Here is a 458,944-nt window from a genome sequence, read left to right as displayed (position 1 = left end):
TGCTGGCAAAAGACGAGTGAAGCCGGATCTGCGCATCCGACGCGAGTTGCAGCGGAAATAGATAGTAAGGCACATCGGAAGCAAGGAGATCATCGACGAGTTCTTCCGAACGCTTGCGCCGAGTTTTGCCGCGGGCCAGCTTACGCGCCCAGCCGATGCCTTCGATCAAGGGATGCCACGGCCTGTGGTTCGCCCAGTGCGGATAGTACCAACGGCTCAGGACATCGGCGACGTTGTAAAGCAGCCCTTCCAATGCACGCCGGCGAAAGGACGAAGGCACCTGCTTGTGTTCGGGCACAGGAGGGAGTTTTGCGGCCGTCCTTCGATACCATTCCGGATCGCGCGGCAGCATCGAATGACCGTTCACACCGCCGAGTTCCAGCGTAACCCAATCGGGTCTGATGTAACCTTCCTCGAATACGTGGACGGGAATATGCAATTCGCGGCAAACCGCAGTCGCCGCCATATGGTGCGCGCGGCAATCACCGAACAGGACAACATCAGTTATGTCTTTGTCCGCGATTATCGTGCGCAGCGTGGCGGGCCATTCTTCCAGCGATTTGCGGAAATCGATGCCGCCTGGAAGTCGCCAGAACACGCGATCACCGCCGTTGAAATTGACTTTATAAACCGTGTGGCCTGCATCGATCAGTTCCTGACCTAAACGTCGGAACAGGGGCCCCATCAGCCCTTGCAGCAACAACACGGTGCGAGGAGATCGTGAGCGGCTGCGACGCTCTTGATGTTCGCCATAAAAAGATATGGATCCCTGGCCGCCTTGGTCGCCGCTTCCCAAACTGTTTTCAAAATCGCGCAAACTTTGAGAAATCACTACACTCTATCCTTCAAAGCGCCCATACGCGCCCCGGCTGCAAAAGCGAAGAGCGTCGATTGCGATATGAACGCAAAAAGGTCTAAACGCAGCAAAAGGTTGCTGTATTGCACAGGATCGACATGCGCATACCCCATTTAGTTGATACGATTTCCAAGTGACAGATTTCTTCGCCGGACTGACGATCGTCTTGCTCATTGCCCTGGCGATTAACGCCTACGCTCGCACTGCAGCCCTGATGCGCTTCCCCTCGATCTCCGCCAATTGGTTGATTGTCCTACTCGCGTCGGGTCTCTTCGGCCTGCTCCTCGCGGCAAGTGGCAACGCCAGTTTGGCTGCAATCATCGTGGTTGCAATCCATCTCTTGCTAGTGGTTGCGTCGAGCGCGAAGCGCAGGGTACTCGGCGAGCCGTTGTTGTTTTCCGACCTGGCTTTGGTCGGTGCTGTATTCCGGCATCCACAATTCTATTTTTCGGCACTTGAGCGGTGGCACAAGGTGGCGGGACTTGCTGCTGCGGCAGTCATCGTCGCTGCACTCGTTGTTTTGTTCGAAGAGAACTTGCCGGTTCGTTTTGGCGGATTGGCAGTTGCCGCTCTGTCCGCCCTGCTACTCGCCATGAGTTTGAGAACCGCGACATTCCGAAACCTGGGTAAAGTGCCCGATGTCGAATCCGACGTAGGCGAGTTCGGCCTTGTACCGACCTTGCTGATTTATTGGCTGCGTTGGCGAGCGAAGAACGATCCGCCGAGCAAGCCGGAGAACTCTTGTCAAGAAACCTCGAATTCGGGACACAGCCACGGGCAACCACCTGAACTTGTTGTGGTCGTGCAATGCGAATCCTTTGCGGACCCAGTCGAACTGTTCGGTGACGAGTCGCTTGCGCTGCCTCACCTCGAGAGCGCGCGAGGCGCCGCGCTGCAGTGGGGAGACCTCCTGGTCAGCGGGTTTGGCGCATACACTATGCGGACCGAATATGGCGTACTTTTCGGTCAGGACGAGGAGACGCTCGGGTTTCGCCAGTACGATCCGTACCTGACTGCTATCGGCGATGGCGCGTTTTCGCTGCCAAACAGGCTGGGCGACGACCGCTGGCACAGCCTGTTTGTCCACCCTCACGATATGCGGTTTTATAACCGGCACCAGATCCTGCCGGCGGCAGGATTTTCCGAGCTAGTCAGCGAAAGCGCCTTCGCACCGCCCTCGCCGTCGGAGGGCCGGTATGTGACAGATGCTGCTGTGGCTGAGAAGATCATGGTCCTGGCTGAAAAAGCGACTTCACCCACGTTCATCTACGCCGTGACCATAGAAAACCATGGGCCGTGGGCAGACTCCGGAGGAGATCGCTCTGGCTCGCTGTTGGATCATTACAATAGACTGGTTCGAGCGGGAGATATGATGCTCGGCCAGTTGATTGGCGGCATTTCGGCACGGCGGAAACCCGCTATGCTTGTGTTTTTCGGGGATCATCGCCCGAGCATTCCCGGCTTCAGCGAACCGGGTGGCGATCGCCACACACCGTACGTCATATTGAAAATGGATGAGGATGGGCAGATCATCGCCGGCACGAACCAGCGAAGGGATTTGACACCCGCGCAATTGCACCACGCGGTTCTCGGGTTTGCCCATATACCAGAAAATGCTGCATCGATTAGTTCCTAGGGATCTAGGCTCCTGAGCAGTCGATCACGCAAAACCCTGGGAAGAAGCGAATCCAGGATCCTGAGCATGGCGAATGGCCATGGCGTTACGTAATATCTCCTCCCCTTTTCGGCCGCGTTTGCGATGCGCCGCGCGGCTTCTTCGACGTTTAGCTCCATCGGGCGCCTGCTGGCGCTCGCCCGGGATGCCGCTGTGTCGAGGAAACCGGGTGCAGCAAGTGTGACGCTGACACCACTGGGCTCGACCGCGATACGCAAGGCGTCGGCAAATCTGGCCAAACCCGCTTTCGAACCAGAATACCCAGCTGCGATCGGCAGTGAATGATGACCGGCAGCGGAGCCGATCAGTACAATACTGCCTCGGCCGCGTTCAGCCATCCGCCCCGCGAGCGCAGCGGCCATCGCCGCGGGCGCGGTAAAATTGGTCTGAACAGTCCGCATTACCGTCGACGGGCCTTCAACGAGCTCGCCGGGTGCGCGCGTATCGCCGATGCCAGCCACAAGATATGCGATATCGAAAGTGTTGACGCGGTCCTGCTCCAGAACTGCTTCGACGGCTCCTTCTATGTCGGTCAAATCGTGACTGAAAACGGTGGCGTCAGCGCCCTTATTGCGGACCTTCGAAGCCGTCGCCTCGAGCCTGTCCTGGTTCCTGCCCCACAACATGAGAGAAGCACCCGCGCACGCATGATGCAGCGCGAGCGCAGAGCCCAATTCGCCGGACGCTCCGGTCAGAAGAAACCTCGAAAATTCATGGCGATCGCTCATACCGTGACCATTGCGCCACATAGATGTGCAAGTGAGTGGCCAATACTATACACTTTAACGCTTGATCCTTGACATTTCGCACCCTTTTCTGTCGTAACGAGGGTGCTATGAAAGTGCCTACAGCCGAAGAAAAACGACTGATTATTTTCGAGAACCCGTTGCTCGAAAAGATGACAGTCACGTCTATTGGCTGGTTCGCCGTGATTTGGGCGACCTTGCTGCCATTGCTCGCTTTTGCGGGATGGGGTTCCGCTTCGCCAATTGTAGCCGCAGGGATCTCCGCCTTCGGTTTGCTGAGCTGGAGCCTGTTCGAGTATGTCGCGCATAGACACATCTTCCATTGGGACCCAGATTGGCTTCCTGCCAAACGGATGATGTTCGCCATTCACGGAAACCACCATGTTCAACCGGCCGATCATTTGCGCAATCTGATGCCGCCGATTGTCAGTGTCCCTGTCGGCTTGCTGATCTGGGGTCTTGCGTATGCAGCGGCGGGCATTGCCGGGACGTGGTTCTGTCTCGGCTTCATGGCAGGCTATGTCGCTTACGATGTCACGCACTATGCCTGTCACCAATGGCCGATGCGCGGCCCGATTACAAAGTTGATAAAGCAGCATCATATGCGTCATCATTTCGTTGCCAACGATGGCAATTTCGGGGTCGCTTCGATATTCTGGGACAAAGTCTTTGGAACGCGAGTTGATGGTGTGTCGGGGCGGGCTCATGTTGCCGAGGACTCCGGTCACCTGGCAGAACCCGCCGAGTAAACCTCCCATCATCGCGCTGCGGCATCTATTACCCGTTCCGCGATCGACATGTGGCCGCTCCAGTCAGGAGTTACCCACCCTTTGAGGCGATCAAGCTGCGTCTGCCGCGATGGATTGTCCCCAGCGTAGTTGAGCACTGCCTGCCGCCACGCAGGACCATCGAGTGGATTCAGATATTCCGGCACGTCCAACCCGACTTCGCGATGGGCGGCAATGTCGCTCGCGATAACCGGTGTACCCACCGACAGAGCTTCCGCAACCGGCATGCCAAAACCCTCGGCGAACGACGGCATCAGCAGGGCGTTTGCTCCCCGTAGCATCGCGGCCAGTTCACGATCCCCGCAGCGATTTACCTCCTCGACGTGCCCTTTTAGAGAGGGGCTGCGATCGAGCAGGTCAAGGACCTGCTCGTTTTCCCAACCACGCCGACCGATAACGATAAGCCGCGGAACCTGATCGGCAGCCAGCGTCGCGGCCATGTCACGCCAAATATGTAGCAAAAGCAGATGGTTTTTGCGCGGCTCGATCGTGCCAAGGCAGACGAAATATGGCTTGCCATCTGCAAACCGGTGCGGAGCTGCCTCGGCGATCGGATGCGTGCCAAGTAATGCGGGATGGATGGGAGGAACCGGTTTGTTCCGCCGCTCGATCCAACCCTTAAATGACTGGCCTGTCGCTTCCGAATTCACGATCACCGCATGCGCCAGTTCGGCAATTGTCGCCATCCGCGCTTCATGCAGCTCGGCTCCCCCCGGGCGCGCATATTCAGGATACTCGATCGGGATCAGATCATGCACCATGCAAACAAATCGCGCCTTTTCCCCGGCGAGAATTTTTCGCACCTTAGCAGTCCCGATCAAATGATGTGGTGACACTTGGACCAGGACATCGGCCGACCCGACCCCCGCCCGCTTAGGAAGAAGGCGGCGCATCCAGGGCAGCACGGATGGGAGCGATCTCTGCCCTCGCTGTGCTGTGGTGTCGGCCCAGCGACGGTCCAGCTCATCCAGATAGGCCGTGGCTGTTTCGTAGGAAATCCTCCCATATATTCCCGAAGGATGTACCGCAGCAAATCCCAGCTCCGCGCCATGACTGTCCATCAGCCCGCGTGCATACGCCATTTCGACCCGGTCGACGCCTGACGGACTGGAATGGCGAACCCTCGAGATAAGGCGCGAAATGTCCAATACGACACGGGTCATGTGTCCGCCTTAAAACCGGATTGGCTGCGAAACCGCGTCATAACCTTGCCTTGAAAGCGGCGGATCGGCTCGACCCAGCTTTGACGGTTCGGCATTTGCTCTCCTGCCATGCGCTCAACGAGAACTTCCGGCGGGCACGGCAGGCCTGTGACGGGATCGAGATAGCGCGGATAAAGTAGCAAAACCCCGGCGACCAGTTCGTCTAATGTTAGCACACGCCCCCTTCGCTCCGGCACCTGGCCGAAATCTTTAGTCAGGCCCCATCCGGCATAGAACGGTGTTCCGTGGCAGAACACTTCACGCCCGCGCAAGAGCGCCTCGAACCCGGACAGGGACGTGAGCACATGGACCGCATCAACCGCGTCGAGCAGGTCCGCCATCGTCTCTTTGCGAACGATCCTGTCCGCGAATTCGAGGGCGTCGGCGTCGGACACTGCGCCTTTCCTATGGCCGGCATCGACATCGGGATGCGGACGCCACAGGATTTCAGCACCGGGTTCGAACTGTCGCACTCGCTTCAAGACTTCGAGGTTTGAGATCAGCCCTCCGCCCCCGTGCACCACCGACATATCGTCTTCGACCTGGCCCGGGACCAGAACAACGCGATTTCCGGCCAGCCGGGGAGCAACGTTCGTGTCGCTCTGCGACCCTTGAGCGTATTTGCTGATCCGTTTCTCCACGATCATCGTTCGCAATTTGCGGGCGCGGTCGAGCAACCCGTCAGTAAATTCGGTCGTGGCAAGAATGTCCTCGAGATCGGAAGGGCCGCTGGGATCGTAATGGATACCGCGGCGATCGACGATCACTGATGAGGGTGGGACGAGATTCGTGCCCAGACCCACGGAACGAACGAAGCCATCCTCAATTCGGACCAGCGGAATTTGTCGCCTGTGTGCCTCGCCCACCAAAGAGGCGGATATCCGCGAGGGCCAGATGGCGAGAGCGCCGCCGGCCGCTTCGGCGGCGTTGAGCGCCCGCGATGCATTCGATACGATGCGAAGCGACACATTCGGGACCCAGAGAAATCGACGAATTTCATCACGCTTCCACCAGCTGATCCCGCAGGCCGCGACGATTTTCTGAGATGCCAACCCGCGATTGGCATCAATGGATCTGCGCCAATCGGAAAGCAACTGAGCCGCGGCAAGCGGGTCTAACCAGCCGGCTGAAAACGGGTCGGGCACGGGTTGCGACAACTCCTGCGCTGCAAGGTCCATCAATGCATCACTGTCATCTCCAGGACTTCCGAACCTTCCCGCTGACACCACCTGAACTGGTATTCCGGTGATGGCCGCCAGAGCCACCCATTCGTCGTCGCCGTGCGCTATCAACCGTTTTGTCCGAGACAGCACTGACCATGGGTCTCTATCAGATGGACAGTCGAAGCTGGATTTGTCCAAAGCACCGCGCGAGCTTTCGCAGGCAATGCAAAGTGTGGTGTGGTCGCGCATTTCTGCGCGCGATTCCGCAGCTTCATCGCTGGTGCGGGCGCGGATCACGACGTCGACCGATTGGCTCATCTCAGCTGGTTCAGCCCAGAATGCGCCGCCAACCCTGCCCTCGCATATTGCGCCAAATAGTCTCGCACGCGCCGCACCTTCGACAGGCTCGGCCTTCGGGGCATCTTCACGCTCTGCGGTCAAGCGTGCCCCGGGAAACGGGGGCATGCGAAGCAGCGGATCGGATGCGCCATTTGCCGGCAAAGTCACGGCCTCACGCCCCAATCGCCAAGGCATAACTTTCCGACGTCATCGCGCGCGATCACGCCGTATCCCCCCGTCGGGAGCTTGAGAGATCCCAGCTTCTTTGCTGCATCCCGCAAAGCAGGATCAGCGAGAAGCGCAAACCGGGCAGCCCCATTGCTGGTGACCAGCAGTGTCGCTCCATCGGCGTTCGAGGGAGCGCTGAAGAGATCGCGCCATGCGGAAAGCCGGGCTTCCGGGTCGACAATCCAGTCTGGCGGAACTCGCCCGGCTTCATCCCATGCAGCCAGAGCATCCGTCCCGATACGCTCGACAATCTCGTCTTCGGTTCTGCTTTCATCGGGGCCATGATCGATCTCCCGGAGAAAGGGCGCGAATTCGGGTTCGGGAGATACGGAGACTTGAGAAAGCACCGCTTCGGCGGTCTGCCTGGTCCGGGCAAGCGGCGATACCAGAACTCTGCTGAATTCCCATTCCAGTTGAGCGAAATGCCTGCCAAGCGCTTCGGCTTGCTGCACCCCTCGTGCGGTCAAATGCAAATCAGTTCGCGCTCCGATCCGCCGCGGCTGTTCGCCGGATTCAAAAGTATTGCCGTGACGGATGATGACGAACATGGGCTGGCTTTTAGCGGCTGCCGCGCTCACCGCAATCGCTACTGTCATGCAGGGTAAGGATCGCCCGTTTCCTTGATGGCGGCCTCGGCCAACTCGAGATCGGCAGGCGTATCGATCCCGGAGAGACCGTGCTTCTGAGGACTGACCGGGATCGTGGCGATCCTCTTGCCATGTTCCATGAACCGCAATTGCTCGAGCCCCTCCAGCACTTCGTACCTTCCTGGCGGCGTCCTGACGAACCAATCGAGCGACTGCATCGTGTATGCATAGAGGCCCAGATGCTGCCACACGGGCGAGAACCGCTCGGCGTCTCTCAGCGCATGCTCATTGCGAAGCGCTGGAAGTATCGTCTTGGAAAACCACAGCGCCCGGCCATTCTCGTCGCGAAGACAGGTCGTGCCGCTGAACGGTGCTTTTTGTTTGTGAACCCGGAGCCGGTCAAGTCGGTCCCAATCCAGCTGATAAACCGGGGTTGCCACCTCCGCTCCGCCTTCGCGCAGCACTTCGACGAGAGCAGCGACGGTATCGTACGGGATGAAGGGAGCATCACCTTGCAGACAGATTACCCGTTCCGGCGCCTTGTCCATTTGCGAAGCGGCAGCGTGCGTCCGGGCGGTACCGGAGTCGAGCAATGGATCGGTGAGGACAACGTCCGACCCGATCTCTTTTGCATGAGCGCCAATGCGCTCATCATCGGTCGCCACGACTACGGCGCAGTTCTGCACCTGCGATGCAGCTTTCCGAGCATTTGCGACCACGCGTTCAAGCAGGGTTCTGCCAGCCAGTTTCAGCAACGGTTTTCCCGGCAGTCGGGTCGAGCCGTACCGCGCGGGAATTACTATGAGGTCTTTTTCGGGCAAGCTCATCGCTGGTAGCTACCATGCCTTTACGGCATGCAGCACCCAAAAATCGCGATCAAGCGATGCCGAGCTTCACGAGGTCGTGCATGTGCACGATGCCGACGAGTTTACCCTTGTCGGTTACGAACAACACCGACACGGCATTATCGTTCATCAACGACAATGCCTCGACGGAAAGCATGGACGGGTCCGCGGTAACGGGTCTCGGCGACATGTGCCGTTCGATTGCATCATCAAGATCATGCAACGCGATCGAGCGCCGAAGATCGCCATCGGTGAATGCGCCGACCAATTGCTCGTTGGTATCGACTACCGCCGTACAGCCATAACGCTTCCGGCTCATCTCGATCGTAGCGCTGCGCAGGGACGCATTAGTCGCAACTTTCGGCACCGCATCTCCCGTACCCATCACCTGGCTGAGCGTTGTAAGGCTCGCACCAAGCTGTCCACCGGGATGGAATGCGCTGAAATTCTGCGATGAAAATCCACGCGCCTGAATGAGCGCCACTGCCAGCGCATCGCCCAGAACCATCTGCATGGTAGTCGATGATGTCGGCGCCAACTCGTTCGGGCACGCTTCCTTCACGACAGGCAGAGCGAGGCAGATATCGGCCGCCTCACCGATCCAGCCATCGGGATTGGCTGTCGCCGCGACCAGCGGAATACGGTTCAAACCGCAAAAATTGACTATGTCTCCGAGCTCGCGCGTGGTTCCCGACCAAGAGATTGCAAAAACCAGATCGTCACGCGAAATCACTCCAAGATCGCCGTGACTGGCCTCGCCAGGGTGCAGGAACAAAGCTGAGGTGCCCGTCGAGCAGAACGTCGCGGAAACCTTCCGCGCGACGTGTCCGCTTTTGCCGATGCCGGTCACGATAATGCGACCCTTGATAGAGGTGAACGCTTCAACTGCTCGCTCAAAAGCATCGCCGAGATCTGTTTCGGCGAGAGATCGCTGAAGGTCTTTCAGCCCGTCCATTTCGACCTCAAGTGTCTTGATGGCAGAGGTCAGGTGGCCTGAGGTAAGGGTATCGTTAATCATCGAGGGGATTTTCTGTAACACTCTGGCAATTTAGTTTTCGAAGGTTATTTAAGCCTTAAAGTCACGCTAGGGCAGGTATAGAGCACTCGCCCGCCCACCGCGGCATTGTCAAGGCACCGAAAGTCAAAAGCTGTGTTGCCGGGCTGCAGCCTGTAACACTTGCGACGAACTGTTGAAAAATTGACACATGTTCGCGCCCTGGAAGGAATTCAAGCCAATGAAACTTTGTGGCCGCAAAGTAACAGGAAGCAGCCCGCTTTTCGTGATTGCTGGCCCGTGCGTCATCGAAAGCGAGCAACACTCGCTGAAGATCGCCGATACGCTTGCCGGGATCGCCGAACGGCTGGAAATCTTGCTAATATTCAAGAGCTCGTTCGACAAGGCGAACCGTACTTCCGGGGACTCCTTTCGGGGCCCCGGGCTAGAGGAAGGTCTGAAAATCCTCGAAAAAGTGCGCGGCGAAACCGGGCTGCCTGTGCTGACTGACGTGCATGAGCCATCTCAGGTCGCGGCCGTCGCAGAAGCCGTCGATGTGCTCCAGACCCCCGCGTTTCTCGCACGGCAGACCGATTTCATTGCAGCGGTGGCGGCTTCCGGAAAACCGGTAAACATCAAGAAGGCACAGTTTATGGCGCCCGCGGACATGCAGAATGTCGTCGCGAAGGCGCAGAGTGCGGCGAAGGCATCCGGCCATGACCCCGACAATTTCATGGTTTGCGAGCGCGGCACGTCATTCGGCTACAACACTCTCGTCTCGGATATGCGCGGCCTTTCGATCATGGCGGAGACTGGCTGCCCGGTCGTATTCGACGCAACCCATTCGGTGCAGCAGCCTGGCGGCCTTGGATCGCGCTCAGGCGGTCAAAGCGAATACGTGCCACTGCTCGCCCGTGCAGCGGTTGCGGCAGGTGTGTCGGGCGTATTCATGGAAACCCATGATGATCCCGCTTCGGCACTGTCCGACGGACCGAATGCGCTTCCGCTCGAGAAGTTCGAAAGCTTGGTGACCAATCTCATGGCTATCGACGAGATTGCGAAGTCCGCGCTCAAGTCGGATGCTGAGGGCGGCTGACCATGAGCTTTTTTGAGAGCGCCAAGGCGGTTCTCCTGGCGCCGATCCGTGTTCTACAGCTTGGCACGTCAGCCAAGAGCTTCCTGGACCATCCCTTGATCGGTTCGGAACGATTGAACCGTATGGGCCTTCATCGGGCCAGGGTCCGCGCGGCCGACGCGCTTTGCCGGGCGCGGCGGCGGCGCCTCGCGCGGCATGTGCGCGCGGAATGGAAAGAGGCGTTCGATCGCGACGGGTTCGTGGTCGTTAAAAACGTCGTGCCCGAGGATGATTTCGCTGCATTGCGCGCCGCGATTCTGGAAACCGAATGGCCGGCGCGGGAAATGCGCCAAGGAGATGCAATCACGAGGCGTATCGCGATCGATCCCGATATGCTCGCCGAGGTTCCCGCCTTGAAGCGCCTGCTCCGCCGCAAAGACATCAATGCGCTGTTCCACTACGTCGCAAGCTTTCGCACGACCCCATTGCATTACATCCAAACGATCGTCTCGAGGTCTGGCGACGAAGGCCCGGATCCGCAGCAGGAGGTTCACGCGGACAGCTTTCATGCTTCAATGAAAGCCTGGCTATTCCTCAACCGGGTAACCGAGGATGACGGACCATTCACGTATGTGCCCGGCTCGCATCGCTTCACCCAGGAGCGGTTGGATTGGGAACACCAAAGGAGCCTTCGCGATCCGCAGTCGATCGATCGACTTTCGGCCCGCGGATCGCCTCGCGTGGATAATGCTTCGCTTGCTGAAATGAACCTTGGCAAGGCCGAACCCCTGCCGCTTCCCCCGAACACTCTGGTCGTTGCGGACACCGGCGGCTTCCATGCTCGCGGGCCCTCTCGGAAGCCCGGGGCACGAGTGGAGATCTGGTCGTATGCGAGGCGAAACCCGTTCTGGCCGTGGACCGGCGGGGACTTTCTCAGCCTGCGCGGAGTGGCCGAACGGCGCGTCGGCTGGCTCTGGTCGTTCCGTGACCGCTTCGAGGACCAGATCGGCCAGCCTTGGCAGCCCGTCGGGAAACGCCGCCCATCCGAAGACTGAGCGCGGCGCCTCCCGAACCTCTTCCCGATGCGCTAGTTCTCTAGATTGTTGGCCACAGCGGTTGCCGTCACGATTGGCGTGAAAAGCTGACCGATCGTCTGGATCAATCGCAGGGGCTGATTAGATGCGGAATTTCCGAAATAGAGCACATCATCGTCGCGCAAGGAAAACTGCTGCGCGAGGAAAAACGTCGGTGTCTGCATCATGTTGAAATGGTAGACTGTCGGCTGCATCCCGTCTTCACCGGCATAGCGGAACAGAAAAATGGCCTTGGGGTTGCCAGCATTTGCATTGGGCCCGCCAGCCATGGCAATCGCTTCGACGACGCTCATCTGATCGCGCATGAAAGGCAATTGCTGTACTCGGCCCGATGCACCCAGAACGGAGAATGTCATCGGCTCCGCCAATACGGTCAGGCGATCACCCGGATACGCGCGCAGGCCATTATAGGCACCCGCCATGACATCGCTCAGACGAAGCCTCGCTGTATTCTCGCCTCGCTCGACGAGAAGCACCAAATCCTTCGCTTCGCCGCGATAACCGCCCGATAACGCAATAGCGTCTGCGAAGCTCTCGCGATTGGTCCGAAGGACAAGCCGCCCCGGTACGGCAACCTCTCCTCCGACGATGATCGAATTGCCCACAACTTCTTCGAGACTGACAGAAACCTGCGGATCCTGAGAAAGGCCACGGAGCCCCAGACGGATTTTTTCCTGCACGTCCGTAACCGTGTTTCCGAGCACGAAAATGCGGCCGACATACGGGATTTCGATCATTCCGTTATCATCCACGCGGCGAGGTGGAAGCTCCTGCGCGCGAACGGATGGATCGAATACGCCGGAATCTCCGGACGCTCGACCCTGACCTGCAAAAAGCGATACACCCGCTTCGAAGATTGTGATCGAGAGCAAGTCGCCCGGTCCGATCATGTCAGAAGGCGGCGGATCGCGATCGGGCAGCTGCAACGCCGCAGGAACGACGGGCGCAGGTACAGCGGCAATTGAATCGACCGGTACAATGTCGATGTTCAACCCGGTGTCCTGCGCTTCTTCCGCAGATTCCTTGATCTGGCCGCCAGTGGGGCCACTCGAGGGAAGGGTCGCGCATGCGCCAAGCGAAAAGAGCGCAATTGTCGATAAAAACAATTTGAGTTTCATGATGAATTCGTTCGAGATTAGCGTATGGGACGCTCCTCTATCGAAGAAGCAGTGTCAGGCCTAGCCCGTTGCAAAACAAATTCAAACAGCGAGCCGCTGCTGATGCACCTCACGGCGGACCGATACCGCGCTTGAGGGACCTGCTTTTGCTGATTGCGACCAGGCCCGATCGGTTGATAGCGGTCGGTTGGTGGAAGCTTATCGGGAAGAAGCTCCGCGCGCGGTATCGGTTCGAAGATGCGATCGCCGCGATGCCTTTCGCTCACGAACGCTGGTTGCACGATTGTGGACAAGTCGACCGGGCTGAGATCGAGGCGGCCAAGGACCGCGGGCGGACGATCACGATCTGCGTACATCTTCACCTCTCCGGAGAAGATGACGCCGAGAAAGTGCGCGCAACGCTTGCGTCAATTCGCGATCAGAGCGTTCCCGGCACCAAGGTCCTGATTACGAGCGAGGAAGGCGCAACCGGCCTATCCAACCGGCAACCCGGTGGTCACATATTCGTTGGCACTGGCAACAGCCGGGCAGACGGCGTGCGCGCCGCGCTTCTGAAAGCACAAGAGGTTGGGATCGAGTGGCTCATCCCTGTTGCTGTCGGCGATGCCCTGCCCCGCCATGCAGTCGCGGCTTACACGGCCCATGTCCTGCGACACACAGGTAATCTACTTCCTGCAGTGCTGTACGGTGACCAAGATGAATTTTCACCCAGGTTCCAGAGCGCCAATGCCTGGTTGAAGCCGGAATTCGATCGCCGGATGCTGTGGTCGCAAGACTACGTGAGCCGCGCGTGCGCATTGCTCGTCGGTGCGACTTTGCCTGTGATCCAGGGAGAGGTCGACCGGATGCCGCAAACCCTGTTCGAGCTCATCGCGATTTTGGCAATCAGTCTACCTGATGGCGGTGTTGAGCACGTACCGAGGGCCACCGCACGCACCGCGTCCGGGCAATGGTGCGTCGAAGCCCCATCGCTCTTGGCGGCCATCGGCGGCACGGTTGCAGGCTTCGACACCATCGAATCCGGCCCATTCGGCACCGTTCAGTTGCGCTGGCCCCTGCCCGCAACCCATCCACTAGTGAGCATCATAGTCGCCACCCGCGACCGGGTCGAGCTACTCAAACCCTGCGTCGACGGCGTGCTGAACGACACCGATTACTCCGAGATCGAAGTGATCATCGTGGACAACGATAGCCGCGATTCTGAAACGCTCGAATACATGGAAAGCGCGGCGCGCGATCACCGCGTTCGCGTGGTGCGCTGGCCGCATCCTTTCAACTATTCGGCGATCAACAATTTCGGTGCGACCTTCGCTTCCGGCGAGTATTTCTGTTTGCTCAACAACGATATCGAAATCGTCGAGCCGCAATGGCTGACCGAACTCTTGCGCGAAGCATCGCGGCCGGGGGTCGGGGCCGTCGGCGCCAGATTGCTCTATCCCGACCGGTCAATCCAACATGCCGGTGTCGCAATTGGGATCGGAAACGCAGCCGGCCATGCGCATCGCGGCCTAATCGAAGGCGATCCCGGTTATTACGCGCAAGCTCTCGTCGCACGCGGAGCAAGCGCCGTGACGGCAGCGTGCCTGTTGCTCGCAAAGGAGCATTTCGACGCGGTTGGCGGACTCGATGAGGAGCATCTTGCCGTCGCGTATAACGACGTCGATCTCTGCCTGAAGCTGCGCGAGCGTGGCCTCCAAAACATCTACACGCCGGCAGCGACGCTCATCCATCACGAAAGCAAATCGCGCGGTCAGGATTACGCGCCTGAAAACCTAGAGCGTTTCTTAAAAGAACTTGAATGCTTCCAGCAGCGCTGGAACACCCGTGACGTCATCGATCCGTGGCATCATCCCGCACTCAACCGAAGCAGTGAAGTTTACCGCTAAGGCGGCGATAGCAGTCGGGAAGGCTTTGATATTTTGTTTTATCACTGAACTTTGTCTGCTGGTTTCCCAACCTCATGGTCCAAGGCAACAAATCTTCCTTTAACTGTCTGGGCTCAAGCGTGTCAGCGTCGCCGCAATTCGTTCGGCCGCTTTCCCATCCCCATAGGGATTCATAGCCCGCGCCATCGCGGTGTAGGCGTCGTCATCATTCAACAGAGTGAGAGCAGCATCGCGAATTTTGTCGGTGTCAGTGCCCACGAGGCGAACCGTGCCCGCATCCAACGCCTCTGGTCGCTCTGTCGTGTTGCGCATGACCAGGACCGGTTTGCCAAGCGACGGAGCTTCCTCTTGGACCCCGCCCGAATCCGTGATGACGAAGTGAGAGCGTCGCATGAGCCAGACAAACGGAAGATATTCCTGCGGTTCGATCAAATGAACGTCCGTAGTATCGCCCAGGATGCGGTTCACCGGTGCCTGAACATTCGGGTTGAGATGGACGGGATAGACGATTTGCGCATCTCCGTGATCGCTGATCTCCTTCAACGCGCGACATATGTTTTCGAACCCTTCGCCGAAGTTCTCGCGGCGATGTCCGGTTACGAGGATCATCCGGCGCCCGTCTTCGATGAAAGGAAAGCGTGCGCGCAGATCGCCGTCGAGCGCTTTGTCTGAGTCCAAACTGGCAACCACCTGATGCAAGGCATCGATGACTGTGTTCCCAGTCACGACAATGCGCGTATCGTCTACATTTTCAGCAAGAAGACTCTGGCGTGCCGTTTCGGTCGGTGCAAAATGCAAATCTGCAAGACGACCGACGATCATCCGATTGGCCTCTTCCGGCCACGGTTCGTACATATTGCCGGTGCGCAACCCTGCCTCGACATGCCCTACAGGCACTTGCGCGTAAAAAGCCGCGAGAGCGCCCGCCATCGTGGTAGTCGTGTCGCCATGCACAAGGAGACGATCGTAATTTCCATCCTTCAGCACATCTCGCAAGGCCATGATGATATTTGCAGTTATGTCGGTGAGATCCTGTCCGGGCTTCATGACGTCCAGGTCGAAATCCGGTGAAATATCGAAGAGCGAAAGCACTTGGTCCAGCATTTCACGATGTTGAGCAGTTACGCACACATCAAGCTCAATACCGGGAGCGCTTCTTAGCCGGTGAACAACCGGCGCCATCTTGATCGCTTCCGGACGGGTGCCGAAAACCATGAGAACCTTCACATCGAATCCTTAGCCGAGAATTTGCCTTGCAAAACGCGCCCTGCCAATTTCAGCCAGACAACGAGTGGTGATGTTCGATACGCTTGTCGCTTCATAAAGGGTTTTGACGGCACGGTGTATCGATGCCTCCATCGCTCTTACGTAGATTGCTCACAGAGTGGTGTGCGGCGACAGTTAGACCAAAGTGCGATCCATAGAGTTTCATGCCAAATGGTCCGTAGTTCGATTTCACCTACTGTTGGCACGTCAAGACTTTGAAGCAAGACTAAGATACCGGTTGCGACTCAGGAAAGACACGATGGTCATACTCACCGAATGATTGATGGCTAGCTGCCAAGCGATCATATCACGGTGGAAGTGACGTTCTCCGTATGGGGGCACAAGCGAGTTGGCACCGGGAGAAGGATCACTGAATTTCTGGTAGGTAAATAGCGCCAAGTACACATGAGACCATTTGCTTAGCAGAAGCCAAGTGAACCAAATGGGAAAGCCCAGCTAGTCGTTTTGAGCGTTCCGCACGCGAGCTGAGTCCAAACATGAGGAATCAATTTACAAAACACACGGGATGCGAGATCGATAAAGGGAAGATCGGAACAGAATGTGCTTGAACGATCTACGTTTTGAGAGGGAAAGTGCTTTGAACCATAATGTGAAAATTATCGGATAATGGCTGAGAATAACGATGGTGTTGACGGTGATTTTACCACCACTGGAAAGTCGGCAACAGAGCTTGATTGCTTGCGATCAGAACTAGGCGAATTGCAATCAAAATTGGAGGCTGCTCAATCAGAGCTAAATGAAAACGCGCGCGTAATCTTGGAATTGAAAGAGCAGCTGGCTACAAACGCTCGAAATAATGCGGCGAAGCTGACTGAGATTAACGAAAGATATGGGGAGCTTCGCACGGATCATGCTAGACTAGGACAGAAGCTTCTATGCAAAGAGAAAGACTTTCACCAATATACGACCCAGCATGAAGACAGTAAATTGCGTGACCATATCTTAGTTCAGCTGAAAAAGTCCCAATTCCAATTTCAAAAAGCTTTAGGACGTCCCTTCTTTTTAAAAATGCGCCGGCGCGCCGAAACAAGAATAAAGAACGACGCGGAACTTGTGGCTTCTTCCGGATTTTTCGATACCGAATGGTACTTGGCAAGCAACCTGGACATTCAACAAGACGATGTCGATCCGGTTTGGCACTTCGTGACTTCCGGAGCATATGACCTTCGCGATCCAGGGCCGCGATTCAGTTCCTTCAAGTATCACAAGGCCAACCCGGACGTCACGGACGAGGGCATACCGGCCCTGTTGCACTACCTGCGAAATGGGCGCCTCGAAAATCGCTCAGTCTTCAAGGTCGGCGACCTTATCTAATGCTCGATGCCTAGTCCGAGATCTTGAGTGGGATCAGTCAAACAACGCAATCAGCCTCCTGTACGAACCGGACACGGATCCAACTGTATCGAACTAAGCCAAGGCGCTGGCTTGGATCATCTCGGCCCTCCGCCGGCATGCGTCGCTCATCTTGCGAAGTTGCATCCGTGCAGCATCCAATGCGAGAACCGCATCAACTATCCACGAAACAGAATCCGGCGGTATTACGATACCGGTCTCACCGCTCACGACGAGGGTCGGCGGCGCCCCTCGATCATAACAGATCACAGGTCGCCCGGCTGCCATAGCTTCCGCAACGGTGCGCCCGAAGCTCTCGGCAAACTTTGAAAGGCTCAGCACGACGTCCGCCTGACGGATGGCGTCCTTGGGGTCAGTTGCGTACCCCATGACCTCAACGTTCGATGGGAGCGGTTCCAGTGCAGACAAGTCGGATGTTGGCGGCCCGAATATGAGAAAACGGATCGGCTGCCCCATCCATGCAATCGTCTTGGCTGCGGCGACAAATTCCCTGATACCTTTCTTTTCGATATTGCTACTTATCAAGGCAAATTTGAGAACAGTGCCCGGCTTATAGGGCAAATCGAATAGTGAGCCGTCTACGGCGTTTGGCCTGACGGTACATCGTTCCCGGCAATTGAGCCATTCTAGAACCGGCACAGACGGCATTATAAACCGATCTACCTGATCGAGTAAGTCCTGGCGTAGAGCTTCGGCGTTCATGCTCAAGGTGCGACACAAAGGCATGTCTTCAGCTGGGAGCTCGCGGACGTACATTACGCTCGGAACAGCCTCTGCCCGAGCAGCCAATAGCGGTGCTTCCAAAACGACCGTATTTACATGCACCTCATCCGGCCGGTACCTGTCAATCATCGCACGGATCGCTTCTACCGTCGTGGAATTGGCGGGATGCAATCCGTTACGCCAAGTTTGAGGTAAGATTTCGACTGCGGCACTAATTGCACGTAGTCGGTCGAAGTATTCGCGGCTTGGCATACTCGGCAGCACAACCACCGGTGCAAAACCGTCGCGTACCAAGCGGGCGACAACATCAAGAAAGCTGCGCTCCGCACCGAAGAGAGTTCGGCCTGCCGTGTGGGCAAAAATGAGAATTACAGGCGTATCGGGGAGCAATTCAGCGAGTGCACCTTCAAACTTGGGAAGCCCGTTCCCGTCCTCTCTGTCCATTTTGATATGCTCGAGAAGAGGGTTTGTATTGGCGTCCAATTGGTAGGCCTCGCGATAGGCGCTCGTGCTGAACAATGGCCCAGGATCGCGCCCTTCTTCGGCGCCCGTTTCGAGATAGTGACGCGCGGCGCTTATTCCGGATTCCAGAACGTCAGGATAGGCAATCTGATACCATTCCTCGTCCAATAGCCCAGACGTCGATAGCAGATCATAATCGCTCGCAGGGCCTTCAGGGTCGCCCAGCGCTATTGCTTCTGGAATGCGGAAAGGTCGATGGGGCGGGCATCGATCTAGCTGCAATTCGCTCGCCTCAGCGGCTTGACCATGCCAAGCATGCGCTGCCTCATTGTAGTCCCGCCTTATACCTCCAAACTGCGTACGAAAATGCGTCGCGCTCTGGCTTGTCAGCGATTCAGGCAATGTTCGAGCAAATGAAAGCGGCACCCCTCGACATACTTCTCTGATTGCATTGGCGCCGAAAGCAGAAAGGATACGATAATAATACTCTGTGTCAGCGTTGACTCTGACACGATCCCAAAAACCCAGTTCTTCCCTTAACTCAGCCCTGATCATCAACGATGAAACGTTGCGGTGAATCCAACTCTCCTCCACGCGCCAGAGGGTCATTTCAAGTTCACTACCCGCGCGTACCCAGTGTGAGACTGATGCCTTCAGCGTCCTGTCAGCGATCAACGGGAGGACTTGCTCTTCTATCTTTTGTGGATGCGACCAGTCGTCAGAGTCATGCACTGTGACAAACTCTCCTCGGGCCTCTGCAAAGCCCTGGTTCCGCGCAAGATACGCACCTTGGTTCTCGCCGAGGTCGATGACCCTAATTCGTTCGTCTTGAAACGCAGCCCCGCGGGCAACAGAAAGGCTTTCGTCCGACGAACCGTCATTCACGAGAAGAATTTCAAGATTTCGCCAGCTTTGCGCCTGAAGTCCTTCAATTGCTGTGGACAATTCATTAGCCGCATTAAAGACTGGGACAATGACGCTGACTAACGGATTGCCGCTAATATCGCGGCGCTGGGCGGAGTGTGGCATACCTTTCAGTCGATCAAATAGATTGCCCTCACCCCCGCAGAGCGTGACTGCAGCAAGCCCAGATCGAGAGAACATTTCGCTAAGGATCACTGAGAGGTCGTCAAGGCTCGCTCCCTCCGCCTTGGCCAGCAAGAAACGAGCTAGATGAAAATCGCTTGTCTCAGCAAAACGTTTGACACCTTTTTCAAAGATTGACTGCGCTGCAGCGAGTTCGCCACATTTGAGAAACAAATCCATAGCGAGAAGAAAAGGGCCTGGATGCGCTATCGCTTGGATTTGGTCAGTATGAGAATGAAACGCGAGAATTGCATGGCGAGCGCTCTCGAAATCCTGGAGTTCGAAATACCAACGGGCCAGTACCCAGCCCGCGGCAGCCCGCTCTGTGACCGGTCCGTGATCGAGCAAGGCCCTTAAACGCGGTAGGGCACGATCTCGGTAACCACGCCACAGCAAATGCTCCAAATGAAGAGCATGCACCTTTTTCGTGGGATCAACACCATCACTATGCTCCGACTGCAACCATTCGAAACTATCGGTTTGTTCGAACCCAGAACCCTTCGATTTCTGTCTCGAGTTCAACGCTCGCCCCCGTCAACCAAGCGGCCGACCTTCAGAAATTCCAATCTCCGCGTAGTGAACCAGTGCGGGCCAACTCGCCAAGGCGGCGTCTGGATTTGCGAGATAATAATCCATTGTGTTAAAGTTTGGTCCTGGATCACGCCCTTCGAACGCTCCGACACGCACATAGTGTTCCGAAGATTCGAATTCGCTCAGATCAATTTCTTGATAAGTGTCTTGATACCATTCGTGGCAGAAAAGCTCACTGTTTCTTACGAGCTCGCATTGACGGACTATTGAGGGCAATCCCTTGGCAGGCCCATTATTCGCGACCGCATACATGGAGTGGATCAACCCGATCTCCAATTTATGTCTGTACGTCAGATCGGCGATCTCGGAACGTAAAATCCGCTGTATATCTAAATCGTATTTATGGTCAGCCGGCATCTTGACTCGCAATCGCTTCAACCATCAATCTGTCAACGTGCAAGTCAGTCCAGTTCATACTGGTAACGAAGCAGAGGAAGATCACGAACATCGACACACTCCCCGTCGCCCAGATGACCTTTGGTTAAAGCGCCTCATAAACGGAAATCGCTTCGTTCACATCTTCATACACAGTCGCATTTCCGTTCTTCAATACTATGGCCCGGTTACAATAACGCCGAACGGTTGAGAGGCTATGGGACGCGAGGAGAAGTGCCCTATCCGTCCGCTTCTCAAAAAATTCATCCTTGCATTTATCTTGAAAATTCTTGTCGCCAACCATGATGACCTCGTCGATCAGGTAACATTCAAATTCAATGGCGAGAGATAGAGCGAAAGCCAAACGAGCGCGCATACCGGACGAGTATCGTTTGACCGGCATTTGGAGCTGGCTGCCGAGCTCGGTGAATTCTTCGACGAAAGCGCGCATCTCCGCATATGGCTTATCATATATACGAGAGATAAACCGCGCGTTGTCATAGCCTGTGAGACTGCCTTGGAATCCGCCAGTAAAGCCTAGCGGCCAAGAGCAGCTCATTCTTCTGATGATTTTGCCAGAGGTCGGCATCTCTACACCGCCGATAAGACGGATGAGAGTGGATTTGCCAGCGCCATTGCGCCCAAGCAAGCCGATCCTGTCGCGCGGGTTGATGCTGAAATCAACGCCATCCAGTACAATTTTGTCAGTCTTGCCTGCTCGATAGGTCTTATGGACATTGCGACAATGAATCATGCCAGAGCCAGAGTTCGACGTACTCGGCGACATAACACCAATCCTACCAACAAGCAGACGATCGAGATGCCGAGCGCTTTTGGTAGGTCGTAATACGGTGTCACAAGATCACCAAAGAGACCGTAGCGCATCAATTCCATACCGCTTACGAGTGGAGACCACATCATAGCTTCACGTATATTTGGTGGCAGCCAGGCAGCAAAATTAAAGACCCCCGAAAAAGGGATGGCGATATAGACAGTAATGGGGATGAGCTTCTCAATAGCTTCTGACATTTCAGAAAACGGAGCCAGCAACGTTGCGACTGATAACACGAAGAAGATATAGATTGCCCAGCCCCCAACAAGAGCACTGATGTCAGCAGGGAACGGGAAGAAGCCCAAGAACCCCAATACAATCCCAGCAAAGATGTATGCCATAGTTGCTCCGATTGCCTCGATAGTCACTCTGACAAATATAAAATCCAATACCTTCACTTGACGATGATACAACAATGAACCGTTGGTCTGAAATATTTTAGCTGAACGACCAATCGATTGGCGCAAAAACGTCAAGGGTATGTAACCGCTCGCCACAAACGCAATCACGCTGATACCGCTATCGTCGGGTGCGCGAAGGAAGGTCCAAACGATCCCCACCAATCCGGCGAAAAGCAGCGGCTCAGCCATGATCCACAGAAAACCGATATTTTCTCGACCGAAACGCGTGATCAGCTCACGGACCATTAGGGCATGGGCAACCCTGAATTGAACTTTCAATCCTTTTGAGAAACTTGACATAACTCTATTCTTCGGGTGCGTGCTCGCGAATTCCAACAGCCAGCATCCATCCTACGAGGTACAAGCATAGAGACGCAAAGATCACGGCAAGGATGTTCTTCAATCGTGCAGGTAGAATGGCTGCGTCCGGAAGGTTTGGCTCGACGACACGCTCAATGTAATACTGTTGCCTCTCGGCCTCCACCCTAGCTTGCTCAAGCGCTGCATTGGCTACGGTCAGCAATTGGGTAGCGAACTCCTGCTCGACGATCAGGTTCTCGTATTCCGTCAATCGCGATGCAAGGCCATCTGGCGTACCGACTGCTCGCGCAGTTTGCGATGCGATTTGCTGCGACACCGCCGCAATACGCTCTTCGAGGGCTGGAATCGAGGGATGATCGCCAGCTATACGCCGAATCTGCGTCAACTGCGCACGCAGCGCGGCTTCTTGGGTAATAAGCCCGTCCGAAACTGCCAGCACCCCTAAGCCTTGCTGCTGTGGGTCGAGAATTTCAGCGGTGTTCCGATAGGCACCCAATCGTATACGCGCATCCCTAACTCGCACTTGAGCTTCAGCCACTCTCGCCTCAGCCTCGTCGATTGCCTGTGAGTTCACGCGTTGATTTAGACGATTGACGAGCTCCTCGCTTAATCGAAGAAGGCCCAGATTGATTGATTGCGCCTCTTCAGGGGTGAAGGCCTTAACGCTCAATTGCGTCAGGCCGGTTTGCGGGTCGGGAAGCGCCGACACCATGGAGCCATAATAAGTGAAGAGATCTTCAAACGAACCAGTTTGATGGATGAGAGGAAAGCGGCTAAAAAAATCGGCTTCCTGAGAAGCGAAGGCACCCCGTACATCAATATTCTCTGTCAAACCGGACAGGGCATCGCGCGATTGGATAAAGCCAATGATTTCGCTTGCTTGATCTTGTCCGCCGCCAAAGCCGCCACCTTGCAGTATAGCACCGATCGCCCCACCGCCGGACTGCTTTTGATCCGGCCCCTTGATGACAAACCGCGATTCAGACACGTAGATATCGGCTGCTATAAAGCCGAAATACAATATCCCAAACAGCGACGGCAGCAAGACGAAGGCGGAAAACCACCGCCAGCGGCGCAACATAGCCAGGAACCGATTTTCCTTAACGGTTGCCTCGGCCTGGCGTTGGAGTTCCGGATCGTGATGCATGGGCAATCAGTTTCACTCAGTAATAATCAGGGCGGCGTTCAGAGACCGCGCGCAAAACAGTGGCGCGGCATGACGGCGATGGCTAGCAGCAGTCAGATGAATATCCCAAGAATATTTGAGGATTAGCGTCGTTCTGCAGCTTGCATCGGCAGGCCTCGCGCACGGATGAGTGGCGATTAGGCCAACCCTGTCCGTAAAACAAGGTAAATGCGATGATCAACCGCGATCGAAAGCTCAACGCTTAGGCAAAACCATGTCCGCCAAACGATCACCGACCATTCGCAACGAGCGCCGTCCGCCATGCTCTCCGTGTTGCACAGCGCGGCGCAGCGTTCCGAAATCGGGTTTCAGGCTGCCCCTTTCGTCGAGCGACAGATAAACCTCCCAAAACCCCTCCGCTCCCAACACTTTTGGCATCAGGAATACCCCGTGATAGCCAAAGGTCCGGCTTGGATCGCTCGCTCGCTCCGCGGCAAACTTGTCTGCCAGTTCCACCGGTGCGAAACGTATTCCGCTCTGATCGAGCAGAGTACGGTTGGTCCGACAAATGGCCACATCTTCTGGATGGTGGCTTTCGAAACCGGGTGCTCGACACGCATCCATCAGCTTGCGAGTGCGGAGGGAGAATCCTCCGTTCCCGACGCAATGTCCGTCGCCAAATTGCGGCCAACTGGCACCGACATAATCGTATTCGAGGAATTCAGGACTCCAGCAAGCGGGATCGATAATGTGCCCGTCCCACTGAACGACCAAGCAGTGACTGCTCTCGATGTGATCGACCAATTGCTCAAGTATGAATTGGGAATAGGCCGCAGACGTGGTGAGCTCCCCAATCTTTACAACGCGAATTCCTTCGCCGACCACGAGCCCGACCTGCTCCAGATCGACGTCCGTAAACAATATCGCATCAGCCGGTTCGACATACGCAAGGCTGGTTTTGAGCGCCAAGATGGTCGCTTCAACATTGGTCGAACTCGCCGCGCAGATAGTGACTTCTGGCAGCGTCAGGCGCTCCGAGGGTATCGGCGGCATGAGAGAGTTTGCAAACATCGATACCTTTCAAAGTCGCAGCACGAATTGCTCGCTATAGGCGCTCAATAAGGGATGATGGAAGGGATCGACGGCTTGCTCACCGGCAGTCTCGGAAGAGTGACAGACGGCTTCGTTCCACCGATTCTGCAACGCTTCGAGCTCGCGCCCAAGCCGCGCAGCCCCCGCAGCGTCACGGTCAAGCCCGCGGGATACAGATTCGTGATGCACCAAGATCGCACGCGGTTCGTACATTGATTGCCAGCCTCTTCGGTTGAGCTTTAGGCAGAGATCGACATCGTTGAAAGAGACGGCAAAATTATCGGCATCGAAGCCGCCTACGGCGAGGAACTTTTCCTTCTCGACCACCAGACATGCGGCAGTCACAGCTGTGACGTATTGCGGAAGCGAATGCCGGCCAAAATAGCCGCGCTCGCCAGGCGCCAACAGTCGGTGAGCGTGGGCTGCCCCGCCACCTATTCCCATGACCACTCCGGCATGTTGAATTCTGCCGTCCGGATAAAGCAGACATGCACCTACCGCTCCCACATCATCGCGCAGCGCTTGCTTTGCGAGGGTCATGAGCCAATCGGTATCGAGAATCTCGATGTCGTTATTGAGGAAACACAGCATGTCGCCTGTCGCTTCCGCGACCGCGCGGTTGTTCAACGCGGCAAAATTGAACGGGCCGTCATCGCGCAAGACTCTGGCAAAATCAGGCCTGATATCGGCGAGAAATTGGAGTGTTTCCGGATCGTCGCTGCCATTGTCTATGACGATAATTTCAAGCGGGGTCGGATAGGTCGTCCGTTCAAGTCCACCCAGACATTTGCGGAGGAACTTCAGACCGTTCCGCGTAGGTATGATGATGCTGACAGATGGCAGTTCGACAGGCTCTTTGTCTGAAAAGTTCGGCGGCGGCACGGTCCGCGGATCAGGACGGCTAACGCGATGATGAAGGATGTTGCGCACGTGGACGATCTCAGCCCCTTTGCTCTCACAATCGCGCACTGCATGTGCGATCAGGTTCGAAGCCCAATTCCTCTCCGCGAGCTCCGCAAAAGTGGCCGCATTCAATCTGACGATCGCGGCTCCTGTCAGAAAATCGAAGTGCTGGAACAGTTCGCTGTTCCAATCCGGCTTCAGATGAGGCTCGCTCCGGTGCCCATTCTCATCAAGGATGTCGTCGTCGGCAAAAATCAGCCGCGTGGCGCCCGAGACTGCCGATGCGGACTGTCGATACACCGCTCCAGCGCCCGATGCGAGAAGATCGCCGCTGAACATTGGCAACGCCCAAGTGTCGTCGTGGGCGAAAATTTCACCTAATCTTTCTGGCAGCTTGCTCGAGACGAGCTCTGCGGCGATTCCTTCACTGGCGAGGCTTTGCAGCGTTCGGTCCCTACCCTCTCCATCCTCGACAAGCGCAATGATCGATACCGAATGCTCGTCGACGGATTGATTTCCAGCAAGCTTATCCCGACCGAGCGCAAGCCAGAGCCGATATGCGCTTCGCGAACGCCCGAGAAGCGGTGACAGCACGATCCGGGCCCGCAGCCGCTTTCCCAATACCCACCACCACGCCGCGCGAAGATAGGTGCGCGGATCTGTCGCCAAGGCGTCCGCATGAACTTTCACCCGCAGCCAGGCAATTGCCCACTTCCGCTCATCTTGAACGCGATGCTCTTGCGGAACGCTCACGCTAGTTTGCTGCCCATCTCGCATGCAAAGCCGCGTAACGGGAATTTGAACTCGAAACAAATCAACATGGCATTGCAATCAACGATTGTTGTTGGATCGCCGATCGCGCCACCTTCGCGCGTCAGGCTGTGTCCAACAGAGCGCGCCACCAGGTTTCGTTTTCCAGGTACCAGCGCAGGGTGGCCGTCAGGCCGCCTTTAAAGTCGTGGTGGGGCTCATAGCCGAGTTCGCCCCGGGCCTTTGTTTCGTCGATCGCGTAACGGCGATCTCGATTATGAAGGTTTTCAGCTCGCTGGTGGCCCTTCCCTTCGCCGCGGGCGCATCGGGATAGCGCATGGCCAAGCCATCGATCTCTTGAAATGCGCGATCGACCTCAGAGCAGATACTGTCGATTACGGCCATGTTTGGCAGTTCTTCACCGCCACCGATATTATAGGTTTCGCCAGGCCTGCCATTGTCGAGACAAGCCTCGATGCCGCGGCAATGATCTTCGACATGCAGCCAGTCGCGCACATTCATTCCGTCACCGTAAATTGGAAGGTTTCGGCCGTGAAGCGCGTTGAGCAGGAAGAGCGGTATCAGCTTTTCCGGGTACTGATACGGCCCATAATTGTTCGAACAATTGGTTGTGGTTACTTCGAGTCCGAATGTGTGATGGTATGCACGAACCAGATGGTCCGACGACGCTTTCGAAGCCGAATAGGGTGAGTTCGGCTGATACTGATGGGTCTCGCTAAAAGCGGCATCCTTCGGACCGAGAGAGCCATATACTTCGTCGGTCGAAATGTGATGGAATCGGTGCTGGCGTCCGCTGCCTTCGTCCAGCCAGACGGTCCGAGCGGCCTTCAGGAGACTGTTGGTCCCGAGAATATTGGTGTCGATGAAGGCGTCCGGTCCGCTGATCGAACGATCGACATGGCTTTCCGCGGCGAAGTGAACAATCGTTGATACGTTGCGTTCACGCAGGAGCGTTTCGACAAGGCTCGTATCGCGGACGTCACCCACCGTGAGTTCTGCCTGTTTTACATTCTCGATTGTCGATCTGTTACCGGCGTAGGTCAGGCTGTCGAGGACGATGACAGTATCGTCCGGGTGGCGGTCAGCCCAGTAATGGACGAAATTTCCGCCGATGAAGCCTGCACCGCCCGTCACGAGAAGATTAGCCAAGTGCCTGTTCCTCTTTAAGCATTTTCCGCAGATTTTTGCGCCAATGGGTATGTCCATCGCCCAAAAGCTCGCGCGTCTTCCTGCAATCGAGCAGCGAAAAAGCAGGACGCGCGGCGGGTGTTGGGTAGTCGCTTGTCGGGATCGGATGGATCGGGACTTCGCGGCTGAGCAAACCGAGCGAAAGCGCCTCCTCTTGGATGGCCACGGCAAAATCGTACCAACTCGCGGTACCAGCGTCGCTGTGATGGTAGATGCCGGAAGCACCGCTCTTCACCAAACCCCAGATCACCGCAGCAAGACCGGGAGCCCATGTGGGCGCGCCGATCTGATCCGCCACGACTTTAAGCTCCGGCTTCTCGCGCATCAGCCGCAGCATGGTCCGCACGAAATTTTGCCCTCCGGCCGTGTAGACCCAAGATGTCCGGACCAGGATATCATCCGGTCGCAGATGATCCTCGCCCCTCGCCTTCGTACGGCCATAGGTCGAGATTGGGGCGCGCTTGTCTTCTGGGCGATACGGCCTGCTCGATCCACCATCGAACACGAAATCGGTCGAGACATGCACGATCCTGCCCGAATGCACGCTCGCCAGCGCTTTCACAGCGTCGGCGTTGATCGCGGCTGCCAGGTCCTCTTCACTTTCAGCGTTGTCCACTGCCGTGTAAGCCGCCGCATTAATTATGAGGTCGGGCGCAATGTTTCCAACCAAGTTGAAAATCGAGCCTTCATTGGTGAGATCGCAGTCATCGATATCGACAGCGTGGATCGCCGCATCATCGGGCGATGCTGCAATAAGACCACGCCCCAACTGACCTTTGGCACCCGTAATCAAGACCTTCATGCGAAAGCCTCGACTTCGCTCAGCGAACGGCCGTCACGATCCTTGGCCGATAATTGCACTTCAATTCCGCTCGTCGGCCAGTCAATGCCGATAGCCGGATCATCCCACGCTAGAGAATGCTCGTTTGCGGGGGCATAGGCCGCGTCACATTTATAAAGGAAATCGGTGTCATCCTCGAGCGTGAGGAAACCGTGAGCAAAACCCTGCGGCACCCAGAACATGCGCTTATTTTCCGCCGACAGCTCTACACCGGTCCACTTGCCAAAGGTTGCGGAGCTTCGCCGCAGGTCGACGGCCACGTCGAACACAGCTCCGCTCACGACTCTCACCAGCTTCCCTTGCGGCCCTGGATTTTGGAAATGCAATCCGCGCAGGACCCCTTTTTGGGAGCGCGAATGGTTGTCTTGGACGAACATCGTCTCGATTCCGCATTCAGCGAAGCGATCCGCGTTCCAGCTTTCGAGGAAAAAACCGCGGTCATCACCAAAGACTTGCGGTTCGATTATGAGTGGCCCTTCGATCGGCGTCGGCAAAACGCGCATCAACGCATCCCTTCACGAAGCAGCGAGATCAGATATTCACCATAACCCGACTTCACGAGCGGGGCGGCGATGCTTTCAAGTTGCGCGTCGTCGATGAACCCCTGCCTCCAGGCAATCTCTTCAGGGCAGCAGATTTTCAGACCCTGCCTTTCTTCGGTAATGCGGACGAATGTTGCCGCATCGAGAAGCGAGCCGTGTGTTCCTGTATCGAGCCAGGAATATCCCCGCCCCATCATCTCGACAGATAAGACTTCATCCTCAAGGTAGAGCCGATTGAGGTCCGTGATTTCCAGTTCACCGCGCGCCGATGGTTCGAGTTCGCGCGCGCGGTCAACCACCGTCCCGTCGTAAAAATAGAGCCCTGTCACTGCGAAGTTCGATTTCGGATGGGCAGGTTTCTCTTCGAGCGAAGAAGCCTTTCCGTCGCGGTCGAAATCGACCACTCCGTAAGCCTCAGGATTGTTGACGCGATAGGCAAAGACGCTCGCCCCGGACTCCCGCGAGTTTGCGCTGGCGAGTATCTCTGGCAGGCCGTGCCCGTAAAAAATATTGTCACCAAGCACGAGTGCGCTGGGTTCGTCCTTCACGAAATCGGCCCCGATCAGGAAAGCTTGCGCCAATCCTTCGGGCCTTGGCTGCACCGCATAGGAGAGCGATACACCAAAACTCGATCCGTCGCCGAGGAAGCGCTGAAACTGTTCCTGATCTTCCGGTGTCGTGATGATCAGGATGTCCCTGATCCCGGCCAGCATAAGGGCCGATAACGGGTAGTAGATCATCGGCTTGTCGTAGACCGGCATTAGCTGCTTCGACACGCCGCGGGTCAACGGATAGAGCCGTGTGCCCGAACCGCCTGCAAGGATGATCCCCTTCCGTGAAACCGAACTCAACGCTAAATCCTCATCTGCATATGAAATCAGGGTCGCCGCTTCGCAGTATTGATCGTGAAGGACAACCATAATGCAGAAATCGCCCCTGCTTGGTCCAATTTTTCGCGCGAAATTGCGCCTCGTCGCCTGGAACCTTTCAGTCGCGGCCTGTCCGAAATCGCCATCACGTAGTGCTACTTTCTGGCAACGCCATTAGCCAACTGGCGATAGGCCTACCCCGAAACACAGTCCTTCGAGGGTAAAAACGAAACGGAAGTGACCACGCCGCCTTGGCTGACCATTGATCTGGGCAGCAAGAAAGTGTCGCTCCTGCCTCTTCTGCGCCGTTGATCTATGCACCGCGGATTGACAACACGTGCAAAAGGAGCGGCAGGTTCATGCTGGCACAATTGCAGTGACGACGCAGCCTGTGTTTATTTTGTGGCTCGTTGTCAGGGTCGGTGGAATGGAACTTTTTGCCCTATGGGAAATCTTTCGCGCCCGTTGCAGGCTGAGATCATCGCCGAAAGGCGGGAGAACGAGCGCAAGCGATTACGCCTTGCAACATCTCTGGGGTCTTCAACCAACGCGAGCCGGGCGCTTATCCATGACTTGTCAGGGACAGGACTGCGGCTCGAAACCGACGCGGATCTCTCCGTTGGCGATATCATCCAGGTTGTGCTTCCTCTGATCGGAACCGTCGATGCCGAAGTCATCTGGCGCGAGCGCTCGTTTCTGGGCTGCGACTTTGTCGACCCGATCTCACAAGCCACCGTCAATGCCGCCCTTCTGAAATCTTCCAAAGACCTCGGCGATGTCGCCGATACGACGGAAGTCGACGAAGTTCCCATCGGTGTCAGACCAACCCTGGATATGATAACCGAGTGGAAGTTCGAGTTCGACAGAGAGCGGGCGGCAGACGGCTACCGTGTGGTCGGCTTTCGTCAGACAGCCGATGGTATGCTAATCGCCATGATATCAAAAACCGCCTGATACTTGCCCCGTTTTTAGCTTAAACGGCGTCCCGACACCCCCTTTAGAGTAATATCGTCCCGCGTCGCTGCCGTGGTAACGCAGTCCATATCGAACGTCGTCGCCTATACCGCAATCCGCGGGGCCGCCGGCGCTCGAAGTGACGATCAACCGGAAAATAACCGGATAACTTTGACGGGGTGACACACATGTCCAAGGACACGGGAAACCAATATTCGCATTGCCTTGCGACACTTGAAGAAGCCTTGCGCGAAGCCGAGAAGGCATTCGTAGACGCTGATACGCGCTATCTAGAAGCGCAACAGGATCGCAAGATCGCCATGGAGGCGATCAACCAGCATCAGATAGAGATCGATGCCGCGATTGCGGAGCTTCGCAAAGTCAGCATCCCTGGGACTCGCTGGCATCTCTCCCGGTCAGAGCCTGATGAAACTCTCGAGCTCAACGCAGAGGACATGGTGCCTGCGAAAGCAGAGCCCATCGCTTCCAAATCCGACTTGATCTCGAGTGACGCTGAATCCGTGCTCGCAAGCAAATTCGACCGTTTGCGCAGGCAGAGCGCAGCGCGTTCGGATGATCCGGTCCTCAAAGTAGTTGCCAAACCAGGACGGTAACGAGGGAGCGCGGACCGGTGCTCACAATCGCAGAGGGTGTTTCGATGCCAGCCGATCAAGATTTGGAAGAGATCGATAGCGATACCTCTCGGTTACCCAAGCTGCGCAATGGCCGTCCATTGTATGCACTGGTATTTCCGGCGTTTCTAATCGGCGTCATAGGGGTCATCGCCTTTGCGGGCGAATGGAGAGCATCCCCCGAAGCTCAGGCGGCTGGTTCCAACGCCCGGAGCGGCGAGACCAATTCGGAAAGACTTGCAGCGTCACTCGATGATGGCAGCGCTGTGCTGCCGGCGTCCGAGTGGGCAATTAACGAAGTCGCTTTGCTTCCATCTCGCCCTTTCAAATATTCGGGTAGCACGGGTGACCGCAACAAAGCGATCGACTGCCTGGCCTTTGCGTCGTGGTACGAAGCCGGGGACCGCCCTTCCGACCAGCGTGCGGTAATGCAGACGATCCTAAACAGGGTCAGCCACGCGGCATTCCCGAATTCGGTCTGCGGAGTCGTTTTTGAAGGATCCCACCTCCAAACGGGGTGCCAATTTACCTTTACTTGCGATGGATCAATCCAGGCGCGAACGCCGAGCGATCGCGCAATGGACCGGGCTCGCAAGCTGGCTGAGGAAGCGCTTAATGGACGGGTCGACCAAAGCATCGGGACCGCGACCCATTACCACGCCAATTATGTCGACCCGTGGTGGGCCGGCCGCCTCGACCGCGTCGCAATCGTCGGGCCGCACATTTTCTACAAATGGCGGGGATCCGCGGGTGTAATCGGCAAACAGCGACGCTTGGAGACTGAGGTGGAGTTCAGGGAAATGGTCGCGAAACGCCGTGAACAGGACCTCGCCGGGATCGATGCGAATGTCGGAGGCGAGCAGGCAGCGCAATTGGCACTTGCACCTTACAACGCCCCTTCACCAGCCACCGCTGTGAGACCGATCTCATCCAATACCCATTATACCACGGTCGAGAACATTGAAGCGAATGGCAGGTGGGCACTCTCTGCGCTCAAGACATGTCGAGGCAGGAAATCCTGTCAGATACTCGGCTATGGCACCGGAGCAGAGGCCGCGCGGAATCGGGACGCTCCGCTTTCGGCGAGGCATCGCCCGCTATTTCTGTTCGTGCGAGATGCTGCGTCCGGCATGGAGATTGCGCTTTGGGACTGCGAAAGGGTAACGCGCAAGAATTCCGCTCAATGCCTACCTGGTGACGAGGCGGCCCTTCTTAAACTGATGAAAGAGCGGTCCTGACCCGGTCCGGCGGCCCGGCCTCAATAAAGGCCGGCCGCATAGTATCATTCAAGCGTGAACCGGCGCTGCGTTATTGCCGGCGGGCAGTTGATGGAAATTCGAAAAACCCCGAGTGCTCGCCCACATGGCCGCTTGCGTCCGATTGCCTACGTCGAGTTTGCGCAGGATCGCCTTGACGTGAACCTTCACGGTGGCCTCGCAAACATCGAGTTCACGAGCGATCACCTTGTTGGAATAACCGTCCATCAGGCAGCACAGAACATCGCGTTCCCGAGCGGACAGCTTTGCATCCGCCAATTCCGTCTCGAAATCTCCATGTGGCAAGGCTTTATCAAAGCTATGCTTGCTCAGAACATCTGCGAGTTCCGATGGGAGAAATTTCTGCCCCAGTGACACGAGGTGGAGCGCCGTGATGAGTGGCTGCGAGTTCATAGATTTGACGATGTACCCGGCTACTCCCGCTTCGAGGCATTCTACCAGGCACGTCATGTCGAATTCGTCGACAAGCACGGCAATTCTCGCGTTTGGATAGGCCGAGTATATTTCCTCGATCGCATCCTTTTGCGCATCCATGTCCGGAAGATCGACGACGACCGCAATGTCGTCGTCCAAATCGGCCTTGGCAATGCGCTCCGCTCGGGTGCTTGCGATGACCACATTGAAACCGTCCGAAGACAATATCTGCTGCAGTCCCTCACGTGAGATATCGTTAGAGCTTATCAAGCAAAGGTCGCTAGTCATTTGAAAAATCCCGTAGATTTCGACAACGCTGCGACCCGGCCCCCTTCAAGCCGTGTTACCCCCACATTCAATCTGTTTTTTGATCTTGATCCGTGGAAGCGACTCCGAACGGTTAGGGGATTGTGCGTAACAATCGCGTTTTATGCAATGATTAATTAACAAGTTAGCCAGCCGCGCACGGTCGTCGCCGCGCGAGGCCGCCAATTGCAAGGCTTTCGATGGTTAACCGGACCGAATTGTTTTTTGCCGCCGGCTTTTATCGGCTTACAAAGCAGCTCTATTCTGAGCGCATTTGCCGATTAGGCCGCCTCAAAAGAACGATTCTCGAATCGTTATCGTGTCACCCGGAGCAATTCGTAATGCTGACTTGTCGAGCTTTACGATCCGACCCTCGGACCATGTTTGCCGCTTCAGTACGATCTTGTCCTTGTCAGCCCGCGGCGTGAAGCCGCCAGCTTTCGCGATGGCTTGCTCCAGGCTCAGCTCGCCATTGTGCGTATATTCGCCAGGCGTCGCCACCTCTCCGAGGATAAAGAACGTGCGGTGCTCGATGATTTCGACCGAGACGCGCGGATCAAGGACATAGCCCCCGTCTGCCAGGCTTTTCTCGACCATCTCGGCGACCTGCTGGGGACCCTTGTCCTTTACAAGGAGCGGATCGATCAACGGCAGCGAGAGAATGCCGCCCGCGCCCACATCGAATTCGCCGGTGAGCGTTTCTTCGTCGAAAACCGTGACCCGAAGCTGGTCTCCGGCATCGATCGAATATCCTTCGGCAAGCCCGCTATTCGCGTCGGCCGCACTGATCGAAGTCAGCCCGGATGACGCGCAGCCAGCCGCCAGCACGCACAGCCCGCCAAGCAGTAAAGTTCTGACAGAGGCCCATGCCCGAATACACGCTTCAATGGTCATCGCCGCTCTCCCTTTTTGCATCATGTTAGTGCGTCCATAGATCGGCTGACTTTATCCAAAGCCTCGGCTGGGCGATATTACCATTTGGGGGTGTTTTCCGAGACTTAGTCGCCACTCGTGATAGCCCGTTTGGGCGTAAGGCCGTACAACTGATGCGCGGTTGTTTGCTTGATCGTTTTCGCCGATTTTTCAATTCGATGAGGGTCCGCGAATCCGGAGTCTCATGCCAATTTCAGGCGCCTTCAATACTGACTTCGAGATCGTGAGACCGATGCACACGACCAAGCATGATAACACCGTAGCCATCCCCGATGTCGGCGCGCATGACGTCGACGCGCACGAAACCGTATTCACCATGGCGCCGTCCTTGTCGGACGATGACCTTATCTCGGTCAGCACGGATCTCGCATCTGCGGTTGAAGTTTCTCCGACGCCTCTTAAACGCACGCTCGACATTGTGGTCGCTTTGGCGATGTTGGTGCTGCTCGCACCGGTGATGTTGCTGGTCGCGCTGGCAGTGAAGCTGAGCAGCGCCGGACCTATATTGTTTCGGCAAGAGCGCGTCGGCAGTCAGGGCCGCACCTTCAAATGCCTGAAATTCCGCACCATGCATGTCGATGCCGAGATCAAACTGGCTCAGCTCTTGAGGGCTCAACCCGATCTGCGACTGGAGTGGCAGTGCAAGCAGAAGCTGTCCGTAGACCCTCGCATCACCAATATCGGCAACTTCCTCCGGCAATCGAGCCTCGATGAGCTGCCGCAGCTCTTCAATGTCCTGCGCGGCGACATGAGCCTCGTCGGTCCGCGCCCGATCATAAAGTCCGAGGTGCCGAGATACGGCCGGTACATCACCAGCTACTTCAGGGTTAAGCCGGGCCTCAGCGGGCTATGGCAGATATCAGGCCGCAATGATGCTTCGTATTCACGCAGGGTAGCTGCCGACGTGTTGTATGCCCGTTCGCGCACATTCGCGATGGATTTGAAAATCCTCGTCATGACAATCCCTGCGGTAATTTCCGGGAAGGGGTCTTGCTAATGCCGCATGTAGCTGACGGTCAGATCAGAAACGCGATCAACCCCCAGAGCGCTATCGCTCCCGGTAAAGCGAACAGAAAACCGCGGGCAAAACTCCGCTTGCCCGATGACGGCACTTCGCGGTGCACGTCCGAGGCTGCGAGCGACTTTCCCTTCGGCATTCTCATCTTATTCATTTGGATTAGCGACCTGCTACTTTTGGATAGGAAACAACACGCGGCCAACAAGCCTGTCAAGGCGGGCGGGATCAAGAGTGGTCCAAATCGGACTGAATATCGCAGTCGGGTTCGGCGCGGAATGGCCTCGTCGGTCATGCTTGCAATCCAGGATATCATCCTGCTGTTGAGATTGATCGACTCCCCTTGGCGCACCCGCGGGCGGAACGCCTACCGCGTGATCACCGTCCGGGCTCGGTGGACCACTCGCAGGCAGAGGAAGCGGGCGATCCGCCTTGCCGCGCTGGTCTGCATCAGCCTGTTCGCATCGCGTCCCGCCTATGCGCAGTCGGACGAGGTGATCACGCCGGTTGAATTGTTCGATCCTGATGCTGGCGAAGGCGTTCGTATCTCCCCGGGATTCATCCTGTTCCCGCGGACGACGGTGGACGTCACATACGACACCAACATCTTCAATCTCGATGAGCTTGAAGAAGAAGATACGCTATTTTCTATAAGGCCGACCGCCGTGATCGCCTCCGATTTCTCCCGGCACTCGGTCAGGCTGGAAACCGGGGCGGAGATCCGCCGCTATGTCGATGTCTCGAGCGAAAACAGCGAGCAGTACCGAGCTGATCTGATCAGTCTTCTTGAACTGGGCAATGACATCAATTTCGAACTGGCTGGCGGGTATTCGCGCGGCATCGAGCAGCGCGGCTCGGCAGGAGATGCATTCTTCACCGACACCCCAGTGGTATTTCGCGACAAAAGAGCCTCATTCGAACTTTCCCGCGCAGGCAACCGGCTGGAACTCGGCATTGCCGGGAGCATCATCAACCGGGATCACTCAGATACGAGCATCGACGGTGTTCCGTTCGACCTTTCGTTCCGGGACGTTGAAATCCTGAACGGTGTAGTGCGCGCGGACCTGAGGCTGAGTGACCGGACGGAAGTGTTCGTCGAGGCAGGACTGAGAGCCCTCAATTTCGACATCCTGTCCAATCCGGACAGGGACACCGATGGATTCTTCACCCTCGTCGGCGTATCTTACGAGCTCTCATCGCTCGTCGAGCTTGAAGTCGGTGTCGGCTATATCGAGCAGCAATTCGAGAACCCGCTTGTCGAGACGGCGCAGGAGTTCAATTTCCGCCTTGAGGCCAACTGGACGCCAAAACCGGACTGGCGCCTCATTGCGCGCGCCGCGCGTGATGTCGATCCCGGCCGCATTCTGGAGGCGCCAGCCATTATCGCGAGCTCATTCCGGCTGACCGCCGAGCACGCCGTGAGCGATCGCCTGCTGGTGAGCGCAGACACGCTCTACCTTGAAGAAGAATTTCGCGGACTGCCGCGAACCGACAGACGCTTCGCCATCAGCGGATCTGCGACTTATCGGCTGGCAGATCGCATCGGCCTGATTTTCTCAGCAGGCGTAAGGGATCAGGATGGTGGTGAATTCGGCCGCAGCTTCGACGGTGCGTTCGGGTCTATCGGCGTGCGGGCGGCCTGGTGATGCGCGTTCACTTAGCAGCTTTGCGAACAATGAACTTGGTCTCCCCTTCAGTGGGGATGGAGATTGGCTATGAATGAAGCCCGGAACTTGATGAACATCGATGCTCCCGGATCGGCGATCGCGCGTTATGATGAATACCCTCCGGTTGCGGCCGATCGGATGGACCTGTCCGAAAGCGTCAGCTTTTTCAGAAGGCATCTCCGCCTGATAATCGCGGTCACTCTGCTCGTCGTAGCAGCAGGCCTCGCTTTGTCCTTCTTGCTTGGCAGCACCTATCGCGCCGTTTCGACTGTGATGATCACCAACGATGCAGCTATCGTCACACAATCGACGGCTGCAACCGCGCCGCAAACCGTGCTTTCCAGCGAGCTTCTCGAAACCCAGGTCGAGATTATCCAATCGCGCGAGATGGCCCAGCTGGTCGCAACGTCTCTTGGCCTCGACAGCGGCCTCGCATCCGAAGACCGCCGCGAATTGATCGACGAACTGCAGGAGAACGTCTCTGTCGGACGGGCTGGTGAGAGCTTCGCGCTGTCCATCGCCTTCGAAGCTGAAGGCGCACGGGAATCCGCAGACATCGTCAATGAATTCACCCGCCAGTTCGTGAACTGGGAGCTATCGACCGAGCAGCAGCGTAATGCCGGCGCTCGAGAGATTGTCGAACAGCGTCTTGCCGAATTGAGAGACCAGGCGCAGGCCGACACGCAGGCGCTCCAGCGCTATCGTATCGCCAATAATCTGCTCAGCACTTCGGGTGCATCGCTGACAGAGCAGGAAATCTCGACATACAACCAGGCGGTCACAACTGCCCGCGCGGAAGCAGCGGAAGACCAGGCGCGGCTACGCACAGCGCAGGCGCAGCTCCGCTCCGGCTCAATCGGCGACGATGTTGGTGAGGCGCTAGGTTCGCCCGTCGTTTCGTCGTTGCGATCGCAGGAAGCGCTCGCAGCGGCGGAGGTCGCCGACCTTTCAGCGAAGTACGGACCCAACCATCCGCAGCTCATCCGGGCACAAAGCCAGCTCGACGAGGTTCGCCAGCGGATCGAGGCGGAAATTGTCCGCGTCATCTCCAATTTAGAAGCACGTCAGGCCGTCTCGGCGCAAAGGCTCGCATCGCTCAACAACAGCCTTTCGGGCGCAAGGCAAAAATTGTCTCAGAACAATGACGCCATGGTCGGTCTGAGCGAACTCGAACGTGCTGCCGAAGCGTCGCAGGAAATATACCAGACGTACCTGAACCGCTTCAAGGAGCTGATCGCGGCCGAAGGCAGCGAGACGCCCAATGCCCGCGTTCTCACTTACGCCGAAACACCGATTTTTCCTTATTCGCCCAACATCCCGCTCAACGTGGCGCTGTCAATCGTCATCGGCCTGGGGCTTGGCGTGCTTGCGGCGTATATTCGGGAATCGTTGTTCCAGGGCCTTTCCACACCGGACGATGTGGAGCGCGAAACCGGCGTTCCGTGCATAGCCTCGATCCCGCTCCTTTCCTCGGTCAGCAGCGAGTCCGATCATCCCGCGACTGCCATACAGGACGCACCGAAATCTCCGTTCGCAGAAAGCTTCCGCTCATTGGGTGCGTCGATCGATCTCGCGACCCATGGTAAGGCAAAGATCATCGCGGTTACGTCCGCCCTGCCGAACGAGGGCAAGACCGTGGTGAGCTGTTGCCTTGCCAGCGTGCTCGCCGCCGGTGGCCAGCGCACGATGCTTATCGACTGCGACCTGCGCCGACAGGGCATCAGCCGGCTGCTGAACATGCAGGAAGGGCAAAAAGGGCTTATCGATGTGCTCGATGGCAGCGCACCTCTCGACCTTGCCGACTATGACGACGAGAACGTGTTCTGCGTGCTTCCGCTTTCTCCGCGACGGGAGGAGCCCGAGCATCTTCTGCGTGGAGAGGAATTTGTCGAACTTCTCGAAAAATTGAGCGGGCATTTTGATCGCATCATCCTTGATCTGCCGCCGGTTCTGCCGATTGCAGCGACACGCATCCTCGCGAGCCGCGCCGACGCGGTGGTGTTCGCATCGAGATGGCGATCCACTTCGAAAGTCGCGGTCAAGGCTGCGCTCCGGCGCTTGCCGCCAGAGCACGTCAATCTCGTGGGCGTCGCGCTGACGGCGGTGGACATGAAGCGCCGCTCATTCCTCGATCCGAACGATCCATATTTCTATTATTCGCAGTACGAATCATACTATGCATAGCCCAGTCGCCGCGCCGGGTGCTGCACGCAGCTCCGCAGCCCGCAGGCCTTTTTCAGAGCCTCGGGTTGCGATCGTGCATTACTGGTTCGTCGCCATGCGCGGAGGGGAGCGTGTCGTCGAGCGGCTCCTCCACCTCTACCCGAACGCTGACTTGTTCACCAATGTCTACGACCCTGAAAAGATGTCGGCGCGTCTTGCCAGCGCATCGATCGAAGCGGGGTTCGTAAACCGTCTGCCGTTCGCGCGTTCGCTGTACAAATACTATTTGCCGCTCATGCCGATGGCGCTCGAAGGGTTGGATCTGAGCCAGTACGATCTCGTAATCAGTAGCGAGTCCGGTCCGGCCAAGGGCGTGATCACACGGCCCGACTCCGCGCATATCTGTTACTGCCATTCGCCGATGCGCTACATCTGGGATCACTACCACCAATACCGGGCAGAGGCATCGACACCGGCGCGGCTGGCCATGCCGTACATGTACCACAAACTGCGCCAATGGGACGTTTCATCGAGCGCGAGGGTCGACACTTTCGTCGCGAACTCGAACTTCATCAAACAACGTATCAACAAGGTATGGCGCCGCGATGCGCACGTGATCCACCCACCTGTCGAGACAGAGCTCTTCGGACGGGCTGACGAAATAGCGCCAAACTACCTGTGGGTAGGGCAGATGGTCCCGTACAAAAGACCCGATCTGGCGGTCGAAACCTTCAACGAAAACGGTCTCCCCCTGACCATGGTGGGTACAGGAGGCATGCTCAAGAAGCTCAAGGCGATGGCCCGGCCCAACATCACCTTCATCGACCGGTTGGACTTCACCGCATTGCGGCAGGCCTATGCGAAATGCCGTGCATTCATCATGACCGCCGAAGAAGATTTCGGGATCACCCCTGTCGAGTGCATGGCCTCGGGCCGCCCGGTCGTGGCTTATGGTCGAGGCGGCGCTCTCGACAGCGTTGTCCCTGGCAGGACCGGAGTGTTCTTCGAACGCCAAGACGTTGCATCGTTGATCGAGGCAGTGAACGACATGGAGTATTTCCTCGGCCACTTCGATCCACAGACCGCTATCGATCACGCCGCAAATTTTGCGCCGGAGCATTTTGACCGCCGATTTTTGCGCCTGGTCGGAACCGCCTGAGGCCACGCGATGGAACTAACCTATATCGGGGTCGTTCAAGCCGTAATCGGATTGTATATCGTCCTGCTGGGAAGCGTCAGGAGCGCGATATTCTTTCTGGTGTTCAGCGCGATCCTGATGGGCTCGGCGGCGATGGTCCTGCCAGCTCTCGGGGGTTCCTCGATCCCGCCCGTCCAGTTTGCACTGTTGTTCACCACCCTCAGGATTCTTGCCCCCAGAGGCGGGTATCTGGGCTTCCTCCCCGATGCCGTGAGCGACAACAAGTGGCTCATATTCTTCGCGATCTACGGCATGGCCAGTGCCTATCTGGCGCCCAGATTGTTTGCGGGAGCGATCGACGTCTTTCCGATGCAACCGATCGAATATCTCGGGCTGTTCGGCACCGTTCCGCTGGCCCCGACATCGCAGAACATCACCGCAATGTTCTACATGCTGGGCGCGATGATGCTCGGTCTAAGCTGTTATGTAATGGCGCGCCTGCCGGGCGCCGCGGCCGGTCTGATCAGCGCAATACTCATCGCAAGCTGGTTCCATATCGCCACTGGCATTCTCGATCTTGCGACGCGCGGGACTCCCTTTGAGGACGTGCTAGCCGTTTTCCGCAATGCCAATTACGCGCACCTTGATTCGACGGCTGCCGGCTTCGTCCGCATCAGGGGGGTTCTCGCAGAAGCGTCAATTTATGCCGGGCTGGGTTTCGCGCTCTTCGTTGCGACTGCCGAGATGTGGTATCGGTCGATCCGCTCCCGCATGACAGGCTGGACAGCAGCCGCGCTGGCCATGATGTTGGTGCTCAGCACCGCTTCGACAGCATATGTGGCGCTTGCGGTTTATGCAGCGCTTTTCGTTCTACGAGCAATCCTCGTCCCTAGCGCTGCACCGGCAGGCAAGCTGATGCGGGCGACGATCGCCGCGTCCGGCGCGCTTTTCTTGCTGTGTGGTCTCTTCATCTTTGCGCCGCAGCTGCCGATCGCGATCTGGGAACTCATTGCAGACATGACCTTCAGCAAATCGGAAAGTTTGTCGGGTCAGCAAAGGCTCTTCTGGGCCATGCAGGGGTGGCACGCATTCATGGCATCTTACGGTCTCGGGATCGGCCCGGGGAGCTTTCGTTCCTCGAGCCAGATCATGGCTGTTCTGGGCTCGGTCGGAATCTTCGGCCTCGGTGCATTCGTGCTGCACCTGCTTCGGACATTCCAAACCACAAAACAGTCCACTTGGGGGCTAGGGGCTACTCCGAGAGACACCCTGGGTGGAGCGCTGGGATCCGCGGCCATTTTTTGCCTTATCCCCGGCAGCATATCGGGGCCATCGCCAGTCCCAATGGCTTTCTTCTCGATAATGGCAGGGGCAGCGATCGCGCTGCGACGGCCCGTTCAAGTAGCGACGCAGGCCAGTCGGGACAGCGCGGCGGAAAGACCAAAGTACGGGCCCGCTCCCGCGGCAGGATCGCGATTGAGTAGGCGACCGCGGCTCCGATCCACCAAAAAGGTCGGCGCGCGATGAGCCTTCGCTTTGGTGTGATGCGCGGAGCCCTTTCGCTCGGCGGTGTCAACGTTGCCGCAAATGTATTGAGCGCTGCCGGATTGCTTGTGCTCGCCCGCTTGCTCACACCGGAGGATTTCGGCATCGTCGCAATCGCGACGGCAGTCCTGGTGTTGGTGCAGTCCTGCACCGAACTCTCGCTCAACAATGCGCTCATCCAGAAAGAGACAGTCGACAAATCGCACGTCGACACAGCCTGGACGATGGCTCTCATCAGGTCGGCCGTGATATGCGCCATATTCGCGGCCGCCGCCTGGCCTCTTTCCATTGCCTACGGGAATCCCGATCTCGTCCCTGTCTTCCTTGTGTCGGGTCTGACCGGCGCCATCCTTGGCCTGCAGAATCCTCATGTCTGGCTCGCGACCAAGCAGATGTCCTTCGCGCCGCTTGCAATCGCGCAGTTCCTTCGCCGCGCGTTGGGCATTGTCTTCGCGATCGTCCTGGCATTCGTGCTTCAGTCTTATTGGGCGATCATCTGGGGAAGCCTCGCCGGCGCTGTCGCTGCGACCTTGCTGTCTTACGTGCTGGTTCGCTACCGCCCCCAGCTGTCTCTCGCGCATGTGAGGGAAATCTGGTCGTTTTCCGGATGGATGTTTCTCAGCCAGATATTCGAGACACTCAATTGGCGAGCCGATCAGCTGATAGCCGGTCTCGCCGTCTCGAAGGATCAGTTGGGCATCTATGCGATGGCCGATAATGTAGCGGCAATTCCATCCCGCGAAGCGGTGCATCCCATCAAGCATGCGCTGTTCTCGGGCCTGGCCAACATCTCGAACGATATCGGCCGATTGAGGCTTTCGCAGCAACGGGCGCAGTCCACCATTGCCATGCTCGTGGCACCCCTTGGCGTTGGTCTCGCGCTGGTCGCCGAACCGGCAGTTGCGCTGGCATTGGGCAGCCAATGGGAAGGTACGGTCCTGTTCCTGCAGATCATTTCAATCGCCTACATACTCGGCTCGTTCAGCATCGGCCTGCAACCCCTGGCGATGGCGCTCGGCAACACGCGGCTGCTTTTCCTGTGGAACTTCCTATCGGTGTGCGTGAAGATCCCGGCCATCATCATCGGCTTTATGACTGCGGGCCTCGTCGGCGTCGCGGTTGCGCGCTTGATCAGCGATCTGGCCTCCGCGCTGATCGAGTTTCTCTTCATAAAGAGACTGCTCGACATCGGCGTCTTGCGCCAGATTTCGCGGCACTGGCTTACTGTCGCGGGACTTTTGGCGATGACCGCAGCGGTTCTGATCGCAAGCGCAGCGATGCCGCTGGGAGATATCCCGCTGGTGGTGGATTTGCTCGCGAGAATAACTATCGGAGCCATTGCCTACACCGGAACGATCCTCGTCATCTGGCTGGTTGCCGGTCGGCCCGAGGGACCGGTTTCTATCATGTTCGACGTGTTTCAGCGCGTCAGATCATCCAGAACGGCGCCCGCGATGGATCTGGAAGAGAGCCTGCCCTGACAAATAATACGGTCAGGGCCAAAGGAGCCAAGCCTGCGGGTTCTATCAAGCTTGTTCAAGCTCCCTTATCGGAAACAGATCTTCATTGAGAGAGCCCTGCTCGATCCGCTGCTTCATGTGCGCGATCCGCTTGAACCGGGGACCGTCGAACTGCTCGAAGGTGAGGCCTTCAGACAGATAAGCATCGTAGAGCTGCTCGATACCACGGCGACATGTCCATTGCGGCTTGAAGCCATGCAATTTGCGAGCGAGATAGTTGCAATCGACCCGGTAGTTGCGAACATCCGGGCTGGCGTCGTCCGAAAACCCGATCTTCGAACCCGGCACGACATCGCGCACAAGTTCGGCGATTTCGCGGATCTGGTAGTTCTCGTTTGTGGTTCCGATGTTGAACACCTCCTTGTGGACGTCCTCCCGATCGGCCTCGATTATCGCGATGTAGGCTGCCGCAATGTCTTCTACGTGGACGATAGGGCGCCAGGGTGAGCCATCGCTCATCAAGTGAACTTCGCCCGTCGTGCAGGCCCAAGCAGTAAGATTGTTGACCACCAGATCGGTGCGGATAAGCGGCGACAGCCCGTAAGCAGTAGACGCTCTCAGGAAAGTGGGACTGAACGTCTCGTCCGTTAGCGCGCCGATCCCGACTTCAGCCTCGACCTTGGAAAGCCCGTAAGCAGTTACCGGGTTGAGATTGCCTGTCTCGTCGATGAAATCATCGCCCGACGCCCCATAATTCGAGCAGGAGGACGCGAATGCGAACCGCGCGATACCCGCGCTCTTCGCAAGCCTTGCCAGATCGATCGACGCCTGAGCATTGATTTCCTGTGTGAGGCCCGGACGATAGTCACCCAGCGGATCGTTCGAAAGCGCCGCAAGATGGATGATGGCGTCTATCCCGCGCAGCTTTTCTGCCGCATCCGCTTCCCGCACGAACTCGCGCACGTCGCCGCCGATCGACGGGATCTGAGCTGCCATCGGAAGGAAGTTGCAGCCATCGAACAGCGCACTATCCAGACCGACGACCTCATGACCGCGATTGAGCAGTTTCGGCGTGAGAACGGTGCCGATGTATCCGAGGTGTCCGGTGACTAGAACTTTCAACGTACGTGTCCTTCCAAAGATCATCCGCACATGCCCGTTCTGGAAAAAATTGGAGCGCAGATTTCTGATTGAAGAACCTAGCGGTCGGGGCTTACCTTCGGGAGAGGCGCACTGTGCTTAGGCCAAACGCGTCACCACCTAATCCTTCCGGAGAGCAAAAAACCGGGATTCTTGAGGAATTTCGCGATTCGCAGCCCCGGGTGACTGGTCGATATAGAACTAGTCCAAGATTGCCTTCGCCTAGATCCGGATTGCTGGTTATTCATCGCTGTTAACCAATAACCCATTGAGCAAAGTCAGTTGTTCAAGCCCTGCGGTGTCGCGACAGCAGTTTGGGACGTTCGATCCCAATTCTTAACCTAGGAGGTTGTGCATGAGCGGCAAAGAAGGAAGCGTTTTCATCCTGATGAACGACGCGATGCCAGGCTTCGCGCGGATCGATTTCACGGAAAAAGGCGATGTCGCGGCCAAGGTCTTGAAGGTCAACCAGTCGGCCCTTCCGGTCCCTTTTCGCATCTACATGGCAGCCGACGTCTTTGATTGGAAAGCGCTCCAGCGCACTCTCAGGTTTCTTTTCAGGGAGCAGTTTGATCCCGACGATCCTGAGTACTTCACCGGGAATCCCGAACTGCTGCGCGCAGCAATCGAACCTGCGGCAAGTTCGCTGCTCGAATTCGGCGATGAAGAGATCGGCATTTCGGCGGCGAAACGATCGCAAATGGATCGCTTGAGATCCTCACATGAGTCGCTCAAATTCATGTCTCTCAACGCGGCGCCCGGAACGATCCTGTATTTTTCCAAGGATCCTTCGATTTCGTGCACTGCGCTCGAAAACGGGTTGGTCCAATTTGAGGGCAAGGAGCTTTCTCCGGCCATCGCGGCTCGGCAAGCCATGAGAAAGCTCGGCTTCGCGTGGAACGAGCTTGCGGGAACAGACTATTGGACGCCGCTGGGATCGAGCCTCGGCGGCAATGCGAAAGCTTCCCCTTCCGCAATGCGTATGGAAGCGGAGATGCCGGAAGCGCCCATCGTTCCGAATGAGGTGGACGATTCCCCGGTCGTGTTCGTGCGAAATACCAAAATCTGAGCCATCAATCCGGCTCATCCCGAGGCGCGGACCCTCAACATGGATGTTCGCTGCCAGAGAACCTGCTCTCGCCATCCTGACAGGGAGCCGGCCCTCTGAAAGCGGTCAGCGCCCATTCGCGCTGGCGCGGCCGTTGCGCGAGACGAGGCTCGGGCAGCGGACGGGTCCTAAAGTTCGAGAATTCTTTCTGGCTTCGACTTGCCGCGAGCAAGGTCGACAAGTCCGATCAGGTTCCCTCGCAGCCGTCCGCGGCGATCGACGAACGGCTCTGGCTTTAGCGATCGAACCGCGTTGATCATGGGGTATTTCACGAGATGCCCGAACAATTGCGAACGGGTCGTGGTGCCTTTGGCCAGCAAGTAGCTCGCATTGGCGATCTGGGAATAGCCGAGCCGGATGCCCGATACCCTTCCCGCCTTTACACCCCGGTGGGCGCCGATCAGGCGGTCCAGCTTGATCAGCCTGCCCTCCTCCAGCAGCCGGTTGGTCAGATCGAGATCTTCCAGCCAACCGTAGAGCGGCAGACGTTCATCGAAACGCTTCGTTTTGAGCGCCGACGTGCGCATCGCCATGTTGCAGCCATAGAGCCCGAAAACCTCGGTCTCCCGAGGAATTCCTGTCGGAAAAGAAGCAGCGTGTGCGTCGATGGCCGTGACAGCCTGCTGCCGTGACAAACCGGGGCCGCAGACGCCATCTGCAACGACAAGGCCCGTGATGCCCACCACGTCTTCGGATTTCGCAAAGGCCGCCTCGAGCCTGGCCAGGTAAGTCGGATGCGGAACGAAATCGTCGTCGAAGAATACGATGACGTCGCTCGAATCAATCGCCTGCGCGATCCCGGCATTTCTTTGCGCGCACAGACCTTTGGTCGCGCAGATCAGGGTCTCGTTATCGATCTCAGGGTGCCGGTCCGGGGCATCGGCCTCGGTCGTAACGGCAAAGATCGAACGGTCAGGGCGCCTGGTCTGGTTCGCCAGATCCTGGACAAGATCGTCGGCCTCTTTTCTTCGTCCTAAAGTTGCAACGATAACGGTGATCTGCATGAATTTGGCTCCAGTATGCTCGACGCTTGAACAGCTCGGGCAAAACGCTGCGGTATTGGTCAGTCATATGTCCGAACATGCTTCGCGACGAGGCGCTCTATGAAGGTAATACCAAATATACCGTGAGAATCTGGGCACTTGACCATATGGTTGGATCGTCATGACCCCGAAACGTATAGTCATCATCAGCGACCAATCCTCCGCCGTTGGCGGCGCGGAGGCGCTTGCCTTGCTGTCCGCAAGGTTGTTCCATGAAGCGGGCATTGCTGTCACTTTCGTGACTGGTGATGATGCGTCGGACGCACCGCTTCCCGAAGGGGTCGAGGTGGTGTCGCTTGGGCACAAGCCGCTGTTGCAACGCAGCTTTGCCAAGGGTGTTCGAGACGGCCTTTACAATTTGGCGGCTCGCCGTCTGATCGAGCGCACTGTTGCGCGACTGGATGGACCCGACGTAGTCTACCACCTCCACAGCTGGTCGCAGATCCTGTCACCAGCAGTATTCGCCGGACTGTCGAGCGTGCAATCGCGCCTGGTCATTCATGGGCACGATTTTTTCATGAGCTGCCCCAATGGGGGATTCTTCAATTTCGTAACCAACGAGACATGCGAGCTGACACCGCTCAGCCAAAAATGCCTCTCCACCAATTGCGACAAGCGCAGTCCCGCGCAAAAGGCATTTCGCGTGACCCGCGCGGCGGTTCGTGCACGGACGTTCCCCGGTCGAAAGTCCCCGGCTCTGATCGCTGTCATCCACCCGTCGATGAACCCCTACCTTACAAGGACAGACCTTTCGCCGGCCCGGCTGCGCACGGTGCGAAACCCGGCCCGCGCTTTTCGTGAGAATCGTATTGCAGCAGAAAAGAACAGCGACATTTTCTTTGTCGGAAGAGTCACGCGCGAGAAGGGGGTAGAGCTGGCAGCGCAAGCCGCTCGCATTTCCGGTCACCGCTTGCGAGTGATAGGTGACGGACCGGAACGATCGACTTTGGCGGAGAAATATCCTGAAGTGATTTGGGAGGGTTGGCTGGACCATTCCAAGATCGCCCAAATCGTCGGCGCGGCACGCGCGCTTGTAATGCCCAGTCTCGTGCCCGAGCCATTCGGTCTGGTAGCACTCGAGGCTCTTCAAAGCGGAATTCCGCTCGTGGCGTTCGCCAATTCATTCATCGCGCAGGAAGCATCTGAACTGGGATGCTGCGTGATGGCCGCCGATCGCAGTCCGGCAAGCCTCGCCAAAGCGTTCGAGAAGCTGAACGATAGCGCGGCGGTCAAGCGGGCGAGCCAGCGTGCTCATATCGCATCGGGCGCGCTGACATGTTCTGAAACCGATTGGCGGGACCGGCTACTCGCGCTCTATGCCGAACAGCTGACGGCATCGGCGCGGTCAAAGGAAAACCAGTCAAAAGAGCCGGACAAGATGCTTTCATAAAGCGATCTGGCCTTGATGCCGATTATGCAGGAGACCGCTAATGCGAAAAGAGAACCAGGGCTTGTCAGGTCTCGTCTCCGACACGTCGACGACGAGAAAGCGGCGTACGAAAGTGGCCAGCTTTTCATTCGTCTTCGCGCTCGCTGCGCTCATCGCGTTTTCCGGGCCGTCTGATCTTCCCGCCGTCGCTTCGGAAAGTCAGTCGTCAGAAATTGACCTTGGAGAGTTCAAGCCTTCGTTCCGGGAGGACTTCGACGATCTTGACGTTTCGGAGTATGATTGTCTCACCAAATGGACGGCGCATACGCCTTGGGATGGAGATTTCGGAAGCGCCCGTTTCATGGGACCGGATGATGGCTTTCCCTTCACAACGCAGGACGGCATCCTGACGATTGAGGCCCGGAAGAATGCGGCAGGGAAGTGGGAAAGCGGAATGCTTTCGTCATGGAACAGATGCAACAGCGGGTTCGCGCAAAAGCTTGGCTATTTCGAAACCAGAGCGCGGTTTCCAACGGCCGCTGGATTCTGGCCCGCTTTCTGGTTGATCGGGGCCGACCGAAGAGACGGCGTCGCCGAGCTCGACATATTCGAATATTACTCGCACAAGAATGACGAAATCTATTTCGTCATTCATAAGCACAAGGCGACGGCCGACGACGAGAAAATCACCGAAAGCAGGCGCCACAGCGTGCCCGCCGGTTCGCTGAGCGACCGGTTTCATACCTATGGGGCTGAAATCACCGAAACCGAGGTCATCGTTTACATAGACCGCAAAGAGGTATGGCGAACAGCGGCTCCGGAGGAATTTCAGCAACCGATGTATCTGCTGGTTTCATTCGCCGCTGAAGATTACCGGATGGATGAAAACACACCGGATTCGGTGAAGATGGAGATCGACTACATCCATGCCTATCAGCGCAGGCCGGTCGGCTCGAGACACTTTAAACCGCACCCTCAGTAACGTGAGCCTCCGGACGACTGGGTTTTCATGGACGAGGTAGAATGCATCGTCGTCGGCGGCGGCGTTATCGGTCTGGCATGCGGCGCGGCTCTGGCCCGTGGTGGCCGCGAGGTCATGGTTCTCGAAGCGGAAAACGCCATCGGAACACAGACGAGCAGCCGAAATTCCGAAGTCATCCATGCAGGAATTTACTACCCGCAAAACAGCATGAAAGCGCTGTTCTGTCGGCGCGGTCGCGACTTGCTCTATCGCTATGCCGAGGAGCGCGGCATCCCGCATCGACGCACTGGCAAGATCATCGTTGCCACATCATCCGAGCAGCTGTCGCGATTGGGGCAAATATCGCAACGAGCAAGCGCGAACGGAGTCAACGATTTGCGGATGATGTCGCAAAGCGAGGTGCAGACGCTAGAGCCACGGATCCACTGCGACGGCGCGCTCCTGTCGCCATCGACAGGGATCATCGACAGTCACGCACTGATGCTTGCCTTGGAGGGAGAGCTGCAAAACCACGGCGGAATGGTGGTTTTGCAGACCGAGGTGTCGGCAATGACACCTCGACCATCAGGCCTGATCGTCGAAACAAAGGGTGCTCAGGCGGGGCGCCTCAAAGCCCGCCATGTCATAAATGCCGCCGGGCTTCGTGCCGTCGACGTGGCGAGCCGCGTTCCCGGCATAGTACGAGATGCCATTCCGAAGGCGCATTTCTCGGTCGGGCATTATTACCGTTTGTCCGGTCCGGCACCGTGCAATCGGCTCGTTTACCCCGTTCCTGAACCTGGTGGGCTCGGCATTCATCTGACACTGGATCTCGCGAACCAGGCGAAGTTCGGCCCTGACGTGCGCTGGATTGCAAGGCCCGACTACAGCTTCGATGATAGCGCGAAAGAGCGGTTCGCGGCTGCCATCCAGACCTACCTTCCAGACGTTACAGCGGATCAACTCGTGCCGGATTACACCGGAGTTCGGCCCAAAATCGCAGGTCCCGATGATCCCGATGCGGATTTTCGGATCGATGGTCCGCGCCAACATGGGATCGACGGCCTTATCAACCTGTTTGGCATCGAATCGCCCGGTCTGACATCGTGTCTTGCCATCGCGGAATATGTCGCCGATTTGACAGAGCAGCCCACAGCCCGCCTGAATAGCCCCAATTAGTATCCCAATAGACGTAGTACCCCCGATGGTTAGTTGCGGGCCTCCAGACCATTGCCGTAATATCTGCGCATTACGAACGGGCTTTTGAGCTCTCGTTTCTGCGATTTCGGAAGGGATATCCATGCACCAGGCAGCAAAGCCGCAGAGCTCCGCGCTGACTGCGCTGAAAAACTGCCGTCATTGTTCGCAGCCACTGATGACCCAGCTGGCCGATCTGGGCTTCAGCCCGGTTGCCAACGATCTTGTCGATATTGCCCTGAGAGACGAGCCCGAACTGCATTATCCTTTGGAGGTGCGGGTCTGCGACAGCTGTCTTCTTGCGCAGGTAGTCCACACGTTGAAATCGGACGATCTGTTCCGCGCGGATTACACATACTATTCTTCGCACTCATCGACCTGGCTCGAGCATGCGAAGACTTACGTGGAGACGATGCGCGAGCGGCTTGGCCTGGATGCCGATAGCAGGGTTGTCGAACTTGCCTCCAATGACGGCTATCTGCTGCAATATGTGAAGGCGGCTGGCATACCTTGCCTCGGTATCGAACCGACAGAAGGTCCAGCCGAAGCGGCGAGATCATCCGGGCTCGAGGTACGCAGCGAGTTTTTCTCTGAAGCAATGGGCCGCGCGCTCGCCGACGAAGGATGGACCGCCGATCTTATCGTGGCCAACAACGTGCTCGCCCACGTGCCTGATATCAACGATTTCGTGCGCGGTGCGAAAGCGCTCCTCGGACCGGAAGGTGTTGCAACCTACGAAGTCCAGCATCTCCTTCGTCTGATGCAGGGCAATCAGTTCGACACAATTTATCACGAGCATTTTTCGTACCTGTCGCTGTTCGCTGCCGAGCGCATTTTCGATGCCGCTGGGCTCAGGGTCTTCGCCGTCGAAAACCTGCCGACGCATGGCGGATCGGTTCGCTTCTTCGTCTGTCACATGGACTCAGCATGGGAAAATGAGCCGTCGCTGGAGGCAATGCGCGCCGAAGAGCGGGCATTCGGTTTGGACAAGCCTGCAACCTACACTGCTTGGAACCGCGCGGTGCAACAGACGAAGATGTCGCTCATCCAGCTGTGCCTGGACCTGAAAAGGCAGGGCAAGACCATCGCAGCCTATGGTGCGCCAGCCAAAGGGGTGACACTTCTCAATTATTGCGGGATCGGATCGGACATTATCGATTTTACTGTCGATCGCGCTCCTTCGAAACAGGGCAAACTGATGCCGGGCGTACGCATTCCGATCCTCGATCCTTCGCACATTCACGAAGCGAAGCCGGATTTCGTTCTAATCCTCCCATGGAACCTGAAGGAAGAAATCAAGGCTCAGATCGACTACGTGCGGGAGTGGGGAGGACAGTTCATTGTCCCCGTTCCCGAAGCGGCGATCGAGCGCTAGAGAGGTTCGGGGGCGAACATTGGCTAAAGATCCGCATATCGCAATTATCGGCGCAGGTTTCGCAGGGTTCGGCGCAAGCCACCAATTGCGTGAACTGGGCGTCGACGCCACGATCTATGAGAAGCGGTCGGTCCACGGCGGGCATACATCCACCCATTCCTATGACGACGGGTTTCTCTTCGATGAAGGCCCGCACATTTCATTTACCCAAAACAAGAGGTTACAGGAACTCTTCGCCGAAAGCATTGGCGGGACATACGAAAAGCTTCGCGCCAGCGTGAACAATTATTGGCAGGGCCACTGGATCAAGCATCCTGCTCAAGTGAACCTTCACGGCCTGCCGGACCAGGTCGTCATAGATAGTATCAAAGACTTCGTGGCCGCCTCCCATGCGCCGAAGAGTTCTGAAAAAATCGCAAATTACGAAGACTGGCTGGTGGCGGCATTCGGAAAGACCTTTGCCGAGACATTCCCTGCGGTCTACACCCGCAAGTATCACACGACCGATGCGAAAAATCTGACGACCGACTGGCTGGGGCCACGGCTTTATCGCCCTGAGCTCGAGGAAGTCCTGCGCGGCGCGCTCGTACCGCAAGCACCCGACGTCCATTATGTGGACCACTTCCGCTATCCGACGGATGGTGGCTTCGTCTCGTACCTCAATGGTTTTCGCGAGCGCTCCAACTTGCAATGCGATAGCGAGATCGTTGAGATCGACCCCAAGGCGAAATCGCTGCGAACCTCGGACGGCCGGGTGATCGCATACGATTCGATCATTTCGTCTGTGCCCCTCCCCCGCCTTGTAGCGATGGTCAAAGGAGCGCCGCCTGACGTGGTCGAAGCTGCCGGCAAGTTAGCCTGCACCGAAGTCGTTCTAGTCAATGTCGGCGTTTCAAAGCCGCATGTCCGCGATGACCACTGGACGTATTTCTACGATGAGGACATCGCCTTTGCGAGGCTCAGCTATCCGTCGAACTTCTCGCCGAATGTTGCGCCGAAAGGGTGCACGGCGCTGCAGGCGGAAGTCTATTTCAGCGACAAGTGGAAGCCCCGGGACAAACCTGCCGACGCATATATCGAACCCGTGATCGATGGGCTGCTCAGGGCGGGCCTGATCGATGGACGCGATCAGGTGGTCCACACGAGCACGATCGTAGCGCCGTATGCTAATATCATTTTCGACCATGATCGTCCTGCGGCGCTCAAGCTGGTCCATGGATATCTCGACGACGTCGGTGTCGGCTATTGCGGGCGGTTTGGCGACTGGGGCTACATCTGGACCGACCAGGCATTCGCAAGCGGTGAGAAAGCTGCGCGCAGGGCATTGGATAGAATGGCGAAGAGCGAGGCCGCCGTGGAGGTAGGTGCAAAATGACCCGAGCGAGAAAGAACCTCGTTTTCGTGCGCGTAGGGTCAAAATCCCTGCACAGGGGCTGGCTCGATGGACCGGACGAGCGGAACTGGGATCTGCAGCTGAGCCAGTATGATGACGATCCTGAAATCGGCAAGGGCGGCGACCTGCCGCTTTCGATCGACAAAGGCACGAAATGGGACAGCATCTACAGGTATCTCACGAAAAATCGCGATGTGCTCGAACGCTATGATTACATTGCTTTCATGGATGACGACCTGATTTTCACGAAGCGGGACCTCAACCGTTATTTCGATATCTGCGCAGAGCACAATCTGCGGATCGCACAGCCATCACTGCATCCCGATAGTCATTTCTGTTATTCGATCCTGCTGCAATTCGGAGCGACGAAGTTGCGCTACACCAATTTCGTGGAATGCATGGCTCCTTCCATAAGCACCGAATATCTCAGGACTTTCCTGCCGCACATGTCGCAAGTGATTTCAGGTTGGGGAATGGATCTCATCTGGGCGCTGACCATGCCGAACCCCGCCTTCAAATCTGCGATTATCGATGAGATTTCGATGGTTCATACGCGTCCCCATGCAACAGGCGCGGTGTATGACGCATTTTCCGAACAACATTTGTCCCCCGAGCAGGAAATGAAGCGCCTGAAGTCGGGATATTCCGGTCTGCCGGACAAGATGTTGGTCTATGGAGCAATCGACCGCGATGGGAAACGTATGAGCGGCGCGACGGTACAGCGTCTCAACGGATTTTCACTACTGGCCAATTCCTGGCGTTATCGGGAACCCATGCGAGCAATCAAATCCGGGGGCGCCATGCTGATGCGCGCGATCACTCAGCCGCGGTACATCCCGGAAACCGTCCGCAGAATTCAGCATAAGAGCGCATAAGTCATGAGAGAAGGCGACAAGAATTCGATCGCGATGACCGTCGGTTTGGACGGGGGTATCGAAGGACACGAACAGGCGATTTATCGCGGCCAGATCAACCTCCTACCTCCTTCGGCCGCGGGTCTCAGCCTGTGCAAACACGCGCAGACAATGATCGAGGAGGCATTTCACCCTCACGATCCGCGTACGGCACAGCATGTCCTCGATGTGGACGATTTCGTCGAGCGTGCAGCGCAGGTTAAACCACGTTTCATCCACGATACGCAGACAAGAACGCTCCAGAAAAGCTACCTGCAGGAGCTCGGTTTCGATCCCGCTCGCACTTATATCGACGTCCCGCGGATGCGCGTCGTCAGCAGCGACGGCTATCTGGTTTCCGGAGTTGGACACAAGCAGCCCCCACACCGCGACACCTGGTGGTCTGCGCCGATGCAGCAGATCCAGTTCTGGTTGCCGATTTTCCCGATGACGCGCGAATGCTCCATGGAGTTCTATCCGCATTACGTCGAAACGGGACTGCCGAACTCATCCGACGATTTCAATATTTACAGGTGGAACGCGACGGGGCGCAAGAATGCAGCGCAACATCGCCAGGGGGAAGACAAGCGCGGCATTCCGCAGCCACGCGCACCCCTGGATCATCCGGCCGCCGTCCAAATGGTCCTTCCGGTCGGAGGCGCCGTGATGTTTTCGGCAAACCAACTGCATGCAACATCCGACAACGTCACTGGCAACACGCGTTTCAGCATCGATTTCCGCATCGTCGACATCGAGCACGTTCGTGAGGGTATCGGCGCAGTCAACGTTGACAATTCATCGACCGGAACGGCTCTTCGCGATTTTCGGCGGATGACCGATGACGAGGCGATCGATCCCAACCTTATCGCGAAATACGATGTTGGCGACACGGTCGAGGACGGCGTTCTGCAATTCGAGCCAGACGACAAGGTTCACGCCTGATGCCTCACCCGTCATCTTGGTTACGGTCATGAAATTCGTCACGCCCGAGCAGGCTTCGGCAGAAACGGTATGGGACGTCGTAATCATCGGATCGGGTTTCGGTTCGCTTTTCTTCCTCAAACGCTACCTTCAAAAACGCCCCAACGACCGGATACTCATCCTGGAGCGCGGTCGTTACAACTCTTCTGAATGGCAGCTTGAGAACCGCGCGAACTCGGACATCCCGCCGGAACAGACTTACGAACATGGAGAAGGCAGCGGCAAGCCCTGGGATTTCACCATCGGTCTGGGAGGGAGCACGAATTGTTGGTGGGGCCTGACCCCGCGCATGCACCCGTCTGATTTCAAGGTAGGCACACAAACCGGATTGGGCAGCGACTGGCCAATCGATTACGACGATCTGGTTCCGTACTGGCAGGAGCTTGAGCGGATCATGTTGATCGCCGGTTCCAGCGAGATCGGCAGGGTTTATCCCGGCACTGAAGAGTATCCGCAACCAGCGCATCAATTGACCTCTGCCGATGAGATCATGGTGCAAAAAGGGAACGGTAATCACTTCCCCATGCCGACGGCCAAGCTTTCGCGCTCGGTCGGCGCGCGCGGGCGCTGCTGTTCGTCGGCAAAATGCAATCTGTGTCCGGTCGGAGCAAAATTTACGGCGTTCAATGCCATGGATGAGACACTTAGCCACCCTTCTGTTTCGATTGGTATTGGATGCGAAGTGACGCATCTCGATGTCGAAGGCGGAAATGTTTCAGCAGTGCATTTCAAGAATGCGGGTCGCGAATACTCCGCCGATTGCGACCTGTGTGTGCTCGGTGCGAACGCGATCCACTCCCCCTTTATCTTTCAGCGATCCGGGATAGCCGGCCATGGGGTCGGCCGATATCTCGGCGAGAAGATGCTCGCCGACGTGGAAGTTCTGCTCGGCGGCCTCGATCACTTTGACGGGGGGACAGACTCCACTGCCATTAATCTGTCGATCGTAGAGGAAGGCCGTTCAGCCGAATTCGCAAACTCGATCTATCTGGTGAAGAACAATCTGATGCATGGGTTCCGGCTTGAGCCAGGGCGCTGGCGGCAGACCCTGCCCATCACCCTCTATGTCGAGGACGTGTTTGATTACGAGAATGGCGTGTTCGATGACGGCAGCGATAAACCCGTCGTGAGGTTCAAGGACTGGTCCGACTATGCCATGGCCGGATTGGACCACGCGATCTCGCGCATTCCCGAAATTTTCTCACCGCTCCCGATCGAGGGCGTCCGGTTTCTCGGCATCAAGCCTACCCTTGGCCACATCCAGGGATCCTTGCGCATGGGATCATCGATAGAGGATTCGGTCGTGGATGCGGGCATGATCTCGCATGCCGTCCGCAATCTTTGCGTGGTGGGAACGTCCATTTTCCCGACGCCCGCCAGTGCGAATCCGACGCTTTCCGCCGCCGCCCTTTCGTACCGCGCCGTCGATCAGATGCTGGGATGACAGCGTTATGAAGATATCTCGCCGACAAATGCTCCTTGGCGGAACCGCAACCGCGGCGATTGCAGGCGTGGGCGGCATCCGCGTTCTGACCGGAGACATGGAAGGCTTCATCGCCGGTTTCGTCCGCCATGCGCTGCCCGAAACGCGTTTCGCCGAGGGTTCTGCCGAAGAGTTCGCTCGTGATTACCTGGAGAAAACCGAGGTCGAACGCAGTAAGATCGATCAATTGATGCGCGCTCAGCGCATCGTTGGATACGACGGGCTCGACATGCTGTTTGGCAGCAATCTGAGTTACGACGGGTTCAAGCGCCGCGTCGCGACGATGTTCATGCTGGGATCGGACTTCTTCAGCTCAAACGGCGGTCAGGATCCTGTTCGGTATCTGGGCGTGGTCGATATCTGTTCGAATCCATTCGCGCGGCTGACCTGAGGCCTTCTCATAAACCATTCGCCAAGGGCAATCGGGCTGGGCCCAGACCTCTTCGAGATAACTCTTGTCCCTCAGGGTATCCATGCACTGCCAGAAGTCATCGTGGCGGAACGCGGCCAATTGGTTCTGATCGACCAACTTGTCCATCGGATCGCGCTCCCAGATCGTCGAATCGTCTTCGATCAGGTCGAAAACCTCCGGCTCACAAACATAGAACCCGCCATTGATGTGCCCGCCATCGTCGAGCCCCTTCTCGCGGAAACCGGTCACGGAAACGCCATCATCGCTCATGCCCAATGCGCCGAACCGGCCAGGCTGGCGGACTGCGGTGACCGTCGCCCATTTGCCGTGCTCCGCGTGGTATTCGAGCAGGCGATCGATGGGTACGTTGGAAACGCCGTCCCCGTATGTGAGGCAGAACGGACTATCTCCGATCGCGGCTCTCGCGCGGCGAACGCGCCCGCCCGTCATCGAATCCGCCCCGGTGTCGATCAGGGTGACTTTCCAATCTTCGTCGACCGGATTGTGAAAATTGACCTCGCCGCTGCCCAGATCAATCGTGAAATCGCTTCCCAGGTTCCGGTAGTTAAGGAAGAATTCCTTGATGTATTCGCCCTTGTACCCGCAACAAATAACAAAATCTTTGAGTCCGTAATGCGCGTAGTGGCGCATTACGTGCCACAACAGCGGTTTACCCCCGATTTCAACCATTGGCTTCGGACGTACGGAGGTTTCCTCACTGATACGTGTGCCCAGCCCTCCGGCGAGTATCACGACTTTCATTAGGCGCTCCTTCGTTTAAACCACTTCGGCCGTGACAAAATAGTAGAGGATCGCGGCTATCGGATCATTGGCGCATTCGGATTAGCTTGGATGGGCGATGGAGAGCCTGATGGGAGGACATACATCCAAAACGACCTTGTCATAGTGACCGGAGCGAGCGGATTCGTCGGTCGATCGGTCGTCGACCAGCTTCGAAAGCAGGGTGCCCAAGTGCTCGCCTTGGGCAAAGCACCCGCCGGCAAACCGCTTCCCGGCGTCGAGTGGCAAAGCGTCGATCTGCTGGAAGCGGACGCTGCCGCTACGCTCCTGACGCATTACAAGGCTTCCATTCTGATCCACGCTGCATGGGCACGCGCCAAAGCGGGAGGATTGTGGCACCTCGAAGAAAACTGGATCTGGCGTGATGCGAGTTTGCGCCTGTTCAATGAGTTCTGGGACAGAACCGGCGGGCATGTGGTCGCATGCGGCACTTGCGCAGAATACGACCCACCCGATCACGGAGAATGCGAAGAGGATATTACCTCCATTGCACCGTCGTCGATCTATGGCCGCGCCAAGGCCGAACTGGCTGAACAGGCCTTCACCGATGCGCAAAAGGCAGGTGGGTCTTTAACCTGGGCCCGGTTGTTCTACCTATTCGGGCCATTCGAGAACACGGAACGACTGGTGCCGCAGATCATCGATCCCATCCTTGCCGGTGAAACGGCCGAAACCGGGAGCGGGAAAGCGGTCCGCGACTTCGGATTTGCTCCCGATATGGCGAGCGGCCTGGCCACGCTGGCGGCGCGTCGATGTCGCGGAGCCTTCAATGTCGGAACCGGTGAGGGCATTTCTATCAAAGCGCTGGCATCGCGCATTGCAGAACTGTGCGGACGGGAAGACTTGCTGCATGTCGGAGCCTTGCCCGACAGGCAAGGCGAAGCACCCCGGATCGTAGCAAATACGCAAAAGCTTCGGGCCGCCACCGGGTGGTCGCCTGCATACGATCTTGACACCGGCCTGCGAGACACGATCGCGTGGCGCCACGAGGCATTGCGGCGCTGACTTTAATCCCGGGAAGCCAGCCGTTTGCGTTCAAGCACCGCCAGAACCGGAAGCAGTATGAACAGATCGGCAAGCAACGCGAGCGTGAAAATCGCGATACACAACCCGCCGAAGAACATCACGGTCGGCATTTCGCTCAAAAACGCAGACGAAATTCCGACCGATAGCACCAGCGTGGTTGTCATGAGCGCCGGAGCGACATGCTTCATCACGTTCGGAATATCACCAAGCGCGAAAGCGGCACCTTTTTCACGGCGATTGATGTCATAGCGGTTGAGGACATGGATCGTGTCGTCGACGGCAACCCCGAACGCAATGGAAAGGGCAATCGCCCCGATGAATTGTAGTTGCCACCCGCTCACCATCAGCCATGCTCCGACCATCAGAACCGGGATGACATTCGGCAACACTGCCGCCAGACCGAACCGCCACTGACCAAACCAAAGAGCGATCAGAAGCGGGCAGGCAAACGCAGCGATCAAGAAGCTGATCGTCAGCTCCTTGATCATTTTGTCCGATAATATCGCGGCAAGCGCAGTCAGTCCGGTGATCGGCTCTGCTGTCAGCTTGCCCAGCTCCGCTTGATCCAAACGCGCGTTGATGCGGTCCATCAACGCGCGAATCTGTGGCGAAGGCTGGTCTGCAACGCGAAAGGAAAGCTTAAACCCGTCTCTGCTCCGGCCGATCAATTCGGTTTGCGCGCGTTCGGGCAATTGCTCCAGTATTCGGTCCACATCGTCCGCTGATGATGGCTGCCCTGCTTCGCGCAGGATTTGGCGAAGGCTGTGAAGCGAGTAGATCCGATTACCGGGGAATTCCGTTTCGAGATCTTCATGCACTGCCGCCAGGACCTCAAGGTTCGCGTTGGAGACCAACGGCTCGCCCTGCTCCTCCTGACGAAGCACGATATCGAGGGATTGGGTCGGACTGCTGATTGCCTCGGCGCGCTCGAGAGCGAGGAGGATCGGATCGTCATCGTGTAGATATTCGTTAAAGCGATGGGTCGTCTGTACGGGCAAGAACGCCGCAAGCAGCACGGCTGCCAAACCCGTGCTAACGGCGGCGACGGCGAATTTCCGCGCCAGCAACCACTTGGTGGTGCGGCCGAACAGTTCGCTCCAATATTGCTGCGGCAAAACATGCTGTTTGAGGGCTCGCTCAATCGGGGCGAAGCGCCAGGTGAGCGCGAAGACGAGCGGATGGATGACGATTGCCGCGAATAGCGACATGCAAAGCCCGATCACCGCTGCGAGCGAAAAGACGCGAATCAGCTCTGAATCCGAATAGGAAAGCCCAGCCATAGCGATAATCGTGGTGAGACCGGTGAGCAGGCAGGGAGATGCAATCGCCTGCATCATGCCGCGAATGGACTCGTCCCGCCCCGCCCCGCGCTTTGCAAATTTGCGCAATTCGAACGTCATATGGATGCAATTCGCCATGGTGATCACGAGAATCAGGATCGAAATCGAATTGGTCAAAACATTCATTTCGAGACCGAGCCAACCCATCGCCCCCAAGGTCAGGAGAACGGCGAATATCGGCGCTATCCCCGTCAATAAGCCCACCACGAGACTTCGGAACAGGAACAGCGATGTGATCAATCCCAGAAGCCCGCCGATCCCATTGAGCAGGCCCTGCTCCGCAATGATGCGGTTTACGATGACATTGAGGATCGGCAGCGTACCGGTGAGCTGGAATTCCAGCCCCGCTTCGGGCGGAACCTCAGCGAACAGTTCGCGGAATTCGTCAATAATCGGCTGCACCTGCTTATCGTCGACCCGCTGTTCCTCCACCGCGTAGACAAGAATCGTTTCGGTGCGTTCGGGATTTATCATCGGGACGATTGTCCAGGGCGAGCGCGCAACCTCGTCCAAAGCTACCGAAACGTCCTCATACTCCGAGAGGTCGCCTTCGATCACAGTTTGAAAAGCCTGCGTCTCGGCGTTGTATTCCTGCATCGAGAAAATCGAATGCGCGAAATCCACCCCTTCGATGAGCTGACCGTCGAAAACCAGGTCCTGAAGCAGGATCAGCTGCTCGCGATCGAAGCCGTTTTCCGATGTAACCAAGACGACGATTTCGCTGTCGCTTTGCGGATATTCGGCGGTGTGCTGTGTAAACCGCGCATATTCATCGAAGGAGGACACGAAAATATCACGCGCGCCGTCTTCGACACGGATCTGCGTGGCACCGATCACCGAAACCGCAATAAGTCCCAGTACCAGCATCAGTAGCGCTCTTTGACGCCGACAAATCGCGTCGGCGAGCTGCCCAATCATCTTCACTCGAGTACCGATGATCTATCCACCCTCGAGCGCGCAAAACTGTTCCAGGCGCGACAATTCAATTTCCCCCCGCGGCGCTGTTTGCCGCGATCCGATCAGCGAGATGTCTTGTGATGCCACACAGGTAAAGCTAAGCTCTGCCGCCTCGGTTCCCGCACAACCTCAATTCTCAGCAGGCATAGTACCAGTCAGATGAAACGGAAACAGCTTTTCAAGCGAATTTTTCTGTCCGCCACGCTTTTTGCGCCGATTGCGATTTTGATACCCGCTTCGGCAAGCTCACAGCCGAAAAACGCCGGTACGATACCTCTGTCCGAAATCGCCGGTCAGTGGCGTGGCGATGGCTGGGCCGTACGCGAAGAGGGCGGTACGAAGGAAGGTGTGCGATGCCGGCTCAAGACGCGGTACAAATCCGGCTCGAGAAAGCTGACCATCAGCGGCAAATGCGCTGCAACCAGTGGCACGTACACGTTGCTGGGCCATATCGCCGACTATCCCGACACCAACCGTGTCACGGGACGCTGGGTTAATCCGCGCGGTGTGGGCGTCGTGAACATTGCAGGCAAGCGAACAGGAAACCGGCTCACGTTTTTCTACGAAGGGAAAGACAAGGAGACCAAGGAAAAGGTTCGCTACAAGACGGTATGGGATCTGAGCGGTGATGGTTTCTCGCTGAGCACTGGCGTGGGCGGCGGGGCGAATGACGAACTGGGCAAGATCACTTTTCGCCGCTAGTTACCTGCGAAGGCTTGCGAACGGCCAGATCGGGACATCGCGCGTTACCACCTGACGGATCAGCTTCGACCTTTGCGGCAACCGAGCGCGATTGTTCCAGGTCAGCACTTAAAGGCCAGCCCGTGCCGCCAGTACCGCAGCTTGCGTTCGGTTACTCGCATCGATCGCGGTCAAGAGCCGCCGTATCATGCCCTTGACCTTGCTCTCTTCGCACTCGAACCGATTGGCTATGTGTTTGTTCGTTGCGCCATCGGCCAACATCTCGAGTATTTCCCACTGACCGCGATCGAGATGCGCAGCATTCAATTTGTGCATCTCTCTGGAAATGCATTTGCAGCACGTGCCGCCAATGCAAACGGAGCTCGCGTGAGCAGCCAGTTCGACAGCGTGATACATGTCCTCCGACCCGATATCGAGGGGAACGCCGGAAATATCGCTGCGAATTGCGCGCAGACGCTGAAAGGCTGAACCCTGCTCGGACGAACCAATCGTCAGCCAACGGCTGAACCGCCGGGCTAGCGCATCGATCTTGTCGGCGGAACGAAACACCTCGCCTGGTGCCGCCTCGACCACAACCATCACATCGGGTCTGCATTCGTCGGAAATATCAGCGAATCTGCTTTCGGCAGCGACAACAGTAATGCCACGCTCCCGTAGGTTCTCAGCGACCATATCGAGTAAGAAAGTGCTGTGGCAAACGATTGCCGCACTCGTTGAATCCACCATTGAAGGTCCACTCCCCGCGAAACATTTGATTCGTGCGACCAATTTGCCGATTCGTTTTTCGTTATGGCAGTAAACTAACCGCTCCCGATCTTTAGTCCAACGAAGATGGCGCTTTAGTACTTAATTGACAATTTCGCAGAGTCCCACTGCCAAAGGATAGGATGAGACCTCATTCGATCGGGGAATTGGATCAAAAGAGAACACCTGGATCGAATTTGCAGTCTCCGCATCTTTGGATCGGTCGGGCGAGCACATGCGCACTTCCCTCAATTATTGAGAGGCTTAGGCTTCGGATCACGGGCGCCCCATCACAATTCGAAAATGACGCGATGGGCAAAATTCGTCTCGTTCCGAGGCGAGTGACCTGAACCAAGATTTTTGGAGATTACAAATGCGTACGATCAATAAAGCTCTGCTCGCAGCGGCCATCCCGGCAATTGCGATTGCAGCCCCCGCCCACGCTCAAGCCGGCGGCACGCAGATTACTGGCGTTGTTCCACCGGTCTGCGAAGTTCAGGACGGGTTCGCCGCCTTCGTATTTCCGTCGATGACTGCGGGCGAGACCATCACCGACAACCTCACTCTGAAATGCAACGACGCCGACGGTGCAGAAGTCACTCTGATCAGTTCCGAAGGTGGAATGGAGAGTGATGACCAAGAAGATCTCGAAATCGAGTACACCGCAACGCTGACGAGCGATGCCATCGACGGCGGCTCTCTCTCTCTGGTGCTTCCGGTTGGTGTCCAAGGCGACAATGATGCGTCGGCAACCGGTTTTGCATCTGGCGGTCTCGATCTCGCGTCGGGCGTCGCCGGAGTGCTCGAAGTTGAACTTACCGAAACTGCCGTATGGGCAGGTGGCTACTCAGACACCATCACGGTGCAGCTGACCGCTTCGTGACCGGTGTGCCGCTGGTCGGATCCTGATGATCCGACCAGCGGCATTTCCGTCGTATCCAACAGTTCAGCATGAAAGGTCAGCCATGCTCGATACCAAATTGAAAAGAGCGCTTCTTCTGGCGATGATGGCGGCTCCATTAGCCATTCTCAGCCCAGCGCACGCACAGCGCGTCGATCCGATGCGCTTCGAACTCGAACCTTCAGGAGCGGGCACACAGACCACCCTGCAAGTCACCAATACCCGGTCGTTTCCGATCACGATCGAAGTCGTGCCCAATTCGCTGTCGATCGACGAAAACGGCAACGAAACACTTGGCCCGGCTGAAGACGATTTTCTGATCTTTCCTCCTCAGGCAGTGATTGATGCTGGCGCAAGCCAGGCTATTCGCGTGCGATACATTGGTGAGGGCGCTCTCGACAGCAGCAAAGCCTATCGCATTGGCATCAACCAATTGCCGATCGACATGCGTGAGGGCGGCGAAAGCGGAGTGGCGGTCACGGTGAATTTCGCCACACTAGTCAATATCGTGCCAGCCAACACGCGTAGCAATCTCACAGTGCGCGAAATGACTGCTCTGGAAGGTGGGAACTGGCAAATGTTGGTTTCGAACGAAGGTAGCCGGTACGCGCGGATGTCGGATCTCGACATACGTCTGTCCCAAGGCGAACGGTCGCTTGAAGTCGACAGCACCGAGACAAAGGGGTGGTTCGATAAGAACCTCATCTTACCTGGGAGCCAGCTGTACGTGACAATGCCAGCGCAAGAGGGCTTCGATCCGCGAGAGACCACCATAACGCTGGTCGAATCCCAGTGATCAGACGATGTCACTCGATACCGCGATCCTGGCGACGGCGCTGATCTCATCGAGCCACGGCACTGGCGACGCCGAGTTCAGCCCGGATAATCTGCGGACACAAAAGGCTGTCGCGCTCGATCTGCCGGTTTCGCTCGATGGAATTTTGCTTGGCGAAGTTGTGGCCAAGATCAAAGGGGCGGAGGTATCCGTTCGCCCCGAGGACATGCTTGCCTTGTTCGACGGACAAATCGATCAGGCCACCGTTCAAGCTGTGCTTTCGTCCGAAGTCAGCTCCGAGGGCTTCGCCACGTTGCAGGCTCTAGCTGATGCGGGCCTTATGATCGAGTATGTGCCCGAAAGCTTGTCGCTGACCGTCGAACTGTCGGTAGCGCAGCGGGGCGTCCGGCAGATCAGCCTAAGAAATACTGTATCCGTCACGCCTGGGTCGGGCATCCAGCCAGCAGACTTCTCGGCCGGGATGACCGCCATTACGCGGGTGGCGCATATTCACGAACAGCCCCGCACGGGGCCGGAGTTTGAACCGTTCCGTTCCGACATCTTCGGATTCGTCAATGTCGGAGGCTTCGATGGCTGGACCCTCGCATGGGAGGCAAGCATCGAAACGGAGCGCGACGACCTTTTCCGTCGCCACGACGTCGCATTGATCAAGGACAATTTCGAAGACGCTACGCGGCTCACCATTGGCGATTTTCGTACACGTCCCCTGTCGAACCTGCAGAGATCGGTCGATCTCGTGGGCGTAAGCTTTCGCCGAGCCTACGAGGAGATCCAGCCATTCCGAACCTTGCTTCCAAGGGGTAGGCAAACTTTCACATTGGAGCGACCGGCCCGTGTGCTGGTCGAAGTCGATGGCCTTGTCGCATTTGATCAGCAACTGCCACCCGGCGCATACGACGTAAGCGATTTTCCTTTCACGACCGGATCGAACAATGCGGTCATCACGGTCGATGATGGTGCCGGCCCGCCGGAAGTCATCAGTTTTTCCGCTTTTATTGACAATGAGCTGCTTGGCGAAGGGCTCAGCCGGTTCGATCTCAATATCGGTGTGCTCAGCCATGGCTTCGCGTCCTCTCCGAGATACTCGGACGATCCGGCCCTGTCTGCCAGCTACGACGTGGGCGTCACGACGAGCCTGACGCTTGGCGCCCATATAGAAGCCTCCTTCGATCTCGTTCAGGTCAGCGGAAGCGTGGCAATCGCGACGAAGGTCGGGATCGTCTCTGGCGAAACCAGCGTCTCGCAGTCCTCCGAAGGCTTCGGCGCATCTGCCGCCATCCAGTATCGCAACCAGTTCGAAACCGGGTCGCTGCTGCACACCGTCGCGGCACAGGTGGTTTGGCGGAACGAGAACCTGCAAACCCTGGCGGGACCGGAGCTGCGTGAGGTATCGTTCGATCTCAGATACCTGGTCCAGACCGAAAATGTGCAATTCAGCGTAGACGCATCGCACCGCCGTATTCATGGCAGGCGCACGCGGTCGTTCGCCATGGGGGCAACATGGCGGATGATGCGCGCCAATTTCAACGCGCGCGGCCAGGTCGTTCAACGCGCCGGTCGATCGGACGATTACCGCGCGACGCTGTCGGTCTCGATCCCGTTCGGGAGAAGATCGAGGGCGCGCGCACGGATCGGCACCGATGGCGATGCCAGATTGGAATACCAGCGGTTCGGCGGCTTTTCAGTCGGTGAAAGCCAGATCCGCGCGCAGATTTCGCGTGACCGGGAAGGCTTCTTCGAAGGCAACGGCCAGATCCGCCACATCAGCAACCGTGCCGAGATCCAATTCGATCACCAGACCCGCGAAACACCATTCGGCACCTCCTCTCGCTCGGAGATTACGACAGCCGTCGGTATCGGGTTCGCAGACGGAGCGGTCCAATTTGGCCGACCATTCGATTCTGGTTTCGTGATCGTAAAACGGCACGAGAATATCAGCGATCGCCGCGCGTCACTTAACGAAAGCGGACTTGGGGAAGCGGCCCACAGCGATCCGTTCGGCCCTGCGTTCATTCCTCTCAGGGCTGGTTATTCGAATTATGCTTTCTCAGTTCAAGTAACCGATCTCGAGCCGGGATATGACCTTGGTACCGACATCGTCGAGGTGTTGCCGCCCTTCAGAGCCGGCTACCGTGTCGATATCGGCAGCGAAATCCGCGCGACGGTATTGGCGCGGCTTGTCTTGTCGAATGAAGAGCAAGTCAGCCTTGCAACCGGAAGCATACTTTCCGCCGACGGCAGCAGTGAAATTGCACGCTTCTTCACGAACCGCACCGGTCGGCTGGTCGCGGAAAACCTCGAGCCCGGGACGTACCAGATCAAGGTCGACGGGATGGAGCACCTTTCTGCTACCATCACCCTTGCCGAAGATGAAACCGGGATCGTTCAGAAGGGCGAGATCACATTGGAGCCTCTACAATGAAGCTGTTTCGAACCTGCGCGCTTTTCATGGTCGGCATATTGGTTATCCTCGCACCGGCCTCGGCCCAACCCGTTCTCGAAATCGAGCAGCCTGTGGCGACAGTTTTCAAGCCATTCCAGACCTTGCCCGAGGGCGAAGTCACGATGATCCGCATATCCGCGCCGCGCGATGTCGATTTTGACGGTGAGCTAGAGATAACACCCACTGATGCCGCCGAGTTTGCCTGGCCCTGCAGCGAGCCGATCGCAGCCCGTCTGAATGGCAATCTGCTGGTCCGCAGAGCAGCCAGCTATGTGACCGAGGTTTCGTTGCTGGCGGGTGAGGAGATATATCTTATGCTCCGCTGGCGGCCCGAAAGCCGCACATTCGCCGAGCCGGGCCGGTGCGACATGTTGATCGATGTCAGACTGCTCGACGATCTCGGCACCGTCCTCGATGAGCAAATCGAGGTGCCCATCAGCCTTCAGGTCCTGGCCGACACGACCCTCTCGATCGCAGGCACTTCAGGGACCACCAACGCCGACCGAACCTTTGCCTTCATCGACTTCGGAGAACTGGAAACCGGCGAACAGGCTTTCATTCTTTTCAATGCGCAAGCCAATACCGACGTCGATTTTACCATCCAGTCCGAAAACGGTGGCGCCATGGTCTCGCAGGACCGGGCAGAGCACCGGATTGAATATTCAGCGACTTTCGATGGAGCCCCCCTCGCTCTCGCATCGGGTCAGGTCGTCAGGCGCAGGCCCGAGGCCAACCTTCAAGGATCGCGTTACAGGCTGGATATTCAGGTTGGGGATGTCACCGGAGCGTTCTCTGGTACATATCAGGATAACATAACCGTTGAGATGATCGCCCAATGAAGAGGTGACGTGCCCCCCCGCTCGCTCATTTGATAACGAGGCCCCAGTGTCGCCTTTGGTTCAATCCTAGGCACGTTCTCGAGGACCCAGAGCGCGGCACCTAGCCTGTTGGCCCGAACGTTTCGAAATGGATCTGCGATTCTGGAACGCCTGCGGCTTCCAGACCGGAGCGGATATCCGCAAGAAAGGCCGCTGGTCCGCAGATCATGTAATGCGCTCCCTCTCCCGCGTTCAATTCTAGCAGCGTGCGCACAGTCACGCGGCCGCGAGCATCGTAGTGCTCGCCCAGAATGTCGGCAGAATCCGGCTGGGTGTAGAGCGTCATCACCTTGAGTTTCGGAGACGTTTTGGAGAGCCGTGCTGCCTCTGCTCGCAGAGCGTGCGACCTACCATTGCGTGCGCCATGAACGTACCAGACGGGCCGCTCGGTGCTGCGTGCAGCATCGTGCAGCATCGATAGCATCGGCGTAAGACCCACCCCCGCGCTGACCAGCACGAGCGGGCAGTTGCTGCAGGGAATGACGAAATCTCCCGAGGGATGCCTCGCGTCAACGCGGCCCCCTTCGTGCAGCACATCGTGCATGAAACGCGATGCCATCCCCTTGGCCTCGCGTTTGATGCTGAGCCGGTATGTGCCGGAGTCGGGCGAGCCCGATAGAGAATAGCTGCGGCGCACCCTCCCCGGTTGGCCAGGTATATTAAGCTCGACCGGCAAATGCTGACCGGCCTTGAACGCAGGAAGGGCTGCACCGTCAGCGGGCGCCAGGTGGAAAGACGTGATATCTTCGGACTCGCGAACCTTGTCGATGACGACCAGTTGCCGCAGATCGCTGTCGTCTTTCGACCAGCGCAGCGACAGGGCTCCAGGCCTTTCGACGACCGCATCGATCGTCACGTCGATCATTCGTAGCGCACCCGGATCGTGGCTTTCGCTGGCAGACCAGTCGACCTGCGCCGTGCCCGATACGTGCAGCAGGCCGCCCGTCCCAAAGTCTACGAAAACCAGCCCGATCCGCGGATTTTCGAGCAAATTGCCGATGGTGTTGAAGAAGTTGTTCCCGGCGTAATCGGGAATGCGCAGGTGCCCCGCATCGCTCACTGCAACGAAGCCCGGCTCGCCGCCGCGATGCGACGCGTCGAATCCGTTTGAGGGATGATCACCGCGCTGGCTCTGACCCGTACCGATGAACATGGTGTCGGCACCGCGGATCAGCGCACTCTGGGCCTCACTGAGAGCCGAGGAATGGACTGCTTTTCCCAGTGCGGTGCGCTCCGCCCGCCGCCATTTACGCTCGTGGATGTATTGCGGACAATTGCCGAAGCTTTGATCGACATCGACCATCAGGATCGACCCATCATATCGGAGATTGCCATTCATGCGGTTTCGTCGGCGTGTGGCCAGCTCTATGCCGAGCAGGCCGACATTTCCGCCGTTTGTCAGCGTACCCGACAGAGGATCATGCGGGTCGAGTGATGCATCCATCGCAAGCGAGTTTGGATCGGGCGATGTTATGAAACCGTCTGGACCATCCAATAATGTCACCCAATGGCGGCCAGTCTCATCCGCCCCTGCCAACACCAGAAACGGAAGCTGGCAAAAGAATTCTCGATGCTGATCCGGCATGAACGGGCGAATGAAACCTGCGGCCCAGTCTGCAACGCCGGAGACGCCGGCCTGACTTTGTGCACGAATTTCGCCGTCATGGAACGGGTTGGAATGATCTGACACGGCGCGCTCCTTCACATCCGCGATCGCTCAGGCGCCTTCGGGGATCGGCGATTTCGCCATAGCAACGAACTTTGGCTCCGCTTCGATCCTTGAAAGCCAGGCGCGGATATTGGGATATCGGTAAAGGCTCACGCCGCCTTCGGGCGCATGGGCGATGTAGCTATATCCTGCGATGTCCGCGATGGTGAGCCGCTCGGCGACAAGGAAAGTCTTCTTGTTCAAAGCCGCGTCTATGATCTCGAAGAGATCATGCGCCTTCGCCATGACTGCTTCGTGATCGAAGTTGGCGCCGAACACCGTGACCAAGCGTGCTGCACACGGCCCTGCTGCGATCTCACCGGCGGCGACGGAAAGCCAGCGCTGGACCTGCGCTTTTTCCAAGGCGTCCTTGCCTAGCCACTGTGCATCATCACCGTATTTCGAGACGAGATAGATGAGGATGCCATTGCTGTCTGAGAGCGTTGTGCCGTCGTCATCTATTGCGGGGACTTGGCCGAACGGACTGATCGCGAGATATTCGGGCGCCTTGTGCGCACCGTTCGCCATGTCGAGATCGACGGTTTCATAAGGCACATCAAGCAGCGACATCATCAACTCGACGCGGTGACAATGGCCGGACTTCGGATTGCGATACAATTTTATGGGAGAGGTCATTCGATTATCCTTTCACTGAGAACTGGTGGGCCGCGATGGCCGAGTTCAGAATCCGAAGTGGCTGAGGCCGGGATGGTCTTCAGGGCGCCGCCCGAGCGGCCAATGGAATTTGCGGTCCGCACTCGCGATTGGACTTTCGTTGATGCTGGCGTGGCGGTGAGCCATCAGGCCATCCCCATCGAACTCCCAGTTTTCATTTCCATAGGCACGAAACCAATTCCCGCTGTCGTCGTGATATTCATAAGCGTAACGCACGGCGATGCGATTGGCGTCGTGAGCCCAGAGTTCCTTGATCAGCCGGTAATCGAGCTCTTTCGCCCATTTCCGGGTAAGGAACTGCTCGATCTGCTCACGCCCTTGCAAAAACTCGGCGCGGTTCCGCCATTTGCTGTCTGGAGTGTAAGCAAGCGTGACCTTTGCGGGGTCGCGTGAATTCCATCCGTCTTCGGCCAGTCGCACCTTTTGCGCGGCGGTCTCGGCCGTGAATGGTGGAAGGGGTGGGCGCTCTGCAATTTCCATCGTGTCTAACCTCGTGCATCGAATTGATGGTGCCTTAGCTAGATTGCATTGCCTTTCGAGATAATATACCGAATTTGAACTTCATTATTTCATATTCTGTCGTGAATGAGTGTTTGTGGACCGATTACAGAGCCTCGAAGTGTTCATTGCGGTCGCAGAAAACGAAAGCTTCGCAGGCGGCGCGCGGGCTATTGGGCTTAGCGCACCGTCGGCAACGCGAGGGGTAAATGCCCTCGAAGAACGGCTCGGGGTCAAGCTCTTCACACGAACGACGCGCCGCGTCCGCTTGACGGATATCGGCAAAGCCTATTTGGACGACGCCAGAGATGCGCTCTTTCAGTTGCAGTCTGCGGACGAGATGGCCCGAGGCGCAGCGATCAACCCGGTCGGACATCTACGCATCACCTGTTCGAACGAATTCGGCCGCATTTACGTCGGTCCGATACTCACGGAGTTTCTCGACTCGCATCCCGATGTCACGGCGGAGGTGTTGATGGTCGATCGCATCGTGAATATCATCGATGAGGGCTTTGATATTGCCGTTCGGATCGGCCCGCTGCCCTCATCCGGTCTGTCGGCGATAAAGGTCGGCCAGGTTCGGCGGATCGTCTGCGGCGCGCCAGAATACTTTGCCCGCAGTGGCACTCCGCTGTCACCCAAGGATCTCAAGGCACACCGGTTGCTTGCCGCGTCGCCGGTCAGCCCGACAAACGAATGGCGCTTTGGCCAAGACACTCAGGAGAGCGTGCGGGTCGAGCCCAAGCTTATTCTAAGCAGTGTTGCCGCTGCAATCGCGGTTGCAAAACAAGGCTGGGGCCTCGCGCGGTTCCTGTCGTATCAAGTCCGCCCGGAGCTGCTGGAAGGAACGCTCAAGGCGGTGTTGACGGACTACGAGCCGGCGATCTTGCCCATCCATCTTGTTCACGTCGAAGGGCGACGCGCGCCAGCGAAAGTCCGCGCCTTTATCGATTTTGCCAGAAAACGGCTTCTCGCCCTCGAAGCTTCCGATTGAGGACGAGAAAAGCGTCAGGCAATGCGGGGGCATGAGAAATCTCGCCGGGTGCCCACACCCAGCTTTCCGTGCCCGGGAGCGGCCTTCCCCTCGCGCCAATAGCTGAGCCTGCGGGCAAGCTTTACCCTACCCGCCGCCGCGTGACGTCCCTTCATCGATCAGGGCGACTGCTCTTGCGCTGGCGCTCTGGACATTAGTCTCGCCGGCCTTGATCGCATCCGCGAGTTTCAACAATTCACCGGCAATCGTAGTTCCGACATCGGCTTGCTGCGCGATCTCGATGCCACCCGTCTCGGCGGCGACCTGATCCCATTTTTCACGAATAGCAGCCCAGTATTCGTGGGTTTTTTCCCAATAGCTTTCGGCAGCGGCGATGTTGTAATCGTCATATCGCTCATAGGTGTTGAGCACATATTCCTGCACCACAGGAACGAGATCGCCGCTCCCGTCTTCAGCAGGCATCATTTTGGTGTTGTCCTGCCAATGAATCCAACCTGTCGGTGTCATTTGATGCCGGTTGATGCCGACATAGCGATCATAGATCGGATCCCGCACGGCATCACGCCGGGCGAGCGGCCGGGTCGTCCAGTTCGACCGCCAGCGCTTCACACCATTGGTCGTTTGCCATTGCCCCCAACCGGCATAGCGCGGGCTGTCGTCAACCTGGTACACGGTCTGCGACCACCGCCCTGGCCGCATGGCGTCCGGCACATCGACCATCTTCCAGCTGTCGCCGCCTTGATAGGTCAGTATCTGCGAAGGCTCGTATTCCCAGTCCTGCCGCCAGTGCTTGACCACATAGGGATTGTCTTTCGTGCCGGTGACCAGCAGATGCTGAAGAACGATTTTACTGCCCGTATCTTCGACGATGCGAACCGATTCGTAACCGCTCGTGACTTTCCGATCGATTGGATCATAGCCGCCCTTCCACGCGGTGGACTCCTGCATGTCGAAGACAACCGCGAAGTCGCCCGCCATCGAAAGGATGGTCTCGCGGTCGGCCTCAAACGCGGCTGCTTCTGCAGCTGGGCTGCGTTCGATCGGGTCATCGGCGAGCGCGGGCATGGGCGCCGCGAGCATTGCCGCAGCGGCGAGACCCGCGGCAAGGATGGATTTGGTATTGATAAGCATAGGACACTCCTATCGATTTTAATGCGATTGACACGCATGTGCATTTGAAATCAGAAACCTCTCGACCAGGTGATCGCGGCTTTGACATTCCGGCCAGGCTGGCTGACCCCGGCATTCACCACCTCAAAATCCGCGTCACCGACATTGTCGACGCCGAGATCCACGCGGAAATCGCGCAAAGGTCCGCTGTCTGGTTCGTAAATGAGGTAGATATCGCTGACGAAGTACCCGTCCCGCACATCCTGCGGTTCATTGACCTCGTCGAAATCGGCGGCGTAAGTGATGCGCGATCCGAGGCGCAGCCCTGTCTTCCCGAGGCGCGCGCCAAGATCGACGAACAAAACATTCGGCTGGAGAAAGCCCTCGAGGAACTCGCCGCTATCCGCGTCAATGCCATCAATCGTCGAAAAATGGCCGCGGGCATAGAATACATCGGATTCGTAACCGAACTCCACCTCGATCCCATCGATCTCTGCGGTGGTGATGTTGACGTTCTGGCTCGTGTTGCCAAACGCGGCACCTGAACCACATGGCGGCACGAACGGGCTGGCAACAAAGCAGCCCGCAGGCGTATTCACATCCAAGCCGATCAGGTTGTCGACGTCGCTGTTGTAATACGATCCCTTGATCCAGAGGCGATCACCGCGCCCTATCACGTCGCCGAAATCCAGCCCGGCCCCGATTTCCCAGCTTTCGGATTCTTCCGCCTGTAGATTCGGGTTACCGATGAACAGATTGCTTACGAAAACCGGACCTCGCGGTCCCGGCGGGGCGGTCAGGTTCGGGATCACGAAGTGTGTCCCGTCAGCGAAGGCCTCGTTGAACGAAGGCGCACGGAAGCCCAGCGCGTAATTGCCAAATACCAGCACTTCCGGGATTGGCTTGTATGACGCACCGATCTTCGGCGAGAACTCCTCGTCATCGATCCCGAAACTTTCATCCTCTGCGCTGGATTCGAAGGAATCCCAGCGGATGCCTGGTATCACGCTGAGATTTCCCGGAAGGCCTAGGGGCTGTTCCAGCTCGAACTCCGCTTGCACGAAGAGGCCGACGAAGTCCGTCTTAGCGTCGGGAACTCCTCCGCGCGTTGCGTCGTCTGTCGCCGTGTCCAGCCCGCGCTGCTCGTCGCGGTAATATTCGCCGCCGTAGGTCAGCGTGAGCGAACTTGCGTCGCTGAACGAAAATCTCGAACGATTGTCGACAAGGATACCTAGCGTCTCGACTTCCCGATCCGTGATGCGCGGATCGTCGACCTCGTCTTCTTCGACAGCGTTGCGGCTGTAATAACCGACAATATTGAGATCGATCGCGGGGCTGACCGGGTTCCAGTTCAGACCCAGCTGCGCCGTGTCGTTGCGGGCGTCGCGGAACACCAGGTCGTTGTCTGGGCCGGCGACATTCGCACCTTGGGGATTCTGCGGATCGGTCGATCCCAGCTCGAAACGCGAGTAAGACCCGGTAATCCCGAGGCTGCTGGTGGGACGAACGGTAAGTTTGAGCAGGGAAGAGGTGATCGCATCGTCGGCGGGCAGCAGCGCGTCATTGCCGAGCTCGATGTTTCCGGATTCGCGATAGGTGACATGCCCAAGCGCGTCCCACACCTTATTCGAGGATTGACCCGCGACTGTCCCGCCAACGCGGAATTCGTCATTGACCGATTGGTATCCCGATGTGAGCCGCACGCCGAACCGCTCGTCGTCATTCAGCATGTCGCTCGCGGTGATGGTGCGGGTGGCGATCACGCCGCCGAGGGCGCCCGATCCGTAGAGCGCGGAGCTTGGCCCGCGGACAACCTCGATCGTCTGGACGAGCTCCGGGTCGATGAAAAATCGCCCGTCGTGTCCCGACACGAAACTTTGGCGTGCACCATCCTGAAAAATCAGGATCGCATTGCCCGAAAGGCCGCGGATGCTCGGTACATCTCCAGTACGGCGGGGGCCGGAATCGAACGTGGTTCCTGGTATCGCTGCGAAGACATCCTGAAGAGTGGACGCGTTGAAATCGTCTATCCTGTCGCGATCGATCACGGTGACCTGACCTGGAAAATCGAAGCTCGAGGTGGCATTGCGCGTGGCAACCACCGTGATCTCCTTGCTGCTTTCCGCGTCAGCCCCCGTCTCGCCATCCTCGCTCGCCAATGCAACGGCCGGATTTAACGCCAGCGCCGAATACGAGAGCACGGCGGTAATCTTGAGTGGTTGGGAAAGCATCACGTCTTCCTGATAATGCGACTGATTCGCATTACTATTTAGATGCACTCACGCCGTCAAGCGGTCATGCCGTCGCAGCGCAAAAAGGTTCCCCAGCAGTCTTGCTCTCGCCGCTCGACGGGAAACATCGAAATTGACGGTAATCCTGCGTTCAAACTGGTGTACCGATAGGAGCAAACGTTTATCGGTGCGCACCTCCATGCGCGCCCGCGAACTTCAAATACGAAAGAACCAAAATGACAGCCGCGAAACTGCCCTCTATTCTCTTGTCCAGTTCTGCACTCGTCCTGCTCGCAGGATGTGCCACCTATTCTAACGGAGCTGACATGGATCCTATCGCCGCCGCTCAGGCCGCCAACGATTACGCGCCCGACCTGCCCGAAGGCACGGGCTACTTTGCCAGCGAAAGCGCTCTCCCGTTTCACGCACCGGATTTCACCAAGATATCCGAAGAGGATTATCTGCCTGCCTTCGAACAGGGCATGGCTATTGAGAAAGCCGAAGTGCAGGCCATCATTGGCAATCCCGCAGCGCCCGACTTCGAAAACACGATCGTAGCTCTTGAAAAAGCAGGTTCCATGCTGGCGCGGGTATCAAACGTTTTCTCCCAGCTTACAGGGACGAATACCACCGACCGTCTGGATCAAATCAACACCGCGATCAGCCCGCGCCTTTCGGCCCACCGCGATAGCATAAATCTCGATCCTGCGCTCTTTGCACGGGTCAGGGCGGTGTATGACAATCGCGCCGCGATGGCGATGACAGTGGAAGACGCCCGGCTGCTCGAAAACAGGTACAACAACATGGTTCACGCAGGCGCACTGCTGAACGATGCCGAGCGCGAGCAGGTCAAGGCAATAAACACACAGCTCTCGACGCTCACGACCGAATTCGGCCAGCTTGCGCGTGACGCGATGGCTGACCAGCCTTTGGTCGTCGACACGCGTGAGGAATTGTCGGGCCTTTCGGAATCCGACATTCAGGCCGCTGCCGATTTTGCGAGCGAAAAAGGGTTTCCGGGCAAATATGCGATCGCATTGCAAAACACGACGCAGCAACCCTTGCTGCCACTGCTTGAAAATCGCGAGACCCGCGAGCGCCTGTTCCGCCTCAGCCATGACCGCGCGGACGGTACAAATGCCGTGGACACGCGCGACCTAATCGCCCGAATTGCTTTGCTCCGCGCGCAAAAGGCCGAATTGTTCGGCGAACCGGATTGGGCGAGCTACACCATGTATGATCGCATGGCGAAGCAGCCCCGAACCGCGCTCGATTTCATGGAGCAGATGGTCCCGGCGCTTGCCGCGACCCAACGCCGCGAGGCAGAGTTGCTCGATGCCGCAATCCGCGCCGATGGCGGCGACTTTACCGTTCAGCCATGGGACTGGTATCGTTACGCCAACCGTATCAAGGCCGAGCAATTCAGCCTCGATGAAGATGCAGTAATGCAGTATTTTCAGCTCGAACGGGTCTTGGAGGACGGCATCTTCCACATGGCGAGCGAACTGTACGGCCTCAGCTTCGAACGCCGGGACGACATCCCCCTCTATCACCCCGACGTGTGGGTCTACACGGTGTTCGAGGAAGACGGTTCGGAACTCGGACTATTCTATTTCGACCCGTTCCAGCGCCCTTCGAAACGCGGGGGCGCTTGGATGGGCAACTTCGTCGATCAGAGCCACATGACGGGCAACAAGCCGGTAATCTACAACGTGCTCAACATCCCGAAGGCGCCTGCTGGTGAACCGCAGCTGGTGAGTTTCGATTGGGTGAACACCGCGTTCCATGAATTCGGCCATGCGGTCCATGGGCTTTTCGCCGATCAGCGCTATGAAAGTCTGTCGGGGACGGCAACGGCGCGCGACTTTGTCGAATATCCCAGCCAGGTTCACGAGATGTGGGCGACTTGGCCGTCGATCCTGTCGAACTATGCGAAGCATCATGCGACTGGCGAGACGATCCCTGATGAAATGATCGCGCGGATCGAAGCGGCCGCCAAGTTCAATCAGGGATACGATTTCGGGGAGGTGGTAGAGGCGGCACTGCTCGACATGAAATGGCATGCGCTGAGCGCGGATGAAGCCCGCGCCCTTGTCGGCGACCCGGCAGCCGTCGACGCATTCGAGCGCAAATCGCTGACTGATCTTGGACTTGAGATCGATCTGGTCCCACCACGCTACCGCAGCACCTATTTCAACCATATCTTCTCGTCGCCAGCGGGCTACTCCGCCGGTTATTACAGCTATTTGTGGACGGAAATGCTGGACCGCGACAGCCGCAAGTGGTTCCGTGAGAATGGTGGGCTTACGCGCGCCAATGGTGATCATTACCGCAAGACCGTGCTCAGCCGCGGCGGCACGATCGACTATTTCGACATGTTCGAAAATTTTGCGGGGCGTCAGCCTGACGTGCAGCCTATGCTCGAGGCGCGAGGACTTGTGGGCGGTGAGGAAGCTGCCGACAGCGAAGTATCGGACGGAGCATTGCCGCCACGCACTGCGGGCGTGGAATAATGCCGCGAAAGATAACGCTAGACGACAAGTTCGCGCTGTTTTCCGACCATTGGGCACCGCGCCTCGCTGCGCGGTACAATGGTAACGAAGTCCGTCTTGCCAAGGTCGAGGGCGAGTTTCATTGGCATACCCATGCCGATACGGACGAGCTGTTCCTTGTAATCGAAGGTGATCTCGACATGGAGTTCAGGGATCGGACCGAGCAGATGGCGGCGGGGGATTTGATCGTGGTCCCTCGCGGGGTCGAACATCGCCCCTGCGCAAGAGCAGGTGAGGTCAAGCTCTTGATCATGGACGCTGAGCGCACCCCGAACACCGGCGACGAAGAAACCGCATTCAGGCCGGTGGAGGTGTAATAGGGGTGATCGGAATTGCGAGGCGGTTCCGGCGATCCGTCAAGTCGAACGACCCTCATTAGCTTCGACGGCGCCTAGAGCTCCGCTCGATCGAGAAGAGATCGTCCAGAGATACTCGGAGACGCTCAGAGACGAGGGTCGAAATTCGTGTCCGTGAAGCCTGCGGGCATCGGATTGGTGTCGAAGTAAGGCGAGCGCGCCTTTGCCATCGTTGGTGCGGATTCGGTCTGCGCAGCGGCGTCGTCTTGCGTCACCGTGTTCGCATTGAATTCCTTGATCTCAAGATCGGCAAACGATGTCGTCCCTTTCAAGGGAGTATCCTGAAATGGATCCACGAACTCGTCACCCCAATCACCGTCGAAGTCTCCTACCTTCTCCGCGACCATACCACCCTCTGATTTGGCAGTCGGCCGGCTGTCGGCAACATTGGCAGGTTCGCTTTGCGCTTTGCGCTGAGACATCTGTGAAAGCGGGCCGTTCTCCTGCCCGACCAGCATCACGAACATCATGACAAAGCCGAGAAGCATCAAGGAAACTTTTTTGGTCATTTTCAAAAAGCCTCATATTTGTCGCAGGTTGCAGCAGATACGCCGGGTTGATCGTAAAGCCTTTCAAGGTCGCGCGCACTGCGCACCGTGAACGCCGCTTCACTCTTGATTTCCAGCGGGAGGATATAGCCTTGGACCAGGCTGGCTTTTGTCAGCGATTCGTAATCGACGGAAACTTCCACATACATGACCGCACCATTTGGCGGTGCCTTCAGCTCTTCGCCGGCAACACCCATTCCCGCAAAGGCGGTGCCCAGTTCGCCGGTCCCGGCTGTCCCATAGGCAGAGCTGAACACCTTCTTGCCCATGCATCGCTGCCAATGAATCCATTGGCCGCCATCGGCGTTTTGCTCGAGGCTGCTGATGATCACGCGGCCATTTTCGAACAGGTCGAGATCTCCGGCCTGAATGTCTGCCCCACGTAATGCATCGAGTACATCGCCTTCAAAAACCCGCTGCGCCGCTAGCGCATCTTTGTCGCCAAGACGCGATGCGTTGTCGGCAATCTGCATCGTCAACTGGCTCACACGCATGTGCATGTTCGCCGCATAGGCCAACTCCATTCCGCCCAGACCGAGCAGAAGAAGGACTGGTGCGGTGAAGGCGAATTCGACCATCGCAACGGCATTCGCGTCCCTGGCAAGTGATCGCATCTTCCGCCGAACCGGCAATATGAGTCTGGTCATTTTCATGTCGCGCAATATCCTACTTCGGGGATGCGTTCGCTTTGGTTCGAATAAGGCTGATTGCGAAGTACGGTCGCGGACCGGATCACTACGTCGGGCGAGTAGCCGATCAGTTTCTGGACCGGCAGAAGACGGGTATACTTGGTCTCGGATTCGTAGACGACCGCATCACTGGCTCCGCCCCTGCCATCGCGCCCCTGATCGGCGTCCCAATTCCCATTTCCGTTCATGTCCTGAAACGGCTCACCGTCGTTGCAGACGCCGTCGCTGTTCGAATCGGTGAAGTCTTCAGCTACGCCCACATCAGCGTAATTCTTATAATTGCTCCGATTGAATGTGACTTCTGCATAAGGCACGATCGCGTGGATCTGGCTCTCGACAGCTGCATCCATCTGGGCCGCCGTCGGGCCACCGGGTTCGAGTGCCGAGTCTCGCCCCGCTTCCTGCATCGCGCCTGCGACCACGGACCTCGCATACAGTTCCAAACCCAGATCCATCGTTCCGATGATCATCACGAGCAAGACAGGCGCAAGGATGGCGAACTCGATTGCCGTCGCCCCCTCTTCGGAGCCCGCAATCGCTCGTGCACTGGGTTTGGCGCACCGTATCATTCGACCAGCCTCAGTTCAGCGATAGAGCCGGCGATCTTCTTGAACGCGTCCGTTAATGCGTCGCCATCGGCAGCCGCAAAGGCGCGGCCCGTGCCGGTAGAGCAGCCTTCCGTGTGAGCATTCAAGGGCAATTCAAAAGCGACCGTCCAGATGGTCACATTCTTGTTCTTGATCCGAGCACAAATCGCATCGAGCCGTGCGTTATGGATGACGGCGAGATCGGATTCTCGCCAAGTGCCGTCCGCTGCAAAACCTGCCATGCGGCCGTCCATGTCATAGTTGCCAAACGAGGTCGTCCAGCTGGGCCCCGGGCGTATTTCACCGTCAGTCATGAAGATGATGTGACGCGCGATCGGATCACCGTTTGGTGCACTTTGGTTGTCTGCACCGAATATTCCGTCCGGCGAAATCATGCGCCCCGCCCAGATCATACCGATATCATGCAGCGTGTAGCCACTTGGATTGAGGTTGTTGATGTAGCTTTCGAAGGCAGCGTTTCGCGATCCCCCGCTCAGCGGAAATTCCGTGAGGCGCAAGGCAGGGTCGGGGCAGCTGAACCGGCGCGTCGACCTGTTCGTTGTGGTCTGCCATTCGTCAGGCCCACCGCGATCATAGGTGATCTGCGGCCACATGGGCTTCCACTGCGTATCAGGGTCACCAGCAGACGGAATCAGATCGATGTCCAGGTCGTATGCAAGGCCCGGGATCGGCGAGAAGTTGGTGGTGGCCACAGTGCCCCGCTCTTCGATGCAGCCGTTCCACGTGCTGGTCACGTCGGCACCCTTCGTCCCGGTCGGCAGCGTTACCGCATCACCCAGCTTGAACCTCGAAGTGTCGAGATCCATTTCCCTGTAGACATAGTAGTCGAATTCTTCGCGGAACGTTTCTTCCTTCTCGTCACCAGGTCCAGCGACACGGAACTTCTCAATGTCGGCTCGGCATGCCGCTTTTTGGTTGTTGGGCCAATGCTTCCAATAATTCGGCAGCCATTTGGGGTTTTCCACGACCCACGTCGCTCCGTCCACCACGTAGATCCCAGCGTAATCGAGGCAGTCCTGCTTCTTGTCTTTGTTGTTCTTATTGAAGTGGTAATGCGCCGAGTTGTCGCTCCCCAACTGCACGGGCTCGCGCGGAAGCAGTTCGGTCGTTTCGGTCTCGTCAAGCCGGTCGCCGATCTCGACGCCATCATTGTTACTGATTAACTCAAAGAAGGCTTCGCGCGACTGGTAGGCGAAGCTGTCCGCGAGGAAATCGGGATCTTCGTCAAGCAGCATGGATCCGACGTTTACAGCGCCGGAATATGGCACGACGCCGACGCGGATCCTCGCGCTGTCGGGCTTCACTTCCATCACTTCATCGTAAAACTCGAAGACGGCTTCCTTGAGATCTGCCACCCGTGAACCCGCCATAGAACCCGACATGTCGAGAACCAGAACAACGTCAATATTGGGAAGGTTCAGTTCGGCGCTGCACGTCACTTCGAGATCAAACTTTTCGAATCCGAACACCGACATAAGGGTGGTCGGAACTTCTACAGACGCTTCACCGTGCATCGTAGTGTCGCCCTGGGCGCTCAATACAAAGGTGTCGCCTTGCGTGCCGTACATCCCGGTCCGGAAGTTGTTTGAGAAAAACGAGTCGGCAGCATCCTGCACCTCGGCAGGGATCTCCCCGGCGGCTACAACATTGCCGGCGAGCTGCTTACGAGCAGCCAAGGTGGCAGAGTCGCAAGCCTGCTGGAGTCGCGATTTGGCCAGATAGGCCCGACTCGTATCGAGACCCCCACCAATCACTCCGACCAGAGGGATGATGGCGGCAACCGACATCATCATCGCATTACCGGATGTGTTGTCACGCAGCCGCCTTAAGAAGGATTGCGTATCTTTGCTTTGCGTCTTCATCAATCTCTCGCCGCCAAGAATAAACTTCCGAGAATAAGATATTCCGGATTCCCCTGCAGATCGGGCCGAAGCCAGTTCCGCACGGACTCTATGCGCGAACCCCCGTTGCGGCTTCTTCAATGATAAAGGTAAATTGTAAGTAAAATGCGCAGTTATCGTCGTAGATGCATTGATTCAAAGCCATAAATGACGATCATCATCGCAGGGCGAGAATGAAGAAATAGGAGGCTTTTTGAGGCAGCGGTCATTACGTCAGCTTGGCGTTAACTATGATGGTCCCGGTAAAGTTGCTGCGGACCTGGCTTGATTACGGATCCGCCGAGCACGCATGGCATCTAGCCCGCCAACGGATTCGCCCTTGCATTGCAATGAAGCGGTAGCTCTTGGTCTGATTGCCATTCGCGGTGGTAGCTGCCTGATCAAACTGGACGATGCTCATTTTGGGTAGAGCTTAGGGACAGGTTGTTTAGGCATTCTCGAACGGATAAGATGAATTCCCTGAGGTCGCGCCTAAACCCTCGCACAAGAAGACCTGCAATCGATCGCTTGGCTTCTATGAAAGGAAGCGGCGTATGGAGATGGACGTTGTTGCCGCAAGCGAGCTCCAACGTGGCGGGTGGGATGTCGTCGTCATTGGTTCCGGCTTCGGATCGCTGTTTTTCCTGCATTCCTACCTGAAGCGTCATCCCGATCATCGCATTCTAGTTCTTGAATGGGGAGCCAGTCATTCGCGTCAGTGGCAAGTCGACCATCAGACGAACTCTGCGGTCGATTACCAAACGACGATCTCAAATCACGGCGAAAAAGATTGGAATTTTAGTATCGGGCTCGGCGGGGGGACGAATTGCTGGCAGGGTATGACCGCCAGAATGCACCCGCACGATTTCGAACTGAAGTCGCGGTATGGCGTCGGCCTCGACTGGCCGATTTCCTACGATGATATCGCAGAATACTACGATTTGGCCGAAACCGTAATGAATGTCGCGGGAGCGCCGGATGCCGGCAAGGTATTTCCGCGTTCCGCACCCTTCCCTCAACAGCAGCACCACCTCAGCAGAACCGAAAGGTTGATCAAGGCCGATCGACCGGACACCTTCTTTGCGGCACCGCAGGCCAAGCTTACGAGCAATGTCGGCACGCGGGGTGCTTGCTGTAACAATGGCACCTGCTCGCTTTGCCCCACCGGCGCCCGGTTTTATGCCATCGAAGACATGGCCGACATCTGGGAAGCGCCCAACCTCACAATCTGCACCGGGGCGAGAGTGCGCGAGATCGATTTTTCAGGGCCAATTGCCAAAGCGGTCTTATTCGAGAGCGAAGGCCGAGAGTACCGGGCAGAAGCCGACCTGATCGTTCTTGGCGCGAACGGGATACATTCGCCGTTTATCTTGCAGCAATCGGGCATACTCGGCGGCGACCCGGGGAGCTATCTCGGCGAAAAGATGCTCACATTTGTGGAGATCATGCTGGACGGGATGGACCATTTCGATGGCGGAACGGCAACGACCGGATTTGAGCTGAGTTACATAGACGGCGAATTCCGGTCCCGTCATGGCGCCGTTCAATATTGGACCAACAACAGTTTCCTGTGGGGCGGTCTTCGGCTCGATCCGCCGGGTCGGCACCGGCAGGTATTTCCGATAGGCATCACAGTTGAAGACCTGCTCTACAAAGAGAACGCTGTCGTCGATACAGGGAACAAATATCCTGTCATTGAGCACAGTGGCTTTTCCGATTACGCGATGAAAGGGCTGGACTTCGCGATAAGCAAGATCCCTGAAGTGTTTTCGTCTCTGCCCATTGAAAGCGTTGAGCTTCGCCGCGTGTTACCGACCGCGGACCATATTCACGGCTCATTGCGCATGGGAGACGATCCAACCACCTCGGTCGTCGACTCAAGCCAGCTTCATCACCATCTGAGAAATCTGCTCGTCGTTGGAACGTCAGTGTTTCCCACGACGAGTTGGGCTGTTCCTAGCCTCACATGTGCAGCGATGTCCCTGAAAGTGGGGGCTACAATTTGACCCTGGAACAACTCGATGGTCGATAGGAAACTCGGGACGACGCGACGCAACCTGATCGTCGGACTAGGAGCAACCGGTCTTGCTTCAGCGGTCATCATTTCCGGCAGGCTGAGCGTTGCCAGTCCGGAAGGTTTTGTGGCGCTGATGGCCAAGCGGGCCTTACCGGACGCTTTGATACCAGATGGGGTGCTGGAACGGTTCGCCGCGGATTATGTCTCCGAATTGTACGGAGATCGCCTGAAAAGCCTAATTGCGCTCACTCACTTGTCGGTCACCCTGACCACCACGGGTATCGACATGCTTCTCAGCGCCAACGAGAAATACAAGAACTTCCGACGAACAGCGGTGACACAATTTCTGGTCAGAACAAACTACTTCACCACTAGTGGCGGCAAGACCGGGCGACTGGAATATTTCGGTTACCTGCCTTGCGGACAGAACCCTTTCGCTCAGTTTGGCTAGTACACGCCGTTAGTTGATCTGGTTATGATAGCGAGCTGCACCGCCAACCGGGCATGACAACTTATAGCATGATTTGGCCTTCGCAATGGACGGGCCCGGCTGTTCGGACAGTCTCCGCCTAGGCATTGATCCCTTGGCGGTCACGCCCGTGAAGCCGCAGTCTTGATAGCGCGGCGGATGCTCATATAGGTTGCACAGCGGCAGATGTTCCCGCTCATCGCGGCGTCGATATCCGCATCGGTCGGGTCTGAGTTCTCAGCCAAAAGCGCGGTTGCCGCCATGATCTGTCCCGATTGACAATACCCGCATTGCGGCACGTCGTTTTCGACCCAGACCTGCCGGATCAGATTGGCGGCGTCTCCTTCTACGCCTTCGATCGTGGTGATTTCCGAACCCTCCAGAGAGTCATGCGGCAACACGCATGACCTAGTTGGCGTGCCATCTATATGGACGGTGCATGCGCCGCACTGGGCAATTCCGCACCCGAATTTCGTGCCGGTCATCTTCAGATGATCGCGCAGCACCCACAACAGCGGGGTGCCGGGGGCAGCGTCGACCGTTTCGGTCTTCCCGTTAATCTTCAGGGTTTTGGCCATGTGTCCTCTCCTGGATCAGGCAGTTTGTGTTTCGGGAAGCTTCAGCCTGCTGCCAGTCGCACCGATGATCGGCAACGTCCGGATGCGGTGGCCCGTCGCGTTGAAGATCGCATTGGTCAGAGCCGGTGCCGCAGGCGGTGTCGCCGGTTCACCGATCCCAGCAGGCCGCGTGTTCGATTGCACTATTGTCACCTCAAAATCACGCGGTGCCTCGCCCATCCGCAGAACTCTCCACGACGGGAAGTTGTCCTGCACAACCGCGCCTTTCCGCGCAGTAATCTCTCCATAGAGAGCATTCGACAGCCCATATATCGTCCCGCCCTCCATTTGGGCGCGGGCGTGACGCGGATTGACCACTGTTCCGGCATCGACCGCAAGCCAGATGCCAGGGATCGCGAGCATACCTTCCGGGCTGACCGACACTTCGATCACGGTAGCGATATAAGACAGAAACGATCGGTGGACGGCAATTCCCAAACCGTGCCCCGAAGGCAGATCGCGACCCCATCGCGCCATTTCAGCCGCCTTCTCGACCACATTCGACAAACGTCCTGTCTCGATGGGATAGTCTTCGATCGACGCATCGTAATTTGGATAGGTTGCACCCTCTTCGCCAGGGTCGAAAGTGCGTGCGCCGCCAATCAGCTCGAGCAGGTAGTCTTTCTGGTCACGCCCTGCAGCATGGGCCAGTTCGGCAGCGAAGCTCTGCACGGCAAATGCGTGATAGATGTTGGCCACCGATCTCAGCCAGCCGATCCGCAAATGACCTTTGGCATCGCCTGATTCGACCCGCAGGTTCGGCATGGCGAATGGCACATCGGTCGCGCCGAGACCCATTTCGCCGTCGGTGGGGGTTGCCATCCCGTCCGCAAATGTCGATGCAATCGGCGGGAAGACCGTCCGGTGCAGATAACTCGTGCATTTGCCATCTGCGTCCAGCCCCGCTTCAAGGCGCTGCGCACTTGCGGAGTGGTAGAATCCGTGACGAACCTCGTCTTCTCGGGTCCACGTCACCTTGACCGGTTTCCCTACCTCCTTGGCAATCAGAGCAGCCTCCACAACGAAATCGGGTTTGGACTTGCGGCCGAACGCACCGCCCAGCCATGTCGCGTTGACGGTGATGTTTTCCTTGTCGATTTCCAGCAGGTCGGCGAGCGTTTGCCGCGTGGTCTGCGGATCCTGGACGCATGCCCAGCATTCCAGCTTATCATCGGTCCAGTGCGCGGTTGCAGATGGCGGCTCCATCGGCGATTGCGAAAGGTGCGGTGCATAATACTCGGCTTCGACCACCTGGGCAGCCCTGGCTATGCCCGCCCGAACATTGCCGCGTTCGCGCCGCACTGTTCCGGGACGCCTCGCCGTGCGCTTCATGGCCTCGGCGAAACTGATCGAATCGTATCCGGCATTCGGGCCATCGATCCACTGGACATCCAAAGCGTTGCGACCTTGGATTGCAGCCCAAGTATCGCGGGCTATCACGGCAATGCCGCCCATCGGTTGAAACAATGCTGGCGGTTTCGCATCGCGCAGCCTGACCGTTTGCAGCACACCCGGCACAGCAAGGGCCGCGGCATCATCCACACGCCCGACCCGGCCGAACACTTGCGGCGGGCGAGCGACCACAGCGTAAACCATGTCCGGCCTGTCCACATCGATCCCGAACGTCCCCTGCCCCCGCGTGATCAGCGGAATAGTGAGCGAAGGGATCTCCTTGTTAATAAAGCGCCATTCACCGGGCTTTTTTAGGCTGATATCATCCTCGGCGGGCACCGGAAGGCGGGCGGCGAGCTCGGCAAGATTGCCGTAGGAAAGCGTATCACTGTTCTGCGAATTGCTTACCAGCCCCTCGGCGGCGGAGCATTCGGACGGGTCCATTCCCCAATACAGGGCCGCCGCATCGGTCAGCATCTTGCGCATGGCCGCTCCGGCCACTCGCAGGCGGTGGAAATTGTATCTGACTGAACGCGAACCATCGGTGTTTTGGTCGCCGTAGCGTTCGTGGCCTTCGGCCTGAACGATTTCAACGCGGTCCCAATCGGCCTCGAGTTCGTCCGCCACGATCTGCGCCATCGAGGTCCAGACCTGCTGTCCCATCTCTGATCGGTGGCAGGTGATTTTGACCGCACCGTCTTCGTCAATCGCGATCCAAAGCGCCGGGGAGGCGTCTCCCCCGGCGACCTGTGTCAGAGGACTGTCACCTGGGTTTGGTAGATCAAAAGCATTTGCGTCGATATCAGGCTCGACGTAATTCGAACATCCAGCGAGTGTTACTCCGACAACGAATAGGCCCGATCCGGCGACGAAGCTCCGGCGGCTGAGGTTCGTAGTCGACCTTGGTCCGCCTTTGTCTGAGCCAGTTGGCGCTTTACCGGGAATGATGCCCATATTGCGTAGAAACACGAGACTCTCCTTTGGTCGACACTAGCTTAACGAGAGTTCTCCGTCAGCGATAGCGGTTCATGGGCGGACGAACTCGGGCGATAGGTCCGAGTGACCATGTTGACGTCGGTGCGTTAGAAACGAGCTGACTCGTACTAGAAGCCGCACAAGCAAGCCTGACGTTCGAAGTATCACTCATCCGGCGGCGTGCGGGCGCTGGCCTAGGAGCTAGCGAAACGTCAAGACCGCTCCGTTTTCGGGCACGAAAACTCGCTCGGCAAATCTCTCAAGCAATGCGGCCACCCGCGCCCGCAATCCGCTTCGGGACGATAAGCAACGGTCGAGCGCTTCCATGTGGACCGTAATAATCTGCACGGCAGGATTGTTTCGGTTCGCCATTTCAATCAGCAACGGGCCTTGATCGGCGTCCATTATAGGTATCTCCCGCGACAACGCCTTGACGATCGGCCCTCCGGTATGGGCCGTCAGGACATCTGGTCGGTAATGCTCAATGATCGGCTCAACCTTGGCGACGTCAAGAAGCGTGTCGCCCGCCCAATAGATAGTCGGATTGGGCGCGATCCCCGCGAAAGACGGAAGTTAGCCCTTGGCCGACAGCATCGGATCAAGAGGGAATTTCAGCCTTACGTAATGAAGCCTGCGGCGGCGTTGCGGTAGAACTTGTATTCAACCTTCATTTTGAAATTTCCAATCGCGTCTGCAGCGAAGCTCGGCGCGCAAGCGACAATCGCTGAGCCCTCCGCAAGGCTTGCACTGATCGCAAAAATATGCGGCGTGATTGCAGGAGTGTATTGCTCAATTCTCGATCCCTTGCTTGGCGGTCGCAGGGCAGCCTCTTCAGACCGCCCCGCGATCAAACTTAGTCGATATTGCGAGCGGCGAAGAAGGCGCGCACTTTGCCGGAAATCAGCTCAGCGTCTTCTTCAAGAGCGAAGTGGCCCGTATCCAGCAGGTTGAAATCGAGATCTTTGACGTCGCGCTTGAACGCTTCTGCTCCAGGGGCCGGGAAGAACGCGTCGTTCTTGCCCCACACCACCAGGACCGGCGGCTGTTCTTCGCGCAGATAGGCCTGCCATTCGGGGTATTTCGCGACGTTGTTGCGATAGTCGTAAAACAGGTCGAGCTGCACTTCGTGCTGGCCCGGACGGGACAGACGCTGGTGATCGAGAATCCAGTTGTCGGGCAGGATCGCGTCGGGATTGCGCGTGCCGTGCGTATACTGCCAGCGCAGCCCTTCGAGGCTGAAGACGTTCTTGGCGATGGTGGCCTCAAGTTCGGCGTTCTGGCCGCGACCTTCTTCCCAAAGCTGCATGATCGGCGCCCATGCACCTTCATTAAGGCCCTCCTCGTACACATTGCCGTTCTGAGTGATGATCGCCTGAACCCGCTCCGGGTGTTCGGTCGCAATCCGAAGGCCGACAGGCGCACCGTAATCCTGAATGAAAAGCGAGTATTCATCGACGCCCTTCTGTTCGAGGAACGTGTCCACCGTGTCGGCGATGTTGTCGAACGTGTAGGTGTATTCGTCGCGCGAGGGATAATCGCTCGCGCCGAAGCCCGGATAGTCGGGCGCGATGAGGTAAAAATCATCGGCGAGCAGTGTGATCAGATCGCGGTACTGATGCGAGGAATGCGGGAAGCCATGAAGCAGCACGATCGCCGGATTTGATGGATCGCCCGCTTCACGGAAGAATATCTTGTTCTCCTCGACCGTCTCGTAGCCATAGTGCGGCACCGACGACGACGCCTGAGTATCGACCGGGGTAGCAGCGACAGCAAAAGTGGCTCCAGTCACAATTACGGCAGCAGCGGCGAGTGCAAATTTCTTGGTGGTGTTCAACTTGATATATTCCTTGATCGGTGCGCGTGTGACTTAAGCGGCCAGTAGATCAGCTGCTGGAAAATCGATTTCGATATCCAGTGCTTCATTTACGTAATTGGTCAGCGTGTTGAGAGCGACGTGAGCGATGATCTCGACGATTTCGGCATCGCTGAAACCGGCCGCACGAACGGCTGCAACATCATCGGCGCTCACGCCGCCACGTTCGGCAACCAGCTGCACCACAAACTCGACAGCGGCTTTCGCTTTCGCATCGCTCGACGTGCCACGGCGATTGGCGGCGATCTCTGCACCATTCAGCTTGGCGACGTTCCGAGCAAGATAAGTGTGCGCGGCGAGACAGTAATCACAGCCATTGAGCTGGGCGACTGCCAGCGCGATGCGTTCACGAGTGGCAGGGTCGAGCGCTCCTTTGGCGAGCGCACCGTTCAGGCCGAGAAAACCCTCCAGCGCTGCAGGGCTGGTTGATACGAGGCGGAAAAGGTTCGGCACCGAACCGATCGATGCTTTCACATTTTCGAGCATAGGCTGCGATGCCTGTGGTGCGGCATCAATCATGGCGGGGGTTGGAATTCTGGACATGGTTTCTTTCTTTGCTGGTCGATCGAGGAGCGGTGTCCTCGTTGTCGACCAGAGAAATAGCTTCGCCGGTTTAAAATAATAATCATGATAATTCAGAATATATTGTTCCATAATGCGGAATACTGTAGGGCAAGCTCATGGACCAGCTTCGGGCAATCCAGACATTCGTGGCTGTTGCCGAGGCGGGAACCCTGTCAGCCGCTGCGCGCGCGTTGTCGCTAAGCCCACCCTCGGTGACGCGTCTGGTCAGCGACCTCGAAGCGCATCTTGGCACAGCCCTTCTGCACCGCACGACCCGAGCGGTGACGCTCACGGAGGCTGGTCTCGCGTACTTGCACGATGCGAGGAACATCCTCGCCGCGGTGCACAGCGCCGATGATGCTGCGCGCGGTGCGCATGAGCGACCGCAAGGCACCTTGCGCGTCACTGCGTCCGTCCTGTTCGGACAGCATTACATCCTCCCGATAATCGAGGAATATCTGGCCACCTATCCCGATGTCTCGGTCGAAGCTCTGTTCGTCGACCGTGTGGTCAGCCTTGTAGACGAAGGGATCGACATCGCGGTCCGGATCGGTGCATTGGCGGATTCTTCCCTGATAGCGGCCAGAGTCGGTCAGATCCGCTGGGCGGTTTGCGGCAGTCAGGATTATATCGAACGGCGCGGGATCGCCCAGAGGCCGGAGGACCTGACCAAGCACGATGTCATTGGCTATGGTACCCACGCACCGAAGCGCTGGAATTTCAGCAACGGCAGAAGCGTGACGGTTGAGCCGCGATTGTCGCTCTCAACGGTGTCCGGAACGATAGAAGCGGCCAAGCGAGGCATGGGCCTGACCCGCGTTTTGTCCTACCAGATCGGCCCCGAATTGGAATCGGGCGGCTTGCACACCGTACTATCGGAATACGAGAACGAGCCGGTGCCCATCCATCTGGTTCACGCCGAAGGGCCTCTGGGTTCGGCCAAGGTTCGCACGTTCAAGGAATTGGCCGCCAAGAGGCTCCGCGGGGACGCCTTTTTGAATTGATGATGTGGCGACCCTGAAGAGCAAGAATTATCAGGAAGTAATTGCGGCACCGTCTGTCTTATCGCAAATTGCCACCAACGGGTCCGGCTCTACTCATCCTTCACGTTTCTCTCGCCCTAGTGCTGACATCGGCGACTTCCTCCTAGTTGGAGCGGTGGAGCGAATAGTTTTCGAATAGCCTCTTAGTCATTCTCCTTACTCACCATATTTTGCATCGACCCAGTAATTAATCGAGGCAATTATGTGAATTAATGACTCATCGGAAAATGGGCGTTTAAATCGGTCGGTGATTGAGGTGATCTCGGAACTAGAGTGGCTTTAGACAGGCCATGGACAAAAGCGAACTCCTGATAAGCGTACATTCTTCTCATGCGCTGCATCGCTATCTTCTGACTTTGGAACGGTAGATGCGACTTGCCAGCTCGGCTGTACTTCCAACGGCCGACCTCCCCCAAATCCTCTCTCTCGAGTTCCCAAAAAACGGCGGACAAGAATATGGGCCAACGGTCACCACCTCGACCGGGCTCCCATGGTTCTTGAGGGCCTTCTATTCTAAAGGCAAAAAGCCGCGTCCTTGTCTCTGGTTTTAGAGAGGTCGCTTCTGAAACCTTTCCTGAGTGATCGACCGCTCGCCACCGGCATTGGGGCTCTTCGTTGATCGCCACAAACATCTCATCGAGGTGTCAACTCAATGGCCTGAAACCGCGCCCAAATTCAATCAGATACTGCCACTTGATATACGCTGTCCGCGGCGAACATGAAGGCCAACCGGTTTCAGCGGAATCGAACCGTCTCGTCGCAGATGTCGATGCCGCGTGCAAAGGGCAGCTCCTCCACATCTCTGAAGCTCAGCGGAAAATGCACAGGCATGGTCACCACAAGCCGAAAAACTTCCGGTGACGAATTAAAGAGTCTGATAGATTAGCGGATTATCAATGTCAGGACATCAATCATGCCTTACGCTGACTACCCATATCGAGATCAGGTTCAATTAGTCAGACAATCCCTAAATATTGATGATATGCCTAGGAGGCCGCTTACTCTGCCAGCGAGAAATTTGGAGGATCAAATGCAAAGATCATCATTCATCGGTTCGGCCTTTGCGTCTATTTTATTATTTAAGAGCGGCGCATCCGATCAGTCGACCATTTACTGCTCGGGAACTGTTTCTCAATCGTATATGAATAAGTAGGGTGATGTGATTTTCAAAGGTAGTTGGGCGCCCATTTGGAATCAAGTCTGCAATATTCATGATACTTGGAAGGATGTTACTCCAAGCGTGCGTTTGGCCTGGCTCACAAAGAATGACGCCGCAGTGCCCCTTGGTAAAACAGTCAGAGTTCATATTTTGCTGGATTTACTTGCGAGACCCTTCCGAGCTACGGGGTCGCACCGTCGCCCGGACATCTTATGTTGGAGTAGATACGAAGGTAGGAATTTCATTTCCCTTTAAGCCGTGGCCACGAATTCTGAAGGCACCTTCAACACGGCCTAAGCGTGACTTGCCGCGTAGACTTGTATTTCTTGAGAGACCCCTTTCGGGTTCCAATCTTAGGCTATCCGAATTAAAGGCCTTCGCAGACTCTTTTGTTGAAAATGTCCATTTATCGCGTTTGCGTTTAGATGGATAATCGAAATGCTCAGTGTTGCGAAATAATGGAGGCTCGTTTTGAAGATCTTATTGCGTATCTCTTTTTTGATAGTTGGTCTTACAGCCACTTCGGCGGTGGCTGGCGAGGTATGGTCGGATCGACGCACAGTGACCGCTGTGTATCCTGACGGAAGCGGCATAACATTTTATGCGGATGGCCCAGTCATCGGCGGCACGTGCTCAGGGACAACGACACGCTTGCATATCCGGCAGACCGATCCAAATTATGAGGCTAAAGTTAGCGCTGTGTTGCTAGCTTTCTCTGCTCAGTTCGATATCATATTTGTTTATGACGACACAATGTTGAGCGATTGCGCCCTGCATGTGGACAGGCTCCAGGTGGTCAGATAACGGGCTACTGGTTACGCTTTGGTTGTGTGCAGCGGCTGACTCCGGTGAAATCTTCGTCGCTTCGGTTTGATCATGAAACGATGCCGAACTCTCTAGTATGCTTAGACAAGTTAGTAGCCATTGCGCTGGCTCTTTGGTTACGACTCGTACAACAACTCTCCTAAGACGGCTTATTGCAGACGGTTTCGAACCGAGGCGATCTGACAGAAACGGAAGATCGTGTTCTGAAGAACTTTTTGTTTTTGGGAGACCTCCGCGTCGAATCGTGTCTCGCGATGACGCGATCTTCCACCGAAACGAGGCGGCTGAAGCACGACCTATTGGCAAGTCAGGGGGAGGGGCGGAGCGAAGTCGGACTCGAAGACTCCACGTCCCATAAGTTGGCCGACAATATGGCCACTATGGCACCGATGATAGCACTGATCGCGCCCGTGTTTCGGAGCGGGGAGAATAAGGAGTAGTGATTGGGAAGCTGTGAGGCGGCATCACAAATCAACTCCGCCGTCTGGCCGATGCCCAACGAATGGCGTTCGCCTTTCATCTGAAAGCCGGCGAAGCAGCGAATTTCGAGGCCTCTTAGGCTTTAGACCGAGCCGGAGCGAACTCTGCAAAAGTTTCAGCCTTAAAAGGGTCACGATTCCGGCACCGGTCGCGCTGACCTCTAAATCCGAAATGCCGAAACGATCATGCTGGCAAAATCGAACCGTTGATTTCAGGTCAAATGTGACCAGGCGCTTTACAAGAGACGCAACTAGATCACGCACTTCTTCCGTCATTTGAAAATCAACTGCGCCAGCGTAACCTAAACACGGTCAAATTACAGAAAGCGCATTCTCGATGGCCAATACCTCATCGGCCAAAGACTGCTCAGATCTCATCGACGCCGCCTAAATCGTTGTCTGGCAAGTGTTGGCAATCATTGTAATTGCCATGTGTAGGTGATGCTGCAAGGCGAGCTTCCCTCGCGAATACGGATCCTTCCAATCGGCTTTCCTTGGGAGTGCGCAGTCAGCAACATCGCATAAATTTTGTCTGCATTGATCTCGCTTGCGCGCAGAACAATATACCCTCCTGAAAACAAAGTGCAGTTGAGCAAACTTTCATCACCTGAAGTATCTATCAGGATGTTACCCGATGCCTCGACTCTCAAGTGAGTTATGAATTCTCCGTCGCACGCGATTGAATGACAGACCGCGTTGGCCGGGCTGGAAAGAAATAAAAATCCTGCACTTGCGGCGGCGATTAGTGAACACCTCATAACATCTCCCTCAAAGAATTAATTTCTTATCGTATATTACTCAACGCATAACAAATTATCTCAATTACTTCTTATAAAATATCAAGGAATAGCCATTAAGCGGCACAACAACGAAGCCTTGATTGGCGCCGTTGCTCCCACTGCCGCCGTCTCCACCACTATTGCCGCTACCGTTGGTTGATGTTCTTACTTTGGTCCGATTGCCTGCAGAATCGTACTCGTACTCTGCCGACGCCTGGTCGCCCGCACCCTTGTCTCGATCCACTTGGGTCAGGCGGCCAACGGCATCATAAGAGTAAGTCGCAGTCTCCTGCGCTTGCACCGCAGTCGATGCCGATGCCGCGAGCAGAAACGAAATAATAGTTGACACGAGGAACCTACACTTCATGCCTATACCCCTTCTAGCGCTGACCTAGGACCTTCAATCAATCGTTGTTAATGTTGGATGAGGATCCATCTATGACCAATCAGCAACTTCACTACTTTTGTGTCGGTCATTATGGTGGATTGTCAAATGGAAAGCATCAAATTCTAATGTCGACGTATTGAGTTCCCCTCAGAATTCGACCGAATGAGAATTAGATGGACAAGAGAAACCCATCATTAGGCAGTACCGGATATCTATTTCCGTCACCGGGGCCAGCTATTGGTCAAGAATTCGGGCAGCGCATATGCGGAATCGACCGTCAAGAGACATTTTTCTATGACCTCAAAGATATTCGCTTGGCGATCTCACTGCTAGCCACAACGGGTTAGCGAGGCAAAGAGTTTGCGGCACCATATTCACTAACCGCCTAACGGCGTGCGGTTATTGGTAATACCGTATATCTGGCACTCACGTTCGCTTCGAAGTTTTGAAGACCTGCGCTTCCAGCGCGGTATCGTTATCGGCCGTAAGATTGCGCTGCTTTGGCGGAACCCTCTTCGATCTCTTATCGGACTCTGCACTATGTCCCAGCGGATTACGCACTTCCGACACTTCGGTCATTGTTGTTGGTGTCGCGAACAGATGCTCGTAACGGCGAGCACCGCGTAGCAAAGACAAATGGCGAGGCCCGCTAACTGTAGCGAGCAGTCTACATCGATGGTGAGAACCTAGAAGATTATGTGTGCTACAGGCCCGCGGGCTCCAGATCTTCGTCTACGCCCCAGAAAGCGCTCTCAATTCATGGCAGCCCATTCGAGATCGCCAGCAAGTGGGCAGGTGGATGAATGATCGAGCGGAAAGTCTCACTTGCTCTGCGCCGGCGAAAGTGGGTTCATGAAGATGAGACCCTATGGAGTTCTTTGTCGCGGCATCGGTGAGCCGTAGTGGCTTTGAGCATGGAATCTGACATAAGGTAACCGGCTTGCTTATATGCGATTATCGTACGAGCACACGGCGTTGGCGGTTCCTGTTGTGACTCACAATCCTGCCTGATGCCTATCGTGCCTCCTGATCTTTTGGCCCAGAGTTGACAGTGGAAAACTAGGCGGAGATCCGCCAGTTTGGCATCCGTACTTGCGCTGCGACGCATGCATCTTGAAAATCTAGCCAACCGATATCGTCGAACAGGCATAGCAATCCACACCAAGTAGCTGACGTTATGTCTCACTTTGACATACTTCAAGATCGCACCACCCGAAAATAGGGCAACTTATTCGAACAATTTTGTATTTTATGCGGAATTTGCTAAGCTGATTCTTCGAAAACATCGATTGCTCGATTTTTTATCGATTCATACATTACTTATTACTTGTACTCCAGTGGATCGCTTTAGTTACTACGTTATAATCTAATGACTCCATTAACATGTGGAGCGCAAATGAGCCAATTATTTCGAAGAGACTCAACAGTTCACATATACATCGATCGATAATGAATTCATGACGACTTTCTGCTTGTGATTGCTGAACAATGTGCCATTCTATTGACTGTCAATAAGGATGATGGAAGATGAATCTCCACTCACGGTGATGCTTCTCTCGATTGAGTGATGGTAAAATTTGGTGCGATATTTCTGGGTCAAATCGAAATGAGCTTTTGTGTCAGAAGGACATAATGGATTTGGTCACGTGAGCAAACTTTGTCAGATGCCATCAAAAAAAGGGCAGCCAGATAAGGCTGTATTAAAGGGGGTGATGAAATTGGGGCAACTTTCAAGGTAGGCACTAGGTGGTGCCTTGATCGCCCCGCACGTGAACGCTCCCGGAACCATCAGCTACATTTATGACGTCGGAAGGTGGCTTATAAAAGTCGGCCGGGTCGGTGTTGTGAATAACTATAATTTGACTGCATACGAGCACGGCAAGGCGAATAGCCGCAAGCGCGCTAGAAATACCGGAGCTTAGATAATGAAGGCATCTTTTCGGAGGAACTATTATGGGTGCTGCACGTAATTCGTGCGCGCTGGCTGAACTGCTGCGCGCTTCTCTCTTGGGTTCCACTTTTCTAAGTGCAGGACTCGCTGCCCCTGCGGTGGCGCAGCAGACAGCTACCACGCCTGATCCCTACCTCAATACCGAGAAGCATGGCGTCGATCTGGTTACCGGACGCCATTATCTCGACATTGTCGAGGGTACGATCGGCCCCGAAGAAGGCGGTATTTCTTTAGTTCGACATTATAGCGGTACCGGTCTTCAGGACAACTGGTCGGGCTCGATCAATGTGAGTGGATCTACCGCGACGGTGAGCCTTGGCAAAATCGCTGAGAAGTTCGTAATGCAGAGCGGATCATGGGTTTCCACAAAAGCCAACGGCGGAACACTCGTGAACAACACGCAAGGGTGGACCTACACTTCACCGGGCGGAACTAAGATTGTCTATCGCAAACCGGAATCCTTTGCGCTGTTAATTCCGGACCCAAACATGCAGTATGGTGGTCCGGGATGTTCGTCCGGGACTAATTGCGGCCTTCCTATCCAAGTGACGAGGCCCAACGGAGTTGTCTACACGATTTCGTGGGAAATTCCTTCGAGCTGCTGGCAAAATGGCCAGCCTTTCATTCCCGGAGGTGGTGCAAGCGAAGGTGGCAGCTATCAATGCTACGCGCCTTTCCGTATGGTCTCGGTCAAGAGTAATTCGAGCTACGCGATGGTTTTCAAGTTCGAAACCGACCAGTCGAGCTTCAATGGAGGCTTTCCTGCAACGGCGTGGTTCAATCGTAAATCGGTGACCTTCGTCGACACATCGCAAGAAGCATGCCCCGGGAGCACTTGTTCACCTTCTGGCGCGAATTGGCCGAAGGTCACGTACTCCCGCCCGTCATCGACCGTCCTTGAGATCAACAACAGTCAGAGCGGTACGTGGCGGATCACGCAAGGTACCAGTGCGACATCGGTTCGTAAGCCCGGGCGCACAACCGACAGCCTTGTTATTAATCGCGATGCTGCTGGACGCGTGACCTCGATTGTCGATGATGGAGAAACCAAAAGCTACAGCTGGGGATCAAGCAGCGGAAATACAGTGGTTACTATGACTGACCCCGATGGAAACGATGGTCAGGTCGTTTCGAACCCCGCGGTAGGACGCCCGGGCACGATCACCAATGCGGTCGGTGGCGAGATCACCAATATCTACGATGCCAATGGGCGGGTCGAACGCACGACCTATCCAGAGGGTAACTACGTCCAATTCACACGCGACGCCCGAGGGAACATCACCGCAACGACCTTGGTAGGGAAAAACGGGCCTGGCGTCGGCAACATCGTCACCTCTGCAGGATACGATGCCACTTGTTCGAATGCACTCAAGTGCAACAAGCCCAACTATACAATCGACGCTCGCGGAAACCGTACGGACTACAGCTATGGATCGCCCCATGGTCAGGTGACCAAAATCGAGCGACCTGCTCCAGCTTCGGGCCAACCCCGTCCCACGACCAACATCACTTACAATCAGCTCTATGCGCAGCAGAAGAATAGCAGCGGGGCGCTTGTCAATCAGACGACGCCACAGTGGAAGGCCACGCTCTACACCACCTGTATGACGGCAGCGACGTGTTCAGGAAGCGCCAATGAGCAACGTGTCGCGATCGCCTATAATACGCCCAATCTTTTGCCAAGCAGTGTCACTGCCTCGTCTGGCAATGGTGCGATCAGCGCTACAACCACTTTCGCCTATGACAGTCGCGACAACCTAATCCGTGAGGACGGGCCGCTGTCGGGTTCGGGCGATACGGTCCACTATTTCTACGATTCTTCGGATCGGCGGCGTGGTGTCATTGGCCCAGATCCCGATGGCGGCGAAGCCAGGCAACGAGCGGCCGCTCGTTACACCTTCGATAGCGGTAATCGGGTTGTCAAAGCTGAGTTCGGCACAGCGACAGCAGCGACAGAGGCAGCACTCAACGCCATGACCGTGCGACAGACCGTTGATAATACCTACGACGGCAAAGGGAATCTGACGGTCGAACGACTTAAATCTGGCTCCGCCACTTACCGGGTGGTCCAATACAGCTATGACACGCAAAACCGCGTCACATGTACAGCCTTGCGGATGAACCCGGCGAACTGGAATTCGCTGCCAGCATCGGCTTGCACGCTGAGCGCTCAGGGATCGCATGGTCCTGATCGGATCACCCGCCGACATTACGATCGCGAGGATCGGGTCGTGCGGGTTGAAAGCGGTGTCGGAACCACGATTGTCTCGAACCAATATGCCGCGACTTTCACCCCCAATGGTCGGACCGCCACTCTGACTGACGGAGAAAGCAATCGTACCACTTATATCTACGATCATCACGATCGGCTCTCGCAAACGCGGTTCCCGCATCCCACAACCAAAAATCTCAGCAATACAGGTGATTACGAGCAGTTCGGCTACGACGCTGGTGGCAATATCACCTCTCGCCGTCTGCGCGACAATCAGACGATCATCTACGGATATGACAGGCTGAACCGGCTCACCTCCAAGAACCTGCCGGGCAGCGAGCCAGATGCAGCCTACGCCTACAATCTGGTTGGCGCGATGACGAGCGCGGTGCAAAACGGCCAGACGCTTAGCTTTGGCTTCGACGCTCTCGGTCGCAACACCAGTCAGTCGGGGCCGCATGGCACAATGAGCTATCAGTACGATGCCGCCGGTCGTCGCACGCGGATGACTTGGCCGGACGGGTTTTTCATCACCTACGAATACAATGCCGATGGATCGCCCAAGGCGATCCGCGAGAACGCATCGCTGGCGCTTGCCCAGTACAATTACAATTCGGTCAACCAGAACACGAGCGTCACCTATGCCAACGGCACCAGCCAGGGCTTTGCTTTCGATGCGATTGAGCGGCTGGCGACGTTGACCACGAACCTCTCCGGCGCATCGGCGGACAACACGCGCACCCTGAGCTATAACCCTGCAAGCCAGATCGTTCAGGCTGTCCAATCGAACGATATCTACGCGTTCGGCGGGCTGCCCGATGGCGATCGTTCGTACTCGGTAAACGGCCTCAATCAGTTTACCCAGGCAGCGGGCGCCGTGCAGGGTTATGACGCACGCGGGAATCTCACGAGTTCGTATGGCGATATCCTGACCTATTCGAGCGAGAACTTCCTCAAAGGGATCACGGGCGAGGTGAACCTAACCTACGATCCGTTTGGGCGGCTTTATCAGACCGATGGGACCCCCGGCGGAGGCGGGATCACGCGCTTTGGCTATGACGGGGTCGAACTCATCAGCGAGTACAATAGCGCGAACCAGTTGCAGCGCCGCTATGTCCACGGTTTTGGCATCGACAATCCGATCGTCTGGTACGAAGGGTCCGGCACGAATGACCGCCGTTATCTCCATGCCGACGAACGCGGCAGCGTGATTGCCATATCGAATGGATCGGGCGGACTGGTCTCAGAGAACGCCTATGACGAGTTTGGTATTCCGGATGGAGACAATACCGGGCGGTTCGGCTATACGGGACAGACTTGGCTTCCCGAGGCGGGGCTGAACTATTACAAGGCCCGTATGTACTCGCCCACCCTTGGCCGGTTCCTCCAGACCGATCCGGTCGGCTATGCGGACGGGATGAATATATACAACTATGTCGAAAGCGATCCGGTGAATTTTATCGACCCTACTGGAATGACAGGCTGTCCTGGAGGTACTTTGCCTACTTGGACTAACGTGTCGCCTCCTGCTTCCAGTGGCGGAATCACTTCCCACTTTGAGTCAGTTTGTGGAGGGCTCACAAACGGTCAAGGCGCAGGAAGAAATGACCTTGCCAACGAAGCTGCCCGCGACGCTGCTGAATGCAGAGCTAAAGGAGGACGCCCTGGAGGAGGATCAGGCGGAAACGTCGATTGCGATTATTCCGATAGGCCGCAAAGTGGACCGTGCTCTTGGGCCCCACTAAGTGGTTCTAGTGCCCAACTCGCCGGTGAGATCCAGCGGAGCAATCTTTTTCACGTCTCTGCCCGCCTAGCGATTGGTCGAACCGCGCGAACCGGAAATGAGCATCTGTTCTTCATCGTTCGATTGGCAGACGGAGGGTTTGGCACGACGAGCATATATGAGGGTCGGCCGGGCGATACTGGCCTTGGCTCTCGGATCGCATTCAACTCAGCATTGCAGACATATGGCGACCGATTAGTTGGCCAATTTCATACTCATCCAAGCAATGGGATATACCCGTCATACCGGGATGGAAAAACGGCAAATGAACGTGGCATTCTCTCTTTTATCGCTGGTGACAACGGACAGGAGCTTGGCAACGTAGTTGTAGGAAAGGAGCGCATCTGCAAATGAGCACATCGCAAGCCCCGGTTTTATATACAATCTCGCTTGCCGCACTCTTTCTTGCTGGCTGCACGGAGAACGCAGAAGAAGGGCGAGTCCAGGATTGCTATGTGGAATCCGGTGGGGAGAGGATGTTTTTCGGCAGTCCCGAATGCCTGTCTCAGTTTGAAACTGAGAAATTCAATGGATATTGGTTGGTTGCCTACGAGACTTCTTGGTTTTTTCCAACTCTAGAAGATCTTGAGCGCGGTTCAATAGAAGGGGCCTACTCTCTGAATTTCTTGGATACTCCGTCGGACGAAGTCAGCGCTCTGCTAGAGTTGCCGAGAGAGAAGGTATTTCGCGTATCGTTTGAGGGTAGCAAATCCGAAATTCCCGGAATTTATGGAGCGCTGGCAGCCCTACGTGGAGGCGTGGTTGTGAAGCACAACTTCACTATCGAAGAAGAAATCCGCGATGTTCCAGCTATCGATTGATCCACACCACACTGTTAGATTTGCGAGCATCTAGGCCACTCATTTATCGTTCCGGCTGAGGCACCAGATCACGCCAGCACAATGGACAAGCCACGAGGCGCACACGCCACACGGCGAGGCGGTTCTTGAATGACTGAGCACAGTGTCATTTACCGGACGATTGAAGTGGGATACAATCCCAATCAACTTTAGAAATTACGGCGCTGACTACCAAACGATACTCAATCCCGCCGAAGCGATGCTCCCGCATACGGATCATAGTCGGCCGGAGGCAACTCGGTCCTCGGCGCGGCCTGATCGACCGATGGCGGGGGAGCGGGTTGCGCCTGTGACGTTCCGCTCCACATGAAACCGCTAGCAATCGCAGGCGCACCGAGCAGCACGAAGCATCCCACAACGATGCGCATTCCGCGCTGCAGCGGCAGCCGCCCCGCGAGCATAAGCGCGCCCACAAAGGCCACGGAAAGCGCGCAAAGACCGATGGCGATTTCTCCGAGCAGCACTCCGTTTATCCACGTCATCGACGAATCAATTTGTGACCCGCCAGCAGGCTCGAACAGGCTGGGCTGGATTGGAGGTCCCATAGTGAATCTTCGCAGCCCTTATCGATGTGCAGGTGAAAACTCTAGCCGATGATTTCATCTAAGCGAGGCTTTTCTTAAGTTTGATCACCTTCCAAAGGGTGCCGCTCAACCAATCGGTTCAGGCGTTGAATGACACTGGCGAGGGTATGGCCGCCCAGCGGAGTTTATGTTGTCAATTCACGGGTGCCAGTGCTGATTAAAACCACTGCAAATATATAAATCACAAATTTTCTTGTCATCGCATCAATCTTGTCTTGCTTTTTTTGGCTGATGCCGCAGACTTCTTTGCTGGATGGGGAGGTCGCAACATGTCTGAAGAATTGCGCAGAGACATTTTGTTTGTCGCGCTAACGCGGCCGCAGATGTTCGCGGGCGTCACTTACACGTTCTTCGTCATCAACGCGATCATCGCCGTCGAGCTGTTTCTCATTTTTCGCGCGTGGTGGGTGCTCGTGGTCGCGGTGGTCATCCACGGCATCGGCATGCTCGCATGTCTCCATGAACCGCGCATTTTCGATCTCTGGATTACCCGTGTCCGCAATTGTCCGCGGATCAAGAATTACCGGCTTTGGAAATGCAACTCCTACCGCCCCTGACCAGAGACCCCGGCACTATCCATAAGGAAGCTCCCGCGGGCGAGCATCTCCCCTATGCGCGTCATCTCGATACTGTCACGATCGAGACACGCGACGGTTTGCTGATGCAGACCATCCGGATCGGCGGGTTGCTGTTCGAAACCGCCGATAGCGATGAGCTCAATTACCGCTCGGTCATTCGCGATGCGATGCTGCGTTCGCTCGGCAGCTCACGCTTTGCGGTTTATCATCATGTCATGCGCCGGCGGGCCGAGGCTACGCTCTCGCCGGTTACCGCAGATGACTTTTCAGCCCGGCTCGATGCGCGGTGGCAGGAACGTCAGGCGGGCAAGCAGCTTTACGTGAACGACCTGTTCCTGACGATCGTGAGACGTCCGCTCCAGGGCCGCATCGGGATCGCCGATCGGCTGCTGGGATGGCTCGCGCGCAGTTCGAAACGAAACGCCAATTTGATCGCGGCCGAGAAAAGCGCGCTCGGCCGCGCGACCGAAGCGCTCGTGGCTTCACTGTCAGCCTATAATCCGAGGGTCCTTAGTATTTACGACACGTCCGAGGGCCCAAGATCGGAGCCGCTCGAATTCCTGTCGTGCCTGTTCAATGCCGACATGCGGCCTGTCGCTCTTCCGCGCGGGGATCTGGGGCATTTCATACCGGCGCGGCGAGTGAGCTTCGGTCAGGATTGCGTCGAGCTGGCACCGGGTGGGAATCTCGATCGCCGCTTCATCGCCCTGATCTCGATCAAGGATTATCCAGGTGCGACCTTCCCGGGGATGTTCGATGAGCTTTATCGGCTGCCGTTCGAACTGACCGTGACGCAAAGCTTTGCCATGGTCGAACGCGCGCAGGCGCTAGGGCAAATGAACCTGGCGCTGCGCCGCATGAAGTCCGCCGAGGACGAGGCGCTGTCGCTGCGCGAGGAGCTTACTTTGGCCAAGGACGAGGTGGCAGCCGGTAGAGCTGGTTTCGGGGAACACCATTCGACCATAGCGATCCATGCCGATGACCTTGCATCGCTGGAAAACCATGTCGCCGAAGTCATCGCTCTGCTGGCCGATCTTGGCATCAACGGCGTGCGCGAGGACATTGCGCTCGAGCCCACATATTGGGCCCAGTTTCCGGGAAACTTTCGCTATATCGGCAGGCGGGGGCTGGTTTCGACGACCAATTTCGCAGGCCTGGCCAGTCTTCACAATTTCCCAGTCGGACAGGCAAGCGGTAATCATTGGGGCGAAGCGGTCACCCTCTTCGAAACAACGGCGGCAGGGCCATATTTCTTCAATTTTCACAACCGCGATCTCGGCAATTTCACGGTCATCGGACCATCGGGTTCGGGAAAGACCGTGGTGCTCAATTTCTTGCTGGCGCAGGCGCGACGGTTCAAACCACGCACGATATTTTTCGATAAAGACCGCGGGGCTGAGCTCTTCATCCGCGCGATCGGCGGGCAATATGATCGCTTGTCGCCGGGCTCTGCGACGGGCCTCAACCCTCTGCAGATCGACGATACGCCAGCTAATCGCCAATTTCTGATCGAATGGATCGCGCAGCTTGCGGGAGGCGCAACAAGCGCTGAGCTCGACCAGATCCGCGATGCGATCGATACGAGTTTTCAGCAACCGGTAGAGCGCAGGCGCCTGCGTTATCTCGCCGAGCTTTTCCGTGGCGGGGCCCGGCCGGAACCCGATGATTTTTGTGCGCGATTGCGCCCGTGGTGGGGAGACGGGGAGCGCGCCTGGCTATTCGACAACCCGAAGGACGAAACCGATTTGTCAGCCGAGACGGTCGGCTTCGATATGACAGCGATCCTGGATGACCCGGTCGCGCGAACACCTGCGATGTTCTATTTCTTTCACCGGGTCGAGCAGCGGCTGGATGGGTCACCCGCAATTATCGTGATTGATGAAGGCTGGAAGGCGCTGGACGATGAAGTTTTCGTGCGGCGAATAAAGGATTGGGAAAAGACGATCCGGAAGCGGAACGGCGTCGTCGGCTTTGCAACCCAGAGCGCGCAAGATGCGCTCGAAAGCAAGATTGCGAGTGCCATCATCGAGCAGGCGGCGACACAGATATTCATGATCAATCCGAAAGCGCGCGCCGAAGACTACATCAATGGATTCGGCCTGAGCCGCCACGAATTCGATCTGGTGCGCACATTGCCCGACAGTTCGCATTGCTTCCTCATCAAGCACGGGCGCGAAAGTGTGGTCGCGCGACTCGATCTCTCGGGCGAGACTGAACTGCTGACTATCTTGTCGGGGCGAGAAAGCACGGTTCGTCTGTTCGACCAGCTCGTTAGCAGGACCGGGCCCGACCCTGCGAACTGGCTTCATCTTCTGCTCGAAGAGGCGGCCTGATGCCGTGCGGGGCGATTATAACAGGTGATGAATTCCTGCTCAGGATTCTTGGGCATATCGATTGCCAAGCGCAGGTGATCGGGAGCTATGGATACCAGGCACTTGGAGAACCAGGCTCTCTCGCATCCACGCTTGTGGCGGGACTGCTTACTCTGTTTATCGCGTTGTTCGGGATTAGGTTGCTATTCGGGCCACCACCGGCCGCGCGCGATGTTGTTGTCGATTTACTCAAGATCGGGATCGTGCTGACGCTCGCCTTTTCCTGGCCCGCCTTCAGGACCGTAGTTTACGACGTCACCTTGAACGCGCCTGCGGAAATTGGGAGCCTGATCGAAGCAGGCAGCGGCAATCGGGTCACGGCACCGTTCGCCAATCGCTTGCAGCAAACGGACAATGCTATTGTTCGGCTTACCGAAGCAGGCGCAGGACGAAACACGGGAGCGTTGATTGATAGCAACCGGCCAGGCGGAACTTTCGAAGGTTCGGCACTGAAGGACGAAGAGTCATTCGGAACCGCACGGCTGCTTTACCTAGCGAGCGTCACCGGTACGCTTGCACTGTTGCGGATTGCGGCGGGTGTTCTGCTGGCCCTAACTCCTATTGTTGCAGGCCTGTATTTCTTCCAGCAATCGCGCGGAATTTTTGGCGGTTGGCTTAAGGGGCTAGTCTTCACAATCGCAGGATCGATTGGCGCTACGATTGTTCTCAGCGTTGAGCTTGCGATACTCAATCCTTTCCTAAGCGATGCCCTGAGCGTCCGCGCGCTCGGTTATGCCACCCCTTCCGCGCCGACCGAGCTTTTCGCGATTGTGCTCGCTTTCACGGTTGTGAAACTCCTGATGCTGTGGCTGCTCGCTAAGGTGGTATTCCATCGCGGGTGGCTCACGCTGCCAGATATCCCAGCCTTGCCAGCGATAACAGTGCTTCCCAGCACAGGCGCGCCGACTGCTCTGCCAGCCCAAAGCCAGACAATCATTCGTGCGGAAAGCATTAGCAACACCATCGAGAGCTCCGTGCGGCGCGAGCGAACTTCAGTGGGGGAGCGTATGGTTACCAGTGGTGTGCAGGGACCCGCCGTATTGGCATCGCCAACAGGCGCCGGCGATGCGCAAACTCAAGCAAGACTTGGCAATTCCTATCGGCGCTCGACACTGCGTGCCTCGCACTCAACCAAGCGTCGGGATAACCGTTCATGACCGCTCAGCCCGACTACGACCTCTCCGATCTACCGGTTGCGCAAAGCTGGGAGACCAGCGTGAACGATGACCTGAAGCGCTCGAAAAATAGAGCTTGGATCGTCGCGATTATCGCAGCGCTGGTTGCATTGATCGAGGCCTTGGCCCTCGTTTTCCTCATCCCGCTGAAAACGGTCGAACCATACACTCTGCTCGTTGATCGTCAGACTGGCAATGTCCAAACATTGGCGCCGCTGGATGCGCAATTGGTTGCGCCCGACGCGGCGCTCACGCGCTCATTTCTTGTACAATATGTGCTGGCACGCGAGAGCTTTACCGCGCCTACGATGCAAGATGATTATCGGAAGGTCTCGCTCTGGTCCACGCCGTCGGTCCAACAATCCTATGCGCGCGCGATGGACGCCAACAATCCGATCAGTCCGCTCGCCTACCTTTCGCGTGGATCGGTCATCAAGACCGAGATCAAGAGCGTGTCTAACCTCGGCCAAGGTCGCGCGATGGTACGTTTCGTCACGACGCGCATCGATCAAGGCGCGTCGCAGCAGCTCGCGCAGCACTGGGTGGCAGTAATCGGATACGAGTTCACAGGTGCTGCGATGAGCCACGCCGACAGATACGTTAATCCCTTGGGCTTTCAGGTCACGTCCTATCGCAAGGATGCCGAAACCCTACCCGAAGCTGGTATCGTGAACGGTGTCGATCAGGCCAGCCTGCCGGAGGGTGCGCGGTGATCCGTGCATTTGCAATCGCCACCATCGCGCTTTCTGCGATCCCTTTGTCGGCGCAGACTGTGCCAATGCCGAGCACGGACACTCCGAGGATTCAGTCGGTTCGCGGTGACATCGGTGGACCGATCCTGCTTACTGCCCTGCCAGAGACGAGCCTGACCGTTATGCTGGAGCCAGGTGAAACCGTCACTCGCGCCGTGCTGGGCGGCAATCGCTCATGGAGCGTTACAGTTTCTTCCGAGGCCGACAGTTTTCAAGTGCTTCCCGCGAGAGCGGCCAGTCCTGCGAACCTGACGATCGAAACGGACCGCCGTATGTACGATTTCATGCTTGAAACCGGTCTCGGACTTCAGGCCGCCTATCTCGTACGCCTCGAATTCGACAGATCGCAGCTAGACGAGTTTCCAGTTGCCTCACCGCCAGAGCCGATAGGCGAGCTCGTTTGGTCCTATCGGCTGCGCGGCGATCGTTCGGTTCGTCCGCTGTCAATTCGCGACGATGGTTCCAAGACCGTGATCGAGTACGCTCCCGGTCAGCCTCTCCCTGCTGTCTTCGCGATCGGTGCTTCGGGGGATGAGGAGGTGGTCAACGGCTATATGCGGGGCGAGAAGTTCGTGATTGATCGCATTCATCAGCGCCTCGTTTTCCGGATCGACAAGGAAAAGGCCACGGCCCGTCGTAACAGGAAACAGGATGCGGTTCGATGAGCGAACCCGCAGCCCTACCCGGCCCCAGTTCAGGCGATGTACGGCCCGTCATTGCCACCGGTGGCAATGGCAATTGGGGCATGTGGGCCTTTCTGGTCGTGCTCGCAATTGGCGGCGCCATGTTGTTTAACGCGCTCAGCGCGTCGAGGGAAACCGCGCAAGTGCCTTCGATTATCGCTTCGCCAGACACAGGAGCTGGCGCAATTGCTTCGCCGCCCCCGCTGCGTGTGCCAGAGCGGTTCGGCACTCGCGCGCTCCCAGAGCCCGTAATTCCAGCAGTTGAAGCCCGAACTGCAGTGCGCGAAGTGCCTGCCCCTGCATTTCAGAGACAAGAGCCAGCTCCCCTTCAGTCTTTCGCTCCGCGCCCGCTCGAAACTGTGCCGCCAGCGTCGGAGCCTCAGGTGGTCTTCGAGAACCGTTCTGCTCCATTGTCGGCTGCAGGAGAGCAACCTCGCGACCAAGAGGAGGCTGATCGTGTCTCTGCAAGCCGACTGCTCAATCCTTCCCGCACGATCCCGCAGGGAACCGTCATACCTGCCGTGCTGGAAACCGCGCTTGATTCGACGAGGGCAGGCGGTGCGCGCGCTCTTGTCCAGCGCGATGTTTTCAGCTTCGACGGGACGCGGGTACTGATCCCTCGGGGGAGCCGCCTTTACGGTGGATACGAGGCCAATCTTCAACGCGGCCAGAACCGTGCACTCGTACAATGGACCCGCCTTATTCGCCCCGATGGAGTGACGATCGCGCTCGACTCCCCTTCGTCGGATCCGCTTGGCCGTGCCGGGATCCGGGGAAAGGTCGACACCAAGTTCCTGCAACGTTTTGGCGGGGCCATTCTGCAATCGGTCCTCGATATCGGCGTCGGCCTGGCGGTCAACGAGGCAACGGACGGAGTGTTTGTCGCTCTCCCGGGGAGCACACAGAACGTCCAGATCGCCGAACCCGATGCGATCCAACCAACTCTTAAGGTAAAGCACGGAACCAGCGTCTCGGTCTTCGTGGCCCGCGATCTGGATTTTTCGAGCGTCGATCGATGAAGGCTGCCGCATGACACTAGCCGCAGCCGGATACTATCTCGACAGCTTCCTTGCGCCCCTCGCGCCGGTGCTGAAGCGGATCGACGTAACCGATATCTGGATCAACCGCCCGGGCGAGGTCTGGATCGAGAGCCTTGGCGGTGGCATCGAACGACTTGCCGATCCAAGTCTGGATGAGAAACTGCTTGAGCGCCTTGCCCGCCAGATTGCCGCGCATTCCTCGCAGGGGATCAGCCGTGCGCAGCCACTGTTGGCCGCCACATTGCCCGATGGCTCGCGTGTACAGATCGCAGCTCCGCCCGCGACGCGCCGCGGGCACGCCTTCGCGATCAGACGGCACATATCTGCCGATTTGTCGCTTGCCGATTGGCAGGACGCGGGCGCGTTCAGAGACATGACATCGACTTCCTCTGATCTTGAACGGCAACGTGTGTTCGGTCCGATTGCGGGCGAAGGCGCATCTCGATTCTTGCGCGATGCAGTTCGTGCGCGGCGCAACATTTTGGTCGCCGGAGGCACCTCAACCGGCAAAACGACGTTCCTGAACTCGTTGCTCGCCGAAATACCTCCTGATGAGAGGCTACTCCTGATCGAAGACACCGCCGAGCTTCAAGTGTCCAACGACAACGCGGTGGGCCTGATCGCTGCGCGAGGAGAGCTCAGCGAAGCGCAGATCACGGCTGAGGACTTGCTCATCGCTGCGCTGCGGATGCGCCCCGATCGGATCATCCTGGGCGAGCTGCGCGGGGGCGAGGCGTTCACGTTTCTAAGGGCGGTCAACACCGGGCATCCCGGATCTATGACGACCATCCATGCCGACACACCGCAGCGCGCAATCGAGCAGCTCGCGCTGCTGGTTCTGCAGGCGGGTTCGAAGCTCGGACGCGACGATGTGCGGCATTACGTGCGCGAGAGCGTCGACGTGTTCGTGCAACTCGAGCGAATTGGTGGAAAGCGACGGGTGAATAAAATCCTTGTCAGCACAGGGGCGTGAAGATGGCGTCGAAACGGGGATTCCTCATTAGCCATTCGTAATTAGGAATTCGAAGCTCGAATTTGCAATTAGATGTAGTCACAATGGTTCGAACCATGATTGTGAAAAATGGCAGGAGTGAAGGTGATGGTAGAGAAACTTAGGAGCCTTGCGGCAATCCAAAAAATTGGTTTCCTCGTATGGGCCTGCGTGGCGACGCCAACTTTTGCTCAGGAGACTATCAAATACGAGTACGATGCCCTTGGGCGGTTGATAAACGTCGAGAGGGATCGCGCCAATACGACGACCGAAACGATCGATTACGAATACGACGCCGCAGCCAATCGCACCCGCTTAACAAGAGCGACGATCGGAGACAACGGTCAGGGCGGTTCGGACCCAGCATCAGGCGGGACGCCTGTTTATCGCATAATTTTCAATGGGCGTTTCATGGTGATCCAGACCACCGCAGGAAGCTAAGTTCGTTTCGCCGTCTAACAAACGGTTTCCGTATCTCAATCACTAAGGAAGGATTCATGATGAGAATTACGCGTGCGAGTAACTTAATCGCCGTTGCTCTTGGCCTGGCCGCAGTGAGCGCCTCGGCTCAAGTACCGATATATTGCGTTGGCACTGTTTCACAGTCTTACGTCTCAGCGTCAGGGAACGTTATCTTCAAGGGGAGCTGGGCGCCTAGTTGGACGCAGGTGTGCAATACTGAAGCGACTTGGAAAGGCATCCCACCTAATGTTTGCCTAGCGTGGCTTGCAAAAATCGACGCGGCAGTTTCTTTGGGCAAGACAGTGCAGGTCAGATACTACGAAAATGTTACTTGCGAGACACTCCCGTCGTACACAGCCGCACCAGCGCCTGATTACCTTATGCTCCATTGATGTATGCACGGTGCTTAACGAGTTTGCTTTGTTTGGCTTGCACACGCTTGCACTTGATTACCGCGCTGATTGGACTTCGCAATTAGCTCTATAGCAGTATTACAAGGAGTGGGGACCGCTCTGGCATCAGCTCAATAACGAAAAAGCAAATCTTGGTCGTTTGTGCAATATATGCATGTATTCGTTTCGTGAAGAATCTTAGAATTATTATATGGGAGTATCTATGAATTTCTCACTCAAAAAATTTGTTCTGCCAGCACTACTTGCAGCAGTCTTAGTACCAGTCCCCGCAACAGCGGCGATCAATTGCACGGGAACTGTCACGGACTCCTACGTTTATAGCGATGGCGCAGTCCTTTTCAGGGCCAGCTATGCGCCAAGCTGGACGCAGATCTGCAATATTAAGGAAGGTTGGAAAGGCGTCGATCCCGATGTTTGCCTAACTTGGCTCGCGAAGGTTGACGCGGCAGTATCGCTCGGCCGTACTATCACTGTTCGATATATGAATGAAACCTCTTGTAATACACTTCCGCGATACACGGAAACATCGGCGCCTGCATATGTAATGATAAGCTAGTATTAGAGTGCGACCAGATCGCTTCCGTAAAGAAGCCCCACAATTCGGCAGGCTGCAAGACTTTACTGATACGGCAAATTGGCGGTCTTAGCATTTCGTCGCGGACAAGATGGCTTCATAATCGAAGTGGCAGTGGACGCTGGCACGGACCGAGACGAATTTCTGCAGTCCCTTGGTGCGGGTCAAAACTTCACAGCTCATTCTCGCCTACGCAGTTGCAACCGAGAACTCGCCGCACGGCTCTTGATCTACGCCTCCATCTTACAGCGATATCCGACGCCTATCTCGCCCACGGCGGGCGGTTAGATCGTGCCACCTCAGTCGGGGCATCAGCCGGACTACCGAATATTTCAAGGTTTTCGCGAAGAAGTACGAAGTTAGCGATTTATCGTGCCTTTTGGTCACTGTTTTCGAGAGTCCGCCCTCCTGATCGACAGCAGCCAATGGCAATACACATCTGGGTTGTCACCTTTGTGGACTTCACTGATGTGCGGACGCCGGTTAATGTACCCATTCAACCAGCCTATCTTTTGCAGTTCGTTACGGCCTTGGGAAGCACCGGCGCGGTTATTTGGCTTTGACCGATCTTCGCGTAGCTTCGTAGACGATGTACTGCTCTCTTTCCAGTTCGCGTGAGCACGCCGATCCGGTTCAGTGCCCTCTCAACGGATCAGATATTGAATCTCGACAGTCAGCCCCCGCGGCGCAGACTTGAGGTTGTGGTTTAGTAAGAACGGGAGCTTGCTAGTAGTAACGGAGAAATAAAGATGGAGCCCCGGTCAACTAGGTCTGAAATCTCCGCCGAATGGGTACTCAAGATCATAAGCTGCACAACGCGTCGGCATTTCTCAATTCAATACGAAATCCGCATCGTCCTCAAGAACGTCTCGCACTAAATCATCGCTTGGCGACAGTGCCCTACGAATTGCGCCAGCGATTGCACAGATGCTCCAAATCGAGCGCTGGCCGCTTCTGACTCAGGCTAAGCCAATGTGCTGCATAGACCTCGCCTTTCTAGCGAGAATGGCTCCAGCGATCTCGCCGGTGAGCGCGTCGACGATCTTGAAATTGGAGGGTCGCAGATGTATGCGGCGCAGCCTTCGATCCGATGGTCTCGGGGGAAGATCAGCTCTTGGCATCAGGCGCTTAAGAACCGCGTGTTCGTCGAGAACTAATACCTGTCTGGCGATTTCGAAGAGCAGGCGCTTGCGCGCGAGGTCGAGAGGGCTACTGGTGAAGCATTGTAGCGCTGTATCCCGAACGTTGCCGCCCCATTCTCCATCGTTCGGTCGGTCAGTGTCAGCAATTGCGGATTGCATATCAGCCTGAAATCACTCCAAGCGAGCCACATTGCAGCAAATCTGTCGGATGACGAGACCATCTTAGGTCGCACCCAAGATGCGGTCACGATTTTCCTGCCGGTTCTGGTCCCTAAGCGCGGCGGGAAGAGCGACGTGTTGGCAGCAACCAACCGTCCGTCGCGACCGGACCCGGTACTGATCGGCGCGCTTCGAAAAGCACATGGAATGCTCACGACAACGCGCGGCTTGCCTTTCATTGAGACTGCGCCGGTTTCACCCTACGAACGCGAGATTTTAAGGCTCGCATTCCTGGCGCACGACATACAAAGGGTCATCCTTCGTGGGCGCCCGCCGCACCATGTCAATCTCGAGTTGTTGAAGAAAATGGACATCCCTCTGGGACTGATTCAAGCTGCGCAAGGCGTTGGGCTTTGCTGATCCCGAATAGGGCTTTCAGGAGCCCAAACACCGGAATTATGCAAGTTGGACCGCCATAACAGGCATTGATCGCCCTGTTATATCGAGCAACAGGAACCCCTGTCTGCGCTCCTAAGTAACGGAAACCACGCAGTATTTATGGCGCGCGTTTCCCAAGTTGCGCAGACAAAGCCCGGTTAATGCCTCAAACTAAGCGACTCTTTTTCTGTTTTTGCCAAAAAGGGGCAAACTGAAGCGATCCCAGTTGTCGAAGAGACGAGGCCTAGAATTGGCGCTTGAAAGCGCTGAGGAAAAGGAAGAACTGTCAAGCCCGTTGCGGATCCACCCGCGCAAACCCGCCTGTTCCGCAGGCTTTGGGAGGGTTACCGGAAAAGATAGACGAGTTGCACGGGTAGATGGCGGTGCTGTCAGTCTAACGCGAACTCGTCCCTGCTAGGCTTAGAGCGACCCACCCTTTGAGCATACTGCGTCAATATGGACCCACCCGAGCCGCTCAAGCAGTAGGAAGATCACCCCCCCTGATTCTCGCCGTTTAGAGTAGTCAGTCTGCATTCGCGTCCAAAAAATTGGGTCAATGCCAACCCGGTGCGCGTCCGGTGGCTTTGAGTGACCTTCGACAACCATCTAATCTAAAACACTATTTTATTTTGGCACGTCGCTTGCAGAGCCCTTGGTCGGAGCAGGGAGCGAATGACGCGTGATGATCGACCTACTGGTAATTCTTCCGAAGAGGAGCGCATCCTCGATCACTTGCGCTCGCACCCAGCCGCAATCGATACCATACGCGGCGTCAGCGAATGGTGGGTTCCTGACAGTGACCCCAGAGAAATTGCGGCGGCGCTTGAACGGCTTGAAAGCCTTGGCCTGGTCCTGCGCTGCTCAAGACCGGATGGATCGGCGTTGTTCGCTGCCGGGCCGAACCTTGGTTCGAACAAAAACGAGCCAGAGTGAGGTACGGCTGTGAGCACCTCTATACTTGCCACCAGTGAAACACTCCAAGGGGTATTGCTTGATGCAATGCAGACCGACCCCGATCTGCGCGCGCTGTTTTCGCCGCTCGGCCCCGCTCTCGTTTCACTGGCAACGCCTGATGCGATGGTCGATCAAGATCAAACAGGAATTTCGGTGTGGCTCTATCGCGTGTTTCGCGATGAGAACTTGCTGAATGCCGCGCCGCGAAGGCTTCCGCCAGATCGGCTTCGCAGAGTCGCTTTGCCAATGCGGGCTCTCTATCTGATCACGCCGATGATGCGCGGGAATGGCGGTCTTCCCTCGCCGGAGGCCGACCAGCATGTGCTCGGTGCAATCCTGCGCACTTTCCACTCGCAGCCGATCCTCACAGGCGCTGCTTTGGCAGGCGCTTTAAGCGGGACAGACAGCGAAGTTTCAGTGCGACTTGATGACCCTGGACTAGAGGAACTTGCACGGGTTTGGGACACGCTCGAAGAGCCGTATCGGGCCAGCATTTCCTATGAAGTCGGCGTTATCGAAATTGATGATGCGCGGCCAAGCTGGGTCGGCCCGCCAGTTACCTCAAGAGAACCTGTGATGGGATCTGCCAATCCGATCACCGCAGGCGAAGCAGGCTTATGAGTGTCGTGCAAACAGTGGTCGCTGGACAGGAGTGGGAATTCAACCCCGAGCCGCGCCAACATAACAGTGCCAACTGGCAAGTCATTGCCTTTGCGCAAGCGATTGACGAACAGACCGGCTTGCCGCCGCGTCAACGCGCCTTATTCACGCAACACCCGGCGCGCTTTGGTTCAACCGCAAGCGCCGGCGGCTTGGTTGGGCTGACAGGGCAGCCGCAGATGTTGTTCTCTGATCCGTGGCCCGTGCCCTCACCGGACATCGAATTCTCATTCGCTGTGCCCGGGTTTTTGCCGGTGACGTTGGCGGGAGGCCTGCCCGCACAGCCGGGCTTTCCCGGTACGTTTGCCCCACTCGATTTTGGTACGATTGGGCTTCACCGGACTCCGACCTCACTGGAAGGCGTCCTAGTTGATGCAATCGGCAACACGGTCGCTGGCGCCAATGTTGCAGTCACACGCGGCTGGAGGCGAATTGATGACCTTTCCGGACCGGGCCAGCCGGTTAGCGGCGTCACGTTATCGCGACCACTCGCCGTTGATCGCCCGGCGGGGGCAGGCGTTCGGGTGCTTCCGATCGCTCCCGCAGCACCGACCAAGATGCTGGTCCGCGCAATATCGCCGGGCGCACGCCAGATCACACTTTCGGATCGGGCTGGATTGAACGTCGGCGATCCGTTGATCCTTGGGGCTGACTCGGAGCGACGCGAATATCCAACCATCCAATCCATCGACACGAGTTACAGCGCCGACCAACCTGCCAAGATCGCGCTCGAATATCCAATCGCGGGAAGCTATCTTGCAAACAGCGACGTGACGCCGGCAAGTTATGGCGCGGCGGGTCCGGTCAATTTGATCGATTTCGCCGCCCGGACTTCAGACACAAGCTTGCTTCTCGACGGGTTGAACGGATTTGGCGTCCTCCCCGGACAACTGCAAATCAGCAGCCCAGGCATCCCCGACGAACACCACGACTGGACACCATGGACGACCCTGTCCGGAGCGGAAGGCGAATGGCGCCTGCCAGCGGTGCATCGTCTTGCCCATATCGAGCTCAGCGCATCCGGCGGCGGACAGCCAACCCCAACACTGCAAACAGTAACGCTTAACGGCCTGCCAAGTGCCTCAGTGACGCTTGTGTTCGAATGAAGGTGTCATCGTCCAGAACCGCGCAGAGCCCAAATTTGCCAATATCCAAGGAGATAACAAATGCCTGAATATCTCGCTCCCGGCGTCTTTGTAGAGGAGGTCGAACGCGGCCCTCGACCGATTGAAGGCGTCAGCACATCGACGGCAGGCATGGTTGGCATGGCCGAGCGTGGCCCAATCAACCGCCCGATCTTTATATCCAGCGTTGGCGAATATGAACGTTGGTTTGGCGGCCTGTTACCGCTCGCCGAATTCTCTGCCCCTGGCGATCCTGACACCGCATATTGCCACTTGCCCTCGGCAGTTCAGGGGTTCTTTGCAAACGGCGGAAAACGGGTATTTGTCACGAGGATTATCCCGGAAGAAGCAGCCGCTGCTAGCGGTGGATTGTATGATCGGGGAACCAGTCCGGGCGATACCGGCACAATACTGCTCAGCCGCGCTGGAATTGGTGACGGCGCTGCGGGCTCACCTCTCTATGTGCTCGATATTGCCGGTGTTGGCGCGGGCGATACTGTCCGCGTTGGGGACGGGAGTCGGGCAGAGTATCTAAACGCCGCAGCTGCACCAGCCGCAGCCGCCAGTCATATTCCGCTCAACCGCCCTCTTGCCCGCGCGCATGACACTGCGGCCAATGCCGTGTCAGTCTCCGTCCCGCCAGCGATCGGTGCTGGACCGTTCACACTTGATTCCGCTGTCGCAGCCGGTGCCAACGTGCTGGAAATCGACAGCCCGGTTGATCTGGTGGCTGAGCCGACGCCTTTCCTCGTGCAATTGTCAAACGGCGGCGTGGTCGACATTGCTGCCGTATTCGAAACGCCTACCGCATTGGGCGGTAGCCTGTTCCGCGTCGTCATCAATGAAAGCTTGAGCCAGAGCTATGCTGCTGGCACGCAAGCCGAATTGCTCGCAAGTGCTGCGGGTTCAGAAACGCTTGCCAGCGATGCAGGTGCGGGTGACCTGCTAACATTCGCGACCAATGATATTCCTTTTGGCGCTGGCAATGTGATCGAGTTTGAAGCCGGCACACCAGCACATGAGGTGCGCCTGCAGGGAGAGCTCACAGAGCTTGATCTGGCTACCCCGCTGCCGATGCATGCACCTGCACGATCAGCGCTTATCCATGTCGATCTGAATGATGATGGTGCGATCACTGCAAAGGCATTGACCTCCGATATTGTAGTGGGTGCTCGGGTCATACCGATTGATGATCGGGTCGATCTTGAGGTTGGGCAGGTGATCCGCATCGGCGTTGGCCTTGATGAGGAGTTTGCCGAGATCATCGCTATCCCGGGCGCGGGTGCGCCAGCCCCCAATGCTGGCACAATCACGCTTGGCGCAGGCGTAACGCTGTCACATCTATCCGGCGCGACGGTGCAAGTGCAGGATACGCCCGCTTTCCCAGCCGCTGGCCATCAATCTAGCTTCACCCTGCTTAATGCCGACACTGGGGCCAGTGCTCTGCTGTTGGCCGCAGGTCAAGGCTACGCGGCGGGTGATGGCGTGATGATCCGCCGACCTGATGGCACACTTAGCCACCACCGGGTTGATGCCTCCAATCCCGCAGCAAATACCGGCGAAGTCACATTGGTGAGCGGGCTTGAACGCACCCACAATGCGGGCGAACCTATGATTGAGCGACGCTTGCTGATTGACGTAGAAGCACTTGATCTCGGATCCTGGGGCGATCGGCTCCGACTCTCTGTTGGCGATGATCCAACAGGCTTACTCGCGCAAGCGACCACCACCATGCTCAGCCCTCCGCTTGAGATTCGCCTGTCAACGCTAACCGGAGTGAGCGCGGGCACATTGCTTGAACTAAGCAACCCGGACACTGGCGGCAGTGTCTTGGTCAAAGTGCGATCGACCGATCCGAGCAATGGCAGCGTTACACTGGATACACCGGGTCTGGACGCCGCGGCACAGGCGGCGCTTGGTCCGATCGGCGGCCCGCTCAATGTGCGAAGCCGCGAGTTTTCGATCACTGTCGAGTTGCTCCGACGTCCCGATCCAGCAGTGCCGTCGCGCAATGATCAAGTCATCGACAGTGAGACTTTCAGTCAGCTTTCGCTTGATGCGCGGCATGAGAATTACTTCGCAGATGTGATCGGCAGAATCGGCGGTCCGCTAAGGCTGGAGGACGGTCGGCCGGAAGGTCAGTCGACCTTTATTCGTGTCGCAGATACGGCACCCGATGACGCCGCTACCGCAGCCATTCGCGAAGGTCCTGAATCACTGATCGACGTGCTGCCGTCTGGCCGAACGCGGGCAGCACGCCACGCCATGCGCGGTGGAGACGATTCAATCGCAACAATGGCTGATGCCGTTTATCTCGGTTCAGACGATCCCGAACCACTCAATCGAACAGGCCTCCAATCGCTGCGCAACATTGCGCAGATCAGCATGGTGGCAATCCCCGGTGCGACTAGCACAGAGCTGCAATCAGGCCTGATCAACCATTGCGAATTGATGCGTTATCGTTTTGCCGTCCTCGATGCTGCCACCCCCGGTTCGTCGCTCGCAGATGTGATGGCGCAGCGGCTGGCATTCGATACCAAATACGCGGCGCTGTATTATCCTTGGTATTCGGTCCCTGATCCTATGCCAGACAATCTGGCCGCAGTGCGCGATTTCCACCTGCCACCATGTGGTCACGTTATGGGCATTTATGCTCGCACCGATGAACAGCGGGGCGTGCACAAGGCGCCTGCAAATGAAGTGGTACGCGGTATCACGGGCTTGTCGCGCAGAGTTTCTAAGGCTGAGCAAGAACTGCTGAATCCATCGAATATTTGCGCCACACGGGATTTCCGTCCGGACGGTCGGTCCATTCGAGTCTGGGGCGCGCGATGTCTGACATCGGACAGCTCGCACAAATATGTGCCGGTGCGTAGGCTACTGATCTTCCTCGAACAATCAATCGAGATCGGCCTGCAGTATGTGACATTTGAACCCAATGCGCCCGAGCTGTGGCGGCGGGTCAGCCAGACGGTTGCGAACTTCCTCACCGATGTTTGGCGCGATGGTGCGTTGGAAGGGACCAAGCCCGAAGAAGCGTTCTTCGTGAAATGTGATCGCACGACGATGACGCAGTCGCAGATCGATAACGGTCAGCTGATCATCGAAGTCGGCGTGGCACCAGTCAAACCAGCTGAATTCGTAATCGTCCGAATCGGTTTCATGACCGCAAGCGGTGAAGATTGACCCTGAAACTACGCCACTAAAGGCGACACAAAGGAGGTTCCGTCATGGCTACTGGCGATAGAAACGACCCGTTTCGCGGGCATAATTTTCGGCTCGAGATCGATGGTATCACGCTCGCCGGTTTTACCGAGGTTTCAGGGCTCGATATCGATGGAGATGCGGTCGATTACCGTGAGGGCAATGATCCTGTGAACTGGACGCGCAAGCTGCCCGCACTGCGCAAACAGACCAACATCATGCTCAAGCGCGGCATAACCAGTAACACCGAGCTTTGGGAATGGCATCGCGCCATCGCCGAGGGCGATCCAGATCGGCGCGATGGCGCGGTAATCTTGATGAATGAAGCGCGCGAAGATGTCGGGCGCTGGAATTTCCGCGCGGCTTGGCCAAACAAGATCACCGGCCCGCAGCTCAACGCCACAGGAACCGAGGTCGCAGTGGAGAGCCTAGAGCTTTGCCACGAAGGCCTCGAAATCGATTTCGGATCGTAGGGGCAGGCGGTACACATGCTCGGACTGGTTGATCAACCCGGCCTCTATATGCAGCGACCTGATCGCAGCGCATCGGCGATCACACGTATTCGCACCGATATCGCGGCATTTGTCGGGATCGCGCAAAGCGGCCCGATTGCGCGGCCCGTTCGTGCTCGGTCAATGGCGCAGTTTGAGGCGGTGTTCGGCGGTTACAGCGACAATGCATACCTTGCTTATACCGTCCGCGCATTCTTCGAAAATGGCGGTGAAGAATGCCTTATCTCGCGCGTAGCCGATGAAGATCCAGCGCGTGGCGCAGCCCCTTCGCGGATCGAAATACCCGACACTACCGGTGGGCTCGCCCTCTCGATTGAGGCCTCCAGTGCCGGAAGCTGGGGCAATGCGCTTGAGATTGCATTAACCCCCAGCCCAACTGCCGAAACTCAGGCGAGCGGCGATCCCGCAATTGATGGCAGCGCAATCGAGGTTGTGGGAACAGACGGATTTGCAGGAGGACAATTGGTTCGCATCAGCCAACCGGGCGGGCTGGAGCAGGAGCGCATTCTGGCCGCTGTTGATGCTACTGCAAGAAAGTTGCACTTCGTGCATCCTAATCCGCTCAAACGCTTGGCCAATCAATTTGCCCTGAGCGGTATGGTCCCTGGAGAGCCGATCCGCATTGCGCATGTCGCCTATGATCTAGTCGTGGTGCTCGGCGGTGAGCCTGTCGCAATCTACGCTGGTCTTGAGCTGACCAAGTCATCCAGCCGCTTCATTGGCGAAGTGCTGCGCCCGGCCGAGCCCGATGACGATGGCATGCTCGATCGATTGCCATTACCGATCTCGGTTTTCAAAACGGATTTGGCACCGACCGACGTGCCTCAACCCCTTGATATCGTCGCAGGAGAGCGGTTCGCGCTCAGCGGAGGGCGCGATGGGTTGGTCGAATTGTCCGTTGGCGATTTTCAAGCCGGCTTGGCCGCGCTTGAACCCATCGCCGACGTCACGACAATCGCGGTTCCTGACATCCATATTCGCGCCCGCACGCAAATGTTTGCGCCACTACCTGAAATCACTCCTGATCCTTGCCCGATCTGCATCGAGCCGACGCCGCCTGCGCAGCAGCTCCCCCCGCCACCATCCGAGTCCCCACCGATCTTCACTCTCGATCAGATTCATGCAGTGCAGGCAATGATGGTCGAACAATGTGAGAGATTGCGCGACCGAGTGGCGATCCTTGACCCTCCGTGGGAAACCGTGCGCACTGACGCAATCGGCCTCGGCGGTATCAAGGCATGGCGCAATCGCTTCGATTCAAGCTTTGCGGCGCTCTACCTCCCGTGGATCGACGCATCCGATCCCATCGGGCGCGGGCCAAGACCACTGCGAACTATTCCTCCTTCAGGGCATGTCGCGGGCCAGCTAGCTTCTGTAAGTATCACCACCGGCCCTTATCAGGCGGCCGCCAATGAAGATCTGTCCTTCGCTTTCGGGACCAGCCTTGCGATTGAACCGGCAGCGCACGGCGTACTCAACAGGTCAGGGCTAAACGTCATTGCCGTTCGCGATAGTCGCGCGGTCCGGATACTCGGTGCACGCACGGTAAGCAGCGACCCAAGATGGCGGTTTTTCCCTGTCCGCATGCTGATGGTGATGCTGCGCCGATCACTGGAAGCGGCAACCCAATGGACCGTGTTTGAACCGAACAGCGCAGAAACACGCTCACTGATCGCTCAAACCCTCAACCATTTTCTCGAAACGCTACGACGCGGTGGCGCGCTCGCGGGACGCTCTGCGGAAGAGGCATTCCGAGTGCGCTGTGATGACGTAAACAATCCCCCGTCGACCAGAGCCAAGGGCGAGTTCAGGATCGATATCGCGATCGCCCCAGCCAAACCGCTCGAGTTCATCGTCCTGCGCCTCTCACGCTCGGATGAGGCATTCGAACTGGCCGAACAAGGCGCGCTGTCGACCCAATTGTTGGGAGCGGTTTGAAATGGCGCGTCATGATCCCGTTCTCGGACACAACTTCTCGGTTGCCCTGCTCGAATCCAAGGGTGCCGATGGGGCCGGAACCGGTACGATCGGCATCTCGACCGCTGGCAGCCGCAGCTACGCCGGATTCTCGGAAGTGACCGGACTCGAGATGACCATGGCGGTCGAAGATTATGAAGCGGGCGGGATCAACGACGCCGTGCTTAAATTCCCCGGCCGGATGCGGTGGAACAATCTGATCCTTAAACGCGGCGTCGTGGGACGCCGCGACCAAATCGACGACAGCGATTTGTGGACCTGGTGCAACGACTATCTCGAAGGTCGCGGCGTGCGCAAAGATGGCCTGATCACCCTGCACGATGCCGCAGGCGATCCGGTCCACGTGTGGTCATTCCTGAACGGTTTGCCCGCCAAGTGGGTTGGGCCATCACTCAACGCAGGCCGCGGGGAAGTCGCGGTCGAAACACTCGAGATCGCTCACGAAGGCATCCGCCGCGAAGATTCCGGCGCCGCGCTCGGTAGGGCGGTCGCGGGTGTCTTCGATGCAATTTTTTAGACCAGATGTGGAGAACGCAAGATGAGCGTTGAGATCAAAGAGGTTGTCAGCACGGTGCGGGTCCAAAACCGCAGTACAGCCGCGCTTGATGATCGGACCATGGCCACCATTGTAGCAACTGCTGTGCGCGCGGTTGAAGACCGCATGGCGCGCCAGGACCGGCGCGCTGCGGCCACGGAGATTGCGGACGACGGGCGCGGCAACATCGCTCGTCAAAGCTGGAGCGCGCGCGTATGAGTGCTGCCCCACCCGGACGCGCATATCTGATCGCCCATTGGCATGGCGGCGATAGCGATCCGATTCCTGTCCAATACAATCCAACCGAACTCTCGTTCGAGAAAAAGCTGGTTTTCGCCGAGGTCGCGATCCCTGCGACAACTGCGCCATTGCAGCAGTTCGTGCGCGGAGAGGCCGAAGTCCTGTCACTCGAATTATTTTTCGACAGTTCGGACAGGGGCATGTCGACCCAGGCCGAAAGCGTTGCCAGACAAACAGACAAAATCTATTCGCTCGTTCGGATCGAACCGACCGGACACACCCCTCCGCCAATTTCGTTCTATTGGGGCAAGGGCTTCCCCGGTTCTGAAATCGCAAGCGAGCTGGGATCGCAGCGGCGCGAGAAATTCACCGGCGTCATCACCAGCATCCGACAGAACTTTACTCTGTTCTCGACCGGCGGCGTTCCTTTGCGCGCCAAGATCAACCTGTCGGTACGCGAATACAAGCCGATGGCCGAGCAGCTCGAAGAGTTGAACTTGTCCTCGCCAGATCGCACCCACGCGCATGTTTTGGGCCCGAACGAACAATTGTGGCGCGTGGCGAATAGCTATTACAGCAGGGCATCTGACTGGCGCCGGGTCGCAGCCGAGAATGGGATTGAAGACCCACGCAGGATCGCCTCTGGCACGCGTCTGGCCGTTCCCGCAATTGATCGCGGACGGGCTGGCCGATGACAACGTATCGCTCGGTCCTTGATGAAGCTCGCAAACCGGAAAACCGGGCCTTTTTCGCGCCTTCATTTCAGGTTCGCATTGATGGTGAGAATTTACCGCAGAATGTCCTGCGAGACGTGATTGAGCTCAAATACATCGACGGACTGACCGAGATCGACCGATTTGAATTGACGGTCAACAATTGGGACTCAGACCAGAAGAAATTTAGGTTTATTGGCTCAGAACCAGACGATTATCTCACTGATAGCAGCGCCGAGAACAAACCTTATGTGTTGTTCCAGCCTTGCAAAAAGACAGTCGAAATCAAGCTTGGCTATGCTGACAATTTAGTCACCATGATGCTGGGCAATTTCACCAGCATGGAGCCCAGCTTTCCAAGCTCTGGGGCGCCAACGCTGACCGTCACCGGGCTCAACATTCTTCATCAGTTCAGGCGCAAGAAATATTCGCATTCCTGGATCAATGAAAAGCCGAGCGCAATTGCCCTCAATCTTGCAACATTGACCGACGATGGCGAGAAACGGCTGCCAATTCCGATCGGCATAAATGAGGAGGCACAAGGCGAGGAGAATCCGCTCGATTACACTGCGCAAACCAATCAATACGATGTTGATTTTCTCCTCAACCTGGCCCGTCGACACAGTTATGAGATGGTCATCCAGGAGGCCAACGAAGAGTCTGGAACTCCGCGCCAAATCTATTTCGGGCCCGGTTCGTTTGCCCGCCCACCGATAAACTATCGGCTCGAATGGGGGCGGACGCTGGTCGATTTCAACCCGGTCATCACCAGTCACAATCAAGTCAAATCGGTGCGCGTCAATGGTTGGGATCGCGCCGCTCGTGAGTCTTTCCACGAGGTCATCAATTTCGACGATGATGAGATGGAAGGCCTCAACAGCAATGTTCAAGAATTTATCCAATGTGATCCGCGCGAAGAGCTGGTTGTTGATCGGCCAGTATTCTCACGCGAGGAAGCCAAACGGCTGGCGCGCGATATCATGCGCGACCGAGCTTCGTCGGTAATCAAGGCTCGTGGCACGACCATTGGCCTGCCTGAACTGCGCGCAGGAACCAAGGTTCAGATTGGCGAATTGGGCGCAAGGCTTTCTGGCGATTACCTCGTCACAAAAACCGAACACAGCTTTACCGATGCGGGATACCAGACCCGATTTGAGGCGCGGCTCGAAAACCTGCCGGAGCAAGCATCATGATGGGCGGCGCTATGCCTGGACTCGTCATCGGTTCGGTGATCGAGAATGAGGACCCCGACAATCAAGGCCGGATCCGCGTATCCTATTCCGGGATTGATCAATCGCTCGAAAGCGACTGGATACCGTACTCCGCGCCATTCGCCGGGCCAGATCGAGGGTTGTTCTTTATTCCCGAGCTTGATGACGAAGTGATCATCGGGTTCCTGCATGGTGATTTCAATCATCCGATAGTGCTCGGTTCCATGTGGAATGGTCAGGCCGAAGCGCCCGCTACCGATCCACGTGTGCGGATGCTCCGTAGCAAAAACGGGCATTCGCTGCGCTTCATAGATTCCACTCCGGACAATGGCGACAACGGCGCGATCTGGCTCGATGATCCGCACGAGAACGCCTTGATGATGTGTAACACCCACGTCGTGTTGCGTGCCTCGGGAACCCTCAGACTCGAAGGCGCAAACATCATGATCAATGGCCGCACCATCGAACCCAACAACAACAAAATCTGACAGGAGACGCCATTGCCAACTCTCGACGTACCACTGCCAGAAAATCTGAAGCGCGATCTCGCTGAGCCGAAATGCGCGGACTTCCGCTTGCCCAAGGCAAACATCCCCGAATTGCGCCTCCCAACAGGTGGGACAATCAAGGGCATTGCCGATGCTACACGCGGGATACCCGATGATTGCGCCATGAACGCATCGCTGGCGCTGCAGATCGCTCCGATAATGGCAAGCATGGAATGTGTACTTAAAGTTCTAAAGTTCCTCGGGGTCTTGATCGATGCGTTCAAAAATCCACCAACCAATCCCGTGGATATTCCGGGAATGTTTATCGAAATTGGCGACGCCGGCGCGGAAGTTGCAGCGTGTATCGGCATGGTGGTCAACCCGGCCATCCCGTTCGGCCAGTTCATCAAAGACCTGCTGCTGCTGATCGCCAAGATGTTGCGCTGTATGCTTCAGGCACTCACCAGCGTTATCGATCTCCTAGCGGGACTGGAACTTGATATCGCCTCAGCCGCACAGAACGGCAACGATGCACGGCTTGCTCAGCTTGAGTGCGCGAAGGAGAATGCACTCGTTTCGGCCGACGGCATCATGCAGTCAATTGATCCGATCGCGACCATTCTGGCCTTGGCTGGTCCATTCCTCGAACTGATGCCTGGTGCGCCGTCTGTCGAGCTTCCAGCACTAGCATCGGATGGTGATCTGGAGACCATGAAAGAAGGGTTGGCCGCGCTGGAAGAAACAGTGCTCGTCATCGAGGGCCTGGCGGAGGCTATTCCGCTATGAGACCGACTAACGATTTTCGCGCTCCCGGCGCATTCCTGGGCAAGGGTTTGGCGTTTCCGCTCACCATTTCGCCGCAAGGTAGGCTGACCTCGGCTGCGGGTGAAGCAAAGGTTGAACAGTCAATCTGGTTCCTGCTTTCTACAGCGCTGGGTGAGCGCGTGATGCGACCTGCCGTCGGCTGCGCAGCGCATAACGAATTGTTCAAGCCGGGCAGCGAAGCAACCATTGTGAGGATCGTTGATCAAGTCCGCCGCTGCTTAACTGAGCAAGAACCGCGCATCGATGTGCTTGGCGTCAATGCCGAACTTTCGGGTGAAGATGACAACTTGCTGATGATCCGCATCGATTATCGGCTGCGGGTCAACAATGCGATGATGAACATGGTCTATCCCTTCTTCATTCGGGAGGGTGTGTGATGCCTCTATCCGATCACATTCCCGTACTCGATGACCGGCGCTTTGCCGATCTGGTCGAAGAGGCCCGGGCGCGAATCCCGCAATATACCCCCGAGTGGACTGATACCAACGGTGGCGATGCGGGCTTTGCTCTGGTCGAATTGTTCGCCTGGATGAGCGAAATGCTGTTGTTCCGGATCGGCAGGATCCCCGAACTCAATTACCTCAAATTCCTTGAACTCATCGGCGTCGAACTTGCCCCAGCAAGGCCCGCGACCACGATCCTTGTCTTCCCGGTCAAGCCCAGTTTTGCGCAAGAAACCGTCATTGTACCTTCGCGTTTTCCAGTCGCTTCCAGCCAACCCGATGACGATGGGCCGATCTTGTTTGAAACCGACCGTGTACTTACCGCGATCAAGAACCAGCTTACCGCGATCCAATCATTTGACGGCTACGCCTATTCCGATCTGACCGCCGCTAATGCCGATCTTGATGGCGGGTTCGAACCGTTTGGCGCCCTCGCCAACACTGGCAGCGCATTCATGCTCGGCTTTTCAAGCACTAGTGAACTGCCTTCCAATGCAGAGCTCTCGCTGGCGTTCTGGCCCGCGAGTGAGCGCGTAATTCCACCGGCGCCATGTGGCGGCGGGACGGTTGCTGTATCTCCGCCCGGTCGGTTTGCATGGGAGTTTTGGGCTGGTACCGAATGGCGGCCGTTGAAGGTCCTATCCGATGAAACGCTTGGCTTTTCGCGCTCCGGAATGGTCCATCTCAAATGCCCTCCCGCTGGGCAAATCGTCGCAGCGACGCTTGGGAAAAAGACCGATGCGAAGCGCTATTGGCTGAGAGCACGCTTGGTCTATTCAGGCTATGAACGGGCGCCCCGATTACGCGCCGTGCGGTCCAACGCGGTGCCTGCGATACAGGCGCAATCGGTGGCCCGCGAAGTGGTTGGAGGGAGTGAAGGAACGCCTTCGCAGGTCTTCCAACTGGGCAACACGTCGATCCTCGATGGGACGCTTGAGCTTGATGTGGATGAGACGGGCACGCCCGAACGCTGGACCGAGGTGTCAGACTTCTTCGGGTCGGATGAGGACTCCAAACACTTTGTATTAAACCGCACGACCGGCGAAATCCGCTTTGGCGAAGGCAATCGCGGACGCGTGCCGGTCGCCAATCTCGCCGTCCCTCAGGCCAACATAATTGCGAACTTCTATCGCCATGGCGGTGGGCAACGTGGCAATGTCGCGGCGGGCGGCGTCTCGACGCTAATGCGGACCTTGCCGGGTATCGACGCTGGAGCAGTCAGCAACCCAGTGGCTGCCGAAGGTGGTACAGACGAAGAAACACTGGATGCCGCAATCGAACGCGCACCCGTGGTGCTCAAATCGCGTGAACGCGCTGTCGCGGCCGAAGATTTTGAGATGCTCGCAAAGCAGGCTGGTCCGGTCCGCCGCGCGCATACCATGCCGCTGCATCATCCCGATTTTGAAGGGATCAATGTCCCCGGCGTCGTGACAGTCCTGATTGTTCCCGACACTCCTGGACCGGCTCCTTTGCCAAGCGAAGCTTTGATGCAGACGGTTTGTGCGCACCTCGACAGTCGCCGTTTGCTGACTACCGAACTTTTCATCATCGGCCCTGCATATATCGGCATCTCACTCGATCTGGAAGTGATTGCAGCGACAGACGCAAATGCAGCGGAGCTTACTCTTGCGGTCGAAAACGCGGTCAGTGCTTATCTCCATCCGCTTACTGGCGGGGCCGATGGTCTTGGTTGGCCGTTTGGCGGTACGCTCTTTTACGGCGAGATCTATCGCCGAGCGCTGCTGCCCGATGTCTCGCGTCTGGCAGGTCTCAAAATCGAAGTTGAAGGCGTGGCCCAACCCGATTGCGCCGATGTCACAATGCCCAAGGGCACATTGGTCCGGCTTGATGAATTGCGTGTGTCTGTTCGGTCTGAAGAAGAGCTGGAGCGAACCGCATGAGCGCCGCGCTCCTCCCCCCGCCCGCTCGTCCGCCGCATGACCCACTATGGGTTCGGCTAAACGGCAAACTTGGCTGGCGGTTGCTTGAAAGCGGCGCTGTAGGGTTGCCGCCGTTTGCTGAAGACGCTGCCAGTGGAGATCTGACCCTGCCGCTGGAACCGGGCCTCGCGCGGGTTACTGGAGAGGCTTCTGGTTCGCTCGGTGGGCTTATCGTCCCCGGCAATGTGGCGTTGGACGGCAATGGAACGTTGTGGCTGCTCGATCGCGAGCGCGCTCGCCTGCGCCAGTTTGATCCTTGCGCCTGTTCATTTCGAGACATCGCTTGCGGCGGTGTACGCCTTTTTGCGCCTTCGGCAATCGCGGCCAAAGGCGGGCGGATCTACGCGACTGATGCGGGATCGACGGGGATACCGGGGACGGTGCTGGTGATCGATTCAGCGAGTCAGATCGTTCGCGCAACATGGCAACCGCCATCATCCGCTTGTCCCAACCCGTGGCAACCAACCGCGATTGCGCTGTTTCAAGACAATGTGCTTGTCGCCGATGCCGCCAATGGGATGATTCACCGCTTTGCTCTCTGGGGCGGCTGGATCAGTGCGATCGAGCCGGCAGGGGTCATTTCCCGGCTCGCCGCAGATCTTTCAGGCCGACTATATGCCGTCATTCAAGGCCGAGACGATGTCGATGTCTGGCACGAAGGGCGGATTGTAGAGTGCCTGGCCGATCCGGCAGAAATCGCAGAGCGGTTCTGTTGTCCTCCATTTGAGATCGCGCGCGATGGATCGTTCGATCTCTCTGCCTGGTGCGAAGGCGCTGGCTGGTTCGATCCATCAGGCGAAGCCTTGGCCGAGCCACCGGATGATAGCATCTCGTACATCTCGGCTGCCAGCAGCATATCCCGGGCCATCGACAGCAGCATCTCGCGATGCCCGTGGCATTCGATCAAACTGCATTTGCGCAACGGCGATGCCGGGCGAGTTGTAATAGAAACGCACACCTCAGAAATAGAGCTTCGCGAAGACGAAATCACCGCCTTGCCTGACAGCTCGTGGACCGCAATTCCTTTGACACCGGGTGCCAGCGAGGCCCTGATTTTGAGCGAGCCGGGTCGATATCTGTGGCTGCGCATCACCCTAATAGGGGGCGGACAAGGATCGCCTTCACTAAAGCAAATAGATATCGAATATCCACGCATCTCACTGCGTCGCTATTTACCCGCAGCGATGGGCGCAGATCCGGTCTCCGCCGACTTTCTTGATCGCTTTCTCGGCGTCTTTGATCGCGGAATACGCGGGATGGAAACAACGGTAGACGCGCAAGCGGAATGGTTTGATCCACGCACCACACCCGCCAATTCTAGCAGCGATATGCTTTCATGGCTTGCAAGCTGGATCGGAGTATCGCTCGACCGGCGTTGGCCCGAAGCGCGCAGGAGGCACTTTGTCCGGTCTGCCGCTAAATTGTTCGGGTGCCGCGGGACAGAGCCCGGATTGCGCGGCGCGCTTTTGCTCTGGCTTGGATGGGATACCCTTGGAGAGAAACCACAATCGGTCCCGCATTGCGCCCCGGTCTGTGCGGAACCTCCGATAACACCTGCCATGCCAAGGTTGGTGCTCGAACATTGGAAACTGCGTCGCTGGTTGTTCCTTGGAGGCAGCCGATTGGGCGGTGCCGCGCGTATTTGGGGCGCTGCTCTACTCGGTCGCAGCCAGCTTGGTGAAAATGCGCAAACAGGCGTTACGCGTCTTGATGCCTCGCGTGACCCTCTTCGTGACCCGTTCCACGAATCTGCTCACCAGTTGAGCGTGTTTTTGCCTGCTCATAGCGTTGACCGGGCTGACAAGCGCGCATCATTCCGGCGGTTGTTGGGCGAGCAAATCCCCGCCCATGTTGAGCCTAAAATTGTAGCCGTCGAACCCCGCATGCGCATCGGCATTCAAGCTGCACTCGGTTTCGATAGCGTAGTGGGATGCTGGCCGCCCAGCCTGCGCGGATCATCCACTGCTTTGGGCGAGATGCAATTGGGCCGCGCGAGCCTGCTGCCCGGCACAGGCCCGTCAAGTGCCACCCCTCCCCGATTGGGCACAACCAGCAGATTGCGGCGCCTATCCACAAAACCCGCACCACCCGAGAGGATCACGCCATGAGCAACCACGATCAGACTTGCGGCTGCGAAACCAATTGCGAGCCGACCCGACCCGTACGCAACAATTACTTTACTGGTAAATTGCTGGTGGAGCGGGACTTCACCGACGAACAATTCTACTTTCAAGAGAAGGCGCGCCTACACAACCAGCGCTTACATGGTACCGGCGTGGTCTGTGGATTGGAAGTGGAACAGCACCCCAACCCCGCCTGCCGCGATCATCTGGTCATCCTCCAACCGGGCAGTGCAATCGATTGCTGCGGGCACGACATTCTGGTGATCGAGCCGGAAACGATAGACATCACCGCCCATCCTCAAGTGCGCGAGCTAATCGAAGCGACAAACACTGACGATGGCGGTGAGGATGCGCCGCCCCATACACTGCAACTGTGTTTGTCCTATCGCGAATGTCCGAGCGAAGACGTGCCAATCTTGTTCGATGAATGTGGCTGCGATGACACCCAATGCGCCCCCAACCGCATTCTTGAATCTTATGACCTCGATGTGCGCATTGATCCGGCCGGTCCGGTCTTCAACCCGGGCGCCGCGAGTGTCGACTGGGCCAGCACCATCGGGCTTTCCCATGCCGAAATGATCGCAATCGATGCCATTCGTGACCGGTTGTTCGTAGCCTCTGCCGATGCCGCCTCTTCTCTCTATCAGGTCGGGCTGACAAACCATTCCGTGCAAGCGAGCGATGCGCTGTCCGGACGCATCACAGGTCTTGCCGTGTCGCCAGACGGCAGCGAGCTGTATGTAGCGCTGGTCGATCCTGGCAGCCCTGGCGACGCTGCCCGTATTGCCGTGTTCGAACCAGATGGCGCAGGCCTTGGCGCTGGCCCCGTTCGGCAGGACTCTGTTCCCGGAACAGAAGGAATGGAGCTAACACTTGCCGTGCTCGATAGCGGCGCGTTGCTCGCTGTGGCGGAGGTAAGCGGCGATGCAATGCTTTGGGCGGCAGGCGTCGCTGATCCGGCCGCACCAGACGAAAGCGCCAGTCTGGGCGCAGCGCGAACCATGCTTGGACAAGGAACTGGTGGACAGGTGTATCTCGCCGAACCAGGCGGTTCAGGCCTGTTCTCAATCGATCCGGCTGCCGCTGGCCTGCCCGAAAGCACTATCGCTGGATTGGCTGCCGCCACGACACTAGTCGGCGGCAAACTCGTCCGCTCAAGCGGTCCGGATGCTCTGGTACTGCTCGACAGTGCTACCGATGAGATCGTGTTGTTTGACCCTGATGCTGGCGCGACCATCGCAACAGCGGGGATGGCTCACACGCCTATAGCCATTTCTGTTACTGACGGCGGCGGCTGGGCGCTCGCCATCGTATCAGATGGCACCGACAGTTTCGTGCAAGGCATATCGCTCGCCGCTCTGGGATCGGACAATCCAACCGAGCCAACTGCTCCGGTTCCTGTTGGCGACGAAGCCAGCGTGGTGCGGATCGCACCCGACAATTCGCTCGCCTATGTCGCTTATACCGGCAACATCACTGTTGAGGGTACTGGCGGCGTCGCAATTCTCGAAATTGCTGCGACGAACTGCCTTTCAGGCCTGCATGGCGGCGAATGTACCGGCTGTGTCAGCGCGGATTGTGTTGTGCTTGCGACCATCGAAAACTGGCGGCCGGACATGGTGTTTGAAGACGTGCCCGTCGGCAATCGTGATCAGGCGGGCGATCTGGCCGACGGCATCGCACGAATTGACAATGGTTTAGGGCGGATCTGGGTGCCGAGCACCCAAGCCATCGCCAACGCTTTGTTGTGTCTGGCTGATCAGGGCCTTGGCGGCGAAGGGATGCAGGGGCCTCCTGGTCCAGCGGGCGCGCCAGGTCCAAATGGGGCTGCGGGCGCGGATGGAACACCAGGTGTTCCGGGAGTTCCTGGTCCTGCTGGACCTGCGGGACCTGCAGGACCTGAGGGACCAACAGGCCCTAGCGGACCACAAGGACCCTCAGGCAGCGGCGGCCTTGACGAAGATCTGACGCATATCTGCGACATTAGTTGGGACCATTTGGGAACCGTCGATATCGATACCCTACGTACCGATGGGTTGGTGATTGCATTCGATAGACGCATTCACGCCGTCGATCTTACGGACCTGACTATCGAGGTGCAAGCGCTGATGGATCAACCAGACGGGACCCGCTGTTGGTGCAATTTGCGGACACAATCAATTGACGGAATGTTCCTCGAACAACGTTGCGACATTGAGGCTGGCGCTGGAGAAAGTCCCGATCCCCTGGTTGATGCAGTGCGATGGCGCGCGGGCAATCTCCCTCGGGATATTCAGCTCGGTGAGCCAATGCCCCTACGCGTTCTGCTTCACTGTGATTTCATCCGTGACGAGGATCAACGCGCAGTCGACGGCAATCATCTGCCCGGCTGGTTACCCAGCCAACCCACCGGTGACGGCGTCGAGGGTGGCACTTTCATGAGCTGGTTCAATCTGGCGGCAAACGGCTGAGAAGCCCGGCAGCGACACAAACAGGAGACTTCGCATGCCTCAGGATACTCAAACCCCCGGTGCCAGTTCAGGCATTCGCTGGGCCGCGAACAGCGCGGACACAGGTGCAAGCGGCTGCGTGCCGGCCAAGCAATATGGCCCGGATCCAAGCTGCCAGCCCTGCCCCGATTGCGGCGGGCTGGAATGCCTTTGCAGGCCACGCTTCTTTGCGGGTCAATTGCTGACCGAGAAGGACCTCAACCGGCTTGATCAATATATGACAGCAAAGCACAAGCTGCATAACCGCCACCTGCACGGATCAGGCGTGGTTTGCGGGCTGATCGCCTCCTGCGATCCATGCGGTGACAACGTCAACGTCTCGCCCGGCTATGCGCTTTCGCCGTGCGGCGAAGACATTGTGGTGTGTGAGCCGGACACGGTGGATATCTGCGCGCTCATCGCGCGTTGCCGCAACAATGATGGCCCCGATTGCCGCCCCTATGCGAACCATGATCAATGCGATGAGGTGGAGGAAGAGTGGATCCTCGCCATTCGTTATGCTGAATATCCCAGCCTGCCCAAGACGCCATTGGTTGGCGCGCAATCCTGCTCCTGCTCGACCGGATCGTGTGGCGGAAGCTGTGGTGGTAAATGCGGCTCTGCCGGTTGCAGTTGCGCCAGCGGAGGCGCGCAGGCGACCGGAACACAAACGCAAACGACACCCAACCAACCGCGCTTGCGACGCGGGGCAGAAACCAGCTGCGAACCGACAGTCACGTGCGAATCGTATCGGTACGACGTGTTCAAACCGCCCCAAGCAGGAGATCCAGGCGGCCCGCGTGACCCAAACAGCACAACCGACGGTGACGACGCGTTCTTCATCAGCAGTCTATCGGGACTGTTTGACAATCTCGAGGGAGAGATGGCACGCCGCATCTATTGCTGCCTAAAAGATCTCGAGGCTGCGATCCCCCGTCCTCCAGGTGAGCTTGAGGACGTTACCGCTGAAAGTCGGCAGGCATGGTTCCGCTGGTGTTGCAGCGTTAGATCCAGTCTTAAAACGTATCTGACCCGTTCGGGTGGGAGCGACTGTGAATCAATCGCCAAGCTTTCAGCCATCCCCTGTCCAGACCCTTCATTGCCAATCGGGCAGTTCCAATCGAGCTTGGTATCTTCGGTCTTGGCAATGCTCGAACCGACCTTTCAGGCGCTGCTACATTGCATCTGCACCAATATGCTGCCGCCCTGCCCTGCGCCGGGCGATCCGCGCGTGCCGCTGGCTGTTGTCACGGTGCGCGGGAGCGACTGTCAAGTTATCAAAGTGTGCAATTGGACACCGCTGCGCGAGCATGTCCTGACCTTCCCAACCTTGTCCTACTGGTTCGGGTGGATTCCGCTCGCACGGATGCTGCGCGAATTCATCGAATCTCTATGTTGCAGCATTCTCGATTTCAATTTCGACGACAATTTCGACCAGCAAACAGATGCCACGATCAATACGGAAGAGTCCGGCAATTTCGATGATGTCCAACCTGTCGGCGAACAACCTGTCACTGAGCAACCGGTCATGGCCCAGCCAATTTCCCTGACATGGGAGCCTAGCGGCAAAAAAAGCGGTTTCTTCATGAGCGCTCTGCTCAACACCATGCTGGCCGCCCCAATCGAGGGCGAGCGCGCTCCGCTCAGCCGAGCTGATCTGTTCGATCTCACATTCCGGCGGCCAGCCATTGCTACCCCTGAAGGGCTCGATGAAAACGACAAGGAAGCGGTTGAAGCCCGGCTGGCTGGATCAGGATTGGTGCGCTCGCTAGCTGAAGTCGTGCGCGGTGGCCTGTCCAGTTCAGCCAAAGCAATCGCGCCGCGTGGGTTGACCGAACTGGCAGGTTTCGGCGGTCTTGCAGCCGCTACGATGTCAAAGCCGGCGAAAGCAAACGCAACGACGAAGGCAGAAACCGCTCTCAAAGCTGCAACGGCCATTGCCGATATCGCAAATTTAAGAAAAGCGATGGAGGCGCAGGCCAAAGATATCGAAGCGCTCAAAGCGCAAGCCTCTGCTGTGAGCTCTGAAGCGCCACCTGCTTCTCCGCCGTCGAGTGCGCCTGAACGTGCACCTGCAGGAACGGCCAAACGCAAAACCGCAGCTGCTGCCCCAAAGAAGCGAACTATCGCGCGAAAAACGGCCAAAAAACCGCGCAAATCATAGGCGCCAAACCAAAGTAGATTCAGGAGTAAGCCGATGGCTACCCGCAGCGAACGACCTAGCTTTTTTGAGGGCCAATATCTCGGCTCTGCCGATCTTGAGTCAATGATCGCGTACGCGCGGCGACGGTCGCGCGAACATGCGCTGGCGGGGCACAGTTGGGGCATCGCGAGCGGGCTGGAATTGGCAGAACTGCCAAATGATGACGGCGGCGGGGTCGATCTGTTCGTCCTGCCCGGCTTTGCGTGGGATGGCTATGGTCGGACCATCGCTTTGCTAAACCCGGTGCAAGTGCCGCTGGAACTGTTTGCGGGTCTTCCAAGCGGTCATCAAGAAGTCTGGATCCGCTATGACGAGCAACCCTTCCGCGGCCTGCGGCAAGGGTTTGAAACATGCGGCGTTGATGAGGCTTTTGCCCGCGTGAATGAAGGTTTTGCGATCGAAGTCGGCGGCTTCACCAGCGTTCAGGATCGCCAGAGCGGGGTCACTTATGCTGGAAGCGCGGTTGAAGACGCGCGGTTGGTTGCGCGCTCGCTCAACGATATTTCCCCGCTAATGTGCGATGCCTCCGTACCGCATCAGGACTTCCCAGATGATCGCTCGCGGTGGCTCATCCCGCTTGGTGTTGCAAACTGGCTCTCTGGTTTGCCCGGATCGCTTCAGGCCCGCAGCGATGAAGCCTTGCGCCAAAGCCGCACCCGGCGCCGGATGTCCGGCACGGTGACACAGGATGTGTTCGCCGCCGATGGCATAATCCGTCTGCGCGATCGCTTTGCCCAGTTCAAAGATGGCGACAGCCCTGATGACATTTGCAGCGCCGATGCAATCGGAACCGACGATCTGCGCGAAGAGCCCGATCGCGACGACTCTTCCGCCACAACCGGTCGCTTGATCGGCAATGAACTGGTCTGGGTTGAAGGCAATATGCGCGCTACCGGCCAAGTTCGGCTGTTTGGGACACGGCTGGAATTGCGCGATGAAAACGGCGATGAGGCCAATGACGTGCCGCTATACGCACGCCGAGCGATCAGCCCCAACAACCTCGACTTGGGGCAGGATTTTCAAGTTATCATTGGTGCTAGCGGCGACGGAGCTGATCGTTTCACCATTGGGAATGCTGCCGACTATGGCGATCTGGCCGAACATTTCATCCTCCGCAGTGATGGCGTTCTGGCCGCCGGGATCGATATTCCGGGCGACCTGACCACAAACCACGCGACCTTCTGCCGGACGGGCGGGGTCACCATGGCGCTCGCCACTGACACTGACAGCGGCAGCGAATCCCGGATCAGCTTCCAAGCCTTCCCCTCACTTACCGAAAACGCGTTCATCCTTTACGAGGGAGACGGTGACCGGTTGCGGTTGTGCGCCGATGACGATTTGACCAATTCAGTCACAATCACTTCAAGCGGTCATATCGGCATTCGCATGGACGAGCCCGTTACGACCCATGTCGATGCGAACGACCTGGTGGTGCAGAATCCAACTGCAAACGTTGGCATCACTTTGCTCAGCGAGTCGGATGCGACGGGCAACATCCATTTCGCCGATGGAACAGCCAGCAGCGCGCAATCGCGAGCGGGCTTTCTGCGCTACAATCACAGCCTTAATCGGCTGCATTTCGGCACCGATAACACTGTCCAAGCAACCATCGACGCGCAAGGCGATCTAGGCCTCGGCACGGAATCGCCCAACGCCCGCATCGACATCCGCGACACCGGCACAACTCTCGCACTCAGGCTGGACGCAGCGGCGATCCAAGCCCGTGACGGCGGAGCCAACGCTCGGCTCGAATTGCAGGAAGACGGGGGTGGGCTGCGCATTCATGGCGATATCGCCAGCTCAAGTCGCTGCGCCATTTCAAGCAGCGGCAACCTGGGGGTTGGAACCGACACCCCATCTACGGCAATCCATGTCCAAAAAAGTTCGCCGCGTGTTCGCCTGGACATCGTAGGTGGGAGTTTTGCTGCGCTCGATTTCGCAGATAACGGAGCCATTCGATCGAGCCTAGAATATTCAGATTCTACAGGCCGAACTTCGCTGCGCAATTCAGGTTTCTCAGCAATCACCGTCCGTGAAAACCGGGTCGGGATAAACGTGTCCGGCCTAGAGCCCGACAATCACTTGCATGTGCGCGGTTCGATCGGAGGGAATGCCGGCCAGACCGAGAACCATATCGCGCTAATCGAGAACAATGCACCGAGCGGAGGCGATGTCTTGGCGCTCCGCCTCGGATCGAGCTTAGCGACCAACAGCAACAATTTCATCACATTCTTCGATAACACCGGCGCGATTGGTCGCATCGAACAGGGCAGCGCGACCACTGCCAATCCCGGCGATGGCGGAACTTTCCTGCGGCTTGTATCCGGTGGCGCTGACTTTGCCGAATGCCTTCCGGTCGCCGATCAGGAAGCCATCGGACCAGGCAACATAGTCGGCGTAAAAGAAGGCCAAATCAGTCTCTACACAAGCTCAGCAGATGCTCTGCTGGTCACTACCGACCGAGCGGTTGTCGTCGGCAATGCGCCACTGGACGACAGTGAATTGGGCGAGATGGTGGCGCTTATCGGCCAGGTTGAACTCTCTATGGTTGGAGTGGCTGAGCCGGGCGATTTCGTGGTCCCTTCAGGTCGAGAGGATGGCTCGGGCCGGGCTATCGCTGCTGACAAGTTAACAGCAAACGACATCGCCCGCGTGGTAGGCCGAGTGTGGCTGGTCGAACACCCGGGAACTGCAAAAATCGCGGTCGGAATGCAAGGTGCTCAACCCGGATCGGCACTGGCTGAATTGGCCACGCAGCAGGAGCGCCGCATATGCGCACTTGAACGCCAAGTCGCACAGCTTGCCGCACTTTGCGCGGGTCCATCTGAATGAGCACGGCGATTTCCATTGATAGTTGGCAGTTCGATCTTGAAGCGACCGACGTTGATGATCGCTCCGCTGCAAATCAACTTTCGCGCGATGTGGAGGCGCGCCTGACGCAAGCTGTCAATGACGTTTCAGCGGCGGTGCAAGGGTGCAAGGACGATGCACCACTGTTCCTGATCCGGCGACTTGAGATTGATTTGCATTGCGACGTTGAAAATGGCGCTAGCGACATTGCACGGCAGTTGGCTGATGCTCTGGCAGAAGGGATTGCGAAGGTCTGCGCGACCCGCCGGGGTGCCGTGATTTTCGACAATCATGCCCAGCATGCCGCAGCATATATCACTTCACGGATGCAGGGAAACGCGGGCCAAGATTGGTGGTTTGACGCGTTCGATGGCCTGACCCACCTGCCCGAGAGCTCGATGGTGCGCACGCTCCTAAGCCGCGATTGGAGTACCGCCCTCCTGATACTGACTGCCTGCAGCAAGGCGACTCGGGAAACGCTTTTCCTTCGTTTGGATGACGCAGATGTGCTGACAATCCTCCATGGGATTGCCGCGGAAGAGTTGGTTGTTCACCCGGGCAAAGAAGGAGAAGTTTCGAGCGAGGTTTGGGCAGTCATCGCGTCTGCATTGATGCAGCGGATAATGCGTGGTTTCGCTCCATCGACTGCCGTTCTTGCGGCGGTCTGCGATCTTGGTCAGCGCACCGAGGTATTGTATAGCGTGTGCTTGCTCGCCCATGCTTCGGCGTTGATTGACTGGTGTCACCAACTCGGCATAGGCGGTTCAACTGCCGGGCGACACGCGATAAGCGCAATTACCAATGCAGCGGGTACACAAAGGTCCCGCGTCATAGGCCTGCCGCCGACCTTGCTCAAAGCCTTGGCTGAAGCCGAGTCCGCTAAGGTCGAGCCTCAGCCTCAATCGTCTTTCAGGATCGAATCTAGCCTGCTCGGCTATGTCCTGCTGCTTCCAGTGCTCGACCGTCTACTTCCAAATCAACTTAGCGATTGGCCAAGCGCGGAAACTGGCATTGATGCAGAAGTCTGCGTTCGTCTAGCGATCCTATCGGCGGCAGCAGGCACCACTACGCTGGCCGGCGATCAAGCTTGGTTGCGTCTGTTTGGAGTGGATCGGCAGGTCGATGAAGACTGGCTCGATGAATGGTCTGAACGCATTTCGGCCAAACAATGGGCAGGCCTGACCGAGGCCAAATTAACCAGTTCGGAACTGATTGGCGCAGCTGCCATGTCCGAATTTGCGCAATGCCTACCGGGTTTTTCCCAAGCGGGAACGCTATTCCTACGCGCCAACATAATGGGCGCTGGCGGCGTCCTGATCATTGATTACGACGGCTCGCTCTCGATCGAATTGAAGCGACCGCCGCTCGATATCCTGCTGGGAATGACCTGTCTCGCTGATCGTGAGTTGGCGCTTTTCGGAGGGCAATCGTTGGCGTTAAGGAGGGCACAATGAGGCAGTTTGCAGCCGCGCTAGCAGCCCTAGAAAATGCAATTGCGGCTGAAATCGACCGGATGCGCGAACGATTTCCGCTTCCCGATAGTGAAGACCCTGGTTCGGCCCGCACTAGTCAAGACGATGTGATCGATGCGCTTCTAAACGAGCCGAGCAAAACGGAAGGCCAACTCACCAAATTTGACATCAATGCGTTAAGTGCTCCGTTTGCTGAAATCGCCCCAGTTATGCGGATTTGCCCGCTCGGTGGGGCAGTGCTGCTGGCAGCGCTCGCTCCAGAAATAGACCAACGCTACGCACAGCTTTTCACCTATCTGAACAATGACCTGGCACGGCCATGGCCGACCGTGGATTTGCTGCAACGTCTGTTCTGCGAGCCGGACAACCATGAATTGCGAGGGCGTATTCGCGAATTGCTATCCCCTTCAATGCCTGCGGAAATGGGGGGGCTGGTCGCATCGGGATTGCTTGAGCGTGTTCAGCCCGGCCCTGAGAATATGCCCGAGCTATTGCGCTGCCGGCGCCCGTCGGAGGTTTTGTTGCATTGGTGGTTCGCGCAGCCCGGCATGCCTGTCAGCGGTCTGCATTTGATCGCTGGTCCGCCCCCAGGGCCAGTGATACCGCACGGATTGTCTGGCCCCATCACACTCATAACTGCTGATGGCCGTGATGGTGTTATTACGGCGGCGACATGGGCGCGCGAGGCAGGACGCGGGCTGGTCTTGCTGACACATCAATCTCCGGTCGAGCGCGCAGACAGGATTGCTGCGGCCAGCCTTTGCGCGCGGCTGAGTAATTGTCTGATGCTTGTCGAAACCACCGCCCCGGGGCCGGCAATCCGAGATGGTCTACCGCCGGACATGCCAGCGGCAGTACTCTCACCAGCGAAATCGGGTTGGTCGGAATTGTTCTCTCCCCGATTGGTTTTGCGGCGCAATCTCAGCCTGCCCGACACCAGCGCACGCATTGCGCTTTGGAAAATGGGGCTTGCCAGTCACGGTGTGACTGCTCCGATCCAGACTATTGAGACAGTTGCAGATCGCTTTGCCATATCTGCTGGGGCAATCGACCGTGCAGCGCAGCGTTTGGCCTGCGAAACTCGCGGTGCTCCGTGCACGACCGCTGATGTCTTGCGCGCTGCCAGCACTGAAAACGCACCGGAGTTGCAGGGGCTCGCACAATTGATCCCCGCACATGCATCTTGGGATGATCTGGTGTTGCCGACAGGCGCGATGGACCAACTGCGCGATTTTGCCAACGCCGTGACTGTGCGCGGTCAAGTATTTGACCAGTGGGGCTTTGGAGCGGTCGGGCGCGGTGGAAATTGCGGCCTTGCGGCGCTATTTTCCGGCGGTTCGGGCACAGGCAAAACCTTAAGTGCCGCAATAATTGCGGCCGAACTTGGTCTTGAACTATGGCGGATCGATCTGTCCGCAACGGTCAGCAAATACATTGGCGAGACCGAGAAGAACCTTGAACGGATTTTCTCTGCTGCTGGCGTGAACAATGCGATCTTGTTCTTTGATGAGGCAGACGCGCTATTTGGCAAGCGAAGCGAAGTGCGCGACAGCCATGATCGCTATGCCAACATCGAGAGCGCCTATCTCCTGCAACGGCTAGAAGACCATCCGGGCATTGTGATCCTCGCGACCAATCTTAGCCGCAATCTCGATGCGGCGTTCATGCGTCGTTTGCCCTTCGTGGTCGAATTTCCATTGCCTGACGCAGATCACCGCGCACAGCTCTGGCGAAAAGCCGTACCCAGCGATGCCCCGCTCCACCGCGATATTGATTTCGAACGGCTTGCGCGGGAATATGAACTGACCGGCGGCGACATCAAAACTGCGGCGCTAGAGGCAGCATTTCTCGCTGCCGGACGTAGCTGCGAAATCACTCACGAGCTGATGCTCATCGCTATCCGCCGTCACTTGCTCAAACGTGGGAAGATACCGCAAGCCGACCGCACTCGCCGCACACCTTTCGAACCATTCACGCGCGGGCCATCGGGAGCTCCGTCTGAGGTTGTTCGATGATCACGCTGCGCATTCATGACAAGGCGAAACCACCATGAGCAGTTCGGATCGTGCAGCGGATAAGTCAGCGCCCAAATCCGACCGCTCCTGCTCGGGCAGGGCTAGGGCTCAAGCGCCTCCAAGAGTTATCAGAAACCAAGCCAGCCGAAGTCTCGCCACCAACATGTCCGATGTTTCGATCACGCGGAATGATGGTCCGGCCGCGCTTGGACGCCCGCGATCTCTAGGCGTGACCGACGGAAACTCCATTCAGCTGGCCGGATCGGCTAGCAATCTGACGCTGGCTCATGAATTGGTCCACGTCGCGCAAGTTAGAAGGTTCGGCACAGGCAACGCCGCAAGCAGCCACAACAACGACCCGGCTGAAACCGAAGCCCGCAGACTCGCGCCGCGCGTGCTGCGCGGAGAAAGCGCGCTCAAAGTGCGCGAAAAGCCGCGTGCAGCTCGAAATTTTGACGACCCCGAGGTGGTCATTCAACCGCTTGCTGGCACTCCGATGCCGCTCTCAGCCTATCCAAGACTGGCCGAGCGGCTGGGTGCCTCTGACTGGAATGCGCTAAACGCAGCTGCACGCCGGCGCGGACAACAGGTGTCTGGCCATACCGGAGAGCAGCCTACAAACGAACGTACGCTTACCGAAGTATCCATAGCGCTTGACCGATTGGTCGATCCGGAAATCACCTCCACCTTGGCTAGCAACGGTTCCGGTTGGCTGGCGGAGATATACACGCTCGGAACAACCGGGATCGGAGGCGAAGCGAGCATGAGCGCGATCGTCCAAGAAGAGATTCAAAGACAATGGATCGCAGCCGATCCCGGCATAATGCAGGAACAAGTGACAATCGCACTGGTCGATCCTGAAGGCGTTGGTGGAGGCACCGGCGGGGTCCTGACTTTCACATTTCGCGGCAACTCCGTCCCTTCAAACGCAGGGCTGCTCTCTATCGGTGCTGTAGATCGAGCAATAGGTGGGCCCGGGCGTGATATCATCATGGCGGTTGAAGGCCAGTTGCAAGATGTTAATCGCGCAATCCAACTCAGCCGCAGAGCGCAAAACATGCTGGCGGCGGGCCGCAGCCTTGTAGCGAAGAATCATGATCAGGTTGCAGCTGGCGCCCTGCCCCAAATCGACACAGCTCTTCGTGGGATTCTAGCGGAACTGGAAGGCATAGACACGAGCCCAACTGCCGGGTTCGTGAGCCCACGAAGAGCTGAGCTTTCCGCTTTCATTGACGGAAGTTTTGCAGACTACATCACGGCAGATACTAGATGGCGAGATGACAATCCCCGAGAGCGGACGGGGTATGAAAATCTAAGGGAATACGCGGCGGCGTATGAAGATGATTACCCAGATGACGGTCGTGAGCTCTCTTTCGGCGATTCCCTTCGCATCGCTATTTCTGCCCAAGGTAGGGCCAGGGCTGGAGGTGCGGCACTGTTGTCCGACGTCGTGACGGGAGGCGCTAAATCACGTCAACTTCAACTTGGCCAAGCCTACGATGCCGGGCAAATCAGCTACGCAAACTGGCTAGAGGGCCATGGAGCCGAACAGGACCGTGGGAACTTCGTACTCGCTGTCAACGGGATCATCGCCGTGGCCACCTTTGGCCTTGGGTTTTATTTGGGTCCGACACTTACCTTTGGTGGATCTGTCGCCTTTGGTTTAGGGTCTGGCGTAGTCGGTGGCGCTGGTCCTTTGGTTGCATCAAACTGGTACTCCTCCGGGGTCCAATTATCTGATCCAGACATGCAGGCATTTTACGACAGCGGTATTTATACGCCGGGTCAAATTGCTCTTGCTGGAGGCCTGGGAGGCGGGCTTGGTGCGGCCTTGCCGATAGCTGGACGAGTCCTAGGCACCTTGCGCGGGGCAGGGCCGCAAGCATTGGCAGCAATTGAAACGGGCGGACAATTGCCGACTGGTGTAATCGCATCGCCTGTGAGGAATGGTGTAATTGACCTCACAATTGCCGCCGAGGGTGTGACCATCCGCGTCAGTAATACCGGTTACCAGGTGATTGGCCGCGCCGGAAGCCAAACCGGGGCAGTTCTGGAAAGCGGAACGTGGGCCGCCATGTTTGGTGATGATGCCGCCGCCAACATGACATCTGTTGCCGTGATGCACCCACGTTTTCCCACAGCAGTCACACTCGGCCAGCGCGGTTGGGGTGCCTATTCACCCGCCTCGAGTTCGCAGATCCAGATGGGTTTTTGGCCAGAAGCGAACTTGCTAGGTCCTGGGACTGCTGGCGGGTCACCATTCGCCAATATCGCATCGGTCAATGCAATGGGAACGGTAGTTCCCCGACCAGCAGCGAGCGTTTCTCCGTTGCTGCTTGACGCTGCGGCCGGTCGAACGGTCACTCCGCTCGCCAGTGGCGAAGGGGCGATGTTGCTAGGGTCAGTCAATGCACCGCAGGGCATCCCGATAACAGGCATGCCATCCTATGCGCAGTACGCTGGTGCCGCGAATCCATTCGCTGGATTGGTCGCCAATAGCGCATTCGGCGTACCTCCCACCACGCAGTTGGCCCTTCCCGCCTCCGCGAGCGCAGGTGCGTCATCGCTTTCGGCAAATATGCCAGGGCTGGAAGCTCTGCTCGCACCACGCATCGACTGGGCCGGACCAACCGTGCCTGACACTTTTGCTCGATCCATCACTAGCCAATGGGGTCAACATGTCGCTGATCGCGGGACGGGCGTGCTGCCTTATGTTGGTGAAGGTGCAATCTGGCAGCGGCTTCCAACTGGCGAATGGGCTCCGGCTTTCTACGGCTACCGGCCTGGAGGTGTGCCTGACGCAACGCTCACCACATATGGCACTGGCACCTCTGATTTTATTGTCCATTCGCCCGGTGCGGTGCATACCGGGTTGATCAGCCTACGACCTGGTGGAAGCTATACCGGCCCTCGCAGCATGCCGATGCCAACCTCCGACATGTACGATCCACGCTTCGCCCTAACACATAGTCGTGGACATGTGATTCCGCATGCTCAAACCAAGGACGCACTTCCAGGGCAGATGCTTTCGACCTTGGATCCGCACAATTTTGTGGCTCATCCCCGTAAGTATAACGAGTGGATTCGCAACCAGATGGAACAATGGCTGAAACGTCGAGGACTAAACTACACCGCGCACAACATCATCGGCAACGATCCCGTATTCACAACCGGCGGCTATATCATTCCGGAAGCCGAGTTGTTCACCGTCTACGGATCCAATGGGGCAGCGGTAGAAGCATACCGTTTTCCGCTGGCGGCCAATCCCGCATATTATGAAACGCTTAGCGGCTCGTTCCAAGATGTGGTTGGTCAATTTGGCGTCAATCTTGGCTCGATGCCACGGACACCAATTGTGCCATGAGGGCCCGATCACGCCAGCGCAAATCCGCCCGCAGGCGGGCGAGAGCCCAGCAGGCGGGTGGAGATAACAATACCGCGCGTTCAACCCGCCTTGGTCAGAGCCAATCAGGTATCCGTGCCCGCGCAGAACGACGGTTGGGTGTACCAACGGCCGAAACAGCAATCACGCGTGACAATGGTTCAGGTCTTGCTACTCAGCTCGGCGCGCATGGCGTGGCGACCGATAGCGGGATCACACTGGGACGCAGCGCGGATGGAACCACCCTAGCGCATGAACTGGTTCACCGGGCACAGATCAGCCGCTTCGGCTTTGGGCCGGGCCGCGTGAGCTCGACAAGCGATCCGGCAGAGCGAGAAGCCGTTAGGCTGGCACCGCAATTGCTGTCAGGCGAAGGCATTCTCGAGGTGCGCGAACGGCCAAGCGCACGCTACAGCCTGCAGGCACCGACAACTGAAAATCCAGTTCCCGCCAATCCTCTCATGCCCGGCCCCGCCCAACCGAACCCTGACTGGAGCTTTGATCCTTACACAGAAGACGTGGTTGGCGTCGGCAATATGGATCTAGCAATCCGCGCGCTTGCTGTGCGCGACTGGCTCGCAAATCACTCGTTGGTCGAGGTCGACTACTTCGCCTTCGAAATATTGAGCGGACGGCTTGAGACCGAGATTAATTACCGCATTGAATTGGGTCATCTGTGGCTAGAAGACATTGAGAACGGCACGACCGTCGGCCTGATCAAGCTGGTTCCAGGCATGTACGGCGCGATGGACATTATCGCGGTCAGCGACATGTCTCTCATCAACGGCGTCGCCGCCGATCTCCAAGGTCAGCCGGTCATGACCATGCGGCAGTTCGATGCCTATTGCGCGGTCAATGGCCTGCCACGCATGCAGCTTGGCGAGTATCTGGACCAAGTAACCGCTCTTAACATCGGCGGCCAGATTGATCCCAACAACTCCTCTCAAATGTTGGGATATGGAAACCTCTATCACGGCGACCCGTTTGGGCTCGACCAGTTTGAGTCACAAAACTCGGCCATGACCTTGCAGCATGGGGTCACCACTGCCTCAGCATTCCACAGCAGGCGCGATCTTGGCATGGCAAATGCCTTTGCCAATCAAAATGCCAGCGGACGTCAAGGAGCGCTGTCAGAACTCTATTTTGGAACCTCGCGCGACGCGCTTTATGGCCTGGGTGTTATTGATCAGAATTCGGTGGTGGCCAACCATCCGATGACCGACTTTCAGTCTCGCTTCGGGATGCAGAACGATATCTCGCTCAAGTCCCGGGTTCCTGACACCCAGATTTCGAGCAGCCGCAGCCTCACTCAGCAATTCTCAACGTACCTGGAAGGGCATGCGAAGAACCTCGACGCGTCCCCCGGCTCAACCAGCTTTGAACGATTTATGGAGGTTTCCAGCAGAGGGCGCACTCCAGCCCAAGTCCGCGAACGAGCCCGACTCATGGTCAACGCCGATGATTTCGATGCTTATCGCGCGTTGATTGGCGATCCGTTTTCTTCAACCGGCGGCGCATCCGACACTGCGAACTACCAGCGCGCGCCGATTGAGCGAATATACAACGGTGTACTTCAGGACCGGCCAATTGATGTCGGCGATGGAGGGCCGGAACTTCGCACCCTGGCCGACATTGATGCGGCGCTAGGCAATAACCGCATCGGCATTCTCGAACATCAAATGCATATCAATGATCTTGCCGCCAGAGCGCAGGGTCAGGTTATGGCGAATACCGATTATGACGCCGATGTTGCCCGTAATTTCGAGCGCGGGTTTGCCAATCTGCATGAGAGCCTGCGACCCGAGGCCCCAGCAGGAGAACCCCGCTTTACAGCGACACGAAACACAAATTCAGCTCGGGCAAATTCGGCCAACCTGCTCGAGCGCTATGCCAGCTATTTCGAAAATCAGCATGCAATGCTGAATGAGGGGGCCAGCTTTGACCTTGACGGAAGGCCAGTTACGGCCGCTGCGAACGGCCAGCTTCATATCGATCCGGCAGACGTGACCGGATTTCGTGATGCCCTGCGCCAGCCAATGCGGCGCGAAGCGACGGCATCAGGGGGGCAATCGCGCCTGCACAACTACCAGCGCGCAGCAATGCAACGTGTCTACGACGGGGTTCTGGCTCAGGCGCCGCAAACCGCTTCAGACGGAACGGTTTACAACAATGTGCAGGCGATCGATGCGGCGCTGGCTGATGGCAGGCTGACAACGCAAGAGCACTTCACGATCATAGACCGGATAGGGCGTATGGCTGCAAATACAGTCGTTGCCAATGATCCCGCTGGAAGGACGCAAGCGCGAGGGCAATATGATGCGCAGCGCGCGCGAGCGAATGATTTTATTAGACGCTACCAAACTCAAGAAGCGATGCACTCCATGTCCAGAGGAGGCGGTGTTCGTGGGGATCTGCACGCAGCAAGAACCTATGGCATACACGGCACAGGTTTCGGCGCTGGCCTCGGCGGACTCCAACAGATCTATGCCGAACGCAACAGCGACTGGAGCGAATGGGATACATATGGCCGGATAGGTGAAGCAACGGCGAGGGAAGGCGTGCGTGGGGGTATCGGTTCCTTTGCGGAGACCTACACCATGTCTCGCGCTGGCCGTTACATGATGCAGGAAGGCGTTGAAGCGGGAATGTTAGGACGCTTTATGGCTCGTGGTGGCGGTCGATTTGCCGGTGGCGCAGGCGATTTCATCATTGAAAGTGGCTCAATGCTGTTCGATGGCCGTGACAATTCAGCAGGCGAAGTGGGATATCGATTGACGCGTGCGACCGTCATTGGTGGAACTTCGGCGGTGCTCGGCGGGATGGCTGCCGGTAGCGCGTGGGGCGCCGCAGCGGGGTCAGTGGTGCCAGGCGCAGGCACGGCGATCGGATTTGTCGTGGGTGCGGTGGTCGGCATCGGGCTTGGATTGTTGATACCAACATGGGATTCAATAAGCAGCGGGCCCGACTATGTCCCTCCCAGAAACGGAAGAAATGCGATCTCGATCACAAGAAGCGAGCTGAGGCGTCGGCAACGTGAGGGCACATGGTGCCAACCATCGCATCATGCGCGGGTCACCATCATCGAAGACGAAATGTTCAATTCGCCCTTGATGGACTTCAATCAGAACTATTTACTGAACAACCGGCAGAATGAACCGGGCTATGCCAACGCTCATCCGTCACCATATCAGATGCCTCAAATGATGCCGATGGATGACGCCGATCGTCAGGCGCTGGTCGATTGGATAAATCAAGTCGACGGTGATCGTGACAGGTGACCCCTACCCTGTGCGGAAACTATCAGGCGAAAGGCCGGTGCGCTTGATAACGCGGCCAAGGTGCCGCCGCTCGGTTTGAGCAACGCGCGCCGCCGCGCTGACATTTCCGTGTGTCTTGCGCAGCAGCCAGCTGAGATACTCGCGTTCAAACTGGCGCAAATAGCATGCGCGCGCCGCTTTCATCCCCTCGCGGAAATCTGGCTTTGTCACTATATTGATCGCCATATCCATATTGGGACGCGCCGGCTCCTGATGCTCCAAGCCAAGTTCGAGCCGTTCGACTTTGCCTTTGTCCGCCAGGATAACAGCACGGTGAACTGCATTTTCCAATTCACGCACATTTCCCGGCCAGTTGTGAGCGTACAATTCGTCTTTCGCTGTCGAGCCAAAGCCGGATAGGCGCTTGCCATAACGGCTGGCAAAACGCTTAAGGAAGTGCTCAGCGAGCAGCAACCGATCAGGCCCGCGATTGCGTAACGGGGGCACGCCAATCGCAGCGACATCAATGCGGAACTTCAAATCCTGACGGAACAATCCTTGGTCGACCAGGTGATCGAGGTTTGCGTTGGTCGCCGCAAGCACGCGAACATCCGCAGTCAGCACGTTTGCGCCGCCAACCGGGCGGTACTGCTGATCTTGAAGGAAGCGCAATAACGCGACCTGCGCGCGCGCGCTAAGCGTGTCGATCTCATCAAGAAACAGCGTGCCCTTTTCCGCCAACGCAACCAAGCCGGGCTGATCTCGCTTTGCATCGGTGAAGGCCCCGCGGCAGTGACCGAAAAGCTCGCTTTCAATAAGACTGTCATGAAGCGCGCCGCAATTGACCGGGATGAACGGCTCTTTGAGGCGCTCGCTGTTGTAGTGCGCAGTGCGGGCAAACAACTCTTTGCCGGTACCGGTCTCGCCATAGATCAATATCGGAATGTCGCATTCTGCGAAACGCTCAAGCGTGGCAACAGCGTGTCTAATCACAGGGGACTTCCCCTGAATTCTAAAGCTCTTGCCTTGAACGTCTCGTACCACCTACCCCCCGGTCCCACTGATCCCACCGATCAGCGAATTTTCATGGGTATTACAACATCCAGCCATTACGACTCAGGTGTTGGCACGACCGTGCTTAACTAGTCATTGAACTGGTTACCAATAGCAACAGCGAAATTCCAGTCACCAGGCTGAAATGGTTCTACAACAAGACCAATCGTTACATGAATAATCGTCAGTCAGGTTAGCATAATGACTTAACCTTCTTTACCTCTTGATAAAGCGCGACTTCAACTCGTCTTCGGGATTTTGCAGTCGCGGTATTCCGGCCATTCCATCTCGCGGACGGCATGGTACAAACGGCTGGATAACCACCATTATTTGAAATCGACGGAGCGAGTATATTCCGCTCGACTTCGCGCTCGGTCGAAGCATTGTTGTCTTCGACGCAGACCCGCAGGCCCATCCTGCACATCGCGTCACAGCCTGACCATGGCATAACCATTGACCGGGCTTCCGGTGCTAGGAGTCGCGTGTCGCGCCTCGGATCACAAGGTGGACGATCCCTTGGCTATCATACAATCGGTCCATACAAGGGAGCGCGGATTACAGACTTGCATCGGGTAGAGGCGAGGTTCAAGCCGCATCGCGCGGTTCGCTAAAGACGAGATAGTCCTCGATCGCGCTGCCGACACCGTCACCATTCTGTTGCCGATCCGGTTCGCATAGAGCGGCAGCAAGCAGAGGATCGTTTCAGCCACATCGCGACCGCCGCAGCCCGGTCCGGTGCCGATCGCCGCTTTGCGCAAGGCCCACTCTATGCTGCGCAGCGAGCGCAGGATGCTTCTGATCGACATCGTGCCCGGCTCGCGATACGATCGCAATGTCTTGCGCCTCGCGTTTGTCGCGCCCGACATCCAGAGCGCGATCCTCGATGGGCGGTAGCCGCTTCATCTTAATCTGGAGAAGCTGAAGAAGATCGACGCTCTTCTGGTCTGGTCGAAGCAGCGCAAGGCGCTGGGCTTTGGCGAAGCGGGCATCCCCGGCTCTGCCGATCAACTACTCTGATATGGGCGATTAGAGTCCCTGTTATGTGCGTTTACGTTCCCTGTTCGGTCGATTAACCGGGAATCCTATTATCGGCCGCATAAACCGCCGAAAAGTCGATGATTTATGCGGGCCGATCGCACGAGAACCGGCCAAACTTGCCTGTTTTGGGGCTCAGATTTCCAAAATTGGCTGTTCTTCGCTGGTTAACAGGGAGATCATGGCAAACCGAACCGATGTTCGCTAACGAAGAGACGGGGCCTCCAAGAGGCCCCTGAAATCGCTCAGGAGGCTGCTGGAATGATGCGAGCGTTACAGATTGGCCTGTAAAATCCGCCTGTTCTCCGCGAGTTGCGAAGGCTCCTCAAACTCGAGACTAGTGCTAAAGATGTATGGCGGAGCGGGTGGGATTCGAACCCACGATACGGGGTTACCGTATACACACTTTCCAGGCGTGCGCCTTCGACCACTCGGCCACCGCTCCGCGCTCTTGTCCACGCTGTCGCTTTGCTGCTTGAACGCGGTATTTCGCGCTGTCGCTACGCTGCTCGAGCGCTGCTGGGTCGAGACAAGAACGGCGCGGATAGCGATGGATGCGGTTCAAGGCAAGGCGAACCGTATTCTCGACGCGTCATGGCGCCGAAAACGTGCTATACGACTCGCATTGGATGGCGCTGCGCGGAATGGCATTCCCTGCGAACGCTATCGCAAGAGCCCCTTTTCGCCCTCGAAAACGTGTGAGAAGGGGTTTTTTGTGCGCGAGCATCCTGCCAAGATGCAGGGTATGAAATATTTCCTGGTAACGGCGATCGCCGCGCTCACTCTCACCTTCCCCGCCTCCGCTCAGGACGAACCGCAAGGTGCCCCCTCCCCTAACGAGATCGTAGAGCAGGCACCGCCAGCCGACTGGATATCCATTTCGCCCGACGACCTGCTGGTGATGGACCTTGCGCCCGATTCGGAAAGAAACGCCCGCCAAGTCATTATCCAGCTTATGCCCGCGCCGTTTTCGCAAGGGTGGGTAGAGAACATCCGCACCCTCGCCCGCGCACGCTGGTATGACGGGATTTCGGTCAACCGGGTGCAGGATAATTACGTCGTCCAATGGGGCGATCCCGGACACGACAATCCCGAAAGCGGAGGGGCAGAAACCAAGCCGTTACCGGATGGGCTGAACGTTATGGGCGAGGAGGATTATGCCGTCCAAGGAGCGGCATTCACGAGCTTTAGGAACGACGTATTGGAACTTGCGAAAAGGCGAGCAGAGATCGAATCCGCTGATTTGAGAGCAGCCGCCTCTGCAGTTGAGGCGACACGCGCGGGTAACCCAACGATTGCGATTATGAGATCGCAGGCTCCTCTCGTCCTTGTCCAAAAGGACAGCTACGCGCCCGCCGCAAAGTTTGAGAACGGCTGGCCGGTAGGCTTCGGTGAGGACGCGCTTTGGCCTGTCCATTGTTACGGCATGGTCGGCGTGGGTCGAAATTACTCGCCAGATACGGGAAGCGGGGCCGAGCTCTATACTGTGATCGGCCATGCGCCGCGCCATCTTGACCGCAACATCGCGCTGGTCGGGCGGATCGTCAGCGGGATGGAGCACCTATCCTCGCTGCCACGCGGCTCTGGCACGCTCGGTTTCTATACCGAGGAAGAAGCTGACAAACGCACGCCGATTCTGTCGATCCGCGTAGCCAGCGACTTGCCTGAAGGCGAGCGCCCTGCCTTCGAATATCTTTCGACCGGAGGCGAGACCTTCGCGCGCTATGCCGATTCCCGAGCCAATCGCCGCGATCCATTCTTCATTGCTCCGGCAGGCGGCGCCGATATTTGCAATATTCCCGCACCCGTCCGACCCGCCGCCGGTGAGTGACGCGCTTTCTGCTGTTCTGCCTCTGGTACGTTGGGAAGGGGACCGGGGGACATATCACCTCGTGATATTCACCGGCAGCGAAGCGGAAGCGCTGACGATGCATGCCCGGCTGCAACGGCTCGAATTCGGCAAGCGGCGCGGCTTCGGCTCGGTGAAGGTCCGGGTGCGTGTCGGGGAAACCGAATGGAAGAGTTCGGTGTTTCCTCAAAAGCAGCAGTGTGAGTGGGTCCTTCTCATCAGCAAGAAGGTCATGCAGCAGGAGAACCTGGCCGAAGGTAATCCGGTCAAACTGAAGCTGGAGCTGCTCTAAACTCTCTCCATGAATTCGATGCGGTTGCCGAACGGATCGAAGCTGAAGCAACGCGAATATCCATTGATCGGCTTGCCGTCATCAATCTCGTATCCGGCCGCTTCGAGCCGGTCTCGCAAAGCGCCCAAGTCATCCACCAGAAGCGCGGGATGCGCCTTGCGTGCGGGCATGAAGTCCGGATCGATACCGATGTGGAGGCTCACCGATCCGCGTTCGAACCAGCACCCGCTCGGCGCGAGGTTGTCCGGTTTTGGAGCCTCGTGCATGCCGAGCATGTCGCCGTAAAACGCACGCGCCTTGCCTTCGCCGCCTTCGGGAATGGCGATCTGGATATGATCGAGGCCAACAATGGCCATCAGATCCGCTCTGCCTGCGCGACTGCATCGCTGGCCCGCAGAGCGCTGATGATGCGATTGAGGTGCGCCAGATCCTGCACTTCGGCATCGATCTCGTAGGATGTAAACGGATGGTCGAGCTGGGTCTGCACGAGGCTGGTCACGTTCGTCTTGTTCTGTGCGAAAATTCCGGCCATTTCGGCCAATGTGCCAGGTCTGTCGTATAGAGTGACCGAGAGCCGGCCGACGGCGCCGTGCGACCTCTTGCCCCAAGACAGGTCGAGCCAGTCGGTGTCGATTCCGTTGGCGAGTTCCAGGCAATCGATGGCGTGGACGAGAACCGTTTCGCCTTTGCGCCTCAGACCGACGATTCGGTCGCCAGGGACCGGGTGACAGCAAGTCGCCAATTCGAACGCGACGCCGGGCGTCAGTCCCTTGATCGAGATCGCCCGCTCGCGCGCCGACCAATCCTCGTCTTCACCAAGGTCGGCCGTGCAGCCAGGCACCAGCGCCTCCATCACTTCGCGATCGGTCAGCTTCGCCGATCCGATGGCGAACATCAGGTCTTCGGGTCCGTCCATGTCCAGCCGCTCGATGGCGTCCCGGATCGCTTTCTTGCCGATGCGGGCGGGCACGCGTGCGGCGATTTCGTCGAACAGCTTGGATCCGATCTGGGCGACTTCGGCCCGCTCTTTCAAGCGAACGGCACGTCTGATCGCAGCCCGCGCTTTCCCCGTGACGACAAAGCCGAGCCATGAAAGCTGCGGTTCGGCGCCCGCTCCCTTGATGATCTCCACGACATCGCCGTTGTTCAGCGGCGTTCGCAGCGGCATGTGCCTGCCGTTGATCTTCGCGCCAACCGTGGCGAGGCCAAGGTCGGTGTGCACGGCGAAGGCGAAGTCGACAGAAGTGGACCCCTTGGGCAATTGGAATAGAGCCCCCTTCGGCGTGAATGCAAAGATACGATCCTGATAAATCGCCATGCGCGTATGCTCGAGCAATTCCTCAGCATCGTGGCTGGTATCGACAATCTCGATTAGGTCGCGAAGCCAGCCCACTTCGCCGTCGGCCTTGTCATGCTGTTTGTACGCCCAGTGCGCGGCCAGCCCGAATTCGTTTCGCTGATGCATCTCCCGCGTCCGGATCTGCACTTCGACCCGCATCGAATTTTCATACATCAATGAAGTGTGGAGACTGCGATAGCCGTTGTTCTTTGGCGTCGAGATATAGTCTTTGAACCGGCCCGGCAGAAATTGCCACGTCGTGTGCAGGATACCCATCGCGCGATAGCAATCGGCCTCATTTTCAGTGATGACGCGAAAGGCCATGATGTCGGTGACCTGTTCGAAGCTGACATGCCGCTCCGACATTTTCTGCCAGATCGAGAAAGGGTGCTTTTCTCGGCCCGAAACCTCGACCTTCAGCCCCGCCTCAGCAAGTGCCTGCTTGATTGCGAGCGCGATCGCATCGACCTGCCCGCCATCCTGGCTGCGCAATTGCTCCAGCCGTTTCGTAATCGTGGCGTAGGCTTCCGGCTCGATCTCGCGAAATGCCAGAGCCTGCATCTCGCGCATATATTCGTACATGCCGACACGCTCGGCCAGCGGGGCGTATATGTCCATTGTCTCGCGCGCGATACGCTGGCGCTTTTCTGGCTTCTTGATGAAATGAAGCGTGCGCATGTTGTGCAGCCGGTCCGCCAGCTTGACCAGCAGCACGCGAATATCTTCCGACATGGCGAGCAGGAATTTGCGAAGGTTCTCCGCCGCCCGCTCGTCCTCCGGCATGGCCTCGATCTTGGAAAGTTTGGTCACGCCATCGACCAGCCGCGCAACTTCGGAGCCGAAATTTGCCTCGATATCCTCGATCGTGACCAGCGTGTCTTCAACCGTGTCATGCAGAAGCGCGGTGATGATGGTCTGCTCGTCGAGCTGCAAGTCGGTCATCAGGCCCGCGACCTCGATCGGGTGCGAGAAATAGGGATCGCCGCTCGCGCGCTTCTGGGCCCCGTGCTTTTGCACCGTATAGACGTAAGCGCGGTTCAGCGCCGCTTCATCAGCGTCAGGGTCGTAATCCTTGACCTTTTCTACGAGTTCATACTGGCGGAGCATCCGCTTGAATATGTGCGCTGCGCGCAGCGGGAGCAAGCATTAAGGCCGAGCTGTCGCTCCTGAGTTCTGCCGGGCCGGACACACGGACACAGACAAACCTGTTAACTTACCCAAAATGACGCGAAAATAATCGGTTAGAGCCCTTTCCTTGCGTTCAGAATTTCGTAACCTGTCGGCTTGGAGGGGCATTCCGGCGATTCGTTTCAAAGGAACTTCCCTTCACGCATCTATATGAGGGGACTTCAATGAACACGACCGCATGTCGCAGCGGATTGCTTACTGCCGCTTCCGCACTCACGCTTGGCTTCGCCTGCTCGGCTTCGGCGAATGAACTTGGAAATTCGGAAACTGGCACTGCGCCTGTCGGGGGTATCGATATCTCCGCAATGCTCGCGGAAGGCGCGGCATCAACGATTTCGCTCGATCCAGACAGTGTCGAGGATCAGCCCGGCATCGTGGTTCGTGATGGTTTCGATCCGAACCAGTTCCCCCCGAACGGAATTCTCGACCCGGAAAACATCAACGGCATCGGCCAGATGATCGTCTGGAATGGCGATGGCACGGTCGGCACCTGCACCGGTTCGCTGGTTAACCCGCGTATGGTCATTTTCGCGGCTCACTGCGTCAACAGCAGGCCGCAAGAAGCCTACGGCGCGGCAGCAGGCGGCGTCCCTATTTCCTTCGGATTCCAGAACGACACCTTCGAAGGGATCATCGGTTGGCTCCAAAGCGGTTTCTCGACATCGGTCGCCAATGCATATTTCAACGCAGAGCACATCTGGTACGATCAGCGCTCGACCGAGAACCCTTTCGGCGACTTCCTGAGCGCGGACGTTGCGATCGCGACGCTCGATACGCCTGCGTTTGACATCCCTACATGGGCGCTGCTGTTCACCCCTCTCGATGGTCAGGAGCACGTCACCGTCACCGGTTATGGCAATACGGGTGTCGGCACAGAGGGATCGGTCAATTCGGGCGGTTTCCGGCGGCGCGCTGCGGAAAACTACGTGTCTTTCCTCGGATCGTTCGACGACCGCGATGCGTTCCTGTTTGGCGACGAGCCGGGTGCGCTTCCGCAGAATCTGTACTGGACCAGCTTCAGCGATCCGAGCGGCGAATACAGTTTCGCTGACGGCCAATTCGATTTCCGCCTGTTCGGTGACGACGACGCAGCTTTGCCGATTGAAGGCAGCACCGGGGGCGGCGATTCAGGCGGCCCTCTCATCGTCGATCAGAAGTACGATCGAAAAGTCGTCGCCGGCGTCCTTTCCGGCGGCTCGCGCTATTTCGCTGATCAACCCTTCGGCAGCTACGGAACCCATTCCTTCTATCAGCCCCTACATGCGTTCTGGGACCTTATTGTCGCCAATAACCCGTATGTGTACGCCACCAACAAAGCGGGCGATGGTGAGTGGACCGATCCCGATCACTGGGTACAGTCTATCGATCCCAATTACATGATTGACCTCGATGGTGAGCTTATCAACCGCCTGCCCGATGCGCGCGGTGCAGGGATTACTGGCGACGGGGCGAAATTCGGCGAGCTCTGCTTCGACAGCCTGTTCTGCACTCCAGTGGAACAGGATGCAGTCGTCGGTTCGGAAGGCGAAGCTCTGCAGGTCGAAAACGGACCTGGCACGGAAAATTTCGTGCCCAACAACATTGTCGGCATTCCGGGCATCCAGCGCCCGCGTTATTTCGACATCACATTGTCCGCAGAGGGGACCACGACGCTCAGCAATGCGGATATCGTGATCGATCGGCTCACGGTCAACGGCATCACAAAGCTCGATGTTGCGGATAGTGGTTCGCTGACGTCTCTCGGCGATTTCACTCAGATCGCAGGGTGGACCAATATCGATGGCACGCTTCAGGCGCGCGAATCATTCCTGCTCACCGGTTTCCTGACCGGCACCGGAACGCTCGTTTCTCCGTTCGTGACCACGGCATTGACGGTAATTGCGCCGGGCGGCGCCGATTCCTTCGGAACGCTGACCATCGATGGCAATTTGATCATGACATCTGGAAGCTCACTGTTCATCGATGCCAGCCGCGATGGGGCAGACAGCCTTGCCGTGACCGGTCTCTTGTCGCTTTCCGATCCGACGGACACGGACAGCGTCGGACCAACGCTGGTCTTCAACAAGGCTGGCCGTGCACCGCGCCACGGCGACACGATCACCGTCGCGACAGCGGGCGGCGGGATCGAAGGCACGTTCGGCAACATCGCCAGCTTCCAGGGCGTGCTGCGTCCGGAGCTGACCTATGGCAGCAATGCCATCACCGCGGAACTGCGTGCAGGCGCACTGGTCGATATCATCGGCCGTAACGATCCGACCGCGAGAGCGTTTGCAACCGCCCTCGATCAGCTGCGTGAGGGATCGTATGACAACCTCTACGATCTCTACGGCATCATCGATGTGATGGACGGCGCAGCGTTGACCGCCACGCTGAACGGACTTGCACCGACCGGCCTTTCGCGTTCGACCCTGCTCCAGAACCGTCAGAGCCAGCTTTTGAACTTTGCGGTGAGTGATCGCCTTTCGGTCATGGGCAGCGGCAACAGCGGTTCGCTCGCGATCATGGGCGCACCCGAAGCCATGCGGATGGGACTGGCGTCGGCAACCGGCAATCGCGATGTCCGGATGGGAGTGACCGATCTCGCACCGCGCTCCGGCTCGTTCGCGACTCTTCCCGAAGGTTTCTCGGGCTTCATCTCCGGCGGCGTGTTCGGCTCGTCCGACGGGAATTCCGCAGGGATCAATGAAGGCGGTCAGTTCGGAAATTACTTCGGGATGGGTCTCGAGCGTAGTGTTTCCGACCATGCGACCTTCGGCATCGCACTCGGCTATGCCGAAGGCAGCGAGCTTAGCGGATCGTCGGAAAACCGGTCGCGCACGACCCAGGTTTCGGCCTATGGCTCATACGATCTGGGCGGAAACGCTTACATCGGCGGTGTGACGAGCCTCGAAACGGTCGAGCTCGATACCCAGCGCAATGGTTTCGACAGCCAGGCGCAGCGCCAGCTGAACGGAGCCAGCTCCATGAGCCGGTACGCCTTGTCTGCAGAAGCGGGCCTCAACGTGCCGGTCATCGAGGGCGTCACCTTCACACCTCGTGCGCAGCTGTCATACGACCGGGTGAACCTTGGCGGTTACGAGGAGCAAGGCACCCAGACTGCACTCGCAATCGATTCCCTCACCATGGAATCGGTCACGGCCCGCGGCGGGTTCAAGCTGGCGGGCGAGCACAAGCTGCGCGGCAACTGGTCTGTCACTCCCGAGCTGCGGGCCGATTACGTCCGCCAGATCGCCGGGGGGAATGATGGCCTGACCGTGCGGTTCGCCGCAGCAGACGAGGTCGGCATCCTCCTCCCGCTAGCCAATGGCGAGCAAAGCTGGAGCGAAGTCCGCGGCGGCGTAAGCGTCACCAACGGCATGTTCAGCATTGGCGCAGGGTTCGAAACCGCTATCGATCGCAGCGCTTTCCGCGATGATCGCGCGATGGTCGAAGTGGGCTTCCGCTTCTAAAGCGAACGCCATCGATAATGAGGGGCCGCGGAGCAATCTGCGGCCCTTCTTTTTTGGGACGAGGTGTTAAGCGCTAACCGCAGTACAGCCGGGAGATGCGGTTGGCTTCGTCAAGCTCGATCGAAATCCTCCCTGTCGCGCCCTCTGCCGAAACCGGCTTTCCGACTGGCAAAAGCCGGACCGAGATTGCGCCGCTGGCTGCCTTCACTTCAGATATAGTCTGCTCGGTCGCTGTCATTCCGAGGAATCGGCCGAGTTCGTCATCCTTGCACGCACGATTGGCGCGCAGGAATTGCTCGACAGCAGCCTCACCGCCTTGCGCGCGCGCTGAGGGAGGCGATGGTTCAGGGGTAGCGCAGCCGGTCAGCAACACAGACAGAACGCTTGCAGCGCAGGCTTCAGCCGCGCGCATCAGCTCCAGGTCGCTCGCGGGGGCAGGCTCATCAGGATGGCATCGATATTGCCACCGGTCTTCAGACCGAAGATCGTTCCTCGATCGTAGACCAGGTTGAACTCGGCATAGCGCCCGCGATATTCAAGCAATTGCGCCTCATCCTCAGGCGTGAAATCGCTTCCCATCCGCTTCCGTACGAGCTTGGGATATATCTCCAGAAACGCTTTGCCGACATCCTGAGTAAAGGCAAAATTGCGGTCCCACGACGGATCATCGTCGCATTCGAGATGGTCGTAGAATATCCCGCCAACGCCCCGGTGAACCTCGCGGTGCGGCAGATAGAAATATTCGTCCGCCCATTTCTTGTACCGGTCGTAATAGGTCGGGTTGTGCGCCATGCAGGCCGCGCGAAGCTGAGCGTGAAACTCTTCGGTGTCTTCCTCGTATGGAATCGGCGGGTTGAGATCCGCGCCGCCCCCGAACCACGCCTTCCCTGTCGTCAAGAACCGCGTGTTCATGTGCACCGCGGGCACATGCGGGTTGTTCATATGCGCGACCAGCGAGATGCCAGTTGCGGTAAAACCGGGATTGTCGGGGTCGGCACCGTTGATGTTGGCGGCAAATTCCTTCGGGAAATTGCCGCGCACGGTCGATACATTGACACCGACCTTCTCGAACACCTTGCCCTTCATCAGGCCCTGCGTGCCGCCGCCGGGATCGTCATTGCCCTCTTCCTCGCGGCTCCACGGCGTGTAGGTGAATTCGGCATCGGAGCCCGCTTCGCGCTCGATCGCCTCGAACGCGGCGCATATCTGATCGCGCAGGCTTTCAAACCAGCCGCGCGCTCTTTGTGTGTAAGGTTCCCAATCCATGCATGGCCTCTTGCCAAAGCTGCCAAGCCACGGCAAGTGAAAGCCATGGTTCCCGTTTCGTTCGCCCCTCTCTCCTTCGCTGGAGAGGAGCTTGTCCTGATGAAATCCAACGCGCTCTACTGGCCGCGCGAACGCGCGCTGCTGGTCGCGGACCTGCATCTGGAAAAGGGCAGTTGGTATGCGAAACAGGGGCAGATGCTCCCCCCCTATGACAGCCGCGAAACACTGGAACGCGTGGCCGACAGCGTAAAGGCGACTGGCGCGCGGCGGGTGATCACGCTTGGCGACAATTTCCATGACAATGCGGGAACGAGCAGGCTGGATCCGTACGCAAGCGGAATGCTCGAATCCCTTACACGCGCGCTCGACTGGGTGTGGATCACCGGCAACCACGACGAAGAGATGAGCCGGGCTTTCGGAGCGACGCTGGTCGAGGAGCTGGAGCTGAACGGCATTGTCCTGCGGCACGAGGCAAAGCGCGGCGAGACCCGGCCCGAATTGTCAGGACACTATCATCCCAAGATGCGGTTGAAGGTCAGGAACCGCCATATTGCCCGCCCCTGCGGGGTGGTGAGCAGGACACGCGGCAAAGGCGATCGCATGATCCTGCCGGCTTTCGGTGCCTATACCGGCGGAATGGACGCAGGCGCCCCGGAAATCCTCAAGGCCTTGGGCCCGGCAAACCAGATCGATGCAGTGCTTCCAGCAAAGGGCAAATTGGTCAGGTTCCCGCTTTTTCGCGAGGCGGCCTGAGACTCTTGTGGAATTACGAGGCGTTTCCGCTTACATAGCGCGCCTAGCACACAAAGGCTTTCACAGGAGATTCTCACATAGCCCGTCCACCTCGGCGTTCGATGGCCCCGCCAACTAAAAGCGGCCCTCGCTACGATCAGTTTATCCAAGTCCCCAAGGTCCGCGTTATCGACGACGAAGGCGAAAACCTTGGCGTGATGTTCACCCGCGAAGCTGTCGAACAGGCGCAGGACAAGGGGCTCAACCTTGTCGAAGTCTCGCCCAATGCCGATCCGCCGGTGTGCAAGTTCCTCGATGTCGGCAAATATCGCTTCGAAGCGCAGAAAAAGGCCAATCTTGCGCGTAAATCGCAGAAAACGCAGGACATCAAAGAAGTCAAAATGCGGCCCAATATCGACACGCACGATTACGACGTGAAGATGCGGAACGTGAACAAGTTCATCGATAACGGCGACAAGGTGAAGGTCACCCTGCGTTTTCGCGGACGCGAAATGGCACACCAGCACCTCGGCATGGACCTGCTCAAGCGGGTTCAGGAAGACGTAGAAGAAATCGCCAAGGTCGAAGCATTCCCGCGTCTTGAGGGACGCCAGATGCTGATGGTGCTAGCACCGAAATAGTGGCTCATTGAACCAGTTCCGAAAGGCGGGTCTCCTACGGATGCCCGCCTTTTTCATATGGTGCCGGCGTGCCGCGGCGCGCGTCGCGACTGGTGACGAAGGCCCGGCCGACGCTTGCGGCGCCGCGCCGATGGCTGATACCCCTTTGCGCATGGGATCAAGGGGAAGCCAGCCATCATGACAGCGCGCCGGATCGGGCTATTCCTTGGCCCCATGATCTTTGCGATCACGTATTTTACGGCGCCGCCTGCGGGAATGGAGCCGGGTGCATGGCTGGTCGCGGGTCTGGTGATCTGGATGGCCGCGTGGTGGATGACGGAGGCGATCCCGCTAACGGCCACTGCCCTTCTCCCGTTCATCTGGTTACCCTTGGGCGGGATCATGAGCGCGCGGGACGCCGCCAGCGCCTATTACGCGCCGATCCTGTTCTTGCTGCTTGGCGGCGCATTCATCGCCCTGGCGATCGAGCGCACGGGACTGCACAAGCGGCTGAGCCTCGCCATCCTCAAAACTATCGGCACAGGCGGCGGTCAGACGCGCCTGTTGTTGGCATTCATGATTTCGGCCGCGATCCTTTCGATGCTGATTTCCAACACATCGACCGCGCTCATCATGATGCCCATGGCACTCGCCGTGCTGGCAGGGGGGGCTCAACAGAGCGACGGTCAGGCACTCCCGCCAACCGAAGGCATAAACGGTGCGCTACCGATGGGCATCGCTTTTGCAGCGACGATAGGCGGTCTCGGCACGATTGTCGGATCACCGACGAACGGGATCGCTGTCGCGCTGCTCGACAGCATGATCGGGCTGGAGATCAGCTTTGCCCGATGGATGATGTTCGGCCTACCCATCGTAATTATCGGCGTACCGCTTGCCGCGTTTATCATCAGCCGGGTCCAGAGAGTCGCTTCGCACCCCTTCGACATCGCTGCGGCGCGCGCTGCGATAGACGATCACGCGCCCTGGTCTTCGGCAGAAAAGCGGCTCGTTCCTGTGGTCGCGATAACGTTCGTGCTGTGGACGACGAGGCTCTGGCTCGCGCCTTACCTGCCGGAGAACAGCTGGACCGACGGGACCATCGCCGTGATCGCCAGCCTCGCACTGTTCCTGTTACCGGACGGCACGGGTCGCCCGTTATTGGTATGGAATGAAGCCAACCGCGCGCCGTGGGATGTCATCATGATGTTCGGCGGCGGACTGGCTCTTGCCGCGGGCATGCAGGCGAGCGGACTTGCCGAATGGCTAGGCAATGCGCTTCTTCCCTTAGAGGCGGTGCCGCTTGTGCTGATGGCGCTGGCAATCGTCGCGATGGTCGTCCTCATCACCGAATTCGCCAGCAATGTGGCGACCGCCAGCGCCGTCATACCGGTGGTCGCCAGTCTCGCCGCGGCACTTGGCCTTGGTGAACAGGCGATATTGATCGCGATGCCGGCAGCGCTCGCGGCCAGCTGGGGCTTTATCCTGCCTGCGGGAACCGGTCCCAATGCGATTGCGTGGAGCACCGGGCGGCTGCGGATCGAAAGGCTGGTTCAGGCCGGGCTCGTGCTCGACATCATCGGGATCGGAGTGATCGTCGGGATGGTCTGGATGATCGCTGCGCTATGACACTTTCGGGAATCGAGGCGATCATTTTTGACTGCGATGGAGTGCTGGTAGATTCCGAAGTCATCCATATTGCCGTCGAACGCGAGCTGCTGGCCGAGGATGGTTTGAGATACAGCGATGAGGAATATCTGACTCGGTTCGTCGGGTTATCGAACCCGGACTTTCATCGTGAGTTGCGCGGTGACTACCTTTCGCGCGCAGACAGAGAGTTTCCATACGATTTCGAGGAGCGCCTACAATCGCGGCTCTGGCCGCGCGTGGAGCGAGAGCTCAAAGCAATTACCGGCGTAAGCGAGCTTGTCGATGCGTTTTCCGGGTCGGTTGCGGTCGCATCGTCGTCGCCGCCAGATCGCCTGAGCAAAAAGCTCACGATGACCGGGCTGGCCGACCTCTTCGCGCCTCACATATATTCGGCAGAGCAGGTGGATCGCGGCAAGCCCTCGCCTGACTTGTTTCTCTTCGCGGCAGCCGCGCTTGGCGTGTCACCGGGAAGATGCGCCGTGATCGAAGACAGTTTGCACGGCATCACAGCTGCAAAGAGGGCCGGCATGAGAGCGATCGGATTCGTTGGTGGAGCCCATGCTGATGTCGGGCTCCGAGCTCGCCTGCTACATGGCGGGGCGCAGTTCGTAGTCTCGGGCCATGACGAGGTTCAAAAACTGGCCTAACCTCTGCCCTCACCACATCGTTCCGGCGCGCGATTTCGCGGTATGCAGATCTTCGCGCGAAATGCGGTCCCAGAACCGTCCGCCCACCATCTGTTCGGCATCGTAGGTCTTGACCAGAAAGCTGCCGAGTTCCTCCGTCTGACGCTTGTTCGGGATTTCGAAGGTCCACAGCCGGAACCGGCCGCGCCTGTTTTCTGTCAGCACGCTCTTCATGAAGGCGTGCGGGACCGGGACGCTGATGCCGAAATCCTCCTGATCCTTGCCGATCCGTTCGACCTTCTCCCCGAAATAGAACACAGGGCAGGTCAGAACGTAGGTCTCCAATGTGCTTTCGCGCGCATCCAGTTCGCGAATTTGGTTTTCCAGCCTGGCCCAGATGCCGCGATTGAACTGCGGTTTCATCGGCGACATGTTGGATAGCAGGAAAGTCTCGGAATTCTGGATGTCCTGCAAATCTTGATTGGCGCTGGCGACGAGGTGTCCGCGGTCGAAGCCGCTGCCCTTGTAGGCTTTCAGGCCTGCCCTGAATCGTTTGGGAATGCGGGTATCAGCGCGAAAATTGTCGAGCCGTTCGACCATGGCCATTTCATTGACCAGTTCCCTGTCGCGGTTGATGATCTCCAGCGTCCACTTGGCCTGACGGAAATACCATGAATAGCCGATACTAAAATGCCTTCCGGTCAGGATCTGGTCGCATACCGGTGCGCCGTAGCGCAGCTCGCGTTGCATCTGGAATGGATCGTTCGGCACGGTTTTCTCCCCGATCGGAAGCTAGATTTTCCCCGCCGCTTACGCAAACATCGCACTCAACCGGTTGCAACTGCAACTATCCCGCGATAATCAGCAGAGCGTTAGACGCCCGGTGCGGAGAGGCGCTTCTGCGGAGGTTAGAAGCGGGTGCCCGCCGGTCTGATATCGGCTCCAGCCTTCCTTGGAGCGTTATTGAGGAAGGATGTCCGCATGACGGATGCGATCGACGCCACCGAAACCCCTACACCGCGCCGCAAACCCAAGCCGGAAAAGACCAGCATCGGCGGGCGAGAGCTGAAGCCTTCGACCCTGATGATGGGCCACGGTTTCGATCCGGTCCTGTCCGAAGGTTCGCTGAAACCGCCGATCTTCCTGACATCGACCTTTGCCTTCCCCAGCGCCGCCGACGGCAAGCGCCACTTCGAAGGGATCACAGGTCAGCGCGAAGGCGGCGCAGAGGGACTCGTCTACTCGCGCTTCAATGCACCGAACCAGGAGATCCTCGAAGATCGCCTCGCCATCTGGGACGGCGCAGAGGATTCGCTCAGTTTTTCCAGCGGCATGACCGCGATCTGCATCCTGATGCTCGCCTATGTCAGCCAGGGCGACGTAATCGTCCATTCGGGCCCGCTCTATGCCGCATCCGAAGGTTTCGTGGCGAAAGTGCTATCGAAATTCGGTGTGACCTATATCGACTTCCCGGCCGGCGCGACCCGCGAAGAGCTGGATGATGTGCTGAAGCGGGCGAAGAAACAGGCGGGAGAGAACGGTGGCAAGGTCGCGATGATCTACCTCGAGAGCCCCGGCAATCCGACCAATGCGCTGGTCGATATTGAGGCGGTGAAGGAAGCGCGCGATGCGAACCTCAAATGGGATTGCCCGATCGCGATCGACAACACCTTCCTCGGCCCGCTGTGGCAGCGCCCGCTCGATCACGGCGCGGACATCGTAGCCTATTCGCTGACCAAGTATGTCGGCGGTCATTCGGACCTGGTTGCAGGCTCGATCGCAGGCGCGAAAAAGTGGATGGACCCGGTACGCGCGCTCAGGAACACGATGGGCGGGATCGTCGACCCGAACACTGCGTGGATGTTGCTGCGGAGTCTCGAAACGGTCGAGCTGCGAATGCAGCGCGCCGGTGAAAACGCCAAGAAGGTCTGCGCTTTCCTGAAATCGCATCCAAAGGTCGACGGCCTCGGCTATCTCGGTATGATCGAGGATGAACGTCAGCAGGACATTTACAACCGCCATTGTCTGGGCGCGGGCAGCACGTTCTCGGTCTTCATCACGGGCGGAGAGGCGGAATGCTTCCGGTTCCTCGACAACCTGACCATCGCCAAGCTCGCGGTCAGCCTTGGCGGCACCGAGACACTCGCCAGCCATCCCGCATCGATGACTCACCTTTCGGTCCCACATGCGCGGCGGCAACAGCTCGGCATCTCGGATAGCCTGGTGCGCATCAGCATCGGCATCGAAGATCCAGACGACCTGATCGCCGATTTCGAGCAGGCTCTGGAACACGTCTGAGGTCTGCCCTACTCTCCCGCCCGAGGGAGAGAGTTATGCCGGAGAGAAACCCTGTATTCCTTGTCATCGGCGCTGGCGCCGGGATCGGAGGGCATGCCGCCATCCGCTTTGCTGCGGGCGGGTATCATGCCGTTCTGGCTCGGCGGTCCGATGAAGCGAGCCTGGGCCGTTTGATCGACCGTATCGAAGAGGAAGGCGGAAGTGCTTCGGGTACGCTGCTGAACGCAGCCGAGGACGGCTCGATCGAGGAACTTGTCGAACGCATCGAGCGCGATGTCGGCCCGATCGAGGCCGCGCTCTACAATCTCGGCGCTCAGATCGGGAACAGGAAGCTGTACGACACGCCGCACAAAACATTCGAACTCGGCTGGCGATTGGGCTGCTACGGTGTTTACCGGCTCGCCCACGCGGTGTTTCCGGCCATGGTCGAGAGGGGCAAGGGGTGCTTGCTCGTCACCTCCGCCACATCTGCGATGCGCGGCAATGCGGGCCAGCACAGCCACGCCGCCGCGATGGGCGGACGGCGAATGCTATGCCAGACCTTGAACGCCGAGTTCGGGCCGCAAGGGATCCATGTTGCGCATTTCGTAATCGATGGAGCGGTGGACGCCCCCGACACGCTGGGCAAACTGCTGGGCGACAAATTCGACGCATTCAAAGCTGCCAAGGGTGAAGAAGGCGTCATCGATCCCGCCCAGATCGCCGAAACCTACTGGCACGTCGCGCAGCAACCGCGCAATTGCTGGACCCACGAGCTCGATATTCGCCCATGGACCGACGTGGCCTGGTGGAACGACAATCCCAATCCGGAAATCGACGGACGCGGGAAGAGCTTTGCGGGCCCCAAGTAGAGACCCGTTGTCGGTGCGCGCGGAGGTCGGCCAGAGGACATAGGGATCGGCCTGTGCTAATCTCTGGTCAGGGCGCGAATTTCGGGAGACTTGTCAGATGGCGATGCCTCAGGTTCGAGCTGCAGGTCCAACGGATCAATCAGCGATCGTTCAGACGATAACATTGGGGTTTGCGGCGGACCCTTTAGCCCGATGGGTTTGGCCTGACGCAGAGACCTATCTGCGTGTCATGCCCCGATTTATCCTTGCGTTCGGCGGTGCCGGCTTCAGTCATTCGAGCGTCTACAAGACCGATTGCGGGTCTGCCGCAGCGATGTGGCTGCCTCCCGGTGTGGAGTCCGACGGCGACGCCATTGAAGTCATCCTCGGAGAGTCCATCGCACCGCAGCGCATGGAGGAAATCGGCTCTTTCTATGCGCAGATGGACGAATTCCATCCGCAAGAGCGCTGCTGGTATCTCCCGTTGATTGCGGCCGACCCGTCGCAGACGGGGCGTGGGCTCGGTGCAGCGCTCATGAAACACGCGATCCAAAAATGTGATGAGCAAGGCCTCCCGGCCTATCTGGAATCGTCCAACCCTCGAAACATTTCGCTCTATGAGCGGCATGGGTTCGAAGTGATGGGCGAAATAAGGACGCCGAACTCGCCGCTAATGACTCCGATGTTCAGGCCCGCGCGTTTGAATTTCGGGACTGCCGCGTAAGCGATCTGGCAAAGAGCCCTTCGAAGGATTGATCGACAAGCCAGCCCGGCTCTCGGGAGGCTTCGGAGTGCCCTACCCTTTCCACTCCCGCCGTTCTTCGGCCTGGCGCAGAACTTCGTACGAAACCTGGATCATCTGAAACTGCTTGGCGGCTTCCTCGTCTCCTGGCTTTACATCGGGATGCACTTCTTTCGCCCTGGCACGGTAGGCTTTCTTGATCGCGCTGAAATCGGCGTCTGCTTCCAGTTCCAAAACCTCAAGCGCGCGCATTTCATCAGCGCTGCGTGAGCCATCGCCTGATCCGGTCCAGCCGTAATGCGACGCCTCGGCGTAACCGGCGCTTTCCTGCTGCTCCGCTTTGGTGCGCTCCGCCTTCTGTTCCTTGTCGAGCCCTTCGAAGTAATCCCAGCCTTTATTGTATTCTGCCGCGTGCTTCTGGCAGAAATACCACCGGTCCGGGCTGTTGGGTGATTTGGGCGCAGGGCACAGTCCCGCTTCTCCGCAGCCATGGCGATCGCATTCCCGCTGGGCCACTGCCTCGCGCGAAGAATCGTAGGACCGCCACCGCGGGAACCCCCAATCGTTGGAACGGCGCGCGCGGCTCAAAAGGATACCCGCGCGATAGGAAGGTGTGGAATGCAGTTTGTCGAAAGTAACACGCGGTCAATCTAGGTCATGTGGCGCGGAAAGCAAAGGGACAGCAGGAAGCGGGAACCAGTTGCGAGACGAAATGTTGCATTGCAACAGTTCGTTTACGACCCGGCGCTAAGTCGGCGTCATCAAAGTGAGAATTATGAGCCAGCAAGTCGCCCTTTCCAGCCTGTTTTCGGTGCTCGCACTTGCGAGCCTGTGCCTTGCGGCTGCAAACGGGCAGTTCGTGGGAGCGGGCGATGCATCGCTGATGCTGGGCCAGACGGTCAGCGTGCAGGCCGAGCTTCCACCTGCCCTGCACGGCTGAACTTACTGCTTTTCAATCAGTTGATGATCACGCTGGCGGCGCGGCGGTTCTGCGCCCATGCCGCTTCATTGGAAGCGAGCGCAACCGGGCGCTCCTTGCCGTAGCTGATCGTGCGAATACGATCGGTCCCGACACCCAGGCTGACGAGATAATTCTTCGCCGCGTTCGCACGCCGCTCTCCCAGAGCGAGGTTGTATTCGCGCGTACCGCGCTCGTCGGCGTGTCCCTCGATCGTGAAGGTCAGTTGCGGGAAGCGCGCGAAATACTGTGCTTGTTCCTGTAGGGCCGCTGCATCCGCGCTATCGACGTTGAAGCGATCGGTATCGAAATAAATCGTCGTCGATGATCCCACTGCATTTTCAAAATGCTGCTGCGTTCCCACAACCGGGCCACTGGGTTCAGCGGTGGTCTCTTCTTGCACTTCGGCAGGTGCCGGCGGCGGCGGCAGTTCTTCTGGTGCCTTTTTCGAGCACGCAGCGAGAGCGGTGGCCGACGCGGCCAAAAGCACGGTCGTGCGGAGCGTATTCCGGGGGAACATAGTCATAAGCGTCATCCTTTCAGTTCGGGGCTGGTTGCCCCTTCAGGAGGTAACAGTTCAACGCACTCAAGGCCGGATCGGTCCCCACGCGGGGTCCGAGGCATCGACAGGCGTGGGCAGCCTGCGTTCGTTCCGGCCCGTCAGGTCGACTTGCCACAGGCCGGAACGTCCGGTGTTCCGCTCCGTGCGGAAGAACTGGATGATCCGGCCATTCGGAGCCCAGGTTGGGGCCTCATCCTGCCATCCGCTCGTGAGAACGCGAAGGTTACGCCCATTCGGGTTCATTACGGAAATATTGAAATCACCGGCGATGCGCGTGAATGCGATCTGGTCGCCGCGCGGGCTCCACTCGGGCGTTGCGCACCGCCCTCCGAAGAAGGTGATGCGGCGCTGGTTCGATCCATCAGCATTCATGATGTAGCATTGCTGGGAGCCGGAGCGATCGCTTTCGAATACGATCCGTGAACCGTCGGGCGAATAGGAACCGCCAATATCGATACCCGGCGTATCGGTCAGCCGCACAACTTGCCCACCTGTCACCGGGACACGGTAAATGTCGGTGTTGCCCGCGACTGCCATCGAAAAGAGAATATTACGCCCATCGGGCGACCACCGGGGTGCGAGCGTCGGATTGCTGTTCTCGGTCACCAGCTGCTGCTTGCCGCTGCCGATATCGTAGACATAAATGCGCGGGTTTCCATCGACGTAGGACAGGTACATGATCTTCGAATAGTCGGGCGAGTACCGCGGCGTGAGCGCGGTTGCGCTGCCAAGCGTCAGGAAGCGATGGTTTGCCCCGTCGCTGTCCATCACCGCCAGCCGCTTGACCCGATTATCCTTTGGGCCGGTTTCCGCAATATAGGCGATGCGGCTGTCGAAGAACGGGCTTTCGCCGGTCAGCCGCGCGTAAATGAGGTCGGAGCATTTATGCGCCGCGCGCCGCCAGTCCGCGGGGCGCACGACCCAACCTTCTCTGATGAGTTCGTCCTGCAACGCGACGTCATAGAGATAACAGCCCACAACCAGCCGGTCATCGTCGCGCGCGCGGACGTATCCATGCACAAGCATCTCTGCCCCGCGCCCGCTCCAGCTGCCCCAACTAGGCGCGGTGATCTGGCCGAAACTCGGCTGAGGCAGGCTGTCCGGCCCGACCGGCTTGAACAGGCCGTTATTGCGCAGGTTCGCGGTAATGACGCGGGCGACTTCGCGGCCCAAAGCGCCGGTGCCATCGGCGTTGGCTGGGGTCGGCTGATCGCGATCAGTCGCGAAAGCCGGGATCGCAACGCCGATATCCGTCCAATCGCTTTCATCGGTGACCGTGAAGCTCAGTCCGCCTTGATCGGCCTCCTCTCCCGAAGCCTCGACTCCGGTGGTCTCGACAGGACCGCCTTCGCCCAACGGTTCACTCAAATCCTCGCTTTGCGCGAAGGCCGCAGCCGAAAAAGCGGCGGCAAACAGTGATAGAGCAAGAAGGGTCGGTTTCATCGTGACAGGTTCCTATCGAAGCGGGCGCCGCGGATCGACTTCCACGCATTGTAATATTCGTCGGGCAGGTCAAAGGGTGCGGCGAGTTGCACGGCGCGGATCGCGCGCTCGGCATGGAGCGACTTTTGCGCGAGATTGGCGGCGTTCTCGCCGCTTTGGCGCAGAACGCGCGGACGGCCTTTCAGCGAGCCGTCTTCGTTTAGATCGAAAGCCAGCTCGGTCACCAGCAGTTCCGCATCCACGCCGCTCGGTGCATTCCAGTGCGGGCGGATTTGCCGCACGATCGCCTGGATAATCGAAGCCTTGGCGCTCGGGCCGATATCGGACGCGGGAATGCGCGTTTCATCGGTCGAGGTCGAACTTCCGCTCCCGGGCAGAAAGTCGCTGCCAACCCGGCTTCCCCCTCCGCTCGGCGCGTTGCGCGCAGGCGTTTCTGCGCGGTCGGGGCGCGGGCGGTTGGGAGCAGGATTGGATGGCGCGCTCGTCGTGCGAGTGGTCGAAGGCGGTGATGGCGGCGGTGTTTCCGCCGCTTCGGACGGATCGTTTTCCGGCCGCGTTCCAAGCTCTTCACCCAGTACCGGAGCAATGGCCGTGCGGCTTTCGGCGACGGGATCGGGCGCGGTCGCCTCCAGCCCGATATCGGTCGCGAGGCTGACGGTCATCCGCTCGGGCAGGATCGCGGTTTGATCGCGGACGGGTTGCAGCACGAGCAAGGCCACCACGCCGACATGCAGCGCGACCGCGATCGGGATCGCAACCCGGTCTTCGCTTCGCAAAAGAGCGCTCTCTCCCATACTCAGCCCTTGGCTATGGCTCCGTGCCTGAACCGCTGGTGACCAGCGAGATCGAAGTGAAGCCGGCACGGTTCAGTTCGCCGAGCACCGCCATGGTGCGCCCGTAATCGACCGCGCGATCCCCGCGAAACACGATCACGGGCTGCTGACCATCAGCACCGCGGTCGATCTGCGCCAGCGCATCGGGGAAGCCGCCAACGGGGACGGCTTCATCCTCGATATAGATGATCCCGTCCCCATCGACCGAAATCGTGATCTGCTCCGGCGTCTGGTCGACGGGATTGGCGCGGCTATCGGGTAGCTCGATCGGAACGCCTACTGCGAGCAGCGGCGCGGTAACCATGAAGATGATCAGCAGGACCAGCATGACGTCGACAAACGGCGTGACGTTGATTTCCGCCATCGGCGCACGGCGCGAGCGGCGGCCCCCGCGTCCGGAAGATGCAAGCCCCATCGCCATCAGCTTCGATCCAGCTCGCGGCTGAGCCCGGCATGCACTTTGTCCGCGAAGCGCTGCAGCCTAGCTTCGTACCGGTTCACGCGGTTGGAGAAGCGGTTATACGCAATCACCGCGGGGATCGCCGCGAACAGACCAATAGCCGTCGCGAACAGGGCCTCGGAAATGCCGGGCGCGACGACCGCGAGCGAGGAGCTTTCCTGCGCGCCGATCTGGAAAAAGCTGTTCATGATACCCCACACTGTGCCGAACAGCCCCACGAAGGGCGCGACCGCTCCGGTTGTGGCAAGGAAGGTGAGGCGGCTTGCCAGCTCGTCCGCTTCTTCGGCGACCTGGCTTTCCATCGCCGCGCCAATACGGTCGCGCGCTGCGCTCCGATCAATCGCAGTGCCGGAGGTCGATTTCTTCCACTCGTCCAGCCCCGCTGCGGCGATGCGGGCGGCGGGCACGTCTCTGCGCTGCTGCTTGGTAAGGGTCGCTTCGCGGTCGCGCGTCTCCCAGAAATCGGCCTGATAATCGCTTGACCGGCGTTCGAGCTTGCCGATCCGCATACTGAACGCAACGATGATGGTCCAGACCCAGATGCTTGCGAGGATCAGCCCCGCCATGACCGCCTGAACGACGATATCGGCATCGAGAAACAGCTCCAGCGGGTCGAGCCGAGTGGAGGGTGCAACGGCAAGAATTTCGAGCGGGATGGTCATTAAGCCTCTTGATCCATGAAGTTTTGAAATGCTGCGCGCCATTCGGCAGGTTGTCGGCGCGGACGCCCTTCCGGTGTTAGAAAGGCCGCGCGCACCTGCGCCGTCGCCAAGATGTCATCCCCGCGCCGCGCGACCTGCTCCATTCGAACGCTGGCTGCGGCGATTTCCGTGCTCACGGTGGTGACCACCACATCGTCATCCAGCTTGGCCGGCTGCACATATTTGATGTTGATCTCAGTCACGGCATACGCGCCTTCGCCGGTCTCGATCGCCTCACGCTGGTCGATTTCCAGCAATCGCAGCAGATCGGATCGCGCGCGTTCGAACCACCGCAGGTAGTTGGCGTGATAGGTAATGCCGGAAAGGTCGGTATCCTCGTAATAAACGCGCACAGCATAAAAATGCTCGCAGCCATCGATCACGCCGCCGGGAGGGGTTGGATTAACCATCTCAAGTGCACCTAGCGCAGCGATGAATCGCTGCAAAGCGGCGTTTGCGATTAGTCACATGAATGGTGGTGAAACGAGTCTCGCGCACGACGAAACTCACTTTCTCGCAATCATCGGCCCCAATGGCTGCCCGCCGAATATGTGCACGTGCAGATGGGGGACTTCCTGGCCGCCATGCGCGCCTATATTCGCCATCATCCGGTAACCCGGCTCGACCAAGCCCTTGCGCCGCGCCACTTCGCCGACTGCCCTCACGAAACCGCCGATTTCCTCGTCGGAGGCCTTCGCCGAAAAATCGTCCCAACTGACATACCGGCTCTTGGGAATAACGAGCGTATGGATCTCTGCCTGAGGATTGATGTCCTCGAAGGCGAAAGCCCAGTCGTCTTCGTAGACCTTGTTCGACGGGATTTCGCCGCGCAGGATTTTTGCGAAGATGTTGTCGTCATCATAGGGGAGCGTGGGGTCAATCGGCATGCTTATTCGCTCCTTCCGGCTTTTTCCTCGAGACCGGATTGTCCCTCGCGCCGCTCCAGTTCGGCGAGGACATGCTCCAGCGAAACACCCTTCGCGCTCAGCAGGACGAGCAAATGAAACAGCAGGTCCGCGCTTTCGCCGACCAGCTCTTCATTGCTCCCCGAAAGCGCCGCAATCACCGCTTCGGTCGCCTCTTCGCCCAGTTTCTGCGCAATCTTCGGCAAGCCCTTTGCGTTGAGCTTGGCGACATAGCTGCTATCCGGCGAGGCAGCGCGGCGCGCCGCGATCGTCTGTTCGAGCCGTTCGAGAATGTCGGTGTGCGTGTTCATGCCCGGCTTGTCCTTCAAAGCCCGCGCGCGGGCAAGCCCGCATCGCGCAGTGCCTTGTGGGCGTCGCTGATCGAATGTTCGCCGAAGTGGAAGATCGACGCGGCGAGGACAGCGCTGGCATGGCCTTCGCGCACGCCGTCGACAAGGTGTGCCAGCGTGCCTACCCCGCCGCTGGCAATGACGGGAATGCTGACCGCATCGGCAATCGTGCGCGTCAGTTCGAGGTCGTACCCAGCTTTCGTTCCGTCGCCGTCCATGCTGGTAACAAGCAGCTCACCCGCCCCCAGTTCAGCCATTCTCACAGCATGTTCGACCGCATCGATGCCGGTCGGCCTGCGGCCGCCATGGGTGAAGATTTCCCATTTCGGTGCTTTCTCTCCCGTCGTCGGGACGACACGCCGGGCATCGACGCTGGCCACGATGCACTGGCTTCCGAATTTCTCCGCGATTTCGGCGACAACTTCAGGCCATTTGACCGCCGCGCTGTTGACCGCGACCTTGTCCGCGCCGGCGAGCAGCAGCGCCCGCGCATCCTCGACCGAAGCGACACCGCCGCCAACCGTCACCGGCATGAAGCAGACCTCCGCCGTGCGGCGCACGATGTCGAGCAGCGTTCCGCGCCCTTCATGCGTGGCCGAGATATCGAGGAAGCACAGTTCGTCCGCCCCCGCCTCATCATAGGCGCGCGCCTGTTCGACGGGATCGCCGGCATCTTTCAGATCGACAAAGTTGACACCCTTCACCACGCGCCCATCGGCGACGTCGAGACACGGGATAACGCGGATGCGGACGGTCATTCAATCCGGCTCCACGGTGCCGGTCAGTTTTTGATCACCGACCAAAATCGCGAGGTTTTCACCTATGCTGAACGCCGGGATTTCCTCGCTGATCATCCCCTTCCACGCAAAACGCACCGAACTCCCTTGCGTCTCGAATTCCGACACTCGCTGGTCGCCGCGAAGAAGCTGGACACTGCCCCTGTTGCTGGGAAGGTTGTGCAAACGCAGGCTGAACCTTTCTTGTCCGTCGCTCCAGCGATCCTGCGACAATTTGCCGTGGTAAATCTTGCGTCCAGAATCTTCGCTCCAGAACAGGCATTCGATATTGAGCGTCTTGAGCACCCCGGGACCGGTAACAATCAAGCTCGAACTGTTCGCGGCCTTCCGCTTCACTACAGCCACAAATACGATACCGAGCACTGCCAGGCCGATCCAGAAAAGCATATCTTCACTCATACCGATACCTAAGCCCTCGCCCCCATCGCGATAGCTGCCGCAAGATCAAGCCGCCCCTCGTACAGCGCCCGTCCGGTGATGACACCTTCGATGCCTTCATGGGCGTTAAGCGAGAGAACGTGGATGTCATCCAGCCCCTTCACACCGCCGCTGGCGATCACGGGAATATCGACCCGCTGCGCAAGCTCCACAGTCGCGTCGATGTTCACGCCTTTCAGCAGCCCGTCACGTCCGATATCGGTGAACAGCAGGGCGGCGACGCCGGCATCCTCGAACCGGCGGGCAAGATCGACGACAGGAACATCGGAGACCTCGGCCCAGCCCTCGGTCGCGACCATGCCGTCCTTCGCATCGACCGCGACGACGATACCGCCTTCCCACTCCCGCGCCATATCCTTGACGAATTCGGGGTTCTTGAGCGCAGCCGAGCCCATGACGACGCGCGCCACGCCGAGATTGAACCACCCTTCCACCGCTTTGGCGTCGCGGATACCTCCGCCGAGCTGCACGTAGCCTGGAAACCGCTCGACGATCGCCTCGACCGCTTCACGGTTGCGTCCTTCGCCCGCGAAACTTCCATCGAGATCGACGACATGAAGATGTTCGGCCCCCGCCTCGGCGAAGAGCATCGCCTGCGCCGCAGGATCATCGCCATAGATTGTCGCGCGGTCCATATCGCCCTCGGCCAGACGCACCACTTCGCCGCCTTTGAGGTCGATTGCGGGAAATACGATCATGGGTTCCACTCCAGAAAACGGGCGAGGGTTTCCAGGCCGTATGCCTGGCTTTTCTCGGGATGAAACTGCACCCCTAGGATATTGCCGCGCACGACGCTCGCGACAAGTCCTTCCCCGTGATCGGTCATCGCAGCGATGTGATGCGGATCTTCAGCGGCGAAATGATAAGAGTGAAGGAAATATGCCTCTCCCTCCTCGACGACCGGATGACCGCGCGCGTGGGGCATTATTGCAACGTCGTTCCACCCCATATGCGGCACCTTGATCGCCGGATCACTTGGAATGATCAACCGGACCTCGCCCGGTATCCATCCCAGCCCCGGCGTGGCGCCATGTTCCAGCCCGCGCGATGCGAGCAGCTGCATGCCCACGCATATGCCGAGGAATGGCGCGCCGCCCATTTCCGCGCGCTCGGTAAGGGCATCGACCATTCCCGGCACACCTTCCAGCCCGTGGGCACAGGCCTTGAATGACCCGACACCGGGAAGGACGATCCGGTCGGCCTTGCGCACGATTTCGGGATCGGCGGTGACCTTCACATCCGCTCCCACCGCGTTCAGCGCATTATGGACCGAATGAAGATTGCCCGCGCCGTAATCGATCAGCGCGACCCGGTTAGCCACTCTTGTTTTCCGCACGCCCCTCCGGGCGCGCGATCCTCGCTAGACGTGCAGCAAAACTGCACCCGCTGCGGGCGGGCGATCGCCCTTGCGGTTGCTCCGCAACCGATTGACTTTTCCTATCCACCAAGCTGCCCCTTCGTGCTCGGGATAGCGTCGCCCTTGCGTGGATCGCGTTCGACAGCGATGCGCATCGCGCGGGCGAAGCCTTTGTATATGCTCTCACAGATATGATGGTTGTTGCTGCCATAGAGAAGCTCGATATGCAGCGTTATCCCGGCGGTCTGCGCAACCGAGTGAAACCAGTGCTCGATCAGCTCCGTGTCCCATTCGCCCAGCTTTTCCTGGGTGAAGCCGGCTTTCCAGACAACATAAGGTCGCCCGGAAATGTCGAGCGCAACCCGTGAAAGCGTCTCGTCCATGGGAGAATAGGCCGCGCCGTAGCGCCCGATCCCGGCCTTGTCCCCGAGCGCCTCCGCAATCGCCTGGCCCAGCGCAATCGCCGAATCTTCGGTCGTGTGATGCTGGTCCACATGCAAGTCGCCTTCGACCTTCATCGACACGTCGATCAGCGAATGTTTCGAAAACTGTTCGACCATGTGATCGAGGAACCCGATCCCGGACGACACGTCGTAGGTTCCGGTGCCGTCGAGATCGACGGCAATCGCTATTCCGGTTTCGGCGGTCTTGCGCTCGATTGTGCCGGTGCGGCGAGGGCTTTCAGCGGTGTTGGACATGGCCGCGCCCTATAACCGCTCGGCGTGGAGCGCAAGCGGCGGCGCGCAGCGGGAGCGACGCAATTGCGGCGAATTCTTGCACCACTTCGCGGAAATGCTTGACCATCGCCGCGACCCTCGCCACCACTCTTGTGCATGAGCGAAGACACGCCCGATAGCCTCATCCCGTATGACGAGATCGTCCAAGAGGCGCTGCGCGCCGTGGTGGGCCGTGTGCTTGGCGAAATCGAGCAGGGCGGCAGCGAACTGCCAGGCAATCATCACTTCTATATTACTTTCAAAACGGGCGCTGCCGGCGTGTCTATTCCGCCGCATCTTCGCGAGCGGTTCCCAGATGAGATGACGATCGTGCTCCAGAACAAGTTCTGGGATCTCGACGTGCGCGATGACGGGTTTTCGGTCGGCCTTTCGTTCAACCAGATCCCGGCCAAGCTGCAGGTACCGTTCGCTGCGATCACCGCATTTGTCGACCCAGCGGTCGATTTCGGGCTGCAGTTTCAGGCGACGGCGGGCGACATGTCTCCCGAAGCGCATGAGCATGCAGAAAATGACGAGCCTGACGGTAGCATCGATCCCGGCAATGGCGGCGATGACGACGGCTCCAATGTCGTGACCGTCGATTTCGGAAAAAAGAAGTAAGCGCGGCGCCTGCGGAAACGCTTTGGCTTTCAAGCGTTGATGGTTCGATATGAAGAAACCACGCCCCGACCGCTTCACCCGCACGCTTGCCAAGGCCGATGTCGAGGAAGAGACGCGCACTTCGTTTCTCATCCCCAGTCCGAACCCGGCGACCAACCTGCTCATCACCGATATCGTGGTGCGCGGCGCGACCAGCCTGTTTAGAAAGAACATCGAAAAGAAGGTAGCAAAGGCAAGCTACCAGGATGAAGCCAAGGCCGAGTCCCTAATCGACGGACGCACCATGATCACGTCGCTGGCATTGTACGGGGCCAGCAAGCTGGCAACGCGCTCTCCAGTGGGACTTGGCATCGTCGCCAGCGGTCTCGTCGTGAAGACCCTCTACGATCGCGGAAAATCGCGGCAGATGAAGCGCAAAAGAATGAAGCGCACGCGCATAACCGGCGAGTAGCCCGGCTCAGCCCTTGATTTAGTCAGGTGCTTTGCGGCATCGGGGTTTTCTTTGGGGACCTCATGGCCGATTTCAAAACCATCGACAAACTGCACCGGCGCGGCCTGCTGTTCATCCTGTCGTCCCCGTCGGGCGCGGGCAAAACTACGTTATCGCGTATGCTTCTCGCCGCAGACGCCGACATCAAGCTTTCCGTTTCCGCCACCACCCGCCCCCCTCGTCCGGGAGAGGAAGACGGCGTGCACTATCATTTCGTCAGCGATGCCAAGTTCGATGCGATGGTGGAGGAAGACGATTTTTACGAGTGGGCCGAGGTTTTCGGCTATCGCTATGGCACACCGAAAGGCCACATCCGCGAAGGGCTGAAAGAGGGGCAGGATTATCTGTTCGATATCGACTGGCAAGGCACACAGCAGCTTTATCAAAAGGACCAACAGGACGTCGTCAGCGTCTTCATCCTCCCGCCGAGCCTCGCCGAATTGCGCCGCCGTCTCGAAGAGCGCGCGCAGGACAGCGACGATGTGATCGACGGACGGATGGAGCGGGCCCGCGCGGAAATCAGCCACTGGGCGGAATATGACTACGTGGTCATCAACGACAATGTCGATGAATGTTTCGACCGGGTCCGCGAAGTGCTCGACGCGGAACGCATGCGGCGCACACGCCAGACCGGGCTGATCCCATTCGTGCGGGAATTGATGGGTTAGGGTTCCTCGGCTTCAATCGTTATGAGCTCGTTCAGCGACTCTATGCTTTGACGCGCGATCATATCCCACTCGGCCGATCCCTTGCCGCCCTGCTGAAAGTCGTCTCGGGATTTGCCTGTCGGCGCCAGGTCCTCAAGCCAGATGATGAGCAATTCCGAGCGCGCATCGCCATCGGGAATATGCACAGAGCGATGCCACACATAATCCTGAGGAACGGGAAAGCCAGCCTGGTCCGCCAGCGTTTTTGCGCGATAACCGTCCGTCCCTGGTTTTCCGTTCGGGAACAACCACCACACTCGTCCGGGTTCGACATCGGTAAAGAAGTCGAACCCGCCAATCGTAGTCCGATGCTCAGCGCTGGAATAATCGTACTGCCAATCGACTCCCGGCAAGACCGATTCAAACTGGAACAACAAGGTCGACCGCGGGGACCCGTCAGGCCACCGACGCCCGAAAACGTGTTGTTCTACCGCCGCCGTACCATAGAGCGTAAATTTCTGGCCGCCGACATATTCTAGTGACGGGTCGACGACTATGCGCGCAGCAGGGGAGAAAGGCGACAGCAGCACATTGTCCGAAACTTCGCGTGCAAGACCGGTGAATACTGCTGCAGTGGTATGCCGCTCTGGCGAATTCCAATAATAGGCGAACGCGCCGCAAGCGAGAACGATCGTTAGACCGAGAGTGCTGAAAAGGATCAATTTTCGCACTGGGACTTCCCGCTTGAAGTGTCGAAACTCAGTGAGTTAATACACCAATACACCTGTGGTGCAAGATCCAAAGATGAACGAGAAATCGGGCCGGAGGAAAATGCGGTAAATACCGCTCTGAGGCTTGTGTCTCGGACCTGCGTGGCATCGGGTGAGCGATGGCTAAATCGCGCGTACTCACGCTGCCGTTAGAATGGACGAATGCCGCCTATATTGGACCTCGGCCGAGGGCGTACCATGCATCCAGCGCAGTGTCGAAATTGGCCTGCATCGGGCGTTGAGTCGTATTTTCATAAAGATCCGCGGGGCTGCACTGGAGTGATCATTCGCATCCGATCGGCTGCAAGGTCTGTGACGACAAGTATAATTCAGTCGTCGACCTTGAATTGCCAGTTTTCACCGCTGCCTTGGGCCGCCAGCATCATCGGAAACGACGCCGCGAGACCAGCGACTGGAACGCTGCAAGCAAGTCGGCGTGGTACGTTGGCGAGCCTGCTGGACCTTCTCCAAAAGGTCGCCTGAGCACGGATTCGATCGATTTACTCGCCGGAGTTACATACTAACTGATAGGCCCTATCCGGCGGGGTCGTTGAATTGCCCGGGCAGAAACGCGTTCACCACACCGCCGTCGACCGTCACGGTGTCGCCGACCACATAATCGCCCGCGCGGCTGCAAAGATAGATCGCTGCGGCAGCCATGTCCTCCTTCGTGCCGATCCGCTTGGCCGGGATCATTGAGGCGCTGGCGTCCGGGGCATTCTTCGCAGCCTTGTTCATCTCGCTAGCGAAGGCACCGGGCGCTATCGAGGTGACGATTATATTGTCCTGGATCAGCCGCGCCGCCATCCGCCGGGTCAATTGGATCACGCCCGCTTTCGATGCCTGGTAGGCGTAGGTTTCCCACGGATTGATCTTTTGCCCGTCGATGGAAGAGACATGGATCACCTTCGCTGGGTGATCGCCCTTCCCTCCTGCAACCAGAAGATCATGCAGCTTCTGTGTCAGGAAGAACGGCGTCTTCACGTTGAGGTCCATCGTCCGGTGCCAGCCGGCCTCGTTGAATTCGAGATAGGGTTGGCCCCACGCGGCGCCAGCGTTGTTGATCAATATGTCGAGCTTGTCCTCGCGCTTCGCCATTTCATCAGCGAGCGATTGAATGCCGTCCATCTGGCTGAGATCTGCAGGGATGCCGAAGACCTTGTCCTCGCCGAACTCGGCAATGGTTTCCTGCATCTGCTCGACCTTGCGCGCCGAGATGTAGACGCGCGCGCACCCCGCGGCGAGCAGGCCTTCGACGAACATCTTGCCGATCCCGCGGCTGCCGCCGGTGACCAGAGCAACGCGGCCATCCAGACCGAAAAGTGATTGAATGTCCATGATCAATATCCGCTCAATTCAGCAACACGGTTGGCGTGGAAATAGGCATCGCCAAGGAATTCCTGCAGCGCTCGATCGCGCTTCATGTAAAGGCCGATATCGTATTCATCGGTCATTCCGATGCCGCCATGCATCTGGACGCCTTCCTTGACCGCGAGGCCCGCAGCCTTGGCGACCTTGGCCTTGGCGACCGAACTCATCAGTTCGGCACTTTCGGCACCCGCGTCGAGCAGCTGCTGCGTCTTGATTACGACGGCCCGCGCAATTTCGACCTCAGAATAGAGGTGGCTGGCACGGTGCTGCAGCGCCTGGAATTCGCCGATAAGTCGGCCGAACTGTTTGCGCTGCTTTAGGTAATCGACGGTCATGTCCATGGCCCCGCTGGCCACGCCCACTCCCTCTGCCGCTGCGCCGACACGGCCTGCGGTCAGCACGGCGTTGAGGATATCGCGTCCGCCATTGACTTCCCCGATCACCGCATCGCCGTCCAGTTCGACCCCGTCGAACTTGATATGCGAGGCGACCGAGCTGTCGACGAGCCGGACCGCATCCTGTGTCATGTTGGCGGCGTCTTTCGGGACGGCGAACAACGTAATGCCATCCTCGTCCTCGTCCGATCCGCTGGTGCGCGCGGCAACAACGATCATGTCGGCGCTCGCCCCTTGGATCACGAAGCTTTTGGAGCCGGTCAGCTTGAAGCCGTTGCCCGATTTTTCGGCCTTGGTCGCAATCCTGCCAGGACGGTGTTTGGCCGTTTCGTCGATTGCAACTGCGAACACGCTCTCGCCTTCGATCAGGCCTGGCAAGTAACGCCCACGCAAATCATCGCTGCCGTGCTTGAGCGCAGTCGCGGCTAGAACGGAGGATGTAAGAAAAGGCGACGGGGTAAGGTTGCGCCCGATCTCTCCGAGCACGATGCCCGCTTCGACATGGCCCATTCCCAGGCCGCCATCGTCTTCAGCGACGAGCATTCCGGTGAAGCCCATTTCCGCCATCTGCTTCCAGAGTGCGTGGCCGAAGCCGTCCGGGCAATCCCGGTCGCGCCAGTGACGCAGCTGTTTCTGGATATTGCCTTCTTCGGCCATGAAACCGCTAGCGGTATCGGCGAGCATCGCCTGATCGTCGTCGTGATAAAGGGGCATGTCGCGCCTTGTCCTCTCTGATTATGTAATTTTTAGGGCCGCTCCCGATTTTTCGAGAGCGGCCCGGTAATATGCTTCGCGGAGTCAGGAACCCGGCAGGTCGAGAATACGCTTCGAAATCACGTTGAGCATGACTTCCGAGGTACCGCCCTCGATCGAGTTCGCTTTGGTGCGCAGCCAGTTGCGCGATGGCTTACCGCCGCTCGTCTGCTCGCTTTCCCATTCGAGAGCGCGGCTTCCGCCTGCCGACATCATGAGTTCGTGGCGGCGCTTGTTCAGTTCGGTGCCGACATATTTCATCATGTTCGGCTGTGCCGGGTGCGCCTTTCCGACCTTGATCTCGTCGAGGAATTTCTCGCCCATCGCACCATAAGCCAGCGCGTCGACATCGAACATTGCGAGCTCGGCGCGCATTACCGGATCAAGCTCGTCGCCCGTCTTTGCAGCATGGCGTGTCATGGCCGCGCCGATTGCGCTGGTGCGGTCACCCCCGCCAGCGCCCGAAATCATTTCGCGCTCATGGCCCAGGAGATATTTCGCCACGTCCCAGCCACGGTTGATCTCACCAACATAGGCCGGGATGCCCTCGCCATAGCTCTTGGGTACTTTCACATCGTCGAAGAATGTTTCGCAGAACGGCGAATTTCCGCTGATTAGCTTAATCGGCTTGGTCGAGCAGCCTTCGGTCTCCATGTCGAACAGCATGAAGGTGATGCCCTGATACTTGTTCGTCTTGTCGGTGCGGACGAGGCAGAAAATCCAGTCGCACTCATCGGCGTAAGAGGTCCAGACTTTCTGGCCGTTGACGACCCAGTGATCGCCCTTGTCTTCACCGAATGTCTGCAAGGACACGAGATCGCTTCCCGAACCCGGCTCCGAATAGCCCTGACACCAGCGAATCTCGCCGCGCGCAATCTGGCCGAGAAAATGCTTCTTCTGTTCCTCGGTGCCGAAATGAAGCAGCGCCGGGCCGAGCATCCAGATGCCGAAAGAGCTGAGCGGCGGGCGCGCATTGATGCGGCTCATTTCCTGACGAAGAACTTTGGCCTGCGCCGGGTCGAGACCGGCACCGCCATAGTCCTTCGGCCAGGCCGGAACGGTGTAGCCCTTGTCCCGGCAGGCCTCGAACCAAGCCTTTTGCGCGTCGCTCTTGAAGGTCGCGTTGCGTCCGCCCCAATACACGTCTTCCTCATCGCGTACCGGCTCGCGCATTTCTTGCGGGCAGTTGGCTTCTAACCATTCACGGGTTTCTGCGCGGAAGCTTTCCAGATCGGACATCACCGACTCTCCTGTTTGATCTCTCGGTTAACGCTTACGTTATGGGAATTCGCACAGGCCCTGCAAGCGCGGATTTGGTAGCCATAGCGCGGCTCCCCATGCCGTAGCGTCAGCCGGTTTACGTTGACGGGATATTCATGGCGCTTAGGCTGGGCGGCACGAATTGGGAGGATTGTATGATCGGATTCGGCGTGAGGCTGACGGCGCAGGGGCTGCGTTAATGGGCCTTGTGAAAGGCAAATTGCCAATGCGCCTGAAGCTGATCCACGGCTTCGGCGCGGTCGCTTTTGGCGTCAAGGATATCGGTTTCCAATTCTTCCTGCTGTTCTTCTACAGCCAGGTTCTCGGCATGGAAGCATCGCTGGTGAGCCTCGCGCTGCTTTGCGCGCTCCTGATTGACGCGGTGGTCGATCCAATCCTCGGCAACTTGTCCGATCGGACATACACCAAGTGGGGCAGGCGCTTGCCGTGGCTTTATGCAGCGCCGATCCCCTTGGCCATTGCGTGGGTCTTGATGTGGACGCCGCCAGGCGGTGAAGCGCCGACATTCTGGGGATTGCTGTCTATCGCAGTGGTCGTCAGGGTCCTCTTGTCGGCCTGCGAGGTTCCGTCCATCTCGCTGCTGCCTGAAATCACGAGCGATTACGACGAGCGGACAACGCTGTTTCGGTTCCGCTACATCTCTGGCTGGCTCGGCGGAATTTTGATGATGGTGCTCGCCTACACCGTTTTTATGCCCGGCGAGGGCGGTTTGCTCAACCGCGATGGATATGTCGGATGGGCGATCACCGGGGGCGGCCTGATCATCTTATCGGTCATGGGATCCGCCCTTGGGCAGCACAAACTGGTCGCGCATCTGCCCGCGACCAAACCCGAACCCTTCACGATCCGTGCATGCTTTGCAGAAATCGTCGAAGCCTTCCGCGAGCGTGCCTTCCTGATTTTCGCCGCCGGTGGGCTGGCCGCCTATGTCAACCAAGGCCTCACCTTCTCGCTCACCAACTACCTGACGCTCTATGTATGGAGGCTGGACACCGCACAGATGCCACTGCTGCCCGAAGGTGTGACTGCGCTGAGCCTTTATCCGCTCGCCCTGTTTCTGTCGGCCATCCTCATGTTCTTCGTCGTCGGGCCGATGCACAAGCATCTCGGCAAACCCAAAAGTGCCGCAGTGTCCGCGCTCGGAACGGCACTGGTCACTTTGGCACCGTACCTCGCGCTTTATGCCGGTTTTTGGCCTCCACTCGACACCGCCTTGTCGGGGCTCATGCTGCTCTCTCTACTGATCGTCGGCAACATGCTCGGCATCGTGGTGCTTATTTCCGCCAGTTCGATGATCGCGGAAATCGTCGAGGCTTATCTCGAGCGCACAGGCAGGCGCGCAGAAGGCGCGTTCTATTCAGGCAACTGGCTGATCCAGAAATGCGCGACCGGCCTCGGCATTTTCCTGACCGGCCAAGTGCTGTCCGCCATCGACTTCGCGAGGGACGCTGCGCCCGGTGAAGTGCCGGCGAGCACGATCACCGAGCTCATCATCTTCTACACGCTCGCAACAACCATTCTCATGGCCATCGCCGCTTATTGGCTCGGTCGTTTCCCGATCAAGCGGGAGGATCACGAGGCGCGCGTCGCCGCACTCGCCGCGCGGCAGACCGCATGAGCCGACAGCCATAAATGAGAGCTTGGCGCGGCCATACGCCTCTGCCACGGTTGTTCTAACAGATTCGATTGCAATTCAGGACTAGAGAGGAAAACCCCCATGGATTTTCAACCCACCGAACGCCAGGTCTATTGGCGCGACCGCGTGCGCGACTTCATCGAAACGCATGTCCGCCCGAACATGGACACCTACAAACAGCAAGACGCCGAAGGCGACCGCTGGAAGGTGATCCAGATCATCGAGGACAAGAAGAAACTCGCCAAGGAAGCGGGTATCTGGAACCTGTTCATGCCGCCGCGCAATGAGAGCCACCACCACGTCGACGACACCTTCGAATTCGAGGGTCCGGGTCTCACCAACCTCGAATACGCGCTGTGCGCAGAGGAAATGGGCCGCATCGGCTGGGCGAGCGAGGTCTTCAATTGCTCCGCGCCGGACACCGGCAACATGGAAGTGTTCCACCGCTACGGCACGCGCGAACAGAAAGAACAATGGCTGAAACCGATCATGAACGGCGAAATCCGCAGTGCCTTCCTGATGACCGAGCCTTTCACCGCAAGCTCCGATGCGACAAACATCGAAACCCGTATCGAACGCGATGGCGACGAATACGTCATCAATGGCCGTAAATGGTGGTCATCTGGCTTGGGTGATCCGCGCTGCAAAGTCTCCATCGTGATGGGCAAGACTGACTTTTCCGCCGGTCGCCACGCGCAGCAGAGCATGCTGCTGATGCCCAATGACGCACCGGGCGTGAACATCATCCGTCACCTGCCGGTATTCGGCTATGACGATGCGCCGCACGGTCATATGGAAGTCGAAATGAAGGATGTCCGCGTGCCCGTCACAAACATGCTGCTGGGCGAAGGTCGCGGTTTCGAGATTGCGCAGGGTCGCCTCGGCCCGGGCCGTATCCACCATTGCATGCGCACGATCGGCGTAGCCGAAGAAGCGCTGGCGAAGATGTGCAAGCGTCTTCAGGAACGCGAAGCCTTCGGCAAGCCGATCTACAAGCATTCCGTCTGGGAAGAGCGAGTCGCGCGCGCGCGTATCGATATCGACATGACCCGCCTGCTCTGCCTGAAAGCGGCAGACATGATGGACAAGGTCGGCAACAAATCGGCCAAGCAGGAAATCGCCATGATCAAGGTTCAGGCGCCGAACATGGCCCTCAAGATCATCGACGACGCGATCCAGGCTCATGGCGGCGGCGGTGTGTCGAACGATTACGGTCTTGCCAATGCGTATGCCCATCAGCGGACGCTCAGGCTCGCCGATGGTCCCGACGAAGTCCATGCCCGTTCGATCGCGCGAATGGAGTTTGGCAAGCATATCCCCGAAGCGGGTCCGACTGCCAATGCCCTTCGCGGTGACAGCGGAAGGGCGGCCAATGATAGCGGCAATCTGAGCTCGGGCGACATGGGCGCTACGCGCTAAGCGCGGACGCGGTAGAGGAGAGGCCGAAAATGGCAAAAGCAGCAATCCTGGAAACTCCGGGTGAAGGACTTGTGATCGGCGAAATCGATGTCGCCGATCCGATGCCGCACGAAGTCCTGATCGACACCAAGGCCTGCGGCCTCTGCCATTCGGACCTGCACTTCATCGACGGTGCTTATCCGCATCCCCTGCCCTGCATTCCCGGGCACGAAGCGGCGGGCATCGTGAAAGCTGTCGGTTCGGAAGTAAGAACGGTGAAGCCGGGCGATCATGTCGTCTCCTGCCTCAGCGCGTTTTGCGGCCACTGCGAGTTCTGCGTGACCGGCCGCATGGCGCTTTGTCTCGGCGCGGACACCCGGCGCGGCAAGGGCGATGTGCCGCGCATGACGCGCTCCCGCGGTTCGGGAGAGAGCGAACCGGTAAATCAGATGCTCAACCTCTCGGCCCTATCCGAGCAGATGCTGATCCATGAACACGCCTGCGTTTCGATCGACAAGGACATGCCGTTCGATCGGGCTGCTATCATCGGATGCGCGGTTACGACCGGCGCAGGCACTATCTTCAATGCGTGCAATGTCACGCCGGGTCAGTCGGTTGCCGTGATCGGTTGCGGCGGAGTCGGGCTTGCTGCGATCAACGCTGCGAAAATTGCAGGTGCAGGCAAGGTGATCGCCGCCGATCCGCTTCCTGAAAAGCGTGCTCTGGCAGAAGCACTGGGCGCCACCCACACCGTGGATGCATTGGCGGACGATGCCGCCAACCAGATTATGGCGATTTCCGGCGGCGGTGTCGATTTCGGTATCGAGGCAGTGGGCCGTCAGGCGGCAGCGGACCTTGCTGTGGCATCGCTGCGCCGCGGCGGAACCGCCGTCATTCTCGGCATGATGCCGCTCGATTGCAAAGTGGGGCTGTCGGCGATGGACCTGCTGGGCGGGAAGAAACTCATGGGAGCGATCATGGGGATGAACCATTTCCCGGTCGACCTCCCCCGCCTCGTTGATTTCTACATGCGCGGGCTGCTCGATCTCGACACGATTATCGCCGAGCGTATCGGCCTTGAGGACGTCAACGCCGGCTTCGACAAGATGCGTGAGGGGCATTCGGCACGCAGCGTGGTGGTGTTCGACTGATGGCTACCGACAACGCACCCCAGATCGATTTCGACAAGGAAATGGTCGGTACGGTCGAAGTGACCGACAAGGACAAGCTGGACCTCGGCAAGCTGACCGACTGGTTCGAAGCCAATGTCGAAGGTTTCGCCGGCCCGATCAACTATACCAAGTTCAAAGGCGGACAATCGAACCCGACCTACAAGATCGAAACACCTCAGGCGAATTACGTCCTGCGCCGCCAGCCATTCGGAAAACTGTTGCCGAGCGCGCACGCGGTAGACCGTGAATACAAGGCGATGACGGGGCTCTATCCAACAGGTTTTCCTGTGCCGCGCACATACGGCCTGTGTGAAGACCCTGAAGTCCTTGGTTCGAAATTCTTCGTCATGAGCATGGCGGACGGGCGCAGCCTGTGGAACGGTGCCCTTCCGGACTGCTCGCCCGAAGAGCGGCGCGAGCTTTACAATTCGCTCATCGACACGATGGCCGATTTGCATCTGAACAAGCCGAATGAAATTGGTCTCGGCGATTTCGGCAAGCCGATGGATTATTGCGCCCGCCAGATCGCTCGCTGGTCGAAACAGTATAAGCTGTCAGAAACAGAGCATATGCCGGAAATGGAACGGCTGATCGAATGGCTGCCTGAAACCATTCCGCCGCAGCATGAAAGCAGCGTCGTGCACGGCGATTACAGGCTGGACAACGTGATCTTCCACAAGCAGGAAAACCGCATCATCGCCGTGCTCGATTGGGAGCTATCGACCCTCGGCGATCCGATCGCGGATTTCAGCTACCTGATGCTCAACTGGTTCCAGCCTGCCGACGGACGAGCCGGTCTGTTGGGCCTAGATCTCGGCGCTCTCGGAATTCCGTCGGTCGAGCAGGCGGTGGAACGTTATGTCGCACGCACCGGCTATCCCGTACCTCCGATGGACTGGTATTTCGCATACAACCTGTTCCGGCTCGCCGGCATCATGCAGGGTATCAAAAAACGCGTGATCGATGGCACGGCGTCGTCGGCTCATGCGAAATCCATGAGCGGACGGGTGAACCAGCTGGTCGATCGGGCGGCGGAATTTGCCCGTGCGGCGGGCATGCCCGGTTGATCTTCAGAATGATGTGCTGAAGGTTACGATAGCTCCCATGTCATCGGGTGCCGCGGCGAAATGCCCTGGCTCAATCCGGTAAAAAGCACTTGCGCGGGCATATCCGAAGAGCAGCGGTCCGCCCCATGTTAGCTCACTCATGAGTTCGCGTCCCTCTGGCGAAAGCGAGAGTCTCTGGCGTCCGATGATCGGCCTTTCGCTGGCGTAGTCATAGGCCACCGGCAGGTCGAGATCGAGCCCTCCGCCGCTGACCCGCAATGGTTGGCTCACTCTTAACCCGACCGTGTCATTTACAGTAAAGTTGCCAGTGCGGGAAAGGTCGATGGACCAGGCTTCTGAAATTAGCTGCGATCCACCACCAATCAACGCGCCACCCCGCGGCCGGGTCATGCCTCCCCTGAAAGCCATCCCAGCCCGCCACTTGCGTCCCATCCGTTGCACGATATCGGCGTCGAGATAAAGCGTGTCCGCGCCCGCGAGACCCAAGGCTGAATTGAAGTGACCGCCCAGAAGCGTCTCTTTTTCGGAAAGCCACGTCAGCCCAATCGCCGTGCCTGTCTCACCGAAGTCTCGATCGGCAGCGAGGCTGAAAGTGGTCGTTCGCCGCCTTTCGCGCACACCGTAGACCACATCGTTCGATCGGCGATTGTCTCCCAACCACGCGCGCCCGCTTTCAGCGGCGAAAGTCACACCCCAATTGCCGAACACCTGCCGCGCAGCGAACGAAACATCGGTGCTGGTGAGAAAACCTGTATCCGCTCCGGCGCGCGGAGCCACGGCAAATGCCGGACGTTCCGCCCCTTGGAGCTGACCAACCAGCCCTCGTGCGCCCTGCGCAATTCCGAAACCCAGTTGCATGTCAGGAGAGACGCGCGCGGCCACTCTTGCGGCCAGCACCCGCGCGCCCTGCGCCTCTTCCGGCGTCAATTGCAGCTCGCTCGACCATCCGATCCCACCGCCGCGCGGCCCCTCGGCAATGGTCACAGCGAAGGACAAGCTATCTCCGTCCGTTGCACGTGTGATTCCTCCGGCTTCAACCGCGCGGCGCAGACGTTGGACCTGCGCCGCGTTCGCAGCATCATGCCCGAGTTCGACGTCATAGGCTCGGCGGTACTTATCGAGGACAACGGTATCGATCGAAACGTACGACAGCGCATCACCCATGGCCGCGGACCCGAGGCCGAAACTTTCGCCAAGCGCAAGCACATTTCCGGACCCGGCGACCGTGGTCGCACCTGAAGGTTCGAAGGCCGCCGCGATGTCCAGAATGCCGGTTCCGAACACTGGGTCAGCACCGACTTCGCCAGCGTCGCGCGCAGTGTCGAACAGAATTTCGACGATTTCCGCTCCGGTGAGATTGGGAAAGGCCTGCGCCAAAATTGCGACCGCGCCTGCAACCTGCGGAGCGGCGAAACTCGTGCCGGAAAAGAGAGTGACGAACTGCTGCCCGTCTATGGTTTCGACGAAGATCTCACCGTCATCGTAAACGCAGCAAATCCGTTCGCCGAGAGCCGAGATGAACGAAGTGGAGAAATCGCCCGCCCGGTTGCTGAAGCTGGAGAATGCACCCTGATCGTCGACCGAACCGACGATGATAACGTTACCGCCACCCGCCTGCCGAATACCAGCGGCGAAAGGATCAGGCTGGTCGGGGTCGATATCAGGATCACCACCAGCGCCTCCGTTTCCGGCGGCGACGACCACGACGACGCCTGCGCTCGCAGCGCGCGCGACGGCATCCAGCACGCTTTGCGACGTCGGCCCGCCGCCAAGGCTCAGATTGACCACGGTAGCGCCTGCTCTGACGGCGAGATCGATACCCGTGGCAATATCGGCACTTGAGAAATTGCAGCCCAATGTCGGGTCATCTGGCGTGTCGACGCCGCATGATCCCGGATCATCTGCACGCACGGCGAGGATCTGCGCATCGAATGCCGTGCCGACGACGCCGGAATTGTTCCGCGCCGCAGCCGCGACGAGAGCCACGTTCGTCCCGTGATCGTCGAGCGGATCGATACCGCGATCGGCCACGATGTCGGTGGAAAGGGGATGGATGCGGCCCGCGAACTCCGGGCTGTCGCTATCTATGCCCGTATCGATCACTGCGATGATTTCACCGCTGCCTGTCGCGCCCTCTCGCCATGCGGTGTCGGCTCCGTGAAAGACAGGTCCATTGGATCGCCTGAACTCCGCCGTATCAAAATCCACCGGCGGAGGAGGTGGCGGTGGAGACGGAGGAGGAGGCGGCGGCGGGGCAGGAGCGGGGAGCGAAGCGATCGGCGCACCGGAAGAAGGCCCTCCGCCGCCGCAGGCACTGAGCAAGGCGCACAGGGCGGCAGACGCCCCGAGCTTTCGAACAGGTGCGCGCTTGATCCGGACGAAGGCACCAACCTTGTCCGCAGACCTTGCTGCCGGGGGGTTCTCCATAATTGCGACCTCGAATAAGATTCCCCTAGTGCCCTAGGCATAGGATGGAAAACTTAACGTAAGCAACACGTACCTTGAGGCGGGCAAATTTGCTTATCGCCTTGTGGCAAGCACGTTCCGCAGCTAGCAGCGCTTCAGATCGAAATCCCTTCTTTCGCAAGAGGCACCATGACCGAGACACTCATCGCCGACATCGAGACCGCTTGGGAAAACCGCGCAGATGTAACTCCGGGCAGCGAAGTGCGTCACCCGGTCGCCGAAGCGCTGGCGATGCTCGACAGCGGCGAGGCCCGCGTCGCCGAACCGGACGGGAATGGCGGTTGGCGGGTCAATCAATGGCTTAAGAAGGCGGTGCTCCTGTCTTTCCGGCTCAAGGACAACCGAGTAGTCGAAGGGGGATCAGCAGGCGATCCCGCATTCGACAAGGTGCCGACGAAGTTTGCCGGTTGGGGAGACAACCGGTTTCGCGAGGCCGGCTTTCGTGTCGTTCCCGGTGCGGTCGTGCGCCGCGGCAGCTTCATCGGCAAAGGCGCAGTTTTGATGCCGAGCTTCGTCAATATCGGTGCTTATGTCGGTGAAGGGACAATGGTCGACACCTGGGCGACGGTGGGATCGTGCGCCCAGATCGGCAAGAACGTGCACCTTTCCGGCGGTGCGGGCATTGGTGGGGTGCTGGAACCTTTGCAGGCTGAGCCCGTCATCATCGGCGACGGCGCCTTCATCGGAGCGCGCAGCGAAGTAGCAGAAGGCGTTCGCGTGGGCGAAGGGGCGGTGCTTTCCATGGGCGTTTATCTCGGCGCATCGACCAAGATCGTCGACCGGGCGACTGGCGAGATCCATATGGGCGAAGTTCCGCCGTATGCGGTGGTTGTTCCAGGCGCGCTGCCTGGCAAGCCGCTACCCGATGGATCGACCGGACCATCGCTTTATTGCGCAGTGATCGTCAAGACGGTCGATGCGCAGACACGTTCGAAGACCGGCATCAACGAGCTGCTTCGCGACTGATTTTTTTCGCCTGTTGACGAACGGGCTTTCAGGCCGGGCCACGCTCGGCTATATCGTTTCAAACGGAGTTCACATGGCACACGAAGACGATAACGGAATCCACATCGAAGACGACGACGCGCGCGGTGCGCACACAACTGGCATCATGCGCTATGTCCTCGGCATAAGCCTGTTGCTCGCGATCATCGCCATGAGCGTCATCTGGATTGTTCCAGCGCTTACGGGTTCTGCCAACTGACGCCAGCTCTTCCGGAACCTCAGGGCCGGTTTGGTCATTAATCTCCTGAAATCAATCAGGAGATTAATCATGAGCAATTCCAACAGTTTCCAGACCAACCAATATGTGAAGTGGAACTGGGGCAACGGCGAAGGCAAGGGCCAGATTACCGAACGGTTCGAACGTGAGGTAACCCGTACGCTTCAAGGCACCGAAGTCACCAAGGACGGTGACGAGGACAATCCCGCCTACCTCATCAAGCAGGAAGATGGCGACGAAGTGCTCAAGCGCGGCAGCGAGCTTGAGGCCCAGGACTGATGCCCGAGGCAAAGAGCAAGGCGCAGCAGCAGGCTGCGGGAGCGGCGCTCTCGGCAAAACGCGGCGAAACCGACAAATCGGACCTTCAGGGTGCCTCGGTCGCAATGTACGAAAGTATGAGCGAGGATGAGCTGGAAGCGATGGCCTCCACCTCACGCGAGGATCTGCCCGAAACGGCCGGCGAAGACTGATTGTCTAGCAAGCGCGCGGAGAGCTTACCTCCCCGCGCGCATCGCGCCTGCTGAAATCATTCGCTGCTGGGTAGCAGGCTTTCGATCGGAGCCCGATCTACCACCCGCGCCGAGTATCGCTCGGCATCCCGCAGTACGCGGATCGCATTGCGGCTCGATATCAGCTCAAGCTCGACCTGCGAGTAACCGCGCCGCGCCAGCTCTGCAAACAGTGCTGGATAGCCGGTCACATCCTCCATACCGATAGGGCCGGTTGGCATGCCGTCGTAATCGGCACCGATGCCAATATACTCGACGCCTGCAATCTGTTTGATGTGGTCGATGTGGTCGGCCATGTGACTGATTATGGTCTGCGGTTCCGGATTGCTTGCGTCCCATTCCGCCATGGCAGCCGAAACGACGTCTGGCTGACCAAGATAGAGCGAATTTTGCCGAGCCTCCTCTGCCTGCCGCTCAGCATACCACTGACGCCGTTCATCGTTGAGGAAACCGGGCAGGCCCACAACCATCACAATGCCGCCGTTTTCCGGCAGCCGTGCCAGAACGCTGTCGGGGACGTTACGCGCATGACCGTTGACGGCGCGCGCTCCCGAGTGGCTGAAGATCACCGGCGCCTCCGCCACGTCGAGCGCATCCATCATTGCTTCCTCGCTGACATGGCTGAGATCCACCAGCATGCCGATCCGGTTCATCTCGCGGATGACGTCCTTGCCGAAATCGGAAAGGCCGCCGTGCTCCGGTTCATCGGTTGCGCTGTCCGCCCACGGTGTGTTGGCGGAATGGGTGATCGTCATATAGCGCGCGCCCAGCGTGTACATCTGGCGGAGCACCGCCAGGCTGGATCCGATCGAATGGCCACCTTCCATACCCAGGAGTGAGGCGATCTTGCCATCTGCCATCGCGCTTTCGACCTGATCAGCCGTTTCGGCGTATGCGAGACTTCCCGGGTGGCGCGCGATCAATCGCTTCATCACATCGATCTGTTCCATCGTCATCTGCACCGCCTCCGGCTCAGACAGGCTGACGGGAACGTAGACTGACCAGTATTGAGCACCGACCTTTCCTGCTGCCAAGCGTATCAGGTCGGTATGCATCGCCCTACCTTCCGGATGGGTTGATCCGGTGCCCGTCGTGTCGAAGAAATCGAGATTGTTGATCTGGTTGTCGAACCGAGAGCGGAGCTGGATCGGAACATCGTTGTGACCGTCGAAAACGGGGGCAGCGTCGAGCACGGCATTGGCGGTCACCACCGCCGGATCCGTCTCGGCCGCCGGGGCGGCATCTTCGGCGACGTCTTGCGCAGCTGCGGGGCTGGCGAGCGCGATGGCGATGGCCGCCAGGGACAGATTGAGCGGAGAAATGGCGCGATATTGCATCTTCGGTGAAACTCCCGGTAACTGCCCGCAACAAAAGGGGCATTACATGATGGCGACTGATAGCGCGGACGAGCTGATCGAACAATTGCAGCTTGCACCGCATCCCGAGGGAGGCTGGTACCGCGAAACCTACCGCGCAGAACCGGACGCGTCGGGCCGATCGCGTGGGACCGCCATTCTCTTCTTGCTCAAATCCGGCGAGAACTCGCATTGGCACAGGGTGGATGCGGATGAGCTCTGGATCTGGCAGGCTGGCGATCCGCTTGAACTGATGATCTCGGCTACGGATGGCGGGCCGGTACGCAGCGCTACGCTTGGCGGTGATGTCCCCACAGGGGAGGTCTTGCAGAGCGTCGTCGCCAAGGGGGCATGGCAGGCGGCACGTCCAGCAGCGCCGAATATCGATGCCGCAGGTTTTACCCTCGCCTCCTGCGTCGTCGTACCGGGTTTTGACTTCGCCGGTTTCGAACTTGCCCCTGCAAATTGGGAGCCGGGCGCATGATCAAGCTGGTGCTTCGCGCGCTGCTCTCGCTGTTTTACGCCTATGCAGGCTATGCACACCTCGTTCGGCCCGAACCCTTTCTTGCGATAACCCCCGTCTGGGTGCCCTACCCCGATGCGGTAATCTGGTGGACGGGATTGGCTGAAATTGCCGGAGCGGTAGGACTGCTCCAGCCCTTTTCGCGCAAACTGCGACAGGCGGCGGGCGTTGGGCTGGCACTTTATGCCCTGTGCGTCTGGCCTGCTAACATCCATCATTTCGCGATGGACATGGCCAGCGAAAGCGGCGGGTTAGGACTTGTCTATCACGTGCCGCGCATGATCGCGCAGCCGGTGCTGATCTGGCTCGCGCTCTGGACAGGTGAGGCGATCGGGCAGAGACCGGCAACATCACCGTGACGGCTCGGAATGCGATCACTTCACTTCTTGCTGAGCGCGGGTCGGGCAAGACAATTTGCCCGAGCGAGGCGGCGCGAAAGCTGGCCGGTGAGCATAGGGATTGGCGTGCACACATGGACGCAGTCCACAGCGCGGTCGATGCCCTGATCGCAGCTGGTGAGGTCGAAATTGTCTGGAAGGGTGAACGAAAAGAGCAGCGGCGCGGGCCATATCGCATCGCGCGCCGCTCGCTCTAATCGTCAATTGTCAGGCGTCAGCCTTAGGTGAGGTGCTTGGACACCGCAGCAGTCATCTTGAACATCGAGATCTGCTCTTTGCCGATAACGGCACCCAATTTGTCGTCCGGGTTGATCTGACGCTTGTCCTTCGAATCCTGAAGATCATTCGCCTTGATATATTCCCAGACTTTCGAGGTGACCTGAGCGCGCGTCATCGGGCCTTTGCCGATTACGTTCTCGAGTTGACCCGAAAGTTGCACCGGTTTCTGCAGTGCGTTGGTCTTGCCAGCCATGGTATTTTCTCCCTTTTAAGATGGCGGATTAGTCAGTTTCTTCTTCATCCCACACCACTTCATCGTCGGCTTCGATGCCGGTGAATGGTGCGGTCAGAACAGCGCAGGCGGTTATGCTTCCCTTGATCGAGGCTATGAGATCCTCGCGGCTCGCGCCGGGCATAAGGGTCAGCGGAAGGTCGGTAGCGAAAAGCTGGAAAACGTAGTGGCGCGTCTCGCCAACAGGCGGATCTGGCAGGAGCCACTCGGAATTGCCCTGTGCGTTCTTCCCGCTGCGAGGCGGAACCTCGCCTTCGAGCAGCTTTCCGCGTTGCCCAGCGAGGCCCCAAACTAGCCAATGGCACTGCGGCTTTTCGCTGTCGCTGGCCGCGTCCTCGACGATCAGCACAAGCTCCTGCGAACCGGGAGGCGGCGCGCTCCATTCCAGGGGCGGTGCGACGGCGTCTTCTTCCTTCGCTGTGAAACACGGATCGAGTTCTTCCCCGGCGTCGAACGCAGGGCTGGTGAGTGCAAAACCACCACGCCCGATGGAACGCGCATCGCCCAGCTCCGCAATCGCGAGGCCGGAATGGCGCGCAGCAGGCGGCAGTTTGGCGCTTAGCCAGTCGGGAAGGTCAGTCATGATTCTGTCTTTCCATATTCTGATAGTTAGTCGCATCAGGGTGAGGAAACGAGGTGTGCACCCCCGATTTGCCCCGGTTTCTGCGGAAAACCCCGAGAAATCGGACGAAATTCACTCCTAAAGCCAGTGCGAAGCCGCGCCGACCTTGCCGAAGCAGACGCGTCACTGCATGTTAATGGTCTCGGTTTAAAGACCATTTCCAAGATTTTCTTTGCTTTCGGAGTCGCACCCCCATGCAAATCGGCCGTACCGCGCTTTCTGCAACCTTGGCGCTTGCCCTCGTGGCGTGCGGTGGTGGCGGCGGGTCCAGCGCTCCCCCGACAAGTGGCAATCCGGTAGTACCGGCGCCGACACCCACACCTCCTCCGACGGTTGCGGGGTGTTCGATCAGCGAGCAGCAACAGGTCGCATTCGATATCATCGATGAATGGTACCTTTTCCCAGATCTGATCGCGCAGGATGTCGACCCTGCCGACTTCACCACAACCCAAGGCTATATCGACGCACTCACCGCTCCTGCCAGGGAAGCGAACAAGGACGATTTTTTCAATTTCGTAACCGTGGCATCGGAAGAAGATGCGCTGATCCAGTCCGGCTCGACTGCCGGGTTCGGCATCCGGTTGAGCTACGACACGGTCAACAACCGCGTATTTCTGGTTGAAGCGTACGAAGCCGGCTCAGGCTTCGGTGCGGGGATGGATCGCGGAACCGAGCTGCTGGCGATCGGCACTTCGTCGGCCAGCCTTGAAACCGTTTCTTCTTTGATGGCGTCGGGCGGCCCGCAGGCCGTTGTCGATGCACTTGGACCGACGACCGCCGGTACCGCGCGGATCATCCGCTTTGCTCAGGTCGATGGCGCGGTGGTGGAAACCAACATCACCAAGACCGAATTCTCGCTCGATCCTCTTTCCGACAGATATGGCGCGCTTACTCTTGATGATGGGGGAAAGCAGGTTGGCTACATCAACCTGCGCACGTTCATCGTCGAAGATGCATCGGACCAACTGAGCGCGGCCTTTGGTCAGTTCGGATCCCAAGGTATCGATGAGGTGATCATCGACCTGCGATACAATGGGGGCGGCCTTGTGAGTGTCGCCGAAGATCTCGGAGATTTGCTGGGCCGGGATCGGGTGGGCCAGGTTTTCAGCGAGACTGTATGGCGCCCGAGCAAATCTGATCGCAACCGCACCGCTCTGTTCGAAAGTGCGAGCAATTCACTCGCACCAGCAAAGATCGCATTCATCACGACATCCGGTTCCGCTTCGGCCAGCGAACTGGTTGCCAACTCGATGCGGGCCTATTTCGCCGATACCGATATTGCGCTGATTGGCAGCAACACGTCCGGCAAACCCGTCGGCCAGAGCGGGTTTGACGTTGAAAGCTGCGACCTGAGGTTCCGGATCGTTACGTTCAAAACGGACAATGCAAACAGCGAAGGCGAATATTTCGACGGGCTCGCGCCCTTCTTTGCCACGACCTGCCGAGCGAGCGACGATATTACCACGCCTCTAGGCGATCCCTCGGAAGCGTCGATCGCGGCAGCTCTGGATTTTCTCGGCGGGCGGACCTGTACGCCTATCAGCGGCGGGACCGGGCTCACCGTGCAAAGCGCAGGTGGTCGGGAAATGCTTCAGCCAGAGCAGCCCAGCGCAGCGCAACACGAAATTCCCGGCCTGTTCTGACCAACGCGTCCCTTCGGTGCCGAAGGTTAACAATCGTCGTTGACCACGCACTCAATCGCCGCTGCGATGACTTTCTCCGCCGGGTAGGGTTTGGCAACCAGTTTGGCATTCAGAGTACGAATGGTCTCGTCATGCCGATCGAGGTCGCCTGAATGCAGAATGTAAGGGATCGAGAGATTCTCGAGTTTGCGCGCTACAGGCAGGCACGTCGAGCCTGCGCCCAGCGAGACGTCGAGAATAGCTGCATCGATTTCATCAGCTTTGGCAATCAGATCGAGAGCTTCCGTGCATGAGGCTGCACACAGCATCGTGCAATCGTGGTCCTCTCCGCTAAACTGAAGATCCATCATGATCAGCGGTTCGTCTTCCAACACAAGCAGAGTGCACGGGCGAGGCATTATTTGGCACTCGCCGGAAAGGTTATGACAGCGTGTAAACCGCTTTCATTCCAAGTTCGCTTGATGGAGCCCCTGCCCGTGGAAAGCAGGCGGTCGACGATCGCGGTGCCCGTGCCATCTTCGATGGTGCTCGCATCGACCTTCGGGCCGCCGGTTTCTTTCCAGTCGATAAGAAGGTGGCTTTTGTCTTCGGAAAGTGCCCAGCTGACTTCGACTGTTCCACCCTCGGCCGCCCAAGCCCCGTATTTCGTGCTGTTGGCGGCAAATTCGTGCAGCACGAGCCCGACTACCGAAATTGTCGTGAACGGCATGCTCGCGCCGTTGCCACGCAGTTCGAGCCTCTGCCCGTCCTGATCATAGGGGGAGAGTACAGCGCGGATTGCGTCACCGATCGAGATGCTGCCACTCGACGCTTCATCAAGCGTGGTTTCGTACGCTCGGCCCAAGGCCTGGATGCGCGCATTGATTTCCGCCGCTTCGCTTTGAATACCGCGAACGCGGCCAGTCACATTCACGATCCCAGAAATCACCGCGAACATGTTCTTCATGCGATGTGACAGCTCCCGCGCCATCTCTTTGGCATGCTGCTCTTCCGCCCGCGAAGCACGAACATCGGAAACATCCCACTGGCTGCCGAAGAAGTAGACGAGATTTCCGTTGTCGTCGTAGATCGGTCCCAGATGGAGCGCATTCCAGAAGGTCGTGCCGTTCTTCCGGTAATTCAGAATTTCGACCACGACCACGTCTTCGGTTTCGAGTGCCTTGCGGATACGCGCGACAGATTCCTGATCAGTTTCAGGCCCTTGCAAAAACCGGCAATTGCGCCCGACAATCTCGCTTTCGGAATATCCAGTCAGCCTCCGGAACGCGCGGTTAGCGAACACGATCGGCATATCTTTGGTATGCGGATCGCACAGGCAGATCGCCATTCGTGTCTGCGCCATCGCCTGCTCAAACAGCACACCGGACGCACCGGAGAACCGGTCGCTCGTATTGCCCGCGCGAAATCGCTCGGGCGCATCGTCAAAGCGCATGGACGCTTGGTTCGCACGCGATGGATCGCGCTCGTCATCTGTATTCACGTTTACCTGCTTTCATGCCGTCCGCGTCGCCAAGAAAGAGGGGTGGCGCAGCAGCGGCGGCTAATTCATCTGTTGTTGTATCAACGGAAAAACAGGAGCGGCGTTCCAAGAAATCGGCTGGTTTGCGGTCTCTACAGCCCTTCGGGAACGGTCTCGAAACCGGGAATGCCAGCCAATTCAAACCATTGCTGTTTGCTTTTGGTGTAGCATTGAATCGTCGGTTCAAGCGACGAAGTGTCATCTAGAGTGCCGGCCTTGATAAACATTAGGCCATTGGCAGATTCGAGCCGTGTGAAAACCGGGGAACCGCATGTGTCGCAGAACTGGCGTCTCACGGTCGCCCCGCTGTCGCCTGTATCGTTGTACGTTTTGACTTCGCCTTCGATTTCCAAAGCGGATTCGTGAACACCCACGATGATCGAGAGCGCGCTTCCCGCCTGACGCTGGCAGTTCTTGCAATGGCATACCACGCACATCAGCGGGTCGGCATTCAACGAATAGCGCACTTTGCCGCAAAGGCATCCGCCTGTTTGTGTCATGGTATTCTCCCTCTCGCGCCCTGAAATTATCGCCTGATCGGCGAACAGCCGGTCTGCGGGTGCAGTCAGGGAGTATCGCCATGTCGACGATAAGCTCAATCGTCAAAATTGGCATTGCGCTCGCCGAGTGCTGTTCCAGTCATGCCTTGCGCGATGGTGGGATGAGAGGCCTGATCAGGCCGGTGCCGTTACGGCGCCCCTTCCCCTTCGAAAGGCTGCTGGCTCGTGTAGCCGCAACCGAACAAGGTCGCGTCGCCGAAAGCGACAGTGACTGTGTAGGGATATGCGCGGTCGCTCATCCCGTCACTGCAGGTCCCGGGTGTCACCGCGATCTGCACCAATTGTCCCTCCATATCGCCCGAGAAGCCCAAGCCATTGTTCCCGGCGAAGCGCTCGACCTCGAACGTCGTGCCTTCCAGATTATCAGGCGATGTATAGCGCGCTAGAAAAGTGCCTCCGTGCGGCGCGATCTCGAAACCCCAGAATGGCTCGGTCCCGACAAGCGTAATGTTGGCTTCGCTCGCAATGCTCGTGAATATCTGGCCATCTGGATCGATGTCCTGTTCCGACGAGCAGCCTGTTACGGCCAAAATGCCGCAAAAAATCATTCCGATACGTCTATGACTGGATTTCACGGCTCTTTGTCCCTTCGGTGATGTGCCGGATTAGTGCGAGGAAGTCTGAAACGCAAAAGGCGGACCAAACCCGGCCCGCCTTCGCATCTCTTATCAGTCTTGCTGCTTACTGAGGCATCAGGACCGTGTCGATCACGTGAACTAGACCGTTCGACGCTTCGACGTCGGTGGCCGTCACGGTCGACGTGCCGCCTGCTGCATCGGTCAGGACAACGGCGCCGTCCGCCACATTGGCCGTAAGCTCGCCGCCGCCAAGCGTTGTGATCGTGTATCCTTCGTCACCGGCTGCTTCGATGGCTGCGGTCAGCGTTGCGGCGTCGATCGAACCATCGACGACGTGATACTTCAGGATCTCTCCCAGCGTTTCGGTGTCGTTAGTCGTAAGCTCGGTCAGTGTTGCCTCGGGGATTTTTCCGAAGGCATCGTTGGTCGGAGCGAACACCGTGAACGGACCTTCGCCCGACAGCGCTTCGCCCAATTCGGCGGCTGTAACGGCGCTTACGAGGGTCGAGAAGCTTTCGTCGCCCTGTGCGACTTCGACGATGTTACCGGTTGCAGTCGCTTCGGCGGCTACCGCAGTGTCGTCTGCAGTCATCGCGTCATCGGTGTCGGCTTCACCGCCACAAGCTGCGAGTGCCAGTGCGATGGAAGAAACGAACGTGAGTTTAAGCGTTTTCATGTGGTATCCTTGAATCTTTGGAGGTTTTTTCATTCTCGGGGCACCGAGTGGATGCTCGGCCCTGTTGGATATACGAACGGTCACCCCGTTCGGATGTTCCGAAATTTATGTCAAAAGCGCGCAACTATATAACTCTGCGGCCTGAGCGCCCCGCTGACAGATGGAACCCGCACCAATCTGTCCGGTTGTTCGGTCATGCATTTCGAACCATCCCGCGCCGCTGCCCTGTCACGACTTTCCGAATTCATCCCGCGCGCTGGAAAAGCGTATGCGAGCAGCCGCAATCATGACGACGGCTGCGTCGAGGGCGACGCGAGGCGAAATGTCTCCCAGCTCTCCCCGTGGCTTCACGCAGGGGTCATTGATGAGGCCGAAGTCATTGATGCGGCGCTGGCACATCACAGCCCCAGAGCCTCAGAAAAGTTCATCGCTGAGGTGTTCTGGCGCATCTACTTTAAGGGGTATCTAGAGCAGCGCCCGACAATCTGGCAGGCGTATATCGATGATCGCGACAACGCTATTGCGACCATGGATCAGGATGTGAGCCTACAAGCCGCTTACAGCGAAGCGATCGAAGGGCGCACCGGCATCCAGGCATTCGACCATTGGACGCGCGAACTTATCGCGACCGGCTATCTTCACAACCATGCGCGCATGTGGTTTGCGAGTATCTGGATTTTTACGCTGAAGCTCGACTGGACACTCGGTGCGGATTTCTTTTTGCGCCATTTGCTCGACGCGGACGCAGCCTCGAACACGCTGAGCTGGCGGTGGGTCGGCGGCCTGCACACCAAAGGCAAAACGTATCTCGCGCGCCAAAGCAATATTGCGCGTTACACCGCAAACCAGGCAGGCGGTCCGCTTAAGGCCGAAGGGCTGGTGAGCGATGCCCCGCCGCTGGTCGAGCAACGCGAGCACCCTCGCCAGGAACTAAAATTGCCAGGTACGCCCTGCGCCGAGGCTTACAGCGAACCCTACGCGCTGCTCCTTCATGACGAAGGCGCGAGCCACATGCCGCTGGATCTGCCGAAGCCGCCCGCTTTGGTCATCAGCGCGGCGCGACCGGAGGCGCGATCTCCCGGTCAAATCGGTGACGCCGCGCGCGATTTTGCGCGAGATGCCGTCGTCCGCGGAACGAAGAGCGCAGCCCAAGCTTTCGGATGCGAGGCACGGCAGTGGGAGCCCAGCGCCGATCTTGCCGCACTCTTGAGCGAAGCCGGAGTGCGCCAAGTCGCCTTGCCGTTCTTGCCCGTGGGGTGGACCCGCGATGCGTTGATGCCTGAACTGGCACCCATGCTAAAAGCAGGCACCGCAGTTGAGCTGATCGGAGAGCTCGACCGCGCAACGTGGCCGCTGGCCAAAGCTGGCTTCTTCGGTGTGAAAAAACAGATCGAAGCCGTGCTCGCAGAGACCGGCATCACGGGCGCAGGGACCGCTGCCAGCCTAGTCGTCTAGCGCCTTCTCAGGGCGCGGCTCATGCTTGTGCTTTTCACTCTTGCCGAAATGGCGTTCGAGCCGCTGGGCGAGGGTCGTCGCAGCCTTGCGCGCTGCGCTGTCCACGTCGGCCGCTTTGCCTGTGACGCCGATAGGCTTGCCGCCGCGCGGGCGCGCTTCGATCGTGCAGTGCTTGTCATCGTCGCCGCCCTTGCGCGCGTTCTGGTCCGAGACGTGAACTTCGAGCCGGGTCAGGCGGTCTTCAAACCGTTCAAGCCGCTGGCGGACCTGGTTCTCGATCCGCTCTGCGACATTGGCAGTCCCCATGACGGAACTGTCTGAATTGAACTGAAATTGCATCGGGGGGTTCTCCTCTTCTTATGATCTCGCCGGCGAATATATTGCCTTGATCTCATATGGGATGTGAACGCCCGTTGTGGAGTACTTATTGCTGCTCCAGAGCCTCCGCCGCGCGTTTCGCCGCACGTTCTTCCTCGGCCTTTGCCCGGTCGCGGGCGACAGCACGTGCCTGGTTTGCGAGAGCGCGCCAGGTTTTCTCCGAACGCAGTTCCCGCTCGCGGACATTTTCAAGCTGTGCTTCTTTCGCTTTCGCCGCGGCTTCATCAGCGCGGTCGCGATAGAATTCGTATGTCTGGGCCATCAATGGCTCCTGCTGGAGTGAAAAGGCGGTCGAACAAAAGCGAGGGCGCGGCAGCTAACCGCCGCGCCCGCACTCGAACTGGTTAGTCGGCAGCCGAAAGGTTGACTGCGCTTTCCTTGCCATTGCGGCCCTGCTCGACTTCGAAATTGACGCGCTGGTCCTTATCGAGCGAGTGCATGCCAGCGGCCTGAACGGCGCTGATGTGGACGAAGCTGTCGGCCGAACCGTCGTCGGGCTGGATGAAACCGTAACCCTTGTCGGTGTTGAAGAATTTAACTGTGCCTGTCTTGGACATCGTGTGTTCCTTTCAAAGAACGTAAAGGCCCATCCGCAAAATTGCAGTTGGGATCGTGCGTCAAATCGTTCAGGGAAAGGAAGTCGTCGTCTGGTTTACGCCGGGGCCGATGCGCAAAGGGCAAGGGCAAGCGGCGACTAGTCAAATTTCGAAGTCCGTCGCAAATTCCGACGTCAGCGCGGGCGATGTAGCACGCCTTTGCCAGAATACCTAATTATTGCTGTTCTGCGTAATATTTGGCCTCCCGCCGCCGCCCGCGCTAATGACTTTTTTCATGACTGTTACCATTCTTATCGATGCCGATGCCTGCCCCGTTAAGGACGAGGTGTACCGCGTAGCCGACCGGTTCAAGGCGCAGGTCCGCGTCGTCAGCAATTCGCCGTTCCGCATTCCCGACAACCCCCGGATCAAGCGGGTGGTCGTCGATGACGGGTTCGACGCGGCGGACGATCGGATCGCCGAGCATGCCGATGAGCGCTCGATCGTCATCACCGCCGACATCCTGCTCGCCGGGCGCTGTCTGGATGCCGGGGCGCATGTTCTCGCGCACAATGGCAAGCCCTTCGACAAGGCCAGCATCGGCGGCGCGATCGCGACCCGCGCCATCATGGAGGACCTTCGCGCCGGGATGGACGGTATCGGAGGAGGCCCGCCGCCCTTTTCCAAGGCCGACCGTTCGCGGTTCCTGCAGGAGCTGGACCGGGTGATGAGCAAGCTATCCCGCTCATAGGCACGGCACTTTTCCGGAGCCTGCGCATTGAATTCCTGAACAAAACTTCAGGAGAACATCATGACCTACCGCACCCTTTCCGACATTGCTGCCAAGCTCAAATCGGTCGACATCGCCATGCTCGTCACCAAGACCGGGGCCGATGGCAAGATCGCCGCGCGCCCGATGTCCAACAACGGCGATGTCAGCGCGGAGGACGGCACCACCTATCACTTTGCCACCGACGATGGCCGGATCGACGATGACCTGCGCCGCTCCAGCGAGTGCGGCGCGACCTATTCGGGCGGCGAGTTCTACTGCGCCGTGCAGGGCACCGGCACGATCATCCGCGACCGCGCCACGCACGAACAGCACTGGGTCAAGGATCTGGAAAAATGGTTCGACCAGGGCCTCGACACCGAAGGGCTGATCCTGATCGAGGTTTCGCCCGCGCGCATCGACTGGTGGGAAGGCCGCGAACAGGGCGAGATCACCGTGAACGGGTGACACATTCCCCAACATGTCATGCATATCCGACATGCTGAAACGGCGCGTTTCCGGCATTTTCGCCGTGTAGGATACGGGTGACAACTCTCCAACTTCAACCACCCTCCCCCGCATCCTCGCTAGCCTCCTCCGCTTCACCATAAAGCTCCTCATATTCGAGGCGGCTTTCCTCGTCCCACGTCTCCGGCCCGTTCGCGACGCGCTCCACCAGCGGACCGAAATCCTCCGCGCCGTATCCGAAGGCCGGGTGGGTCGAGCGGAGGCGCGGCGGGCCAAGCCGGTCGCGCATGGCAAGCAGCGCGACGGTCAACCGTTCGTCGAAACGGCGCGAGGTGTGGACCAGCTCACCCTTGTAGAAATGCGGAACCTCGACCCCGTGCAGCGCGCGCTCGAGCGCGGCCTCCGCCAGCGCATCGAAGCGGACGCGCAAGGCCGCATGCCACGCCAGATCGAACGGCTCCCCTTTCAAGCGCGCGCGAAGGGCATAGGCGGATTGCCGCGACATCCCCGCCGCGCGAGCCGCCTGCGTGACGGAATGCGTCGAGGCTAGCGCATTGAGGAAAGCCGCCTGCCGCTCGGGCGTCCAGCTTTTGTGCGGGGTGGCTGCGGTAAGGGCGGTGGTGTTTTCGTATGTTTGTGCCATTTGCGAGTTTAGGGCAGATTTTGGCGGAGTAGGAAAGGTTGTAAGACTTTTTCACAGATTGCCACAGCAAACCGGTCACTTAATAGTGCGACCAACAGACGGGGGCATTCATGATCGAAGCATTTCTACAGTCGAATACTCAATTCGTGCTGATCTTCCTTGCAGTGGTCGCTGTTACTTTCCTGATTTTGAATGCATTATCTGATGATACCAAAACAGGAGATCGAAGTCGCAAGCGCCCCGGCCGCAGGAATTGGAATACGGGTGGTCGCGGCCAAAGCAGGCAAATATCCGATGCAGCGGATCAGCTTAAGTGCGTAATGCAGGCCGACTTCAAATCGCGAGCATTACTTAACAAGTCTGAAGCCAAGGTATTCAAGGCGCTTGATGCTGCGGTGATCGAGCGCAACTCCAATTGGCAGGTGATGGCGCAAGTTTCGCTTGGCGAGTTCCTCTCAAGCCCTAATCGCAGTGCATTTTTCTCCGTGAATTCCAAACGCGTCGATTTCGCGCTGATGGACGAGCAATGCCAAGTGGTTCACGCACTCGAATATCAAGGGTCGGGCCACCACCAAGGCAGCGCCGCAGCTCGCGATGCGGTGAAGAAGGAAGCGCTCCGCAAGGCAGGAATTGGATATCACGAGATCGTTGCGGGACACACGACGCCTGCTGAACTGCGGGCGCTGGTCGAGAAGCTCGTGCCCGCCTCTCGGTAATGCACCCTTACTCCGCGACCGGCGTAACCCGCGCGGTCACCTTGATCTCCAGCTCTCCGTCCGGCGTGAACAGTCGGTCGATGTCGATCGCGGTCCAGGCGGGAAAGGGGGCTTTCACGAAGCGGTTCTTGGCGGCTGCGAGCGCGGGGAGCGATTGGTCGATATCGACGTGATAGGTCGTGATGTCGATCACATCGTCCCAGCTAGATCCGGCGCGCTTCAGGATTTCGCCGATTGCTTCCAGGCTGCGCGCATAGGCGTCTTCACTGGTCTGTCCCTCGGGCGGCGGACCGAGGATCACGCCGGAGAGATACACAGTGTCGCCGTGGATCGCGGCTTGCGAGAAGCCGAACTGTTCAAGAAACGCGCGCGCCTGCTCGTCTTCGGGCATGATCGTCTGGATGGTGGCCGGTGCGGGCGCGGGCTCTGGCACTGCTTCGCCCTGCGCCATCGCCGGCGTCGTTAGTCCTGCAAACAGCGTTGCCGCAGCGATTGCATGTACGAACGTCTTCATTGTCTTGTCTCCTCTTCCGATTTACCGGGCGTGCTGCCCCTCCCGCTTAGTCCCGAGGGTTCCAAGCGATGCATTCCACCTCGATCACTGCGCCGCCTGCGAGCGCTTTTACCGCCATGGTGGATCGGGTCGGAAAGCGCCCCTTCTTGAAGTAGGTCCGGTACACCGCGTTGAATGCGGAGAAGTCTTCGATATCCGCGAGCCACACGGTGCATTTGAACAGAGCGTCATGCGTGAGATTATACTTGGCGAGCGTGTCGCCGATCCGTTCCATCGTGCGGCGCGTTTCGGCTTCAATGCCGTTTGGCTCGCCTTCGCTATCGCCGCGCGCCAAACCGATTTGCCCGGCAAGATAGAGCTTGTCACCCACCTGAACCGCTTGGGAAAATGGTAGCGTTCGGCCTTCGAGGGGAAGAAATTCCGGCCCCTCTTGCGCGCTGACCGAGGCAGCCGATCCGGTCCCGATCAGCGCCGCCGCGGCAAGGCTTGCACGTGCATTTCGGAGCATCAATGTGCTTCGTCCTCAGGTAAATACAGCTTCTGCCCCATGTCCTTATACTTCTCGCTCATCTCTTCCATGCCCTTGATCGCGGCCTGGCGGCTGGCCTCGGCAGTCAATTAGCCTTCGTTTCGGGAGCGTGCCCATAATGCGCGAAGATCTCCAGCATCTGCTCCGGAGAAATCCCGTCACGCTGAGCGACAGCGAGCGGATGAGCATCATCCATAGGCGATAGCTCTGGACGCAGGCGCCCGAGCTTGGGCTGGACGTCAACCGCGATTGGATCGGGTTCGTCTTGGAAGTATTTGAACCGGTTCATCAGCCACCCGTCCCACGGCCCCAGATCGGCATATTGCCCGCTATCAAACCCGTCGATGTACTTCTCGAAATTGGCGCGCGACAACGAAGACCAACATCCAAAACCGAACTGGTCTTTCAATCCGATAACCGGGATCATCAGCACCGTTCTGACCATGAAATGCTGGCCATCGAGGACGCAGAAATCCTCCGACAGAAAATCCCCATCCCATCTCAGCGCGCTGTTCTGCTCATGCACTTTTTCGTGCGGCCAGACATCCGGAGCACCGCAGGCAAGATCGAAAGGCCAACCGTGTTCGGCTTCGCAAATTCCGCAGCGCCACGTTCCATTTTCCAACATGGTCGTCGCGTCGGTTTTCTTCTTGCCAAACCCGAACACTAGCGATCACTCCTCCGGCAAATACAGCTTCTGCCCCATGTCCTTATATTTCTCGCTCATCTCTTCCATGCCCTTGATCGCGGCCTGACGGCTGGCCTCGGCGGTGTCTGCGCCCAGTTTTTCCGAAGCGAGGAAGCTTTCGGGGCTTTCGTTCTGTTTCGCAGCAAAGTCCCGCACTTCCTGGCTGATCTGCATGGAGCAGAATCTCGGCCCGCACATGGAGCAGAAATGCGCGGTCTTGGCGCCCTCTGCCGGCAGGGTCTGGTCGTGGAATTCCTCGGCCGTTTCGGGGTCGAGCGACAGGTTGAACTGGTCGCGCCAGCGGAATTCGAAGCGGGCCTTTGACAGCGCATCGTCGCGGACCTGCGCGGCAGGGTGACCCTTTGCCAGATCGGCTGCGTGGGCGGCGAGCTTGTACGTCACCACGCCCACTTTCACATCGTCGCGGTCGGGCAGGCCGAGGTGTTCTTTCGGCGTGACATAGCAAAGCATCGCGGTGCCGTACCAGCCGATCTGCGCAGCGCCGATGCCGCTGGTGATGTGGTCGTAACCCGGCGCAATATCGGTGACGAGCGGGCCGAGCGTGTAGAACGGAGCCTCGCCGCACACCTCGAGCTGCTTTTCCATGTTCTCCTTGATCTTGTGCATGGGCACGTGGCCCGGCCCTTCGATCATGACCTGCACGTCGTGCTCCCACGCGCGGTGGGTGAGTTCGCCCAGGGTGTAGAGTTCGGAGAATTGCGCTTCGTCATTGGCATCCGCGATGGAGCCGGGGCGCAGGCCGTCGCCGAGTGAATAGGCGATGTCGTACGCCTTCATGATCTCGGTGATGTCGTCGAAATGCTCGTAGAGGAAGCTTTCCTTGTGATGCGCGAGGCACCATTTCGCCATGATCGATCCGCCGCGGCTGACGATGCCGGTGACCCGCTTTGCCGCCATCGGAACATAGGCGAGGCGGACACCGGCGTGGATGGTGAAATAGTCGACGCCCTGTTCGGCCTGTTCGATCAGCGTGTCGCGGAAGATGTCCCAGGTGAGGTCTTCGGCGACGCCGCCGACCTTCTCCAGCGCCTGATAAATCGGCACCGTTCCGACCGGCACGGCGGAATTGCGGATGATCCATTCGCGGGTATCGTGAATGTTGCGCCCGGTCGAAAGGTCCATGATCGTGTCCGCACCCCAGCGCGTCGCCCAGACCATCTTGTCGACTTCCTGCGCGACATCGGATGCCACGGCGGAATTGCCGATATTGGCGTTGATTTTCACGAGGAAATTGCGCCCGATCGCCATCGGCTCGGTTTCGGGGTGGTTGATGTTGTTGGGGATGATCGCCCGGCCGCGCGCGACTTCGCTGCGGACAAATTCGGGCGTGATGACATCGGGGATTTCCGCGCCCCAGCCCTCCCCATCGCGGACGAAATCCTTGGCAAGCTCGCGGCCGAGGTTCTCCCGCTCGGCGACGTATTCCATCTCCGGCGTGATGATGCCTTTGCGGGCATAGTGCATCTGGCTGACATTGTGGCCCGCCTTGGCGCGGAGGGGCCGCTTTACCGGGTTGGGGAATTGCGGAACACCGCCAGAGCGGTCGGGGCCGAGCTGGCCGTTGTCTTCGGGTTTGACTTCGCGGGCGTCGTATTCCTCGACATCGCTGCGGGCGCGGATCCAGTCGGCCCGCTTCGCCTCGAGCCCGGAATTGATATCGATCGCGACATTCGGATCGGTGTAGGGGCCGGACGTGTCGTAGACCCGCACCGGAGCCTCGCCGCCCTCAAGGTCAATCTCGCGCATGGCGACCTGCACGCCCGATCCGGTGCGCGCGCCGACGTGAATCTTGCGGCTGCCACGGATCGGTCCGGTGGTGACGCCAATCTCTACGGGGGAATTGATATCGGCCATGTGCTTTCTCCTCGAAGCGGGAAAGCGGACCTTTGGCGCTGAGACCGGCCCACTCCCTCCGCCGATGCTAATCGGTTCAGGTTCAACGGGTCTGACAGCGCTACCTGTCCCTCTCAGCGAAAAGCTCGCTCCCCGGGGATGAGCGCACCTTACGCACATGACCCCGCATGGTCCAGTGGATTGCGGTTAGTGGTTGCCTGCGAGGCCGATCAGCTCGCGGCGCTGTCCTCGCGCACGGCATTGGTCAGGGTAAAGGCCAGCAGCAATGTTGCCAGGACTCCCGCAGCGCCCGATGGCACCACGTCGATCCGGCCGAACGCCATGACGATGAAGTTCGTCGCAATCGCGGCGATGCCGGCAAGCGCGGCCAGAATACCGATCACCTTGGCAGAGCCGGTGCCGGTCTTCGCCTGGGACAGGCCGAATGTCAGCGCGGCAAAACCAAGCAGCAGCTTGGCTGCATTATAGACGAAGAACGAATACGCCACGACCGCGCCCGCCGCCGGACCTACCGCTTCGAGATTGTTCGCCGCTTCGCGAAACGGGCCGAACATGGTGATGCCCACGCCCACCTGCATCACGTTCAGGATCGCGCTGGCGAAGATCGCTCCCCAGCCGACCGTGTGGAGGCGCGATTGCACCAGCGGGCTGGTCGCAAAAGCAGCGATGCCGAGGAACAGCAGCGCTTCGACACCCCAGATCGGCGTGCGCACGATGTCCGGCGCTGTCACGTATAGAACGGTGTAAATCGCCTGCGTGGCAACGATCGAGACGAGCAGGAATGCGACGATTTGCGCCGCGCGATGAGCGGTAAAGACCATGGTAGAACCCCTATTTCTGGATGGATTAAGCAGCTGTTCGGTGCCGCTGGCTGGCAGGTTACACCGGCTGGCAAATAAGCTCGGGCAGCATCATTCGGAAACGCTCGGGATCGTCACGCTCTGCCCTTCCTCCGTGAAGTAGCGACGCCCATTCCCGGCAAGCCAAGCCGGCTCCTCGACAGGGACATGCATACCGGCAGCGCTTTCTGCGTTGAGCGTTTCGTCGATCAGGCTGTCGGCCTCGTCCTCACCCAGAAACCAGAATGGCACGATGGCCAGGCCAGTGCGCGAACTGCTGAGAAATTCGGAGTGAGGCTCGAAATACTGCGCGTTCGTCCCGGCATCGCCGAGATGCATGACCCGGTGCGTGCCGCCGGGGGCGTAGCGAGCGGTGATGCGATAGGTGATATTGTGCACGTCCGCATGACGATCGGGCCAGCCGCTATGCGGAGAACGGAACGCCTCGATATTCGCGCCCGCAATCGTCAGCGGCTCCGCCTGCTCGCCGTTGCTGAGTGAAATGCCGCTGATGCGGGCGGCGAAAGCGGGATCCCAGCCATCGTCGCCGCGCATCATCTCGACCGCCTGGACAGGGGCCACCATCCTCACATCCGGCTGGGCATCGAGCAATCGGTTGAGGTGCCGGGCGGAAAAATGATCGCCGTGTGCGTGGCTGACGAACACCGCATCGACGCCGTCATAGGGCGGCGTGCCGGACACGATCCGGTCGATCAGGCCGCTGTCGAGCGGCTGAAGCGATCCGAAGTGATTGTCGTAAAGGGGATCGAACAGGAATTTCACCGGATCGTTCGGATCGCCGATCTTCGCGCTCACTCCGGCATTGAGAATCGCGGTTGCGCTTGCCTCGGCTTCGGTGAGCGGGGCCTGCTCGGGCAGCAAACGGTCGCCGATATCGTCACTGGCGCGTTCCGCCGAGCATCCGCCAAGCGCGAACACGGCCGCGACAATTACGTCTCTTGACCGGAATTCCATCCATCACCCTCCGCTATCACGCGTTGCTGCCACTCAGCGGCGATCTCACTCGATGACGCGGCCGCGAACCATCACGAAATCGACGTCCTCGAGCACGGTGATATCGGTAAGCGGATTCCCATCGAAAGCGATGATATCGGCGGAATAGCCCGGCGCGATCCGGCCGATCTCGTTCGTCATGTCCAGCACTTCCGCAGCGCCGGTGGTGGCCGCCGCCAACGCTTCGCGCGCGGTCATTCCCTGCTGCATCATCAACGACAATTCCTGTGCGTTACGCCCGTGATCGAACACACCGGCATCGGTGCCGAACGCGATCGTGACGCCCCAGTCGCGCGCTTTGCCCATGAACACCCGCGCTGTTTCCGCAACGGCGCGAACCTTTTCCTCCACGACGGGAGTGTAGATGCCCTTACCGAGCCGTTCCGAAATGCCCTGGAATGCCATCAGGGTCGGCACCAGCACCGTGCCGTTTTCGACCATCGCCTCTGCTGCCTGCTCGTCGATATAGGTGCCGTGCTCGATCGTATCGATCCCGGCCTTTGCCGCCATTTCGATCCCGCGCGCGCCGTGGGCGTGAGCCATCACCTTCAGGCCGAGCGTGTCGGCGGTGTCCGCGATGCTCTTCATCTCGTCAAAGGTGAAATGCGCCTCAAGCCCGCGTCCCTGCTGGCTGAGCACGCCGCCGGTCGCGGTGATCTTGATCGTGTCGGCACCGTTCTGACTCGCGAGGCGGACCTTTTCCGCGCATTCGACCGCCCCGGTGCAGGTGTAACCGCTGTCCAGCAATTCGTTGATCTCCGGACGGAACCCGCTGACATCGCCGTGACCGCCAACGATGGCGAGTGCGGGACCAGCGGCGACAATCCGCGGGCCGGGGATCAGGCCTTCTGCTGTGCCGCGCCTTAAGGAAAAGGCGGTGTGCTGGGCGCTTCCTGCTTCGCGCACGGTGGTGAAGCCGGCGAGCGCGGTCAGGCGCGCGTTCTTTGCGCCAACAACGACGCCCCAATCGTCCGGCTCGGTCGCTTCCTTCCAGAAATCGCCGCCTGGATCGCCCGTCAGGTGGGTGTGCAGGTCGATCATGCCCGGCATCACCGTCTTGCCTTCGAGGTGGATCATCGTCGCGCCTTCGGGCACTTCGCTCCAGCCATCCTCGATGCTGACGATCCGGCCATCGGTCACGGTCACGGTGGCGCGCCCGGTGGGCTCGCTCCCGGCATCCTTAATAACGCTTTCGGCGTGGATGATCGTGGTGTCGGCAGCCGCCGGTGCGGCGAACAGCGCGAGTGCGGCGGCAGCGGGAACCGTGAGTGTATGCGTGAATTTCATGACAAGCCCCTCTCTTCTCTCTTTCGCCTTGATGACAAGCCCATGCACCAAGCACAAGATCAAAGCGCCAAGGGCGCGTGGCTGTCAATTTGCCATACACCCGCCGATCGTTATGAAGACGGGCAACATTCATCCAGACAGGGACAATTATCGCACATGCCCAGAACACTCCTGAAAACCTCCGCACTGACTGCAACGCTGCTTGCCAGCGCGTCTCTTGCCGCCACGGCGCAGGCGCGCCCAATGACGCCCGAAGACGTGGCCAAGCTGGAAGCCCTCGGCGCAATGGCGATCTCTCCCGACGGCAGCCGGATCGCCTTCACCACCGCGTCGCTGCCCGACGTGACCGAAGGCGAGGAAAATGGTAGTTTCAAGCAGCAGCTGAAGGTGGCAACCACGCCGGGCTTCGACCGCACATTCCTGCCTGAAGACATCAGCCCGTCTGGCGTCGCGTTCTCGCCCGATGGCCGGTTCGTCACCTTCCTGTGGGCGGCCGAGGATGAAAAAAGCGCCGTTTGGGGCGTGCCAGTCGATGGCGGCACCTATGTGAAGCTCGCCGGTGTCGATGATGCGGGCGTTCAGTCCTACAAATACAGCCCGGATGGCGCGACGATCTATATGCTTACCGGTGCTGCGGAAGACAAACAGCGCACCGAGCAGGCCGATGGCGGCTTCAACGCGCGCGTTTACGAAGAAGAGTTCAAGCCCGCGCGCATGTTCGCAGCGACAGTCGGCAGCGACATTGACGAAGACCCGCGCGAAATCGCACTGCCCGGTTTCGTGACGGCATTCGATATCGCATCCGACGGCTCCTTCGCCATCGTCGATACCGCACCCACCCCGTTGATTGACGACAGCTTCACCAAGAAGCGGGTCAACATCATCGACCTTTCGACCGGTAATGTCCGCGCAGAAATCGCCACGCCGGGCAAGATCGACGATGTCGAAATCTCTCCGGACGGCTCGCAGCTCTCGCTGATTGCGGGCGTCGACATGAACGATCCGGCCCCGACTACGCTGCATTTCGTCGATACGGCGACCGGCGCTTTCCGCGCGCACAATCCCGACGCCGCAGAAGCAGTTGTCGATGCAGAGTGGCTGGACGACGGACGTCTCGCGGCGATCGTCCACATCGGCGCGCGCAGTGTCCTGCGGATGCACGATAGTGAGGGCAATCTGCTCGAAGAAATCGATCCGGGCGAACTCATCCTGACCCGCATCGAAGCCGAAGGCGACAGGATTGCAGTGGCGGCCAACTCCCCTCGGCACCCGACTGAGCTGTTCGTGCTGAACAATGGCTCATTCGACCGCTGGACGACGCACAATCCGTGGCTCAGCGAGATCACCTTCGGAGAGCAGCGCGCCTACACCTACACCGCGCGCGACGGGCAGCAGGTCGAAGGCGTCCTGATCGAGCCGGTCGGCGGCGTGCCAGCCGGCGGTGCTCCCACCATCATGAACGTGCATGGCGGGCCCGAAGCGCATGAAAGCAACGGCTGGCAGACCGCCTATTCGAAACCGGGACAGGTCGCCGCGGGCCAAGGCTATGCCGTGTTCCTGCCGAACTACCGCGGATCGACCGGGTACGGTGTCGCTTTCGCAAAGCAGCACCAGGGCAATTACACCGACCCCGAATTCACCGATATCGTCGATGCCAAGCGCGCGCTTGTCGCTGACGGGATCGCCGATGCGGATCGCACCGGCATCACGGGCGGTTCGTATGGCGGCTATGCCTCGGCATGGGGCGCGACGTTCCATTCCGCCGAATACGCGGCCTCGGTCATGTTCGTCGGTATCTCGAACCAGGTGTCGAAATTCGGCACGGGCGACATTCCTTACGAGATGTACAACGTCCACAGCCGCAAATGGCCGTGGGACGATTGGACCGCGATGCTCGAAGTCTCGCCCGTCTACCACGTGGATAAGGCGAATACGCCGATCCTCATCATGCACGGAGAGGAAGACACCCGCGTCGATCCGGGCCAGAGCCTCGAGCTGTATCGTTCGCTCAAGATCCGCAAGCCCGACCTGCCGGTGCGGATGGTGTTCTACCCCGGCGAAGGCCACGGCAACCGTCTTGCCGCGAGCCGGTACGATTACAATCTGCGCATGATGCGCTGGTTCGACACTTATCTGAAGACGGGCGACCGCGATGCCGAAATGCCGGCCCCGCGCCCACAACTGGCCGAAGGTGCGAAGGGCTCGAGTGCCGACAATATCGAGGATTACAGCGAGGATTGAATTGCCGCGCGGTCGGTCCATCATGAAGGGGCTGCTCATCGTGAGCGGCCCCTTTCGCTTCAATCATATAGCCGGTGGACTGCAGTAAGATTTGCGCCGCCCATTCCCGCGGCGGCTGCCCGACCAAATGCCTTGCTTGCGGCAACGGCGATCGGCATCGCCTCGCAAGCCTCGCCAATCGCATAGCCCAGATCCTTGCGCACCAGATTGACCGGAAACATCGGATCGTCCTGACCCGCGAGCATCAGGCTCGCAGCAGCAGCTGCCCCAGGTGACAGGAGCGGGGTCGCGCCGAGCAACTCGACAGTCGCTGATGGATCAAGACCCAGCTTCCGCGCACGTCCAATCAGTTCCGCCAACAAGGCAACCTGCGTCGCGAACAACGTGTTGGCGATCAGCTTGAGCGAGGCCCCTGCCCCGATCTCACCGGCGTGAAGCTGCTTTGCCCCGACGGCTTTCAGCAATGGTTGTGCACGGTCCACGACCTCCTCGACGCCACCTATCAGATGGACGAGTGCACCCGCCTCTGCCTGCGGTCGGCTGCCAAGCACCGGCGCGTCGAGAAACGCCAGACCCCGCCTGCTGGCGGCCTCACCGAGATCACGCATGCAATCCGGCCTCAGAGTTGAACTTTCGATGGCAATCGCGCCTTTTTTCAGACCGGCGAGCGCCCCGGCTTCAGCATCGAGCCACACGTCGCGCGAAGCCTCGTCATCGCGCAGCATCGCCAGTGCGATATCGGCTCGCGCAACCGCCTCGCGCGGGGTAATGTCACTGCCGCTACGGCTCCAGCGGGTCACTTCGAAACCGGCGGCATCCAGCCGGTCAGCCATGCGCGAGCCCATTGCACCCTGACCCAGCACTGTAATTGTCGATATCATATTTGCCTCCATTCGAAAGAGAGGCGGCTGGCCTCCGATCCGCATGAAATGGACCATTCCTTATCAGTGTTGTAGTGAGCCGATCTTCATATCAATCATTCCATGGAGGAATATATGGACCGTCTGGCCGCCATGGAGAACTTCGTCGCAGTGATCGATGCGGGTTCGATCACCGCTGCGGCGAAGCGGCTCGGCGTAGGGCAACCGACGATAAGCAAATCGCTCGCCGCGCTCGAAGCGTATCTTGGGGTGCAATTGCTGGTGCGTTCGACGCGGGGCAGTTCTCTGACGGAAGCCGGGAGGCGTTTCCTCGCGCAGGCGCGCACCACGCTGGACGAAGCGGACGCTGCCGAGGCCGCCGCGCGCGACGAAGCCGCGAACCTGCGCGGTCCGCTCAGGGTTGCCGCCCCGCCCGCTTATGCCAGCGAAGTCATCGTCCCGCGCTTTACCGAATTCAGCGAGCGGCATCCGGATCTGACGCTCGACCTCGTGCTGGATGACAGGCGGGTGGATCTCGTCGGTGAAGGGATCGACCTCGCCTTGCGCGGCGGTTCATTGCAGGACAGCGCGATCATCGCCCGCCGGATCGACACTCCTGCGCGGATCGTAGTGGCTGGGGCGAACTACCTCATCGGACGAGACACGCCCACACACCCGCGCGATCTGCTGACGCTTGACTGGATCGACTATGCGCCGTGGACGGGGCGCAACTGGGTTTTTTCAAAAGGCCAAACGCAAGAACGCGTCACATTTGCACCCAGGCTGACGATCAGCGCCGCCGACGGATTGCGATCGGCGATCCTGCACGGCCTCGGCTGCGCAATCGTGAGCGAGCGGATGGTCCAGCGCGAACTCGGATCGCCGGAATTGGTCAGATTGCTCCCTGACTGGCAACTGGAATCGGGCGAATTATGGCTATGCTCGCCAGCCGGACGACGAATGAACGCCCGCGCCAGAGCGTTTGCCGACTGGCTTGGGCAACTGATACGAGAGTTGCCGAAAACTTAGAGCGTTTTCCGAACACTCCGGATCACCTCGACCGAGTGCGCAAGATCAAAATGTATACCCGATCCCAATCCCGCCGATCAGCTGGTTCGCGCTTCCCTGGATCGAAGTGAACGGCGTATCGGCAGCATCGCCGACCAGTCGCGAATACCCGCCGATACCGTAAATGTTGAACCCGCCGTTTAGCACGTTGCCATCCAGATCCACCGTAAGGATCGCGAGCGCACCCACGCTGTTCAGCCCGCCATCGGCAGTGAACAGCGGAAGACCGCTATCCGCGCTCTGCTGCGGGGTCACGGTGTAATAATAGTCGGCGAAATCATCGTCGACAAAGCTGAGATTGCCCGAAAGCTGCAGCGCCATGCCACGGCCGATCGGGGTAAAATAGCCGACACTCGGTTCTATCAGCATGCCGTTATGCGCGCCGAGGATGTCCCAGCGCACCTGCGTGCTGAGCGAAACCCGGTCACCCCGCTTAAACACGCCGGGAAAGCTCACTCCGCCCTGCGCGCCGACTTCGATCGCGGTTTCGAGGTCTTCGGTAAGCTCGACCACGGGGTCTTCGATGTCCCCGTCGCGATCATTGCGGAACCGGAAGGCGGGGCCGAAGGAAAAGCTGGTTTCAGGCGGCGCGCCGCTGGGCGCCTCCGACAGGAAATCAAGCGCGAAACCGGGTCCGTTGGGGCTCACGCCAATCCCGCCCACTCGCCCCACGATCAAGGGCAAGGGAAAGACGATGTAATTGTCCGAGCCCGAATAGCTGGGCACAAGACCAGCACCGATGCCGACCGTCGCCCATGTCTCGTCAAAGACCGGTTTGCCGCCGGGAAATCCGCCAGGCGGTCCCTGTCGGCCGGCCGTCTGGACGCGCCCCTCTGGTTGCGAGGCCTCACTTTGCGCAGGCACGGCTTCCGCCTCACCGTCCGTTACCGATAGGTCGAACTCATTGTCCTCCAGCGTGGCGGTTTTCGCCGCCGCGGGCACCGCAATCGCGAGACAGAGGGCAAAGGGCACAATCGGTGCGAGAAAGCGTGGGCTGGACATTCGGGATCGCTCCTTTGGACAAGGATCGCTTTTACGACCCGGCACGTTAATGAACGCTGGCGTTTCAGGTTCCACAGTTACTCGCCCGGAAGCGCGCCGGATGCGGCGAAATTCTCTCGGCCTGTCAGTGACATTGCCCGGCAGCGCCCGTTCGCCTAGGGCCAGCGACGAATGACCGACTCACATTTCGATATCGCAATCGTTGGCGGCGGCCTTGCCGGCGGATTGATTGCTCTTGCCCTCCATCAGCACCGCCCCTTCCTCCGCCTTGCCCTGATCGAAGGAGGCAGTGTGCTAGGCGGGAACCACCGCTGGAGCTGGTTCGAAAGCGACCTCGACAAGGCAGGCAGGGCGCTGCTCGCCCCAATCAAGCAGACGGCATGGGACGAGGGCTACGACGTTCGTTTCCCGAAATATTCCCGCACGCTCGAAACCGGCTATCGATCGATGTCCTCGGTGGATTTTCACACAGCGCTGTCCCGCCTGCTGCCTGAAGGCACGCTGCAACTGGGCCGCCGTGCCGCGTCGCTTGACGCAAGCGGCGTCGATTTCGACGACGGCACGCGAATTGGTGCAGGCACGGTGATCGACTGCCGCAGCTTTGCCCCGAGCAAGCATCTGCGGGGCGGATGGCAGGTGTTCGTCGGTCGCCACATGCGCCTGCCAGACGACCATAACGTCCATCGGCCGGTCATAATGGATGCCGCCGTCGATCAGGTCGCCCCGCACGGCAATGGCGGGGCCTACCGTTTCGTTTACGTCCTGCCGCTCGGCGAGAAGGACGTGTTTGTCGAGGACACTTATTACGCCGACGAACCCTTGATCGACCGCGCCGCACTTGCCTCGCGCATAGACAGCTATTCGCATGAGCACGGGTGGGACGATCACGCCGTGGTCGGTCACGAAAGCGGTGTGCTGCCGGTGCTGACGGGGGGCGATTTCACCGCCTATCAGGACGAGGTCCGCATTCCCGGCGTCGTGATAGCGGGCGCGCGCGGCGGGTTTACCCATCCGCTCACCAGCTACACCATTCCGATTGCGGTCGGAAACGCGCTGGCGATCGCCGAAAAGGCCGATCTGCCCGCAGACCGCCTCACTGAAATCATGGAATCGCGCGCGCGCCGCCATTGGCGCAGCACCGGATATTACCGCCTGCTGGGGAGGTTTTTGTTCTTCGCGGCGGACCCGGATGCGCGGGTAAACGTATTCCAGAGGTTCTACAGCCTTCGAAAAGGGCTGATCGAGCGATTTTATGCGGCGCGCTCGTCCCGCTTCGACAAGGTCCGCGTCCTTTGGGGGAATCCGCCCGTATCTATTTTTCGCGCGATGACCGCGATATTCAAGCGAGGGAAGCCCCTCAAATCGGAGAAAACGGCATGAACGCCGATATGCACGACACGCCGAGCCTTAACCTTTCTCCGTCGATTGGCGCAGGAAAGGGCATCAATCCCGACATCGCGAAGAAATACGCAGGCAAGACCGCCTGCGTGATCGGCGCGGGCTTTGGCGGGATGGCGCTGGCAATCCGGCTGCAATCAGCAGGCATCATGACCACTGTGGTGGAAAAGCGCGACAAGCCGGGCGGGCGCGCGTATTTCTGGGAAAAGGACGGCTTCACCTTCGATGCAGGCCCCACCGTCATTACCGACCCTCCCTGCCTGAAGGAACTGTGGGAGCTGACCGGCCACGACATCGCCGACGATGTCGAACTGATGAAGGTCCACCCATTCTATCGGCTCAACTGGCCCGATGGCACGAATTTCGATTACTCGAACGACGAAGAGGAACTGAACGCCGAAATCGCCAAGCTGAACCCGGACGATGTCGTGGGCTATCAGCGTTTCCTCGAATATTCCGCCGAAGTGTTCGAAGAAGGCTATGTGAAGCTCGGTCACAAGCCGTTCCTCGATTTCAAATCGATGCTGAAGGCCGCACCCGCGCTGGTCAAGAAGAGGGCGTGGCGCAGCGTCTACGATCTCGTATCGAGCTACATCAAGGATGATCGCCTGCGCGAGGCGTTCAGTTTCCATACGCTGCTGGTCGGCGGCAGTCCGATGAAAACGAGCTCTATCTACGCGCTGATCCACAAGCTGGAAAAGGACGGCGGCGTCTGGTGGGCGCGCGGCGGGACCAATCGCCTCATCGCCGGAATGGTGCGTCATTTCGAACGGCTCGGCGGGACCATGCGCCTCGCCGACGGCGTGAAGGAAGTGCACACACTCGGGACCAAGGCGACCGAGGTCGAGACCGAAAGCGGGTGGAAGCAGCGCTTCGATGCGGTCGCCTCCAATGCCGACATCATGCATTCGTACAAGGACTTGCTGGGCAATTCCGAACGCGGCAAGAAATACACCAAGTCCTTGAACCGTAAAAGTTATTCACCCTCTTTGTTCGTCGTTCATTTCGGGCTCGAAGGGGCGTGGCCCGGTATTGCGCATCACATGATCCTGTTCGGCCCGCGCTACAAGGGGCTGGTCGACGACATCTACAAGCACGGCGTATTGCCGCAGGATTTCTCGATTTACCTGCACCACCCGACCGTGACCGATCCAAGCATGGCACCTGCGGGCAAGAGCACGTTCTACGCGCTCGTACCCGTCGCGCACATGGGCAAGATGCCGGTCGATTGGGATCAGGTCGGACCCAAGCTGGAAAAGGCGATCCTCGACGAGATCGGACGCCGCCTGATCCCCGACATTCACGACCGCATCGTAACCAAGTTCAGCTATGCGCCGAAGGATTTCAAGCAGGACCTCAACGCCCATATGGGCAGCGCGTTCAGCCTGGAGCCCGTGCTGTGGCAGAGCGCCTATCTGCGCGGCCACAACCGCGACGATGTGATCGACAATTTCTACCTCGTCGGCGCGGGCACTCATCCAGGCGCGGGCATCCCTGGCGTCGTGGGCAGCGCGAAAGCGACCGCGGGCCTTGTGCTGGAGGACTTGGCGATTAAAGCGACCGCATGAGCACGATGAAACGCATCGCCGTCTATTGCGGCTCCGCCTCTCCCGAAGACCCGCGCTATCTTGAACTCGCCCGCGATGTCGGCACCGGCCTCGCCGAGCGCGGGATCGGTGTTGTCTATGGCGGCGGCAGGCTCGGCCTGATGGGCGCGGTGGCCAAGGGCGCGAAGGATGCGGGCGGCGAGGTTGTCGGCGTCATCCCGGAAGCGCTGGTGAATTCCGAGGTCGCCAACCACAATTGCGACGAGCTCATCACGGTAACCGGCATGCACCAGCGCAAGCAGCGCTTCACCGACCTCAGCGATGGCTTCGTCACCATCCCGGGCGGGGTCGGTACCATGGATGAACTGTGGGAAGCGATGAGCTGGGCGCAGCTTGGCTATCATTCCGACCCGGTCGGCCTGCTCAATGCTTTCGGGTTCTACGATGACCTGATCCGGTTCAATGCGAAGATGGCGGCGGTTGGCTTCGTGCGTCCCGCGCACCAGAACATCCTCATTTCGGCCGACACGCTCAGCGAACTTCTCGCCAAGATGGAAAGCTACAAACCGCACACGCCGATCTTCAAGATGAAGGCCGAGGAGCTGTAAGGCCTTGTCAGAGCCAATACCCAGCCAACCCGCGCCCTCCGGAGCGGCACAGTAAATGAACGTCGATGCCGAACAACGGGCCGCTCTGGTCGATCACGCGCACCGCGTCATCAAGCACGGATCGCACAGCTTTTCCGCCGCATCGCGCCTGTTCGATGAGCAAACCCGCGAGCGCGCCTGGCTGCTGTATGCCTGGTGCCGGCAGTGCGACGATATCGCGGACAATCAGGTAATGGGCGGCGAACTTGGCGATCAATCCGATCTGGAGGATCGGCTGATGCTGATCCGCGGGCTCACCGACAAGGCGTTTGCAGGCGAGCGCACCGGAGACCCGGCTTTCGACGCGCTCGGCGTGGTGTCGCGCGAATGCGGCCTGACCCGCGCAATGGCAGAAGATGTGATTGCGGGCTTCGCGCTCGACGCGGAAGACTGGCGCCCGCGCACCGAGGCCGACATGATGCGCTATTGCTATCATGTGGCGGGCGCTGTCGGCGTGATGATGGCGGTGATCATGGGCGTGGACCCGCGCGATCAGGATACGCTCGACCGCGCAAACGATCTTGGCCTCGCTTTCCAGCTTTCGAATATCGCGCGCGACATCGTCGAGGATGATGCGGCCGGTCGCTGCTATCTCCCCGCACTCTGGCTGGTTGAACAGGATATCGAGCCGGGCCAGCATACCAAGCCGCATCACCGCGAAGAGCTCGCCGAAATGGCCGCGCGCCTCGTCGATCTCGTCGAAAAGCACGAGGCTGCAGCGCGTGTCGGCGCGGCCCGCCTTCCCTTCCGCAGCCGCTGGGCGGTGCTTTCCGCCGCGCGCATTTACGGCGCGATCGGTCGCAAGGTGCGCGCGCGCGGGACCGAGGCGTGGAATTCGCGAACCTATGTGCCGCGCTGGGAAAAGGCATGGCACGGTGCACGCGCGTTTCTTTCCGCGGCGATCAACCGGGAAAAACACCCCGACGGGCCGATCACCTGGGGCATCAGGGATTTCCGGCCCGCCCCGGCCTCTCCTGCGAAGGCTTGAAGCGGAGCGCCTGCTGGCGTAGCGCTTCAGGCCATGAGAGGACTATCAGCACTCGCAGCCATCGCGCTGCTTTTCGCCGCCCCTGCACACGCCAATCCCGCCGACGAGGGTGCCGAACAGGCCCGCGTGATAGAGGCTGTCCAGGCGTTCATGGCCGGATTCAACGCAAAAGATACGGAGGCGATGGCGACCCACTCCATCGACTGCGCAACCGTGACGGTCATCGAAGAGCAGGACGGCGAGGACCGGCTGCGGACCCAGCCTCTCGAAGTGCTCATCGCTGGCATCTCGGCGGCGGATGCCGATATCGAAGAACCAATCTGGGATATGACGGTGATGCAACAGGGCCCCGTCGCAACGGTGGTGGCGAATTTCGATTTCCTTATCGACGGCATGCGGTCGCATTGCGGCACCAACGTCTTCAACCTCGTCCGGGTCGACGGTGAATGGAAGATCGCAGGCATCGCCTACAGCCATATCGAGGAAGGCTGTCTGGGGGCGCCTGAGGAATGATGAAAAAGCTCCTCATCGCCAATCGCGGCGAGATCGCCTGCCGGATCATCCGCACTGCGCGCGCCATGGGGATCGCAACGGTCGCGGTCTATTCCGATGCCGATGCCAAGGCGCTGCACACGCGCACGGCAGACGAGGCGGTGCATATCGGCCCCTCACCCGCGGCGGAAAGCTATCTGGTGGGCGAAAAGATCATCGCCGCGGCCAAGGAAACCGGCGCGGATGCGATCCATCCGGGGTATGGCTTTCTGTCAGAAAACGTCGATTTCGCGCAGGCCGTGATCGACGCAGGGCTTACCTGGGTCGGGCCTAAGCCGGAGAGCATTCGGGCGATGGGTCTGAAAGATGCCGCCAAGCAGCTGATGATGGATGCAGGCGTGCCGGTCACGCCCGGCTATCTGGGCGAGGACCAGTCGGTCGAGCGCCTGAAATCAGAAGCGGACGCCATCGGCTACCCCGTGCTGATCAAGGCGGTCGCAGGCGGCGGCGGCAAGGGGATGCGCAAGGTCGACGCGGCCGAGGACTTCGAGGCGAGCCTCGAAAGCTGCCGGCGCGAGGCCAAGGCCAGCTTCTCCAATGACGAGGTGCTGCTGGAAAAATGGATCACCTCGCCCCGCCATATCGAAGTGCAGGTGTTCGGCGATAGCCACGGCAATGTCGTCCACCTGTTCGAACGCGACTGCTCGCTCCAGCGCCGCCACCAGAAGGTGATCGAGGAAGCCCCCGCTCCCGGCATGGATGAGGCCACGCGCGAGGAAATCTGCGCCGCCGCCGTGCGCGCCGCCAAGGCGGTCGATTACGAGGGCGCAGGCACGATCGAATTCATCGCCGACGCAAGCGAAGGCCTGCGCGCCGACCGCATCTTCTTCATGGAAATGAACACGCGCCTGCAGGTCGAACACCCGGTGACCGAAGAGATCACGGGCGTGGATTTGGTGGAATGGCAACTAAGGGTCGCAAGCGGGGAGGCGATCCCGCTGAAGCAGGAAGAGCTGTCGATTAATGGCCACGCCATCGAAGCGCGGCTTTATGCGGAGGATCCGGCGAAAGGGTTCTTGCCGAGCACGGGGCGGTTGGATCACTTCGCTATAGAAGACTACGGAGCACGATTTGATCGCGGTGTAACTAGGGGCGGGCTCGTTTCTCCATTTTATGATCCAATGATCGGCAAATTGATCGTGCACGAAAGCGATCGCGAAACAGCAATCGATGAGATGCTTAACATGCTGGACCGCAGCATTGTAGCACCGGTGAAAACTAACCTCGGATTTGTCTGGCGGTGTCTGGCAAACCCGGATTTCAGGGCAGGCAATCTCGATACTGGCTTCATTGAGCGCAACATAGAGAGTTTGATCCCTTCAGAAATACCGTCACGCAAAGAGTTGGATTTAGCCGCGGCTGCCCAATGGCACTTGGCTTGGGAGAGCCTTGCGGGCGGAAGTCGAGGATCCTTTGAGTATCGAGAATTGCGCGGCTTTCGAATGAATGCAGAAAGCATGACCGAGGTTACGTTTAGTGGATCGGACGGAAGTGCGCTGGTCGGGAAAGTCACTGCCGAAGCGCGGGCTGCAGCCTTCGACGCCAATTGGAACGAAATCGAGGGAGGAGTGATTTTTCCCTTCCAAGGTACCACCCGTGTACTCTCACGGCGTTTTGACGGTGCAGGCCACGCCTCCGCCGCCGACGGCGCTATCCTCGCACCCATGCCGGGCAAGGTCATTGCGGTCGATGTGGCCGAGGGCGATGCGGTTACGGCGGGCCAACGACTGATGGTGCTCGAGGCGATGAAGATGGAGCACGCGCTCACCGCGCCCTTCGACGGGACGGTCACCGAGCTTTCCGCCAGCGAAGGCGGACAGGTGCAGGTCGAGGCGGTGCTCTGCGTGGTGGAGCCTAAGGGAGAATGATAGTTGCCGCTCTGCGCCAGTCGGTTGCGCAGCAACCGCAAGCCCGACCGGGCGCCCGCAGCGCCGATAGGCGCGAGGATATCGCGCGCCGGATGGCGTGCGGAAAACGAAAATGACGTGGGCCAAAGAACTCGAGGAATTGCGCCAACGCGAAGCGCTCGCCGAAGAAATGGGCGGCGCGGACAAGGTCGCGCGCCAGCACGGGCGCGGCAAGATGGATGCCCGCGCGCGGCTCGTGGCTTTGTGCGACGAAGGCTCTTTCCGCGAGATCGGCAAGATCGCGGGCAAAGGGCACTATAACGAAAACGGCGACCTGACCGGCGTCACCCCCGCCCCCTTCCTGTTCGGCAAAGCCACGATCAATGGACGCCCTGTGGTCGCCACGGCAGACGACTTCACCATTCGCGGCGGCGCAGCGGATGCGGGGATCAGCCGCAAGATGGTGCAGGCCGAAATGATGGCGCACGAGCTAAAGCTCCCCATCATCCGCATGATCGACGGGACGGGCGGCGGCGGCTCGGTGAAGACTTTGGAACAGATCGGGGCGACCTACATTCCCGCCGTGCCCGGCTGGGGCGATGTGGTCGAGAACCTAGACACCGTGCCGGTGGTGGCGCTCGCGCTCGGGCCGACAGCGGGCCTCGGCGCGACGCGCACGGTTGCGAGCCACTATTCGATCATGGTGCGCGGGCTCAGCCAGCTTTTCGCCGCCGGCCCTGCCGTGGTCGATGCCATGGGCGCGCAGTACGAGCAGGCCAAGGATCACGGTCAGGCGAAGGAAGAGCTTGGCGGCGTGGACATCCACACCCGCAATGGCGTCGTCGATGACGAGGTCGCCAGCGAGGCCGAGGCATTCGCCCGCGCGCGGCATTTCCTCAGCTTTATGCCAGAGCACGTTGGCCAGCTCGCGCGGCGCTCGCTCTGCACCGACCCGGTCCATCGCCGCGAGGAGAGGCTACTTAGCCTCGTCCCGCACGATCCCAGACAGGTCTATTCGATGCGTCGGTGCATGGAGATGGTGCTCGACCAAGGCACGGTCTTCGAAATCGGCAAGAACTGGGGCCGCGCGGCCATCACAGCGCTCGCCCGGCTCGACGGCTGGCCCGTCGCGGTGGTGGCGAGCGATCCCAGCTACCTTGGCGGATCATGGGAGGCCAAGACGAGCGAGAAGGTCGAGCGCTTCGTCAAACTCGCCGACCAGTTCCGCCTGCCCATAGTTCACCTCGTCGACAATCCCGGCTTCATGATCGGGCGCGAGGCGGAAGTGGCGGGAACGATCCGCTACGGTGTGCAGGCGATGAACGCGATTTACCGCGCCAGCGTGCCCCTCGCCAGCATCGTGCTGCGACGGGCCTACGGAATTGCGGGCAGCGCCATGAGCAATGCCGATCGGTATCAGTATCGTTTCTGCTGGCCGTCGGGCGACTGGGGCAGCCTGCCTATCGCAGGCGGGCTGGAAGTCGCGTACAAGTCAGAGCTCGAAGCGAGCGATGATCCGGCAGCCGAGCTCGAAGCGATCAAGGAGCGGCTCGCGAAGGTCACCTCGCCGTTCCGCAGCGCCGAGCGTTTCAATGTCGAGGACATCATCGACCCGCGCGACACGCGCCCCTTGCTGTGCGAATTTGCCGAACTCGCGTGGCGGAGGTTGCAAAGCGAGGGCTGATCGGCCCGATGGGACGAAACGGCGACTGCCCGTCCGCAGCGGGCGCAGCTAAAGCTGAGCGTCTAGCGAGCAATCATCATTCAGCAGGCGTTGCGCCCGGTCCCATTTCGTCCTCGGGCGGGCCGAAGAGCTTTCCCTTTTCGCTGAACAGCACCAGCGCGAGGCACACCAATCCGCTGGCAAGCAGCGACAGGGCAAGCGGTTGCGCCGTGCCATCATAGGCGTATCCGATAGCCGCGCCCAAAAGCGCCGCCATCGTCAGGCGTACGAAACCGTGCACGCTGCTCGCCGCGCCTGCGATCGCGAAGAACGGGTTCATGGCGATCGATCCGAAATTGCTTCCGATAAAGCCGAGCAACATCATGTTGATCGCCATAAGCGGCACGAACTGCCACAGCGTTTCGTCCGGCTGGAACGCGAAATAGACCTGGACCGCGGCAACGGCGATGAACGCAATCAGCGCGGTGTGGCTGACCCGGCGCGCGCCGAACCGTTCGACGATGCGCGAATTGGACCAGCTTGCAAGAGCCATCGACCCGGCACAGATCCCGAACACAATCGGGAACAGCTCGCCTGCCCCGAAGGTCTCGGTGATGAGCTGCTGCGATGAATTGATGAAACCGAACAGCGCGCCGAAAACGACCGCGCTGCCGAACACATATCCCACGACGCTCGGCAGGCTGAGCGCGCGGCCCATATTGCGGCCAATAGCCCTCGGACGGATGGGCTGGCGGTGTTCTTCGCACAGGCTTTCCGGCAGGCGAAAATACACCCAACTGCCGATAATGATCCCCTGCAGAGCCATTGCCACGAAAATCGCGCGCCAATCGGCAAACAGCAGGATCAGTTCACCGATGCCGGGCGCGAGCGCCGGGACCATAAGGAAGATCACGAAAATGAGGCTCATCATGCGCGCCATCTTGTCACCGCCGACGCGGTCGCGGATAATGGCTGGAGGCAGCGCAACGATACCCGCCCCGAAAAAGCCCTGCGCAGCGCGGACCGCGATGAGAGCCTCGTATGTCGTCACCATGGCACTGGCGAGCGAAAGCGCGATGTAAACCCCGATCGATCCCAGCAGGATCGGCCGCCTACCGAACCGGTCCGCCAGCGCGCCGGGGACCAGCGCGCCGATCCCTGCGGTGAGCAGGTATACCCCGATCACGAATTGCCGGTTGTTGCCTTCCACGGCGAGCGCGAGAGCAAGATCATCGAGCGCCGGCAGAATGGCGTCGATACCGAAGGCCTGAAGAGCCATCAGCATCGCCATCATCCAGATCAGCTCGGTCTCGCCCAGCGTCTTTTGGTCGCGCGTCGTGCCAGGCCGTGCAGCAGGCGCAGAAGGGGGGGACGTGGTCGCCATCGGCGGCCCTTTGCCTTGAGGCTCGCCGGAAGACCACTGTTCTTTTCGCATGTGCACAAAATCGTCAACCAGGTGGAAAGTTCCAGCAACAGTTTCTTCGAAGGGACCAAGCTCCTATTCTAAGCCAATGGCCGACGCATCGCCCTCGCCTGACGATACCGAAGAAGCCGCCGGGCTGCGCAAGATCATCCATGTCGACATGGACGCATTCTTCGCGAGCGTGGAGCAGCGTGACAATCCGGAATTGCAGGGAAAGCCGGTCGCGGTCGGAGGATCGGGAGGCCGCGGGGTCGTCGCCGCTGCAAGCTATGAGGCGCGCAGGTTCGGCGTCAAAAGCGCCATGCCATCGGTGACCGCCAAACGCCTGTGCCCCGATCTCATCTTCGTGCGTCACCGCTTCGACGCGTACAAGGAGGCCAGCAGGCAGATCCGCGCGATATTCGAACATCACACGCCGCACGTGGAACCGCTCAGCCTGGACGAGGCGTTTCTCGACGTGACCGAAGATCGGCTGGGTATTGGCAGCGCGACGCGCATCGCCGAGCTTATCCGGCAGGAAATCCGCGCCAAGACCAGGCTGACGGCAAGCGCCGGTGTCTCCTACAACAAGTTTCTGGCGAAGCTTGCGAGCGACCAGAACAAGCCCGACGGGGTTTGCGTAATCCGCCCAGGCCAGGGCGCAGACTTCGTCGCCGCGCTTCCAATCCGCCGGTTTCATGGGGTCGGCCCAAAGGCGGAGCAGAAGATGAAGCGACTGGGAATCGAGACCGGTGCCGATCTGGCTGCAAAAGACATCGAATTCCTGCGCGCCAATTTCGGCTCCTTCGCCGATTACCTTTACCGCGCGGCGCGCGGCATCGACCTCAGGCCTGTACGCGCGCACCGGCAGCGCAAATCCGTAGGCGGAGAGCGGACTTTCAGCGACGATATTTCGAGCGGGGCACAGCTGCGCGAGACGCTGGACAACATTGTGGATATCGTGTGGGAGCGCGTGGAAAACGCGAAAGCACGCGGCCGCACCGTCACACTCAAAATGAAGTTCACGGACTTCCAGCTGATGACCCGCGCGAAATCGGTGACGCACTGGGTCGAGGACAAGACGGAGTTCGCGCGGCTCGGGCGCGAATTGCTTGAAGAGGCGCTTCCCTTGCCTATGCCTATCCGCCTGATGGGGCTGACCCTGTCGAACCTCGACCATGGGAAAGACGAACCCGAACGTCCGGCGGACAGCGCGCAGCTCTCACTGCTCTAAGCTGAAGCGGTACCGCGCTTCTTCCACGCACTGATGCGCGCTTTGGTCAGCTTGCCGAGCGGTTCGGGCAGCGAGTGCGACGGGAAGAAGCGCGCCTCCACCACTTCCCGCCTGTCGGGATTGGGCCGGGAGTTGCAGGTTGCAGCGAAAATATGCGCCGTATGCGGCGAACCGGAGAGAACCTCCCGCAATTGGGCGACCTGCTGCAGCGCGCGAACTTCGATACCGAGTTCCTCACGAACCTCCCGGCGCGCGCAATCCTCCGGATCTTCGCCGGTTTTCAGCCCCCCTCCGGGCAGCGCCCACACCTTCGGACCATAGGAATGGCGCAGCAGCAGCACATCGCCCTGCAAATTGGTCACGACCACGCTCACCCCGGCGATCGGCCGTCCCTTGAATTTACGCCAGCGGTGCCGGATCCTGTGCGCAAGCGGCATGATCGCGCGGTGGATCGGAGCGGGAATGAGCCCAATCATCAGGCGAAACAGGTGACAGCGATATCGCCGCGCTCGCGCGCAGCGTTGAGCAAACGGGCAATCGGAAGATCGTTGTCACCAGCCGCGCCCGCTTCGAACACTGCGCGCTTGTCCTCGGACCCGCCAAGCGTGAACAGGATGGCACCGGTATCCAGCAAGGCCGGGAGCGTCAGGGTAATCCGGTCGAACGGCGCGTGCGCGGGCAGCGGATCGGGCGTCAGGCGGCGCACACGCAGAGGATCGTCCGGCTGCGGGTCGGTGTTCGGAAACAGCGAGGCAATATGTCCGTCGGGGCCCATGCCAAGCCATGTGAGCGCGAACCGGGGCGGTCCGCTGTATTCGTTCAGCGCCTGTACTTTTGCGCCGACCGGTTCGAGCAAGGCGCGCATCTTGCCTGTGTTGGAGGCGTCGTGATTCTCCGGCACGATCCGGTCATCGTTGGGCCAGAACACCAGCCGCGGCCAGTCGAGATCGCGCTTCACCAGCTCGGCCAGGATCGGGAACGGTGTCGATCCTCCCGGAATGGTGACCGCGACCGAGCCGTCTGCGGCCTCGAGCGCAGCGTCCAGCCGCGCTTCGAGCCAATCGGCAATCGTGCCGGCCGAGGCGTCGTGAGTGAATGTGATGCGATCCATGCAGCGCGCTATAGCAAAAGGGCCGCTTCCGGCTAACCAGAAACGACCCTTTGATTAAGAGTAATCTGCGACCACGAAGCGCAGATCGGTTTTGTTTAGTCGAGCAGCGAGCTGAGGAACCAGACGCGCTCCTCTGCCATGTCGGTCCAGTCATCCAACAGGCCGTCGGTGGCGTTGTCGCCTGCCTGTTCGGCCAATTCCTTCATGCCCTTCAGCCGATCGACCATTTTCTGGTTATCGTCGCGCAGTTCGGTGATCATGTCTTCGGCGGACAAGGACGCACTGTCCTGGTTCTTCACCTGAGTCAGCTCCGAGATCATGCCGACCGAAGTGATCGTGTCACCGCCCTGTTTCCGGGCGCGCTCACCGATGGCATCGATCTGGTCGCGAATCTCGATCGCCTGTTCATCGAACAGCAGGTGCAGATCGCGGAAACGCGGTCCCTTCACATGCCAGTGGAAATTCTTCGTTTTGACGTAGAGCGCGAAATGATCTGCCAGCAGGCCGTTGATCTCGGCGATGAGTGCAGTTTTCGAATTGTTCTTGGCTTCGGCCATGGGGTTTACCTCCTGTTGTCGATGGCAAGGCGCGTCGGCCTTCGCATCGTTGATGTTTCGCTTGATTAACGTCGAAACGAGCATTCGGTTTCGCGGGGAAAGCAAATCGCACTAATCGGCTTGAGCGATCACAGACCTGCGAAACGAGCGTTCGATCCGATCAGGAACGCCGCAACAATCAGACAGGCAGCCATGATGCGTCTCATCCATAACAGCGGAGCGCGGTCGAAGCTGTCCTTGCCCCAATACCAGCCCAGACCGATTGCCGCTGCGCCGCCGAGCGCGCCTCCCGCCGCGTGCGGCCAGAGGTGAATGGCCATCAGCGCCAAGGCAAAGATTACGATGCGCGCCGCACCCATGACCTGGCGAACGAACAGGACCGCCGCAATCGCAACATAGCTGCGCGTCGGTTCCTTCATGGATCTGAGATGCACCGGCAAGGCCAGATCGATCGCGGCAAGCACCAGCGCAAGGCACGCAAGCAGATGCACAGCGCCCGCGGGCAGAAGCGCGGCGACGCTCCATCCGGCATAGGCCGCTGCGGCGGCGCTTGCTGCGGCCACCGCCATGCCGAGCACCAGCATCGGCCCGGTCCTGCCCACGGCATCCGAGAATTGCGCGACAATCAATTGATCGCGCGCCCCCAGCGCAAGCAGGAACGTCGCGGCAAATGTGACCAGGAAAGCGTCCATCGGCGGGCGCTTTAGCATACCGCGGTGTTCTGAACACCGAAGCGCGGCCTGCTTCATTTTGGCGGGTGGCCCGGCGGCGCGATCCGGCCTAGTCATCTTGGCGAGAGACACTTGCCGACAGACATAGGGAGAGACGATGAAACTCGAACAGGGCATGGCCGCGATTGTTACTGGAGGCGCATCGGGACTGGGCCGGGCTAGCGCGGCCGCGCTCGCCGGGCACGGATTGAAGGTCGCGATTTTCGACATCAACGATGAGGCTGGCGAGGAACACGCCGCCGCGATCGGTGGCACCTATCACCATGTCGACATCACCGATGAAGCCAGCGCCGCCCAAGGCTTTGCCGCTGCGCGCGCTGCGAACGGGCAAGAGCGCGTCACCGTACATTGCGCCATGGCATCAAAGCGCGGCAAGACCATCGGGTTCGACAAGGCGACCGGCGGCTACAAACGGCTCCCGACAGAGGATTACGCTTTCGGCGCCGAAGGTATTCTGGTCGCCAGCTACCGGATCGCGAGCCTCTCCGCGCTCGGAATGGCGAACAGCGATCCGCTGAACGAGGACGGCGAACGCGGCTCGATCACCCTCACGGCGAGCGTCGCGGCGCAGGATGGCCAAATCGGGCAGGTTATATACGGCAGCTGCAAATCGGGTGTGAACGGGCTGGTCCTCCCGATGGCCCGCGACCTGATGGATCTCGGCATTCGCGTAAACTCGGTCATGCCGGGCATTTTCGCGACGCCGCTGATGCTCGGCATGAAGGATCGCAATCCGCAAATGTGGGACCAGCTCAATGCCAGTGTCCCCTTCCCCAAACGTCTTGGAGAGCCCGAAGAATTCGCCTCCTTGATCTGCGAGATCGCGCGCAATTCATACATTAACGGTCATCAGTTCCGCCTCGATGGCGCGATCCGGATGCCGCCGAAATGAGAAAGACGCCTCCCGGTCGCGGCAGCCGAAGCGCGGCCGAGCGTCGGCCGGTTGGGCCGCCCGCCCGGAGGTATGAGCGAAGCGAATTGGCCGCGAGGGAAAACAAATGACAGCGACGAACGAATATCCGACCAAGGCTTACGGCGCGACGGCACCCGACAGCGGCGTCGGCCCGATGGACATCACCCGCCGCGGCCTGCGTGAAGACGACGTCCTGATCGAAATCAGCCATTGCGGGATCTGCCATTCGGACCTGCATTCGGCCCGCAATGATTGGGGTTTCACAACCTATCCGATCGTGCCGGGTCACGAGATAGTCGGTACGGTCAGCGCTGTCGGGGACGATGTGACCCGCCACAAGGTCGGCGACCGGGTGGCGATCGGCTGCATGGTCGACAGCTGCCTGGAATGTGCGCACTGCGAGGAAGACCTCGAACAATATTGCAAGCAGGGAATGGTCGGCACCTACAATGGCAAGGACCGGCGCGACGGTTCGACCACATTCGGCGGCTATTCGGAGCGTATCGTCTGCCGCGAAGAATTCGTGCTGAAGGTGCCCGATACCCTGCCCATGGCGGAAGCTGCGCCGCTGCTGTGCGCGGGGATCACGTCCTATTCACCGCTGCGCACCTGGAATGTCGGGCCCGGCAGCAAGGTTGCGGTCGCAGGACTGGGCGGGCTTGGGCACATGGGTGTGAAGCTGGCCGCAGCGATGGGGGCAGAGGTGACCGTCCTGTCCCGCAGCGAAAGCAAGCGTGAAGATGCGGAGATGCTGGGCGCTCACGCATTCCTCAACACAACCGACAAACCGGCGATGAAGGCCAAGACGGGGTATTTCGACATGGTGCTGAACACGATTCCCGTCCGCCATGACGTCACCCCCTACCTCAACCTGCTGCGGATCGACGGCGTGCAGGTCCTGGTCGGGATGATCGACATGATGCCGGAAATGCACTCGGGCGTCCTGCTGGGCCGAAAGGTACTGACCGGAAGCGGGATCGGCGGCCTCGCGGAAACACAGGAAATGCTCGATTTCTGCGCCGAGAACGCGATCGTTCCCGATATCGAGACGATCGCGATGGAGGATATCCAGACGGCTTACGACCGGATGGAAGCGAGCGACATCAAATACCGCTTCGTCATCGACATGGAGAGCCTGCGCAGCAGCTGATGCGCGAGCGTTCGTTCGTCGCTGCACTTGACAGGACAGATGATTTAGTTCGTATGCGAACTTAAATGTCCAAACAGCTCCGCGTCTTTCACCGGCTCCAGGCCGCCCATTCCGCACTGTTCCGCGCGGCCGACCGGCATCTGCGCGACACAGTCGGGCTCGGCAATGCGCAGCAGACTATCCTGTTCATGCTCATGCGCGAAGACGGATTGTCGCTGGGGAGCATCGCCAGGCAATTGCAGCTCGGCAAACCGGGCGTGAGCGGGTTGGTCGACCGGCTCGAAGCGGGCGGATTTGCCGAGCGCAGGCCCGATCCAGACGACGCGCGCGGTGTCCGTCTCCACATCCTGCCCGCAGGCCGCGCAGCCGCCCAACGCGCCGCCCCGATCACAAAGGCGATCAACCGCGAATTGCTGGCCCCGTTTTCCGAAAGCGAGCGCGATACCATCGCGCGCTTCCTCGATCATCTTGCAATGCAAGCCGAACCCATCGTCGCCAGCAAAGTGGCGGCGCTCTCCCCTGAAAGGATTTCTTCATGACCGATTTCATCCGCGTGGAGCATGCCGACCGCATCACCACCGTTACCCTCGCCCGTGCCGACAAGAAAAATGCGATCACGCAGGCGATGTACGCCGCGATGGCGGATGCCGTGAACGCCTATGGCACGGATGATGATGCTCGCGCGCTGATGTTCATCGGCGAAGGCGATTACTTCACCAGCGGCAACGACCTTAAGGATTTCGCCATGGCCGCAAATGGCGGCGCGGATAATGACGATTTGCCGCCGGTCATCCGCTTCCTCCATGCGATCAAGGATTGTCGCAAACCGCTGATCGCAGCGGTGAACGGCCCCGCAATCGGGGTTGGCCTGACGCTGACGCTGCACTGCGATCTCGTCTATGCCGCTGAAAGCGCAACCTTTGCTGCGCCGTTCGTGAAACTTGGCCTCGTACCCGAAGCCGCATCCTCGATGCTGCTTCCCGCCGCGATCGGCATGGCCGCTGCAAGCGACGTGTTCATGACCGGCCGCATCCTCGAATCGCACGAGGCGCTGCGTATGGGCCTGGTCTCCCGCGTGTTTGCGGACAGCGATTTCGCCTCCGAAGCGCGAACGCTTGCCGCAACAGTCGCACAGGCCGCGCCGCAAGCCATGCGGCATACGAAAGCGCTGATGCGAACCCAGACCGACACAATCGGTGAAGTCATGGAGACAGAGGGCAAGATTTTCGCGGATCAGTTGCGCTCGCCGGAATTCATGGAAAGCGTCTCGGCAATGGCCCAGAAACGCGCCGCAGTGCATCCGTAGCCGCTCGCGGCCAGTGGGCTAGTCCGGAGCGGTGAAGGGAAGCCAATAGATCGAGTAAACAACTGATTTTGTTTTTCAAAATCGTAGAAATGAAAGACCCTCAAGCTGGCCCCCACTTGCCCGCGCTTCTGTGGAAAACCCGGGACTGAGAGGGACAACTGCGCCCATCGCAGCGCTTCGCAATTAGCCTGCTGGTATCGGTTGTCACCGGTAAGATTTGCAACTCGTATGTGAGTGAAGCGCGGCTTTAAGAGATAAGAGGGATAAGAATTTGGTGGATCGCAAACAGCTCGCTCGTCGACCAAAAAATTATCATCTAGTTCCATAACTTTATGAAACTACGAGTTGTCTGCGGCTCAGCGCAAACACGCTCAACTCGTAGACGGGTGTGTTTCGCCCAAAACGCTATTTCAAAGAAATATCATAAGCTTATGCCCCGCATTCGCGGGGTATGGTGTGCTCGCAAGATTTCCATTCGCGCGCGGTTTGCCAATTGTTCGCGCATAGGTCGGTTCAGCCACTCCGGACAACACCTGTCGTGAAATAGCCGCGCGGCGATTGAGTGCTGCGAATGGCGGCTTTGCACCCTAGTTCAAGACGTTAAGCGTAGATCCGTTGCCCCCTAAAGCGGGCATCGGCTGCCGCGAATTGGTCAACGAGTAGTGGGCTGCTCATTTCAACCCGCCCACCCAGTTTGAACGTGTTTCCATTACCGGACGCCACGCTTCAGGATAGCTCCGAAATTTGCACTCAACCAATCATAGAACTTGCCTAGGGCTGTGATCGACGAGCCGAACAAAGGCCGTAGTTCGATAGCGGCACATCCTCCTTTGCGGATGACTGGTATGGGCGATCGCGAACGGCGACCTACAAAAGTGAACGCAATCGGCCGTCCTGATGGGGTAGATGCGGGTCAAGAGGACATGTAAGCCAGGGCATCACTTCTAGGTTGCCCACCAGCAAGGCATTGAAAATGAGCCAATCCAAATCGAAGTCCGGGCGTCCACCTCTTTATGAGGATGCCGCAGGAACCATCCGCACTGCGGCTCTTGAACTGTTTGCGGAGCGTGGTTTCGAAGCGACATCGATTGGCGATATTGCCAAGCGGGCGGGCGTGCCCAAGGCGAACGTTCTGTATTACTTTTCCAATAAAGACGAATTGTGGAAGCAAGCTATCGACCATCACTGGCAGGAGGTCGACGATTTCTATGTCGCACGCCTGGCCAACCATCCGTCGGTTGATCGCAGCGGTTTGAAGCACCTCATCGAAACTTACCTTGAGGCATGCTGCCGTTTTCCACCCTATGTTCAGATCATGAATATGGAAGGGCACGCGGAAAACTGGCGCACCCGTTGGCTCGCTGAGAAACACCTTCGCCGCCATATCGAGGTTATGCGCGATTATCTCTCTCAGCTGACCAACGCAGGCGTCATCCCTGACGTGGATCCCGTGATCTTCCAGACCCTTATTACCGGCGGCGGGCAGCTTCTTATCGGCCAACACCAGCTGTGGCAGGATGCTGTTGAGATCAGCCCCCGTGATGCAGAGTTTCGCGCAAATTATGTGAAGCACATGATCGAGTTGTTGACTCGGACATAGGCGCCAGAATCGCCTTTACTGTCCGACCGGTCAAACTTTATATTGACCGATCGGTTGAAAACGTTTTAGCCTCTTCCTGCACCCGGCAGAGTCAATCATTCCGGGGCACAATGGGAGAGAACTATGCGCGTTCAGGGACGCTGCCGTTCGGCGCGGCTGCTCGCAGGGACCATTCTAGGGGCTGCGATTGCCAGCCCGGTCTATGCTCAGGAAAACACAGACGAAGAGGTGGTTGCGCAAAGCGACAACGTCATCATCGTCACCGCTCAAAAGCGCGAAGAACGACTGGTCGAAGTGCCGGTCTCCATCGCCGTTACAGACGGCGAGACGCTGAATGCGCTTGGCTTCTCGGAAGCGACCGACCTGCAATTCACGTCGCCCGGACTGGGTCTTGGCGATTCCAACACGCCGCGCGGTGCCGGCTTTCGGGTGCGCGGGGTCGGTACGGCGATCTTCGCAGATGGAGTTGAGCAAAGCGTGGGTTCGGTCGTTGACGGCGTTCCGCTTGCTCGCGCGGGTCAGGGTCTTGCTGACCTTATAGACATTGAGCGGGTGGAGGTTCTGCGCGGTCCGCAAGGGATGCTGTTCGGGCGTAACGCTTCTGCGGGCCTCATAAATATCATTACAAAACGCCCCGATCTTGAAGACTTTGGCGTCGAAGCGCGGGTCAGCTATGGCGAGGACAATGACTTCCAGGCCTCAGCGGCGCTCACTGGCCCGATTGCCGAAAATCTCGGTTTCCGGCTCACGGGATACTATAATTCACGCGACGGGTTCATCACCGACATCCAGACCGGTGACGATCTGAACGACCGTGAGGAATATGGCATCCGTGGGTCATTGCTATTCGACAATGGAAGCGATCTCGAAGTCATCGTCCGTGCCGACTACATTCGCCGCGACAACCAGGCGAGCGTGTTTCCCATCCGTGCTCTGGCGCCAGACTCGCCTTTGGTCACCTCCCCCATCCCCGGCTTGATCCCTCCGGTGCTAGATCCAGAGATCATCGCTGCAGCCGACCCGGAAATCGATATCGTCTCGATATCGGGCGAGTTCTTCAACGAGGTGGAGGATTATGGCGGTTCGGTCGAGATCAATTACGATATCGGCGAATTCACCCTGACATCGATCACCGCTTATCGCGAATGGTTGCAGATCGATAACAACGATGCCGACAACAGCACATTCAACATACTGGACGTGAATGTCGGCTCGAACAACCTCGATCAGTTCTCGCAGGAAATCCGGCTGACATCCCCGGCTGACCAACCGTTCTCGTTCGTGATTGGCGGTTTTTATTATGAGAGCACCAATTCCAACGAAGTTGTTCAGACAGGGTCCTTCGTTCCGCTGTTCTCACAGTTTCTGGAGAATGGAATTCCAGTTCCGATCCCGGGTACGCCGTTTGTCCTCAACCCTGGCGATATCGGCGGGCGGGCGGTCGACATCGAAGTATCCGTCCGCGACATCGCGATCTTCGGTCAGGCCGAATACGACCTTACAGATAGCTTCACGCTGATTGCGGGCGGGCGCTACACCTGGACCGAAGTAGAGGCGACCTTGGATCGTTTTGCTCCTGCAGGAACTTCACCGATCTTCAACGCGGTGCTTGGTGCACCTTTCGCACCGCTCGCATATGACCTGGAAACGGATGACGGCAATCTGTCGTTTCGTTTTGGCGCGCGTTACGAGTTGGCACAGGATGTGAACTTCTTCGCTACGGTCTCGCGCGGATACAAAGGGCCAGGTTTCGACACCCAGGTCGATTTCATTATTCCAGACGGTGTGTCTCCTCTGGAGGCTGCATTGGTGGCTCCGGAAATCCCGACGAATTATGAAGTTGGGATCAAGGCAGCGCGCGGCGCTTTCAATGCCAGTCTGGTACTGTTCCGCACGGAATTCGATGACTTTCAGGCGCAGGTCTTTGAAACTCCTCCGGGGGCGACCCTCGGTTCGTTCGGGGTGACCAATGCGGGCGAACTGGTGACACAAGGGTTTGAATTGGAGCTTGGCGTACTTCCGACGGACGGACTCTCGTTTTCCGCCGGCCTTGCCTATGCTGATACTGAGTTCGACGAGTTTGTCGGTGCGGCCTGTCCACGCGTGGCCCAGGCTCTACCGGACAATCCATGCTCTGGCGGTGCATCTTCATTTGATGCTTCAGGCTTGCAGGCGACCAATGCTCCGCAGCTCTCGCTTACACTGAACGGTCGATACGATCAGCCGATCACCGACAATTTCAACGGCTTTCTGCAAGTCAACTCGCTGACGCGTAGCGATAACAATTTCACCCTCGTGCCGGCCGGTATCGCCAGCCCGTACGAACAGGATGGCTTTACCATCGTCAATGCGAGCATTGGGGTCGAGCAGGCTGATGGTCTTTACGGGGTGAGCGTTTTCGCGAACAATCTGTTTGATACCAATTTTGTTACGGCAATCTTTGATCTGCCGTTCGGTGGGGCCGGCGATCTTGGACAGTTTGTCACCCGCGATGCCGAGCGTCTTATCGGTGTCCAGGCCTTCGTCGCGTTCTGATCGCCCCTTTCAGGAGAAAGTCCAAATATGACCCAATTCGCTCCGCGCAAGGGGATGAATAGTGCTGAGATCGAAGAGACGATCGAGGCAATCATTGCCGAAGCTACTCTTGAAGAGAAAGTCGGCATGATGTCCGGCAAGGGCTTCTTCCAAGCCATGGCCCGCACCGGCGGGGTATGGGGAGGTGAGCCCTATCGCGCGGGCGGCGGGATTGAGCGACTGGGCGTACCTGCGCTCTATTTCACCGATGGTCCGCGTGGCGTCGCGCGGGGCAGCGGCGACACCGGCTCTACTTGCTTTCCCTGCACAATGGCACGCGGCGCATCCTGGGACCGCGATCTCGAACGCCGCATCGGTGAGGTCATGGGAGCTGAGGCACGGGCGCAGGGTTGCACACTCTCAGGCGCGGTCTGCGTCAATCTGCTGCGCCATCCCGGCTGGGGCCGCGCGCAAGAAACCTATGGCGAAGACCCGTTCCATTTGGGCGAGCTGGGCGCAAGTCTTGCCCAAGGTATTCAGGCGCACAATGTCGTCGCCACGGTCAAGCATTACGCGCTGAACTCGATTGAGAATGCCCGTTTCAAGATCGACGTAAGGATCGATGGCCGGGTCTTGCGCGAAGTCTATCTCCCGCATTTCAAGCGCATTCTCGACGCTGGCTGCGCCTCTGTGATGAGCGCCTATAACAAGATGAACGGCGAATATTGCGGCCAACATCGCGAGCTGCTCACTGATATTTTGCGCCATGAATGGGGCTTTGACGGGTTCGTCCACTCCGACTGGATGCTGGGTGTCTACGCGCCCTATGGTGCGTCGGCAGGTCTTGACGTTGAAAACCCCGAGCCGCTGCAATTCGGTGAACGCCTGATTGAAGGGGTCCAGCAGCAGCAGGTCGAACCGGGGGTGATCGACACCGCTTGCCGCCGGATCTTGCGGATCATCTATCGCTTCGCCTGCGCCGAGGATCCGCTGGCAGAATACACGCAGGATATCGTCGCAAACGACGCGCACATCGCCGTCGCTCGCGAAGCGGCGGAGAAATCGGCGGTGTTGCTAAAGAACGAAGGCGCCCTGCCACTCGACAAAGGTGCCAACGTCGGCGTTTTCGGTAGCCTTGCCGCGATGGTGAACACGGGCGACGATGGATCGTCCAAAGTCTCCCCTCCATACGTCACGACAGCACTTGCGGGCATCGCCAGCTATCTCGGCGAACCGGACATTCCGCTTTCGGGTGACGAAAGCGATGTTGCGGCGGCAGCTGAGGCGGCGAAAGGTCTTGATGCTGCAATTGTCGTGGTCGGGACGACGGCCGAGCACGAAGGCGAGTTCATCCCTGGCGATATCGGCCAATCCGCATTGATGCAGCCGGGGGCGAAAATTCCCGAAGAGCTGAAACTGATGATTGCGGCCATGATTGAAAGTCAGGCTGAAAAGCAGGGCGCTGGCCACAATTCCGGAGCCATGGGTGCGGCTGGCGATCGCGGAGGCGACCGCGAAAAACTGCGCCTGCCGGACGATCAGGCCGATCTCGTCAAGGCCATTGCTGAGGCCAACCCCAATACGATCGTGGTGATCGCAAGTGGCTCAGCCATCATCTGCGACTGGGCAGGCAGCTGTGCTGCAATCCTTCAGACTTTCTATTCCGGAATGGAGGGCGGGACAGCACTTGCACGGCTGCTGTTTGGGGACGTCTCACCGTCGGGTAAACTCCCGTTCACCGTTGCCAATGACGAGGGTGAATACCCGTTTTTCGACAAGAATGCGGACGTGATCACATATGATTTGTGGCACGGATATACCAAGTTCGAACGCGATGGAGTGACGCCGCAATTCCCGTTCGGTCATGGCCTCAGCTATGCCAGCTTTGCCTATCGTTCAGTCAAGGCCGCACGCCATGGCGACGCCATCCTCGCACAGGTCTCGGTCACCAACACCGGCACTGTCGCAGCGGACGAAGTGGTGCAGTTCTATATCTCCCCGCCGGGCAAGAGCATTGAGCGCCAGAAGAAGCTGCTGAAGGGCTTCGAGAGGGTTGCGATCGCCCCCGGAGAGACCGTGCATGTACATGTGTCAGTCCCGACCGACGATCTGCGCTGGTATAATGAGGCGACCGGCAGCTGGACCCTCGAAACCGGGGAATACAGCGTTCTTGCCGGTGGCAGTTCGGCAGATCTCATCGCCGCCACCTTATCATTGTAGCGATCAATGCTGACGCTGTCCGGACGCGATGTGGAATTGACCCTGCTGCCCGAGACGGGCGGCAGTATCGCGTCCTTCAGGTGGCAGGGCATCGATATCTTCCGCAAAGGCGCAGGCGATCAAGACCCGCTATCTCTCGCCAGCTTTCCCTTGGTTCCGTTCTGTAACCGGATTGACCAGGGGCGTTTTTTGGCAGGCTCACAGCGCGTCACTCTTGCACCCGTCAAGCCCGAAGCGGAACCCGTTCATGCGTTGCACGGACTTGGCTGGATGGACGCATGGGAAATCGCCGAAGATGATCGAAATGCGGCGATTATCCGGCATCAGCACGATGGCAGCCAGTGGCCCTGGGCGTACGAGGCGCAGCAGCATTTCGTTCTGACATCGGACGGCTTTCTTCAACGGCTTTCGCTCATCAATCAGGGCAATTTGCCAATGCCGGCGGGGCTGGGTTTCCATCCCTATTTCCCGCGCGAGGGTGCTGTTCTGGATGCGCCAGTGCGGGCGATATGGCACAATGGTGAGGACCGCTTGCCTAGCGAGATAAAAGCACTCGACCGGCAGCCGGACTGGTTCGCAGGCTGGTCATTCGACAATTGCTTCGTGTCAGACGATCCTGAGATCGCCGTGACATGGCCCACGCACCGATTGACGATGCGCCCCGACCCTGCGCTTCGCTTTACGCATGTCTACGTGCCTGCCGAAGAGCCGTTTTTCTGTGTCGAGCCGGTCAGCCATATGCCGGACGCGGTCAACCGGAAGGAGCCGCCTGCCGAAACCGGCCTGCGCTGGCTGAAACCGGGGAAATGCTGGTCGGTTGAATGCCGTTTCGCAGTTGAGGTGCCCGGCTGATGTGGCTCGGCGTGGATATCGGCACATCGGGTGTCAAAGCTGTCCTTGTCGATAATTCCGGCGCTATGGTGGCCGAGCACACCGAGCCGCTTTCCATCCAGCGCCCCCATGCGCTTTGGTCTGAACAGGACCCTGAGCAGTGGTGGAGCGCCACACAATCGGCGATCCTTGCGCTTCCCGCCGACTTGCGATCCGCGTGCAAAGGGCTTGGCCTTTCCGGACAGATGCATGGTGCGGTCCTGCTGGGTGCAGATGATAATGTGCTGCGTCCCGCCATTCTGTGGAACGATGGACGCAGTGCCTCGCAATGCGCCGCCCTGGGTCCGCTAGCGCTCGAGCACACTGGCAACGTCGCAATGCCCGGTTTCACCGCCCCAAAGCTCGCATGGCTGCGCGAGAACGAACCGGACTCCTTCGCCGCGCTTAAGGCCGTTTTGCTGCCCAAGGACTACATCCGCCTGCGATTGACCGGGGAGAAGACAAGCGAGATGTCCGATGCATCGGGTACGCTCTGGCTAGATGTCGCGGGGCGCCGCTGGTCGGGCGAGATGCTGGCTGCGACCGGCCTCGACGAAAGCCAAATGCCCGGCCTTGTCGAAGGGAGCGAGCAGTCCGGAATGCTGCGCCCCGATATTGCCGATGATCTGGGCCTCCCCCACGTGCCCGTGGCGGGTGGCGGGGGCGATCAGGCCGCCGGTGCAATCGGCGCAGGGGTGATAGATGCCGGTCAGGCATTTCTCAGCCTCGGCACATCGGGTGTCATCTTCGCTGCAAGCGACGGCTTTGCCCCCAATCCGGAGCAAGGCGTGCATGCCTTCTGCCACGCGCTGCCCGGTCGCTGGCACGTCATGTCGGTGATGCTGTCTGCCACCGCCTGCCTTGACTGGGTCATCCGGCTGACCGGCTTCGCTGGCGTTCCCGCTGCTCTTGCTGCTGCGGAGGCGACCGGAGAACAGGACGATCCGCCGATCTTCCTGCCCTACCTTTCCGGAGAGCGCACACCGCACAATGATCCGCGCGCGAAGGGGTGCTTCTTCGGACTGACCCATGACACCGATCCTGCCGCACTGGTTGATGCCGTGCTTGAGGGCGTAGCATTTGGCCTTCGCGACGGGCTCGATGCGCTGGCGCTCGATCTCAATGAACTCTCGGTGATCGGCGGCGGTTCGCGGTCAGCCTATTGGGCGCAGATCCTTGCGAATGCGCTGCAAGTGCCATTGGTCTATCGCGACGGGTCGGCGGTCGGACCAGCCAGCGGCGCGGCCAGGCTCGCGCGTCTCGCGGTAACCGGAGAGACGCCGGAAGCCGTCTGCACCATGCCGCGCGAGCAGGCCCGCTATCTTCCAACCGCGAACCCTCACGAACGGCTCGATCGGTTTCGCGCGCTCTATTCTTCGCTGCAGCCCAATTTCTAAAAGGACAATCATGACCTACTTCGCGGACATTCCCGCTATTCGATATGAGGGCCCCCAAAGCGACAATCCGCTGGCGTTTCGCCACTATGATGCCGAGCGCGTCGTTCTCGGCAAAAGCATGCGCGACCATTTGCGATGGGCGGTCTGTTATTGGCACAGCTTCGCCTGGGCAGGTCACGACATCTTTGGCGCGCCCACATTCGAGCGCCCGTGGCATCCGGGCACGCCCGCGACGCCCGAACTCGCGCAGGTCAAGCTCGACAATGCCTTCGACTTCTTCGCCAAGCTGGGTGCGCCGTTCTATTGCTTCCACGATGTCGATGCGATGGCCGATCATGCAAGCATCGCCGCCTATTCGCGCGAGCTTGAAGCGATCGCAGACAAGATGGAGAACAAAGTCGCCGAGACTGGCGTGCAGCTTCTATGGGGCACCGCCAATCTGTTCAGCCATCCCCGTTATGCTGCGGGCGCCGCGACCAATCCGGATCCCCAGATCTTCGCCTGGGCCGCGCATCAGGTGTGTTCAATGCTCGATGTCACGCACCGTTTGGGCGGCGCCAACTATGTCTTGTGGGGCGGACGCGAAGGTTACGACACTATCCTCAACACCAATCAGGCGCAGGAGCTCGATCAGCTCGGCCGGTTCATGGCGATGGTGGTCGAACACAAGCACAAGATCGGCTTTGACGGCGCGATCCTGATCGAACCCAAGCCGCACGAACCGACCAAGCACCAGTATGATCGCGATACCGCCACAGTTTATGGCTTCCTGAAACGGTACGGGCTTGAGGACGAAATCCAGGTCAATATCGAAGCCAATCACGCCACACTTGCGGGCAACACGTTCGAACACGAAATCGCGACTGCCAATGCGCTCGGAATTTTTGGATCGATCGACATCAATCGCGGTGACCCGCAAAATGGCTGGGACACCGATCAATTTCCAAGCAACGTGCCGGAAATGACATTGGCGATGTACCATGTGCTGAAAGGCGGTGGATTCTCGACCGGCGGGTTCAATTTCGATGCCAAGCTAAGGCGGCAATCGGTCGACGCAGAAGATCTGTTCCACGCGCATATCGGCGGCGTCGATGTCTTGGCAAAAGCCCTGCTCAACGCCGCCGCGATCATCAAGGATGGCACACTCGATCGGTTTGTGGAGGACCGCTACGCCGGGTGGAGCGGCTCATTCGGCGAGAGCATCCTTGCAGGTGAGCTTACCTTGGCCAAAGCCGCCGATCACGCGGTTAAGAGCAATTCCGACCCACAGCCGGTTTCGGGTCGGCAGGAGTATCTTGAAAACCTGATCAACCGCTTTGTCTGAAATGAGAGAGGAATGACATGTGACTGCCACGTTTGCTGCACAAACGACTGACACCGCCGCCATTTCGGAGGCGTATGAGCGTGACGGATATTTCGTCCTCAAGAGTGCCTTCAATGCTGAGCAGATCGAGAAATTGCGGGAAGAAACGCTCGCCATTTGCAGCGGTGAACGCGGCGAGATCATGGGGGCGGATATCGTCTCGGAAGGTGCGAAGAACGCAGAAGAAGCAATGCAGCGCGTGCTGGCGATCCACTTTCCACACAAGTTTTCCGAAGTGATGCGCTCGACCCTGACCGAGCCTGCGATTGTCAATGCGCTGAGGGCGATCATCGGACCGGACATCAAATGCATGCAATCGATGCTATTCGTGAAGAATGCCGGTAAACCCGGGCAGGCCTGGCACCAGGACGAATTCTATATCCCAACGCGGGACCAGTCGCTGGCAGGTGTGTGGATCGCGCTTGATGATGCGCGGATCGACAATGGCGGGCTGTGGATGCATCCGGGTAGCCACAAGCATGGGATCATCTGGCCCACCCACAATCACGGCGATGCGCGGTTCGACAGCTCGCAGGAGGCCAAGGATTTCCCGTACGAACGCGAAGGGGGCGTGGCGGTCGATGCAGATGCGGGCGATGTCGTTATCTTCCACGGCTATGTCTTGCATCGCTCGCTCAACAACACGCGCAGCGAGGGTTACCGCCGGGCGATCGTCAATCACGTGATGAATGCGCGCTCGCTACTGCCGTGGACGCTCGGATTTCCGCCGCAGCCGCGTGACGATTTTCGCGATTTCGAGATGATCAGCGGAGAAGACCCGTATGCGTGGAAAGGCAAGGAAGAATCCCTCATACCCTTCCTTCGGCCCGAAGATCCGGCACAGGCCGCTCGAATCTTCGGCGCGGTGATGCAAAAGTTGAACCCCGGCTAGGCGCTCAGGCGGCTTCGAGCTCGCGGACGAACTCGGTCATTTCCAGCGCCTCGCTCCAGCGATCGCTCAACTCCTTGCCATCGATCATCTTGGCATAGTTGAGCTTATGCACGGTGCCAGCGAATTCCATTTCCCGTGGGAGCAATTCGGGCGCAAAGACGGTCGGCTCATCGGCTTTCGCCTGCGCAAAACCCGTCAGGCACGCGCTCCACATTGCGGCATAGTCTTCCCAACACTGGATCTCTCGCGCCTCGGCGAGAGGCAATTGCATGGTGCAGCTGTCACCAATGCGCCCATGCATGTAGCGGACCCGCTCAAAGATCGGCGCAAGCGCCGCAAGCTTGGCTTCGAAATCTCCATACCGCATCTCATGACCCGTGTACCAATGCGACAGGTCGGCGTTGAAACGCAGGTCTGGAAAGCGTTCGCAAAGGTCGAGCGTGCGCCGGATATCCTGCGTCATCGTTGCGCGGTGTGTTTCGATGTAAAGCGGCAGTCCATGCTTGGCCGACGCTTCCAGCACTGCGGCAGCCAAGACATCCATCTCGCTATCGGTTTCAAGTCCGGTGCCGACATGCAGGGTGGTGCAGATGAAACCCCACTCCTTGTGCTGCGCAGCCAGCGGTTCGACTTCGGCAGGCGCAGTGACCCGTCCCATCCCGCTCATTTCAAGCCCGGCGGCAAGACCGGCAGGATCGGGGAAATAATGCTGCAGGCCTACGAACCCTGCGTTGCGGATAGCAGGCCAGTCCGGCGCGTCTTCGTGCAATGGAGTCTTGCTGTCGCCTGGTAGAGTCCAGAGATTGCCGATGTTTATATGCTGGCGAAAAGTCATCGTCGCTGCGCCACCCGTCTCAACCCTCGTCCACCATGCTGTCCCAGTCGCCGCGATCGCTCATCATGGCGGCCATGGCTTGCGGGTTGGCAAAGGAGAAGATGAAAGCCCGGCGATGGCGGTCGCGGGTTCGATTGGGACCAGTGTAGTGCGGCGCGGCATAGCCATGCATCGTGGCTGAACCCGCTCTCAGCGCGCAGGGTCTTGCTGTAGAAAGGTCCAGATCGCGCTCCGCATCGACCATTTCGAGCAGCCGGCTTTCATCCTCCGGGGCCCCGCTTGCCACACGATGTTCCGGCATCGGTTTGCCCTGCATGCCGGGGACGAATGTCATGCATCCGGTTTCTTCATCGACGTCGTCCAGCGCGAGCCAGTATTGCACGACCGCGTTGTTGGGCAGAATGACACCGGGTTCGGTGCATGGGCGACCAGCATAGGCCATGTCCTGATGCCAGGGCGTTTCGTGGGGATGCATCGGCGGTTTGTAGATCAGCATCGAGAAAAGGAATTGCGGACTGTCGGTGCCCAGGATTGGGGCGGCCAGTTCGGCACCGCGACGCACTGCCTCGCTATTTGCAAAGCGCGGATCATGCATGTGTGGCAGCATCAGCTGGCGTGTGATCCCACCCAATTGCCGATCGTGCTCCCCATAATCGACCCGGCCCGCCAGCGCGTCTTCGTAGGCGCCTCTCAATTCTTCGAGCTCACTTTGCCCGGCCAGATCCTGTACCACAGCAAACCCATCACGCTGGAAGTCCTCCCGGACTGTTTCGGCGTTCGGGATCGCAGAATCTGCGGTGTGGGTGACCGTTACTGTGCTGGCCATGATCGGCATCCTAGTCTGCAATATCTGAACTGGTATCGATCTTATCTTTCGCTGACCGAACGGTCAATGAAATTAGGCATGGTTCCGAACCGTCATTCCGTGCTGTAAGCGTGCTCGCATGGTTGCCACTCAATCCAAATCGAACAAGCGCCAGCAGCAGCGCGAAAAGTCTCGGGCTTCGGTGCTGAATGCGGCGGCGCAATTGTTTGCAGACCTGGGCTATGACGGAGCCTCGCTCGGCGCGGTTGCGACGGAGGCCGGCATCTCGAAACAGAACCTGCTCTATTATTTCCCGGACAAGGAGCAGCTTTGGAAAGACACCATCGTCCATGTGTTCGATCAGGTGAACGTGGAGCTGGCGCGCGAGCTTGAAGACTTCGATGAAACTGAGGCTCCGCTACGCCACATCATCCGAGCCTATTTCGCCGTGTGCAGGCGACATCGCGCCTATGTAGTGATTCCCATGATCGAGGGGACGAAGGACACGTGGCGGTCGCGCTTCATCACCGATCGCTACCTCAAGGACCATATCGTCGCGTTCGAATTCTACATCGACCGGATGCGCAAGGCAGGACAGTTGCCGCAGGTCGATGCCGTTTACCTGCAGAACCTGATCGCAGGCGGCGCACAGCTTTTTCTCGCGCTTTCCCCGCTCTGGAACCGGGCTCTTGGTGTCGACACGCAAAGCGAGGAATTCTTCGAAGGCTATGAAAACGCCATAAGTACCATGCTCGGGCTCTGACCTGCCGATACTCTATCCACCGGTGGGCTTGGCTTTTTCTGACCGATCGTTCAGTTATGGCTCATGGCACAGTATGCAACGGGTACGGCAGAGCTTCGCGGTGACAGGGTTAGCTGGCCCGGAAGGCTGGCCTTCGGAGTGGGCGATTATTCGCTCAACCTGGTCTGGCAGGGTACGGCGCTGTTCCTGCTGTATGTCTACACCGATGTATTTGGCATTGCGCCTGCGACCGCCGGAGCGATTTATCTGGCCGCCATGGTGTGGGATGCGGTGACCGACCCGCTGGTCGCCGCGCTGGTCGACCGCACGCGCACGCGAATCGGCCGTTATCGACCGTGGCTGGTCGGCGGCAGCATTCCCCTCGCGGTCAGCTATCCGTTGGCATTCTCAGGGCCGGGTGACAGCGGCATTGATCCGGCAATATGGGCGCTAGCGACGCATGTCCTGCTGCGCACATGCTACACGATCGTGGGTGTGCCTTTCGCATCGCTACAGGCGCGGCTGACAGGCGATGCGCGAGAGCGAACGACGATCGCAGGGTTTCGAATGGCCGGTGCTGCTCTCGGTGCCTTGACCGTGGTCTTTGTCACCCCGCTGCTCGTCGGTGTCTATGGCGAGGGCCGCGAAGCCGAAGCGTATAGCGTTGCGGCAAGCGTCGCCGGAGTGATCCTGGCCGCGGGTGTGCTGTATTGCGCGTGGGCGATCAAGGAACCGTCTGGCGAAGAGAGCGCGCCAACAGGCAGCCTTGGAACTGATCTGGCGGGGCTTCCCTCGATGCTTTTAAGGAACGGCCCGCTGCTGCGTGTTCTTGCAATCGTGGTGATCGGGTCGATTTGCCTGGCGATGTTTTCAAAGAACCTGCTTTACTATTTTAAGTACGTGGCAGAGCGGGAAGATCTGACTGTCTGGGCGCTCACGATGCCGGCCGGGTTGCTGCTCTTCACGATCCCCTTCTGGGTCTGGCGGGCCGCCAAGACATCCAAAGCCCGCGCGCTGTGCGAAGGGTCGATCATTGCCTTTGCGGGCTATCTGATGTTCTGGCTCGTTCCGGCCGAGCAGGTAGCATTTCTCTTCAGCGCCATCGCAATCATCGGCGTTGGTGGGGGCGCCTTGCCCGTGTTGTTCTGGTCGATGCTCCCCGACACGGTGGAATACGGCGAGTTGCAAACCGGGGAACGAGCTGAAGCGCGCATTTTCGGCTTCGCTGCATTCGCACAAAAAGCAGCAGTCGGGGTTAACGCCTTGCTGCTTGGATTTGTCCTCGACCTTGTCGGGTTCGTCGCGAATGAGCCACAAACGGATATCACGCTGACCGCGATTGAGGCCGTGATGGTATTTGTTCCAATGCTGGGGACCCTCTTCATCATCATAATTTCGCTTGGCTACCCGCTCGATGGAGAAAGGCATGCAGCGATCCGAAAGCAGCTAAAGGAGGGCGAGGCCGCCACGCCCACCTGCGCAGATGCGTAGCCAATCGCGCACGTACGCAGGCGCGACGCGCTACAGTCCGACAAAGACGGTACGCGCCTTCCTACAACCTCGCCTTCGAGCAGTCTCCAGACCCAGTGGATTGGTGGACTCGGACAGTGGGCGGATTGAGTTGCTATCGCCTCTGACATGCACGTAAGAACCCGCCGAATCCTGAAGCCAAAGTGCCACGTCCGCTTGCTCTGCATTCACATAAGATAGCCGACAGTCTCCTACCGGCCCAACTCTTGACATCTGTGCTTGTTGGCGATCACTCCAAGTTCTCCAGAAACGCCTCTACCCCCTTTACCATCTGGTCAAACGCCGCTTCCCCCGGATGCGGCAAGTGACTGTTCGACGGCAAGGTCTGAAGTTCGGCGTTCGGCAAGCGTGCAGCGAGATCGGCACCAACACTTGCCGTGATGCGCTGGTCGTCGCGGCTGTGCAGCACCAGCGTTGGGACCTCGATCTGCGCCAAGCGTTTGCGGACATCGATGTCGCCGAAGGTATCGATGAAACGCGCGGCATTTTCGGCCGAGGTCGTCTGGCGTTGAAATTCGTTGAACCGATCGATGGTCTTGCTGTCGGCGTCGGGAAAGAAGCTGTGCGAGAATATCTGGCGGTAGGCGGGCGAATTGTCGCCCCAGCCGTGGCGCACTAGTGTCATCTCCGCCTCCCGCCGTGCAACCATTTCGGGATTGTCGTGGAAGCGCCAGCCGGCCGGGTAGCCCCCGATCAGCACCAGGCCGCTGACCTTTTCGGGGTGACGCGCCGCATATTCGATAGAGACCGACGCGCCCTGGCTGATGCCAATAAGGGGGAAACGCTCCAGACCTAGCGCCTCGACAACGCATTCGAGATCGCTGACAAAAGCATCGAAGGACAAATCCTCGACCTTCCAATCGCTGAGTCCATTGCCGCGCTCGTCATAGCGATACAGGCGATATCGGCGCGCAAGCTCGATGGAGAAGCCAGACCAGGCAGGGATTTCCAGCTCGGCGTCTAGATGGGTGAGCCAGTTGGCGGCTTTCATCACCGGGCGGCCTTCGCCCATGGCGGCATATGCTATGCGCGTGCCGTCGGGCGCGGTCGTGTAGCGGATCGTCTGGCGCGGAACATCCTCGCGCCCTGGATCGCTAACTGAGTGGGCTGGGTCTGCCAGCGTTCCCAACTCCTCCCGCTTTGTGACAAGCCAAGCGGCGTATGCGTCATGCTCGCCGCTTTCTGTGGCCAGCAGCAGGCGATCGATGTCTTCGCGCGCGATAGACAGAGCCTCGCTGGGGCAGTTCAGCGACACCGAGGATTTGTCCGCCACCAGCCAGCCTTCGTCCGGGCCGAGCGCCTTGCGCAACCGGGTCAGCGACCAGCGCAGACCGCCGCGCGGGTCGGCAGCGCGCTCCCAGAACATCTCGCTCAGCCGGGAGCGGTGGACCGGGCGATCCTGCAGCGCAAGAAAGGCGAGCAACGCGCGCGCCTTGCGCGACTTCGGAAGTTCGACCTCACGCCCGTCACGCAAGATGCGAATGTCCTCAGCTAGTTCGATCTGCGTCACTTCCGCTCGCACCCTTCCTACGATCACCACGCCAATACCACGCTTCTCCGGCAAATTACCACGTTCGCTGCCCTTCTGGTTGCCACGGATGTGAGGGACAAGGCGTCATGACATTCAAGGATATACCCATGACAGACAGATTGTTTGGCACGGTGGTCGCCATCTGGGCGGCCCTGCAAATCGCATTTTTCATCTCGATCGTGCCGCTGGCCCAGCCCGGCGCGATTCTAGCCTGACAAGCAAACCGGAAGGAATAGAATCATGTGCCTCGCCCATAGTAAGGTTGTCGACGAATTTGCCGACCAGGCAGAGCTCCCGCCATTTGCCGCGGGGCTCGTCGATACAATCAACAAGGCCGCGACGGCCATGTCGCTTTCGATCGGCCATCGTCTTGGCCTGTTCGACGCAATGCGTTCGGGCGATGCCAAGTCGCCTGCAGGCTGGGCCAACTCGCTTGGCCTGCAAGAGCGCTACGTGGCCGAATGGCTAGGGGCCGTCACGACTGCCGGCATCACCTATGTGGACGATCTTGGCCGATACAGCCTCCCGGCCGACCATGCGCTGTTTCTCGGCGCCGATGCGCCTGCGGGTAGCATGTCCAGCATGATGCAGTGGGTGGGCGTGCTCGCGCCCGTCGAGACTGAAATCGTGCGCTGCTTCGAGAAAGGCGGCGGCGTGCCTTACAGCGCCTATCCACGTTTCCACGAAGTAATGGAAGAAGAAGGCACGCTCACCTTCGATGCCGATGCGACGCTGGGCCTCGTAACCGGCCTTGTCGAGCGGCTGGAGCAAGGCATCGACGTCCTTGATGTCGGCTGCGGCCGCGGGCGCGCCCTGCGCATCTTTGCCGAGCGTTTTCCGAACAGCCGCTTTGTGGGTTACGACCTGTCATGCGATGCAATCGCCACCGCGCGCGAAAAGGCGGCTGATCTGCCCAACCTGCGGTTCGAGGTGCTCGACTGCATGAAGATGCGTGACGAGCGCGCGTTCGATCTCGTCTTCACCTTCGATGCGATCCACGACCAACCGCATCCGGAGACGCTGCTCGGCAACATCCGCCGCGCTATGCGGGACGATGCTGTTTATATCGCGCAGGATATCTGGGCGCACACCGATGTCGCGGCCAATCGCGACCATCCGCTGGCGCCATTCATTTACACGATCAGCTTGATGCATTGCATGACTGTTAGTCTGGCGCAGGGCGGTGTCGGACTTGGTGCCGCCTGGGGCGAAGAGAAGGCGTCCGAGATGCTCGCCAAGGCGGGCTTCGGGGACGTCGCAATGCACCGGCTCGAGCACGACATTCAGAACGCCTACTACGTTTGCCGGGGTTGACCCATCGGCAACCGATCTGGGGCACCCAAATTTCCCCCGTCCTCTCTCGAGCGCCCGGGGTTACTCGTCATCGCATAGCTACCGGCTCACACCCCATTCGCGGAGCAACAACCCGTCATGACTTCTTCATCTGCCACTCTCAGCAAGTCCGCGCCGATGCCGCGCGAAGCCATCGAACAGACCGTCGGCACGCTGACGTCAGCCTTCATCGGCGATCCGGTCATTCGCTGGATGTATCCTCAGGCAGCCGCCTATCTGGCGAGTTTCCCCCGCTTCCTCGAAGCATTTGGAGGCAGAGCCTTCGCCGCAGGAACGGTCTATAGCGATCCGCAAAACCGCGCCGCAGCCATGTGGCTTGCACCCGGAACTGCCCCCGACGACGAAGCGATCGAGACTTGCCTGCTCGAAACCGTTGCGCAGAGCCAACACGCCGACATGTTTGCGGTCTTTGCCGACATGGAGCGTGCGCACCCTGAATTTCCACACTGGTACCTGCCATGGTTCGGCACCGACGCGAACTGGCAGTCAAAGGGCATCGGGGCGGAGCTTATGCGTCGCTGTCTAGCCATGGTCGATGCCGAACGCTTGCCGGCCTATCTGGAAACGCCAAATCCGCGCAACATCTCCTTTTATGAGCGGCATGGCTTTAGGGTCACGGGCTCGTCTCAGCATGGCAAGTGTCCGCCCGTAACATTCATGCTGCGCGAGGCGCGGTGAATTGCGGGGCGAGCGGGCGCATGACCGGACGAGCCCTGATGCCTCCTGACAATTGGATGGTCTTATGACTTCACAGAGCCCGCTCAGGACCGACTGCCGCATTCGTGCGGCCGGGGTCAGGTCGGTCTGCGTGCATCCCGATTGAGCTTGGCGCGGCATTGCCCCCCTGTTGCTCCTGCAGATAGACCGCTGCGCGAGGAACCCGACGCTGCATGACGCGCCACGGACCTAGCGCCGACCATTTTCGCCTTTCGATTCTCAAGGAACTTCGACCATGATTTCTCGCCTCATAGCCTCTATCATACTCCCGCTTGCGATCGGGCTTGCCGCCTGCGCGCCTGCAGCCTCGCCAGCGGAGGAAGGCGTCACGCTGATCATCCGCTTTGAGGCAAGCGATGCCGGCCTCGATGAGTTCGTCGGGATCATGGACGGTGTGTCCGAGGCAATGTCGGCCGAGTCAGGGTTTGTTTCAGCCAAGGTCTACCGCGACGTCGATGAGGCCAACGTGTTCATCCTGAAGGAAGTCTGGGAAACGAAGGCACTGCATCAGGAGCACTTTATCCGGATCAACGAATCCGGTGATTGGTCGCATATCAACTCGCTGCTTATCGAAGAGCCGCAGATGGGGTATTTCGAGCCGATGTGATTTCGGCCCAGTACGTTGATGTGGTTTCGGGTTTAGGGCAGCCCTCAAACTTGTCTTTGCAGACTGTTTAGCGAAATCGCTCGGTCCCCTGCCAATGCATGCCCCTAACCGCCGCGGTCGGGTTGCTAAGCTCTCGAAACGGAGCATCGTCCCGCGCGCCTGCGGATGCGTGCGGCGGCGCTCGCGTGCACGCGCGACGCGCTTACCGTCTGCTTTCTCATCAGCTCAATCCAAAACCGGACAGTCTCCTACCGGCCCATTTGCCGATGTTGTTTCTATCTCGTCCCAGGTGGCAATTTTCACCTTCTGAGATTCAGGTCATGAACTCGCTGAGAGCTCGTGAGCCGGTCCTTATACGTCACTTGCGTTGCGAAACTACCACCGACGCGAAGCGACGGCGTGCATCGAAGCAGTCCAACCGATCATCAGCAGACCAACGAGTGCTTCGACACCCGAAATCAGGCGCATGCCCCCGCCGGATAAATGTCGCCAACACCAAGTCATGTGTACGTCGTGTAAGAGACGCAGATGTTCGGTTTTCGACCTTGCTTGTGCACCATGCCTCGAGAAATCGTCTCTTAGCTCATAAGGTCTGACCTCAATTGGCCCTGCCAACATAGGTTCGGTCTTGGCCAAGTACTGGGCAAGCTCAGATTACGATGCCTCGCCGCTCTTATGGGTCATTATGCATGGTATTGCCGACCTCGTTGCGACAAAGTTGCATGCTGCACAAATGGATATTGCTATGGCTCATACGGTTTCTCTCGCCAGAGCGGCTGTCGAGAAACTGGAGCGTGATTTCAACTAATCGTCATCGATCACATGAAATCCGGCTTGCCCCTAGCGATTACCTCGCGCAACGGCGTCCAATCTACCGGATATCGCTCGTTATCCAATGGATCGAGCTTCGCATCCCCTGAGAAAAGATTCTCTGTATATTGCATGCCCTGAAAGGCGGGATAAAGCTGATCTCCGCTGTCGAACCATTTCGCAATTTCGATCATGGGCTTCAGCGTGGCGACTGGGCCAACCCATTGAGTTTCAAACGCGTCGCCGGTCCCTGCGCTCGCCTCGTCAGCTACGTCATCGATGGTAAGGACATTCCCAGCGATGCGCAGATATCGCGGCGCACTGTCATCGAGAGCCGCGTGGGCAGCGTATTCGGCCGCATTATCCATCGAGGTGATGTCGATCTGTTGATCGTCAGATCCAAAATAGATGCTCTTGTGATGGTCGAATACGACAAGCGGCGATTCAGAAAAGATATATTCGGCGAAGAGCCCGTTCAAGATGCTGGTGGCAGCAATCGCTGTCCCTTCGAGATGCTGCGCGAATTCGCGTCTGAGATCGAGGTTGCGATTGCGGCCCTCTTCCATTTGGTAGAAGTCGATCGCGAAATCAGAGGGGATGAAGCGTGGCACGCCTGCCGTCAGCGCTCCTTCAAGAAGTACCTTTTGGGCATCGATGATGACCGGACGCAGTCCAGCTAGCGCTGAAACTACGCATACTGCGCCTTCGCAGGTCTTCGCAATTTCAACAGGGCTAGAAGTGTCGATGATGGCAACTGTCACGCCCAATCCTTCAAGATCGCGGACGTCTTTTGCATCGCTACCTTCGCGAGCAAGCGCGATGCATTGCGCTTCGAGCTTGGCGAGATGCGAACAAATCATTTTGCCTAGCGCGCCCGTAGCGCCCGCGACTACAACCTTCTCTCTATCCATCTGAAACTCCTGAAGAATACAGTCAAATCAAACTATTCAAGAAAGCGGTTGTTCCTCGCCTAGCTGGGGAGGGAGCCTTAGGCCCCGCGATAGCTCATCCGGTGAAGGCAGCAATCGAGCTCACGGACAAACGTAATACGTTTGTTCAGAGCACCTAAAACCGGAGTAGTTTTCACCTTAAGCGTTGGCGTTTGGTCATGCCGCCGTTAGCGACGAATTCAGCAGATCCGTTCGAACCGAGCGGCCGCTCTTGGCCGCGACTCTCTAGAACCGGATCCATTACTTTCGGACTCATTTCGAGACGTAGGGATCCAGCTGAGAAGGGTTGAAAAGCGGCAAGTCCGTTCTTGGGAGCTAAACTTCAGAAGCCGACATCCTTTCAGGCCTCCAAGAACGCGCCCATCCTTGTATAGCTTGTTGGCCAGTCGACGAAAGGCTCAGATCACGATCGGCGGCGAGCGCGACCATTGCTCTTCGCGGGCCTCTCGAATAATAATGTCTTATGTTTGAAGCTGTTAAAGATCGAGTCGAACAGCTCTTTCGCGATCAAGCGATAGAGAGCGACTATTGCGAACTTTCTGATCGAGTGTTCTGTTTTCGAGAGCGCCAAGCCTCGGAATTGCGTGACACGATGTACGAGCCCGCGCTTTGCCTGATTCTTCAAGGTGCGAAACAAACTATCATCGATGGCCGGAAGCTCTCCCTAACGGCTGGCGACACAGTTCTCATCAGCCATCATGTTCCAGTTCAGGCCCAGATCACAAAGGCAAGCGAGCACGAGCCCTACACAGCTCTCATCGTGAGGCTCGATATGTCGGTCATTCGCAGCCTGGTCGCGGAAATCGCACAAATTACAGGCGGAACGGATGACATACATTCTGTCGCTTCGGAAAAGGCCGAACTGGCGCTTCTCGAAGCGATCGATCGATTGCTCGTCGTGCTAGCAGATTCGCTGGAGGCGCAATTGCTGGGACAAGCCGCGATGAGAGAAGTCCACCTGAGGATGCTGCGGGCATCGCATGGCGGAATGTTGCGCGCAATGAGTTCGCCGCAGACTCCGGCAAACAGGATTGCGCGCGCCATTGCTTTTATCAGGGAGAACTACAAAAATTCGTGCCAGGTCGGAGACGTCGCTGCCGAAGCGGGCATGAGCGCAACGGTCTTTCATAAACGCTTCCGTGAAATCACCGGTACAACGCCGAACAGATATCTGAAGCGCATACGTCTTCAAGAGGCGCACAGCCTGCTTTCCGTCGATCGCGCTTCGGTCACGCATGCCGCACTCGAGGTAGGATACAAGAGCGTCAATCAATTCAGCCGTGACTACTCGAAGAACTTCGGAATGCCGCCGAAAGTGGCCAGAGCAACTGCGAACTAATGCCCTTTCGGCGGCTTGGCTAAGCTGCGAAATCGCCTGAGTGAGCGACCCGAAGGCGTAGCAATCAGGCGACGCTGGTAGCGGCCGCACCGTAACCGACGTCGAGCACCTCGCCAGTCATCTTGTCCGTTGCCTCTCCGGTAAAGTACATGACAGACTTGGCAACTTCCTCAGGCTCAACATGACCCACGCCGATCGGGTTCGACTGCGCTATCATCTCCGAAACGGCATCAAAGGTTGGGTTTGAAGCATTCGGCATCATCTGCCCCAGGACAGCAGCATTGTCCGCGAATGGCGTTCGAACAAGGCCTGGCGCCACTACATTGCAGAGGATGTTGTCGCGCCCGTAGGCTAGTGCCGCGCTCTTGGCAAAACCGTTAACCGCCCATTTGGTCGATCCATAGACGCCGAAGATATCGTTGCCAGTGCGGGACAGACCCGAGGAGACATAGATGATCCGTCCGCCTCCCGCACCGCGCAAGTGTGGCACGGCCGCCTGCGTTGTTTTCATGTAGCCTCCGACATTTGTTTCGTAGAGAGTCGAAAACAATTCTGCGGAGACGCCGTCGATAGCGCCCGCATGGCCGACGCCCGCATTGGCCAGCACAATATCCAAGCGACCGAAGCGATCGACCGCCTGACGCATCGCCGATTGCAAATCAGCGAGGTTTCGAACGTCGCCCTTGTAGCTTATGCACTGTACACCCAATCCCTCGATCTGCGCTTGCGCCGCAGCGAGGTCCGCTTCGCTCGATAAGCGATAGCTAATTGGAACCAGATTCGGTGTCGCGATATCGAACAAGACGATATTAGCGCCAGCCTTGGCCATTTCCACGGCCGAGGCCAGACCGATGCCGCGAGCGCCACCTGTGATGAAGGCCACCTTGCCCGACAGCTCGTGCTTGCTTCCTGCATTGTCCGATGATTGAGCCGAGGCGCTGGTGCCGCCAAAAACTGCGGGACCGGCTGCGGCGGCTACACCAACCGCTGCGGCAGCCAGCAGGTTTCGGCGATCAGGATTGTCAGGGCCGCTCATATCTGGGCTGCTTGCAAACTTGGGATTTGAATTTGTCATGTATTTCTCCTCGAAGAAACTCGGTCTGCGTTTGTGAGGATTGAGATACCGTTGCTCAGAAATCGTGGCTTGCCCATAAGTTCGAAAAACGTGCCAAATCCTCGCTATATGCGCCTTTGCCTACATTTCATTTGATAAGCCTGCGCGCGCTTTGAGAGACGGAGTTGCCCCTATTTTGTCGAATACGCGGCCACAGTTACGCGAACCGCGTCGCGCCGGATTGGTATGATCCTCTGATAGGCTTCCGATTCATGCCAGGCGTTTAGTGCCTCCAGATCGGGAAACTGGACGACGACGCACTCATCGTAATCGATCTCGCCGGCGAGCACGCTTTCCATCCTGCCCCAGAGCAGGCGCTCCCCACCATGCGGGATCAGACTGGCTTCCGCCTTTGCAACGTATTCGTCGAACTTAGCCCGGTCCTTCACGGACCATGTGGAAATGAAAAAAGCCGTCATTGTGGCCTCCTGATTTGGGTGGTGAATTGAGATGAGTCACCAGCGCGCTCGCAGCCGGTTCACGAGAAGATCGTCCTCAAGAATTCTAGCCTTCATAGAAACCAACTCCTTAATATCCCAGTTGGCGCTGAGATATCGACCGGCAGCCCAATCGGCTTGGCCCGAAGACAGCCAGACTGCGAACGCCGCGGCGAGTTCTGGGGGATCGTTCAGATGAGCATGCATGTATTCAGGCATACTCTTGCCGATCTCAGTGGCGACGCCACCTGGGTGCATGGCGAAGCACTTTACACCTTCTGCTCCGTGGTCGCTGTGAACGAATTCGCAAAGCCGATTGATCGTATGCTTCGAGGTTTGATAATCTGATGCGCCGTCCACCAGAAGTTGCGCGCCGACCGACGACACCAGAATGAGATGTCCACCTTGCGCCCCATCTTCTTGGGGTTTGGCCGCCGATTCAATCAAATGAGGCAAGCAATAGCGAGCGACGTGATAGGCACCCCGCACATTCACTTCGAATGTCGTCCACCAACCGTCTGGATCAGAAACTGCGAGCTTCTTCCACGGCCCTAAAGCCCCCGCATTTGCATCGGCCACATCGACGCCTCCAAACTTCGCGACGCAGTCGTCGACCGCAGCGCTGACCTGCATCGCATCGGTGACGTCGATGCTCATGTAAGCGTAGTCGGTGTTTGGATTGGCTTCCTTTACGACCTCACGCGCTTCTTGGAGACCTTGTTCAGATCGTGCCGTAGCGTAGATCGACTTGGCACCTGCAGCTGCAAAAGCGGCAGCGGTAGCGCGTCCAATTCCTTGCGATGCGCCGGTTATAAAGAGGACTTTGCCGGTTGCGCTACCGGCGAGCGCACCTTGCGGATCAATTGCATTGGTCACTGCATGGTGCGCGGTCAGATCCAAAGCCTGTTTTTCGATTGAGGACATTTAAATTCTCCGATGCAACGTATTTCAGGCAACCGCGTACGGACAACTCCACTTGCGATTGCGAGTGTTACGGACGAAGTAGCATCGGATGGTCGGCTGTGACTTGCCGGTTTCTACGCGAAACATGCCATTTTCTGCTTCGTTGTTTGCGCTCGGATTGGTCGTGACAAGTAAGAGGGTCTGCAACGGTGAACCCTTTAGAGTCACGGCTAGTTTATTGGGTGAGAACCTTCCATTCGATCGAACGGGGTGCCGTCCGCCTTCAGGGCTCATCAAAAGATGCCGATCCATCCACAATCGGGGCCACGCGGGATGGCCGTTTGCCGATTTCCCCAGCACCGAGAGCGGACTGACTGCCAACGGCCCATAAGCAGCCTCAAACGCTAGTGAGGCTCAAAATCCGCTCGGAAGTGATACGTTGTCGCGCCAGCATATTGCCTAGCCTTTCTGGACCATCCTTGGCAACTTGACACAGGAGCACACCCTACCCCGCGATTTCGGGCAGTAAATCTATGATTTTACGTCAAATAAGCGTTTTGGGCGGAATCAACTCGCCTACGAGTTAAGCGGGTTTCCGCCGAGCCGTAGGCAACTCACTTTGCGATAAGCAGCGGTAATTATGAGAGATTTCGCCGTGTTCTCGCGGGTCGCAGAAGAGTTGCGATTTTCAGCTCAAACCGTCAGCGTTTCGCTGCCTTGATCGGCACCACTTCCGCGCCCTCGCGGAGCTTATCAAGGTAATCGCTCCACCGCTGCATCATCCTCAAACGCTCTTTCCAATGGGCGCCGCGATGGTAGGCTGCACGGACCTTATCGCTGTCGCCGTGCGCAAGCGCGCGTTCGATGGCATCGGGGTTCCACTTGCCACTTTCGTTCAACAGCGTGGAGGCCATCGCTCGGAAGCCGTGAGCGGTCATCTCGTCGGTGGTATAGCCCAAGCGGCGCAGGCCTGGGTTGATCGTGTTATCGCTCATCGGTCGCCTTCGAGTGCGGACTGACGGGAACACATAGCCATCGGGTCCGGTCAGCCTATGGGCCTCTTCCAGGATCGCAATCGCTTGGCGTGAGAGCGGGACAAGGTGATCCTTGCGCACCTTCGTCTTACTCGCCGGGATCGTCCACAAAGCGCCTTCGAAGTCGATCTCGCTCCATTCGGCATGACGGAGCTCACCCGGCCTTACGAACACATGCGGAGCAAGCTGCATTGCCAGTTTGGTGATAGGTTGGCCTTCGTACCCGTTGATCGCCCTGAGCAGCTCGCCGGCCCCTGCTGGATTTAGCACCGCTCCATAATGCGTCACGGTCGGGTTCGTCAGCGCGCCCCTCAAGTCGCGCGTTGGATCGGACTTGAGGCGCGCCGTGGCCACCGCATAACGGAACATCGAACCTGCCAGTTGAAAGGTTCGCTTCGCGCTTTCCAGCTTGCCCTTGTTTTCGATACGGCGAACGGCTGTCAGGATGTCGGCGGGCTCGATGTCGGCGATGGGCAGATTGCCAATCGACCTGTTGAGGACCGACAGTAGGTATTTGCAGCGCTTCGCCGTTGCGGGTGCCCAGGCTCGTGAGCCATCGTGCTTGCGCTTCTAGCAAAACTCAGCGGCGATAGAAGCGAATGTATTCTCGGCACCAAGCTTCTTACGCACCTTCTCACGCTGCTTCTCACGCGAGGGGTCCTTTCCCTGTGCCAGCGTTTCGCGCGCGGCATCGCGCCTTCTACGCGCCTCTGCCAGCCCGATTTCCGGGTAGGTTCCGAACCCCAGTTTCTTCTCGCGGCCATCGACGCGGTACTTCATGCGCCACAATCTGCCGCCACTTGGCTGAACCAAAAGGAAGAGCCCTAGCGGGTCACCCAATTTGTAGGCTTTCACCTTAGGTCTAGCCTTGCGAACTGCAAAGTCTGCTAGTGCCATATTTTCAGACTTTTACCCGGTACGTGGCCCCCAAATCAGCGAGATTTGGCGGGACTAAGCGGGCAAATGCAGGACAACCGAACGCCAGAAAACCTATGTTTTCCATGGGATTTATAGCGTTTCCGGGATGTTTTGGGAAGGCGGCGCTGGAGCGGGTGAAGGGAATCGAACCCTCGTCGTCAGCTTGGGAAGCTGCTGCTCTACCATTGAGCTACACCCGCTGGCCGCCGCAGCGTTTGTCGCGTGAGGCTGTGCGCGTCAACGCAATTCTTGTTCGCCGGGAGACCCGTCCGGCGAAGAGCGCGATTGAAAATTGCCGCCCGGTTGCGCTAGACGGTGCCCATGAAACCGACCGTAAAGAACGTCACCCGCAAACCCGTATTCGCGCTCGCGCTGATGCTCTCCGCTGCGTCCGGCGGCGCGGTGCAGGCCGCCGATGTGACCATGTTCCGCAGCCCCTCGTGCGGGTGCTGCCTCGAATGGCTGGAGCATATGCGCGAATACTGGACGGCCGCCGGAGAGACTGGCGAAGTGAAGCCGGTCAGCACACCTGACATGCAATCGGTGAAATGGCGCGCCGGTGTGCCCGCCGACCTCTCATCGTGTCATACGACGTTGATCGATGGCTATGTGATCGAAGGCCATGTGCCCGCTGCCGACGTTGCCCGCCTGCTCAAGCAGCGGCCCGAGGGCGTGCGCGGTCTGGCTGTCGCGGGCATGCCGATCGGCTCGCCCGGCATGGAGTATGGCGACAGGCAGCAGGCGTATGATGTCGTCGCTTTCGGTCCGGCCGGGCGCACGGTCTGGTCAAGCTATCCGGCGAGCGGAAGCTAAGCCACCCCGCCTGCCAAGCGCCAAAAACAAGCACTTTAGCGAGGCGGCTTTCCCTTGCCGCTGCGCGCGCGCTGTTGCATTGGCTGCAGCAAGGAAAAGGAGATCCCCCATGCGTCAGATCGATCATTTCATCGTCGGTGACAGCCCCGCCCCAACCCGCAAGCACCAGGTGTGGAACCCGTCCACCGGAGAAGTTCAGGCCGAAGTCGGCCTTGGCGATGCCGCCTTGCTCGAACAGGTGGTCGCCACGGCGCAAAGGGTCCAGCCGGCATGGGCGGCAACCAATCCGCAGAAACGCGCCCGCGTGATGTTCAAGTTCAAGGAATTGATCGAGGCGAACATGCAAAGCCTCGCCGAACTGCTCTCCTCGGAGCATGGCAAGGTAATCGACGATGCGAAGGGCGACGTTCAGCGCGGGCTCGAAGTGATCGAATATGCCTGCGGCATCCCGCAGGTGCTCAAGGGCGAATACACCCAAGGTGCCGGTCCCGGTATCGATGTCTATTCGATGCGCCAGCCGCTCGGCATCGGCGCGGGGATTACGCCGTTCAATTTCCCGGCGATGATCCCGATGTGGATGTTCGGCATGGCGATTGCCGCGGGCAACGCCTTTATCCTCAAACCCTCGGAACGCGATCCCAGCGTGCCCGTGCGTCTAGCCGAACTGTTCGTCGAGGCGGGCGCACCCGAAGGGCTGTTGCAGGTGGTGCACGGCGACAAGGAAATGGTCGATGCGATTCTGGACCATCCGGCGATCTCGGCCGTCAGCTTCGTCGGTTCATCCGACATCGCGCATTACGTATACAAACGCGGCGTTGCAGCCGGTAAGCGCATTCAGGCGATGGGGGGCGCCAAGAATCACGGAATCGTCATGCCCGACGCCGATCTGGACCAGGTGGTGAACGATCTGGCCGGTGCGGCCTTCGGTTCGGCGGGCGAGCGGTGCATGGCGTTGCCGGTGGTCGTCCCGGTGGGCGAGGACACGGCAGAGCGGCTCAAGGAAAAGCTGATCCCGGCGATCCACGCGCTCAATATCGGTGTGTCGAACGACCCTGACGCGCATTACGGTCCGGTCGTGACTCCCGAACACAAGGCCCGCGTCGAAGGCTGGATCGACACCGCCGAGAAAGAGGGCGCGGAGATCGTCGTCGATGGGCGCGGTTTCACATTGCAAGGCCACGAGAAAGGCTTCTTTGTCGGACCGACCCTGATCGACCACGTCACGCCCAAGATGGAAAGCTATCAGGAGGAAATCTTCGGCCCGGTGCTCCAGATCGTGCGCGCGCATGATTTCGAGGATGCGGTGCGCCTGCCCAGCGATCATCAATACGGCAACGGCGTCGCGATCTTCACGCGCAATGGCCACGCCGCACGCGAATTTGCGAGCCGCGTCAATGTCGGGATGGTCGGCATCAACGTGCCAATCCCGGTTCCGGTCAGCTATCACAGCTTCGGCGGATGGAAGCGCTCCGGCTTTGGCGATATCGACCAATACGGGACCGAGGGTCTCAAATTCTGGACCAAGCTGAAAAAGGTCACACAGCGCTGGCCCGATGGCGGCGGCGATGGCTCCAATGCTTTTGTCATCCCGACCATGGGGTAGAGCCAGATGCGAGGTCTGCTCGCTTATGGCGCGGCGATCATAGGCGGCGCGGTCATTGGTGGCTTTTCAGCGCTTTCGATGTCGGGCGTTATCGCGTCAAGCGACACGCTGACCGGTGCGATAGAAATCGATGGCTGGCGCGGTGACCTCAATATCGGATCTGAGGCCGCCGATCCCTACACTCGCGCACGGATCGCCCGTCATGGCCTCCTTGCGCTTTCGCGCAGCGAGGCGATCTATTTCACTCGCTCCGTCGACGATTCGGGCCGCCCTCTTGATGCGGCGTGCAGCTACCGGATCGGCGGCGAGCACCTGCCCGCACGCTGGTGGTCGGTGACCCTTTACGGCGCAGACAGCTTTCTTCCCGACAACACCGACGAAGCGCTGAGTTTCGATGCAAGCCAGGCGCTGGAAATGGGGCAGAAGGAACGCTGGTCGGCAATCATTTCGAACCGGCGGCCTGAGACCGACAAAGCCTGGATTTCGAGCAAAGGTGGCGGGGCTTTCGATCTCACACTTCGGCTATACGTTCCGACCGAAGAAGCTTTGAAACAGCCGGAAAAAGCGATTGCCGCCCCGTCCATAGAGCGCCTCGCATGTACGGGCGGTGAGAGATGAGACGTTGGCTGGGTCCATTGGCGACAGGTTTTGTCGCGGCCGCAGCATGCCATGCAGCAGCGCTCCATTTCACCCCCGCTTTCATCATGGACCGTGCCTACACGCTGATCGGCGAAAGCGGCGTGCCAATTCACGCGTTCCGCCTCGCACCGCAAATGCGCCCGGATACGCAGACCGTCGTACGTCCATCGCCCGATCTGGCCTATTCGATTTGCCGTTTCGATCTGGACCGAGCGCCGGATGGTTTGCGTGTCGTCATGGCCGCTTCGAACGAATATTCCAGCGTTTCATTCTACGATGCTCGAACAAACAACTTCCTTACCATCCGCGGTAAAGGCAAGACCCGCGAGGCGACACTGTACCGCGAGGGTTCACGCGCGGCCGGGACAGGCGGGTATTCTTCTCCGACCGACAAAGGCGTCGTCCTCATCCGCAGACTTGCCCCTACCGATGCGGCGTATCGCGATGTAGAACGCACGGCGGAGGGTGACCGATGCGAGGTGCTATGAGTTCGACGATGAAAGAGAAGGGCGCCGATCGTCGCGGGGATGATCGGCGCGGGCCGAAGTCTGCGCAGCTGTGCCTGCTCGCTGTCACGGCCATGCTGATGTCTGCCTGCGGTACGGATCCCGACGCGCCGAGCCCAACCGAACCCGCAGGCACAAGCGATCTGCCCGCCCCGTCCACACCAAAAGCCGACGAGCCCGAACAAGACAGCGGCGACGACACCGCGCCTCCGGCAGGGAATTCCGGCTTGATTCCGACTCAGTATCACGGCGTGTGGGATTACGAAGGCGGAACATGCGAACGAACGAGCGATCTGCTGATGGAAATCTCGGCGTCCGAGATCCTGTTCTACGAGTCCATCGGACTGGTGACCGCTACAGAGTCAGAGGGCGGCGATGTCGTCGTCACACTCGACATGGAAGGCGAAGGAGAAACCTGGACACAGCAGACGCGCTTCTCACTTGTCGGGGATGGCAACGATCAACGGCTCCACACTTCCGATGGAGAAGCTCCCAAGGAGGCGGACAAATATCCCAGCAAACGCTGCTCGAATTGAGGAGAACGCAATGAATGCGAACCTTACCGTGCTTGCCATTACCATCACGCTCGGCGGCTGCGCGGGCGCTTATACCGCGCCCGATGCCAACGCCGGGTCTGCCGAACCGATCCCCAAACCGGTGAGCGCGATGTGCGATGCACAAGCTGTCCAGGAACATATCGGGCGTGAGGCGACGCAGGCCGCTGGCGAGGCCGTTCTGGACCAAAGCGGCGCACGCACGCTCAGATGGGGACCGCCGAATTCGGCATGGACGATGGATTACCGCGAAGACCGCGTGAACATCCGCTATGACGACCAGATGAAGATCACGGCGATCACCTGCGGATGATGGGCAGACAGCGTACAACATCGGGCTCCCCGTTCGAGGATCAGTTCGGGTTCTGCCGGGCAGTGCGGGTGGACAATCGCATTATCGTTGCCGGGACCGGACCGATCGAACCCGGCGGTGAGACCACAAGCGGCGATGCCGCCGCGCAGGCTGCGCGGTGCTGTGAATTGATCATCACTGCGATCGAGGGACTGGGCGGGAGCGCCGCAGATGTGGTTCGAACACGGATGCTGCTCACCGATTTCGACGATCAGGACGCAGTCGGCGCGGTCCACGCACGTTATTTCGGCGATGCGAGGCCCGCTGCGACGATGGCGGGCGCGGCGTGGCTGTGCCGGCGCGAATGGAAGGTCGAGATCGAAGCCGAGGCTATCGTGCCCGACGCTTAAGCGACCGCACGGGGAAACGGATTGCGGATCCGTTCGATCTCCAGTCTGCTTTCGACGCGAACGATCAGGTCCGGCAGGTCATCCATCGCGTTGAGCTCGTCTGCGGAGATCAGGATCCGCGCGGGATTGCCATGCTCGGCAAGCAGGATCGCAGGCAGATCAGCGGTGTGCGTCGGATACGCCTTGGCGAACTCGTCACGGTGATAATACTGGACATCCATCCGCAGCGTGCCGAGGAAACGCCTCCATTGGCCATGCATCGAAAACGCGCCGTGTGTGAGCGCGCACAGCGAACACGGGTAGGTCGATGGCGAAACGATCTTGTGCACCATATCCTTGAGTGCATTCAGAATGCCGCCATCGGCGTTGTAGACGATCAACAGGCGCGAATAATGCTGGGTCATATCATAAGGTACGCGCGGGAAATCCATCCGGTTACTCCGCCGCTAACTTTTTGGTGCACTTCGCGCATCGGGCCTAGCAAAAGAAGCGGCCTCGCAGCCCTTTTCTAAGCGAAAGAAGCGAGGTAGACGCGCGGACATGCAAGGACAGTTTTCACTTACCGCCGATCAGCTTGCGATCCAGGAAATGGCGCAGCGCTTCACCGCCGACAACATCACCCCCAATGCCGGGGAATGGGATGAAAAGCATCACTTCCCAAGGGATGTGATCAAACAGACCGCCGAGCTTGGCTTTGGCGCGATCTATGTTTCCGAAGAATCGGGCGGCATCGGCCTGGGCCGGCTCGAGGCGGCGCTGATCATGGAGGCGATGGCCTATGGCTGCCCGACGACCAGCGCATTCATCTCGATCCACAACATGGCCGCCTGGATGATCGACCAGTTCGGCGGTCAGGGGGTGAAGGACAAATACCTGCCCGACCTCGTCACGATGGAGAAAATCGCGAGCTATTGCCTGACCGAACCGGGTAGCGGATCGGACGCGGCGGGACTGAAAGCCAGCGCGAAACTCGACGGAGATCATTACGTGCTCAACGGCACGAAGCAATTTATTTCCGGCGGCGGCGTCAACGATGTTTATGTGACCATGGTCCGCACGAGCGATCACAAGACCAAGGGCATTACCTGCCTTGTGATCGACAAGGACACGCCGGGCGTTTCATTCGGCCCGCCTGAAAAGAAACTTGGCTGGAACGCCTCTCCTACCGCGCAGGTCATCTTCGAAGATGCGCGTGTGCCGGTCGAAAACCGGGTCGGCGATGAGGGCGAAGGGTTCCGGTTTGCGATGATGGGTCTCGATGGTGGACGCTTGAACATCGGCGCGTGTTCGCTCGGCGGGGCGCAGCGCTGTCTCGACGAAGCTGTCGCCTACACCAAGGATCGCAAGCAATTCGACACACCAATCGCGGATTTTCAGAATACACAGTTCATGCTCGCCGATATGGCGACCGATCTCGAGGCGGCGCGTGCGCTGCTCTATCTCGCTGCTGCCAAGGTAACGGATAACGCACCCGACAAATCGCGTTTTTCCGCGATGGCAAAGCGGCTCGCGACCGACAATGGCAGCAAGATCGTCAACGATGCGCTGCAACTGTTTGGCGGCTATGGGTATTTGAAGGACTATCCGATCGAACGGTTCTGGCGCGATCTTCGCGTGCATTCCATCCTTGAAGGCACGAACCAGGTCATGCGCATGATCGTCGGCCGCGATCTGCTGCGCCAGTGAAAGACGGAGCGGTCTTCATGGTGACAATCGTCGTCCCTGAAATCGACGACGCCATCACTCACTACACGCAGGACTGGGGTTTTGCGCTGATCGAGAACACGCGCCATGCATCGGGCCATCGTTGGGTCGAGCTGGGTGCAGCAGGAGGCGCGCGCCTGCGCCTTGCAGAAGCGAAAAGCGATGAACAGCGTTCGGCAATCGGTCGGCAGGCAGGCGAGAGCGTTGCCTTTTTTCTGAGTATCGCAGATTTTGACGAGGCCATTATTCAATGGTCCACCACCGCAATCGATGTGCTGGAAGCTCCGCGAAGCGAGAGCTATGGCCGCGTGGCCGTCCTGAAAGACAAATACGGCAATCGGTGGGATGTTTTTGACAAGGACTACGCAGCAGCAGCATGACGCAAGATGTAAACATCCACACGCATGGCCGCGTCGGCCATATCTCGCTTAACCGTCCCAAAGCGCTCCATGCGCTGACGCTGGATATGTGTCACGCGATGAGCGCGGCGCTGACGGAGTGGGAGCATGACGACGCGGTCGAGGCGGTCATTCTCGATCATGCCGAAGGGCGCGGTTTCTGCGCTGGCGGCGATATCAACCTGCTGCGCGAATCCGCGCTGAATGATGGAGGGGTTTCGGGCCGCGAGTTCTTCCACGACGAATACCAGCTCAACCACCAGCTGTTCACCTATCCCAAGCCGATCGTCGCTTTCATGGACGGGATCACGATGGGCGGCGGCGTGGGGATTGCCCTGCCCGCGAAATTCCGCGTCGCGACCGAAAACACCCGCTTCGCCATGCCGGAAACGGGGATCGGCCTGTTCCCCGATGTCGGCGGGGGATGGTATCTTTCGCGCCTTGGCGGGCGCCTCGGACAGTTTCTTGCGCTGACCGGTGCACGGCTCGATGGGGCCGAATGCCTTTGGACCGGTATCGCCACGCATTACGTGCCGAGCGCAATGCTTGAAGAGCTTAAGGCACGGATCATCGAACGGCCCGGCCGGATCGCCGGTATCTTGTCAGAGCCTGTCGGCACCCCGCCCGAGGCACGGATCGAAGGCAATGCCCTGCGTATCGCCAAACATTTCGCCTCCGATAATTACGAAGACATTCTCGCCAGTCTCGAGAGCGAGATCGCGACGGACGAAAACGGCGGCGCCGCATGGGCTCAGAAAGAACGCGACACGCTTGGCACCAAGAGCCCGCAGACCTGCAAGGTCGCGCTGCGCCAGCTTGCGACGAGCGAGAAGATGACCGACTTTGCCGAAAATATGCGGATGGAATACCGCATCGCCTCGCGCGTGCTGACCCGGCCCGATTTCGCCGAGGGCGTGCGCGCGGTGATCGTCGACAAAACCAACGATCCGCAGTGGGATCCGCCCACGCCGGAGCAGGTCACCGATGAGCTGATCGACAGCATCTTCGCGCCGCTACCTGAAAACGAGGAATGGAAGCCCCTGAAATGACCAACAGCACGACGTACGAAACGATTCTGGTCGAGAAGGACGCCCAAGGCACGAAAGGCGTCATGCTGATGACGCTGAACCGGCCAAAGGCGCTCAACGCGCTAAATTCCAAGGTTCTCGAAGAACTGATCGAAGCTTTCGCCGATTACCAGACCGATGACAGTCAGCTCTGCGCAGTGCTTACCGGATCGGGCGAGAAAGCTTTCGCCGCCGGCGCGGATATCAAGGAGATGAGCGAGAAGGCAGCAGCCGACTTCTATCTCGACGATTTCTTCTCGCCCTGGACCAGCGAGATCGTGAAGAAAACCCGCAAGCCGTGGATTGCTGCTGTCAACGGCTTTGCATTGGGCGGCGGGTGCGAGCTTGCCATGATGGCCGATTTCATCATCGCTTCCGACAACGCCAAGTTCGGCCAGCCCGAAATCAAGCTTGGCGTGGCACCGGGCATGGGCGGATCGCAGCGGCTCACCCGCGCCATCGGCAAGTCGAAGTCGATGGAGATGTGCCTGACCGGCCGGATGATGGGTGCCGAGGAAGCCGAGCGCGCGAACCTGATCGTGCGCGTGGTTCCGCAGGCGGATCTGATCGCGGACGTGCTCAAGACCGCCGCGACCATCGCGGGCATGCCGCCGATGGCGACCATCGCGAACAAGGAAATGGTCAACAGCGCCTTCGAGATGACGCTCGACCAGGGCCTGATCGTCGAGCGCCGGATTTTCCAGATCCTCACCGCGAGCGAGGACAAGGCGGAAGGCATGGCCGCGTTTATCGAAAAACGTGAGGGCAACTGGAAGGGGCGGTAGTCGCCTTTCGTTGGGGAGAGAACACATGAAAATCGCATTCATCGGTCTCGGCAATATGGGCGGCGGGATGGCCGCTAATCTCGTGAAGGCGGGGCATGACGTGCGCGCTTTTGATCTTTCGCAGGACGCCCTGGCCGCTGCCGAGGATGCAGGCTGCGCCACGTTCGGTTCTGCCCGCGCCGCTTGCGAGGATGCCGAGGCGGTGGTCTCGATGCTGCCCAACGGCAATATCGTACGCGATGTCTACCGCACCGACGTCATCGGTCAGGCCCCTGCGGGTGCGGTGCTCCTCGATTGCTCGACCATCGACGTCGCGACCGCGCGTGAAGTCATCGCGACCGCCGAAGAGGCCGGGTACGACATGGTCGACGCACCGGTTTCCGGCGGGATCGCCGCGGCGAATGGCGGCACGCTCACCTTCATGGTCGGCGGCAGCGAAACCGCGTTTGGACGAGCCAAGCCGATCCTGGAGGCGATGGGCAAGGCCGTGATCCACGCGGGCGATGCGGGGAACGGCCAAGCGGCGAAGATCTGCAACAACATGCTGCTCGCGGTCCAGATGATCGGCACCTGCGAGGCGTTCTCCATGGCTGAAAAACTCGGCCTCGATCCGCAGACATTCTACGACATTTCGAGCGTTTCATCGGGCCAGTGCTGGTCGATGACGAGCTATTGCCCGGTGCCGGGCGTCGGTCCCCAGAGCCCTTCGGACAATGGCTATCAGGGCGGCTTTGCTTCCGCGTTGATGCTCAAGGATTTGAAGCTCGCTATGGAAGCGGCGGACAGCGCGGGCGCGAAGACAGCGCTGGGCAAGCATGCGCAGGAAATCTACGAAGCCTTCGCCGAGGAACACGGCGCGCTCGATTTCTCCGGGATCATCAAGACGCTCTGATTTCGGCGATTATCCGGTCGAGCCAATCGCGCGGTGCCTGCCTGCGTCCGATATCAGCGACGAATTCCTGACCGCGCGCAACGCTCTGCAGCCGGCGTTGTGCGTGCTTGCCGCGCAGCCAGCGGTCTGCGCGGTCGTGATAGGATAGGCCCCCGCGCTTCAGCCAGTCGGGACGCCGCCACAGACTTGGCGGCCCGCCCGGCACGGTGAGGCGCAGCGCATCACTGGCGCGCGCTGCCTCCACGCCTTCTCCCCGCCAGATGCAATCGTTGCGGTGATGCATGGCCAGCGCATGCGGATGACGCATCTCTTGCAGGTCATGGGGCACGCCGTTTGCAAGCGAGATCATCTCATCGGTGCGCAAATAGCCAAAGATGCGGTGATGGGGCTCTCCCGTATCCTCATCGGCAAACAGTCCGAAGAACACAAAAACATCGCCCGGCTTCACGCCCTGCCGCTCCAGATGAGTCTGGGCTGCACCGCACTGCCCGAACACACAGGTGCCATCATTGCGGAACATCGGATCGTGATGGCACAGATCGCGCGCGTGTATCCTGCCCCGACTGGATTTCGCGGCAAGCTCCCCGAGGCCCAGATCGCCATAGGTCGTCGCGCTTGCTGCACCTGCCGGGATCGGCAGGCTCAACGGGCGTCCATCCACAATTGGCGATGGTCCTCCACCGGCGCTGCTATCGAAGCCCTTGCGTGAAAAGATGATCCGCATCATTCTCCCAATGCCCTGCGACCAAATGTTGCACAAGCTGCTCCATTCGTTGCTTTGCGCCGTAAGAGCTTTGACGGTAAAGGCTGCAGATTATGAGCGATCAGAATAAAGTCACCGCACTCATCATGGCAGGCAAGCGATCGGGCGTGCTTGATCCGCTGGCCCAACGCGCAAATGTCGCGCAGAAATGCGTCGTACCGGTCAATGGCGTGCCCATGGTCGAACGCGTCGTGCGTCAGGTTTCCGCCTGCGATCGTGTGGACCAGATCCGCATTGTGGCGCACGAGCCGGACGAAATCGCCGCCCTCCCCACGGTTTCCAAGTTGATCGATGAAGGACGGCTGAGCTTCGCCGAGGGCAAGTTCAACATCGTCGACAGCGTGGTGTCCGGCGCCGAGGGGGCCGAATACCCGGTGCTGATCACGACCGCCGACAATTGCCTGGTCACTCCCGAGGGATACGGGGAGTTCATCGACAAATGCTTTGCGGCCGATGCAGGCGGAGCGGCGGCACTCGCCCGAAAGGAAGACGTTCAGGCCGCCGACCCGCAGGGACAAGCGAAATTCTACCAATTCCGCGACGGCGCCTATTCCAACTGCAACATGTACTGGATGGGCAGCGAACATGCGCTCAATGCGGCAGAGATCATGCGCGAAGGCGGCCAGTTCGTGAAGTTCCCGCGCCGTATCATCAAAGCGTTCGGGCTTATGAACCTCCTTCGGTTTCGCCTCGGCTGGGGATCGAAAGAAAAACTGTTCAGCCAGGTGTCGCGCAGGTTCGGGCTGAAACTGTCGCCCATTGTCGTCTCCGATGGACATTATGCGATCGACGTCGACAACGAACGAACCTTTGCCGTGACGGAGAAAATCCTTAAACGCCGTGAGAATCAGGTGACGGGTTAGGGAAAAACCCCCGCGTCTGAGCAGGAGAACGCAGGCGCACATGGCCAAAGGAATGGGACGCCTATTTACCAATATGGGCTGGTTGCTCGGCGGGCGCGGCATCAACGCCGTGCTCAGCCTGGTCTACCTTGCCCTGGCAACGCGTACTCTCGGCCTTGAAGGTTTCGGCAACTTCGCCATCATCGTCGCTCTCGGTCAGACCGTATCCGGCCTCGCAAGCTTCCAGACGTGGCAGTTCATCGTGCGCTGGGGAGCGGGCAGCGGGCCAGACGACAAGAAAGCCGCGACCGAGGCTACGGGGTTCGCAATCGCGCTGGACCTGCTCTCGATCGCGCTGGGCACCGTCCTCGCGGCAGTCTTGTGCTTCACCGCGCAATATTGGCTCCCCCTCTCGACCGACCTGCTTTGGGTAGCGTTCGGATATTGCATCGTCTCGCTTTTAGCGTTGCGATCCACGCCGATCGGGCTTCTCAGGCTGCGGTTCGATTACAAAAGGGCGACGACTGCCGAAGCGACCCAGCCGATCGTCCGTACCGCCTGCGCGGTTCTTGCGGCGGTATTCATGCCCACGGTCGCAGGCTTCGTCCTCGCGTGGGCGATTGCGGAGGTGTGTGTTGCCGGCGCGCTATGGTTCGCCGCGGCCCGGCGCGAGCGGATCGATCTGTCGCGCATAAGCTTGCGTAATGTCCCGCGCAGCCACCCCGATGCATGGGGCTTCGTCTGGTCGACCAACCTCACCGAAAGCCTCAATATCAGCGCGAAGCATGTCCTGCTCCTGCTCGTCGGTGCGATCGGCGGAGAAGCTTTTGCGGGCGGTTTCCGTGTCGCGGCACAGCTCGGTCAGGCACTGGTGCAACTGGCGCAGACGATTTCCAAGGCGATCTATCCCGAGCTCGTCCATGCCAAGGATGATGCCGTCAGGATCGCGCAGCGCATGGCCTATATCGCACTCGGCGGAGGGATATTTGCCGTCGTGCTCGCGCTGATATTTGGCCGCCTCATCATCGAAACCATCGCCGGTGAACCGCTGGGAGGTGTCTACTGGACCATGGTCATCATCGCGATCGCGGGCGCTATCGAACTGGTCGGCGCGAGCCTGCAATCACTGCTGGTGAGCGCCGGACGGGCGGGCACCGCGCTGATCGCCCGCGCCATCCCGATGGCCCTGGGCTTCGCCCTGCTCGATGTCGCGATGGGGTGGCAGGGCCTGAAAGGCGCGGCATTCACAATGCTGGGCTCCAGCGCGCTTGCCGTCATCGGCTTCTGGATCGCCATCCTGTCGCTCCAGTCGATCAAGATTACGGTGGAGCGCCCTGCGGGCAAGGACGCGCCGGAGCCAAGCCCCGATCCCCGGTAAGCAGGGATTCGGCGAGCTTTACTCAGGCTCGCTCCAAGCTAGCTTGGGCTTGCGCGCGGCTGCGGTTTCATCGAGCCTGCGGCGCGGCGCGTAATACGGCGCCTGCTTCATGCTCTCATCGCCTGCAAGCGCGCGCTCCGTTACCGAACGAAAAGCCGTGATAAACTGGTCTAGGCTGGCCTTGCTCTCTGTTTCCGTTGGCTCGACCAGCATAGCGCCGTGGACCACCAGCGGGAAATACACCGTCATCGGGTGGAACCCTTCGTCGATCAGGGCCTTCGCCAGATCGAGCGTGGAAAGCCCGCCCCCGAAATCCTTATCACCGAACAGCGCCTCGTGCATGCACGGGCCACTATCGGCGAAGGGCGCATGGAGAATATCCTCGAGACCGCGCAGCACGTAATTCGCGTTGAGCACCGCGTCCTCGGCGACCTGCTTCAACCCATCGGCGCCGTGGCTGAGCATGTAGGTGAGCGCGCGGGTGAACATGCCCATCTGGCCGTGAAATGCAGTCATCCGTCCGAAGGTTGGACCGCATTCGTCGCCGTCTTCCTCTTCGACAAGATGGTACTCGCCCGCATCGCTTTTCTTGACAAATGGCAGCGGTGCATAGGGCGCAAGAGCCTCGGAAAATACGACCGGGCCCGAACCGGGGCCGCCGCCGCCATGCGGGGTCGAGAACGTCTTGTGCAGGTTGATGTGCATCGCATCGACGCCGAGGTCGCCGGGACGCACCCGGCCGACGATGGCGTTGAAATTCGCTCCGTCACAATAGACATATCCGCCCGCGTCGTGGACCGCATCGGCGATCTCGCGGAAATCCTTTTCGAACAGTCCGCACGTATTCGGATTGGTGATCATGACGCCCGCGACATCGGGGCCAAGCCGTTCTTTAAGCTTGGCAACATCGACGCGGCCTTCGGCGGTCGCGGGGATGTCCTCCACTTCGTATCCCGCAAAGGCTGCGGTTGCGGGATTGGTGCCGTGCGCACTTTCCGGGACGAGCACGACCTTGCGCGCATCGCCGCGAGCGGTGTGGGCCGCACGGATCGCGAGGATCCCGCACAGCTCGCCATGCGCACCGGCTTTCGGGCTCATCGCGACGGACGGCATGCCGGTCAGCTTGCACAGCCAGTCGCCAAGCTCGTGGATGACCTGCAGCGCGCCCTGCACGCTTTGCTGGGGGGCGAGTGGGTGAATGTCGGCAAAACCGGGGAGCCGGGCCATCTTCTCATTGAGGCGCGGATTGTGCTTCATGGTGCACGAACCGAGCGGGAAGAAACCAAGGTCGATCCCGTAATTCTGACGGCTGAGCCGTGTGTAATGGCGGACCGTCTCCGGCTCGGTCAGGCCCACAAGGCCGATCGGCTCGGAGCGTTCAAGGCCAGCAAGGCGTGTGGGTGCGCCATCATCGATCTCAGGCAGGTCAACACCGGTCGTCTGCGAATGGCCAATTTCGAAGATCAGCGGCTCTTCGAGCATCAATGCGCGGTTGCCTGTCGTCGTGGACGGGCCGTTGTGAAGGCCATCTTCGGAGACCTGCATGGCAGGCTTCCAACCGGATTTGTTGGGGGCGTTCATTGGGCTGGCTCCTTCGCCTGCGCCGCGGCCAGCACATCGTGCAATTCGGTGGCCAGACGGTCGATGTCTTCTTCGGTCGTTGTCTCGGTCACCGCGACAAGCAGCGCATTCTCGAGAGCCTGGACCCCGGGATAAAGCCGTCCGAGCGACACTCCGCCAAGCACGCCGCGGTCGGCCAGATCGCGGACGACCTCGCGTGCAGGTTTGCCATCGAGCATAACCGTGAATTCGTTGAAGAACGCATTGTTGAGCAAGGTTACGCCGGGCACCCGCTCCAGTCGATCAGCAGTCAGGCATGCGAGGCGATGGTTCTCCGCCGCGAGCTCGCGTATGCCCTTTTCCCCGAGCAAGGTCATGTGGACGCTGAATGCGAGAGCGCACAGCCCGCTATTGGTGCAGATGTTCGACGTCGCCTTTTCGCGGCGGATATGCTGTTCGCGGGTCGACAGGGTGAGCACGAAACCGCGCTTGCCCTCGGCATCGGTGGTCTCACCGCATAGCCGCCCCGGCATCTGGCGCACATGCTTGGGATCGCGCACGGCGAACAGGCCGAGATATGGGCCGCCGAATTGCAGGCCGACGCCAATCGACTGGCCCTCCCCAACGACGATGTCCGCGCCTAGTTCGCCCGGTGACTTGATCGCGCCGAGAGCCACCGGTTCGGTATTGACGGCCACAAGCAGCGCGCCCTTGGCATGCGCGGCTTCGGCTACCTTGGATAGATCGCTGATCCGACCGAGAATGTCGGGATACTGCACTACGACGCAGGCGGTTTCCTCATCGATCCGGCTGATGAGCCCTTCGAGATCGGGTTCGGTCTGGATCGCGGGCTGCGCGTCGGCGATATCATCGCCGGTGAACTGCGCCATCGTTTTCACGACCTGCGCATAATGCGGGTGCAGCGCGCCGGACAGCACCGCCCGCTTGCGACGGGTCAGGCGCGTCGCCATCGCCACCGCTTCCCAGCACGCGGTCGATCCATCATAGAGCGAGGCATTCGCGACAGCACAGCCGTACAGACGCGCGACCTGCGTCTGAAATTCGAACAGCATCTGTAGCGTGCCCTGCGCGATTTCGGGCTGATACGGCGTGTACGCGGTGAGGAATTCCCCACGCTGGATCACCGTATCGACACTCGCAGGCACATGATGACGGTACGCGCCCGCTCCCAGGAAAAACGGCGCGTCGCCTGCCGCAAGATTTTTGCCCGCGCGCGATTTCATGTGCCGCTCGACCGCCATTTCGCTCGCATGCATCGGCAGGTCATGGATCGGCCCGTCGAGCTGCGCGACCGCAGGGACGTCGACGAACAGATCATCTATCGATGAAGCGCCAATCTTGGCCAGCATGTCGGCGCGATCGGTATCGGTGAGAGGGAGGTAACGCATGGGATTATCGGCCTTTTGGCAGGTGCGGCGTCGGCTGGACGGTCAGAGACTTTCGACGAAGGTCTTGTAGGCTTTGTCGTCCATCAGGCCTTCGAGCTCGGACGTGTCGGAAATCGTGAGGCGGAAGAACCAGCCATCTTCCTCGGGCGAGGAATTGACGAGCGCCGGGTCATCTTCGAGCGACGAATTGGTTTCGGTGATCTCGCCGCTGATCGGGGCGTAGACGTCACTTGCCGCTTTCACACTTTCGACGACGGCGGCGTCTTTGCCCTTGTCGATCACAGCGCCGACATCGGGCAGTTCAACGAAGACGATGTCGCCCAGCTGCTCCTGCGCGTAGTCGGTGATGCCGACCGTGGCACTATCGCCTTCGACATCGATCCATTCGTGTTCATCGGTGAAATAACGCGGCATAGGTATCAGCTCCCTCGAAAATAGCGGTGCGGGACAAACGGCATGGGTGAAACTGTGGCAGGCAGGCGCTTTCCGCGCACTTCGCATTCGAGCGCGGTGCCATCCGCGGCGTGCAGCGCGTCGACATAGCCCATGGCAACCGGGCGCCCGAGCGTCGGCGAAAACCCGCCGCTGGTGACGGTTCCAATCTTCTGGTCGCCCGCAAAAACATCGGCCCCTTCGCGCGCAGGCATGCGGCCATCGAGCAGCAATCCGACGCGCTTTTTCGCAAGCGTGCCGCCTTCGGCTTCGGCGAGCCGCGCCGCGATCGCCTTGTGCCCGAAAAAGCCGCCCTCGCTGCGGCGCTTCTTCGATAGGGCAAAAGACAGGTCGGCGCTGACCGGGTCGATATTCTGGTCAAGGTCGTGTCCGTAAAGCGGCAGACCGGCTTCGAGACGCAAACTGTCCCGTGCGCCCAGCCCTGCAGGCTTCACCCGCTCATCGGCAACGAGGGCATTGGCGAGGTCTTCGGCGCGGCCTTCGTGGACAGAGATCTCAAACCCGTCCTCGCCAGTATAGCCCGCGCGGCTCACCCAAAGATGCGCGCCGTCCCATTCAAACAGCCCGGCGGTCATGAAGGTAAGCTCGCCCGTGCCAGGGATAATGCTCTCCAGCACTTCACCCGCCTTCGGGCCTTGCAGCGCAAGCAGCGCGAAATCATCGAAATGGGTGAGCGTTATGTCGTCGGGCAGATGCTCGCGCAGGTGGGCGATATCGTCCCACTTGCATGCGCCATTCACCACTAGCGCGAGGTGCGGTCCCGTGTTGGTGACCATCAGGTCATCGATCACACCGCCCGCTTCGGTGAGCAGCAGCGAATAACGCATCTTGCCCGGTTTGAGATTCGATATGGCGCCGGGAAGCAGCTTTTCGAGCTCATGCGCGGCATGGTCACCCTTGAGCGTAAGTTGGCCCATATGCGACACATCGAACAGGCTGGCGCTTTCGCGGGTCCAGTTATGTTCGGCGACGATGCCCCCGGACGGACCGGTGTACTGGATCGGCATTTCATAGCCTGCGAACGGGACCATCCGCGCGCCCTGCGCACGGTGCCAGCTATCCAGCGGGAGCGTATCCAGCGGCGTTTCGTCGTGTGGTGTGTCGTCGCTCAAAATCTCGGTCCCCGAACAGGCATTGCAACGCTCCGAACCGGTGCGTCGTTCCTGCCCCCTCTGTCGGGAAACCTGAGAGCTTCAGCTGCGCGTACCGGACGGCGTGCACAGCCTCCCCTTCGGTGGTGCCTGCGGTGATCCGCCGACACGCTTTCCAGAGTGCCTGTGCCTGTTCGCGGTCCGTTTGCCTGAGAGTTTCCGGGGCGGTTGCTCCTTCGGCGCCGATCCCGATCTGAACCGGGCCAGTCTCTCCCGCGAAAGACGCCGGAATCGCTCCCGGCAGGCATTGCTCATGTTGCGTATGCGAAGACCGGCGTCAATCACCCTTCGCGAAATTCCGGGAAAACGCGAAACTTTCGTGCGCTCAGTCGCTCGATTGCTGGTTCAGAAGCGCCTCCGCACGGGCCATGAGCGCGATTTCACGCGGGTCGAAACCGCCCTCGTCCTCGGCCGACTGGCGCGGCGGGACGGCGGTGGTGAAGTAGGCGATACCATTACCGGCGCGCACATCCATCCATAGTCCCGAACGCAGCCCATAGGCCTCTCCTGCATGACCGATGCGAATGCGACCATCGGGAAACAGATTGTCCTCGCACCTGCCGTTCGAGTTATCGATGGATTGCAGGGCCAGGCCATAGGAACAGAAGAATGACTGATCCTCGTGCTTGAGAAAAATCGACGAGAACAGCGCCCATGTGCTTTTCTCCGTCAGGAAATTGTCGTCGACCGACTGCAGGAATTGCTGTCCGATCTTCGCAAGGTCCATCATCCCTATCCGCACGCCGCCCTGCGGAGAAAAGATCGAGGCATTGGTTCCCGGAACATAGCCATCCAACGAGCACTCTGTACCCCCAGCCACGGGGATCGTGCAGTTGGGCGGCACATCCGCCGGGTCATCGCGCGCAATCTCGCCCGTATCGCGGTAAAGCACCACGGCGCGCGCCACCTGTTCTTCACTGCACCCGATCCAGTTGAGGCATCCCTCGGCCCCCAAGGGCGCGAAGACCGTGCGCTCCACGATCGCGTCATAGCTTTCGCCCGTCGCCGCTTCGAGCGCAGTCGCGACCACTGGCGAGCCGAGATTCGCGTATTCGAACGGTGCCTCTCCGGGCGGTGCATCTGCGAACCACGCCTCGGGCTCCGCCAGCTTCGCCTCCAGGCTTTCACCCAGCGGAATGACATATCCTGCGGTGTCGCGCAGGCCCGCGCGGTGCGAGAGCAGCTGTGCCAGCGTTACCGCAGCATCGGGGAAGCCGGGCGAACGCACCTGCCAGCCGAGATAGTCCGAGACATCCGCGTCCAGTGCGACCTTGCCTTCGTCCACCAGCCGCAGGGTCGCGAGCGCCATGATGAGTTTCGAAATGCTCGCGATGCGCACCGGATCGTTGGGCTCGACCTCGCGCCCCGTCGCGCGGTCGGCAATCCCTTCGACGATGAGCGGCGTGATAGTGTCCCGGTCGAAAGCGACGACAATTGTTGCGGGCACGGGTTCATGGGCTTGAATTGACATCGGGGTCAGCACCAACAGCGCGGCGAACAGGCGTTTGATCATTTCCCCACCATTGACGTTAACCCGCTTGGGATCAATCCAGATTTGGCCTCAGCCAGCGCTCGGCCGTCGCGAGATCGATTCCGCGACGCTTAGCATAGTCTTCAAGCTGATCGCGTCCGATCCGGGCAACGCCGAAATATTGCGATTCCGGATGACCGAAATAAAACCCGCTGACCGCTGCCGTCGGCCACATGGCAAAACTCTCGGTCAGCGTCAGACCCACGTTTTTCTCCGCCTCCAGCAGTTCGAACAGGATCGGCTTGAGAGAGTGATCGGGACACGCCGGATAGCCCGGCGCGGGGCGAATACCGCGATATTCTTCCTTGATTATCGCTTGGTTGGTCAGCTGTTCACCCGGAGCATAGCCCCAGAGATCGGTGCGCGTGTGGAGATGCAGACGCTCGGCAAAAGCTTCCGCAAACCGATCGGCGAGCGCTTTCAACAGGATGTCGGAATAATCGTCCTTGTCCTCCTGAAACCGGGCGATATGCGGCTCGATACCGTGAATGCCGACTGCGAAGCCACCAATCCAGTCGCCATCGGGGTCGATGAAATCGGCCAGACACATATTGGCGCGATCACGCGATTTCTTCACCTGCTGGCGCAGGAAGGGGAGCACGACGTGCTCCTCCCGGTTCACGCGGTGGATCGTCACATCGTCGCCGTCTCGTGCGCAGGGCCAGAAACCGGCAACACCGCGCGCCGTCAGCCATTTTTCGGAAACGATCTTGTCGAGCATCTCGTTGGCGTCGTCGAACAGCTGACTTGCCGTTTCGCCAACGACCTCATCGGTCAGGATAGCCGGGTAATTGCCATGCAGTTCCCACGCGCGGAAGAACGGGGTCCAATCGATATATTCGCGCAGATCGGCAAGGTCCCAATCGTCGAAAACGTGCACGCCGGGCTTGAGCGGCGGCGCAGGCTTGTCCGACAGATAGGCGTCGTAATAGTTCGCGCGCGCGTCTTCGAGGCTGAGCAGAACGCTCGGTGTCTTGCCAGCACGCGCCTGCCGCACTTTCTCGTATTCGCTGGCGGTCTCACCGACGAATTCATCGCGCTGGGTATCCGAAAGCAACTTCGACGCCACACCGACTGCACGGCTCGCATCGAGCACGTGGATCACCGGGCCTTCGTAATTCGTGTCGATCTTCAGCGCGGTGTGCACCTTGCTGGTGGTCGCACCACCGATCAGCAACGGCATCGTCATTTCGGACCGCTGCATTTCTTCCGCGACCGTCACCATCTCGTCTAGCGAAGGGGTGATCAGCCCGGACAGCCCGATCATATCGGCGTTGTTCTCGTTCGCGGCCTCAAGGATTTTCGGCCACGGCACCATGACGCCAAGGTCGATCACGTCATAGCCATTGCATTGCAGCACCACGCCGACGATGTTCTTGCCGATATCGTGCACGTCGCCTTTGACGGTGGCCATGATGACCTTGCCTTTGGCCTTGCGCTCGGCCTCGGGCAGCAGGTCTTTCTCCGCCTCGATAAACGGGATGAGGTGGGCAACAGCCTTCTTCATGACACGCGCCGATTTGACCACTTGGGGCAGGAACATCTTGCCGCTGCCGAACAGGTCACCGACGACATTCATACCGTCCATCAGCGGGCCTTCGATCACTTCGATCGGACGCCCGCCATTGTCGGCTGTCGCACTGCGCATCTCTTCCGTGTCGTCCACGATATGCGCGTCGATCCCTTTGACGAGCGCATGCTCGAGCCGCTTGCGCACTTCCCAACCGCGCCATTCTTCGGCGGCCTTCTCATCGGCAACGGATTTGCCTTTATAACTTTCGGCGAGATCGATCAGCCGCTCGGTTGCATCGTCGCGGCGCATGAGGATCACGTCTTCACACGCTTCGCGAAGTTCCGGATCGATCTGGTCGTACACGTCGAGCTGGCCGGCATTCACGATAGCCATATCGAGCCCTGCAGGGATCGCGTGATAGAGGAATACCGAGTGCATTGCGCGGCGGACGGTTTCATTGCCGCGGAAGCTGAAAGACAGGTTCGAAAGCCCGCCGCTGGTTTTCGCGTGAGGGCATTGCTGCTTGATCTCGCGTACCGCTTCGAGAAAATCGAGACCGTAGCGATTGTGCTCCTCGATCCCCGTCGCAACCGCGAAGATATTGGGATCGAAGATGATATCTTCGGGCGGGAAACCTTCGGCGACGAGCAGGTCGTATGCGCGCTTGCAGATTTCCACCTTGCGCTCTTTGGTGTCCGCTTGCCCAACTTCGTCGAATGCCATGACGACGACAGCCGCCCCGTAAGCCATGCATTTGCGCGCATGCTCGAGAAAAGGCTCCTCGCCTTCCTTCATGCTGATCGAGTTGACGATCGGCTTGCCCGATACACATTTCAGTCCAGCTTCGATCACCTCGAACTTGGAACTGTCGATCATCACCGGCACGCGTGCGATATCGGGTTCCGCAGCAATAAGCTTAAGGAAAGTCGTCATGGCGTGGACCGCATCGAGCAGCCCCTCATCCATGTTGACGTCGATCACCTGCGCGCCGTTTTCAACTTGCTGACGAGCGACCTCTACCGCGGCAGCGTAATCATCCGCCATGACAAGTTTCTTGAACCGGGCAGACCCGGTGACATTGGTGCGCTCGCCGATATTGATGAAGCGGGCGCTCGAGTTCTGCTGGTCCATCAGGCCGCCACCACAAACGGTTCAAGACCAGCAAGCCGCATCATCGCTGAGGGTTCGGGGACCGCGCGCGGCGGCAATCCTTCGACCGCATCGGCAATCGCCTTGATATGCGCGGGGCTGGAGCCGCAGCAGCCACCAAGGATATTGGCCTGGCCGTTCTGCGCCCATTGCCCGACAAGCCCAGCGGTCGTTTCCGGCATTTCGTCATATTCGCCCAGCTCATTGGGAAGGCCTGCATTCGGATAGGCCATCAGCAGCGTGTCGGCGATGCTCGAAAGCGATTGCACATGCGGGCGCAATTGGTCCGCGCCAAAGCTGCAATTAAGGCCGATGGTAACAGGGTTTGCGTGACGCACCGCGTACCAGAACGCCTCGACCGTATGGCCCGACAGGTTCCGGCCCGAGAGATCGGTGAGCGTCATCGAGATCATCACCGGAATGTCCCGGCCCAAATCGCTTTCCAGCTGTTTGACTGCCATGATCCCAGCCTTTGCATTGAGAGTATCGAACACCGTTTCGATCAGGATGAAATCGCAGCCGCCTTCGATCAGGGCGGCGGCCTGTTCCTTGTAAACAGCGGTTAGCTCATCGAAGTCGATTTCGCGGTATCCTGGATCCTCGACGTCCGGGCTGAGCGACAGTGTCTTGTTGGTCGGGCCGATTGCGCCCGCAACGAAGCGCGGTTTGCCATCCTTCGCCGCGTATTCATCGGCGAGCGAGCGCGCGATCTTCCCGCTGGCGATGTTGATCGCTGCGACCTGATCCTCCGCGGCATAATCCGCCTGACTGATACGATTGGCGGAGAACGTGTTGGTGGAGATGACATCGGAGCCGGAATCGAGATAGGCGCGCGTAATGTCCTCGATCACGTCGGGCCGGGTCAGGGCGAGGATATCGTTGTTGCCTTTCTGGTCGGCCTTCAGTCCCAGATCGCCGGCATAGTCCTCTTCGGTGAGCTTGCGGTTCTGGATCTGCGTTCCAAACGCGCCATCGAAGATCAGGACCCGCTCGGCTGCTGCAGCCTGCAAGCTTTCACGTGCGCTCACGATCGCTCTCCGAGCGGACGTTTGCCGAGCATGTGGCAGATAGCATAGGCCAGCTCGGAGCGGTTGAGGGTGTAAAAGTGCAGGTCGCGCACACCGCCTGCATAGAGACGGCGGCACAGCTCTGCTGCGACGGTTGCGGCAACCAGCTTGCGCGCGTCGGGCTTCTCATCGAGACCATCGAACAGCCCGTCCATCCAGGCCGGGATTTCTGCGCCGCACGCGCCTGCAAATTTGCGAGCTTGCGCGACATTGGTGACCGGCAGGATGCCAGGGACGACGGGTGCCGCAATCCCTGCGGACGCCAATCGATCGCGGAACGCGAAGAATTTGTCCGGCGAGAAGAAGAACTGGGTGATCGCGCGGGTCGCGCCTGCGTCCAGCTTCCGCTTGAGGTTATCGAGATCAGCCTGCGGGCAATCGGCATCCGGGTGCGTCTCCGGATAGGCGGCGACTGAGATTTCGAAATCAGCGATGTCCTTCAATCCCGCCACGAGCGCAGCGGCGCTCTCATAGCCATCCGGATGCGGTGTGAAAGGCGCACCTGGCTCGCCCGCATCACCCCGCAGCGCGACGATGTGGCGGACACCGGCTGCCCAATACTGTTCGGCGACTTCGCGAATCTCGTCTTTCGACGCGCCCACGCAGGTCAGATGGGCAGCAGCCGGTATCTGCGCCTCTGCGATGATCCGCGCAACCGTCGAATGGGTCCGCTCGCGTGTGGACCCCCCTGCTCCGTATGTGACAGAAACAAAGCTTGGCGAAAGCGGCTTAAGCTCCTGCACCGCATCCCAAAGCTGCGCTTCCATCTTTTCCGACTTCGGCGGGAAGAATTCAAAGCTGACATCGACATCGCCGGGCAATCCGGAAAACAGCGGTATGTCCACGGCAGTGCGGGCTTCGTGTAGCTGATCGAGGGTAGGCGTCATGCGGATCGCTCTTTGGCAGGGGTGGTAGAATTCTGGCTTTCAGGAAGATTGCGGCGTGTCCCGAGCCAAATCTTGACGATCAGCTCACCACCCTCCAGCGCGACCGGCTCTCGGGCAGAGAATCCGGATGAGCGCAGCAGGTCGCGCATCTGACTGTCGGAAAAGCCGAGCCGGGAATGCTGATGCCGTGTGCGCAACTCCTCACGGTCATGGCTCGCAAAATCGACGATCGCGATCCGCCCGCCCGCCCGCGTCACCCGTGCCGCTTCGGAAAGCGGGAGCGCGGGATCCTGCGCAAAATGCAGCACCTGGTGCAGCAACACGGTGTCGAAACTGGCGGCGGGAAACGGCAAGTCGGAAAAATCGCCTTGCACAAGCTCGATTTGCGCGGTCGGGAGATGCTGAAGTTTTGCCCGGGCCACGCGCAACATTTCGAGGTTCTTGTCGAGGGCGACCACATGCTCGGCCTTGTCGGCGAAAAATTCCGCCATCCTGCCTGTCCCGGTACCGATGTCGAGCACCGCACCGAGCGGCGCATCACCGAGCGCTTCGGCGAGCTTCTTCTCGACCTGTGCATCCGAACTGTGGAGCGCGCGCAAGTCATCCCAGTCACTGGCATGGCGTGCGAAGTATCCTTCTGCCGATTCCTCGCGCGAATTCCGGATCGCGGCAAGCTTCTGCCTGTCGGCTTCGCAAAGCTCTGCAAATTCGGCGTTCTCGCGCTCTGCTGTGGCGAGCAGGCGCTCAACGGCTGCAACGATAGCGTCGCTGCTGCCCGATCCGCTGGTTGAGCGCAGGAAAACCCAGCTTCCCTCGCGCCGACGTTCGGCAAGCCCCGCATCGCACAGAATACCAACGTGCCGCGAAACACGTGGCTGACTCTGGCCGAGTACCTGAGCCAATTCACCGACGGCCAGTTCCATCGTGCCGAGAAGCTGCGCGATACGCAGCCGGGTCGGATCTGCCAGAGCCTTGAATATCGTCTCGATCGCCATTCCAAATGGATATAAAGATATTTTTATATCTGTAAATGGCCTGAGTTTCGTATGATTGACGCCGGCGAAGACTGGCCGGGGCAAGCCGAATGCACTTGCAATCGCAACGCGCGATGTCGAAACGGCTTATCGCCCCAGCGCATCGTCGAGGAAAGCCATGAAGCTTGGTTGCTGCTATTACCCTGAACACTGGCCCGAGGACATGTGGGAAGATGATGCAAGGCGAATGGCCGACATGGGCCTCTCGCTCGTGCGGATCGGGGAATTTGCTTGGAGCCGGATCGAACCGGAATCAGGGCAGATGCACTGGGAGTGGCTCGACCGTGCCATCGATACCCTTGGCAATGCCGGGCTGAAGATCATCTTGGGCACCCCAACTGCCACGCCGCCAAAATGGCTGGTCGATACGATGCCGGACATGGTCGCGATCGACGAGCAGGGACAGCCTCGCGGCTTCGGCTCTCGGCGACACTACTGTTTCTCGCACAATGGATACCGCGCGGAAGCCCGCCGGATCACCGTTGCCATGGCCGAGCGATATGGCGATCATCCTGCCATCGCCGCATGGCAGACCGATAACGAATATGGTTGTCACGACACCGTCTTGAGCTTCTCCGACGCCGCGGCCGGGAGATTCCGCGCATGGCTGGAGGCCCGGTACGGGACCCCGCACGCGCTCAACGAGACGTGGCGCAATGTCTTCTGGAGTATGGAATATCGCTCATTTGCAGAAGTCGATCCGCCCAACCTTACCGTGACCGAAGCCAATCCTGCGCACTGGCTCGACTACCGCAGGTTCGCCTCAGACGAAGTGGTTAGCTTCAACCGCGAACAGGTCGACATTCTGAGCAAAATATCGCCGAACCGCGACATTACCCATAACTTCATGGGGTTCTTCACCGAGTTCGACCACCATGATGTCGGACGCGATATCGATCTTGCGACGTGGGACAGTTACCCGCTCGGTTTCCTCGAGCAATTCTGGTTCGATGGCGACGACAAGCGCGACTACATGCGCCAGGGCCATCCCGACATCGCGGCGTTCCATCACGATCTGTATCGTGGATGCTCGAACGGGCGCTGGGGCGTCATGGAGCAGCAGCCCGGCCCGGTGAACTGGGCGCGTTTCAACCCCGCGCCGCTGCCCGGCATGGTCGCGCTGTGGACGATGGAAGCCTTTGCGCACGGTGCCGAATTCACCAGCTATTTTCGTTGGCGGCAAGCTCCGTTCGCGCAGGAACAGATGCATGCAGGATTGCTCCGACCCGATGGTGAGGAAGCCCAAGCGGCGGACGAAGTGCGCGAGGCAGCCCGCGTGATCGAAAGGCTGGGCCCGCAGCAAACAGTGAAAGCCCCGGCAGCGCTTGTTTTCTCATATGAGGCCGCGTGGGTTTGCGGCATCCAGCCTCAAGGCGGGAGCTTCCGCTATCTGGAGCTTGTTTACGGGTGGTACTCGGCACTTCGGCGGCTCGGCTTCGATGTTGATATCGTAGCCGCCGATGCCGCTCTGGACGGATACGAGATGGTATTTGTTCCTACCCTGCCCATCGCGCCCGACGGGTTCGTAAAAAGGCTTTCGGCGCTCGACTGTCCTGTCCTGATCGGACCTCGAACCGGCAGCAAAACGCACAGCTTCTCCATTCCCGATGGGCTGGCACCGGGAGGCTTGCGCGATCTTGTCCCGCTGACGATCGCTCGGGTGGAAAGCCTCCGCGATGGTGTGGCCGAGGAAGGCGACGGTTTTGAGGTCATGCGGTGGCTTGAGCATATCGAGAGCGAGCTCGTACCCGAATTCGCGCTCAAATCAGGACGCGGCGTCGTCTTCAGGAACGAGAATTATCGGTATTGTGGCGGTTGGCCCGACCGCCCGCTTTTGACCGCGTTGATAAAGCGCATGTCCGATGAAACCGGGCTTGCCACGACCGTACTGCCGAAAGGGCTTCGGATACGCCGCACGGCAACGCATCAATTCGCGTTCAACTATTCATCAGAGCCGGTGCTGTTCGAACAAACGGGGCAGACCATTGCGCCCGCCTCCTTTGCAATCACGGCGCTTACGACATGATCCCTTGCCAAGCGCCGCGCCCGCGCACATGTGCACCGCGATGAGCGCCACAAGGACATATGCGATTATCGGCTGCGGCATGATGGGCCGCGAGCACATGCAGAATCTCGCGCTGGTCGAGGGGGCGGAGCTGACCGCGATCGCCGATCCCGATGCCGGATCACGCGAGGCGGCAGCGTCTCTGGCAGAGCGCCTGGGACAGGATGTACAGCTGTTCTCCGACAACGCCGAGATGCTTCGGCAGTCCGAACCCGACGCGGTTGTCATTGCATCGCCGAACTTCACGCATTTCGATATTGTCAGGCCCGTGATGCAGGCAGGCGCTGCGATCTTGCTCGAAAAACCGATGTGTACCACTCCTGCTGATGCCAAGGCGCTGGCGAAGGCCGCGCGCGAATACCCGAACTTGCTCTGGGTGGGCCTCGAATATCGCTATATGCCGCCGGTCACGCGCTTTATCGAGCGTCTGCATGCGGGCGAGGTGGGCGAGATAAAAATGCTCTCCATTCGCGAACATCGTTTCCCGTTCCTGGTCAAAGTCGGCGACTGGAACCGCTTCAACCGCAACACCGGCGGCACCCTGGTCGAAAAATGCTGCCATTTCTTCGACCTGATGCGGCACATTCTTCGGGACGAACCGGTGCGAATCTTCGCAAGCGGCGCGCAGGACGTGAATCACATCGATGAGCGTTACGACGGCGAAACTCCCGACATCATCGACAACGCCTTCGTCACGGTCGAATTCACAGGCGGCGCGAGAGCCATCCTCGATCTCTGCATGTTCGCCGAGGGGTCGGAGGAGCAGGAAGAGATCAGCGCCGTCGGCCCCGCGGGCAAGATGGAAGTCAAGCTACCATCAGCCGAAGTCACGTGGTCGCCGCGCGACAAGTCCGGACCGTTCGTCACCCATGTCGATACCCCGCCCGATGCTCTCGCGGCTGGCGACCATCACGGAGCAACCTATTTCCAGCAGCGCGATTTCCACGACGCGCTTGTCAACGGGACCGCGCCGCTGATCGATGCGCGCGATGGTTATCGCTCCGTCGTCATGGGCGCGGCTGCCCAGCAATCCATCGCCACTCGGCAGCCCATCGACATCAGCTTCGAAGATTAGGAACAGACGTGCTTCAAGACATGCCCCGTATCGGTTTCGGCCTCTGGAAAATCCCCCGGGAAAACACGGCCGACTGCGTCGTCGAGGCTGTGAAGGCGGGCTATCGCCATTTCGACAGCGCGGCAGATTACGGCAACGAGGCCCAGACTGGCGACGGGCTCGCCAAGGCCATCGCTGACGGGCTCACGACCCGCAACGAATTGTGGGTCACGTCGAAGCTCTGGAACACCTTCCACGCGCCCGAACATGTCGAGGAGGCGTGCCGCAAATCACTGGACGACCTGAAGCTCGATTACCTTGATCTCTACCTGATCCATTTCCCCATCGCGCTCGAATATGTACCGATCGAAGAGCGCTATCCGCCAGAATGGCTGTTTGACCCCGCAGCGCCAAACCCGGCGATGAAGGCTGCGAAAATTCCGTTGCACGAGACATGGGCCGCGATGGAGGCTCTGGTCGACAAGGGCCTCGTGAAGCAAATCGGCGTGTGCAATTACAATTCCGCCCTGATCCATGACCTGATGAGCTACGCCCGGATAAAGCCTGCGATGCTCCAGATCGAAGCGCACCCTTATCTGTCGCAAGAGCGTCTGATCCGCCTTGCCGGACAATACGGTGTCGACGTAACGGCATTCTCTCCACTGGGAGCGCAGAGCTATTTCGAACTCGACATGGCAGCTGAGGGTGAAAGCCTGCTTGGGGCCGCTCCGGTCATGGTTGCGGCAGATGCGCATGGAAAAACACCCGCACAGGTTCTCCTGCGCTGGGGCCTGCAGCGTGGTACAGCGATCATTCCAAAGACGACCAAGCCGGAGCGTATGAGGGAGAATCTGGACGTGTTCGACTTTGAGCTTTCGCAGGTGGAAATGGCCGCGATTGGCGCGCTCAATCTCAACCGCCGCTTCAACGACCCAGGGACCTTTACCGAAGCGGCCTTCAACACATTCCATCCGATCTATGACTGACATGACCGATCACGAATTTCCCGCGATCATCGCTGGCGGCGGAGACCTTGCCGCTTTCCTCAGCGTGAACAAACCTGCGGTCGATGCGGCGCTCCACGATGCAGGCGCGCTGCTGTTTCGCGGTTTCGACGTCCCCGATCCGACCGCTTTCGACGCTGCGGTTCAGGGGTATGGCGAGCCAGGCTTTACCTATGAAGATTCGTTATCCAACGCCGTCCGCACCAATGTGACGCCGCGCGTTTTCACTGCGAACGAAGCGCCGCCGACAACCGAGATTTTCCTGCATCATGAGATGGCGCAGACCCCAATCTATCCCTCGAAACTGTTTTTCTATTGCGAGATCGCAGCTGAAACCGGCGGCGCCACGCCGCTGTGCCGCTCCGACTGGGTGCTGGACCGGCTGACGGGCGAGGCACCCGGCTTCGTGGCGCGGGTCGAAGCCGAAGGCGTGCGCTACACCAATGTCATGCCCGGCGATGACGATGCAGGATCAGGCCAGGGCCGCAGTTGGCGCAGTACTTTGAGCGTTTCGGACAAGGGTGCAGCCGAAGCGCGTCTGCGCGATCTGGGTTATTCGTGGGAATGGCAGGATGACGGGAGTTTGCGCGCAACGACACCGCCGCTTCCCGCAGTCCGCGCGATCGGCGATGGCCGTCGCACTTTCTTCAACCAGCTCATCGCCGCATTTCGCGGATGGGCCGACAGCCGCAACGATCCCAACAGGGCAATCACCTTTGGCGATGGCACGCCGATCACATCGGAGGACATGGCACCTGCGATAGCGATCGCGGATGCGCTGACCGCCGATCTGGCATGGCAGCCCGGTGATGTTGCTCTGGTCGACAATTACCTGGTGATGCACGGCCGCAGACCTTTCGCAGGGAAGCGCCGCGTCCTCGCATCGCTAGTCGCCTAGCGTTCCGGATTGCAGACCGTCGGCGTGAAGCAATTTCTCGTAATGGCCGTGAAGGGTGTCGCTTCCGAATTCGGGAGTGGCTTCCTCTGAATACTCGCCGGTTTCAGGGTCGAGCACGAGCATGCTCTGCGTAGCATAATATTTCGCGATCCGGGCGTATTCGGCTTTCTCCGCGAACCAGTCGGACACAGGCGCGCCGAGCGAAAGCACGCGCGCTGCGGCACCGAAAAGCGCAGGCGGGACAGACCGGTAGTTTGGTTCTCTCCCGGTGAGACCGAACAGCAGTTCGCCTTGGCCGCGCGGCGAGATCGCGGGGCCCGGCCCGCCGATGGGCAGCACCTGGTTTCTCGCTTCGGGATCGGACATACAACCGGCAATGAAGCGCGCAAGGTCGCGGTCGCTGATCGGCTTGCAGCGAGTAAGTTCGCCGCCTCCGAAAAGCAGAAAAGGTTTGCCACGTGCAACGCGAGCGACCTGCCCTGACAGCGATTTGAAGAAGGCGGTTGGACGCACGATCGTATGCTCCACAGGACTTTCGATCAGCTCTTTTTCAAAGGCAAGCTTGGCATGCTGGAACGCCAATTGCGGTCTTTGTACGCAAATTGCCGAGAGCAGCAGGAAGTGCTCTGTCCCGGCATGCTCGGCTGCGCGGAGCAGGTTGGAATTCGCAGCATAGTCGACCGCCTGTGCGTCCTTGGGCGATCCGCTCCGCGATGCGAGGCACGAAACCACGCATGATGGCGCGATATCGTGAACGCTATCGCGCAGGGCAAGCGGGTCGGACAAGTCTGCGAAAACGATACGTGCGCCGCCTTGGGCGTGAAACCCGGCCGCCTCTTCGCCGGAAGGAGAGCGCCGCAGCAGGCATACGACTTCGTGTCCGTCGCCGATTAGCGCCTCCGCAACCACTCTGCCGATCGTACCACTAGCCCCTGCAATCAAAATGCGAATGCGCTGCATCCTGTCCTTCAAGATTGACCAAGCTCGGTGCATGACCATAGCTGCCGTTCGCGCGCAAGCCGAACTCGGCCAAAGCGCAGGACGGGACAGCCACTTGACTTCGTCTCCGATGCGTCAAAGGTCGCGCGATGGCGCGTTTGATCCTGTTCAACAAACCTTTCGGCGTGCTCTCGCAGTTTACCGACCGAGGAAGCCCAACGAAACGCCAGACGCTTTCGGATTTCATCGACCTCCCGGGGGTTTACCCGGCAGGCCGGTTGGACCGCGACAGCGAGGGATTGTTGCTGCTTTGCGATGACGGGAAATTGCAAGCGAGGATCGCCGATCCGCGGTTCAAACTGCCCAAGGCATATCTGGTGCAGATTGAAGGCGAAGCAGAGGATGCGGTGCTCGATCAGTTGCGCTGCGGTGTTCGCTTGAAAGACGGAATGACCCGGCCTGCCGAAGTCGAGCGTATCGCCGATCCGCAATTGTGGCCACGCGATCCGCCGATTCGGGTGCGCAAATCCGTACCCGACAGCTGGATCAGGTTGACCTTGCGCGAAGGCAAGAACCGTCAGGTACGCCGGATGACGGCAGCGGTCGGCCATCCCACGCTGCGCCTCGTAAGGTGGTCAATCGGCGACTGGGATCTGGAAAACATCGCGCCAGGAAACTGGGCTGAGGGTCGAAGCTTCTAGGCCTCCTTCTGCTCGAAGGCGATGCAACCGCGGTTGATGAGGTCGCATATGAGCACGCCGACCTCTCTTTTAATCTGTCGAGGCTGGATCTCGACCCGCGGCGCTGCGCAAAGAGCCTTCGCAAACACTGCCGTTTCCGCTGTGCATGGCGTGCATTCCCCGTCAACCATCAGCAGCACTTCGCCCTCTTCCTCGCTTATGAACGCAAACCGGCTCGCCGGATTGCGCAGCACAACCTGGCCGCTTTCAAGCGTTCTGGAGATCGTGTCGAGGGTGACGGGGTCTTCGAGCTGCCAGTCCAGCTGTTCATTTTTGGGAGCGGTTGCAAAGGCACCGAACCAGCGCGCAAACGCCTTTTCATCGTTCAAGCGCTCGGCAATCATCGCGTGCAAGCGGGCAAGGGCAGCGCCAGTGATCTCGCCAGCATTGTCCTGCGCGGCCAGATCCGGGTCGGTGTAGCGATCATCGTCGCCATCAAGGCTCGCGGCCTCTTCTGCCCAGCCCGCAATCAATTCATCGCGCGACGGGGCGCGGAATCCGACCGAGTACGTCATGCAGTCATGGCCCACGGCCACGCCGCGATGCGCGATCCGGGGCGGCACGTAGAGGATATCGCCCGGTTCCAGCAGCCAATCCTGCTCCGGCTCGAATTCTGCGAGCAACCGCAAGCCGTCATGCGGCAATAGCGGCGTGTCCTCATCGCAAAGCCCGCCCAATTGCCACCTCCGACGCCCGAGTCCTTGGATGAGAAACACATCATATTGATCGAAATGCGCGCCGACCCCGCCGCCATCGGTCGCATAGCTCACCATGACATCGTCGATCCGCCAATTGGGAATGAACCGAAACGGGTCGATAAGCTCGGCTACGCCGGGCACGTAATGATCGACCGCTTGAACAAGCAAAGTCCAAGGCGCTTTGCCGAGATCATCAAAGCGGTCCTCTTCGACCGGGCCGTGTTCGAGCGCGATTTCGTCCGCCGCCTGCGAAATCAGGCGCGATTCCACGTGCGGCTCGCATGCAAGGCCGGCAAGCTCGTCCGGCTCAAGGGGATTGTGCCAGTCCGCCCACGGATTGCGGATCAGCAACGGTTTCTTCTGCCAATATTCGCGCAGAAATGTTTGCGCGTCGAAATCCGTGAAACGCATCGCCATTGCAGCTAGCTCTGGCCCGCAGAAGCAACGAGATCCATGAAACTGCGCGCAGCCTCACGGTCAGACTCGTCGTCAAAAGCCACATCCAGATCGGGCGCGGCATCGAGCATGTAGAGCAGACTCCAAAGGCCAAACCGCTTGCCGCGATCTTTCTCCAAGCCGAAATCGACCAGCATTCTGTCGGTAGCGGTAGGTATCGCGTCGACCTGCACTTCACCCAACTCGGTGGTGCCGAAATAGCGCTGCAATAGGTGTTCCATGTCCATGCCATCGCGCTAGACCTCTGGGCAGGCGATGCAAGCGTTCTGAGAACTCGAGCCCGCGCAATGAGGCCGCCCCGCGGCCCTCAGCCGATCGCTATTCAATTGGATTGGAGAGTGGTGCCGCTTAGAGGATTCGAACCTCTGACCCCATCATTACGAATATGGTTCAAACGGACTTGCGATCCTGCGCCAGTCTTCGCCAACCGACGATATCTCATTGTATTGTTCTGGCACTATTGAGATCGGCCTACGCCACGATTTCTCTTCGTTCGCTTGCAAAGCTCAGCGCCGATGGGATGGCGATCCCCACGAAAAGGCGATCCTTCCCCTAGGGTGACGAACTTCGAGGATTCGAAGTCAGGGCAATGGTATGGGGTGCTGAGGCCTTTGTGCTTCAAGACCAGTACCATATCGACCACATAAGTTGACGATGTCAATATATTGTGGCAAGAATGGCTCATTATGCACTGCGTGCGCATGTTGAATGGCGTTAAAACTCATTCTGGATGATCTATGATCGACAGTTTGTCTTCTCATCCCGGAAGAGAATAAGGCTGTTTGGGCATGGGGTCTCAAAGGCAACATGTTCCTGCTGGAGGCTCGATTATCGTCATACTCACAGCCGTTTTCGCGGCTATCGTCGCTTCCGCTTTTGAACAGATCCAGAGTGTATTCGATGGTCGATACGGTGCTCAGTGCTCTGTTCCGTCAAAGGAGCGTAAGGATTTATGCATGAACATGTGAGGCAAGAATTTCAGTCATTGCTGGACGAGTATAGTTGGATTGCGAAGAAAATGCTCGCGGAGGATCTAGAGTTCTGTCCTTATGGCGCCGCAATAAGTATAAGCGGTGATCTTGTGAGTGTTTCAGCTGTCGGCATCGATGACGTCACGCGACCAAGTGAGATGCGCCAATGGCTAATCGATCATATGAGGGAACAAGCGCAAGCCGGGCAGTACAGAGCCACAGCTGTTTTCTATGACAGCAAAACCGTTTCACATGACGACAACAGTTCGTCCGATGCTATCGCGATTGAGCTCGACCATGTTGACGGTTACCCCGTTCTCATCTTTGAACCTTACCAAGTCAAAGATGGTCATTTGGACTATGCTAACTTGGGTATGTGCGAAGGGCAGACTTCGATATTTCAACGAACACAACAATAATCACTCCCTGAACAACGTAGCTTTAGTGAGGGATTGTATGCTGCGTTGATCACTTGAAACGCGCAGAAATCCAATCGCTTATCCGTTCAAGCGCAACGGGCGAAATAGCTTCGTCCAACTGAGCATACTCCGCCATGTTACCGGTCGTTGCGGTTTGGAACATGTGATTCAGACCGTCAATCTGCTCCACGGTTGCATCCGAATTGCTCGCGAGCGCTGTCCCTATGCCACCAAGGTTTGGGCCCGGTATGACCTGCTGGTCAAGACTGCCGGCGAGTGCCAAAACCGGTATTCTTAGACGTGAAAGCGAAGAACGCGGGTCGTAATTGAGAAGAAATCTGAACCAGTCTCGCGAGAACTGCGAAACCGCCCGATCCCGCATCGCCTCGTTTCCGCCGAGCGCTACGAGCAGATCAGGCGTGAGTAGCTCGCGCGCTTTCTCTGCAGCGCCCCCCTTATTGGGAGCATTCCTGATCTCCTCGTAAAACGAACGGATATCTGGTTCCGAAGCGATCACTGCCGCTTCGGGAAAGCCGGCGTTAATGGCCATGACGCGTCTCTGGCCTAATTGCACTTCAATAAAGTCAATTCCAGGAGCCCCGAGCATTATAAAAAAGCTTGTGTCGTCACTTTTCAGTGCTGCAAGGTTACCCACAACTGCTCCTTCGCTATGGCCAATCAGGCCGATAGCTTGGGGATCAATGTCCCCCCGTCGCTTCAAGTATGCGACAGCGGAAAGAGCGTCTTCTGCAAAGTCGGCCGAGGTTGCAGACATAAAGTCGCCGGTGGATCTCGCAAAACCGCGATCGTCATACCTCAAGACCGCGATTCCGCGTCGTGCCAAATACTCGGCGATTACCCTAAAGGGTTTGTGGCCATAAAGGGTTTGATCACGGTCTTGGGGGCCGGACCCCGTCAACAATATTGCAGCCGGAAATGGCCCACCGCCTTCGGGAAGTGTTATTGCACCCGCCAGCGTCACATCACTTTGTGTACTGGCAAAGGCAATCTCCTCTTCGATGAACAGTCGCGAACTATTCGTCGGCTGAGTCTTGCTGGCCGCTTTGGGTGACGAACCGTCTTCGGCTTCCCGGACAAAGATGATGGCTGTTACCGGCTGACCCGGGAAGGCCCAGTCCCCCTCCATAAGGCCGGCCTCGACATCGATGGTGCCGGAAAACGCCCCACCGGTCGCACTAACAACGAACTCTACCATATCGTCGCTGAATTTGAGGTCAGCAATTGCCAGATTCCTGAGTCCGAAGGTGGGTGCCTCGAAGGAGCCTCTCGTTCCCAAATCCGACGTGGCGAAGCGGAGGATGAAGCGTACGGCATGACCCTGTCGTTCGACATGCCCGTTCCATACTCCGTCAATGCCGGGAAAACTTGCTGAAGCAAACGGCAGTCCGGCTTTGAGAATGAGCGGAACTCTCATTCCTGATTGCGTCCATATACCTTCCCAGGACTGCCCGTCCTCCGACCATTCACCCTCGAATCCAGCCGCTATTGAGGGCACCAAAAAAGTCAGTCGATTGTCCCCAGTCTCAAGCGATGTGAGCGGCAGAGGCGAACTACCAACTTGCCCCGGAGTTTCGAGAGTTCCGTGCCCCTCGCTCAGTTGGTCAGCGACGATCTTTACAATCACCTCGACGCGGTTTGCTCCCGCTTCGATCTCTCCATACCAGGTGCCAGCGGCGCTTGGCGTATCGCTAGCGAGGGCAGGTGACGTGACGATCGCAAGGATAAAAATGAGCGACAAATAGAGGTTTCGCATGATCCTGTCCTGAGATTGTAAGTGGAGGCGGTCGCAGTCTCTGAGGACCTCGCGCAAAACGACTGCAGAGCGAGCTCACGAACATTGGCGAAGACGCCGCATGCCGATGTGAACAACCACGAAAAGAAGGCCTATCGCAGTGAAAACGTATGGGAGGCTTTGCCTTGTGCTTGCCTCGACAATTTGAGCAACAAACGAATTGATTGGCAAAATCGCGAGGTACAGTCCTGCGAAAACTATCGCGATGAATGTGGCCGTAGGATCCCGCTTCGCTCGGTCGATTGTGCAGCTCTTTATCGTATCTAGAATTGTCATTTCGAAAACTCTCCTGAACAATATGGATCGCAAAATCAAAATTGACATCGTAAATATTGGATGTCAAGCATCATTTCCATATTGAAAAGCTGGCTTTACAGTAGAACTCGAAGAGGCTCGTCCTACCCTCCTGTTCGGAGGCATGTGCCAGTGACTGAAACCAAGTGTTTAGTGTTTGCCAAGCGTGGCTTGTTGCAGTTTTGCCAGGGTCCCCCACCTTTACATTTGATCACCATCAGCCTGATCTGATCGGCATCGTTGTACGAAGCCTCGATCATCCAAGCCATTGAAATTGAGGATCAAGTTGACCGAAAAGACCGCCCATTGCTGAACGCGATGCTCCTGGCGAGAGACTTATCCCTCGCCTCGCTCCTGCGCCTGCGCGCTCTCTCGATAGCGAGTACGGAACGCTCTTCGCTGACTGGCTGCACCGGCTTTGCGTTTCCACAAATCATTCAGGTGTCGGCCCGCTTGGCGTTTAGAGCCGAACCCGACGAAGGAGCAGGTTTCAGTCGGGCATATCGCCGCTCTGCTCATGAAACCGCGCATCATTGGTTCGGGCATTTGCTGGGACATGACATCCTGGACGAACGCGCCTTTCTGGTGGGATCGCTGGCGAAATATGTTGGATTTCGCGTGATGGAACGGGGCTTCGGCAGTGCCCCATCTATTCGCTCGGTAACTCGGAACACTAGAGATGATAAGTTTAAAAAACTGCCAAGCTTAGCAGGTGCTGTCGAATTAGCGCGAAGGCGTCCCTGCCAAACACGTTTCACCTCACCTTCGGTGTTCATGATACGGTCGCAACGGAACTGAGAGTTTGAGAAAACTCGTAAATTGACATCGTCAATATAATGCTGTTCATAGCCCTCTCTTCGCCAAAGGCTTGGGAGAAAATGCTTTGTCAGTTGACTATGAAACTTCGGGTTCGATAGCCTCCATCAAGATCAGGCGCCCAGAACGTCGAAACGCTGTCGATTTAAAAACGGCGGAACAACTGATCGAAGCGTTCAAGACTTTCGATCGCGACGACGCGCTGTCCGTCGCTGTATTTTCCGGCGATGGTGATACATTCTGTTCGGGCGCAGATCTTCAGGCCTTGTCGCAAGGCGAACGCAAACCGGTGCTTGAGAGTGGTGATTTTGCGCCGATGGGGCCGAGCCGCTTGCGATTGCTAAAGCCTGTGATTGCGGCTGTTGAGGGGTTCGCGGTCGCTGGGGGACTCGAACTTGCTCTTTGGGCTGATATGCGCGTTGCTGGACGGTCCGCAGTATTTGGTGTCTACTGCCGCCGCTTCGGCGTTCCCCTGGTGGATTTGGGTACAATAAGACTCCCGCGACTCATTGGCCAGTCGAGAGCTGCCGATATGATCCTCACCGGCCGCGGGATCAGCGGAGAAGAGGCGCTTGCATTCGGCTTGGTTAACCGGCTTGTCGAAGACGGCAAAGCGCTTGGCACGGCCTACGCATTAGCGCACCAAATGTCCGCATTTCCCCAAACCTGCCTTCGTAGCGACCGGCAATCGATGTTCGAGCAATGGGACCTTAGCGAGCAAGAGGCGATCGCGAACGAAATTCGTCATGGATTGCGGACGATCGCTTCGGGCGAGACACTCTCGGGCGCTGACAGCTTTGTTAATGGGACCGGTCGACATGGAGCATTCTGAGCCTGGACTCTCAAGTTACCTCCAACTCTGGAATTGAAGGTGTTCGAAGGCCTCGCAAGCCCCTTGGACTTGGTCTTGGTTCTACTTGGAACAAGCATCGTCGCGGGCATCGCGGCAGGCCTCTTCGGTATCGGAGGCGGAGCCATCATCGTGCCGGCGCTCTACTTCGTGTTTGTCGCAATGGGTCATGAACAAACTGCGATGCATGCTGCATTGGCCACCTCACTCGCGACGATGATACTTACCTCCACAAGGTCAGTTTTGGGGCATCACAAGCATGGAGCGGTGGACTGGGCGGTGTTGAAGTCCTGGTCGCCATGGATCGTTTTTGGTGCTTTTGCAGGCCAGGCTACTGCGAGCGGGCTCACTGGATCACAACTGGCAGTCGTATTTGCGATCCTCGCTTATATCTTGTCTGCCCAGTTGTTCTTCGGTCGACCGGACTGGAGACTTGGCGATGATCTTCCGCGCGGCCCCTTGCGTGCAGCCATTGGCGGCGCGATTGGCACTTTATCCAGCCTAATGGGCATCGGCGGCGGTGTGTTCGGCGTGACGCTAATGACCGTTTATGGCCGCGCAATGCAGCAAGCTGTCGGAACCGCTGCCGGCTTTGGACTAGTCATAGGTTTGCCAGGTGCGATGACCGCTGCGGTTGCCGGATATGGCGCTGATGGGTTGCCACCGTTTTCACTCGGATACGTCAACCTGGTGGCATTGGCCTTCATTTCAACAATCACCGTTGCGATGGCGCCGCTCGGAGTGAAATTGGCGCACTCGCTGGATGGGCCTATGTTAAAACGTCTCTTCGCTTTTTTGCTCTTCGCGGTGGCGACTCGCATTCTTTTTGGTTCGATGGCGTAGAGACTGCCGGACACGTGGATATGCTCATCCCGATACCATGGATTCCGTTCCTGTTGGCAGCGGTGTCGCTCAATTTGCCTCCCAGATCTGATATGGCTTTTGTGGCGGCAAATGCGGCTGGCAACGCGACACTGGGCATATTTGCAGTGCTTGGGATTCTGGCAGGATGCCAGGGCCAAATTTTTGTTGCGATGATTGGGCTGACTACCATCGTCGCGCTTTCGACCGTTCTGTTCACGTGGCTCAAGCTCCTTGGCGCATTCTATCTGCTGTGGTTCGCTTACACGCTGAGCAAGTCCGTGAGACCAAGCGACGCCGATCAATTGATGCAGAATTCGAACTGGCAAGCATTTCGCCATGGCATGCTGACTAATGGCTTGGACCCAAAAGTCGGTGTCTTTTACCTCTCGTTCCTACCTCAATTTATTAGTCCAGCCGAAGGATCGGTCTGGCTCCAATTTCTTGCCTTGGCGCTCCCGTTCAGCCTTTTGGGAGCACTTGCCAATCTGGCAGTTTCAATTGTTGCTTCACATTCAGGTGCGAAATTGCATTATTTCCGCCAAGTTGAGGTTTTCTTCCGCTATAGCGCTGCCTGCATGATGGCCTTCTTTGCCGTTGGGATGATCTTTGGCGAATAGCTGCGCTAAATTGATGAAGGGCTCGAACGATTGAGCCTTGGCACAGTCTGACTCGAAGGTTGCCCAACATCTGCTCCAGCTACTTGCTAAAACAAACCTAGTTTGACGAGGAAGTGTTTCCGACTGCTACCTTCGTTTTCAAATCGACCCTGTCAGACTCGACGGTCTCATGATTTCTCTCGCCTAGCCTGCGAATTGACATGAGTGTCTGCAAAACGATATTGACAATGTCAATTTACGGCATCATCTTCCCGTTAGAGTTATCTGAGTGTGACAATGAAGAAGTTTAGGCTCCCAGACGGAGACCTCGTTTTTCAGCAGTGTGGGGAGGATCATGGGGAAGCGGTCATCCTGATCCACGGCTTTCCAATGACCCATGAGATCTGGCGAGCGATCCTGCCTCTGATGTCCTCGAACCGACGATACATCCTGCCCGATCTCACAGGATTTGGGGGGAGTACAGGGTCGCTCAATGAGAGCTATACCCTGAAACGGCTGGCATGTGATCTCGTCGGATTGCTTGATTACCTTGATATCAAGCGCGCCCATATTGTCGGTGCATCACTTGGCGGCATGGTCGCCATCAAGCTGGCATCCTTAGTGCCCCAGCGTCTTCGTTCACTGACTGTTTTCAATACTGTCGCACATGCGGAAACGCCTTTCGGCAAAGAGCGTAGAGATCGTCAGCTAGCTGACGTGCGTAGCCAAGGCGTTGCGCGGTTCACTTCTCGTTTTGCAGCTGGTCTGTTTCCAGAAGGAACCCCTGAGCCCATTGTGCAATTCCTGGCCGACAATATGGCTAAGGCCTCGGTCGAGAGCGTTATCGCCGGACTCAAGTTGCTGCGTGATCGCGAAGATCAAACGGCGCAACTGAAGATGATTGTGGCGCCAACGCTAATGATCGCGGGGGGCCGCGATAATGGATCATCACCCGAGATGATGGGTCAAATGGCTCGACTGTGTCCTCGTGGCGAACTTCGGATCATTGACGGAGCTGGTCATATGCCGTCGATCCAAATGCCACATCTTGCCGCGAGCATTCTCGAGGATTGGCTAAGCAATTCGGGGGCTAATTGTCCTGCTCAGAACGGCCCTTGATGAGCATCGCCCTGCTTCTCGTCCTCTCGTTCAAGGACACGAAGGTGCGCCCTCCTTTAGCGCACACAAGGCAAATCAGAACCAGTTTCGTTTCACGAAAGCCAATTTTCAGGAGGAAAACATTACTCAATTCACCGCCAAGATCGCCGCGACAATCGGATTTCTCGTGATTGGGCTATTGATCCCCTATCTTGAGGTCAACGACACGCATGTCTTCAACCCAGACTGGACACCGCACGCGCGATTGCACGAAGTTTGGCAATTGCTCACCAATACAACACTCGCAGCGATCGGACTCTGGCTTGTGTGGTTTGGTGCCCGCATTCGGGCAGCTTCCCTGATCGGACTAGTGATCTCTGCTGCTTTCGTTGGTGCATATCTCTTGCGTGATATCTATGGCGGATCGACGACCTATGCTGATGGTAGCGTCAAAATCATATTCGGCCTCAACGCAACAGTGATTGCAGTCTATGTGATGGGCGCAGTGGCCGCTTTATTTACCTTCGCTGCATTCGCGGGAAGTCTCGCAGGGAATGATCGTTCGCGAGACGCGTAGCGGAGATAAACAAGGTCGATCAAAACAGATTCCACAATATCGATGTAGATGGCGAGAGTGTTTCTGGAGCTTTCGACCAGCTCTGCGCAAGTGATGTCCGTCGGCGCTGTTCTGGCTGGCATTACCCAACCAGCTTACTGAGATCTTCAGAGGACAGCAGCTTCAATCTGAGAGGCTTGGTTGCATGGTTTGGAAGCTGGCTTGTTGGTCGTGGATTTTGCATGCAGTTCTTCAACAGGTCCGAAGCGACAAGGACCACGTTTGTGCGGTTTCCAATGACCTGCACGCTCGCCGCGGCGTTGATCATTGATATCAAGTCAGCGTGGCGTCGATTATGATTAGACAGGGCCCTCTTTTCAATGGTTTCATCAACACAAAGCGGCTCTGAAGGTCGAGAACGGCTAAAGCGTAGTTGCTCGGTTGATCTCTCGTTTCCCTATCATCGTTACGAACAGTCCCACGAAGGCGAAGCGCACGCAACTGTCAGCTTGCCGATTGATTGTACCCGCGATTTGGAAACCAATCTTAGCGAGCTTTTCGAATTCGAGTCTGCTCTCTGGTTCCCGAGTGGTACCATGGCACAGCTCGTGGCTGCGCGCATATTTATGCAGGCAACAGAAGGCTCAAGGGCGGCCCTGCACCCAACTTCACACTTGTTGCTACACGAAGCAGAAGCTTATCGGCATATACTAGGCCTCGAAGCCGTCGAAATGGGTAGCTGGAATCGGACTGTGCTCGCGAGCGATTTGCCAGATTCGGCGGCTTTTGCATTTCTTGAGTTGCCACAGCGGCACAATGGCGGAGCATTGCCAACGTGGGATGAATTGCAGGCGATAAAGCGTGCCACGTCGGGAGTTGGGAAGCCGCTGCATATTGATGGCGCGCGCATTTGGGGGTGTCGGCCATTCTACGACAACCGTACTTATGCAGAAATCGTCCACGGATGCTCTTCGCTGTATGTTTCGCTGTACAAAGACCTCGGTGCGAGCAGCGGCGCTGCCTTAATGGGTTCCAGAGAGTTCATCGATCAGGCCTGCATTTGGCGAGTTCGTCATGGCGGTGCGCTGGTAAACAGCGAGCCACAGGCTGCTGATGCACTTCGAGGATTGCGATATCATTTACCCCAGATGGAAAGGTATGTCGAAGTTGCGCACCAACTGGCTCAAGCTATTGTCGCTCAGAACGGATGCGTCACCAGTCCCCATCCGCCGCACGTCAACATGTTTCGCGTGCCTCTTCCGTTCGGGGTCGATCAAGCTCGCTCGCGCCGTGATGCAATCGCCGCATCGCACAAGGTATGGCTTTCCGACAATTTCTGGCAGGCCCCAAATAGCACCAACTGCGAACTGGAAATCACGGTTGGCGAGATTGCTAGTCAAACCGATCCAGATGTGATTGCGAATGCGATATCGGCGCTTATTGGAATCCGATAAGCCCTCGGACCATGACAACACGCGGCCCCATGCACGCCAGACTTATCCGGTCTGTATTCGAAAGGGGGTGCAAAAGAGATCACCCGCACGCATGGTTTTTCGCTGTCTCAAATGGAATAATCAAATCAGTTGAGTGATCGCAAGAATGCCCGAACAATCGCCTCTTGACGCGTTTCACCGCTCATTTCGTCGCGGGCTGCCTCAAAGTTCCCATCCAATCTCAGCGAAACATATCCATGAGCCATCGACCACAAGCCGATAGCGACAGTATGGTTGTCGAAATCCCCATCCGATCTGGCGACCCCAATTTCTTCGACTAATCGATCGTAAAGGCCGTCAGCCAGCATCGCCAGCCTTCGATCTTTGGTATCGATCAGGTCATGGCGCCACAACATTCGGTAACGGTGCGGCCTTGCGATCCCGTAGCTGATCAGAGCGAACGCAAATGCCTCCACCCGCTCAAGCCCGCTACCAGAACCTTCATCAATCTTTTCAGATACCGCTTGGGACAATTCAGCATACAAGCCAAGGGCCACTTCGGTAAGCAACGCTTCGCGATCTTTGAAATGGTTGACTGGTGCAGCATGCGAAACCCCGGTGCGCCGGGCTACTTCCCTGATAGTAATCGCATCGGCACCATCTTCATCGAGAATCTCCAGCGATGCTTCGAGGATCGCCTCTCGCAAATTCCCATGATGAAAGGATTGCTTTTTTGCGTTAGCCATAACGGCAAATTGCACACTAGCGGATAGCGTGTAAACCTCGGTGGCTGGTTGCGCTCAATGAGATTTCACGGCCTGCTAATTTCTTGCGAGCGAATTTCGAATTCCCGATCTTTGGTGCGCTTCTGAGCCTTCACAATTTTCAGAGGCTGCCTCGATTTTCCAACTCAGTGTCCTTGTCATCTTTGTGCAAGATACTTCGAAAAATGATCAGCTACCATTTTCAGAATTTCTTCAGGGCAGTTTACATCGCGCACATGGAACCAGTAATCGCCATACTGCGTGCTCACAGAGAACCTATAATCGCTGTAGGCAAAGTCGATCCACCATTCGTCCAAGCTTGGAACGATCGCGGTTGGGTAAGCGCCTTTCAGCCGAACGATCCCGTAAATCAATGAAAGTTCGTTCCGCTTCACCGGAAGTCTCGCAAAGACTCTGGATCCATCGTGACAGATTTCGTTCTCCAACACCCCACTAAACTCCTTTGACAGCGCTGGCGCGACGGAGGACAAAGGAGGGTGTACCAAACCTTCGCGCGGGTTGGCGTTGCTGGTTTTCTGTCGCAAAAGCACCGGAGTGCCTCACGCCCCTGGACCATCACAAAGCCGGCTGATCGCGTGTCCTCCTGTCTCCGAGAATTTCGCATGTGCGGGTCCGAGTATCACAAGAGAGCACCATATATTGACGACGTCAATATATAAATGTAGATGGACGACTTACCTTCGCAGCGGCGCGTAAGGATTTCTTGAGCAGCGCTGCATCTCCTTGCCCCAAAAATGTGGAGATTCCGGTGCCCGTAAACTTTGTCTCGCTTGAAGATGCAAAGGCGGCTTCAGGAATCCGAATGACCACAGTCAGTGGGGTGCCGAGTCCATGGAGCGAATCTGCGAAGGGATTCTTGCACGTCAAAGGTCTCGATTGGAGTGCGGTCAGGCACGTTCCTATGGATCGCGAACTGAGAAGATGGAGCGGCGTCCATAATGCTCCGGCCTTGATATTCGAACAGGATACAGCGCGTACGACTTGGTCAGAAATCCTCATGTTGGCCGAACGACTGCGGCCAGAGCCATCGCTGCTTCCGTCAGATAAAAAGGATCGCGCATGGATGTTTGGCCTTGCACATGAACTGATGGGTGAAGAAGGTCTGGCTTGGTCGCGCCGGCTTCAACTGATCCATATCGGAATGAAGATGGAGGGCCCGTCGCAAAAGCGCGCCGAGTACCTCTCGAAAAAGTATGGCTATAACACCGAGGCGGTCGACCGAACTGCAAGGCGCTCGCTCGATCTGCTTGCTTTGGTCAGCCGTCAACTCAAGCAGCAAATGTCGCGTGGGAGCGACTACTATTTCGGTGATCAGCTGTCCGCGGTCGATATATATTCAGCAGCTGTGATGGCTCTTTTCCAGCCCCTTCCGACGGAGCAGTGCGATATGGATCCAGCCAGCCGTGTGGCGTTTTCAATTCTCGATGATGCGACGAAAGTGGCTCTCGATCCGATTCTTCTCCAACACCGCGACCGAATATACCAACGACATCTTGAGCTCCCACTGTCGCTATGAACTCAAACAATACTACTGAACTTCACGATGGTGGCTGCCTTTGCGAAAGTGTTCGCTATCAGGTGAGAGGAGGCCTTAGAGGCGTCGTCAACTGTCACTGCACCATGTGCCAGAAGTTAAACGGAGCAATCGGTGCACACACCAAGGCCTTCAAAAGAGATCTGTTCATCTCAAATTCTGACGGCTTAGCATGCTACAACTCTTCAGACGTGGCGCGCCGAGGGTTCTGTAGACGCTCTGGGTCCAGCCTGTTCTGGGATGACCTCATGTATGAGACCATCGGAATTCTTGCGAGAAGCCTTGATCGCAAATAGGGGTTATCGACGACAGGACATATTTACACCAGCGAGCGCGCTACCGGCGAGAGGCTGTTAGCTCTTAACGAGTTGTTCATTGGCCACCGTACGCATCAGTCCGCTCGCTATGAGATTGCTTATGGCGATTCCCTTGAGAACCACAGCTCAAGCGGAGTGATCGCCTCAAGCGGCACCGACACCACTGGGTGGGCGCGCTCCATTATGGCTGCAGCGCGTGAGGCCATCGATCTGCTACTCTACGAAAAGGCCATTGCTTATTTTGTACGTGAGCCCTTCCCGAACATAACCACAGGGACGGATCTGAGATCGGGCAAGATCGACACAAAGGCGCTCGAAATCACCTCGTGTATCAATGATGGCAGCGTGATCTTTGCAGACGGTATCGAACAGGACTTCTTGCCCTTCGATTGGGCAAGACTCTCAAGGTCAAGCCTTCAAGCAAAGCGCTCAACCTAGTCGGTGACTAAAGATTCGCGCCATAGCATTCGCCGTGACTCATTTGAGTCCTCGGCACCTTCTAGAAAGGCATCCAGTACCAAAAGAGGGCCTCGGCAAACCACGGCCAACCTGAGGCGATTTGTCTCGCATACACGTTGCTTACAAAGCCTCGCAATTCTTCAAGTGTAAGAGCCCGTCACCAAAACATAGGCATCAAGTTTTCGAATTTCGGAGGAAACGTGGTGCCGCTTAGAGGATTCGAACCTCTGACCCCATCATTACGAATGATGTGCTCTACCAACTGAGCTAAAGCGGCATTTCAGCGCAAATTCTGCGCAAGGAATGGAGGCCCGAGCCGGAATCGAACCGGCGTGCAAGGATTTGCAGTCCTCTGCGTAACCACTCCGCCATCGGGCCGAGCCATCTGCTGCTCGCATCGCATAACAGCAAACGGAGCGCGCGCACTAGCGATTCGCTGCGGTAAAGGCAATGCGGCAATCGCTTCGTTCGTCGCTGCTGCGCAAATTGGTTTGCGTGGGCGAAGCTTTACGCCACGTCAGTCTGGACCGATCGCGATCCACCGGGCAAATGCCCTTCATGACTATCGCAAGCCTGCTCGAACCCGTAACCGGTCAGCCCGGACCAGCACGTCTCGCAAATGCGGGCGATTGGATGCAGGGCAGGACGCTCTACGGCGGCGCCTCTGCTCTGGTTGCATACACGATGGCACAGCGCGCATTTCCCGACCTTCCCCCGCTTCGCGCCGCGCAAGTCGGCTTCGTCGCGCCCATTGGTGACGAAATCGAACTGCATGCGGAAATCGTCCGTCAGGGAAGGAATGTCACCCAGGTCCGCAGCGAGATACATTCCGGTGGAAAGGTTGCGCTGACTGCGTTCTGGCTGTTCGCGGCCGAGCGCGATGCCAATGCGAAGCGACCGGCGGAGAAGCTTGCTGACTGGCCGGACGGTCCGGGTGAGAACCCGCAAGCCATGCAGGGACAAGGCCCCGCCTTCATCCAGAACAATTTCGAAATCCGCTTTGGTCAGGATAAGGATGCGGATCACGGCGCAACCATCCGGCGCTGGGCGCGTCTGACCGAAGACCATGATCTCGATCCTGTCAGCAAACTCGTTCTGATGGGCGACGTGATGCCTCCGGGGGCCATGCGCATCATGCAGCGCATGGGTCCGATCAGCTCGATCAACTGGTCATTCAACGTGCTCGATCCGCAAACACGGTCCGATGGCGGCTGGTATCTCGCCGAAAACGCGAGCCAATACGCGGATAGCGGCTATTCTTCAGAGCGTTTGCGCATGTGGGATAGTGAAGGCCGTCAGGTGATCGAAGGCCTGCAATGCGTAGCGGTCTTCGGCTGAGCCTATCCCTTAGACATCCTCGAAGGTCGCCTTGCGCCGCTCCATGCCGGCCATGACGGCCTCGACCTGATTTCTGGTCCGCATGATGGCGTGCTGTTCGATGCTCTCCTCGAGCAGAATGGCGTCGGTGTCGCGCTCGATCATTCCCGCCTGAAGACGCTTCGCAGCGCGGATTGCATGCGGATTGCGGTTTGCGATATCTGCCGCGATCGCGGTCGCGCGCGTCAGGGGATCGTCATCCACATAGGTGGCGAGACCGAGTTCCTTCGCCTCAGCGCCGGTAAATTCGCGGTTGGTGTAGATAAGTTCGCGCAGCACATCGTCTCGCACGAGCCCGCGCCACAAGGCGTATCCGCCCATATCGGGGACGAGGCCCCATTTGAGCTCCATGATCGCCATTCGCGTCTGCGGGTGGACAACGCGGAAATCCGCTCCGCTCGCGATCTGCAGCCCTCCGCCAAAGCAGACGCCGTGCACCGCCGCGATGACCGGTACAGGAAGTTTGCGCCATTGCATCGCGACCTGCTGGAACTTGTTCGCATTGCCATAGGTGCGCTCGGTCAATTCGGGTTCGTCGGGGCTTGGGGTCCGTGCGAAACTGGCGGTGTCGAGACCGGCGCAAAACGCCTTGCCTTCACCCGATAAAACCACCGCGCGGAGTCCCTTCATGCGTTGCAGAACACTGCCTGCCTCGATAATCCGTTCGAACATTTCGGGATCGAGCGCATTCATCTTGTCAGTGCGGGTCAGCCGGACCTGTGCAACCCCGTCATCACCTAGTTCGATCGTGATCCCGTCATTGGCGGGCATGGGGGTGGCAGATGGCATGGCGTTCCTCGAGTTTTTGCTGGGCGATGTTGCTTATCGGCATGATGATAAAGACCGCATATCGCAAGTCCACTTTCCCAGCCGGATCAGCGCGTGCCCGCGCCGCCATCGCCGAAAGTGAAGACGCTCTGTTCGGACGGAACATCGAGAAAGTACCCGCGCTCGGGATCGGTCGCCAACATTCCTGCAAGCCCGAATGCGTCCAGTTTGGCTCTCACCCGAGCGACATGGACGGCAACGCTGTTGGTCTCCGGCTCGAAATGAATCCGCCACACATCGGCCAGAAGCTCCCTTCGGGTCATGGGTTCTCCCGGTTGCTCGGCAAGCCGCCAGAGTAGCTCAAACTCGCGCGGATGGAGGCTCAACCATCGGTCCGCGACCCGGCCATCGCGGTGAAACAGGTCCAGAATAATGTCCCCCGCCTCCCGGAACCGGGGAATGAGCGTGTCGCTATCGGGGAAGATTTGGGAAGCGGCATTGGAATTCACAGATTGCCCCCTGCTCGCATCGAGTAGACCGAGCGATGAGTGATTATGAGATGATCGATCAATTCGATGTCGAGCGCTTTTCCGACTTCCACCAGACGGCGGGTCGCCAGCAGGTCGCGTTCGCTTGGCCGGCAATCGCCCGACGGGTGATTATGCGCGATGATGATATTGCGCGCGCCGAGCGAAAGCGCGCGGCCGAACAACTCCCGCATGCGAAAGGAAAGCGATGCGTTTCCGCCTTGGCCCATGCCTCCATCGGCGAGGTAGTTGCGGTTGCGGTCCAGGAATATCGCGTGGAACCGCTCTCGTTGCACCGTGTCATCAAGGACCATATCACGGAGATATTCGACCATCGACATAGCTTGTGTCTCACGCGGATCGACGGAGCTAGGTGGGTACCTGTCAAGTACAGTCATGGGCATTGTCATTTGAGTACATCTCGCATCGGCCTTCTGTCGAACGGCTTTGGAAGGGGTACTCGCCAGTCACGATACGGACCAAACCTCTTCCTGCGGCGAACATGCAATGCGAGACCACAAGCAAGTAGGACGAGCTGGAAGTATGAGGGCCCGATAACGAGCACGGCGTAAGCCAGCGGCGAGACCGTATCGACGATACCGCGTACGAGATGGGCGACGAGGGCAACGACCTGGAACCCAGCGATAATCAACGGGTAGTTTCGATTGGCATTGAGCGCGATGGCAAGAAAGGCTGTCAGAGCGAATATGTCCAAGGCGACATAAACGATTCGTATTCCGCTGAAAATCAACGGACCGCCAGCAAAGAACTCGAAGGCTGTTAACGGAAGAGTGAAAAACAAAACAAAGGTCGCCGCCGCCGCTCTCTCGGGCGCGCCGCCCCAGCGCAATGCCGCCAGCAGGATAAGAACGCTGACGACACGCTGGGCTTCGACCCGATATTCCAGGATTAGCTCGAACATCGTCGAATTTCACATCAGGCTGTTTGGGTGACAACCGGCTGGTGATCGACAATCGGGTCGATCGAGTCTTCGGGGAAGTCGGTCGGGATGTTTTCGTCGCCGCCCATATTTTCCCGCGCAACTTTGCTGAGTTCGTCGTGAACGCGCAGGAGACTGGAGGACATGGCCATCGCCTGATCTTCCGCTTGGCAAAGGCGCATGAGCGCCTTTTGTCCGGTGTGAACTTCGACACTCGGGTTTTGGCGCGCAGCTAGCATGGCCTGCTTGAGGCGGGCAAAGGCGATCATCGATTCATCGGCCAGCGCTTCGGCTTCGCGGATCAGCTTTTTGAGATTGTAGGCATCATTGAGAACGCGATCGGTCATAGAGAAAACTCCTTACCCAACACCGCTCAAGTGCTGGACTGAATTCTTTCAACGGGGACGCGCGCTGCGCCGTCCATCGCTTCGCTCAATGCTATCGCCGCTGTCACCGACAAAACCACTGCGGCCAATATGCCGAATGCGATGCCGATTACCGTGGCGAGGCGAAGCAGGACAGCATGTTCGCCGTCGAGCACCCCGGGGACGACCTGCGGCTCGCCAGGACGCAGCCAAGGCGCCTGTCCGATTAGGGGAAGAACATCGTTCATCACGAGTTCGCCGTGATCGACCCGAGCGCCGTTGTTGCTCGCTAACCCGTTAACCGGGACCTGATTTTTACTGTATACAGATTCGGTGAAGGCCTTCTCGGGTGGATCAGAGGGCACGTCTTCCGTTCCCAAACCAGCCGAATCGGCAGATGTTTCCGGGGGTTCGCTCTCCCGAAACCGCTCGACCAGGTCGCCAAGGTTGCTCACCTCGAAAATGTCCTTGAGCGCGCGGATATGTTGGTTGATCCGCGTCTCGGAAACGCCAAGTTCCTGAGCGATCACCTTTATCGGCATGCGCCGATCGATTCTTTCCATCACGGCCCGCTGCCTTTCGGTCAGCGGCCGCGCCGCTTGCGGCGGCATCGTACTCTCCATTTATCTAACTTCTGACAACATAGTTAACGCACCTTGGGCGCAATTGCTCCGAAATAGAAAGCCGATACCGATCTGTTTCTGAACACATGGATCACGACGTTCGCTGATTGACGCCGAGTGAAGAGAGATACCGCTTAATATTTCTTGCAGCCTGACGCAGCCGCTGCTCGTTCTCGACCATGGCGATGCGCACATAACCTTCGCCCTTTTCCCCGTACCCCACGCCGGGCGCGACAGCGACCTCCGCTTCGGTCAGAAGTTGTTTCGAAAACTCCAGGCTCCCCATGTCTGCAAGCGCTGGCGGCAATGGTGCCCAAGCGAACATCGATGCAGAGGGCGCCGGGATATCCCACCCTGCCCGTCCGAACGATTCGACCATGACATCGCGGCGCTTGCGGTAGAGATCGCGGTTCTTCTCGATGATATCCTGCGGCCCGTTCAACGCGGCGCAGGCCGCAGCCTGTATCGGCGTGAAAGCTCCATAATCGAGGTAAGACTTGACCCGGGTAAGCGCCGCAATCAGCTGCTTGTTGCCGACGGCAAAGCCCATTCGCCAGCCAGCCATCGAATATGTCTTGCTCATGCTGGTGAATTCCACCGCGACATCCTTGGCCCCGTCGACCTGCATGATCGAAGGTGTCGGCTGGCCGTCGTAATAAAGCTCGGAATAGGCGAGGTCGGACAGAATCCAGACCTGGTTCTGCCGCGCCCAGTCCACCAACCTCTCATAGAAGGCAAGATCCACCGTTTCAGCCGTTGGGTTTGACGGATAACTCACGACCAGCACACTTGGCCGTGGCACGGTGTAATTCATCGCGCTTTCTAGGGACCGCCAATAATCTTCGTCCGGCGTCGTCGGAACCGCCCTGATGGTGGCGCCGGCGATGATGAATCCGAACCAGTGAATGGGATAGGAAGGATTGGGCGCGAGAACGACATCGCCGGGGGCCGTGATCGCGTTCGCCAGACTGGCAAGGCCCTCCTTCGATCCCATCGTTACCACGACTTCGCTTTCCGGATCGAGATCGACGCCAAATCGGCGCTCGTAATAGCCTGCCTGCGCGCGTCTCAGGCCGGGAATACCCTTGGACTGCGAATAGCCATGGGCATCCGGTTTCATGGCCACTTCGCACAGCTTGTCGATCACGTGCTGCGGAGGGGGCTGGTCCGGATTGCCCATCCCCAGATCGATGATATCTTGCCCCGCCTGACGCGCCGCGTGCCTCATCGCATTGACTTCTGCGATGACATAAGGCGGCAAGCGCTTCATGCGGTAGAATTGTTCGTCCATGGTGCTCCTGCCCCGATGCGCCCCGGTCAAAATGACAGCGGACTTGCAAAATACAGTAGGCCATTTGTTGTCGATGTGGGAAGGCGTTTCCGCTAAAGTTATCGGCAATCACGAAACGCAGCAGGCCCCTCCTTCACTGAACGGCAGGCAAGGAAAGTTAGAGACATGGCAGACAGCAACAACGCAAATCCGTTTGGTGGGCCCGAGGCCTTTCGCGCGTTTTTCGACATGCAGGGCGAAGCCATGCGGGAGATGTTTTCGGGGAACATGCCAGACGCGCCTGGTGGCGCGGATACTGCCAGCGGGCTGCAATCGCTGATGCCTGGGGACTTTGGCGCGGACGATCTCGCCGACTGGGCAAAAGCAAGCGGCGAACTGCAGAAGATGTGGCTCGAATTTGCGACCTATCAGGCAAAGAAAGCCGCCGAGAAATCAACCGACGGAAAGAACCTGCTGGACCCGGCTCAATGGCTGATGATTTCGCAGAGCATGGTGGACCAGTTTCCCAAAGGCGTTTTCGATGCGCAGGCAAAACTCGCCCAGGATTCACTCGCGCTCTGGAAAGGCGTCTTCGAACGCTTCATGACGTCAGCGGCGAAGGGCTCTGCGTCGGGCGACGATGCAGGCCCGGCCCTGCCAATCAAGGATCGCCGGTTCGCCGATCCGGCATGGCGAGAGCACCCTGCGTTCGCATTGCTACACCAGACTTATCTGATGCTCACCGAGTATTTCCGCCAGGCGGTGAATTCGATGAAGGGGCTCGACAAGGAGAAGCGCAAGCAGCTCGATTTCGCCGTGAGCGCACTTTCAGAGGCGATGAGCCCCGATAATTACCTGCTGACCAATCCTGTGGTGATGAAGCGGACCGTGGAAACGCGCGGCCAGAACCTCGTTCGCGGGATGCAGCACCTGATCAACGATCTGAAGCGCGGCCAGCTGACCCATACCGATCCCGATGCGTTTACTCTCGGCGAAAATCTCGCCGCCACGCCGGGCAAGGTCGTTCACGAGACACCGCTTTACCAGCTCGTTCAGTACAGTCCTTCGACCAAAGAGGTGTTGGAGGTTCCGCTCATTGTTTTCCCGCCGTGGATCAACCGGTTCTACATCCTCGACCTGACGCCAAAGAAAAGCTTCATAAAATGGGCGGTCGACCAGGGCCTGACGATATTCGTGGTCAGCTGGAAATCCGCAGATGCCAGCATGGGCGACGTCGTGTGGGACGATTACATTCGCGCTCAAATGGATGCCATCGACCATGTACGCGGTCGTTTGAAGGTGCCATCCGTCCACGCCATCGGCTACTGCGTCGCCGGCACGACGCTTGCCGCAACGCTTGCCGTACTCGCCCGGCGGGACGAGGCCGACAAGGTGAAAAGTGCAACCTTCTTCACCGCGCAGGTGGATTTCGAGAAGAGCGGCGAGCTCAAGCACTTCATCGATGATGGCCACCTAGACATGATCGGAAAGCTTTCACCTGACGGCTATCTCGACGGTCGCTATCTCGCCGCCACGTTCAATGCGCTACGCGGCAAAGACCTGATCTGGAACTATGTCGTGAACAATTATTTGCTCGGCGAAGACTACCCTGCCTTCGACCTGCTGCACTGGAACGGCGATGTAACCAACCTGCCGTCGAAATGGCACAACGACTACCTGCGAGACCTGTACCGCGACAACAAGCTGGTCGTGCCAGACGCACTTTCCGCTGACGGAACGCCGATCGATCTAACCAAGGTCGAGACGCCAAGCTTCGTGCAAGCGGGTAAAGAGGATCATATCGCCCCTGCCGAAAGCGTGTGGCGCATCACCGATCACTTTTCCGGACCGCTTGAATTCCTGCTGGCTGGATCAGGCCATATCGCCGGCGTGGTCAATCCCCCTGCCGCAGGTAAATACCAGTATTGGGTCGGTGACAGCAGTGCACCGTCTTTGAAGGCATATATCGATAGCGCGGAGGAACATCCGGGCAGCTGGTGGCCACATTGGCTCGAATGGCTGCATAAGCAAGATGACAAGAAGGTAGCGGCGACCGGCAAGCGCAAGCCCGGTGGGCGCGGCGACACCGTGATCGAAGATGCCCCTGGACGATACGTAATGACGCGATAATTTTTCAATGGCGCATCCCCTTTGGGGAACCGCACCGTTGCTTGTTCGTTGAAATCGTGTAGAAAAAGCCATTATTGTGCACTGCACAAAAAATCCTTGACTTCGCAGCTGCAATGCCTATTTTGTGCAGTGCAACATGAAACGAGGACACCATGGCTGAAGCCAAAACTCAATCGAAGATCGATGCTGCTGCAGAGAAGGCATATGCCGACGCGGCTGCCAAGACCACTAGCGCTGCCAAAGTAGCAGACGCAGTTGAAGCTGGCGGTCCGAAGCCGGCACCGAAAGCGGAGACCGTCAAGAAGGCGGTTGCCGCTCCGGCCAAAAAGGCACCTGCGAAGAAAGCACCGGTAAAGAAAGCCGCTGCCAAGCCCGTCGCTAAAAAGGCGCCGGCCAAAAAGGTCGCTGCCAAGAAGGCACCAGCCAAAGCAGCTGCAAAGAAAACTCCCGCCAAAAAGCCTGTCGCCAAAAAGGCACCGGCCAAGAAAGCGGCTCCGAAAACTACGAACACCAACCCCGTTACCAAACTTAAGGAATCCATCATGGCTACTGCAAAGAAGAAAGACATCACCGCGACTGCAAAGGAAATGGCTGCTGACGTGCAAGAGCGCGTGAAGACCGCTTATGCCAATGTCGGCGAATTTGCTGGTGACTTCGGTCAGTTCAACAAAGAAAACGTCGACGCTGTCGTCGAAAGCGGCAAGATTTTCTTCAGCGGCGCCCAGGAACTGGCACGCGACAACGTTGAAACCGGCAAGACCGTCGTCGAGACCGTCACCGAAGATGCCAAGAAGATGGTCGCCGTCAAGTCGCCGACCGAACTCTTCCAGCTTCAGGGCGAACTCGCACGTCGCAACTTCGACGCAGTGGTTGGCTACGGCTCGAAGCGCACCGAAGCTTGGGTCAAGCTCTACAACGATGCGTTCGCTCCGATCTCGAACCGCGTCAGCGTTGCCGCCGAGAAGATCTCGAAGGCTGCCTAATTACAGATTTCTAAGCCGGGCCTCTCCTCTCTCTCCCAATCCCGGTTTACGAAAGCGCGCTTAATTGCGCTGGGCCGGATGGACCATATGGTCTGTCCGGCCCTTAATTTTGGTGGGCAGCAGTGCCGATCCGCAGCCTCGGGAACCGCCACAGCGACGCCTTGTTAAGGCAAGGCGCATTATGGTTATGGACGAACCCTTGCGATCACCGATACGAATCCCATAATGGAGCCTCATGGCAACGCCTCGCCCCACCCTTGATCCAATCGATCCGTCTCTGTCGCTCGCACCCCTTTGCGCTGGCGAGGATGACGCAGGAAATGACGGGGATGGCGACACCGATAATGAAGTCGGCATTGCGACCAAGACGCGCACCAAGCCAAAAAAGCCGAGCCAGTACAAAGTGCTGCTTTTGAATGACGATTACACCCCGATGGAATTCGTGGTGATGGTGCTCAAGCGGTTTTTTTCGATGGATATCGAGCAAGCAACACAGGTCATGCTGCACGTCCATCAAAAGGGCGTCGGGGTCTGCGGCATCTTTCCCTACGAAGTGGCCGAAACCAAAGTGAACCAGGTCATGGATTTCGCGCGTCAGAACCAGCATCCGCTGCAATGCACGCTCGAGAAAGCGTGAAGCAAGCGCACCATCCTGAGCCCGATCCGGCCGGTCCGGATCAGGAAAGCGTCTGGGACTATCCTCGCCCTGCCATTGCCGAACCAACGACCCGCCGTATCCAGATCGTCCACCGCGGCATCACGCTCGTCGACAGCACCAATGCATGGCGAACGCTCGAAACCAGTCACCCGCCGACTTACTACGTACCTCAGGCCGATATCGCGATGGAGCACCTGTCGTCCAATGCGCGGAGATCGATCTGTGAATGGAAGGGTCAGGCGCGCTATTGGGACATGACTGTTGGCGATGAAACGATCGAAGCGGCGGCTTGGTCCTATCCGGAACCGACGCCTAGTTTCGCAGGTATTCGCGACCATCTCGCCTTCTACCCCGACCCTTTCGACAAATGCTTGGTCGATGGCGAAACCATCACTCCGCAGCCGGGTCAGTTTTATGGTGGATGGATAAGCCAATACGAAGCCGGCCCGTTCAAAGGCGGGCCGGGCAGCCGGTTCTGGTGAGCGCGGAACCCGTCGCAAATCCGCACATGACCGCGCCCGCATTTCGCGCTATGGGCGGCAAACGCACGGAATGGCGGTCATCTCGGCCTTCCGGATGACAAACATGAGCGACGCAAGGGCAGATCTCCCAACGTGCTGAAAGCCATCCCCAGTCTTGATCGGTATATTTTTCGACTGGTGATCGTGCCCATGCTCGGTGTGTTTGCGCTCGCGGCGTCGCTGTTCCTGCTCGACAAGATGCTGCGCCTGTTTGAATTCGTCGCAGTCGAAGGCGGACCGATCAGCGTAGTGTTCAAGATGCTGGGTGCGCTGATTCCCGAATATGCCAGCCTAGCCATTCCGCTCGGGCTTCTTCTCGGAGTGCTGCTGGCCTTTCGCAAACTCGCGACGTCGAGCGAGCTCGATACGATGCGCGCCGTCGGCCTGTCCTACTGGCGATTGTTGCGCGTTCCCTACGCCATCACTCTCGTTCTCGTGGCGATCAACGTGGCGCTGGTATTCTACGTCCAGCCGCTTAGCCGGTATTATTACGAGCAGATGGAATACGAGCTGCGGTCCGGCGCGCTCGGGGCGTCGATCAAAGTCGGCGAATTCACGACACTGGCGGACCGCATGGCGCTGCGGATCGAGGAAAGCGAGGAGGAGGGTAGGAGGCTGATCGGCATTTTCGCGCGGGTGGCCAATGACAGCGATCAGGTGCTCTCAATCAGCGCGCGGGAAGGCTCCTTTCTAGCCACGACTGATGATCCCGACACAATTATCCTGCGATTAAGCGAGGGCACGATTATCCAGGATACGGGAAGCGATACGCCCCGCGTCCTGTCATTCAGTCGCCACGATTTGCCCATCGATCTACCGGCAATCGAGCAGTTCCGGTCAAGAGGCGACGCGTCGCGCGAGTTCATCTTGCCGGAGCTGCTGCGGATCGGCTGGAACGAGAATGCCGATGAGGACATCCGCGATGCCAGCCAGGCGTCGTTCAACTTCCGTCTGGTCGAAGTCGTCATGATGCTCTTGCTGCCCCTGCTCGCCGTGGCGCTGGCCATTCCGCCCAAACGATCGACAAGCGCGCTGGGCGTGTTCGTGTCGATCGTGATGGTGGTCGCCTATCACAAGGTGAATCAGTATGGTGAAGACGTGGCCTCACTCGGCCGCATCGATCCGATCATCGCCCTTTGGGGCCCGTTCGTGCTCTTTGCGGCACTTATCGTCTGGATGTATTACCGGGTCGCCTATGTACCGGGCGGGCAGGCGATCGGCGCGCTCGAAACCATGTTCGCCAAGATATCACGGCAAATCGCGAAGCTGTTTGGCCGCAGACGCGCCAAGACCGCTCTGCCAGAGGATGCCGATCCGCAATTGGCTGCGGCGGAATAAGCGGATATCCGAAGCCCAATGCAGCTAGACTTCTTCCCCTCGCGCACGCTCACCCTTTACATGGCAAAGACGTTCGTGGTCCGCATCCTTGCGGTGCTCGTGATGCTGGTCATCGTGCTCCTCGCACTCGACCTGCTTTCAGCAACCGGCGACATCCTGACGCCGGAGGGGAACGGGCAGGCAGAGATCATTCGCTATGCCAGCTTGCGCATTCCGCAGCTGACATCGCGGTTTCTTCCTTACTCCGTCCTGCTCGCGACCCTCATCACCCTGGTAACGCTAAACCAGAACAGCGAGGTCGTGGCGATGAAGGCCGCTGGGCTGTCTGCGCATCAGGTTCTCGCACCGATGCTGCTTACCGCAGCCGTCGTCGCAGTGTTCAGCTTCGCCTTTAACGAGCGCGTCGTAACCCGCGCCAATTCCGCATTGAAGGCATGGGAAGCGGTCGATTACGGTCAGGTACCTGCGGCAAGCGGGACGCGATCCAATATCTACCTGACCGATGGAACGAATATTCTGACCGCAGCCACTCTGTCTCGGTCTGGCGACCAGACCACACTTACCGGCGTGACCTGGTACGAGCGCGGTCCAAGCGGGATTATTCGCGAACAGATCACCGCGACGGGTGCAACATACGCCGGCCCAGGCTGGTTGCTCGAAAACCCGGTGCGGTTCGATGTCGGAGGTGCAGAGACCGAAGCGGTTTCAGGTGTAGTGGTCGGCGAAACACTGACCCCCGAGCAGATCGATTTCCAGTCTCTGGATCCCGATGCGCAATCGTTCTGGGAATTATCCGAAACAATCGACGCTTATGATGCCGTCGGTCGGCGCACGTCGGAGATGCGCGCGAACTGGTGGCACCGCCTTTCTGGCCCGCTATCCGCATTGCTGATGCCGCTTCTCGGCTCCGTCGCGGCCTTCGGACTTGCACGCTCGGGCCAATTGTTCGTGCGAGCGGTGATCGGCATGGCGCTCGGCTTTGCCTATTTTGTCGTCGATAACGCGGCGCTCGCGATGGGAAGTTTCGGGGGCTACCCTCCGTTTCTCGCAGCGTGGGCGCCGTTTTTCCTTTTCTTGCTGGTCGGTGAAACCGTACTGGTCCGGACGGAGGAATGAGCCGGGCGACGCACCACGGTGATTGGTCGCTCCGGCTGGCAAGGCCGCAGGATGCAGACTCGATGCCAGCCATTGAAAGGGCCGCAGCGGAGCTGTTTCTGAACGACCCAAGTCTCGAGGATTTCGATCCGGATGACACGTGGCAGCCTGCCGAGCTGCGCCGGTTCATCGGCAAAGGCCACTGCCTTGTCAGCCATGTCGGAGAGGAAATGGCGGGGTTTCTCGTCAGCGAACCGTTCGGGCGCGAACTGCACATCTGGGAGATGGACGTCCTGCCCCGGTTTCAGAACCGCGGTATTGGTGCCGGATTGATCAGAGCTTCACAGATCGACGCGCGCAATTCAGGCTTCCGCGCGCTTACCCTGACAACATTTCGCGACCTGCCGTGGAACGCTCCGTTCTACTCCAGGCTCGGCTTCGAAGAACTCACCGCCTTGGACGCGCATCCGCGGCTGGCGGGAGAACTGGCCAATGAAGCGGATGACGGATTGCCAATGGATCGCCGCTGCGCGATGATCCAGTTTCTTGATTGAGTGACCAGTCTTAGCGGCGGATCATCGTGCTGCGAGCAATCCGGCCAACGAGCGGAAGCATGCCTGCATGGTTCGCACCTTCATAGGTTGAACCGGTGCCCAGCTCGATATTGAGGCGTCGATGCGCTTCGGGAAGATCGTGATACGGCATGGATGGCATCAGATGATGCAGCGCGTGGTAACGCAGCCCAACGGGTGCCCAGAGCTCGGCAATACGGCCCGGCGGCGGGACGTTCACGCTGTCGAGGAACTGCGCGGTCACGGTCATCGGATCGCCTTCGTTCTCCCAAAGGTGAGCCACCAATGTGCGCAATTGGTTGAGAACGGCCGTTAGCGAAAATATCGCAAACGCGATCAGCACCGGTCGCCAATCGAGCACGAGCGGGCTTAGCAGGATTGCGATGGCCCAAAGGCTCGCAGCCATTTCCTGCCACAATACGCGTTTCCTGAAATCACCGGTCGGCGGTTTACGGCGGAATTCGGGGTTGATCGAAAGCGCAGAAAAGCGCTGCCAGACAAAATTCCGCACCGCTGGGACGAAGAAACCGAGCGGCACCAGAACCGCAAACCGTATGATAAGCGCGATGGGTGCCAAGAGCGCCACGAGAACAAATACCGGAAGACTCCAGGGCTTCATCAGGGCTAGCGGCAGATACTCCGGATCTTCGACCGTTCCGTATTGTGTGCGCTTGTGATGGATCACATGCACACCTTCATACATGAAGCTAGGCGTGAGCAACGGAATTCCCACCAGCAGATTCCAGCCCAGCCGAAAGCCCGGCAATGCCTCTTTGCGAATGTGTGTCAATTCGTGGATGAACATAACCGCGCGGTAAAGCGCCAGCGATGCGATCACTGCGGCAACGATCGATAAAGCCCAATTGGCCGACATAATCGCCATAGCCATTCCAAGATACCCGATGCCCGCCGATACCAGCATGTCGGTCCAGTAAATCGCAGGCTTCGCTTCACCGAGATCCTTCGTCAGATCACGGGCAGCACGCAGCATATCCTTGTCATCATTGGTCTGAAACTGAGCACGCGTAGCGATACCTTCACGGCGGCTGACCGTAGGCACGCTCTCGGCGATCAGATGGGTTTGCTGCGTATTCATAACTTCAAGTTCAACATCCTGTACCGCAAAACATACGGCAAGGCCAAACAGAGTGTGTTGGCAAGTGTGATCGGCCCGCTTGCTTGTAGGGACCGATCAAGGGCAAAAGCGCACCGATGAAGATCAATACGAGGCCAACTGCGTGATTGACGCACAAATAAGCATTGAAGCGATCAACGACAAGCGCGGACGCGCCCGATTTGTCGATTTGGGACGAGATTTCGCATCCCGTGTCGAGCATTCGGTTCCCCAGCTGCGCAGCGAACGGATCGAACTGGTCTCGCCGCAGAAGAACCCGTTCTTCGAACACGCGCAGGCACAGTTTTTCATCGCCCATCGGGCTGGCAAAGAAGTGGGCCGCATCTCTGCCCATATCGATGAACTTGCGCTCGAGATGCGGCCCGAACAGGGCTTCGGGCCAGGTTCCGGCATGTTCGGCTATTTCGATGCCGAAGACGAAGCGGTTGCCCAGGCTTTGCTCGACAAGGCCGAGGAGTGGCTGAAAGACCAGGGAATGACCAGGGTCCTCGGTCCCATATCGATGGCAATGTGGGAAGAACCGGGACTACTGACCAAAGGGCAAGATCATGCGCCAATGATCATGATGGGCCACCACCCCGCACATTACCGATCCTGGATCGCGGATGCCGGATATAGCCCGGCAAAAACGCTCTATACCTACGATCTCGACATATCGAAGGCATTCCCTCCGATCGTGCAACGCATCGTCAAGTCAGGAGAGCGCAACGCCCGCATCAACGTGCGCCCGGTCAACAAAAAGCGCTGGGATGAAGAGGTAGAAGCGATCCTCTCCATTCTAAACGATGCGTGGTCGGACAATTGGGGTTTTGTGCCCTTCACACCGCATGAGGTCGAGCATGCTGGCAAACAGCTGAAGCCCGTCATCCATGAAGAGCTCAACATGATCGGAGAGGTCGATGGCAGACCGGTCGCATTCATGCTGACCTTTCCCGACCTCAATGAGCCGCTGGCGGATATCAAAGGCAAACTTCTACCCTTCGGCTGGTTCAAGATGCTGCGATGGCTTAGAAATCCCAAGGGCGCCGGTATGCGGGTTCCCTTGATGGGCGTGTTGAAAGAATTCCAGAATTCCCGTCTGGCAAGCCAGCTCGCCTTCATGATGATCAGCGAAATTCGCAAGCAAGCACACGAGAAATTCGGATCGGTGCGTGGGGAAGTCGGCTGGGTGCTGGAGGACAATCAGGGAATGGTGGCCATTGCAGACGCTATTGGAAGCTCGATCAATCGAGAATACGTGATTTTTGAGAAAGCTCTCACCTGATTTTGCGGATCGAGCACGAAAAAGGCCTCCACTTCGGAAAGTGGAGGCCTCGGGATCGTATCACCAGCCGCTTGGACGGGAGGGGGGTCTCGGCGGTGATACAAGCATAATGCCTTGTCAAAGAACGGGTTCCCGGAGGTTTCAATTTTTTTCGACTTTATTGAATTTTTGCGGATCGAAACCTCTGCGAGATTGTAATCCTCATATCGGCAAGCGCTTTTCATCGGGCGCAATGCCGCTTGTCTGCTGAGCGATCAGGAGGCAGGCGATTGGGAGCAAAGGGCAGGTTTCGCCGCGCCCAGTCCCCGATCCGATCGTCGAGCTCGGCCTTTGAGCAGTTTTGGAAAGCGAGTATTTATGTCGTTGGGTCAACAAGTTGCAGCAAACCTTCCGTTTCTCCGTCGATACGCACGCGCGTTGACCGGCTCGCAGACCACCGGCGATGCTTTCGTTCGCGCAACCTTGGAAGCCGCACTTGCCGACGAGGAACTTAAGGCCTCGCTCGATGGCGGGCGCATTCCGCTATACAGCGCCTTTAACAAAGTCTGGTCGAGCGCCAACGTTGAGGTCGAGCCTGTCGACCCAGCCAGCAGCGAGCATGAAGCCGGGGTGCAGACCCGATTGGGATCGATCACTCCGCTGAACCGTCAGGCTCTACTGCTTACCACGCTGGAAGATTTTTCCGCAGCGGACGCCGGAAAGATCATGGGCCTCGATACCGCGGAAATCGAAACACTTGTGTCGGAAGCGATCAGCGAGATCGATCGCGAACAGGCAACATCTGTGCTGATTATCGAAGACGAACCCTTGATCTCGATGCAGCTCGAAGACCTCGTCTCCTCGCTCGGTCACGACATCTGCGGAACTGCCGCGACGCGGACTCAGGCGAAGGAAGTCGTTGAGAACAATACGCCCGGGCTGGTGCTTGCAGACATCCAGCTCGCCGACGGATCGTCGGGTCTCGACGCGGTCGACGACATTCTGGCGATTGCGAAGGTTCCGGTTATCTTCATCACGGCCTATCCCGAACGGCTTTTGACCGGTGACCGCCCTGAACCCACTTATCTGGTCACCAAGCCCTTTCAAGAGCAAACCGTGCGCGCCGCGATCAGCCAGGCGCTGTTCTTCGGATCGACCCGCCCGCTGGATTGAATTCAACCCGCTTTCGCTTCCGCTTCCTCGCGGATTTGGAACTGATCGCGCCGGCGCACCGGGACGCGCAACTTGCAGCGCACCCCGTCTTTTTCGAAGCTCAGCTCGACCGGCTGCTTCAATTCGTGCGCCACGATCTTTTCGATAAGGTCGGTGCCGAAGCCACGGCTGCGTGCTGTGGGGACTGCGGGACCGCAGCGCTCCACCCATTCCACCTCGGCGAGATTTTTGTCGAGAAGCTTCCAGGCGATGGCCACTTCTCCGTGGGGAACGCTTAACGAACCGAATTTGGCCGCATTGGTCGCTAATTCGTGGATCGCCAAGCCGAACGACAAGGCATCATTGGGAGCGAGATCGACGGGAGGGCCCTCGATCGAAACGCTATTTTCCGCACCTTTACGAAAGTGCTGCAATTCCGCCTCCACAATCGCCTTGAGGGGCGTCGTACCCCAGTCGGTCCCGGTCAAGAGGTCATGCGTCGCTGATAGCGACCTTATGCGTCCCTCAAGACTGTCCGCGAATTCGTCCAGATCGGTGCTGCGCCGACGCGTCAGGGACAGGATCGATAATACATTCGCCAGCGTGTTCTTGACCCGGTGATTGAGTTCACGGGTCAGGGAATTGCGAATGGAGTGCTGCTCTTCGAAAAAGGCGAGCCTCGACTGGTCCTCGGCTGCCTGCCTGGTCAACAGCCGCGCCAGCAACATCAGCAAACTGGCCACTGCCAAGCCAAACAGCAAAGTCACCATCGACAGCGGAGAGAGCATTTGTGGATCATCGGATTCGACGACCAGAACGAGCTCACGATTGCCGATGGAAACCGCGCGCTCGATCTCGTGCGTAGGTTCGTCTTCCAGCGCGCGTGTCACCAGCAAGCGCTCCGGGGCGATCGCGCCATCGTAGAGTCGAAGGCCGAGATCCGATGCGTCAGCGTTCTCTATGGCCGAATCAACGAAACGCTCTGCATTGATGGTGCTGTATACAAAGCCTGCCAGACTGGTTTCGCTATCGCGCGTCACAGGATCGCCGCCGTAAACAGGCATGAAGATAGCAAAGCCAGGCGCGTCGTCCCCTTCTTCGTATGTAAGGGAGACCTTGCCAGATGCGGTTGGCCGTACCGTTTGCCGCGCTTCGTCCATTGCGGCTGCGCGAACCGGATCGGAATACATGTTGTATCCCAGCGTTCGCAGATTTCGCTCGCTATCTGGTGACAGGTACGTGACAGGAGCAGTGCGTAGCGAGGCCGTTTCCGGGGGTGCAAAATCGGGCTGAAGTGTGCCTGTACTCCCATCAAATATCCCGTCATCCGATGGAGAAGCAATAGCGGCCCAACCGATGCCTTCTGATCCTTCATATTCGATATTCAGGCGCAGCTCGCTGACGAATTGATTGAATACTTGCGGAGTGACTTCCTCGACGCTTGAAAACAATGCGGCGCCCGCGCGAAGATAGGCCGAGAAGCTGTTGCCGCGGCGCTCAAGCGCGGAAGCGATCGATTGCCCGTATTTGCTCATCTGCGCGGTTTCGCGCGCTCTAACGTTGCTCTCGATCGAAAACACGCTGAGCACTGTCACGGCTGCGATCGCCGCAAAGATCATAAGAGGTATGGCGCGAGGGTAATCCAGCAACCAGCGACGCGTGCGGCCACGGCTGGAGAAACGCTTTCGCCGGCCAGGCTGCGTATTCTCCGCTGAGCGCTGCAAGTCAGGATTGGAAGTGTGGATTCCCATGTCTTTCTTTGTCGCGTGTGTATGTGGACGGAACCAAACTATGGTCGCATCGTTCCCAAACCACACGAACAGACGGTGCCGCAAGGGACCGAAGAATTGCTGAGCGACTGAAGCTCGAAGCCATGGGATCAAGGCAGACTGCGATATGCCGCGAAACGAACGCGAAAACGAGAACGAACGCCGCGCCGCAAAGACAACGGGTGATGGCGCTTCGCCAGAATGGGCCGATGGCCTACGGCATCTGTATGATGCCGTGGTGGAAGAACCTCTGCCAGACAGTTTCAAGGATCTGCTGGCCAAACTGGATGAAGACGGCGATGATGTCCCTCCTTCCAAAGAAGGAAAAAGGGACTGATGGCCGAAAAGAAAGAGCTGCCGAAGCGAACAGCTTCGGAAAAGGCCGACTTCAAGCGTGAGCTTACCGAAGTCGTCCCTCATCTGCGTGCATTTGCACGCGGTCTTTGCGGTCGACCCGACATGGCTGACGATCTCGTGCAGGAAACCATGCTGAAAGCCTGGGCCGCGCAGGATCGCTTCGAGCCGGGTACGTCCATGCGGGCATGGACCTTCGTGATCCTGCGTAACGCCTATCTCACGGACATGCGTCGCAATCGGTTTCGCGGCGAATATGATGAAGGAGTGGCCGAACGCATCCTGACAGCGCCTGCTGGACAGGAAGAACCGCTCCACCTTTCCGACATGCACCGCGCATTGTTGACGCTACCGCCCGAACGCCGCGAGGCGCTTCTGCTGGTTGGTGCTGGCGGTTTCTCTTACGAAGAGGCGGCGAATATCTGCGGCTGTGCAGTCGGCACCATCAAGAGCCGCGTGGGCCGTGCGCGTGCAACCCTCAATTCGATGCTGGCCGACGGCGACATTCCGCGGCGATCAATCGATGATGACAGCGCGCACCGCGCCATACTTGAAGAGCTTGATGATGTTGCCGCAGGAAAAGGCGAAGCGGCCGCAAAAGCCTAGTCGGCGCGTTCGCGTCCTGTCCATCTGTCAACAATAGAAACGACCGAAACATTCATCGTCACGTTCGCAAGCGTACGCATGATGTCAGGCAGCATTTCAACAGCGACGAGCAATGCCAGCGGCTCGATCGGCACTCCCATCGCGAGCGCGATCGGACCGATCGAAACGACGAAACTGATCGACCCTGGCAGGCTCACGGATCCGATACTGATGATCACGGCTACAAGGATCCCCACCACGATCAGAGCCGCTGATATCTCGATGCCTGCCAAGGCAGCGACGTAAAGCGCAACGGCCAGATTCATCGCAACGCTGGTCGAGCGAAAGATCGCGACAGCCAAGGGCAGGACGAATTCGCTGGTGGCGGACTTCACGCCCAACCGATTGGAGCTGTCGAGCATCGCCGGGAGACTTGCAAGCGAGCTTTGCGTCGATATCGCGACCGCTTGGGCCGGCAGAACCGCCGAGGCGAAACGGGCTGGACTGATCCCGCCAAGCAACGATGCCATCACGTAGGCGAGCACAAAGATAAACCCGCCCATGGCCGATACGACGAGGATATAATGCCCTAACGCTGCGAACGCTCCGCCACCGCTTCGCAGGCCAACCCCAAATGCCAGAGCCGCGACCCCTAAAGGCGCGATCCACAGCACCCAACCGATTATGAGCAGCATCGCATTGGCGAGCGCATGGAAGAACCCGAGCAGCGTGCGGCCTTGATCGTTCGGCAACTTCGCGATCGCGACTGCAAAAACGGCAAAAAAGATTGTGAGCGGAAGCATCGCCGTGTTGGCCGCCGCTGCGAAGACGTTCGACGCTATCAGCGATTCCGCGAAATCGAGGATGCCTGGCACGATCTGCTCGTCTTGCGGGACATTTGCGAGGAAACCGGCTGCCGCCTCCGGAATGGGCGCAATCTGCAACAGGAGCGGCATCGCAATAGCAGTGAAAATGCCGCCAGCTATCAGAACGGCGAAAACAAGTGCAAGAAACGTGATCGACGCCGTTCCAGCGCGAGCGGCCGTGATCATCTGCACGATACCGAGCACCAGAAGGCTCGCAACCAGCGGGATGATTGTCATCTGAAGCGCGCGAAGCCACAGCGTCCCGATCAGCGCGATGCTGTCTTGCAGCCACGGGGCCATAGCGAGGTCGGCCGCGCCTACTCCTGCCGCTAGCCCAAGGAGCAGCGACGCGAATGTCGCCAGCACCGGCAGCCGGACGGCAACCAGTTCGAAACTGCTATCGCCCGCCTTGCCTTTAGAATTATCCAAGAAAACGGCTCCCTTCGATCCCTGTCGCCCTTTCTTTCTGGCGATAACCGCGCCAGAAGCGCCTGACAAATTGTCGCGATCAATCACAGGTACCAGTTCAGCATGACACGCAAGTTTTTCGGCACAGACGGGATCAGGGGCCGCACCAACGCCGACGTAATGACCGCGAAGACGGCAATGCGAGTCGGCCAGGCAGCGGGGAATTACTTTGTCCGCGGCAAGCACCGCCACCGCGTTGTCATTGGCAAGGACACGCGGCTGTCTGGGTACATGATGGAAAGCGCCCTCGTGGCAGGCTTTACCAGTGTGGGCATGGACGTCATCATGACAGGCCCCCTCCCCACGCCGGCGATCGCCTTGCTCACCAGAGAAATGCGCGCCGACCTCGGCGTCATGATTTCCGCGAGCCACAACCCGTACGCCGATAACGGGATCAAGCTTTTCGGGCCCGACGGCTTCAAGCTGTCGGACGAGGCCGAAGCTGAAATCGAGCACCTGCTCGAGACGGAGCCCGACCTCGCCGAAGCCGAGGCTATCGGGCGTGCAAGGCGCATCGAGGACGCCAGGGGCCGGTACATCCACGCGGTCAAGGACTCGGTTGCCAGCGATGTCCGCTTCGATGGGCTGAAAGTCGTGGTCGATTGCGCTCACGGCGCCGCTTATCAAGTCGCCCCGTCCGCCATCTGGGAGCTCGGCGCAGAGATCGTCACGCTCGGCGTGTCCCCAGATGGGAGGAATATCAATGATGGTGTCGGATCGACGTCGATCGAGGCGCTTCAGGCGAAGGTGGTCGAGGAAAAGGCCGATATCGGCATCGCCCTCGACGGCGATGCCGATCGTCTGATCGTGGTCGATGAGAAGGGCCAGGCAGTCGACGGCGACCAGATCATGGCTCTCATCGCGACCCGCATGCACGAAAAAGGCGCGCTTACGGGCGGCGGCGTCGTTTCGACCGTCATGTCCAATCTCGGCCTGGAACGATATCTCGACAGCCTCGGCCTCACACTCGAGCGCACCAAAGTCGGCGATCGTTATGTGCTGGAGCGCATGAAGGAAGGTGGTTTCAACGTCGGCGGCGAGCAGTCGGGCCACATGATCCTGCTCGATCACGGCACCACAGGCGACGGCACCGTTGCAGCGCTGCGCGTGCTCGCCAGCCTTGTCCATTCGAAAAAGCCCGCGAGCGAAATCCTGCATCTGTTCGATCCGGTTCCGCAATTGCTCAAGAATGTCCGTTACGAAGGTGATTCCCCACTCGGCAATGAACAGGTCCGCGCAGTGATCGCCGATGTCGAAAGCGAACTTGTGGGCAAGGGCCGACTGGTCATTCGTCCGTCCGGCACAGAACCGGTGATCCGAGTGATGGCCGAAGGCGACGACGCGGCGCAGGTTGAAACGGTGGTCGACCGGGTCTGCGACGCGGTTCGCGTCGCTGCCTGAAGAAGGAATCAATCCATGCTCGAAATGCGCCCCGATTGCGAACGCTGCGGCAGCGATCTCCCTGCTGAAAATCCCGGCGGTTTCATCTGCAGCTTCGAATGCACATTTTGCGCATCCTGCGCGGAAAAGCTGGACGATCAGTGCCCCAACTGCGGAGGCGAGTTGATGGATCGCCCCACCCGCGCCGCCGCGCTCCACGATGACTTTCCACCATCGACGACACGAAAATTCAAAGGATGACTGAACGGCCCGCGCCCCGCATCCTTGCAATAGCCGGCTCTGATTCTTCCGGCGGCGCAGGCATCCAGGCCGATATTAAGACAATCGCGATGCTGGGCGGATATGCGATGACCGCGATCACGGCGGTCACCGCACAGAACACCCTCGGAGTCCAGGCAATCGCGCCGATGTCAGGAGAGGTGGTCGGCAAACAGATCATGTCGTGCATCGACGATATCGGCGTCGACGCCATCAAGATTGGCATGCTTCACGATACCGACATCATCGAGCATGTTGCCGATGCGCTTGCCGGCGTCGAAGCACCAATCGTGCTCGATCCGGTGATGATCTCCACCAGCGGCGCCGCCCTGATCGCGCCTGACGCGATTGCAGCAATGCGCGAAAAGCTGTTCCCTCTCGCCACCCTCGTCACACCCAACCTGCCGGAACTCGGCCACCTTCTCGAACGCAATCTGACTGACACCGCGCAAATGGCGGGCGCTGCTGAGGAGTTGTCGCACAAAACAGGAGCAGCAGTTCTGGCGAAAGGCGGACATACGAGCGATGCCCGGATCATCGACATCCTCTACGTGCCGGATCAGCGTGCCGTGCAATTCGATCACGCGCGGATCGACACGAAACATACCCATGGCACAGGCTGCACGCTGTCATCGGCAATCGCGGTCCTGCTCGGCCACGGTCAGCCGCTTGAGCACGCCGTCCGGCTGGGACGGAATTTCGTGCGCAGTGCAATTGAAAATGCACCGGGCTTTGGGGCAGGTCAGGGGCCGCTGGGTCACCATGCGGTGAGACGGCTGTCGGACGGAGGCTAGGCCGCGGTCCCATTTTCGAGCTCGTAGAACTTCTCGATGTGATCCCAGGCGTCCTCGGCCGTCTCGCACCAGTGGAACAGCTCGAGATCCTTCTTCGAAATCGTGCCTTCTTCGGCAATCGCTTCGAAATCGACGACCCGCGTCCAGAAATCCTTCCCGAAGAGCAGGATCGGCAATGGCTTCATCTTGCCGGTCTGGATCAGCGTAAGCAGCTCGAAAAACTCATCGAACGTACCGAAGCCGCCAGGGAATACTGCAACGGCGCGCGCGCGCAGCAGGAAATGCATCTTGCGGAGTGCAAAATAGTGAAAGTTGAGCGACAAATAGGGCGTCACATAGGTGTTGGGCGCCTGCTCGTGAGGCAGGACGATATTCAGGCCGATGGATTCGCTGCCGGCATCGCTGGCACCGCGATTGCCCGCTTCCATGATCGAAGGCCCGCCACCGGTCGTGACGACGAACTGTCGCTTGCCATCTTCGATGATCGCTTTCTCGGATACCAGCCGCGCCAGTTTGTATGCTTCTTCATAGTACTTCGCTTTTTCAGCGAGACGCGCGGCGACTTTTTGTTCGTACTCGGTCCCGTTCTTGGCCGCATCAATGGTCGCCTGCGCCTGCTCCGGCGAGGGGATACGAGCCGATCCGTACATCACCATGGTCGAGCCGACGCGTGCTTCATCGAGGAGCATTTCAGGCTTCAGCAGTTCGAGCTGGAACCTGACCGGTCGCAGCTCATCGCGTAGAAGGAAGTCGTGGTCGCGGAAGGCCAGCTTGTAAGCGGGGTGTTCGGTCTGTGGAGTGCGATCGGGCGCTTCGTCGGCGAACCGGGATTCTTCTCCCGCGCGGTAAAATCGGCGGTCCTTTAAGTCTTTATCTGTCATTGCTGCAGCCCTAGGCGCAGCGAAAGCCATCGGCAAGGCGGCGCGTAATCACGATGAAATGGCAATGCGGTATTAGGTAGCAAACGCACAAAGTTGCGAGTGGACACTTCAATAGTTTATCGCACTTCCTAGGTTGTGAAGCTATTGAAGGGGTATGGCCATAAAACTCGAAGACCCAGAAGCCTTACTCGATAATCTACGAGCACTCCCGCGCGAGACCGATTGGGTCGAGTTCAAGGTTAACAATGCTGATCCGACCGCGATCGGGAAGTATGTATCAGCACTCGCGAATGCTGCAATTCTCCGTGAAAAAAGCGAGGCGTATCTCGTTTGGGGCATCGAAGACCAAACTCACGATGTTGTAGGCACGACAGTTGACCTTCACAGCATGAAGAAGGGAGGCGACCCTTATGTGTTCTGGCTGAACAAGATGCTTGATCCGAAAGTCAATCTGTTGATTGAAACGGTTGAGTATCACGGGAAGAACATACAAATTTTATGTATTACTCCGCCCTATGAGCGGCCAGTGAAATTTCAGAACCAAGCTTTCATTCGTATCGGAACTGCCCAGCAGAATCTTGGTGACTATCCTGACCTTGAGCGCAGTATATGGCAGATTACATCGCGCTACTCGTTCGAAAGTTCGATCATTCAACCCAATGCGACTGTCGAAGACCTCAATGAGCACTACGATTTTTCAAAGCTGCTCGAATTGTTAGAAATTACAGCTAATTCGACCGAAGCCAAGCTCGACCGTCTGGAGGGCGAAGGGCTAATCCAATCGAATTTACAGGGCCGGTTCGATGTTCTGGCGCTCATGGCCATAGCGTGTGCCAAGAATCTGGACATGTTTCCTGCGTTGGCCATGAAGGGTATGAGGCTGCTAGAGTTCGAGGGAACGGACAAAGATCATGCAAGAGAAGACCTTGCAGGGATACGCGGATACGCTGTGGTCTTTAGTGTTTTAATGCGGCGTCTGATGTCTTTGTTGTCGGAGGGTGAAGAGTTCGTGGAAGGCATACGAACGCCTACATATTCTGTCCCGGAAATCGCAATTCGCGAGTTTGTAGCAAATGCTCTGGTCCATCAGGATTTGACCAGACCGGGAGAGAGGCCGACATTCGAGGTATATGCAGACCGAGTAAAGATTATCAATCCGGGAGTGCCTCTGATTGAGGCCGATAGGTTCATCGACAGTCCGTCGAAATCTAGGAACCCTGAATTTTCAAACTTGATGCGAAAAGCGGGGCTTTGCGAGCTTCGTGGTAGCGGCGTTGATCGCGCCTTGCGTGCGATTGAGGCCGCCGCGCTTCCCCCTCCGGCAATTCAAATTGTCGAAGGCTCGACCATTGTCACTACATATAAGCAGAAGCCATTTGCTAGTTGGACTCCTGATGAGAGGATTCTTGCTTGTTACCAGCACGCTTGTCTAAAATACGAGGATAATGAGCCGATGAGCAACGCATCGCTGCGTGAGCGCTTTGGTTTACCTCAAAGGCAATACCCTCAGGTCTCTTTGGTCATTAAGGAAGCTATGGACAGAGGGCGGATTGTTCCGTTGTCTGAGGATCAAAGCAATCGCTATGCCCGCTATGTTCCTTACTGGGCTCGCTAATGTAATTTGTAGATTGCAAATCATTCTCATTTAGAAAAAATATGTTTTAAAACAATCATCTGCTGTGATGCCTTTATGTATTAGCTAGGATGCGCTCATGTTTTTGGACGCAGGCAAGCCGCTCGTCAGCGAGGCCACATCACAGCCCATGGCCCGACACAGCTTCACCAACGATACAAATGTCAGGTTATGCTCGCCGCGCTCAATCCGCCCAACATAGCTGCGATCCAGCCCGGCCTCATTGGCTAAGCCCTCCTGAGACATGCCGAGTTCGCTACGCCTTGCGCGGATGCGTTGGCCAAGGATGTCGAGATATGGGTCCACGCCGCCAAATCGCGGCAAGGAGGAGTATCAGTCCACGGTGTATGAATCCCGCTGTTAACCTTTTCGCCCTAAGGAGGTTTGCGATCCATCAGCGGAGGCAATTTTGAAAAGAGTATTCCTGGCCACCATCACTGCGAGCGCTCTGGCATGGCCCAGCGTTGCTCTTGCACAACCAGTGTTCTTGACATGCACCCTCAGCGATCAGGGTGGCGAAAGCACTTTCGATGTCCAGTTGAACGAGGCGGCCAACACCGTCAGCTATTTCATTCATCGCAATGGAATGACCGTCAAAAAGCCAGCAATCTTCACCCCGGAGAAGGTCTTGTTCAATGGCTTTGAGATTGATCGCAAGGACCTCACTTTCCGGAGGGACAACACCCAGAGCGCATTTTACCGCGTCACAGGCGGACCAGCTATGGATGTTGGGAAATGTGTCATCGACCGCGAAGAGCGTGCTTTCTAGTCGGCCTCTATGGCGCACTGAATGCGGCTTGTCGCTATCATCACACGCCGACAAACACCATCCCCATCTGCCTGCGCCATGTGGCCTGTCAAATAGCGGGCTGTAGCGGACTGATCCGCCAGATCGTCGATGTCGTTGCAGGGCAAGTCGAGCGTGATGGGTTGATGCTGACCCATTAAGTGAATTGTGAAGTTAGCCATCACGCGGCCTCCTTCCGGCGCTGCCAGTAGCCCTTCCATTGCATCGATGGTGGGTGGTGCAGCCCAGCCGTCACGAGTGTCAAGAATTGCTCACCATTGGACTTGCGCCGGTGGTCTTCGCGCCAAGTCATCTCGTCGGCGTAGCCTTGCAGGTGATCACCGGAGATTCGGTGGTGAACACCCATCTGCGAGCGCTTGAGCCGCGAGTGGCTGGACTCTGCAAGGTTAGTGTGAACTCCGTCCCGCGAGTATGCGGCTTCTCCGTAGTTCTTCGTGTCGTTCCCGTCGTGATTGACGCGTTTCACATCAAACAGCGCTTCGAGCCCATCAAATGCTTTGGACTCGTCAAAGATCAGGAAAGTCCCGTCCTCGACGAGATCGCGCATGACAGCAGCGGTCTGTTTCTCAGTTTGAACGAAAGCGCGAGATTTACCGCCTCGCTCGCGCAGGACGGTGATCGCCTGCCTCTTGCCTGACTGGTTCGCCAGCTTGCGTCGATCGCGGCGGTTCTTTTTGAGATTAGCAGGCTTTACATACCCACCAACATAGGTTGCGTCGCCCTCGACTTCGCCTGAGAGCTTTGCCGCGTGCTGGAGCGTGCCCATCACCTCGCGAAGCTTCTTTTCGAGAATGAACGCCGTCTTCGGATTTACATTCATGTCCCTGCACAAATGCAGGGCCGCTTCACCTTTGGCTCCATTCACCCAGAGCGCGATTCCAAACAAGATGTCGCGGTGTTCAAGCTTGCGGCCGTGGAAGATCGTTCCTGATGTAGGTGAGAACTGGTGTGTGCATTCCGCACAGGTGTATTTGCGACTTGTTCCCGTTACCTCACCGGTCTTGCGGTGCTTGATCTTGCGATTGACCTTGTAAGTTACCTGACACCCGCACTTGGGACAGTAGGGCTCTCCATTCGTCTCGGCGTAACGCAACAAGACAAACGCATCCACCGCCTCCTCTTCGGACATGCGAGCGATGCGCTTGAGATCAAGCGTCCTAGCCCTTGCCGAAGTGAGAAAATGTTGCGACTTATCCTCCGATGCAGTGATATTGCATCGAATTTGATGAATAAGTCCGATTCTGTCAAGTGACTTTTCACCATATTTGGTGATTTAACCTCGTTAGGAGTGATATGGAGAGGGACTGGAACGGCTACGCAAAGGGTGTCCTGCAAGCCGAGATGGCTCGCAGAGGCATGAAAACGCCTGATCTGGTGAAGCTGCTTGCCGATGTCGGCGTGGAGGATAATCCGCGAAACGTGGCGAATAAGATCGCCAGAGGCACGTTCTCTGCGGCGTTCCTGTTCCAGTGCCTCGCCGCGATGGAAGTTCGGAATCTCCACCTCGGCGAGGACTAACTTATTCTCTGGACTCCGAAATAAGAGTCACGTATAGCGTAATAACGCGCAGTTGATCTGCACGGGACACCTCCTTTCTACCGAAAAGGCGGTTGAAATGAAGCCACGAACACCTGCAAGTGTTCGTGGCTTTGCCCTTTTCTGGGGTTGGAATCCGTGCTTCTAGCCGATTTTTTACTTATCGTAAAGTCTTTTATTTTCAGGTGTTTGTGTAAAGCAAAAGTATACACTCACTGCAATACTTGATTTACATCATGGATCGAAATTGATTTCCGGCTTGTTGATGGCCCGCCATTGGGCCGGATACTTCCCCGACGATTCTACCGTGCGCCCCCTGAACTTCCTAAGCGAGGACTCAACTGCCGTCTGGACGCGCCGCACAGCTTCGATGTCGGGCTCAGTCTCACCGGCTTGTCGCAGCAACTCCAATGTGATCTGCCGACATGTCATTGGCCGCTCGGTCTCACGCAACAGCGCCATTGCCCTTCGACCACACTGGCCGAAAGGGATCGGATTCTTGAAAGACCACGGCTTGGTAGGTTCGACCATCGAGGGGTCCCAATCAGGGTCATTGTCCCGGAGCAACAAATCGGTTGCTTCGATCAGGCTTTCGAGATCAGGGATGCGGGCTTCAAGAGTAGGGAGTCTGTCCTGCTCTCGTTTGATCCGCTCGATCTGAAAATGAACGTCCTCAAGTTCGCCAGTGAGACCGGCGTATCGCTTTTGCAGAGATTTTCGAAGATTGGTTTGACCCATCGTAATTCCTTTCCGTTTGAACGGGAGGAATCTACGAATTGAGCGGGTTGCTCGGCTAGGTAGCTCTTTGTGCGTTTGCTACCCAATACCGTGGCAATGGATGCCCCGTGAGGATTCGAACCTCAATTGACGGAGTCAGAGTCCGTAGTCTTACCATTAGACGACGGGGCAATGCCGAGCGGGTCCGATCAGGGACTCTCGCTTTGCGAGCGCGCCTCCTAGTTTTGGCGCGTGCCAAGGTCAAGGCCTGTGCAGCATCAAGCGCAATTGTTCCTGCGCCTCAAGACCGCTCGGGCACGCCCCTTATCGCAAGACCTCCCTTGCTTGCTCTCTCTCCTCGCTTCCGTTAGCATCCACGTCAGGTGCTCGCGCAACAATCGCGTGAGTGGAATGAAAGATACGATTATGGCGGACATGCCTCCGCCGGACGAAGACAAAAGGGCTGGTAAGAACAGGGGCGGCAAGTCCGGCAAGGTAGCCGATTTTCGCTACAAGCGTCCCTTCCAGCGTGACGAGGCCCAGGACGGCGGCAAGAGTAATGGCCGTGTGCACCGCGCTTCGACCCCTGCCAGCCACGAAAAGCGTCCGCATCGCCCCGGCGAGGCTTACGCCGCGCTCGACCTTGGCACGAACAATTGTCGCTTGCTGATCGCGCGGCCCTCCGGACGTGACTTCACGGTCATCGATGCATTCAGCCGGGTGGTGAAACTCGGCGAGGATCTGGCGAAGACCGGGAGATTGTCCGACGAGGCTATGGACCGCGCGCTAGGCGCGCTGTCCGTCTGCGCTGACAAATTGCGCCGACGCAATGTCCGCCTCGCGCGGTCTGTCGCGACCGAAGCCTGCCGCCGTGCGGCCAATGGCCCCAAGTTCATCGAGCGGGTGCGCGAGGAAACCGGCATAGTGCTCGATATCATCAGCGCCGAAGAAGAGGCACGGCTGGCGGTGCTCGGCTGCCACATCCTGCTCGAAAACGGCGAGGGCCCAGCTGTCATCTTCGATATTGGTGGCGGATCGACGGAACTGGTGCTGCTGGAACCGGGCGGGAAAATTCCCCGCATTATCGACTGGCAGAGTGTGCCGTGGGGCGTCGTGTCGCTCACCGATACGGTCGGGCGCGGAGAAGAGAACCGCGATGCGCGCCTTGATCGGTATGCACGCATGAGGAAAATCGTGTCAGGCAGTTTCGCCCCGTTCGCCGACCGCATCGCCGGTGAGGCGACAAGGGACGACATTCGCCTGCTTGGTACCAGCGGCACCGTGACCACGCTCGCCAGCTTGCACCTCGAACTACCGCATTATGATCGCAACGCCGTGGACGGCCTGATCGTCCCGTCTAGCGCCATGCGCGATATCAGCCAGCAATTGTCAGGCATGTCACCCTCGGAACGCAGCCAATTGCCCTGCATCGGTCAGGACAGGGCAGACCTGGTCGTGGCCGGCTGCGCCATTCTTGATTCCATCCTCGATCTCTGGCCCGCCGAAAAACTGGGTGTCGCAGACAGGGGCATCCGGGAAGGCATTCTGCGCAGCCTCATGGCGGCCGAACGCCAGAGCGCCCGCGCGCTCAAGGCGCTGAACGAAACGCGATCCGGGCAGACCGGCGCGTGACGCGTTCAGGACGCAATCCCGATCGCCGCGTCAGAACGGCGAAGAAACGCACTGCGTCCTCGACTCGCTGGCTCGAGCGTCAGCTCAACGATCCATACGTAAAGCAGGCGAAGGCCGATGGATATCGCAGCCGTGCGGCATACAAGCTGCTCGAACTGGACGATCGGTTCGGACTGATCCGCGGATCAAAGCGCGTCGTCGATCTGGGTATCGCACCCGGAGGCTGGTCCCAGATTGTGCGTGCGCGTGCACCGAAGGCCAAGGTGGTCGGTATCGATCTGCTTCCCACCGATGCGATCGAAGGCGTGACGATTTTCGAAATGGATTTCATGGACGATGCGGCTCCCGGTGCCCTCGAAGAGGCGCTCGAAGGGCCGCCGGACCTCGTCCTGTCCGATATGGCAGCGAACACTGTCGGCCACAAACAGACCGATCACTTGCGCACCATGGCATTGGTGGAAGCCGGCGCATGGTTCGCGACCGAGACGCTGGAAAAGGGCGGTGCGTTCGTGGCGAAAGTGCTGGCGGGCGGCACCGACACCGATCTGCTGAACCTGCTCAAGCAGCATTTCAAGACGGTCAAACACGCCAAACCTCCAGCGAGCCGCAAGGGCTCATCCGAATGGTATGTCGTTGCTCAGGGATTCAAGGGCCGCGATTGACGCAGGCCCACCTCGAAGATGCTGGGCGGCGCTTATTCGGCTGCTGCGACTTCTTCGATTTCAGCCGCTGCATCCTGCTCGGCTTCTGCTTCGGCTGCACCTTCAGCTTCACCCTCGGTTTCGCCTTCCGGCGATTCTTCGGCTGCGGCTTCCTCTACATATTCGGGAACCGGAAGGTTCGAACCATTGGCGTTGAGGTAAAGCGCAACCGCCGCGCGATCTTCGATCTTGCCGAGGCCGGCAAAGCTCATCGAGGTGCCTTCAATGTAACGCTTGGGATTAAGGAGCCATTCGTTCATCTCTTCCCAGCCCCAATTGCCGCTGGCGCCTGACAATGCCGACGAATAATTAAAGCCCGCCTTGCTGGCGAAGGGCGCGCCCATGATCGCGTGCAGGTTCGGGCCAACGCCGTTGGGTCCGCCCTGCGCGACATTGTGACACGCCTGGCACTTGGCAAAAACCTTCTCACCCTGGGCAACCAAATCGTCTTGCGGCATCATATTGAGCGCAGCCGCCATGGTCATTTCGGGCTCGGCACCACCTTCTTCTTCGGCAGCTTCGATGAAGTAACCCGGCTGTTCAGGCATTTCCGGATCATAGCCGTGGAAGTATTTGTCGCTCAGGATCGACAGCCCGAGACCAAGGCCTGCTGCGAACAGTACCCATCCCGCTGCGGTGTTGAAGAGATCGCCGCCACCATTGTCGGTCGCGGGATTCGTGTCTGAAGAGTTTTCTTGTGTCATCCCGGCGCTCCATTAATGCCGCCTACGCGCGTGCGCAAGAGCGATCGCATCATCATTTGTTGCGGGCGGTGCAAGCAGGCTTGCCGCATCGTCGCTCCGGTTCTAGCAACGCAGGCGAACATGCGCAGCTTTCCCGGACCAGCCCTCGCCATTGTCGACAAACTTCGCGCCGCTGCGGAACAGGATCCGGCGTGCGCAATTGCATTCCAGGGCTCGCCCGGTGCCAATTCGCACCGCGCCGCGACCGAGGCTCGTCCCGATGCCCTCCCTCTGCCCTGTTTCAGCTTCGAAGATGCGCTGGAAGCGGTAAAGGATGGCCGGGCGGGACAGGCGATCATCCCAATAGAAAATTCGCAGCATGGCCGCGTCGCCGACATTCATTTCCTGCTTCCAGAGAGCGGCCTTTCGATCGTGGGCGAGTATTTCATGCCGATCCATCACGCCTTGATGGGGCTGGGTCATGGTCCGTTCGAGGCGGCTTATAGCCACCCGCAGGCTCTCGGCCAGTCGCGGTTGTTCTTGCGGGAAAGAGGCATTGTGCCTCTCAGCCACGCGGATACGGCAGGCGCGGCGGCGTTCGTTGCGGAAAAAGGCGATCCAAAGATTTCCGCCATCGCCCCAGCGATCGCGGCTGAGCTATACGGGCTCGACATCGTGGAAACCCATGTCGAAGACAGCGCAGACAACATGACACGCTTCGTCATCCTCGCCGCAGATCAGCTCTCGCTCGCGGCGCTTGGGGACACTCCGGCGATCACGACGTTCGTGTTCGAAGTCAAAAACATTCCCGCCGCGCTTTACAAGGCGCTGGGCGGGTTCGCGACCAATGGCGTGAACATGACCAAGCTTGAGAGCTATCAGGAAGGCGCCAGCTTCTCCGCCTCGAAATTCTATGCCGACATCATGGGCGCACCCGGCGACCCAGCTGTCGACCGCGCTTTGGAAGAATGCGCATTCCATTCCAAGGAACTGCGGATTCTCGGCACTTATGCCCAAGGGCGCGCGCGCGGCTGAGCCTCTCCGCCAAACACAGGGGCATTCGCTGTTGCGCCACTCGATAGGCCGTGCCACCACTTGCGCTGAATGACCAATGCGGCGCCCAATCCACCTACCGAGATTCCGCCTTCGTCTGCCGCCACGATCAGCGAGCCGATAACGGAGAGCTGGACGCGTGTCCGCAGTGACACCGATATCCAGTTCGCGCCGATTGAAATCCCCGAGCCGGTGATCGAACCGCCGAGCGCATTCGAGCGTGCTCTCGAGGCGTTTTTCCAGTTCTTGGGTGAAATTTTGGGACCGGTCGGCGGATTTCTGGCAAACAGCTGGCCGGTTCTCAAATGGGTTTTGCTCGCAGCGCTCGCGGTATTTGTAATCTACTCCCTGATAAACCTGTATGGAACCTCGCGCCGCAACGTGCGCACACTCGCCGATGGAGAGAGCGAACCCGAATGGGAGCCGAGCCGCGCGGAAAGCCTCGCCCTGCTTGAAGATGCTGACAGGCTTGCGGCAGAAGGCCATTATGATGCGGCAACGCATCTGCTGCTTCAGCGCAGCGTGGGGCATATCGCGTCGGCACGTCCCGAGTGGGTCGAACCGTCGAGCACTGCGCGCGAGCTGGCTGAATTACCTACGCTGACACTGCAAGCGCGCGACGCTTTCCGCACGATATCGCAGCGCGTGGAGCGAAGCCTGTTCGCGCTGCGATCGCTCGACGCTGCGGATTGGGAGGCAGCACGCGCAGCCTATGCGCAATTCGCCGAAGAGCGGATCGGGGCTCGCTCATGACAGCTCCGGCCCAAACCGGCAGAGAAGCCTCTCCCTTCAGCCGCGGCACGGTGCTTGCCGTGATCCTCATCGGGTTCGCCGCATTTCTCGCACTGCTTTACTTCATTGGGGCCGGCGACACCGGAGAGAGACGCGGTGATGGGGCTGCCCACGGTTCGGCAGTCGGGCTGAATGGCTATGCCGGATTGACACGCCTGCTGGAGGCCGAAGGCGCCGAGGTAGAATTGTCTCGCAGCCCTGGCGGACTGGAGACGAGCGCGCTCCTGGTTCTGACGCCCGGCTTCGATGCCGACCCGGATGAACTGGGCGAGATGCTTGAAAGGCGCAGATACATGGGCCCTACGCTCGTGATCCTGCCGAAATGGCAGACTGCCGGTCCCCCTCGCCAGATTTCGGATGAAGTGGCCGAAGAGTTCAAGGATGGCTGGGTACGCTTCACGGGAATCCCCGATCTCGATTGGACACAAGGATTGCCAGCGCCGTTCACTCTGACGCGGCGGACCGAGCCTGGCGCGATGTGGTCGGGTTTTGGTCTTGCCGGCGATTTGTCCAGCGAGCTGGTCGCCTACGCGGTGCCAAGCGGAAGCCACGACCCTCTGATGTCCGATAGTCAGGGCCGAATTCTCGCTTTCCATGTGATCGGTCAGGGAGATCACAACTTCGCTGAGGATCTCCATACAGTTACCGTCCTTGTCGAACCCGATATCGTCAACAATTACGGACTGGCAGATGCCACGCGGGCAGCTGCAGCAATAGCGCTGGTGCGAGAGGCCGCGGGCGGAGATGCGAGCACGATCGTGTTCGACCTCACCCTCAACGGATTGGGCGGCGCGAGCAATTTGCTGACCCTCGCGTTCCAGCCGCCATTTCTGGCGGCTACCCTGTGCCTGATCCTTGCAAGCCTGATCGTGGGTTGGCGCGCATTCATGCGGTTTGGGCCGGTGAGCGCAGCCCCTTCCGAAATCGCCTTTGGCAAGGATCGCCTCGTCCGCAATGGCGCCGGGCTGATAGTGCGAGCAAAGAGATTCGGTCTGCTCGCCGAACCTTATGCCGTCTTGTCTCAGCGGCGCATCGCTCACGCGCTCGGGATCAACCGCCCTGATCCAGGCACTATCGACGCCGCTGTGGCAGCGCGTCTGCCCGATGAAGAACCATACTCACACCGCCTGAACCGGCTGATAAGGGCCGAGACGGCACCCGAGATATTGCACGCTGCACAGGCGATGAAAGAGCTTGAAGGGAAACTCACTCGATGAGCATGAGTCTAGATGAATTACGCGTTTTAGCCGAGGCGATCCGGACCGAGGTGTCCAAGGCGATTGTCGGTCAGAACGAGATGATCGATCAATTGCTCGTCGCGTTGATCAGCGAGGGGCATGTCTTGCTCGAAGGTCCGCCAGGCACTGCCAAAACGTTTCTTGCCAACAGTTTCGCCGCCGCATTGGGTCTGGGCTTCGGCCGGATCCAGTTCACGCCGGACCTTCTGCCGGGTGATATTCTCGGATCAAACCTGTTCAATTTCCAGACCAGCCAGTTCACTCTCACGCGCGGCCCGATCTTCTGCGAGTTGTTGCTCGGTGACGAGATCAACCGGACGCCTCCCAAAACACAGGCAGCCCTGCTCGAGGCGATGCAGGAACGACGGGTGACGCTCGATGGTGAAACCCACGAGCTTCCATCGCGCTTCATGGTGATCGCAACCCAGAACCCAATCGAAAACCAAGGGGTTTATCCCCTTCCCGAGGCGCAGCTTGACCGGTTTCTGTTCAAATTGCTGGTCCCCTATCCCGGCGAAAGCGAAGAGGCGCGGATCGTCGAGGAATTCGGCAAGCGACAAGGTCCGCAGCAACCTGCAGAACTCGGTGTGACGGCGGTCGCGAACGCAGAGACGCTGGAAGCTGCTAGCCGCGCGCTGGACGAGATCACCGTCGCCGAAGAGATCACCCACTATGTTGTTCGCCTCGTGCGTGCGACCCGCGACCACGCCGACCTTTCCGTCGGAGCATCACCACGCGCAGCAGTCATGTTGGCAAACGCGGCGCGGGCCAGAGCTGCGCTCGCCGGGCGCAATTACGTCATACCCGACGATGTGAAAGCGCTAGCGATTCCGGTCCTGCGTCACCGCCTCACGCTGAGCCCCGCAGCCGAGATCGAGGGTCGCGACATCGAAGCGCTGGTCGCTGAGCTCGTCGAGAGCACGGAAGCTCCACGCTGATAGGCTGCCGGGAAATTGCAACGGACCTTTCCTCGATTTCCCATTGTGCCCACCGGGCGCAGCGCATGGCTCATCGCCGGGCTCGCTCCGGCGGCCATCCTCGTCGCGGCGGTCGCGCCCGGATTATGGATCACCGCTCCGATCCTTGCAGCTACGGTGCTTCTGCTGGTGATCCTCGATGGATGGCTAGCTGGATCGTGCAGGGATTGGTCGGTGCAGGCGCCCGAAGATGCTGAAATCGGCCAGGCCATTTCCATCAAGGTCGCAGCCGCGTTTTCCCGCACGGCGCCAACCGGGCCGATAGCCGCACTGGACTTCGATCCGCGCTTGGGTGGATCGGGAATGGCACATGTCAAATTGGCCAGCAGCACTTCAGGCGGGACGTATGACGGATCAGTCGAGCTCCATCCCGAAAGACGCGGCACTGCAAGCATCATCCGCGCGTGGCTGCGCTGGGAGGGGCCATTCGGGCTTGGCGCGCGCCAGATTGGTTTCCCGGTTGAAAAGCAAATTCGCATCTGGCCAGACCTTTCTCCTGTGCGCAGCCGCGAATTGCAGACATTCCTGCGAAATTCGCAGACCGGCATTATCGCGCGGCGTATTCGCGGCGAAGGCACTCAGTTCGAAGCATTGTCAGAATACGAACCTGGCATGGACCGCCGCCGGATCGACTGGAAAGCCAGCGCCCGCCACAACCACCTTTACGCCCGCGAAAATGAGAGCGAGCGGGACAACCAGATCGTCTTCGCATTCGATTGCGGGCAAGCGATGTGCGAGCCGGTGGATGGGATGCCCAGGATAGACCGGGCCGTATCTGCAGCACTCACATGCGCGTATGTCGCGCTGAAGAGCGGTGATCGGGCCGCACTGTTCGGTTTTGCGCAAAGGCCGCAGGTCATGACGCCGTTCATCACGGACCCGCGCGCCTTTAATCGTCTGCAAAGCTCCGCCGCCGCGCTCGATTACAGCACCGCGGAGCCCAACTTCACTCTGGCGCTCGCAACCCTGACCGCCAAGCTTCGGCGTCGCTCGCTGATCGTGCTGTTTTCGGATTTCACCGATGCGACGGCAGCCGAACTCATGATCGAAAGCATCGAGCGACTGGTCGGCAAACACCTCATCGTATTCGTGACCATCGCAGACAGCGAACTCGGCGCTTTTGTCGAGGAAGAACCAAGCGACATCGCAACCCTCGCCCGCAGCGTGACAGCCGATACGCTCGCTCACCAGCGAAGCATCGTCCTGCAGCGGCTCCGCAGACTGGGTGTGGATGTGATCGAGGCTCCGTGGGAGCAAATCGGTTATCGCCTGATCGATCGCTACCTCCTTGCAAAGAACAGCGAGGCGATAGGTTGAAGTCCCCCGCCCCCTCCAGCGTTTTCGCACGGAAGATCGATACCTGGTTCGGCCGCGGCGATGTTGCCCCACCAGCGGACATCGAGAGCGCAGCGCTTCGCTCGGATCGTTTCCGCCTCGAACGAGAGGGCGATTGGCGGCGGCTCGAAGATGTCGTTTCGCGGATGGAACGCGGAGGACTTCGCAAGATCGGCGACGAGGATTTGCTCGCCCTCCCCACCCTATATCGGACAGCCGCATCCAGCCTCTCGGTCGCGCGCGAGACATCGCTTGATGCCTCAACGCTCAGCTACCTCGAAGGCCTCGTGCAACGCGCGTGGTTCCAGGTCTACGGGCCGCGCAAGGGTCTGTTCGGCTGGCTGCGCGAGTTCATCCTTGGCGGTTGGAGCCGTGCGGTTCGCGAAATCTGGCTCGACATCTGCATCGCCTTGTTCGTGATGGTGTCCGGTGCGGCCGTGGGCTGGCTGCTCGTCGCGCAGGATAACGACTGGTATTACAGGCTTGTCCCGACCGGACTCGCCGATACCCGCGTACCCGGTGCAAGCCGCGACGTTCTGCTTGAGACGCTCCGGGCCGAGAACGATTCGGGCGGACTGACTGCATTTGCCGCCTACCTTTTCAGCAACAACGCCGGGGTGTGCATACTCGCCTTTGCGCTGGGATTTGCTTTCGGCATCCCGTCCTTGATGCTGCTCGTCCACAACATGGCTATGCTCGGCGCGATGATCTGGCTGTTCGCCGGTCAGGGACTAGGCTGGGAATTTACAGCATGGCTCAGCGTGCACGGGACCACTGAATTGTTCGGCATCCTGCTTTCGGGTGCGGCGGGGCTGCATATCGGCCGGTCCATGGCCTTTCCCGGTTCGAGGTCCGTCCTGCAAGCGGCATCGGAGAGCGGGCGGCGCAGCGCGGTCATCATGGTCGGGGTCGTTTTGATGATGGTGGTCGCAGCGATCCTGGAAGCGTTCCCGCGCCAACTCGTGGGCGGCACGGAAACCCGGTTCCTGATCGGCGGGATGTTCCTGACGTTCTGGCTAGTTTACTTCTTCCTCTACCGGCCTGAATTCACCGAAGAGTACCAGTCATGAACGCGGCAGCACCGGCGCTGAGCCCGGACAACACTCGTCAGCGGCAGCTAATCACGCCCGAAGGCATCGCGGTTCCGGTGATCATCGCCTCGCGGGGATCGCGCCTCGGGGCGCTCGTGCTCGATTTTGCAATCGTGTTCCTCGCTCTTGTCGCGATCCAGCTCTTCCTCTTTCTGATTGCGGGCGGCCTGCTCGATGAGGCCGTTCAGGCGGCGGAAGAGAGCATTTCGGGCGCTGCGGAATTCCTGTTTATCCTCCTTGTGCTGATCATCTTTCTGGCGCGCTACGCGTATTTTCTGGTGATGGAGCTGGGCCCGCGAGGTGCGACTTTCGGGAAGCGGATCGTCGGCATTCGCGTGGCTGCGCGCGGCGGCGGCAGGCTGACGCCCGAAGCCGTAATCGCCCGCAACCTGCTCCGCGATATCGAGCTTTTCATGCCACTCGTGTTCCTCTCAATGGCACCCGGCGGGGATTCGGGCAATGCCGGGATTGCCGGACTGATCTGGTTTCTGATCTTCATGGCCTTCCCCTTCTTCAACAAGGACGCGCTGCGCGCTGGCGACGTCATCGCAGGGACCTGGGTGGTCGAGGCACCACGAACCAAGCTCGCCGATGCGATTTCCGTTACCGCGGCCGCCTCGCGCGGAACCAGTGAAATCACCGGTATGCGCTACGATTTCGGAGAGGATGAATTGTCGGTTTATGGTGAGCGCGAGCTGCAGACGCTTGAGCGGATGCTGCGCGATGCAGACCCCGACGCGCTTTCGGCGGTGCACGCGACGATATGCAAGAAGATCGGCTGGGATCCAGGTGCGGGCGATGAAAGAGCATTTCTTGAAGCGTTCTATAGCCAGCTCCGGGCGCGGCTGGAGGGGAATATGCGGTTCGGCAAGCGCAAGGCGGACAAGTTCTCATGACAAGCTATCGTATCGAGCCGGACGATCTCACCAGCCCCGATGTGCTCGGCCTGCTCCAGTACCATCTCGACGAAGTGCATGGCTGGTCACCCACTTGCAAGGTTCACGCATTGCCACCCGAACGACTGCGAGAGGCCGACATCGCGTTTTTCGCCGCACGGGATGGCCAAATCCTGGCCGCCGTCGGCGCGCTCAAGGAACTGGACGGGAAGCGCGGCGAGATCAAATCCATGCGGGCCGCGCCTGAATATCGCGGCAGGGGCGCGGGCGAGGCGATCCTGCGCCATCTGATCGCCGAAGCGCGCAAACGCGGCTACAATTGGCTGGGGCTGGAAACTGGTCGACCTGACAATTTCATTCCGGCAAAACGGCTCTATCGCAAATACGGTTTTAGCGAGTGCCCGGCATTTGCCGAATACGTATCCGACGAATACAGCATGTGCATGGAGAAACATCTGTGACTTTCGATCGCCGCCGGTTTCTGGGCGGAACGCTGGCGCTCGGCGCAGGCGCTTGCATACCTCCCGATCAGAGTCCGATCGGTCGGCTTCAGGCCAAGCTGCGCATCGTCGAGGCTGCTGCCGACGGGACGCTGGGCGCGGAAATCCTCGACACGCGCACAGGCATTGCCGTCGGCATCAACCGCGACAGGCGCTTCGGGCACTGTTCTTCGTTCAAGCTTTCGCTGGCGGCGATGGTGCTCGCGCGCAATGCCGCGGGTCAGATCGATGCGGACAAACGCGTGACCTGGACCGAGGACGATCTGATGTTCGTCTCGCCCTTTACCACCCGACGCCTGGAAGAGGGTGCGACGCTGAGAGAGTTGGCCGAGTTTACGCAGAAATATTCCGACAATGCGGCGGCCAACATTCTGCTGCGTGAATTGGGAGGGCCGGGCGCGCTCACCGATTTTTGGCGCAGCATTGGCGACAATGTCAGCCGTCTCGATCGGATCGAACCCGCGCTTAATAACGTGCCAGTCACCGAAGTGCGCGATACGACCACCCCCGCCGCCATGGCGCGTACTGTCTCAAGGCTCGTCTACGGAAACGTGCTGCCGGAGGCGCAACAAGCTGTCCTGCGTCAATGGATGAGCGACACGCCGACCGGCGCCAACCGTGTCCGCGCTGGTCTGCCTGAAGGCTGGATCGCGGGTGACAAGACCGGCACGTCCATCTGGCCCGGCATGGGCAGCCTCTATGTCGATATCGGGTTCGTCGAGCCTGATGATCACGCTCCGATCGCTTTCGCGGCCTATTTCAGGTCGCACGACACGCATACGGGAATGGACCCCGCATCTGAGCAGGCTCTCGCGCGCGTCGGCGAAGTCGTTGCCGACTTTGTAAAACGGGACCGTCCATTCCCATTCTAGTAGCGATATGATACCTATTTTCACCGGAAGAGGGCCATGGAACGCGTATTCAAGACCATTGCGGGTATCTTGCCCTTGGCTTTTGCCTTCGCATTCCTGGTGCCCGTAATCTCGCAGGGAATGCAGGCGCTCGGCATTGCCGCTCCCTTCGGATTATCACATCTCGCGTTTGCGTTGATCGTCGGGGGCGCTTGGGGATTGTTCGCGCAGGTGACAGGGCGGTGGGTATGAACGCGCACCCGCCCAGCCTGGCAATCGATTTGTCATCGCTTTCAGAACCGGAGTTGCGCAGGCTCGAACTCAAGATTGCACGCAAGCATTCAGGCCGCGTTCCGTGGATTGCGGTGGTTTGGGCGTTCGGAAATCTCGCCGTCTGGATCGCGCTGTGGCCGCTGGTAATTTCAGGCGTTGTCCCAATTTGGCTGGCGTCCCCGGTCGCGGTCGTCAACCTTTCCTTGGTCTATCTGCCCACGCATGAGGCGCAGCATGACATTATCGCGCGGCCAGGCACGAAGCTACGCTGGCTTAATGAACTGGTGGGCCACGCAACCAGTTGGATGATTGTCATGCCTTTCGAGGTGCTGCGGGTTACGCATCTCGATCATCACCGCCACACAAATGATCCCGACCTTGATGTCGACATCACTTCAAGCGCGACCGGACCATGGAATGCAATCTGGCGGGCTATCCAGGGCCGCCAGCCAGCAGCAAAACGCAATCAGGATTACCTCGCCAGCCTTGTACGCAATGGACGCGAGGATCTGGTCGTTCTTTCACTGCTCTATCGCATTGGCTTCATCGCCGTCCTCGGCGGGCTGGCATGGAACGGCTACGCGCTCGAGGCTCTGTTCCTCTGGTGGCTGCCATATCAGATCGCGATGACCTATATCGTGTTTTTCCTGTCGTGGGCGCCGCATCACCCCGGATCGCACAGATCACGCTACACAAACACACGCAGCTGGAAGTCGTCGGTTGGGAATATCGGTTCTATGGGGATGCAGTTTCACATCGTGCACCACCTGCACCCGTATATCCCGTTGCATTTGACCCCAGCGGCCTATTGGGAAATGCGCCCCATCCTCGAGGCGCGTGGCTGCAGGCTCGGCGATAATTAGCGGTTATTCCGCAGCGAAGATCGCCACTTCATTCACGCCTTCGCTCGTTGCGCGGCCGCGGTACATGCCAGTGGTGTTGAAGCTGTAGAGTGCTTCGCCCTTGGGAGTAACGACAATCACCCCGCCATCGCCGCCAAGTTCCTTGACCTCGGCCATGACCTCGTCGGCGGCCACGTGCGGCTGATCGGCGTTCGACAGACGCAACCGGCTGCATATCTCCTTTGCCACCCCAACGCGGATGAAAAACTCACCCCACCCCGTCGCCGATACCGCACAGCTACGATTGTCGGCATAGGTGCCCGCGCCGATGACGGGCGCGTCGCCGATCCTGCCCCAGCGTTTCCCGGTCATCCCACCGGTTGATGTACCCGCCGCAAGATTGCCGTCCATGTCGAGCGCGACCGCGCCAACCGTCCCGAATTTGTGATCAACATCGATTGATGACAGCGCATCCGCTTTCATCCGCTCCAGCGATTCCCGGCGCGGTTCGGTCGCGAACCATTCGGGCGAAGCCGTTTCAAGCTGCACCTGCGAGGCAAATTCTTCCGCGCCCTCGCCCATCAGGAAAACATGTGGACTATCGGTGCGAACCTTGTCCGCCAGCAGGATCGGATTCTTGATCGAGGTAACGCCCGTGACCGCCCCCGCGCTGCGATCGCGTCCATCCATGATCGAGGCGTCGAGTTCGTTGCGCCCCTCCCACGTAAAGACCGCCCCACGCCCGGCATTGAAAAGCGGATCGTCTTCGAGCGGGATGATCGCAGCCTTCACCGCGTCCATTGCGCTGCCACCGCTCGCCAAGATGGCCTTCCCAGCATCAAGCGCGTTCTGAAGCGAAGCCTCGTAAGCGGCGCGGCGCTCGGGCGTAATCTTCTCCGGGTCAAGCGTCCCCGCGCCTCCATGAATGGCCAGCGACCAGCGCGGTTCAGCGCGGTCCTGCGCTAATGCTGGAGCGGAAACGGCAAAGGCGGCGGCGACAAACAGTCGGATCATTGTTTTCATGAGTTGAAGGACTAACCCAATCGCGGGCATGACGCCACCGGAAGCCGAAGAGAAACAAGGGAACAGACTGGATGAGCAAATTTGGCGCGCAATCCACCACGGATGATGTTCTGGCGGAAAAAGATTTGACCGGAAGAACGGTATTCATCACCGGCGGAAATTCGGGCCTCGGCCTCGAAACGGGGCGAGCCATGTCTGCACGCGGCGCGCATGTCATCCTTGCGGGGCGCGACCACGGCAAGCTCGCTGAAGCGATGCGCATCATTCGATCGGATCACTCGGACGGCGAGGTTGAAAAGATCATCTGCGATCTGGGGTCGCTGAAAAGCGTGCTAAATTGCGGCACAGAGGCACGGAACCGATTCGACAAGATCGACCTGCTCATCAACAATGCAGGCGTAATGGCGTGTCCGAAAAGCACGACCGCCGACGGTTTCGAAACGCAGTTCGGCACCAATCATCTCGGGCACTTCTTGCTAACAAAGGAGCTGATGCCGCTGATCGAGAAAGGCACGGCCAAGCGCATCGTGAACCTGTCCAGCCGCGGGCATCATTTTGCGCCTGTTAGTCTCGGAGACCCGAATTTCGAGACCACGTCTTACGATCCGTGGGTGGCCTACGGCCAATCGAAGACCGCGAATATCCTGTTCACGGTCGGTCTGGAACAGCGCTTCTCCGACAAGGGCATTCACGCCTACGCTGTTCATCCTGGCGGCATTCAAACAAATCTTGGACGTCATATGACAGAAGAGCAGACAGCCGCGCTCATATCACGGGTCTCGGCGAGCGATCCGGACTTTGCGTGGAAGACAATTCCACAAGGCGCTGCGACGCAGTGCTGGGCGGCCACGGACAACCAAGTCGAAGGCACAGGCGGAGTGTACTGCGAAGACTGCCACGTTGCAGAGGTTGACGATAATTCCGCAAAAGGCGGTGTCCGCAGCTACGCCATCGACCAGGACAACGCCAACCGCCTGTGGGCCATGAGTGAAAGCCTTGTGGGCGATCGTTTCACCGCCTAGGCGGCGAGAAAATCACCGAGCAACTTCACGGTATCCTTGGATTCCTTCGTCGGCGTTATGGCCATGAAGACGTGCGGCGCTCCCTCATATTCGTAAAGCTTCGCGTCGATCCCGGCATCGCGCAGCTTGCCCGTGAAAGTGCGGCTGTCGACAATGAAGAGATCGTGCCGCCCGGTCCAAATCCGGGTCGGCGGCAACAGAGCGAGGTCTTCCTTGCTCGAATAGAGCGGGCTGCACTCCGCGCTCCCCGGGTCGCGATCTCCAGCAAACATCTCGCCGCAACTGCGCAAGGTGCCGATCTTCAGCATGATGTCATGCGGCTCTACAGCGCGTATGGCTTCGTCCGCCATCGTTAGGTCAAGCCAAGGTGCAAACAAGGCGAGCTTGCCGGGCTGCGGCCCTCCGGCGCGCGCCAATCGCAGGGCCAGGCTCAATGCCATATGCCCGCCAGCGCTGTCGCCATTGAGGATGATGCGTGATGGATCGTGCGATCCGGCAAGCTTGGCAAACACCTCGTCGGCGAGGTCATCCTGCAACTCATGCGAGCTTTCCGGAACCACCTCATACAGCGGAACCGTGACGCTCAGGCCGAGCCGTTCAACCATCGCAGCGACAAGCGGCCAGTGTTCCTTGAACATCGGAAGGATAAAGCCGCCGCCGTGGAAATAGATCATGTGCCATGCACCGGGACCAGCCTTCGGGTGCAGTGTCACGACCATTTGATCGGCAGCCTCCCACCGCTCGACGGTGAACTTGTCCGCGAACTTGTCTGGCATCGGCGCGTCAGTGGGAAGGTCGCGCCGCGCCATATGGGCTTCGAATTCGCGTGCTGTATGCGGAAAGACGGGCTTGCGCTTCGCCATGAGCCATCTGATTGTGCGCATGAGCAAGCTTGGCTTGGCGGTGCGCAATTCGATCGAGGTGTCGCTCAGCATTCTGGTTCTCCCTGATGGGCGACCATGGAGGATGGCGTTTTGACGTCAAGTCTTCAGGCCGACAACCAGCCCTTCCTTGAGCCATTCGCCCAGCAGCGCACCGGCGCGCATGGCCGCGTCCTGCACCTGCTCAGGCTCGGGATCGGAGCCAGCGAACGTGGTGACGATTTCCCCGTAGGCCGCGCCGTCCTGCATTGCGGTAAAGGCGGTCACGGCATCGGGGGCGAGCAACTGAAAAGTTGGACGCTCGCCCTCACGCCAGACGAGGCAACCTTGCGGTTCCGCCAAACGTGGGTCTGGCCGGTCGAGGTCTGACGCCTCTTCGAGCGCTTTCCAAAGGATGGTCAAATTGGTTTCCACAATCCGCGCAGACGATCGCGCCTGGAATTCCAGCCGCAGCTCCATCCAGTCTTCGTCACCGAACCCGCCGGTCGCTTCCGCGAAGGCTCCCGGGCCGAAGGGTTCGACGTCCGGTCCGGTGGCCACTTGGAGCATTGTCCATTCGAGCCATGCGAGATCGGCCACCTCCGGGTTCTTTGCGAACAATTGCGCGCAGGTCGCATCGAAACCGATGCCCACCTCGTCGATGGTCCAGCCCGCCGGAGGGTGGGTGATCGCGTGGTGCGCGCTAGCCTGTTTGAACGCGCTTTCACCGACATAGCGCGCGGTCCGTTCGAACGTGCTTTCGAGCGCCCCGACAAGAGCCGATCGGTAATTGCCACGATACACGGCCAAGCCCGCAGCCTGCCGATTGGTCCAATCCTCCGGGAGGGGCGCGCCTTCGTCGAGGATGGCGCGCAGAAACGCTTCCTGACGTGCCTTGAGATCGGCGGCCTCGCTCATGCAGGGACAAGAGCCTCATCGGCAATCCCGCGCGCACGGTCGAGCTCAGCGAGCAGCTCGGCTATTGGCGGAATGTGCTCATCGCGTTCGATCATCGTCGCCACCGGATGAGGCAGCATGGCGATAGCCTTGGCATAGAGGTCCCACACACCGTCCGCGACCTTACGGTCATGCGTATCGATAATGATGTCCCGTTCAGGGGTCGCCGGATCATGTCCCGCGAGGTGTATCTGGCGGATACGTTCGAGCGGCAGACCGGCGAGATAATCCTCCGCTGCAAACCCGTGATTGCGCGCACTTACGTAGATGTTGTTCACATCGAGCAGCAGATAGCACCCCGTTCGCCGGGTCATCTCCGCCATGAATTCCCACTCGGAAAGATCATCCTCGGGAAACGTGAGATAGCTCGAGGGATTTTCGAACAACATGGCCCGGCCGAGATGATCCTGAGCCTGATCGATGTTGGCACAGACAGCGCTGAGCGCCGCCTCGGTCAGCGGCATAGGCAACAGATCATGGCTGTTATGCGCGCTTGTCCGGGTCCAGCACAGGTGGTCAGACACCCATAGCGGGTCGATCCGGCGTTCCAGCCGTTTCAGCTTTTCGAGATGATCGGTGTCGAGCCCACCTGCCGATCCGATCGACATGGACACGCCGTGAAGGATGACCGGGAACCGCTCACGTACCTGTTCGAGAACTCGCAATTGTCGGCCGCCCTCGACCATGTAGTTTTCGCTGATGACTTCGGCGAAATCGACCGGCACACCTGCCTCACCGGGGCCCGCGAGAAAATCGTCATAATGTGTTTTGCGAAGGCCAAGTCCGAAGCCGCCGAATGGCCGTATGGGGTCGTGATGCTGCGTCATGATGTTCTTTCATAGCAGAAACCTGCAAATGTCGATGTGGCAGTCTGGTCCGGCAGGTTCGAACCTTCAACGAGAGCGTCCTTCACCAGGTTAGGGCGGCCCACCGGATTAGATCCGCCAACCTTTGCCATCGCGCCCATCACCGAATAGCGTTCCACATCCTCATATCGACCGACATGGGGGTCTTCGCATGGGCGAGCTACCGGGTTACACATCACCCAGCCGAGGGAGAGGCCCGCAAATTTTTTCAGAAATTCTGTAACCGCCGGGTGTTCCGGCGCGAATGACCTGACAAGTCCGGTGTGATGCTGGACGCAAGTTTTTTGATAAATCTGGAGAAAACCCATGAATGCCAAGACAATCGCGAACATCGCGGGTCTCGCTCTTACCGCGGGCATCGCCGCTGGCCTCGCAACAACACCGGTTACGGCCGCCGGTCCGAAAGAGAAATGCTACGGCGTTTCGAAAGCGGGCAAGAACGACTGCGCCGCCGGTCCCGGTACAAGCTGCGCCGGAACATCGACCCGCGATTACCAAGGCAATGCCTGGACCTATGTCGACAAGGGCACCTGCGTGAAAATCAAGACGCCTAAAGGCAATGGATCGCTGAAAGAAATCAAACGCTAAAGCGACTGCGCCGAGGCAGCGCAGCCGAAGATTTATGGCTTATCTAGGAGGAACACGATGAGCGGATTAGTTTCGATGTATAACCGTTTGACAGATTTGCTGTCAGGCACCTTTGTCGAAAGCATAATGCAGCTGCTCGCTCGCATTGCGCTCGCCGGAATTTTCTGGCGGTCCTACCAGACAAAGGTTGTCGATGGCACATGGTTGCAAATCGACGAAACGCAGTACTTCATTTTCGAGAACGAATTCTCAGGGTTGCCCATACCGACCGATTTGGCGGTGCCGATGGCGACCTATGCAGAATTCTTCTTCCCGATCCTGCTCGTACTGGGTCTTGGCACTCGGTTCTCGGCGCTCGCCCTGATGATCATGGCGCTCGTCATCCAGCTCTTCGTGTTCCCTGATGCAGCACACTTCTTTGGCTGGGCGATTACGGTTCTTGGTCTTGGCGGGTTCTTGCTGAGCCGCGGAGCCGGGCTCTTCTCGCTCGACGCCCTGATTGCCAGGGTAATGGGCCTGAAGACCGCATAAATGGTTGCTGACGAACCCACCTTCGCCCGCCTCATGGCGGCGACACAGAACGGCGACAAGGCCGCCGGGAATGTGTTGCTGTCCGAGGCTGGCGTCTGGCTGGAGCGGTATTTCCGCAGGCGGGTGCCACCCCATCAGATCGACGATCTGGTTCAAGAGGTGCTCATCGCATTTTATACAAAGCGCGGAACTTGGGATCCCGCGCGACCGTTTCTGCCTTGGCTTGCAGCCATCGCGCGATATCGCTGGGTCGATCATCTGCGTAAGGTCTACAAGCATGACAGTCAGGAACTGATGGACGACGACGCAGCGCAGGACAGCGAAGAAGAAGTTGTGCTCGCCCGCGTCAGCCTCGATCGGCTTTTCGGTCAGTTACCGGAAAAGCAGGCAGAGGTGATCGAAATGGTCAAAATTGGAGGGCTTTCGATCCGTGAAGCCGCCGAAAAGACCGGGCAAAGTGAAAGCCTGGTCAAAGTGAATATCCATCGTGGCCTAAAAAAGATGGCCACCCTGGTCGAGAAAGCTGAATGATATGGAAAAGTACAATAACCGCGCGGATTTGATCGCCGCCATGACAGAGGACCTGACCCCGGTGCGCCGGGTTAAGCGATCCGATGGCATAGCGCTTATCGCATTTACCACTGTGGTTGCCGCAGTTGCATCAATCGCGGTGTTCGAATGGTGGTCGGGACTGCTCACTGGCGAAGCATCAGGATACTTCCTGATCACGCACGGCCTTTTGCTCATCTTGGGCGCTGCAAGCACGGCTTCGCTCGTATCGGGCGCTTTGCCTCGGGTTGGAGCGCGCGCGACTGCGCCGATGTGGGGCGCGGCCATGCTTGCGACCCTGCCGATAGGTGCCGTGCTCAGCCTGCTCTCCGGGCATGAGTCCCACGCCAGTTCAGGGTTGAACGATCCGGTCGCCTTCATGTGCACGACTGCCTCGCTCTCGGCGGGCGCGCTGGTCGGCATCGCCTCTGTCCTTTGGCTGCGCCGCGGCGCTCCGGTTTCGATCGAACGCTCGGGCTGGCTCACGGGTCTCGCCGCTGGTTCGCTGGGAACGCTGGCCTACGGCATCACCTGCCCGCTCGACACGTTCTCCCATGTCGGCCTGTGGCACGTCGCCCCGGTTGCGATTTCAGCAGTGATCGGCCGGCTGGTCGTCCCGCCGCTTATCCGCTGGTAGAAAAATGTGTGAGCCGCTGGCGCTGGCGGCTCACAACCATTTCCAGCGCCAGAACAGCAGCAACTGGATCGCAATGATCGCGAAACAGATACCTGCGACGACCCAGAATGCTTGCGAGTTGTCGATACCGGGCATTCCGCCGACATTGATCCCCATTAATCCTGTGAGAAAGCCCAGTGGCAGGAATATCCCTGCCACAATTGTGAGCATGTAAGTCGCATGCTCATTGGAGGCCAGACTGCGTGCGCGAAGCTCATCCTGCAGCACGACGGCGCTCTCCTTGCTGATGTCGATATCATCGAGATAGCGCCTCAAACGGTCGATCGATTCCGCAATCTCGCGCCGATCGTGGTCTTCGAACCAAGAGGGAGCATCGCGAGAAATTCGCTCAAGAGCCTCATGCTGGGGCGACATATGACGTTTCAAAGCCAGGCAATTGCGCCTGATCGATGTGATTTTGGGCAGGATTTGCTCGTAATCGTCCTCTACGTCCATCTCTTCCAACTCGTCGATCTGAAGGTTCATATCGACAATCGTCTGTCCCATACGGACAACGAGCTGCTCAACGATCTGCGTTATCGTACCGCCGGCGTCATGCGGACCTTTGCCGTTTTCGAGCATCAAACTCACATCGCGGGGCGTTTGCATCGGAAGTTTTCGCAGTGTGATGAGCCGCGTACCGTCCGACCATAGCTGCAGCGAAATCATGTCCTCCGGTTCGGCCTGGGGATTGAAGTTGATGCCGCGCAGCGTTGCCACCAGAGCATCACCCTCTCTGAGTGCCCTCGGGCGCGTGGAATCCGAAACGAGCAATTCTGCGGTCACTTCTGGAATGCCGAGATCGGCCACGAGCCAGGGTTCCACCTCAGGGGCGTGGCGGCGCAGGTGAAGCCACAAGATCTCGCCCGGCGCCTCAGGCTGCCAATTATCGACCTCGGACCGTCCTATGGACCTGGAACCGCCTTTTCCATCGAGCACGTGACCAAAAATCAGTGGCTCCATTCCGCCAGTCGCATCGGTATCAAGCTGATCCATCGCTGTACCATGCCTCAGCAAGCCCCGCTTGTCATTGCCCCTTCATCGAAGCGCGACTATATGCAGCGTCATGTCTTCAGTAAGGCCCTGGCGCGATATCGAGCGGCGGCAATGCCGCCAGATAATGGTCGGCGATGTGCCGGTGGGCGGCGACGCGCCCATCACGGTACAGACCATGACCAACACCCCGACCGAAGATGCGGTGGCGACGATCGATCAGATCCGCCGCTGCGAAGAGGTTGGCTGCGATATCATTCGCGTGTCTTGCCCGACGGAAGAAGCGACCGCAGCGTTCGGCAAGATAACGAAGGCCTCGCGCATTCCGGTCGTGGCCGACATCCATTTTCACTATAAGCGTGCGCTCGAAGCTGCTGACGCAGGCGCCGCCTGTTTGCGTATTAATCCCGGCAATATCGGGTCTTCGCAGCGCGTTGCCGAAGTAGTCCGTGCCGCGAAGGCCAACGGCTGCGCGATCCGCATCGGTGTAAATGCTGGCTCTCTTGAAAAGGACCTGCTCGAAAAATACGGCGAGCCATGCCCCGAAGCGCTCATCGAAAGCGCGCTCGATCATATCAAGCTGTTGCAGGATCACGACTTCCACGAGTTCAAGGTCGCGGTCAAAGCGAGCGACGTGTTCCTCGCCGTCGCCGCCTATCACGGGCTCGCCGAAACGGTGGACTGCCCGCTGCATCTGGGCATCACCGAAGCAGGCGGGCTAATCGGCGGGACGGTGAAGTCCTCCATCGGCATGGGTTCGCTGCTGTGGGCCGGGATCGGCGACACGATCCGCGTCTCGCTCTCCGCCGAGCCGGAGGAAGAGGTCAAGGTCGGCTACGAGATGCTGAAAGCGCTCGGCCTGCGCACGCGCGGCGTTCGGGTCGTGTCCTGCCCGAGCTGCTCCCGCCAGGGTTTCGATGTGATCCGCACGGTCGAAGCGCTCGAGAAACGGCTCGAACATATCAAGACGCCGATGAGCCTTTCGGTGCTCGGCTGCGTGGTCAACGGACCGGGTGAAGCGCGCGAGACGGATATCGGCCTCACCGGCGGCGGCAATGGCAAGCACATGGTCTATCTGTCTGGTGTTACCGACCACACGGTGCAGGATGGCGACATGCTCGATCACATCGTGCGGCTGGTCGAAGAAAAAGCGGCCAGGATCGAAGCAGGCGAAGCCACTGCGTTCGATCCGCACGCTCCCGAGGTAGAAGCCGCCGAGTGATCCGTCCGCTTTTCAGCATGGGCCCGGCGCTGGTGCTGGCGGCAGGAATCCTTGCCGCGGATCATTTCCTGCCTGAAAACGGCGCGGCGCACGACTATCCTGAAGCAAAATCGTACCGTGTCACGTCCGATGCCAGCGCAGATGTCGACGCTGCGCTGAGCCTTGCTGCTGAAAACGGAACCCGCGCGATGATCGTCATGGGCGCAAACTGGTGTCATGACAGCCGCGCCCTGGCCGGATGGCTTGGCACCGACCGTTTTGCCGAACTGATAGACGCGCATTACGAATTGGTATTCGTCAATATCGGGATGCCGCAGTCGGGCGACGGTCACAATCTGAAGATCGCCGAGCGCTTCGGTCTGGAAGAAGTCCCGGGCACACCAAATCTGCTTGTCGTGACGCCGGATGGGGACCTGGTAAACGCCGAGACGGCGACCACCTGGCGAAATGCAGCCAGCCGCAGCGAAAATGCAATCTACGAAGAGCTCGCCACACTGGCAGACAAGGCAACTTGACCCTGCTCCACGTCGTCCATCACGCTGACTACATTGCGCCCCGCCCTGAGCGCGGGACTTTCAAGTTCGACAAGTACTACCTCGTCATGGAAGCGCTGCGGGAAAGCGGCGCAGCCATCACCGAACATGCGCCCACCCCGATGCCGCGCGAATGGCTGGAGGCGGTCCACGATCCGCAATATGTCGACGAAGTGTTCCGCGCCGAAGTTCCGCGCGAAAAGGAACGGCGGATCGGGTTTCCGGTAACGGAGCGAATACGGGACCGCGTGCGGCACACCAATGGCGGCACCTGGCTCGCTGCGCGGCTCGCGCAGCAGCACGGATACGCCGCAAACAGCGCCGCTGGCAGCCATCACGCGCTCGCCGACACCGGAGCTGGCTATTGCGTGTTCAACGATCTCGCAGTGGCCTCGCACAGGCTGATCGCCGAAGGTGACGCAACACGTATCCTGATCGTCGACCTCGATGTGCATCAGGGCGATGGCACAGCCAGCCTGACCGCCGGACGCGAAGACATCTTCACGCTGTCCCTGCACGCCGAGAAGAACTTTCCCGTTCGCAAAGCGCGCTCGAGCCGCGACGTCGGATTGCCCGATGCAGTGGATGACGATGGTTATATGGAGGTGCTCGACCGGCACCTTCCCGCGATTATCGCCGAGTTTGCACCCGACCTCGTGCTCTATCAGGCTGGCGTCGATCCGCACGTCGACGACAAGCTCGGGCGGCTCGCGCTGAGCGATGCCGGGATTGAGGTCCGCGACAATTTTGTGGTCCGCCAAGCGCGCGAACGCGGACTGCCCATCGCCTCGGCACTCGGCGGAGGATATGGGGACAACCAACGCGAAGTCGCAGGTCGGCATGCGCGCTCGATGCTGGAAATGGCGCGCACAAATTCATCGTTCCCGTATCCGTCCTCTTGATGGTAAGCGTTGTTGCCGGGTCGCCCGCTGGAGTGCTTTGAATGTCCGATTTCGAAACCGACTACCTGATCGTGGGCGCAGGCGCTGTCGGCCTCGCTTTTGCGGACACGCTGCTCGATGAAGACCCGGATTGCCATATCACCATTGTCGACAAGCACGCGCGCCCCGGCGGGCACTGGAACGATGCCTATCCGTTCGTCGCCCTGCACCAGCCGAGCGCGACTTATGGCGTCAATTCGATGGAACTATGCCCCGACCGGGTGGATGAGCACGGTCACAACGCGGGTATGTTTCCGCTCGCTAAACACGCCGAAATCCTCTCTTATTACAGCAAGCTGATGAGCGAGCGCATGATCCCCAGCGGACGCGTGAGCTACCACCCGCTGACTGAATATCTCGGCGGAGATGTGGGTGAGCACCGTATACGCGGCATCCTTTCGGGCGATGAGCAGACGGTGAGGGTCCGCCGGAAGCTTGTCGATGGGACATATTTCCAAACCTCCGTGCCCTCGACCCATAAGCCAACCTTTGCCATTGCCGAAGGCGCGCGCTTTGCCATTCCGGGCGATCTGCCCGCACTTTGGAAAGAAACGGATAACCTTCCGGATCACTACATTATCCTCGGCGCGGGCAAGACGGCGATGGACACTGGTGTCTGGCTGATCGAAGCGGGCGTCTCACCTGAAAAGATCGGCTGGGTGCGTCCGCGCGACAGCTGGATGTTTAACCGCAAACTGCTCCAACCAGCATACCACCGAATTGAAGGGCTGATCCAATTCCAGATCGATCTGGTCGAGTGCGCCGCCTCGTCGAAAACCGGTGACGAGATGCTGGCCAAGCTGGGTCAGCGCGGCACGATGCTTAGGCTCGATGAGAGCGTGACTCCAAAAATGTTTCATTTCGCTGTGATTTCAGAAGGCGAAGTGGAAATGCTGCGAAGAATCGAAACCGTCTATCGTCAAGGGCGGGTGACGCGAATTGAACCTGGAAAAATGCACTTCGGCGATGACGCGATCGACGTGCCTGACAACACGCTTTTCATCGATTGCACCGCTACTGCCGTTCCCTTCGAGGCTCGGGAGAACGTCCGGCCGTTTTTCGAAGGTGACACGATTACCCTGCAACTCGCGCAGACCCCGTTCGTGCCTTACAGCGCTGCTCTCGCTGCCTTCCTTGAGGCAAATTTCGACACGGACGAAGAGAAAAACGCGCTTTGCCCACCCGCACCGCTCACAGATTCGACCGACACCTATCCCTATGCAGTAATGGCCAATCTGATGAGCACCGCGATCCTCTCCAACAATAAGAAGACCGACCAATTCAATGCGAAAAGCCGCCTGCATCCAACCGGCCCTGCTGTCGCGCGTCTGATCGAAGAAAAGGACCCAAGGCTCGCCACGCTGTCAAAGGTCGGTCCGAAAATCCAGAAACTCATGCCCGAAGTTGTCAGGTTGGGAATGGCGGCAAAAGCCATTCACGAGGCCTCGTGAAAATCCCATGCATCGCGGCGGAATTGCTGTTCACGGGAACATAAGATTTGCGCTATTAGTATTGACGTTATGAACCGGCGCGATCTTCTCAAGTCTTCTGTAGCAGCGGGGGCGGCGCTCGCCCTGCCACCCAAAATTGCGGCTGCGCCGCGGAAAGGCACCGAGCGGGACAGAAAGCTGTTCGCTCTTGCCAAGCGCGAGCTCGACCGCGCGGGCGACGTTATCTGGAAGAAAGACATCGTGGGCATTGCCGATTTCGGCGTCCATTCCGCGGAAAAACGCTTTCACTTCGTCAATCTCGACCGGGAGGAAGTGCAGAGTTTCCATGTCAGCCATGGCACCGGCTCCGACCCGGAACACGACGGATGGCTCAACAATTATTCGAACGTCGAAGGCTCCAATGCGACCAGCAAGGGGGCGTACATCACCTGGGAATGGTATGTCGGGCGATATGGCACGTCGGTGCGGCTTGGCGGTCTTGACTCAACCAACGATGCAGCGCTGCGCCGCTACATCGTGATGCACCGCGCCAACTATGCCGAGCCATCGCATATCGACCGCTGGGGTCGCCTTGGCAGGTCGAACGGGTGCTTCGCACTTGGCGAAGAACAATTTCGCATCGCTCTGCTTAACCTTTCCGGCGGGCGGCTGTTGTACGCCGACAGCCTCGGCTGGTCGGACAATTCGCTGGAATTACTCCAGCCGGAAGAGCCCAACGCTACGCAGCGTTACGCGCCGGGATCGTTCTAACCGCCGATCCGCGGATCGTCTTCGATAACGATAACCTCATCGTCGATAACGTTGCTCCGGTCGCGCTCGCGCGGCTTGTCGAGGCTCGCGAGGACCGGCGCATCGCGTCCGTAGATGTCGTCGAAGGTCTGCATTTCCCCGTCAATATCGGACGCCATCGTGAAATAGGTGATGTACGCGGGCAGTTCGTCTTTCATGTAAACCTTGGTGTATTCGCCCGAGGTCGCAATCTCCACGGCTTCATCTTTGCTGGTCGCCTTCCCCAGGATCGCCATCGTGATCGCCAGCTCCAGCGCGCGCTCCGTTCGGATGCAGCCATGGCTGAGCGCGCGGTTGTCATTCGCGAACAGGTGTCGCGAAGGCGTGTCATGGAAGAAAATGGCATGCGGGTTCGGCATTTCGAGCTTCATCCGGCCCAGCGAATTGCCCGGTCCCGGCTGTTGGACCACAGTGATCCACCCGTTTTCGCCGCGTGTCGCCTTGTACCCGTTGCGCTTCGCCCAGGCAGGATTGCTCAGAACCTTGTTGCCGAGCCCTTCCCCCTTCACAATGGATTGCGGCACGGTCCATGTCGGATTGAAGACTACGCCCGATACTTTCTCCGCAAGCTGCGGCGTTGCGGTACGGCCCGGTTTGCCAACGACCGTGCGATATGTGCTGATTATGCTGTCACCGACCGTCAGCCTTAGCTGATATTCAGGGACATTCGTGATCAGGTACTTGCGCCCAAGATCACGCGCGAGCCAGCGCCAGCGGTCCATATTCGCACGGATCAGCTTGCGCTTGTCGGTGTCGCTGTCGGGCGTCGCGGCAAGCTCTGCCTTGAGCCGGGCATAGTCGGGGTGCGTCGGGTTCAGTTTAGCGAGGGTGCCGGCGACATTTCCGCTTTCCATCGCTTCGGTCAGCAGGTCGCCGGTGCGGAAGAAGTCGCGATCGGGATCGACCACGAACCATTGCTCGCGGGCATCCATCGGCGTGCGACCATCGCGGAGATCTTCGACCAGCCAGACGAAGTTCTTCGACGCCAGTGCATTCAGCTCTTCTGAAGGCCCGGACTGCACCGCAACCTGCAGGGCCTGCAGGTCGTAGTCTCGCGGATCGAGGCCCTCTGCTCCAATCCCGTCGATCACCGCGATAAGTTCGCGCGCCGCATCTACGGTCCATGGCTGGATGATCGGCCCCGGAGGCGCGAGGTCGCCCTGCACCACTTCGGAGGACACCATCTGGGGGAACGCTTCATCGAATGTCGCGTCGGGTGCCGTCTCAGGTTCTTCGCCCGCTTGCGCCCCGACGGTATCCTCGGATCCCGCGGCCTGCTCGTCCTGAGCGAAAGCCCCGCTCGAAATCAGAGCCGTGGCCGCGATCCCGCTGGCCAAAGTGCCGATCCATTTGCGCATAACTGTCTCTTTTGTCCCAATTCTCACCGCTTTGCGCGGGTGATGCCCTAATTCTGCAGTATATCCCTGCTTGCCCTCCTCTATCAAGCCAGTGCGCTTGCCCTGCGATGAATTGTGCGCGGCCGTGCACGATCCGGCGTGACGACAGGGCGCCTTATCCCTATGCATTGCCGCCCATGCCCGCGTCGCCAAGCACTGTCCGCCGATTGATGCCCTTCGCCGCCGCTGCGGCGGGCGTCGGCTTCCTTTCCCTGATGGACGCGCTGATGAAAGATGCGGCCCTAGCGACGGGCACCTACACCGCGACCGTGCTCAGATCGCTATTCGGGGCGGCGATCATCGCGCCGATATGGATGATTCGGCGCACCGGCTGGCCAAACAGAACAGTGATGAAACTGCATGTCGAGCGCGGGATAATTTCCGCTTTCATGGCGCTGAGTTTCTTCTTTGCACTTACGAAACTGCCGCTCGCCGAAGCCATCGCGATCAGCTTCATTGCACCGCTCATCGCTCTCTATTTCGCACGCGTCCTGCTGGGTGAAGAAATCCAGCCAAAGGCGATTTACGCCAGTATCCTCGGTTTCATCGGCACGATGGTGATCGTGGGCGGCAAGTTCGGCAGGGGCGACATGTCGCCTGATGTGTGGCTGGGCATTGCATCGCTAGGGTTCTCCGCGGTGCTCTATGCCTACAATTTTGTAGTCATCCGCCGCCAGAGCCAAGTTGCCGGCCCCGTCGAGATCGCCACCTTTCATAGCGGGATCGGCGGGCTGGTGCTGCTCCTTTTCGCACCGTTTCTCGCGACAGTGCCAAAAACGGAGGCACTGATGACGATTGCGGGTGCCGGGGCGCTAACCGTTTTCGGCGCGATGGCGATCGCCTGGGCCTATGCCCGTTCGGAAGCGCAGGCGCTCGTGCCAATCGAATATACAGGGTTTCTGTGGGCGAGTCTGCTCGGTTGGCTCTTCTTTCGCGAGCCTGTCACCCTGCCGACTCTGGCAGGCACAGCCTTGATCGTGACAGGGTGCTGGATCGCAACGCGAAGGCCCCGAATTCCGCCCCCCGCAGCGGCAACCTGAACCGGCAATCGCAAGCGACTCGCAACAGCTTTCAAACCCTTGACGCAAAGGGTTATGTCTAGCAGGTGCTGAGCATAGAATTCGCGCCCGGACTCGCAGAGTTTCGGCACCCCCCTCCCCGCGCAGCCTCCACTGTTGCGGGACAGCCAACAAGGATGGGATATCCCGATGACAGCAATCGGCAAAGACTCGCTCAACACCCGCTCGACCCTTTCGGTGAACGGCACCGACTACGCGTATTATTCGCTCGCCAAAGCGGCTGAGCAATTGGGTGATGTGTCGAAATTGCCGAATTCGATGAAAGTGCTGCTGGAAAACATGCTGCGGTTCGAAGATGACGGCTTCACCGTTGGGCGCGAGCATGCGCAGGCAATCGTCGATTGGCAGAAAAACCCGGTCACCGGCAATGAAATCCAGTACCGCCCGGCTCGCGTGCTGCTCCAGGATTTCACCGGCGTGCCTTGCGTGGTCGATCTGGCCGCGATGCGCGACGCGATCAAGGAGCTCGGCGGAGACACGCAAAAGATCAATCCGCAGGTTCCCGTGAACCTCGTGATCGACCACTCGGTCATGGTCGATGAGTTCGGTCATCCGAAGGCGATGGAAGCAAACATGGCGCTCGAATATGAGCGCAATGCGGAACGTTACGACTTCCTAAAATGGGGTTCGAAGAGCTTTGAAAACTTCTCCGCCGTCCCTCCGGGGACCGGCATCTGCCACCAAGTGAACCTTGAGCATATTGCGCAAGGTATCTGGTCGAGCAAAGATCCCAATGGCGACATGGTCGCCTATCCCGATACCTGCGTCGGCACCGACTCGCACACCACCATGATCAATGGTTTGGGCGTGCTGGGCTGGGGCGTCGGCGGGATCGAGGCCGAAGCCGCCATGCTCGGCCAGCCGATCTCGATGCTGATCCCCGAAGTTGTCGGCTTCAAGCTCACCGGCAAGATGGCCGAAGGCGTCACCGCGACCGACCTCGTGCTGACCTGCGTGCAAATGCTGCGCGAAGTTGGCGTGGTGGGCCGCTTCGTCGAATTCTACGGCGAAGGCGTCGCCAACCTCACCCTCGCCGACCGCGCAACCATCGCCAACATGGCGCCGGAATACGGCGCAACCTGCGGCTTCTTCGGTATCGATGACAAGACCATCGAATATATGCGCCTAACCGGCCGCAGCGAAGAAAACCTCGCGCTGGTCGAAGCCTATGCCAAGGAACAGGGCATGTGGTTCGATCCGTCGCATGAACCGGTGTTCTCGAACACGCTGTCGCTCGATGTATCGTCGGTTGTGCCGAGCCTTGCCGGACCCAAGCGTCCGCAGGACCGTGTAATCCTTCCCGAAGTGGACGAGTTGTTCAACGGAGAGCTGAAGTCGGTTTACAACAAGGAGGGTGCCGAACGCACGCCAGTCGATGGCAAGGACCACGACATCGGCGATGGAGACGTTGTGATCGCTGCGATTACCAGCTGCACCAACACCTCAAACCCCGACGTACTGATTGCCGCGGGTCTGGTGGCTAAAAAGGCCGTTGAAAAGGGCCTCAAGCCCAAACCGTGGGTAAAGACTTCGCTCGCACCGGGATCGCAGGTTGTCACCGACTACCTCGTGAAATCGGGGCTTCAGGCCGATCTGGACGAGATCGGATTCGATTTGGTCGGCTATGGCTGCACAACCTGCATCGGTAATTCCGGCCCCCTTGCGCCGCCGATCTCTGATGCGATCAACAACAACAATATCGTTGCGGCGTCCGTCTTGTCGGGCAATCGCAATTTCGAAGGCCGTGTGTCGCAGGATGTGCGCGCAAACTTCCTCGCATCGCCGCCGCTCGTTGTTGCGTACGCGCTCAAGGGCACGGTGACAGAGGACATCACCACCACGCCGCTTGGGCAGGACCAGGACGGCAATGACGTGATGCTCGCCGATCTGTGGCCGAGCAACAAGGAGATCGCCGAGCACCGCGCCGCCAATATCGACCGCTCTATGTTCGTGAGCCGCTACGCCAACGTCTATGATGGCGATGAGCACTGGCAGGCAATCACCGTTGAACCATCCGATACCTATCAGTGGCGCGCCGGTTCGACCTATGTCGCAAACCCGCCCTATTTCGAAGGGATGGAGATGGAACCGGCTCCGATCACCGACATCCTCGATGCGAAGCCGCTCGCCATCCTGGGCGATTCCGTCACGACCGATCACATCTCGCCCGCCGGCGCTATTAAGGAAGACAGCCCCGCAGGCTCCTACCTCAAATCGAACCAGGTCGCGAAGAAGGACTTCAACTCCTATGGCTCGCGCCGCGGAAACCATGACGTGATGATGCGCGGCACCTTCGCCAATATCCGCATCCGCAACGAAATGGTCCCCGGCGTCGAAGGCGGCGAAACCACATACAATGGCGAGCGGATGCCGATTTACGATGCCGCGATGAAACACAAGGCAGACGGTACCCCGCTGATCGTCGTCGGCGGCAAGGAATATGGCACCGGCTCGTCGCGCGACTGGGCCGCCAAAGGCACAATCCTGCTAGGTGTGCGCGCAGTCATCGTCGAAAGCTTCGAGCGTATCCACCGCTCGAACCTTGTTGGAATGGGCGTGCTGCCGCTGCAGTTCAAGAACGGTGACACCCGCGAAACGCTCGGGCTGACTGCCGAAGACACGTTCTCGATCAAGGGATTGGGCGATCTGACGCCGGGCCAGGACGTCACGATCGAAGTAACCCGCGGCGATGGCTCGACCTTCACCTTCACCGCACTTTGCCGGATCGATACCGCGAACGAAATGGAATATTACCGCAATGGCGGCATCCTCCATTACGTGCTGCGCAAACTGGCAGCCTGATAGCCTGGCTATGCGCTTTCTGCTTACCCTCTCATGCGGAGCCGCGCTGACTGCGTGCGGCCCGCAGGAGGCGGTGAGCGAACTGGTCAAAGATGAGATCAACGATTCTGCGACGCGCAGCGAAGTATCGGGCGCTGTGATCGATCTGACGGCTGCGCAGCTTCGTTCGCGGATCGATCGCGGCGATGTGCGGCTGATCGATGTGCGCACGGCCGAAGAGGTCGCTGGAGGAATGATTGGCGGCGCACAACACATCGCCCTTGATTCATTCGATCCCTCGGCGCTGGATACAGGCGATGGACGCGAGATAGTGCTCTACTGCCGCTCAGGTCGCCGGTCGGGTATCGCCGCAACGAGGCTAGCAGAACATCTCGGGCGCCCTGTGCCGCATCTTTCGGGCGGGATATCCGCGTGGCAGGAAGCGGGCCTGCCGACGGCGTCGCCGTAAACTGGTCCAGTTCGAGAGATCGCGGCGGGATGGTCAAGCTCCTTGCAGTCCCTAATTCGCCCGGCTTGCATGCGGGCGTCATCCAACTATGCTTCGGAATCATGGGGCTAGTTATATCGACAGGAGGGTATTCATGGCCATTGCATTGCTAATCGGGTCCGCTTTGCTGGTATCGCTGCAGGCACAGGCCGCGCCGCAGACGAGCGAGGACGAACCGAAAGCCGTCGAGGCAAGCGAGGTAAGCGCGAACCCGACTGAAGCTGTCGATGCCGAGCCTGAAGTCACTGCAGCCGCCGCCGAGGAGGATGAAATCATCTGCCGCCGCACGCGCGTGGTCGGTTCACGCTTCAACAAGAAGCTGTGCGGCACAAAGGCCCAGTGGGAAGCAATGTCCGATCGCAGCCGGGATACCGCGCAGGAATTTCAGCGCAAGGGCCGTAGCATTCGCCAACCTGGCGGCTGAGCCCTCAGCTTTCCTCGAATAACCCTCCCTGAGGTTTTCGAGGGGGCTGCATGTCCAGATGCTCCCAGCCCGCATCGTTGAGCATGCGGCCCCGCGCTGTGCGCGCGAGCAGGCCGAGTTGGATGAGATAGGGCTCGATCACGTCCTCGACCGTATCGCGCGGCTCGGCCAATCCCGCGGCGAGAGTTTCAACACCGACCGGCCCGCCTTTGTACGTGGTGGCAATCATCGAGAGATACCGCCGGTCCATCACGTCGAGACCGAGGCTGTCGATTTCCAGACGGGTGAGAGCGTCGTCCGCAGCGGCCCGTGTCACGACCGCCTGGCCCGCCACATGGGCGAAGTCGCGCACCCGCCGCAGCAGCCGGCCCGCAACTCGCGGCGTGCCGCGAGAACGCCGGGCGATCTCCCTCGCGCCCTGCTCATCGATTTCGAGCCCCAAGAGCCGGGCGCCGCGCGTGACGACCCGGTCGAGTTCTTCGTGCGTGTAGAACTGCAGGCGCACCGGAATGCCGAAGCGGTCGCGCAGTGGCGTCGTCAGCAGACCCTGCCGCGTTGTCGCACCGATCAGCGTGAAAGGCGGAAGGTCGATCCGGACACTCCGCGCCGAGGGCCCTTCGCCGATGATGATGTCGAGCGCGCGGTCCTCCATCGCGGGATAGAGCACTTCCTCGACCACCGGATTGAGCCGGTGAATCTCGTCAATGAACAGCACATCATGCGGTTCGAGATTGGTGAGGAGCGCCGCGAGGTCGCCCGCCTTGGCGATCACCGGGCCGGAGGTCGCACGGAAACCCACACCCAGCTCGTTTGCGACGATCTGAGCCAGCGTCGTCTTGCCGAGTCCGGGAGGCCCGAAGAACAGCGTGTGGTCCATCGCCTCGCCGCGCGACTTGGCGCTCTCGATGAAGACACGCAGATTGTCGCGCGCAGCCTCCTGTCCGATGAACTCGCCGAGCGACTTGGGCCGGAGCGCCGCGTCCGGGTCGCCAGGTTGGCGATCGGGAGAGTGGAGGGGGATGGGGTCAGTCATTCGTATCTGCAGTTGTCTCTTTGGTGGTCCAAGGCTCCCCCACGATCCAAGCAGCTATCGCGGTCGAGCCAGTCATCGACCAAGGCTCCGACGATCATCCCGGTCGCGAACACGACAAATCCAATCGCAGTCTTTCGCATCAAAACGGGTTCACCGTATAGCCGCGTTGTTGCAGCAGCGCGTGGGCGGTCATAGCGGAGATCTCCAGTTCTACGCCTTCGATCAGGTGCTCAGCCTTGACGCCGTAGACGCTCGCGCTCTGGCCGCAGACCACGAAGCGGATGCCTTGGTCGAGCATGGCGGCAACCATCGGGGCGCTCGCGTTCGGTTCCATATCGCGCCCACCGCGCACTTCGTCGGTCACAAGGTCAAGCACCGCCTTGCCATGCACTACCACGGCGAGGCTGATCCGGTCCTTGGGCACGCCCGCTGCGACATGCATGTTGGTGAACCGCGCCGCGCTCTCGAACTTGCGGTTGCGCGCGCCGTCATCGGCTTTGTCCGCCACGTCGAAGGCAATGCGGAACTCGGCTGTCGGGTCAATGGCATTGGCGCCGGGGACCGGAGCATGCGGGCCGAACTCGGTGAACACCGGGCCGGTGTCGAAGGCGCTGAAGTCTGGCTCTTGCCCTGCGGCGGGGGCGGCGAGAACCAGGGCGTATCCGACTATCAATCGCGTTCTTCTGATCATGTTATGGCGTCCAGACCTACCAATGCACCAAGCAAAAACATGCTAAGTGACACAAGCGCAGCAACAAATCCCAAGCGTTCCGCTCGATGGCTTTTGTGCTCATGAGGCGAGGGATCGAATACTCTCTCTAGCTCAAGTGAATCCGAAAGTGCCTGCCTTGAGCGTTCATACTCTGCCTGCATGACGTATCCTTGAGACTCGTAGCCAGCGATGTAGATCACAAGTGCCGCGAAGCAGCCAATTCCGAACCAAATGAAGCTCCAAAAAAGCGCATCTGGCTCGACGATGGCTTTTGTGTTGCCTGCAAATGTGAGGAGAGAAACGATACCCCCGCCATTGGCCAAGAACAAACTCTTGATTCCAGCCTGCGCATACTCGACAGAAAAACGGAGGCGATCATGAGCTGAGTTCCACCATCGCTCGCCTTCGTCCCGAGCGACCTGCTTCTGTTCTTCGGAAAGTTGCCCCATCACCCAGCCGCCTTCTTCAGCGCAACGCGGATCAGGTCGCCCTCGTTCGCGCCTTCGCCCAGCTCGGTTTGCGCCCGTGCGACGGCCTGCGCGGCTATAGCGGGCTTGAAGCCAAGGTTCTCGAGCGCGCTCACGGCGTCGGCGCTGGCACCACCTGCAGGCACGCTTGCCGCAACGCCGTCTGCCATGCCGCCGCCGGGCAGCGCACCGGCTTTGTCCTTCAGCTCATTGACGATGCGCCCGGCGAGCTTTGGCCCGACGCCCTGCGCCCGCGCCACGGTCGCGGCATCGCCGCCGGCACACGCATCGCGCACTTCGCCGGTGGAAAGCGCGGACAGGATTGCAAGGCCCACCTTGCTCCCCACGCCCTGCACCTGAGTGAGCAACCGGAACCAGTCGCGCTCGGCGCTTTCGGCAAAGCCCAGGAGGCGCATGTCGTTCTCGCTTACCTGCAGATCGGTGTGCACGGTGCATGCCTCGCCTACGTCACCCAAGGCCGCGAGCGTCTTGGTCGAGCAGTGGACCAGATAGCCGACGCCCTGCACATCGACGATGGCCCAGTCCTCGCCGGTCTCATCCAGCCTGCCTGATAGCTTTGCAATCATGGCCTGCTTGTCCTCCATTTGCGCCGCGATTGCCAGCACCCAGAGCCTGTTATCGTCATCCCAGCGAGCGCTTGACCAATCGCCGGAAACGGGGGCCAGGCGGAGACATGGACCGCATGTTACACGGTCCTGGGACCGAAAACGGATCGATTATAACGCTGCCATTCCATCGCCTAAATCGATTACTGCGGTGATTGGTGCGCGGTGCCATCGACGCCTCACCTACAGCGATCGAACGCAGTAGGAAAACCATGCGCCGTCACCGCCGTCTCGACACTCCCGATGATTTCGCTATGGCTTGGCGCATGAGTGTCAACACGTTCGGGCGCGTTCTGCGCTTCACCACATGGGGAGAAAGCCACGGGCCGGGTCTTGGTGCCGTGATAGACGGGTGCCCGCCTGGACTGGCTTTGAACGAACGGTACATCCAGCCGTTCATGGACGCCCGGAAGCCTGGCCAGAACCGTTTCACGACGCAGCGCAAGGAAGACGACCTCGTCAAGATCCTGTCGGGTGTGTTCGACGATGCGAGCGGCGAACAGGTCACGACCGGTACGCCGATCCACCTGATGATCGCAAACACCGATCAGCGGTCCAAGGATTACTCCGAGATCGCGCAAAGCTATCGCCCCGGACATGCCGATTACACCTATGACGCGAAATACGGCATCCGCGATTACCGGGGTGGCGGCCGGTCGAGTGCGCGTGAAACCGCCGCCCGCGTGGCCGCAGGGGCTGTGGCTCGCCTGATAATTCCGGAGGTAAGAATTACCGCCTATGTCTGCGAGCTTGGCGGCGACAAGATCGATCCCGAGGCGATCAACTTCGACGAGATCGGTAACAATCCGTTCTTCTGTCCCGACAGCTGGGCTGCAAAACGCTGGGAAACACTCGTGGAAAATGCGCGCAAGAACGGATCGTCGCTCGGCGCGGTTGTCGAATGCGTCGCGGAAGGTGTCCCTGCCGGATGGGGAGCGCCCGTTTACGGCAAGCTCGACAGTGATCTTGCCTCCGCCATGATGAGCATCAACGCGACCAAAGGCGTGGAAATCGGCGATGGCTTCGAAGCTGCGCGGCTCACCGGGGAGCAGAACGCCGATGCGATGTCACCGGGCACGGATGGCAAGCCCGTCTATGCCAGCAATCATGCCGGCGGGACTGCGGGCGGCATTTCAACCGGACAGCCGGTCGTGTGCCGCGTGGCGTTCAAACCGACAAGTTCGATCCTCACCCCGGTCGATTCGATCACCGCAGATGGCGAAGCGACCAAGGTCCGCACGAAAGGGCGCCACGATCCCTGCGTCGGGATCCGCGGCACTCCCGTAGTCGAGGCGATGATGGCGCTGGTGTTGGCCGATCACAAAATGCTGCACCGCGCCCAGATAGAGCAGCCCTGACTCGCGTTACGGCGCGCCCTGACCCGAGCAAAGCCGTTCCGAAAGTTAGTCGCTAGCGACTAACGCTTCTTCAATTGCTTGATGAAGCTCTTCCATTCGCTCTGGTTTTTTTCTCCGACGGATTCCTCCCGCTCCAGCTTGCGGGCGAGCCTGTCGTGCTGGACGGCAGTCTCGCGCAGGCGGCGAGCGACTACGGGATCGGAGTGCGCGGAGGCCAGTTGCCGAGCCTTCCGCGCGAGCTGTTGGTAATGAATCGAGTCGCGCATCGGTTCCATGCCGTAAACTTACGATCCGGCTAACGCGGCTGCAAGACGAGCTGCCGCTTTTGCACACAGCGAATGTGGCAACGTCCCAATTTGAACCTGATGGGAGAACAGCGCTCCAACAAAAAAGGGGCGAGCCTTCCGGCCCGCCCCTCAATTCATAGAATGTTTGTTTTGAAGAGGCTTAGTTGTTGCCCAAACCTTCGACACTCTTGCTGACGAGGATGTTCACCGCGACACGGCGGTTCTGCGCCTTGCCTTCGTCGGTGTCGTTGCTCGCCGCCGGATCGGATTCGGCCAGACCCGTCGGGGTCAGCATCCGCCAAGGCTTCCAGCCGCACTGCTGCTGGAGATAGTTGACCACGCGGCCAGCGCGCTTCTCGCTGAGTTCCTGGTTGATCTCGTAAGTGCCCGTAGAGTCGGTGTAGCCGACCACGAGGAGCAGTGCGTTATCGAGGGCTTCGGCTTCGGTGGCCGCGGTGCAAAGCTCGGTGCGGGCCTGATCCGACAGGTTGAACTTGCCGGTGTCGAAATAGACGTTGGTCGTGCCCTTGATGTTGTACTGATCGATCGCGCCGAACCGTCCGCGCAGAGCTTCGGTCGCGGCCTTGTTTTCGCTGATAGCAGCGCCCTGCTGGGCAAACTGCTGCGATGTCCCGCCGCGCACGATGGCTGCGGTTCTCAGGTCCTTGCTTTTGAGATCGATCTCGGTCGCGACCAGGCCGCGGCCCCACTGCACGGTCTCAGCCTTGATCGGCAGGCCATTGAGCAGCGAATCCGCGTTCAATTGATCGCGGTCGAGGCCGAGGAAACCGCCCGAAGACTTGATTTCGGTCGATTGGCCGAGGATCAGGACAGTGCTGGTACCATCAGCTGCGGTGACCTGGATCTGGTTGTCGTTGCGCGCGGTGATCAGACCTTCGATTTCAGGTCCTTCGGTAAGGCCGGAAAGATCGGTCGGCGGCGAACCGTAGACGGTCGTCAGCACTTGGCCGTCGGCACCTTCTGCCGCGGCAACTTCGTCTTGGGCGGCAAGGCCGACCGGTGCAGAGGCCAGCAGCATCGCCGGCAAAATCAGCGCTTTTGGCGCGTTGGAAATAAAGTTCATTGGTTACTCCTTGAAAAACTTTTCAACCGGTCCGGCGTCTTTGCGGCACAACCACCGCACGCCCCCAAGACGACCGTCTTCGATTTTTATGGCCTGGAAATTAGGCGGCCCGGCTGTCAGAACCCCTGTCATCTCTTGAACAAGATGCGTGGCATGGATGTCGCACTTGCTCACCATGCGACGCGTGAGTTGTCACCTCTACCTTGCTCCCACATGAACCGAAAAGAGGCGACCAACCGTTGAGAGGGTAATTGGAGCGGCCCGTGCGACGAGTTGAGCCGAATGCGGTTTTGCCGAAGCGGAATCCGACCCGCGCGCGTTAACCATCGGCAGTTATCGGGCGCAATCCGGCACCGGCTCAACCGATTCTCTGGCGGTCCTTGAAATGGGCAGCGCCGATTTCGCGCCGGAAATCGGCAATCAGAGAGAACCCGAAGGCAACCCCGTCCGCGCCTCCACAGCCCAGGAACGAAATTGAAAAGTTCCCGTTTGAGTGATTGAAAAATCCGATCTTCGCAATCGCACAATTGCGCTTTTGTGCGGTGCAACGCGGCCTACATGGGACGCATCAGTTTCAACCAATCCTACCAAGGGGACATCTATCATGGGCATTATCGGCTCGAGCATCAAACCGTTCAAAGCCACCGCGTTCAAGGCAGGCGAAGACTTTTACGAAGTCACGCAGGAAGATCTTTCCGGCAAATGGGCGGTGTTCTTCTTCTATCCGGCTGACTTCACATTTGTGTGCCCGACCGAACTCGAAGACCTCGGTGAAAAATACGACATGCTTCAAAACATGGGCGTCGACGTCTACGCCGTGTCGACCGACACGCATTTCAGCCACAAGGCCTGGCACGACACGTCGGACAAGATCGGAAAACTGAAGTTCGCTTTCCTGGGCGACCAGATGCACACGCTGGCAAACAATTTCGGCGTGCTGCGCGAAGACAGCGGTCTTGCTGACCGTGCGACCTTCGTGATCGATCCCGACGGCGTGATCCAGATCATGGAAATCACCTGTGAAGGCGTGGGCCGAAATGCCAACGAACTCACCCGCAAGATCAAGGCGGCGCAATATGTCCGCGCCAATCCCGGCCAGGTCTGCCCGGCGGCGTGGGAAGAAGGCAGCGAAACGCTCGCCCCCTCGCTCGATCTTGTCGGCAAGATCTAAGCCATACGAAGAGACAGCGCGGCACCCCCTCCCTTTTTGCCGCGCTGTCACATAGCCCCGAGCGGCAACGTTCGGGTTGCGACAGGGTCCGGCCACATGCTGCTGCCCACTCCCCCTCCCTCGGGCGGAGCACGTGCCGGACCCACTTTACGACGTTACGGGGGAATTCGGTTTCTCCCTTCAGCAACCGGAAGAGACCATCCATGCTCGATGCCAACATGCAGGCCCAGCTCAGGCAATACCTCGCCAATCTTCGCGAACCGATCGAACTGGTCGCATCGCTGGACGACGGGGCGAAATCCGCGCAGACGCGCGAGCTCCTGACGGAAATTGCCGAACTGCATGACATGGTCACCGCAAGTTTCGACGGCACGCATGATCGCAAGCCCAGCTTCATCATCCGCCGCGCAAGCGATGCCAACAAGTGGGTGCGCTTCGCCGGCCTGCCGATGGGCCATGAGTTCACGTCACTGGTACTCGCACTGCTGTGGGCGGGTGGCCATCCGCCGAAAGTAGATGCCGACCTGATCGAGCAGGTCCGTGCGCTCGAAGGCGATTACGATTTCGAGATGTTCTTCTCGCTGAGTTGCCACAATTGTCCAGACGTGGTGCAGGCGCTTACGCTGATGGCGCTCGAGAACACGCATATCACTGCCACGCTGATCGAAGGCGGCACCTTCCAGAACGAGGTCGAGGAGCGCGGTGTACTCGCTGTGCCTGCGACTTTCCTCAACGGCGAGAGTTTCTTCAACGGCAAGATGGAGCTCGCCGAGATCCTTTCGAAACTCGACAGCGGCGCAGATGCGAAGGCAGCTGAAAAGCTCGCCTCGAAAGACCCATTCGAGGTGCTGATTATCGGCGGCGGCCCGGCAGGTGCGGCCTCCGCTGTGTATACGGCGCGCAAGGGCTTTCGTACTGGCATCGCGGCCGAGCGCTTCGGCGGGCAGTTGCAGGATACGCTCGGGATCGAGAACCTGCCCGGCACCAGCTACACCGAAGGGCCGAAGCTTTCAGACGATCTGAAGAAACAGATCGGCGAAAACGACGTCGATCTGATGGATCTCGCCCGCGCCGTCCAGCTCAAGCCGGCGAGCGAAGCGGGCGGATTCCACGAAGTGACGTTAGCAAATGGCGCCGCACTAAAATCGCGCGCGTTGATCCTTTCGACCGGCGCCCGCTGGCGCAATCTTGGCGTTCCCGGTGAAGCCGAATACCGCAACAAGGGCGTCGCCTATTGCCCTCACTGCGACGGGCCACTGTTCAAAGGCAAACGGATTGCAGTGATCGGCGGCGGCAATTCGGGTGTCGAGGCGGCTATCGACCTCGCCAAAATCGTCGGCCACGTCACGCTGATCGAATATGACAGCAAGCTGCGCGCCGACGAGGTTCTCCAGCGTAAGCTGCGCAGTCTGGCCAATGCCGAAATCATCACCAATGGCCAGACCACCGAGATAACGGGCGATGGCTCGCGCGTAGGCGGGCTCGTGCTCAAGGACCGGACAAGCGGCGAGGAGCGACGGATCGACCTCGAAGGCGTGTTCGTCCAGATAGGGCTCGTGCCGAACACCGAATGGCTTGCCGACAGCGGTGTCGAGCTTTCGCAATACGGCGAGATTATCGTAGACGATCACGGTGCGACCAATCTGCCCGGTATCTACGCGGCAGGCGACGCTACCACCGTGAAGGACAAGCAGATCGTGGTCGCAATGGGCACCGGCGCAACCGCAGGTCTTGGCGCATTCGATTATCTCATCCGCAACGAGCCGGTCGAGGATATCGCGCAGGCGGCTTGATTGCCCTTGGCTCGCGCGGACAGTCGGTCTTGAGCGAAAAACTTAATCAAACCCGGCGCATTAATCGATTGGACTGATTAGCGCGCATGCATCATCATGATATTGTCGATCTCGGGTGGGTCCCGAGTCTTGAGAGTGTCAAAGGAGAGAATGATGGATGCGAAAACGGGCGAAATGAGCGGTGGCTGCCCATTCCACGGTGATGGCGCAATGCGCACGCTGCTGGGCCGGACGAACAAGGACTGGTGGCCCGAAGCAACGCAGCTCGACATCCTGACCGAGCAAGGCAAGAGCGCCAATCCCTACGGCGAAGATTTCGATTACGCAGAAGCATTCAACACGGTCGATTATAAAGCGCTGAAGGGCGACCTGACTGCGCTGATGACCGACAGCCAGGATTGGTGGCCGGCCGATTACGGTCATTACGGCCCGTTCTTCATCCGCATGGCGTGGCACGCGGCAGGCACCTATCGCACCGGCGATGGCCGCGGCGGTGCAGGCACGGGGCAGCAGCGTTTCGCCCCGCTCAACAGCTGGCCCGACAACGGCAACCTCGACAAGGCGCGCCGACTGCTATGGCCGATCAAGCAGAAATATGGGCGCAACATCAGCTGGGCCGACCTTTTCATACTGACAGGCAATGTCGCGATCGAAAGCATGGGCGGTCCGGTCTTCGGGTTTGGCGGCGGACGCAAGGACGTGTTCGAGCCTGAAAGCGTTTACTGGGGTACCGAGGAACAGTGGGTGGACCAGGGCGCCGCGACGCGCATCGAACCCGATGCTGGCAAAGCACTCGAAAATCCGCTCGCCGCGATCCAGATGGGCCTGATCTACGTCAATCCGGAAGGTCCGGGCGGCAATCCCGATCCGCTCCAGAGCGCGCGCGACATGCGCGAAACGTTCGCGCGCATGGCGATGAATGATGAAGAAACCGTCGCCCTGACTGCTGGCGGTCACGCATTCGGCAAGGCGCATGGCGCAGAGCCTTCCGACACGTTCGGCGGCTCACCAGAAAGCGAAGCGCTGGAATTGCAGGGCTTCGGCTGGCTCAACGATGAGGACGAGATCGGCAAAGGCCACATCACGACCTCGGGCATCGAAGGGTCTTGGTCGAACAACCCGACATCGTGGAGCCACGATTATTTCCGCATCCTGTTCAAATACGAATTCGAACTGGTGAAAAGCCCGGCGGGCGCACAGCAATGGACGCCGATCAATCCCGATGAGGCGGATATGGCTCCGGACGCCCGCGATCCTTCGAAGAAGGTGCCAACCATGATGACCACCGCTGATATGGCGCTGAAAATGGATCCGGATTACCGCAAGATTTCGGAACGCTTCCTCGAAAACCCGGAGCAGCTCGACGATGCTTTCGCGCGCGCGTGGTTCAAACTGTGCCACCGCGACATGGGTCCCAAGATTCGCTATCTCGGCCCGGAAGTCCCGAGCGAAGAGTTGATCTGGCAGGATCCGATCCCCGCTGGAACCCAGCCATCGGACAGCGCGGTCGCCGATTTCAAGTCGAAGGTGATCGATAGCGGCCTCAGCGTCTCGGCGCTGGTTAAAGCGGCCTGGGCCTCGGCTTCGACCTACCGCAATTCGGATCACCGCGGCGGTGCGAACGGCGCACATATCCGCTTCGATGCGATGAAGAACTGGGCAGCGAATGATCCCGACGAGCTCGGTAAAGTCCTTTCGAAGCTTGATGAGCTGCGCGGCGATATCTCGATGGCCGATGCCATCGTGCTTGGCGGTGCAGCGGCGGTTGAAAAGGCAGCCAAGGATGCCGGCCACACTGTCAGCGTCGATGTCACCACAGGCCGCGGCGATGCGACCGAAGAGCAATTCGATGCCGAAAGCTTCGAGCCGCTGGAACCGTTCGCCGACGGTTTCCGCAATTACCTCAAGACCAAGGCGAACGTCCGCACGGAGGACATGCTGATCGACAAGGCGCACCTGCTGGGTCTTTCGATCCCCGAGCTGACCGTTCTGGTCGGCGGGATGCGAGCGCTCGGCGCGAATTCAGGCAACACCAGCCACGGCGTTTTCACCAACCGTGTCGGCCAGCTGACGCCGGACTTCTTCACCAACCTGCTCGACATGGGCAACAAGTGGGTGATCGTCGACGGTAGCGGTGATGAGGAATATGTCGGCAGCGATCGCAAGACAGGCGAGGAGAAGTTCCGCGCCACTCGCACCGACCTGGTCTTCGGATCGAATTCGCAGCTGCGCGCCCAGGCAGAGGTTTACGCCGAAGCCGGGAGCGAGGAGAAGTTCGTGAACGATTTCGTAGCGGCATGGACCAAGGTGATGGACGCCGACCGGTTCGATCTTCAATACGCCAAGTACCACAAGTAAGGAACATCCCCCCAGTGGCTAACGAGGCCCCCGACATCTTCGTCGGGGGCCTTTTTTATTTGTCAGGCGCCGCGAAGCCTATCCGGTATAGGCGCAATGCGCCAAGTCGTCCCGCAATCGTCCAGCATTTGCGCCTGAGCGCCAAGCTGATCAGCGAGATCGTGGATTAATTGAGTGCCGCCACCGCTTATTTTATCTGGATCAGGCGGTCCATCGCCATCGTCCGAGATCAGTAGGACTCTCTGCCTACCTTCGGTTCGCAAAGTTACCGCTACCGAGCCGGGTTCTTTCGAACCAAAAGCATGCTTGCATACATTCATTAGCGCTTCACACACGATTAGCCCTATCGGTGTTACGACGCTCGCATGAAGCTGCCTGTCTTCCACATCAAGCTCAAGGCCGATCGGTCCACCGCTGCGAAAAGCACTTAGTACCTCGCGCGACAAGTCGGTCAGGAAGGGGCGCGCATCGACATTCGCACCCTCGGTCGATCTATGCAGCCTGTCATAAACCATCGACATTACTTTGATCCGCTGAGCCACCTCGCTTGGCTCGCTGGCCGATAGCGCATCGGCTCCCTGGTTTCTCTGACGTGCTTCGGCGCGAATGAGACTTGCGGCGAGCTGGAGGGCATTCTTCGTGCGGTGCTGTTCTTCCGAAACGATCAACGTTTGCAGCGTGGCAGCGCGCTTCTGGTTGCGATAGGCGACAAAGATCAGCACGGCGATAATCGCCACTGCAAGCGCGCCGAGGATCGCCGAATTCTGCCGCAATTGCGCGCGGTCCAACCGCGCCGCTTGCAGCAAGCGGTCCCGCTCCAGTCCTGCGATCGCCTCGTCGCGCGACCGGATCTGCATCAACGTCTCTACATTGACCGTTGCCTGCAGTTTTTCGGCCTGCATCCAGTCGGCATAGTTGGACAGAGCATAACGGGCATATCGCAGAGCTTCCGACGGCCGACCGAGACGATCCATCACGATCGCCATGTTCCTCGCATAGTTCACGGCATAAAAGGGATCCACTCCGTCGAGTTTGGTCTCGATAGTTTCTCCGCTATCGAGATCGATGGCAGTTGCCCCGAACTTGAGAGCCTGCTCCGCTTCCACGATGCGGTTTGCGTCCAGCAGCCGTGCTGCTTTCCATACAGAAAATTCCGCGTATACCGGAGCAGGTAGGAAATCCAGGCCGCGCTCCAATACACGGTCGGCGACCCTGAAGGCCGCGTCGGGTTGTCCCATCCCGTAAAGAGTTTTCGCGCGAGCAGTGTCTATATAGCTTGCGAGCACTGTACTATCGTTTGATTCTTCCAGCTGGGTGACTTCATCGAAAATCGCCATAGCTTCTTCGTATCGCTCCAACTCCAGTAGGCTATAGCCTATACTTAGGGTTGCAGACGCATAGTTCACGGAAGACTTCAGGTTGCCTTGTTCAAGCTCACGAGCGGCGGTTTCATAGATCGAAATAGCCAGTTCATAATCCCCGAGGTCGAATATAGCCTTTCCCAAGCTAAGGTTAGCGGTCCCCGCTAAAGCGGACTCCCCGGCGTTTTCCAGAACCTGGATACGTTGTTGGGTTTTTTCGATCGCCGTCACGGTATCCTGGTTTAACCGCGCGACAAACGCTTCAGCCATCAGAGCGTTCACCAACGGGACCGGACTATCGAGCAGTACATGCAGTTCGCGAAAGCGAGCGGCAATTTCGGGCAGTCCATCCTGGCTAGAGGAATCCCGCAAATAGTCGGATAGAGACCGCAGCGCGAAGTTTTCAGCAACCAAATCCCCCCGCTCGCGAGCCTCAGCTACACGCTTGCGCAGTTGCGAGCGCTGGCGGGTCGCGTCAGTTCCAGGCGATACGGTCGCTTTGGCAAGCGCAGCCTTAAATCGCGCCTCAGGAGCCAGAGCCTCGAGCTTCAATGCAGGGATACCGTCGGCCGCCGGCAACAGAAAGTTCCCAAGCATTGCATCGAGATGAAACAGCTGCATCCGGGGGGACGCGTCTAATATCGTCTGAACACACTTACCCAAGGGACGGTCGTCAAGATTGTCATATTCCCGAAAACATGGCGACGCCTTCAGATCCTCATACTTGAATTCATAGACTTTCTGCTCTGTCTCGGCGGCTAGAGGGGCAGCAGCGCACAGGCATGCCAATACATAAATGGCTCGCATCAGCATCCTATTCAAACCCCTGTCTAATTCTATTTTTCGTGAACCTGCCGAGTCTCGACAATTGAAACGATTGAACCGACTGTTTTCAGTTAGCGAAACTAGCACAAGGCGCAATTTTTGCGATTCAAACTAGTGGCGATGGTCGCTCGTGTTTCGTTCTCTCTAACGCCGCCGTTTCAGCACCAAATAGAGCGCGCCCTCGCCGCCATGGCGGATATGCGCGCGGCGCACAGCGGCGATGCTGTCGGCGTGATGGCTGGCGGCAAGCCAATCCAGCAGCTTTGCCCGGATCGCGCCGCGCTTATTACCGCGATCGGCCGGATCAACGGGACGTTCCCGCCCGGCGATCACGAGAACAACCCGCGCATCCATCGCGCGCGCCTGGTCAAGGCCGCTGACGATCCGGCCGTATGCGCTGTCGAGCGTGTGACCGTGCAGGTCGAGCGTATAATCGGGAGCGATTTGTCCCGCTTTCAACTTTCTGTTCCAGTGCGAATCAAGCTCGGATGAGAACATCCGGCGCGGCGAAGGTGGCGGTTGACGGGCTGGCAAAGGTGCACGTTTGGGCGGGGTCGGAGCGATGGGAGCAGGTGCGGGCTTCACCGTTGAAGACGCGACCTTGGCGGGTGTCTTGGAGACTGGCGGAGCCTTGCGCCCGGCCAGCGGCGTCACGCTTTGTGCCAAACGCGCCCATGCCTGCTGTTCTTCGCTGCTCAGCCCGCGCGGGAAACTCATGGAACTTGGCGCAGACGCTCGGCGCTCACTTTCGGCAGCAGGACCAGCGCTTCCCCGCGACCGCTCATGCCGCCCGCAATCGAGCGTGCGTCATCGCCTGCGCCCCAAAACGTGTCGAACCGGTTCGCGCCCTTGATCGCGCCGCCCGTATCCTGCGCGATCCACAAGCCATCAGCAACATCGCGGTCGAGATCGAGATAGACCGGCGCACCGTAGGGCACGTATCTGGGATCGACCGCCACGGCATTGCGGGCGCGCACCGGCACTCCGATCGAACCGAGCGGACCTTCACCATCAAGCTCGCGGAAAAACACCCAGCTTTCATTCATGCGCATCAGGTCGGCGCCCTCATGCGGGTTTTCGCGCAGATATTGCATGATGCCCTGCATCGAGGCCGCATATTGGCCCGGTCCGTCACCCAGCAAACCGCGCTCGCGCATAACCCCGCCGATCCCGGTGTAGCCATGACCGTTCTGGCCAGCATAACCGATGCGGATGACTTCGCCGGTGTCGGTAACGAGGCGGCCGGAGCCTTGAATCTGGAGGAAGAAGAGTTCGACCGGGTCGCTCGCATAGGCGAGCACCGGCGCGCTGCCATCGAGAGCGCCTGCCTCGATTTCTGCGCGGGTGTAATGCGGAACACAGCTGCCGCTGGCCGTGCGCCGGGAAAGCGGTGCGCGGCCGGTCCGCTCGCTTTCCGGAATGTCGTCGCGCCAGCACCGCTCGAGATCGTTCGGCACGCCGTAGACCGGTACGTCGGTCGATGAGCGGCGCGTGAGGTTACCGCTGATCTCCGGCTCGAAATAGCCTGTGGCGAAAGCGCGGCCATCGCCAACGCGAACCGGAGTAAACTGCGTCGAGAAAAATTGCGCCGCGCGTACGCGCGGCCAGCTCGCCGCAGCGCGGCATGGCTCCTGCCAATCGGATGGCCGGGTCAATCCCGACGTATCGTCTCGCCGGGTGGCAACCGGACAGGACAACAGAAAGGCATCAAGGTCCGCCGCCGCATCGACAGAGCTGATGCTGTTGAGGAGAAGTGGGGAGAGCGCAAACGCGCCCATCTGGATCGCGGTGCCACCCGAATAGGCGGGAGCGGGAGGTGCTGCGGCCACGGTTGTCGCAGAGGCGCTGGGACTAGGTGCCGGAAGGCTCGTGACCGGCGGTGCAGCATCGGGGATCATCCGTCCGCAACCGGCCAGCACGAGCAGGAAAGCCAATGCCAAACCGATGCGCATGCTATTTCCCTGTGATTTGAGGGGTCGATGCCCCGGCGATAATCAGCCTTCGTCGGTTTCGTCGAGGACCCAGTTCGGGTCGCGCGCGCCGACATTGCGTGAGAAGGTCCAGACATCGCGGCTCTCGATCGCATCGTCGAGCGAACCGGCCACAACATTGCCATCCTTGTCACGGGTCACGGCGGCAATATCGGCCACGAACAGCATCGCGATGCGCGCCATGCGGCCATCCATCGATGCGGAGTGAACACGCGTCTCTTCGACCCGGATCAGTTTATTGTCCAAGGTATGGCCAGCTTCTTCGCGCGCGTCGATTGCCGCGCTGAAACCGGCATACACGTCGTCATCACACAATTCGCGCAGCGTTTCCCGGTCGCCGGTCCAGAACGCCTCGAGGATCATTTCGTAAGCGCCCTTCGCGCCTTCGATGAAGCCCGTCAGATCGAAACCGCGATCCGCCTCGCCGATTTCGCGAATGCCGCGCTCGACCGCAGGCATGACCCCTTCCAGTTCGACAACGCGCTGCGGGGCGGTGGGTGCCGCGCCCTGCGCCTGCTGAGGTTTGGGCTGCGAATTATCGCCAGCGTCGAAACGCTGCGGGATCGCTTCTTCCTCATGCTCGGCCCGGCGGCCCAGCACGGAATACAGTCGAAGGCCCAGGAATGCGGCGATCATGGCGAGAATGACGATTTCTAAAATCACGATATTGGTCCGATTACCTTTGCAGCCGGTCAGCCCGACCTTGTCATCTTCAGGTTATACGATCAGGCATTAACCTCGCCTTTTCATCACCCCGGATCCCCCGAGATTCTCCCGAAGAAACGTTACGTGCCTTAAATAGGCATCAATTACAATTCGCCAACGGGCAATAGGTTGCACTTCCATCCGGTTTTGGCGAGTTTCGTCCGGTTGCTTGCACGTCCTGCGCCTGCTAGGCGCGCGCCGCAACAGATTTCACGGCGCGAGACCACAGGTCCTAACCCGAATTCCTGAATATCATTACCTATTTGCGAAAGACACAGACATCATGGCCGACGAAGGCGACATCCTCACCAACCTCGACAACCAGAACCCGGGCGCAAACGGTGCCGACACGCAGCCAACCGCTGCCATCATCACGCAATACGTAAAGGACCTTTCGGTCGAGAACCCGAATGCCCCTGCTGTTTATCAGTGGAAAGAGCAGCCGAAGATCGACGTCCAGTTCAACATCGGATCGGAAGCGCAGACCGATGAAGTCCATGAGGTCACGCTCAAGATCAACGTCTCGGCAAGCGCGGCTGAAGGCACAGCCTATCTGATCGAGCTTTCCTATTGCGGTCTCGTCGGCATTCGCAACGTCCCGGATGAGCAGGCGCACGCATTCCTGTTTGCCGAAGCGCCGCGCATCCTTTTCCCGTTCGCGCGCCGCATCGTTGCCGATGCAGTCCGCGATGCCGGTTTTGCGCCGCTGATGGTCGATCCGATCGACTTCAACGGTCTTTATGTTCAGCAGCTTCAGCAACGCCGCCAGCAAGAAGGCGCTGAGGGCGCGGCACCTCCCGTTGAAGGCAATACCTGATCGCATGAAAGCGCGGGCCTGACGCATGAGCCTGCTTAAGAACGTCGGAACGATTGGCGGGCTGACGGCGGTCAGCCGCGTCTTCGGCTTCGTACGTGATATCCTGATCGCCCGCGTGCTCGGCGCGACGGCGATGGGCGATGCGTGGCAGCTGGCGTTCATGCTGCCGAACATATTTCGCCGGCTGTTTGCAGAAGGAGCCTTCGCCAGCGCTTTCGTCCCGCTGTTCAACCGGCGGATGAAAGAGGACGGCGATATGGGCGAGGCAGAGAAATTCGCAACCTCGGTGCTCGCGGTGTTGCTGCCGATCCTGATCGTGTTCGGCGCCGCCGCCCTCATCGCGATGCCTTGGGTGATCGAATTTTTCGCGCCCGAGGGCCTCACAGACGAATCCGGCAACCTCGAGATCGCCGTCTTCATGGGGCGGGTGACGTTTCCTTACCTGCTGTTCATGAGCGTTGCGACGCTGGTTGCAGCGGTGCTCAATTCGCTTTCGCGCTTCGCCGCCGCAGCCGCGGCGCCGGTGCTGCTCAACATCTGCCTGATAGCAGCGCTAACGTACGGCCTCACGCTGGGCAGCGATCTCGAGGCTCGCCGCATGACTGCGCAGACAATGGCATGGGCGCTGTCGCTGTCGGGTCTGCTGCAGGTCGTGTGGCTCGGATATTTCATGCGCCGAGCAGGCTTTCGCCTGTCGCTGGTGTTTCCGCGGATGACGCCAGGCGTAAAAGAGCTCGGCATTCTGGTGGTCCCGGCCATTTTCGGTGCGGGCGTTTACCAGATAAGCCGCTTCGTCGACCTGTTTTTCCTCTCGACCCTACCGGTTGGCAGCTACACCTATTTGCAGATGGCCGATCGCTGGAACCAGCTTCCGCTCGGAATTATCGGCATCGCGCTCGGCACGGCGATCCTGCCCGCGCTCTCACGCTATCTCGGGCGTGAAGAAAGCGATGAGGCCGCCCGCCTGCAATCGAATGCGATCGAACTGGCGATGCTGCTCACTGTGCCGTGCGCTGTCGCGCTGTTCTTCACCGGCACCGCATTCGTGCGCGTGTTCATGGCCGGGCAGGCCTTCACCCAAGAGGATGCGTCCGTCACCGGGATGGTCGTGCAGGGACTGGTCGTGGGGCTTCCCGCCTACGTACTCGTGAAGGTGCTCACGCCGAATTTCTTCGCTCGCAAAGACACCCGCACTCCGGTTATCACTGCGGCGATCTCTCTGGTTGTGACGGTCGGCCTCAACATAGTGTTGGTTCCGATCTACGGCGTCACCGGACTTGCAATTTCCGGGGCTGTCGGGGCGTGGTGCAATATTCTGATGCTCGCCGGAATTCTGCACGCCAAGAATTTCTACCGGATCGAGGCGCGCCTGTTCGGGCGTGTGGCCCGCATTGCACTCGCCGCGGCGGCGATGGGAGCGGCGCTGTATTTCCTGATGCTCCAGATCGATCCATGGTTTATCGGCACGATCGGTGAAAAGGCGGCCGGGATCGCCGCGATCCTTGTTATCGGCGTGATCACGTACGGCGTTGGCACGGTGGTGCTCGGCGTCCTCGACAAGGCCACGTTTCGGCGCCTAATGCGCCGGCAAGGTTAGATAGAAAGCATTTCCATGAGAGTCGTCTCCGGCATCCAGCCCACGGGCAAGCCGCATCTTGGCAATTATCTCGGCGCGATCGTCAATTTTGTGAAGCTTCAGGAAGAGGCGCATGCCTCGGGCGGTGAATGCTTCATCTTCCTTGCCGATCTCCATGCGATCTCGCAGCCGCATGATCCGGTAGAACTCACTCAGAACACCCGCGAAATGGTCGCCACACTTGTCGCCTGCGGGGTGGATCCGGCGAAAACCGTCCTGTTCAACCAGGCACAGGTTCCGGCTCACGCAGAGCTGCAATGGCTGCTCAACGGGACGGCTCGAATGGGCTGGCTCAACCGCATGACCCAGTGGAAGGACAAGGCGGGCAAGAACCGCGAAGGCCAGTCGATTGCCCTGTTCACCTACCCCGTGCTGCAGGCTGCAGACGTGCTGCTCTACCAGGCTACGCATGTGCCGGTAGGCGAAGACCAGAAACAGCACCTGGAGCTTGCCCGCGACATCGCGCAGAAATTCAACACTGATTTCTGTGCAGAGGACGCGCCGCTGTTCACCCTGCCCGATCCCTATATCCCGCCCGCCGCTGCCCGCATCATGAGCCTGCGCGATGGCACGGCGAAGATGAGCAAGTCCGATCCGTCCGAGATGAGCCGTATCAGCCTCACCGACGATGCCGATACGATCATCAAGAAGGTCAAGAAGGCGAAGACCGATCCTGAGCCTCTGCCAAGCGAGGCGAAGGGGCTGGAGGGCCGCGCAGAGGCGCAAAACCTCGTCGGTATCTTCAGCGCATTGACCGGCAAAACCGTCGACCAAGTGCTCGCCGATCACGGTGGGCATGGGTTCGGCGCGTTCAAGCCTGCTTTGGGCGAGGTGCTCGTGGAAACGCTGGCGCCTGTCAATGCCCGCTTCGTGGAACTGAAGGACGACCGGGAAACGCTCGACGCGATCCTCGCTCGCGGCGCTGCGCAGGCGCGGGAACACGGCCTGCCGACGCTCGACAAGGCGTACAAGGCATTGGGCCTCTTGCGCGGCTAATCGCCTTCTGGATGCGTTCAAACGCGGTTCAGACCAATGCTTTACAGTCGGGGCGCTCAGTGACAGATTGACGTTTGAGGTCGGATCCTGCCGTGCGGGATCATGCGAGGGGACTGCATGACTTCACTGGTGGACACTTTTGCTGCGTGATCAATCAATAGGGTACGTTATGACACAACCTCTCAAGACCACCGCTGCGCGGCTCGCGTTGCCACTGCTGCTTGCAGCGGGGCTTTCTGCCTGCGCACCTTCGTTCAAGGCCGACGTTTCGCGCTTTGCGACCACGCTTCCCGCGCCTCAGGGTCAGACTTTCGCCGTCGTGGCGGAGGATCCGCAGCTCGCAGGAGGTCTGGAATTCGGGCTTTACGCAGATCTGGTCGCGGAAGAGATGGCACGCCTCGGCTATAGCGAAGCTGCATCGCCGTCCGACGCGAACCTTCTGGTTCGTTTCGATTACGGGGTCGATAACGGGCGAGAACGCATTCGCTCGACCGGTATTGGTGCGGCAGGATTTTACGACCCGTTCTTCGGCCCGTGGGGCCGGGGCTATGGCTTCCGCCGCGGCTTCGCTTTCGGGTTCCATGACCCGTTCCTCGCCGGACCGCAGGTCCGCAGCTACACGGTCTATGTCAGCGATATCGATCTGAAGATCGATTCGACGGAAACGGGAGAGCGCTTGTTCGAGGGTCAGGCGCAGGCCGCCTCCAGGTCGAACCGATTGCAGAGCCTTGTGCCGAACCTGGTAGAAGCCTTGTTCACTGATTTCCCTGGCAATTCGGGTGAAACCCTGCGGATCACTATCAAGGAAGACGAAAAGACCGTGCGCCAGGTCGATTAATCGGCTAGGTTGCAATTGTTACAACCCTTGGACGGGAACGAAAGGGCGGCGCAAGGGATCAGCGTCGCCCTTTTTGATTCCGGGATTATTCAGCCAGCACGGTCAACAATCCTGTAATGCGCCGCTACATCTGCCTCAGCAGCATTCTCTTCGCCGTATTTCCTGCAGCTGCTTCTGCCTGCGCGGTCTTTATCGAACCCGCGGCACGGATCGAGCAGGGGCTCGCGAGCGGTACCATTCAGGCGGTCGCGGCGGTCCAAATCATCGATGCGCGGCATATTCGAGAACCGGAAGGCGACACCCACCCCTGGATCGCCACCGCCAAGATCACGGAAATCTTGCAGGGCTCGGGCCTGCCGGAATCGATCCAGTTCGAGCGCGGCTGGGGATCAGCGGCATGCGAGTGGAACCTGCCATCGCTACCCGAAAAGGGCGATCGATGGGTGTTGTATTTCTGGAAAGACAGGCTTGGGCGTTTCCGGCCATGGCTCGAACTGACTGCCGCGGAAGCGCGCGCGTTCGATCCCGGCTTCCTCACGCGATGATCTAAAGCCTGGCGTGCCCGCCAGTCGATCCGAAGCCGCCTGCCCCGCGCTCCGTCGCGCCGAGTTCCTCGACTTCATTCCAGCTCGCCTGAGTAACGGGTGCGAGGACCAGCTGCGCGACGCGGTCGCCGCGCGCTATCACGAATGGGTCGGTGCCATGATTGATCAGCAGCACTTTCAATTCGCCGCGATAATCGCTGTCGATCGTACCGGGCGTATTCGGAACGGTGATGCCGTGCTTGAACGCCAGACCGGAGCGGGGGCGGACCTGAATTTCGTAGCCGGGCGGGATAGCCACAGCGAGCCCGGTGGCAACCGCATGCCGCATTCCAGGATCCAGAGTAACATCCTCTGCGGAAACAATATCCATGCCTGCGGCGCCGTCAGTCGCATAGGCCGGCAGATCGAGGCCTTCGCCATGCGGCAGGCGTTTGACTTCTACCGGGATGGACACGCTTGTCTGGTCGCCTTCGGCACCGACGTGGCGCACGCTCATTCCGCCGCCTCGGCCTTAAACGAAGCGGCGATGCGCTCGACCAAGGCCATCGCGACGGCGCTTTTCGGCATTTCGTCAAGGCTTTCCACCCCATTGGCGCTGACGATGTGGACGCGGTTGTCGTCGCCGCCCATGACGTCTCCCGAAACATCGTTCGCGACGATCCAGTCGGCAGCCTTGCGTTTACGTTTCGCCTTGGCGTTGGCCAGCACATCGTCGGTTTCAGCAGCAAAGCCGACGACCAGCTCGGGCCGGTTCTTGCCGCTCGCAACATTGGTGAGGATGTCCGGGTTCTCGGTCAGCATCAGTGCTGGCGGCGCTGATCCGCGCTTTTTGATCTTGGCTCCGATATATTCTTTCGGCCGCCAATCGGCGACGGCTGCAACCATCACCGCTGCATCGGCAGGCAGAGCCTGCTTGACCGCCTTGTTCATGTCTTCCGCGCTTTCGACGTCAATCCGGTCGACGCCCGCAGGAGTCTTCAGCGAGACTGGTCCTGCGACCAGTGTCACCTTCGCCCCGAGCGCCGCTGCGGCTGCGGCGATGGCAAAGCCCTGTTTCCCGCTGGAACGGTTGGCGAGGTAACGCACCGGATCGAGCGCTTCCCATGTCGGACCAGCAGTGACAAGCACATGCCGTCCATCAAGCGGCCTGTAACCTGCATCGATATCGAAACCTTGACCGCCAAGCGCATCGTCTTCGACAATTTCGATCTCGCCGGTTGCGGCAGGCGCAGCGCCTTCGATCCGCTCAGGTGCGGCTTTACGGTCGTCGACTTCGTGATTGATTGCGCTGAGATCGATCGGCGGGGCAGCGCCGGCCGCGCCTTTCTTGGCCAGCAATGGCCCGCCGAGATCGGGGTTGAATTCCGGGGCTTCCTCCTCGGTGAGATCGGCGAGCTCTTCTTCGCTCAGCTCTTCCTCGCCGAATTCGCCATCGATCTGCTCATCGAGTTCGGCATATTCTGCCTCCAGATCTTCATGCGAGCGCTTAGCGGTGGAGCGCGGGATGATCCGCGCAAGCAGGCCGCCGAGACCGCTCAGAGCGCCCTCGTCCTCTTCCGGTTCAAGCGCCTCGACTTCGAATTCTTCGTCGCCGGCTTCGTCCTGCTGGTCGTTGGCCGGAATTGGTGCAGGCTGTTCGTCTTCGACTTCGATGCCGAAATGGGCCGCAATCTCGCGCCAGATCGCGCCCGGTTCGGGCAAACGGCCATACCCGAATTCGCCGCATGCCATCTGGCCTTCGTCGGGATGCAGGACGTTCACACCCGCCTGCCCGAGCAGATCGAGATTGCGCTGCGTTGCTTCGTGCTCCCACATCCGCACATTCATTGCGGGCACAGCCATCACGGGCTTGTCCGTCGCCAAGATCAGCGTGGTCGCAAGATCATCGGCGATCCCGGCGGCCATTTTGGCCATCAGATCAGCGGTTGCCGGGCACACAACCACAAGGTCTGCCTCCCGGCTCAGCTGGATATGGCCCATCTCCGCCTCGTTCTTGAGGTCGAAGAGGTTAGTATAGACCTGGTTTTCGCTGAGCGCGGCGAGCGACATGGGCGTGACAAATTGCTGTCCGCCCTTGGTCACAACGCAAGTGACGTCGCCGCCGCCCTTGCGGATAAGCCGCACGAGCTCGCACGATTTGTAGGCTGCGATCCCGCCGCCCACGACCAGCAGCACTTTCGGTGAGGCCTTGCTCACTTCACAGCTCCGCGAATGCTCAAGTCGAAAAGGCCGTCCCAGCCGATCATGCGCGTGTACGTCTCCATTTTGCCGGAATGGTGCCGGCCAATTACGCGCAGCAGCCTAGCCGGGCATCCTTGTCCAGCCAAGAGCATACGCAAACTCGCACAATGCCATGGTACACAATGGTTAAAATTTGCCTGAACCATAGCGGTTTTCACGCTCAGCCGGTGCACGCTTAGCCCAGCCATCCCATGCTTACCGCGCCCCACATCGCGCCAGCGCCCGCGATCAGCGCGAGGAGATAGCCGAAGCGGGAGCCGCCGGTCCGCTCCTTGCGATCGGTAAGCAGCCTGATTTCCGGGAGTGGCGGAGGTTCGGGCGCGCCGCCTTTGGGCGGGAATTGTTCTTCGAGCCGGCGAATCAGGCCAGGCAAGCGAAACAGCGTTTCGGTGTCTTCCTTGATCCGATCCGCAACCGCCGCTTCAGGACCCAGCTCGTCGCGGATCCAGCTGCGTACATAGGGCGCGGCGGTGTCCCACATATTGATGTCGGGGTTGAGCTGGGTCGCGATGCCTTCGACCATCACCATGGTTTTCTGCAGCAGCAGCAGATGCGGCTGCGTCTGCATGTCGAAATCGCGGGTGATCGCGAATAACCCGTCGAGCATCTGGCCGACGCTCAATTCCTTGACCGGTTTACCGCGCATCGGCTCACCTACCGCACGCAGCGCAGTCGCGAATTCGCCAACAGAATGATAGCTGGGCACATACTGCGCTTCGAAATGGATCTCGGCGACGCGTTTGTAATTGCCGGTGGTGAGCCCGTAGAGGATTTCCGCAAGCCATTGCCGCGCACGCCGATCGATCCGGCCCATGATCCCGAAATCGATCGCCACGATGGTGCCATCGTCTTCCACGAACAGATTGCCCTGGTGCATGTCGGCGTGGAAGAACCCGGCGCTTATCGCCTGTGTCAGAAAGCTTATGACGAGTTTCTCTGCAATCGCATTGAGATCATGGCCGCGCGCGATCAGTTCATCGCGATTGGAGATCTTGACCCCGTCCACCCATTCGACCGTCAGCACCCGGCCATTGGTGCGGTCCCAGTCGATCGCCGGGATACGGTAACCACCGATACCCGCCATGGCTTCGGTCAGCTCGGACGCGGAGGCTGCCTCTCGCCGCAGATCCAGTTCCGAATTGGTCCAGCGTTTGAAATTGGCGATGGTCAAACGCGGCCGGAGGCGCGCCGCTTCGCTGCCCATTTCCTCGACATGCGCAGCCGCCCATTCGTAGGTCTGGATATCGCGCGCAAATTTCTCACGAATGCCCGGACGCAGCACCTTGATCGCGACGCTGCCTCCCTCGGTGGTCGTGCCCTTATGGACCTGAGCGATCGATGCTGCACCCACCGGAACGGGATCGACCTCCGCAAATAACGTTTCGAGCGGTTGGTCGAAGCTTGCCTCGATCGAGGCCTTGATCTCTGCAAATGGGACGGGCGGCAGGCTGTCTTGCAGACTGAGCAGGTTCTCGGCAGCCTCTTCGCCGACCAGATCGGGCCGGGTTGCGAGCGATTGGCCCAGCTTGATCGCCGCCGGGCCGATCGCGCGAAACGCCTCGCCATAATCGCGAGTGCCGTTCTTGCTCGTGAATGTCGTCCAGCGCGCCAGTTTCACCAGGCGTTTGAGCTGCGTCGGGGCGTTCGGATCGTCCTCGATACCCACCAGCGCGCGGCGGCGCGCCAGTGTGACGCCCCAACGGGCCAGGCGAGAGAGATGAGTGGCGGGAGAGGTCATGGATGTAGTGCGGTTGAAGCCGGGAACGGTTCCAGTCTTCCGCCCCTCAAATTTTCCAGCCAGAATGGATCGCGACCGCCCCGCCCAGAATCGGCTCGACACGTGTGTTCGCAAAACCTGCCGCGCGGATCATGCTTTCGAATTCCGGCATAGACGGAAATTTGCGGATCGACTCGACCAGATAGCGGTACGAATCGGCATCGCCTGCAATCGCCTGCCCCATCCGCGGCAGCAACTTGTCCGAATAGACATCGTAGATTTCCTTGAACCCGGACCATTCGGTGGTCGAAAATTCCATGCAGTAAAAACGCCCTCCGGGCCGAAGCACCCGGTGCGCTTCGGCCAGCGCCTTGTCCTTGAAGGTCACATTGCGAATGCCGAACACGATTGTGTACGCATCGAAACTGTTCGATGCGAAGCTGATGTCTTCGGCGTTTTGGCACGTGAAGACGAGGCTTCCTGTTTCTTCACTTTCCGCGCGGTCCATCGCGCGCTCTGCGCCAACATCCAGCATGTCCTGATTGATATCGGCGACGGTAATATCAGCCCCGCGATCCGCCATGCGAAACGCGATGTCTCCCGTTCCGCCCGCCATGTCCAGGATCTGCTCACCGGGCTGCGGCTTCACGCGTTTGACGAAGCGGTCCTTCCAGCCGCGATGCATCCCGATCGACATGGCATCGTTCATGATATCGTATTTGCGTGCGACGCTGCTGAACACCTCGCCGACACGCCGGGTCTTTTCCTGCGGAGTGACGTCTTCGTAACCGAAGGAGACTGTTTCTTCTGATGTTTCGCTCATGCGATGTGCCCTAGATGGAATTGCCGGTTCGGCAAAGGGTGTTAGAGGGAAAGAGATGCCCGAACTACCCGAAGTCGAAACCACGGTGCGCGGCCTGGCGCGTTTTCTGGATGGCGAGCGAATAACCCGCGTCCAATTGAACAGGCCCGACCTGCGTCGACCCTTCCCGCCCGAACTCGTACAAGTGATGACCGGGGCGCGGGTCACACAGCTTTCGCGCCGGGCAAAGTACGGGCTGCTCCATCTCGACCGCGGATCGGCGATGATCTTCCACCTCGGCATGAGCGGGCGCTGGAGGATCGACCCGGAAGAGCCCGACACGCACGATCATCTTGTACTGGAAACCGAAGGACACCGGTTCGCCTTGTGCGATCCGCGCCGCTTCGGGTCGGTCGATCTCGTCGCGGCCCATGCTCTCGACGCGTGGCCGCAATTCGCTGCGCTCGGGCCTGAGCCACTGGGCCCCGGATTGACGCCAGAGCATTTGCAGAGCGCGCTGAAAGAAAAGGTCCAGAGCATCAAGCTGTGCCTGCTCGACCAGCGGATCGTGGCCGGGCTTGGCAATATTTATGTGTGCGAAGCGCTTTGGCGGGCGGGTATCCATCCGCGCAAGGCCGGAGGCAAGGTGACGAAGCCTCAACTCGCCCGGCTTGTACCGGCCATAAGGGATGTGCTGGAAACCTCGATCAGGGATGGCGGATCATCGCTGAGAGATTACGCGCAGCCCGATGGGGAGCTGGGCTATTTCGCAACGCGTTTCGATGCGTATGGCCGGACGGACCAGCCATGCCGGCGCGCCGATGGAGGTATGATCCGCCGCATAGCCCAAGGCGGGCGCAGCACGTGGTACTGCGCGAAGTGCCAGAGATAAGCGAATCCTTGACCTTCGCACCCCTTCGCCTTATGTCGCGCGCTTTCCGGCAGTTGGGGCGAATCCTCTGCGCCGATTTTTCGAGCATTACCGATTTAGACATTCGGTCGCCCCGTGGCGGCCTTCACAGAACGCGAGACAGACAAGAATATGGCCAATTCGCCGCAAGCCCGTAAGCGCATCCGCCGCAATGCAAGCCGGACGGAAGTCAACACCGCCCGCATGAGCCGCATTCGTGGTTTCGTGAAGAAGGTTGAAGCTGCCTGTGAGGCAGGCGACAAGAAAGCGGCCGCCGAAGCGCTCAAGGCTGCTCAGCCAGAAATGGCCCGCGGTGTCGCTCGCGGCGTGATGCACAAGAACACGGTCGCGCGGAAGATGTCGCGCCTTTCAAAGCGCGTCGCTGCGCTCTGATTCGCTTTTCGCGGATGGCGATTCGCCGTTTGCGATACGCAAAATTACGTTAGGTAAGGTCTTGGGGCCGCGCTGAATTGGCGCGGCCCTTTTCGTTTATGACGAATGTGACAGAAGTCGCCCGGGCTAAGCCACGGAATCCCCGCGATTCGCATTGTGGAAAACACGATTCTCCAGCGAAATCAGTAACTTCAACGCAGCTCTGCGGGATAGCACTGAGTCAACCGGAATATTTCAGTTTTTTTAAAATTCAGCGCTTGCACTGAGGGCCGATGCGCTCTTTATTCATCACTCACCCGGGTCGGGACAGCTCGGGTTTTAACAATCTGGTCGATAGGGGGGATCCTGAAAACTGCGGTTTTCGGGGACGGGTGAGCTTTACCTATCGCGTGGTGAAAATGCACTCCGGATGCGGCTCCGGAGACGGGAAAGTATTGGGGAAGCGAAAGTGCATAATACCGATAAGGCGCGGGCCACGCGTCGGAAAGCAGACGATGATTTGATGGAAGATGCCGAAGCCGTAAACCTCGCTGCAGATTGGGCCGATATCAGCCAGGGTCTTCGTAAGGATCTGGGTCACCAATTGCACAGCCAGTGGATCAAGCCGATCCAAGTCGGCGTCATCGACAAGGAAACCGGAGTTCTCGATCTTTTCCTTCCGACCGAATTCTCGGCAAATTGGGTCAAGGATCGCTTCCACGACCGCCTCCAGCTGGCATGGAAGATTGCGCGCAGCGAAGTGCGCACCATCAACATTCAGGTTCATCCTGGCCGTCGACAATTGCCCGAACTCAGGCTCGACAACAGCCGCCGTCCTGCGAATGACGGTGCCAGCGCGATTGCCGTAGCCGCAGGCACGATCGGCGATGCCGGGTTCACAAGCTCGGTCGGTCTCGATCCATCCTTGACCTTTGCCGCGTTCGTGACCGGGGAGGCCAATGTGCTCGCCTGCAATGCAGCGCAGCGCATGGCCGCGACCGAACAGCCGCAGTTCTCGCCGCTCTATCTCAAGGCCGCTACCGGTCAGGGAAAAACGCACCTGCTCCACGCGATCGGTCACGCCTTCCTTCAGGCGCATCCGCGTGCACGCATTTTCTACTGCAGCGCAGAGCGGTTCATGGTCGAGTTCGTCCAGGCGCTCAAAGCCAACCAGATGATGGAATTCAAGGCGCGCCTGCGCAGCTTCGATCTGCTGCTCGTGGATGATATCCAGTTCATCATCGGCAAAGCGAGCGCTCAGGAAGAATTGCTCTACACGATCGACGCGCTGCTGGCCGAAGGCAAGCGGCTGGTCTTCGCCGCCGACCGCGCACCGCAGGCCCTGGACGGGGTGGAACCGCGCCTGCTTTCGCGGCTTTCGATGGGCCTGGTCGCCGATATCCAGGCCGCCGATATCGAGCTGCGCAAGAAGATCCTTGAATCCAAGCTGTCGCGATTCGCGCCGCTTTCAGTGCCGGATGACGTGCTCGATTTCCTTGCCCGCACGATCACTCGCAACGTGCGGGAGCTGTGCGGCGGGCTGAACAAGCTGATCGCCTATGCACAGCTGACAGGGCAGGAAGTCTCGCTCAATCTTGCCGAGGAACAGCTCACCGATATCCTGTCGGCCAATCGCCGCCGGATCACGATCGACGAGATCCAGCGCACGGTCTGCCAGTTCTACCGGATCGACCGCAGCGAAATGTCGTCGAAGCGCCGCGCACGCGCGGTCGTGCGTCCGCGGCAGGTTGCGATGTACCTTTCGAAAGTGCTGACACCGCGCTCTTATCCAGAGATCGGGCGCAAATTCGGCGGACGCGACCATTCGACGGTTATCCACGCCGTCCGGCTGATCGAAGACCTGCGCCAGCGCGACGCCGATATGGACGGCGATGTACGCAGCCTTCTGCGCCAGCTTGAAAGCTAAGCTCCACAGGGCACCCACAACTTGCGAACCGTTTGTCGACAGGGCCATCAACAGCCCTGTCGACAGGCTGTGCACAGGCTGTAAACAGCTTCTCCATGAGCTTATCACCAGCCAGACTGGACCGGTTCGCCCGCCATATTGTCCTGCCTGAAATCGGCGGAGCGGGTCAGGTCGCGCTCGCGAGCAAGCATGTCGCGGTGATCGGCCTCGGCGGCATCGGTTCGCCTGCGTTGCAATATCTTGCAGCGAGCGGCATCGGGCGCTTCACGCTGGTCGATGACGACGTTGTCGAAGGCAGCAATCTTCAACGCCAGACGATCTTTACGAACCGCGACGTCGGCCATGGCAAGGCCACGAGCGCGCGTCGCTGGCTCGCCAATTTCGATGATGCACTCGACGCGTCGATATCGGATTCACGCATCTCGTCTGAAAACGCAGGTGAGCTGATCGCGGGCGCAGATCTCGTGCTCGACGGCACGGACAATTTCGCGACCCGGCTCGCCGTTTCGGATGCCTGCGTCGCTGAACGCACCCCGCTTCTTTCGGCCGCCGTTGGCCGTTTCCAGGGGCAGGTCGGTGCATTCGCCGGGCATCTGGCTGACGAGCCGTGCTACCGCTGTTTTGTCGGCGATGCGTTCGATGCCGAGGACTGCGACACCTGCGCCGAAGACGGCATGCTCGGCGCGATGGCCGGTTGGGCGGGAAGTTTTGCCGCTTTGCAGGCGGTGCGCGCTTTGCTGAACGGTGTGAGCGCCCTTGGCGATCCGCAATATGGCAAACTGCACATTCTGGATGGGCTCAAACCTGGGCTCAGGACGCTCAATCTGTCCAAGGATCCAGCCTGCAAGGGGTGCGGGTAGCAGCGCGGGATTCGCAGCAATGAGTCAGCTCGGCGCATCCGTGGCTCAGGTTGTCCAGCCGCAGCGCTTGCGGCGGAACCAAGCGCGAAGGGTGCGCATTATTCCTTTGAAACAAAAGGAGATTACATCATGGCACTACCCGTCGCCGCATTATCACTCGTAACCCTCGGAGCCGCTGCAGCCTTTGGTGGCAGCCAGTATCTCAAGGCGAAGAAAGCCAAGAAAACCGGCGAATCCGGACCGTTCGCAGACAGCGAAACCGATCCGGTGGGGGTCAAAATGAAATCGCCGTACAAAGACGACGCGGAGCTTCCCGGCACGCGCCAAGAGCGCAAGAACCCGCGGAAAGCGATCAAATCGCCTGCCAAGGCACCTCGCAAGTCGAAGACAGCAGCAGCTTTCGATACTCCAACAGTGTCCGAAAACGCCTGAACGAGGCCATCGCTAACTTAACAATTCCTCGGTCCAGTCGGGTACAAGCCGCCCGGCTGGGCCGTGCCGCGCCTCATGGAAAAGGTGCGTTCCCTCGCTCGGTTCCAGATTGACTTCCAGCGTGTGCGCACCCGACTGGCGAGCTTCCTGGACGAAACCTGCGGCCGGGTAGACCGCGCCGCTCGTACCAATGCTGACGAAGAGATCGCACCTGCCAAGCGCCGTGTAGATGCGTTCCATTTGATACGGCATTTCTCCAAACCACACGACGTCGGGCCGCAGGCTCGGAGCCTGGCATATGGGACATGGAGGGCGCTCGATCATGCGCCCTTCCCACCGGCTGCGCATTCCGCACGCTCCGCACAGGGCGCTTTTTAACTCACCATGCATATGCAGCACCCGGTCCGATCCGCCTCGTTCGTGCAGATCGTCGACATTCTGCGTTACCAACAGCAGCTCGCCGGCGAACTCCCGCTCCAGCCGCGCAATCGCAACATGAGCGGCATTCGGTTCGACCTTTGACAGCGCCTCGCGCCGCATGTCGTAGAAACTCAGCACGAGATCAGGATCGCGCGCGAACCCCTCCGGCGTCGCGACATCCTCGACCTTGTGCTGTTCCCACAGCCCTCCCGCCGAACGAAAGGTGTCAATGCCGCTTTCAGCGGAAATTCCGGCCCCGGTAAGGATGACGATGCGTGCGATCTCTGCCATGATCGCATAAGAAGCACGGCAATCGGTTAGGGATCAATGGCACAGTTTGGCATTATCGGACACAAGGGTCGCATGGGCCGCGCAATTATCGATGCTATCGAGGAAGCGGGTCACGAATTTTGCGTCGGCGTCGATCTCGGCGGTGATCCCGCGCCGCTGCTTGGCCAGTGCGATGTGGTGGTCGACTTTTCCTCACCAGAAGCGCTGGAACAGAACCTCCGATCGGCGAAGCTGGCGGGAATACCAATCCTGATCGGGACAACCGGGTTGGAGGAAAAGCACTTCGTGCTGCTGTCGGCGGCGTCCGAAACCATCCCCGTCTTGCAAACGGGGAACACGTCATTGGGCGTAACTCTGCTTGCCCATCTGGTGCGGGAAGCTTCGGCCAAGCTGGGTGCCGAGTGGGATATCGAGATCCTGGAAATGCATCACCGCATGAAGGTCGATGCGCCGTCGGGCACGGCAAAGCTGCTTGGCGAAGCGGCCGCAGATGCGCGCGGGATCGATCTGCCCGACAACATGGAAAGCGGGCGCCATGGGCAGACCGGCGAACGGCGTGAAGGGGCGATCGGCTTCGCCACCCTACGCGGCGGAACCGTTGCGGGCGAGCATTCGGTCATCTTTGCGGGCAAGGAGGAACGCCTTACCCTTTCGCACACTGCCGAGGATCGCAGCATCTTTGCGCGCGGCGCCGTGCGCGGTGCCGAATGGCTGATCGGCAAAGCTCCGGGCCGCTATTCCATGAACGACGTACTCGGTTTGGGCTGACCGGCAGAGCAGCCATGACCAAGGACCAGATTTTCGAATTCTTCCGCCGTCTCGCGGAGGACAATCCCGAACCCGAGACCGAACTGGAATACGGCAACGCCTATCAACTCGTCGTTGCGGTCGCTTTGTCTGCGCAGGCAACCGATGTCGGTGTCAACAAAGCGACACGGCCGCTGTTTGCCAAGGTGGCGACTCCGCAGCAGATGGTCGATCTGGGGCTTGAGGGACTGATCGAGCATATCAAGACAATCGGTCTGTTTAACTCGAAGGCGAAAAACGTCATCGCGCTCTCTCACCTCCTGATCGACGAGTATGGCGGCGAGGTGCCGGACACTCGCGAAGACCTCGTGCGGCTGCCAGGAGTGGGCCGCAAGACGGCCAATGTCGTGCTCAACTGCTGGTTCAAGCAGGAGACTTTTGCAGTCGATACGCACATCCTGCGCGTCGGCAATCGCACCGGCCTCGCCAAAGGCAAGACACCGGAGCAGGTCGAGGCGAAGCTGGAAAAGCGCGTGCCGCAGCCCTTCCGTCTCCACGCGCATCACTGGCTGATCCTGCACGGCCGTTATATCTGCAAGGCGCGCACTCCGGAATGCTGGCGCTGTCCGGTTGTCGACCTGTGCAGCTTCCGCAAGAAGGTGCTGGAGAAGCCGAAGGGGCGCTAGGCTGGTCTAAGGCGGTGTTCAGCTTGCGAGGCGCTTACTGCGAGGGCAGCGAGAGGAGACGTGTCATGTTCCGATATCCATTCGTAATCGCCGGCGCAGCGGCAATCGCGGCCTGCGCTCCCGTCGAACAGGGCCAACGCGCCGACCCCGCGCTCGCCGGACCACCTGTTAAAGTGTTGGGCGAGGCGGAAAACTGTATCCAGCGCTCGCAGATCAGGAACACGCGGGTGCGCAGCGATCAGGTGATCGATTTCGAAATGCGCGGCGGACGCGTCTTCAGAAGCGTGCTCCCGAGAAGTTGCCCGCGGCTCGGTTTCGAAGAGGCGTTCACATATACGACCTCGATCAACCAGATCTGTAATACCGAGATCATCTACGTACTCGAACAGATCGGCGGCGGCGCACCCCGGCGCGGAGCGGGATGCGGGCTCGGCGAGTTCGTGCCGGTCGAATACGTCGAAGAGGATAGCTAGAGCAGTTCCAACTCTATAGAATTGCTCGACTCTGGGGATCCGCGCGGGGTCGTCAGTCGATCCGTCCGCGACTGTGTTCGAAGTTAAGTTGATCCAAAAATCGCCCTGCAAAAAACAGGGAATGCCAGTGCAGGCGACCGCTCTGAGGCCAGCTCTTATACTCTTCCTGCAGTTTGGGATCGTTACCCAACGACAGGCTAAGGGAATTGGTCAAGCCGCTAATCCTGGTGTCGTCGGCATTTTCTATGTCTACATGGTGAGCGAACTGGTTCCTGATCTTTATGAAGATTTTTAGTTCTTTACGGAATTCTGCTGTGATCAGCCCAATCGCCTCGGCGAGATCATATCGCGAGCTCGCCGAGCTAAGGGGACGATTCTCCCCAAAAAGCCTCTCGACCAGTTCTTCGTCCATTGCGGGAAGACGCGCTTTGATAAGAGGCAAGCTATATTTTTCACAGAATGCTGCGCATGTAATCACGACAACTCGATCATCGCCCGGCCCTGACGCATACTTCTGAAGCAAGTCGTACTCGACAACGAAGGCGGGCACTTCGCTCAAACATCGTCCGCCGAGATCATCTCGGCCCGGTCGATCTCGTTCGTCAGCGCCGCCACCGTCGTCGCCACCGCTGCGTCGCCTGATACGTTGGTCGTGGTGCGCATCATGTCCATGATGCGATCGACACCGGCGACGAACGCAATCGTCTCGAGCGGAACGCCGACCGCACCGAATACCAGCGCCATCATGATCAGCCCCGCGCCCGGAATGCCCGCTGCGCCAACGGCTCCCAGTGTGCCGAGGATCGAAATCAGCAGGTAATCGCCCCAGCTCAGGTCGACTCCGAAAATCTGCGCACCGAACAAGGTCGCAAGGCCGAGATACATCGCGGTGCCGTTCATGTTGATCGTCGCGCCGAGCGAGATGACGAAGCTGGCGACCGAATTGCTGATACCGAGATTTCGCTCTGCGCAGCGCAATGTCACGGGCAGCGTCGCGTTGGAGCTTGCCGTCGAATAACTCACAGCCATCGCGTCGACGATGCCGCGGAAGAAATCGATGACCGGGAGACGCGCGATGAACTTGATCATCGAGCCGTAAATCAGACCGATAATGAGGAAACAGCCGAGGTAATTGAGGAAAACGAGCGTACCGAGCGCCTGGAGCGCGTCGAAGCCCAGAGTGCCGGCGACCCATGCCATCAGCGCGAAAACGCCGAAAGGCGTCAGCTCCATCACTATCATCGTGACTTTCTGCATGACGACGCTGCCGCTCTCAAAAATCTTGAGCACAGGCTCGCCGTCTTCCTTGGCCATAAGGATGCCGATCCCGATGAGAAGCGAGAACACGATCAGCGGCAGGACGTTCACGTCCGCCATGACCTGGACCGGGCTTTGCGGGATCATGCCGAGGATCATGTCATTGAACGTCGTTTCGTTAGGCTCGGGCACAGCGCCCATCTGAATGGCGCTGGTGTCCACCCCGGCTCCGGGCGCGACGAACGTGCCGAGCGCAAGGCCGAGCCACACCGCCAGCTGACCGCTCACGACAAACAGCAGTAAAGCACGCCAACCCACGCTGCCGAGTTTCCGCAGGTCGCCGATGCTGGCGACCCCTGCGACCAGGCTGAAAAAGATCAGGGGCACGACCAACATCTTGATGAACGCGATGAAGACGTCGCCGATAATCTTGATACTGGTTGCGTCCGGCCCCCACAGGCGGCCCACGATCACACCGAGGATGAGCGCGCCGATCACCCGCTGCCACAGCGGAATGTTGAACCAGGTTTTCAGCACGTCAGATCCCTTCTTCGAGCGCCAGCGCCCCCAGCGCGGCTCTTGTATAAACCCTGGCTAGCGCATCGAGGTCGGGGATGGCCACCGCCTCGTCGAGCTTATGCATCGTCGCGTTGCACAGCCCGAATTCGATCACCGGGCACACTGCGCGCAGAAACCGCGCATCCGACGTGCCGCCGCTGGTGGACGCCTCAGGCACAATGCCCGTCTCGGCTTCGACCGCCTTTGCCAGCAAGTCGGAGAACGCGCCCGGTTTGGTCAGGAATGGCTCGCCTGAAATCACCGGTCGGGCCGTGCCGCCATGCTTTCCCGCGATCTCGGCGACCTTGCGCGACAGCGAAGCACCCGAATGCCTGTCGTTGAAACGAATCGATATGCGCGCTTTCGCCTTGGCCGGGATCACGTTGTGCGCGCGGTTGGGCACATCGACTTCGGTAATTTCGAGATTGCTCGGCTGAAACCAGTCGGTTCCCTCGTCCAGATGCAAATTGTTCAGGTCGGACAGCATGGCAACCATCGCAGGCAGCGGATTATCGGCCAGGTGCGGATAGGCGACATGACCCTGTGTGCCATCAACCTCGAGCCAGATGTTCACCGAGCCGCGGCGGCCGATCTTCATCATGTCGCCCAACCGGTCGACGCTGGTCGGTTCGCCGACAAGGCACAGATCGGGCTGGATGCCCTCGTCCCGCATGTAATCGATGAGGGCGCGCGTGCCATGCAGGGCAGGGCCTTCTTCATCGCCAGTGATGATGAAACTGATCGTGCCTGCGTCAGCCGGGACGTCCGCAACCGCGGCCACCATGGCAGCGATCGCGCCTTTCATGTCCACCGCGCCGCGACCGTAAAGCAGCTCGCCGCGTTCTTCCGGTTCGAACGGCGCGCTGGTCCAGCCTTCGCCCGGAGGAACGACGTCAAGATGTCCGGCAAATGCAAAATGCCTCGATCCTTCAGGACCTCGGCGTATTGCGAAGAGGTTTTCGACCGGGGCTTCATCGCTGCCTTCCGGCCCCTCGCCGCGCGTGAAGCGATGAACCGCAAAACCGAGCGGTGAGAGCATCGCTTCCAATTCGTCAAACGCCGCGCCTGTGGCCGGGGTCACGCTCGGGGCCGCCATCAGGCGTTTGGCAATCGCTAGAACTTCAGACATTGGTGCAGGGCCTAGCAGGAGAAACTCGTGATGCCCAAGCTCGATCTCGATGCAATCGCGCAAACGAACGCGACCGGTTACCCTGCCCCTTACGACCAGGACGTCGCCGGGAGGCATTACCGCAGGCTGGCGCCCGCCGCCGGGCTCACGATGATGGGAGCGAGCCACGTCGTCCTAAGGCCGGGCGCGTTCTCATCACAGCGGCATTGGCATCGCGGTCAGGACGAATTGGTCGTGATGCTCTCAGGCGAAGCCGTGCTGATCGAAGATGATGGCGAAACCCCGGTCGGTCCAGGAGACTTACTGGCGTGGGCTGCAGGGGTGGAGAATGGTCATCGCCTGCACAATCGCAGCGAGAACGACTGCGTGTACGTCGCCATCAGTGCAGGCGACCGTTCGGCTGACGGCGGAGAATATCCCGACATCGACATGGTTTTCAACGCGGATGGCTATTTTCGCAGGGACGGCACACCCTATGACACGGAACGACTGCCCTAATTGCGCTCAGGTTCGGGAAGTGGACCGGGCGCAAACGCGCTCTCCAGCAATTCGGCAATCCGGATGCCGGCCTGCTGAACACGGCGCCGAGCGATCGGTACGCCGCGCACAATGTCTTCCTGGCTAAGAGCGGTTTTTTCGGGAAGGTCCGCCGAGCAGACATCTTCGGTGTCGAAGGCTGTCGGATAGACAAAGCTGCGACTGATCGACCAGCTCTCCCTGCCCCAATCCGCAGCATCGCCCCCGCCCAGATCGGCGCGCTCAGCCGGCGAATATCGGCGTACGATCGGGCGCTCCCCGCTCGTGATGGCACGCTCAGCCAGAGGGCCATCCCAGATCCAATGCAGGTTGAGTCCGGGCACAATGCCGTAATCGGTTTCGCGATCGTTGCCGCCGCGATCGTTCCTGTCGCCCGAATGGAGCGGCATGTGCACATCGCCGGCGAAATGCACCATGAATGCAAGCGCCTCCAGCCGGATATGATCAGGCAGGGTCTCATCGGCCAGGATGCGATGGCTGCGCTCTACCTGTGCCGTCACGCAATTGCCCCCGGGACAATTGGAGCCAGCATCATAGGCCTCGCAAATGGGCGCGGTGCGGTAATGCCAGGCTGCGGTATATCCCCAGCGCCAGCGAGTGCGCCGCACGCAATCGGGCCAAACGCTAGCGTCTTCAATCGTACCAAGTTCGCATTCGGGTGTCCCGAGCAATGCCTGCGCGCGCATGAGCTGGCGAATTTTCGCGCGGGTCTCCGCAGAGACATTGGCTTCGGCAATTTCGGCGGTCTTGCGGTGGGCAAAGAAGCCCCAGGCATGAGCAGGTGCGGGAAAACCTAGGATGAGCGCGCATACGCTCGCGAGAACTACTGCGCTCCAACGCTTTCGTATTGCTCGATGACCCATTGTTCGTCCTCTGCCGCAGAGATCCATTCCTGTGTCCAGGCGTGCTCCCAGATCGCTTCCATATAGCTTTGTGCAAAGCCGGGTACACCAATCCCGTAGGTGATGAACCGGGAAACGACCGGCGCGAAGAAGATATCCGCCGCACCATACGTCCCGAACAGAAACGGGCCTGCGCTGCCATGGCGCGCACGCGCTTCTGCCCAAAGCTGGAGGATGCGCACGATATCCGCCCTGGTCTGGTCGGAAACCGTTTTCAGCTCCACCCGGCGGCGCACATTCATCGGCATTTCGGTTCGCAGCGATGCATAGGACGAGTGCATCTCCGCCACCATCGCGCGGGCCATGCCGCGCGGCGCGTCATCCTTTGGCCAGAACCGGTCGCGGCCTACCTTGTCGCCAAGATATTCCAGAATGGCGAGACTGTCCCAGATCACGGTTTCGTCATCCCATAGGATCGGGACCTTGCCGTGCGACGGGGCCATATCGCCCATTTGCTGCTTCGTTTTCTCCCAGTGCTCGCCTAGAATCGGCACCGTGATTTCCTCGAAATGCAGGCCCGATTGCTTAGCCGCCAGCCATCCGCGCATCGACCAGCTCGAATAATTCTTGTTGCCGATAATGAGCTTCATGTGCGTGCTCCCGCGTTGCTGGTAGGTCCTCGTTTGCCTGCCGTAGATATTCAGTCTTTCGCTGTCGAGGCTGAACAAGTTACTGTTGCAGGCAATATCACATGGAGAAACCGCAATGAACCTTCCGCCATTTCACCTTGCCTTTCCCGTCGACGATTTGGTTCAGGCGCGGACGTTTTACGGCGAATTACTGGGATGCGCAGAGGGGCGCAGCAGCGATGAGTGGATCGATTTCGATTTCCACGGGCACCAGATCGTCGCCCATCTGTCGAGAAACGCGGGCGATCGCACGAGCAATCCGGTCGACGGCCACGACGTGCCCGTCCCGCATTTCGGACTGGTGATGACGATGGATGATTGGCAGACTCTCGCCGACAAGCTGACAGCCGCCGACACAGAATTCGTGATCGAGCCGACAGTGCGTTTCGAAGGCAAGCCCGGCGAGCAGGCGACGATGTTCCTGCGCGACCCGTCAGGCAACGCGCTGGAGTTCAAGGCGTTCGCGGATATAGGGCAGCTGTTTGCGACTTAGGCTGAGGCGACGTCTGCTCGAAAATCAGCCGGGATCGGACAATTCGTGCAGACCCGGTCGTCGCAGAGTCGGCAGAGATAGCAGCGCTGTTCATCGGACGGGTCGAGCGACGACAACATTTTGCGGAGCAATCCCGTAAGTTGTTCGCATTCTGCTGTTGAGAGAGGTTCGATGACCTGTGCGATTGCGGCAAGCCGACCTTTCAAGAAAGCTTCGCGGGCCTGTTCACCCTGCGGAGTAAGGTGGAGGCTGATCGATCGTCGGTCCTTCAAATCGGGCCGTCTCTCGACGAGGTTATCGCGCACGAGCCGATCGACAAGACGCACCGTGCCCGGGTGAGAAAGTCCAAGAATGCGCCTCAGGCGGTCGTTCGATGGGCCGAAGCCATACCCTATCACCACGAGCGCCGCAGGCGTTTCACCGGCGTGCCTCACGACATCGCGCGCCGTCTGTTCAATCGCATCGGCGACCATGACGCCGACAACGCCTAGCAGGTTTGCAGTCCGTTCAATCATGAATGCGCAATATGTGTGCGGCGCACGTTTTTCAACTTGACGTTATGTGCGCAGCGCACATAATTGCTGGAGATGATCGAATCGACGATCTTTTGACACGCAAACGAGGGCAGCCATGAACCAGTCCGAATTGAGCGCCGAGCACCGGGACTTTTACAAGCGCTTCAAATCCTTCTGGGCGGACCCGTCAGGCGAGCGCGTGGCCGAAATCATATCACCTGACGCGACCATTCACTTTTCCGGCCAGGGCACATTCTCAGGCGCCGAATACATCCACGCCATGCAAGGAACGCTGGACAGCTTCGAAGGTCTGGAAGTGACGCCGTTGGACTGTGCCGGCAACGACGATCTGCTCTACATTCATTGGAAAACTGCAGCGATCATTTCCGGAGAACGCCGGGAGTATGTCGGGGTCGATCGCTTCCGCATCAAAAACGGCATGGCGGTGGAGGAATATGTGATCTTCGATACAGCAGTGCTCGCGCTTTAAGAGAACCACCCCTCACCCAAAGCATCTGCAACCAATGCCGCCCGTAACGCATCGATCCCCATCCCCTTCTCCGCGCTGGTGAGGTGCAGTTCGGGATAGGCGGCGGGGTGCTTGCGGGATTCCTCCGCCACCTTGCCCGCCACTTGTTCGAGCGCGCTCGCCTTGATCTTGTCGGTTTTGGTCAGGACGATCCGGTATCCCACCGCGGCCTCGTCCAGCATGGTCATCATCTCGCGGTCCACGTCCTTCAACCCGTGGCGGCTGTCCACCAACACCAGATTGCGCGCCAGAACCTGCCGTCCGCGCAAATAGCTGCGCACCAGCTTTTTCCATTTGTCGACAACCGATACGGGCGCCTTGGCAAAACCGTAGCCCGGCATGTCAACCAGCCGGATTTGCGTGGGATCGCCAACCTCGAAATAGTTGAGCTCCTGCGTCCGGCCCGGCGTCACCGATGCGCGCGCGATGGATCTGCGCATCGTGAGGGCATTCAGCAGCGACGACTTGCCGACATTGCTCCGTCCGCAAAACGCGATTTCCGGGACGGTTGGTTCGGGCAGGAATTTGAGCTGCGGTGCGGACAACAGAAAATCCACACGTCCCGAAAAAAGGCGCGCAGCCTGCTTTTCGCGGCGCTGTCGTGCGCGTTCTTCGATTTCCGCGTTGGAGAGTTCGGCCTCGCTCACGCCTTGCTCTTTTCTTCCTTGGCCTTCTTCTTCTCCAGCTCAGCCTTGTCCTTTGCCGCCTGCGCTTTCAACTGCGGATGCTTGGAATAAAGGTAGCTCTGCTGCGCGACAGTCAGCAGGTTGGAAGTTACCCAGTAGAGCAGCAATCCGGCCGCAAAGGGCGCCATCACGAACATCAGGATCCAAGGCATGAAGTTGAAGATTTTCTGCTGCATCGGGTCCATCACCGACGGGTTCAGCTTGAAGGTGAGCCACATCGTCACGCCAAGCAGGACGGCCAGCACACCGATCCCAAGGAAGCCCGGAACCGCAAATGGCAGTAATCCGCCGAGGTTAAGGATGGTCCACGGATCGGGTGCGGACAGATCCTTGATCCAGAAATCGATGAATGGCTCGTGTCGCATTTCGATCGAGAGGATCAGCACCTTGTACAGCGCGAAGAAGATCGGAATTTGCAGCAGCATGGGAAGGCAACCGGCAACCGGGTTGACCTTCTCCTCCTTGTACAGCTTCATGATCTCCTGCTGCTGCTTCTGCTTGTCGTCCTTGTAACGTTCCTGGACGGCTTTCATTTTCGGCTGGATCGCCTTCATCGACGCCATCGAGGCAAACCCCTTTTGCGCGATGGGGAACATCAGCGCGCGGACTACGACCGTCAACAGGATGATGGCGATGCCGAAATTGCCGACCAGTTCGTTGAGCGTACGCAAGAGCCAGAGCAGCGGTTTCTCGAACCATTCGAACCAGCCCCACGAAATCGCCTTGCCGAAATAGGTAATGCCGGTGTCCTCGTATTCGTCGAGGATCACGCTGTTCTTTGCCCCGGCAAACAACTGGGTCGTCTGCGACAGTGTAGCGCCGGCAGGGATGGTCTGCGCGTCGTAAATGAGGTCGCTGCGGAACAGGCGGTCACCGAGCGAGCGGAAGCCTGCATTGTCGACGGCACCATCGCCCGGGATAAGCGCGGAATGCCAGTACCGGTCGGTAAAGCCGAGCCAAGAGGCAGCCCCTTCAGGCGTGTCGCGGCCGATCTCTGCCAGTTCTTCGTAGCTGTTAGGGTCGTGCAGCGTCCCACCGAACACACCGACGGGCCCCGAATGAACGATGAACTCGTCTGGCGATGCATTGCGGGTATCCCGCTTGATGAGAGCGAAGGGCTGAATGATGGCGGCATTGCCGGATGCATTGTCGACCGATTGGTCCGCCGTGATCATATAATTCTCATCGATCGACAGCGCGATCCGGTAGGTGCGTCCGTCCTCGTCAGTGCGGGACAGCGTCACAGGCGTCTGCGGCGTCAGACGCTCGCCATCCGCCTGCCATAGCTCGCTCGATGAAATGCGCTCTCCGCCAACAACAAAGCCGAACTCGGCGAAGTACTGATTGTCGGTCCGTTCGGGCGCGAAGAGACGAACCGGGCCGCTATCCTTATCGACGCTCTGCCGGTAATCCTTGAGCACGATATCGTCGATCCGCGCGCCCTGGAGGTTGATCGATCCGGCCAGTTTCGGCGTTTCGATCACCACGCGGTTGGGATCGGCCAGCGCAGCGGATAGGTCTATCGGACCGCTCGGCATTTCTGCACCTTCGGGGAGATCGGCGGCGACCGTCGTAGTGCCAGGCGCGGACCCCGCACTTGTTTGCGCGGCAGGTTCCACGGCTGCGGTGGGCGCGGAAAGAGAAGCCTCCGGATAGAAGGTTCGCATCGCGAAATCCCAGCCGAGGATAAGCAGGCCGGAAAGCGCGACGGCGAGCAGGAGATTGCGCTGATTGTCCAAGATGAAATCCCGTTAAGTCGTCGAATGCTGTGTTATATAGATACTACAGTGCAGAATTCTATGGTGCGGTCACGGCACGGGGTCGTGTCCATGCCCGCCCCATGGATGGCAGCGCCCTAGCCGCTTTAGCGTCAGCCATCCACCCTTGAGCGCGCCATATTTGCGCAAGGCCTCGATCGCGTATTGGCTGCAGGACGGGGAGTAGCGGCAGGTCGGTGGCAGGATCAGCGATGGTCCGAGCTGCCAGGCGCGGGCAATGGCGATCATGATGTATTTCATTGTCCCCCGACCTTTCTATTTCCACGGCGCGGCCTGCGAGAACGGCCCGGATCCGATTTTCCCTCTCGCGCTCGCTCCAGAGCGCGGTCCAGCTCATCGGCCATCGTCTTGAATTCCCGCTCGATGCCGCCGGACCGCCCGATCAGGACATGGTCGTGATCGATCAGTCCCCCGTCCGGTAGAGCAGCCCGAAGGAGCTCGCGAAAACGTCGTTTCATCCGGTTGCGTACGACAGCATTGCCGATCTTCTTGGTGACCGTGATCCCATAGCGAATGCCCTTCCCGCCGTTCGGCACCGTTAGCAACACGAAACCGGGCCGGGCATTACGAAGCCCCTTGTTGGCGGCGATGAAATCGGCACGCTTGGTAAGGACTTGGATCATGGATCAGATTTTAGCCGAAGCGTTTCGGCTGCCCGAATCTTTATTTTCCGCAGCGCGGTCGCGCTTGCGGCCGTCCGGGGCGTGCTCCGCCGCCAAGCCAGACGCCCTCAAATACATACGGGCTCCCGCAAGGAGCCCGTTAGGCCGACTGGCCGCCCGCATCGATGCGACCGCAAGGTCGCATAGGCGAGGATTTCGCACGCCGGAGGACGTGCGGAAAACAGATTAAGCGCAGAGTTTCTTGCGGCCACGCTTCCGGCGCGCGCGAAGCACTTTACGGCCACCCGTGGTGGCCTTGCGCGCGAAAAAGCCGTGCCGACGGGCACGCACGAGATTGCTAGGCTGAAAAGTCCGCTTCATATCGTCCTCGATAAACTGGTTCGACAAGCCGAGGCCGGGATTAACGTCTCCGGCTGCTCATCGATAAATAGCGACCACCGCAAAAGGCAGTCTGTCAGGCGCGCGCCACTATGGGATAGCGGTGAACGAGTCAAGCCGCGAAGCGCATTATCGGGCTGGCGCGATCGTCACAAAACCGCGCCCGAACCGCATGCCCGCAGGCGCAGCGCATGACATCGCGAAAAGCAGCCTGCTCCGGCAAAAGCGTTTCTATTTGCTCGACAATCTGCAACGAGCGCTGCAATACCGTAAGTATAAAGGTCGCAAATCACACGAGGATTTACTTTGGTAGCGCTGGTTAGGACTGTGGCCTATCTCGGTCTCGATGCGCGCCAAGTCGAGGTGCAATGCCAGGTTGCATCGGGCCTACCGCGATTCTCGATTGTCGGCTTGCCGGACAAAGCGGTTAGTGAAAGCCGCGAAAGGGTTCAGGCCGCTTTGGCTGCGATGGGGCTCGCGCTTCCGCCCAAGCGGATCACGATCAACCTGTCGCCTGCCGACCTGCCCAAGGACGGCTCGCATTACGACCTACCGATTGCCTTGGCCCTGCTTGCGGCCATGGGCGTGACCGATGCCGAACAATTGGGTGACTGGATAGCAGTCGGGGAGCTATCGCTCGACGGCAGGATCGTCGCCAGCCCAGGCGTCCTAATAGCCGCGCTCCATGCAAGCGAGGCGGATGCAGGTCTGATCTGCCCGGCCGATCAGGGTTCGGAGGCGAAATGGGCGAGCGGCGTGCCCGTGCTGGCCCCGTGCGATCTTTCCGGTTTACTCGGGCATCTAAAAGGCACGCAGGTGCTGGATGAGCCGGAGCGCGGGGACGTGGCAGAAGCGCCGCCAGTGACCGACCTCAAACAGGTGAAGGGACAGGAAACCGCCAAACGCGCGCTCGAGATCGCTGCTGCTGGCGGGCACAATATGCTGATGATGGGGCCGCCGGGATCGGGCAAGAGCCTGCTCGCGAGCTGCCTGCCCGGTATCCTGCCCGAACTTTCGCCGACAGAAGCGCTAGAGGTTTCGATGGTGCAATCGGTCGCGGGCCTGCTCGACGCTGGTCGGATCAGCCGGGCCCGACCATTCCGCGCGCCGCATCATTCGGCCAGCATGGCGGCGCTGACCGGCGGCGGCCTCAAAGTGCGCCCAGGCGAAGTCAGCCTCGCGCACTTGGGCGTGCTGTTCCTCGACGAACTGCCGGAATTCCAGCGGCCAGTGCTGGATTCGCTGCGCCAGCCGCTCGAAACCGGACAGGTCGATGTCGCACGCGCCAATGCGCACGTCACTTTCCCTGCGCGCGTACAGCTTGTCGCGGCCATGAACCCTTGTCGCTGCGGCCATGCGGGAGAGCCCGGCCACACTTGCTCTCGCGGGCCGCGCTGCGCGAGCGAATACCAGGCCCGCCTGTCCGGCCCTTTGCTCGACCGGATCGATTTGCATGTCGAAGTTGGGGCAGTCAGCGCGGCGGATCTTAGCCTTCCTCCAGCGGCTGAGGGTTCGGATCGCGTGGCCCGGCGCGTGGCAACGGCGCGCGCGCTGAGCGGAGAGCGGGGCGTGCGTTCGAATGCGGAACTTGATGGCGAAAAGCTGGAGCGGTTCGCCGCGCCCGACGATGCGGGGAAGCATTTGCTGATGCAGGCGGCGGAAAAACTGCGCCTGTCCGCACGCAGTTACACCCGGATGCTGCGCGTCGCGCGCACCATCGCCGATCTTGCCGGAACGCGCGATGTCGGACGCGCGCATATCGCAGAGGCGCTGTCTTACCGGCAAATGATCGGTCGCGGCTGAGCCGCCGCGAAAGATTCATCGCAGCGTAAGGCCGAACCGTGTTAGCGCTTTGCCCCCTACCCCGCGAGTCGGCCTACGGAGCGCATGGCATCAACCCCTTCACCTGACGCATCCGAAGCTGCGCAGCGGCCCGGTCTGCTGAGCGTTTTGCAGGATCGCAACATCGATCGGCGGGTTTTCGGCCTTGCCGCGGCGCTGATTATCGAGGCGCTGATCATTGCGCTGCTATTCTCTCTTGGCGCGGAGATAATCGGTGAACCTGAGGCGGAAGAGACGCTCACGACATTCTCCGCAATTGATCCTACCACGGAGCCCGAACCCGCCGTGGAGGAAGCGCCTCCCCCTGCCGAAGCGCCGCCTGCACCCGAGACCCCGCAGCAGCCCGCGCCCGAAGTGCCGCCCGAACCCGTACCGGAGCAGCCCGCGCCGCCTGTCGCGCAACCGCCCGCCGTCGTCTTGCCCGTCCCGGCACCCGCTCCACCCGCTCAGCCTCCTGCACCGCCGCCCGCAGCACCTGCGCGGCCAGCCCGATCATACGGGCCGCCCAGCACCGGATCATCAAGCTCAGTCGACAGCCAGCGCGTCGGGAATGCTCCCAATGGCGAACCGTTGTATGCGGCGCGGTGGTATCGCGAGCCGACCGATGGTGAGCTTGCAGGCTACCTTTCGACCGCCACCGGTCCGGGCGCGGCCATGATCGTGTGCCGGACTGTCCCCGATTTCTACGTAGAAGATTGCGAATTGCTGGGCGAGACGCCGCCGGGTTCGCAAATCGGACGCGCAGTTTTGGCCGCTGCCTGGCAGTTCCGCGTCCGTCCCGCGACAGTTGGCGGCCGTTCCCAAGTGGGATCATGGGTGCGGATCAGGATCGATTACGTCGCGCGGCCATGATCTGCGAACCCGCTCTAGGCGGCGAAGGCGCGGATCACATCGAAGAATTGCTTCCCGTAATTCTCATGCTTTTTCGCGCCGATCCCCTGGATCTGAGCCAAGGCCTCTAACGAAGCTGGCCGTTCGCTGGCCATCGCGCGCAGCACGCTGTCGTGGAAGATGATGTAGGCGGGGATGCCGTGTTCGCTGGCGAGCGCCTTGCGCTTTTCACGCAGTGCATCGAATAGCGGATCGCCCACCGGATTGGCTTCCCGGCCCGAACGACGACCGCGTGCGTTTCGCGATTTCCTGGGCGGCTCCGCGATCATCACCGCCCGCTCGCCGCGCAGCACTGGCACGGCGGCTTCGCCAAGCGCCAGGCCACCATGCTCAGTCGTTGCCAGCATTTCGTGAGCCGTGAGGTGACGCATCACCGGACGCAGGAGCGCAGCCTCCTCCTCATGCTCGAGAATGCCGAATACAGAGAGACGGTCATGCCCACGCTGGCTCACCCGGTCATCATCGCGGCCCAGCAAGACCTTTTCGATGTGACCGATGCCGAAGCTCTGCCCGGTCCGGTAAACAGCGCTTAAAAGTTTGCGCGCGATTTCCGTCACATCGATGACCTTCGGCGGGCATTCGCAATTGTCGCAATTGCCGCATTTCGCAGCCGGCTCTTCTCCGAAATGCTTCAGGAGGATCGCGCGGCGGCATCCCGCGGACTCCACCAAGGCGGCGAGCGCATTCAACCGGGCACGCTCGCCAGAAAGCCGGTCAGCCTCGACATCGCCGAGCCATTGACGCGCCTTGGCGAAATCGTTTGCGCTCCAAAACAGCTGCGCCTCCGCTGGATCGCCATCGCGTCCGGCACGGCCCGTTTCCTGATAATACGCCTCGATCGATTTCGGCAGGCCTGCATGGACGACGAAACGGACGTCGGGTTTATCGATTCCCATGCCGAATGCGATGGTCGCGACCATCACCATGTCATCGGAGCGTACGAATTCGGCTTGCACCGCTGCACGCTGCTCGGGTGGCAGACCAGCATGATAAGCACCGACCGCACGCCCCGTTTCGGCAATGCGCGATGCAAGGTCTTCGGTCCCTTTGCGGCTATTGGCGTAGACAATACCTGCGCCCGGGTTGCGGCTGATGAATTCGGTGATCTGCTTCGCGCCATTGTTTCGCGGCAAAATCGAATAACGGATGTTGGGGCGGTCGAACTCCGCGACGATCAGGCCGTCATCAGGGATCCCAAGCTGGCGCAGTATATCTTTCCGGGTCGTCTCGTCGGCCGTCGCTGTAAGCGCAAGTTTCGGGACATTCGGATAGTGGTCGAAAAGCGGCCTCAATTGCCGGTAGTCGGGCCGGAAATCATGCCCCCATTCCGAAACGCAGTGGGCCTCATCGATGGCAAAAAGCGAGATGTCGGCGCCATCGAGCAGCGACCGGAACGACGCCGTGTTGGCGCGTTCGGGAGCGACATAGAGCAGGTCGAGCTCACCTGCACACAAGCGCCGCGCAGTCTCCGCATTGTCGTGATCCGCGGAAGTCATCGAGGCGGCCCTGATCCCGACGGCGCTGGCGGCGCGGATCTGGTCGTGCATCAACGCGATGAGCGGCGAAATTACGATGGCCGTTCCGGGCCGGGCCACTGCGGGCAGTTGATAGCAAAGCGACTTGCCCGCGCCCGTCGGCATCAGCGCACAGGTATGCTCGCCACGCATGATCCGCGCCACAACTGCTTCCTGCCGGCCACGAAACCCGCTGAAGCCAAACGTCGTACGCAGAATTTCTTCGAGATCGGTGCTTACGCCCGCATCCATCGCCAGTTCGGTCCCGCTGCCGGATTTGAGAAGGTCAGTCGGGGCTAGCGCCTTCGCGGGCTTCCCACCAGCCTGCGTAGGTGGAGTTATGCACGAGCTTTCGGTTTTGATCGGGCGCGCCGTCATTCCACCATACGGGACCGCGCTCTCCGAGAGCGACCTTGGTCAGATGAACGCTGGCCCGAGCCGCTTTTTCGGCGGCCGCATCGCCTGCACGCTTTGCAGCCGCGACCCCGCGCCGCGCGTCCATCAGATCACCGACGAGTTCCTGACGGCGATCTTCCGGAAGATCGGGATTGCTCGCACGCCAGAGTCGCCCTCTGACAATGATGTAACGCCCGTCCGGCGTCGTCGGCGGGCCTTCAGGCTCAGCCAGCGGCAGCCTTCTTGGCGGAGTCGAGATCGACGACATCGCCGGCATGAAGGGCATCGCTCGGCGAAGCGATCGAACCATCGGCGCGTTTGCCGAGATCTTCGCGTTTCACCAGCCACAAGTCCTGATGCGAGAGGATCCGTCCGTCATGACCAAGTATAGACACAGGGCCGATCGGCAAGCGATCGCGTTCGTCGACCAGCACCGGATTCTCGGTCATTTCCGTGCCGTATTTCTGGCCCCACTGACGCAAGGCGAGCATGGCAGGAAGGAGGTCGAAGCCTTTTTCCGTCAGCCGATATTCGATTTTGCGGCGATCATCCTCACACGGTTCGCGTTTGAGGATGCCGTGCTCAACAAGTTTGGCGAGGCGATTCGAAAGGATATTTCGAGCGATCCCCAGCTCGCTCAGGAACTCTTCGAAATGTTTGAGCCCATTGAAGCTCGCCCGAAGTATCATGAACGACCAACGTTCACCCATAACTTCAAGCGCTTGCGGCAGACCGCATTCGATCAGCTCACGCAGTGGTTCTCTCATGTCGCCCATATCAGTCCTCTTGCTGCAACCTATCTAACCCGATTCGCCGCAATCTCAAAATGGCGCACGAATTGCGCGGACGGCGGAGGCAAACACCGGATTTAAGTTTTTAGTTGCAACCTGAAACCTAATGGCATAGGTAGTGATTCGCAACTGGTTTTAATCTGAAACCTGATTCGCACAAACAGGCAATTACACCCGCCCCTTGAAGGAAACGACGATGACCCTCTCCCTCCCCCGTTCCAGCCGTCTTTCGATCTTCGTGCTGGCTCTCGCATATACCGGCCTTACGTTTGGCGTGGCTGTCGCTCCGGCTCCTGTCGCTGCGCAAAGCGGCGCTTACTACACGGCGCAGCTGGCGCAGCCGGTTGAAAGCAACCGCGCCGTAGCTGGCGGCGTCGCCTGGGCTTGCAAGGACACTACCTGCATCGCCAACAAAGGCCCGTCACGCCCGCTCCGCATTTGCCGCGGCCTTGCCCGTGAATTTGGTGAAATCACCAGCTTCACCGCCAAAGGCGAAGAAATGACCGGCGAAAAGCTGGCGAAATGCAACGGCAACTGAGCCGGTAAAGATTGATCCCCCCGGACGCGACATATCCTTCGCGTCACATCGTTCCGCATCTCTCCACAGCGGACGAAACTCGAAGCCCCCGATGCAGCGTTCCCCAATTCGCTGCCTCGGGGGATTTTTTTAGAGAAAGCCCGCGCATTCGAGCTGCGATTCCAATGCCGCTGCCCCTGTAAAGATATGGGCGTCCCAGCCGCGCGTTTTCGCCGCCTCGACATTCACCAGATTGTCATCGGTGAAAAACAGGTCGCCGCCTGAACGTCCACAGCGCGTTTCGGTTATCTCATAGATGCGCGGATCCGGCTTGGCGATTTTCTCTGCCCCCGAGACGATGATGTCTTCGAACACCGAGAAGATCGGGTTTGCTGCGCGGAATTGCTCGAACAACTCCACGCCGAAATTGGTCAGGCAGAAAAGCGGGACTCCTCGCTCTTTCAGCTGGTGCACGAGCGCGTGAACCCCATCCACCGGCTCTGCCGCAGTTTCGTTGAACCGCGCAGCGTAGGCAGCGATGCGCAGCGCCTGATCCGGAAATTGTGCGATCCGTGCGGGGAGCAGTTCACCAAGCGGAACGCCCCTGTCGTGCTGAAAATGCCAATCTTCCGTGATCACGTTGGCAAGGAACCAGTCGAGTTCACGCTCGTCATCGATCAGCTTTTCAAACAGATTGCGGAGCTGCCAGTGGAACAGCACACGGCCAATATCGAACACCACGGCTTTCTTTGTCACTTGCGCGTCCCTTGCAGAAACGGCTGCGGCCCGCTCCCCAATCGGAGGCGGGCCGCTGCGTTTACTCAGTCATCTTTGTCAGACGACCGGCCAATACGTTCTGGTTCAGCCCTGGCGGGCTTTGAAGCGGCGATTGGTCTTGTTGATGACATAGGTACGACCGCGGCGGCGGATGACGCGGCAATCGCGGTGACGGTTCTTCAGCGACTTAAGGCTGTTACGGACTTTCATGATTTCTTCCCGGAAATAAAACAGGCACCGGAGGTAAGCTCCGATGCCGGAAATTCAAGCCGCGCGCCTAAGCGGCGAATCGCGCAAAGTCAATCAACTTCGCGGATTTCGGTGAGTTTCCGCTCCCACGCGAGCGCGTGCTCGATAATAGTGTCGAGATCGGCAAACTTTGGCTCCCACGAAAGCGTTTCGCGGATGCGTGATGGATCGGACACGAGCGAATCCGGGTCGCCAGCGCGCCTTCCCTCGATCCGGCGCTCGATCGTGAGATTGGTAACCCGGTCGACTGCATCAAGCACTTCCAGCACCGAAAACCCGCGCCCGTAGCCGCAATTCATCGTGAGTGAGCGGTCGGGTTGTTCGACCAGCGCCTCCAATGCCAGGACATGCGCCGCGGCAAGGTCACTGACGTGGATGTAATCGCGCACGCCCGTGCCGTCGGATGTGTCGTAATCGGTGCCGAAGACACTGACGTGGCTCCGTTTGCCCAGCGCCGCTTCGACCGCGACCTTGATGAGGTGCGTTGCGCCGGCCGTCGACTGGCCCGAGCGCGCATGTGGATCGGCGCCTGCAACGTTGAAGTACCTCAGGGCGCAGTAATTGAGTGCATGTGCAGCCGACGCATCGGCCAGCATCTGCTCGGTCATGAGCTTGGACCAGCCATACGGATTGATCGGCTTACCTGCTGCCTCTTCGGGGACGGGCGACACTTCGGGCAGCCCATATGTCGCGGCGGTCGATGAGAACAGGAAGTGCGGCACCCCAGCCTTGACTGCAGCATCGATCAGACCGCGGCTTTTGACTGTGTTGTTGTGATAATATTTGAGCGGGTGCTCGACACTTTCGGGCACGATGATCGACCCTGCAAAGTGCATAATGGCGCCCGTTTTCTGCTCCGCGAAGATGCGGGCGAGGAGGCCTGCATCTTGGATATCGCCCTCGAACAAGGGTACATCGTCGGGAACGGCGAAACGGAACCCAGTGCTGAGATTGTCGATGACAGCGACGTTCCACCCTGCATCCTTCAGCGCGAGAACGGCGTGACTTCCAATGTAACCGGCGCCTCCTGTAACAAGGACTGAAGGTTTCGAATTGTCGCTCATGTGAACTGGTCGCCTGTGTGTCGCCATGTCGGTCGCGGAACCTGTGTGCATAGCGAGACGTTTTGCATTTGAAAATGCGCTCACTTTCGAACGACTTAAGAGGAAAGTACCATGACCCGCCCATTCTACCCCTTTCGGACATCCTTCACCGCGCTCGCAATGCTGGCGCTTCCCGCATGCGCGGGCACTTACACAGGACCGGTCGAGGTGACGCGGTTCGTTGCCGAGAATCCGGTCGGGCTCGGCGAGGGTCAGATCACTCTCACGTTTCCGAGGGAGATTACCAATGAGATAGCGCGCAACGCCTTTGCCGATGCAGTCGCGGGCGAATTGGAAAATCTGGGATACACGCTTGTTATGGAGCGGGGCGGAGATGTGCAGGAAGCCGCGATCAGCACATCACGCGGTCCGGTTGAGCGTTTCGATCGGCGGGGCCCCGTTACCGTAGGCGGCGGCGCGTCGACTGGATCGTTCGGCAGCGGTGTTGGCCTGGGCGTCGGCATCAACCTTGGCGGCGGCAACGGACGCCCTGAACTGGTCAGCGAACTGTCGGTACGGATCACTGCAGCAAGCGGCGAAACCCTTTGGGAAGGCCGTTCCGAGCTGCCTACCTCGGTGAATTCGCCTTACTCCGAAATAGGCGCGAGCGCACAGGCTCTCGCGGCTGCGCTTTTCCGCGATTTTCCGGGTGGCAATGGCGAAACGGTGCAAGTATCGGTCGATGAACTCGAAAGGACCCCATGACCTCAATTTTCATCGACGACGCTTTCGACAGCGGCAATATCGAAACCCTCTCCATCGACGGCAACAGCGCGAAGCTGACTATCCGCAAGGATCACAATTCCGACTTCGCACAATGGTTTCACTTCCGCGTAACCGGGTGTGCCGGTGAAGAGATCGAGCTCACGATCATCGGCCTCAACGACAGTGCCTACCCCGGTGGCTGGCCCGGTTACGACGCCTGCGTGTCCGAAGACCGGGAATATTGGGCGCGAGCGGCCAGCACTTTCGACAAGTCGGCAGACAATGGCACGCTCACAATCCGGTACACACCGGCGTCAAACACAGCCTGGTTCGCCTATTTCGCACCGTATTCGATGGAACGGCATCACGACCTCGTCGCCGAGGCGGCAACGTGCGAAGGGGTTGAGCTGACCCGGCTTGCCCAAACGCTGGACGGTCAGCCGCTCGACCTGCTCGAGATGGGTGAAGGCGACAAGCAGGTCTGGCTGTACGCGCGCCAGCACCCCGGCGAAACTCAGGCCGAGTGGTGGATGGAAGGCGCATTGGAATGCCTTACCGATCCCGCCGATCCCGTGGCACGGGGCCTGCGTAAACGCTGCCGCTTGCACATCGTCCCCAATTGCAATCCGGACGGCTCACGCCGCGGACACCTGCGCACCAACGCTGCCGGAACCAATTTGAACCGCGAATGGTCCGATCCGAGCGCCGACAAATCGCCAGAAGTGCTATCAATCAGAAACAAGATGGACGAAACCGGCGTCGATTACGCCATGGACGTCCATGGCGATGAAGCCATCCCGGCCGTGTTCCTCGCAGGTTACGAGGGCATCCCCAGCTGGACCGACGAGCACGGCGAGCAATTCTACCGCTACCAGCGGATCCTCGATCGCCGCACACCCGACTTTCAGACCAAACTCGGCTATCCAAAGACGCCATCCGGCAAGGCCAATCTCACCATCAGCACAAATCTTGTAGCGGAGCGCTACGGCGCGTGTGCGATGACGCTGGAAATGCCGTACAAGGATCTCGCCGATTTTCCCGAGCCCGAGCAGGGTTGGTCGCCAGAACGGTGCAAACTGCTGGCGCGCGAGTGCCTTGGGGCACTGCTTGAATGGCTGGAAACCGAACAGGCCTGACGCAATTCTGCAAAGCCGTGCTATGATCGCTCCCGATAGCGGGAGAAATCGATGATGGCCGACAACAAGATTCGCATAGGCAGGCGGGCGCTGATTGCCGGTGCGGCTGCGACGAGCCTGCTCGCGGCCATGCCGTCGCGTGCGAGCGCACAGGGCGGACTCGGCCTGTTTTCAATTCTGGGTCAGGCTACGGACAGCGCGCTCGACAAACTGGCTCAGCCCGGTGCCTTCTATAATGACGAGGCCATCCGGATCGCCCTTCCGATCATCGGCGACATGGGCAGCAGGGCAGGCGGCTTGCTCGGTTCGATTCTCGGCGGTGGCAATCGCCTCGGCATTCTCGGGGACGTTACCCGGTCGATCAACGACGCAGCCGGGATAGCGGCGGGCGAAGCCAAGCCGATCTTCCGCGATGCGATCGACGATCTTTCATTCAGTGATGCTCCCGGGATCATTCGCCAGGACGATGGCGGCACACAATATTTGCGGCAATCATCGAACGACCGGCTCCACGCGCGCCTCGAACCCCTCGTCGATGGCGCGCTTCAGGAACTCGGCGTATATTCGGCTTTCGACGGGCTCGCAGGTGAGCACAGTTTCATCCGCGATGCTGGGCTCAACAGGCAAAGCATCAACCGCTCCGTTACCGATCAGGGATTGGACGGCATCTTCGCTTATATCGGGAGTGAGGAACGCGGTTTCCGCCAAAACCCCCTGCGCGGACTCGGCAGTCTGCTAGGGAATTAGTCGAGGTGCCTTGGGCCGAAAGCGTGCGGTAACAGCGCCGACAGCCTGACTTTTCGTACCTCTTCGCTGCCGACGCACAGGACCAGCGGATCGCTGCCTCCCAATTGTGCAATCTCGTTGAGCACTTGCCGACACCGCCCGCAGGGCGTGATGGGCGCACCATCGCCTTTATCGTCGGGGCCAACCACGGCGACCGCTTCCAGTCCGCCGCGGCGCCCTTCACCGAGAGCACGCGCGACCGCTACCGTTTCGGCACAGAGCGCGAGGCCATAGCTTGCGTTTTCAACGTTGCTGCCGGTGATGACCGCGCCATCCCCAAACAGCAACGCCGCACCTACCTGATAGTCGGAATAGGGCGCGTAAGCGTGCGAGGCTGCCTTTCGCGCCGCAGCGATCAGGCGGCCCTCGGTTTCCTCGTTCAATGTCATCTCTGCACCACCACCCATTCGATCGGATCGGGTGAGGCCGCGCTCACCAATTGACTGTTGACGCTCCATAGCAGCCATGGCCGCCCGGCGTAATCCGGCCGCGCGCGGTCACGCATAAGCCACAGATCCCGCGAGAAGGTGCGGGCTGCGTTGTAGCGTGACTGAAACGTTTTACTCAGCTTCAGCACGGCCGATTTACCGGCATGCATTTCGATCTGATTGACCAGCGTCAGCAGTTCGCTTTCGACCGCAGCATCGCTGACCGGCGATGCACACCCGTCTGCTGGGTTGCGAAGCGCGACTGCCGGGGGAAGCAAATCCGCGCTGCGCGGGACCATCCGCGTGAACCGTGCGCTTTGCGGGTCGGCCCGGCGGCACGGATCGAATGGGTAGATTACACCCACCTTCAGCCCGGAAGCCTGCGCAGCTTTCAGACGCGCGGCGAAGCCGGGATCCGGCGCGCCTCCGACCGACGCGAGTTCAAGATATACGAAATCTCCGCCAAGTGCTTTCAGCGTCTGAAATCTTGTGCCGGACGCGCCACTGGCGATGACTGCGCCCTGCTCCGGATATCGAGCCTCATCCGGTTTCCATCCCCGCATGTCCCACCAGAACCACGCGGCGAACACCGTGCCGAACAAAGCCAGCATCGCGAGCAGCCGGAATATCCACCGACCCACACTCGCTTTCCTGCGCCGCCGAGAACCCGCGCGTCTGGCCTTTGCCATAGCCGCCGCTAGCCCTTGATATGCAGCACGCAAATCAGCGTGAAGAGACGCCTCGCGGTCGCGAAATCCGTCTGGACTTTGCCGTCGAGCCTCTCCAGCAGAAGCTCGGCAGCGTTGTTGTGGATGCCCCGCCGGGCCATATCGATCGTCTCGATCTCGGACGGAGTAGCCTTGCGGATTGCTTGGTAATAGCTGTCGCAAATCGCGAAATATTCGCGGATCGGGCGGCGGAATCGCGCGAGGCCGATCAGGAGCGTTTCGAGCTCGCGCTCGTCTTCGTCGCTGATCTCCATGGCCAGGCGGCCATCGCGGACGCCCAATCGCAGGCGGTACGGGCCTTTCGCGCCGCGCTCGGCGCTGCGGACGGGTTTGAAGGTGTTCTCTTCGATCAGGTCGTAAATGGCGACTCGCCGTTCCTGCTCAACATCGGCATTGCGCCACAGGATCGTCTCTTCGTCGAGAGCGATGTGGGCGATACGATGCGTATTCGCGGAATCGGAGGGCAAATCGGCCATGACCGGGCCGCCTTCGCAGATAGATAGGCCACACTTCAAGCGTTCAGATTTTCAATCCCCGCTATCCACAGCGCAAGCGGTCTCGCAGAAAATAAATTCGGGCGCTTTACCCTTGCAAAACCGCCTCCAAAAAACGCATCAGGGCCGCATGGCTGAACCCGGAAAACTCGAGCTCGTCTCTGGCGACGGCACTACCGCGCGCAAGCTGCCCTCGAACCTGGAGGCGGAGGCGGCCTTCCTCGGCGCGGTGCTGATCGATAACCGGGTGATCGAGGAACTGCAGACGCCGATCCGGCCCGATCATTTCTTCGAACCGCTGCACGAACGCATTTACGAACGTGTCCTGACGCTGATCGAGCGCAACGCGACCGCTTCGCCGGTCACCTTGCGTCCCTATTTCGAAGCGGATGAAGCTTTGAAGGAATTGGGCGGGCCGAAATATCTCGCTCAGCTTACAGCCAACGGGGCTGGCCTGCTCGCACCGCGCGAACTGGCTCAGCAAATCTATGACCTTGCCCTGCTGCGCGAATTAGTCAGCGTCGGGCGCGGCTTGGTCGAGGGGGCGCTGGACACCTCCGAAGAAACCAATCCCATGGACCGGATCAGCCAGGCGGAAGCGGACCTGTTCAAGGTCGCCGAAGGCGCGGCGACCGGTAGCGAAGCCTCGAGCTTCCGCGATGCGGCGCTCACTGCGATCAAGATGGCCGAAGCGGCGATGAATTCGGGCGGCGGGCTATCGGGCAAGACCTCGGGCCTTGAAGTGCTCGATCAGAAAACCGCCGGTCTGCACAATTCCGACCTGGTGATCCTTGCTGGCCGGCCCGGCATGGGCAAGACATCGCTCGCGACCAACATCGCCTTCAATTGCGCCGAGGCGCATCTCGACTGGCAGCGCGATGGCGGCGAGCACAATTACGGGGCGCCAACCGCCTTTTTCAGTCTGGAGATGAGCGCCGACCAGCTTGCAACACGTATTCTTGCAGAACAGGCCGAGATCAGCTCGGAAACCTTGCGGACAGGCAAGATGAGCCGCGAAGATTTTCAGAAGCTCAGTTTTGCAAGCCAGCGGCTTGCCGAACTGCCGCTTTACATTGACGATACCCCTGCCTTGACAATCGGTGCGCTGCGCACGCGCGCGCGCAGGCTCAAGCGGCGCCACGACATTGGTTTGATCGTGGTCGATTACCTCCAGCTGTTGCAAGGTTCAGGACGCGCCAACGACAACCGCGTAAACGAAATCTCCGAAATCAGCCGAGGCCTCAAGACTTTGGCGAAAGAACTTTCGGTGCCCGTGATCGCACTTTCACAGCTCAGCCGCGCTGTCGAACAACGCGATGACAAACGCCCGATGCTGTCCGACCTGCGCGAATCCGGTTCGATCGAGCAGGACGCCGATATGGTCTGGTTCATCTATCGTGCCGATTATTATCACGAGGCAATCCGTCCCGACATGCCGACCGAAAGCAGCGGCGCAGATGTCGTGGAGAAATACCGCACGTGGGAAGAGCGCTATCTTGAGCTAAAGAACAAAGCCTCGCTCATCGTGGCGAAACAGCGCCATGGTTCGACCGGCAATGTCCCGCTGCATTTCCAGAGCGAGATCACCAAATTCACGTCGCCGAACATGAAAGACTATTCGGATTACGGTTACGAATAGTCGCGCATGGCAATCATCCTGCCAGTCCTGCGGTGATCCGGTAATCGGCCATCGACAGCACGTAATTGAAACGCCGCCGCGCGCGCGTCAGCCAGCCTGACTCGCGCTCGTAAAGTTCAGGCGTCACTTCCCGACTTGCATTTTGCATGTGATCGATGAATTCGCGCAACCGCGCGGCCAGGGCTTCGTCCTCGACCCGCACCATCAGTTCGACATTAAGCCGCACGGATCTCTTGTCGAGATTGGCGCTACCGAAATAGCTGAAATTGTCGATCACCAGCAGTTTCATATGGAGCTTGCACGGCTGGAATTCGAAAATCTTCGCGCCCGCGTTCAGCAATTTGCGATAATGCATCCGCGCCACATCGATCGCGGCATCGATGTCTGAGACACCGGCCACGATCATCCTGAGGCTGCCTCGCTTTGCAAGCTTGCGCATTTGCCGCCGCAGGCTGCGCGGCGGCGAGAAATATGCCGTCACCAGATCGAGCTTGTCGCACGCGGCCAGATCCTTGCGAAAGCGCAGCGCCCACCGGCTTTTGCGCGTCAACGGACCGCCTATTAGAAGTTGCACCTTGCCATCACCGCCATCCCAGTCCTTCACCATCCGGCGAATGCGGCGCAGCTGCGAACCCTCACCGTCGATCCAGTCGCGCAGCAAATCGTACCAGCTCTTGAACTGATCAACGACAGGACCTTCGATCTTCACCCCGAGATCGCACCAGCCGTTGTCTTCCGGACCGTTGAAGTAATGATCGGAGATGTTGAAACCTCCGCTCATCACGCGCGATTCATCGGCTATCGCGAACTTCTGGTGATTACGGATGAGGTAACGCACGCTCAAACGCGCGGCGAATTTCCTGAACTCGCCACCCGCTGCGATCAACGGGTCGAAGAATTCGTCCGGAGCGTCGCTGCCGAAATCATCGATGATCAGTTCGACCGTGATCCCGCGATCGGCAGCGCGCACAAGCGCATCGAGCACCTTCTGGCCGGACTTGTCGTCCTGAAACATGTAATAGAAAACATAAAGCGAGCGCTCGGCTCCGTCGATCAATTCGATCAGGGCTTCACGGCGCGATACGCCATCCGGATAGAAGGCGAATGTATGCCCGCCCGCCTCGACATCGAAGCAATCCGCATCGACGAAATCGCAAGCGATTTCGCTGCTTTGCTGTTGGGATACTTGACCGGACACATTGCACCAATGCTCAGAGGCGCGAGAAGTTGCAAAATCTTGACTCTGCGCCCCTGCAACCCTAGTTGGAGCGCTCCTTCAAACAATCCGATTTTTGAGAAAAGGCCCGCCGATGGCACGCGTTACCGTTGAAGATTGCGTCGACAAGGTTCCAAACCGTTTCGACCTCGTCCTGCTCGCCGCACAGCGTGCGCGCGAAATTTCGGGCGGTAGCGAAATGACGATCGAGCGCGACCGGGATAAGAACCCGGTGGTCGCTCTGCGCGAGATTGCAGAGCAAACCGTGAAGCCGAAAGAACTGCACGAAGCGCTGGTGACCAACCTGCAGAAGATACTGCCCGACGATGAAGACGATGCCGATGAAATTGGTTCGCTGAGCCAGTCGGCGGAGGCTCTGCGAATCACCGCAAGCGCGCCAACCCGCTCAACTTCGATTGGTGCCGATTACGACGGCTGATCCGAATGAAGATATTCGGGACTGATTGTCCCGTTTTTGGAAAAGGCCGCCAGATTGGTGGCCTTTTCTCGTTGGAGGTGGGATCACGACGGGAAACCAGCCGCGTTGCCTGGCAGCGTAATCCTTGCGCCGCACTTGCCCGAATGTAACAGTGTCTCGCAGGCAATATAGCGGGCATTCGCTGTCCCGATAGCTCGGAGGAAACCGTTAGAACGTCATGGCGTCGATCGCAGTCTACAGTGTCAAGGGTGGTGTCGGGAAGACGACCTTCGCGGTCAACCTGGCCTGGTGCGCTGCGACCATTTCCCGCCGTCAGACATTGCTCTGGGACCTGGATCCCGCAAATGGATCGGGTTTTCTTCTGGGTGTCGAGGCGAAGAAGAAGCGCGCCGCCGAATCTGTTTTCTCTGCCGATCGCAGTCCGGCCAAACTGATCCGCAAAACCGACTACGACAATCTTCACCTGCTGCCTGCTGATGAGAGCATCCGAACGCTGGACCGTCAGTTCAGCCAAATCGGCAAGAAGAAACGCCTGGCGAAGCTGACGGCTGCGCTGGCCAAGGAATATGATCGCATCATCTTCGATTGCCCGCCGGTCTTGAACGAGGTCAGCGCCCAGGTGATGCGCGCCGCAGACCTTGTGATAGTCCCTTTGCCGCCATCGCCGCTTTCGACCCGCGCGTTCGAAACGGTGGTCGCCGAGGTACGCGGAAGCGGTAAGGCGCACCCGCCAATCTTGCCCGTGCTTTCGATGCTCGACATGCGCCGCAACCTTCATAAGCAAGCGCGCGAAGCCAATCCGAAATGGCCGGTGGTACCGCTCGCAAGTGCAATCGAACAATGCGCGGTTTCGCGCAGTCCGGTCGGTGCCTTCGCGCCTCGATCGCCCGGTGCTCGCGCCTTTGCACAGCTCTGGACCGCAATCGAACGCAAACTGGCCAAGCTTTAACTCACGGCCCAGCGAAATTTCGGCGCGCTTTCCAGCGGCCCGGTCCCTCGTCTATAGTGAGCGCGATTTCGTGGGGGTCCGAATGAACGATATTACCGAAGGGATCGGCAGCGCGATCGAAGGTGCGCTTGCCGGAAAAGCCGTGGAGCCGTCTCGCGGCGAATTCGGAGACGGCGGACTGGGCGTTAGCGAATGCCTCAATTGCGGCGAGCGCCCGCTTGGGAGCTATTGCCAGAATTGCGGCCAGAAACAGCATGTGCATCGCACCTTGTCCGCTATCGGCCATGACCTCATTCACGGTGTCTTGCATCTCGATGGGAAATTCTGGCGCACGCTTCCCTTACTGGTGTTCAAACCGGGAAAGCTGACGCGGCGGTACATTGAAGGCGAGCGGGCGAAATTCGTCAGCCCGATGGCTATGTTCCTCTTCAGCGTCTTTGCGATGTTTGCGGTGTTTCAGATGGTCGGCCTGACCGCTCCGACCGACATCAACGGCAGTGCTCGCGACGGCGTGGAACGCCTCATCCAGAACGAGAGCGAACGCATTTCGGCCCGGATCATCGCGATCGACGAAGAACTGGCGCAGCCCAATCTCTCACGGCAGGACCGTGAAGAGCTTGAGCTTGAGCGGAACAACCTGAGCGAGGACCTCGCACTACTCGATAGCAACGGCGAAGGCATTGCCAAATGGATCGCATCCCGCGGAACCAACGCGATCGAGAACCTTGAGACGGACGGCGCGGCACAGATTGCAGAAGCAAAACAACGGCTCGAGGCAATGCCTGAAGGGTCGGCGGAGCGGGCTGATCTCGCTGCGGAAATACAGTCTGCAGAAGAGGGTCTTGCGCAATTGCGGCGTCTTGAGGACGGACCCGTCAAGATCATTCCTCTTGATGATGACGGCAATGCACGCATGACCATCGAGAAATCGGGAATTCCCGTGATTGACGAGGCGCTTAAAAAGTGGCGGCAGAACCCCAGCCTGATGATCTACAAATTACAGGCGAACGGCTACAAATTCAGCTGGCTGCTGATCCCGCTATCCATTCCCTTCGTGTGGCTGATGTTCGCATGGAAACGGCGCTACAAGGCGTATGATCATGCGATCTTCATCACCTATTCACTCAGCTTCATGTCGCTCCTGCTTATCGCGTTGTCGCTGCTGGGCGCGATCCAGATGCCGGGCACGCTGATTTTCGTGTTGCTCGTTACGATTGCACCGCTTCATCTCTACAAACATTTGCGACACGCTTATGGCCTATCTCGCCTGTCAGCGCTTTGGCGCTTTTTCGCGACGTTGGCGTTCATAGTCGTAGTGCTGGTACTGTTTTTGCAGACGCTGTTGCTGCTTGGCGCCTTCTGACGCCGCACAGAACATGCACAAAAAGGCCGCCCGGATCGCTCCGCGCGGCCTTTTTGTTCAAGCCATAGTGGGGATCAGGCGCCTTGCGGAGCCTCGCCGCTTTTCGATCCGCCGAAACGCTTCCCTGCCTTGGGAATGGCGCTGCCGTGGGTCGGAACCACTTTGGTCGGACCCTTGGGTTCGTCGGGACGATCAATCTTGCCATTCTCGAGAAGCTGGGTGATTTCGTCACCGGTCAGCGTCTCGTATTCGAGCATCGCCTGCGCGAGCAGGTGGAGCTTGTCCTCCTGCTCGGTCAGGATTTCGGTCGCACGCTTCAACCCACCTTCGACGAGATCCTTGATCTCGGCATCGATCAGCTTGTTCGTTTCAGCGCCCGCCATCGTGCGCGCGGTCTGGCCCATGCCCAGATAGCCTTCCTGGCTTTCCTCGTACTGGAGCGGACCAAGCTTGTCGCTCATGCCCCACTTTGTCACCATGTTGCGCGCAAGATCGGTGGCGTACTGGATATCACCCGAAGCACCGGATGAGACCTTGTCATGCCCGAAGATGATCTCTTCGGCGACACGCCCGCCCATCGCTACGGCGAGGTTCGCGTGCATCTTGTCCCGGTGATAAGAGTAATTGTCCCGCTCCGGCAGGCGCATGACCATGCCCAGCGCCCGGCCACGCGGAATGATCGTCGCCTTGTGGATCGGGTCGGAAGCCGGCTCATTGATGCTGACGAGAGCGTGACCTGCTTCGTGATAGGCCGTCATCTTCTTCTCATCGTCGGTCATGACCATGGAGCGGCGTTCCGCCCCCATCATAACCTTGTCCTTTGCATCCTCGAATTCCTGCATAGCGACGAGACGCTTGTTTCGGCGCGCAGCAAGCAGGGCCGCTTCGTTGACGAGGTTGGCGAGATCAGCGCCCGAGAAGCCCGGTGTACCGCGCGCAATCGTGCGCGGGTTCACGTCGGGTGCGAGCGGCACCTTCTTCATGTGCACGCCGAGAATCTTCTCACGCCCATCGATGTCGGGGATCGGCACCACGACCTGACGGTCGAAACGGCCCGGACGCAGCAATGCGGGGTCGAGAACATCGGGGCGGTTCGTTGCCGCAACGATAATGATGCCTTCGTTTGCTTCGAAACCATCCATCTCGACGAGAAGCTGGTTCAGTGTCTGCTCGCGCTCATCATTGGAATTGCCGAGGCCGTGACCACGCGACCGGCCGACGGCGTCGATCTCATCAATGAAGACGATGCACGGTGCGTTCTTCTTGGCCTGTTCAAACATGTCGCGCACGCGGCTTGCGCCAACGCCGACGAACATTTCAACAAAGTCCGAACCCGAAATCGTGAAAAACGGAACGCCAGCTTCGCCTGCGATTGCGCGGGCAAGCAGCGTCTTACCTGTACCCGGCGAACCGACCAGCAAAGCGCCTTTCGGAATCTGACCGCCCAGTTTCGAGAATCGCTGCGGGTCCTTCAGGAACTCGACAACCTCCTCCAGCTCCTCGCGGGCTTCGTCGATCCCGGCGACATCGTCGAAAGTAACCCGGCCCGATCGCTCGGTGAGCATCTTGGCCTTCGACTTGCCGAAGCCCATCGCGCCTCCCCCGCCGCCCTTTTGAACCTGACGGAGCGCGAAGAACGCGATGCCGAGGATCAGGATAAAGGGAAGAGACTGGATAAGGATGTAGAGCAGCAAATTGGGCTCCTCACGCGGCTTGCCAGAGAACCGTACGTCGTTCTCCTGCAGCAATTGCGTGATGCCGGTATCCGCCGGAACCGGTACGGTGGAGAACGTCTGCCCATTCTTGAGCGTACCCGTTATGAGGTCTTCGCCCAGTGCAACCTCCTGCACATCGCCATTGGCGACCTGGGCACGGAATTCCGAATATTGAATCTGAGTACCGGGATTCTGGCCCGCGTTGTTAAACAGCGAAACGACCAGAAGCAGGGCGAGGAAAATGCCGCCCCAGATCATCAATTGCTTGATCCACGGGTTCTGGCCCTCGGGTGGCTGCTGCTGCGGATCGTTAGGGTCACTCATCAGGGGATTCCTTTCTCGCCCGATAATGTAGGGTCGGACCTGTGAATGGCAAGATAATGCGCGCATTCGCGCAGCTTGCCAATCTTCGAACAGCGTGATGCGAATTATCGAATTCCGCCGTCGAGGTCAGTCTGCTCCGTAAGCCGCAAGAAATACGTCGACTGCGCCTGCGATCCGGCGGTCACTCTCTTCTGGGGAGACTTCCGCGCCGAAGCGCCGTTCAAGATCGCCCATGCCCTTGCACATGGAAACGAACTGTTCAGCTGCGAGCTGCGGATCGCCCACGTTCAGTTCACCATTCGCCGATGCGTAGGCCAAAAACGCGCTGAACGCCTGTTTCATGCGCCACGGACCCGCCTCCAGGAAAGCCTTCCCAATCGCTGGCTCGCTTTCTGTTTCAGCGGCAATTCGTCGTTCGAACTGAATCATTTCCGGGCGGGACAAGAAAGCGAACATCGCCTTCCCGATCACCGTAAGCCGTTCGCGTATCGAACCGCGCGGCATATCCTCGATGCTGAAATGTCCGCGCATTTTCTCACATTCAAGCTCGACAGCGGCTGCGAACAAGGCGCGCTTGTCTCCGAAATTGTTGTAGATCGTGACCTTGGACACTGCGGCATTCAACGCGATCTGTTCGATCGAGCTGGCCGCATACCCGACATCGAAAAAGCTTCGTGCAGCCGCTTCGACGATCGCCTTCCTTTTGGCGAGATCGGAGGGTCGGCCCTGCTTTTTCGGAACAGCTGTTGACAAAGTGAACGACTCCGTTCAGTTAAACGCGACCGTTCAATAATGGTACGAACCCATCGACTAGGCAACCCCCGCCCTTTGTAAAGGTTCCGACGACGTGCTCTGGATCGCAATCCGAATGCTCACCGGCGACGCGCAGAAGTTCTATGGACTGCTGTTCGGCATCGCTTTTTCGACACTGCTGATCACCCAGCAGCTGACGATTTTCGTCAATCTGATCGAGCGTGGGGCAAGCGGCGTTTACAATGCGCCGGAAGCAGAAATCTGGGTCATGGACCCGGTCAGCCGCACGACCGACGTGAATTACGCGATGCCCTCGACCGCGCTTGATGAGGTAAGGTCCGTCCCCGGCGTCGAATGGGCCGTGCCGCATTTGCGCGCCGCCGCTTCTGTTCGGACGAGTGCAGGCGATCTGGAAGGTGTCGCAATCATCGGCGTCGACGACGCAACTCTGATCGGGCTGCCCGAGCGCCTTTTGGAAGGCGACAAGTCGATCCTTTCGCGCCCCGATAGCGTCATCATCGATGATGGCGGCGTGGTGAATCTGTTCGAGAACGGAGAAGAGCCAATTGGACAGCGGCTCGAACTGAATGATCAGCGCGCAGTCATCCGAGGCATCGCCGATTCCATCCCGTCGTTCACCAGCCAGGTCACGCTTTATACGAAATACAGTCAGGCTCTGAACTTCGTGCCCGGCACGCGCAACCGCCTGACGTTCGTGCTCGCAGGCGTATCGGAGGGCCTCTCTGCAGAAGACGTTGCTGCGCGCATCGAACAGCAAACCGGGCTAAAGGCGGAAACGCGCCAGGAATTCGCCGATGCCGGGGTGAGCTTCATCGTCGAAAACACCGGAATCCCGACGAATTTCGGGATCACCGTGGTGCTGGGTTTTGTCGTTGGCGTCGCAATCGTCGGCCTGACCTTCAGCCTGTTCATTCGCGACAACATCAAGCAGTTCGGCGCGCTGAAGGCGATCGGCGTCACCAATGCGAAGATAGTGAGCATGGTCGGCGCTCAGGCCGCATTGGTCGGCACCGTGGGATACGCGCTGGGCGTGATCGGTACGGTGGTATTCATTTACGCATTCAGCGGAAATCCCTTCTTCAAAGGGTTTTATATACCTTGGCAGATCCCGCTCATCAGTCTGGTTTCGGTCATCATCATCCTTGCGATGACCGGCTTCATCGCCTTGCGGAGCGTGCTGAACACCGAACCCGCGGCGGTGTTTCGATGAGCGGCATGGAGACAAGCGGAAAACCCATGGACACCAGCGCGATCGGCGGATGCGCCCCAGACGCAGCTATCTGCGCGCGAGGCATCGTGCGCGATTTCGAAAGCGGGCAGACGACCATACGCGTGCTCCACGGGATCGACACAGATATCAAGCCGGGTGAGATGACCTATGTTGTCGGCGAGAGTGGTTCGGGCAAAACTACACTGATCTCGATCATGTGCGGCATCCTTTGGCCGACTGAGGGCGAGGTTAAAGTCTTCGGTACCGACATCTACAGCCTTTCCGACACTGAGCTCGTCAATTTTCGCCTGAACAATATTGGCTTCATCTTCCAGCAGTACAATCTGATCCCTTCCATCGATGCGGCCGCAAACGCCGCCGTGCCGCTGATTGCCCAGGGCATGGATATCCATGAGGCGCGTGAAAAAGCGAAGGTTCTGCTGGAAAAGCTCAACATCGCCGATCAGGCGGATAAGCTGCCAAGTCAGCTTTCCGGCGGACAGCAACAGCGCGTCGCCATCGCCCGTGCGCTGGTGCACGAACCGCGCCTGGTGGTTTGCGACGAACCGACTGCCGCGCTGGATGCAAATTCAGGCCGCCGCGTGATGGACCTGCTGCGCGAAGTCGCTGTCGCCGAAGACCGCGCCTGCATCATCGTTACCCACGACAACCGCATTTTCGACCTGGCCGACCGTATCCTCGTGCTCGAGGACGGCGAGGTCACCCATGACGGCACCGAAATGCCAGACGATCACTGAATAAGGCACCCGAGGAAACCATGTCCATTCTTCCCAAGAACGTGAGCTTTTCGCGCCAGATACTTCCAGTTTTGGCGGTAATCGGTCTGGTCGTTGCAGCGCTTTACATTTTTTCCAGCCTGCCGGATCGTTCGACGAGCGAGCCTGAGCAACAGCCTCCGAGAGCGACCGGTGATATGGCCAATTCGGCGAGGGTCGCAGGTGCAGGCTTGGTCGAGCCTTCGAGCGAGATCATCGACATCGGCTCGGCACTTTCGGGACTGGTCACCGACCTACGCGTGCAGCCCGGCGACCGTGTCGAGAAAGGGCAGCCGCTCTTCCTGGTCGATGACCGCGCTGCACGTGCGCGCCTTGCCGAAGCCAATGCCGCTATCAGCGAGGCGCGCGCCGCCATCGTCGAGGCGCAAGCTGCGCAGCGCACCGCGAACCAACAACTCGCACTGTACGACAATCTGGACGATCCCGCAGCGGTCAGCCGCGCCGAAGTCATCCGTGCAGAAGGTGACGCTGCAGCCGCTCAGAGCCGGCTCGAACTGTCCCGTGCGAGGCTCGCTGCCGCACAGGCACAGGCGGGAAGCGCGCAAACCGAATTGAACAGGCTCACCGTCCGCGCGCCGATCACTGGAGAGATCCTTGCAGTGAACATCCGCCCGGGAGAATTCGTTGCAACACAAGGCGGAAACTCCCAGCCTTTCATCCAGATGGGCGAAACCATCCCGCTGCATGTGCGCGTAGATATCGACGAGAACGAAGCGGTGCGGGTGAAGCTCGGCGCGGATGCGATTATCTCGCCGAGGGGAGCGGCTGAGATCCGGGCCAATGCCAAATTCGTCCGCGCAGAGCCGCTGGTCGTGCCGAAAAGACAGCTTACCAACAGCGCTGCCGAGCGGGTTGATGTCCGGGTGCTTCAGATCATCTACGCGCTTCCGCAGGGCGACGCCTTCCGGGTGGGCCAGCAGGTCGATGCCTTCATCCCCGCCGATGGCTCCCCTGCTGAGGAAGGATAGCAGCTATGCGCCGCCTTGTTGCTCTGTCTCTGCCGGTTGTGCTGGGTGCGTGTGTCGCGGGCCCGCCACCCGAAATCGCCACGCCGACGCCTGAATTGCCGGACGACTTCCATTTCTCAAGCGACCGCGAAGTCGCGTCGACTGTCGCAGCACTGTTGCCGAGAGATGATCCCGCTTTCCAATCGCTGGCAGCCGATGCCGTTCGGGACGCGCCGAGCCTTTCCGAAGCGCTCGCCCGGATCGAGGCTGCGCGTGCTGGCGCGCGCCGCGCGGGGGCGGAACGCCTGCCCAATGTCAACGCTGAAGGCGCGGTTACGGGGTCCCGGATCAATCCGAATCAATTCGGTGACGGAGCAGCGCAAGGCGGCTTCATCGATACCGAGCAGGTTTCCTACGGCGCCAATCTGGTCGCAAGCTGGGATGCGGACCTTTTCGGTCGGCTGAAAGCGCAGGAACGCGCGGCTGTCGCGAGGATCGACAGCGCCGGCGCTTCGGCCAATGCCGTCCGGATCGCTCTGCTCGCGGAGATTGCCGGGAGCGTGATCGACTGGCGCGTGCTTTCCGCGCGCAGCGATGCCCTTCGGCAGGATGTCGAGGCAGCAACGCAGCTCGCATCATTGGCGAAGGCCCGCGAAGACGCCGGCATCGCACCTGGCTTTGACCGGGTGCGAGCCGAAGCGGCAGCCAGCGCATCGCGTTCGCGCCTTGCGGCGCTGGAAAGCGAGCGCGTGCGGATAGTCGGGCGGCTGATCACGCTGACGGGGCAAGGAGGCGGAGATGTCACGGCAGCGCTCGCGCAATCCGGCATGGCACTCGATCCCGGGCCGGCCCCAGATGCTTTGCCATCCGACTTGCTTAGCAATCGGCCCGATGTCCTTGCTGCCGCAAGTGAGCTCGCTGCGACCGACGCCGATCTTGCTGCCGCCGCGCGGGCACGCTTTCCCCGGCTCACCTTGTCCGCGGTCGTCGGCTTGCTCGCCTTCAGCCCCGGTGATTTTTTCGATGAGGACTCCATCGTCGGAACGCTCACAGCTGGTCTCGCAGCGCCGCTGCTCGATTTCGGGCGAATCGAGGCGGAGATTGACGGGGCGGCTGCGAACAAGCGGATCGCTTTCGCCGCCTATCGTGGTGCCGTGTTCCAGGCGCTTGGCGATGCCGAGGCGGCGTACGGCCTGATCGATGCAGCCGACGCCGAAGCCGCACTCGCAGTGCAGGAGCGCGACGAACTCGCCCGCGCCGCGAGCCTTGCAAACACGCGCTTTCGCGCTGGTCTCGCAAACTTCCTCGAAGTGCTTGAAGCACGGCGGGCGGCGGATGCAAGCGGGGAGCGCGCTGCGGCAGCGCTTGGCCGCGCGGAGCGCGCGCGCGTGCTGCTGTGGCAGGCTCTCGGCGGAACACCGTCTGCCGCGCAGGAAGGCTAGCCCACTATCCTTTCGAACAGCCAGAAACTCCCCGTGATGCCAATCCCGTACGTGGCAACGCGAATTGCCGGAGTTTCTGCCATGGGTGCAAGGCGCCGCATAGCTGAAAGCAAAACCATGAGCGCAGCGATCACCAGAAGCTGCCCGGCCTCAACACCGAGATTGAAGGCGATCAACGCGCTCGCGATCTCCGTTTGGGGAAGCCCGATCTCTGCCAAGGCTCCTGCAAACCCGAAGCCGTGCAGCAGGCCGAAGCCAAATGCGACAAGCCACGGCACGCGCCGCGTCCATGTCCGTCGATCCGGTTTGCGCAGGGCGCGCATTACCTCGACGGCGAGAAACACGATGGACAGTGCGATCAGCGCCTCGACCGGGCGGCTCGGCAGACCCGTATAACCAAACGTCGTCGCGACCAATGTGATCGAATGCGCAATCGTGAAGGCTGTGGCCGCCTTGACCACCGCCCAGCCCTTTCGGACAAGAAACACGAGCGCGATCACGAACAACAGGTGGTCCCAGCCGAACAGGATATGCTCCGCACCGATGACGAAGTAGTCTCGGGCCACCGCCCAACTGTCAGGTTGCGAAGCAATGACGGCAACGGACGCCGCGTGCGTCAGCCGAAAAGACTGCACGGGCCCATCGAGCGGAACGTAGCGCGCGATCGCGTCGGCATTCCCAATGAGTCCGGTGAGGCCGAATGACTTGCCAGCCATTGGGTGTCTGCACTGCATCTGCGCGTGACCCATCAACGCAAGCGGAGCGGCACGGCGCACGGGCCCTCCAACCAATTCGCAATTCTCCGGGATAACCGGCCCGGCGATTGGAAATGCTGTGCCACTTGCGCCTGGCGCGACCGGAACCGTCCATTCGAGCGACCAGTGATTCGGTCCGGTCTGAGAAAGCTCCAAAACTGCAGGACGAAGGTCATCGGCGGAAAGCGGCGCGGCAAATACGGCGAGAATCACTGACAGCAGCGCTAGCTCACACCGCGTCATCGGTCGATCTCTATGCGGTATGCATCGCGGAGCAGTTTAAAGGCTTGCTCCTTGCGGGCGGCGATTTCCGCGCTGCGCCAATCGTTCTCGACCTGCGCGCGGATGGCCTCGAAATCTGCTGTTGCACGCGATTGCTCTCGCATCCGCACGGCATGCCAACCGAAGCCGGATCTCACGGGTCCCTGCCACTCACTACCTTGATCGAGACGAAGGATGGCCTGCGCAAACTCTTCTCCGAACACGCGGCGAACATCGCGCAGGGACTTGCGATCCATGCTCGGAGGAAGGGCCGATCGCTCGCCCGTCTTCTGCCAGCTATCGTTCGCTTCCAACTGATCAAGTGCAACGCGAACCGCCGCCTCATCGGAAAACAGCAGCTGGTCGAAACTCATGGAAATGTCCGCGCGGTAGCGCTCGCTGTTGGAGCTAAAATAAGCGCGCAACACAGCTTCATCCGGGGTCGCGCTTTCGGCTGCAGCCGCTGCAGCGAGGTCCATTTTTGACACCAACCGCCGGCGGACCACGGCATCGCCCTGGTCCAGCCCGAGCCGCAAGGCTTCGCGGTAGAGTACCTCGTCACGAACAAACCGATCGATCTGCGCATCAAGCTCGGCATCGGTTGGCGAGCGCCCCATGACCCGCTCAAACTGGATAGCGAGCTGCGCCTGCTGATCCTGCCCGACGTCGATCACGCGCGATGCCGGGTCCACCGAACTGCCGCCAGACCACGCGGACAACGCGTAAACGAGCGCCCCCGCAGCGAGGAAATGCACCAGTGGTTCGCGGGTCCAACCCGGAAGTGTCACGGTCCGCGCTTCAGACCGACGGCTTCAGCCAGATCGGCGACGTGTAGGCACGTTCCTGCGCGACGGCGTCGGCCATCGCAGCCTCGCTCAGCTCAATACCGAACCGCACCGCATCGAACAAAGTCCAGCGCGGGGTCGGTATTTCGAGCACGCGGACATAGTAGAACGCCCTTTCCCCCTCGGTATAGTCGGGATCGGTCCAGACGCTGCGCAGTTCTGACGCGCCGATGTCGTTCGTATACGTGGCGTTTTCGCGATTGACCGTATCGCCGACAGCAGGGACTTTGCCGCCGGTGCGTGGGCGGTTTTCCATGTCGCTCCATACCACGTCATAGACCCGTTCCTGCAGCTCTCCCGACGCATCGAGCCAACCCTTAACCACCTGCACCCGGTCGAGATTGGCCCCGTCAGGATCCTTCAACGCGGCTATGATGAAGCTGGGAGCCGTGCCGCCATCTTCCAACTCGCCGCCCATTGGCACGCCTTCGGTATACCCCTTGCGCACCCAATCGCCGTCCCAGTCATCTTCAGTGAAACCAAAGCCGCCGAAAATGCGCACGCTCATGCGCGGTCCTGTCGTCGCATAGACCTCGCGCCGCGCAAACGCATCGAAGATTTCCGCCCGCGTGTTTCCACGCGCCCATGCCGCCGCGTACCCGCCAGCGAGGTAATGCCAGCCGAAGCGGCCCTGCCGCGTGCCGAGATTTTGCGCGTCCACGGCGCGGGTTTCGTTGCCCAGCTCGTTCCCGGTATGCTTGCCCCAGAAATTGTCTTCATCCCCTGTCGCAAGCGCGGTGTGACTGTCAGTCGCGCCGATCATCCCGAATGCATACGGGTTCACGCCGAGCTGTTGTTCCAGAGACAGACCCCGTTTCAATGCCTCGCGGACATACGAACCGGCAAACATCTCGGGCTCCATTCGGGCCGTAAGCGGCAAATTGCCAAGCTCCCATCCAGTTACTCCGAACCCTGCCATTTCGTCATTCGGCGACAGGAAGGGGTGCGTCTCGCTATCACCTTTGATTTGGGTCACCTCGACCACCGGCTCGGACGCTGCCCTTTTCGCCGCGTACGCGGCGGTCATGGGCGAGCCATCAGGCATGGTCATCTCGAACATCAGCCCGTTCGAAAGGTTGGAATTGTGCGGGATCGCCAGCGCCTGTCCGCCAGTCTTCTCGGCATAGGCGGCCATATAGTCCCAAAGCTGCTCCGCCGTACTGTCGATGCCAGGAAACGGAACGACCTGGCCGGTCTTGTCACTGCCATCGCGGAACATGACCACCCGGTGCAGATTGTTACCATCTGGCATTCGGGTCCACTCGAACCCGGCAAACGCTGTGAAGACGCCGGGACGGTTATACCGATCGAGCAGCCCGAGCTGCGTGTTCCAGATATCGCGGGTGTTTTCCGCCTGACGCTCCGGGTCTCGGAGCGCTTCGGGTAGGGTTCCGTTGGCGGCCGCTGTGATCAGCTCCGCGATCGCAAGCTGCGATTGCTCAGGGCCCTCATGCATCATGTCATACCAGCGAAGCAGCGTCTCATCGTACTGCGCGACAACGCCAATGCGGGGTGCATCATACAGACGCCGCGTGGCTCCTAGTCCGTCGGAGTGATCGGCGATGACTAGAAAATCGAGCGGCCGCGCGAGTTTCGCCTGTGCGCCAGTCGTCGCGGTTACTTCTTCCCCGCTGGCGAAACGCAGGGCCTCTTCGGGTCCAAGCCGCACGCCAAAGCCGAAAGCGTCGACGGAATTGTCGGTATGGAGGTGGGTGTCACCCCAATATGGCCGGTCAGGAAATTCTGCGAGTTCTATAGTATCGCTGCCGTCACCGGTTTGGCTCGCATCCAGTGTTGCCACCTCATCGCAAGAAGCCAGAACGAATGATGCAATGCCTGCCAAGGCGTATTTTTGCCATGCTTTTTGCATGTGCGTTCCCCTCATCTCTCCGAGAGGGAGTTTGGCGCTACAATCGCGCCCTCGTCAAGCGCGCATCTCGAACGGCAGATACCTCTCGCCCGCACCCTCGGAGCCGAAATAGTAGAAGCCGAGGCCAACCATCGCCGCTGCGGCGAGCACCCATGCCAGCAGCATCGCAAGTCCATCGCGGACCATCATGGCAAGGCAGATGATCGCGTTCGCGATCATCGGGCCTGCGCTCGCCCACGGAAGCAGTTCTAGCGGTGGGACGGCGAGAGCGAGGAGGATAATGATTGCGGCCGCAACCTGCAGAGCAGGGCCCTCGGCAAGAAACTGCAGCCGGCCTTTCGCAAGGTTGTCGAGCGTTTCGGCAGGGCCGCCAAGTTTGTCGGTGGATTTTTCGAGCTTGCGCGAAGTCACGGAGCGACTCTCGATCCAGTCGGGGACCCAGATATGCTCGCGGCCGATAAGCAATTGAACTGCGATCAAGATGATACACAGCGCCAGGATGCTCGGGACACCAGGGATGACTCCGACCGGAGTCAGTTCCAGTAGCGCAAGGATCATCATTACAGGCGCGAAGCTGCGGTCGCCGAACTTGTCGAGTACGTCACCAAGCGACACCTCGTTCTCAGTCTCGGCGAGTTCGCTCAGCCCCTCGACGACGTCGGTAATTGATTGCGGATCTTTGGTATTATCGGTCATTGCTCGAACTAACGCTCAAGCAAGGGCAATCGGTCCCGAATTATGCGGATTTATGCAACAGCGCGGATCGTTCGCAGCGGCAGACGACTTCATCCCGCTGATTCACAAGCTCATGAATAAACGTGGCAATTCCCGCTTCGGGACGAGATTTGCTTTCCCGCAGTTCCTTAACTTCGCTGCGAGCGCGCAATGTATCTCCGATGAAAACGGGCTTCGGCGTAACGACCTTGTCGAAGCCAAGATTGGCAACCAGGGTCCCCAGAGTCGTGTCGCCGACGGAAAGTCCTACGAGCAGTGAAAAGGTGAAAGTCGAATTGACCAGGATCTGGCCAAAGCCGCTTTCCTTTGCCGCCTCGACATCGAGATGGAGCGGCTGCGGGTTATGGGTCATGGTCGAAAAAAGCAGGTTGTCCGTTTCGGTGACGGTGCGCCTGATCTCGTGATCCAGCGTGTCGCCAACCTGCCACTCATCGAAGAATCTACCGGCCATCGCTCAGCCCTCTTTCCAGTTCGCAACGACATCGGCGCCGTTTTCCATGCTCGAACGGACGGCGCCGGGCGTGCGGCTGAACCGCGGCGCTGGGGCGGTGTGCCACATCCCGTCATGTTCGACGAACGCTCCTCGCGCTTTCATGTGGGGGTGTTCCCTCGCCTCTTCCACTTCGAGCACTGGCGCGAAGCAAGCATCGGTTCCTTCGAGCAATTCGGTCCATTCGGCCTGCGTCTTGGTTTTGAACATGGCCGCAAGTGTATCGGCATATTCATCCCAATTGGCGGGGTTCATCTGACCTTCCGCTAGCTGGGCCGGAGCGCCCGATTTCGCCAGGAGCTCGGCGTAGAATTGCGGTTCGATCGCGCCGACCGATACTTCTTTTCCATCGACGCACTCGAAACAGCGATAGAAATGCGCAGCGCCGCCCAGCATGCCCTTCCCGCGTTCGGTCGTCAGGTAAGGCCGGTCGCGCACGCCGAAGAAAAAGCTCATGAGACTGGTCGTGCCGTCGACGATCGCCGCATCGATGACTTGCCCTTTGCCGGAGCGTTCGCGCTCGAACAGCGCAGCGAGGATGCCGAAAGCGCAATACATAGACCCGCCGCCAAAATCGCCCACGAGGTTCTGCGGCGGAACAGCCGTTTCCCCTGCTCTGCCAACTGCGGAAAGAGCGCCAGTCACCGCAATGTAGTTGATGTCGTGGCCCGCGGCTTGGGCGAGCGGTCCATCCTGCCCCCAACCTGTCATGCGCGCGAACACCAGCCGCTCATTCAGTTCGAGCAACACGTCCGGACCGAGACCCAGTCGCTCCATCACACCGGGACGAAATCCTTCGATCAGCACATCCGCTTTTTTCGCCGCATCGAGGCAGAACGCCTTGCCTTCTTCTGTCTTGAGATCGACGGCGGCGCGGTGCCGCGCACGCTCGACCACCGGGTTGGTGATGGGCGCGCCGGGCCGTTCGATCTTCACCACCTCGGCTCCGAGATCGGCGAGCAGCATCGCGACATGGGGGCCAGGCCCGATCCCGGCGAATTCGATAACCTTGAGGCCGACCAAAGGGCCTGCGGCTGCACTCATTCCTGTTCTCCTTCTCCCCGCCTCTGTGCCGATGGCAGCTTGTGCTGACAAGCCCGCGATCCACACGCGGAGTTTGTCGATGCGTTGCGCCTCTATTCGACCTTCGCTAGGTTTCGCCGCGCATGGCTCGATTGAATTCGGCCCGGGAGAAGTTCTTTTGAAAATCGCAATTTTCGGGTTGGGCTATGTTGGCTCAACCGCTGCCGGGTGCATCGCTTCACAGGGGCATTGCGTGATCGGCATCGACGTCAACCCGGTCAAGGTAGAGGCTATCAATGCAGGCCGCGCGCCTGTCCATGAACCCGGTCTCGACGATTTGATATCGGCTGCACGCAAGGATGGACGCATCGCTGCCGTGACGGAACTGTCGGACGAGCTTGCCGAATGCGATATCGCTATCGTCTGCGTCGGCACTCCCAGCGGTGTAGACGGCGCTCATGATATGAACCATGTTGCGGAGGTGACGCGCACGATTGCCCGTCACATCGATCCCACGCGCCATCACCCGCTTACGCTGGTCTACCGATCGACCATGCGGCCAGGATCATGCGAGAAATTCATCCTGCCGATCATCGAAGCCTCGCTGGGCGATGCTACCGGCAAGGCGGTCGAACTCGTCTACAATCCGGAATTCCTGCGCGAAGCGTCGGCAATTGACGACTATTTCAACCCGCCCAAGATCGTGATCGGCACGCTGCAAGGCGCGCGCTCGGCCAACATGGCGGCCCTGTATGATGAGATTGACGCTCCGATCTTCCATGTAGGAATGCGCGAGGCGGAGATCACCAAATTCGTCGACAACAGCTGGCATGCCGTAAAAGTCGCTTTCGCAAACGAGATCGGGCGGATCTGCCAAAATCTCGACCTTTCGGCGCGGCAGGTTCACGAGATATTCAAGAGCGACAGCAAGCTCAACATCTCTGCGACGTACACTCGTCCCGGAGGCGCTTTTGGCGGATCCTGTCTCCCCAAGGACGTTCGTGCGTTGCAATACATCGCGGCGGATACCGGATCGGCGACGCATCTGGTGGATGCGCTGTTACGATCGAATGAAGCGCACAAGCATCATCAGTTCCAACAGGCAACGGAAGGGCTGGAGCGCGGTGCCAAAGTGCTGATGGTGGGGCTGTCGTTCAAACTGGAGACCGATGATCTGCGCGAGAGCCCGGCGGTCGATATGGCACGCAAGCTCCTCGAAGCCGGGTACGAGCTGGAGATTTACGACCCATGGGTCGAGCCCGGCAATCTGGTCGGGCAAAATCTCGGCTACACCTATGCGTGGCTCCCGGCGATCGACGGTCTGCTCGTGGACAAGGCGCGCGCAGAGAGCCGCGTACACGACCGTGTTATCGCGACGAACCGCCTAGTCGATGACATCGCGATCGACGCGAGCAGACTTGTCGATATGAGTGTCATACCTTGAGCGAAAAACCGGACGCGCATGATGGAATTCCGGCAGTCATCGAAGGCGAGCCTTTGGCGGATCGCCACATACTTATCGTCGTGGAGAATCTGCCGCTGCCATTCGACCGGCGGGTGTGGCAGGAAGCGCGCACGCTCAAGGCCGCAGGAGCGCACGTTTCGATAATATGTCCGACAGGGCAAGGATATGAAAAACGCTACGAAGTGATCGATAGCATAGAAATCCACCGGCATTCTTTACCGCTCGAGGCGAAGGGGCCAATGGGTTTCCTTGCCGAGTACGGCGCTGCGCTATTCTGGGAAACGGTCCTTGCATGGCGCATATTTCTGAAGCGCCGCTTCGACGTAATCCAGGGATGCAATCCGCCTGATCTGGTGTTCCTCGTGGCGCTTCCCTTCAAGTTCTTGGGCGTGCGCTACATCTTCGATCATCACGACATCAATCCGGAACTCTACGAGGCGAAGTTCGGCAAGCGCGGGTTTTTCTGGAAGCTCATGTTGCTGTTCGAAAAAATGACTTTCAAGGCCGCCGACGTGTCGATCGCTACGAATGAGAGCTACCGCAAGATCGCAGTGGAGCGGGGCGGGATGCCGCCTGACCGTGTGCACGTCGTGCGCTCTGGACCCGACCTCTCGAAATTGAAACGCGTGCCGCCTGCCAATGTCTGGAAAAACGGGCGCGCACACATGATCGGTTACGTCGGTGTCATGGGCGAGCAGGAGGGGATTGACCTGCTGATCGAGGCGGCTGAGTTTATCGTCTGCAAGCTTGGCCGAGAGGACATTCAGTTCGTCCTGGTGGGCAGCGGCCCGGCGCTAAAGGACATGCGCGCGCTTACCAAGAACAAGGGCTTGGAGGACTTCGTCACCTTCACCGGACGGGCGCCCGACGATCTGCTTCTCGAAATACTTTCGACCATGGATGTCGGGGTAAACCCGGACCGGGTCAACGCAATGAACGACAAGTCGACTATGAATAAAATCATGGAATTCATGAGTTCAATCCGCGACCGACTACCCATTGCGGAGCCAGACCATGTTGGTGCTCGCAGCCCTGGCCTTTTTGATCCTCGCGCGCATAGCGACAGACCCAGAGAAGCGCAGCACGTGATGGCTCGCTCCGCCTGGTATATATCGTTGTTTCTGGTCGCGGCGCTCACGATCTCGGTGCAGCTCGACCGCCAATCAGCCGTAACGCCATATTATGCAGATCTGACACCGGAACCCTTCAGGAGCTTCGCGCAGGCGCAAATCGCGGCGCGCGCGCTTGCGGGGTCAAACCCTGCGGAGGCCGTGCAGCAAACGCGCAAACTCGTCGCTCGCCGCCCGCTACCGGCAGAGCCGCTGCGCATGCTGGCGCAGGCGCAAATGCAGGCGGGGCACTCTGAAGCAGGTTTCGCCACGATCCAGATCTCGGCCCAGCGAGGATGGCGCGATCCGGCAGCCCAGGAAGCAATGATGAGGATAGCGCTCGCCGCTGATGATCAAGCCGAAGCGGCGAGACGATATGCTGCGCTCCTTGTCAGAAGAGGGACCAGCGACCAACTTCTCGAAGAATTCGGCGAGGCTCTGTTTAGCGATCCAACCAGTCAGGCGGCGCAAACGCTAACCGACATCGTGGCTGGCGGTGAGCGCTGGCAACCAACCTTTTTAAGGCGAGGCGTGAGCGTCCTGCCCGCGGCAAGTTTCGCTGCTATAGTCGCGCAATCTGCTGAGCGCGGCGCAAGTTTTGACTGCGGGCTGCTCCTCCAAACCACCGAGGTTGCGGGGCGAGAAAACGCAAAGGCATCGCGCAGGCTTGACGCTGTGGTGCGCGATCGATGTTGACCCCGAACCATGTGACCCGCTGCAGACTGATTGCAGGCGAGCGCAATGCGGCACGTTGCGCAATTGGATCAGATCATGCACGAAAGGCATTCAGTGGCAATCGGTTGCGGCGTTCATCGAAGTGCGCTTGCAGCAAAGGCTTCGGATCACCTTCCCGTCTTGGGTATTCTCCGTTTCTCGTAAGCCGTCCGAGGCGTGTGATAGCCGGGAGCAACAAAGGGGAGGCGCGTAGTAGAGACGAAATCGGCGTCAATCATTGCGGTAAATGGTGCCAGAAGAGGCACCGCACTGATGAGACAATCGACTGTTTTTATTCTGTTAAATTATTTGGCGTTGCCGATAGGCCCGCAAAAAGGCCCAACCGCCCCTAATTATAAATAGCAATTATCTGATATTAAACGACATTCTGGGTCTTTCTTCTGCTGCGAGCACGAACCAACAATCACTGCTTAGCAATCCTATCCGGAGCGCTCGGCCACATTCCGCGACCGAATAGATTTCGTGGGCTGATGGTGCGTTCAGGTTGCGGAAATCCGTAGAGCTTTCTCTGCACCGCCCAATCAGTCGGCACATTGGAATTCAATAGCACCTTTCTGCTGAGGCCCGGTGGTTGGGTGCCATCGAATACTGCAGTGACGATATCCGGCGCCAAATAATTGAGCCGCACCAGACGCGCGAATTGCGCAGTACGGCAACCTTGAATCTTCGCAAGTGCTTCGAGGCCCAACTCTCGATTCTCTTCCACGAGACGCTGCGCCTTGCGAGCGCTGCGGATAAGGTCGATTAGCTTCTTATCAGGTGTGCCTACGCAAAGCGCTTGTCGCGGCTTTATGTGAAGGGAGGGCCAGCGCTCAGCACTTATTGCCCTTACGGCAACAACATGTTCATAGCGCCCGCTACTACACGGCCAATCTGCCGGACGCCCGCGAAAGCTCATTTCGCTCGTCCATTCGAGATAGCGGCGCAATTCGAGAGTGCGAAATGCGATCGAGACTTGGTCCTCGCCAAGCTCAATCCGATAAAAAATTGCCTTGAAAAGCTCGTGTAGGTGCGACTTCGGGGTCGACAATAGGCGATCGGATGTAGCCGACCCCTTCTCGGCCAAGGCCTCTAGTTCCTCGCCAGAGAGCCCCAATCGTTTCAGCGCCTTCCTGAGCTTGATGCGATCGCATAGGAATTCGGCGACCGACGCGAGAACTATCGCATCGAGCTCGTCAGCGCTGGAACGGTACTGTCTAATAAAGAGCTTTTGCGACCACATCGCGTTGCTCGATACATAGGTTTTGTAGAATTTGTTTCTCTTCCATTTGAGATCGAGCCGCATATGGCGGCCCAAATCGTCCCACAAAAGCCCGGCCAAGAAGTGGCTAGTATCGCGGCAATCGGGCTTTCGCCTCTTGCGCGCTTGGCAGATCGATTGTGCCTCCTCCCAGATTTCCCGTGATATCAACGGCTCGTGTTCGCCAGCATAATTTTGATCGTGACCTCGTATCTCGCCGACATATATTGGGTTCTGGACAATTCCATAGACAGTGCTTGGTGAAATCGGTGTTCCGCCGCGCGACTTACCGCGCGGCGAATATTTAACCGAACTGCAGAGGCCGCGCTCGCGTACCGCCGTCATGACCTGAGTGTAGCGCTTCGTTCGTCGAAATTCTTCGAAGATAAAGCGAACGATCTCGGCTTCGCGATCATCGATCCTGAGACCATCTGGTGCGGCGACATAGCCAAACGGAGGCAGACCTCCGTGGATCTTCCCATGTCGCTTTCGCGTCCGAACGCTATCCCGCACGCGTTCGGCAATCAACTCTCGCTCGAATTGCGAGAAAGTGAGTAACACGTTGAGGATCATACGCCCCATGCTGTTTGATGTGTCGAAAGCCTGCGAGATCGACACGAGCGCAATATCGCGTCTGTCAAAAATCTCGATTAGCCGGATGAAGTCCGCCAGGCTTCGTGTGAGCCGATCAATCTTGTAAACTACCACAACGTCAATATCGCCAGCTTCTATGTCCCGCATGAGCCTGGTGAGCCCTGGCCGCTCTAGGCCGCTGCCTGAATGGCCACCATCGTCATAGCGGTTAGGCAGTTCGACCCAGCCCTTGTATTGCTGGCTTCTGATATAAGCACTGCTGACTTCGCGCTGGGTGACTAGCGAATTCACATCGTGATCGAGGCGCTTGTTCGTGCTTTTGCGGGTATAGATGGCGCACCGTTTCGTCGGTAAGATCAATTCCGTAACCATGAGACGACTCCGAGGTGGAGCTCGTTTGTCGCTGCCCCATCGTCCTACGGATATATTCGAGCGCCAAACCTACAGATTTATGGGCCGACTTGCGTTCACTCCTGTCCTCCTTGACAGTTGAACTGACCTTACTACCACGAACCGATTTGCTTGTCTGATGTGAAGTGAAATTCCCCAAGTTTCAGCGCTACTCGGCTCGTAAGCGCCATAGTGACCCTTATCATTGCCATGCCTCGTGTTTGACCACCTTGGGATACTCAAGAGGTGAGGAACCGTTGTTTTACACGCGTCTTCGCAAGAGGCACGAAAGCGACGGCCCGGCATTGCCGTTGATCAATTCGACAAGAGCGAGCGGGAACCGGTTCTAATCTCCCGTGATTAAGAACAAGATCGCGCTGTTTTGTTACTTCATTGCCCTGGCCTTTCGGCCTCAAGCAATTCTAAGATATTGCTGGCTAGGCCGTCATTCCAGACAAGCGATCTTACCATTGTCTCGAGTTGCGGCCGATTTTCTTTCGCAAAATCGCGATCATTAAGTGCACGACGCAGAGTGTCTGCCGTAATTTCTACAAGTCCGTCTGGGTTGGGTATAACAAGACGGTCTGCGATAGAGGCTGCCATACCCCGATCCTCAGTCGCCAGCAGCCCGATCATTAGGTATACGTGAAGCAGAGGATCCGGATTTAAATTGCTTTGAGCAATCGCGAGCAAGCGATCTTTCTGCCGGCGCAGGTCGATATCCGATGTGGTACAGGACAACGCGCTCGCTTCTGCAGCAGCGACAAGAATGGGATAAGAAGCGCCGCGTTCAAGCGATCTGTCGATCAAGGACTGGGCTCGTGGGCAATTACCTTCGGCGAGCTCAACCTTTGCAGCGACAAAATTCGCGAATGCATTGAACCGGTCTGCCTGCAACGCGTTTCGCAGATCATCCCAGGCTGGGCCGCTTTTTTGGACCGGGTTGCCGTCACGTATCTGCATTTGATAAGTGGCAAAAGCACGGCGGGCAAACCAGAAAGATCGAAATTCGCTATTCGGATATCGATCGAGACATTCATTGACGAGACTTGAAGTCTTAGTTCCTTCGGACCTTAAATTTTCTATGCTCAGAAAGCAGCTATATCCGGAGCTGGTCGCATCGTTGACGCCTTTAAGCTCTGCCTGCGCGATCGCGCCGGTAGGCGAAGTTATATAGACCAGGGAGGCCTCAATCTTGTCTGTGATCCCTTCCGATGAGCCCTCAAGCGAGATTGTGTCAAAATAGAGAGTATTGCCGTCCTGATCGGATAGGGTGACAAATATAGCTGGCATTTCGTCTTCAGGTCCGAAATTCATGTCGACTAGGTAGCGTGCATCGTTGTCGTATTGTCCAGGATCAAGATGGTTCGATACAAAGGAGTTGCGCAATTGCAATTCGCTGATCACTCGGACAGTTTGGACCATCTCTGAAGAGACTTCTGCACCTAACATTAAAGGATTTTCGTCGAATCTGAGCACTGTGTATGGTTTCGCGATGGCTCTAGCTTCGCTGGTAGAGCCTTCAGAAAAGAATCGTACCGCTAGAATTAAGCAGCCCGTGAGTATGCCAAACGCAATGATCACGCCAATCACCATTTTGGTTGGATTATTTGCGGTGGAGACCCGCAGTTCAGATACCGGACTTTCGCTTTCGTCAGCATTCTGGAGTGATCCATCAAGCGGCAGCATCTCGATCCTGTAAGAACTCGACGCGATCCTGATACGCAACCCATTTAGCGGCAGATTTCGCGCATAGTAGTTTTCCAGATTGCGCCTTAGCCGCGATATCTGCACACGCGGGTAGCTGTCATTTTCGACATCATAATCTCCGTCTTTACCAAGCCCGTCGACGGCAATCTCGTATTGGCTAGGAGCCGTCCTTCCAGAGAGGGTTCGCTCGACAAGAAATTGCAGCAAGCGACTTTGGACAGGCGCGCGCTGAAAAATAAAATCATCTAGGACTCGTTGAGCCTCAAGCTTGAGCTGCTGCTCGAATACTAGCTGTGGCACATGGTCCTTTGGCACGATGGCATCCCTAAAAAGTTGTTAGACTCTGCTCTCTCAGATTCAATATTTGTTAACGCATCGGCTGCGCTGAAGCTTCTCAAACTGGAGCGGAAGCCGCGAATTTCCGACACAGTTACAGGGTTACACGGCCATATGTAACTTAAGGTTTTGTGAAGGTGGCGGCCGTTCAGACGTTTCAGACACCGTCTGGAACTTACCAGCAGGACCAGTGATAAATATTCTTTGGTTCGTCCCCAGCGATGCACCAGCGAGCTGAGGGATTGTGAAGTTTCACGAACGAAACCCAACCGGAGGTCTGATGATGACGATACTAGCAGAGCAAATTTCAGCGAAGGGCCTCGCTTATGAGGGACGTGGCGGCGAACGCCGAAACGAACGACGTCATCAGGCAACATACCGCCCTTGCTGCGTGATCGCGTCCGACCGGGTTACCATGGGCCTGATCAGAAACTTCTCTAATCGCGGTGCACTTATAGAGGTCGAAGGGAATTTTTCTCCTGGCGACAAAATAAGCTATTTCTGGGAATCCAACTTACGCATTTATGCCAAGATTGTGTGGCACAAATCAAATACGTGCGGCGTCGAGAATATGGATCATGATCCTAAGACTCCCGCAGTGTATCCGCCAAGATCTGTCCGCGTCCCGTCCGAAGCGCAGGCGGACTACTGGATTAGAGACGAGAAGCACACCGCTAAGGTGGAAAACATTTCCCTGGGCGGAATGCGCATACGAACTTCGAAATGGCTCGCACCTGGCGCCTTGATGACAATCGGGTTCTGCGGCCTCGAATTCGGTTCTGTGTCGATCCGCTGGTCTGACGGAAAGCGCGCTGGTCTTCGATTTGCGAAACGACTGACTCGAGAATCACTTGCCCAATTACTTCTGGATGAGCGCTTCAAGCTGAAAAACATCGAGTTTGGGAACGCTTCACAGCAGACTAATCTCGATGTTATCGGAGACTTTGCATGAAGCGCGCCGCTCAACAAGTGACACAACGCTGGAACGCAACCGAGATCATTAGTTTTGCGATCTTCTTTCTTTCTGGTCCGGAAAAAAGAATAGACCTGCTACAAGGTCGCCAATCGGTCCTAAGACCGAATTGGCAGTCCTAGACACTGAGCGCGCCATCGACTGTCATCCGATCTCGCGCTTCTGACTCGAGTGGCATTTGGTTGCTAGGATAAATGTTGCTTTGTACTATCTCGATTAAGCCAGGATCCCTGCCGCCCGGCGCAGCAGTAAGTGAATGATATGGTCGAGGTGCGGGACGAAGACCCAATTTGGGCATTCTTCTGTATCGCTGAGATTGACAGCAGGAAGCCTCTTGCTGCTGCCGAGAAAGAGAAAGCGCGCCGCCAGTCTAGAATGGCGTACTCACACGATTCTGCGGACCATTCGAGCGATCTGCGTTGCTGCCCAGCTGGCAAACGAGCGCCCATCCGTGCGGATTTGGACGATGCCCGGCACGAGCTGGATTTGGTGTTTATGGCCACTCAGCGTCCCCTTTTCCGCAATCAGACGAACACGGTAAAGCCCCTCGCGGGGTGCGAGTTCCTCACCCATTTCCTCGACCGCAATCGGTCCACCATTGGTGGATGCAAGGATCGGTTGCTCTAGTCGCTCAATCGCGCTTGATGAAACTTCAATCAGCTTTGCCGAGCGCGATGGGCCGCCAGCATCGGACGCCACGAAAGTAGCCAAAGCACCCTGCTTGACGCGCCAGATATCGTCCTCGGAGACGTAGGCCTGCACATCATAATCGGACGGCGTCACGATATGCGCAATAACTTCTTCACCGCCGATCCAGCGACCTCGATGCATTAATGCATCGAGGTCGGACACTATGCCACTCACCTCGGCGCGAAGGATCAGCTTGTCGGCGCGGCGTTCCATGCCTGCCAGCGCGTCGGTCTCGCGCGCCAACTCGCGCTCGATCACAGTACGGTTGGACCGATCGTCTTCGCTGGAAATGGCGCGTCCCATCTGTAAGCGGAGCTGCGCGATACGGACCTTGGTCTTCGCGGCCTGAGCTTCGAGTTCGGGCGCAACCAACTCAATAATCGGATCGCCGACCGAAACGCGCTGGCCATTCTGAACGATTACCCTCGTAACGCGCGCAGGTTCTCCGGAGACGATTGGGGCAGCACCGACCGGCGTGAGCACAGCATATCCGCTAACATGGCGGTCTAGCGGCAGGAATGCGAGCAGAAGCAAGGCTCCCCCGACCCAGAGCCAAGTTGCGCCACGACGCCCCCGAATGATTCGTTCGCGTTCCGCCCACCAGACGCGCAATTCGACGAAAATCGGGCGCCCCACAAACACCGCCATCTCGACTGCGGCGAGGATCAGGCCTAGCGGCTGGAAGAAAACATTGTAAACGAGGATCGCGATCCCGGTAAACAGGAACAGCCGGTAGATCCAAGTCCCATAAGCATAGAAGATCATGCCGCGACGCAGCTTCTTCGGCACTTCTTCGGGCGCAGCGTCCCCAACCGAGAACAGCCATTCGCGCATTTTCCACCTGCCAAGGGCGAACGCGCGCGGCTGAAGGTTTGGTACGTTAAGCAGATCGGCCAGCACGTAGTACCCGTCGAACCGCATGAACGGGTTGAGGTTGACGAACAGACTCATCACCCAGCTTGTGGTCGCTAGGATGAAGGCGACGCTGCGGAGTATTCCGTCAGGTAATAGCACCCAGGCCATTGTCGCAATGCTTGCGACAATCAGCTCGGTCGCAACACCTGCGCAATCGATAGCGAGGCGCTGCTTGCGCGATTTAAGCCGCCAGGCTGCAGTCGTGTCAGTGTAGAGTACCGGCATCATGACCAGGAAGCTCACGCCCATCGTCGGGATCCGGCAACCGTATCGGGTCGCCGTGTAGGCATGGCCAAGCTCGTGCAGGATCTTTATCACGAACAGGCCGAGCCCGTATGCGATCAAGCCCTGCCAGCTGAAAAAGTACAGAAACGAAGCAACAAATACATCCCACTGGCGCGACACAAGCAAGAGGCTGGTACTCGCGAGGACCGAAAAGAAAACGAGACTATGCACCGACCAGAGCGGGCGGACGTGCTCGATTGTCCCCTCCAGAAACCGCGCCGGTTTGACTAGCGGGATCCGGATAAACAGGTAGTTATCTAGCAACCATTTCCACGCCGCCTTCTTGCCGCGCGCATGCTGCTCGGTAAAGGCCGCGACAGTCTCTTGTCCAACCGGACCGACGGTCAGGCCATTAGTCGCAGCAAATTCGATGACCCGATTGAAGGCGTCGTTTGCCTCATCGCTCTCCAGCCCTTCGCGTTCAAGTTCGTAGCCAATCGTCACAAAGTCGCCGCGAGCCCAATGAGAGAGAATCAAGAACTCGACCCGACCGAGCTGGAAAAAGGAATGCCGAACGGGGTCGAACAGGGTCCAGCTGGGCGCTCCATTCACGAGCGAAGCACCCGGTTCGATCCGCAATTCCTGTCGCAGCGCCGGGATCGGTGGCGGCTTGGCAGCCTCTGGCAGCTCGATCGGGATAGCGGCGGAGGTCATATCCCGACGAACTGGCGGAGCGCAGAAATCGGCCGACGCAGCAGCGAATAGACGAACGGCACCCACTGTCCGTATACCTGCGCTGTCCCGCGTGAACCGATGCGCGGGTTTGCACCATCGATCTTTGCCGTGAGCGCAAAGGCCAAGGTGCCGTCCGGCGTTTGGCGGGCTTGGTAGCTTGCCGCTTCTAGCAAGCCATCAATTGCCCAGAGGGGCTGCGAATCGAGCCACATCTTGACTTTGGCCCCACGCTCCAGCGACATCTGTTCGGCAGAGGGCAAGTCGATCCGGATCATCACCTCAGCGGGGTTCACAACTTGCATAATCGGATCGCCGACATTGACCGCGCGGCCCTCCCAGTCGCGGCGATCGCTGAACAACGCCATGCCCTCACGCGGCGCGGTGATCGTCGATTGAATCGCGAGCTGCCGAGCGTAATCAAACTCCGCCTGCGCCACTTCGACCTCGGCCTGCATGATCGCGATGTCGGAAGTCTCATCGCGCTCAGCAAACGCAGAGCTGGTCGAACGCTCAAGCCGAGAACGTGCTACCGCCAAGCGCTCTTTAGCCAATTCGAGCTCGTTCGTCAGCCGTATATCGTCGAAGCGCAACAACACCTGCCCTTCGGTGACAGGGGCGTTGGGCGTGACCTCGACCGACGCGATGCGGCCGGAAAATGGAGCGGCCACGACATAGGGCCGTTCAGCAACGATCTCTGCCGGAGCGAGTGCGGTCAGACGCACCGGGAAAAGCAGGACAACTGCAATAGCGATTGCAATCCATTTTTTCTTTCGGCTGTCGAGTACGGGCAGACGGCGCACCGGTTTCTTGCCGGTAAGCGCGAGCCAACTGTGTGCGGTCGTGTCGCCAATTCGCGCGATGCGGATTTTCTCCCCGTTCCGCAGGGTTTCCTCGCGGGCAAGCAACAACCCGGCGAACGGAGAACCCTCTGCATCGAGCAGCGGCTGCCAATACATTTGCGTGTAAGGATAATCAGAGAGCGCTTCATCTGGTCTCGAGCGTTGGGCATCGAATTCGCGTGGCTTTGCCAAGGTGAATTTATCCGCAAGGTTGCTCACGGCCTTCTCCAGCGCATCGATCAGCGGCGCGTTAGGATCGACCGTCGCCAGCGAGGATACGCACTTAGTCGTATAGCCTTTGCCAATGGTGGCTTGCCGCAACACAAACATCTGGCCGTACGGAAGGATAGCGCGTGCTTCGTTGGCAACGAAATATTGCAGTTCGGCAACAGTCGACTGGCGCCGAATATCGGCCTCGAACTGAAGCAGAACCGCGAGCATCTTGGCATCCCCCGAGCTGCCACCGGTCGCCACGCCGCTCAGCTGAGGCCGAGTCTTTGTCGGCTCAGGAAGAGGGGCTGCCATCTTATCTGCCTGGCGCCTTCGCCGAATCAACCTGCGCCTCAGACGTAGCAAACGCTGCAGTTCCGCTCATGCCAGGCAGAACCAATGCTTCGCCTTGATCGATGTCGGCCTTTACCCGGATCGTCTTGCTGACCGGATCAACCGAGGCACCTAATTGCGTGACAACCCCCGGTATCGCAGCGCCCGTTTCGTCAATTACAAAATCGAATTCGGCCCCAGCTCGCAACCAGTTGAGCCAGTTACTGGGAACAATCAGTTCTGCCTCGAGGTCATTGCCGCTTTGAATTTTCAGCAGCGGCTGCCCGCTTCCTGCAACCTCGCCGCGATTGGCAATCTGCTCAACGACTGTGCCAGAGAAAGGAGCTGTAACTCTGCAATCTTTCAGCTGTGCCTGTATTGCGTTGGCTTCCGCAATAGCTTGCCCGAGATTTGCCTTCGACACTTCCACTTCGTTTGTTCCGACGGCTTCATAAGAATCGAGCTCGACGTTGGTTTCGTGAGTTTTTCGGTACGCGGTTGTTGCTGCACGCGCCGCTGTAAGCTGTGCTCGGATCGTCGAGCAGTCGAAGGTGGCAAGCGTCGCGCCCCGACGGAAACTCCGTCCCTCACCAACAGGTATCGAAAGTATACGCGCTGTCATGCGAGAGGCGATTGTTGACTCGTTTTTTGCGGCGATTACGCCGCGCGCATCTAACACCGGTTCGACAGCGGGCTCAGGCGCCGCCTGTTTTTCAGAAACGTCTGCAATTTGCTGATTTGCGAAGTCGTTTGGTTCGCTGCTTGACCATTCTGTCGCATCGCCTCCAGTGAACGCTGCTGTGAAAACAACCAGTATGCCAATCGCAACGGTTCCTGCGATAGCGTATTTGCGCCTGTCGCTTGCTTTGGGCGTTTCTGCTTTCTCCACCTTTTCGGTTTCACTCATCCTTCACTGTCCCGACAGCCTTACAGCTGCTTCGCGCTCTTGCCACAGTTTTGCCAGTGACGCTCTGAGCGTGGCAACATCTTCCTGACCTGTCACTTCGGGGCTGAATTCATCGATGCCCATGGAAGCAAACAGGTTTGCATACGCGTTCTGCGCTTCAGCATAGGCGATATCGTACTGCACTTCTGCCACTAGCGTATTCATTTCTTCTCGCAGCAAGGTCTGTCGGCTCATTACTCCGGTCGTATGACCTGCTCGAATCTGGTCGAGAATCTTGTCTTGTACATTCATCTGTCGGGATGCGGTTTCTAGTTCGTCGCTCAAATGACCGAAGCGCGCCCGCGCGACATGGACCTGCGTGACGACAGCCATCGTCAGCGCCAATTCGCGCTGTTGCAGCAGATCGCCTTGAGCGCGCACAGCTCTCTTTTGAGCGGGCAAGCGGAACAGGTTGAGAACATTCCAGCTTGCACGTGCGCCGTAATTAACCCAGTCGTTATTAAATAGAAAATCGTTCGAATCGATATTGACGCCAAGTACACCTCGAAAGCTAGGCAGCGCTGAAAGCAAGGCTGCATCAATCTCGCGCGCGTTGATCCTTTGGCGATAGCTCACTTCGCGCAACTCAGCGCGATTGAGCAAGGCTGTCATCATCATGTCTTCGCCGTCATATCTCACGGCGGGTAGCTGATTCGTCCGATCGGGCAATGCGAGACCGAATTCAGTACCTGGCCGCAGGTTCATTAGCGCGGCAAGTTGGGATTTCGCGACCACCAGTTCGCGTTGAAGCTTACGGATCTGCGACTGTATTTGAAGCAGTTCCCTCTGGTAAGTCAGGGCCGTGAGTGGTGCGGAGAGACGACGTTCAGACAAGCGTTCCGAATTTTCAAGTGTTGTAGTGACCGAGCTTTCAAGTTCTTGAAGTTTGGTCAGCAACCGCTCGGCGCTGACCGCACGCCAGTAAGACGACCGCACGTCCTCGATTACCCGATTGGCAACCTTGCGCCGGCGCTCCTGAGATATCAGGATCTCGTCCGCTCCTTGCTTTGCACGAACATAGGACAAACCAAAGTCGAGAACGTCCCAGCTCAGCGTGAGATCGGCGGTGAACAGATCGCGTTCTTGTGAGGTCGATGGCTCAAGTGATTGTTGCTGAGTAATCAGCGACAAGGAGCTTGCGCCAGAAAAATTGTTCCGCCCGGCATATCCAGCATTTGCGACCAATTGCGGCAACATATCGTATCGCTGCAGATCGAGCTCGCGCTCACGTAACGCCATTTCCATTAGCTCGACTTTATAATCAAGATTATATTTGAGGGCTCGAGCCATCGCCTCGTAAAGATCGATAGGAGCCGTCACAGGCTCTTGCTCGGCATCGACTTCGGCGAAATTGCGCGAAGCTGCCTCGTTCAATTCGATCGGCGTGAACGGTTCTGGCACGGTGGCACAACCACTCAGTAAGAGTATTGATGCGCCGAGAAGTGGGCTTCTCTGATTCACTGACTTACCTTCATTCGTTCATATCCTTCAAAGGAACGCCGCGAGCAAATTCTCGACTTCATCGCTTGTTCCAGAGCTTTCTCGCGTCATCATCTCACTGAGCGTTTCCGTACGGATCAACGATCGATCAAAGGGCACGTCGGCCTGAATTTCACCGGTCGCACCTTGAATTCTAATTGGGATATCGATGGTTTCAATGTCCTCGGTGATGGCCCTCACTATCAGCCGCAATTCTTCGAAATCAACCGGGCGCTCAATGATCGCCAAACCGCGAGGGTCGATTCGGATCCAATCGGGGAGCGGCGAACCGTCGCGGGTAAGCAGCTGAAATTCGGCGATGGGTGACGATGCACTCTCGCCGATATCGCGCATTTCGATGTAAACCACTCGAGCGCGTACGATCGAATCGATCATCACTCGATCATTTCCGGCATCGAGCTGGCGGAGAGAGAACCCGGTCAAGGATTGAGGAATAAGGTCGGCGAAACGCGGATCGAACAACCGGTCCGCGCCAAAACGTAAATCGCGAACTTGGTCAATCTGACGCATTACGCTGTCGATCGGACGTCCACTTCGGTCAAAGTCACCAACGCCATCCAACGACCTGATAACATTTACGGCTTCAAGCAAAGGTTGTTCGACACTAAGTGCTCCGAAGCCGCTGAGCGGACGGAAGCCATTCACAGCATCGAGAATAATCAGCGGTGTAGTCACAAAACTGCTGGATTGGTCGAGCACCTCCTCGACAGCACGAAAATCAAGCGGCCCCGTACCAAGATCTCCGCGCAGCAAAAATCTGACATCGGCACCAGCAGCTGAAACATCCACGATGGCAGTGGAATTCACGAACCCGCCGTTTCCGTCCGAGATTGTATAGAGGATCGTTGCGAGACCAGTGAAGCCATCGGGCGGCGTGTAGCTAAGTGTGCCGTCGGAATTGATAAAAACTTTCCCGATATCGACGCTTGCCATGATAACGCTGAGCGGATCGCCGTCGGGGTCGCTGGCATTTTCAAGCACGTCGATGATGGTAGGCGCGCCGCTGAATGCATCCACTGCCTCCGGCTCATCCGCCGGCAAGTCATTAACGTTGTTGACCGTGACATCAACCGTGCCGGTTGCAATCCCGCCATTGCCATCGCTCACCCGGTAGGTGATCGTATCGGTGCCAAAGAAATCAGGATTCGGCGAGTAGGTGACCGTGCCATCCGGGTTGATAGTGACAGTGCCGTTCGGCGCGCTCGCATCTGTGACGGTGATCGGATCACCGTCGGGATCGCTGTCATTGGCGAGGATCGAGATGGTAACTTGCGAGTCTTCATCCACCGTCGCCACGTCGGCGCCAGCAATCGGCGCGTCGTTGACCGGGTTGACCGTGATAGTGGCCGTGGCCGTGTCGAACCCGCCCATGCCATCGCTCACCTGGTAGGTGATCGTATCTGTGCCGCTGAAGTTCGGTTCGGGTGTGTAGGTGACCGTGCCGTCGGGATTGATCGTCACTGTGCCGTTGGGCGCGCTGGCGGACACGACTGTCAGCGGATCGCCGTCAAGATCGCTATCGTTGGCGAGCACCGGAATAGTCACCGGCGTGTCTTCATCGGTGGTTGCGGTGTCCAGCTGGCCTACGGGCGGGTCGTTCACCGGATTGACGTTTACCGTGACCGTCGCGGTGGCTGTACCGCCCATGCCATCGCTGATCGCATAGTTGATAGCGGTCGGACCGTTGAAATCAGGGTTAGGCACGAACGTAATCGTACCATCAGGATTGATGGTGACGGTGCCATTGGGCGAAGTCGCAGCTGCGATAATCAGCGGATCGCCGTCGACGTCAGTGTCATTCGTAAGAACCGGGATCCTGATCGGCGTATCTTCGGGCGTCGTCACCGTGTCCGGCACTGCAACCGGATCGTCATTCATCGGTGCAACTAGCACGGCAATTGTCGCTATATCGGTGCCGCCATTGCCGTCCGAAAGCCCATACGTGATCGTGTCGGTGCCGTTGAAGTCCCGATTTGGTGTGTATGTCACCGTGCCATCGCGATTGATCGTCACGTTGCCGTTTGGAGCGGTTGCGCTGGTGATAGTGAGCGGATCGCCATCCACATCGCTGTCATTGGCGAGCGGCGCAATCGTGACCGACGTATCTTCGTCGGTCGTGGCGGTATCATCGGCCGCAATCGGATCATCGTTGCCCGGATTGACCGCGACCGTGACGCTGGCCGAAGCCGTGCCGCCATTGCCGTCGCTGATCGTGTAGAGGATCGTATCGGTGCCGATGAAGTCCCCGACGGGCGTGTAATCGATCGTTCCGTCAGACCGGATGGTGACCGTGCCATTGCCCGCAGTTGCAGTAACGACCGTCAGAGGATCACCATCGGGATCATTGTCGTTCGCGAGCACGTCGATGTTGACGGTAGTGTCTTCATCGGTCGTCGCCGAGTCATCGGCTGCCACGGGAACCGGGTTGGTGACCGTCCAGTCAAACGTGGTCGACACGCTGCCGCCATTGCCGTCATCGGCGGTTATCGTGACGGAATAGAAGCCATCGTTTAACGGGCCGCCCTGCGAGGCTGCAGCGTCGATCGTGCCGGTAATACTGCCCGCCGCATCGATCAAGAGACCTGTTGGTAGTCCGGTTGCGCTGAAGGTGAGCGTGTCACCTTCGACGTCATCGAAATTGCTGGCGATCGAAACACTTACCATTGCGCCATCGACATCGGCGCGCGGAGGCACAGGAGTGGCAGTCGGATCGTCGTTCTGTGCGTTGACAGTGACTGTCAAAGTAGCGGTCGAGGTGCCACCTTCACCGTCGCTGATCTCGTAGGTTATAGTGTCAGTGCCGGTGAAATCGGTATCCGGCGTGTAGGTCAGCGTGCCGTCGGCCTCAATCACTATTGTACCGTTGGCAGCGCTCGCGAGCGTGACCGCCAGCCCATCGCCGTCCGGATCATTGTCATTCGCAAGGACGTCGGTATTAACCGGTGCATCTTCGTTGGTCGTTGCCGTGTCATTGACCGCGGTCGGCGCCGGGTTGGTGACAGTCCAAGTGAAGCTGGTGCTGACCGTGCCGCCATTACCATCATTGGCGGTGACCGTAACGGAATATACGCCGTCGCCGGCCGGCCCGCCCTGCGATGCGGACCGATCGATAGTGCCGATCACAACGCCATTGGCATCAATGCTCAGCCCGGTTGGCAGACCGGTCGCGCTGAAGGTCAGCGTGTCGTTATCGAGATCGTCGAACCCGCCCGAGAGGTCGAGATTTACAACCTCGGCATCAAGGCTGCCGCGCGCAGGGAGCGGCTGCGCGGTCGGATCGTCATTGTCCGCTATGACATTTAGGCTGACCATTGCCGTCGAAATGCCGCCTTCACCGTCGCTGATCTGGTAGGTTATCGTGTCCGTACCGTTGAAGTTCGCGTCGGGCGTATAAGTAAGCGTGTTGTCGGGATTGATGACGACTGTGCCGTTTGGCGCGTTGGCCGAGATGACCGTCAGTGTGTCATTATCCGGGTCGATGTCATTCGCGAGCACATCGATCGGTGCCGAAGCAGCGTCTTCGGTCGTTGAAGCGGTGTCATCTACTGCGGTCGGTCCAGGATTAGTGACAGTCCACACGAACATAACATCGGTCACGCCGCCATTGCCGTCATCCGCCGTGATAACCGATGAATAAACACCGCCATTGAACTGACTGGCGCTGGAATCGATCGTGCCGGTGATGAGACCGGTTGTCGGATTGATCGAAAGGCCGGCGGGCAGATTGGCGACCGAATAGGTCAGCGTGTCGCCTTCGACGTCGGTGAACAGGCTGGATGCGTCGATCGTGATCGTATCTCCGTCCTGATCAGCCCGGTCGGGCAACGGGGTAACTTCCGGTGCATCGTTGACTGCTGCGATATTGATCGTCGCGACGGCCGTGGCGGGATCACCGTTGGCGTCCTCGATAGTGTAAGTGACTGTCGCCACGCCGTTAAAATTGGGGTCCGGCGTGAACAATATCGTACCGTCTGGATTGACCAGCGCGGTGCCGTTTGTCGCGATTGCGCTGGTGATCACGATCGGCGTGATCGGGTCGCCATCGGGATCGATATCGTTCGCTAGCACGTCGAGGATTTGCGGTGAATCTTCAGTGCCCGTGAAGCTGTCATTCACAGCGGTCGGCGGTTGGTTGTTGATGGTCCAGGTGAAACTCGTCGACGCCACGCCTCCATTGCCATCGTTCGCAGTGACCGTGACAGTGTAGATCCCGTCCCCGCCCGGGCCACCGGTGGAGGCGGTGGCCGTGGTCGTGCCGGAGACAGTGCCAGTTGCCGAATCGAAAGTCAGTCCGTCGGGCAGCCCGGTGATGATGTAGCTGATCGCGTCGCCTTCGGGATCGAAGAATGCTGCGCCAAGTGGCACGTTGATCATCTCGTTATTGCCATCGGTAAGGTTCGGCAGACCGTCGGTTTCCGGTGCGTCATTCACTGCAGACACGGTAACAGTTACAAAAGCGGTCGAAGTGCCGCCTTCACCGTCGCTGATCAGGTATGTGATCGTGTCGGTGCCATTGAAGTTAGCATCGGGCGTGTAGGTTAGCGTGCCATCGGCCTCGATAAACACCGAACCATTATTGGCGTTAGCGGAGATAACTGTCAGCGCGTCGCCATCGGGATCACCGTCGTTCGCAAGCACATCGATAATGACCGTGTTGTCTTCCACGATCGAGGCCGTGTCGTTCGCAGCGGTCGGCGCGGGGTTATCAATCGTCCAGAAGAAGGTTGAACTGACCGTGCCCCCATTGCCATCACCTGCGGTGACGGTGATTTGGTAAACGCCATTGCCGGCCGGGCCACCCTGCGAGGCCGAGGGATCGACTGTGCCAGTAATTTTACCGGCGGCATCAATGCTGAGCCCAGGGGGAAGGCCAGTCGCGCCAAAGATCAGCGTGTCGCCATCAAGATCTTCGAAATTGCCGGATACATCGAGCGCGACCACGTCGGCATCGCTGTTGTCTTGGTTGAGGATTTGCGCGCTGACGGTCGGATCATCGTTAACCGGGTTGATCGTGACGGTGACAGTCGCTGTGTCGACCCCGCCCTCGCCATCGCTGATCTGGTAGGTGATTGTGTCCGTGCCATTGAAGTCCTGGGCAGGCGTGTAAGTGATCGTGCCGTCGGCCTCGATCACGGCCGAGCCGTTCAGAGCTGTGGCCGAAGCCAAGCTCAGCGTATCGCCATCCGGATCGGTGTCGTTCGCCAACACATCGATGTTAACGGCCACGTCCTCATCGGTGGTGGCCGTGTCGTTCGCAGCAACCGGCGGCGGATTGGTGATGGTCCAGCGAACGATGTTGCTGACCGTGCCGCCATTGCCATCGTCGGCGATGACGGTGACCTGGTAGATACCGTCGCCCATCGGCCCACCTTGCGATCCAGATGGATCGATTGTT

At 58.9% G+C, this 458,944-nt stretch carries 432 protein-coding genes, 5 tRNA genes, 2 pseudogenes and 1 riboswitch (1 of these 440 cut by a window edge); of the genes and pseudogenes, 241 read left to right on the top strand and 198 right to left on the bottom strand.

Going from position 1 to position 458,944, the window contains the following annotated elements; all coding sequences use genetic code 11:
* On the bottom strand, positions 1-685 hold the 5' portion of the coding sequence (locus KCG45_RS09145) for a capsule polysaccharide biogenesis protein (RefSeq protein WP_218316955.1). The gene continues 497 nt to the left of window position 1, outside the view; only the first 685 of its 1,182 coding nucleotides appear in the window; its start codon is at positions 683-685; its stop codon lies beyond the left edge, outside the window.
* 304 nt (positions 686-989) lie between these two features.
* Here KCG45_RS09145 and KCG45_RS09140 point away from each other — a divergent pair, with 304 nt between their 5' ends.
* Positions 990-2,492 carry an LTA synthase family protein gene (locus KCG45_RS09140; protein ID WP_218316954.1) on the top strand — a complete coding sequence of 501 codons (1,503 nt, stop codon included), beginning with the start codon at positions 990-992 and terminating at the stop codon, positions 2,490-2,492.
* On the opposite strand, the gene KCG45_RS09135 is transcribed toward KCG45_RS09140, so the two are convergent.
* On the bottom strand, positions 2,489-3,259 hold the full coding sequence (locus KCG45_RS09135) for an SDR family NAD(P)-dependent oxidoreductase (protein WP_218316953.1): 771 nt from the start codon (positions 3,257-3,259) through the stop codon (positions 2,489-2,491). The genes KCG45_RS09140 and KCG45_RS09135 overlap by 4 nt on opposite strands.
* A gap of 107 nt (positions 3,260-3,366) precedes the next feature.
* On the opposite strand from KCG45_RS09135, the gene KCG45_RS09130 reads away from it, so the two are divergent.
* Positions 3,367-4,026 carry a sterol desaturase family protein gene (locus KCG45_RS09130; RefSeq protein ID WP_218316952.1) on the top strand — a complete coding sequence of 220 codons (660 nt, stop codon included), beginning with the start codon at positions 3,367-3,369 and terminating at the stop codon, positions 4,024-4,026.
* 8 nt (positions 4,027-4,034) lie between these two features.
* Here KCG45_RS09130 and KCG45_RS09125 read toward each other — a convergent pair whose 3' ends face one another.
* From KCG45_RS09125 to KCG45_RS09105, 5 genes are read right to left on the bottom strand one after another with little or no spacing between them, the layout of a single operon-like run.
* Positions 4,035-5,228, bottom strand: a complete 1,194-nt coding sequence (locus KCG45_RS09125; RefSeq protein ID WP_218316951.1) for a glycosyltransferase family 4 protein — start codon at positions 5,226-5,228, stop codon at positions 4,035-4,037.
* Positions 5,225-6,937, bottom strand: a complete 1,713-nt coding sequence (locus KCG45_RS09120; RefSeq protein ID WP_369410766.1) for a capsular polysaccharide export protein, LipB/KpsS family — start codon at positions 6,935-6,937, stop codon at positions 5,225-5,227. Before KCG45_RS09120 ends, KCG45_RS09125 begins: the two co-directional genes overlap by 4 nt.
* Positions 6,934-7,593: a histidine phosphatase family protein gene (locus tag KCG45_RS09115; protein ID WP_255548105.1), complete on the bottom strand. Its 660-nt coding sequence runs from the start codon at positions 7,591-7,593 to the stop codon at positions 6,934-6,936. Before KCG45_RS09115 ends, KCG45_RS09120 begins: the two co-directional genes overlap by 4 nt.
* Positions 7,590-8,411 carry a 3-deoxy-manno-octulosonate cytidylyltransferase gene (locus KCG45_RS09110; protein ID WP_218316950.1) on the bottom strand — a complete coding sequence of 274 codons (822 nt, stop codon included), beginning with the start codon at positions 8,409-8,411 and terminating at the stop codon, positions 7,590-7,592. The genes KCG45_RS09115 and KCG45_RS09110 overlap by 4 nt, the downstream gene beginning before the upstream one ends.
* Positions 8,412-8,460: 49 nt before the next feature.
* Positions 8,461-9,447, bottom strand: coding sequence for a KpsF/GutQ family sugar-phosphate isomerase (locus KCG45_RS09105; RefSeq protein WP_218316949.1), 987 nt, complete (start codon positions 9,445-9,447; stop codon positions 8,461-8,463).
* 217 nt (positions 9,448-9,664) lie between these two features.
* Here KCG45_RS09105 and kdsA point away from each other — a divergent pair, with 217 nt between their 5' ends.
* Positions 9,665-10,519 carry a 3-deoxy-8-phosphooctulonate synthase gene (gene kdsA, locus KCG45_RS09100; RefSeq protein ID WP_218316948.1) on the top strand — a complete coding sequence of 285 codons (855 nt, stop codon included), beginning with the start codon at positions 9,665-9,667 and terminating at the stop codon, positions 10,517-10,519.
* Positions 10,520-10,521: 2 nt separating this feature from the next.
* A complete protein-coding gene (locus KCG45_RS09095) occupies positions 10,522-11,553 on the top strand; it encodes a phytanoyl-CoA dioxygenase family protein (protein WP_218316947.1) in 1,032 nt (343 codons plus the stop codon).
* Between the two features lie 32 nt (positions 11,554-11,585).
* On the opposite strand, the gene KCG45_RS09090 is transcribed toward KCG45_RS09095, so the two are convergent.
* Positions 11,586-12,710 carry a polysaccharide biosynthesis/export family protein gene (locus KCG45_RS09090; RefSeq protein WP_218316946.1) on the bottom strand — a complete coding sequence of 375 codons (1,125 nt, stop codon included), beginning with the start codon at positions 12,708-12,710 and terminating at the stop codon, positions 11,586-11,588.
* 146 nt (positions 12,711-12,856) lie between these two features.
* Between KCG45_RS09090 and KCG45_RS09085 the strand changes: the two genes are divergently transcribed.
* Entirely contained in the window at positions 12,857-14,596 is a 1,740-nt protein-coding gene (locus tag KCG45_RS09085; protein WP_218316945.1) for a glycosyltransferase family 2 protein, read from the top strand.
* A gap of 99 nt (positions 14,597-14,695) precedes the next feature.
* Here KCG45_RS09085 and wecB read toward each other — a convergent pair whose 3' ends face one another.
* The gene (gene wecB, locus KCG45_RS09080; RefSeq protein ID WP_369410765.1) at positions 14,696-15,823 is read right to left on the bottom strand and encodes a non-hydrolyzing UDP-N-acetylglucosamine 2-epimerase; all 1,128 of its coding nucleotides are present in this window, start codon (positions 15,821-15,823) and stop codon (positions 14,696-14,698) included.
* Between the two features lie 666 nt (positions 15,824-16,489).
* Between wecB and KCG45_RS09075 the strand changes: the two genes are divergently transcribed.
* On the top strand, positions 16,490-17,197 hold the full coding sequence (locus tag KCG45_RS09075) for a hypothetical protein (RefSeq protein WP_218316944.1): 708 nt from the start codon (positions 16,490-16,492) through the stop codon (positions 17,195-17,197).
* Between the two features lie 93 nt (positions 17,198-17,290).
* Here the strand turns inward: KCG45_RS09075 and KCG45_RS09070 are convergent, their stop codons facing one another.
* The 11 genes and pseudogenes from KCG45_RS09070 to rfbA all read right to left on the bottom strand — a co-directional run bounded on the left by KCG45_RS09070 (position 17,291) and on the right by rfbA (position 29,341).
* Entirely contained in the window at positions 17,291-20,029 is a 2,739-nt protein-coding gene (locus KCG45_RS09070; RefSeq protein ID WP_218316943.1) for a glycosyltransferase, read from the bottom strand.
* A 12-nt stretch (positions 20,030-20,041) separates the two neighbouring features.
* Positions 20,042-20,455 (bottom strand): hypothetical protein, encoded by a 414-nt coding sequence (locus KCG45_RS09065; protein ID WP_218316942.1) that lies wholly within the window; start codon positions 20,453-20,455, stop codon positions 20,042-20,044.
* A gap of 124 nt (positions 20,456-20,579) precedes the next feature.
* A complete protein-coding gene (locus KCG45_RS09060) occupies positions 20,580-21,227 on the bottom strand; it encodes an ABC transporter ATP-binding protein (RefSeq protein ID WP_218317606.1) in 648 nt (215 codons plus the stop codon).
* Entirely contained in the window at positions 21,224-22,006 is a 783-nt protein-coding gene (locus KCG45_RS09055; RefSeq protein WP_218316941.1) for an ABC transporter permease, read from the bottom strand. Before KCG45_RS09055 ends, KCG45_RS09060 begins: the two co-directional genes overlap by 4 nt.
* A 4-nt stretch (positions 22,007-22,010) precedes the next feature.
* Positions 22,011-23,174, bottom strand: coding sequence for a KpsE/RkpR family capsule polysaccharide export protein (locus KCG45_RS09050; protein ID WP_218316940.1), 1,164 nt, complete (start codon positions 23,172-23,174; stop codon positions 22,011-22,013).
* A gap of 234 nt (positions 23,175-23,408) precedes the next feature.
* On the bottom strand, positions 23,409-24,206 hold the full coding sequence (locus KCG45_RS09045; RefSeq protein WP_218316939.1) for a DUF5672 family protein: 798 nt from the start codon (positions 24,204-24,206) through the stop codon (positions 23,409-23,411).
* Positions 24,207-24,233: 27 nt separating this feature from the next.
* Positions 24,234-25,901, bottom strand: a complete 1,668-nt coding sequence (locus KCG45_RS09040; protein WP_369410764.1) for a glycosyltransferase family 2 protein — start codon at positions 25,899-25,901, stop codon at positions 24,234-24,236.
* Between the two features lie 121 nt (positions 25,902-26,022).
* Positions 26,023-27,068, bottom strand: a pseudogene (rfbB, locus tag KCG45_RS09035) (dTDP-glucose 4,6-dehydratase).
* Positions 27,061-27,909, bottom strand: a complete 849-nt coding sequence (rfbD, locus tag KCG45_RS09030) for a dTDP-4-dehydrorhamnose reductase (protein WP_218316937.1) — start codon at positions 27,907-27,909, stop codon at positions 27,061-27,063. The pseudogene rfbB and the gene rfbD overlap by 8 nt, the downstream one beginning before the upstream one ends.
* On the bottom strand, positions 27,906-28,451 hold the full coding sequence (gene rfbC / locus KCG45_RS09025; RefSeq protein ID WP_218316936.1) for a dTDP-4-dehydrorhamnose 3,5-epimerase: 546 nt from the start codon (positions 28,449-28,451) through the stop codon (positions 27,906-27,908). The genes rfbD and rfbC overlap by 4 nt, the downstream gene beginning before the upstream one ends.
* A complete protein-coding gene (gene rfbA / locus KCG45_RS09020) occupies positions 28,451-29,341 on the bottom strand; it encodes a glucose-1-phosphate thymidylyltransferase RfbA (protein WP_255548104.1) in 891 nt (296 codons plus the stop codon). Before rfbA ends, rfbC begins: the two co-directional genes overlap by 1 nt.
* A 462-nt stretch (positions 29,342-29,803) precedes the next feature.
* On the opposite strand from rfbA, the gene KCG45_RS09015 reads away from it, so the two are divergent.
* From KCG45_RS09015 to KCG45_RS09005, 3 genes are all read left to right on the top strand, one after another.
* Positions 29,804-30,313 carry a PilZ domain-containing protein gene (locus tag KCG45_RS09015; RefSeq protein WP_218316934.1) on the top strand — a complete coding sequence of 170 codons (510 nt, stop codon included), beginning with the start codon at positions 29,804-29,806 and terminating at the stop codon, positions 30,311-30,313.
* Between the two features lie 188 nt (positions 30,314-30,501).
* A complete protein-coding gene (locus tag KCG45_RS09010) occupies positions 30,502-30,927 on the top strand; it encodes a hypothetical protein (RefSeq protein ID WP_218316933.1) in 426 nt (141 codons plus the stop codon).
* Between the two features lie 44 nt (positions 30,928-30,971).
* On the top strand, positions 30,972-32,183 hold the full coding sequence (locus tag KCG45_RS09005) for a cell wall hydrolase (RefSeq protein WP_218316932.1): 1,212 nt from the start codon (positions 30,972-30,974) through the stop codon (positions 32,181-32,183).
* A 48-nt stretch (positions 32,184-32,231) separates the two neighbouring features.
* Here the strand turns inward: KCG45_RS09005 and KCG45_RS09000 are convergent, their stop codons facing one another.
* Both KCG45_RS09000 and KCG45_RS08995 read right to left on the bottom strand, forming a co-directional pair.
* Positions 32,232-32,924 carry a LuxR C-terminal-related transcriptional regulator gene (locus tag KCG45_RS09000; protein ID WP_218316931.1) on the bottom strand — a complete coding sequence of 231 codons (693 nt, stop codon included), beginning with the start codon at positions 32,922-32,924 and terminating at the stop codon, positions 32,232-32,234.
* Between the two features lie 309 nt (positions 32,925-33,233).
* Positions 33,234-33,836 carry a polysaccharide biosynthesis/export family protein gene (locus KCG45_RS08995; RefSeq protein ID WP_218316930.1) on the bottom strand — a complete coding sequence of 201 codons (603 nt, stop codon included), beginning with the start codon at positions 33,834-33,836 and terminating at the stop codon, positions 33,234-33,236.
* 223 nt (positions 33,837-34,059) lie between these two features.
* Between KCG45_RS08995 and KCG45_RS08990 the strand changes: the two genes are divergently transcribed.
* Entirely contained in the window at positions 34,060-34,872 is an 813-nt protein-coding gene (locus KCG45_RS08990; RefSeq protein ID WP_255548103.1) for a sugar transferase, read from the top strand.
* 19 nt (positions 34,873-34,891) lie between these two features.
* On the opposite strand, the gene KCG45_RS08985 is transcribed toward KCG45_RS08990, so the two are convergent.
* Positions 34,892-35,047: a hypothetical protein gene (locus KCG45_RS08985; protein ID WP_218316929.1), complete on the bottom strand. Its 156-nt coding sequence runs from the start codon at positions 35,045-35,047 to the stop codon at positions 34,892-34,894.
* Positions 35,048-35,183: 136 nt separating this feature from the next.
* On the opposite strand from KCG45_RS08985, the gene KCG45_RS08980 reads away from it, so the two are divergent.
* From KCG45_RS08980 to KCG45_RS08960, 5 genes are all read left to right on the top strand, one after another.
* A complete protein-coding gene (locus tag KCG45_RS08980; protein ID WP_218316928.1) occupies positions 35,184-36,536 on the top strand; it encodes an outer membrane beta-barrel protein in 1,353 nt (450 codons plus the stop codon).
* A 69-nt stretch (positions 36,537-36,605) separates the two neighbouring features.
* Positions 36,606-38,741, top strand: a complete 2,136-nt coding sequence (locus KCG45_RS08975; protein WP_218316927.1) for a GumC family protein — start codon at positions 36,606-36,608, stop codon at positions 38,739-38,741.
* Complete coding sequence (locus tag KCG45_RS08970) at positions 38,734-39,879, top strand: glycosyltransferase (protein ID WP_218316926.1); 1,146 nt, start codon at positions 38,734-38,736, stop codon at positions 39,877-39,879. Before KCG45_RS08975 ends, KCG45_RS08970 begins: the two co-directional genes overlap by 8 nt.
* Positions 39,880-39,888: 9 nt before the next feature.
* Positions 39,889-41,385 carry a glycoside hydrolase gene (locus KCG45_RS08965; protein WP_218316925.1) on the top strand — a complete coding sequence of 499 codons (1,497 nt, stop codon included), beginning with the start codon at positions 39,889-39,891 and terminating at the stop codon, positions 41,383-41,385.
* Entirely contained in the window at positions 41,382-42,884 is a 1,503-nt protein-coding gene (locus tag KCG45_RS08960; protein WP_218316924.1) for a lipopolysaccharide biosynthesis protein, read from the top strand. The genes KCG45_RS08965 and KCG45_RS08960 overlap by 4 nt, the downstream gene beginning before the upstream one ends.
* A gap of 45 nt (positions 42,885-42,929) precedes the next feature.
* On the opposite strand, the gene KCG45_RS08955 is transcribed toward KCG45_RS08960, so the two are convergent.
* Entirely contained in the window at positions 42,930-43,985 is a 1,056-nt protein-coding gene (locus KCG45_RS08955) for an NAD-dependent epimerase/dehydratase family protein (protein WP_218316923.1), read from the bottom strand.
* A 373-nt stretch (positions 43,986-44,358) separates the two neighbouring features.
* On the opposite strand from KCG45_RS08955, the gene KCG45_RS08950 reads away from it, so the two are divergent.
* Complete coding sequence (locus tag KCG45_RS08950) at positions 44,359-45,072, top strand: hypothetical protein (protein ID WP_218316922.1); 714 nt, start codon at positions 44,359-44,361, stop codon at positions 45,070-45,072.
* 167 nt (positions 45,073-45,239) lie between these two features.
* Here the strand turns inward: KCG45_RS08950 and KCG45_RS08945 are convergent, their stop codons facing one another.
* Positions 45,240-46,115: a glycosyltransferase family 2 protein gene (locus tag KCG45_RS08945; RefSeq protein WP_218316921.1), complete on the bottom strand. Its 876-nt coding sequence runs from the start codon at positions 46,113-46,115 to the stop codon at positions 45,240-45,242.
* Between the two features lie 160 nt (positions 46,116-46,275).
* Here KCG45_RS08945 and KCG45_RS08940 point away from each other — a divergent pair, with 160 nt between their 5' ends.
* The 9 genes from KCG45_RS08940 (at position 46,276) to KCG45_RS08900 (ending at position 56,197) form a co-directional block, all read left to right on the top strand.
* Positions 46,276-47,544, top strand: coding sequence for a glycosyltransferase family 4 protein (locus KCG45_RS08940; protein WP_218316920.1), 1,269 nt, complete (start codon positions 46,276-46,278; stop codon positions 47,542-47,544).
* Positions 47,545-47,584: 40 nt separating this feature from the next.
* Positions 47,585-48,505: a glycoside hydrolase family 16 protein gene (locus KCG45_RS08935; protein ID WP_218316919.1), complete on the top strand. Its 921-nt coding sequence runs from the start codon at positions 47,585-47,587 to the stop codon at positions 48,503-48,505.
* A 27-nt stretch (positions 48,506-48,532) separates the two neighbouring features.
* Positions 48,533-49,663, top strand: coding sequence for an NAD(P)/FAD-dependent oxidoreductase (locus KCG45_RS08930; protein WP_218316918.1), 1,131 nt, complete (start codon positions 48,533-48,535; stop codon positions 49,661-49,663).
* A gap of 121 nt (positions 49,664-49,784) precedes the next feature.
* Positions 49,785-51,056 carry a class I SAM-dependent methyltransferase gene (locus KCG45_RS08925; RefSeq protein WP_218316917.1) on the top strand — a complete coding sequence of 424 codons (1,272 nt, stop codon included), beginning with the start codon at positions 49,785-49,787 and terminating at the stop codon, positions 51,054-51,056.
* Positions 51,057-51,075: 19 nt separating this feature from the next.
* Positions 51,076-52,431: a protoporphyrinogen/coproporphyrinogen oxidase gene (locus KCG45_RS08920; RefSeq protein ID WP_218316916.1), complete on the top strand. Its 1,356-nt coding sequence runs from the start codon at positions 51,076-51,078 to the stop codon at positions 52,429-52,431.
* A complete protein-coding gene (locus tag KCG45_RS08915) occupies positions 52,428-53,324 on the top strand; it encodes a DUF707 domain-containing protein (protein WP_218316915.1) in 897 nt (298 codons plus the stop codon). Before KCG45_RS08920 ends, KCG45_RS08915 begins: the two co-directional genes overlap by 4 nt.
* A gap of 3 nt (positions 53,325-53,327) precedes the next feature.
* Entirely contained in the window at positions 53,328-54,284 is a 957-nt protein-coding gene (locus KCG45_RS08910) for a hypothetical protein (protein WP_218316914.1), read from the top strand.
* A gap of 28 nt (positions 54,285-54,312) precedes the next feature.
* A complete protein-coding gene (locus KCG45_RS08905; RefSeq protein WP_218316913.1) occupies positions 54,313-55,767 on the top strand; it encodes a GMC oxidoreductase in 1,455 nt (484 codons plus the stop codon).
* A gap of 7 nt (positions 55,768-55,774) precedes the next feature.
* Complete coding sequence (locus tag KCG45_RS08900; protein WP_218316912.1) at positions 55,775-56,197, top strand: hypothetical protein; 423 nt, start codon at positions 55,775-55,777, stop codon at positions 56,195-56,197.
* Here the strand turns inward: KCG45_RS08900 and rfbF are convergent.
* Complete coding sequence (gene rfbF, locus KCG45_RS08895) at positions 56,120-56,980, bottom strand: glucose-1-phosphate cytidylyltransferase (protein ID WP_218316911.1); 861 nt, start codon at positions 56,978-56,980, stop codon at positions 56,120-56,122. The genes KCG45_RS08900 and rfbF overlap by 78 nt on opposite strands.
* 90 nt (positions 56,981-57,070) lie before the next feature.
* Between rfbF and KCG45_RS08890 the strand changes: the two genes are divergently transcribed.
* Positions 57,071-58,024 carry an NAD-dependent epimerase/dehydratase family protein gene (locus tag KCG45_RS08890; RefSeq protein WP_218316910.1) on the top strand — a complete coding sequence of 318 codons (954 nt, stop codon included), beginning with the start codon at positions 57,071-57,073 and terminating at the stop codon, positions 58,022-58,024.
* Positions 58,025-58,026: 2 nt separating this feature from the next.
* Here KCG45_RS08890 and KCG45_RS08885 read toward each other — a convergent pair whose 3' ends face one another.
* Positions 58,027-60,252, bottom strand: a complete 2,226-nt coding sequence (locus tag KCG45_RS08885) for an efflux RND transporter permease subunit (protein ID WP_218316909.1) — start codon at positions 60,250-60,252, stop codon at positions 58,027-58,029.
* A gap of 249 nt (positions 60,253-60,501) precedes the next feature.
* On the opposite strand from KCG45_RS08885, the gene KCG45_RS08880 reads away from it, so the two are divergent.
* Positions 60,502-61,044 (top strand): hypothetical protein, encoded by a 543-nt coding sequence (locus KCG45_RS08880; protein ID WP_218316908.1) that lies wholly within the window; start codon positions 60,502-60,504, stop codon positions 61,042-61,044.
* Positions 61,045-61,152: 108 nt separating this feature from the next.
* Here KCG45_RS08880 and KCG45_RS08875 read toward each other — a convergent pair whose 3' ends face one another.
* A complete protein-coding gene (locus KCG45_RS08875) occupies positions 61,153-61,770 on the bottom strand; it encodes a helix-turn-helix transcriptional regulator (protein WP_218316907.1) in 618 nt (205 codons plus the stop codon).
* Positions 61,771-62,161: 391 nt separating this feature from the next.
* Between KCG45_RS08875 and KCG45_RS08870 the strand changes: the two genes are divergently transcribed.
* The 4 genes from KCG45_RS08870 to KCG45_RS08855 all read left to right on the top strand — a co-directional run bounded on the left by KCG45_RS08870 (position 62,162) and on the right by KCG45_RS08855 (position 66,767).
* Complete coding sequence (locus tag KCG45_RS08870; RefSeq protein ID WP_218316906.1) at positions 62,162-62,671, top strand: hypothetical protein; 510 nt, start codon at positions 62,162-62,164, stop codon at positions 62,669-62,671.
* 82 nt (positions 62,672-62,753) lie between these two features.
* The gene (locus KCG45_RS08865; protein WP_218316905.1) at positions 62,754-63,485 is read left to right on the top strand and encodes a fimbrial biogenesis chaperone; all 732 of its coding nucleotides are present in this window, start codon (positions 62,754-62,756) and stop codon (positions 63,483-63,485) included.
* 7 nt (positions 63,486-63,492) lie between these two features.
* Positions 63,493-65,907 carry a fimbria/pilus outer membrane usher protein gene (locus tag KCG45_RS08860; RefSeq protein WP_218316904.1) on the top strand — a complete coding sequence of 805 codons (2,415 nt, stop codon included), beginning with the start codon at positions 63,493-63,495 and terminating at the stop codon, positions 65,905-65,907.
* Positions 65,904-66,767: a hypothetical protein gene (locus KCG45_RS08855; RefSeq protein WP_218316903.1), complete on the top strand. Its 864-nt coding sequence runs from the start codon at positions 65,904-65,906 to the stop codon at positions 66,765-66,767. Before KCG45_RS08860 ends, KCG45_RS08855 begins: the two co-directional genes overlap by 4 nt.
* Positions 66,768-66,867: 100 nt before the next feature.
* On the opposite strand, the gene KCG45_RS08850 is transcribed toward KCG45_RS08855, so the two are convergent.
* From KCG45_RS08850 to KCG45_RS08840, 3 genes are read right to left on the bottom strand one after another with little or no spacing between them, the layout of a single operon-like run.
* Positions 66,868-68,496, bottom strand: a complete 1,629-nt coding sequence (locus KCG45_RS08850) for an FAD-binding oxidoreductase (protein ID WP_218316902.1) — start codon at positions 68,494-68,496, stop codon at positions 66,868-66,870.
* A gap of 27 nt (positions 68,497-68,523) precedes the next feature.
* A complete protein-coding gene (locus KCG45_RS08845) occupies positions 68,524-69,150 on the bottom strand; it encodes a glutathione S-transferase family protein (protein WP_255548101.1) in 627 nt (208 codons plus the stop codon).
* A 45-nt stretch (positions 69,151-69,195) separates the two neighbouring features.
* Positions 69,196-69,669 carry a nuclear transport factor 2 family protein gene (locus KCG45_RS08840; protein WP_218316901.1) on the bottom strand — a complete coding sequence of 158 codons (474 nt, stop codon included), beginning with the start codon at positions 69,667-69,669 and terminating at the stop codon, positions 69,196-69,198.
* 115 nt (positions 69,670-69,784) lie between these two features.
* Between KCG45_RS08840 and KCG45_RS08835 the strand changes: the two genes are divergently transcribed.
* Positions 69,785-70,681, top strand: coding sequence for a LysR family transcriptional regulator (locus tag KCG45_RS08835; protein ID WP_218316900.1), 897 nt, complete (start codon positions 69,785-69,787; stop codon positions 70,679-70,681).
* Positions 70,682-70,807: 126 nt separating this feature from the next.
* Here the strand turns inward: KCG45_RS08835 and KCG45_RS08830 are convergent, their stop codons facing one another.
* On the bottom strand, positions 70,808-71,812 hold the full coding sequence (locus tag KCG45_RS08830; protein WP_218316899.1) for a DUF6607 family protein: 1,005 nt from the start codon (positions 71,810-71,812) through the stop codon (positions 70,808-70,810).
* A 50-nt stretch (positions 71,813-71,862) separates the two neighbouring features.
* Entirely contained in the window at positions 71,863-74,022 is a 2,160-nt protein-coding gene (locus KCG45_RS08825) for a TonB-dependent receptor domain-containing protein (RefSeq protein ID WP_218316898.1), read from the bottom strand.
* A gap of 236 nt (positions 74,023-74,258) precedes the next feature.
* On the opposite strand from KCG45_RS08825, the gene KCG45_RS08820 reads away from it, so the two are divergent.
* Positions 74,259-76,535: a M3 family metallopeptidase gene (locus KCG45_RS08820; protein ID WP_255548100.1), complete on the top strand. Its 2,277-nt coding sequence runs from the start codon at positions 74,259-74,261 to the stop codon at positions 76,533-76,535.
* A complete protein-coding gene (locus KCG45_RS08815; protein WP_218316897.1) occupies positions 76,535-76,891 on the top strand; it encodes a cupin domain-containing protein in 357 nt (118 codons plus the stop codon). Before KCG45_RS08820 ends, KCG45_RS08815 begins: the two co-directional genes overlap by 1 nt.
* 125 nt (positions 76,892-77,016) lie before the next feature.
* Here the strand turns inward: KCG45_RS08815 and KCG45_RS08810 are convergent, their stop codons facing one another.
* The 4 genes from KCG45_RS08810 to KCG45_RS08795 are packed head-to-tail and all read right to left on the bottom strand — an operon-like array spanning position 77,017 to position 80,637.
* The gene (locus tag KCG45_RS08810) at positions 77,017-77,439 is read right to left on the bottom strand and encodes a hypothetical protein (protein ID WP_218316896.1); all 423 of its coding nucleotides are present in this window, start codon (positions 77,437-77,439) and stop codon (positions 77,017-77,019) included.
* 2 nt (positions 77,440-77,441) lie between these two features.
* Positions 77,442-78,131, bottom strand: coding sequence for a TadE/TadG family type IV pilus assembly protein (locus KCG45_RS08805; protein ID WP_218316895.1), 690 nt, complete (start codon positions 78,129-78,131; stop codon positions 77,442-77,444).
* Positions 78,128-78,736 (bottom strand): TadE/TadG family type IV pilus assembly protein, encoded by a 609-nt coding sequence (locus KCG45_RS08800; RefSeq protein WP_218316894.1) that lies wholly within the window; start codon positions 78,734-78,736, stop codon positions 78,128-78,130. The genes KCG45_RS08805 and KCG45_RS08800 overlap by 4 nt, the downstream gene beginning before the upstream one ends.
* Positions 78,733-80,637 (bottom strand): TadE/TadG family type IV pilus assembly protein, encoded by a 1,905-nt coding sequence (locus KCG45_RS08795; RefSeq protein ID WP_218316893.1) that lies wholly within the window; start codon positions 80,635-80,637, stop codon positions 78,733-78,735. The genes KCG45_RS08800 and KCG45_RS08795 overlap by 4 nt, the downstream gene beginning before the upstream one ends.
* 572 nt (positions 80,638-81,209) lie before the next feature.
* Here KCG45_RS08795 and KCG45_RS08790 point away from each other — a divergent pair.
* Positions 81,210-82,661 (top strand): GMC oxidoreductase, encoded by a 1,452-nt coding sequence (locus KCG45_RS08790; RefSeq protein ID WP_218316892.1) that lies wholly within the window; start codon positions 81,210-81,212, stop codon positions 82,659-82,661.
* Between the two features lie 15 nt (positions 82,662-82,676).
* Positions 82,677-83,123 carry a hypothetical protein gene (locus tag KCG45_RS08785; protein WP_218316891.1) on the top strand — a complete coding sequence of 149 codons (447 nt, stop codon included), beginning with the start codon at positions 82,677-82,679 and terminating at the stop codon, positions 83,121-83,123.
* A 140-nt stretch (positions 83,124-83,263) separates the two neighbouring features.
* On the opposite strand, the gene KCG45_RS08780 is transcribed toward KCG45_RS08785, so the two are convergent.
* The 4 genes from KCG45_RS08780 to KCG45_RS08765 all read right to left on the bottom strand — a co-directional run bounded on the left by KCG45_RS08780 (position 83,264) and on the right by KCG45_RS08765 (position 88,541).
* On the bottom strand, positions 83,264-83,719 hold the full coding sequence (locus KCG45_RS08780; RefSeq protein WP_218316890.1) for a (2Fe-2S)-binding protein: 456 nt from the start codon (positions 83,717-83,719) through the stop codon (positions 83,264-83,266).
* Positions 83,720-83,734: 15 nt separating this feature from the next.
* Positions 83,735-86,119, bottom strand: a complete 2,385-nt coding sequence (locus KCG45_RS08775) for a xanthine dehydrogenase family protein molybdopterin-binding subunit (RefSeq protein WP_369410763.1) — start codon at positions 86,117-86,119, stop codon at positions 83,735-83,737.
* An 859-nt stretch (positions 86,120-86,978) separates the two neighbouring features.
* On the bottom strand, positions 86,979-87,959 hold the full coding sequence (locus KCG45_RS08770; protein WP_255548099.1) for an alpha/beta fold hydrolase: 981 nt from the start codon (positions 87,957-87,959) through the stop codon (positions 86,979-86,981).
* 33 nt (positions 87,960-87,992) lie between these two features.
* Entirely contained in the window at positions 87,993-88,541 is a 549-nt protein-coding gene (locus KCG45_RS08765) for a carboxymuconolactone decarboxylase family protein (protein WP_218316889.1), read from the bottom strand.
* 137 nt (positions 88,542-88,678) lie between these two features.
* On the opposite strand from KCG45_RS08765, the gene KCG45_RS08760 reads away from it, so the two are divergent.
* Positions 88,679-89,566: a LysR family transcriptional regulator gene (locus KCG45_RS08760; RefSeq protein WP_218316888.1), complete on the top strand. Its 888-nt coding sequence runs from the start codon at positions 88,679-88,681 to the stop codon at positions 89,564-89,566.
* Between the two features lie 3,324 nt (positions 89,567-92,890).
* On the opposite strand, the gene KCG45_RS08755 is transcribed toward KCG45_RS08760, so the two are convergent.
* Entirely contained in the window at positions 92,891-93,196 is a 306-nt protein-coding gene (locus tag KCG45_RS08755) for a hypothetical protein (RefSeq protein WP_218316887.1), read from the bottom strand.
* 1,992 nt (positions 93,197-95,188) lie between these two features.
* Between KCG45_RS08755 and KCG45_RS08750 the strand changes: the two genes are divergently transcribed.
* Both KCG45_RS08750 and KCG45_RS08745 read left to right on the top strand, forming a co-directional pair.
* Positions 95,189-99,535: an RHS repeat domain-containing protein gene (locus tag KCG45_RS08750; RefSeq protein WP_218316886.1), complete on the top strand. Its 4,347-nt coding sequence runs from the start codon at positions 95,189-95,191 to the stop codon at positions 99,533-99,535.
* Positions 99,532-100,002 (top strand): hypothetical protein, encoded by a 471-nt coding sequence (locus KCG45_RS08745; RefSeq protein ID WP_218316885.1) that lies wholly within the window; start codon positions 99,532-99,534, stop codon positions 100,000-100,002. The genes KCG45_RS08750 and KCG45_RS08745 overlap by 4 nt, the downstream gene beginning before the upstream one ends.
* Before the next feature lie 221 nt (positions 100,003-100,223).
* Here KCG45_RS08745 and KCG45_RS08740 read toward each other — a convergent pair whose 3' ends face one another.
* Positions 100,224-100,586 (bottom strand): TrbC/VirB2 family protein, encoded by a 363-nt coding sequence (locus tag KCG45_RS08740; protein WP_218316884.1) that lies wholly within the window; start codon positions 100,584-100,586, stop codon positions 100,224-100,226.
* 308 nt (positions 100,587-100,894) lie between these two features.
* Here KCG45_RS08740 and KCG45_RS08735 point away from each other — a divergent pair, with 308 nt between their 5' ends.
* The 31 genes from KCG45_RS08735 (at position 100,895) to KCG45_RS08585 (ending at position 146,021) form a co-directional block, all read left to right on the top strand.
* Positions 100,895-101,182, top strand: coding sequence for a VirB3 family type IV secretion system protein (locus tag KCG45_RS08735; protein WP_218316883.1), 288 nt, complete (start codon positions 100,895-100,897; stop codon positions 101,180-101,182).
* Positions 101,161-103,536, top strand: a complete 2,376-nt coding sequence (locus KCG45_RS08730; RefSeq protein WP_218316882.1) for a VirB4 family type IV secretion/conjugal transfer ATPase — start codon at positions 101,161-101,163, stop codon at positions 103,534-103,536. The genes KCG45_RS08735 and KCG45_RS08730 overlap by 22 nt, the downstream gene beginning before the upstream one ends.
* Positions 103,536-104,732: a TrbL/VirB6 family protein gene (locus KCG45_RS08725; protein ID WP_218316881.1), complete on the top strand. Its 1,197-nt coding sequence runs from the start codon at positions 103,536-103,538 to the stop codon at positions 104,730-104,732. The genes KCG45_RS08730 and KCG45_RS08725 overlap by 1 nt, the downstream gene beginning before the upstream one ends.
* Positions 104,729-105,463: a VirB8 family type IV secretion system protein gene (locus KCG45_RS08720; RefSeq protein WP_218316880.1), complete on the top strand. Its 735-nt coding sequence runs from the start codon at positions 104,729-104,731 to the stop codon at positions 105,461-105,463. Before KCG45_RS08725 ends, KCG45_RS08720 begins: the two co-directional genes overlap by 4 nt.
* Positions 105,460-106,167, top strand: a complete 708-nt coding sequence (locus tag KCG45_RS08715) for a TrbG/VirB9 family P-type conjugative transfer protein (RefSeq protein ID WP_218316879.1) — start codon at positions 105,460-105,462, stop codon at positions 106,165-106,167. The genes KCG45_RS08720 and KCG45_RS08715 overlap by 4 nt, the downstream gene beginning before the upstream one ends.
* Positions 106,164-107,204 carry a TrbI/VirB10 family protein gene (locus KCG45_RS08710; RefSeq protein WP_255548097.1) on the top strand — a complete coding sequence of 347 codons (1,041 nt, stop codon included), beginning with the start codon at positions 106,164-106,166 and terminating at the stop codon, positions 107,202-107,204. The genes KCG45_RS08715 and KCG45_RS08710 overlap by 4 nt, the downstream gene beginning before the upstream one ends.
* Before the next feature lie 10 nt (positions 107,205-107,214).
* Positions 107,215-108,198 carry a P-type DNA transfer ATPase VirB11 gene (gene virB11, locus KCG45_RS08705; RefSeq protein ID WP_218316878.1) on the top strand — a complete coding sequence of 328 codons (984 nt, stop codon included), beginning with the start codon at positions 107,215-107,217 and terminating at the stop codon, positions 108,196-108,198.
* Between the two features lie 126 nt (positions 108,199-108,324).
* Positions 108,325-108,657: an RHS repeat protein gene (locus KCG45_RS08700; RefSeq protein ID WP_218316877.1), complete on the top strand. Its 333-nt coding sequence runs from the start codon at positions 108,325-108,327 to the stop codon at positions 108,655-108,657.
* A 2,303-nt stretch (positions 108,658-110,960) separates the two neighbouring features.
* Positions 110,961-111,386, top strand: a complete 426-nt coding sequence (locus KCG45_RS08695) for a hypothetical protein (protein WP_218316876.1) — start codon at positions 110,961-110,963, stop codon at positions 111,384-111,386.
* A 690-nt stretch (positions 111,387-112,076) separates the two neighbouring features.
* Positions 112,077-112,337, top strand: coding sequence for a hypothetical protein (locus KCG45_RS08690; protein WP_218316875.1), 261 nt, complete (start codon positions 112,077-112,079; stop codon positions 112,335-112,337).
* Positions 112,338-112,346: 9 nt separating this feature from the next.
* On the top strand, positions 112,347-112,979 hold the full coding sequence (locus KCG45_RS08685) for a Pvc16 family protein (RefSeq protein WP_218316874.1): 633 nt from the start codon (positions 112,347-112,349) through the stop codon (positions 112,977-112,979).
* Complete coding sequence (locus KCG45_RS08680) at positions 112,976-114,124, top strand: hypothetical protein (protein WP_218316873.1); 1,149 nt, start codon at positions 112,976-112,978, stop codon at positions 114,122-114,124. The genes KCG45_RS08685 and KCG45_RS08680 overlap by 4 nt, the downstream gene beginning before the upstream one ends.
* 60 nt (positions 114,125-114,184) lie before the next feature.
* A complete protein-coding gene (locus KCG45_RS08675) occupies positions 114,185-117,328 on the top strand; it encodes a phage tail sheath subtilisin-like domain-containing protein (RefSeq protein ID WP_218316872.1) in 3,144 nt (1,047 codons plus the stop codon).
* 44 nt (positions 117,329-117,372) lie between these two features.
* On the top strand, positions 117,373-117,819 hold the full coding sequence (locus KCG45_RS08670) for a phage tail protein (protein WP_218316871.1): 447 nt from the start codon (positions 117,373-117,375) through the stop codon (positions 117,817-117,819).
* 15 nt (positions 117,820-117,834) lie between these two features.
* Entirely contained in the window at positions 117,835-119,796 is a 1,962-nt protein-coding gene (locus tag KCG45_RS08665; protein ID WP_218316870.1) for a phage tail sheath C-terminal domain-containing protein, read from the top strand.
* Between the two features lies 1 nt (position 119,797).
* On the top strand, positions 119,798-120,352 hold the full coding sequence (locus KCG45_RS08660; RefSeq protein ID WP_218316869.1) for a phage tail protein: 555 nt from the start codon (positions 119,798-119,800) through the stop codon (positions 120,350-120,352).
* Between the two features lie 21 nt (positions 120,353-120,373).
* The gene (locus tag KCG45_RS08655; protein ID WP_218316868.1) at positions 120,374-120,589 is read left to right on the top strand and encodes a hypothetical protein; all 216 of its coding nucleotides are present in this window, start codon (positions 120,374-120,376) and stop codon (positions 120,587-120,589) included.
* On the top strand, positions 120,586-121,305 hold the full coding sequence (locus tag KCG45_RS08650; protein WP_218316867.1) for a CIS tube protein: 720 nt from the start codon (positions 120,586-120,588) through the stop codon (positions 121,303-121,305). The genes KCG45_RS08655 and KCG45_RS08650 overlap by 4 nt, the downstream gene beginning before the upstream one ends.
* A complete protein-coding gene (locus KCG45_RS08645) occupies positions 121,302-122,516 on the top strand; it encodes a phage late control D family protein (RefSeq protein WP_218316866.1) in 1,215 nt (404 codons plus the stop codon). Before KCG45_RS08650 ends, KCG45_RS08645 begins: the two co-directional genes overlap by 4 nt.
* Positions 122,513-123,022: a phage baseplate assembly protein V gene (locus KCG45_RS08640; RefSeq protein ID WP_218316865.1), complete on the top strand. Its 510-nt coding sequence runs from the start codon at positions 122,513-122,515 to the stop codon at positions 123,020-123,022. The genes KCG45_RS08645 and KCG45_RS08640 overlap by 4 nt, the downstream gene beginning before the upstream one ends.
* Before the next feature lie 183 nt (positions 123,023-123,205).
* Complete coding sequence (locus KCG45_RS08635) at positions 123,206-123,808, top strand: hypothetical protein (RefSeq protein WP_218316864.1); 603 nt, start codon at positions 123,206-123,208, stop codon at positions 123,806-123,808.
* A complete protein-coding gene (locus tag KCG45_RS08630; protein ID WP_218316863.1) occupies positions 123,805-124,224 on the top strand; it encodes a GPW/gp25 family protein in 420 nt (139 codons plus the stop codon). Before KCG45_RS08635 ends, KCG45_RS08630 begins: the two co-directional genes overlap by 4 nt.
* Positions 124,224-126,191 carry a putative baseplate assembly protein gene (locus KCG45_RS08625; protein WP_218316862.1) on the top strand — a complete coding sequence of 656 codons (1,968 nt, stop codon included), beginning with the start codon at positions 124,224-124,226 and terminating at the stop codon, positions 126,189-126,191. Before KCG45_RS08630 ends, KCG45_RS08625 begins: the two co-directional genes overlap by 1 nt.
* Entirely contained in the window at positions 126,188-128,338 is a 2,151-nt protein-coding gene (locus KCG45_RS08620; RefSeq protein WP_218316861.1) for a phage tail protein, read from the top strand. The genes KCG45_RS08625 and KCG45_RS08620 overlap by 4 nt, the downstream gene beginning before the upstream one ends.
* On the top strand, positions 128,335-130,803 hold the full coding sequence (locus KCG45_RS08615; protein ID WP_218316860.1) for a YncE family protein: 2,469 nt from the start codon (positions 128,335-128,337) through the stop codon (positions 130,801-130,803). Before KCG45_RS08620 ends, KCG45_RS08615 begins: the two co-directional genes overlap by 4 nt.
* Positions 130,804-130,837: 34 nt before the next feature.
* A complete protein-coding gene (locus KCG45_RS08610; RefSeq protein ID WP_218316859.1) occupies positions 130,838-132,985 on the top strand; it encodes a hypothetical protein in 2,148 nt (715 codons plus the stop codon).
* Between the two features lie 33 nt (positions 132,986-133,018).
* Positions 133,019-135,856 carry a hypothetical protein gene (locus KCG45_RS08605; RefSeq protein ID WP_218316858.1) on the top strand — a complete coding sequence of 946 codons (2,838 nt, stop codon included), beginning with the start codon at positions 133,019-133,021 and terminating at the stop codon, positions 135,854-135,856.
* On the top strand, positions 135,853-137,328 hold the full coding sequence (locus KCG45_RS08600) for a hypothetical protein (protein ID WP_218316857.1): 1,476 nt from the start codon (positions 135,853-135,855) through the stop codon (positions 137,326-137,328). Before KCG45_RS08605 ends, KCG45_RS08600 begins: the two co-directional genes overlap by 4 nt.
* Positions 137,325-139,361 carry an ATP-binding protein gene (locus tag KCG45_RS08595; RefSeq protein ID WP_218316856.1) on the top strand — a complete coding sequence of 679 codons (2,037 nt, stop codon included), beginning with the start codon at positions 137,325-137,327 and terminating at the stop codon, positions 139,359-139,361. The genes KCG45_RS08600 and KCG45_RS08595 overlap by 4 nt, the downstream gene beginning before the upstream one ends.
* Positions 139,362-140,022: 661 nt before the next feature.
* The gene (locus tag KCG45_RS08590) at positions 140,023-142,725 is read left to right on the top strand and encodes a hypothetical protein (RefSeq protein ID WP_218316855.1); all 2,703 of its coding nucleotides are present in this window, start codon (positions 140,023-140,025) and stop codon (positions 142,723-142,725) included.
* Between the two features lie 134 nt (positions 142,726-142,859).
* Positions 142,860-146,021 carry a hypothetical protein gene (locus KCG45_RS08585; RefSeq protein ID WP_218316854.1) on the top strand — a complete coding sequence of 1,054 codons (3,162 nt, stop codon included), beginning with the start codon at positions 142,860-142,862 and terminating at the stop codon, positions 146,019-146,021.
* Positions 146,022-146,024: 3 nt separating this feature from the next.
* On the opposite strand, the gene KCG45_RS08580 is transcribed toward KCG45_RS08585, so the two are convergent.
* Positions 146,025-147,044 (bottom strand): sigma 54-interacting transcriptional regulator, encoded by a 1,020-nt coding sequence (locus tag KCG45_RS08580; RefSeq protein WP_369410762.1) that lies wholly within the window; start codon positions 147,042-147,044, stop codon positions 146,025-146,027.
* 777 nt (positions 147,045-147,821) lie between these two features.
* Between KCG45_RS08580 and KCG45_RS15485 the strand changes: the two genes are divergently transcribed.
* Entirely contained in the window at positions 147,822-147,947 is a 126-nt protein-coding gene (locus tag KCG45_RS15485) for a hypothetical protein (RefSeq protein ID WP_255548096.1), read from the top strand.
* 495 nt (positions 147,948-148,442) lie between these two features.
* On the opposite strand, the gene KCG45_RS08575 is transcribed toward KCG45_RS15485, so the two are convergent.
* Positions 148,443-148,533 (bottom strand) — tRNA-Ser (locus tag KCG45_RS08575).
* A 300-nt stretch (positions 148,534-148,833) separates the two neighbouring features.
* Here KCG45_RS08575 and KCG45_RS08570 point away from each other — a divergent pair.
* Both KCG45_RS08570 and KCG45_RS08565 read left to right on the top strand, forming a co-directional pair.
* Positions 148,834-149,919, top strand: coding sequence for a peptidylprolyl isomerase (locus KCG45_RS08570; RefSeq protein WP_218317599.1), 1,086 nt, complete (start codon positions 148,834-148,836; stop codon positions 149,917-149,919).
* Positions 149,813-150,229: a DUF1905 domain-containing protein gene (locus tag KCG45_RS08565; RefSeq protein WP_255548095.1), complete on the top strand. Its 417-nt coding sequence runs from the start codon at positions 149,813-149,815 to the stop codon at positions 150,227-150,229. Before KCG45_RS08570 ends, KCG45_RS08565 begins: the two co-directional genes overlap by 107 nt.
* Here KCG45_RS08565 and KCG45_RS08560 read toward each other — a convergent pair.
* A complete protein-coding gene (locus tag KCG45_RS08560; RefSeq protein ID WP_218316851.1) occupies positions 150,226-150,585 on the bottom strand; it encodes a VOC family protein in 360 nt (119 codons plus the stop codon). The genes KCG45_RS08565 and KCG45_RS08560 overlap by 4 nt on opposite strands.
* Entirely contained in the window at positions 150,585-152,675 is a 2,091-nt protein-coding gene (locus tag KCG45_RS08555) for a RelA/SpoT family protein (RefSeq protein ID WP_218316850.1), read from the bottom strand. Before KCG45_RS08555 ends, KCG45_RS08560 begins: the two co-directional genes overlap by 1 nt.
* Before the next feature lie 245 nt (positions 152,676-152,920).
* On the opposite strand from KCG45_RS08555, the gene KCG45_RS08550 reads away from it, so the two are divergent.
* Positions 152,921-156,205, top strand: coding sequence for an autotransporter domain-containing protein (locus tag KCG45_RS08550; protein ID WP_218316849.1), 3,285 nt, complete (start codon positions 152,921-152,923; stop codon positions 156,203-156,205).
* Positions 156,206-156,278: 73 nt separating this feature from the next.
* Here KCG45_RS08550 and KCG45_RS08545 read toward each other — a convergent pair whose 3' ends face one another.
* Together KCG45_RS08545 and hemF are read right to left on the bottom strand one after the other, a co-directional pair.
* Complete coding sequence (locus KCG45_RS08545; protein ID WP_218316848.1) at positions 156,279-156,617, bottom strand: I78 family peptidase inhibitor; 339 nt, start codon at positions 156,615-156,617, stop codon at positions 156,279-156,281.
* Entirely contained in the window at positions 156,617-157,471 is an 855-nt protein-coding gene (hemF, locus tag KCG45_RS08540; protein WP_218316847.1) for an oxygen-dependent coproporphyrinogen oxidase, read from the bottom strand. Before hemF ends, KCG45_RS08545 begins: the two co-directional genes overlap by 1 nt.
* A 45-nt stretch (positions 157,472-157,516) precedes the next feature.
* Between hemF and pdeM the strand changes: the two genes are divergently transcribed.
* The 4 genes from pdeM to KCG45_RS08520 all read left to right on the top strand — a co-directional run bounded on the left by pdeM (position 157,517) and on the right by KCG45_RS08520 (position 161,117).
* Positions 157,517-158,224 carry a ligase-associated DNA damage response endonuclease PdeM gene (gene pdeM, locus KCG45_RS08535; protein ID WP_218317598.1) on the top strand — a complete coding sequence of 236 codons (708 nt, stop codon included), beginning with the start codon at positions 157,517-157,519 and terminating at the stop codon, positions 158,222-158,224.
* 101 nt (positions 158,225-158,325) lie between these two features.
* The gene (gene infC / locus KCG45_RS08530) at positions 158,326-158,844 is read left to right on the top strand and encodes a translation initiation factor IF-3 (RefSeq protein WP_190786527.1); all 519 of its coding nucleotides are present in this window, start codon (positions 158,326-158,328) and stop codon (positions 158,842-158,844) included.
* Between the two features lie 177 nt (positions 158,845-159,021).
* Entirely contained in the window at positions 159,022-160,449 is a 1,428-nt protein-coding gene (locus KCG45_RS08525) for an SLC13 family permease (RefSeq protein WP_218316846.1), read from the top strand.
* On the top strand, positions 160,446-161,117 hold the full coding sequence (locus KCG45_RS08520) for an HAD family hydrolase (RefSeq protein WP_218316845.1): 672 nt from the start codon (positions 160,446-160,448) through the stop codon (positions 161,115-161,117). The genes KCG45_RS08525 and KCG45_RS08520 overlap by 4 nt, the downstream gene beginning before the upstream one ends.
* Positions 161,118-161,126: 9 nt before the next feature.
* Here the strand turns inward: KCG45_RS08520 and KCG45_RS08515 are convergent, their stop codons facing one another.
* Positions 161,127-161,867 carry a DNA/RNA non-specific endonuclease gene (locus tag KCG45_RS08515; protein ID WP_369410761.1) on the bottom strand — a complete coding sequence of 247 codons (741 nt, stop codon included), beginning with the start codon at positions 161,865-161,867 and terminating at the stop codon, positions 161,127-161,129.
* 210 nt (positions 161,868-162,077) lie between these two features.
* Between KCG45_RS08515 and KCG45_RS08510 the strand changes: the two genes are divergently transcribed.
* The 3 genes from KCG45_RS08510 (at position 162,078) to KCG45_RS08500 (ending at position 164,948) form a co-directional block, all read left to right on the top strand.
* Positions 162,078-163,394, top strand: a complete 1,317-nt coding sequence (locus KCG45_RS08510; RefSeq protein WP_218316844.1) for a cystathionine gamma-synthase family protein — start codon at positions 162,078-162,080, stop codon at positions 163,392-163,394.
* A 35-nt stretch (positions 163,395-163,429) separates the two neighbouring features.
* A complete protein-coding gene (locus KCG45_RS08505; RefSeq protein WP_218316843.1) occupies positions 163,430-164,245 on the top strand; it encodes an SDR family NAD(P)-dependent oxidoreductase in 816 nt (271 codons plus the stop codon).
* Positions 164,246-164,474: 229 nt separating this feature from the next.
* Positions 164,475-164,948, top strand: a complete 474-nt coding sequence (locus KCG45_RS08500) for a GNAT family N-acetyltransferase (protein WP_255548093.1) — start codon at positions 164,475-164,477, stop codon at positions 164,946-164,948.
* Between the two features lie 72 nt (positions 164,949-165,020).
* Here KCG45_RS08500 and KCG45_RS08495 read toward each other — a convergent pair whose 3' ends face one another.
* A complete protein-coding gene (locus KCG45_RS08495; RefSeq protein ID WP_218316841.1) occupies positions 165,021-165,554 on the bottom strand; it encodes a J domain-containing protein in 534 nt (177 codons plus the stop codon).
* A gap of 187 nt (positions 165,555-165,741) precedes the next feature.
* Here KCG45_RS08495 and KCG45_RS08490 point away from each other — a divergent pair, with 187 nt between their 5' ends.
* Positions 165,742-165,906: a hypothetical protein gene (locus KCG45_RS08490; protein ID WP_218316840.1), complete on the top strand. Its 165-nt coding sequence runs from the start codon at positions 165,742-165,744 to the stop codon at positions 165,904-165,906.
* 16 nt (positions 165,907-165,922) lie between these two features.
* Here KCG45_RS08490 and pal read toward each other — a convergent pair whose 3' ends face one another.
* The 13 genes from pal to hisB form a co-directional block, all read right to left on the bottom strand.
* Entirely contained in the window at positions 165,923-166,444 is a 522-nt protein-coding gene (gene pal / locus KCG45_RS08485) for a peptidoglycan-associated lipoprotein Pal (RefSeq protein ID WP_218317596.1), read from the bottom strand.
* A 66-nt stretch (positions 166,445-166,510) separates the two neighbouring features.
* Positions 166,511-167,929: a Tol-Pal system beta propeller repeat protein TolB gene (tolB, locus tag KCG45_RS08480; protein WP_218316839.1), complete on the bottom strand. Its 1,419-nt coding sequence runs from the start codon at positions 167,927-167,929 to the stop codon at positions 166,511-166,513.
* A complete protein-coding gene (gene tolA / locus KCG45_RS08475) occupies positions 167,926-168,723 on the bottom strand; it encodes a cell envelope integrity protein TolA (RefSeq protein ID WP_218316838.1) in 798 nt (265 codons plus the stop codon). Before tolA ends, tolB begins: the two co-directional genes overlap by 4 nt.
* A gap of 13 nt (positions 168,724-168,736) precedes the next feature.
* Positions 168,737-169,183 (bottom strand): ExbD/TolR family protein, encoded by a 447-nt coding sequence (locus KCG45_RS08470; protein WP_218316837.1) that lies wholly within the window; start codon positions 169,181-169,183, stop codon positions 168,737-168,739.
* The gene (gene tolQ / locus KCG45_RS08465; protein ID WP_218316836.1) at positions 169,183-169,884 is read right to left on the bottom strand and encodes a protein TolQ; all 702 of its coding nucleotides are present in this window, start codon (positions 169,882-169,884) and stop codon (positions 169,183-169,185) included. Before tolQ ends, KCG45_RS08470 begins: the two co-directional genes overlap by 1 nt.
* Entirely contained in the window at positions 169,884-170,333 is a 450-nt protein-coding gene (locus KCG45_RS08460; protein ID WP_218316835.1) for a YbgC/FadM family acyl-CoA thioesterase, read from the bottom strand. Before KCG45_RS08460 ends, tolQ begins: the two co-directional genes overlap by 1 nt.
* A 96-nt stretch (positions 170,334-170,429) precedes the next feature.
* Positions 170,430-170,810, bottom strand: coding sequence for a histidine triad nucleotide-binding protein (locus KCG45_RS08455; RefSeq protein ID WP_218316834.1), 381 nt, complete (start codon positions 170,808-170,810; stop codon positions 170,430-170,432).
* Positions 170,811-170,812: 2 nt separating this feature from the next.
* Entirely contained in the window at positions 170,813-171,139 is a 327-nt protein-coding gene (locus tag KCG45_RS08450; protein ID WP_218316833.1) for a phosphoribosyl-ATP diphosphatase, read from the bottom strand.
* 14 nt (positions 171,140-171,153) lie between these two features.
* Entirely contained in the window at positions 171,154-171,936 is a 783-nt protein-coding gene (gene hisF, locus KCG45_RS08445; RefSeq protein WP_218316832.1) for an imidazole glycerol phosphate synthase subunit HisF, read from the bottom strand.
* Positions 171,937-172,374: a hypothetical protein gene (locus KCG45_RS08440; RefSeq protein ID WP_218316831.1), complete on the bottom strand. Its 438-nt coding sequence runs from the start codon at positions 172,372-172,374 to the stop codon at positions 171,937-171,939.
* 8 nt (positions 172,375-172,382) lie between these two features.
* Positions 172,383-173,111 carry a 1-(5-phosphoribosyl)-5-[(5-phosphoribosylamino)methylideneamino]imidazole-4-carboxamide isomerase gene (gene hisA / locus KCG45_RS08435; protein ID WP_218316830.1) on the bottom strand — a complete coding sequence of 243 codons (729 nt, stop codon included), beginning with the start codon at positions 173,109-173,111 and terminating at the stop codon, positions 172,383-172,385.
* The gene (gene hisH / locus KCG45_RS08430) at positions 173,108-173,734 is read right to left on the bottom strand and encodes an imidazole glycerol phosphate synthase subunit HisH (RefSeq protein ID WP_218316829.1); all 627 of its coding nucleotides are present in this window, start codon (positions 173,732-173,734) and stop codon (positions 173,108-173,110) included. Before hisH ends, hisA begins: the two co-directional genes overlap by 4 nt.
* A 116-nt stretch (positions 173,735-173,850) precedes the next feature.
* Positions 173,851-174,468, bottom strand: coding sequence for an imidazoleglycerol-phosphate dehydratase HisB (hisB, locus tag KCG45_RS08425; RefSeq protein WP_218316828.1), 618 nt, complete (start codon positions 174,466-174,468; stop codon positions 173,851-173,853).
* A gap of 135 nt (positions 174,469-174,603) precedes the next feature.
* Between hisB and KCG45_RS08420 the strand changes: the two genes are divergently transcribed.
* From KCG45_RS08420 to gmk, 3 genes are all read left to right on the top strand, one after another.
* Complete coding sequence (locus tag KCG45_RS08420; RefSeq protein ID WP_218316827.1) at positions 174,604-175,107, top strand: SspB family protein; 504 nt, start codon at positions 174,604-174,606, stop codon at positions 175,105-175,107.
* A 49-nt stretch (positions 175,108-175,156) separates the two neighbouring features.
* On the top strand, positions 175,157-175,558 hold the full coding sequence (locus tag KCG45_RS08415; RefSeq protein WP_218316826.1) for a hypothetical protein: 402 nt from the start codon (positions 175,157-175,159) through the stop codon (positions 175,556-175,558).
* Between the two features lie 62 nt (positions 175,559-175,620).
* Positions 175,621-176,265: a guanylate kinase gene (gene gmk / locus KCG45_RS08410; RefSeq protein WP_218316825.1), complete on the top strand. Its 645-nt coding sequence runs from the start codon at positions 175,621-175,623 to the stop codon at positions 176,263-176,265.
* Here gmk and KCG45_RS08405 read toward each other — a convergent pair.
* The 4 genes from KCG45_RS08405 to KCG45_RS08390 all read right to left on the bottom strand — a co-directional run bounded on the left by KCG45_RS08405 (position 176,262) and on the right by KCG45_RS08390 (position 180,772).
* Complete coding sequence (locus KCG45_RS08405) at positions 176,262-176,975, bottom strand: hypothetical protein (RefSeq protein ID WP_218316824.1); 714 nt, start codon at positions 176,973-176,975, stop codon at positions 176,262-176,264. The genes gmk and KCG45_RS08405 overlap by 4 nt on opposite strands.
* Positions 176,976-177,548: 573 nt before the next feature.
* Complete coding sequence (locus KCG45_RS08400; protein WP_218316823.1) at positions 177,549-178,352, bottom strand: SDR family oxidoreductase; 804 nt, start codon at positions 178,350-178,352, stop codon at positions 177,549-177,551.
* 2 nt (positions 178,353-178,354) lie between these two features.
* On the bottom strand, positions 178,355-179,494 hold the full coding sequence (locus KCG45_RS08395) for an acyl-CoA dehydrogenase family protein (RefSeq protein ID WP_218316822.1): 1,140 nt from the start codon (positions 179,492-179,494) through the stop codon (positions 178,355-178,357).
* An 84-nt stretch (positions 179,495-179,578) separates the two neighbouring features.
* Positions 179,579-180,772: an acyl-CoA dehydrogenase family protein gene (locus KCG45_RS08390; RefSeq protein ID WP_218316821.1), complete on the bottom strand. Its 1,194-nt coding sequence runs from the start codon at positions 180,770-180,772 to the stop codon at positions 179,579-179,581.
* A gap of 220 nt (positions 180,773-180,992) precedes the next feature.
* Here KCG45_RS08390 and KCG45_RS08385 point away from each other — a divergent pair, with 220 nt between their 5' ends.
* The 4 genes from KCG45_RS08385 (at position 180,993) to KCG45_RS08370 (ending at position 186,087) form a co-directional block, all read left to right on the top strand.
* A complete protein-coding gene (locus KCG45_RS08385; protein ID WP_218316820.1) occupies positions 180,993-182,432 on the top strand; it encodes an MFS transporter in 1,440 nt (479 codons plus the stop codon).
* Between the two features lie 99 nt (positions 182,433-182,531).
* Positions 182,532-183,869 carry an acyl-CoA dehydrogenase family protein gene (locus tag KCG45_RS08380; RefSeq protein ID WP_218316819.1) on the top strand — a complete coding sequence of 446 codons (1,338 nt, stop codon included), beginning with the start codon at positions 182,532-182,534 and terminating at the stop codon, positions 183,867-183,869.
* 29 nt (positions 183,870-183,898) lie between these two features.
* A complete protein-coding gene (locus tag KCG45_RS08375) occupies positions 183,899-184,999 on the top strand; it encodes a Zn-dependent alcohol dehydrogenase (RefSeq protein WP_218316818.1) in 1,101 nt (366 codons plus the stop codon).
* The gene (locus KCG45_RS08370) at positions 184,999-186,087 is read left to right on the top strand and encodes a phosphotransferase family protein (protein WP_218316817.1); all 1,089 of its coding nucleotides are present in this window, start codon (positions 184,999-185,001) and stop codon (positions 186,085-186,087) included. Before KCG45_RS08375 ends, KCG45_RS08370 begins: the two co-directional genes overlap by 1 nt.
* A gap of 3 nt (positions 186,088-186,090) precedes the next feature.
* Here the strand turns inward: KCG45_RS08370 and KCG45_RS08365 are convergent, their stop codons facing one another.
* On the bottom strand, positions 186,091-188,514 hold the full coding sequence (locus KCG45_RS08365; RefSeq protein WP_218316816.1) for a S8 family peptidase: 2,424 nt from the start codon (positions 188,512-188,514) through the stop codon (positions 186,091-186,093).
* Between the two features lie 168 nt (positions 188,515-188,682).
* Between KCG45_RS08365 and dapD the strand changes: the two genes are divergently transcribed.
* From dapD to KCG45_RS08345, 4 genes are all read left to right on the top strand, one after another.
* On the top strand, positions 188,683-189,519 hold the full coding sequence (dapD, locus tag KCG45_RS08360) for a 2,3,4,5-tetrahydropyridine-2,6-dicarboxylate N-succinyltransferase (RefSeq protein WP_218316815.1): 837 nt from the start codon (positions 188,683-188,685) through the stop codon (positions 189,517-189,519).
* 73 nt (positions 189,520-189,592) lie between these two features.
* On the top strand, positions 189,593-189,757 hold the full coding sequence (locus KCG45_RS08355; RefSeq protein WP_218316814.1) for a hypothetical protein: 165 nt from the start codon (positions 189,593-189,595) through the stop codon (positions 189,755-189,757).
* Between the two features lie 69 nt (positions 189,758-189,826).
* Positions 189,827-190,054: a hypervirulence associated TUDOR domain-containing protein gene (locus tag KCG45_RS08350; protein WP_190786490.1), complete on the top strand. Its 228-nt coding sequence runs from the start codon at positions 189,827-189,829 to the stop codon at positions 190,052-190,054.
* Positions 190,054-190,245: a DUF3008 family protein gene (locus KCG45_RS08345; RefSeq protein ID WP_218316813.1), complete on the top strand. Its 192-nt coding sequence runs from the start codon at positions 190,054-190,056 to the stop codon at positions 190,243-190,245. The genes KCG45_RS08350 and KCG45_RS08345 overlap by 1 nt, the downstream gene beginning before the upstream one ends.
* Positions 190,246-190,301: 56 nt before the next feature.
* Here the strand turns inward: KCG45_RS08345 and KCG45_RS08340 are convergent, their stop codons facing one another.
* On the bottom strand, positions 190,302-191,621 hold the full coding sequence (locus KCG45_RS08340; RefSeq protein WP_218316812.1) for a dipeptidase: 1,320 nt from the start codon (positions 191,619-191,621) through the stop codon (positions 190,302-190,304).
* A gap of 46 nt (positions 191,622-191,667) precedes the next feature.
* Between KCG45_RS08340 and KCG45_RS08335 the strand changes: the two genes are divergently transcribed.
* From KCG45_RS08335 to KCG45_RS08325, 3 genes are read left to right on the top strand one after another with little or no spacing between them, the layout of a single operon-like run.
* A complete protein-coding gene (locus KCG45_RS08335) occupies positions 191,668-192,123 on the top strand; it encodes a cupin domain-containing protein (RefSeq protein WP_218316811.1) in 456 nt (151 codons plus the stop codon).
* Positions 192,120-192,521, top strand: a complete 402-nt coding sequence (locus KCG45_RS08330; RefSeq protein ID WP_218316810.1) for a DoxX family protein — start codon at positions 192,120-192,122, stop codon at positions 192,519-192,521. Before KCG45_RS08335 ends, KCG45_RS08330 begins: the two co-directional genes overlap by 4 nt.
* Entirely contained in the window at positions 192,518-192,757 is a 240-nt protein-coding gene (locus KCG45_RS08325) for a DUF3253 domain-containing protein (protein WP_218316809.1), read from the top strand. Before KCG45_RS08330 ends, KCG45_RS08325 begins: the two co-directional genes overlap by 4 nt.
* Positions 192,758-192,780: 23 nt before the next feature.
* Here KCG45_RS08325 and KCG45_RS08320 read toward each other — a convergent pair whose 3' ends face one another.
* Both KCG45_RS08320 and KCG45_RS08315 read right to left on the bottom strand, forming a co-directional pair.
* A complete protein-coding gene (locus KCG45_RS08320) occupies positions 192,781-193,032 on the bottom strand; it encodes an SWIB/MDM2 domain-containing protein (RefSeq protein ID WP_218316808.1) in 252 nt (83 codons plus the stop codon).
* 28 nt (positions 193,033-193,060) lie between these two features.
* Complete coding sequence (locus tag KCG45_RS08315) at positions 193,061-193,654, bottom strand: YbhB/YbcL family Raf kinase inhibitor-like protein (RefSeq protein WP_218316807.1); 594 nt, start codon at positions 193,652-193,654, stop codon at positions 193,061-193,063.
* A gap of 233 nt (positions 193,655-193,887) precedes the next feature.
* Here KCG45_RS08315 and KCG45_RS08310 point away from each other — a divergent pair, with 233 nt between their 5' ends.
* Positions 193,888-195,336 (top strand): S41 family peptidase, encoded by a 1,449-nt coding sequence (locus KCG45_RS08310; protein ID WP_218316806.1) that lies wholly within the window; start codon positions 193,888-193,890, stop codon positions 195,334-195,336.
* Between the two features lie 26 nt (positions 195,337-195,362).
* Here the strand turns inward: KCG45_RS08310 and KCG45_RS08305 are convergent, their stop codons facing one another.
* From KCG45_RS08305 to KCG45_RS08285, 5 genes are all read right to left on the bottom strand, one after another.
* On the bottom strand, positions 195,363-195,686 hold the full coding sequence (locus KCG45_RS08305) for a response regulator (protein ID WP_255548092.1): 324 nt from the start codon (positions 195,684-195,686) through the stop codon (positions 195,363-195,365).
* 47 nt (positions 195,687-195,733) lie between these two features.
* A complete protein-coding gene (locus KCG45_RS08300; protein ID WP_369410760.1) occupies positions 195,734-196,816 on the bottom strand; it encodes a PAS domain-containing protein in 1,083 nt (360 codons plus the stop codon).
* A gap of 131 nt (positions 196,817-196,947) precedes the next feature.
* Complete coding sequence (locus tag KCG45_RS08295; protein WP_218316804.1) at positions 196,948-197,355, bottom strand: GFA family protein; 408 nt, start codon at positions 197,353-197,355, stop codon at positions 196,948-196,950.
* A 188-nt stretch (positions 197,356-197,543) separates the two neighbouring features.
* Positions 197,544-197,990 (bottom strand): COG3650 family protein, encoded by a 447-nt coding sequence (locus KCG45_RS08290; RefSeq protein ID WP_218316803.1) that lies wholly within the window; start codon positions 197,988-197,990, stop codon positions 197,544-197,546.
* A gap of 106 nt (positions 197,991-198,096) precedes the next feature.
* The gene (locus KCG45_RS08285) at positions 198,097-198,669 is read right to left on the bottom strand and encodes a fasciclin domain-containing protein (RefSeq protein ID WP_218316802.1); all 573 of its coding nucleotides are present in this window, start codon (positions 198,667-198,669) and stop codon (positions 198,097-198,099) included.
* A gap of 195 nt (positions 198,670-198,864) precedes the next feature.
* Here KCG45_RS08285 and KCG45_RS08280 point away from each other — a divergent pair, with 195 nt between their 5' ends.
* On the top strand, positions 198,865-200,124 hold the full coding sequence (locus KCG45_RS08280; protein WP_218316801.1) for an FAD-binding domain-containing protein: 1,260 nt from the start codon (positions 198,865-198,867) through the stop codon (positions 200,122-200,124).
* On the opposite strand, the gene KCG45_RS08275 is transcribed toward KCG45_RS08280, so the two are convergent.
* From KCG45_RS08275 to KCG45_RS08265, 3 genes are all read right to left on the bottom strand, one after another.
* Complete coding sequence (locus tag KCG45_RS08275) at positions 200,113-200,463, bottom strand: HPF/RaiA family ribosome-associated protein (RefSeq protein ID WP_218316800.1); 351 nt, start codon at positions 200,461-200,463, stop codon at positions 200,113-200,115. The genes KCG45_RS08280 and KCG45_RS08275 overlap by 12 nt on opposite strands.
* Before the next feature lie 85 nt (positions 200,464-200,548).
* Positions 200,549-200,764: a hypothetical protein gene (locus tag KCG45_RS08270; protein WP_218316799.1), complete on the bottom strand. Its 216-nt coding sequence runs from the start codon at positions 200,762-200,764 to the stop codon at positions 200,549-200,551.
* A gap of 82 nt (positions 200,765-200,846) precedes the next feature.
* Positions 200,847-201,059, bottom strand: a complete 213-nt coding sequence (locus tag KCG45_RS08265; protein ID WP_218316798.1) for a cold-shock protein — start codon at positions 201,057-201,059, stop codon at positions 200,847-200,849.
* Between the two features lie 274 nt (positions 201,060-201,333).
* Here KCG45_RS08265 and KCG45_RS08260 point away from each other — a divergent pair, with 274 nt between their 5' ends.
* Both KCG45_RS08260 and KCG45_RS08255 read left to right on the top strand, forming a co-directional pair.
* Positions 201,334-201,789 carry a YaiI/YqxD family protein gene (locus tag KCG45_RS08260; protein ID WP_218316797.1) on the top strand — a complete coding sequence of 152 codons (456 nt, stop codon included), beginning with the start codon at positions 201,334-201,336 and terminating at the stop codon, positions 201,787-201,789.
* Between the two features lie 60 nt (positions 201,790-201,849).
* On the top strand, positions 201,850-202,275 hold the full coding sequence (locus KCG45_RS08255) for a pyridoxamine 5'-phosphate oxidase family protein (protein ID WP_218316796.1): 426 nt from the start codon (positions 201,850-201,852) through the stop codon (positions 202,273-202,275).
* 94 nt (positions 202,276-202,369) lie between these two features.
* On the opposite strand, the gene KCG45_RS08250 is transcribed toward KCG45_RS08255, so the two are convergent.
* The gene (locus KCG45_RS08250; RefSeq protein WP_218316795.1) at positions 202,370-202,918 is read right to left on the bottom strand and encodes a hypothetical protein; all 549 of its coding nucleotides are present in this window, start codon (positions 202,916-202,918) and stop codon (positions 202,370-202,372) included.
* A gap of 110 nt (positions 202,919-203,028) precedes the next feature.
* On the opposite strand from KCG45_RS08250, the gene KCG45_RS08245 reads away from it, so the two are divergent.
* Positions 203,029-203,634: a DUF2726 domain-containing protein gene (locus KCG45_RS08245; protein WP_218316794.1), complete on the top strand. Its 606-nt coding sequence runs from the start codon at positions 203,029-203,031 to the stop codon at positions 203,632-203,634.
* Between the two features lie 7 nt (positions 203,635-203,641).
* On the opposite strand, the gene KCG45_RS08240 is transcribed toward KCG45_RS08245, so the two are convergent.
* From KCG45_RS08240 to KCG45_RS08210, 7 genes are all read right to left on the bottom strand, one after another.
* A complete protein-coding gene (locus tag KCG45_RS08240; protein ID WP_218316793.1) occupies positions 203,642-204,148 on the bottom strand; it encodes a Rid family hydrolase in 507 nt (168 codons plus the stop codon).
* Between the two features lie 46 nt (positions 204,149-204,194).
* On the bottom strand, positions 204,195-204,656 hold the full coding sequence (locus KCG45_RS08235) for a RidA family protein (RefSeq protein ID WP_218316792.1): 462 nt from the start codon (positions 204,654-204,656) through the stop codon (positions 204,195-204,197).
* A 106-nt stretch (positions 204,657-204,762) separates the two neighbouring features.
* The gene (locus KCG45_RS08230) at positions 204,763-205,344 is read right to left on the bottom strand and encodes a DUF2199 domain-containing protein (RefSeq protein ID WP_218316791.1); all 582 of its coding nucleotides are present in this window, start codon (positions 205,342-205,344) and stop codon (positions 204,763-204,765) included.
* Between the two features lie 6 nt (positions 205,345-205,350).
* The gene (thiC, locus tag KCG45_RS08225) at positions 205,351-207,240 is read right to left on the bottom strand and encodes a phosphomethylpyrimidine synthase ThiC (RefSeq protein WP_218316790.1); all 1,890 of its coding nucleotides are present in this window, start codon (positions 207,238-207,240) and stop codon (positions 205,351-205,353) included.
* A gap of 209 nt (positions 207,241-207,449) precedes the next feature.
* Positions 207,450-208,061 carry a thiamine biosynthesis protein ThiC gene (locus tag KCG45_RS08220; RefSeq protein WP_218316789.1) on the bottom strand — a complete coding sequence of 204 codons (612 nt, stop codon included), beginning with the start codon at positions 208,059-208,061 and terminating at the stop codon, positions 207,450-207,452.
* Between the two features lie 90 nt (positions 208,062-208,151).
* Complete coding sequence (locus KCG45_RS08215) at positions 208,152-209,054, bottom strand: MBL fold metallo-hydrolase (protein WP_218316788.1); 903 nt, start codon at positions 209,052-209,054, stop codon at positions 208,152-208,154.
* Between the two features lie 45 nt (positions 209,055-209,099).
* Positions 209,100-210,380, bottom strand: a complete 1,281-nt coding sequence (locus KCG45_RS08210; protein ID WP_218316787.1) for a metal-dependent hydrolase family protein — start codon at positions 210,378-210,380, stop codon at positions 209,100-209,102.
* Between the two features lie 156 nt (positions 210,381-210,536).
* Between KCG45_RS08210 and KCG45_RS08205 the strand changes: the two genes are divergently transcribed.
* Complete coding sequence (locus KCG45_RS08205; RefSeq protein ID WP_218316786.1) at positions 210,537-212,621, top strand: S9 family peptidase; 2,085 nt, start codon at positions 210,537-210,539, stop codon at positions 212,619-212,621.
* 59 nt (positions 212,622-212,680) lie between these two features.
* Here the strand turns inward: KCG45_RS08205 and KCG45_RS08200 are convergent, their stop codons facing one another.
* Positions 212,681-213,502, bottom strand: a complete 822-nt coding sequence (locus KCG45_RS08200) for an NAD(P)-dependent oxidoreductase (RefSeq protein WP_218316785.1) — start codon at positions 213,500-213,502, stop codon at positions 212,681-212,683.
* A 114-nt stretch (positions 213,503-213,616) separates the two neighbouring features.
* On the opposite strand from KCG45_RS08200, the gene KCG45_RS08195 reads away from it, so the two are divergent.
* On the top strand, positions 213,617-214,510 hold the full coding sequence (locus KCG45_RS08195; RefSeq protein ID WP_218316784.1) for a LysR family transcriptional regulator: 894 nt from the start codon (positions 213,617-213,619) through the stop codon (positions 214,508-214,510).
* Positions 214,511-214,555: 45 nt separating this feature from the next.
* Here KCG45_RS08195 and KCG45_RS08190 read toward each other — a convergent pair whose 3' ends face one another.
* Positions 214,556-215,551 (bottom strand): MipA/OmpV family protein, encoded by a 996-nt coding sequence (locus KCG45_RS08190; protein ID WP_218316783.1) that lies wholly within the window; start codon positions 215,549-215,551, stop codon positions 214,556-214,558.
* 171 nt (positions 215,552-215,722) lie between these two features.
* On the opposite strand from KCG45_RS08190, the gene crtY reads away from it, so the two are divergent.
* The 7 genes from crtY (at position 215,723) to KCG45_RS08155 (ending at position 224,214) form a co-directional block, all read left to right on the top strand.
* Positions 215,723-216,931 carry a lycopene beta-cyclase CrtY gene (crtY, locus tag KCG45_RS08185; protein WP_218316782.1) on the top strand — a complete coding sequence of 403 codons (1,209 nt, stop codon included), beginning with the start codon at positions 215,723-215,725 and terminating at the stop codon, positions 216,929-216,931.
* Positions 216,928-218,517, top strand: coding sequence for a phytoene desaturase (locus KCG45_RS08180; RefSeq protein ID WP_369410759.1), 1,590 nt, complete (start codon positions 216,928-216,930; stop codon positions 218,515-218,517). Before crtY ends, KCG45_RS08180 begins: the two co-directional genes overlap by 4 nt.
* Before the next feature lie 5 nt (positions 218,518-218,522).
* A complete protein-coding gene (locus KCG45_RS08175) occupies positions 218,523-219,104 on the top strand; it encodes an LOG family protein (RefSeq protein WP_218317593.1) in 582 nt (193 codons plus the stop codon).
* Positions 219,105-219,159: 55 nt separating this feature from the next.
* Positions 219,160-220,131: a phytoene/squalene synthase family protein gene (locus KCG45_RS08170; protein ID WP_218316781.1), complete on the top strand. Its 972-nt coding sequence runs from the start codon at positions 219,160-219,162 to the stop codon at positions 220,129-220,131.
* Positions 220,132-220,164: 33 nt separating this feature from the next.
* Positions 220,165-220,644 carry a nuclear transport factor 2 family protein gene (locus tag KCG45_RS08165; protein ID WP_218316780.1) on the top strand — a complete coding sequence of 160 codons (480 nt, stop codon included), beginning with the start codon at positions 220,165-220,167 and terminating at the stop codon, positions 220,642-220,644.
* Positions 220,641-222,551 (top strand): acetyl/propionyl/methylcrotonyl-CoA carboxylase subunit alpha, encoded by a 1,911-nt coding sequence (locus KCG45_RS08160; protein ID WP_218316779.1) that lies wholly within the window; start codon positions 220,641-220,643, stop codon positions 222,549-222,551. Before KCG45_RS08165 ends, KCG45_RS08160 begins: the two co-directional genes overlap by 4 nt.
* A 112-nt stretch (positions 222,552-222,663) precedes the next feature.
* A complete protein-coding gene (locus KCG45_RS08155) occupies positions 222,664-224,214 on the top strand; it encodes an acyl-CoA carboxylase subunit beta (protein ID WP_218316778.1) in 1,551 nt (516 codons plus the stop codon).
* Positions 224,215-224,290: 76 nt separating this feature from the next.
* Here KCG45_RS08155 and KCG45_RS08150 read toward each other — a convergent pair whose 3' ends face one another.
* The gene (locus KCG45_RS08150) at positions 224,291-225,577 is read right to left on the bottom strand and encodes a multidrug effflux MFS transporter (RefSeq protein ID WP_218316777.1); all 1,287 of its coding nucleotides are present in this window, start codon (positions 225,575-225,577) and stop codon (positions 224,291-224,293) included.
* Between the two features lie 127 nt (positions 225,578-225,704).
* Here KCG45_RS08150 and dinB point away from each other — a divergent pair, with 127 nt between their 5' ends.
* Positions 225,705-226,829 carry a DNA polymerase IV gene (dinB, locus tag KCG45_RS08145; RefSeq protein ID WP_218316776.1) on the top strand — a complete coding sequence of 375 codons (1,125 nt, stop codon included), beginning with the start codon at positions 225,705-225,707 and terminating at the stop codon, positions 226,827-226,829.
* On the opposite strand, the gene KCG45_RS08140 is transcribed toward dinB, so the two are convergent.
* The 4 genes from KCG45_RS08140 to KCG45_RS08125 all read right to left on the bottom strand — a co-directional run bounded on the left by KCG45_RS08140 (position 226,826) and on the right by KCG45_RS08125 (position 229,189).
* Complete coding sequence (locus KCG45_RS08140) at positions 226,826-227,305, bottom strand: NUDIX hydrolase (protein WP_218316775.1); 480 nt, start codon at positions 227,303-227,305, stop codon at positions 226,826-226,828. The two genes, dinB and KCG45_RS08140, sit on opposite strands and share 4 nt — an antisense overlap.
* On the bottom strand, positions 227,305-227,940 hold the full coding sequence (locus KCG45_RS08135; RefSeq protein WP_218316774.1) for a 6-phosphogluconolactonase: 636 nt from the start codon (positions 227,938-227,940) through the stop codon (positions 227,305-227,307). The genes KCG45_RS08140 and KCG45_RS08135 overlap by 1 nt, the downstream gene beginning before the upstream one ends.
* A gap of 95 nt (positions 227,941-228,035) precedes the next feature.
* Complete coding sequence (locus KCG45_RS08130; protein WP_218316773.1) at positions 228,036-228,497, bottom strand: Dps family protein; 462 nt, start codon at positions 228,495-228,497, stop codon at positions 228,036-228,038.
* 128 nt (positions 228,498-228,625) lie between these two features.
* Positions 228,626-229,189 carry a hypothetical protein gene (locus KCG45_RS08125; RefSeq protein WP_218316772.1) on the bottom strand — a complete coding sequence of 188 codons (564 nt, stop codon included), beginning with the start codon at positions 229,187-229,189 and terminating at the stop codon, positions 228,626-228,628.
* Between the two features lie 136 nt (positions 229,190-229,325).
* Here KCG45_RS08125 and KCG45_RS08120 point away from each other — a divergent pair, with 136 nt between their 5' ends.
* The 11 genes from KCG45_RS08120 to KCG45_RS08070 all read left to right on the top strand — a co-directional run bounded on the left by KCG45_RS08120 (position 229,326) and on the right by KCG45_RS08070 (position 243,453).
* On the top strand, positions 229,326-230,120 hold the full coding sequence (locus tag KCG45_RS08120; RefSeq protein WP_218316771.1) for an SDR family oxidoreductase: 795 nt from the start codon (positions 229,326-229,328) through the stop codon (positions 230,118-230,120).
* A 106-nt stretch (positions 230,121-230,226) separates the two neighbouring features.
* Positions 230,227-231,291: an NAD(P)-dependent alcohol dehydrogenase gene (locus tag KCG45_RS08115; RefSeq protein ID WP_218316770.1), complete on the top strand. Its 1,065-nt coding sequence runs from the start codon at positions 230,227-230,229 to the stop codon at positions 231,289-231,291.
* A gap of 65 nt (positions 231,292-231,356) precedes the next feature.
* Positions 231,357-231,830: a MarR family winged helix-turn-helix transcriptional regulator gene (locus KCG45_RS08110; protein WP_218316769.1), complete on the top strand. Its 474-nt coding sequence runs from the start codon at positions 231,357-231,359 to the stop codon at positions 231,828-231,830.
* Positions 231,827-232,597 carry an enoyl-CoA hydratase gene (locus KCG45_RS08105; protein WP_218316768.1) on the top strand — a complete coding sequence of 257 codons (771 nt, stop codon included), beginning with the start codon at positions 231,827-231,829 and terminating at the stop codon, positions 232,595-232,597. Before KCG45_RS08110 ends, KCG45_RS08105 begins: the two co-directional genes overlap by 4 nt.
* Before the next feature lie 973 nt (positions 232,598-233,570).
* Complete coding sequence (locus KCG45_RS08100; protein WP_218316767.1) at positions 233,571-234,197, top strand: TetR/AcrR family transcriptional regulator; 627 nt, start codon at positions 233,571-233,573, stop codon at positions 234,195-234,197.
* A gap of 123 nt (positions 234,198-234,320) precedes the next feature.
* Positions 234,321-236,732, top strand: a complete 2,412-nt coding sequence (locus KCG45_RS08095; RefSeq protein ID WP_218316766.1) for a TonB-dependent receptor — start codon at positions 234,321-234,323, stop codon at positions 236,730-236,732.
* Between the two features lie 27 nt (positions 236,733-236,759).
* Positions 236,760-238,931 (top strand): beta-glucosidase family protein, encoded by a 2,172-nt coding sequence (locus KCG45_RS08090; RefSeq protein WP_218316765.1) that lies wholly within the window; start codon positions 236,760-236,762, stop codon positions 238,929-238,931.
* A gap of 6 nt (positions 238,932-238,937) precedes the next feature.
* Complete coding sequence (locus tag KCG45_RS08085) at positions 238,938-239,783, top strand: aldose 1-epimerase (protein ID WP_218316764.1); 846 nt, start codon at positions 238,938-238,940, stop codon at positions 239,781-239,783.
* Positions 239,783-241,198, top strand: a complete 1,416-nt coding sequence (gene xylB, locus KCG45_RS08080) for a xylulokinase (RefSeq protein ID WP_218316763.1) — start codon at positions 239,783-239,785, stop codon at positions 241,196-241,198. The genes KCG45_RS08085 and xylB overlap by 1 nt, the downstream gene beginning before the upstream one ends.
* A 10-nt stretch (positions 241,199-241,208) precedes the next feature.
* Positions 241,209-242,522: a xylose isomerase gene (xylA, locus tag KCG45_RS08075; RefSeq protein WP_218316762.1), complete on the top strand. Its 1,314-nt coding sequence runs from the start codon at positions 241,209-241,211 to the stop codon at positions 242,520-242,522.
* A gap of 19 nt (positions 242,523-242,541) precedes the next feature.
* Positions 242,542-243,453 carry a phytanoyl-CoA dioxygenase family protein gene (locus KCG45_RS08070; RefSeq protein WP_218316761.1) on the top strand — a complete coding sequence of 304 codons (912 nt, stop codon included), beginning with the start codon at positions 242,542-242,544 and terminating at the stop codon, positions 243,451-243,453.
* A gap of 4 nt (positions 243,454-243,457) precedes the next feature.
* On the opposite strand, the gene KCG45_RS08065 is transcribed toward KCG45_RS08070, so the two are convergent.
* Together KCG45_RS08065 and KCG45_RS08060 are read right to left on the bottom strand one after the other, a co-directional pair.
* On the bottom strand, positions 243,458-244,288 hold the full coding sequence (locus tag KCG45_RS08065) for a sugar phosphate isomerase/epimerase family protein (protein ID WP_218316760.1): 831 nt from the start codon (positions 244,286-244,288) through the stop codon (positions 243,458-243,460).
* Between the two features lie 19 nt (positions 244,289-244,307).
* A complete protein-coding gene (locus KCG45_RS08060) occupies positions 244,308-245,114 on the bottom strand; it encodes a phytanoyl-CoA dioxygenase family protein (protein WP_218316759.1) in 807 nt (268 codons plus the stop codon).
* A gap of 118 nt (positions 245,115-245,232) precedes the next feature.
* Between KCG45_RS08060 and KCG45_RS08055 the strand changes: the two genes are divergently transcribed.
* Together KCG45_RS08055 and KCG45_RS08050 are read left to right on the top strand one after the other, a co-directional pair.
* On the top strand, positions 245,233-245,856 hold the full coding sequence (locus KCG45_RS08055) for a TetR/AcrR family transcriptional regulator (protein ID WP_218316758.1): 624 nt from the start codon (positions 245,233-245,235) through the stop codon (positions 245,854-245,856).
* A gap of 63 nt (positions 245,857-245,919) precedes the next feature.
* On the top strand, positions 245,920-247,326 hold the full coding sequence (locus tag KCG45_RS08050; protein WP_218316757.1) for an MFS transporter: 1,407 nt from the start codon (positions 245,920-245,922) through the stop codon (positions 247,324-247,326).
* 268 nt (positions 247,327-247,594) lie between these two features.
* Here the strand turns inward: KCG45_RS08050 and KCG45_RS15620 are convergent, their stop codons facing one another.
* Entirely contained in the window at positions 247,595-248,875 is a 1,281-nt protein-coding gene (locus KCG45_RS15620) for an alpha/beta hydrolase (RefSeq protein ID WP_218316756.1), read from the bottom strand.
* A gap of 261 nt (positions 248,876-249,136) precedes the next feature.
* On the opposite strand from KCG45_RS15620, the gene KCG45_RS08040 reads away from it, so the two are divergent.
* The 4 genes from KCG45_RS08040 (at position 249,137) to KCG45_RS08025 (ending at position 252,381) form a co-directional block, all read left to right on the top strand.
* Positions 249,137-250,210 (top strand): class I SAM-dependent methyltransferase, encoded by a 1,074-nt coding sequence (locus KCG45_RS08040; protein ID WP_218316755.1) that lies wholly within the window; start codon positions 249,137-249,139, stop codon positions 250,208-250,210.
* A gap of 117 nt (positions 250,211-250,327) precedes the next feature.
* Positions 250,328-250,927, top strand: a complete 600-nt coding sequence (locus KCG45_RS08035) for a GNAT family N-acetyltransferase (protein WP_218316754.1) — start codon at positions 250,328-250,330, stop codon at positions 250,925-250,927.
* 274 nt (positions 250,928-251,201) lie between these two features.
* Positions 251,202-251,573 carry a putative quinol monooxygenase gene (locus tag KCG45_RS08030; RefSeq protein ID WP_218316753.1) on the top strand — a complete coding sequence of 124 codons (372 nt, stop codon included), beginning with the start codon at positions 251,202-251,204 and terminating at the stop codon, positions 251,571-251,573.
* Positions 251,574-252,201: 628 nt separating this feature from the next.
* The gene (locus tag KCG45_RS08025; protein WP_218316752.1) at positions 252,202-252,381 is read left to right on the top strand and encodes a hypothetical protein; all 180 of its coding nucleotides are present in this window, start codon (positions 252,202-252,204) and stop codon (positions 252,379-252,381) included.
* Between the two features lie 10 nt (positions 252,382-252,391).
* Here KCG45_RS08025 and KCG45_RS08020 read toward each other — a convergent pair whose 3' ends face one another.
* A complete protein-coding gene (locus tag KCG45_RS08020) occupies positions 252,392-253,294 on the bottom strand; it encodes an NmrA family NAD(P)-binding protein (protein ID WP_218316751.1) in 903 nt (300 codons plus the stop codon).
* A gap of 502 nt (positions 253,295-253,796) precedes the next feature.
* Here KCG45_RS08020 and KCG45_RS08015 point away from each other — a divergent pair.
* Complete coding sequence (locus KCG45_RS08015) at positions 253,797-254,672, top strand: AraC family transcriptional regulator (protein WP_255548091.1); 876 nt, start codon at positions 253,797-253,799, stop codon at positions 254,670-254,672.
* Positions 254,673-254,736: 64 nt separating this feature from the next.
* On the opposite strand, the gene KCG45_RS08010 is transcribed toward KCG45_RS08015, so the two are convergent.
* From KCG45_RS08010 to KCG45_RS07990, 5 genes and pseudogenes are all read right to left on the bottom strand, one after another.
* A complete protein-coding gene (locus KCG45_RS08010) occupies positions 254,737-255,708 on the bottom strand; it encodes an SDR family NAD(P)-dependent oxidoreductase (protein WP_218316749.1) in 972 nt (323 codons plus the stop codon).
* Between the two features lie 209 nt (positions 255,709-255,917).
* Entirely contained in the window at positions 255,918-256,205 is a 288-nt protein-coding gene (locus KCG45_RS08005) for a DUF1330 domain-containing protein (RefSeq protein WP_218316748.1), read from the bottom strand.
* Positions 256,206-256,241: 36 nt separating this feature from the next.
* Positions 256,242-257,147, bottom strand: coding sequence for an SDR family oxidoreductase (locus tag KCG45_RS08000; protein ID WP_218316747.1), 906 nt, complete (start codon positions 257,145-257,147; stop codon positions 256,242-256,244).
* A 680-nt stretch (positions 257,148-257,827) separates the two neighbouring features.
* Positions 257,828-259,057 (bottom strand): annotated as a pseudogene (locus tag KCG45_RS07995) (tyrosine-type recombinase/integrase).
* Between the two features lie 147 nt (positions 259,058-259,204).
* Positions 259,205-259,278, bottom strand: a tRNA-Gly gene (locus KCG45_RS07990).
* 121 nt (positions 259,279-259,399) lie between these two features.
* Between KCG45_RS07990 and KCG45_RS07985 the strand changes: the two genes are divergently transcribed.
* The 7 genes from KCG45_RS07985 (at position 259,400) to KCG45_RS07955 (ending at position 263,895) form a co-directional block, all read left to right on the top strand.
* Complete coding sequence (locus KCG45_RS07985; RefSeq protein WP_255548090.1) at positions 259,400-259,891, top strand: DUF411 domain-containing protein; 492 nt, start codon at positions 259,400-259,402, stop codon at positions 259,889-259,891.
* A 109-nt stretch (positions 259,892-260,000) separates the two neighbouring features.
* Positions 260,001-261,494, top strand: a complete 1,494-nt coding sequence (locus KCG45_RS07980; protein ID WP_218316746.1) for a CoA-acylating methylmalonate-semialdehyde dehydrogenase — start codon at positions 260,001-260,003, stop codon at positions 261,492-261,494.
* A 6-nt stretch (positions 261,495-261,500) separates the two neighbouring features.
* Positions 261,501-262,112, top strand: a complete 612-nt coding sequence (locus KCG45_RS07975) for a DUF1214 domain-containing protein (RefSeq protein WP_218316745.1) — start codon at positions 261,501-261,503, stop codon at positions 262,110-262,112.
* Entirely contained in the window at positions 262,109-262,621 is a 513-nt protein-coding gene (locus tag KCG45_RS07970; protein WP_218316744.1) for a DUF1254 domain-containing protein, read from the top strand. The genes KCG45_RS07975 and KCG45_RS07970 overlap by 4 nt, the downstream gene beginning before the upstream one ends.
* Positions 262,622-262,629: 8 nt before the next feature.
* On the top strand, positions 262,630-263,175 hold the full coding sequence (locus KCG45_RS07965) for a hypothetical protein (protein ID WP_218316743.1): 546 nt from the start codon (positions 262,630-262,632) through the stop codon (positions 263,173-263,175).
* 10 nt (positions 263,176-263,185) lie between these two features.
* Complete coding sequence (locus tag KCG45_RS07960) at positions 263,186-263,506, top strand: I78 family peptidase inhibitor (protein ID WP_218316742.1); 321 nt, start codon at positions 263,186-263,188, stop codon at positions 263,504-263,506.
* The gene (locus KCG45_RS07955; RefSeq protein ID WP_218316741.1) at positions 263,503-263,895 is read left to right on the top strand and encodes a RidA family protein; all 393 of its coding nucleotides are present in this window, start codon (positions 263,503-263,505) and stop codon (positions 263,893-263,895) included. The genes KCG45_RS07960 and KCG45_RS07955 overlap by 4 nt, the downstream gene beginning before the upstream one ends.
* Here KCG45_RS07955 and KCG45_RS07950 read toward each other — a convergent pair.
* A complete protein-coding gene (locus tag KCG45_RS07950) occupies positions 263,892-264,326 on the bottom strand; it encodes a phage holin family protein (protein ID WP_218316740.1) in 435 nt (144 codons plus the stop codon). The genes KCG45_RS07955 and KCG45_RS07950 overlap by 4 nt on opposite strands.
* Before the next feature lie 109 nt (positions 264,327-264,435).
* Here KCG45_RS07950 and KCG45_RS07945 point away from each other — a divergent pair, with 109 nt between their 5' ends.
* Genes KCG45_RS07945 through mmsB form a run of 5 tightly spaced genes read left to right on the top strand, consistent with a single transcriptional unit; the run spans position 264,436 to position 268,741 of the window.
* Complete coding sequence (locus KCG45_RS07945; protein WP_218316739.1) at positions 264,436-265,581, top strand: acyl-CoA dehydrogenase family protein; 1,146 nt, start codon at positions 264,436-264,438, stop codon at positions 265,579-265,581.
* Between the two features lie 17 nt (positions 265,582-265,598).
* On the top strand, positions 265,599-265,979 hold the full coding sequence (locus KCG45_RS07940) for a VOC family protein (protein ID WP_218316738.1): 381 nt from the start codon (positions 265,599-265,601) through the stop codon (positions 265,977-265,979).
* Positions 265,976-267,046: an enoyl-CoA hydratase/isomerase family protein gene (locus KCG45_RS07935; RefSeq protein WP_218316737.1), complete on the top strand. Its 1,071-nt coding sequence runs from the start codon at positions 265,976-265,978 to the stop codon at positions 267,044-267,046. Before KCG45_RS07940 ends, KCG45_RS07935 begins: the two co-directional genes overlap by 4 nt.
* The gene (locus tag KCG45_RS07930; protein ID WP_218316736.1) at positions 267,043-267,849 is read left to right on the top strand and encodes an enoyl-CoA hydratase-related protein; all 807 of its coding nucleotides are present in this window, start codon (positions 267,043-267,045) and stop codon (positions 267,847-267,849) included. The genes KCG45_RS07935 and KCG45_RS07930 overlap by 4 nt, the downstream gene beginning before the upstream one ends.
* A gap of 10 nt (positions 267,850-267,859) precedes the next feature.
* Positions 267,860-268,741 carry a 3-hydroxyisobutyrate dehydrogenase gene (gene mmsB, locus KCG45_RS07925; RefSeq protein ID WP_369410758.1) on the top strand — a complete coding sequence of 294 codons (882 nt, stop codon included), beginning with the start codon at positions 267,860-267,862 and terminating at the stop codon, positions 268,739-268,741.
* Here the strand turns inward: mmsB and KCG45_RS07920 are convergent.
* Positions 268,728-269,468, bottom strand: a complete 741-nt coding sequence (locus KCG45_RS07920; protein ID WP_255548089.1) for an Nmad3 family putative nucleotide modification protein — start codon at positions 269,466-269,468, stop codon at positions 268,728-268,730. The genes mmsB and KCG45_RS07920 overlap by 14 nt on opposite strands.
* An 89-nt stretch (positions 269,469-269,557) precedes the next feature.
* On the opposite strand from KCG45_RS07920, the gene KCG45_RS07915 reads away from it, so the two are divergent.
* On the top strand, positions 269,558-270,367 hold the full coding sequence (locus KCG45_RS07915) for an NTP transferase domain-containing protein (protein ID WP_218316734.1): 810 nt from the start codon (positions 269,558-269,560) through the stop codon (positions 270,365-270,367).
* Positions 270,368-270,407: 40 nt separating this feature from the next.
* Positions 270,408-271,724, top strand: a complete 1,317-nt coding sequence (locus KCG45_RS07910; RefSeq protein WP_255548088.1) for a lipopolysaccharide biosynthesis protein — start codon at positions 270,408-270,410, stop codon at positions 271,722-271,724.
* A gap of 18 nt (positions 271,725-271,742) precedes the next feature.
* Here the strand turns inward: KCG45_RS07910 and gcvPB are convergent, their stop codons facing one another.
* The 9 genes from gcvPB to KCG45_RS07865 all read right to left on the bottom strand — a co-directional run bounded on the left by gcvPB (position 271,743) and on the right by KCG45_RS07865 (position 283,439).
* Complete coding sequence (gene gcvPB, locus KCG45_RS07905) at positions 271,743-273,305, bottom strand: aminomethyl-transferring glycine dehydrogenase subunit GcvPB (RefSeq protein WP_218316733.1); 1,563 nt, start codon at positions 273,303-273,305, stop codon at positions 271,743-271,745.
* A complete protein-coding gene (gene gcvPA / locus KCG45_RS07900; RefSeq protein WP_218316732.1) occupies positions 273,302-274,693 on the bottom strand; it encodes an aminomethyl-transferring glycine dehydrogenase subunit GcvPA in 1,392 nt (463 codons plus the stop codon). The genes gcvPB and gcvPA overlap by 4 nt, the downstream gene beginning before the upstream one ends.
* A 42-nt stretch (positions 274,694-274,735) precedes the next feature.
* Positions 274,736-275,107: a glycine cleavage system protein GcvH gene (gcvH, locus tag KCG45_RS07895; protein WP_218316730.1), complete on the bottom strand. Its 372-nt coding sequence runs from the start codon at positions 275,105-275,107 to the stop codon at positions 274,736-274,738.
* A gap of 5 nt (positions 275,108-275,112) precedes the next feature.
* Positions 275,113-276,258: a glycine cleavage system aminomethyltransferase GcvT gene (gene gcvT, locus KCG45_RS07890; RefSeq protein WP_218316728.1), complete on the bottom strand. Its 1,146-nt coding sequence runs from the start codon at positions 276,256-276,258 to the stop codon at positions 275,113-275,115.
* A 166-nt stretch (positions 276,259-276,424) separates the two neighbouring features.
* A riboswitch (glycine riboswitch) is annotated at positions 276,425-276,523 on the bottom strand.
* Positions 276,524-276,622: 99 nt separating this feature from the next.
* Positions 276,623-277,810: a serine hydrolase domain-containing protein gene (locus KCG45_RS07885; RefSeq protein WP_218316726.1), complete on the bottom strand. Its 1,188-nt coding sequence runs from the start codon at positions 277,808-277,810 to the stop codon at positions 276,623-276,625.
* 31 nt (positions 277,811-277,841) lie between these two features.
* A complete protein-coding gene (gene metH, locus KCG45_RS07880) occupies positions 277,842-280,472 on the bottom strand; it encodes a methionine synthase (RefSeq protein WP_218316725.1) in 2,631 nt (876 codons plus the stop codon).
* Positions 280,472-281,518 carry a homocysteine S-methyltransferase family protein gene (locus KCG45_RS07875; RefSeq protein WP_218316723.1) on the bottom strand — a complete coding sequence of 349 codons (1,047 nt, stop codon included), beginning with the start codon at positions 281,516-281,518 and terminating at the stop codon, positions 280,472-280,474. The genes metH and KCG45_RS07875 overlap by 1 nt, the downstream gene beginning before the upstream one ends.
* Positions 281,515-282,444 carry a methylenetetrahydrofolate reductase [NAD(P)H] gene (gene metF, locus KCG45_RS07870; protein WP_218316722.1) on the bottom strand — a complete coding sequence of 310 codons (930 nt, stop codon included), beginning with the start codon at positions 282,442-282,444 and terminating at the stop codon, positions 281,515-281,517. The genes KCG45_RS07875 and metF overlap by 4 nt, the downstream gene beginning before the upstream one ends.
* Positions 282,441-283,439: an ArsR/SmtB family transcription factor gene (locus KCG45_RS07865; RefSeq protein WP_218316720.1), complete on the bottom strand. Its 999-nt coding sequence runs from the start codon at positions 283,437-283,439 to the stop codon at positions 282,441-282,443. Before KCG45_RS07865 ends, metF begins: the two co-directional genes overlap by 4 nt.
* A gap of 55 nt (positions 283,440-283,494) precedes the next feature.
* Here KCG45_RS07865 and KCG45_RS07860 point away from each other — a divergent pair, with 55 nt between their 5' ends.
* From KCG45_RS07860 to KCG45_RS07845, 4 genes are read left to right on the top strand one after another with little or no spacing between them, the layout of a single operon-like run.
* Entirely contained in the window at positions 283,495-285,504 is a 2,010-nt protein-coding gene (locus KCG45_RS07860; RefSeq protein ID WP_255548087.1) for a beta-galactosidase, read from the top strand.
* 40 nt (positions 285,505-285,544) lie between these two features.
* Entirely contained in the window at positions 285,545-286,618 is a 1,074-nt protein-coding gene (locus tag KCG45_RS07855; RefSeq protein WP_218316719.1) for a Gfo/Idh/MocA family protein, read from the top strand.
* 8 nt (positions 286,619-286,626) lie between these two features.
* A complete protein-coding gene (locus tag KCG45_RS07850) occupies positions 286,627-287,583 on the top strand; it encodes an aldo/keto reductase (protein ID WP_369410757.1) in 957 nt (318 codons plus the stop codon).
* 1 nt (position 287,584) lies between these two features.
* Entirely contained in the window at positions 287,585-288,499 is a 915-nt protein-coding gene (locus tag KCG45_RS07845; protein WP_255548086.1) for a TauD/TfdA family dioxygenase, read from the top strand.
* Here the strand turns inward: KCG45_RS07845 and KCG45_RS07840 are convergent.
* Positions 288,488-289,459, bottom strand: a complete 972-nt coding sequence (locus KCG45_RS07840; RefSeq protein WP_218316716.1) for an NAD(P)H-binding protein — start codon at positions 289,457-289,459, stop codon at positions 288,488-288,490. The two genes, KCG45_RS07845 and KCG45_RS07840, sit on opposite strands and share 12 nt — an antisense overlap.
* Before the next feature lie 128 nt (positions 289,460-289,587).
* Between KCG45_RS07840 and KCG45_RS07835 the strand changes: the two genes are divergently transcribed.
* A complete protein-coding gene (locus tag KCG45_RS07835) occupies positions 289,588-290,139 on the top strand; it encodes a pseudouridine synthase (protein ID WP_218316714.1) in 552 nt (183 codons plus the stop codon).
* Here the strand turns inward: KCG45_RS07835 and KCG45_RS07830 are convergent.
* Both KCG45_RS07830 and KCG45_RS07825 read right to left on the bottom strand, forming a co-directional pair.
* Positions 290,136-291,287: a cupin domain-containing protein gene (locus KCG45_RS07830; protein ID WP_218317587.1), complete on the bottom strand. Its 1,152-nt coding sequence runs from the start codon at positions 291,285-291,287 to the stop codon at positions 290,136-290,138. The genes KCG45_RS07835 and KCG45_RS07830 overlap by 4 nt on opposite strands.
* Positions 291,288-291,298: 11 nt before the next feature.
* On the bottom strand, positions 291,299-291,553 hold the full coding sequence (locus KCG45_RS07825) for a hypothetical protein (protein ID WP_369410756.1): 255 nt from the start codon (positions 291,551-291,553) through the stop codon (positions 291,299-291,301).
* Between the two features lie 731 nt (positions 291,554-292,284).
* Here KCG45_RS07825 and KCG45_RS07820 point away from each other — a divergent pair.
* The gene (locus tag KCG45_RS07820) at positions 292,285-292,722 is read left to right on the top strand and encodes a hypothetical protein (protein WP_218316711.1); all 438 of its coding nucleotides are present in this window, start codon (positions 292,285-292,287) and stop codon (positions 292,720-292,722) included.
* A gap of 49 nt (positions 292,723-292,771) precedes the next feature.
* Here KCG45_RS07820 and KCG45_RS07815 read toward each other — a convergent pair whose 3' ends face one another.
* Positions 292,772-294,496 carry an alpha/beta hydrolase family protein gene (locus KCG45_RS07815; protein WP_218316709.1) on the bottom strand — a complete coding sequence of 575 codons (1,725 nt, stop codon included), beginning with the start codon at positions 294,494-294,496 and terminating at the stop codon, positions 292,772-292,774.
* A 573-nt stretch (positions 294,497-295,069) separates the two neighbouring features.
* Here KCG45_RS07815 and KCG45_RS07810 point away from each other — a divergent pair.
* The 7 genes from KCG45_RS07810 to KCG45_RS07780 all read left to right on the top strand — a co-directional run bounded on the left by KCG45_RS07810 (position 295,070) and on the right by KCG45_RS07780 (position 301,063).
* Positions 295,070-295,627: a hypothetical protein gene (locus KCG45_RS07810; RefSeq protein ID WP_218316708.1), complete on the top strand. Its 558-nt coding sequence runs from the start codon at positions 295,070-295,072 to the stop codon at positions 295,625-295,627.
* Positions 295,628-295,712: 85 nt separating this feature from the next.
* Positions 295,713-296,477 (top strand): crotonase/enoyl-CoA hydratase family protein, encoded by a 765-nt coding sequence (locus KCG45_RS07805; RefSeq protein WP_218316706.1) that lies wholly within the window; start codon positions 295,713-295,715, stop codon positions 296,475-296,477.
* A 39-nt stretch (positions 296,478-296,516) separates the two neighbouring features.
* Complete coding sequence (locus KCG45_RS07800) at positions 296,517-297,338, top strand: sulfite exporter TauE/SafE family protein (RefSeq protein WP_218316705.1); 822 nt, start codon at positions 296,517-296,519, stop codon at positions 297,336-297,338.
* A gap of 20 nt (positions 297,339-297,358) precedes the next feature.
* The gene (locus tag KCG45_RS07795) at positions 297,359-297,976 is read left to right on the top strand and encodes a LysE family translocator (protein WP_255548184.1); all 618 of its coding nucleotides are present in this window, start codon (positions 297,359-297,361) and stop codon (positions 297,974-297,976) included.
* A 276-nt stretch (positions 297,977-298,252) separates the two neighbouring features.
* Positions 298,253-299,074 (top strand): alpha/beta fold hydrolase, encoded by an 822-nt coding sequence (locus KCG45_RS07790; protein WP_255548085.1) that lies wholly within the window; start codon positions 298,253-298,255, stop codon positions 299,072-299,074.
* Between the two features lie 166 nt (positions 299,075-299,240).
* A complete protein-coding gene (locus KCG45_RS07785; protein WP_218316701.1) occupies positions 299,241-299,630 on the top strand; it encodes a hypothetical protein in 390 nt (129 codons plus the stop codon).
* A gap of 359 nt (positions 299,631-299,989) precedes the next feature.
* Positions 299,990-301,063, top strand: a complete 1,074-nt coding sequence (locus KCG45_RS07780) for a threonine aldolase family protein (protein WP_218316700.1) — start codon at positions 299,990-299,992, stop codon at positions 301,061-301,063.
* A gap of 125 nt (positions 301,064-301,188) precedes the next feature.
* Here the strand turns inward: KCG45_RS07780 and KCG45_RS07775 are convergent, their stop codons facing one another.
* Both KCG45_RS07775 and KCG45_RS07770 read right to left on the bottom strand, forming a co-directional pair.
* Positions 301,189-301,788 (bottom strand): TetR/AcrR family transcriptional regulator, encoded by a 600-nt coding sequence (locus KCG45_RS07775; protein WP_218316698.1) that lies wholly within the window; start codon positions 301,786-301,788, stop codon positions 301,189-301,191.
* A 176-nt stretch (positions 301,789-301,964) separates the two neighbouring features.
* Positions 301,965-302,252, bottom strand: coding sequence for a hypothetical protein (locus KCG45_RS07770; protein ID WP_218316697.1), 288 nt, complete (start codon positions 302,250-302,252; stop codon positions 301,965-301,967).
* A gap of 476 nt (positions 302,253-302,728) precedes the next feature.
* Here KCG45_RS07770 and KCG45_RS07765 point away from each other — a divergent pair, with 476 nt between their 5' ends.
* From KCG45_RS07765 to KCG45_RS07755, 3 genes are all read left to right on the top strand, one after another.
* Complete coding sequence (locus KCG45_RS07765) at positions 302,729-303,343, top strand: glutathione S-transferase family protein (protein WP_218316695.1); 615 nt, start codon at positions 302,729-302,731, stop codon at positions 303,341-303,343.
* Positions 303,340-303,657, top strand: a complete 318-nt coding sequence (locus tag KCG45_RS15615; RefSeq protein WP_218316694.1) for a GFA family protein — start codon at positions 303,340-303,342, stop codon at positions 303,655-303,657. The genes KCG45_RS07765 and KCG45_RS15615 overlap by 4 nt, the downstream gene beginning before the upstream one ends.
* Positions 303,658-303,861: 204 nt before the next feature.
* Entirely contained in the window at positions 303,862-304,116 is a 255-nt protein-coding gene (locus KCG45_RS07755) for a hypothetical protein (protein WP_218316693.1), read from the top strand.
* A gap of 222 nt (positions 304,117-304,338) precedes the next feature.
* Here KCG45_RS07755 and KCG45_RS07750 read toward each other — a convergent pair.
* Positions 304,339-304,414, bottom strand: a tRNA-Thr gene (locus KCG45_RS07750).
* 27 nt (positions 304,415-304,441) lie between these two features.
* Positions 304,442-304,515: transfer RNA gene (locus KCG45_RS07745), tRNA-Cys, on the bottom strand.
* A gap of 180 nt (positions 304,516-304,695) precedes the next feature.
* On the opposite strand from KCG45_RS07745, the gene KCG45_RS07740 reads away from it, so the two are divergent.
* Positions 304,696-305,475 (top strand): acyl-CoA thioesterase, encoded by a 780-nt coding sequence (locus KCG45_RS07740; protein ID WP_218316691.1) that lies wholly within the window; start codon positions 304,696-304,698, stop codon positions 305,473-305,475.
* 9 nt (positions 305,476-305,484) lie between these two features.
* Here the strand turns inward: KCG45_RS07740 and KCG45_RS07735 are convergent, their stop codons facing one another.
* The 7 genes from KCG45_RS07735 to KCG45_RS07705 form a co-directional block, all read right to left on the bottom strand.
* Positions 305,485-306,303 carry a crotonase/enoyl-CoA hydratase family protein gene (locus tag KCG45_RS07735; protein WP_218316690.1) on the bottom strand — a complete coding sequence of 273 codons (819 nt, stop codon included), beginning with the start codon at positions 306,301-306,303 and terminating at the stop codon, positions 305,485-305,487.
* An 86-nt stretch (positions 306,304-306,389) separates the two neighbouring features.
* On the bottom strand, positions 306,390-306,791 hold the full coding sequence (locus KCG45_RS07730) for a winged helix-turn-helix domain-containing protein (RefSeq protein ID WP_369410755.1): 402 nt from the start codon (positions 306,789-306,791) through the stop codon (positions 306,390-306,392).
* Entirely contained in the window at positions 306,788-307,144 is a 357-nt protein-coding gene (locus tag KCG45_RS07725; RefSeq protein ID WP_255548084.1) for a JAB domain-containing protein, read from the bottom strand. Before KCG45_RS07725 ends, KCG45_RS07730 begins: the two co-directional genes overlap by 4 nt.
* A 71-nt stretch (positions 307,145-307,215) precedes the next feature.
* Complete coding sequence (locus tag KCG45_RS07720; protein ID WP_218316689.1) at positions 307,216-307,731, bottom strand: hypothetical protein; 516 nt, start codon at positions 307,729-307,731, stop codon at positions 307,216-307,218.
* 14 nt (positions 307,732-307,745) lie between these two features.
* Positions 307,746-308,096 (bottom strand): hypothetical protein, encoded by a 351-nt coding sequence (locus tag KCG45_RS07715; protein ID WP_255548083.1) that lies wholly within the window; start codon positions 308,094-308,096, stop codon positions 307,746-307,748.
* Positions 308,097-308,122: 26 nt separating this feature from the next.
* Positions 308,123-308,725, bottom strand: coding sequence for a LuxR C-terminal-related transcriptional regulator (locus tag KCG45_RS07710; RefSeq protein WP_218316688.1), 603 nt, complete (start codon positions 308,723-308,725; stop codon positions 308,123-308,125).
* 103 nt (positions 308,726-308,828) lie between these two features.
* Complete coding sequence (locus KCG45_RS07705; protein ID WP_218316687.1) at positions 308,829-310,028, bottom strand: LL-diaminopimelate aminotransferase; 1,200 nt, start codon at positions 310,026-310,028, stop codon at positions 308,829-308,831.
* A gap of 165 nt (positions 310,029-310,193) precedes the next feature.
* Between KCG45_RS07705 and KCG45_RS07700 the strand changes: the two genes are divergently transcribed.
* From KCG45_RS07700 to KCG45_RS07670, 7 genes are all read left to right on the top strand, one after another.
* Positions 310,194-312,137, top strand: a complete 1,944-nt coding sequence (locus KCG45_RS07700) for a PHA/PHB synthase family protein (RefSeq protein ID WP_255548082.1) — start codon at positions 310,194-310,196, stop codon at positions 312,135-312,137.
* Positions 312,138-312,289: 152 nt separating this feature from the next.
* Entirely contained in the window at positions 312,290-313,120 is an 831-nt protein-coding gene (locus tag KCG45_RS07695; protein ID WP_218316685.1) for a phasin family protein, read from the top strand.
* 235 nt (positions 313,121-313,355) lie between these two features.
* On the top strand, positions 313,356-313,757 hold the full coding sequence (gene clpS, locus KCG45_RS07690; RefSeq protein ID WP_255548075.1) for an ATP-dependent Clp protease adapter ClpS: 402 nt from the start codon (positions 313,356-313,358) through the stop codon (positions 313,755-313,757).
* Positions 313,736-314,260: a DUF427 domain-containing protein gene (locus KCG45_RS07685; RefSeq protein ID WP_218316684.1), complete on the top strand. Its 525-nt coding sequence runs from the start codon at positions 313,736-313,738 to the stop codon at positions 314,258-314,260. Before clpS ends, KCG45_RS07685 begins: the two co-directional genes overlap by 22 nt.
* Before the next feature lie 135 nt (positions 314,261-314,395).
* The gene (locus KCG45_RS07680) at positions 314,396-315,637 is read left to right on the top strand and encodes an LptF/LptG family permease (RefSeq protein WP_218317582.1); all 1,242 of its coding nucleotides are present in this window, start codon (positions 314,396-314,398) and stop codon (positions 315,635-315,637) included.
* Between the two features lie 18 nt (positions 315,638-315,655).
* Entirely contained in the window at positions 315,656-316,753 is a 1,098-nt protein-coding gene (gene lptG, locus KCG45_RS07675; protein WP_218316683.1) for an LPS export ABC transporter permease LptG, read from the top strand.
* A gap of 62 nt (positions 316,754-316,815) precedes the next feature.
* Positions 316,816-317,286 carry a GNAT family N-acetyltransferase gene (locus KCG45_RS07670; RefSeq protein ID WP_255548074.1) on the top strand — a complete coding sequence of 157 codons (471 nt, stop codon included), beginning with the start codon at positions 316,816-316,818 and terminating at the stop codon, positions 317,284-317,286.
* A gap of 10 nt (positions 317,287-317,296) precedes the next feature.
* Here the strand turns inward: KCG45_RS07670 and KCG45_RS07665 are convergent, their stop codons facing one another.
* The gene (locus KCG45_RS07665; protein WP_218316680.1) at positions 317,297-318,400 is read right to left on the bottom strand and encodes a fatty acid desaturase family protein; all 1,104 of its coding nucleotides are present in this window, start codon (positions 318,398-318,400) and stop codon (positions 317,297-317,299) included.
* A 142-nt stretch (positions 318,401-318,542) separates the two neighbouring features.
* Between KCG45_RS07665 and KCG45_RS07660 the strand changes: the two genes are divergently transcribed.
* Together KCG45_RS07660 and KCG45_RS07655 are read left to right on the top strand one after the other, a co-directional pair.
* Positions 318,543-319,703, top strand: a complete 1,161-nt coding sequence (locus tag KCG45_RS07660; RefSeq protein ID WP_218316678.1) for an N-acetyltransferase — start codon at positions 318,543-318,545, stop codon at positions 319,701-319,703.
* Positions 319,704-320,060: 357 nt separating this feature from the next.
* The gene (locus tag KCG45_RS07655; RefSeq protein WP_218316677.1) at positions 320,061-320,855 is read left to right on the top strand and encodes a response regulator; all 795 of its coding nucleotides are present in this window, start codon (positions 320,061-320,063) and stop codon (positions 320,853-320,855) included.
* Positions 320,856-320,857: 2 nt separating this feature from the next.
* Here KCG45_RS07655 and KCG45_RS07650 read toward each other — a convergent pair whose 3' ends face one another.
* On the bottom strand, positions 320,858-322,585 hold the full coding sequence (locus tag KCG45_RS07650) for a CHASE domain-containing protein (protein ID WP_218316676.1): 1,728 nt from the start codon (positions 322,583-322,585) through the stop codon (positions 320,858-320,860).
* A gap of 145 nt (positions 322,586-322,730) precedes the next feature.
* Here KCG45_RS07650 and KCG45_RS07645 point away from each other — a divergent pair, with 145 nt between their 5' ends.
* Both KCG45_RS07645 and KCG45_RS07640 read left to right on the top strand, forming a co-directional pair.
* Positions 322,731-322,940 carry a NepR family anti-sigma factor gene (locus tag KCG45_RS07645; protein WP_218316675.1) on the top strand — a complete coding sequence of 70 codons (210 nt, stop codon included), beginning with the start codon at positions 322,731-322,733 and terminating at the stop codon, positions 322,938-322,940.
* Positions 322,940-323,563 carry a sigma-70 family RNA polymerase sigma factor gene (locus KCG45_RS07640; protein WP_218316674.1) on the top strand — a complete coding sequence of 208 codons (624 nt, stop codon included), beginning with the start codon at positions 322,940-322,942 and terminating at the stop codon, positions 323,561-323,563. The genes KCG45_RS07645 and KCG45_RS07640 overlap by 1 nt, the downstream gene beginning before the upstream one ends.
* Here KCG45_RS07640 and KCG45_RS07635 read toward each other — a convergent pair.
* On the bottom strand, positions 323,560-324,837 hold the full coding sequence (locus KCG45_RS07635; RefSeq protein ID WP_218316673.1) for a dicarboxylate/amino acid:cation symporter: 1,278 nt from the start codon (positions 324,835-324,837) through the stop codon (positions 323,560-323,562). The genes KCG45_RS07640 and KCG45_RS07635 overlap by 4 nt on opposite strands.
* A gap of 102 nt (positions 324,838-324,939) precedes the next feature.
* On the opposite strand from KCG45_RS07635, the gene glmM reads away from it, so the two are divergent.
* Genes glmM through thiD form a run of 3 tightly spaced genes read left to right on the top strand, consistent with a single transcriptional unit; the run spans position 324,940 to position 327,329 of the window.
* The gene (gene glmM / locus KCG45_RS07630) at positions 324,940-326,277 is read left to right on the top strand and encodes a phosphoglucosamine mutase (protein ID WP_218316671.1); all 1,338 of its coding nucleotides are present in this window, start codon (positions 324,940-324,942) and stop codon (positions 326,275-326,277) included.
* A gap of 15 nt (positions 326,278-326,292) precedes the next feature.
* Positions 326,293-326,517, top strand: coding sequence for a DUF1272 domain-containing protein (locus KCG45_RS07625; RefSeq protein ID WP_218316669.1), 225 nt, complete (start codon positions 326,293-326,295; stop codon positions 326,515-326,517).
* The gene (gene thiD / locus KCG45_RS07620) at positions 326,514-327,329 is read left to right on the top strand and encodes a bifunctional hydroxymethylpyrimidine kinase/phosphomethylpyrimidine kinase (RefSeq protein ID WP_218316667.1); all 816 of its coding nucleotides are present in this window, start codon (positions 326,514-326,516) and stop codon (positions 327,327-327,329) included. The genes KCG45_RS07625 and thiD overlap by 4 nt, the downstream gene beginning before the upstream one ends.
* Here thiD and KCG45_RS07615 read toward each other — a convergent pair.
* Positions 327,326-328,210 (bottom strand): LOG family protein, encoded by an 885-nt coding sequence (locus KCG45_RS07615; protein ID WP_218316666.1) that lies wholly within the window; start codon positions 328,208-328,210, stop codon positions 327,326-327,328. The genes thiD and KCG45_RS07615 overlap by 4 nt on opposite strands.
* A gap of 154 nt (positions 328,211-328,364) precedes the next feature.
* Here KCG45_RS07615 and KCG45_RS07610 point away from each other — a divergent pair, with 154 nt between their 5' ends.
* Positions 328,365-329,825 (top strand): RNA/DNA-binding domain-containing protein, encoded by a 1,461-nt coding sequence (locus KCG45_RS07610; protein WP_218316665.1) that lies wholly within the window; start codon positions 328,365-328,367, stop codon positions 329,823-329,825.
* An 84-nt stretch (positions 329,826-329,909) separates the two neighbouring features.
* Here KCG45_RS07610 and KCG45_RS07605 read toward each other — a convergent pair whose 3' ends face one another.
* On the bottom strand, positions 329,910-330,149 hold the full coding sequence (locus tag KCG45_RS07605) for a helix-turn-helix domain-containing protein (RefSeq protein WP_369410789.1): 240 nt from the start codon (positions 330,147-330,149) through the stop codon (positions 329,910-329,912).
* 103 nt (positions 330,150-330,252) lie between these two features.
* On the opposite strand from KCG45_RS07605, the gene KCG45_RS07600 reads away from it, so the two are divergent.
* Positions 330,253-330,612, top strand: coding sequence for a hypothetical protein (locus KCG45_RS07600; protein ID WP_218316664.1), 360 nt, complete (start codon positions 330,253-330,255; stop codon positions 330,610-330,612).
* Here the strand turns inward: KCG45_RS07600 and KCG45_RS07595 are convergent.
* Positions 330,609-330,812, bottom strand: coding sequence for a hypothetical protein (locus KCG45_RS07595; RefSeq protein WP_218316663.1), 204 nt, complete (start codon positions 330,810-330,812; stop codon positions 330,609-330,611). The genes KCG45_RS07600 and KCG45_RS07595 overlap by 4 nt on opposite strands.
* On the bottom strand, positions 330,812-331,861 hold the full coding sequence (locus KCG45_RS07590) for an IS1595 family transposase (protein ID WP_218317580.1): 1,050 nt from the start codon (positions 331,859-331,861) through the stop codon (positions 330,812-330,814). Before KCG45_RS07590 ends, KCG45_RS07595 begins: the two co-directional genes overlap by 1 nt.
* An 83-nt stretch (positions 331,862-331,944) precedes the next feature.
* Between KCG45_RS07590 and KCG45_RS07585 the strand changes: the two genes are divergently transcribed.
* Positions 331,945-332,169 carry a DUF6471 domain-containing protein gene (locus KCG45_RS07585; protein WP_218316662.1) on the top strand — a complete coding sequence of 75 codons (225 nt, stop codon included), beginning with the start codon at positions 331,945-331,947 and terminating at the stop codon, positions 332,167-332,169.
* A gap of 252 nt (positions 332,170-332,421) precedes the next feature.
* On the opposite strand, the gene KCG45_RS07580 is transcribed toward KCG45_RS07585, so the two are convergent.
* Together KCG45_RS07580 and KCG45_RS07575 are read right to left on the bottom strand one after the other, a co-directional pair.
* Complete coding sequence (locus tag KCG45_RS07580; protein WP_218316661.1) at positions 332,422-332,925, bottom strand: hypothetical protein; 504 nt, start codon at positions 332,923-332,925, stop codon at positions 332,422-332,424.
* 97 nt (positions 332,926-333,022) lie between these two features.
* Positions 333,023-333,096, bottom strand: a tRNA-Gln gene (locus KCG45_RS07575).
* Between the two features lie 234 nt (positions 333,097-333,330).
* Between KCG45_RS07575 and KCG45_RS07570 the strand changes: the two genes are divergently transcribed.
* A complete protein-coding gene (locus KCG45_RS07570) occupies positions 333,331-334,536 on the top strand; it encodes a Ppx/GppA phosphatase family protein (RefSeq protein ID WP_218317579.1) in 1,206 nt (401 codons plus the stop codon).
* The gene (locus KCG45_RS07565) at positions 334,533-335,198 is read left to right on the top strand and encodes an RlmE family RNA methyltransferase (RefSeq protein WP_218316660.1); all 666 of its coding nucleotides are present in this window, start codon (positions 334,533-334,535) and stop codon (positions 335,196-335,198) included. Before KCG45_RS07570 ends, KCG45_RS07565 begins: the two co-directional genes overlap by 4 nt.
* A 32-nt stretch (positions 335,199-335,230) precedes the next feature.
* Here the strand turns inward: KCG45_RS07565 and KCG45_RS07560 are convergent, their stop codons facing one another.
* On the bottom strand, positions 335,231-335,941 hold the full coding sequence (locus KCG45_RS07560; RefSeq protein WP_218316659.1) for a c-type cytochrome: 711 nt from the start codon (positions 335,939-335,941) through the stop codon (positions 335,231-335,233).
* A gap of 120 nt (positions 335,942-336,061) precedes the next feature.
* Between KCG45_RS07560 and KCG45_RS07555 the strand changes: the two genes are divergently transcribed.
* The 11 genes from KCG45_RS07555 to KCG45_RS07505 all read left to right on the top strand — a co-directional run bounded on the left by KCG45_RS07555 (position 336,062) and on the right by KCG45_RS07505 (position 345,789).
* Positions 336,062-336,955 carry a prephenate dehydratase gene (locus tag KCG45_RS07555; protein WP_218317578.1) on the top strand — a complete coding sequence of 298 codons (894 nt, stop codon included), beginning with the start codon at positions 336,062-336,064 and terminating at the stop codon, positions 336,953-336,955.
* Between the two features lie 69 nt (positions 336,956-337,024).
* The gene (locus KCG45_RS07550) at positions 337,025-337,726 is read left to right on the top strand and encodes a hypothetical protein (RefSeq protein ID WP_255548072.1); all 702 of its coding nucleotides are present in this window, start codon (positions 337,025-337,027) and stop codon (positions 337,724-337,726) included.
* Positions 337,723-338,982: a DUF4350 domain-containing protein gene (locus KCG45_RS07545; RefSeq protein WP_218316657.1), complete on the top strand. Its 1,260-nt coding sequence runs from the start codon at positions 337,723-337,725 to the stop codon at positions 338,980-338,982. Before KCG45_RS07550 ends, KCG45_RS07545 begins: the two co-directional genes overlap by 4 nt.
* Positions 338,979-339,941, top strand: coding sequence for an AAA family ATPase (locus KCG45_RS07540; protein ID WP_218316656.1), 963 nt, complete (start codon positions 338,979-338,981; stop codon positions 339,939-339,941). Before KCG45_RS07545 ends, KCG45_RS07540 begins: the two co-directional genes overlap by 4 nt.
* A gap of 45 nt (positions 339,942-339,986) precedes the next feature.
* Positions 339,987-341,297, top strand: a complete 1,311-nt coding sequence (locus KCG45_RS07535) for a DUF58 domain-containing protein (protein ID WP_369410754.1) — start codon at positions 339,987-339,989, stop codon at positions 341,295-341,297.
* The gene (locus tag KCG45_RS07530) at positions 341,294-342,385 is read left to right on the top strand and encodes a stage II sporulation protein M (RefSeq protein ID WP_255548071.1); all 1,092 of its coding nucleotides are present in this window, start codon (positions 341,294-341,296) and stop codon (positions 342,383-342,385) included. Before KCG45_RS07535 ends, KCG45_RS07530 begins: the two co-directional genes overlap by 4 nt.
* Positions 342,382-343,302, top strand: a complete 921-nt coding sequence (locus KCG45_RS07525; RefSeq protein WP_218316654.1) for an RDD family protein — start codon at positions 342,382-342,384, stop codon at positions 343,300-343,302. Before KCG45_RS07530 ends, KCG45_RS07525 begins: the two co-directional genes overlap by 4 nt.
* Positions 343,299-343,763: a GNAT family N-acetyltransferase gene (locus KCG45_RS07520; RefSeq protein ID WP_218316653.1), complete on the top strand. Its 465-nt coding sequence runs from the start codon at positions 343,299-343,301 to the stop codon at positions 343,761-343,763. Before KCG45_RS07525 ends, KCG45_RS07520 begins: the two co-directional genes overlap by 4 nt.
* Positions 343,760-344,674: a class A beta-lactamase gene (gene bla / locus KCG45_RS07515; RefSeq protein ID WP_218316651.1), complete on the top strand. Its 915-nt coding sequence runs from the start codon at positions 343,760-343,762 to the stop codon at positions 344,672-344,674. The genes KCG45_RS07520 and bla overlap by 4 nt, the downstream gene beginning before the upstream one ends.
* 36 nt (positions 344,675-344,710) lie before the next feature.
* Positions 344,711-344,905, top strand: a complete 195-nt coding sequence (locus tag KCG45_RS07510; protein WP_218316650.1) for a hypothetical protein — start codon at positions 344,711-344,713, stop codon at positions 344,903-344,905.
* Complete coding sequence (locus KCG45_RS07505; RefSeq protein ID WP_218316648.1) at positions 344,902-345,789, top strand: fatty acid desaturase; 888 nt, start codon at positions 344,902-344,904, stop codon at positions 345,787-345,789. Before KCG45_RS07510 ends, KCG45_RS07505 begins: the two co-directional genes overlap by 4 nt.
* A 3-nt stretch (positions 345,790-345,792) precedes the next feature.
* On the opposite strand, the gene KCG45_RS07500 is transcribed toward KCG45_RS07505, so the two are convergent.
* Positions 345,793-346,791, bottom strand: coding sequence for an isoaspartyl peptidase/L-asparaginase family protein (locus KCG45_RS07500; RefSeq protein ID WP_218316646.1), 999 nt, complete (start codon positions 346,789-346,791; stop codon positions 345,793-345,795).
* A 71-nt stretch (positions 346,792-346,862) separates the two neighbouring features.
* Between KCG45_RS07500 and KCG45_RS07495 the strand changes: the two genes are divergently transcribed.
* Positions 346,863-347,813 (top strand): SDR family NAD(P)-dependent oxidoreductase, encoded by a 951-nt coding sequence (locus tag KCG45_RS07495; RefSeq protein WP_218316645.1) that lies wholly within the window; start codon positions 346,863-346,865, stop codon positions 347,811-347,813.
* On the opposite strand, the gene KCG45_RS07490 is transcribed toward KCG45_RS07495, so the two are convergent.
* The 4 genes from KCG45_RS07490 to KCG45_RS07475 are packed head-to-tail and all read right to left on the bottom strand — an operon-like array spanning position 347,810 to position 350,828.
* Positions 347,810-348,748 carry an alpha/beta hydrolase fold domain-containing protein gene (locus KCG45_RS07490; RefSeq protein WP_218316644.1) on the bottom strand — a complete coding sequence of 313 codons (939 nt, stop codon included), beginning with the start codon at positions 348,746-348,748 and terminating at the stop codon, positions 347,810-347,812. The two genes, KCG45_RS07495 and KCG45_RS07490, sit on opposite strands and share 4 nt — an antisense overlap.
* A gap of 45 nt (positions 348,749-348,793) precedes the next feature.
* Positions 348,794-349,591, bottom strand: coding sequence for an HvfC/BufC N-terminal domain-containing protein (locus KCG45_RS07485; protein WP_218316643.1), 798 nt, complete (start codon positions 349,589-349,591; stop codon positions 348,794-348,796).
* A complete protein-coding gene (bufB, locus tag KCG45_RS07480; RefSeq protein WP_218316641.1) occupies positions 349,588-350,457 on the bottom strand; it encodes an MNIO family bufferin maturase in 870 nt (289 codons plus the stop codon). The genes KCG45_RS07485 and bufB overlap by 4 nt, the downstream gene beginning before the upstream one ends.
* The gene (locus tag KCG45_RS07475) at positions 350,454-350,828 is read right to left on the bottom strand and encodes a hypothetical protein (protein ID WP_218316640.1); all 375 of its coding nucleotides are present in this window, start codon (positions 350,826-350,828) and stop codon (positions 350,454-350,456) included. Before KCG45_RS07475 ends, bufB begins: the two co-directional genes overlap by 4 nt.
* Here KCG45_RS07475 and KCG45_RS07470 point away from each other — a divergent pair.
* From KCG45_RS07470 to KCG45_RS07455, 4 genes are read left to right on the top strand one after another with little or no spacing between them, the layout of a single operon-like run.
* A complete protein-coding gene (locus KCG45_RS07470) occupies positions 350,803-351,084 on the top strand; it encodes a BufA1 family periplasmic bufferin-type metallophore (RefSeq protein WP_218316639.1) in 282 nt (93 codons plus the stop codon). The genes KCG45_RS07475 and KCG45_RS07470 overlap by 26 nt on opposite strands.
* Before the next feature lie 57 nt (positions 351,085-351,141).
* The gene (locus KCG45_RS07465) at positions 351,142-351,615 is read left to right on the top strand and encodes a DoxX family protein (protein WP_218316637.1); all 474 of its coding nucleotides are present in this window, start codon (positions 351,142-351,144) and stop codon (positions 351,613-351,615) included.
* Positions 351,616-352,146, top strand: a complete 531-nt coding sequence (locus tag KCG45_RS07460) for a sigma-70 family RNA polymerase sigma factor (protein ID WP_218316636.1) — start codon at positions 351,616-351,618, stop codon at positions 352,144-352,146.
* Position 352,147: 1 nt separating this feature from the next.
* Positions 352,148-352,801 (top strand): NrsF family protein, encoded by a 654-nt coding sequence (locus KCG45_RS07455; RefSeq protein ID WP_218316635.1) that lies wholly within the window; start codon positions 352,148-352,150, stop codon positions 352,799-352,801.
* 30 nt (positions 352,802-352,831) lie between these two features.
* On the opposite strand, the gene KCG45_RS07450 is transcribed toward KCG45_RS07455, so the two are convergent.
* Complete coding sequence (locus KCG45_RS07450; RefSeq protein WP_218316632.1) at positions 352,832-353,836, bottom strand: zinc transporter ZntB; 1,005 nt, start codon at positions 353,834-353,836, stop codon at positions 352,832-352,834.
* Between the two features lie 70 nt (positions 353,837-353,906).
* Between KCG45_RS07450 and ispG the strand changes: the two genes are divergently transcribed.
* The 5 genes from ispG (at position 353,907) to KCG45_RS07425 (ending at position 358,730) form a co-directional block, all read left to right on the top strand.
* On the top strand, positions 353,907-355,055 hold the full coding sequence (gene ispG / locus KCG45_RS07445; RefSeq protein ID WP_218316630.1) for a flavodoxin-dependent (E)-4-hydroxy-3-methylbut-2-enyl-diphosphate synthase: 1,149 nt from the start codon (positions 353,907-353,909) through the stop codon (positions 355,053-355,055).
* Positions 355,052-355,570 (top strand): thioredoxin family protein, encoded by a 519-nt coding sequence (locus KCG45_RS07440; RefSeq protein ID WP_369410753.1) that lies wholly within the window; start codon positions 355,052-355,054, stop codon positions 355,568-355,570. The genes ispG and KCG45_RS07440 overlap by 4 nt, the downstream gene beginning before the upstream one ends.
* Positions 355,571-355,572: 2 nt before the next feature.
* Positions 355,573-356,490: a histone deacetylase family protein gene (locus KCG45_RS07435; protein WP_255548181.1), complete on the top strand. Its 918-nt coding sequence runs from the start codon at positions 355,573-355,575 to the stop codon at positions 356,488-356,490.
* A 41-nt stretch (positions 356,491-356,531) separates the two neighbouring features.
* Positions 356,532-357,980, top strand: a complete 1,449-nt coding sequence (locus KCG45_RS07430; protein WP_218316628.1) for an NAD(P)-binding protein — start codon at positions 356,532-356,534, stop codon at positions 357,978-357,980.
* Between the two features lie 69 nt (positions 357,981-358,049).
* Positions 358,050-358,730: a murein L,D-transpeptidase catalytic domain-containing protein gene (locus KCG45_RS07425; RefSeq protein ID WP_218316625.1), complete on the top strand. Its 681-nt coding sequence runs from the start codon at positions 358,050-358,052 to the stop codon at positions 358,728-358,730.
* Here KCG45_RS07425 and KCG45_RS07420 read toward each other — a convergent pair.
* Positions 358,727-360,127 carry a L,D-transpeptidase family protein gene (locus tag KCG45_RS07420; RefSeq protein ID WP_218316623.1) on the bottom strand — a complete coding sequence of 467 codons (1,401 nt, stop codon included), beginning with the start codon at positions 360,125-360,127 and terminating at the stop codon, positions 358,727-358,729. The two genes, KCG45_RS07425 and KCG45_RS07420, sit on opposite strands and share 4 nt — an antisense overlap.
* Positions 360,128-360,303: 176 nt before the next feature.
* Between KCG45_RS07420 and KCG45_RS07415 the strand changes: the two genes are divergently transcribed.
* From KCG45_RS07415 to KCG45_RS07400, 4 genes are all read left to right on the top strand, one after another.
* Positions 360,304-361,206: a DMT family transporter gene (locus KCG45_RS07415; protein WP_255548070.1), complete on the top strand. Its 903-nt coding sequence runs from the start codon at positions 360,304-360,306 to the stop codon at positions 361,204-361,206.
* A 168-nt stretch (positions 361,207-361,374) separates the two neighbouring features.
* Positions 361,375-364,047: an aconitate hydratase AcnA gene (acnA, locus tag KCG45_RS07410; RefSeq protein WP_218316620.1), complete on the top strand. Its 2,673-nt coding sequence runs from the start codon at positions 361,375-361,377 to the stop codon at positions 364,045-364,047.
* Positions 364,004-364,495 (top strand): rhodanese-like domain-containing protein, encoded by a 492-nt coding sequence (locus KCG45_RS07405; protein WP_255548069.1) that lies wholly within the window; start codon positions 364,004-364,006, stop codon positions 364,493-364,495. Before acnA ends, KCG45_RS07405 begins: the two co-directional genes overlap by 44 nt.
* A gap of 133 nt (positions 364,496-364,628) precedes the next feature.
* On the top strand, positions 364,629-364,958 hold the full coding sequence (locus KCG45_RS07400; protein WP_218316618.1) for a hypothetical protein: 330 nt from the start codon (positions 364,629-364,631) through the stop codon (positions 364,956-364,958).
* Between the two features lie 4 nt (positions 364,959-364,962).
* Here the strand turns inward: KCG45_RS07400 and ruvB are convergent, their stop codons facing one another.
* The 4 genes from ruvB to ruvA all read right to left on the bottom strand — a co-directional run bounded on the left by ruvB (position 364,963) and on the right by ruvA (position 367,757).
* Positions 364,963-365,991 (bottom strand): Holliday junction branch migration DNA helicase RuvB, encoded by a 1,029-nt coding sequence (gene ruvB / locus KCG45_RS07395; RefSeq protein ID WP_218316616.1) that lies wholly within the window; start codon positions 365,989-365,991, stop codon positions 364,963-364,965.
* A gap of 139 nt (positions 365,992-366,130) precedes the next feature.
* A complete protein-coding gene (locus KCG45_RS07390) occupies positions 366,131-366,682 on the bottom strand; it encodes a DsrE family protein (protein WP_218316614.1) in 552 nt (183 codons plus the stop codon).
* On the bottom strand, positions 366,679-367,152 hold the full coding sequence (locus KCG45_RS07385) for a hypothetical protein (protein WP_218316611.1): 474 nt from the start codon (positions 367,150-367,152) through the stop codon (positions 366,679-366,681). The genes KCG45_RS07390 and KCG45_RS07385 overlap by 4 nt, the downstream gene beginning before the upstream one ends.
* A complete protein-coding gene (ruvA, locus tag KCG45_RS07380) occupies positions 367,152-367,757 on the bottom strand; it encodes a Holliday junction branch migration protein RuvA (RefSeq protein ID WP_218316609.1) in 606 nt (201 codons plus the stop codon). Before ruvA ends, KCG45_RS07385 begins: the two co-directional genes overlap by 1 nt.
* A gap of 305 nt (positions 367,758-368,062) precedes the next feature.
* Here ruvA and aroC point away from each other — a divergent pair, with 305 nt between their 5' ends.
* Positions 368,063-369,154, top strand: coding sequence for a chorismate synthase (aroC, locus tag KCG45_RS07375; RefSeq protein ID WP_218317571.1), 1,092 nt, complete (start codon positions 368,063-368,065; stop codon positions 369,152-369,154).
* A 59-nt stretch (positions 369,155-369,213) separates the two neighbouring features.
* Here aroC and KCG45_RS07370 read toward each other — a convergent pair whose 3' ends face one another.
* Together KCG45_RS07370 and KCG45_RS07365 are read right to left on the bottom strand one after the other, a co-directional pair.
* Positions 369,214-369,429, bottom strand: coding sequence for a hypothetical protein (locus KCG45_RS07370; RefSeq protein ID WP_218316607.1), 216 nt, complete (start codon positions 369,427-369,429; stop codon positions 369,214-369,216).
* A gap of 172 nt (positions 369,430-369,601) precedes the next feature.
* A complete protein-coding gene (locus tag KCG45_RS07365; protein WP_218316605.1) occupies positions 369,602-370,525 on the bottom strand; it encodes an OmpA family protein in 924 nt (307 codons plus the stop codon).
* A 604-nt stretch (positions 370,526-371,129) separates the two neighbouring features.
* Between KCG45_RS07365 and ahpC the strand changes: the two genes are divergently transcribed.
* The 3 genes from ahpC (at position 371,130) to katG (ending at position 375,847) form a co-directional block, all read left to right on the top strand.
* A complete protein-coding gene (ahpC, locus tag KCG45_RS07360; protein ID WP_218316602.1) occupies positions 371,130-371,696 on the top strand; it encodes an alkyl hydroperoxide reductase subunit C in 567 nt (188 codons plus the stop codon).
* A 203-nt stretch (positions 371,697-371,899) separates the two neighbouring features.
* Positions 371,900-373,489 (top strand): alkyl hydroperoxide reductase subunit F, encoded by a 1,590-nt coding sequence (gene ahpF, locus KCG45_RS07355; RefSeq protein WP_218316601.1) that lies wholly within the window; start codon positions 371,900-371,902, stop codon positions 373,487-373,489.
* A 153-nt stretch (positions 373,490-373,642) separates the two neighbouring features.
* On the top strand, positions 373,643-375,847 hold the full coding sequence (katG, locus tag KCG45_RS07350; RefSeq protein ID WP_218317570.1) for a catalase/peroxidase HPI: 2,205 nt from the start codon (positions 373,643-373,645) through the stop codon (positions 375,845-375,847).
* A 62-nt stretch (positions 375,848-375,909) separates the two neighbouring features.
* Here the strand turns inward: katG and KCG45_RS07345 are convergent, their stop codons facing one another.
* From KCG45_RS07345 to KCG45_RS07330, 4 genes are all read right to left on the bottom strand, one after another.
* Positions 375,910-377,787: a sensor histidine kinase gene (locus KCG45_RS07345; protein WP_218316599.1), complete on the bottom strand. Its 1,878-nt coding sequence runs from the start codon at positions 377,785-377,787 to the stop codon at positions 375,910-375,912.
* A 390-nt stretch (positions 377,788-378,177) separates the two neighbouring features.
* The gene (locus tag KCG45_RS07340) at positions 378,178-378,750 is read right to left on the bottom strand and encodes a Smr/MutS family protein (protein WP_218316597.1); all 573 of its coding nucleotides are present in this window, start codon (positions 378,748-378,750) and stop codon (positions 378,178-378,180) included.
* Positions 378,747-379,985 (bottom strand): murein transglycosylase A, encoded by a 1,239-nt coding sequence (gene mltA, locus KCG45_RS07335; protein ID WP_218316595.1) that lies wholly within the window; start codon positions 379,983-379,985, stop codon positions 378,747-378,749. Before mltA ends, KCG45_RS07340 begins: the two co-directional genes overlap by 4 nt.
* A 42-nt stretch (positions 379,986-380,027) precedes the next feature.
* Positions 380,028-380,687 carry a Tim44/TimA family putative adaptor protein gene (locus KCG45_RS07330; RefSeq protein ID WP_218316594.1) on the bottom strand — a complete coding sequence of 220 codons (660 nt, stop codon included), beginning with the start codon at positions 380,685-380,687 and terminating at the stop codon, positions 380,028-380,030.
* A gap of 325 nt (positions 380,688-381,012) precedes the next feature.
* Between KCG45_RS07330 and secB the strand changes: the two genes are divergently transcribed.
* From secB to KCG45_RS07305, 5 genes are all read left to right on the top strand, one after another.
* Positions 381,013-381,546 (top strand): protein-export chaperone SecB, encoded by a 534-nt coding sequence (secB, locus tag KCG45_RS07325; protein ID WP_218316592.1) that lies wholly within the window; start codon positions 381,013-381,015, stop codon positions 381,544-381,546.
* A gap of 25 nt (positions 381,547-381,571) precedes the next feature.
* Positions 381,572-383,143 (top strand): murein biosynthesis integral membrane protein MurJ, encoded by a 1,572-nt coding sequence (gene murJ, locus KCG45_RS07320; protein ID WP_218316589.1) that lies wholly within the window; start codon positions 381,572-381,574, stop codon positions 383,141-383,143.
* A 15-nt stretch (positions 383,144-383,158) separates the two neighbouring features.
* A complete protein-coding gene (gene trpS, locus KCG45_RS07315; RefSeq protein WP_218316588.1) occupies positions 383,159-384,178 on the top strand; it encodes a tryptophan--tRNA ligase in 1,020 nt (339 codons plus the stop codon).
* Positions 384,179-384,347: 169 nt separating this feature from the next.
* The gene (locus tag KCG45_RS07310) at positions 384,348-385,016 is read left to right on the top strand and encodes a DUF4136 domain-containing protein (protein WP_218316587.1); all 669 of its coding nucleotides are present in this window, start codon (positions 384,348-384,350) and stop codon (positions 385,014-385,016) included.
* A 116-nt stretch (positions 385,017-385,132) separates the two neighbouring features.
* Positions 385,133-385,561 carry a hypothetical protein gene (locus KCG45_RS07305; RefSeq protein ID WP_218316585.1) on the top strand — a complete coding sequence of 143 codons (429 nt, stop codon included), beginning with the start codon at positions 385,133-385,135 and terminating at the stop codon, positions 385,559-385,561.
* 1 nt (position 385,562) lies between these two features.
* On the opposite strand, the gene dut is transcribed toward KCG45_RS07305, so the two are convergent.
* The 4 genes from dut to KCG45_RS07285 all read right to left on the bottom strand — a co-directional run bounded on the left by dut (position 385,563) and on the right by KCG45_RS07285 (position 390,342).
* Positions 385,563-386,057 carry a dUTP diphosphatase gene (dut, locus tag KCG45_RS07300; protein WP_218316584.1) on the bottom strand — a complete coding sequence of 165 codons (495 nt, stop codon included), beginning with the start codon at positions 386,055-386,057 and terminating at the stop codon, positions 385,563-385,565.
* Positions 386,054-387,757, bottom strand: a complete 1,704-nt coding sequence (locus KCG45_RS07295) for a bifunctional phosphopantothenoylcysteine decarboxylase/phosphopantothenate synthase (RefSeq protein ID WP_218316583.1) — start codon at positions 387,755-387,757, stop codon at positions 386,054-386,056. Before KCG45_RS07295 ends, dut begins: the two co-directional genes overlap by 4 nt.
* A gap of 220 nt (positions 387,758-387,977) precedes the next feature.
* Positions 387,978-389,540, bottom strand: coding sequence for a 2-polyprenylphenol 6-hydroxylase (ubiB, locus tag KCG45_RS07290; RefSeq protein ID WP_218316581.1), 1,563 nt, complete (start codon positions 389,538-389,540; stop codon positions 387,978-387,980).
* 46 nt (positions 389,541-389,586) lie between these two features.
* Positions 389,587-390,342 (bottom strand): class I SAM-dependent methyltransferase, encoded by a 756-nt coding sequence (locus tag KCG45_RS07285; protein ID WP_218316579.1) that lies wholly within the window; start codon positions 390,340-390,342, stop codon positions 389,587-389,589.
* 55 nt (positions 390,343-390,397) lie between these two features.
* Between KCG45_RS07285 and mutM the strand changes: the two genes are divergently transcribed.
* The 5 genes from mutM to KCG45_RS07260 all read left to right on the top strand — a co-directional run bounded on the left by mutM (position 390,398) and on the right by KCG45_RS07260 (position 394,822).
* Positions 390,398-391,213, top strand: coding sequence for a bifunctional DNA-formamidopyrimidine glycosylase/DNA-(apurinic or apyrimidinic site) lyase (gene mutM, locus KCG45_RS07280; RefSeq protein ID WP_218316577.1), 816 nt, complete (start codon positions 390,398-390,400; stop codon positions 391,211-391,213).
* A gap of 150 nt (positions 391,214-391,363) precedes the next feature.
* Positions 391,364-391,624 carry a 30S ribosomal protein S20 gene (gene rpsT / locus KCG45_RS07275; RefSeq protein WP_218316575.1) on the top strand — a complete coding sequence of 87 codons (261 nt, stop codon included), beginning with the start codon at positions 391,364-391,366 and terminating at the stop codon, positions 391,622-391,624.
* A gap of 502 nt (positions 391,625-392,126) precedes the next feature.
* Positions 392,127-393,530, top strand: a complete 1,404-nt coding sequence (dnaA, locus tag KCG45_RS07270) for a chromosomal replication initiator protein DnaA (RefSeq protein ID WP_190788913.1) — start codon at positions 392,127-392,129, stop codon at positions 393,528-393,530.
* A gap of 95 nt (positions 393,531-393,625) precedes the next feature.
* Positions 393,626-394,390 carry a HesA/MoeB/ThiF family protein gene (locus tag KCG45_RS07265; RefSeq protein ID WP_218316574.1) on the top strand — a complete coding sequence of 255 codons (765 nt, stop codon included), beginning with the start codon at positions 393,626-393,628 and terminating at the stop codon, positions 394,388-394,390.
* Positions 394,391-394,519: 129 nt separating this feature from the next.
* Positions 394,520-394,822 carry a hypothetical protein gene (locus tag KCG45_RS07260; protein WP_218316573.1) on the top strand — a complete coding sequence of 101 codons (303 nt, stop codon included), beginning with the start codon at positions 394,520-394,522 and terminating at the stop codon, positions 394,820-394,822.
* Between the two features lie 12 nt (positions 394,823-394,834).
* Here the strand turns inward: KCG45_RS07260 and KCG45_RS07255 are convergent, their stop codons facing one another.
* The gene (locus KCG45_RS07255) at positions 394,835-395,533 is read right to left on the bottom strand and encodes an NAD-dependent deacylase (protein ID WP_218316572.1); all 699 of its coding nucleotides are present in this window, start codon (positions 395,531-395,533) and stop codon (positions 394,835-394,837) included.
* 36 nt (positions 395,534-395,569) lie between these two features.
* On the opposite strand from KCG45_RS07255, the gene dapB reads away from it, so the two are divergent.
* The 3 genes from dapB (at position 395,570) to KCG45_RS07240 (ending at position 397,439) form a co-directional block, all read left to right on the top strand.
* The gene (gene dapB, locus KCG45_RS07250) at positions 395,570-396,301 is read left to right on the top strand and encodes a 4-hydroxy-tetrahydrodipicolinate reductase (RefSeq protein WP_218316571.1); all 732 of its coding nucleotides are present in this window, start codon (positions 395,570-395,572) and stop codon (positions 396,299-396,301) included.
* A gap of 14 nt (positions 396,302-396,315) precedes the next feature.
* The gene (gene nth, locus KCG45_RS07245) at positions 396,316-396,966 is read left to right on the top strand and encodes an endonuclease III (RefSeq protein WP_218316570.1); all 651 of its coding nucleotides are present in this window, start codon (positions 396,316-396,318) and stop codon (positions 396,964-396,966) included.
* Positions 396,967-397,031: 65 nt separating this feature from the next.
* The gene (locus KCG45_RS07240; protein WP_218316568.1) at positions 397,032-397,439 is read left to right on the top strand and encodes a hypothetical protein; all 408 of its coding nucleotides are present in this window, start codon (positions 397,032-397,034) and stop codon (positions 397,437-397,439) included.
* A gap of 52 nt (positions 397,440-397,491) precedes the next feature.
* Here the strand turns inward: KCG45_RS07240 and KCG45_RS07235 are convergent, their stop codons facing one another.
* Genes KCG45_RS07235 through dapE form a run of 3 tightly spaced genes read right to left on the bottom strand, consistent with a single transcriptional unit; the run spans position 397,492 to position 400,383 of the window.
* Positions 397,492-397,998, bottom strand: coding sequence for a hypothetical protein (locus tag KCG45_RS07235; protein WP_218316567.1), 507 nt, complete (start codon positions 397,996-397,998; stop codon positions 397,492-397,494).
* Positions 397,995-399,233 (bottom strand): dicarboxylate/amino acid:cation symporter, encoded by a 1,239-nt coding sequence (locus KCG45_RS07230; protein ID WP_218316566.1) that lies wholly within the window; start codon positions 399,231-399,233, stop codon positions 397,995-397,997. The genes KCG45_RS07235 and KCG45_RS07230 overlap by 4 nt, the downstream gene beginning before the upstream one ends.
* A 1-nt stretch (position 399,234) precedes the next feature.
* Positions 399,235-400,383 (bottom strand): succinyl-diaminopimelate desuccinylase, encoded by a 1,149-nt coding sequence (dapE, locus tag KCG45_RS07225; protein WP_218316564.1) that lies wholly within the window; start codon positions 400,381-400,383, stop codon positions 399,235-399,237.
* A gap of 30 nt (positions 400,384-400,413) precedes the next feature.
* Between dapE and KCG45_RS07220 the strand changes: the two genes are divergently transcribed.
* Complete coding sequence (locus tag KCG45_RS07220) at positions 400,414-400,881, top strand: cupin domain-containing protein (RefSeq protein ID WP_218316563.1); 468 nt, start codon at positions 400,414-400,416, stop codon at positions 400,879-400,881.
* Here the strand turns inward: KCG45_RS07220 and KCG45_RS07215 are convergent.
* Together KCG45_RS07215 and KCG45_RS07210 are read right to left on the bottom strand one after the other, a co-directional pair.
* A complete protein-coding gene (locus tag KCG45_RS07215) occupies positions 400,878-401,783 on the bottom strand; it encodes a S1/P1 nuclease (protein ID WP_218316562.1) in 906 nt (301 codons plus the stop codon). The genes KCG45_RS07220 and KCG45_RS07215 overlap by 4 nt on opposite strands.
* The gene (locus KCG45_RS07210; protein ID WP_218316561.1) at positions 401,744-402,412 is read right to left on the bottom strand and encodes a glutathione S-transferase family protein; all 669 of its coding nucleotides are present in this window, start codon (positions 402,410-402,412) and stop codon (positions 401,744-401,746) included. The genes KCG45_RS07215 and KCG45_RS07210 overlap by 40 nt, the downstream gene beginning before the upstream one ends.
* Positions 402,413-402,527: 115 nt before the next feature.
* Between KCG45_RS07210 and KCG45_RS07205 the strand changes: the two genes are divergently transcribed.
* On the top strand, positions 402,528-402,944 hold the full coding sequence (locus KCG45_RS07205) for a VOC family protein (protein ID WP_218316559.1): 417 nt from the start codon (positions 402,528-402,530) through the stop codon (positions 402,942-402,944).
* Here the strand turns inward: KCG45_RS07205 and KCG45_RS07200 are convergent.
* Positions 402,941-403,459 (bottom strand): MarR family winged helix-turn-helix transcriptional regulator, encoded by a 519-nt coding sequence (locus KCG45_RS07200; RefSeq protein WP_218316557.1) that lies wholly within the window; start codon positions 403,457-403,459, stop codon positions 402,941-402,943. The genes KCG45_RS07205 and KCG45_RS07200 overlap by 4 nt on opposite strands.
* 115 nt (positions 403,460-403,574) lie before the next feature.
* On the opposite strand from KCG45_RS07200, the gene KCG45_RS07195 reads away from it, so the two are divergent.
* Complete coding sequence (locus KCG45_RS07195; RefSeq protein WP_218316556.1) at positions 403,575-403,949, top strand: nuclear transport factor 2 family protein; 375 nt, start codon at positions 403,575-403,577, stop codon at positions 403,947-403,949.
* Here KCG45_RS07195 and yihA read toward each other — a convergent pair.
* The 5 genes from yihA to rpmH all read right to left on the bottom strand — a co-directional run bounded on the left by yihA (position 403,946) and on the right by rpmH (position 407,435).
* Positions 403,946-404,635 (bottom strand): ribosome biogenesis GTP-binding protein YihA/YsxC, encoded by a 690-nt coding sequence (yihA, locus tag KCG45_RS07190; RefSeq protein ID WP_439648916.1) that lies wholly within the window; start codon positions 404,633-404,635, stop codon positions 403,946-403,948. The two genes, KCG45_RS07195 and yihA, sit on opposite strands and share 4 nt — an antisense overlap.
* Complete coding sequence (yidC, locus tag KCG45_RS07185; protein ID WP_218316555.1) at positions 404,632-406,413, bottom strand: membrane protein insertase YidC; 1,782 nt, start codon at positions 406,411-406,413, stop codon at positions 404,632-404,634. Before yidC ends, yihA begins: the two co-directional genes overlap by 4 nt.
* Before the next feature lie 69 nt (positions 406,414-406,482).
* Complete coding sequence (yidD, locus tag KCG45_RS07180) at positions 406,483-406,692, bottom strand: membrane protein insertion efficiency factor YidD (RefSeq protein ID WP_218316554.1); 210 nt, start codon at positions 406,690-406,692, stop codon at positions 406,483-406,485.
* Entirely contained in the window at positions 406,689-407,075 is a 387-nt protein-coding gene (gene rnpA, locus KCG45_RS07175; protein ID WP_218316552.1) for a ribonuclease P protein component, read from the bottom strand. The genes yidD and rnpA overlap by 4 nt, the downstream gene beginning before the upstream one ends.
* Positions 407,076-407,300: 225 nt before the next feature.
* The gene (gene rpmH / locus KCG45_RS07170) at positions 407,301-407,435 is read right to left on the bottom strand and encodes a 50S ribosomal protein L34 (RefSeq protein ID WP_086438043.1); all 135 of its coding nucleotides are present in this window, start codon (positions 407,433-407,435) and stop codon (positions 407,301-407,303) included.
* 324 nt (positions 407,436-407,759) lie between these two features.
* Between rpmH and KCG45_RS07165 the strand changes: the two genes are divergently transcribed.
* Together KCG45_RS07165 and KCG45_RS07160 are read left to right on the top strand one after the other, a co-directional pair.
* A complete protein-coding gene (locus KCG45_RS07165) occupies positions 407,760-409,256 on the top strand; it encodes a YifB family Mg chelatase-like AAA ATPase (RefSeq protein WP_218316551.1) in 1,497 nt (498 codons plus the stop codon).
* Between the two features lie 84 nt (positions 409,257-409,340).
* A complete protein-coding gene (locus KCG45_RS07160) occupies positions 409,341-410,147 on the top strand; it encodes a hypothetical protein (protein WP_218316550.1) in 807 nt (268 codons plus the stop codon).
* Between the two features lie 14 nt (positions 410,148-410,161).
* Here KCG45_RS07160 and recQ read toward each other — a convergent pair whose 3' ends face one another.
* Genes recQ through KCG45_RS07145 form a run of 3 tightly spaced genes read right to left on the bottom strand, consistent with a single transcriptional unit; the run spans position 410,162 to position 412,872 of the window.
* On the bottom strand, positions 410,162-411,952 hold the full coding sequence (gene recQ / locus KCG45_RS07155) for a DNA helicase RecQ (RefSeq protein ID WP_218316549.1): 1,791 nt from the start codon (positions 411,950-411,952) through the stop codon (positions 410,162-410,164).
* A gap of 34 nt (positions 411,953-411,986) precedes the next feature.
* On the bottom strand, positions 411,987-412,364 hold the full coding sequence (locus KCG45_RS07150; RefSeq protein ID WP_439648925.1) for a hypothetical protein: 378 nt from the start codon (positions 412,362-412,364) through the stop codon (positions 411,987-411,989).
* A complete protein-coding gene (locus tag KCG45_RS07145; protein ID WP_218316547.1) occupies positions 412,321-412,872 on the bottom strand; it encodes a winged helix-turn-helix transcriptional regulator in 552 nt (183 codons plus the stop codon). The genes KCG45_RS07150 and KCG45_RS07145 overlap by 44 nt, the downstream gene beginning before the upstream one ends.
* A gap of 211 nt (positions 412,873-413,083) precedes the next feature.
* Here KCG45_RS07145 and KCG45_RS07140 point away from each other — a divergent pair, with 211 nt between their 5' ends.
* Entirely contained in the window at positions 413,084-413,425 is a 342-nt protein-coding gene (locus KCG45_RS07140; RefSeq protein ID WP_218316546.1) for a DUF8200 family protein, read from the top strand.
* Positions 413,426-413,554: 129 nt separating this feature from the next.
* Here KCG45_RS07140 and KCG45_RS07135 read toward each other — a convergent pair whose 3' ends face one another.
* The 3 genes from KCG45_RS07135 to galE all read right to left on the bottom strand — a co-directional run bounded on the left by KCG45_RS07135 (position 413,555) and on the right by galE (position 415,494).
* Entirely contained in the window at positions 413,555-414,160 is a 606-nt protein-coding gene (locus KCG45_RS07135) for an HAD family hydrolase (RefSeq protein WP_218316544.1), read from the bottom strand.
* A 105-nt stretch (positions 414,161-414,265) separates the two neighbouring features.
* Positions 414,266-414,391, bottom strand: coding sequence for a type B 50S ribosomal protein L36 (ykgO, locus tag KCG45_RS07130; protein ID WP_011415100.1), 126 nt, complete (start codon positions 414,389-414,391; stop codon positions 414,266-414,268).
* Positions 414,392-414,480: 89 nt separating this feature from the next.
* Entirely contained in the window at positions 414,481-415,494 is a 1,014-nt protein-coding gene (gene galE, locus KCG45_RS07125) for a UDP-glucose 4-epimerase GalE (RefSeq protein WP_218316543.1), read from the bottom strand.
* A gap of 111 nt (positions 415,495-415,605) precedes the next feature.
* Here galE and KCG45_RS07120 point away from each other — a divergent pair, with 111 nt between their 5' ends.
* Genes KCG45_RS07120 through KCG45_RS07110 form a run of 3 tightly spaced genes read left to right on the top strand, consistent with a single transcriptional unit; the run spans position 415,606 to position 418,121 of the window.
* Positions 415,606-416,238, top strand: coding sequence for a DUF4136 domain-containing protein (locus tag KCG45_RS07120; RefSeq protein WP_218316542.1), 633 nt, complete (start codon positions 415,606-415,608; stop codon positions 416,236-416,238).
* A complete protein-coding gene (locus tag KCG45_RS07115; RefSeq protein ID WP_218316541.1) occupies positions 416,235-417,374 on the top strand; it encodes a M14 family metallopeptidase in 1,140 nt (379 codons plus the stop codon). Before KCG45_RS07120 ends, KCG45_RS07115 begins: the two co-directional genes overlap by 4 nt.
* Positions 417,375-417,425: 51 nt before the next feature.
* Positions 417,426-418,121, top strand: a complete 696-nt coding sequence (locus KCG45_RS07110; protein WP_218316540.1) for a DUF4197 domain-containing protein — start codon at positions 417,426-417,428, stop codon at positions 418,119-418,121.
* On the opposite strand, the gene KCG45_RS07105 is transcribed toward KCG45_RS07110, so the two are convergent.
* The 3 genes from KCG45_RS07105 to KCG45_RS07095 are packed head-to-tail and all read right to left on the bottom strand — an operon-like array spanning position 418,118 to position 419,792.
* The gene (locus KCG45_RS07105; RefSeq protein WP_218316538.1) at positions 418,118-418,549 is read right to left on the bottom strand and encodes a cytidine deaminase; all 432 of its coding nucleotides are present in this window, start codon (positions 418,547-418,549) and stop codon (positions 418,118-418,120) included. The genes KCG45_RS07110 and KCG45_RS07105 overlap by 4 nt on opposite strands.
* Positions 418,546-419,229, bottom strand: coding sequence for a glycoside hydrolase family 25 protein (locus KCG45_RS07100; protein ID WP_369410752.1), 684 nt, complete (start codon positions 419,227-419,229; stop codon positions 418,546-418,548). Before KCG45_RS07100 ends, KCG45_RS07105 begins: the two co-directional genes overlap by 4 nt.
* A 56-nt stretch (positions 419,230-419,285) precedes the next feature.
* Positions 419,286-419,792: a UPF0262 family protein gene (locus tag KCG45_RS07095; RefSeq protein WP_218316536.1), complete on the bottom strand. Its 507-nt coding sequence runs from the start codon at positions 419,790-419,792 to the stop codon at positions 419,286-419,288.
* A gap of 148 nt (positions 419,793-419,940) precedes the next feature.
* Between KCG45_RS07095 and KCG45_RS07090 the strand changes: the two genes are divergently transcribed.
* The gene (locus KCG45_RS07090) at positions 419,941-421,449 is read left to right on the top strand and encodes a replicative DNA helicase (protein WP_218316535.1); all 1,509 of its coding nucleotides are present in this window, start codon (positions 419,941-419,943) and stop codon (positions 421,447-421,449) included.
* Positions 421,450-421,462: 13 nt separating this feature from the next.
* Here KCG45_RS07090 and KCG45_RS07085 read toward each other — a convergent pair whose 3' ends face one another.
* Positions 421,463-422,647 (bottom strand): phospholipase D-like domain-containing protein, encoded by a 1,185-nt coding sequence (locus tag KCG45_RS07085; RefSeq protein ID WP_218316534.1) that lies wholly within the window; start codon positions 422,645-422,647, stop codon positions 421,463-421,465.
* Positions 422,648-422,759: 112 nt separating this feature from the next.
* Between KCG45_RS07085 and rpoZ the strand changes: the two genes are divergently transcribed.
* From rpoZ to KCG45_RS07070, 3 genes are all read left to right on the top strand, one after another.
* Positions 422,760-423,104: a DNA-directed RNA polymerase subunit omega gene (gene rpoZ, locus KCG45_RS07080; protein WP_218316533.1), complete on the top strand. Its 345-nt coding sequence runs from the start codon at positions 422,760-422,762 to the stop codon at positions 423,102-423,104.
* 217 nt (positions 423,105-423,321) lie between these two features.
* Positions 423,322-424,053, top strand: a complete 732-nt coding sequence (locus KCG45_RS07075) for a ParA family protein (RefSeq protein WP_218316531.1) — start codon at positions 423,322-423,324, stop codon at positions 424,051-424,053.
* Between the two features lie 82 nt (positions 424,054-424,135).
* Positions 424,136-425,416 (top strand): DUF3667 domain-containing protein, encoded by a 1,281-nt coding sequence (locus tag KCG45_RS07070; RefSeq protein ID WP_218316530.1) that lies wholly within the window; start codon positions 424,136-424,138, stop codon positions 425,414-425,416.
* 74 nt (positions 425,417-425,490) lie between these two features.
* Here the strand turns inward: KCG45_RS07070 and ftsH are convergent, their stop codons facing one another.
* Together ftsH and KCG45_RS07060 are read right to left on the bottom strand one after the other, a co-directional pair.
* Positions 425,491-427,455 carry an ATP-dependent zinc metalloprotease FtsH gene (gene ftsH / locus KCG45_RS07065; RefSeq protein WP_255548066.1) on the bottom strand — a complete coding sequence of 655 codons (1,965 nt, stop codon included), beginning with the start codon at positions 427,453-427,455 and terminating at the stop codon, positions 425,491-425,493.
* Positions 427,456-427,581: 126 nt separating this feature from the next.
* Positions 427,582-428,208 carry a TetR/AcrR family transcriptional regulator gene (locus tag KCG45_RS07060; protein ID WP_218316529.1) on the bottom strand — a complete coding sequence of 209 codons (627 nt, stop codon included), beginning with the start codon at positions 428,206-428,208 and terminating at the stop codon, positions 427,582-427,584.
* 94 nt (positions 428,209-428,302) lie between these two features.
* On the opposite strand from KCG45_RS07060, the gene KCG45_RS07055 reads away from it, so the two are divergent.
* The 4 genes from KCG45_RS07055 to KCG45_RS07040 are packed head-to-tail and all read left to right on the top strand — an operon-like array spanning position 428,303 to position 432,625.
* The gene (locus KCG45_RS07055; protein WP_218316528.1) at positions 428,303-429,439 is read left to right on the top strand and encodes an ABC transporter permease; all 1,137 of its coding nucleotides are present in this window, start codon (positions 428,303-428,305) and stop codon (positions 429,437-429,439) included.
* A 26-nt stretch (positions 429,440-429,465) separates the two neighbouring features.
* Positions 429,466-430,197, top strand: a complete 732-nt coding sequence (locus tag KCG45_RS07050; protein WP_218316526.1) for an ABC transporter ATP-binding protein — start codon at positions 429,466-429,468, stop codon at positions 430,195-430,197.
* Positions 430,198-430,217: 20 nt separating this feature from the next.
* Positions 430,218-431,204, top strand: coding sequence for an HlyD family secretion protein (locus KCG45_RS07045; RefSeq protein ID WP_218316525.1), 987 nt, complete (start codon positions 430,218-430,220; stop codon positions 431,202-431,204).
* A gap of 5 nt (positions 431,205-431,209) precedes the next feature.
* A complete protein-coding gene (locus KCG45_RS07040) occupies positions 431,210-432,625 on the top strand; it encodes an efflux transporter outer membrane subunit (protein ID WP_218316523.1) in 1,416 nt (471 codons plus the stop codon).
* Here KCG45_RS07040 and KCG45_RS07035 read toward each other — a convergent pair.
* The 6 genes from KCG45_RS07035 to KCG45_RS07010 are packed head-to-tail and all read right to left on the bottom strand — an operon-like array spanning position 432,622 to position 438,625.
* Positions 432,622-433,623: a HupE/UreJ family protein gene (locus tag KCG45_RS07035; protein ID WP_218316521.1), complete on the bottom strand. Its 1,002-nt coding sequence runs from the start codon at positions 433,621-433,623 to the stop codon at positions 432,622-432,624. The two genes, KCG45_RS07040 and KCG45_RS07035, sit on opposite strands and share 4 nt — an antisense overlap.
* Positions 433,620-434,429, bottom strand: coding sequence for a peptidylprolyl isomerase (locus KCG45_RS07030; RefSeq protein ID WP_218316520.1), 810 nt, complete (start codon positions 434,427-434,429; stop codon positions 433,620-433,622). Before KCG45_RS07030 ends, KCG45_RS07035 begins: the two co-directional genes overlap by 4 nt.
* 10 nt (positions 434,430-434,439) lie before the next feature.
* Positions 434,440-436,356 carry a DUF3604 domain-containing protein gene (locus tag KCG45_RS07025; protein ID WP_218316519.1) on the bottom strand — a complete coding sequence of 639 codons (1,917 nt, stop codon included), beginning with the start codon at positions 436,354-436,356 and terminating at the stop codon, positions 434,440-434,442.
* Between the two features lie 54 nt (positions 436,357-436,410).
* Positions 436,411-437,052: an exopolysaccharide biosynthesis protein gene (locus KCG45_RS07020; RefSeq protein ID WP_218316518.1), complete on the bottom strand. Its 642-nt coding sequence runs from the start codon at positions 437,050-437,052 to the stop codon at positions 436,411-436,413.
* A gap of 40 nt (positions 437,053-437,092) precedes the next feature.
* On the bottom strand, positions 437,093-437,542 hold the full coding sequence (locus KCG45_RS07015; protein WP_218316517.1) for a MaoC family dehydratase: 450 nt from the start codon (positions 437,540-437,542) through the stop codon (positions 437,093-437,095).
* A gap of 3 nt (positions 437,543-437,545) precedes the next feature.
* Positions 437,546-438,625 (bottom strand): CaiB/BaiF CoA transferase family protein, encoded by a 1,080-nt coding sequence (locus KCG45_RS07010; RefSeq protein ID WP_218316516.1) that lies wholly within the window; start codon positions 438,623-438,625, stop codon positions 437,546-437,548.
* 157 nt (positions 438,626-438,782) lie between these two features.
* Between KCG45_RS07010 and KCG45_RS07005 the strand changes: the two genes are divergently transcribed.
* On the top strand, positions 438,783-440,048 hold the full coding sequence (locus KCG45_RS07005) for a nucleotide sugar dehydrogenase (protein WP_218316515.1): 1,266 nt from the start codon (positions 438,783-438,785) through the stop codon (positions 440,046-440,048).
* The gene (locus tag KCG45_RS15475) at positions 440,045-441,874 is read left to right on the top strand and encodes a glycosyltransferase family 4 protein (RefSeq protein ID WP_255548065.1); all 1,830 of its coding nucleotides are present in this window, start codon (positions 440,045-440,047) and stop codon (positions 441,872-441,874) included. The genes KCG45_RS07005 and KCG45_RS15475 overlap by 4 nt, the downstream gene beginning before the upstream one ends.
* Before the next feature lie 442 nt (positions 441,875-442,316).
* On the opposite strand, the gene KCG45_RS06995 is transcribed toward KCG45_RS15475, so the two are convergent.
* Together KCG45_RS06995 and KCG45_RS06990 are read right to left on the bottom strand one after the other, a co-directional pair.
* Positions 442,317-444,119 carry a recombinase family protein gene (locus KCG45_RS06995; RefSeq protein WP_218316513.1) on the bottom strand — a complete coding sequence of 601 codons (1,803 nt, stop codon included), beginning with the start codon at positions 444,117-444,119 and terminating at the stop codon, positions 442,317-442,319.
* A 408-nt stretch (positions 444,120-444,527) separates the two neighbouring features.
* Positions 444,528-446,162 (bottom strand): hypothetical protein, encoded by a 1,635-nt coding sequence (locus KCG45_RS06990; RefSeq protein ID WP_218316512.1) that lies wholly within the window; start codon positions 446,160-446,162, stop codon positions 444,528-444,530.
* Positions 446,163-446,463: 301 nt separating this feature from the next.
* On the opposite strand from KCG45_RS06990, the gene KCG45_RS06985 reads away from it, so the two are divergent.
* A complete protein-coding gene (locus KCG45_RS06985; RefSeq protein WP_218316511.1) occupies positions 446,464-447,135 on the top strand; it encodes a PilZ domain-containing protein in 672 nt (223 codons plus the stop codon).
* Between the two features lie 405 nt (positions 447,136-447,540).
* Here the strand turns inward: KCG45_RS06985 and KCG45_RS06980 are convergent, their stop codons facing one another.
* The 5 genes from KCG45_RS06980 to KCG45_RS06960 are packed head-to-tail and all read right to left on the bottom strand — an operon-like array spanning position 447,541 to position 458,910.
* Positions 447,541-449,700, bottom strand: coding sequence for a site-2 protease family protein (locus tag KCG45_RS06980; RefSeq protein ID WP_218316510.1), 2,160 nt, complete (start codon positions 449,698-449,700; stop codon positions 447,541-447,543).
* Positions 449,697-451,085, bottom strand: coding sequence for an efflux RND transporter periplasmic adaptor subunit (locus KCG45_RS06975; RefSeq protein ID WP_218316509.1), 1,389 nt, complete (start codon positions 451,083-451,085; stop codon positions 449,697-449,699). Before KCG45_RS06975 ends, KCG45_RS06980 begins: the two co-directional genes overlap by 4 nt.
* 1 nt (position 451,086) lies before the next feature.
* Positions 451,087-452,010, bottom strand: a complete 924-nt coding sequence (locus KCG45_RS06970; RefSeq protein ID WP_218316508.1) for an efflux RND transporter periplasmic adaptor subunit — start codon at positions 452,008-452,010, stop codon at positions 451,087-451,089.
* 3 nt (positions 452,011-452,013) lie between these two features.
* Positions 452,014-453,510 (bottom strand): TolC family protein, encoded by a 1,497-nt coding sequence (locus tag KCG45_RS06965; RefSeq protein WP_369410751.1) that lies wholly within the window; start codon positions 453,508-453,510, stop codon positions 452,014-452,016.
* A gap of 27 nt (positions 453,511-453,537) precedes the next feature.
* Positions 453,538-458,910, bottom strand: a complete 5,373-nt coding sequence (locus tag KCG45_RS06960; protein WP_218316506.1) for an Ig-like domain-containing protein — start codon at positions 458,908-458,910, stop codon at positions 453,538-453,540.
* Positions 458,911-458,944 lie beyond the last annotated feature (34 nt).

The sequence above is a fragment of the Erythrobacter ani genome (assembly GCF_019204025.1).
GTDB classification, from domain to species: Bacteria; Pseudomonadota; Alphaproteobacteria; order Sphingomonadales; family Sphingomonadaceae; genus Erythrobacter; species Erythrobacter ani.
The sequence above is the reverse complement of the archived record's forward strand: the minus strand, read 5'-3'. Positions and strand labels throughout refer to the sequence as shown.

Excerpts from the sequence above, each read along its gene's own strand:
- KCG45_RS09135 (WP_218316953.1), bottom strand. The coding sequence starts at position 3,259 with ATGAGCGATCGCCATGAATTTTCGAGGTTTCTTCTGACCGGAGCGTCC.
- KCG45_RS09130 (WP_218316952.1), top strand. The coding sequence starts at position 3,367 with ATGAAAGTGCCTACAGCCGAAGAAAAACGACTGATTATTTTCGAGAAC.
- KCG45_RS09125 (WP_218316951.1), bottom strand. The coding sequence starts at position 5,228 with ATGACCCGTGTCGTATTGGACATTTCGCGCCTTATCTCGAGGGTTCGC.
- KCG45_RS09115 (WP_255548105.1), bottom strand. The coding sequence starts at position 7,593 with ATGACAGTAGCGATTGCGGTGAGCGCGGCAGCCGCTAAAAGCCAGCCC.
- KCG45_RS09110 (WP_218316950.1), bottom strand. The coding sequence starts at position 8,411 with ATGAGCTTGCCCGAAAAAGACCTCATAGTAATTCCCGCGCGGTACGGC.
- KCG45_RS09105 (WP_218316949.1), bottom strand. The coding sequence starts at position 9,447 with ATGATTAACGATACCCTTACCTCAGGCCACCTGACCTCTGCCATCAAG.
- kdsA (WP_218316948.1), top strand. The coding sequence starts at position 9,665 with ATGAAACTTTGTGGCCGCAAAGTAACAGGAAGCAGCCCGCTTTTCGTG.
- KCG45_RS09095 (WP_218316947.1), top strand. The coding sequence starts at position 10,522 with ATGAGCTTTTTTGAGAGCGCCAAGGCGGTTCTCCTGGCGCCGATCCGT.
- KCG45_RS09090 (WP_218316946.1), bottom strand. The coding sequence starts at position 12,710 with ATGAAACTCAAATTGTTTTTATCGACAATTGCGCTCTTTTCGCTTGGC.
- KCG45_RS09075 (WP_218316944.1), top strand. The coding sequence starts at position 16,490 with ATGGCTGAGAATAACGATGGTGTTGACGGTGATTTTACCACCACTGGA.
- KCG45_RS09065 (WP_218316942.1), bottom strand. The coding sequence starts at position 20,455 with ATGCCGGCTGACCATAAATACGATTTAGATATACAGCGGATTTTACGT.
- KCG45_RS09060 (WP_218317606.1), bottom strand. The coding sequence starts at position 21,227 with ATGATTCATTGTCGCAATGTCCATAAGACCTATCGAGCAGGCAAGACT.
- KCG45_RS09055 (WP_218316941.1), bottom strand. The coding sequence starts at position 22,006 with ATGTCAAGTTTCTCAAAAGGATTGAAAGTTCAATTCAGGGTTGCCCAT.
- KCG45_RS09050 (WP_218316940.1), bottom strand. The coding sequence starts at position 23,174 with ATGCATCACGATCCGGAACTCCAACGCCAGGCCGAGGCAACCGTTAAG.
- KCG45_RS09045 (WP_218316939.1), bottom strand. The coding sequence starts at position 24,206 with ATGCCGCCGATACCCTCGGAGCGCCTGACGCTGCCAGAAGTCACTATC.
- rfbD (WP_218316937.1), bottom strand. The coding sequence starts at position 27,909 with ATGAAGGTCTTGATTACGGGTGCCAAAGGTCAGTTGGGGCGTGGTCTT.
- rfbC (WP_218316936.1), bottom strand. The coding sequence starts at position 28,451 with ATGCGCGTTTTGCCGACGCCGATCGAAGGGCCACTCATAATCGAACCG.
- KCG45_RS09015 (WP_218316934.1), top strand. The coding sequence starts at position 29,804 with ATGGGAAATCTTTCGCGCCCGTTGCAGGCTGAGATCATCGCCGAAAGG.
- KCG45_RS09010 (WP_218316933.1), top strand. The coding sequence starts at position 30,502 with ATGTCCAAGGACACGGGAAACCAATATTCGCATTGCCTTGCGACACTT.
- KCG45_RS09005 (WP_218316932.1), top strand. The coding sequence starts at position 30,972 with ATGCCAGCCGATCAAGATTTGGAAGAGATCGATAGCGATACCTCTCGG.
- KCG45_RS09000 (WP_218316931.1), bottom strand. The coding sequence starts at position 32,924 with ATGACTAGCGACCTTTGCTTGATAAGCTCTAACGATATCTCACGTGAG.
- KCG45_RS08995 (WP_218316930.1), bottom strand. The coding sequence starts at position 33,836 with ATGACCATTGAAGCGTGTATTCGGGCATGGGCCTCTGTCAGAACTTTA.
- KCG45_RS08990 (WP_255548103.1), top strand. The coding sequence starts at position 34,060 with ATGCCAATTTCAGGCGCCTTCAATACTGACTTCGAGATCGTGAGACCG.
- KCG45_RS08985 (WP_218316929.1), bottom strand. The coding sequence starts at position 35,047 with ATGAATAAGATGAGAATGCCGAAGGGAAAGTCGCTCGCAGCCTCGGAC.
- KCG45_RS08980 (WP_218316928.1), top strand. The coding sequence starts at position 35,184 with ATGCTTGCAATCCAGGATATCATCCTGCTGTTGAGATTGATCGACTCC.
- KCG45_RS08975 (WP_218316927.1), top strand. The coding sequence starts at position 36,606 with ATGAATGAAGCCCGGAACTTGATGAACATCGATGCTCCCGGATCGGCG.
- KCG45_RS08970 (WP_218316926.1), top strand. The coding sequence starts at position 38,734 with ATGCATAGCCCAGTCGCCGCGCCGGGTGCTGCACGCAGCTCCGCAGCC.
- KCG45_RS08965 (WP_218316925.1), top strand. The coding sequence starts at position 39,889 with ATGGAACTAACCTATATCGGGGTCGTTCAAGCCGTAATCGGATTGTAT.
- KCG45_RS08960 (WP_218316924.1), top strand. The coding sequence starts at position 41,382 with ATGAGCCTTCGCTTTGGTGTGATGCGCGGAGCCCTTTCGCTCGGCGGT.
- KCG45_RS08950 (WP_218316922.1), top strand. The coding sequence starts at position 44,359 with ATGAGCGGCAAAGAAGGAAGCGTTTTCATCCTGATGAACGACGCGATG.
- KCG45_RS08945 (WP_218316921.1), bottom strand. The coding sequence starts at position 46,115 with ATGCAGATCACCGTTATCGTTGCAACTTTAGGACGAAGAAAAGAGGCC.
- KCG45_RS08940 (WP_218316920.1), top strand. The coding sequence starts at position 46,276 with ATGACCCCGAAACGTATAGTCATCATCAGCGACCAATCCTCCGCCGTT.
- KCG45_RS08935 (WP_218316919.1), top strand. The coding sequence starts at position 47,585 with ATGCGAAAAGAGAACCAGGGCTTGTCAGGTCTCGTCTCCGACACGTCG.
- KCG45_RS08930 (WP_218316918.1), top strand. The coding sequence starts at position 48,533 with ATGGACGAGGTAGAATGCATCGTCGTCGGCGGCGGCGTTATCGGTCTG.
- KCG45_RS08925 (WP_218316917.1), top strand. The coding sequence starts at position 49,785 with ATGCACCAGGCAGCAAAGCCGCAGAGCTCCGCGCTGACTGCGCTGAAA.
- KCG45_RS08915 (WP_218316915.1), top strand. The coding sequence starts at position 52,428 with ATGACCCGAGCGAGAAAGAACCTCGTTTTCGTGCGCGTAGGGTCAAAA.
- KCG45_RS08910 (WP_218316914.1), top strand. The coding sequence starts at position 53,328 with ATGAGAGAAGGCGACAAGAATTCGATCGCGATGACCGTCGGTTTGGAC.
- KCG45_RS08905 (WP_218316913.1), top strand. The coding sequence starts at position 54,313 with ATGAAATTCGTCACGCCCGAGCAGGCTTCGGCAGAAACGGTATGGGAC.
- KCG45_RS08900 (WP_218316912.1), top strand. The coding sequence starts at position 55,775 with ATGAAGATATCTCGCCGACAAATGCTCCTTGGCGGAACCGCAACCGCG.
- rfbF (WP_218316911.1), bottom strand. The coding sequence starts at position 56,980 with ATGAAAGTCGTGATACTCGCCGGAGGGCTGGGCACACGTATCAGTGAG.
- KCG45_RS08890 (WP_218316910.1), top strand. The coding sequence starts at position 57,071 with ATGGGCGATGGAGAGCCTGATGGGAGGACATACATCCAAAACGACCTT.
- KCG45_RS08885 (WP_218316909.1), bottom strand. The coding sequence starts at position 60,252 with ATGCTGGTACTGGGACTTATTGCGGTTTCGGTGATCGGTGCCACGCAG.
- KCG45_RS08880 (WP_218316908.1), top strand. The coding sequence starts at position 60,502 with ATGAAACGGAAACAGCTTTTCAAGCGAATTTTTCTGTCCGCCACGCTT.
- KCG45_RS08875 (WP_218316907.1), bottom strand. The coding sequence starts at position 61,770 with ATGGTGGATTCAACGAGTGCGGCAATCGTTTGCCACAGCACTTTCTTA.
- KCG45_RS08870 (WP_218316906.1), top strand. The coding sequence starts at position 62,162 with ATGCGTACGATCAATAAAGCTCTGCTCGCAGCGGCCATCCCGGCAATT.
- KCG45_RS08865 (WP_218316905.1), top strand. The coding sequence starts at position 62,754 with ATGCTCGATACCAAATTGAAAAGAGCGCTTCTTCTGGCGATGATGGCG.
- KCG45_RS08860 (WP_218316904.1), top strand. The coding sequence starts at position 63,493 with ATGTCACTCGATACCGCGATCCTGGCGACGGCGCTGATCTCATCGAGC.
- KCG45_RS08855 (WP_218316903.1), top strand. The coding sequence starts at position 65,904 with ATGAAGCTGTTTCGAACCTGCGCGCTTTTCATGGTCGGCATATTGGTT.
- KCG45_RS08845 (WP_255548101.1), bottom strand. The coding sequence starts at position 69,150 with ATGACCTCTCCCATAAAATTGTATCGCAATCCGAAGTCCGGCCATTGT.
- KCG45_RS08840 (WP_218316901.1), bottom strand. The coding sequence starts at position 69,669 with ATGGAAATTGCAGAGCGCCCACCCCTTCCACCATTCACGGCCGAGACC.
- KCG45_RS08830 (WP_218316899.1), bottom strand. The coding sequence starts at position 71,812 with ATGCTTATCAATACCAAATCCATCCTTGCCGCGGGTCTCGCCGCTGCG.
- KCG45_RS08825 (WP_218316898.1), bottom strand. The coding sequence starts at position 74,022 with ATGCTTTCCCAACCACTCAAGATTACCGCCGTGCTCTCGTATTCGGCG.
- KCG45_RS08820 (WP_255548100.1), top strand. The coding sequence starts at position 74,259 with ATGACAGCCGCGAAACTGCCCTCTATTCTCTTGTCCAGTTCTGCACTC.
- KCG45_RS08815 (WP_218316897.1), top strand. The coding sequence starts at position 76,535 with ATGCCGCGAAAGATAACGCTAGACGACAAGTTCGCGCTGTTTTCCGAC.
- KCG45_RS08810 (WP_218316896.1), bottom strand. The coding sequence starts at position 77,439 with ATGACCAAAAAAGTTTCCTTGATGCTTCTCGGCTTTGTCATGATGTTC.
- KCG45_RS08805 (WP_218316895.1), bottom strand. The coding sequence starts at position 78,131 with ATGAAAATGACCAGACTCATATTGCCGGTTCGGCGGAAGATGCGATCA.
- KCG45_RS08800 (WP_218316894.1), bottom strand. The coding sequence starts at position 78,736 with ATGATACGGTGCGCCAAACCCAGTGCACGAGCGATTGCGGGCTCCGAA.
- KCG45_RS08795 (WP_218316893.1), bottom strand. The coding sequence starts at position 80,637 with ATGAAGACGCAAAGCAAAGATACGCAATCCTTCTTAAGGCGGCTGCGT.
- KCG45_RS08790 (WP_218316892.1), top strand. The coding sequence starts at position 81,210 with ATGGAGATGGACGTTGTTGCCGCAAGCGAGCTCCAACGTGGCGGGTGG.
- KCG45_RS08785 (WP_218316891.1), top strand. The coding sequence starts at position 82,677 with ATGGTCGATAGGAAACTCGGGACGACGCGACGCAACCTGATCGTCGGA.
- KCG45_RS08780 (WP_218316890.1), bottom strand. The coding sequence starts at position 83,719 with ATGGCCAAAACCCTGAAGATTAACGGGAAGACCGAAACGGTCGACGCT.
- KCG45_RS08765 (WP_218316889.1), bottom strand. The coding sequence starts at position 88,541 with ATGTCCAGAATTCCAACCCCCGCCATGATTGATGCCGCACCACAGGCA.
- KCG45_RS08760 (WP_218316888.1), top strand. The coding sequence starts at position 88,679 with ATGGACCAGCTTCGGGCAATCCAGACATTCGTGGCTGTTGCCGAGGCG.
- KCG45_RS08750 (WP_218316886.1), top strand. The coding sequence starts at position 95,189 with ATGGGTGCTGCACGTAATTCGTGCGCGCTGGCTGAACTGCTGCGCGCT.
- KCG45_RS08745 (WP_218316885.1), top strand. The coding sequence starts at position 99,532 with ATGAGCACATCGCAAGCCCCGGTTTTATATACAATCTCGCTTGCCGCA.
- KCG45_RS08740 (WP_218316884.1), bottom strand. The coding sequence starts at position 100,586 with ATGGGACCTCCAATCCAGCCCAGCCTGTTCGAGCCTGCTGGCGGGTCA.
- KCG45_RS08735 (WP_218316883.1), top strand. The coding sequence starts at position 100,895 with ATGTCTGAAGAATTGCGCAGAGACATTTTGTTTGTCGCGCTAACGCGG.
- KCG45_RS08730 (WP_218316882.1), top strand. The coding sequence starts at position 101,161 with ATGCAACTCCTACCGCCCCTGACCAGAGACCCCGGCACTATCCATAAG.
- KCG45_RS08725 (WP_218316881.1), top strand. The coding sequence starts at position 103,536 with ATGCCGTGCGGGGCGATTATAACAGGTGATGAATTCCTGCTCAGGATT.
- KCG45_RS08720 (WP_218316880.1), top strand. The coding sequence starts at position 104,729 with ATGACCGCTCAGCCCGACTACGACCTCTCCGATCTACCGGTTGCGCAA.
- KCG45_RS08710 (WP_255548097.1), top strand. The coding sequence starts at position 106,164 with ATGAGCGAACCCGCAGCCCTACCCGGCCCCAGTTCAGGCGATGTACGG.
- virB11 (WP_218316878.1), top strand. The coding sequence starts at position 107,215 with ATGACACTAGCCGCAGCCGGATACTATCTCGACAGCTTCCTTGCGCCC.
- KCG45_RS08700 (WP_218316877.1), top strand. The coding sequence starts at position 108,325 with ATGGTAGAGAAACTTAGGAGCCTTGCGGCAATCCAAAAAATTGGTTTC.
- KCG45_RS08690 (WP_218316875.1), top strand. The coding sequence starts at position 112,077 with ATGACGCGTGATGATCGACCTACTGGTAATTCTTCCGAAGAGGAGCGC.
- KCG45_RS08680 (WP_218316873.1), top strand. The coding sequence starts at position 112,976 with ATGAGTGTCGTGCAAACAGTGGTCGCTGGACAGGAGTGGGAATTCAAC.
- KCG45_RS08675 (WP_218316872.1), top strand. The coding sequence starts at position 114,185 with ATGCCTGAATATCTCGCTCCCGGCGTCTTTGTAGAGGAGGTCGAACGC.
- KCG45_RS08670 (WP_218316871.1), top strand. The coding sequence starts at position 117,373 with ATGGCTACTGGCGATAGAAACGACCCGTTTCGCGGGCATAATTTTCGG.
- KCG45_RS08665 (WP_218316870.1), top strand. The coding sequence starts at position 117,835 with ATGCTCGGACTGGTTGATCAACCCGGCCTCTATATGCAGCGACCTGAT.
- KCG45_RS08660 (WP_218316869.1), top strand. The coding sequence starts at position 119,798 with ATGGCGCGTCATGATCCCGTTCTCGGACACAACTTCTCGGTTGCCCTG.
- KCG45_RS08655 (WP_218316868.1), top strand. The coding sequence starts at position 120,374 with ATGAGCGTTGAGATCAAAGAGGTTGTCAGCACGGTGCGGGTCCAAAAC.
- KCG45_RS08650 (WP_218316867.1), top strand. The coding sequence starts at position 120,586 with ATGAGTGCTGCCCCACCCGGACGCGCATATCTGATCGCCCATTGGCAT.
- KCG45_RS08645 (WP_218316866.1), top strand. The coding sequence starts at position 121,302 with ATGACAACGTATCGCTCGGTCCTTGATGAAGCTCGCAAACCGGAAAAC.
- KCG45_RS08640 (WP_218316865.1), top strand. The coding sequence starts at position 122,513 with ATGATGGGCGGCGCTATGCCTGGACTCGTCATCGGTTCGGTGATCGAG.
- KCG45_RS08635 (WP_218316864.1), top strand. The coding sequence starts at position 123,206 with ATGAACGCATCGCTGGCGCTGCAGATCGCTCCGATAATGGCAAGCATG.
- KCG45_RS08630 (WP_218316863.1), top strand. The coding sequence starts at position 123,805 with ATGAGACCGACTAACGATTTTCGCGCTCCCGGCGCATTCCTGGGCAAG.
- KCG45_RS08625 (WP_218316862.1), top strand. The coding sequence starts at position 124,224 with ATGCCTCTATCCGATCACATTCCCGTACTCGATGACCGGCGCTTTGCC.
- KCG45_RS08620 (WP_218316861.1), top strand. The coding sequence starts at position 126,188 with ATGAGCGCCGCGCTCCTCCCCCCGCCCGCTCGTCCGCCGCATGACCCA.
- KCG45_RS08615 (WP_218316860.1), top strand. The coding sequence starts at position 128,335 with ATGAGCAACCACGATCAGACTTGCGGCTGCGAAACCAATTGCGAGCCG.
- KCG45_RS08610 (WP_218316859.1), top strand. The coding sequence starts at position 130,838 with ATGCCTCAGGATACTCAAACCCCCGGTGCCAGTTCAGGCATTCGCTGG.
- KCG45_RS08605 (WP_218316858.1), top strand. The coding sequence starts at position 133,019 with ATGGCTACCCGCAGCGAACGACCTAGCTTTTTTGAGGGCCAATATCTC.
- KCG45_RS08600 (WP_218316857.1), top strand. The coding sequence starts at position 135,853 with ATGAGCACGGCGATTTCCATTGATAGTTGGCAGTTCGATCTTGAAGCG.
- KCG45_RS08595 (WP_218316856.1), top strand. The coding sequence starts at position 137,325 with ATGAGGCAGTTTGCAGCCGCGCTAGCAGCCCTAGAAAATGCAATTGCG.
- KCG45_RS15485 (WP_255548096.1), top strand. The coding sequence starts at position 147,822 with ATGCTGCGCAGCGAGCGCAGGATGCTTCTGATCGACATCGTGCCCGGC.
- KCG45_RS08570 (WP_218317599.1), top strand. The coding sequence starts at position 148,834 with ATGAAATATTTCCTGGTAACGGCGATCGCCGCGCTCACTCTCACCTTC.
- KCG45_RS08565 (WP_255548095.1), top strand. The coding sequence starts at position 149,813 with ATGCCGATTCCCGAGCCAATCGCCGCGATCCATTCTTCATTGCTCCGG.
- KCG45_RS08560 (WP_218316851.1), bottom strand. The coding sequence starts at position 150,585 with ATGGCCATTGTTGGCCTCGATCATATCCAGATCGCCATTCCCGAAGGC.
- KCG45_RS08555 (WP_218316850.1), bottom strand. The coding sequence starts at position 152,675 with ATGCTCCGCCAGTATGAACTCGTAGAAAAGGTCAAGGATTACGACCCT.
- KCG45_RS08550 (WP_218316849.1), top strand. The coding sequence starts at position 152,921 with ATGAACACGACCGCATGTCGCAGCGGATTGCTTACTGCCGCTTCCGCA.
- KCG45_RS08545 (WP_218316848.1), bottom strand. The coding sequence starts at position 156,617 with ATGCGCGCGGCTGAAGCCTGCGCTGCAAGCGTTCTGTCTGTGTTGCTG.
- hemF (WP_218316847.1), bottom strand. The coding sequence starts at position 157,471 with ATGGATTGGGAACCTTACACACAAAGAGCGCGCGGCTGGTTTGAAAGC.
- pdeM (WP_218317598.1), top strand. The coding sequence starts at position 157,517 with ATGGTTCCCGTTTCGTTCGCCCCTCTCTCCTTCGCTGGAGAGGAGCTT.
- infC (WP_190786527.1), top strand. The coding sequence starts at position 158,326 with ATGGCCCCGCCAACTAAAAGCGGCCCTCGCTACGATCAGTTTATCCAA.
- KCG45_RS08525 (WP_218316846.1), top strand. The coding sequence starts at position 159,022 with ATGACAGCGCGCCGGATCGGGCTATTCCTTGGCCCCATGATCTTTGCG.
- KCG45_RS08520 (WP_218316845.1), top strand. The coding sequence starts at position 160,446 with ATGACACTTTCGGGAATCGAGGCGATCATTTTTGACTGCGATGGAGTG.
- KCG45_RS08510 (WP_218316844.1), top strand. The coding sequence starts at position 162,078 with ATGACGGATGCGATCGACGCCACCGAAACCCCTACACCGCGCCGCAAA.
- KCG45_RS08505 (WP_218316843.1), top strand. The coding sequence starts at position 163,430 with ATGCCGGAGAGAAACCCTGTATTCCTTGTCATCGGCGCTGGCGCCGGG.
- KCG45_RS08500 (WP_255548093.1), top strand. The coding sequence starts at position 164,475 with ATGCCCCGATTTATCCTTGCGTTCGGCGGTGCCGGCTTCAGTCATTCG.
- KCG45_RS08490 (WP_218316840.1), top strand. The coding sequence starts at position 165,742 with ATGAGCCAGCAAGTCGCCCTTTCCAGCCTGTTTTCGGTGCTCGCACTT.
- pal (WP_218317596.1), bottom strand. The coding sequence starts at position 166,444 with ATGTTCCCCCGGAATACGCTCCGCACGACCGTGCTTTTGGCCGCGTCG.
- tolB (WP_218316839.1), bottom strand. The coding sequence starts at position 167,929 with ATGAAACCGACCCTTCTTGCTCTATCACTGTTTGCCGCCGCTTTTTCG.
- tolA (WP_218316838.1), bottom strand. The coding sequence starts at position 168,723 with ATGGGAGAGAGCGCTCTTTTGCGAAGCGAAGACCGGGTTGCGATCCCG.
- KCG45_RS08470 (WP_218316837.1), bottom strand. The coding sequence starts at position 169,183 with ATGGCGATGGGGCTTGCATCTTCCGGACGCGGGGGCCGCCGCTCGCGC.
- tolQ (WP_218316836.1), bottom strand. The coding sequence starts at position 169,884 with ATGACCATCCCGCTCGAAATTCTTGCCGTTGCACCCTCCACTCGGCTC.
- KCG45_RS08460 (WP_218316835.1), bottom strand. The coding sequence starts at position 170,333 with ATGGTTAATCCAACCCCTCCCGGCGGCGTGATCGATGGCTGCGAGCAT.
- KCG45_RS08455 (WP_218316834.1), bottom strand. The coding sequence starts at position 170,810 with ATGCCGATTGACCCCACGCTCCCCTATGATGACGACAACATCTTCGCA.
- KCG45_RS08450 (WP_218316833.1), bottom strand. The coding sequence starts at position 171,139 with ATGAACACGCACACCGACATTCTCGAACGGCTCGAACAGACGATCGCG.
- hisF (WP_218316832.1), bottom strand. The coding sequence starts at position 171,936 with ATGACCGTCCGCATCCGCGTTATCCCGTGTCTCGACGTCGCCGATGGG.
- KCG45_RS08440 (WP_218316831.1), bottom strand. The coding sequence starts at position 172,374 with ATGAGTGAAGATATGCTTTTCTGGATCGGCCTGGCAGTGCTCGGTATC.
- hisA (WP_218316830.1), bottom strand. The coding sequence starts at position 173,111 with ATGATCGTATTTCCCGCAATCGACCTCAAAGGCGGCGAAGTGGTGCGT.
- hisB (WP_218316828.1), bottom strand. The coding sequence starts at position 174,468 with ATGTCCAACACCGCTGAAAGCCCTCGCCGCACCGGCACAATCGAGCGC.
- KCG45_RS08420 (WP_218316827.1), top strand. The coding sequence starts at position 174,604 with ATGAGCGAAGACACGCCCGATAGCCTCATCCCGTATGACGAGATCGTC.
- KCG45_RS08415 (WP_218316826.1), top strand. The coding sequence starts at position 175,157 with ATGAAGAAACCACGCCCCGACCGCTTCACCCGCACGCTTGCCAAGGCC.
- gmk (WP_218316825.1), top strand. The coding sequence starts at position 175,621 with ATGGCCGATTTCAAAACCATCGACAAACTGCACCGGCGCGGCCTGCTG.
- KCG45_RS08400 (WP_218316823.1), bottom strand. The coding sequence starts at position 178,352 with ATGGACATTCAATCACTTTTCGGTCTGGATGGCCGCGTTGCTCTGGTC.
- KCG45_RS08395 (WP_218316822.1), bottom strand. The coding sequence starts at position 179,494 with ATGCCCCTTTATCACGACGACGATCAGGCGATGCTCGCCGATACCGCT.
- KCG45_RS08390 (WP_218316821.1), bottom strand. The coding sequence starts at position 180,772 with ATGTCCGATCTGGAAAGCTTCCGCGCAGAAACCCGTGAATGGTTAGAA.
- KCG45_RS08385 (WP_218316820.1), top strand. The coding sequence starts at position 180,993 with ATGGGCCTTGTGAAAGGCAAATTGCCAATGCGCCTGAAGCTGATCCAC.
- KCG45_RS08380 (WP_218316819.1), top strand. The coding sequence starts at position 182,532 with ATGGATTTTCAACCCACCGAACGCCAGGTCTATTGGCGCGACCGCGTG.
- KCG45_RS08375 (WP_218316818.1), top strand. The coding sequence starts at position 183,899 with ATGGCAAAAGCAGCAATCCTGGAAACTCCGGGTGAAGGACTTGTGATC.
- KCG45_RS08370 (WP_218316817.1), top strand. The coding sequence starts at position 184,999 with ATGGCTACCGACAACGCACCCCAGATCGATTTCGACAAGGAAATGGTC.
- KCG45_RS08365 (WP_218316816.1), bottom strand. The coding sequence starts at position 188,514 with ATGGAGAACCCCCCGGCAGCAAGGTCTGCGGACAAGGTTGGTGCCTTC.
- dapD (WP_218316815.1), top strand. The coding sequence starts at position 188,683 with ATGACCGAGACACTCATCGCCGACATCGAGACCGCTTGGGAAAACCGC.
- KCG45_RS08355 (WP_218316814.1), top strand. The coding sequence starts at position 189,593 with ATGGCACACGAAGACGATAACGGAATCCACATCGAAGACGACGACGCG.
- KCG45_RS08350 (WP_190786490.1), top strand. The coding sequence starts at position 189,827 with ATGAGCAATTCCAACAGTTTCCAGACCAACCAATATGTGAAGTGGAAC.
- KCG45_RS08345 (WP_218316813.1), top strand. The coding sequence starts at position 190,054 with ATGCCCGAGGCAAAGAGCAAGGCGCAGCAGCAGGCTGCGGGAGCGGCG.
- KCG45_RS08340 (WP_218316812.1), bottom strand. The coding sequence starts at position 191,621 with ATGCAATATCGCGCCATTTCTCCGCTCAATCTGTCCCTGGCGGCCATC.
- KCG45_RS08335 (WP_218316811.1), top strand. The coding sequence starts at position 191,668 with ATGATGGCGACTGATAGCGCGGACGAGCTGATCGAACAATTGCAGCTT.
- KCG45_RS08330 (WP_218316810.1), top strand. The coding sequence starts at position 192,120 with ATGATCAAGCTGGTGCTTCGCGCGCTGCTCTCGCTGTTTTACGCCTAT.
- KCG45_RS08320 (WP_218316808.1), bottom strand. The coding sequence starts at position 193,032 with ATGGCTGGCAAGACCAACGCACTGCAGAAACCGGTGCAACTTTCGGGT.
- KCG45_RS08315 (WP_218316807.1), bottom strand. The coding sequence starts at position 193,654 with ATGACTGACCTTCCCGACTGGCTAAGCGCCAAACTGCCGCCTGCTGCG.
- KCG45_RS08310 (WP_218316806.1), top strand. The coding sequence starts at position 193,888 with ATGCAAATCGGCCGTACCGCGCTTTCTGCAACCTTGGCGCTTGCCCTC.
- KCG45_RS08305 (WP_255548092.1), bottom strand. The coding sequence starts at position 195,686 with ATGATGGATCTTCAGTTTAGCGGAGAGGACCACGATTGCACGATGCTG.
- KCG45_RS08295 (WP_218316804.1), bottom strand. The coding sequence starts at position 197,355 with ATGACACAAACAGGCGGATGCCTTTGCGGCAAAGTGCGCTATTCGTTG.
- KCG45_RS08285 (WP_218316802.1), bottom strand. The coding sequence starts at position 198,669 with ATGAAAACGCTTAAACTCACGTTCGTTTCTTCCATCGCACTGGCACTC.
- KCG45_RS08280 (WP_218316801.1), top strand. The coding sequence starts at position 198,865 with ATGCATTTCGAACCATCCCGCGCCGCTGCCCTGTCACGACTTTCCGAA.
- KCG45_RS08275 (WP_218316800.1), bottom strand. The coding sequence starts at position 200,463 with ATGCAATTTCAGTTCAATTCAGACAGTTCCGTCATGGGGACTGCCAAT.
- KCG45_RS08270 (WP_218316799.1), bottom strand. The coding sequence starts at position 200,764 with ATGGCCCAGACATACGAATTCTATCGCGACCGCGCTGATGAAGCCGCG.
- KCG45_RS08265 (WP_218316798.1), bottom strand. The coding sequence starts at position 201,059 with ATGTCCAAGACAGGCACAGTTAAATTCTTCAACACCGACAAGGGTTAC.
- KCG45_RS08260 (WP_218316797.1), top strand. The coding sequence starts at position 201,334 with ATGACTGTTACCATTCTTATCGATGCCGATGCCTGCCCCGTTAAGGAC.
- KCG45_RS08255 (WP_218316796.1), top strand. The coding sequence starts at position 201,850 with ATGACCTACCGCACCCTTTCCGACATTGCTGCCAAGCTCAAATCGGTC.
- KCG45_RS08250 (WP_218316795.1), bottom strand. The coding sequence starts at position 202,918 with ATGGCACAAACATACGAAAACACCACCGCCCTTACCGCAGCCACCCCG.
- KCG45_RS08245 (WP_218316794.1), top strand. The coding sequence starts at position 203,029 with ATGATCGAAGCATTTCTACAGTCGAATACTCAATTCGTGCTGATCTTC.
- KCG45_RS08240 (WP_218316793.1), bottom strand. The coding sequence starts at position 204,148 with ATGAAGACGTTCGTACATGCAATCGCTGCGGCAACGCTGTTTGCAGGA.
- KCG45_RS08235 (WP_218316792.1), bottom strand. The coding sequence starts at position 204,656 with ATGCTCCGAAATGCACGTGCAAGCCTTGCCGCGGCGGCGCTGATCGGG.
- thiC (WP_218316790.1), bottom strand. The coding sequence starts at position 207,240 with ATGGCCGATATCAATTCCCCCGTAGAGATTGGCGTCACCACCGGACCG.
- KCG45_RS08220 (WP_218316789.1), bottom strand. The coding sequence starts at position 208,061 with ATGGTCTTTACCGCTCATCGCGCGGCGCAAATCGTCGCATTCCTGCTC.
- KCG45_RS08215 (WP_218316788.1), bottom strand. The coding sequence starts at position 209,054 with ATGGAATTCCGGTCAAGAGACGTAATTGTCGCGGCCGTGTTCGCGCTT.
- KCG45_RS08210 (WP_218316787.1), bottom strand. The coding sequence starts at position 210,380 with ATGAAATTCACGCATACACTCACGGTTCCCGCTGCCGCCGCACTCGCG.
- KCG45_RS08205 (WP_218316786.1), top strand. The coding sequence starts at position 210,537 with ATGCCCAGAACACTCCTGAAAACCTCCGCACTGACTGCAACGCTGCTT.
- KCG45_RS08200 (WP_218316785.1), bottom strand. The coding sequence starts at position 213,502 with ATGATATCGACAATTACAGTGCTGGGTCAGGGTGCAATGGGCTCGCGC.
- KCG45_RS08195 (WP_218316784.1), top strand. The coding sequence starts at position 213,617 with ATGGACCGTCTGGCCGCCATGGAGAACTTCGTCGCAGTGATCGATGCG.
- KCG45_RS08190 (WP_218316783.1), bottom strand. The coding sequence starts at position 215,551 with ATGTCCAGCCCACGCTTTCTCGCACCGATTGTGCCCTTTGCCCTCTGT.
- crtY (WP_218316782.1), top strand. The coding sequence starts at position 215,723 with ATGACCGACTCACATTTCGATATCGCAATCGTTGGCGGCGGCCTTGCC.
- KCG45_RS08180 (WP_369410759.1), top strand. The coding sequence starts at position 216,928 with ATGAACGCCGATATGCACGACACGCCGAGCCTTAACCTTTCTCCGTCG.
- KCG45_RS08175 (WP_218317593.1), top strand. The coding sequence starts at position 218,523 with ATGAAACGCATCGCCGTCTATTGCGGCTCCGCCTCTCCCGAAGACCCG.
- KCG45_RS08170 (WP_218316781.1), top strand. The coding sequence starts at position 219,160 with ATGAACGTCGATGCCGAACAACGGGCCGCTCTGGTCGATCACGCGCAC.
- KCG45_RS08165 (WP_218316780.1), top strand. The coding sequence starts at position 220,165 with ATGAGAGGACTATCAGCACTCGCAGCCATCGCGCTGCTTTTCGCCGCC.
- KCG45_RS08160 (WP_218316779.1), top strand. The coding sequence starts at position 220,641 with ATGATGAAAAAGCTCCTCATCGCCAATCGCGGCGAGATCGCCTGCCGG.
- KCG45_RS08155 (WP_218316778.1), top strand. The coding sequence starts at position 222,664 with ATGACGTGGGCCAAAGAACTCGAGGAATTGCGCCAACGCGAAGCGCTC.
- KCG45_RS08150 (WP_218316777.1), bottom strand. The coding sequence starts at position 225,577 with ATGGCGACCACGTCCCCCCCTTCTGCGCCTGCTGCACGGCCTGGCACG.
- dinB (WP_218316776.1), top strand. The coding sequence starts at position 225,705 with ATGGCCGACGCATCGCCCTCGCCTGACGATACCGAAGAAGCCGCCGGG.
- KCG45_RS08140 (WP_218316775.1), bottom strand. The coding sequence starts at position 227,305 with ATGATTGGGCTCATTCCCGCTCCGATCCACCGCGCGATCATGCCGCTT.
- KCG45_RS08135 (WP_218316774.1), bottom strand. The coding sequence starts at position 227,940 with ATGGATCGCATCACATTCACTCACGACGCCTCGGCCGGCACGATTGCC.
- KCG45_RS08130 (WP_218316773.1), bottom strand. The coding sequence starts at position 228,497 with ATGGCCGAAGCCAAGAACAATTCGAAAACTGCACTCATCGCCGAGATC.
- KCG45_RS08125 (WP_218316772.1), bottom strand. The coding sequence starts at position 229,189 with ATGGACGCTTTCCTGGTCACATTTGCCGCGACGTTCCTGCTTGCGCTG.
- KCG45_RS08120 (WP_218316771.1), top strand. The coding sequence starts at position 229,326 with ATGAAACTCGAACAGGGCATGGCCGCGATTGTTACTGGAGGCGCATCG.
- KCG45_RS08115 (WP_218316770.1), top strand. The coding sequence starts at position 230,227 with ATGACAGCGACGAACGAATATCCGACCAAGGCTTACGGCGCGACGGCA.
- KCG45_RS08110 (WP_218316769.1), top strand. The coding sequence starts at position 231,357 with ATGTCCAAACAGCTCCGCGTCTTTCACCGGCTCCAGGCCGCCCATTCC.
- KCG45_RS08105 (WP_218316768.1), top strand. The coding sequence starts at position 231,827 with ATGACCGATTTCATCCGCGTGGAGCATGCCGACCGCATCACCACCGTT.
- KCG45_RS08100 (WP_218316767.1), top strand. The coding sequence starts at position 233,571 with ATGAGCCAATCCAAATCGAAGTCCGGGCGTCCACCTCTTTATGAGGAT.
- KCG45_RS08095 (WP_218316766.1), top strand. The coding sequence starts at position 234,321 with ATGCGCGTTCAGGGACGCTGCCGTTCGGCGCGGCTGCTCGCAGGGACC.
- KCG45_RS08090 (WP_218316765.1), top strand. The coding sequence starts at position 236,760 with ATGACCCAATTCGCTCCGCGCAAGGGGATGAATAGTGCTGAGATCGAA.
- KCG45_RS08085 (WP_218316764.1), top strand. The coding sequence starts at position 238,938 with ATGCTGACGCTGTCCGGACGCGATGTGGAATTGACCCTGCTGCCCGAG.
- xylB (WP_218316763.1), top strand. The coding sequence starts at position 239,783 with ATGTGGCTCGGCGTGGATATCGGCACATCGGGTGTCAAAGCTGTCCTT.
- xylA (WP_218316762.1), top strand. The coding sequence starts at position 241,209 with ATGACCTACTTCGCGGACATTCCCGCTATTCGATATGAGGGCCCCCAA.
- KCG45_RS08065 (WP_218316760.1), bottom strand. The coding sequence starts at position 244,288 with ATGACTTTTCGCCAGCATATAAACATCGGCAATCTCTGGACTCTACCA.
- KCG45_RS08060 (WP_218316759.1), bottom strand. The coding sequence starts at position 245,114 with ATGGCCAGCACAGTAACGGTCACCCACACCGCAGATTCTGCGATCCCG.
- KCG45_RS08055 (WP_218316758.1), top strand. The coding sequence starts at position 245,233 with ATGGTTGCCACTCAATCCAAATCGAACAAGCGCCAGCAGCAGCGCGAA.
- KCG45_RS08050 (WP_218316757.1), top strand. The coding sequence starts at position 245,920 with ATGGCACAGTATGCAACGGGTACGGCAGAGCTTCGCGGTGACAGGGTT.
- KCG45_RS08040 (WP_218316755.1), top strand. The coding sequence starts at position 249,137 with ATGTGCCTCGCCCATAGTAAGGTTGTCGACGAATTTGCCGACCAGGCA.
- KCG45_RS08035 (WP_218316754.1), top strand. The coding sequence starts at position 250,328 with ATGACTTCTTCATCTGCCACTCTCAGCAAGTCCGCGCCGATGCCGCGC.
- KCG45_RS08030 (WP_218316753.1), top strand. The coding sequence starts at position 251,202 with ATGATTTCTCGCCTCATAGCCTCTATCATACTCCCGCTTGCGATCGGG.
- KCG45_RS08020 (WP_218316751.1), bottom strand. The coding sequence starts at position 253,294 with ATGGATAGAGAGAAGGTTGTAGTCGCGGGCGCTACGGGCGCGCTAGGC.
- KCG45_RS08015 (WP_255548091.1), top strand. The coding sequence starts at position 253,797 with ATGTTTGAAGCTGTTAAAGATCGAGTCGAACAGCTCTTTCGCGATCAA.
- KCG45_RS08010 (WP_218316749.1), bottom strand. The coding sequence starts at position 255,708 with ATGAGCGGCCCTGACAATCCTGATCGCCGAAACCTGCTGGCTGCCGCA.
- KCG45_RS08005 (WP_218316748.1), bottom strand. The coding sequence starts at position 256,205 with ATGACGGCTTTTTTCATTTCCACATGGTCCGTGAAGGACCGGGCTAAG.
- KCG45_RS08000 (WP_218316747.1), bottom strand. The coding sequence starts at position 257,147 with ATGTCCTCAATCGAAAAACAGGCTTTGGATCTGACCGCGCACCATGCA.
- KCG45_RS07985 (WP_255548090.1), top strand. The coding sequence starts at position 259,400 with ATGAAACCGACCGTAAAGAACGTCACCCGCAAACCCGTATTCGCGCTC.
- KCG45_RS07980 (WP_218316746.1), top strand. The coding sequence starts at position 260,001 with ATGCGTCAGATCGATCATTTCATCGTCGGTGACAGCCCCGCCCCAACC.
- KCG45_RS07975 (WP_218316745.1), top strand. The coding sequence starts at position 261,501 with ATGCGAGGTCTGCTCGCTTATGGCGCGGCGATCATAGGCGGCGCGGTC.
- KCG45_RS07970 (WP_218316744.1), top strand. The coding sequence starts at position 262,109 with ATGAGACGTTGGCTGGGTCCATTGGCGACAGGTTTTGTCGCGGCCGCA.
- KCG45_RS07965 (WP_218316743.1), top strand. The coding sequence starts at position 262,630 with ATGAAAGAGAAGGGCGCCGATCGTCGCGGGGATGATCGGCGCGGGCCG.
- KCG45_RS07960 (WP_218316742.1), top strand. The coding sequence starts at position 263,186 with ATGAATGCGAACCTTACCGTGCTTGCCATTACCATCACGCTCGGCGGC.
- KCG45_RS07955 (WP_218316741.1), top strand. The coding sequence starts at position 263,503 with ATGATGGGCAGACAGCGTACAACATCGGGCTCCCCGTTCGAGGATCAG.
- KCG45_RS07950 (WP_218316740.1), bottom strand. The coding sequence starts at position 264,326 with ATGGATTTCCCGCGCGTACCTTATGATATGACCCAGCATTATTCGCGC.
- KCG45_RS07945 (WP_218316739.1), top strand. The coding sequence starts at position 264,436 with ATGCAAGGACAGTTTTCACTTACCGCCGATCAGCTTGCGATCCAGGAA.
- KCG45_RS07940 (WP_218316738.1), top strand. The coding sequence starts at position 265,599 with ATGGTGACAATCGTCGTCCCTGAAATCGACGACGCCATCACTCACTAC.
- KCG45_RS07935 (WP_218316737.1), top strand. The coding sequence starts at position 265,976 with ATGACGCAAGATGTAAACATCCACACGCATGGCCGCGTCGGCCATATC.
- KCG45_RS07930 (WP_218316736.1), top strand. The coding sequence starts at position 267,043 with ATGACCAACAGCACGACGTACGAAACGATTCTGGTCGAGAAGGACGCC.
- KCG45_RS07920 (WP_255548089.1), bottom strand. The coding sequence starts at position 269,468 with ATGATGCGGATCATCTTTTCACGCAAGGGCTTCGATAGCAGCGCCGGT.
- KCG45_RS07915 (WP_218316734.1), top strand. The coding sequence starts at position 269,558 with ATGAGCGATCAGAATAAAGTCACCGCACTCATCATGGCAGGCAAGCGA.
- KCG45_RS07910 (WP_255548088.1), top strand. The coding sequence starts at position 270,408 with ATGGCCAAAGGAATGGGACGCCTATTTACCAATATGGGCTGGTTGCTC.
- gcvPB (WP_218316733.1), bottom strand. The coding sequence starts at position 273,305 with ATGAACGCCCCCAACAAATCCGGTTGGAAGCCTGCCATGCAGGTCTCC.
- gcvPA (WP_218316732.1), bottom strand. The coding sequence starts at position 274,693 with ATGCGTTACCTCCCTCTCACCGATACCGATCGCGCCGACATGCTGGCC.
- gcvH (WP_218316730.1), bottom strand. The coding sequence starts at position 275,107 with ATGCCGCGTTATTTCACCGATGAACACGAATGGATCGATGTCGAAGGC.
- KCG45_RS07885 (WP_218316726.1), bottom strand. The coding sequence starts at position 277,810 with ATGATCAAACGCCTGTTCGCCGCGCTGTTGGTGCTGACCCCGATGTCA.
- metH (WP_218316725.1), bottom strand. The coding sequence starts at position 280,472 with ATGGACCAGCAGAACTCGAGCGCCCGCTTCATCAATATCGGCGAGCGC.
- metF (WP_218316722.1), bottom strand. The coding sequence starts at position 282,444 with ATGACGCCTACCCTCGATCAGCTACACGAAGCCCGCACTGCCGTGGAC.
- KCG45_RS07865 (WP_218316720.1), bottom strand. The coding sequence starts at position 283,439 with ATGGCGATCGAGACGATATTCAAGGCTCTGGCAGATCCGACCCGGCTG.
- KCG45_RS07855 (WP_218316719.1), top strand. The coding sequence starts at position 285,545 with ATGAGCGCCACAAGGACATATGCGATTATCGGCTGCGGCATGATGGGC.
- KCG45_RS07845 (WP_255548086.1), top strand. The coding sequence starts at position 287,585 with ATGACCGATCACGAATTTCCCGCGATCATCGCTGGCGGCGGAGACCTT.
- KCG45_RS07840 (WP_218316716.1), bottom strand. The coding sequence starts at position 289,459 with ATGCAGCGCATTCGCATTTTGATTGCAGGGGCTAGTGGTACGATCGGC.
- KCG45_RS07835 (WP_218316714.1), top strand. The coding sequence starts at position 289,588 with ATGGCGCGTTTGATCCTGTTCAACAAACCTTTCGGCGTGCTCTCGCAG.
- KCG45_RS07830 (WP_218317587.1), bottom strand. The coding sequence starts at position 291,287 with ATGCGTTTCACGGATTTCGACGCGCAAACATTTCTGCGCGAATATTGG.
- KCG45_RS07825 (WP_369410756.1), bottom strand. The coding sequence starts at position 291,553 with ATGGAACACCTATTGCAGCGCTATTTCGGCACCACCGAGTTGGGTGAA.
- KCG45_RS07820 (WP_218316711.1), top strand. The coding sequence starts at position 292,285 with ATGCATGAACATGTGAGGCAAGAATTTCAGTCATTGCTGGACGAGTAT.
- KCG45_RS07815 (WP_218316709.1), bottom strand. The coding sequence starts at position 294,496 with ATGCGAAACCTCTATTTGTCGCTCATTTTTATCCTTGCGATCGTCACG.
- KCG45_RS07795 (WP_255548184.1), top strand. The coding sequence starts at position 297,359 with ATGCTCATCCCGATACCATGGATTCCGTTCCTGTTGGCAGCGGTGTCG.
- KCG45_RS07790 (WP_255548085.1), top strand. The coding sequence starts at position 298,253 with ATGAAGAAGTTTAGGCTCCCAGACGGAGACCTCGTTTTTCAGCAGTGT.
- KCG45_RS07780 (WP_218316700.1), top strand. The coding sequence starts at position 299,990 with ATGGTTTCATCAACACAAAGCGGCTCTGAAGGTCGAGAACGGCTAAAG.
- KCG45_RS07775 (WP_218316698.1), bottom strand. The coding sequence starts at position 301,788 with ATGGCTAACGCAAAAAAGCAATCCTTTCATCATGGGAATTTGCGAGAG.
- KCG45_RS07765 (WP_218316695.1), top strand. The coding sequence starts at position 302,729 with ATGGATCGCGAACTGAGAAGATGGAGCGGCGTCCATAATGCTCCGGCC.
- KCG45_RS15615 (WP_218316694.1), top strand. The coding sequence starts at position 303,340 with ATGAACTCAAACAATACTACTGAACTTCACGATGGTGGCTGCCTTTGC.
- KCG45_RS07755 (WP_218316693.1), top strand. The coding sequence starts at position 303,862 with ATGGCTGCAGCGCGTGAGGCCATCGATCTGCTACTCTACGAAAAGGCC.
- KCG45_RS07740 (WP_218316691.1), top strand. The coding sequence starts at position 304,696 with ATGACTATCGCAAGCCTGCTCGAACCCGTAACCGGTCAGCCCGGACCA.
- KCG45_RS07735 (WP_218316690.1), bottom strand. The coding sequence starts at position 306,303 with ATGCCATCTGCCACCCCCATGCCCGCCAATGACGGGATCACGATCGAA.
- KCG45_RS07725 (WP_255548084.1), bottom strand. The coding sequence starts at position 307,144 with ATGGTCGAATATCTCCGTGATATGGTCCTTGATGACACGGTGCAACGA.
- KCG45_RS07720 (WP_218316689.1), bottom strand. The coding sequence starts at position 307,731 with ATGTTCGAGCTAATCCTGGAATATCGGGTCGAAGCCCAGCGTGTCGTC.
- KCG45_RS07715 (WP_255548083.1), bottom strand. The coding sequence starts at position 308,096 with ATGACCGATCGCGTTCTCAATGATGCCTACAATCTCAAAAAGCTGATC.
- KCG45_RS07710 (WP_218316688.1), bottom strand. The coding sequence starts at position 308,725 with ATGCCGCCGCAAGCGGCGCGGCCGCTGACCGAAAGGCAGCGGGCCGTG.
- KCG45_RS07705 (WP_218316687.1), bottom strand. The coding sequence starts at position 310,028 with ATGGACGAACAATTCTACCGCATGAAGCGCTTGCCGCCTTATGTCATC.
- KCG45_RS07700 (WP_255548082.1), top strand. The coding sequence starts at position 310,194 with ATGGCAGACAGCAACAACGCAAATCCGTTTGGTGGGCCCGAGGCCTTT.
- KCG45_RS07695 (WP_218316685.1), top strand. The coding sequence starts at position 312,290 with ATGGCTGAAGCCAAAACTCAATCGAAGATCGATGCTGCTGCAGAGAAG.
- clpS (WP_255548075.1), top strand. The coding sequence starts at position 313,356 with ATGGCAACGCCTCGCCCCACCCTTGATCCAATCGATCCGTCTCTGTCG.
- KCG45_RS07685 (WP_218316684.1), top strand. The coding sequence starts at position 313,736 with ATGCACGCTCGAGAAAGCGTGAAGCAAGCGCACCATCCTGAGCCCGAT.
- lptG (WP_218316683.1), top strand. The coding sequence starts at position 315,656 with ATGCAGCTAGACTTCTTCCCCTCGCGCACGCTCACCCTTTACATGGCA.
- KCG45_RS07670 (WP_255548074.1), top strand. The coding sequence starts at position 316,816 with ATGCCAGCCATTGAAAGGGCCGCAGCGGAGCTGTTTCTGAACGACCCA.
- KCG45_RS07665 (WP_218316680.1), bottom strand. The coding sequence starts at position 318,400 with ATGAATACGCAGCAAACCCATCTGATCGCCGAGAGCGTGCCTACGGTC.
- KCG45_RS07655 (WP_218316677.1), top strand. The coding sequence starts at position 320,061 with ATGTCGTTGGGTCAACAAGTTGCAGCAAACCTTCCGTTTCTCCGTCGA.
- KCG45_RS07650 (WP_218316676.1), bottom strand. The coding sequence starts at position 322,585 with ATGGGAATCCACACTTCCAATCCTGACTTGCAGCGCTCAGCGGAGAAT.
- KCG45_RS07645 (WP_218316675.1), top strand. The coding sequence starts at position 322,731 with ATGCCGCGAAACGAACGCGAAAACGAGAACGAACGCCGCGCCGCAAAG.
- KCG45_RS07640 (WP_218316674.1), top strand. The coding sequence starts at position 322,940 with ATGGCCGAAAAGAAAGAGCTGCCGAAGCGAACAGCTTCGGAAAAGGCC.
- glmM (WP_218316671.1), top strand. The coding sequence starts at position 324,940 with ATGACACGCAAGTTTTTCGGCACAGACGGGATCAGGGGCCGCACCAAC.
- KCG45_RS07625 (WP_218316669.1), top strand. The coding sequence starts at position 326,293 with ATGCTCGAAATGCGCCCCGATTGCGAACGCTGCGGCAGCGATCTCCCT.
- thiD (WP_218316667.1), top strand. The coding sequence starts at position 326,514 with ATGACTGAACGGCCCGCGCCCCGCATCCTTGCAATAGCCGGCTCTGAT.
- KCG45_RS07615 (WP_218316666.1), bottom strand. The coding sequence starts at position 328,210 with ATGACAGATAAAGACTTAAAGGACCGCCGATTTTACCGCGCGGGAGAA.
- KCG45_RS07610 (WP_218316665.1), top strand. The coding sequence starts at position 328,365 with ATGGCCATAAAACTCGAAGACCCAGAAGCCTTACTCGATAATCTACGA.
- KCG45_RS07595 (WP_218316663.1), bottom strand. The coding sequence starts at position 330,812 with ATGGCTAACTTCACAATTCACTTAATGGGTCAGCATCAACCCATCACG.
- KCG45_RS07585 (WP_218316662.1), top strand. The coding sequence starts at position 331,945 with ATGGAGAGGGACTGGAACGGCTACGCAAAGGGTGTCCTGCAAGCCGAG.
- KCG45_RS07580 (WP_218316661.1), bottom strand. The coding sequence starts at position 332,925 with ATGGGTCAAACCAATCTTCGAAAATCTCTGCAAAAGCGATACGCCGGT.
- KCG45_RS07570 (WP_218317579.1), top strand. The coding sequence starts at position 333,331 with ATGGCGGACATGCCTCCGCCGGACGAAGACAAAAGGGCTGGTAAGAAC.
- KCG45_RS07560 (WP_218316659.1), bottom strand. The coding sequence starts at position 335,941 with ATGACACAAGAAAACTCTTCAGACACGAATCCCGCGACCGACAATGGT.
- KCG45_RS07555 (WP_218317578.1), top strand. The coding sequence starts at position 336,062 with ATGCGCAGCTTTCCCGGACCAGCCCTCGCCATTGTCGACAAACTTCGC.
- KCG45_RS07550 (WP_255548072.1), top strand. The coding sequence starts at position 337,025 with ATGACCAATGCGGCGCCCAATCCACCTACCGAGATTCCGCCTTCGTCT.
- KCG45_RS07545 (WP_218316657.1), top strand. The coding sequence starts at position 337,723 with ATGACAGCTCCGGCCCAAACCGGCAGAGAAGCCTCTCCCTTCAGCCGC.
- KCG45_RS07540 (WP_218316656.1), top strand. The coding sequence starts at position 338,979 with ATGAGCATGAGTCTAGATGAATTACGCGTTTTAGCCGAGGCGATCCGG.
- KCG45_RS07525 (WP_218316654.1), top strand. The coding sequence starts at position 342,382 with ATGAACGCGGCAGCACCGGCGCTGAGCCCGGACAACACTCGTCAGCGG.
- KCG45_RS07520 (WP_218316653.1), top strand. The coding sequence starts at position 343,299 with ATGACAAGCTATCGTATCGAGCCGGACGATCTCACCAGCCCCGATGTG.
- KCG45_RS07510 (WP_218316650.1), top strand. The coding sequence starts at position 344,711 with ATGGAACGCGTATTCAAGACCATTGCGGGTATCTTGCCCTTGGCTTTT.
- KCG45_RS07505 (WP_218316648.1), top strand. The coding sequence starts at position 344,902 with ATGAACGCGCACCCGCCCAGCCTGGCAATCGATTTGTCATCGCTTTCA.
- KCG45_RS07500 (WP_218316646.1), bottom strand. The coding sequence starts at position 346,791 with ATGAAAACAATGATCCGACTGTTTGTCGCCGCCGCCTTTGCCGTTTCC.
- KCG45_RS07495 (WP_218316645.1), top strand. The coding sequence starts at position 346,863 with ATGAGCAAATTTGGCGCGCAATCCACCACGGATGATGTTCTGGCGGAA.
- KCG45_RS07490 (WP_218316644.1), bottom strand. The coding sequence starts at position 348,748 with ATGCTGAGCGACACCTCGATCGAATTGCGCACCGCCAAGCCAAGCTTG.
- KCG45_RS07485 (WP_218316643.1), bottom strand. The coding sequence starts at position 349,591 with ATGAGCGAGGCCGCCGATCTCAAGGCACGTCAGGAAGCGTTTCTGCGC.
- bufB (WP_218316641.1), bottom strand. The coding sequence starts at position 350,457 with ATGACGCAGCATCACGACCCCATACGGCCATTCGGCGGCTTCGGACTT.
- KCG45_RS07470 (WP_218316639.1), top strand. The coding sequence starts at position 350,803 with ATGAATGCCAAGACAATCGCGAACATCGCGGGTCTCGCTCTTACCGCG.
- KCG45_RS07475 (WP_218316640.1), bottom strand. The coding sequence starts at position 350,828 with ATGTTCGCGATTGTCTTGGCATTCATGGGTTTTCTCCAGATTTATCAA.
- KCG45_RS07465 (WP_218316637.1), top strand. The coding sequence starts at position 351,142 with ATGAGCGGATTAGTTTCGATGTATAACCGTTTGACAGATTTGCTGTCA.
- KCG45_RS07460 (WP_218316636.1), top strand. The coding sequence starts at position 351,616 with ATGGTTGCTGACGAACCCACCTTCGCCCGCCTCATGGCGGCGACACAG.
- KCG45_RS07455 (WP_218316635.1), top strand. The coding sequence starts at position 352,148 with ATGGAAAAGTACAATAACCGCGCGGATTTGATCGCCGCCATGACAGAG.
- KCG45_RS07450 (WP_218316632.1), bottom strand. The coding sequence starts at position 353,836 with ATGGATCAGCTTGATACCGATGCGACTGGCGGAATGGAGCCACTGATT.
- ispG (WP_218316630.1), top strand. The coding sequence starts at position 353,907 with ATGTCTTCAGTAAGGCCCTGGCGCGATATCGAGCGGCGGCAATGCCGC.
- KCG45_RS07430 (WP_218316628.1), top strand. The coding sequence starts at position 356,532 with ATGTCCGATTTCGAAACCGACTACCTGATCGTGGGCGCAGGCGCTGTC.
- KCG45_RS07425 (WP_218316625.1), top strand. The coding sequence starts at position 358,050 with ATGAACCGGCGCGATCTTCTCAAGTCTTCTGTAGCAGCGGGGGCGGCG.
- KCG45_RS07420 (WP_218316623.1), bottom strand. The coding sequence starts at position 360,127 with ATGCGCAAATGGATCGGCACTTTGGCCAGCGGGATCGCGGCCACGGCT.
- KCG45_RS07415 (WP_255548070.1), top strand. The coding sequence starts at position 360,304 with ATGCCCGCGTCGCCAAGCACTGTCCGCCGATTGATGCCCTTCGCCGCC.
- acnA (WP_218316620.1), top strand. The coding sequence starts at position 361,375 with ATGACAGCAATCGGCAAAGACTCGCTCAACACCCGCTCGACCCTTTCG.
- KCG45_RS07405 (WP_255548069.1), top strand. The coding sequence starts at position 364,004 with ATGGCGGCATCCTCCATTACGTGCTGCGCAAACTGGCAGCCTGATAGC.
- KCG45_RS07400 (WP_218316618.1), top strand. The coding sequence starts at position 364,629 with ATGGCCATTGCATTGCTAATCGGGTCCGCTTTGCTGGTATCGCTGCAG.
- ruvB (WP_218316616.1), bottom strand. The coding sequence starts at position 365,991 with ATGACTGACCCCATCCCCCTCCACTCTCCCGATCGCCAACCTGGCGAC.
- KCG45_RS07390 (WP_218316614.1), bottom strand. The coding sequence starts at position 366,682 with ATGATCAGAAGAACGCGATTGATAGTCGGATACGCCCTGGTTCTCGCC.
- KCG45_RS07385 (WP_218316611.1), bottom strand. The coding sequence starts at position 367,152 with ATGGGGCAACTTTCCGAAGAACAGAAGCAGGTCGCTCGGGACGAAGGC.
- ruvA (WP_218316609.1), bottom strand. The coding sequence starts at position 367,757 with ATGATTGCAAAGCTATCAGGCAGGCTGGATGAGACCGGCGAGGACTGG.
- aroC (WP_218317571.1), top strand. The coding sequence starts at position 368,063 with ATGAGTGTCAACACGTTCGGGCGCGTTCTGCGCTTCACCACATGGGGA.
- KCG45_RS07370 (WP_218316607.1), bottom strand. The coding sequence starts at position 369,429 with ATGGAACCGATGCGCGACTCGATTCATTACCAACAGCTCGCGCGGAAG.
- KCG45_RS07365 (WP_218316605.1), bottom strand. The coding sequence starts at position 370,525 with ATGAACTTTATTTCCAACGCGCCAAAAGCGCTGATTTTGCCGGCGATG.
- ahpC (WP_218316602.1), top strand. The coding sequence starts at position 371,130 with ATGGGCATTATCGGCTCGAGCATCAAACCGTTCAAAGCCACCGCGTTC.
- ahpF (WP_218316601.1), top strand. The coding sequence starts at position 371,900 with ATGCTCGATGCCAACATGCAGGCCCAGCTCAGGCAATACCTCGCCAAT.
- katG (WP_218317570.1), top strand. The coding sequence starts at position 373,643 with ATGGATGCGAAAACGGGCGAAATGAGCGGTGGCTGCCCATTCCACGGT.
- KCG45_RS07340 (WP_218316597.1), bottom strand. The coding sequence starts at position 378,750 with ATGAGTTTCCCGCGCGGGCTGAGCAGCGAAGAACAGCAGGCATGGGCG.
- mltA (WP_218316595.1), bottom strand. The coding sequence starts at position 379,985 with ATGCGCATCGGTTTGGCATTGGCTTTCCTGCTCGTGCTGGCCGGTTGC.
- secB (WP_218316592.1), top strand. The coding sequence starts at position 381,013 with ATGGCCGACGAAGGCGACATCCTCACCAACCTCGACAACCAGAACCCG.
- murJ (WP_218316589.1), top strand. The coding sequence starts at position 381,572 with ATGAGCCTGCTTAAGAACGTCGGAACGATTGGCGGGCTGACGGCGGTC.
- trpS (WP_218316588.1), top strand. The coding sequence starts at position 383,159 with ATGAGAGTCGTCTCCGGCATCCAGCCCACGGGCAAGCCGCATCTTGGC.
- KCG45_RS07310 (WP_218316587.1), top strand. The coding sequence starts at position 384,348 with ATGACACAACCTCTCAAGACCACCGCTGCGCGGCTCGCGTTGCCACTG.
- KCG45_RS07305 (WP_218316585.1), top strand. The coding sequence starts at position 385,133 with ATGCGCCGCTACATCTGCCTCAGCAGCATTCTCTTCGCCGTATTTCCT.
- dut (WP_218316584.1), bottom strand. The coding sequence starts at position 386,057 with ATGAGCGTGCGCCACGTCGGTGCCGAAGGCGACCAGACAAGCGTGTCC.
- ubiB (WP_218316581.1), bottom strand. The coding sequence starts at position 389,540 with ATGACCTCTCCCGCCACTCATCTCTCTCGCCTGGCCCGTTGGGGCGTC.
- KCG45_RS07285 (WP_218316579.1), bottom strand. The coding sequence starts at position 390,342 with ATGAGCGAAACATCAGAAGAAACAGTCTCCTTCGGTTACGAAGACGTC.
- mutM (WP_218316577.1), top strand. The coding sequence starts at position 390,398 with ATGCCCGAACTACCCGAAGTCGAAACCACGGTGCGCGGCCTGGCGCGT.
- rpsT (WP_218316575.1), top strand. The coding sequence starts at position 391,364 with ATGGCCAATTCGCCGCAAGCCCGTAAGCGCATCCGCCGCAATGCAAGC.
- dnaA (WP_190788913.1), top strand. The coding sequence starts at position 392,127 with ATGGAAGATGCCGAAGCCGTAAACCTCGCTGCAGATTGGGCCGATATC.
- KCG45_RS07265 (WP_218316574.1), top strand. The coding sequence starts at position 393,626 with ATGAGCTTATCACCAGCCAGACTGGACCGGTTCGCCCGCCATATTGTC.
- KCG45_RS07260 (WP_218316573.1), top strand. The coding sequence starts at position 394,520 with ATGGCACTACCCGTCGCCGCATTATCACTCGTAACCCTCGGAGCCGCT.
- KCG45_RS07255 (WP_218316572.1), bottom strand. The coding sequence starts at position 395,533 with ATGGCAGAGATCGCACGCATCGTCATCCTTACCGGGGCCGGAATTTCC.
- dapB (WP_218316571.1), top strand. The coding sequence starts at position 395,570 with ATGGCACAGTTTGGCATTATCGGACACAAGGGTCGCATGGGCCGCGCA.
- nth (WP_218316570.1), top strand. The coding sequence starts at position 396,316 with ATGACCAAGGACCAGATTTTCGAATTCTTCCGCCGTCTCGCGGAGGAC.
- KCG45_RS07240 (WP_218316568.1), top strand. The coding sequence starts at position 397,032 with ATGTTCCGATATCCATTCGTAATCGCCGGCGCAGCGGCAATCGCGGCC.
- dapE (WP_218316564.1), bottom strand. The coding sequence starts at position 400,383 with ATGTCTGAAGTTCTAGCGATTGCCAAACGCCTGATGGCGGCCCCGAGC.
- KCG45_RS07220 (WP_218316563.1), top strand. The coding sequence starts at position 400,414 with ATGCCCAAGCTCGATCTCGATGCAATCGCGCAAACGAACGCGACCGGT.
- KCG45_RS07215 (WP_218316562.1), bottom strand. The coding sequence starts at position 401,783 with ATGGGTCATCGAGCAATACGAAAGCGTTGGAGCGCAGTAGTTCTCGCG.
- KCG45_RS07210 (WP_218316561.1), bottom strand. The coding sequence starts at position 402,412 with ATGAAGCTCATTATCGGCAACAAGAATTATTCGAGCTGGTCGATGCGC.
- KCG45_RS07205 (WP_218316559.1), top strand. The coding sequence starts at position 402,528 with ATGAACCTTCCGCCATTTCACCTTGCCTTTCCCGTCGACGATTTGGTT.
- KCG45_RS07200 (WP_218316557.1), bottom strand. The coding sequence starts at position 403,459 with ATGATTGAACGGACTGCAAACCTGCTAGGCGTTGTCGGCGTCATGGTC.
- KCG45_RS07195 (WP_218316556.1), top strand. The coding sequence starts at position 403,575 with ATGAACCAGTCCGAATTGAGCGCCGAGCACCGGGACTTTTACAAGCGC.
- yidD (WP_218316554.1), bottom strand. The coding sequence starts at position 406,692 with ATGAAATACATCATGATCGCCATTGCCCGCGCCTGGCAGCTCGGACCA.
- rnpA (WP_218316552.1), bottom strand. The coding sequence starts at position 407,075 with ATGATCCAAGTCCTTACCAAGCGTGCCGATTTCATCGCCGCCAACAAG.
- rpmH (WP_086438043.1), bottom strand. The coding sequence starts at position 407,435 with ATGAAGCGGACTTTTCAGCCTAGCAATCTCGTGCGTGCCCGTCGGCAC.
- KCG45_RS07160 (WP_218316550.1), top strand. The coding sequence starts at position 409,341 with ATGGCATCAACCCCTTCACCTGACGCATCCGAAGCTGCGCAGCGGCCC.
- recQ (WP_218316549.1), bottom strand. The coding sequence starts at position 411,952 with ATGGATGCGGGCGTAAGCACCGATCTCGAAGAAATTCTGCGTACGACG.
- KCG45_RS07150 (WP_439648925.1), bottom strand. The coding sequence starts at position 412,364 with ATGTCGTCGATCTCGACTCCGCCAAGAAGGCTGCCGCTGGCTGAGCCT.
- KCG45_RS07145 (WP_218316547.1), bottom strand. The coding sequence starts at position 412,872 with ATGGGCGACATGAGAGAACCACTGCGTGAGCTGATCGAATGCGGTCTG.
- KCG45_RS07140 (WP_218316546.1), top strand. The coding sequence starts at position 413,084 with ATGACCCTCTCCCTCCCCCGTTCCAGCCGTCTTTCGATCTTCGTGCTG.
- ykgO (WP_011415100.1), bottom strand. The coding sequence starts at position 414,391 with ATGAAAGTCCGTAACAGCCTTAAGTCGCTGAAGAACCGTCACCGCGAT.
- galE (WP_218316543.1), bottom strand. The coding sequence starts at position 415,494 with ATGAGCGACAATTCGAAACCTTCAGTCCTTGTTACAGGAGGCGCCGGT.
- KCG45_RS07120 (WP_218316542.1), top strand. The coding sequence starts at position 415,606 with ATGACCCGCCCATTCTACCCCTTTCGGACATCCTTCACCGCGCTCGCA.
- KCG45_RS07115 (WP_218316541.1), top strand. The coding sequence starts at position 416,235 with ATGACCTCAATTTTCATCGACGACGCTTTCGACAGCGGCAATATCGAA.
- KCG45_RS07110 (WP_218316540.1), top strand. The coding sequence starts at position 417,426 with ATGATGGCCGACAACAAGATTCGCATAGGCAGGCGGGCGCTGATTGCC.
- KCG45_RS07105 (WP_218316538.1), bottom strand. The coding sequence starts at position 418,549 with ATGACATTGAACGAGGAAACCGAGGGCCGCCTGATCGCTGCGGCGCGA.
- KCG45_RS07095 (WP_218316536.1), bottom strand. The coding sequence starts at position 419,792 with ATGGCCGATTTGCCCTCCGATTCCGCGAATACGCATCGTATCGCCCAC.
- KCG45_RS07090 (WP_218316535.1), top strand. The coding sequence starts at position 419,941 with ATGGCTGAACCCGGAAAACTCGAGCTCGTCTCTGGCGACGGCACTACC.
- rpoZ (WP_218316533.1), top strand. The coding sequence starts at position 422,760 with ATGGCACGCGTTACCGTTGAAGATTGCGTCGACAAGGTTCCAAACCGT.
- KCG45_RS07075 (WP_218316531.1), top strand. The coding sequence starts at position 423,322 with ATGGCGTCGATCGCAGTCTACAGTGTCAAGGGTGGTGTCGGGAAGACG.
- KCG45_RS07070 (WP_218316530.1), top strand. The coding sequence starts at position 424,136 with ATGAACGATATTACCGAAGGGATCGGCAGCGCGATCGAAGGTGCGCTT.
- ftsH (WP_255548066.1), bottom strand. The coding sequence starts at position 427,455 with ATGAGTGACCCTAACGATCCGCAGCAGCAGCCACCCGAGGGCCAGAAC.
- KCG45_RS07050 (WP_218316526.1), top strand. The coding sequence starts at position 429,466 with ATGGACACCAGCGCGATCGGCGGATGCGCCCCAGACGCAGCTATCTGC.
- KCG45_RS07045 (WP_218316525.1), top strand. The coding sequence starts at position 430,218 with ATGTCCATTCTTCCCAAGAACGTGAGCTTTTCGCGCCAGATACTTCCA.
- KCG45_RS07040 (WP_218316523.1), top strand. The coding sequence starts at position 431,210 with ATGCGCCGCCTTGTTGCTCTGTCTCTGCCGGTTGTGCTGGGTGCGTGT.
- KCG45_RS07035 (WP_218316521.1), bottom strand. The coding sequence starts at position 433,623 with ATGACGCGGTGTGAGCTAGCGCTGCTGTCAGTGATTCTCGCCGTATTT.
- KCG45_RS07025 (WP_218316519.1), bottom strand. The coding sequence starts at position 436,356 with ATGCAAAAAGCATGGCAAAAATACGCCTTGGCAGGCATTGCATCATTC.
- KCG45_RS07020 (WP_218316518.1), bottom strand. The coding sequence starts at position 437,052 with ATGACCGATAATACCAAAGATCCGCAATCAATTACCGACGTCGTCGAG.
- KCG45_RS07015 (WP_218316517.1), bottom strand. The coding sequence starts at position 437,542 with ATGGCCGGTAGATTCTTCGATGAGTGGCAGGTTGGCGACACGCTGGAT.
- KCG45_RS07010 (WP_218316516.1), bottom strand. The coding sequence starts at position 438,625 with ATGAGTGCAGCCGCAGGCCCTTTGGTCGGCCTCAAGGTTATCGAATTC.
- KCG45_RS06995 (WP_218316513.1), bottom strand. The coding sequence starts at position 444,119 with ATGGTTACGGAATTGATCTTACCGACGAAACGGTGCGCCATCTATACC.
- KCG45_RS06985 (WP_218316511.1), top strand. The coding sequence starts at position 446,464 with ATGATGACGATACTAGCAGAGCAAATTTCAGCGAAGGGCCTCGCTTAT.
- KCG45_RS06980 (WP_218316510.1), bottom strand. The coding sequence starts at position 449,700 with ATGACCTCCGCCGCTATCCCGATCGAGCTGCCAGAGGCTGCCAAGCCG.
- KCG45_RS06975 (WP_218316509.1), bottom strand. The coding sequence starts at position 451,085 with ATGGCAGCCCCTCTTCCTGAGCCGACAAAGACTCGGCCTCAGCTGAGC.
- KCG45_RS06970 (WP_218316508.1), bottom strand. The coding sequence starts at position 452,010 with ATGAGTGAAACCGAAAAGGTGGAGAAAGCAGAAACGCCCAAAGCAAGC.
- KCG45_RS06960 (WP_218316506.1), bottom strand. The coding sequence starts at position 458,910 with ATGGGCGACGGTATCTACCAGGTCACCGTCATCGCCGACGATGGCAAT.